Annotated in this window: 411 protein-coding genes, 7 tRNA genes, 10 pseudogenes and 1 riboswitch (2 of these 429 cut by a window edge); of the genes and pseudogenes, 213 read left to right on the top strand and 215 right to left on the bottom strand. The window is 45.7% G+C overall.

Annotated elements, in window-relative coordinates; genetic code table 11:
* Both D0A37_RS07500 and D0A37_RS07505 read left to right on the top strand, forming a co-directional pair.
* Window positions 1-1193, top strand: partial view of an IS5 family transposase gene (locus D0A37_RS07500; RefSeq protein ID WP_242717340.1) — the 3' portion only. It extends 301 nt beyond the left edge of the window; 1193 of the gene's 1494 nt are visible here — the last part of the coding sequence; its start codon lies beyond the left edge, outside the window; its stop codon occupies window positions 1191-1193.
* 463 nt (window positions 1194-1656) lie between these two features.
* Window positions 1657-1881, top strand: a pseudogene (locus D0A37_RS07505) (IS630 family transposase); the annotation flags it as partial.
* A 171-nt stretch (window positions 1882-2052) separates the two neighbouring features.
* Here D0A37_RS07505 and D0A37_RS29650 read toward each other — a convergent pair.
* The 6 genes and pseudogenes from D0A37_RS29650 to D0A37_RS29365 all read right to left on the bottom strand — a co-directional run bounded on the left by D0A37_RS29650 (window position 2053) and on the right by D0A37_RS29365 (window position 5762).
* The gene (locus D0A37_RS29650; protein WP_508632741.1) at window positions 2053-2253 is read right to left on the bottom strand and encodes a hypothetical protein; all 201 of its coding nucleotides are present in this window, start codon (window positions 2251-2253) and stop codon (window positions 2053-2055) included.
* Window positions 2202-2549, bottom strand: coding sequence for a transposase (locus D0A37_RS29655; protein ID WP_508632746.1), 348 nt, complete (start codon window positions 2547-2549; stop codon window positions 2202-2204). Before D0A37_RS29655 ends, D0A37_RS29650 begins: the two co-directional genes overlap by 52 nt.
* A gap of 279 nt (window positions 2550-2828) precedes the next feature.
* Window positions 2829-4136, bottom strand: coding sequence for an NF041680 family putative transposase (locus D0A37_RS07515; protein WP_242716831.1), 1308 nt, complete (start codon window positions 4134-4136; stop codon window positions 2829-2831).
* A 224-nt stretch (window positions 4137-4360) separates the two neighbouring features.
* Window positions 4361-5169, bottom strand: a pseudogene (locus D0A37_RS07520) (transposase); the annotation flags it as partial.
* Window positions 5170-5289: 120 nt separating this feature from the next.
* Window positions 5290-5565, bottom strand: a complete 276-nt coding sequence (locus D0A37_RS07525) for a transposase (protein WP_242722923.1) — start codon at window positions 5563-5565, stop codon at window positions 5290-5292.
* Window positions 5566-5582: 17 nt separating this feature from the next.
* Window positions 5583-5762 (bottom strand): helix-turn-helix domain-containing protein, encoded by a 180-nt coding sequence (locus tag D0A37_RS29365; protein ID WP_445242499.1) that lies wholly within the window; start codon window positions 5760-5762, stop codon window positions 5583-5585.
* A 113-nt stretch (window positions 5763-5875) separates the two neighbouring features.
* Here D0A37_RS29365 and D0A37_RS07530 point away from each other — a divergent pair, with 113 nt between their 5' ends.
* Window positions 5876-6946, top strand: a complete 1071-nt coding sequence (locus D0A37_RS07530; protein ID WP_242715580.1) for an IS630 family transposase — start codon at window positions 5876-5878, stop codon at window positions 6944-6946.
* Between the two features lie 34 nt (window positions 6947-6980).
* On the opposite strand, the gene D0A37_RS07535 is transcribed toward D0A37_RS07530, so the two are convergent.
* Together D0A37_RS07535 and D0A37_RS07540 are read right to left on the bottom strand one after the other, a co-directional pair.
* The gene (locus tag D0A37_RS07535; RefSeq protein WP_242722925.1) at window positions 6981-7277 is read right to left on the bottom strand and encodes a transposase; all 297 of its coding nucleotides are present in this window, start codon (window positions 7275-7277) and stop codon (window positions 6981-6983) included.
* 21 nt (window positions 7278-7298) lie between these two features.
* Window positions 7299-7583, bottom strand: a complete 285-nt coding sequence (locus D0A37_RS07540) for a transposase (RefSeq protein WP_242722927.1) — start codon at window positions 7581-7583, stop codon at window positions 7299-7301.
* Between the two features lie 464 nt (window positions 7584-8047).
* Between D0A37_RS07540 and D0A37_RS07545 the strand changes: the two genes are divergently transcribed.
* The 3 genes and pseudogenes from D0A37_RS07545 (at window position 8048) to D0A37_RS07555 (ending at window position 10317) form a co-directional block, all read left to right on the top strand.
* Window positions 8048-8512, top strand: coding sequence for a hypothetical protein (locus tag D0A37_RS07545; RefSeq protein WP_242722929.1), 465 nt, complete (start codon window positions 8048-8050; stop codon window positions 8510-8512).
* 75 nt (window positions 8513-8587) lie between these two features.
* A pseudogene (locus D0A37_RS07550) lies at window positions 8588-9587 on the top strand (IS630 family transposase).
* A gap of 61 nt (window positions 9588-9648) precedes the next feature.
* Window positions 9649-10317, top strand: coding sequence for a hypothetical protein (locus D0A37_RS07555; RefSeq protein ID WP_242722932.1), 669 nt, complete (start codon window positions 9649-9651; stop codon window positions 10315-10317).
* A gap of 52 nt (window positions 10318-10369) precedes the next feature.
* Here D0A37_RS07555 and D0A37_RS29370 read toward each other — a convergent pair whose 3' ends face one another.
* Window positions 10370-10537 (bottom strand): helix-turn-helix domain-containing protein, encoded by a 168-nt coding sequence (locus D0A37_RS29370; protein ID WP_445242542.1) that lies wholly within the window; start codon window positions 10535-10537, stop codon window positions 10370-10372.
* 239 nt (window positions 10538-10776) lie between these two features.
* A pseudogene (locus D0A37_RS29375) lies at window positions 10777-10866 on the bottom strand (transposase family protein); the annotation flags it as partial.
* 207 nt (window positions 10867-11073) lie between these two features.
* Between D0A37_RS29375 and D0A37_RS07560 the strand changes: the two are divergent.
* Window positions 11074-12029 (top strand): annotated as a pseudogene (locus D0A37_RS07560) (IS630 family transposase).
* A 7-nt stretch (window positions 12030-12036) separates the two neighbouring features.
* On the opposite strand, the pseudogene D0A37_RS29380 reads toward D0A37_RS07560, so the two are convergent.
* The 6 genes and pseudogenes from D0A37_RS29380 to D0A37_RS07585 form a co-directional block, all read right to left on the bottom strand.
* A pseudogene (locus D0A37_RS29380) lies at window positions 12037-12201 on the bottom strand (ISL3 family transposase); the annotation flags it as partial.
* A 27-nt stretch (window positions 12202-12228) separates the two neighbouring features.
* Window positions 12229-12594, bottom strand: a complete 366-nt coding sequence (locus tag D0A37_RS07565) for a hypothetical protein (protein WP_242722935.1) — start codon at window positions 12592-12594, stop codon at window positions 12229-12231.
* A pseudogene (locus tag D0A37_RS07570) lies at window positions 12557-13299 on the bottom strand (IS1 family transposase). The gene D0A37_RS07565 and the pseudogene D0A37_RS07570 overlap by 38 nt, the downstream one beginning before the upstream one ends.
* 59 nt (window positions 13300-13358) lie before the next feature.
* Window positions 13359-13709 (bottom strand): hypothetical protein, encoded by a 351-nt coding sequence (locus tag D0A37_RS07575; RefSeq protein ID WP_242722938.1) that lies wholly within the window; start codon window positions 13707-13709, stop codon window positions 13359-13361.
* 65 nt (window positions 13710-13774) lie between these two features.
* Window positions 13775-15907 carry a pentapeptide repeat-containing protein gene (locus tag D0A37_RS07580; RefSeq protein WP_242722940.1) on the bottom strand — a complete coding sequence of 711 codons (2133 nt, stop codon included), beginning with the start codon at window positions 15905-15907 and terminating at the stop codon, window positions 13775-13777.
* Window positions 15908-15922: 15 nt separating this feature from the next.
* On the bottom strand, window positions 15923-16249 hold the full coding sequence (locus D0A37_RS07585; protein WP_242722943.1) for a hypothetical protein: 327 nt from the start codon (window positions 16247-16249) through the stop codon (window positions 15923-15925).
* 98 nt (window positions 16250-16347) lie between these two features.
* Here D0A37_RS07585 and D0A37_RS07590 point away from each other — a divergent pair, with 98 nt between their 5' ends.
* Together D0A37_RS07590 and D0A37_RS07595 are read left to right on the top strand one after the other, a co-directional pair.
* Window positions 16348-16797, top strand: a complete 450-nt coding sequence (locus D0A37_RS07590; protein WP_242722945.1) for a hypothetical protein — start codon at window positions 16348-16350, stop codon at window positions 16795-16797.
* Between the two features lie 23 nt (window positions 16798-16820).
* Window positions 16821-18254 carry a serine hydrolase gene (locus D0A37_RS07595; protein WP_242722949.1) on the top strand — a complete coding sequence of 478 codons (1434 nt, stop codon included), beginning with the start codon at window positions 16821-16823 and terminating at the stop codon, window positions 18252-18254.
* A 121-nt stretch (window positions 18255-18375) separates the two neighbouring features.
* Here D0A37_RS07595 and D0A37_RS07600 read toward each other — a convergent pair whose 3' ends face one another.
* The 6 genes from D0A37_RS07600 to folK form a co-directional block, all read right to left on the bottom strand.
* The gene (locus D0A37_RS07600; RefSeq protein WP_242722952.1) at window positions 18376-19023 is read right to left on the bottom strand and encodes a Uma2 family endonuclease; all 648 of its coding nucleotides are present in this window, start codon (window positions 19021-19023) and stop codon (window positions 18376-18378) included.
* A 94-nt stretch (window positions 19024-19117) separates the two neighbouring features.
* A complete protein-coding gene (locus tag D0A37_RS29385; protein ID WP_445242500.1) occupies window positions 19118-19489 on the bottom strand; it encodes a Uma2 family endonuclease in 372 nt (123 codons plus the stop codon).
* A 33-nt stretch (window positions 19490-19522) separates the two neighbouring features.
* Window positions 19523-19765: a Uma2 family endonuclease gene (locus tag D0A37_RS29390; protein ID WP_445242501.1), complete on the bottom strand. Its 243-nt coding sequence runs from the start codon at window positions 19763-19765 to the stop codon at window positions 19523-19525.
* Between the two features lie 114 nt (window positions 19766-19879).
* Complete coding sequence (locus D0A37_RS07610) at window positions 19880-21331, bottom strand: FAD-binding domain-containing protein (protein WP_242722956.1); 1452 nt, start codon at window positions 21329-21331, stop codon at window positions 19880-19882.
* Window positions 21332-21478: 147 nt separating this feature from the next.
* The gene (locus D0A37_RS07615) at window positions 21479-22027 is read right to left on the bottom strand and encodes an NUDIX hydrolase (protein WP_242725419.1); all 549 of its coding nucleotides are present in this window, start codon (window positions 22025-22027) and stop codon (window positions 21479-21481) included.
* 179 nt (window positions 22028-22206) lie between these two features.
* Window positions 22207-22695, bottom strand: a complete 489-nt coding sequence (folK, locus tag D0A37_RS07620) for a 2-amino-4-hydroxy-6-hydroxymethyldihydropteridine diphosphokinase (protein ID WP_242722958.1) — start codon at window positions 22693-22695, stop codon at window positions 22207-22209.
* Window positions 22696-23116: 421 nt separating this feature from the next.
* Here folK and D0A37_RS07625 point away from each other — a divergent pair, with 421 nt between their 5' ends.
* The 3 genes from D0A37_RS07625 (at window position 23117) to D0A37_RS07635 (ending at window position 26425) form a co-directional block, all read left to right on the top strand.
* Complete coding sequence (locus D0A37_RS07625) at window positions 23117-23584, top strand: hypothetical protein (protein ID WP_242722961.1); 468 nt, start codon at window positions 23117-23119, stop codon at window positions 23582-23584.
* Between the two features lie 306 nt (window positions 23585-23890).
* Complete coding sequence (locus D0A37_RS07630) at window positions 23891-26242, top strand: PhoX family protein (protein ID WP_242722963.1); 2352 nt, start codon at window positions 23891-23893, stop codon at window positions 26240-26242.
* 36 nt (window positions 26243-26278) lie between these two features.
* The gene (locus D0A37_RS07635; protein ID WP_242722966.1) at window positions 26279-26425 is read left to right on the top strand and encodes a hypothetical protein; all 147 of its coding nucleotides are present in this window, start codon (window positions 26279-26281) and stop codon (window positions 26423-26425) included.
* A 151-nt stretch (window positions 26426-26576) separates the two neighbouring features.
* Here D0A37_RS07635 and D0A37_RS07640 read toward each other — a convergent pair whose 3' ends face one another.
* Window positions 26577-27137 carry a Uma2 family endonuclease gene (locus D0A37_RS07640; RefSeq protein WP_242722969.1) on the bottom strand — a complete coding sequence of 187 codons (561 nt, stop codon included), beginning with the start codon at window positions 27135-27137 and terminating at the stop codon, window positions 26577-26579.
* 250 nt (window positions 27138-27387) lie between these two features.
* Window positions 27388-28797 carry a nickel pincer cofactor biosynthesis protein LarC gene (larC, locus tag D0A37_RS07645; RefSeq protein ID WP_242722972.1) on the bottom strand — a complete coding sequence of 470 codons (1410 nt, stop codon included), beginning with the start codon at window positions 28795-28797 and terminating at the stop codon, window positions 27388-27390.
* Between the two features lie 75 nt (window positions 28798-28872).
* On the opposite strand from larC, the gene D0A37_RS07650 reads away from it, so the two are divergent.
* Window positions 28873-29538 (top strand): L-threonylcarbamoyladenylate synthase, encoded by a 666-nt coding sequence (locus D0A37_RS07650; RefSeq protein ID WP_242722975.1) that lies wholly within the window; start codon window positions 28873-28875, stop codon window positions 29536-29538.
* 200 nt (window positions 29539-29738) lie between these two features.
* Here D0A37_RS07650 and D0A37_RS07655 read toward each other — a convergent pair whose 3' ends face one another.
* Window positions 29739-30023, bottom strand: a complete 285-nt coding sequence (locus D0A37_RS07655) for a DUF427 domain-containing protein (protein WP_190738299.1) — start codon at window positions 30021-30023, stop codon at window positions 29739-29741.
* Window positions 30024-30120: 97 nt separating this feature from the next.
* Between D0A37_RS07655 and recQ the strand changes: the two genes are divergently transcribed.
* Window positions 30121-32316, top strand: a complete 2196-nt coding sequence (gene recQ, locus D0A37_RS07660; protein WP_242722977.1) for a DNA helicase RecQ — start codon at window positions 30121-30123, stop codon at window positions 32314-32316.
* A gap of 597 nt (window positions 32317-32913) precedes the next feature.
* Here the strand turns inward: recQ and D0A37_RS07665 are convergent.
* Window positions 32914-33654, bottom strand: a complete 741-nt coding sequence (locus D0A37_RS07665; RefSeq protein WP_242722979.1) for a peptidylprolyl isomerase — start codon at window positions 33652-33654, stop codon at window positions 32914-32916.
* An 85-nt stretch (window positions 33655-33739) separates the two neighbouring features.
* Window positions 33740-34825 (bottom strand): calcium-binding protein, encoded by a 1086-nt coding sequence (locus tag D0A37_RS07670; RefSeq protein ID WP_242722981.1) that lies wholly within the window; start codon window positions 34823-34825, stop codon window positions 33740-33742.
* Between the two features lie 536 nt (window positions 34826-35361).
* Here D0A37_RS07670 and D0A37_RS07675 point away from each other — a divergent pair.
* Complete coding sequence (locus D0A37_RS07675) at window positions 35362-35613, top strand: hypothetical protein (RefSeq protein WP_242722984.1); 252 nt, start codon at window positions 35362-35364, stop codon at window positions 35611-35613.
* 515 nt (window positions 35614-36128) lie between these two features.
* On the opposite strand, the gene D0A37_RS07680 is transcribed toward D0A37_RS07675, so the two are convergent.
* From D0A37_RS07680 to D0A37_RS07685, 3 genes are all read right to left on the bottom strand, one after another.
* The gene (locus D0A37_RS07680) at window positions 36129-37703 is read right to left on the bottom strand and encodes an FAD-dependent oxidoreductase (protein ID WP_242722986.1); all 1575 of its coding nucleotides are present in this window, start codon (window positions 37701-37703) and stop codon (window positions 36129-36131) included.
* Between the two features lie 9 nt (window positions 37704-37712).
* Window positions 37713-37847, bottom strand: a complete 135-nt coding sequence (locus tag D0A37_RS28935) for a hypothetical protein (protein ID WP_278187167.1) — start codon at window positions 37845-37847, stop codon at window positions 37713-37715.
* Between the two features lie 104 nt (window positions 37848-37951).
* Window positions 37952-38734, bottom strand: coding sequence for a Uma2 family endonuclease (locus D0A37_RS07685; RefSeq protein ID WP_242722989.1), 783 nt, complete (start codon window positions 38732-38734; stop codon window positions 37952-37954).
* 174 nt (window positions 38735-38908) lie between these two features.
* Window positions 38909-39055, top strand: a riboswitch (cobalamin riboswitch).
* Between the two features lie 61 nt (window positions 39056-39116).
* Here D0A37_RS07685 and D0A37_RS07690 point away from each other — a divergent pair.
* From D0A37_RS07690 to D0A37_RS07705, 4 genes are all read left to right on the top strand, one after another.
* Entirely contained in the window at window positions 39117-39839 is a 723-nt protein-coding gene (locus D0A37_RS07690) for an energy-coupling factor ABC transporter permease (RefSeq protein WP_242725421.1), read from the top strand.
* A 3-nt stretch (window positions 39840-39842) separates the two neighbouring features.
* Window positions 39843-40163, top strand: coding sequence for an energy-coupling factor ABC transporter substrate-binding protein (locus D0A37_RS07695; protein WP_242722992.1), 321 nt, complete (start codon window positions 39843-39845; stop codon window positions 40161-40163).
* 8 nt (window positions 40164-40171) lie between these two features.
* Window positions 40172-40972 carry a cobalt ECF transporter T component CbiQ gene (gene cbiQ / locus D0A37_RS07700; protein ID WP_242722995.1) on the top strand — a complete coding sequence of 267 codons (801 nt, stop codon included), beginning with the start codon at window positions 40172-40174 and terminating at the stop codon, window positions 40970-40972.
* A 136-nt stretch (window positions 40973-41108) separates the two neighbouring features.
* Entirely contained in the window at window positions 41109-41258 is a 150-nt protein-coding gene (locus tag D0A37_RS07705; protein ID WP_242722998.1) for a hypothetical protein, read from the top strand.
* 226 nt (window positions 41259-41484) lie between these two features.
* On the opposite strand, the gene D0A37_RS07710 is transcribed toward D0A37_RS07705, so the two are convergent.
* Complete coding sequence (locus D0A37_RS07710; protein WP_242723001.1) at window positions 41485-42927, bottom strand: helix-turn-helix domain-containing protein; 1443 nt, start codon at window positions 42925-42927, stop codon at window positions 41485-41487.
* Between the two features lie 215 nt (window positions 42928-43142).
* On the opposite strand from D0A37_RS07710, the gene D0A37_RS07715 reads away from it, so the two are divergent.
* The 5 genes from D0A37_RS07715 (at window position 43143) to D0A37_RS07735 (ending at window position 45206) form a co-directional block, all read left to right on the top strand.
* Entirely contained in the window at window positions 43143-43646 is a 504-nt protein-coding gene (locus tag D0A37_RS07715) for a hypothetical protein (RefSeq protein WP_242723005.1), read from the top strand.
* Window positions 43647-43733: 87 nt separating this feature from the next.
* Window positions 43734-44213, top strand: coding sequence for a hypothetical protein (locus D0A37_RS07720; RefSeq protein WP_242723007.1), 480 nt, complete (start codon window positions 43734-43736; stop codon window positions 44211-44213).
* A gap of 17 nt (window positions 44214-44230) precedes the next feature.
* The gene (locus D0A37_RS07725; RefSeq protein WP_242723009.1) at window positions 44231-44404 is read left to right on the top strand and encodes a hypothetical protein; all 174 of its coding nucleotides are present in this window, start codon (window positions 44231-44233) and stop codon (window positions 44402-44404) included.
* A gap of 11 nt (window positions 44405-44415) precedes the next feature.
* Window positions 44416-44820: a nucleotidyltransferase domain-containing protein gene (locus D0A37_RS07730; RefSeq protein ID WP_242723011.1), complete on the top strand. Its 405-nt coding sequence runs from the start codon at window positions 44416-44418 to the stop codon at window positions 44818-44820.
* Window positions 44817-45206, top strand: a complete 390-nt coding sequence (locus D0A37_RS07735; protein ID WP_242723013.1) for a HEPN domain-containing protein — start codon at window positions 44817-44819, stop codon at window positions 45204-45206. The genes D0A37_RS07730 and D0A37_RS07735 overlap by 4 nt, the downstream gene beginning before the upstream one ends.
* A gap of 70 nt (window positions 45207-45276) precedes the next feature.
* Here the strand turns inward: D0A37_RS07735 and lpdA are convergent, their stop codons facing one another.
* Window positions 45277-46713: a dihydrolipoyl dehydrogenase gene (gene lpdA / locus D0A37_RS07740; RefSeq protein ID WP_242723015.1), complete on the bottom strand. Its 1437-nt coding sequence runs from the start codon at window positions 46711-46713 to the stop codon at window positions 45277-45279.
* A gap of 446 nt (window positions 46714-47159) precedes the next feature.
* On the opposite strand from lpdA, the gene D0A37_RS07745 reads away from it, so the two are divergent.
* Window positions 47160-47435 (top strand): hypothetical protein, encoded by a 276-nt coding sequence (locus tag D0A37_RS07745; protein ID WP_242723017.1) that lies wholly within the window; start codon window positions 47160-47162, stop codon window positions 47433-47435.
* 419 nt (window positions 47436-47854) lie between these two features.
* Here D0A37_RS07745 and D0A37_RS07750 read toward each other — a convergent pair whose 3' ends face one another.
* From D0A37_RS07750 to D0A37_RS07770, 5 genes are all read right to left on the bottom strand, one after another.
* A complete protein-coding gene (locus D0A37_RS07750; protein ID WP_242723019.1) occupies window positions 47855-50131 on the bottom strand; it encodes a GumC family protein in 2277 nt (758 codons plus the stop codon).
* Between the two features lie 165 nt (window positions 50132-50296).
* Window positions 50297-51874: a polysaccharide biosynthesis/export family protein gene (locus D0A37_RS07755; protein WP_242723020.1), complete on the bottom strand. Its 1578-nt coding sequence runs from the start codon at window positions 51872-51874 to the stop codon at window positions 50297-50299.
* 129 nt (window positions 51875-52003) lie between these two features.
* Window positions 52004-52723 carry a cyanoexosortase B system-associated protein gene (locus D0A37_RS07760; RefSeq protein WP_242723021.1) on the bottom strand — a complete coding sequence of 240 codons (720 nt, stop codon included), beginning with the start codon at window positions 52721-52723 and terminating at the stop codon, window positions 52004-52006.
* Complete coding sequence (crtB, locus tag D0A37_RS07765) at window positions 52723-53598, bottom strand: cyanoexosortase B (RefSeq protein ID WP_242725424.1); 876 nt, start codon at window positions 53596-53598, stop codon at window positions 52723-52725. The genes D0A37_RS07760 and crtB overlap by 1 nt, the downstream gene beginning before the upstream one ends.
* A 149-nt stretch (window positions 53599-53747) precedes the next feature.
* Window positions 53748-54887 (bottom strand): DegT/DnrJ/EryC1/StrS family aminotransferase, encoded by a 1140-nt coding sequence (locus tag D0A37_RS07770; RefSeq protein ID WP_242723022.1) that lies wholly within the window; start codon window positions 54885-54887, stop codon window positions 53748-53750.
* 208 nt (window positions 54888-55095) lie between these two features.
* Here D0A37_RS07770 and D0A37_RS07775 point away from each other — a divergent pair, with 208 nt between their 5' ends.
* The 5 genes from D0A37_RS07775 (at window position 55096) to D0A37_RS07795 (ending at window position 58537) form a co-directional block, all read left to right on the top strand.
* Window positions 55096-56133, top strand: coding sequence for an NADP(H)-dependent aldo-keto reductase (locus tag D0A37_RS07775; RefSeq protein WP_242723023.1), 1038 nt, complete (start codon window positions 55096-55098; stop codon window positions 56131-56133).
* Between the two features lie 188 nt (window positions 56134-56321).
* Window positions 56322-56510 carry a hypothetical protein gene (locus D0A37_RS07780; protein ID WP_242723024.1) on the top strand — a complete coding sequence of 63 codons (189 nt, stop codon included), beginning with the start codon at window positions 56322-56324 and terminating at the stop codon, window positions 56508-56510.
* 586 nt (window positions 56511-57096) lie between these two features.
* On the top strand, window positions 57097-57405 hold the full coding sequence (locus D0A37_RS07785; protein ID WP_242723025.1) for a hypothetical protein: 309 nt from the start codon (window positions 57097-57099) through the stop codon (window positions 57403-57405).
* Window positions 57406-57495: 90 nt separating this feature from the next.
* A complete protein-coding gene (locus D0A37_RS07790) occupies window positions 57496-58176 on the top strand; it encodes a DUF433 domain-containing protein (protein ID WP_242723026.1) in 681 nt (226 codons plus the stop codon).
* Entirely contained in the window at window positions 58160-58537 is a 378-nt protein-coding gene (locus D0A37_RS07795; RefSeq protein WP_242723027.1) for a type II toxin-antitoxin system PemK/MazF family toxin, read from the top strand. The genes D0A37_RS07790 and D0A37_RS07795 overlap by 17 nt, the downstream gene beginning before the upstream one ends.
* Before the next feature lie 72 nt (window positions 58538-58609).
* Here the strand turns inward: D0A37_RS07795 and uvrB are convergent, their stop codons facing one another.
* Entirely contained in the window at window positions 58610-60622 is a 2013-nt protein-coding gene (gene uvrB / locus D0A37_RS07800) for an excinuclease ABC subunit UvrB (RefSeq protein ID WP_242723028.1), read from the bottom strand.
* Between the two features lie 184 nt (window positions 60623-60806).
* Here uvrB and D0A37_RS07805 point away from each other — a divergent pair, with 184 nt between their 5' ends.
* Window positions 60807-61289 carry a hypothetical protein gene (locus D0A37_RS07805; RefSeq protein WP_242723029.1) on the top strand — a complete coding sequence of 161 codons (483 nt, stop codon included), beginning with the start codon at window positions 60807-60809 and terminating at the stop codon, window positions 61287-61289.
* A 154-nt stretch (window positions 61290-61443) separates the two neighbouring features.
* Here D0A37_RS07805 and urtA read toward each other — a convergent pair whose 3' ends face one another.
* Window positions 61444-64371, bottom strand: coding sequence for an urea ABC transporter substrate-binding protein (gene urtA, locus D0A37_RS07810; protein ID WP_242723030.1), 2928 nt, complete (start codon window positions 64369-64371; stop codon window positions 61444-61446).
* 576 nt (window positions 64372-64947) lie between these two features.
* On the opposite strand from urtA, the gene D0A37_RS07815 reads away from it, so the two are divergent.
* The 5 genes from D0A37_RS07815 to D0A37_RS07835 all read left to right on the top strand — a co-directional run bounded on the left by D0A37_RS07815 (window position 64948) and on the right by D0A37_RS07835 (window position 68117).
* Window positions 64948-65154 carry a hypothetical protein gene (locus D0A37_RS07815; protein WP_242723031.1) on the top strand — a complete coding sequence of 69 codons (207 nt, stop codon included), beginning with the start codon at window positions 64948-64950 and terminating at the stop codon, window positions 65152-65154.
* Between the two features lie 421 nt (window positions 65155-65575).
* Window positions 65576-65758: a CsbD family protein gene (locus D0A37_RS07820; protein WP_006632074.1), complete on the top strand. Its 183-nt coding sequence runs from the start codon at window positions 65576-65578 to the stop codon at window positions 65756-65758.
* A 77-nt stretch (window positions 65759-65835) separates the two neighbouring features.
* Window positions 65836-66279: a hypothetical protein gene (locus tag D0A37_RS07825; RefSeq protein ID WP_242723032.1), complete on the top strand. Its 444-nt coding sequence runs from the start codon at window positions 65836-65838 to the stop codon at window positions 66277-66279.
* A 116-nt stretch (window positions 66280-66395) separates the two neighbouring features.
* The gene (locus D0A37_RS07830; protein ID WP_242723034.1) at window positions 66396-66908 is read left to right on the top strand and encodes a hypothetical protein; all 513 of its coding nucleotides are present in this window, start codon (window positions 66396-66398) and stop codon (window positions 66906-66908) included.
* A 426-nt stretch (window positions 66909-67334) separates the two neighbouring features.
* Window positions 67335-68117, top strand: a complete 783-nt coding sequence (locus D0A37_RS07835; RefSeq protein ID WP_242723036.1) for a DsbA family protein — start codon at window positions 67335-67337, stop codon at window positions 68115-68117.
* Window positions 68118-68213: 96 nt separating this feature from the next.
* On the opposite strand, the gene rpe is transcribed toward D0A37_RS07835, so the two are convergent.
* Complete coding sequence (rpe, locus tag D0A37_RS07840) at window positions 68214-68915, bottom strand: ribulose-phosphate 3-epimerase (RefSeq protein ID WP_015179568.1); 702 nt, start codon at window positions 68913-68915, stop codon at window positions 68214-68216.
* Window positions 68916-69159: 244 nt separating this feature from the next.
* Between rpe and D0A37_RS07845 the strand changes: the two genes are divergently transcribed.
* From D0A37_RS07845 to D0A37_RS07855, 3 genes are all read left to right on the top strand, one after another.
* Window positions 69160-69534: a hypothetical protein gene (locus D0A37_RS07845; protein ID WP_006632079.1), complete on the top strand. Its 375-nt coding sequence runs from the start codon at window positions 69160-69162 to the stop codon at window positions 69532-69534.
* 104 nt (window positions 69535-69638) lie between these two features.
* Window positions 69639-71054: an LCP family protein gene (locus D0A37_RS07850; protein ID WP_242723038.1), complete on the top strand. Its 1416-nt coding sequence runs from the start codon at window positions 69639-69641 to the stop codon at window positions 71052-71054.
* Window positions 71055-71275: 221 nt separating this feature from the next.
* Window positions 71276-71704: a YidH family protein gene (locus D0A37_RS07855; RefSeq protein WP_242723039.1), complete on the top strand. Its 429-nt coding sequence runs from the start codon at window positions 71276-71278 to the stop codon at window positions 71702-71704.
* Window positions 71705-71746: 42 nt separating this feature from the next.
* Here the strand turns inward: D0A37_RS07855 and D0A37_RS07860 are convergent, their stop codons facing one another.
* Entirely contained in the window at window positions 71747-72670 is a 924-nt protein-coding gene (locus D0A37_RS07860; protein WP_242723041.1) for an alpha/beta fold hydrolase, read from the bottom strand.
* Between the two features lie 269 nt (window positions 72671-72939).
* On the opposite strand from D0A37_RS07860, the gene speB reads away from it, so the two are divergent.
* The 10 genes from speB to D0A37_RS07910 all read left to right on the top strand — a co-directional run bounded on the left by speB (window position 72940) and on the right by D0A37_RS07910 (window position 84959).
* A complete protein-coding gene (gene speB / locus D0A37_RS07865; protein ID WP_242723043.1) occupies window positions 72940-73869 on the top strand; it encodes an agmatinase in 930 nt (309 codons plus the stop codon).
* Between the two features lie 133 nt (window positions 73870-74002).
* A complete protein-coding gene (locus tag D0A37_RS07870; protein WP_006632091.1) occupies window positions 74003-74560 on the top strand; it encodes a thioredoxin family protein in 558 nt (185 codons plus the stop codon).
* A 179-nt stretch (window positions 74561-74739) separates the two neighbouring features.
* Window positions 74740-75546, top strand: a complete 807-nt coding sequence (gene modA / locus D0A37_RS07875) for a molybdate ABC transporter substrate-binding protein (protein ID WP_445242502.1) — start codon at window positions 74740-74742, stop codon at window positions 75544-75546.
* A 70-nt stretch (window positions 75547-75616) separates the two neighbouring features.
* Window positions 75617-77437, top strand: a complete 1821-nt coding sequence (gene modB, locus D0A37_RS07880; protein ID WP_242723045.1) for a molybdate ABC transporter permease subunit — start codon at window positions 75617-75619, stop codon at window positions 77435-77437.
* A gap of 97 nt (window positions 77438-77534) precedes the next feature.
* Entirely contained in the window at window positions 77535-77933 is a 399-nt protein-coding gene (gene msrB, locus D0A37_RS07885; RefSeq protein WP_242723047.1) for a peptide-methionine (R)-S-oxide reductase MsrB, read from the top strand.
* 276 nt (window positions 77934-78209) lie between these two features.
* Window positions 78210-78938, top strand: a complete 729-nt coding sequence (gene pyrH / locus D0A37_RS07890) for a UMP kinase (RefSeq protein WP_242723050.1) — start codon at window positions 78210-78212, stop codon at window positions 78936-78938.
* On the top strand, window positions 78925-79473 hold the full coding sequence (gene frr / locus D0A37_RS07895; protein WP_242723052.1) for a ribosome recycling factor: 549 nt from the start codon (window positions 78925-78927) through the stop codon (window positions 79471-79473). Before pyrH ends, frr begins: the two co-directional genes overlap by 14 nt.
* A gap of 187 nt (window positions 79474-79660) precedes the next feature.
* Window positions 79661-80758: a geranylgeranyl reductase family protein gene (locus D0A37_RS07900; protein ID WP_242723054.1), complete on the top strand. Its 1098-nt coding sequence runs from the start codon at window positions 79661-79663 to the stop codon at window positions 80756-80758.
* A 370-nt stretch (window positions 80759-81128) separates the two neighbouring features.
* Window positions 81129-81581 carry a riboflavin biosynthesis intermediates N-glycosidase gene (ybiA, locus tag D0A37_RS07905; RefSeq protein WP_242723056.1) on the top strand — a complete coding sequence of 151 codons (453 nt, stop codon included), beginning with the start codon at window positions 81129-81131 and terminating at the stop codon, window positions 81579-81581.
* 372 nt (window positions 81582-81953) lie between these two features.
* Entirely contained in the window at window positions 81954-84959 is a 3006-nt protein-coding gene (locus D0A37_RS07910; protein ID WP_242723058.1) for a GAF domain-containing protein, read from the top strand.
* A 7-nt stretch (window positions 84960-84966) separates the two neighbouring features.
* Here the strand turns inward: D0A37_RS07910 and D0A37_RS07915 are convergent, their stop codons facing one another.
* Window positions 84967-85743: a pentapeptide repeat-containing protein gene (locus tag D0A37_RS07915; protein ID WP_242723060.1), complete on the bottom strand. Its 777-nt coding sequence runs from the start codon at window positions 85741-85743 to the stop codon at window positions 84967-84969.
* A gap of 260 nt (window positions 85744-86003) precedes the next feature.
* Entirely contained in the window at window positions 86004-86648 is a 645-nt protein-coding gene (locus D0A37_RS07920; RefSeq protein WP_242723062.1) for a pentapeptide repeat-containing protein, read from the bottom strand.
* A gap of 1086 nt (window positions 86649-87734) precedes the next feature.
* On the opposite strand from D0A37_RS07920, the gene D0A37_RS07925 reads away from it, so the two are divergent.
* Window positions 87735-88172 carry a helix-turn-helix domain-containing protein gene (locus tag D0A37_RS07925; protein ID WP_242723063.1) on the top strand — a complete coding sequence of 146 codons (438 nt, stop codon included), beginning with the start codon at window positions 87735-87737 and terminating at the stop codon, window positions 88170-88172.
* Between the two features lie 297 nt (window positions 88173-88469).
* Here the strand turns inward: D0A37_RS07925 and D0A37_RS07930 are convergent, their stop codons facing one another.
* Window positions 88470-88823, bottom strand: a complete 354-nt coding sequence (locus D0A37_RS07930) for a metal-sensing transcriptional repressor (RefSeq protein WP_242723064.1) — start codon at window positions 88821-88823, stop codon at window positions 88470-88472.
* Window positions 88824-89001: 178 nt separating this feature from the next.
* On the opposite strand from D0A37_RS07930, the gene D0A37_RS07935 reads away from it, so the two are divergent.
* The 3 genes from D0A37_RS07935 to D0A37_RS28940 all read left to right on the top strand — a co-directional run bounded on the left by D0A37_RS07935 (window position 89002) and on the right by D0A37_RS28940 (window position 93706).
* Complete coding sequence (locus D0A37_RS07935) at window positions 89002-90246, top strand: HhoA/HhoB/HtrA family serine endopeptidase (RefSeq protein WP_242723065.1); 1245 nt, start codon at window positions 89002-89004, stop codon at window positions 90244-90246.
* 775 nt (window positions 90247-91021) lie between these two features.
* Entirely contained in the window at window positions 91022-93445 is a 2424-nt protein-coding gene (locus D0A37_RS07940) for an EF-hand domain-containing protein (RefSeq protein ID WP_242723066.1), read from the top strand.
* A 129-nt stretch (window positions 93446-93574) separates the two neighbouring features.
* Complete coding sequence (locus tag D0A37_RS28940) at window positions 93575-93706, top strand: hypothetical protein (RefSeq protein ID WP_278187169.1); 132 nt, start codon at window positions 93575-93577, stop codon at window positions 93704-93706.
* Between the two features lie 51 nt (window positions 93707-93757).
* On the opposite strand, the gene D0A37_RS07945 is transcribed toward D0A37_RS28940, so the two are convergent.
* The 8 genes from D0A37_RS07945 to D0A37_RS07980 all read right to left on the bottom strand — a co-directional run bounded on the left by D0A37_RS07945 (window position 93758) and on the right by D0A37_RS07980 (window position 106342).
* Entirely contained in the window at window positions 93758-99022 is a 5265-nt protein-coding gene (locus tag D0A37_RS07945; RefSeq protein ID WP_242723067.1) for an ATP-binding protein, read from the bottom strand.
* Between the two features lie 45 nt (window positions 99023-99067).
* Window positions 99068-99187: a type II toxin-antitoxin system PemK/MazF family toxin gene (locus D0A37_RS07950; protein WP_242723068.1), complete on the bottom strand. Its 120-nt coding sequence runs from the start codon at window positions 99185-99187 to the stop codon at window positions 99068-99070.
* Window positions 99142-99372, bottom strand: coding sequence for a ribbon-helix-helix domain-containing protein (locus D0A37_RS07955; protein ID WP_242723069.1), 231 nt, complete (start codon window positions 99370-99372; stop codon window positions 99142-99144). The genes D0A37_RS07950 and D0A37_RS07955 overlap by 46 nt, the downstream gene beginning before the upstream one ends.
* 79 nt (window positions 99373-99451) lie before the next feature.
* Window positions 99452-99847, bottom strand: a complete 396-nt coding sequence (locus tag D0A37_RS07960) for an ACP S-malonyltransferase (RefSeq protein ID WP_242723071.1) — start codon at window positions 99845-99847, stop codon at window positions 99452-99454.
* Complete coding sequence (locus D0A37_RS07965) at window positions 99844-100218, bottom strand: DUF433 domain-containing protein (RefSeq protein ID WP_242723073.1); 375 nt, start codon at window positions 100216-100218, stop codon at window positions 99844-99846. The genes D0A37_RS07960 and D0A37_RS07965 overlap by 4 nt, the downstream gene beginning before the upstream one ends.
* 102 nt (window positions 100219-100320) lie before the next feature.
* Window positions 100321-101514 (bottom strand): glutathione S-transferase family protein, encoded by a 1194-nt coding sequence (locus D0A37_RS07970; RefSeq protein WP_242723075.1) that lies wholly within the window; start codon window positions 101512-101514, stop codon window positions 100321-100323.
* Between the two features lie 333 nt (window positions 101515-101847).
* Entirely contained in the window at window positions 101848-102729 is an 882-nt protein-coding gene (locus D0A37_RS07975; protein ID WP_445242543.1) for a tetratricopeptide repeat protein, read from the bottom strand.
* 358 nt (window positions 102730-103087) lie between these two features.
* The gene (locus D0A37_RS07980; RefSeq protein ID WP_242723079.1) at window positions 103088-106342 is read right to left on the bottom strand and encodes an ATP-binding response regulator; all 3255 of its coding nucleotides are present in this window, start codon (window positions 106340-106342) and stop codon (window positions 103088-103090) included.
* Between the two features lie 399 nt (window positions 106343-106741).
* Between D0A37_RS07980 and D0A37_RS07985 the strand changes: the two genes are divergently transcribed.
* The 7 genes from D0A37_RS07985 to D0A37_RS08015 all read left to right on the top strand — a co-directional run bounded on the left by D0A37_RS07985 (window position 106742) and on the right by D0A37_RS08015 (window position 113687).
* On the top strand, window positions 106742-107677 hold the full coding sequence (locus tag D0A37_RS07985) for a circadian clock protein KaiA (protein WP_242723081.1): 936 nt from the start codon (window positions 106742-106744) through the stop codon (window positions 107675-107677).
* A 195-nt stretch (window positions 107678-107872) separates the two neighbouring features.
* On the top strand, window positions 107873-108187 hold the full coding sequence (kaiB, locus tag D0A37_RS07990) for a circadian clock protein KaiB (protein WP_006632119.1): 315 nt from the start codon (window positions 107873-107875) through the stop codon (window positions 108185-108187).
* 332 nt (window positions 108188-108519) lie between these two features.
* Window positions 108520-110082, top strand: a complete 1563-nt coding sequence (gene kaiC / locus D0A37_RS07995) for a circadian clock protein KaiC (RefSeq protein ID WP_242723083.1) — start codon at window positions 108520-108522, stop codon at window positions 110080-110082.
* Window positions 110083-110427: 345 nt separating this feature from the next.
* Window positions 110428-110718 (top strand): EAL domain-containing protein, encoded by a 291-nt coding sequence (locus D0A37_RS08000; RefSeq protein WP_242723084.1) that lies wholly within the window; start codon window positions 110428-110430, stop codon window positions 110716-110718.
* 70 nt (window positions 110719-110788) lie between these two features.
* Window positions 110789-110938: a hypothetical protein gene (locus D0A37_RS08005; RefSeq protein ID WP_242723085.1), complete on the top strand. Its 150-nt coding sequence runs from the start codon at window positions 110789-110791 to the stop codon at window positions 110936-110938.
* A gap of 308 nt (window positions 110939-111246) precedes the next feature.
* Window positions 111247-112062: an alpha/beta fold hydrolase gene (locus D0A37_RS08010; protein ID WP_242723086.1), complete on the top strand. Its 816-nt coding sequence runs from the start codon at window positions 111247-111249 to the stop codon at window positions 112060-112062.
* A gap of 5 nt (window positions 112063-112067) precedes the next feature.
* Window positions 112068-113687 carry a diguanylate cyclase domain-containing protein gene (locus D0A37_RS08015; RefSeq protein ID WP_242723087.1) on the top strand — a complete coding sequence of 540 codons (1620 nt, stop codon included), beginning with the start codon at window positions 112068-112070 and terminating at the stop codon, window positions 113685-113687.
* A gap of 599 nt (window positions 113688-114286) precedes the next feature.
* Here D0A37_RS08015 and D0A37_RS08020 read toward each other — a convergent pair.
* From D0A37_RS08020 to D0A37_RS08095, 17 genes are all read right to left on the bottom strand, one after another.
* Window positions 114287-114357, bottom strand: a tRNA-Gly gene (locus D0A37_RS08020).
* Between the two features lie 163 nt (window positions 114358-114520).
* Complete coding sequence (uvrC, locus tag D0A37_RS08025) at window positions 114521-116539, bottom strand: excinuclease ABC subunit UvrC (protein ID WP_242723088.1); 2019 nt, start codon at window positions 116537-116539, stop codon at window positions 114521-114523.
* A gap of 116 nt (window positions 116540-116655) precedes the next feature.
* Complete coding sequence (locus D0A37_RS08030) at window positions 116656-117408, bottom strand: amino acid ABC transporter ATP-binding protein (protein ID WP_242723089.1); 753 nt, start codon at window positions 117406-117408, stop codon at window positions 116656-116658.
* 51 nt (window positions 117409-117459) lie between these two features.
* The gene (locus tag D0A37_RS08035) at window positions 117460-118659 is read right to left on the bottom strand and encodes an amino acid ABC transporter permease (RefSeq protein ID WP_242723091.1); all 1200 of its coding nucleotides are present in this window, start codon (window positions 118657-118659) and stop codon (window positions 117460-117462) included.
* A gap of 16 nt (window positions 118660-118675) precedes the next feature.
* A complete protein-coding gene (locus tag D0A37_RS08040) occupies window positions 118676-119275 on the bottom strand; it encodes a hypothetical protein (protein WP_242723093.1) in 600 nt (199 codons plus the stop codon).
* A 50-nt stretch (window positions 119276-119325) separates the two neighbouring features.
* Window positions 119326-120540 (bottom strand): amino acid ABC transporter permease, encoded by a 1215-nt coding sequence (locus D0A37_RS08045; RefSeq protein ID WP_242723095.1) that lies wholly within the window; start codon window positions 120538-120540, stop codon window positions 119326-119328.
* A gap of 219 nt (window positions 120541-120759) precedes the next feature.
* The gene (locus D0A37_RS08050; RefSeq protein ID WP_242723096.1) at window positions 120760-121845 is read right to left on the bottom strand and encodes an amino acid ABC transporter substrate-binding protein; all 1086 of its coding nucleotides are present in this window, start codon (window positions 121843-121845) and stop codon (window positions 120760-120762) included.
* A gap of 307 nt (window positions 121846-122152) precedes the next feature.
* Complete coding sequence (locus D0A37_RS08055) at window positions 122153-122380, bottom strand: hypothetical protein (protein ID WP_242723097.1); 228 nt, start codon at window positions 122378-122380, stop codon at window positions 122153-122155.
* Window positions 122381-122696: 316 nt separating this feature from the next.
* Window positions 122697-127802: a PAS domain S-box protein gene (locus tag D0A37_RS08060; protein ID WP_242725430.1), complete on the bottom strand. Its 5106-nt coding sequence runs from the start codon at window positions 127800-127802 to the stop codon at window positions 122697-122699.
* 204 nt (window positions 127803-128006) lie between these two features.
* Window positions 128007-128408 carry a fasciclin domain-containing protein gene (locus D0A37_RS08065; protein ID WP_242723098.1) on the bottom strand — a complete coding sequence of 134 codons (402 nt, stop codon included), beginning with the start codon at window positions 128406-128408 and terminating at the stop codon, window positions 128007-128009.
* A 173-nt stretch (window positions 128409-128581) separates the two neighbouring features.
* On the bottom strand, window positions 128582-128977 hold the full coding sequence (locus tag D0A37_RS08070; RefSeq protein WP_242723099.1) for a hypothetical protein: 396 nt from the start codon (window positions 128975-128977) through the stop codon (window positions 128582-128584).
* A gap of 1 nt (window position 128978) precedes the next feature.
* Window positions 128979-129341, bottom strand: coding sequence for a hypothetical protein (locus D0A37_RS08075; RefSeq protein WP_242723100.1), 363 nt, complete (start codon window positions 129339-129341; stop codon window positions 128979-128981).
* A gap of 128 nt (window positions 129342-129469) precedes the next feature.
* Window positions 129470-129832, bottom strand: a complete 363-nt coding sequence (locus tag D0A37_RS08080; protein WP_242723101.1) for a hypothetical protein — start codon at window positions 129830-129832, stop codon at window positions 129470-129472.
* A gap of 19 nt (window positions 129833-129851) precedes the next feature.
* Window positions 129852-130028: a hypothetical protein gene (locus D0A37_RS08085; protein ID WP_242723102.1), complete on the bottom strand. Its 177-nt coding sequence runs from the start codon at window positions 130026-130028 to the stop codon at window positions 129852-129854.
* A 57-nt stretch (window positions 130029-130085) separates the two neighbouring features.
* Window positions 130086-130214, bottom strand: a complete 129-nt coding sequence (locus D0A37_RS28945; protein WP_278187172.1) for a hypothetical protein — start codon at window positions 130212-130214, stop codon at window positions 130086-130088.
* A 208-nt stretch (window positions 130215-130422) separates the two neighbouring features.
* Window positions 130423-130863, bottom strand: coding sequence for an Hsp20/alpha crystallin family protein (locus D0A37_RS08090; protein WP_242723103.1), 441 nt, complete (start codon window positions 130861-130863; stop codon window positions 130423-130425).
* A 266-nt stretch (window positions 130864-131129) separates the two neighbouring features.
* Window positions 131130-131417, bottom strand: coding sequence for a hypothetical protein (locus tag D0A37_RS08095; protein WP_242723104.1), 288 nt, complete (start codon window positions 131415-131417; stop codon window positions 131130-131132).
* Between the two features lie 186 nt (window positions 131418-131603).
* Here D0A37_RS08095 and D0A37_RS08100 point away from each other — a divergent pair, with 186 nt between their 5' ends.
* The 4 genes from D0A37_RS08100 (at window position 131604) to plsY (ending at window position 135038) form a co-directional block, all read left to right on the top strand.
* Window positions 131604-132398 carry an MlaE family lipid ABC transporter permease subunit gene (locus D0A37_RS08100; RefSeq protein WP_242723105.1) on the top strand — a complete coding sequence of 265 codons (795 nt, stop codon included), beginning with the start codon at window positions 131604-131606 and terminating at the stop codon, window positions 132396-132398.
* Between the two features lie 63 nt (window positions 132399-132461).
* Window positions 132462-132854 carry a DUF3119 family protein gene (locus tag D0A37_RS08105; RefSeq protein WP_015178462.1) on the top strand — a complete coding sequence of 131 codons (393 nt, stop codon included), beginning with the start codon at window positions 132462-132464 and terminating at the stop codon, window positions 132852-132854.
* A gap of 58 nt (window positions 132855-132912) precedes the next feature.
* Window positions 132913-134244: a DUF3086 domain-containing protein gene (locus D0A37_RS08110; RefSeq protein WP_242723106.1), complete on the top strand. Its 1332-nt coding sequence runs from the start codon at window positions 132913-132915 to the stop codon at window positions 134242-134244.
* A 113-nt stretch (window positions 134245-134357) separates the two neighbouring features.
* Window positions 134358-135038, top strand: coding sequence for a glycerol-3-phosphate 1-O-acyltransferase PlsY (plsY, locus tag D0A37_RS08115; protein ID WP_242723107.1), 681 nt, complete (start codon window positions 134358-134360; stop codon window positions 135036-135038).
* 110 nt (window positions 135039-135148) lie between these two features.
* Here the strand turns inward: plsY and D0A37_RS08120 are convergent, their stop codons facing one another.
* Complete coding sequence (locus D0A37_RS08120) at window positions 135149-135937, bottom strand: calcium-binding protein (protein WP_242723108.1); 789 nt, start codon at window positions 135935-135937, stop codon at window positions 135149-135151.
* Window positions 135938-136115: 178 nt separating this feature from the next.
* On the opposite strand from D0A37_RS08120, the gene D0A37_RS08125 reads away from it, so the two are divergent.
* Window positions 136116-138479 (top strand): bifunctional serine/threonine-protein kinase/ABC transporter substrate-binding protein, encoded by a 2364-nt coding sequence (locus tag D0A37_RS08125; protein WP_242723110.1) that lies wholly within the window; start codon window positions 136116-136118, stop codon window positions 138477-138479.
* A gap of 36 nt (window positions 138480-138515) precedes the next feature.
* On the opposite strand, the gene proC is transcribed toward D0A37_RS08125, so the two are convergent.
* The 7 genes from proC to der all read right to left on the bottom strand — a co-directional run bounded on the left by proC (window position 138516) and on the right by der (window position 144476).
* Entirely contained in the window at window positions 138516-139361 is an 846-nt protein-coding gene (gene proC, locus D0A37_RS08130; protein WP_242723112.1) for a pyrroline-5-carboxylate reductase, read from the bottom strand.
* Between the two features lie 192 nt (window positions 139362-139553).
* A complete protein-coding gene (locus tag D0A37_RS08135) occupies window positions 139554-140171 on the bottom strand; it encodes a cell division protein SepF (RefSeq protein ID WP_242723113.1) in 618 nt (205 codons plus the stop codon).
* Between the two features lie 117 nt (window positions 140172-140288).
* Window positions 140289-140954, bottom strand: coding sequence for a YggS family pyridoxal phosphate-dependent enzyme (locus D0A37_RS08140; RefSeq protein WP_242723114.1), 666 nt, complete (start codon window positions 140952-140954; stop codon window positions 140289-140291).
* A 72-nt stretch (window positions 140955-141026) separates the two neighbouring features.
* Window positions 141027-141296, bottom strand: a complete 270-nt coding sequence (gene pipX / locus D0A37_RS08145; protein WP_006634205.1) for a transcriptional coactivator PipX — start codon at window positions 141294-141296, stop codon at window positions 141027-141029.
* Between the two features lie 42 nt (window positions 141297-141338).
* Entirely contained in the window at window positions 141339-141797 is a 459-nt protein-coding gene (gene acpS / locus D0A37_RS08150) for a holo-ACP synthase (RefSeq protein ID WP_242723115.1), read from the bottom strand.
* A 172-nt stretch (window positions 141798-141969) separates the two neighbouring features.
* Window positions 141970-142965 (bottom strand): energy-coupling factor transporter transmembrane component T family protein, encoded by a 996-nt coding sequence (locus tag D0A37_RS08155; RefSeq protein WP_242723116.1) that lies wholly within the window; start codon window positions 142963-142965, stop codon window positions 141970-141972.
* A gap of 149 nt (window positions 142966-143114) precedes the next feature.
* Entirely contained in the window at window positions 143115-144476 is a 1362-nt protein-coding gene (gene der, locus D0A37_RS08160) for a ribosome biogenesis GTPase Der (protein WP_242723117.1), read from the bottom strand.
* 249 nt (window positions 144477-144725) lie between these two features.
* Between der and D0A37_RS08165 the strand changes: the two genes are divergently transcribed.
* The 3 genes from D0A37_RS08165 (at window position 144726) to D0A37_RS08175 (ending at window position 147386) form a co-directional block, all read left to right on the top strand.
* Window positions 144726-145934: a NupC/NupG family nucleoside CNT transporter gene (locus D0A37_RS08165; protein ID WP_242723118.1), complete on the top strand. Its 1209-nt coding sequence runs from the start codon at window positions 144726-144728 to the stop codon at window positions 145932-145934.
* 221 nt (window positions 145935-146155) lie between these two features.
* Window positions 146156-146743, top strand: coding sequence for an acireductone dioxygenase (locus D0A37_RS08170; RefSeq protein WP_242723119.1), 588 nt, complete (start codon window positions 146156-146158; stop codon window positions 146741-146743).
* Between the two features lie 43 nt (window positions 146744-146786).
* Window positions 146787-147386: a class I SAM-dependent methyltransferase gene (locus D0A37_RS08175; RefSeq protein ID WP_242723120.1), complete on the top strand. Its 600-nt coding sequence runs from the start codon at window positions 146787-146789 to the stop codon at window positions 147384-147386.
* A 256-nt stretch (window positions 147387-147642) separates the two neighbouring features.
* On the opposite strand, the gene D0A37_RS08180 is transcribed toward D0A37_RS08175, so the two are convergent.
* The 4 genes from D0A37_RS08180 to D0A37_RS08195 all read right to left on the bottom strand — a co-directional run bounded on the left by D0A37_RS08180 (window position 147643) and on the right by D0A37_RS08195 (window position 150635).
* Window positions 147643-148509, bottom strand: a complete 867-nt coding sequence (locus D0A37_RS08180) for a CBS domain-containing protein (protein ID WP_242723122.1) — start codon at window positions 148507-148509, stop codon at window positions 147643-147645.
* Window positions 148510-148619: 110 nt separating this feature from the next.
* Window positions 148620-149093, bottom strand: coding sequence for a hypothetical protein (locus D0A37_RS08185; protein ID WP_242723123.1), 474 nt, complete (start codon window positions 149091-149093; stop codon window positions 148620-148622).
* A 212-nt stretch (window positions 149094-149305) separates the two neighbouring features.
* Window positions 149306-149926, bottom strand: coding sequence for a cupin domain-containing protein (locus D0A37_RS08190; RefSeq protein WP_242723124.1), 621 nt, complete (start codon window positions 149924-149926; stop codon window positions 149306-149308).
* A 142-nt stretch (window positions 149927-150068) separates the two neighbouring features.
* Complete coding sequence (locus D0A37_RS08195) at window positions 150069-150635, bottom strand: sigma-70 family RNA polymerase sigma factor (protein ID WP_242723125.1); 567 nt, start codon at window positions 150633-150635, stop codon at window positions 150069-150071.
* Between the two features lie 596 nt (window positions 150636-151231).
* On the opposite strand from D0A37_RS08195, the gene D0A37_RS08200 reads away from it, so the two are divergent.
* The 3 genes from D0A37_RS08200 to D0A37_RS08210 all read left to right on the top strand — a co-directional run bounded on the left by D0A37_RS08200 (window position 151232) and on the right by D0A37_RS08210 (window position 155710).
* Window positions 151232-152446 carry a DUF4331 domain-containing protein gene (locus D0A37_RS08200; RefSeq protein WP_242723126.1) on the top strand — a complete coding sequence of 405 codons (1215 nt, stop codon included), beginning with the start codon at window positions 151232-151234 and terminating at the stop codon, window positions 152444-152446.
* 102 nt (window positions 152447-152548) lie between these two features.
* The gene (locus D0A37_RS08205) at window positions 152549-153955 is read left to right on the top strand and encodes a tetratricopeptide repeat protein (protein ID WP_242723127.1); all 1407 of its coding nucleotides are present in this window, start codon (window positions 152549-152551) and stop codon (window positions 153953-153955) included.
* 255 nt (window positions 153956-154210) lie between these two features.
* Window positions 154211-155710 (top strand): nickel/cobalt transporter, encoded by a 1500-nt coding sequence (locus tag D0A37_RS08210; RefSeq protein WP_242723128.1) that lies wholly within the window; start codon window positions 154211-154213, stop codon window positions 155708-155710.
* 117 nt (window positions 155711-155827) lie between these two features.
* Here D0A37_RS08210 and D0A37_RS08215 read toward each other — a convergent pair whose 3' ends face one another.
* Window positions 155828-156268, bottom strand: a complete 441-nt coding sequence (locus D0A37_RS08215; RefSeq protein ID WP_242723130.1) for a DUF6918 family protein — start codon at window positions 156266-156268, stop codon at window positions 155828-155830.
* A 373-nt stretch (window positions 156269-156641) separates the two neighbouring features.
* Window positions 156642-156824, bottom strand: a complete 183-nt coding sequence (locus D0A37_RS08220; RefSeq protein WP_242723132.1) for a QAALIT motif small membrane protein — start codon at window positions 156822-156824, stop codon at window positions 156642-156644.
* Between the two features lie 372 nt (window positions 156825-157196).
* Here D0A37_RS08220 and D0A37_RS08225 point away from each other — a divergent pair, with 372 nt between their 5' ends.
* A complete protein-coding gene (locus D0A37_RS08225; RefSeq protein WP_242723134.1) occupies window positions 157197-158849 on the top strand; it encodes a Ycf66 family protein in 1653 nt (550 codons plus the stop codon).
* Window positions 158850-158957: 108 nt separating this feature from the next.
* On the opposite strand, the gene D0A37_RS08230 is transcribed toward D0A37_RS08225, so the two are convergent.
* Window positions 158958-159083 carry a ribbon-helix-helix protein, CopG family gene (locus tag D0A37_RS08230; protein WP_242723136.1) on the bottom strand — a complete coding sequence of 42 codons (126 nt, stop codon included), beginning with the start codon at window positions 159081-159083 and terminating at the stop codon, window positions 158958-158960.
* Window positions 159084-159129: 46 nt separating this feature from the next.
* Between D0A37_RS08230 and D0A37_RS08235 the strand changes: the two genes are divergently transcribed.
* From D0A37_RS08235 to D0A37_RS08245, 3 genes are all read left to right on the top strand, one after another.
* On the top strand, window positions 159130-160254 hold the full coding sequence (locus D0A37_RS08235) for an RNA-guided endonuclease InsQ/TnpB family protein (protein WP_242723137.1): 1125 nt from the start codon (window positions 159130-159132) through the stop codon (window positions 160252-160254).
* Window positions 160255-160377: 123 nt separating this feature from the next.
* A complete protein-coding gene (gene cobQ / locus D0A37_RS08240; RefSeq protein ID WP_242723138.1) occupies window positions 160378-161844 on the top strand; it encodes a cobyric acid synthase CobQ in 1467 nt (488 codons plus the stop codon).
* Window positions 161845-161947: 103 nt separating this feature from the next.
* On the top strand, window positions 161948-162184 hold the full coding sequence (locus tag D0A37_RS08245; RefSeq protein WP_006634188.1) for a 2Fe-2S iron-sulfur cluster-binding protein: 237 nt from the start codon (window positions 161948-161950) through the stop codon (window positions 162182-162184).
* 58 nt (window positions 162185-162242) lie between these two features.
* On the opposite strand, the gene D0A37_RS08250 is transcribed toward D0A37_RS08245, so the two are convergent.
* Window positions 162243-163577: a hypothetical protein gene (locus tag D0A37_RS08250; RefSeq protein ID WP_242723139.1), complete on the bottom strand. Its 1335-nt coding sequence runs from the start codon at window positions 163575-163577 to the stop codon at window positions 162243-162245.
* Between the two features lie 205 nt (window positions 163578-163782).
* On the opposite strand from D0A37_RS08250, the gene D0A37_RS08255 reads away from it, so the two are divergent.
* From D0A37_RS08255 to D0A37_RS08275, 5 genes are all read left to right on the top strand, one after another.
* Window positions 163783-164571 (top strand): SDR family NAD(P)-dependent oxidoreductase, encoded by a 789-nt coding sequence (locus D0A37_RS08255; RefSeq protein ID WP_242723140.1) that lies wholly within the window; start codon window positions 163783-163785, stop codon window positions 164569-164571.
* A gap of 286 nt (window positions 164572-164857) precedes the next feature.
* Entirely contained in the window at window positions 164858-166555 is a 1698-nt protein-coding gene (locus D0A37_RS08260) for a tetratricopeptide repeat protein (RefSeq protein ID WP_242723141.1), read from the top strand.
* Between the two features lie 230 nt (window positions 166556-166785).
* Window positions 166786-168030, top strand: a complete 1245-nt coding sequence (locus D0A37_RS08265; protein WP_242723143.1) for a CHAT domain-containing protein — start codon at window positions 166786-166788, stop codon at window positions 168028-168030.
* 90 nt (window positions 168031-168120) lie between these two features.
* Entirely contained in the window at window positions 168121-169596 is a 1476-nt protein-coding gene (locus D0A37_RS08270; protein WP_242723145.1) for a hypothetical protein, read from the top strand.
* Window positions 169597-169689: 93 nt separating this feature from the next.
* Window positions 169690-169842 carry a hypothetical protein gene (locus D0A37_RS08275; RefSeq protein WP_242723146.1) on the top strand — a complete coding sequence of 51 codons (153 nt, stop codon included), beginning with the start codon at window positions 169690-169692 and terminating at the stop codon, window positions 169840-169842.
* 78 nt (window positions 169843-169920) lie between these two features.
* On the opposite strand, the gene D0A37_RS08280 is transcribed toward D0A37_RS08275, so the two are convergent.
* From D0A37_RS08280 to D0A37_RS08290, 3 genes are all read right to left on the bottom strand, one after another.
* Complete coding sequence (locus D0A37_RS08280; RefSeq protein ID WP_006634183.1) at window positions 169921-170706, bottom strand: photosystem II electron transport protein, Sll1252 family; 786 nt, start codon at window positions 170704-170706, stop codon at window positions 169921-169923.
* A gap of 13 nt (window positions 170707-170719) precedes the next feature.
* Entirely contained in the window at window positions 170720-171310 is a 591-nt protein-coding gene (locus D0A37_RS08285) for a Uma2 family endonuclease (RefSeq protein WP_242723147.1), read from the bottom strand.
* 74 nt (window positions 171311-171384) lie between these two features.
* On the bottom strand, window positions 171385-171891 hold the full coding sequence (locus D0A37_RS08290) for a hypothetical protein (RefSeq protein WP_242723148.1): 507 nt from the start codon (window positions 171889-171891) through the stop codon (window positions 171385-171387).
* Between the two features lie 671 nt (window positions 171892-172562).
* Between D0A37_RS08290 and serA the strand changes: the two genes are divergently transcribed.
* From serA to D0A37_RS29400, 4 genes are all read left to right on the top strand, one after another.
* On the top strand, window positions 172563-174146 hold the full coding sequence (gene serA / locus D0A37_RS08295; RefSeq protein WP_242723149.1) for a phosphoglycerate dehydrogenase: 1584 nt from the start codon (window positions 172563-172565) through the stop codon (window positions 174144-174146).
* 184 nt (window positions 174147-174330) lie between these two features.
* Window positions 174331-175221 carry a 50S ribosomal protein L11 methyltransferase gene (prmA, locus tag D0A37_RS08300; RefSeq protein ID WP_242723150.1) on the top strand — a complete coding sequence of 297 codons (891 nt, stop codon included), beginning with the start codon at window positions 174331-174333 and terminating at the stop codon, window positions 175219-175221.
* A 265-nt stretch (window positions 175222-175486) separates the two neighbouring features.
* Complete coding sequence (locus tag D0A37_RS29395; protein ID WP_445242503.1) at window positions 175487-175684, top strand: pentapeptide repeat-containing protein; 198 nt, start codon at window positions 175487-175489, stop codon at window positions 175682-175684.
* Between the two features lie 33 nt (window positions 175685-175717).
* Window positions 175718-175921 (top strand): hypothetical protein, encoded by a 204-nt coding sequence (locus D0A37_RS29400; RefSeq protein WP_508632742.1) that lies wholly within the window; start codon window positions 175718-175720, stop codon window positions 175919-175921.
* Here the strand turns inward: D0A37_RS29400 and D0A37_RS08305 are convergent.
* Window positions 175828-176037: a hypothetical protein gene (locus D0A37_RS08305; RefSeq protein WP_242723151.1), complete on the bottom strand. Its 210-nt coding sequence runs from the start codon at window positions 176035-176037 to the stop codon at window positions 175828-175830. The genes D0A37_RS29400 and D0A37_RS08305 overlap by 94 nt on opposite strands.
* Before the next feature lie 253 nt (window positions 176038-176290).
* Here D0A37_RS08305 and D0A37_RS08310 point away from each other — a divergent pair, with 253 nt between their 5' ends.
* Window positions 176291-177562, top strand: coding sequence for an RNA-guided endonuclease InsQ/TnpB family protein (locus D0A37_RS08310; RefSeq protein WP_242723152.1), 1272 nt, complete (start codon window positions 176291-176293; stop codon window positions 177560-177562).
* 486 nt (window positions 177563-178048) lie between these two features.
* Here the strand turns inward: D0A37_RS08310 and D0A37_RS08315 are convergent, their stop codons facing one another.
* Entirely contained in the window at window positions 178049-178513 is a 465-nt protein-coding gene (locus tag D0A37_RS08315; protein WP_242723153.1) for a hypothetical protein, read from the bottom strand.
* A 518-nt stretch (window positions 178514-179031) separates the two neighbouring features.
* Here D0A37_RS08315 and D0A37_RS08320 point away from each other — a divergent pair.
* Window positions 179032-181506, top strand: coding sequence for a phosphoketolase family protein (locus tag D0A37_RS08320; RefSeq protein WP_242723154.1), 2475 nt, complete (start codon window positions 179032-179034; stop codon window positions 181504-181506).
* 149 nt (window positions 181507-181655) lie between these two features.
* On the opposite strand, the gene D0A37_RS08325 is transcribed toward D0A37_RS08320, so the two are convergent.
* Window positions 181656-181979: a hypothetical protein gene (locus tag D0A37_RS08325; RefSeq protein WP_242723155.1), complete on the bottom strand. Its 324-nt coding sequence runs from the start codon at window positions 181977-181979 to the stop codon at window positions 181656-181658.
* Entirely contained in the window at window positions 181976-182308 is a 333-nt protein-coding gene (locus D0A37_RS08330) for a DUF433 domain-containing protein (protein ID WP_242723156.1), read from the bottom strand. The genes D0A37_RS08325 and D0A37_RS08330 overlap by 4 nt, the downstream gene beginning before the upstream one ends.
* On the opposite strand from D0A37_RS08330, the gene D0A37_RS08335 reads away from it, so the two are divergent.
* The 4 genes from D0A37_RS08335 to D0A37_RS08350 are packed head-to-tail and all read left to right on the top strand — an operon-like array spanning window position 182307 to window position 185988.
* On the top strand, window positions 182307-183410 hold the full coding sequence (locus D0A37_RS08335) for an AAA family ATPase (RefSeq protein ID WP_242723158.1): 1104 nt from the start codon (window positions 182307-182309) through the stop codon (window positions 183408-183410). The two genes, D0A37_RS08330 and D0A37_RS08335, sit on opposite strands and share 2 nt — an antisense overlap.
* Window positions 183403-184089, top strand: coding sequence for a DUF3226 domain-containing protein (locus D0A37_RS08340; protein WP_242723160.1), 687 nt, complete (start codon window positions 183403-183405; stop codon window positions 184087-184089). The genes D0A37_RS08335 and D0A37_RS08340 overlap by 8 nt, the downstream gene beginning before the upstream one ends.
* A gap of 32 nt (window positions 184090-184121) precedes the next feature.
* The gene (locus D0A37_RS08345; RefSeq protein WP_242723161.1) at window positions 184122-184763 is read left to right on the top strand and encodes a histidine phosphatase family protein; all 642 of its coding nucleotides are present in this window, start codon (window positions 184122-184124) and stop codon (window positions 184761-184763) included.
* A 13-nt stretch (window positions 184764-184776) separates the two neighbouring features.
* Entirely contained in the window at window positions 184777-185988 is a 1212-nt protein-coding gene (locus D0A37_RS08350) for an acetate kinase (RefSeq protein ID WP_242723162.1), read from the top strand.
* A 316-nt stretch (window positions 185989-186304) separates the two neighbouring features.
* On the opposite strand, the gene D0A37_RS08355 is transcribed toward D0A37_RS08350, so the two are convergent.
* A complete protein-coding gene (locus D0A37_RS08355; protein WP_242723163.1) occupies window positions 186305-191818 on the bottom strand; it encodes a trifunctional serine/threonine-protein kinase/ATP-binding protein/sensor histidine kinase in 5514 nt (1837 codons plus the stop codon).
* Window positions 191819-192736: 918 nt separating this feature from the next.
* Here D0A37_RS08355 and bchB point away from each other — a divergent pair.
* From bchB to D0A37_RS08370, 3 genes are all read left to right on the top strand, one after another.
* The gene (gene bchB, locus D0A37_RS08360) at window positions 192737-194263 is read left to right on the top strand and encodes a ferredoxin:protochlorophyllide reductase (ATP-dependent) subunit B (protein ID WP_242723164.1); all 1527 of its coding nucleotides are present in this window, start codon (window positions 192737-192739) and stop codon (window positions 194261-194263) included.
* Between the two features lie 51 nt (window positions 194264-194314).
* Window positions 194315-194608 carry a hypothetical protein gene (locus tag D0A37_RS08365; protein WP_242723165.1) on the top strand — a complete coding sequence of 98 codons (294 nt, stop codon included), beginning with the start codon at window positions 194315-194317 and terminating at the stop codon, window positions 194606-194608.
* Between the two features lie 78 nt (window positions 194609-194686).
* A complete protein-coding gene (locus D0A37_RS08370) occupies window positions 194687-194998 on the top strand; it encodes a hypothetical protein (protein WP_242723166.1) in 312 nt (103 codons plus the stop codon).
* 77 nt (window positions 194999-195075) lie between these two features.
* On the opposite strand, the gene D0A37_RS08375 is transcribed toward D0A37_RS08370, so the two are convergent.
* The 6 genes from D0A37_RS08375 to D0A37_RS08400 form a co-directional block, all read right to left on the bottom strand.
* A complete protein-coding gene (locus D0A37_RS08375) occupies window positions 195076-195639 on the bottom strand; it encodes an IS630 family transposase (RefSeq protein ID WP_242723167.1) in 564 nt (187 codons plus the stop codon).
* Window positions 195639-196022 (bottom strand): helix-turn-helix domain-containing protein, encoded by a 384-nt coding sequence (locus tag D0A37_RS08380; RefSeq protein ID WP_242715925.1) that lies wholly within the window; start codon window positions 196020-196022, stop codon window positions 195639-195641. Before D0A37_RS08380 ends, D0A37_RS08375 begins: the two co-directional genes overlap by 1 nt.
* A gap of 69 nt (window positions 196023-196091) precedes the next feature.
* Window positions 196092-196475 (bottom strand): DUF5615 family PIN-like protein, encoded by a 384-nt coding sequence (locus D0A37_RS08385; protein WP_242723169.1) that lies wholly within the window; start codon window positions 196473-196475, stop codon window positions 196092-196094.
* Window positions 196472-196732 (bottom strand): DUF433 domain-containing protein, encoded by a 261-nt coding sequence (locus D0A37_RS08390; protein WP_242723171.1) that lies wholly within the window; start codon window positions 196730-196732, stop codon window positions 196472-196474. Before D0A37_RS08390 ends, D0A37_RS08385 begins: the two co-directional genes overlap by 4 nt.
* Before the next feature lie 513 nt (window positions 196733-197245).
* Window positions 197246-198082 carry an SGNH/GDSL hydrolase family protein gene (locus D0A37_RS08395; RefSeq protein WP_242723173.1) on the bottom strand — a complete coding sequence of 279 codons (837 nt, stop codon included), beginning with the start codon at window positions 198080-198082 and terminating at the stop codon, window positions 197246-197248.
* Between the two features lie 717 nt (window positions 198083-198799).
* A complete protein-coding gene (locus D0A37_RS08400) occupies window positions 198800-199177 on the bottom strand; it encodes a Mo-dependent nitrogenase C-terminal domain-containing protein (protein WP_242723175.1) in 378 nt (125 codons plus the stop codon).
* Between the two features lie 470 nt (window positions 199178-199647).
* On the opposite strand from D0A37_RS08400, the gene D0A37_RS08405 reads away from it, so the two are divergent.
* Window positions 199648-200238, top strand: coding sequence for a rhomboid family intramembrane serine protease (locus D0A37_RS08405; protein WP_242723176.1), 591 nt, complete (start codon window positions 199648-199650; stop codon window positions 200236-200238).
* A 123-nt stretch (window positions 200239-200361) separates the two neighbouring features.
* Here the strand turns inward: D0A37_RS08405 and D0A37_RS08410 are convergent, their stop codons facing one another.
* Complete coding sequence (locus D0A37_RS08410) at window positions 200362-203250, bottom strand: PAS domain S-box protein (RefSeq protein WP_242723177.1); 2889 nt, start codon at window positions 203248-203250, stop codon at window positions 200362-200364.
* Between the two features lie 51 nt (window positions 203251-203301).
* On the opposite strand from D0A37_RS08410, the gene D0A37_RS08415 reads away from it, so the two are divergent.
* The 3 genes from D0A37_RS08415 (at window position 203302) to D0A37_RS08425 (ending at window position 204744) form a co-directional block, all read left to right on the top strand.
* Window positions 203302-203496 (top strand): hypothetical protein, encoded by a 195-nt coding sequence (locus D0A37_RS08415; RefSeq protein ID WP_242723178.1) that lies wholly within the window; start codon window positions 203302-203304, stop codon window positions 203494-203496.
* Between the two features lie 424 nt (window positions 203497-203920).
* Entirely contained in the window at window positions 203921-204325 is a 405-nt protein-coding gene (locus D0A37_RS08420; RefSeq protein WP_242723179.1) for a hypothetical protein, read from the top strand.
* A gap of 230 nt (window positions 204326-204555) precedes the next feature.
* Complete coding sequence (locus D0A37_RS08425; protein WP_190663201.1) at window positions 204556-204744, top strand: DUF2949 domain-containing protein; 189 nt, start codon at window positions 204556-204558, stop codon at window positions 204742-204744.
* 412 nt (window positions 204745-205156) lie between these two features.
* On the opposite strand, the gene D0A37_RS08430 is transcribed toward D0A37_RS08425, so the two are convergent.
* From D0A37_RS08430 to yqeK, 6 genes are all read right to left on the bottom strand, one after another.
* A tRNA-Met gene (locus tag D0A37_RS08430) sits at window positions 205157-205233 on the bottom strand.
* Window positions 205234-205307: 74 nt separating this feature from the next.
* Window positions 205308-205384: transfer RNA gene (locus D0A37_RS08435), tRNA-Met, on the bottom strand.
* A gap of 117 nt (window positions 205385-205501) precedes the next feature.
* The gene (locus D0A37_RS08440) at window positions 205502-206455 is read right to left on the bottom strand and encodes an asparaginase (RefSeq protein WP_242723180.1); all 954 of its coding nucleotides are present in this window, start codon (window positions 206453-206455) and stop codon (window positions 205502-205504) included.
* Window positions 206456-206635: 180 nt separating this feature from the next.
* A complete protein-coding gene (locus D0A37_RS08445) occupies window positions 206636-207145 on the bottom strand; it encodes a CGLD27 family protein (RefSeq protein ID WP_242723181.1) in 510 nt (169 codons plus the stop codon).
* A 2-nt stretch (window positions 207146-207147) separates the two neighbouring features.
* Entirely contained in the window at window positions 207148-207567 is a 420-nt protein-coding gene (gene rsfS / locus D0A37_RS08450) for a ribosome silencing factor (protein WP_242723183.1), read from the bottom strand.
* A gap of 137 nt (window positions 207568-207704) precedes the next feature.
* Entirely contained in the window at window positions 207705-208340 is a 636-nt protein-coding gene (yqeK, locus tag D0A37_RS08455; protein WP_242723184.1) for a bis(5'-nucleosyl)-tetraphosphatase (symmetrical) YqeK, read from the bottom strand.
* Between the two features lie 19 nt (window positions 208341-208359).
* Between yqeK and D0A37_RS08460 the strand changes: the two genes are divergently transcribed.
* Both D0A37_RS08460 and D0A37_RS08465 read left to right on the top strand, forming a co-directional pair.
* Window positions 208360-208545 (top strand): hypothetical protein, encoded by a 186-nt coding sequence (locus D0A37_RS08460; protein WP_242723185.1) that lies wholly within the window; start codon window positions 208360-208362, stop codon window positions 208543-208545.
* Between the two features lie 235 nt (window positions 208546-208780).
* A pseudogene (locus D0A37_RS08465) lies at window positions 208781-209736 on the top strand (IS630 family transposase).
* 374 nt (window positions 209737-210110) lie between these two features.
* Here the strand turns inward: D0A37_RS08465 and D0A37_RS08470 are convergent.
* The 3 genes from D0A37_RS08470 to D0A37_RS08480 all read right to left on the bottom strand — a co-directional run bounded on the left by D0A37_RS08470 (window position 210111) and on the right by D0A37_RS08480 (window position 213526).
* On the bottom strand, window positions 210111-211382 hold the full coding sequence (locus D0A37_RS08470) for a WcaI family glycosyltransferase (RefSeq protein WP_242723186.1): 1272 nt from the start codon (window positions 211380-211382) through the stop codon (window positions 210111-210113).
* A 160-nt stretch (window positions 211383-211542) separates the two neighbouring features.
* The gene (locus tag D0A37_RS08475; protein ID WP_006634718.1) at window positions 211543-211980 is read right to left on the bottom strand and encodes an ATP-binding protein; all 438 of its coding nucleotides are present in this window, start codon (window positions 211978-211980) and stop codon (window positions 211543-211545) included.
* Window positions 211981-212527: 547 nt separating this feature from the next.
* Window positions 212528-213526, bottom strand: a complete 999-nt coding sequence (locus D0A37_RS08480; protein WP_242723187.1) for a sugar transferase — start codon at window positions 213524-213526, stop codon at window positions 212528-212530.
* Window positions 213527-213590: 64 nt separating this feature from the next.
* Between D0A37_RS08480 and D0A37_RS08485 the strand changes: the two genes are divergently transcribed.
* Window positions 213591-213764: a hypothetical protein gene (locus D0A37_RS08485; RefSeq protein WP_242723188.1), complete on the top strand. Its 174-nt coding sequence runs from the start codon at window positions 213591-213593 to the stop codon at window positions 213762-213764.
* Window positions 213765-213895: 131 nt separating this feature from the next.
* On the opposite strand, the gene D0A37_RS08490 is transcribed toward D0A37_RS08485, so the two are convergent.
* Both D0A37_RS08490 and D0A37_RS08495 read right to left on the bottom strand, forming a co-directional pair.
* A complete protein-coding gene (locus D0A37_RS08490) occupies window positions 213896-214564 on the bottom strand; it encodes a DUF3318 domain-containing protein (protein WP_015178535.1) in 669 nt (222 codons plus the stop codon).
* Between the two features lie 816 nt (window positions 214565-215380).
* On the bottom strand, window positions 215381-216436 hold the full coding sequence (locus D0A37_RS08495; protein WP_242723189.1) for a hypothetical protein: 1056 nt from the start codon (window positions 216434-216436) through the stop codon (window positions 215381-215383).
* Here D0A37_RS08495 and D0A37_RS28950 point away from each other — a divergent pair.
* The 4 genes from D0A37_RS28950 (at window position 216435) to D0A37_RS08510 (ending at window position 219066) form a co-directional block, all read left to right on the top strand.
* The gene (locus D0A37_RS28950) at window positions 216435-216563 is read left to right on the top strand and encodes a hypothetical protein (RefSeq protein ID WP_278187174.1); all 129 of its coding nucleotides are present in this window, start codon (window positions 216435-216437) and stop codon (window positions 216561-216563) included. The genes D0A37_RS08495 and D0A37_RS28950 overlap by 2 nt on opposite strands.
* A gap of 67 nt (window positions 216564-216630) precedes the next feature.
* Window positions 216631-216933 (top strand): ParA family protein, encoded by a 303-nt coding sequence (locus D0A37_RS08500; RefSeq protein ID WP_242723190.1) that lies wholly within the window; start codon window positions 216631-216633, stop codon window positions 216931-216933.
* Window positions 216934-217192: 259 nt separating this feature from the next.
* Window positions 217193-218080: a phosphoribosyltransferase family protein gene (locus tag D0A37_RS08505; RefSeq protein WP_242723191.1), complete on the top strand. Its 888-nt coding sequence runs from the start codon at window positions 217193-217195 to the stop codon at window positions 218078-218080.
* Window positions 218077-219066 carry a DNA-processing protein DprA gene (locus D0A37_RS08510; RefSeq protein WP_242723194.1) on the top strand — a complete coding sequence of 330 codons (990 nt, stop codon included), beginning with the start codon at window positions 218077-218079 and terminating at the stop codon, window positions 219064-219066. The genes D0A37_RS08505 and D0A37_RS08510 overlap by 4 nt, the downstream gene beginning before the upstream one ends.
* Before the next feature lie 129 nt (window positions 219067-219195).
* Here the strand turns inward: D0A37_RS08510 and D0A37_RS08515 are convergent, their stop codons facing one another.
* The 5 genes from D0A37_RS08515 to D0A37_RS08535 all read right to left on the bottom strand — a co-directional run bounded on the left by D0A37_RS08515 (window position 219196) and on the right by D0A37_RS08535 (window position 226640).
* Window positions 219196-220605, bottom strand: coding sequence for a ferredoxin:protochlorophyllide reductase (ATP-dependent) subunit N (locus D0A37_RS08515; protein WP_216670582.1), 1410 nt, complete (start codon window positions 220603-220605; stop codon window positions 219196-219198).
* Window positions 220586-220918, bottom strand: a complete 333-nt coding sequence (locus D0A37_RS08520; RefSeq protein WP_242723196.1) for a hypothetical protein — start codon at window positions 220916-220918, stop codon at window positions 220586-220588. The genes D0A37_RS08515 and D0A37_RS08520 overlap by 20 nt, the downstream gene beginning before the upstream one ends.
* Window positions 220919-221080: 162 nt before the next feature.
* Window positions 221081-222496 carry a DUF5331 domain-containing protein gene (locus D0A37_RS08525; protein ID WP_242723198.1) on the bottom strand — a complete coding sequence of 472 codons (1416 nt, stop codon included), beginning with the start codon at window positions 222494-222496 and terminating at the stop codon, window positions 221081-221083.
* 34 nt (window positions 222497-222530) lie between these two features.
* Window positions 222531-223397: a ferredoxin:protochlorophyllide reductase (ATP-dependent) iron-sulfur ATP-binding protein gene (bchL, locus tag D0A37_RS08530; RefSeq protein ID WP_006634709.1), complete on the bottom strand. Its 867-nt coding sequence runs from the start codon at window positions 223395-223397 to the stop codon at window positions 222531-222533.
* 1080 nt (window positions 223398-224477) lie between these two features.
* The gene (locus D0A37_RS08535; RefSeq protein WP_242723201.1) at window positions 224478-226640 is read right to left on the bottom strand and encodes a CBS domain-containing protein; all 2163 of its coding nucleotides are present in this window, start codon (window positions 226638-226640) and stop codon (window positions 224478-224480) included.
* Between the two features lie 145 nt (window positions 226641-226785).
* On the opposite strand from D0A37_RS08535, the gene D0A37_RS08540 reads away from it, so the two are divergent.
* Complete coding sequence (locus D0A37_RS08540) at window positions 226786-229347, top strand: alkaline phosphatase D family protein (protein WP_242723203.1); 2562 nt, start codon at window positions 226786-226788, stop codon at window positions 229345-229347.
* Window positions 229348-229647: 300 nt separating this feature from the next.
* Here D0A37_RS08540 and D0A37_RS08545 read toward each other — a convergent pair.
* The 3 genes from D0A37_RS08545 to D0A37_RS08555 form a co-directional block, all read right to left on the bottom strand.
* A tRNA-Thr gene (locus tag D0A37_RS08545) sits at window positions 229648-229719 on the bottom strand.
* 73 nt (window positions 229720-229792) lie between these two features.
* Window positions 229793-229874: transfer RNA gene (locus tag D0A37_RS08550), tRNA-Tyr, on the bottom strand.
* 204 nt (window positions 229875-230078) lie between these two features.
* A complete protein-coding gene (locus D0A37_RS08555) occupies window positions 230079-231896 on the bottom strand; it encodes an ABC transporter ATP-binding protein (RefSeq protein WP_242723206.1) in 1818 nt (605 codons plus the stop codon).
* Window positions 231897-231919: 23 nt separating this feature from the next.
* Between D0A37_RS08555 and D0A37_RS08560 the strand changes: the two genes are divergently transcribed.
* The 6 genes from D0A37_RS08560 (at window position 231920) to D0A37_RS08585 (ending at window position 236012) form a co-directional block, all read left to right on the top strand.
* Complete coding sequence (locus tag D0A37_RS08560; RefSeq protein ID WP_242723208.1) at window positions 231920-232150, top strand: hypothetical protein; 231 nt, start codon at window positions 231920-231922, stop codon at window positions 232148-232150.
* A gap of 96 nt (window positions 232151-232246) precedes the next feature.
* Window positions 232247-232531: a hypothetical protein gene (locus tag D0A37_RS08565; RefSeq protein WP_242725881.1), complete on the top strand. Its 285-nt coding sequence runs from the start codon at window positions 232247-232249 to the stop codon at window positions 232529-232531.
* A gap of 13 nt (window positions 232532-232544) precedes the next feature.
* Window positions 232545-232616, top strand: a tRNA-Gly gene (locus D0A37_RS08570).
* A 248-nt stretch (window positions 232617-232864) separates the two neighbouring features.
* Window positions 232865-233269, top strand: coding sequence for a hypothetical protein (locus tag D0A37_RS08575; RefSeq protein WP_242723209.1), 405 nt, complete (start codon window positions 232865-232867; stop codon window positions 233267-233269).
* Between the two features lie 4 nt (window positions 233270-233273).
* Complete coding sequence (locus tag D0A37_RS08580; protein WP_242723211.1) at window positions 233274-234539, top strand: glutamate-5-semialdehyde dehydrogenase; 1266 nt, start codon at window positions 233274-233276, stop codon at window positions 234537-234539.
* Between the two features lie 321 nt (window positions 234540-234860).
* A complete protein-coding gene (locus D0A37_RS08585; RefSeq protein ID WP_242723213.1) occupies window positions 234861-236012 on the top strand; it encodes a fatty acid desaturase family protein in 1152 nt (383 codons plus the stop codon).
* A 126-nt stretch (window positions 236013-236138) separates the two neighbouring features.
* Here D0A37_RS08585 and D0A37_RS08590 read toward each other — a convergent pair whose 3' ends face one another.
* Window positions 236139-237842, bottom strand: coding sequence for a lipoxygenase family protein (locus D0A37_RS08590; RefSeq protein WP_242723216.1), 1704 nt, complete (start codon window positions 237840-237842; stop codon window positions 236139-236141).
* A 324-nt stretch (window positions 237843-238166) separates the two neighbouring features.
* Window positions 238167-239300 (bottom strand): SAM-dependent methyltransferase, encoded by a 1134-nt coding sequence (locus D0A37_RS08595; RefSeq protein WP_190663241.1) that lies wholly within the window; start codon window positions 239298-239300, stop codon window positions 238167-238169.
* Window positions 239301-239864: 564 nt separating this feature from the next.
* On the opposite strand from D0A37_RS08595, the gene D0A37_RS08600 reads away from it, so the two are divergent.
* The 3 genes from D0A37_RS08600 (at window position 239865) to D0A37_RS08610 (ending at window position 241908) form a co-directional block, all read left to right on the top strand.
* A complete protein-coding gene (locus D0A37_RS08600) occupies window positions 239865-240905 on the top strand; it encodes an adenylate/guanylate cyclase domain-containing protein (protein WP_242723219.1) in 1041 nt (346 codons plus the stop codon).
* A 52-nt stretch (window positions 240906-240957) separates the two neighbouring features.
* Complete coding sequence (locus D0A37_RS08605) at window positions 240958-241386, top strand: NUDIX domain-containing protein (protein ID WP_242723222.1); 429 nt, start codon at window positions 240958-240960, stop codon at window positions 241384-241386.
* 66 nt (window positions 241387-241452) lie between these two features.
* Entirely contained in the window at window positions 241453-241908 is a 456-nt protein-coding gene (locus D0A37_RS08610) for an HD domain-containing protein (RefSeq protein WP_242723225.1), read from the top strand.
* Window positions 241909-241990: 82 nt separating this feature from the next.
* Here D0A37_RS08610 and fabG read toward each other — a convergent pair whose 3' ends face one another.
* Entirely contained in the window at window positions 241991-242755 is a 765-nt protein-coding gene (fabG, locus tag D0A37_RS08615) for a 3-oxoacyl-[acyl-carrier-protein] reductase (RefSeq protein WP_006634175.1), read from the bottom strand.
* Window positions 242756-242828: 73 nt separating this feature from the next.
* On the opposite strand from fabG, the gene trxA reads away from it, so the two are divergent.
* Together trxA and D0A37_RS08625 are read left to right on the top strand one after the other, a co-directional pair.
* Window positions 242829-243146, top strand: a complete 318-nt coding sequence (trxA, locus tag D0A37_RS08620) for a thioredoxin (protein ID WP_242723227.1) — start codon at window positions 242829-242831, stop codon at window positions 243144-243146.
* Between the two features lie 87 nt (window positions 243147-243233).
* Entirely contained in the window at window positions 243234-243818 is a 585-nt protein-coding gene (locus tag D0A37_RS08625; RefSeq protein WP_242723230.1) for a hypothetical protein, read from the top strand.
* Window positions 243819-244906: 1088 nt separating this feature from the next.
* Here the strand turns inward: D0A37_RS08625 and D0A37_RS08630 are convergent.
* Entirely contained in the window at window positions 244907-245242 is a 336-nt protein-coding gene (locus D0A37_RS08630; RefSeq protein ID WP_242723231.1) for a hypothetical protein, read from the bottom strand.
* A 450-nt stretch (window positions 245243-245692) separates the two neighbouring features.
* On the opposite strand from D0A37_RS08630, the gene D0A37_RS08635 reads away from it, so the two are divergent.
* Window positions 245693-246064, top strand: coding sequence for a hypothetical protein (locus D0A37_RS08635; RefSeq protein WP_242723233.1), 372 nt, complete (start codon window positions 245693-245695; stop codon window positions 246062-246064).
* Between the two features lie 5 nt (window positions 246065-246069).
* Window positions 246070-246471: an HNH endonuclease gene (locus D0A37_RS08640; protein ID WP_242723235.1), complete on the top strand. Its 402-nt coding sequence runs from the start codon at window positions 246070-246072 to the stop codon at window positions 246469-246471.
* Between the two features lie 39 nt (window positions 246472-246510).
* Here the strand turns inward: D0A37_RS08640 and D0A37_RS08645 are convergent, their stop codons facing one another.
* The 5 genes from D0A37_RS08645 to topA all read right to left on the bottom strand — a co-directional run bounded on the left by D0A37_RS08645 (window position 246511) and on the right by topA (window position 252194).
* The gene (locus D0A37_RS08645; RefSeq protein ID WP_242723237.1) at window positions 246511-247191 is read right to left on the bottom strand and encodes a Rho termination factor N-terminal domain-containing protein; all 681 of its coding nucleotides are present in this window, start codon (window positions 247189-247191) and stop codon (window positions 246511-246513) included.
* Window positions 247178-248524: a ParA family protein gene (locus D0A37_RS08650; RefSeq protein ID WP_242723239.1), complete on the bottom strand. Its 1347-nt coding sequence runs from the start codon at window positions 248522-248524 to the stop codon at window positions 247178-247180. The genes D0A37_RS08645 and D0A37_RS08650 overlap by 14 nt, the downstream gene beginning before the upstream one ends.
* Before the next feature lie 57 nt (window positions 248525-248581).
* Window positions 248582-249034, bottom strand: a complete 453-nt coding sequence (locus D0A37_RS08655) for an HNH endonuclease (RefSeq protein ID WP_242723241.1) — start codon at window positions 249032-249034, stop codon at window positions 248582-248584.
* Window positions 249025-249270 (bottom strand): hypothetical protein, encoded by a 246-nt coding sequence (locus tag D0A37_RS08660; RefSeq protein WP_015178580.1) that lies wholly within the window; start codon window positions 249268-249270, stop codon window positions 249025-249027. The genes D0A37_RS08655 and D0A37_RS08660 overlap by 10 nt, the downstream gene beginning before the upstream one ends.
* 191 nt (window positions 249271-249461) lie before the next feature.
* Window positions 249462-252194 (bottom strand): type I DNA topoisomerase, encoded by a 2733-nt coding sequence (gene topA / locus D0A37_RS08665; protein WP_242723244.1) that lies wholly within the window; start codon window positions 252192-252194, stop codon window positions 249462-249464.
* A gap of 485 nt (window positions 252195-252679) precedes the next feature.
* On the opposite strand from topA, the gene D0A37_RS08670 reads away from it, so the two are divergent.
* Together D0A37_RS08670 and D0A37_RS08675 are read left to right on the top strand one after the other, a co-directional pair.
* Window positions 252680-254173 (top strand): IS5 family transposase, encoded by a 1494-nt coding sequence (locus tag D0A37_RS08670; protein ID WP_242717340.1) that lies wholly within the window; start codon window positions 252680-252682, stop codon window positions 254171-254173.
* Window positions 254170-255036, top strand: coding sequence for a VOC family protein (locus D0A37_RS08675; protein ID WP_242723246.1), 867 nt, complete (start codon window positions 254170-254172; stop codon window positions 255034-255036). Before D0A37_RS08670 ends, D0A37_RS08675 begins: the two co-directional genes overlap by 4 nt.
* A 14-nt stretch (window positions 255037-255050) precedes the next feature.
* On the opposite strand, the gene D0A37_RS08680 is transcribed toward D0A37_RS08675, so the two are convergent.
* From D0A37_RS08680 to D0A37_RS08705, 6 genes are all read right to left on the bottom strand, one after another.
* Window positions 255051-255149, bottom strand: a complete 99-nt coding sequence (locus D0A37_RS08680; RefSeq protein ID WP_242723248.1) for a helix-turn-helix domain-containing protein — start codon at window positions 255147-255149, stop codon at window positions 255051-255053.
* 148 nt (window positions 255150-255297) lie between these two features.
* On the bottom strand, window positions 255298-255804 hold the full coding sequence (locus D0A37_RS08685) for a helix-turn-helix domain-containing protein (RefSeq protein WP_242723250.1): 507 nt from the start codon (window positions 255802-255804) through the stop codon (window positions 255298-255300).
* A gap of 457 nt (window positions 255805-256261) precedes the next feature.
* The gene (locus D0A37_RS08690) at window positions 256262-256882 is read right to left on the bottom strand and encodes a ribonuclease H family protein (RefSeq protein WP_242723252.1); all 621 of its coding nucleotides are present in this window, start codon (window positions 256880-256882) and stop codon (window positions 256262-256264) included.
* 53 nt (window positions 256883-256935) lie between these two features.
* Complete coding sequence (locus tag D0A37_RS08695; protein ID WP_445242544.1) at window positions 256936-257148, bottom strand: methyltransferase domain-containing protein; 213 nt, start codon at window positions 257146-257148, stop codon at window positions 256936-256938.
* A gap of 30 nt (window positions 257149-257178) precedes the next feature.
* A complete protein-coding gene (locus tag D0A37_RS08700; RefSeq protein ID WP_242719762.1) occupies window positions 257179-258249 on the bottom strand; it encodes an IS630 family transposase in 1071 nt (356 codons plus the stop codon).
* 66 nt (window positions 258250-258315) lie between these two features.
* The gene (locus D0A37_RS08705) at window positions 258316-258465 is read right to left on the bottom strand and encodes a hypothetical protein (protein WP_242723254.1); all 150 of its coding nucleotides are present in this window, start codon (window positions 258463-258465) and stop codon (window positions 258316-258318) included.
* A gap of 265 nt (window positions 258466-258730) precedes the next feature.
* Here D0A37_RS08705 and D0A37_RS08710 point away from each other — a divergent pair, with 265 nt between their 5' ends.
* From D0A37_RS08710 to D0A37_RS08725, 4 genes and pseudogenes are all read left to right on the top strand, one after another.
* Window positions 258731-260302, top strand: a complete 1572-nt coding sequence (locus tag D0A37_RS08710) for an NAD(P)H-quinone oxidoreductase subunit N (protein ID WP_242725436.1) — start codon at window positions 258731-258733, stop codon at window positions 260300-260302.
* Window positions 260303-260455: 153 nt separating this feature from the next.
* Window positions 260456-261067 (top strand): annotated as a pseudogene (locus D0A37_RS08715) (Uma2 family endonuclease).
* A 99-nt stretch (window positions 261068-261166) separates the two neighbouring features.
* On the top strand, window positions 261167-262777 hold the full coding sequence (locus tag D0A37_RS08720) for a cyclic peptide export ABC transporter (protein WP_242723256.1): 1611 nt from the start codon (window positions 261167-261169) through the stop codon (window positions 262775-262777).
* Window positions 262767-263195: a GNAT family N-acetyltransferase gene (locus D0A37_RS08725; protein WP_242723259.1), complete on the top strand. Its 429-nt coding sequence runs from the start codon at window positions 262767-262769 to the stop codon at window positions 263193-263195. The genes D0A37_RS08720 and D0A37_RS08725 overlap by 11 nt, the downstream gene beginning before the upstream one ends.
* Before the next feature lie 2 nt (window positions 263196-263197).
* Here D0A37_RS08725 and D0A37_RS08730 read toward each other — a convergent pair whose 3' ends face one another.
* Window positions 263198-263701: a Spx/MgsR family RNA polymerase-binding regulatory protein gene (locus D0A37_RS08730; RefSeq protein ID WP_242723261.1), complete on the bottom strand. Its 504-nt coding sequence runs from the start codon at window positions 263699-263701 to the stop codon at window positions 263198-263200.
* Between the two features lie 25 nt (window positions 263702-263726).
* Window positions 263727-264170, bottom strand: a complete 444-nt coding sequence (locus D0A37_RS08735) for a DUF4332 domain-containing protein (RefSeq protein WP_242723263.1) — start codon at window positions 264168-264170, stop codon at window positions 263727-263729.
* A gap of 398 nt (window positions 264171-264568) precedes the next feature.
* On the opposite strand from D0A37_RS08735, the gene D0A37_RS08740 reads away from it, so the two are divergent.
* From D0A37_RS08740 to D0A37_RS08760, 5 genes are all read left to right on the top strand, one after another.
* Window positions 264569-265957, top strand: coding sequence for an aminopeptidase P family protein (locus tag D0A37_RS08740; RefSeq protein ID WP_242723265.1), 1389 nt, complete (start codon window positions 264569-264571; stop codon window positions 265955-265957).
* 184 nt (window positions 265958-266141) lie between these two features.
* Window positions 266142-267704 (top strand): adenylate/guanylate cyclase domain-containing protein, encoded by a 1563-nt coding sequence (locus D0A37_RS08745; RefSeq protein WP_242723267.1) that lies wholly within the window; start codon window positions 266142-266144, stop codon window positions 267702-267704.
* 209 nt (window positions 267705-267913) lie between these two features.
* Window positions 267914-268897, top strand: a complete 984-nt coding sequence (locus D0A37_RS08750; RefSeq protein ID WP_242723269.1) for a GntR family transcriptional regulator — start codon at window positions 267914-267916, stop codon at window positions 268895-268897.
* A gap of 180 nt (window positions 268898-269077) precedes the next feature.
* Window positions 269078-269752, top strand: a complete 675-nt coding sequence (locus D0A37_RS08755; protein WP_242723271.1) for a nitroreductase family protein — start codon at window positions 269078-269080, stop codon at window positions 269750-269752.
* A gap of 159 nt (window positions 269753-269911) precedes the next feature.
* Window positions 269912-271801, top strand: coding sequence for a hypothetical protein (locus tag D0A37_RS08760; protein ID WP_242723273.1), 1890 nt, complete (start codon window positions 269912-269914; stop codon window positions 271799-271801).
* 59 nt (window positions 271802-271860) lie between these two features.
* Here D0A37_RS08760 and D0A37_RS08765 read toward each other — a convergent pair whose 3' ends face one another.
* A complete protein-coding gene (locus tag D0A37_RS08765; protein WP_242723276.1) occupies window positions 271861-272499 on the bottom strand; it encodes a Uma2 family endonuclease in 639 nt (212 codons plus the stop codon).
* A 498-nt stretch (window positions 272500-272997) separates the two neighbouring features.
* Window positions 272998-273777: an ABC transporter permease gene (locus D0A37_RS08770; protein WP_242723279.1), complete on the bottom strand. Its 780-nt coding sequence runs from the start codon at window positions 273775-273777 to the stop codon at window positions 272998-273000.
* A gap of 127 nt (window positions 273778-273904) precedes the next feature.
* Here D0A37_RS08770 and D0A37_RS08775 point away from each other — a divergent pair, with 127 nt between their 5' ends.
* The 5 genes from D0A37_RS08775 to D0A37_RS08790 all read left to right on the top strand — a co-directional run bounded on the left by D0A37_RS08775 (window position 273905) and on the right by D0A37_RS08790 (window position 278803).
* Window positions 273905-275062 carry a DegT/DnrJ/EryC1/StrS family aminotransferase gene (locus D0A37_RS08775; protein WP_242723281.1) on the top strand — a complete coding sequence of 386 codons (1158 nt, stop codon included), beginning with the start codon at window positions 273905-273907 and terminating at the stop codon, window positions 275060-275062.
* A gap of 211 nt (window positions 275063-275273) precedes the next feature.
* Entirely contained in the window at window positions 275274-275396 is a 123-nt protein-coding gene (locus D0A37_RS28955; RefSeq protein WP_278187175.1) for a hypothetical protein, read from the top strand.
* A gap of 76 nt (window positions 275397-275472) precedes the next feature.
* A complete protein-coding gene (locus D0A37_RS08780) occupies window positions 275473-277149 on the top strand; it encodes an ABC1 kinase family protein (RefSeq protein ID WP_242723283.1) in 1677 nt (558 codons plus the stop codon).
* Entirely contained in the window at window positions 277041-277673 is a 633-nt protein-coding gene (locus tag D0A37_RS29405; RefSeq protein WP_445242504.1) for a hypothetical protein, read from the top strand. The genes D0A37_RS08780 and D0A37_RS29405 overlap by 109 nt, the downstream gene beginning before the upstream one ends.
* A 179-nt stretch (window positions 277674-277852) precedes the next feature.
* On the top strand, window positions 277853-278803 hold the full coding sequence (locus D0A37_RS08790; RefSeq protein ID WP_242723285.1) for an NAD-dependent epimerase/dehydratase family protein: 951 nt from the start codon (window positions 277853-277855) through the stop codon (window positions 278801-278803).
* A gap of 14 nt (window positions 278804-278817) precedes the next feature.
* On the opposite strand, the gene D0A37_RS08795 is transcribed toward D0A37_RS08790, so the two are convergent.
* From D0A37_RS08795 to D0A37_RS08845, 11 genes are all read right to left on the bottom strand, one after another.
* On the bottom strand, window positions 278818-279840 hold the full coding sequence (locus D0A37_RS08795; RefSeq protein ID WP_242723287.1) for an Npun_R2821/Npun_R2822 family protein: 1023 nt from the start codon (window positions 279838-279840) through the stop codon (window positions 278818-278820).
* Between the two features lie 225 nt (window positions 279841-280065).
* A complete protein-coding gene (locus D0A37_RS08800) occupies window positions 280066-280938 on the bottom strand; it encodes an Npun_R2821/Npun_R2822 family protein (protein ID WP_242723289.1) in 873 nt (290 codons plus the stop codon).
* Window positions 280935-281909, bottom strand: coding sequence for an Npun_R2821/Npun_R2822 family protein (locus tag D0A37_RS08805; protein WP_242723291.1), 975 nt, complete (start codon window positions 281907-281909; stop codon window positions 280935-280937). Before D0A37_RS08805 ends, D0A37_RS08800 begins: the two co-directional genes overlap by 4 nt.
* Before the next feature lie 102 nt (window positions 281910-282011).
* Window positions 282012-283199 carry a formylglycine-generating enzyme family protein gene (locus D0A37_RS08810; protein WP_242723293.1) on the bottom strand — a complete coding sequence of 396 codons (1188 nt, stop codon included), beginning with the start codon at window positions 283197-283199 and terminating at the stop codon, window positions 282012-282014.
* Window positions 283200-283210: 11 nt separating this feature from the next.
* Window positions 283211-284161 (bottom strand): glycosyltransferase family 10 domain-containing protein, encoded by a 951-nt coding sequence (locus tag D0A37_RS08815; RefSeq protein ID WP_242723295.1) that lies wholly within the window; start codon window positions 284159-284161, stop codon window positions 283211-283213.
* A gap of 118 nt (window positions 284162-284279) precedes the next feature.
* Entirely contained in the window at window positions 284280-285479 is a 1200-nt protein-coding gene (locus D0A37_RS08820; RefSeq protein ID WP_242723297.1) for a glycosyltransferase family 4 protein, read from the bottom strand.
* A 134-nt stretch (window positions 285480-285613) separates the two neighbouring features.
* On the bottom strand, window positions 285614-287617 hold the full coding sequence (locus tag D0A37_RS08825) for an ABC transporter ATP-binding protein (RefSeq protein WP_242723299.1): 2004 nt from the start codon (window positions 287615-287617) through the stop codon (window positions 285614-285616).
* Window positions 287618-287709: 92 nt separating this feature from the next.
* Entirely contained in the window at window positions 287710-288861 is a 1152-nt protein-coding gene (locus D0A37_RS08830; protein ID WP_242723301.1) for a glycosyltransferase family 4 protein, read from the bottom strand.
* Between the two features lie 278 nt (window positions 288862-289139).
* Window positions 289140-289403 (bottom strand): hypothetical protein, encoded by a 264-nt coding sequence (locus tag D0A37_RS08835; RefSeq protein ID WP_242723303.1) that lies wholly within the window; start codon window positions 289401-289403, stop codon window positions 289140-289142.
* 671 nt (window positions 289404-290074) lie between these two features.
* A complete protein-coding gene (galE, locus tag D0A37_RS08840; protein ID WP_242723306.1) occupies window positions 290075-291073 on the bottom strand; it encodes a UDP-glucose 4-epimerase GalE in 999 nt (332 codons plus the stop codon).
* 201 nt (window positions 291074-291274) lie between these two features.
* Window positions 291275-291478 (bottom strand): hypothetical protein, encoded by a 204-nt coding sequence (locus tag D0A37_RS08845; protein WP_242723308.1) that lies wholly within the window; start codon window positions 291476-291478, stop codon window positions 291275-291277.
* 228 nt (window positions 291479-291706) lie between these two features.
* Between D0A37_RS08845 and gloB the strand changes: the two genes are divergently transcribed.
* The gene (gene gloB, locus D0A37_RS08850; RefSeq protein WP_242723310.1) at window positions 291707-292480 is read left to right on the top strand and encodes a hydroxyacylglutathione hydrolase; all 774 of its coding nucleotides are present in this window, start codon (window positions 291707-291709) and stop codon (window positions 292478-292480) included.
* 2 nt (window positions 292481-292482) lie between these two features.
* Here gloB and D0A37_RS08855 read toward each other — a convergent pair whose 3' ends face one another.
* Window positions 292483-293322 (bottom strand): glycosyltransferase family 8 protein, encoded by an 840-nt coding sequence (locus tag D0A37_RS08855; RefSeq protein WP_242723312.1) that lies wholly within the window; start codon window positions 293320-293322, stop codon window positions 292483-292485.
* Window positions 293323-293339: 17 nt separating this feature from the next.
* Between D0A37_RS08855 and D0A37_RS08860 the strand changes: the two genes are divergently transcribed.
* Complete coding sequence (locus D0A37_RS08860) at window positions 293340-293534, top strand: hypothetical protein (protein WP_242723313.1); 195 nt, start codon at window positions 293340-293342, stop codon at window positions 293532-293534.
* Between the two features lie 548 nt (window positions 293535-294082).
* Window positions 294083-299188 carry a PAS domain-containing protein gene (locus D0A37_RS08865; RefSeq protein ID WP_242723315.1) on the top strand — a complete coding sequence of 1702 codons (5106 nt, stop codon included), beginning with the start codon at window positions 294083-294085 and terminating at the stop codon, window positions 299186-299188.
* A gap of 63 nt (window positions 299189-299251) precedes the next feature.
* On the opposite strand, the gene D0A37_RS28960 is transcribed toward D0A37_RS08865, so the two are convergent.
* Window positions 299252-299374, bottom strand: coding sequence for a hypothetical protein (locus tag D0A37_RS28960; protein ID WP_278187176.1), 123 nt, complete (start codon window positions 299372-299374; stop codon window positions 299252-299254).
* A 48-nt stretch (window positions 299375-299422) separates the two neighbouring features.
* Between D0A37_RS28960 and rplI the strand changes: the two genes are divergently transcribed.
* The gene (rplI, locus tag D0A37_RS08870; protein WP_242723317.1) at window positions 299423-299881 is read left to right on the top strand and encodes a 50S ribosomal protein L9; all 459 of its coding nucleotides are present in this window, start codon (window positions 299423-299425) and stop codon (window positions 299879-299881) included.
* A gap of 396 nt (window positions 299882-300277) precedes the next feature.
* Window positions 300278-302881: a replicative DNA helicase gene (gene dnaB / locus D0A37_RS08875; protein ID WP_445242505.1), complete on the top strand. Its 2604-nt coding sequence runs from the start codon at window positions 300278-300280 to the stop codon at window positions 302879-302881.
* Window positions 302882-303115: 234 nt separating this feature from the next.
* Here the strand turns inward: dnaB and D0A37_RS08880 are convergent, their stop codons facing one another.
* Together D0A37_RS08880 and D0A37_RS08885 are read right to left on the bottom strand one after the other, a co-directional pair.
* On the bottom strand, window positions 303116-303703 hold the full coding sequence (locus tag D0A37_RS08880; RefSeq protein ID WP_242723319.1) for an FKBP-type peptidyl-prolyl cis-trans isomerase: 588 nt from the start codon (window positions 303701-303703) through the stop codon (window positions 303116-303118).
* A gap of 278 nt (window positions 303704-303981) precedes the next feature.
* On the bottom strand, window positions 303982-304308 hold the full coding sequence (locus D0A37_RS08885; protein WP_242723321.1) for a phasin family protein: 327 nt from the start codon (window positions 304306-304308) through the stop codon (window positions 303982-303984).
* Window positions 304309-304523: 215 nt separating this feature from the next.
* Between D0A37_RS08885 and D0A37_RS08890 the strand changes: the two genes are divergently transcribed.
* The gene (locus D0A37_RS08890; RefSeq protein WP_242723323.1) at window positions 304524-304880 is read left to right on the top strand and encodes a zinc ribbon domain-containing protein; all 357 of its coding nucleotides are present in this window, start codon (window positions 304524-304526) and stop codon (window positions 304878-304880) included.
* 201 nt (window positions 304881-305081) lie between these two features.
* Window positions 305082-306047, top strand: a complete 966-nt coding sequence (locus tag D0A37_RS08895) for an N-acetylglucosamine kinase (RefSeq protein ID WP_242723325.1) — start codon at window positions 305082-305084, stop codon at window positions 306045-306047.
* Here D0A37_RS08895 and D0A37_RS08900 read toward each other — a convergent pair.
* Window positions 306037-306222 (bottom strand): hypothetical protein, encoded by a 186-nt coding sequence (locus D0A37_RS08900; RefSeq protein WP_242723327.1) that lies wholly within the window; start codon window positions 306220-306222, stop codon window positions 306037-306039. The genes D0A37_RS08895 and D0A37_RS08900 overlap by 11 nt on opposite strands.
* Before the next feature lie 144 nt (window positions 306223-306366).
* Here D0A37_RS08900 and D0A37_RS08905 point away from each other — a divergent pair, with 144 nt between their 5' ends.
* Together D0A37_RS08905 and D0A37_RS08910 are read left to right on the top strand one after the other, a co-directional pair.
* Entirely contained in the window at window positions 306367-307023 is a 657-nt protein-coding gene (locus tag D0A37_RS08905) for a hypothetical protein (RefSeq protein WP_242723329.1), read from the top strand.
* Between the two features lie 103 nt (window positions 307024-307126).
* Complete coding sequence (locus D0A37_RS08910; RefSeq protein ID WP_445242506.1) at window positions 307127-307528, top strand: MgtC/SapB family protein; 402 nt, start codon at window positions 307127-307129, stop codon at window positions 307526-307528.
* Window positions 307529-308207: 679 nt separating this feature from the next.
* Here the strand turns inward: D0A37_RS08910 and D0A37_RS08915 are convergent.
* Complete coding sequence (locus D0A37_RS08915; protein ID WP_242723334.1) at window positions 308208-308420, bottom strand: hypothetical protein; 213 nt, start codon at window positions 308418-308420, stop codon at window positions 308208-308210.
* Window positions 308421-308470: 50 nt separating this feature from the next.
* Window positions 308471-308701 carry a hypothetical protein gene (locus D0A37_RS08920; protein WP_242723336.1) on the bottom strand — a complete coding sequence of 77 codons (231 nt, stop codon included), beginning with the start codon at window positions 308699-308701 and terminating at the stop codon, window positions 308471-308473.
* Window positions 308702-309081: 380 nt separating this feature from the next.
* Between D0A37_RS08920 and D0A37_RS08925 the strand changes: the two genes are divergently transcribed.
* Together D0A37_RS08925 and D0A37_RS08930 are read left to right on the top strand one after the other, a co-directional pair.
* On the top strand, window positions 309082-310833 hold the full coding sequence (locus D0A37_RS08925; RefSeq protein ID WP_242723339.1) for a hypothetical protein: 1752 nt from the start codon (window positions 309082-309084) through the stop codon (window positions 310831-310833).
* Between the two features lie 730 nt (window positions 310834-311563).
* Window positions 311564-312415 (top strand): alpha/beta hydrolase, encoded by an 852-nt coding sequence (locus D0A37_RS08930; RefSeq protein ID WP_242723340.1) that lies wholly within the window; start codon window positions 311564-311566, stop codon window positions 312413-312415.
* 17 nt (window positions 312416-312432) lie between these two features.
* Here D0A37_RS08930 and D0A37_RS08935 read toward each other — a convergent pair whose 3' ends face one another.
* Window positions 312433-312909 (bottom strand): hypothetical protein, encoded by a 477-nt coding sequence (locus D0A37_RS08935; RefSeq protein WP_242723342.1) that lies wholly within the window; start codon window positions 312907-312909, stop codon window positions 312433-312435.
* 194 nt (window positions 312910-313103) lie between these two features.
* Window positions 313104-313988: a PhzF family phenazine biosynthesis protein gene (locus D0A37_RS08940; RefSeq protein ID WP_242723344.1), complete on the bottom strand. Its 885-nt coding sequence runs from the start codon at window positions 313986-313988 to the stop codon at window positions 313104-313106.
* Window positions 313989-314166: 178 nt separating this feature from the next.
* On the opposite strand from D0A37_RS08940, the gene D0A37_RS08945 reads away from it, so the two are divergent.
* Together D0A37_RS08945 and D0A37_RS08950 are read left to right on the top strand one after the other, a co-directional pair.
* Window positions 314167-314592: a WD40 repeat domain-containing protein gene (locus D0A37_RS08945; RefSeq protein WP_242723346.1), complete on the top strand. Its 426-nt coding sequence runs from the start codon at window positions 314167-314169 to the stop codon at window positions 314590-314592.
* A gap of 146 nt (window positions 314593-314738) precedes the next feature.
* On the top strand, window positions 314739-315293 hold the full coding sequence (locus D0A37_RS08950; RefSeq protein ID WP_242723347.1) for a Uma2 family endonuclease: 555 nt from the start codon (window positions 314739-314741) through the stop codon (window positions 315291-315293).
* 82 nt (window positions 315294-315375) lie between these two features.
* On the opposite strand, the gene trpE is transcribed toward D0A37_RS08950, so the two are convergent.
* On the bottom strand, window positions 315376-316923 hold the full coding sequence (gene trpE / locus D0A37_RS08955) for an anthranilate synthase component I (RefSeq protein ID WP_242723349.1): 1548 nt from the start codon (window positions 316921-316923) through the stop codon (window positions 315376-315378).
* Here trpE and D0A37_RS08960 point away from each other — a divergent pair.
* A complete protein-coding gene (locus D0A37_RS08960; RefSeq protein ID WP_242723351.1) occupies window positions 316902-317048 on the top strand; it encodes a hypothetical protein in 147 nt (48 codons plus the stop codon). The genes trpE and D0A37_RS08960 overlap by 22 nt on opposite strands.
* 36 nt (window positions 317049-317084) lie before the next feature.
* On the opposite strand, the gene D0A37_RS08965 is transcribed toward D0A37_RS08960, so the two are convergent.
* From D0A37_RS08965 to D0A37_RS08990, 6 genes are all read right to left on the bottom strand, one after another.
* Window positions 317085-317945, bottom strand: coding sequence for a GNAT family N-acetyltransferase (locus D0A37_RS08965; RefSeq protein WP_242723354.1), 861 nt, complete (start codon window positions 317943-317945; stop codon window positions 317085-317087).
* 165 nt (window positions 317946-318110) lie between these two features.
* Entirely contained in the window at window positions 318111-318536 is a 426-nt protein-coding gene (locus tag D0A37_RS08970; RefSeq protein WP_190739452.1) for a photosystem I reaction center subunit II PsaD, read from the bottom strand.
* Between the two features lie 298 nt (window positions 318537-318834).
* On the bottom strand, window positions 318835-319335 hold the full coding sequence (locus D0A37_RS08975) for a peptidoglycan-binding domain-containing protein (protein ID WP_242723357.1): 501 nt from the start codon (window positions 319333-319335) through the stop codon (window positions 318835-318837).
* Window positions 319336-319743: 408 nt separating this feature from the next.
* Window positions 319744-321762 carry a DICT sensory domain-containing protein gene (locus tag D0A37_RS08980; RefSeq protein ID WP_242723360.1) on the bottom strand — a complete coding sequence of 673 codons (2019 nt, stop codon included), beginning with the start codon at window positions 321760-321762 and terminating at the stop codon, window positions 319744-319746.
* 678 nt (window positions 321763-322440) lie between these two features.
* Window positions 322441-322752, bottom strand: coding sequence for a DUF2973 domain-containing protein (locus D0A37_RS08985; protein WP_242723363.1), 312 nt, complete (start codon window positions 322750-322752; stop codon window positions 322441-322443).
* Between the two features lie 158 nt (window positions 322753-322910).
* Window positions 322911-323240, bottom strand: coding sequence for a DUF2605 domain-containing protein (locus tag D0A37_RS08990; RefSeq protein ID WP_242723364.1), 330 nt, complete (start codon window positions 323238-323240; stop codon window positions 322911-322913).
* Between the two features lie 554 nt (window positions 323241-323794).
* Between D0A37_RS08990 and thrS the strand changes: the two genes are divergently transcribed.
* The 7 genes from thrS (at window position 323795) to D0A37_RS09025 (ending at window position 329404) form a co-directional block, all read left to right on the top strand.
* Window positions 323795-325624, top strand: a complete 1830-nt coding sequence (gene thrS / locus D0A37_RS08995) for a threonine--tRNA ligase (RefSeq protein ID WP_242723366.1) — start codon at window positions 323795-323797, stop codon at window positions 325622-325624.
* A 162-nt stretch (window positions 325625-325786) separates the two neighbouring features.
* Entirely contained in the window at window positions 325787-325969 is a 183-nt protein-coding gene (locus D0A37_RS09000; RefSeq protein WP_242723368.1) for a DUF4058 family protein, read from the top strand.
* Window positions 325970-326121: 152 nt separating this feature from the next.
* The gene (locus D0A37_RS09005; protein ID WP_242723370.1) at window positions 326122-327477 is read left to right on the top strand and encodes a P-loop NTPase fold protein; all 1356 of its coding nucleotides are present in this window, start codon (window positions 326122-326124) and stop codon (window positions 327475-327477) included.
* Window positions 327434-328852, top strand: coding sequence for a tetratricopeptide repeat protein (locus tag D0A37_RS09010; protein ID WP_242723372.1), 1419 nt, complete (start codon window positions 327434-327436; stop codon window positions 328850-328852). Before D0A37_RS09005 ends, D0A37_RS09010 begins: the two co-directional genes overlap by 44 nt.
* A 15-nt stretch (window positions 328853-328867) precedes the next feature.
* Window positions 328868-328972 (top strand): tetratricopeptide repeat protein, encoded by a 105-nt coding sequence (locus D0A37_RS09015; RefSeq protein WP_242723374.1) that lies wholly within the window; start codon window positions 328868-328870, stop codon window positions 328970-328972.
* A 15-nt stretch (window positions 328973-328987) separates the two neighbouring features.
* Entirely contained in the window at window positions 328988-329122 is a 135-nt protein-coding gene (locus D0A37_RS09020; RefSeq protein ID WP_242723376.1) for a tetratricopeptide repeat protein, read from the top strand.
* 75 nt (window positions 329123-329197) lie between these two features.
* Window positions 329198-329404, top strand: coding sequence for a DUF4058 family protein (locus D0A37_RS09025; RefSeq protein ID WP_242723377.1), 207 nt, complete (start codon window positions 329198-329200; stop codon window positions 329402-329404).
* Here D0A37_RS09025 and D0A37_RS09030 read toward each other — a convergent pair.
* Window positions 329401-330336, bottom strand: a complete 936-nt coding sequence (locus D0A37_RS09030) for a DUF1350 family protein (protein ID WP_242723379.1) — start codon at window positions 330334-330336, stop codon at window positions 329401-329403. The genes D0A37_RS09025 and D0A37_RS09030 overlap by 4 nt on opposite strands.
* A 99-nt stretch (window positions 330337-330435) precedes the next feature.
* A complete protein-coding gene (locus D0A37_RS09035; RefSeq protein ID WP_242723381.1) occupies window positions 330436-331254 on the bottom strand; it encodes a hypothetical protein in 819 nt (272 codons plus the stop codon).
* A 434-nt stretch (window positions 331255-331688) separates the two neighbouring features.
* Here D0A37_RS09035 and D0A37_RS09040 point away from each other — a divergent pair, with 434 nt between their 5' ends.
* The 7 genes from D0A37_RS09040 (at window position 331689) to D0A37_RS09070 (ending at window position 337296) form a co-directional block, all read left to right on the top strand.
* The gene (locus D0A37_RS09040) at window positions 331689-331907 is read left to right on the top strand and encodes a DUF3285 domain-containing protein (protein ID WP_242723384.1); all 219 of its coding nucleotides are present in this window, start codon (window positions 331689-331691) and stop codon (window positions 331905-331907) included.
* Between the two features lie 206 nt (window positions 331908-332113).
* On the top strand, window positions 332114-332650 hold the full coding sequence (gene ybeY / locus D0A37_RS09045; protein WP_006632813.1) for an rRNA maturation RNase YbeY: 537 nt from the start codon (window positions 332114-332116) through the stop codon (window positions 332648-332650).
* Window positions 332651-332862: 212 nt separating this feature from the next.
* Window positions 332863-333324: a diacylglycerol kinase family protein gene (locus tag D0A37_RS09050; RefSeq protein WP_006632814.1), complete on the top strand. Its 462-nt coding sequence runs from the start codon at window positions 332863-332865 to the stop codon at window positions 333322-333324.
* A 177-nt stretch (window positions 333325-333501) separates the two neighbouring features.
* Entirely contained in the window at window positions 333502-334089 is a 588-nt protein-coding gene (locus D0A37_RS09055) for an anthranilate synthase component II (protein ID WP_242723386.1), read from the top strand.
* Between the two features lie 256 nt (window positions 334090-334345).
* The gene (locus D0A37_RS09060; protein WP_242725441.1) at window positions 334346-335614 is read left to right on the top strand and encodes an RNA-guided endonuclease InsQ/TnpB family protein; all 1269 of its coding nucleotides are present in this window, start codon (window positions 334346-334348) and stop codon (window positions 335612-335614) included.
* 62 nt (window positions 335615-335676) lie between these two features.
* A complete protein-coding gene (locus D0A37_RS09065; protein WP_242723389.1) occupies window positions 335677-336459 on the top strand; it encodes an MBL fold metallo-hydrolase in 783 nt (260 codons plus the stop codon).
* 165 nt (window positions 336460-336624) lie between these two features.
* Entirely contained in the window at window positions 336625-337296 is a 672-nt protein-coding gene (locus tag D0A37_RS09070) for a fasciclin domain-containing protein (protein ID WP_242723391.1), read from the top strand.
* A gap of 138 nt (window positions 337297-337434) precedes the next feature.
* Here D0A37_RS09070 and D0A37_RS09075 read toward each other — a convergent pair whose 3' ends face one another.
* Window positions 337435-338370 (bottom strand): cobalamin-binding protein, encoded by a 936-nt coding sequence (locus D0A37_RS09075; protein WP_242723393.1) that lies wholly within the window; start codon window positions 338368-338370, stop codon window positions 337435-337437.
* Window positions 338371-338436: 66 nt separating this feature from the next.
* Complete coding sequence (locus D0A37_RS09080) at window positions 338437-341109, bottom strand: phospholipid carrier-dependent glycosyltransferase (protein ID WP_242723395.1); 2673 nt, start codon at window positions 341107-341109, stop codon at window positions 338437-338439.
* Window positions 341110-341242: 133 nt separating this feature from the next.
* Between D0A37_RS09080 and D0A37_RS09085 the strand changes: the two genes are divergently transcribed.
* Window positions 341243-341315, top strand: a tRNA-Phe gene (locus D0A37_RS09085).
* An 89-nt stretch (window positions 341316-341404) separates the two neighbouring features.
* Here D0A37_RS09085 and D0A37_RS09090 read toward each other — a convergent pair.
* The gene (locus D0A37_RS09090; protein WP_242723397.1) at window positions 341405-341812 is read right to left on the bottom strand and encodes a ribbon-helix-helix domain-containing protein; all 408 of its coding nucleotides are present in this window, start codon (window positions 341810-341812) and stop codon (window positions 341405-341407) included.
* Window positions 341813-341854: 42 nt separating this feature from the next.
* Between D0A37_RS09090 and D0A37_RS09095 the strand changes: the two genes are divergently transcribed.
* Window positions 341855-342076, top strand: coding sequence for a helix-turn-helix domain-containing protein (locus D0A37_RS09095; RefSeq protein WP_242723399.1), 222 nt, complete (start codon window positions 341855-341857; stop codon window positions 342074-342076).
* Window positions 342077-342688, top strand: coding sequence for a ScaI family restriction endonuclease (locus tag D0A37_RS09100; RefSeq protein WP_242723401.1), 612 nt, complete (start codon window positions 342077-342079; stop codon window positions 342686-342688).
* On the opposite strand, the gene D0A37_RS09105 is transcribed toward D0A37_RS09100, so the two are convergent.
* Window positions 342680-343528, bottom strand: a complete 849-nt coding sequence (locus D0A37_RS09105; protein WP_242723403.1) for a DNA-methyltransferase — start codon at window positions 343526-343528, stop codon at window positions 342680-342682. The genes D0A37_RS09100 and D0A37_RS09105 overlap by 9 nt on opposite strands.
* A gap of 170 nt (window positions 343529-343698) precedes the next feature.
* Here D0A37_RS09105 and ribBA point away from each other — a divergent pair, with 170 nt between their 5' ends.
* The 4 genes from ribBA (at window position 343699) to D0A37_RS09125 (ending at window position 349455) form a co-directional block, all read left to right on the top strand.
* Entirely contained in the window at window positions 343699-345414 is a 1716-nt protein-coding gene (ribBA, locus tag D0A37_RS09110) for a bifunctional 3,4-dihydroxy-2-butanone-4-phosphate synthase/GTP cyclohydrolase II (RefSeq protein ID WP_242723405.1), read from the top strand.
* A gap of 265 nt (window positions 345415-345679) precedes the next feature.
* Window positions 345680-346135 carry an HAD domain-containing protein gene (locus D0A37_RS09115; RefSeq protein WP_242723407.1) on the top strand — a complete coding sequence of 152 codons (456 nt, stop codon included), beginning with the start codon at window positions 345680-345682 and terminating at the stop codon, window positions 346133-346135.
* Between the two features lie 48 nt (window positions 346136-346183).
* Window positions 346184-347623 (top strand): pentapeptide repeat-containing protein, encoded by a 1440-nt coding sequence (locus tag D0A37_RS09120; RefSeq protein WP_242723409.1) that lies wholly within the window; start codon window positions 346184-346186, stop codon window positions 347621-347623.
* A 98-nt stretch (window positions 347624-347721) separates the two neighbouring features.
* Complete coding sequence (locus D0A37_RS09125) at window positions 347722-349455, top strand: helicase HerA domain-containing protein (protein ID WP_242723411.1); 1734 nt, start codon at window positions 347722-347724, stop codon at window positions 349453-349455.
* 77 nt (window positions 349456-349532) lie between these two features.
* Here the strand turns inward: D0A37_RS09125 and D0A37_RS09130 are convergent, their stop codons facing one another.
* Together D0A37_RS09130 and D0A37_RS09135 are read right to left on the bottom strand one after the other, a co-directional pair.
* Window positions 349533-350213 (bottom strand): OmpA family protein, encoded by a 681-nt coding sequence (locus D0A37_RS09130; RefSeq protein ID WP_242723414.1) that lies wholly within the window; start codon window positions 350211-350213, stop codon window positions 349533-349535.
* A 7-nt stretch (window positions 350214-350220) separates the two neighbouring features.
* Window positions 350221-350880 carry a hypothetical protein gene (locus D0A37_RS09135; RefSeq protein ID WP_242723416.1) on the bottom strand — a complete coding sequence of 220 codons (660 nt, stop codon included), beginning with the start codon at window positions 350878-350880 and terminating at the stop codon, window positions 350221-350223.
* Between the two features lie 881 nt (window positions 350881-351761).
* Between D0A37_RS09135 and D0A37_RS09140 the strand changes: the two genes are divergently transcribed.
* From D0A37_RS09140 to D0A37_RS09150, 3 genes are all read left to right on the top strand, one after another.
* Entirely contained in the window at window positions 351762-352766 is a 1005-nt protein-coding gene (locus D0A37_RS09140; RefSeq protein ID WP_190662649.1) for an RNA polymerase sigma factor, RpoD/SigA family, read from the top strand.
* 464 nt (window positions 352767-353230) lie between these two features.
* A complete protein-coding gene (locus tag D0A37_RS09145) occupies window positions 353231-353728 on the top strand; it encodes a hypothetical protein (protein WP_242723419.1) in 498 nt (165 codons plus the stop codon).
* 202 nt (window positions 353729-353930) lie between these two features.
* Complete coding sequence (locus D0A37_RS09150) at window positions 353931-356468, top strand: CHASE4 domain-containing protein (protein ID WP_242723421.1); 2538 nt, start codon at window positions 353931-353933, stop codon at window positions 356466-356468.
* Between the two features lie 49 nt (window positions 356469-356517).
* Here the strand turns inward: D0A37_RS09150 and cobO are convergent, their stop codons facing one another.
* The 3 genes from cobO to D0A37_RS09165 all read right to left on the bottom strand — a co-directional run bounded on the left by cobO (window position 356518) and on the right by D0A37_RS09165 (window position 358584).
* Complete coding sequence (gene cobO, locus D0A37_RS09155) at window positions 356518-357144, bottom strand: cob(I)yrinic acid a,c-diamide adenosyltransferase (RefSeq protein WP_242723425.1); 627 nt, start codon at window positions 357142-357144, stop codon at window positions 356518-356520.
* Between the two features lie 73 nt (window positions 357145-357217).
* Complete coding sequence (locus D0A37_RS09160) at window positions 357218-357796, bottom strand: Uma2 family endonuclease (RefSeq protein ID WP_242723426.1); 579 nt, start codon at window positions 357794-357796, stop codon at window positions 357218-357220.
* Window positions 357797-357966: 170 nt separating this feature from the next.
* Window positions 357967-358584 (bottom strand): DUF8692 domain-containing protein, encoded by a 618-nt coding sequence (locus tag D0A37_RS09165; RefSeq protein WP_242723428.1) that lies wholly within the window; start codon window positions 358582-358584, stop codon window positions 357967-357969.
* A 116-nt stretch (window positions 358585-358700) separates the two neighbouring features.
* On the opposite strand from D0A37_RS09165, the gene D0A37_RS09170 reads away from it, so the two are divergent.
* From D0A37_RS09170 to rimM, 3 genes are all read left to right on the top strand, one after another.
* Complete coding sequence (locus D0A37_RS09170; RefSeq protein ID WP_242723430.1) at window positions 358701-359975, top strand: molybdopterin molybdotransferase MoeA; 1275 nt, start codon at window positions 358701-358703, stop codon at window positions 359973-359975.
* A gap of 130 nt (window positions 359976-360105) precedes the next feature.
* The gene (locus D0A37_RS09175; protein ID WP_242723431.1) at window positions 360106-360738 is read left to right on the top strand and encodes a response regulator; all 633 of its coding nucleotides are present in this window, start codon (window positions 360106-360108) and stop codon (window positions 360736-360738) included.
* A 163-nt stretch (window positions 360739-360901) separates the two neighbouring features.
* Window positions 360902-361543, top strand: coding sequence for a ribosome maturation factor RimM (rimM, locus tag D0A37_RS09180; RefSeq protein ID WP_242723433.1), 642 nt, complete (start codon window positions 360902-360904; stop codon window positions 361541-361543).
* 69 nt (window positions 361544-361612) lie between these two features.
* Here the strand turns inward: rimM and D0A37_RS09185 are convergent, their stop codons facing one another.
* From D0A37_RS09185 to D0A37_RS09225, 10 genes and pseudogenes are all read right to left on the bottom strand, one after another.
* On the bottom strand, window positions 361613-362071 hold the full coding sequence (locus D0A37_RS09185) for a phosphate-starvation-inducible PsiE family protein (protein ID WP_242723434.1): 459 nt from the start codon (window positions 362069-362071) through the stop codon (window positions 361613-361615).
* Window positions 362072-362431: 360 nt separating this feature from the next.
* On the bottom strand, window positions 362432-362743 hold the full coding sequence (rbp, locus tag D0A37_RS09190) for an RNA-binding regulator (protein WP_172190665.1): 312 nt from the start codon (window positions 362741-362743) through the stop codon (window positions 362432-362434).
* 16 nt (window positions 362744-362759) lie between these two features.
* Complete coding sequence (locus tag D0A37_RS09195) at window positions 362760-362906, bottom strand: hypothetical protein (RefSeq protein ID WP_242723437.1); 147 nt, start codon at window positions 362904-362906, stop codon at window positions 362760-362762.
* Between the two features lie 470 nt (window positions 362907-363376).
* Window positions 363377-365584 (bottom strand): molybdopterin oxidoreductase family protein, encoded by a 2208-nt coding sequence (locus tag D0A37_RS09200; protein WP_242723440.1) that lies wholly within the window; start codon window positions 365582-365584, stop codon window positions 363377-363379.
* Window positions 365585-365963: 379 nt separating this feature from the next.
* Complete coding sequence (locus D0A37_RS09205) at window positions 365964-367562, bottom strand: ABC transporter ATP-binding protein (protein ID WP_242723442.1); 1599 nt, start codon at window positions 367560-367562, stop codon at window positions 365964-365966.
* Window positions 367563-367666: 104 nt separating this feature from the next.
* Window positions 367667-369691 (bottom strand): ABC transporter ATP-binding/substrate-binding protein, encoded by a 2025-nt coding sequence (locus D0A37_RS09210; protein WP_242723443.1) that lies wholly within the window; start codon window positions 369689-369691, stop codon window positions 367667-367669.
* A 144-nt stretch (window positions 369692-369835) separates the two neighbouring features.
* Entirely contained in the window at window positions 369836-370705 is an 870-nt protein-coding gene (gene ntrB / locus D0A37_RS09215; RefSeq protein WP_242723445.1) for a nitrate ABC transporter permease, read from the bottom strand.
* A 166-nt stretch (window positions 370706-370871) separates the two neighbouring features.
* Window positions 370872-372194 carry a CmpA/NrtA family ABC transporter substrate-binding protein gene (locus tag D0A37_RS09220; RefSeq protein ID WP_242723447.1) on the bottom strand — a complete coding sequence of 441 codons (1323 nt, stop codon included), beginning with the start codon at window positions 372192-372194 and terminating at the stop codon, window positions 370872-370874.
* A gap of 91 nt (window positions 372195-372285) precedes the next feature.
* A complete protein-coding gene (locus D0A37_RS29410; protein ID WP_445240199.1) occupies window positions 372286-372615 on the bottom strand; it encodes a 2Fe-2S iron-sulfur cluster-binding protein in 330 nt (109 codons plus the stop codon).
* Window positions 372616-372633: 18 nt separating this feature from the next.
* Window positions 372634-374172, bottom strand: a pseudogene (locus tag D0A37_RS09225) (ferredoxin--nitrite reductase); the annotation flags it as partial.
* Between the two features lie 611 nt (window positions 374173-374783).
* Here D0A37_RS09225 and D0A37_RS09230 point away from each other — a divergent pair.
* Window positions 374784-374999: a hypothetical protein gene (locus D0A37_RS09230; RefSeq protein ID WP_242723451.1), complete on the top strand. Its 216-nt coding sequence runs from the start codon at window positions 374784-374786 to the stop codon at window positions 374997-374999.
* A gap of 185 nt (window positions 375000-375184) precedes the next feature.
* Here D0A37_RS09230 and D0A37_RS09235 read toward each other — a convergent pair whose 3' ends face one another.
* Window positions 375185-375343 carry a hypothetical protein gene (locus D0A37_RS09235; RefSeq protein ID WP_242723453.1) on the bottom strand — a complete coding sequence of 53 codons (159 nt, stop codon included), beginning with the start codon at window positions 375341-375343 and terminating at the stop codon, window positions 375185-375187.
* 554 nt (window positions 375344-375897) lie between these two features.
* Here D0A37_RS09235 and D0A37_RS09240 point away from each other — a divergent pair.
* A complete protein-coding gene (locus D0A37_RS09240) occupies window positions 375898-376785 on the top strand; it encodes a PEP-CTERM sorting domain-containing protein (protein ID WP_242723455.1) in 888 nt (295 codons plus the stop codon).
* A 96-nt stretch (window positions 376786-376881) separates the two neighbouring features.
* On the opposite strand, the gene D0A37_RS09245 is transcribed toward D0A37_RS09240, so the two are convergent.
* Together D0A37_RS09245 and D0A37_RS09250 are read right to left on the bottom strand one after the other, a co-directional pair.
* The gene (locus tag D0A37_RS09245; RefSeq protein WP_242723457.1) at window positions 376882-379536 is read right to left on the bottom strand and encodes a C39 family peptidase; all 2655 of its coding nucleotides are present in this window, start codon (window positions 379534-379536) and stop codon (window positions 376882-376884) included.
* A 435-nt stretch (window positions 379537-379971) separates the two neighbouring features.
* A complete protein-coding gene (locus D0A37_RS09250; protein WP_242723459.1) occupies window positions 379972-380412 on the bottom strand; it encodes a peroxiredoxin in 441 nt (146 codons plus the stop codon).
* A 284-nt stretch (window positions 380413-380696) separates the two neighbouring features.
* Here D0A37_RS09250 and D0A37_RS09255 point away from each other — a divergent pair, with 284 nt between their 5' ends.
* The 5 genes from D0A37_RS09255 to ileS all read left to right on the top strand — a co-directional run bounded on the left by D0A37_RS09255 (window position 380697) and on the right by ileS (window position 386849).
* Window positions 380697-381014, top strand: a complete 318-nt coding sequence (locus tag D0A37_RS09255; protein ID WP_242723461.1) for a DUF433 domain-containing protein — start codon at window positions 380697-380699, stop codon at window positions 381012-381014.
* The gene (locus D0A37_RS09260; protein WP_242723463.1) at window positions 381007-381339 is read left to right on the top strand and encodes a DUF5615 family PIN-like protein; all 333 of its coding nucleotides are present in this window, start codon (window positions 381007-381009) and stop codon (window positions 381337-381339) included. The genes D0A37_RS09255 and D0A37_RS09260 overlap by 8 nt, the downstream gene beginning before the upstream one ends.
* A gap of 158 nt (window positions 381340-381497) precedes the next feature.
* Entirely contained in the window at window positions 381498-381908 is a 411-nt protein-coding gene (locus D0A37_RS09265; RefSeq protein ID WP_242723466.1) for an Npun_F0494 family protein, read from the top strand.
* Window positions 381909-382430: 522 nt separating this feature from the next.
* A complete protein-coding gene (locus D0A37_RS09270) occupies window positions 382431-382994 on the top strand; it encodes a Uma2 family endonuclease (protein WP_242723468.1) in 564 nt (187 codons plus the stop codon).
* A 264-nt stretch (window positions 382995-383258) separates the two neighbouring features.
* Window positions 383259-386849 (top strand): isoleucine--tRNA ligase, encoded by a 3591-nt coding sequence (gene ileS / locus D0A37_RS09275; protein WP_242723470.1) that lies wholly within the window; start codon window positions 383259-383261, stop codon window positions 386847-386849.
* A gap of 252 nt (window positions 386850-387101) precedes the next feature.
* Here the strand turns inward: ileS and D0A37_RS09280 are convergent, their stop codons facing one another.
* The 4 genes from D0A37_RS09280 to D0A37_RS09295 all read right to left on the bottom strand — a co-directional run bounded on the left by D0A37_RS09280 (window position 387102) and on the right by D0A37_RS09295 (window position 392503).
* Window positions 387102-387395, bottom strand: coding sequence for a hypothetical protein (locus D0A37_RS09280; RefSeq protein ID WP_242723472.1), 294 nt, complete (start codon window positions 387393-387395; stop codon window positions 387102-387104).
* An 84-nt stretch (window positions 387396-387479) separates the two neighbouring features.
* Window positions 387480-387992 (bottom strand): dihydrofolate reductase family protein, encoded by a 513-nt coding sequence (locus tag D0A37_RS09285; protein WP_242723474.1) that lies wholly within the window; start codon window positions 387990-387992, stop codon window positions 387480-387482.
* A 66-nt stretch (window positions 387993-388058) separates the two neighbouring features.
* Window positions 388059-388778, bottom strand: a complete 720-nt coding sequence (locus D0A37_RS09290; RefSeq protein ID WP_242723476.1) for a DUF4926 domain-containing protein — start codon at window positions 388776-388778, stop codon at window positions 388059-388061.
* A gap of 20 nt (window positions 388779-388798) precedes the next feature.
* Entirely contained in the window at window positions 388799-392503 is a 3705-nt protein-coding gene (locus D0A37_RS09295; RefSeq protein ID WP_242723478.1) for a leucine-rich repeat domain-containing protein, read from the bottom strand.
* A gap of 193 nt (window positions 392504-392696) precedes the next feature.
* Here D0A37_RS09295 and D0A37_RS09300 point away from each other — a divergent pair, with 193 nt between their 5' ends.
* Together D0A37_RS09300 and D0A37_RS09305 are read left to right on the top strand one after the other, a co-directional pair.
* Window positions 392697-392966, top strand: coding sequence for a type II toxin-antitoxin system VapB family antitoxin (locus D0A37_RS09300; RefSeq protein WP_242723481.1), 270 nt, complete (start codon window positions 392697-392699; stop codon window positions 392964-392966).
* Between the two features lie 145 nt (window positions 392967-393111).
* A complete protein-coding gene (locus D0A37_RS09305) occupies window positions 393112-393378 on the top strand; it encodes a PIN domain-containing protein (protein ID WP_242723483.1) in 267 nt (88 codons plus the stop codon).
* 11 nt (window positions 393379-393389) lie between these two features.
* Here the strand turns inward: D0A37_RS09305 and D0A37_RS09310 are convergent, their stop codons facing one another.
* A complete protein-coding gene (locus tag D0A37_RS09310; RefSeq protein WP_242723485.1) occupies window positions 393390-393710 on the bottom strand; it encodes a DUF433 domain-containing protein in 321 nt (106 codons plus the stop codon).
* 37 nt (window positions 393711-393747) lie between these two features.
* The gene (locus tag D0A37_RS09315; protein ID WP_242723487.1) at window positions 393748-393903 is read right to left on the bottom strand and encodes a hypothetical protein; all 156 of its coding nucleotides are present in this window, start codon (window positions 393901-393903) and stop codon (window positions 393748-393750) included.
* A gap of 261 nt (window positions 393904-394164) precedes the next feature.
* Here D0A37_RS09315 and D0A37_RS09320 point away from each other — a divergent pair.
* Together D0A37_RS09320 and D0A37_RS09325 are read left to right on the top strand one after the other, a co-directional pair.
* A protein-coding gene (locus tag D0A37_RS09320) for an IS630 family transposase (protein ID WP_242715677.1) occupies window positions 394165-395120 on the top strand; the annotation gives its coding sequence in 2 pieces (ribosomal slippage) (window positions 394165-394498 and window positions 394498-395120; 957 coding nt in all).
* A 126-nt stretch (window positions 395121-395246) separates the two neighbouring features.
* Complete coding sequence (locus D0A37_RS09325) at window positions 395247-396131, top strand: aspartoacylase (RefSeq protein ID WP_242723489.1); 885 nt, start codon at window positions 395247-395249, stop codon at window positions 396129-396131.
* Window positions 396132-396145: 14 nt separating this feature from the next.
* Here D0A37_RS09325 and D0A37_RS09330 read toward each other — a convergent pair whose 3' ends face one another.
* Window positions 396146-396844 (bottom strand): phosphatase PAP2 family protein, encoded by a 699-nt coding sequence (locus D0A37_RS09330; protein WP_242723491.1) that lies wholly within the window; start codon window positions 396842-396844, stop codon window positions 396146-396148.
* 160 nt (window positions 396845-397004) lie between these two features.
* On the opposite strand from D0A37_RS09330, the gene D0A37_RS09335 reads away from it, so the two are divergent.
* The gene (locus D0A37_RS09335) at window positions 397005-398084 is read left to right on the top strand and encodes a M23 family metallopeptidase (RefSeq protein ID WP_242723493.1); all 1080 of its coding nucleotides are present in this window, start codon (window positions 397005-397007) and stop codon (window positions 398082-398084) included.
* 141 nt (window positions 398085-398225) lie between these two features.
* A complete protein-coding gene (locus D0A37_RS09340; protein WP_445242507.1) occupies window positions 398226-398807 on the top strand; it encodes a hypothetical protein in 582 nt (193 codons plus the stop codon).
* A gap of 187 nt (window positions 398808-398994) precedes the next feature.
* Here the strand turns inward: D0A37_RS09340 and D0A37_RS09345 are convergent, their stop codons facing one another.
* Window positions 398995-399228, bottom strand: a complete 234-nt coding sequence (locus D0A37_RS09345; protein WP_190662685.1) for a hypothetical protein — start codon at window positions 399226-399228, stop codon at window positions 398995-398997.
* Between the two features lie 193 nt (window positions 399229-399421).
* Between D0A37_RS09345 and D0A37_RS09350 the strand changes: the two genes are divergently transcribed.
* Complete coding sequence (locus D0A37_RS09350; protein ID WP_242723496.1) at window positions 399422-401563, top strand: FAD-dependent oxidoreductase; 2142 nt, start codon at window positions 399422-399424, stop codon at window positions 401561-401563.
* A gap of 45 nt (window positions 401564-401608) precedes the next feature.
* Here D0A37_RS09350 and D0A37_RS09355 read toward each other — a convergent pair whose 3' ends face one another.
* The 3 genes from D0A37_RS09355 to D0A37_RS09365 all read right to left on the bottom strand — a co-directional run bounded on the left by D0A37_RS09355 (window position 401609) and on the right by D0A37_RS09365 (window position 404189).
* Window positions 401609-402940 (bottom strand): hypothetical protein, encoded by a 1332-nt coding sequence (locus D0A37_RS09355; protein ID WP_242723497.1) that lies wholly within the window; start codon window positions 402938-402940, stop codon window positions 401609-401611.
* Window positions 402941-403210: 270 nt separating this feature from the next.
* Entirely contained in the window at window positions 403211-403873 is a 663-nt protein-coding gene (locus D0A37_RS09360) for a (2Fe-2S) ferredoxin domain-containing protein (protein ID WP_242723499.1), read from the bottom strand.
* 73 nt (window positions 403874-403946) lie between these two features.
* Window positions 403947-404189, bottom strand: coding sequence for an Asr1405/Asl0597 family protein (locus D0A37_RS09365; protein ID WP_242723501.1), 243 nt, complete (start codon window positions 404187-404189; stop codon window positions 403947-403949).
* Window positions 404190-404544: 355 nt separating this feature from the next.
* Here D0A37_RS09365 and dpsA point away from each other — a divergent pair, with 355 nt between their 5' ends.
* Window positions 404545-405087, top strand: a complete 543-nt coding sequence (dpsA, locus tag D0A37_RS09370; RefSeq protein ID WP_242723503.1) for a DNA starvation/stress protection protein DpsA — start codon at window positions 404545-404547, stop codon at window positions 405085-405087.
* A 126-nt stretch (window positions 405088-405213) separates the two neighbouring features.
* On the opposite strand, the gene chlP is transcribed toward dpsA, so the two are convergent.
* Complete coding sequence (chlP, locus tag D0A37_RS09375; protein ID WP_242723505.1) at window positions 405214-406434, bottom strand: geranylgeranyl reductase; 1221 nt, start codon at window positions 406432-406434, stop codon at window positions 405214-405216.
* Window positions 406435-406679: 245 nt separating this feature from the next.
* On the opposite strand from chlP, the gene D0A37_RS09380 reads away from it, so the two are divergent.
* Both D0A37_RS09380 and D0A37_RS09385 read left to right on the top strand, forming a co-directional pair.
* Window positions 406680-406823: a hypothetical protein gene (locus D0A37_RS09380; RefSeq protein ID WP_242723508.1), complete on the top strand. Its 144-nt coding sequence runs from the start codon at window positions 406680-406682 to the stop codon at window positions 406821-406823.
* A gap of 53 nt (window positions 406824-406876) precedes the next feature.
* Window positions 406877-407269, top strand: a complete 393-nt coding sequence (locus D0A37_RS09385) for a hypothetical protein (RefSeq protein WP_242723512.1) — start codon at window positions 406877-406879, stop codon at window positions 407267-407269.
* Window positions 407270-408046: 777 nt separating this feature from the next.
* Here D0A37_RS09385 and D0A37_RS29415 read toward each other — a convergent pair.
* The gene (locus D0A37_RS29415; RefSeq protein ID WP_445242508.1) at window positions 408047-408151 is read right to left on the bottom strand and encodes an IS1/IS1595 family N-terminal zinc-binding domain-containing protein; all 105 of its coding nucleotides are present in this window, start codon (window positions 408149-408151) and stop codon (window positions 408047-408049) included.
* 204 nt (window positions 408152-408355) lie between these two features.
* Between D0A37_RS29415 and D0A37_RS09395 the strand changes: the two genes are divergently transcribed.
* Window positions 408356-413725 (top strand): AAA family ATPase, encoded by a 5370-nt coding sequence (locus D0A37_RS09395; protein ID WP_242723513.1) that lies wholly within the window; start codon window positions 408356-408358, stop codon window positions 413723-413725.
* A 141-nt stretch (window positions 413726-413866) separates the two neighbouring features.
* On the opposite strand, the gene D0A37_RS09400 is transcribed toward D0A37_RS09395, so the two are convergent.
* The gene (locus D0A37_RS09400; protein WP_242725884.1) at window positions 413867-414106 is read right to left on the bottom strand and encodes a hypothetical protein; all 240 of its coding nucleotides are present in this window, start codon (window positions 414104-414106) and stop codon (window positions 413867-413869) included.
* A 147-nt stretch (window positions 414107-414253) separates the two neighbouring features.
* Here D0A37_RS09400 and D0A37_RS09405 point away from each other — a divergent pair, with 147 nt between their 5' ends.
* The 3 genes from D0A37_RS09405 (at window position 414254) to D0A37_RS09415 (ending at window position 417900) form a co-directional block, all read left to right on the top strand.
* Window positions 414254-414886, top strand: a complete 633-nt coding sequence (locus tag D0A37_RS09405) for an alpha-ketoglutarate-dependent dioxygenase AlkB family protein (RefSeq protein WP_242723515.1) — start codon at window positions 414254-414256, stop codon at window positions 414884-414886.
* Between the two features lie 640 nt (window positions 414887-415526).
* The gene (locus D0A37_RS09410) at window positions 415527-416420 is read left to right on the top strand and encodes an isoaspartyl peptidase/L-asparaginase family protein (protein ID WP_242723517.1); all 894 of its coding nucleotides are present in this window, start codon (window positions 415527-415529) and stop codon (window positions 416418-416420) included.
* Between the two features lie 202 nt (window positions 416421-416622).
* Window positions 416623-417900 (top strand): ATP-grasp domain-containing protein, encoded by a 1278-nt coding sequence (locus D0A37_RS09415; RefSeq protein WP_242723519.1) that lies wholly within the window; start codon window positions 416623-416625, stop codon window positions 417898-417900.
* A gap of 41 nt (window positions 417901-417941) precedes the next feature.
* Here the strand turns inward: D0A37_RS09415 and D0A37_RS09420 are convergent, their stop codons facing one another.
* Window positions 417942-418370, bottom strand: a complete 429-nt coding sequence (locus D0A37_RS09420) for a universal stress protein (RefSeq protein ID WP_242723521.1) — start codon at window positions 418368-418370, stop codon at window positions 417942-417944.
* Window positions 418371-418672: 302 nt separating this feature from the next.
* Window positions 418673-419986 (bottom strand): histidinol dehydrogenase, encoded by a 1314-nt coding sequence (gene hisD / locus D0A37_RS09425; protein ID WP_242723522.1) that lies wholly within the window; start codon window positions 419984-419986, stop codon window positions 418673-418675.
* 878 nt (window positions 419987-420864) lie between these two features.
* Here hisD and rpsT point away from each other — a divergent pair.
* The 7 genes from rpsT (at window position 420865) to D0A37_RS09460 (ending at window position 433960) form a co-directional block, all read left to right on the top strand.
* The gene (gene rpsT, locus D0A37_RS09430) at window positions 420865-421164 is read left to right on the top strand and encodes a 30S ribosomal protein S20 (RefSeq protein WP_006632886.1); all 300 of its coding nucleotides are present in this window, start codon (window positions 420865-420867) and stop codon (window positions 421162-421164) included.
* 225 nt (window positions 421165-421389) lie between these two features.
* A complete protein-coding gene (locus D0A37_RS09435; protein WP_242723525.1) occupies window positions 421390-422169 on the top strand; it encodes a TatD family hydrolase in 780 nt (259 codons plus the stop codon).
* A complete protein-coding gene (locus D0A37_RS09440) occupies window positions 422138-422320 on the top strand; it encodes a hypothetical protein (RefSeq protein ID WP_242723527.1) in 183 nt (60 codons plus the stop codon). The genes D0A37_RS09435 and D0A37_RS09440 overlap by 32 nt, the downstream gene beginning before the upstream one ends.
* Before the next feature lie 451 nt (window positions 422321-422771).
* The gene (gene rpoB, locus D0A37_RS09445) at window positions 422772-426158 is read left to right on the top strand and encodes a DNA-directed RNA polymerase subunit beta (protein WP_242723529.1); all 3387 of its coding nucleotides are present in this window, start codon (window positions 422772-422774) and stop codon (window positions 426156-426158) included.
* Window positions 426159-426320: 162 nt separating this feature from the next.
* Window positions 426321-427412, top strand: a complete 1092-nt coding sequence (locus D0A37_RS09450; protein WP_242723531.1) for an HNH endonuclease — start codon at window positions 426321-426323, stop codon at window positions 427410-427412.
* Window positions 427413-427496: 84 nt separating this feature from the next.
* Window positions 427497-429371: a DNA-directed RNA polymerase subunit gamma gene (locus D0A37_RS09455; RefSeq protein ID WP_242723533.1), complete on the top strand. Its 1875-nt coding sequence runs from the start codon at window positions 427497-427499 to the stop codon at window positions 429369-429371.
* A 461-nt stretch (window positions 429372-429832) separates the two neighbouring features.
* Entirely contained in the window at window positions 429833-433960 is a 4128-nt protein-coding gene (locus D0A37_RS09460; RefSeq protein WP_242723534.1) for a DNA-directed RNA polymerase subunit beta'', read from the top strand.
* 310 nt (window positions 433961-434270) lie between these two features.
* On the opposite strand, the gene D0A37_RS09465 is transcribed toward D0A37_RS09460, so the two are convergent.
* Window positions 434271-434666 carry a response regulator gene (locus tag D0A37_RS09465; RefSeq protein ID WP_006632892.1) on the bottom strand — a complete coding sequence of 132 codons (396 nt, stop codon included), beginning with the start codon at window positions 434664-434666 and terminating at the stop codon, window positions 434271-434273.
* Window positions 434667-436276: 1610 nt separating this feature from the next.
* Here D0A37_RS09465 and D0A37_RS09470 point away from each other — a divergent pair.
* The 3 genes from D0A37_RS09470 (at window position 436277) to D0A37_RS09480 (ending at window position 440660) form a co-directional block, all read left to right on the top strand.
* Window positions 436277-438829, top strand: coding sequence for a DNA gyrase/topoisomerase IV subunit A (locus D0A37_RS09470; RefSeq protein WP_242723535.1), 2553 nt, complete (start codon window positions 436277-436279; stop codon window positions 438827-438829).
* 119 nt (window positions 438830-438948) lie between these two features.
* Window positions 438949-440382, top strand: coding sequence for an ABC transporter ATP-binding protein (locus D0A37_RS09475; protein ID WP_278187205.1), 1434 nt, complete (start codon window positions 438949-438951; stop codon window positions 440380-440382).
* 125 nt (window positions 440383-440507) lie between these two features.
* The gene (locus D0A37_RS09480; protein WP_242723537.1) at window positions 440508-440660 is read left to right on the top strand and encodes a CAB/ELIP/HLIP family chlorophyll-binding protein; all 153 of its coding nucleotides are present in this window, start codon (window positions 440508-440510) and stop codon (window positions 440658-440660) included.
* Between the two features lie 214 nt (window positions 440661-440874).
* On the opposite strand, the gene rpoD is transcribed toward D0A37_RS09480, so the two are convergent.
* Window positions 440875-442041 (bottom strand): RNA polymerase sigma factor RpoD, encoded by a 1167-nt coding sequence (gene rpoD / locus D0A37_RS09485; protein WP_242723539.1) that lies wholly within the window; start codon window positions 442039-442041, stop codon window positions 440875-440877.
* Window positions 442042-442340: 299 nt separating this feature from the next.
* Between rpoD and D0A37_RS09490 the strand changes: the two genes are divergently transcribed.
* Window positions 442341-442592, top strand: coding sequence for a hypothetical protein (locus D0A37_RS09490; RefSeq protein WP_242723541.1), 252 nt, complete (start codon window positions 442341-442343; stop codon window positions 442590-442592).
* A 148-nt stretch (window positions 442593-442740) separates the two neighbouring features.
* On the opposite strand, the gene D0A37_RS09495 is transcribed toward D0A37_RS09490, so the two are convergent.
* The 3 genes from D0A37_RS09495 to trxB all read right to left on the bottom strand — a co-directional run bounded on the left by D0A37_RS09495 (window position 442741) and on the right by trxB (window position 446434).
* The gene (locus D0A37_RS09495) at window positions 442741-442905 is read right to left on the bottom strand and encodes a hypothetical protein (protein WP_242723542.1); all 165 of its coding nucleotides are present in this window, start codon (window positions 442903-442905) and stop codon (window positions 442741-442743) included.
* Between the two features lie 1005 nt (window positions 442906-443910).
* Entirely contained in the window at window positions 443911-444798 is an 888-nt protein-coding gene (locus tag D0A37_RS09500) for an ABC transporter permease (protein WP_242723544.1), read from the bottom strand.
* 265 nt (window positions 444799-445063) lie between these two features.
* On the bottom strand, window positions 445064-446434 hold the full coding sequence (gene trxB, locus D0A37_RS09505; RefSeq protein WP_242723546.1) for a thioredoxin-disulfide reductase: 1371 nt from the start codon (window positions 446432-446434) through the stop codon (window positions 445064-445066).
* A gap of 585 nt (window positions 446435-447019) precedes the next feature.
* Here trxB and D0A37_RS09510 point away from each other — a divergent pair.
* Together D0A37_RS09510 and D0A37_RS09515 are read left to right on the top strand one after the other, a co-directional pair.
* Window positions 447020-448036 (top strand): methyltransferase domain-containing protein, encoded by a 1017-nt coding sequence (locus D0A37_RS09510; RefSeq protein ID WP_242723548.1) that lies wholly within the window; start codon window positions 447020-447022, stop codon window positions 448034-448036.
* A 254-nt stretch (window positions 448037-448290) separates the two neighbouring features.
* Window positions 448291-448530, top strand: a complete 240-nt coding sequence (locus D0A37_RS09515) for a helix-turn-helix transcriptional regulator (RefSeq protein WP_242723549.1) — start codon at window positions 448291-448293, stop codon at window positions 448528-448530.
* A 59-nt stretch (window positions 448531-448589) separates the two neighbouring features.
* On the opposite strand, the gene D0A37_RS09520 is transcribed toward D0A37_RS09515, so the two are convergent.
* Window positions 448590-449699 (bottom strand): diguanylate cyclase domain-containing protein, encoded by a 1110-nt coding sequence (locus D0A37_RS09520; RefSeq protein WP_242723551.1) that lies wholly within the window; start codon window positions 449697-449699, stop codon window positions 448590-448592.
* A gap of 400 nt (window positions 449700-450099) precedes the next feature.
* Window positions 450100-450594, bottom strand: a complete 495-nt coding sequence (locus tag D0A37_RS09525) for a DUF427 domain-containing protein (protein ID WP_242723553.1) — start codon at window positions 450592-450594, stop codon at window positions 450100-450102.
* 113 nt (window positions 450595-450707) lie between these two features.
* On the opposite strand from D0A37_RS09525, the gene D0A37_RS09530 reads away from it, so the two are divergent.
* From D0A37_RS09530 to D0A37_RS09535, 3 genes are all read left to right on the top strand, one after another.
* Window positions 450708-451565, top strand: coding sequence for a GH25 family lysozyme (locus D0A37_RS09530; RefSeq protein ID WP_445242509.1), 858 nt, complete (start codon window positions 450708-450710; stop codon window positions 451563-451565).
* A complete protein-coding gene (locus D0A37_RS29420) occupies window positions 451556-451987 on the top strand; it encodes a hypothetical protein (RefSeq protein WP_445242510.1) in 432 nt (143 codons plus the stop codon). The genes D0A37_RS09530 and D0A37_RS29420 overlap by 10 nt, the downstream gene beginning before the upstream one ends.
* A gap of 605 nt (window positions 451988-452592) precedes the next feature.
* A complete protein-coding gene (locus D0A37_RS09535) occupies window positions 452593-454551 on the top strand; it encodes a cation:proton antiporter (RefSeq protein ID WP_242723555.1) in 1959 nt (652 codons plus the stop codon).
* Between the two features lie 162 nt (window positions 454552-454713).
* Here the strand turns inward: D0A37_RS09535 and D0A37_RS09540 are convergent, their stop codons facing one another.
* Window positions 454714-457920 carry a CHAT domain-containing protein gene (locus tag D0A37_RS09540; protein WP_242723557.1) on the bottom strand — a complete coding sequence of 1069 codons (3207 nt, stop codon included), beginning with the start codon at window positions 457918-457920 and terminating at the stop codon, window positions 454714-454716.
* A gap of 39 nt (window positions 457921-457959) precedes the next feature.
* On the opposite strand from D0A37_RS09540, the gene D0A37_RS09545 reads away from it, so the two are divergent.
* Complete coding sequence (locus D0A37_RS09545; RefSeq protein WP_242723558.1) at window positions 457960-458163, top strand: hypothetical protein; 204 nt, start codon at window positions 457960-457962, stop codon at window positions 458161-458163.
* A gap of 168 nt (window positions 458164-458331) precedes the next feature.
* Here D0A37_RS09545 and D0A37_RS09550 read toward each other — a convergent pair whose 3' ends face one another.
* Both D0A37_RS09550 and D0A37_RS09555 read right to left on the bottom strand, forming a co-directional pair.
* Entirely contained in the window at window positions 458332-460050 is a 1719-nt protein-coding gene (locus tag D0A37_RS09550; RefSeq protein ID WP_242723560.1) for a S8 family serine peptidase, read from the bottom strand.
* A gap of 464 nt (window positions 460051-460514) precedes the next feature.
* Window positions 460515-461373, bottom strand: a protein-coding gene (locus D0A37_RS09555; protein ID WP_242715677.1) for an IS630 family transposase whose coding sequence is annotated in 2 segments (ribosomal slippage) — window positions 460515-461137 and window positions 461137-461373 — 957 coding nt in all; it runs 97 nt beyond the window's last position. Because the reading frame shifts where the segments join, the coding sequence is not laid out codon by codon here.

Raw genomic sequence — 461373 nt, forward strand, 5'->3', positions numbered from 1 at the left:
ATGAACTCGCATTTGACCCATCTCTATTAGTACACTTTCGGCAACGAATCAGTCCGAACCTCATCAATAAAGTCAACGAACGCATGGTCGAAAAAATGCGCTCTCTCACCCCAATCAAACCAGAAAAAAAAAAGGCTTCGGACGGCAAAAATGAGTCACCCAATCGCGGTAAGTTGATCGTAGATGCAACCTGTGCCCCAGCCGATATTAGTTATCCGACCGACTTAGGACTATTAAACGGAGCCAGAGTTCATACAGAAAAAATCCTAGACATTCTCTATAAACAAATCAAAGAAAAAACCCATAAAAAACCAAGAACCTACCGTAATCTCGCCCGAAAAGATTACTTAGCAGTAGCCAAACAAAGACGACCCACCCGAAACAAAAGAAGACAGGCAATTAAAAAACAACTTCAGTACATCAAAAGAAACCTAGCTCATATTGAGCAGCTAATCGATTTAGGTGCGACCATAGAAGGTCTGAATAAAAAGCAATATAAAACTTTGCTAGTCCTCACAGAAGTCGCTCGCCAACAACAGTGGTTATTTGACAACGATAAACAGAGTATTGAGGATAGAATAGTAAGTTTAAGTCAACCCCATATTCGTCCTATAGTCAGAGGAAAAGCCGGGAAAAGCGTAGAGTTTGGAGCCAAACTGTCAGCCAGTTGTTTTGAAGGATATGTATTTTTAGACCGGATGAGCTGGGATAACTTTAACGAATCAGGGGACTTAAAAGCACAAGTAGAAGCTTATTATAGATTTACAGGATATTATCCAGAGTCAGTTCATGCAGATCGCATTTATCGTACAATATCAAACCGAGCGTGGTGCAAAGAAAGAGGAATTAGGCTCAGTGGGCCCCCTCTAGGAAGACCCCCAGCAAATGTGAGTAAATCAAAAAAGAAGCAAGCGTTGGAAGATGAGAGAATTAGAAATGCAATTGAGGGCAAGTTTGGGCAAGGGAAACGAAGATTCGGTCTCAATCGAGTGATGGCAAAACTTGATAATACATCTGGTACAGTTATTGCAATTAGTTTTTTGGTAATGAACCTTGCTACCTGGTGGCGTCGGCTTTTTTGTGTGTTTTTATGTCTATTTGGAAAAAGAACACCTGTTTTTGGGTTGAAGATAATCCCCAATTATAGATGGGGGGACTCGATACAGAAAAAACTTATATTTAACTCTGCTTGAATATATCGATCGCTCCTGTTCTTAGTTTGCGATCGATTATTCAGCAAACCCTAATTAATACTCCTCATAAAAAACCGCGTCAGGGAGTTCTGACTCCAGCTCAAAAGAGAGCGAATAAGTCAAAGGCTCAAAAAAGAATATTTGTCTAGCATCTAATTAGATTATTAAAAATATGGAGAGTAGCATCAGAAAGATTTCGCTTAAAAACGAAAAATTACGAGAGAGTAATTTTGGTGGTATGTGGATTAGTAAGATGGCGAATAGGTGCGCTCGTTATGTGTCAATAAAAGTCCCTACAAACTGAAAAAAAAACAGTAAAATTTAGGTCATAAAATTGGGCAGTTTTTATCGATCGACCGTTGAAACCCTTATGGAAGCGTTGGTTTCTGACGGACGGTTCCTGCGGGAACCGTCCGCCAGAAACCAAGCGGGGAAAGGGATTGGAATTATGGGAGAGGTCTAAGGGATACATCTGTACTGTCTGCCTTCACATTCACCCGAACTGCAACCTGCCGAACGATTGTGGCCCTTGACCAATGAACCAATAGCCAATCGCTATTTTAGTAGTTTAGATGAGCTAGAAGCTGTTTTATACCAACGGTGTCAAAAACTCTTAGATCTCAAACAATTAATTTGCGGTTTGACTCATTTCCATTGGTGGCCGGAACCAAAAGCTTCATTAATGTAAGAGCGCGATCGCCTACTCGATTGTTTTGACCCACGACTATCGGTTGATCGCTAGGGAGTCAAGGCAGGAGCAGGAGGGTGACAATTAGCTCTCTGATTTGTCGAGCATTAATGTTAATTAGGGCTTGCTGAATAATCGATCGCAAACTAAGAACAGGAGCGATCGATATATTCAAGCCGAGTTAAAGATGAGTTTTTCCTGCCTCAATCTGAGCAAGTTATAAGCGCAGATTATATTAGAGCCAAAAATGGGCATTGTTTTCCACGAGCGGCATAAAAACACACAAAAAACCCGGCGCCACCAGGTAGAAAGGTTCATGACTAAAAAAGTGATAGCAATAGCTGTCTGTGAAGTATTATCAAGTTTTGCCATGATGCGATCGAGACTAAATCTGCGTTTACGCAAGCCCCAAACTTTCCCTCAATTGCATTTCTAATCCTCTCGTCTTCTAAGGCTTGCTTCTTTTTTTCTTTACTCACATTTGCTGGGGGTCTTCCTAGGGGTCGCCCACTGATTCTAATTCCTTTTTCTTTGCACCATGCTCGGTTTTCCCTGGTACGGTAAATGCGATCGGCATGAACTGATTCTGGATAGTATCCCGTGAACGTATGATATGCTTCTACTTGTGCTTTTAAGTCCCCTGATTCGTTAAAACTATCCCAGCTCATCCGGTCTAAAAATACATATCCCTCGAAACAACTGGCTGATATTTTGGCTCCAAACTCTACGCTTTTCCCTGCTTTTCCTCGCGACTATGGGACGAATATGGGGTTGGCTTAAACTTACTATTCTATCCTCAATACTCTGTTTATCGTTGTCAAATAACCACTGTTGTTGGCGAGCGACTTCTGTGAGGACTAGCAAGGTATTGGAGTTTAGACTAAGCACAAATTGACTCAGCTAACGCTGAGTGAAATTCTAGTGAATTTAGAAAGAGTTTTCTAAGGTTAAATTACGAATTTGGGAGAGTTTTGGAACCGACCTTTACCCTTTTTGACCACGGGATAGCGACATCTTTGAGCGCGCAGTTTACCGGATGACCATCCAGCCGATTTTCCTCGGGATTTGGGAGCAACAGCCGGACTCCCAATCCTAATTAAAAGTGGAAGCATTGATTGTGCAACCCTTCCAGGTGTCAATTCAGGGAGAGGCTTTTGCCAGGGTAGACGAATTTCCCTGACTAAATCTTGAGCTAACCATAATTGCCAAGTTAGCAATGGCATCAAATCACTCCATCGTTCACATTGTTCTGGAGTGCTTAGCTTCGGAATTGTCCAATGCAATGTTTGTTTCGCTAAGCGATACCAGTGTTCGATGGCAAAACGACGTAGATATAGTTGCCAAATTTCTGTAAGAGGTGGCATTTGAACACCAACCCAAACTAACCACAAAGGTTGAGTTTTTAATTGACCCGTTACAGTGTCTAAGCGTTCTACTAAAATCAGAGTCATCGGATGTTTGGGACTACCTCGGAAATGTAAGTTATCCCATGTTCTCAACCTGATTCGTCCGAGTTTCGGCTCAAGGGATTCCAGGGTTTGTTCTGGTTCCCACCAGCTTGAGGAGTCGTTAAGCTTAAACTGGTTTCCATGAATTTTTGGCCGTCCTCTACCACTATAGGCTGGGGGTGTTGACCATAAGCAACGATTGGAGCGAATACGCATTAGTTTATCAGCGGCGATCGCAGCAGTAGCTTTAACCAGAGGGGCGCACCCATACTCACTATCAAATAGGGCGATGGGTCTATTCTGAAGATATTCACAGACTTGTGCCAATTGTTCAGCGCCTTTACCGATTGGGTTGTCCCAACTGGTAATACGTTCGTGTCTTAATGGCAGCGCCCAACTCCCGCTAATCGTTGGTATCAGTGCGATCGTACTATATCCTTGACCGATACCAACAGGTATGCCGTGAGGTAAGGCTGTGGGTTGATGTTCATAGGTCCGTTCTTTGAGAGTAGGTGCATGGGGTCTCAACCATGCTGTATGATCGATCGCTAATACTGGACGTTCCACTTGTGACATCTGTTGGATATATAGTTGCATCAATTGGTCTCGGTCTGGTCTACAATCTTGCAGCGCTTCGTAGACGCTTGACCACTCACGCCGAAATAAGGGATTGAGGGCTAAATCTCCTAAACATGAGACGTGGCGAGTCGTCATTATCGCGTCTGCTAGTTCAAAGGTGGCGTCTTTGGCATTGCCGAGACATTCATAAGCTTGTTGACGAAATTCCCGTAATTGTTCAAACTTCATGGCAGGTAGATTTGAGATTTTTAGCTGAATTCTCAATCTTCTACCCTTACGCTGTCTGTTGAAACTATCGCAGACAGTTTTTTTTTGAGGTTGTCAGCCGAAGAGAACGTCAACGGTCGTCGGCATCTATGCTAGTGGTTGAGCCTCATAGCTCTTCACCAGCGACCATTGCCGTTCTTAAGTTGAAATCTAACCGTGCTTTAAGAGGTGCTTAGTCTAAACTCCAGCAAGGTATTATATTGCTTTTTATTCAGACCTTCTAGGCTCGCCCCTGAATCGATTAACTGTTCAATATGAGCTAGGTTTATTTTAATGTATTGAAGTTGTTTTTTAATTGCCTGTCTTTTTTTGTTGCGGGTGGGTCGTCTTTGTTTCGCTACTGCTAAGTAGTCTTTTCTTGCTAAATTACGGTAGGTTCTTGGTTTTTTATGGGTTTTTTCTTTGATTTGTTTATACAGGATGTCTATGATTTTTTCTGTATGAACTCTGGCTCCGTTTAATAATCCTAAGTCGGTCGGATAACTAATGTCGGCTGGGGCGCAGGTTGCATCTATGATTAGTTTACCGCGATTGGGTGACTCATTTGTGGCGTCCGAATCCTTTTTTTTTTTTGTTTGATTGGGGTGATGGAGCGCATTTTTTCGACCATGCGCTCGTTGACTTTATTAATCAGGTTCGGACTGATTCGTTGCCGAAAGTGTACTAATAGAGATGGGTCAAATGCGAGTTCATTGCTGTAGCTTGATTGACCGATGAAGTATTGTAGATAGGGGTTTTCGCGGATCTGTTCGACTCTTGGACGATCGCTAATTCCCAGTTTTTCTTTAATAATTAATGCCCCCAACGCCATCCGAAAGGATTTAGCTGGTGCGCCCTTGGAGGTGGGGAAGTTTTGGGCATATTCTGCTTCAAACTCTGACCACGGGATTAGTTGGGCCATTTTTACCCAACGGTTGTCTGCTGACAATTTTCCTCCGAAGGGCAGTTCAAACTCGGATGGGGGGTTAGGAGCCAGCTCAACTTTTCGGTACACGATCGTAGGTGGTGATGCACGGGTTTTGACTTATTTTACCTGTTTATCTTGCACTTTACTCTCGATCGCGCGCTCGAATAACCCAGGCTACATCAAGCGCGATCGCTTATTCAGCAAGCCCTAATTAACTGTCGACAGTATCGCGGTCAATCGACCGGACATGATATGAAAACGGTCGATGACAATTTTGGCATTTGGGAATACTTGTTTTATGACTTTTGGAAATCCTCCCCACATATCAATACTCACTTCCTCAACTTGTTCTCGAACCTCAAACGGTTGTTTTATCAGGACTTCAATTATATCTTGTTGACGGTGAGAGTCAATCATTTCAATCAAATTACCCCCCTCAATGTCACTAAGAACAGTTACTAAACTTTCTTTTCCTTGGCGCATACTTATCTCATCTATACTCACTCTCTTGGTTGACTCCCAACAGTTTTTTTTTGAGAGGAATAGACATGAGTAAAAATACTTTTAATTTTGTCATAACTCAATCCTTCTTCTCGTCCAATTTGTTCCATGCTCGACTGTTGAACACGTGCATAAATATTTTGTTCGTATCGTTGAGTATGCCGTCTTTTTTTATCCAAAAATTATAATTCTTCTGTACTAAGTAGCTAGACAAAATTAATTATAGCAATCCTAAATCATTATCATGATTGTGATACAATTATATGCAATACTCGATCGTGACCATAAAAAAATGAATAACTTACAACTGCAACAAAAAGATAGGCAAAAAGAAATAGATTGTTTAGAATCTTTCATTAAAAGCGATATAGATGCCAGAGAACTAAAACGAGCAATAGCTGTAAGGATGGCGCTCTCAGGTAATATCTACCATGAGATCAGCAAAATTTTAGGTGTAAGTAATTTTTTTATTGGTTATTGGAAAAAACAATTTAAAACCAAAGGCATCGCCGGAATCAAACTAGGACATAAAGGGTCAAAAGGGTATTTAACAGCTCTACAAAATACTGAAGTAATCGAGTGGTTAAGAAATAAAGAATATGGGAATTTAGATGAGCTAGTTACTTATTTAGAACAAGAATTTGGTGTGATATATAAATCAAAACAGAGTTACTATGAACTTTTTGACCGGGCGAAAATTAGTTGGAAAAAAACTCAAAAAATTAATCCTAAATTTGATAAAGAACTGGTAAAAAAAAAGACGGAAGAAATTAACGATATTTTATTTAAAAACAAGGCTGGTATAGAGTCTGGGGAAATAATAGTATTGTTTTTAGATGAATGTCATCTACTTCATGGTGATCTGACTGGTTATGTTTGGGGTCAATCCCAAATCCGAATTGAAGTCCCAATTACCAATGAAAAAGATAGACAAACTTATTTTGGCGCACTCAATTATCAAAGCAAAGAATTCCATGTTCAGAGCCATCCATCTGGTGATGGAAAATCAACAGTTAAATTCATAAAATACTTACAAGATAAATATAAAAATCGCAAGATTATCTTGATTTGGGATGGAGCTAGTTATCATAAATATGGAGAATTTAGAGACTTTTTATTAGAACTCAATGCTGCCAAAGAACCTGCTAATTGGTCAATTACTTGTATTTTATTTGCTCCCAATGCTCCCCAACAGAACCCCGTTGAAGATATTTGGTTACAAGCTAAAAACTTTTTAAGAAAGTATTGGTATTTATGTAGGTCTTTTAAGATTGTCAAGTTTCTGTTTGAGTTTTTTACTAACGAACATAAATTTGATTTCCCCAAAATACGTCAATATACTTACACACAGAAAATCATTTAGGATTGCTCTAGATATAGAAAATCATTTAGGATTGCTATACATAGTTTTCTCCAAATTCTTTCAGAATTTTTTCGACAGATCCAACGAAAGTTTCCCAACTTTTGTAAGCAGATATCTCAATCCATTCATACTTGATAAACCGCCATAGGATTTCAATTAAATTTAATTCAGGAGAGTAAGAAGGTAACTCAAAAAGAGTAATATTACGTTGTTTCCACTCTTCAAGTTTGTCAACAATAGCATCACTGGTATGAATAGAAGCTTGATCTGTGACAATCACTGTTGGCTTATGTACTGCGGCGAAAAAAGCATCAATACAGGCAATAACCACATCTGAATTAATACTTTGAGATTAAATATAACTTTCAAGATGGTTATTTCGATTCATAATTCCTAATACATTCATTCGCTGACTACGACGACTAGGAATTGTTAAATATTCTCCGATATTTTGCCAGCCATAGGGGACACAAGGAATCAAACAAAATCCCGTTTCATCCAAGTAATATAAATTAATTTTACCCTGAGCATCCAATTGCTTTAATTCTTCTAATTGCGCCTTTTTATCTTGATATTGCTGGGCTGGAGGCTTTCCGGCAACTCCTTTACGCATACGATGCCAACTCATCTTCAGCATTTTTAGTATTCTTTGAAGTGTTTTTATACTCGGACTTATGCCCCAGGCTTCTTGAACCTTTTGGCTAACATTTTTTAATTGCCTTGGTTCTTGTTTATTGGAGTTTAGACTAAGCAGGTCAAAAAGCGCGATCGCTGTGAGACTAGCGAACAGTTCTCAAAAACGGCCCTGGTCGCTGGCGACAAGCTATCAGACTCAACCCTAAGATAGATGCCAGCGACCGTTGACGTTCTCGGAGACTTGCAACAAGAGAAAAAAACTGTCTGCGATAGTTTCAACAGACAGCGTAAGGGTAGAAAATTGAGAATTCAGCAAAAAATCTCAAATCTACCTGCAATCTCTGTTTGAACAATTATACGAATTTCGTCAACAAGCTTATGAATGCCTTGGCAAGGCAAAAGATGCCACCTTTGAACTAGCAGACGCGGTAATGACGACGCGCCACGTCTCATGCGCGAGGAGATTTGGCTCTCAATCCCTTGTTTCGGCGTGAGTGGTCGAGCGCCTATGAAGCACTACAAGATTGTAGACCCGATCAAGAAAAATTGATGCAACTGTACATCCAACAGATGTCACAAGTAGAACGTCCAGTATTAGCGATCGATCATACGGCATGGTTGAGGCCTCATGCACCTACTCTCAAAGAGCGTACTTATGAACATCAACCGACAGCCTTGCCTCACGGCATACCTGTTGGTATCGGTCAGGGGTATAGTACGATCGCGTGGATACCTTCGACCATCGGCAGTTGGGCATTACCCTTAAGACACGAACGTATTACCAGTTGGGAAAATCCGATGGCTAAAGGCGCTGAACAATTGGCACAAGTGTGTGAATATCTTCAGAATCGACCCATAGCCCTATTTGATAGCGAGTATGGGTGTGCTCCTTTGATAAAAGCAACCGCTGCGATTGCCGCTGATAAGTAGTTAGACAGAATTAATTACACAAATACATAGTAAAATGATATTCCCGGCAAAATTATGAGTTAATTAGAATTTCATATGCTGTTTATCAGGGAAATAAATCCTCTTTCGTCTAAATTGCTCGACTCGAATTCATCGCCAAAGCCGACATCATCAGGTACGTCAGAGAGCACATTGCCTCATATTAGCTTCGCAAGGAGTAAAAAAAGGAGAGTTAATGAATATTTTTAGAATAAGTTATAAGACACTCTACAACTGGTTCAATCGGTGGGAATTAGAGGGAATAATAGGACTTTATAATAAACCAGGAAGAGGTGCTAAGGCACTCTTTAACTCTTCGCAGAAAGCCCAAATCAAAGACTGGGCCAAACAAGAACCAAGGCAATTAAAAAAGGTTAGCCAAAAAGTTCAAGAAGCCTGGGGGATAAGTCCGAGTATAAAAACAATTCAAAGAATACTAAAAATGCTGAAGATGAGTTGACATCGTATGCGTAAAGGAGTTGCTCAAAAGCCTCCAGCCCAAGAATATCAAGATAAAAAGGCGCAATTAGAAGAATTAAAACAATTGGATGATGAGGGTAAGATTGATTTATATTACTTGGATGAAACGGGATTTTGTATGATTCCTTGTGTCCCCTATGGCTGGCAGGATATCGGAGAATATTTAACAATTCCTAGTCGTCGTAGTCAGCGAATGAATGTACTAGGAATCATGAATCGAAATAACCATCTTGAAACTTATATTTCATCTCAAAGTATTAATTCAGATGTAGTTATTGCCTGTATTAATGCTTTTTTTCCCGCAGTACATAAGCCAACGGTAATTGTCACAGATCAAGCTTCTATTCATACCAGTGATGCTATTCTTGACAAACTTGAAGAGTGGAAACAACGTAATATTACTCTTTTTGAGTTGCCTTCTTACTCTCCTGAATTAAATTTAATTGAAATTAAATGGCGGTTTATTAAGTATGAATGGATTGAGATATCTGCTTACAAGAGTTGGGGAACTTTTGTTACATCTGTGGAAAAAATCCTGAAAGAATTTGGAGAAAACTATGTAATTAATTTTGTCTAGCTACTTAAACTAATGCGTATTCGTTCTAATCGTTGCTTGTGGTCAGCACCTCTATCTTATAGTGGTAGAGGAAGACCCAGAACTCATGGAAAGCAGTTTAAGCTTAACGACGCTCAAAGCTGGTGGGAACCAGAACAAACACTCTTTATCTCTTGAACCGAAACTCGGACGAATCAGATTGAGAAAATGGGATAACTTGCATTTTCGAGGCAGTCCCAAACATCCGATGACTCTGATTTTAGTAGAACGCTTAGAAGCTGTAACGGGTCAATTAAAAACTCAACCTTTGTGGTTAGTTTGGGTCGGCATCCAAATGCCATCTCTGGCAGAAATTTGGCAACTATATCTACGTCGTTTTGCCCTCGAACACTGGTATCGCTTAGCCAAACAAACCTTGCATTGGACTGTGCCGAAGCTGAGCACTCCCGAACAATGTCAACGATGGAGCGATTTGATGCCATTAGTGACCTGGCAACTATGGTTAGCTAAAGATTTAGTGAAAGAAACTCGTCTACCCTGGCAAAAGTCTCTCTCTGAATTGACCCCTGGAAGGGTTGCACAATCAATGCTTCCACTTTTGATCGGGATTGGGACTCCCACTGTTGCTCCCAAACGCCGAGGAAATTCAGATGGATGGCAACCAGGAAAAGCTCGCACTAAAAGATGTCGCTATCCTGTGGTCAAAAAGGGTAAAGGTCGGTTCCAAAAATCACCAAAATCCATTAGTTAACCTGGGAATATCTCTCTAAATTCACCACAATTTCTACTCAGCTAACCCTGAGTCAATTTGTGCTTAGTCTAAACTCCAATTGTTTAGCCCACTCTTTAATTTGGGCTTTTTGCGAAGAGTTAAATAGTGATTTAGCACCTCTTCCTGGTTTATTATAAAGTCCTATCATTCCTTCAGATTCCCAGCGATTGAACCAGTTATAGAGTGTCTTATAACTTATTTATTCTGAAAATATTCATTAACTCTACTTTTTTTACTCCTTGCGAAGCTAATATGAGGCAATGTGATCTTTGACGTACCTGATGATGTCGGCTTTGGCGATGAATTCGAGTCGAGCAATTTAGACGAAAGAGGATTTATTTCCCTGATAAACATCATATGAAACTGTAATTAACTCATAATTTGGCCTGGAATATTATTATAGTATGTATTTGTGTAATTAATTCTGTCTAACTACTTATAACGTTGACATTTAGGGCAGTAGAACTGCCGACGTGGCACTTTTAAATACACAGAACGACCAAAAACTGACAAATCTCTAGTTAATATATAGCCTTTCTCAGAAAGATGAGGTATCATGTTACTGACACTCACTCGTGAGGGTCAAACAGAGAAAAGCAGCTCAAATGAACTATAATTAAATGGTTCAGTAAAGCCTCGCGAAAGCGATACCACATATAATAGCATTTTTTTGACAGCACGCGATGCTTGCCTCACAACACGTTTACTTGTACCAAACTTCATACATTGTTAAAAATGAAAGCTTATTCGATTGATTTTAGGCAAAAAATCCTTGATACTTATCATGCTGAACCCATTTAACAAAAAGCAATAGCTAAGCGTTTTTCTGTAGCGTTGAGCTTTGTACAAAAATTGCTTAAACAATATCGTGAAACAAAAAACATTACTCCGAGAACTGACCGATGTGGAGTCAAAGGCAAACTGAATGCGGAGCAACTACTCATCTTGGCGGAATTGGTTGAAGCTTCGGATGATGCAACTCTTGAAGAACTCCGTTATTTACTTTATGGGAGAATTGGATTTTCTGTTAGTAGAGCAACAATAGGAAGAATGATAAAACTCTTAGACATTACTGTCAAAAAAAACTCTCTTCCCTTCAGGGAAAGGGACAGAGCGAGTTCAAATCCTGCGATGTGAGTTCTGGAAAACAATTAAAGAGATTAGTTTGAAAGACTTAATATTCATTGACGAATCGGGAGTTAATTTGGCAATGGTTAGGTTATATGCTAGGTATGCAAAAAGGTGAAAGAGCCAAGGGGCCAAAACCAACTAAACGTGGCAAAAATGTCTCAATAATTGGAGCAATGTCAGTCACTGAGATTTTGACATCGGTTAATCTAATAGGCGGAACTGATGCAATTACATTTGAAGCTTTTATTATCAGAAAACTTGTGCCAAAACTATGGAAAGGTGCTTGTGTAGTGATGGATAATTGTCCCATTCACTTGGGAGAAGAAGTGAAAAAAGCGACCGCAAAAAAAGGAGCACAATTAATATACTTATCACCTTATTCACCAGATTTTTCACCAATTGAAAATCTGTGGTCAAAACTTAAAATCATTCTCCGTTCTATCAAAACTACTAATTATCAAGAATTAGGAAAAGCCATAGAGTTTGCGTTGGGGCAAGTTACATCCTCAAATATTTTTAACTGGTTTACACACTGCTGTTATTGTACCTCATCTTTTTGAGAAAGGCTATAGGTCGATTCTGATGGAGTTCTTCTGTATAATTTTTACAGTGAGGACAAACTATTCCTGACGCTATAACACTCAGTCGAAAGTAAATTTTTCCCTCAATTTGAGTACAAGTTTCAACCTTGACTCCAGGCAAGTCTAATAAATAATCTAAATGAAACCTCATCACATTAATTGTATTGACTGATCTATTTTACACCATAAACTCAGGAGAGCCATCTACATGAACGTTTGATTGGTCTTGTGCCCATTCCCACAGCGCATTTATAGCTGGCTCTACCGCTGCTGCTACTCGTTGATTGGTTTTTTGGAGTGCTCCCACTCCAACTTCAATCGCCCCGAGTTCCCACAACAACTCCTGAAGCTTTGCGTAGGAAATATGCCCATAATTCCCCAGCCAGACTAATAATGCTTGAAGATTAACACTCAAGTCTTGACCTGGAAATATTCCCAAGGCTTGTTCTTCTCTAACTACTGCGCCACATTCGAGGCATTGACACGATTGTGTCTGATAGGTAGTCCTAAGCAGGAAAGGATAAGCAGACAGGAAGCGAGGCATTGTAGTAGTGAATGAATAACCAGATTGCTCCAATGTGGTTCTCTAGCTTCTTTGAGAATGACAAGGTTTTACGAACTAGACGTGACACGCGCTGACGTAAAGTGCAATTGAAGCGTTCAATATAGCTAGTTTTTCCTGTTTCTTTGCCCACTGCACAATGCCGTTTGCTGGGTAAGACCTCCGCATAGGCTGACCAGAAATCGCTGTAAATCACCGCACTGCAGGCGGTACACCGGGGGCAGTGACTGCCACAACCAAGAGTGCTGATTCTGCGCTACGATCGCCGATGTGAACTCCGACAATCTCACGGGTTTGAACATCAAGAGCGAGCCACACCCACTGCTTGTTGCCTTTGTCACCGACGAACGACCACAGTTCATCCATCTGCACCGTCAGACGGCGTTTCGGCTTTGGGCGCACCTGCACCTCCTTGTTGACCTGCTGGTATTTGGCGTTGACGTAGTGTTGCACCCACAGTTGTGAGATTCCCAAGGCACGGGCAATCCCGGCTAGCGACACCTTCTCCAGGAGCAATCGATCAACGATAGCTTTGGTTTCCTTGCTAATCATCCGCCACTGCGGATCTTCGACAAACTGCCGTCCACAATCTCGACATTTATAATTTTGCTTCTGATGCCGAGTTCGACCGTTTTTGATCACAGATTCAGACTGACAACTCGGACACAGAGGTAAAGCAGTAGACATAAAGACAAACTACGTTAGCATTACAACAGTTTTATTCTCTCACCCTTTCCTCTTTAGCACTACCCCCACAACAACTCCTGAAGCTTTGCGTAGGAAATATGCCCATAATTCCCCAGCCAGACTAATAATGCTTGGAGATTAACACTCAAGTCTTGGCCTGGAAATATTCCCAAGGCTTGTTCTTCTCTAACTACTGCGCCACATTCGAGGCATTGACACGATTGTGTCTGATATTCGACGACCTCGATTGGTTTGGCTACTAGACTTGCTACTTGCTGTCTATGGATGTTAATTACTTCAGTTAACTCTTGACTGCGACAATTAAGACATATCTCGGGTGAGCTAATTTCAGTTCTGTCTACTCGTCCAAACCCTTTTCGGGTTTTCCCCGTCAGGGCCTGGTTGTCCACCTGGTTTCTTGTTCTGGTCTGCTTCTGGTTTGACTACTGAAGTTTTTTTGACCTGAATCCTTACCTTACTTCTTCTGCGGGCACTTCGGATGAATCCCCCCCTGCAAACAAATGTAAGCAATTTGACTTTTATCTAAATTCTTAGCCTCCCCAAAATCAACTCCTAGGAATCGGCCCGATTTACTACCAGTCGGACTTTGAATAAATTGATCCGGAGCTGTTTTCCCCAGAAACACAGCGCCTTTAAAATTCGCTCCCGCTAAATTGGCGCCCCTAAAATCAACCGAACTCACCTCCGCATTCCGAAAATTCGCATCTTGCAACTGAGCATCTTTTAAATTCACGTTGGCGAGTTTAGTCGAAGTCAAATCGGCATTTTGTAAGTTAGCGCCGCTCAAATCAGCACCGGACAAATCAGCACCTTGCCATTCCGATTTAGACAAATTTGTCAAGGACAACTGAGCGCCTTGAGCCTTCACTTTGCCCAAACGCGCACCAGACAAATCCGCTTGCGACAAATTCGCGCTTCCTATATCTGCGCCGGTAAAACTTGCATTTTTTAACTGTGCTTCCTGCAAATTTGCTCCAATTAAAATAGCACTGCTAAAGTTAGCTGAATTCAAATTGGCGTTTGACAAATTAGCTTTGTTCATGACAGCGCGCACAAAAGTAGTCCGGTTCATTACAGCACTGTTCAAAGACGCCCCGACCAAATTTACTCCTTCCAAATTGGCGCCGCTCAAGTCAGAAATCCAATCGTCAAATGTACCCGGACGCCTGTCTTCGCCGGTGCCGTAAAAGCGAGCTCCCTGCAAGCTGGCATTGGTTAAATTGGCATTTCTCAACTCAATTCCCGACAAGTCAACTTTGTTTAATACTAAAGTAAACTGAGACGGGCCGGCAGGACTTTGAGCTAAATCCGTGCGGCTGAGATCGACACCGTTGAGCTGGCTGCTATACACTGTGAGAATTTTGCCGATCGCCCTTTGTACTGTTCGCTGGCGGGCGGCCGCTAACTCGCGTTCCGGGGCCTTGCCGCCAAAGCGCAGGGAATCTAGGTCGTTGCTGAGGGCTTGATTCAACCGCTGCAACTCAGGCAAAGCTTTCGTGCCGCTACTGACTAAAGCTTGCTGGATCGCGTCCAGCATGGCGCGGTTGTCTTCTTGAGCTAGTAAATCCGCTAGCAAAGGTACGGCGCGGGAGTCTTCCACCGCCCCCAAAGCTAAAATGGCCGATCGCCTGCCCGATGCCCCGCTAGCCGATGTGGGAGACAATTTGCTAACTAAAGCTACAAATAATTCGTCGTTCCGCTGCCGGGAATCCCGCATATTTGCTTGGCTTTGAGTGTATATAAGAGTGCCGACAAACAAAGTTAAAATCAATCCCGCGCTACCGATGGTAACTATCACTAAAGTTGTGCCCGGGTGTTGGCGCATCCAATTCCACAAACTGGCATTTACTTTCAGCCTGCTTTGCGGAGTCACAACCAAAGCCGCAATCTGGGCGTCTTCCTCAGTCCAATCTTGAGTCTTGACAGGATCGGCAGACAGTTGATTCGATCGAGCGTTGACAACCAAAGTATTCGCGAGGCGATCGTGGCCGGATTGCCGTTTGTAGCGCCACGCAAAAGCCCCGTCTGCGAGCATTGCCAAGCCGCTCAGCCCCCCTAAAATCAGCAAATCTGGAAACGCACCAGTCAAGCGCCAAATGCCGTAAGCGACGCCCAGAGGCACTCCCCAGCGCCCTAAACTTTCGCGAATTAGCACTTGCCCAAAACCCGGAGGAGTACCCGACGCTGTGACAACTTTGACCCCGAACCAGCGTTTGGGGATAGTTTGACCGGTTCTGGCGAGCAAAAACAGTTGCCACCCCGCTAAAACTGCCGGTGCCAGCAGTGCCGCTGACCAGAATAGATTAGTTAGGGGTGCGACTCTGGGGCTGCGATCGCGCACGGGTATGCCCAAGGTACGGGCGACGGTTTCGGATGCTGCTGCTACTGAGGAATTGAGCGGCACGGTTTGAGTTTGCTTGTTGACCAATGCCCCGATACTGAAGGGAACGAGGGCGCTGGCCGCAATTAACGAAATTTCCACTGCCCAAGCGCCGCACCTGCGAACCAGCAGTGGCACTTGCTTGGATTGTGTTTGCCAAGACGGATCGGGTTGATTGATGCCGCTGGGCGCGGTGGGGTTAGCCATATTTAGAAATTCCTATTATTTGTCGTTAGTATTTGAGGACTGGGGGGAAATTGCCAATTTATACGCTATGTAGATTAGCACTCCGAGAACGGCAAGAGTCATCAGCGCTGAAATTAGCTGTACGACGCTATTGAAGACTGTCAGGACAATTATCGATCCGACGGCAAAGGCTGCCACTTGCCCCGGTTTGGGGAGTCTTTGAAACTTGTCGAGTAATTGATTGTATAAGGTGCCGACGGCTTGATAGCTGTTTGAATTTTGTGTGATGAGTGGCGATCGTTCTAGTTTAGCTTTTAGTTCTCCGAACGCTTGCTGCCATTTGAAGTTATTTTGAGGATTCATAAAAAAAATTCCGAAGTTATTTTAGATTAATGTGTTTGGAACCGCCATTATCCCCTACCGTCAAAGAACTAGAACCAAATGTCATTGTGTGAGGAAACATGAAGATCAATTATCCGGGCGATCGCGGCAAACTGTGGTTTAGCCGGATCGTGACCGTAGCCTTGGCAATGATTTTAGCGGATGCCGGTGCCCTTCGGAGCCAACCGCTACAAATTGCTCCGGGATTTCCCGAACCGCTGGGAGTTTCTGGAGTTTCCGGCGGCCCGAACAATAGCGGCGACTGCGGTTTTGTGTCCCAAGGGCCGAACCACGTCATTGAAGTAACGCAGGATTTGCCTTATTGGCGGATTGCAGTACAAACCGCTGGAGCTCCGAGTTTGATGATTCAGGGGCCGAGGGGGCGTTTCTGCGTCCTGCCGGCGAATGCTGCTGCGGGGAATGTAGAATTTTCCGGTTATGGGGACAAGGGGACTTATGTTATTTTTGTGGGCGATCGAGCTCAAGGTCAACACCCTTACTCTCTGTCTATTTCTCAGAAGCGAAATTAAAGTTATACCAATACTGAAAAGTCATGCAAGGTCTGAGTGAATTTATCAACAAGGCGATGCAAGAGTGGAAAATACCCGGGCTGGCGATCGCAATCGTTAAAGATAGCCAAATAATTTTTTGTGAAGGCTTTGGAAAGCGAGATGTAGAACAAAATTTAATTGTTACACCGCAAACTCTCTTTGCAATTGGTTCTTGTACGAAACCTTTTACCACAATGGCGATGGGTATTTTGGCAGACCGCGGCAAATTAGACTGGGATCGACCTGTCAGAAATTATCTGCCCACTTTTAAACTTTATGACTCCTATGCAACCGAACGTATGACACCCCGCGACCTCGTGACTCATCGGTCTGGCTTACCCCGTCACGATGCTATGTGGTATAAAAGTCCCTTCACCCGTAAAGAAATATTCGATCGCTTACAATATCTCGAACCCACTCACGAATTGCGTACTATTTTTCAGTATCAAAGTTTGATGTACATGACCGCTGGCTACTTGGTTGGTGAAATTGCAGAGAGTAGCTGGGAAGAATTTGTGCAACAGGAAATTTTTAATCCTTTAGAAATGAGAGATAGTAATTTCTCTGTAGAGACATCCCAACAAGCTGATGATTTTGCACTTCCTTATCAAGAAAAATCCGACAAAGTTGAGAGATTACCCTTTTGTAATGTCGATGTTATCGGCCCAGCCGGTTCGATAAATTCCAACGTTGCTGATATGGCTAAGTGGCTTTTACTCCATCTCGATCGGGGTAAGTATGGCGAGAAACAAATTATCTCGCCAAGTAATCTGAGCGAGATGCACGCTCCACAAATCGCGCTCGGTCAACCGCTGGAATATAATGAACTTTTTTATTATTTTTATGGTTTGGGATGGGAGATTACCTCTTACCGAGGTCATAATTTAATTCAGCATGGCGGTAATATTGATGGATTTTCTGCACTGACAACTTTGCTGCCTCAAGACAATATTGGTATAGTAGTTCTGACTAATATGGCTCTAAACTTAGTACCAGATACTGTGACTTATTATATATGCGATCGCTTGCTCGGTCTAGACGAAGCTCCTTGGAATCAACGAATGAAGGAAAAATATGCTCAAAGCAAAGAATCTGCTGCAAAAGCCAAAGAGCAAATCGCCGTTGACTATCGTAAAACAGGAACCCAGCCTTCTCATCCTCTAGAAGATTACACAGGTTATTTTGAGCATCCAGCATACGGAATCTTATCAATTGAAATTAATGACGAGCGTTTAACAGCAACTCATAATTCAATTATTTATAAATTAGAACACTACCACTATGACATTTTTGTTGAATCTGAGTTGGGCGAGCGACCAGAACTTATATCTTTCTTAACTGATACCAAAGGCAATATTGCTAGCCTTAGCTTTTCCCTAGAACCGACTGTGAAAGAGATTTTATTTACCCGGATGCCTGAGAGCAAATCTCATTAATCCGGGCAGCAGCGTAGAGGCACACCCCGAACAGAGCCCAATTTCTGATTTAATTAACCACCTCAAATGCTGCACACCTCCTCAGCCACAGCGGTCAAGTTTGTAGTGAGGACTTCAGTCCTCAAAGCCTGATTTGTTCTCTAACCCACTGGCGAAACAATCTGAGAGTTTGACTCGTCCCCGCTGTTTGGCTTTGTTCGCAATATTGAGAAATAGCTGCAATAATTGGCAAATTGGGAAAAATCGAACTAATTTCCGATTCAACATATTTCCCATCTTCAAGCACATTAATCAGAAGCTTTTTATTTTCATAGCGCCAAATTTCAGGGACTCCCAGCGCCTCGTAAGCATCGAGTTGAGTTTTGGAAGTTAGATCGACTTCAATTGCTAAGTCAGGCGGCGGATCGACAGTTAAGTCGATCCGCTTTTTACCAATCATTAGAGCATAATTCTGAATGTAAAAGCAGTTGTCAGGTTCAATTCCTTGTAACATACTTTTTCGCTTAAAAGTCGTCGAACCAAAACATTCTCGATCAATTTCAAGTTCTTCGAGTAATATTTTCACCATATCGCCAATGATTTCCTTATTGAATTCATGTTCTGGTAGTGGCATCCTAATCTCCAAAGTCCCTTGACTGTAAGCTATTCTAGAGCCACGGTGTTCTCCCAACTCTTCTAAAATTGCTTCAAATTCCTGCCAGTTGACATCATCTAACAGCACTCTATGTCCAGGTGGTACAATGATTTGTCTTAATTGCAGCGTTACCATTTGAATCTCCGATTTATTTAAGTTTATGATAACTTGTCTGTATCGGTAATTGGGCATTGGGAAACAGTCAGCTTTGTAGTGAGGACTTCAGTGATCAAAGCCTGATTTGTTCTCTAACCCACTTGCGAAACAATCTGAGAGTTTGACTCGTACCCACTGTTTGGCTTTGTTCGCAATATTGAGAAATAGCTTCAATAATTGGCAGATTGGGAAAAATCGGACTAATTTCAGATTCAACATATTTCCCATCTTGAAGCACATTAATCAGAAGGTTTTTATTTTCATAGCGCCAGATTTCAGGTACTCCCAAAGCTTCGTAAGCATCGAGTTGACTTTTGGAAGTTAGATCGACTTCAATTGCTAAGTCAGGCGGCGGATCGACAGTTAAGTCGATCCGCTTTTTGCCAATCATTAGAGCATAATTCTGAATGTAAAAACATTCATCAGGCTCAATTCCTTGTAACATACTTTTTCGCTTGAAAGTCGTCGAACCAAAGGGTTAAAAGTCGATTTCTAGTTCCTCAAACAAAATTTTCACTAAATAACCAATAATGATTTTAGCTTTCTCATGTTCGGGTAGTGGTATCCTAATCTCCAACGTTCCTTGACTGTAAGCTATTCTAGAGCCACGGTGTTCTCCCAACTCTTCTAAAATTGCTTCAAATTCCTGCCAGTTGACATCATGGAACAGCACTCTATGTCCTGGGGGTACACTGATTTGCCTTAATTGCAGCGTTACCATTTCAACCTCCGATTTCTTTAAGTTTATTATAACTGATACAATCTTTTAAGTTGAGGGGTGTACAGCGCCCCCTCAACTTAATTTACTGGTAACTATCGCCCAAAATCGAGCTGTCTAATCTGCGTTTTTTTGCTGCTTGAAAAGTTCCTTAAACTTGCGCTGCTGCTCGTTGTGATCTACGATCGGAGAGGGATAATGAAGAAGTCGGCGTTCTAAGGACGAAATATTTCCTGTTAGCAAAACTTTAGTATCAACGCGGCGCAATTCTGGAACCCAGTGCCGAATATATTCCCCTTCCGGGTCGAATTTCTGAGCTTGACTCGCCGGATTGAATATTCGCAAAGGTTTCGGGTCCATGCCGCTCGATGCGCTCCACTGCCAGCCGCCGTTATTAGCAGAAAGGTCGGCATCTATCAATTTTTGCATGAAGTATTTTTCACCCCACTGCCAGTTAATAATTAAATCTTTGGTGAGGAAGCTGGCGACTATCATGCGGCAGCGATTGTGCATCCAACCTATCTGATTTAACTGCCGCATTGCTGCATCGATAATAGGATAGCCAGTTTTGCCTCGACACCAAGCTTGAAAAAGCTTTTCATCGTTCTCCCACGGAAAGTCTTTGAATGCTTGACGGTAGGGGCCGTCTGCTAATTCTGGAAAGTTATACATGGCGTGTTGGTAAAATTCCCGCCACGCTATTTCCTGTTGCCAAGTGCGGATGCTTGTGCAGGCTTCTTCGCTGTGGCAAGTGTCCATTACTATCTGAGTAGCTTGCCAAACAGTGCGGATGCCTATTGCACCAAATTTGAGGGCTGCACTGAGTTGAGATGTGCCGTTAGTTGCGGGGAAATTGCGCTGTTCTTGATATTGGTAAATTGCCCGATCGCAAAATTCTTCTAATTTTTGTTGCGCTGCATCTTCTCCGGGTTCTATTACTAATGGATTTTCCCAAATAAATCCCAAACTAGAGGCAGTTGGCACTGTTTCAATTGCACCTGCTTGGTTAGCGAGTTCTTGTTCTTCTGCCGTTAATCCGGTCATTAATTCCAGATAAGTTATCGGCAGTGTCTCTACGGGTGGGGCTTTGGGTTGACTGTTCCATTTTTTCCAAAATGGTGTATAAACTGTGTAGGGTTGTCCTGTACCGCTGCGAATTTCCTCTGGGGCGTGCAGGACTTGATCCCAAAAATTTTGGACTTGAATTCCTGCTTGTTGGAGGGCGTTTGATACGGACTGATCGCGCTGTTTTGCGTAGGGTTCTACATCCCAGTTCCAAAATACTGCTTGAGCATTTATAGCTGTTGCTAATTTCGGTATTCCTATAATCGGGTCATCTTGAATGATCAGCAATTGGCTGCCGGCTTCCCTGTAACGCGCGGAGAGTTTTTGCAAGCAGCCGATCATGTATGTGACTCGGGCTGGCGCTACGTCATCCCGACTTAGGATATTGCGATCGAGACAAAAAATCCCGACTATTTTCGGGCTTTGCTGGCGCGCTGCTGCCAGTCCGATATTGTCAGAAATACGCAAGTCGCGGCGGTGCCAAAATAAAATTAGATCTGACATTCGATTTTAGATTTTAGATTTTAGATTTTAGATTTTAGATTTTACAGTCCTGGACACACGCGGGGTCAAAAACCCGGTTTCTAAGTTAAGACTTATCGGTTTGATGCACGATTATTATAAGAAACCGGGTTTTTTCGTCAGTCCTATTTAAGTCAAAAATGGACGGGCTAAGAAAAAGCTAGAAATTGATTTGGCATCAATAGGTTCCCCAGCTAAAATAGCTTTTTCTAATTCTTCAGGGGTGAATAAAACTGTTTCAATGTCTTCATCATCGTCTTGTGCGGGCGGCTTTTCCAGTTTTTCCAAATCTTGGGCTAAAAAAGCATAAATGATTTCGTCGGAATAACCGGGCGCGAGAAAAAATTGCCCTAAGTTCCGCCATTTTCCGGCCCGATATCCGGTTTCTTCTTCGATTTCGCGTTTGATAGTTTCGGCGGGGCTTTCATTGATTTCGACTGTACCTGCGGGAAATTCTAAAATTCGCCCTTTTGTGGCAAAGCGGTATTGGCGCACCAAGACGAGTTTACCTTCGGGTGTGACGGGAACTGCCAGTGCTCCGCCCGGGTGGCGAATACATTCCCACTCGCCCTCGGAACCGTTGGGAAGACGGAGGGTAGCCACGTCAAAGTTAAATTTGCGCCCTTGGTAAAATAGGCGTTGTTTGAGGAGTTGGGGTAGTTCTTGACCGATCGACATAAGCGACAAGCGAATAATGTTTGAGTGCACCGATTTAAGACATCATAGGCGATCTCATAGGATTTTAGATTTTAGATTTTAGATTTTAGGTTGGGAATGACTGATAACTATCACAGTTTGGAACTTACCTACGGTTGCATTTTTTTTTACTGGTTCGATCCGTGAATTTTGCTCAATTTTTACAATGGCAATTTTTGCACTCCGGAACAGTCTGCGGTTTGCACGAGTTGGACGATCGCACTTTTCGTCACCGGATGCACCCAATCCGGGGCAATTTCTGCTAAAGGTACTAATACAAAAGCTCTTTCTGTCATCCGGGGATGAGGTAGAGTCAGTGTCGGAATTTCTAAGATTAAATCGTCATACAGCAGCAAATCTAGGTCGAGGGTTCTTGGCCCCCATTTTTCTCGGCGAATTCGATTAAATTTTCTCTCGATTTCTAATAATTTTGCTAGCAATTCTTGTGGTTCTAGTGCAACTTCTAGGATGGCGCAGGCGTTGATGTAATCGGGTTGCGGCGGCCCGACGGGGGCGGTTTGATACCAGCTTGAATGAGATTTTACTGCTATTCCTGGGGTGTTGTTGAGGGTTGCGATCGCGCTAGAGAGTGTGGCGAGGGAGTCGCCTAAGTTGCTACCGAGGGCGATCGCACATTTTGTTGATTTCATAAAGAAGAAGGTTCGGCAACGAGCAATGTACGGGATGTAACGGATGTAACGGATGTCAGTCCGATGGAAGAGGGAAGAGGGAAGGCACGACACGGATTTTGACACGGATACACGGATTAATTATCGAGGGTTCCTTCTGATGTTAAAGGAATAATGAAGAGAACGCGGGGGCTGGTTTATCGACATCCTTTGCTACTGACAAGTATTTCCAGTACAACTGAGATATTGCACCATTATCAATAACCATTCTCGGGGCGGGCAGAATGCCCACCCCACAAGAAAAGGCACTTGTTGTGGAACAGGCATCTTGCTTGTTAAGCGGAAATATGGTGACACAAAATATTATTTTAATTTAAGCTTAACAGTCTGTTAAATTTTATTAATTATCATTGACAAGTGTTAGTATTTAGTTTCAAACATAATGAATTTGTACCTACGCTTATTGTCGGGCGTCATTCTAGCAATTATCAGTTTAACAGCAAGTATATCGATAGCTTTGGCTGAAACCAAAGAGCGCTACCTTACCTTAGATTCGGACGGCAGTCAATCTTTTGCGAGTTTAGTGCAGCAGGCGGAAGATTTAGCAAAAGAGTCGATCGCCCGCGAGTTTCAAGAAAATGCGGCATTAACAGAAGTTACAATCATCATTACAGCCGATCGCCGCCGACAAAGAGTTCCAGTTTTGCGATCGAGAGTATCCCGCCACGACTGGCAAAAAGATGCGAGAATCGAACAGTGGACTAGATATTTTGCCGATGCTCAATTGCTGCTGGGATTTAGAGACGGCAATACTTCGCCCCGAAATTCAGGGTCTTCGCAAGTGATGAATGTACCTGCGCCCAGTCGAGCGACATCGCGAGAAAACGATCCGGGTTTTCGAGATGATTAGCTTTTAAACTCCTAGGGGCGGGTAAGGGAGAAAAAACTCTAGTTATACACATAAACTCTATACAAAACCCGCCCCCTAACTAACTAACTTAATACATTATCGCTCAGTCCTTATAGCGAAATCTTCAGCTTTGATCGACAAGTTTTTACTTCTGGCGTACTAATTAGATTGGTGCTAATTTAACCTATTTTTAACTAAAATTTATCCCTACTTTAATTAACCAAAACCTTAACTATCCTTAATTTAACAGTAGTAAATTTCTATTAGACTCGTATGAGTAGGGATGTTGGGTTGAATAAGGAATTTATGTCTAAAATAACTCGCCGACAACTGCTAATTTTCTTTGGTAGCAGTGCAGCTACCACCGTGCTTGCCCCTCAGTTAACTCAAACACTGTTTGGCATCAATTCCACCTCGACCGAAGCTGTTGTAGGGCCACTATCTTTCACTCCGTTAAGACTTCCCCACCCGCTGCCGATTTATCGAGAACTGCCCAGCTTCATGGCGATGGCGCCGGGGGGACAGGGAACCGTGATGGCTGCCTCGCAGGATACTAGATTAACCAGCTACAGCGTTGTTGACGATATGGTTGTGCCGCCGGAATACGAACGTTACGTGATTGTCCGCTGGGGCGATCGAGTTTTCCCCGATCCGGCAGACTATTTCGGCTACAACAACGACTACACAGGCTTTGTAGGCCTGGGTGGCAGCAATGACGACGGTTATCTCTGGGTTAACCACGAGTACGTATCTTTCCCGATGTCGAAAGCAGCGCCGGACACCCCGTCAGATTTGGCATCGTTTCCAGCAACGGATCGCGCCGTCCTCGGTATAGACTTATCGGTAAAGAATCGCGATACCCTTGGCGAATTTCTGTACAATCTCGGTGGTTCGATCGTCCGCATCACCAAACAAGCGAACGGCAGATTTGGGGTGATCGCCGGCGACTCTCTCAACCGCCGCATCCACGGACTGTCCGGCCTCGGAATCAACAGCCAGCGTTCCGACACATACAAAGATGTCACCTCCTGGGGAAGCAGACAAGGCGACGACAACTACCTCATCGGCACGGGTCCTGCAGCCACCCAAGTCTTCGCCCAAGTCAACACCGACGGACTCGGCAACCGGATAATCGGTACAGCCTACAACTGTTCCGGTGGCACAAGCCCTTGGGGCACAATCCTCTCAGCCGAAGAAAATTTCCAAGGTAGCGAAGCATTTTTCGTCGGAGTTCAGGAAAACATCAAGCCCAACGGCGGCCAAACCGGCTACGCCAAGGGCACTATCGGCGAGGAATTCGGCTTAGTCGGCGAAAAATATGGCTGGATGGTAGAAGTCGATCCCCAAGATCCGAGTTTCCGCCCCCGGAAGCACACATGGTTGGGCCGCTTCCGCCACGAAAACGTCGCGATTCGCGCCGAAGCAGGCCGCAGATTAGTAGTGTACATGGGAGACGATCGGCGCGGCGGACACACCTGGAAATTTGTCAGCAACGGTAGTGTCACAAATCCCGCAGATAAAACCAACAGCCGCTTGTTTGAAGACGGCGTTTTGTACGTTGCCCAATACAACCGCAACGGTACTGGAAGATGGCTGCCACTAACTATAAATAGCCAGACAAATCCAGTGCGTCCTTCTAAAGTTGGCGAGGCGGAATTAGCAAGTTTTGGCAAAGCTCAAAGAGATGCCGCTACTCGCTTCCCCAAACGCGCAGGAATTGCTGGTCAAACCGAAGACGGCGGTTCTTTTGTAGTAGATACAACCAATGAAGCAACAGCACTTCCGGGCTACCAAAATAAAACTCTGGCTGATTTCTACAGCAGCCAAGGTGCGGTTTTAGTTGATGCTTTTTTAGCTGCTAATTTGATTGGTGGCACTCCGACGGCGCGACCGGAAGATTTGGAAGTTAATCCTACTACTAAGGAAGTTTTTATTGCCTATACTGACGGCGCACCGGGAAGCGACGGCTATCCAGATTCTCGCATTTTTAATGTTGCTAAATACGGTAGCGCAGTCAACAGCAATCAGCAGTCGGGAGGACTTTACAAAATAATTGAAGACAGTCCTGATGGTGCGGGTTTGACGTTCCGCTGGCAGCGTTTGGCTCAAGGTGGAGAAGCCGGTGCGGCAGATGGGGCGGGATTTGCTAATGTAGACAATTTGGCTTTTGACCCTCAAGGCAATGTTTGGGGCGTGACTGATATGTCTACGAGCACGCACAACGGTTTTGATGTCGGTGCGACTGGAGAGCCAACGACGATCGACCACAACAAGACTGGAAATGTGTCAGATATTACTGGTGTTTTCGGCAACAATTGGCTGTTTTACACTCCGACTTCCGGCCCGAATGCAGGAACAGTAGTTCCGTTTGCTTACGGCCCGAACCGATGCGAATTGACGGGGCCAACTTTTATCGGAGACACGCTGTTGCTTGCGGTGCAGCATCCTGGGGAAGATTGTCCGATCGATGATGGTACTGTACTCAGTCGGCAAATTGAAATGTTGGATTTGAACGGTGCTCTTTTTAATCAGGCTCGTAGTGTTGCTCGCGGCAGTTTGTGGCCGAGCAATATTGAGAACGATCGGCGTCGTTCGCCGATGCCGTCGGTGATTGGGATTCGCCGCGTGCGATCGACTCCAACGGGTCAGTTTGTTTAAATTTTACATTTTGCACCATTCTCAAGAACAGGCAAGATGCCTGTTCCACAAAGAGTAAATTTTCTTGTGGAACAGGCATTTTGCCTGTTCATAAAAAGTTTATTGAGAATGGTGCAACATCTCAGTTTAAATAGACCTTACGCCTCGGGGCCCAGAAACCGGGTTTTTACGAATCTGGAGTAAGATTAAATGAACCGCGAGGCACGCGGACGCGAAGAAAGAGAAAGAAGAAAATACTGTTCTTTATTCGCGCTCTTCGCGCCTTCGCGGTTCGTTCAAATAATTAAAAAAAATCCTAGAATAATTAATATCAAATCCCTTAATAGCGGAATTTTTAAGAAAATTGTACTTGGCGATATAAATCGGCGATCGCAATTTCTAGATTCACCGATTCAAGTTGCAAGGAATCGCCCCAACCATACTCGGAGAGAACCCATTGCCCCTGTTGATTGCGCCGAAATATCTCTACTCCGGGCTGTTCTACTTGCACCAAGACATACTCTTGCAGTGTTGAAAGTTGGCGGTATTTAGCAAATTTAATGCCGCGATCTGCTGCTTCTGTGGAAGGCGATAAAACTTCGATAATTAAGAAAGGAAATTGCACTAATTGCGGATCGTTATCAGGCTCATCACCAGTTACTACAACATCAGGATAAAAATACTTTTGCCCTGGTTCCACTTGGACTTTTACATCTATAATGTAAATTTCGTAAGGGAGATTAAGGCGATCGTCTAATAGCTTGAAAAAGTTTATGGTAATTCGATTGTGATTGCGGGTTTGACCGCTTATCGCGACTACTTCGCCATCCCAATACTCGTAGCGTTCCTCTTGGGTGGGTTCCCAAGCCAGGTATTCTTCTGCGCTCATCGATAGGCGATCGGGTAACGCAACCATAATGCGATCGGAAATGAAGTATGTTTCTATAATAGCTTGAAGAAAAAGCGATTAAAAGGGCGGGTTTTTGAGATTGTCAATTATTGGCAGATATTTTTCGTGAACCCGCCCCTACCGTATTAGGGTAATCGACCGGACATGATATCAGAGCTTTTGATTTCTCTGATTTAGATATTCCTCCTGCCTGCTGGGTCGGACGGTTTTTCACCCCGTCATGGACTAAATTTCTCTTGTAATTCACTGTAATTGATTAAGTGCGATCGTACCAACTTTGCAGCGCCAAGCGGTGAACTTCCCGCCAGCTAATATTTTTAATTCTGGCAATTTCCGCGCAATCTTCGTATTCCGGCTGTACATTAACAATCGTTTCTCCCGACTTCGCAACTTTTATCTTGACTTCGCCGTATTCTGTTTTAACGGTCTGGATTTGTCGGTGTAAAATAGTTCTCTGTTGAGTCGAGATCCTAATTCCCAGAGTAGTAGTTTCGCGAAAAATAACTGCTTCGCAAGCATCCTGCAATTCGGGAGGACAAATCGCCGTTAACAAAACCCCCAGCCGCGACTTTTTCATCACAATTGGTGCAGTGAAAACATCCAGAGCTCCGGCGGCAAACAAAGCATCAAAAACATAGCCGATCGCCTGCGGACTCAAATCATCAATTTGTGTTTCCAATACCGTAATAGTTTCTATGGAATTGGGCATTGGTAATTGGGAATCGGGCATTGGGAATTGGGAATTAGTAGCCGTCTTTCTCCCACTCTCCCACTCTCCCACTCTCCCACTCTCCCCTTCTGACTTCTCCCCAATCCAGAGGCGCAAAATATTAGGAATTGCCAGGTTTCGAGAACCTGCACCCAAACCGATCGCCTGAATTTGCATCGACGGTGGCGGGCCGAAAGCAGAGGCGAGAGTACAGGCGATCGCAGTTCCCGTAGGAGTGCACAATTCGCGATCGATCCCATTGCTGTAAACCGGCACTCGGTGCGTTTCCCACAACCGCATCACCGCCGGCGTCGGCACCGCTAATCTGCCGTGGGCAGCCTTCACCGTACCTGCACCAGTCGGCATTGCCGAAAAGTAAAATTCATCAATATCCAACCAATCTAAACCCAAACAAGTACCGACAATATCAATAATTGCATCCGTCGCCCCCACCTCGTGAAAGTGAACCTCGCTTGGGGGGATACCGTGTACGGCACCTTCTGCCTCTGCTAATTTGCCAAATACAGTCAAACTCCAAGCTTCCACGCGCGGAGGCAATTTTGCAGAGACGATGATTTGCTCAATTTGTGGCAAGTGGCGGTGATGAGTGTGGCTAATTTCGGCATCTGCTTCGCCGTGACTGTGAGAATGTTCTTCCCCGTGATGATGGTGGTGGCGGGCGTCAAAAGTCGGGGATTCGGTTTCCGAGGGATCGAGTTCGGTAGCGGGATTTGTGGGTTTTAACGACAAATCCGCAGCTAAATCGACATAAAATTTAGTTGCTTGTTGAGTATTCCGGTGGACTAATTCCGTCCGCAACTGGTACTCTGTCGAAATGCCGAGCAAATTGAGTTTTTCGATTAGGTAGTCTAAAGGAACGCCAGCGTGGATGAGAGCTCCGATGCACATATCGCCAGCAATGCCGGTTGGACAGTCAAAATAAGCTATTTTATTCATTGTTAACAATTAATTTTCAACATTGATTGTTTCACTCGATATTTCGATCGCCCACTTAGCCTGCAATATCTTAACATGGCAACTATTTACGAAGTGCATCCAGTTGCACCCCAAAGAGACCGGATCGAGAAGATTACAAAAGCTCTAAAAGATGGGGCCGTGATGCTTTATCCAACAGATACAGTTTACGCGATCGGCTGCGATCTCAACTCCAAGTCTGGGGTAGAACGAGTTAGGCAGATCAAGCAACTATCCAATGACAAGCCTTTAACGTTTTTGTGTTCCTCTCTGTCAAATATCACCGACTATGCTGCCGTCAGCGATGAAGCATACAGAATTATCAAGCGGTTAATACCGGGGCCTTATACATTTCTGCTGCCAGCTACCAAGTTAGTGCCACGGTTGGTAATGAGCCCGAAGCGCAAAACCACTGGAATTCGCGTTCCAGACCAGCGGCTTTGTTTTACACTGTTGGAAGCCTTGGGAAATCCGATTATTTCAACTTCCGCTCACATTACCACGGATGATGAAGGTGCAGCACCAGTCCCTGCATCTAAAGCAGAAAGCTTTGGCAAAGCTGAGCTGTTTGACTGTTTTTCAAAGCTAGTGGATGTCATTGTCGATGACGGTTCCGATCCGGGATATCAAGTTTCTACCATTCTCGATTTGACACAAAGCGAACCGATTGTTGTTCGCCGCGGTTTGGGATGGGAAGCAGTCGCCGTTTGGGAAAAAGATTAATTTTGGAGATACAAGAAAATTCACTCTTTGTGGAACAGGCATCTTGCCTGTTCTTGAGAATTGTAATCCCGAACTTTTCCGAGAACCCCGTCAACTTTGTGGAACAGGCATCTTGCCTGTTCTTAAGAATAGTGAAATAATGCCCAGAACCCATACTTGTTCAAGAAGTTGGGTTCTGAATAGATTAACTCAAAACTGCTTTAAGCCTCTACCTTAACTCCTTTCCAAAAAGCAATATATCCTGCAATATTTTTAGCAGCATCTTTCGGAGTAGGATAGTACCAAGCAGCATCTTTATTAACTTGTCCGCCGACTTCCACACTGTAGTAACTAGCAACACCTTTCCAACCGCAAGTAGTGTGAGTGCTGCTGTCCTTGAAATACTCACGGTTGATGGCATCGGCGGGGAAATAATAGTTGTTGTCTACAATTTCGCACTTATCGCTCTCGGCCAAAACGGCACCATTCCAAATTGCTTTCGGCATCAGTTTTTCTGCTTAAATTGAGATTCTCAATTATTGTAACTGTATTTGTGCTCAAAAGGCATAGAATAGTTTAGAAGCCAACAACCAACTACTGCAAATGTCAGCGTCTAATCCGCCAATATCTTCTGTGCCACTGTCCCTGGAACAAGCTCTTAAACATTTTTTTGGCTATGACTCTTTCCGTCCGGGACAGCAGGAAATTGTCGAAGCTGCTTTACAAAAACGGGATATGATGATTGTCATGCCGACGGGGGGTGGCAAGTCTTTGTGTTTTCAATTACCGGCACTGTTGAAACCGGGATTGACAGTGGTTGTTTCGCCGTTAATTGCTCTGATGCAAGACCAGGTGGAAGCTTTGCAGGATAATGGAATTGGGGCGACTTTTCTCAACAGCACTTTGAGCAGTCAGGAAACCCGATCGCGCGAAACGGCGATTCTCGAAGGTAAGATTAAATTGCTCTATGTTGCGCCCGAACGGTTGCTGGGCGAGAGATTTTTACCGTTTTTAGATATAGTAGCAAATAAGTTAGGAATTTCGGCATTTGCGATCGACGAAGCCCACTGCGTTTCGGAATGGGGGCACGACTTTCGACCAGAATACAGGCAAATGCAACGAGTGCGCGATCGATATCCCGACATTCCCATTATGGGACTAACCGCCACCGCCACCGAGCGCGTCCGCCAAGACATTATCCAGCAGTTAACTCTGCGAAATCCCTACATCCACGTCGCCAGCTTCAACCGCCCCAATTTATACTACGAAGTTCGCCCCAAAACCAAACACAGTTTTGCCGAAGTTTTGCAAATTATCCAAAAAAAAGGCGGTTCGGGAATTATCTATTGCCTCAGCCGCAAAAAAGTTGACGAAGTTGCCTATAAATTGCAACAAAGTGGCATCCAAGCCTTACCCTACCACGCAGGCATGAACGATGTCGATCGCGCCACCAATCAAACCCGCTTCATTCGCGACGACGTGCAAGTAATGGTAGCCACAATAGCCTTCGGTATGGGCATTAACAAACCCGACGTGCGGTTTGTAATTCACTACGACTTACCCAAGAATCTCGAAGGATACTATCAAGAATCCGGCCGCGCAGGCCGAGACAACGAACCCGCCCATTGCAGCTTATTTTTCGGCTACGGCGATGTCAAAATGATCGACTACATCATCGAGCAAAAACCTGATCCACAAGAACAACGAATTGCCCGCCAACAGTTGCGTCGAGTAATCAACTATGCAGAATCCACCGATTGCCGTCGCACAATCCAGTTAAGTTATTTTGGCGATTCATTCCCTGGAAACTGCGGGACTTGCGATAACTGTTGCAACCAAAAACCCGTAGAAGATTGGACGATTGAGGCAATGAAATTTCTTTCTTGCGTCGCCCGATGCCAAGAAAAATTCGGCATGAATCATATTATTGACGTGCTGCGCGGTTCAAAAAATCAAAAAATATTGCAATACCAGCACCACCAACTTTCTACTTACGGAATTGGCAAAGATAGAAGTGCTGAGGAATGGAAAAAATTGAGCCGCACGCTGTTAAATCAAGGTTTGTTAGACGAAAAAACCGACGGATTTCCTATTTTGAAACTGAATGAAAAAAGTTGGGAAATCATGAAACGTCAGCGCACAGTTGAAATCGCCATTGAGCCCCCGCGAGAAGTACAAGGAAAAGTTCGATCTTTGGCAGTAGAAGTAGAAGCTTTATTTACCATACTGCGGACGCTACGCAAGCAAATTGCCGACGAACAATTTGTGCCACCTTACGTAGTTTTTGCCGATAAAAGCTTGCGAGATATGGCAGAAAAACGCCCGCAAAATCTCACCGAATTCGAGGAAGTTTACGGCGTTGGTAGCAACAAGCGAGATAAGTACGGTAAGGTTTTCTTGGAGGCAATTCGCACTTTTTGCCAAGAACAAGGATTGCCAAGTGGTGCTGCATCTTCTGAGGTCGCTAATCTTCCCAATCTTGCTAACGTTGCGTCTTATTCGCAGATGCAAACCTGGGAATTATACCGACAAGGTTTGACAGTTCAAGGAATAGCCAATGCGCGGGGTATGAGTCCTAATACTATTTCTGGGCATCTGATAGAATTGATGGAAATGGGCAGGGAAGTTGATATAAATTTGTTGGTAGAATCGGAACGCCAGCAGGCGATAGTGTACGCAATTGAAGTTATGGGGGATGAGAAACTGAGAGCCATTTATGATTTTTTGGAAGAACGTTATACGTTTGAGGAGATTAAGTTTGTGCGGGCTTGGTGGCGACAAAATTATGTCGGTTTTTAACCGCAGATGTATGCAGATGAACGCTGAGGGACGCAGCTAATTAATAAATAGGAGGAAAAAAGCACCTTTTGAGGATAATATATTAGAGTGGCGTTTTTAACCGATATATTTTTTTCCTTTGGGCTTTGCTAGCTGGCGTATATGGGGTTGGCAAAACTCACATTCCAAAAGTAATTGTAAAAGTGCTATAAGTCAATACGCTTGGGTTAGCTAAGCGTCTCATTGTTCGCTATGCTTCGCGCAGTTGCGAGGGTACTAAGAAACCACGAAGCAATCACCTAGACTTTCTTCCGTTCTCAATTTTCGTGAGCGGCTACGGCCAGAAGTTACCTTTTTAACTGAACCTTATTGTGCTAGAAGTACCTCATCCAACCACTTTTTACGTAACTAATAGGGTGCCTGAGAGGAAGCAATATTTAAATCCACACGCATGAGACTATTTACACTCACGCACCGCCCCAATCATTGAATAATATGGGTGCTGCCGTAAACGATATTAGGTCTTTCTGTCCACCCTGAATAACCCTAAATTTTAGCATTGTATGTGGTTGGGACACAATTATATATATGGGTTTTTGAGGACGAAAAAGTAAGTTTCTACACTTTAGAAGTGTACAATAAATAGTTGACTTCGTTAGCCAGCCATTCGTTAAACAGATTGTGCAATATTTCTTGATACCGTTCAGGAGTTAATTCCGCCGGGAGAAACTTTTCAACCAGGAACAAGTGATATCCTAGCTCTGTTTCAATTGGACGAATCACTTCTCCGGGTTGAGCACTAAATACGGCGATGGCTATGTCTGGTTTTAAACCCCACCGATAAACCTTGCCTTCGCAACCGCATATATGCCGACGATTTTCGTCAATATCGTACAGGTGAGCTGCCGCAAAAAAGCTGATTTCTCCTTCTTGAATTTGATAAAATAGTTCCTGAGCAAGCTGGGGGTTGGCAAGAACTATTTGATAAAGAATTATTTGGTCAAATTGCAATTTATTTTGAACAAAAATCTTTTCTACTTCTTGGCTGAACAAGTGCTCCGCTAGTTTTTGGCTGAGGAGCCGATCGCAAATTCCGGCTTCTAAATCTTCTACAGAAATCATCTGATCGACCAGCCAAGCAATCGTGTCCGCTGCTTTCTCCAAACGCTTCTCGCGGCGGAGTTGGTCGCCCACAGCTTGGATTTCGTCGGGAGTCACAGTTAACCCCCGTTCCTGGGCGGCTTTTTCAATAACTTTTTTCTGCAACACCTTTTGACTAAATGTTTTTAATTGCATCTCTTGTCTGAGTAGTTCGATGATTTCACTTGGTTCAATCAAGGGGCGGTACAAATCCTTCATCTTTCTCTCTCCACCTATATAAATTTATTAACTTCCTCCCCCGACAATTCCTGCGGGGTAGTTGGTGTTAACGGTTAACTATTAACTACAAGATGTCATTTGGCAAACTAATAAAATCAGCATTGCTCAAAGTGGTTGCACCCGCTGCGTTAACTGTTCCCAAAACAACAGCTAAAATTCGATCGCCATTATTTGAACTAAACTTGAGCAGAGTCGCGTCTGTCGTACCGTCACCATCCGTATCAAACGCGACGAGTGTCAAGTCTGTTACCGAAAGTCCCCCTGTCAGCCCAATTCGATCGCCTTCAGCGGGATTGAAATCCACGACTCGATCTGCTAACAATGGATTAGCTGCTGCACTCGCTGTTTCCGGCCTAAAGGCAAAGGTATCAGCGCCGCTACCTCCAATCACTGTATCGCTGCCGAAGTCGCCACAAAGAAAATCGTCGCCGTTGCCGCCACTGAGCACATCTTGACCTTTTCCTCCCCGCAAAGTGTCGTTTCCATCGCCTCCATCGATCGCATCATCACCTCTGTTAGCTTGGACAATATCGTCGCCGCTTCCTGCAAAAATTTGCTCGATCCCGCTACCGCCAGTAATCACATCGCTCTCGTTGGTGCCGAGCCAATATCCGTCGCCGTTGCTGTCGTAGCTGATAGTTAATGCGCCAGGATAGTTTTCTGGGGCGACCATTTCTGGAGCTGGGGTTGTCTCAGCATTGCTGTTGTTGGTATTGTGATCGGGAAGTGCGATCGAATTATTGCTGTTACTGTTATCTGTTGGCTCAGGAATTATCGTACTCTCGCCACCAGTACCCGTAGTGATCGCATCCTCATTATTTGAGGGTGCAGGTGTTGGCGCTGGGGCCGTTGCTGTCGCGCTGGAAGTTGGAGCAGCAACAGAAGAAGTTTGCGCTTGTGTACTCCCGCTGCTAGAGGTAGCCCCCGCAGCGTAAGCAGTCTCACTACTGGTACTGGTTCCCGTCGGGGAAGTGGCTGTCCCACTGCTGGTGCTGCCTGCACCACTGTTATCTACAAAGGCACTAGATTGGGTGGAACTGCTGCTGCAGGCACCAGGGTTATTCGCCAACGAATTCAAGGTGTTTAAACTATTGCTGTTTCCAACAATATTATTTAAGGGCTCAGGAGCTGATGAATCTAATGGAGGCATCGCGATTTATCTCCTTTTACCTGTATGTAAAGACGAAAAGGACTTCCACGAGCGCCGACACTGCCAATTTCAATGAATGCCAATGTAGGATTTTAAAGAGTGTGAAGCAATTGCTCTTGACTTCAGACTAAAGAGTGAAATCTTTGTAATAAATGAACCTTGGTGCATCCCGAAAATAGGACGAAACCAAACTGTTACAATACCAATCTGGGCGATCGGTACTGATGGCCAATGGCATTTGATTTAGCCATTACCATCACTCTCAAAAGGCTTATATAAATTTAAACTGCACCTTCCTTGCACTCGCCCATACTCAAAAAATATTAGGACGGACTGCTAAAGATGAGCAAAAACCGTGTTTTAGTTCGATTTACCTCAATATATCGGGACTAATTAGAGCTATGTTGCCAATTTGGCAGATTTGTTTGAAATTATAAGACTTACGCAAGTTTTCAATTTTTACACTCTTTGTATCCGGGCGGGCGCTTGCTGATGTTGAGCGCCGATCGACACACCGCTGCTCCCGTTCCTGAATTGTGATTAACAGACCGGGGTTTGGCAGCATTTTGATGACTGTGGTTGACCGGATGGGAGGGGACTTGGAACGGCGCTTGGAGGGGCTTGCATCAGCCTGGAAGACGACGGATTTGGCTCCTTTGAATACGAGCGCGGTCGAATGGATTGCCGAACTAATTAGAACTGGCATTCAGCCAGTAGGGGCGATCGGCTCTTTCCTCGGCCAGAAACCGCTCGTACCCGTGATGCAGTGGTCAATCATTAAAAGCTAAAAAGGGCTTAAGCCCTTACTACAAGCCATCACAGTTAGTGTGGCAAGTCCATCGCCTTTACAGTAAGTAGGTCGGCGCGAAAAGACCTAACTATCTTAAAATAAGTAAACACAGAATCCATCTACTGAGGGAACTCAATATATGGGCGATCGAGGTATTATATAATGTCCGGTAAAATCACCGTTATAGGTTTGTAGTGACGACGGAAGTGTTCAGGATTTTATGAGGATTAAAGTTCTAACTACAAACCAACGTGATGGTTGTCGTTCCCGGGGAGATAATGTTAATACCAATTTCACTCATTTAGGGCTAAAAACTTTTGGGTGAATTTTCGTTCCACCTGCCCAGGTTACTCCTGCATTGTTTATTGAAATTGCTATTATATGGTTTCCGGTTGTATCGGTATTTTTCAAAGGTTCACACAGTCCGTTGTCCCGAAAGCATAATTTTAGTCAACAGTCAACAGTCAACAGTCAACAGTCAACAGTCATCTCTGAATACAACCGGAATTGATATTACGCAATAGCATCCGAACTGGCAAGATTCTCGAATTGCGCCAATAGCATTGCCTCACCACTATTTGGAGCTCCAAAAATTTTAGGTAACTGACCTGTTTCAGCGAGAACTTGTCTCACTTCTCGGTTAGATACATCGGCTAGATTTTTGTTATTTAGAATGGCATTAACCGCAGCGATACCGACACCTTGACCAACTGCGGCGTTGAATTCCACAATTCTGCCGACAGAACAAGCAAACCCTTCAAATCCAGAACAGGGACTGACCACTGCCAGGTTAGGAACGTTTTTAATTAATGCGTGGCGGATGCCAATATTCAAGATAGGGTGTTTAAAACTCAGACTTTGAAACCATCCTAGACGAGTTGCTTTGTCGCGAATACCCGGGATGCCTCCCCGTACATCAAAATGATAGCTAAATGTTGCCAGGGCTTCATTAGCAGGTACGCCACCTAACAGCATTTGTGCGCCCGTTAAAGGTTCTACCACGCCTGTCACATTGCCAGCGTGTCTGATATAAAGTTCTGATGCGTAAGTAACAGAAGTAGCCCCCAAACTCTTCAGCCAAGTTGTAATAAATAACATCTCTCTTTGCATATTAGCCGTGGGTTTGCTCCCGCTTCTGGCTAATGCTTCTGCTTCGCTGGCGGTGACGGCAAATAAAAGCGCATTCCACGAAAGTCTATCATTTGGAAGTATGGCTATATTTCCCTCATCTAAAATTACGCCTGTTTCAGGAAAAAATAGCTTTTTTCCCCTGAAGGAGTGGTAAGCTACAGACAAAGCGGGCGAACGAACATCGATGTAATCGTTACCAGCCCACAGAGTTTTGAGATTGCCTCTAGTGTCGATCATTTCCCGCCGGAGTTCTTGTGCTAGCTGGGCATCCTTGTCGGCCGCGTACAGCAAAAATTTTTGACCCTCTGCATCTGCCAGGTTTGTGAAGCGTTTTAGATAAGTATAATCGAGTTCTTTCAGTGCTTTTGCACTGAGTCCTTGGGTTTCAAAAACGAGGGTGACTGGAAGTTCTGAGTTAGGCAGACCAAATGTTTCAAATCCCTTCAGCTTTCTCACGCCTGCAGCTTGAGCTAATTCGCCATTGACAGTGGCATCAATAAATTGCTTGCCCGCATAAACTACGCCTTGAGACGTGGTTATACTGGCAATTTTTTGGCCTTCTTTAGTGACTGATTTAATTTCTACTTTGCTGAGGAGATCTGCCCCAGCTTGTATCAGCATTTCTTTCAGCGCTGCACTGGCTTTGCGGGGGTCAAGTGCAATTGCCTTAACACCGGATTTTTGCAGGAACTCTTTATAGATTGTCGCCGGTGAACCAAAGGTATCTAACTTTAAAGATTGTTGAAGTTGTTCACTAATCTGACTTCTATCTAAATAAGCAAGACCGCCTCTTACCAAATGTCCGCCAATGCCTTCTTGCAAGCTTGCTTTCGACATCAGTAGAATTCGCGGATAACGCTTTGTTCGGCGAAGATATTCTCTGGAGGCAGAGATAACAGCTAGAACTCCTGGAACTTCATCACCAAAACAGATGACATCGTAAGAACGCAGATCCATGACCATTATTTAATAACCTCTGCTGATTTTCATTTTTTCGAGCTGCATCTCAATGTTTCCCGTCAAACTCTCTGTTTTTTCCAAATCTAGCTGCATCTTCCCTGATTTTTGCGATAAATATTCACACATTTCTGGATGCAGCAACCGGGTTTTTTCCAGAAAATCTTTGGTTGAGGACGATCGATCTCGGTTGAAAAACCCGGTTTCTGAGCCTCAAGAGTAGGCCAGTGTTGTACTCTTGACTGCCCTCAGCCCAGATTATCAGGATCTATCCCCAACTCGCGCAATCGCTGAGCTAGTCGATCGGAACGTTCAGCCAGTCGATCGGCGCGCTGCGATTCCTGTTGGGCGCGCTGCGATTCCTGTTGGGCGCGCTGCGATTCCTGTTGGGCGCGCTGCGATTCCTGTTGGGCGCGCTGCGTGGATTCTTTCACCTGTTCTTCAGGAGTCAGATAACGTTTTCCATCGGCATCATACCAATACAACCACTCCCTTGTCACCCCAGAATAACTTCCCCTTTCACAACCAATCCCCAAACCTATTTCTGGCATCCAAACTGGATGTCCTGGCTGTAACTCGTACTTCCCATTGACTAACTTGTGTACTTCTAAACGGGGTTTACGACGGCGGCGGGAAGAATAAATGACGTAATAAAGTACGCCTAAAGCTTGATATTCCTCCAACTTTGTGCTGTATTCCTTGCGATAAGTTGGGGAAACTACTTCCAGCACAAAAGTCGGCAGAACATTTTCATCCCACAGCACGTAACTGGGACGCAATTCTTCATCATAAAACCTTTCTACTCCTAAACTTAAGAAAGCATCCGGGACAATGGCAGGTTTATCCGGGTGATGATAAATACCCATATCTATGCCAAAAAACCAGTCCATGCGTTCTGCCCAAAGTATCAGCAATATTGCTTTTAACAACCCTGGTATTAGTTCTTGCAGTTCGTTATCCACAGGCGTTTCATCTGAGTCTGGTAGTTCATCGGCTGAGGGCCAGTGCCTCGGCAAGTTGTACTGTAACATTGCGGCTTTCCTCAAAACTCATTAAGATTATAGCGTTGATTTGTTGAGCGATAGTATTTATTGAACGAACCGCGAAGACACGAAGGAAAAGAAGAGAAGATGAGAGGTAATTTTGACTTAGTTAATCTGAAGTAATTTTTGTAAAAGATTTGCTGAGACTTACGCGATCGACTAAACTATGTCTAACCAGTCGGTTCTAATGGGGAGCAGCCGTTAGAGGAAACGGGGAAAGTTCGGTGCAAGTCCGGCGCTGTCCCGCAACTGTAATGAGAGTTTTGTCGCTTTCTGAGTCAGGATGCCCGCCGATGTGTTAGTTTACATAGTCTCATCTGCGAGGTTCAGTGTGAAGACCAGAAATCGGAAATTGGTCAGCTTGGGATTGATGGCTGGCTTGAGTTGTTATATTGTCTTGGGTTCGGCAACGCCCGCCGCAGCTATGCACATTTCGGAAGGTTTTTTGCCGGTGCAATGGGCTGCATTTTGGTGGATGGTGGCGTTGCCTTTTTTTGCAGTAGGTTTGCGCTCAATTACTCGCATCACCAAAGAACACCCGGAACTTAAACTGCTGCTAGCTTTAGCCGGTGCGTTTACTTTTGTACTTTCTGCTTTAAAAATTCCCTCGGTAACGGGGAGTTGTTCTCACCCAACGGGTACGGGTTTGGGTGCGATTTTATTCGGCCCTTCGGTGATGGCGGTACTCGGTGCTTTGGTGCTGCTTTTTCAAACGTTACTGTTAGCTCACGGCGGGCTGACAACGCTGGGAGCTAATATGTTTTCGATGGCGATCGTTGGCCCGTTTGCTGCTTATTTTATCTATCAATTGCTGATGCGAACAGGCAGGCAACGGGCGGCAATTTTTTGTGCAGCCGCTTTGGCAAATTTGCTGAGTTACGTGGTTACTTCGCTTCAGTTGGCATTAGCTTTCCCCGCAGCTAGGGGCGGTTTTATGGCTTCGTTTTTCAAGTTTGCTGGCATCTTTGCTATCACTCAAGTACCCCTGGCGATTAGTGAGGGATTGCTGACTGTATTGGTCTGGAATTGGCTGCATTCTTACGGGCAGCAAGAGCTAGAAACTCTCAAGTTATTGATGATACGGGAGTCATAAGCGATGAGTCAAAAAAACACAAGAAATCAGCAAGCTACTTCACAACAAAATTGGATGTTGGTAATTGCTGTTATCGCGCTTGCCGTTATTCCCTTAGTTTTTGTCCGGGGTGAATATGGCGGATCGGATGGGGAGGCTGAGAAAGCGATTACGGAAATTCAACCGGACTATCAACCTTGGTTTAACCACTTTTTTGAGCCTGCTAGCGGAGAAGTTGAAAGTTTGCTGTTTGCGACTCAAGCGGCGCTAGGAGCTGGCGTAATTGGGTATGCGATCGGGCTGTACAAGGGGCGATCGCACCGACAAAAATCTGATGATGAATAGCCGTCGGAATGAACCATCAGATTGATAGTCTGGCTTATACAAATCGCTTGCGGGGGTTGCCGCCATCTCACAAGTTATCCTTTGCGATCGCCCTTTTAATTCTGTCTCTAGTTTCTGGGGCGATCGTCCAATTGTCGATCGCCCTTTGGTTGGCTGTCTGGATCGTCATTTATGCGGGTATTCCGGGGAAACTGTATTTGCGGTTGCTGTCGCTACCGTTGATGTTTTTGCTGACAAGTTTGCCTGCTTTGGCGATGGGTGCTGTTGAGTTAAGTCAAATCCAGGAAATTCAGTGGGATATTTGGCAAGGTTGGGGGATTAGCATCGGCACTTTTTATCTGTATGTGAGCCGCAGCGGAATATACCAAGTGAGCTTTTTGTTTGCCCGCGCCTTCGCATCGACAAGCTGTATGTATTTCATCCTCTTGACGGTTCCATTTACCGAAATCTTGCAGATTCTCAGACAATTACGCTGTCCAGAGTTAGTCACAGAACTGCTATTACTAATGTATCGGTTTATTTTTAGCTTATTGGCGATCGCCGATGAACTTTGGATTGCTCAAAACTCGCGTTGTGGCTATCGCACTTGGAAGCGGGGAATGCACAGTTTAGGCATTTTAATCGGGCAATTGCTTCAGCGAACTTTGGAAAACTACCGTCAAGTTTCGTTGAGTTTAGCGTCGCGCGGCTTTAATGGAGAACTGCGCGTTTGGAATTCTTACCCTTACAAACCTTCGCGAAGATATACATTTGAAGCCGTGTTTGGTTGCACGGTTTTAAGTTTGTTAAGTGTCGTATTTCAACGCTAAATTTATTAGGAATAGTGATATAACCCACAGTTAGGACACAGCACTGCCGTGTCCCTACAATTAATCGGGCGATGGTGACATCTTTCGCGCGGATGAGCAGTGTACAAAGTTAAAGCTCAAACGAACTTATAAAGTTTTGATTCCTGCAACTACTAGCCGTTCAGGAAAGCAGCAAGTTACCCACCACTGCGGAAGTTGCTCTTACCATCGCGAGTACGAAGAAGTAATTCTAATCATTAGCCATAACAGTGGCGGTGGTGGCGGTGGTGGCGGTGGCGGTGGTTAATATCAACGGCACTTACGCATCAGAACCTTCATAACCGGGTTTTTACTGAATCTGCGGGTTGTAACGTGTCTTCTGGGCAAAAAACCCGGTTTCTGAGCACCCGCGCCTCCAGGAATATTGTTGATAATTCTCGTATTCTCGTTAGTTTAGCGGGCAGGATTTGGATAAGGGCGATCGCACATTTCCAAGTTCCCGATAATTCACTTAACGCCAATATAATTTTTTATTACTCACAGTTGGGGCGGGGATAGTTAGTTTTGACATACTCTTTTAGTACGGGTGCAAGGGTAAAAAATGTGCGATCGCCTTCCGGGATTTTTTCAACTAATGAACGCCGTCCCAAGGATTGCATAACTTTCAAAAATTGCGATCGAGACAATTGCAGATTTTCTGGCACTTTTGAGATGGAAACTGGCGCGGTTTCACTCGCTAGCCATGACATTACCTGTTTTTCTGACTCGGATAAGCGATTAAATGGCTTATCCAGTAATAATTCTAAATCACCTAAAAATAGTTTATCCTCAGACAAAAATTCAGATAGGCTGCCGTTAAATAAATCTTGAATCATTGTCGCCACTATTTTTAACCACAAGGGATTGCCTCTGTATTGTTCAATTAGTTCTGACCATTTTTGATGTTCAGCTAAACCTTTTTCTCTCAGGATTTCCCCCGCTTCAGCACCTAAACCATGGAGTTGTAATGAGCGAATTGGCTGATTTTGGCCTTCTAATGCGGCGATTTCTCTGGGTTTTTCCCAACTGAGCAACACTAAACAACTATTGTGAGATAATGCTCCTACCTGTCTGAATAGTGTGCCGTAATCTTCGTATCCAAGTTGGTAATTGCCAGCGAGTTGTCCGCTGCTATTTACCATTTGTACGTCATCGAGTATCAGCAGACAGCGGTATTTTTGCAAGTAGTTCAGTAGGGGCAAACCCCCTGTGGTTGTCCCATTCTCTGGGACAACCACGCCGTCGGCATTTGGGGCGGGCACGGGGGCGCCGCCCCTACAGAAGAATTGAATTATATTTGTTTGAAGTATTGACGGGGGTGGAGATGTGGCGAGACTTCGCCAGATGACGAAATCAAATTCATCTTTGATTTGTGGGACAAGTTGTGCGGCGAGTGCGGTTTTGCCAATGCCGACTATGCCTAGTATGGCGAGTAGGCGGGTGTGTTCGTGGAGAATCCACTGTTTGAGGGTGGCGAGTTCGGATGTGCGATCGTAGAAAATGCCAGACTTAGGCATTTCAGTTAAGAATTGACGCAATTTTGATTCACTGTTGCCTTTGTTTAGAAATTCTTCATCAATTGGTGAATTGGGGACTTTTGGGGACTGTGAATTATTTTCACAGACGTTGACGTTACCAATGTGTACACAATCTTTATTATTGAAATTCCAGAGATTTGATAATTTTACTTGCTCCAATCTGACTCTAAAATTGGCTTTATTGACTTCTTCGCCTAATACTTCTGATAGTAGCTTCCATAATGCAGAGGCAATATCTTTAATGTGACCTTCACTACAGTGAGATTCATCTGCTATTTTTGAGTATTTCTGACCTTGTAAAGTTCCCCGCAGTATCACCTCTTGCAGATTGTCTAAGTGTTTTCCCGTATTGATAAAAACTAGGTCGTCGGCAAGTTTTAAGACTTCTTGAACGTCCATAGGTCGGGTTAATGCTGGGGTTTTGCCTATTATATCCTACTCGATCCGACTTTTTCCGACCCGATCGAGTTTGTCTAGCTTTTTCTGGCGTGGGTAAATGGCAAATGATATAAAAGTCCCTACTTGATCCTACTTTTTCCGACTGGACAACACTGAGATTTTATAGTCACAATCATATTTAAGAGACACTCTTATAGCTTTCCCATAGGAAAAAAATGACTGCACAAGCATTATCCCTCCCCCAAGCAAACTTAAAAATGGCTCTCTGGCAAGTAGATGCCGATTCAATGAGTAGTAGCGAGTTGTATGTCTGGTTAAATGATAGTGGCTTGCCCCACGAAGTCACCATCAGATTGCACGAATTGGCTAGCTACACGAAAAAAGCTGGTAACAAAGTTTTGGCTGTAGGGAAAATTGTTCTGATCCAAATTATCGAGTTTGTCAAGGCACATCCTAATTTAGCTACGGGCATTGCTCTAGGAGCTGCTGTGGGACTATTGGCAAGTTCAGTACCAATTATAGGCCCAGTGTTAGCGCCATTGGCAGCAGTGCTAGGTATAACTGTTGGTGCGATCGCTGGACATAGACTAGATCAAGGCTACCGTCAAGTAGATGGCATAGTTGAAGTAACACAAGACTTTATTCAAATCGCCCGATTGTTTTTTCAACTACTGATTGATGTTTTTAATGCAGTTTTTTGCCACGTTATCACTGCTTAAATAAAAAAAATTGAAACAATCAGAAGGCTTAATATGTCCGGAAATAAAACCCTAACTAAGGAGCAAATCCTTAAAGCGATCGAGGAATTGGAAAAAAATCCTCATGATAAGCTAGGAATTTTAGCTGATATTGGGATTGGTGTGGTAGGTGCTGGTGCTGCTGGTGCTGCTGTGGCGGCTTTCGGCGGTACATCCATATTGTTTGGGCTAATAGCGGTTGCACCCCCAGTAGGATTGGTTGTTGGCGGTGCAGCATTAGGTGCAGCAGCTCTCGTTGGGGCAAAGAGGATCTTCTTTGATGGCACTTTCAACGAAGGGAAAAAAGCAGAAATGCTCCAACAGCTAAAAGAACAGCAAAGAGAGGTTGAAACAAAAGAAAGGGCATCTAAGCTTGGAGAAAGTGACAAGACAAAATTTATTGTTTCCTTGAAAGAACCAGTTAGGCTTAATTTAATTAGCCCTAAAGAGGCTCAGGATTTAATGAGAGCTGTCGAAACTGGTCAAATACCTATCAAGGAAGCTATTAATATGGTCAAGGCTATAGTTGAAGCTGCTCAACTCCAATAGTCTTTTAAATCCATGACATGAAAATGGTCGGCACAGGCTATGTTGCTGTGGTATTTCTGACAATTGACTTAGCTGCTGAAAGAGCGATCGCCCTTCTATTATTGAAGTGCGATCGCTCTTTTTTTGAGTATCACGAATTCTTTTTCTCCAACACCCTAGGGAATTTTTACCGCTTTGACAACGATTCATAAGACAAACTATAGTGAGTAGGAGAAAATCGGAGTGGGATATTTGGTATAACGAAAGAATCCCGATCGCCCTCCAATCATTTACCACAAATATGATCGTTAACGATAAGCTTAACAACATACTGATGCAATTACGATCGCACTTCGAGCAACTTTACGGCGATCGCCTCACCCAAATGGTGCTCTACGGTTCCCAAGCGCGAGGCGATGCACATCCAGACTCAGATATAGATGTGTTAGTAGTTCTGAAAGCGCCAGTTCAAGCAGGCGAAGAAATTGATAGAACTCTTCAGATTGTAGCAGATTTGTCGCTCCAAAATGATGAAGTGATTAGCTGCCAGTTTATAAATGAAGAAAAATTCACTAATTATCAAGGCCCTTTGCTCAGAAATATCCGTAAAGAGGGAATTTTAATATGACATCGGCTCAATTAAACTTACTCGCAAAAGCTCGTCAAAGCCTTTCAGCGGCTAAGTTAATGTTAGATGGCGAATACCCGGATTATGCAGCCTCTCGCGCGTACTACACTATGTTTTATATTGCCGAAGCATTTTTAGAAGGTGAAGGACTATCTTTTTCTAAACATTCCGCAGTCATTAGCGCCTTTGGTCGAGAATTTGCTCGTACAGGAAGAGTTCCTGTTAAGTTTCACCAATACCTCATCAGAGCTCAAGAGTTGCGAAATGCTGGAGATTACGGCGAACTTGATGCCGTTACGAGCGAGCAAGCCACAGAATCGATCGCCCAAGCTGAAGAATTTCTCGAATTAGCCCAAAATGCGATCGGCACTCTACCACCGCCCTAAAACAGAATACCGAAATCCCCGACTTCTTCAAGAAGCCGGGGATATAAAACCAAAAAACAGCCCCTACAAATTAATGACTTCCCGCTCCAGCCGCCCGTTTAAACGCCTCATCCAACACTTCCGAAAGCGTCGGGTGAGTGTGAACTCGGAATGCTAAATTGTTCACAGAATCGCGCTGGGCGATCGCATTTGCAGCCTCCTGAATCAAATCCGAAGCGTGCAAACCGAAAATGTGAACTCCCAACAACTCCCCAGTATCTTTCCGGTAAATCACCTTAGCCATACCGTCGGTTTCACCCTCCGCAATAGCCTTAGAATTTCCCTTAAAATAACTCTTGACAGAACCGACCTCAAACCCTTCAGTTTTTCCTAACTCCTTCGCCGCAGGTTCCGTCATCCCCACATAGCTAATTTCCGGGTGAGTAAACGCCGCCGCCGGGATACTCAAATAGTCAACTTCGCGGGCACGGCCGCAAATATTTTCCACCGCAGCAATTCCCTGAGCAGACGCAGAATGCGCTAACATCATCTTGCCGTTAACATCGCCGATCGCCCACAAATTCTGCAGCGGTTCTCCCGCTGCCAAAACCTGCATCTTATCGTTAACTGGGATATAACCGCGCATCGTTTCTACGCCAACAGTTTCTAATCCCAAATTCTTGCTCACAGGAACTCGGCCCGTTGCTACCAAACAAGCGTCAACTTCCAAAACTTCGACAACTTCCTTAGTTTTGAAATCAGCTAATTCAATAATTACTGGCGAACCAGGAATAATTTTCTTAGCCAACAACCCAACTTTTGTTTCAATATCGCGGGGTGCAATTAACACTCGTTCTGCTAACTTAGCAATATCCGGGTCAAAAGTCGGCATCAATTGATCTAGAGCTTCAATCATCGTGATTTCACAGCCCAGTGCGGTGTAAATATCGGAAAACTCTAAACCGATGTAACCGCTACCAATAATTGCAATCCATTTCGGTAGCGATTCCAACCTGACAGCATCGTCGCTGGTAAATACTGTTTTGCCGTCAATTTCTATCCCAGGGGGGACGAAAGGAATTGAACCGGGGGCGAGAATAATATCCTTGGCAGTAATCGTTTTCTCACCTTTATCGGTTTCGATCGTAATTTTTTGAGAACCGGCGATTTTGCCCCAACCTTCGATCGTATCAACATTCAAACGTTTGAGGCTGTTGGTCAAGTCGCCGCGAAGTTTGCTAACAATAGTGTTAGCGTGATTGGCGATCGCCCCGCGATCGAAATCCACATTCCCCAACTGAATTCCCAAAGTCTTCAGGTGGTGGGCATTCCGCAACTCTCGCACTCGCCCCGAAGCCGCCAACAGCGCCTTCGAGGGAATGCAGCCGCGGTTGACGCAAGTCCCCCCCATGTCCCCCGCTTCGATAATTGCCACTTTCAGTCCGCAGCTAACCGCGTGTATGGCCGCGCCGTGTCCGCCCACGCCAGCGCCGATAATTGCTAAATCGTAATCAAATCCCTGAGTCACCTTAAAATCTCCTAATGCCTTTGAAATCTTAGGACTTAAGCAAAAAATACCGTCTCTCCGTCCTTTCGAGGTGGCGCGTTGCCATCGCAACCCTTGAACAGCGGTAATAGTTGCATAAGTCCTGTCTCCTTATTCTCGACTAGACTAGGGTTAATTAGACAACGAAAGAGCCCTAACTGAGATTTTTTCAGGGTCGATGATTTTGAGCTGGGTCTACACAAAGTCTCAAATCACTCAGTAGGCGGGTGTACAGTTAAATACAGTTTGAAGGCTGACAATGCCCGCAGCAGGTTTGATATTGGGCCAGCAACTTGGGCCGCAGGCATTCCCACGGCCCGGTTAAATTCTGTCCCCCTGCTTGTTTTAGTCGGTTTTCATGTCTAATATCTGCACGCGCCGGGGCGCACAGAGTTTGTTGGCAACTTTTGGACTCTATGGAGTGGCTTATGACGGATGACGATGACCAGAAAGATTTACGCCGGGCCTCGGCTCAATCATTTTTTGAGTCCCTGGATGAATTGTTCGATATAGAATCGAACAGCAGTCAAGCTGCACAACCTAAATCTCCACCGCCTCCGGCGAAGTCTTCGAGTCAGTCTTCGAGTCCGCCGAAGAAGACTAGACCTGCGAAAATTAATTTGTCGGATTTTGAAGATGCGATCGCCGATTTGGAACAGTTTATCCAGAGCAAACACCAGAAAAGCCCTGAATCCAATCAATAGTGCGATGACACATTTTCAAGTAGTGACTGTTTACTGTTGACGGTTGACGGTTGACTGTTGACTGTTGACAAGCGAAAAATTTTAGACCGAAGTTCAGCTCCCAGATTCATCTGTGGAGTCAATTTTTAAATCGAAAATCTAAAATCTTAAATCTAAAATCGACTGGCTGTTGGCTGTTGAAGTCGCCCAAAAACTAATACTTGCTTGAAGACAGGAGTCGCCCCGGTCACAAAATTTTAGACCAAAGTTCAGCCTCCCAGATTCATCTGTGGAGTCAATTCTAAAATCTAAAATCTAAAATCTAAAATCTAAAATCGACTGACTGTTAACGGTGCTTTCGGCTGAATTTGCTTATGTCGCAGCCTACCATATATTCACATTTCGTTGAAGATTGCTTGATAAGAATCAAGCCACATAAATTATCTCAATTTACTATTAATAGCCTTGTTTTTAGGCTTTGACGGCTGCGGTAATTGCCTCGATCGCACTTCGATCGCCCGATCGCCGATCGCACTCAAAGGCAACTCCAATTCATGAAGATCAGTGCGGAACTTGACGGGAATGTCAGCACCGTTAATAATCGCTCCCAACAGCCGCGGCCCGGATTTATTCGACTCCTCATCCTCAGATTCCAGCAACTGATCTGCCGCCTCAGACAACATACTAGACAAAGTGTAACCAGGCCGCGCCACCAAAATGATACCGTCCGTGTACGGTTCCAGCGTCAGCGCGTCGTTGCACTCGCTCAAAGCCGGAGAATCCACAACCACAAAATCAAAGCGGTTGCGAACATCCTCAAACAATCTCCGCATTTCGCTGGATTCTAGTACGGCGGAGGCTTGCCGCAAAAAGCCGGGACTCGGCACAACGTATAGATTCTCTACCTCTGGAACCAAAAGGACGCACTCGCTAATATTGCCGTAATAGTGCAAAGGTTCCACCGTCGCCAGAGGATCAGCAGCAATTTTCAAAGATTCAACGTTAGAAGGCGATCGCAAATCTGCTTCAATTAGCAAAGTCCGTTTACCCGATCGAGCCGATGCAATTGCCAAATTGTAAGCACTAAAACTTTTCCCCTCCAAAGGCGCCGCCGAAGTCAGCAACACCACCTTCACCGGTTTGTTCCCGATCCGGCGCAAATTAGTACGCAACCGCTCGTAAAATTCCAAATAAGGAGAATTTACCTCCAGGGCCAGAGGCATTTCATCGCCGTAGGAATCAAACACCGTCACTTCAGGCAAAACTGCCAGTATCGGCACCTCTTTTTCCACCAAAGCCGCCCGCACTTCTTCCCAACTGTAAAACTTGCCGTTGAGCATCCCCAACAAAAATATCAACCCCCCGCCCAGCAGCAATCCCACAAATCCGCCCACCGCCAGCATCACGGGCAAACCTCTCTTGTTTGACTCAACGTCATCAGTTTGTGGCAATTGGGCGATTCTCAAACTCCCCGTTGTCTCAGCTACCGCCGCCTCAGCATCTACCAAAGCCGACTGCATCTTGTCATAGAGAGCTTTTTTGAACGCCACTTGCTGCGCTAACCGCGCTTGTTCTAACTGCTTGTTGGGGATTGTCGCGTGTTCCCGACGCAATTCTTTTTCAGTTTTCTCGATTCCTTGGAGTTGCTGTTGCACCGTATCCCGCTGCGTTTGCAAACCAATCAAAGTTTGAGCTAACTGCTGTCTGGCCGGATCTAAAGAAGAGTCTACCCGAATTCGATCGGCACTTCTGAGCGGAGCCGCCACCCCGTTACCGCCGAGTACCTCAGATTGCCGCTGCTGCAACTGCTGCTCAAAAGCAAGTTTTTGTTTAAGCAATTCTACAATTTTCGGGTGTTCCTCCTGCAAGTCGCTGCGGAGAATTTTGAGCTGAGATTCGATCGAAAACAATTGCACTCGCAGTTGGGCAATAATTGGATCGGCAGAGAGTGCTTGAGCGACGTAAGCTTGCTCCACATTCAATCCCAAGCGATCCTGCAAACTATTAATTTGAGCTTCAATTCCTCCCAACTGCACGCGGAGTTGCCGCTGCTGCTGTTGGCTGCTGGTAATCGCTTGCGGCAAAGCACCGCTCTGAGCAGCTAAAATTGAAGTTCCTTCTCGTTTTTCGTAGGATTCAAGTTTTGCTTCCGTCTCTCGGAGTTCCTGAGTTACTTTCGGCAAACGCTGGTTAATTTGCGTGATAGTTGCTCGCAGTCTAGAAGTATTAAATGTTTTGCTGTACTCCACCATTTCGTTCATCAGCGTCTTTACTACCGCTTCTGCTTGTTTACGATCGGTATTTTTGTACAATACTTGAATCAAAGCGCTGGGGTCATTATTCTTACTGGGCATCTTTACTTGCACATCTTTTGCCAGCTTTTTAGCCAAAGCTTGTACTTTTTCTGCCGCTTCTTTTTTGTTTAATTTTTGTTCGGGTTGGATGAGTTTTTGGGCTGCTGGTTTAACCACCCTTGTATCCAGCAACATATCTTTAGTTATTTCTTGTCCTTCCTGTTGAATTTTAGTAGTAGTCGATGAAAAAATCACGCTCGGTCTGTCGTAGGCCAGCGTACCTATTGCAGTGTAAACTGGCGCCGCCTTTGGCTGAACAGCCACTACTCCCGACACCCCCACAGTCACCGCGAGAGTAGCCAGTCCCACCCACTTGTATTGGTCGAAAGCAATTAAATAACGTTTGACAACGGATAAAGTCATGACGATTTTAGATTTTAGATTTTAGATTTTAGATTGCTAATTGTTAACGATAACTAATGACTACTGACTAATTATACCACTTCCCCAAAAAGCCGCAACCATAGGTTCGTGCTCTAAACTCATATCCCATAAGGCCTTGCCAATCGAAAATTGAAAATGGTATGACTACCTATCATTACGTGACGGCCCGAACAAATCTGTTACCCCATTTCTCAACTGCTCAAAGAACAGAATAAATCCCAAAGTATCCCGGAATGGTCTAGTAAAAGTATTGATCACATAACCAATGCGCTCTACCAAATTCCTACCAATCACAATCACATCATTATCTTCGAGTATCGGGTTCTGAGAAACATTGCCCTCCAAAGCAGCTTTAGCATCTATCGAACGGTTGATTGCTCTACCTTGCTTTTCGTCGAACCGAATCAGGGCTATTTTCCGCAAGTTAGCAAGATTAACAGGCAAGTTGTTGAGAGCATCCAAAAACCTGCTGCCATTTTCTACGTAGAACGAGGTCAAACCACCACTAGCGTAACTCAAAACTCGAACGTAGATCCTCGGCTTAATCAGAGTAGACCGCGAAACCAGAGCTTTATCGTAGTCTAGGTTTTTGATACTAGCGTCCAATTCCGGGATGACAATTACATCTCCCGATGCCAAAGGAAAATCGAACAAATCGTTAGCGTTTGCTAGGGGAGTGTAGAGGTCGATTGGTTCCTCCACCGTCGAGCCGTCCAGCAGCGTCCGCCGCACTCGCACCTCGCGCAAATCGGCTTTTCCCGTGACTCCCCCCGCAATCACCAAAGCAGCCGAAATTCGACCAGAACCCGCCGGAAGCGTGTAAAAACCCGGTTTGCTGACTTCTCCGGTGACAGTGATTTGGACGGGGACAGCAGCAGCAGCGAGGCTGTACCGGGATGCTAAATCTTGATCGGATTTGCGATCGGGCGTAACCTGTTTATACGGTACAACGATCGCATCTCCATCTTCCAAACGCAAATCCGGCGGAGCAATACCCGTTTGCAACGGTGTCAAAATATCAACAACTTGCTCCACGACAGCACCTCCCGGCAGAGTCCGCCGCACCCGCACCGCCCGCAGTTCCGCCGTAGGAGTAGTCCCAGCAGCAGCCGCCAGAGCCGCAGGAAGCTGGGGGGTTTGCAGCGGATAAAAACCCGGTCTGGCCACTTCCCCCGTCACCGTCACCACTACGGGGCGCTGAACCAGCAAAGCAGCCGAGACTTGAGGATTTTTGATAAATTGGCCAAAGCGCTCCCGGAGGCGCTGCTGTGATTCTTCGACGGTAAGACCCCGCACATTTACTGTTCCGATTAGCGGCAGTACAATTACCCCTTCAGGGCTGATTGCACCCGTAAAACCTAGCTCTGGGAAGCGCTGAACTTGAACAGAAATCTGGTCTCCCGGGCCCAGGCGGTAGGGCCGATTCCCAAAAGCTGGGTTAATATCCCGGTTGAAATTGGCAGGCGGCGGTGGCGGTAGACGCAATGGCGGTGGCGCTACGAGTCGCTCATCTCTTTGAACAACAGGTTGAGCTAAAGCCGTTCCCGAAAAAATTTTGCTATTAAAACCCCAGAATACAGCAGCAAAAGATAGAGTCCAAGCAGTCGAATACAGGCCTGCCAAGGAAAAAGCGAGGCGATTTTTAATTGTGGATTTTTCCCGCATTTTGAGAGGATTTAAAAAAGTATTATTTTGAAGAATGACCTGAGTTGTAAGTTTCATCTAAATATAGCGACAAGAAAAAACAATAAGATATTTTAGGGGGGAGTTGAATCGGGATATTTACTAGGAATCAGTTGATTTTGGCAAAATCGGCCCACGCCCTAAGCTGATTTACTTGCACCTACCTGCTTACTCAAACCGAAAAGTTTCTGTCATTAATTTAGCCTGGACACTTTCGGCAAGAGATTCCACCAATGGTTGAGCTATCTTAATATCGCTTTGCGCTTGAATGGGGAGGATGATACTGACAGCAACCCAAGAGGCGCGGCGGTTCGAGAGTCTAGCAATGCTGTCTTCCCAAAACCAGCGACTGGTTGCTGGAGAACCCCCGTTAGGCCAAGCGTACCACTGCACGACAGCAAAAGTTTGTTGGGGAGTCCAGCTTCGGAAAAACCGGGCTTCGACAGTAGGCGGTGGCTGGCCGGGTATTAGTGCTAATTTAACTTTAAACCTCAAAGTGCGATGAGAATCGGTTTGCCATCGGTGAAATCCATCGATATCTAGCCATTCCACTTGGGGCTGATTTTTGGGGTAATTTTGAGGCAACAGCAATAAAATGGCAATTGTTTGATCATTTTTAATTTCTTGAACTAACCATCTGTGAGCGCCAATTTGGACGTTATTCTGAACGGCTATAACCTGCCACCCAGGAATTTTTATCCCGTTTTCGCGCACACTTCTTAATTGCTTGAGGTTTGCAAGGGTTGGCGGGTTTGTCCAAGGCCATCTTCCCGTCGCGTAGCCGGGAATTGCTACTGCTCCAACTAATACCAGCAAAAACACCAGTACCATAATTTTAGATAATTGATACCGCCGCAGTAGTTTCTGTGCTGAAATCATCTGTTTCATTAATTGCCAGACTGACTTGGGAAATACTTGTCCATCCCGTTGAGGAGAAGTACCAATAATCCTAGTATACAAGCAGAATATAAATCTCCGCCCCATCCGGCGTGTAGCCAAGTAAAAAGCGCCTCTCTGTCGGTTCCGTGAAAGTAAGTTAGCAAAGTATTGCGAAAAATGTTGGAAGTGATGCTAAGAATGGATGTAATCACTAAAAACAAAATACTTTTTTTGCGAGAGTTCCAAACTCCCGTCCAATCCAGCAGAATTAAGCTGACGTAAAGACTGGTAAACAGCATTTTTAAGCCTGCACAATGTGGAGCAACTTCTACAATGCGCTCGTTGACGTACAGATAAATTTCTTCCACTCTCACGTTGATACCAACCTTAATTAATATCCAGCCTGATGCTTCAGCAATGAATTGCTGTAAGGGCAAGGCGTAGGGTTCTATGAGGTAAGGAATGTGGTTCGGCGAGGCCAGAAATACGAATAAAAGCGGCATCGCCTGCAATTGTAAGCCGGGAATTCCTTTTAAAGATAAGCAAATGCTGGCCAGCATTATGGGGAGGGATAAATTTACTAAATCGCTCAAGCGACTCAGATAAAAAAGCGTGGCTAGTACCAACAAAAAGCCTCCCAAAGGATGCGGTGAGTTGGGTAAGCTGCGCCAGCACTTTCGGTTCATCCAAGCAATATAAGCTGCGTAGGGCAAACCAATTAGTCCGTGGCTGAAATATTCGTGTTCGAGGCTGATGCTTTTGTTGAGCCAGCCGTCGTACCAGTGTACTAGCAAGGGGGCGTACAGCAGCGCTAGGAGCACCGTGATACCTTCCCCCACGAGGTATCGCTTGAAAACAATGCGAATTTTGCGCTGGATGTGCATGGTTTGAGAAGTTTTAAGATTGCCGCGCTGGATTCGCAACGCTTTCGGGTTTTAAAGTGTGAGTTAAAGATTTGTTAATTACCCACCAAAACGCTTTGAGAACCGCACCCTACTGCTTGAAACACCTCCTGCATAAATTTTATGAACAATTAGCAATTCAATGATAGTACGATCGCCCGAACAACTTGCTCGATCTGAGTATTGCTCAATCCGGGATACATTGGCAATGATAAAATTTGTTCGCACAGGGTTTCTGCGTGGAGAAAGTCGCCCCGATTCCCTAAGTTTTGGTAGGCGGGTTGCAGGTGACAAGGTATGGGATAGTGTATCCCTGTTTGAATGCCGTGTTGGCCGAGTTTTTCCTGAAGGGTGTTGCGGTTGATCGAGCTTTCCTCAGTAATTTTGATAACATAGAGGTGATAAATGTGACCGCTGCTGCTATGGTTGGCGATCGGTACAATGCCTTTGTGTTTCAATGGTGCTAGTAGAGTATTGTAGTGTTGAGCAGCGTCGGTGCGATCGCGATTCCATTTTTCTAAGTAAGGCAATTTAACATTGAGCACGGCGGCTTGCAAATTGTCGAGGCGGCTGTTGGTGCCAATTTCTGTGTGCAAATATTTGCTAGGTGCTCCGTAATTGCGGAGAGTTCGCATTTTGTCTGCGAGTTGTGCATCGTTAGTAATTAACATCCCGCCGTCGCCAAAAGAACCAAGGTTTTTGCTGGGATAAAAGCTGAATGCTGCTGCTTTACCAATGGAACCCGCGCGGTATCCTTCTCTGTGGGCTAAGTGCGCTTGGGCGGCATCTTCAAATATGATTAAATCGTGGCGATTCGCAAAATCTAAAAGCTGCCGAGGCGATACCATTTGACCGTAAAGGTGTACGGGGATAATTGCTTTAGTTTTCGAGGTAACTGCTGTTTCGGCTGCTGTGAGGTCAATCAGGGCGGTTTCCGGGTCACAATCTACAAGAATAGGTATAGCTTTGGCTTGGACGACGGCGATCGCAGTGGCAATAAAAGTGTTAGCGGGTATGATAATTTCGTCGCCCGGATTAATGCCGCAAGCTTGGAGTCCCAGAGCGATCGCATCTGTTCCACAAGCCAATCCTACGCCGTATTTTACTCCAGAAGCTGCTGCAAATGCGGTTTCAAATTCTGCGAGTGCATGGCCTAAAATAAAGTCTCCTTCCTGGATTATTTTTCTAATTGCTTCTGCTATTTGCGATTGAATTGGTTGGTGTTGCAGTGAAAAATTTACAAACGGAACTTTGGGCGGGCGGTTACTCATAAACTATCGAGGCATAATTCTTTATATTAACATTTTAGTGCGGATAGCATTTGAAAATTTTTAACCGCAGAGGACGCAGAGTAAAAGAGGGAAAAGGGAGATTTTTTACGGAATAGCTGCGCTTCACCTACTTTGTTTTGAGCGCTCAACTAAAGGAAAGTTTTTCGGTAATATAGAAGCAGAGAATTTTGCAGCAAGCATCAAAATCATGGAATACAAAAAACTCGGCGACAGCGACTTATCAGTATCTGAAATCTGTTTGGGTACGATGACTTACGGCCAGCAGAACACCGTTGAGGAAGCGGCCCAACAGCTCGATTTTGCGATCGATAGAGGCATCAACTTTATCGATACGGCAGAAATGTATCCCGTCCCTGGAAAGGCGGAAACTCAGGGCAAAACAGAGGAATATATCGGGGAATGGTTGGCGAAACAGCAGCGGGATAAAGTCATTATAGCGACTAAAGTAGCGGGCAGAAGCACTCGCTTAAAGTGGATTAGGGAAGGGAAAAATCAGATCGATCGCCCAAATGTCGAAAAAGCCCTGAATGACAGCCTGAAGCGTTTGCAAACTGACTACATTGACCTCTATCAGATCCACTGGCCCGATCGCTACGTGCCGCTATTTGGCGCGCCGGATTACGACATCGCCCAAGAACACGAAACAGTGCCGATTTTGGAACAGTTAGAGGTATTTGCTGACTTGATTAAAGCTGGCAAAATCCGCTATTTGGGTTTGAGTAACGAGACGCCTTGGGGAGTTTGCGAGTTCTGCACCTTGGCGGAAAAACACGGATTGCCGAAAGTTGTTTCGATTCAGAATGCTTTCAGTTTGAGCAATCGGACATTTCACCTAAATTTAGCAGAAACTTGCCGTTTTAAGAATGTGGGATTGATGGCTTATAGTCCTTTGGGATTTGGGCTGTTAACGGGTAAATACTTGAAGGGAATTCCCGAAAATTCTAGGTTGGCTTTATTCGCGGGATTCGGCCAGCGTTACGATAAAACTAATCTGAACGATGCGGTCAAAGCGTATGTTGAGATTGCGGGGAAACATGGGATAAGTCCGGCGCAGATGGCTTTGGCGTATGTGCGATCGCGCTGGTTTGTCACGAGCACAATTATCGGTGCAACAAGTCTCGAACAGTTGGAGGAAAATATCGGTAGTTTGGAGGTGAATTTGGATAAGGAGATCGTAGCGGAAATTAATGCGGTGCACGCTAAGTATCCGAATCCGACACCGTAAGTTTATTAGTAGGTTGGGTTGAGGTAACAAAACCCAACTTACCACTTTAATATGCGAAAATTCCATAAACAGAACTTACGCACTCCGCCCAAGAAACCGGGTTTTTACTACATCTGCGGGCTGTAACAAAGTTTTATCGCAAAAAACCCGGTTTCTGAGTTCCCCTGCGTAAGTTTTAGTTGAGGAAGTTGGAAACTTCTGGTTGGGAAAAGGTTTTTGAATGCGATCGCACTCACGTATTAGATGTGCTGAGAGGTTTTCTTCAGGAAGTGATGCAGCTAGCTGTAGATAAAGGTTACATCACGCTGGAAGAGAAGGAGGAATTTATTTGTCCGGCTTTTGCTAGCAGTACGGATGCTGTGGTATTAGGCAAGTAGTTGGTTTGGGTGGTGGTTTGGGCGAGCGACCTTTTTTAATATAATGACGGACAAGTTTCAATCCCTAATAAATATTTAGGTTAACTGCATTTTTAAAAGTTCCGTCCCACATCTTGCTAAATGTATCGGTTTCAATCCCTAATAGAGATTTAGGTTAATTGCCACTCAAAAACGCAACCCGTTGCGCTTTTGACAGAGAATAAAGCTGTTTCAATCCCTAATCGGGATTTAGGTTAATTGTGGCTATGCAGGATTTAACGCTAAATACCCGCTTTGCGGTTTCAATTCTTAATTAAGTTAATTAATACCTCGCATTCAATTAGTATCTCATTTCCTATCCTGTTTCGTTTTTTTCTATCCCGTTCTGCTTTCTTGGTAACACAGGATCAAGAAAAAAAAAACCATAACTTATCACAAAATTTGATTGACTACTAGCCAGCTAATGTGCTAATAATAAATAAAGAACGTCCCTACTACTTGGAGGTGTTAAGGACGCTCTATTCAAACCATGAATTCTAGAACGGTAGCATTGAACTGCATTAAGCCGTTCTCAGGATTCTGGATGTTATTTAATTTATGCAAAACAATGATACCACAAAATCACGCGCGAGCGCTACTCGAAAAGCTGCTCGCTCATCCTGATGGTTTGGAGATAGCCCGTATGGTTTATGGGTCGCACCCAAACAGTCAAGAGCTTACATCATCGGACATTCAGCGCGATCTGCAAAAACTCAAAGACAGAGTGACTACCTTAGAACGCTTACACTCTGAAGATGAGGATCGGAAAGATAAAAACCGTGGATGGGAGTACGAGTCTGATTCCTGGGATAACAATGGTTCATCAAAAGCCGACTCCTTGGAACGCAAATACTCAGCCGAAAGACTAGGAAGCTGATAGAAAGTGCGATCGCCCTTTCCATCCAAAAAATAGGATAATGGTAAAAGGCGATCGCACTTCACCCTAGAATCTTTCTCAACTAAACCCATGAGTACAATTCGCTTACAACTAGCCGAATACTTGAAATGTCGAGGTTTCACCCCCGAAAACTTAGTCGAAGCTGTGGGCGAAACACTCAATCCTGAAACCGTATACCAACTGATCGAAAAAGCCGAAAACCTCAGCCACCTAGACTTATCCGTCTTAGCCGCCATTCTAGATGCCTTGAGCAAACTCAATGGTTTTCCCGTTGGCATCGCAGAAGTGCTAATATTTTTTCCTGACATTTCTGAGGAAGCATTGGCAAAATCACCTTGGCGTCAACTTTACCTCGTCGATAATGAAATTCCCCCCTATGATTGGGGAGATGTAGACCCCCTGGAAGGCACAAAGCCTGTGCGTTTTATTCCGGGAGTTGGAATGGTAATTCTGGACAATGAAAGTGCAACGAATAGCAAAGAAGATATCCAGCAATTTACTAGAATTACCTCCGATTCAGAATTCATGGCGGGAAAACCTTGCATTCGCAACTTACCCATACCAGTTGAAACTATTATCTCAATGATGGCTTCTCACTATTCGACAGCAGAAATACGCCAAACTTATCCAGAACTTGAAGAAGAAGACTTTAAAGAAGTTCTAGCCTATGCTGCGTGGCGGATTCAAGAAACAAACCCGATCGACATTGGCAATAAAAAGGTAGAGAAAGTTTGTGAGTCAGCTACCTAATTTTTTGCAGGTGAGGGCCGTGGTGCTAGTTAACTTCCCGGCTCAAATTCCCCCCGGTCGCGAACAGGAAAACACTCGACCTGCGGTAATTGTAGCTTTGCCAAATGTCACAGGAATAACGCGGTTTTCGCTGGTAATAGTCGTTCCCTTGACGACACAACAAGGAGATTGGGCGACACGAAACTCAACGCTATATCCGCAGCTTCAGGCTGGAATGGGAAACCTACGCTATGACTCTACTGTGTTGCTGGATCAACTACGCGCTGTAGACATAAAGCGTGTTTTGGGCTACCGAGGAGATTTAACCGCAGAAGAGTATCAGCCGATCGCCAATGGACTAAAAGCGATGTTTGGCTTTTGAATTATCCCTTCATCAGCGTTTATTTGCGTGCATCTGCGGTTAAAAATCCCCCTCAATTCCCTGACAACAAGCTTAATGTCCCAATAGCTTATCCCGCAAATGCTTAATCCGATCGCGCAATTTACCCGCCTCCTCAAACTCCAACTTCTTAGCCGCCGCCTTCATCTGCGCTTCCAACCGCCCGATTAACTGAGGAATCTCATCCAAAGATAACTCGTTTACCTGTTCGTAAACATCCTCCAACTGCTGAGAATTTAGCTTGCGCGACACATCCAAAAATGCCAAAATCGCATTACTCGATCGCTTTTTCGCGATCGGCTGTGGCGTAATCCCGTGCATCTTATTGTACGCTACCTGAATCCCCCGGCGTCGATCCGTTTCGTCGATCGCCTTAACCATACTATCCGTCAAATTATCCGCGTACAAAATCGCCTGTCCCTGAACGTGCCGCGCCGCCCTTCCAATCGTTTGAATCAACGAACGTCCCGATCGCAAAAACCCCTCTTTATCCGCATCCAAAATTACCACCAGCGAAACTTCCGGCAAATCCAAACCTTCCCGCAGCAAGTTAACACCAATCAATACATCAAACTTACCATCCTGCAAATCTTGGATAATTTCGATGCGTTGAATCGACTGAATTTCCGAGTGCAAATACCGGACTTTAATAGCCCTCTCCTGCAAATATTCGGTTAAATCTTCCGCCATCCGCTTCGTTAAAGTCGTCACCAAAACTCGCTCGTCCCGACTTACTCTCTCCTTGATTTCCCCCAACAAATCATCAATTTGTCCTTCCGTCGGGCGCACGAAAATTGTCGGATCTATTACTCCGGTAGGGCGAATTACTTGCTCTGCAACCCTGCCTTCCGATATTTCCATTTCCCAATCCCCAGGCGTAGCAGAAACAAAGATGCACTGATTTTCTTTTGCCCAGAATTCCTCTGCTTTTAAAGGGCGGTTATCTGCCGCGCTGGGCAAGCGAAAACCATGTTCAATCAATACTTTTTTGCGCGCTTGGTCGCCGTTGTACATTCCCCGAATTTGCGGCACGGTGACGTGAGATTCATCTATCACCAACATCCAATCTTTCGGGAAATAATCAATCAAACATTCTGGCGGTTCCCCCGCATTTCTCCCTGCTAAATGCCGCGAATAATTTTCGACTCCGTTGCAGTAACCTACCTCGCGCAGCATTTCCAAATCGTAGCGAGTGCGCTGTTCCAACCGCTGAGCTTCTAATAGTTTACCCTGTTTTTCAAATTCTACCAGTCGGTCTTCTAATTCGAGTTCTATTCCTTGACAAGCTGCCTCTAATTTATCTTCTGCCGTGACAAAGTGGCGCGCTGGATAGATATTTAAAGCCGTTGAACTTTGCAGGATTTTACCTGTTACGGGGTCAACGTAGCGAATGGCATCAATTTCGTCGCCGAAGAATTCGACGCGAATAATTCTATCTTCGTAAGCGGGGCCGATTTCCAAAACATCGCCTTTGACGCGAAATTTGCCTCGACCTAAATCTATATCGTTGCGGCTGTATTGGACGTTGACTAAATCGCGCAAAACTTGCCGCTGGTTTACTTCCATTCCTACTCGCAAAGGAATAGCTGCTTTCAGGTATTCGGCGGGCATTCCCAAACCGTAGATGCAGCTAATTGAAGCAACTACAATTACGTCGCGGCGTTCAAAGAGCGATCGCGTGGCTGAGTGCCGCAGCATATCGATCTCGTCGTTAATTGCTGCCGTTTTCTCAATGAAAGTATCGGTGACGGCGATGTATGCTTCAGGTTGGTAGTAGTCGTAATAACTGACAAAGTATTCGACTGCATTGTTGGGGAAAAAATTACGCAGTTCGTTGCACAGTTGAGCGGCTAGGGTTTTGTTGTGTGCTAGAACTAAGGTGGGTCTGCCGACTTTTTCAATCACCGAGGCAATGGAGAAGGTTTTGCCCGTACCTGTGGCACCGAGTAAGGTTTGAAATCGATCGCCCGCTTCGATGCCTTTGACAAGTTGCTCGATCGCTAGCGGTTGGTCGCCTGTGGGCTGGAAGGGCGCTTGCAATTGAAAAGATGCTGCCGCAGTTACCATAGGAAAATGTAGCTATTACCCATAAATCTTAACAAAAATGCAGAGATTCTGCAATTTCTCTAAGAAAATAGTTAGACTTTGTAATATTATTTTAATCATCGGCCGAAATAGCAAGCAGAAAGCCAAGAAAAGCAGTTGTCCGCACCCAGCAATCAACGCCCAAAAATAAGCGAGGAAAAGAATTATGGATACGAGCAGTACAGGTACAAGCAAAAGCAAAGCGATCGCCCGCCGCGGCAAAGCAGGTTCCAAAAGCCAACCGACAGAACCCACGGATGCCAAAGCAACCGGAATCCAACTTTATCGGCCGCAACTCATGCATGACAACCGCCCCGTCGGCCCAGACGATTTTACCATCAGCGAGACCGTCTCAATGTCGGGGAATCGCCCGATCGGCACTAGCACCCTGCACATCAGCGATACCTACGGCATTGTAGGCAATCGCCCGGTCGAATCGAGCGAGTTTGAAGTGGTGGGGACAGTGGGGAGACGCCCGATCGGTTCCAGCGCCATGCAAGTCAGTGAAATGTTCAGTATGTCCGGTGCCCGCCCTATTGGCATGAGCACTCTGCACATTGATGAAGTTTACTCCACAATGGGAGGAAATCGGCCAATTGCCTCCAACGAAATTGACGATAGCTCGACATTAATGGGCTTTTTAGATTAATTAGTCAGTTGTTAGTTGTTAGTTGTTAGTTGTTAGTTGTTAGTTGTTAGTTGTTATCTGCTACCAATAACTAATAACTAATAACCACTAACAACAGTCAACACTCAACAGTCAACAGTCAACAGCCAACAGCCAACAGCCAACACTCAACAAACTACTTCTCGATACCCTGATATTTGCTCAATAAAGCAGCAAAGCGCTTGTAATCCACAGGCTTTCTCACATACTCCGCCGCTCCCAATTCCAACCCCTGATTTTGGTCGTCCAAAAAAGTTATCATAATCACTGGAATCTCAACCAAATCCTGATCGGCTTTCAGCGCCGACAGCACCGCCCAGCCGTCCATACTGGGCATCATCACGTCCAGAATAATTGCGTCGGGCAGCAACTCCTTAGCCAACAAAAGCCCCCCTTGACCGCTAGCCGACGATCGCACCCGAAATCCCTGTTTCGACAAGCAGCGAGTCATTAAATCCCGCGCGTCTGGATCGTCGTCAATCACCAGCACAGTAGCAGCCTCCGGCAGATCCAGCGGTTGCGATCGCACTGCTTTTTGCTTTGCTTCTGGCGACGCTACACTCGTTTCTAACTCCTCAGAATACTTCGGCTGCATTTCTGCGACTTCTCGATCTTCCCGCGCTTCTTTCGGGTTTTTAACGGCAATCGGCAACCGGATCGTAAAACTAGAACCGCAGCCAAACTCGCTATCAACCGTAATGTCCCCGCCCATCATCTGGCAAAACTTCCGGCTAATTGTCAGCCCCAAACCGGTGCCGCCATACCTGCGGGTAGTAGAATCATCCGCTTGGGCAAAAGCTCCGAACAACCTCGACACCTGATCCTCAGTCATGCCGATGCCGGTATCGGTGACTTGAAAAACGATCGAAGGCTGTTGACACCGAGAAGGATCTGCCGAGAGTTCTTCGGCATTCTCCACTGGCCAAACTTCTCCTTCTTCCTTCCAAACATTAATCGTAATTTTGCCTTGATCGGTAAACTTAGCAGCATTGGTCGCCAAATTCAACAGCGCTTGTCGCAGCTTCGACAAATCGGAGTATATCGTGCCAATATTGCGATCGCAATTGACGATCAAAGTGTTGCCATTTTTCCCTAGCGTCGGTTGAACAGTAGTGACAACCTGCTCGAGCAAATCCAACACATCAAAAGTCTCCAAGAAAAGAGTCATCTTTCCTGCTTCAATTTTAGAAATATCCAGGATGTCACTAATAATGGTGAGCAACTGCTTGCCGGCCATATTAATGCTTGCCAAATCCATCACAAACTCTTCTTCGCCGAGTTCCAGAGCCTCTTCTTGCAGCAGCTCGCTGTACCCAATAATCGCATTCAAGGGCGTCCGCAACTCGTGAGTCATATTTGCCAAAAAAGTGCTTTTCGCCCGGTTGGCAGCTTCCGCAGCGTTCTTAGCAACTTCCAATTCGCCCGATCGTTCTTCTAGCTGCCGCTGTCGGACTTCCAAACCGTTGAGCAAACTGCTAATTTGCTGAGCCATTGTATTGAGAGTAGAAGATAGCACCCCGATCGCATCATTAGAAACCACAGGCGATCGAGCCGTCAAATCACCACTCGCCATCTGTTCGGCAGTTTCCCGCACCAAGCCGAGATTCCGAATAATTGCCGACACCGACACAAAAGCCACTATCCCCGCGATCAAACTCAAAACTGAAGCCCCCAGCAGCCAGTGCTGAGTGCGGCTCGCCACCAAGAGAGTTTGCTGCACCAGCACCGCCATTGCGGCATCAGGAACCCCCGCCGCCGGAGCTGAGGCAGCGTCTATTGTCAGCAAATAGTTCTTCATCTCCACAGAACCCATCCACCCGACTCCCACCGCCATCCAAGTTATCAGTACCAAGATGACAAACAGCCCGCTCAAAGACGCCCGAGTTCCCAGAGAAATCGGCCTCGGAGCAAGTGCCGCCGCCCAAGGATAGGTTTTGAGAAAAGGATCTGGCTGCACTGGGGCGCCCGAATTCCAAATTTCCTCAATTTGACCGTCCGACTGCACCTTACCAATCCGCACTGTTTTCCAGATATGCTGCGTTTGGCCATCTATTTTTACCTTGCCCGATGGCGCTGCAAACTCGATATTTTTAGCAGCAGCCCTGACTTTAACCACATCTGTCGAACCAGCTTTTTCTACTGCTTGCTTCCACAGGTAAACGCTTAAATAACCCGCTTCGATCGGGTCATCCGTGACTCTATTTTCCCCGTATCGGGCTTTATAAGCCTTGACAAATTTCCGATTTTCCGGTGTATCCACCGTTTGAAAATAGTTCCAAACCACCCAATGTCCAGCAATATTGGACGGCCCGATCGCCCGCACTTCCTCTTCTGCTACGCTGACCGACATCACCGGCAAATCCTCCGGTTTCAAGCCAAATTCCCGCAGCTTTTGGAAAAAAGCCACATTGCTGTCACCGTTGAGAGTGTTGAGAATAGCATCCGGTTTCACTGCTAAGATATCAGCGATCGCCTCGCCCACTTCCCTAGAACCCAGCGGCAGATACACTTCCCCCGCCAACTCTCCCCCCTGTGCCGCCAGTTGAGCTTTCACAATCCGATTTGCCGTCCGGGGAAAGAGATAGTCCGAACCCAACAAGAAAATTTTCCGTTTCCCCTGTGCCAGCAAGTAATTCACCCCAGGCACAATCTGTTGGTTCGGGGCAGCACCAGTGTAGAAAATATTCGGACACTGTTCTAGCCCTTCATACTGCACCGGATAGAACAGCAACCCGTTGCCGTGATCCAAAACCGGCAGTACAGCTTTGCGGCTCGCCGAAGTCCAACAGCCAAATACCACCGCCACCTGCGCTTCTAAGAGCAATTGCTTAGCTTTTAGAGCAAAAGTCTGCAAATCGCTGGCTCCATCTTCTATAACCGCTTCCAAGGGGCGTCCGAGCACCCCTCCCGCGGCATTAATTTCTTCAACAGCCAATAGCGTCGCATCTTTAACAGAAATTTCGCTGATGGACATCGTGCCCGTCAGCGAATGCAACACGCCTATTTTGATCGGCTCACGAGGCCTGCCGGCTGCTTCGAGGGGGTTACTGCTCCTTGTTACCATACGGTTTTAAATACTTTTTACTAATAACAGAAATTTTAGTTCGATCCTGCACAAAGTTGGCCTTGATGCTAACTTTTCTTTAGCAGATTATTTAACCCGATCGGCACACAACTTGCGAATTGCGGCATCCTGTTGATTTTAAGGGTCAAACTGCTCTACATCTGACTTAAGTCTGCACTAAATCTGTGGCCTATTTCTCTTTTCATCTTTTACGGATGTCGAAACAGCCTCATCAAACAAACGACAGAAGGTACTTATGGCGCGCCCGCTGCATAAAACTTCTCACCCTCTCCCGCTCTCCCCGCTCCTCTCCTCTCCCCAACTCATTCACGGGATTACCCTTGCAGGTTATCAATAATTTCAAGCACTCACGCACTCTTCCCCTTCCCCTATCTCCCTTCCGGCAGATGGAAGTCTCCGTACTTTAAACTCTTAGTTTAAAACTAAAAACTATTACCCACCTCCTCCTTCTTCAGGCAGAGGGCAGTGTTCGTGATTTCCCTTATAATTAACTTAAGGTTAACTTATAAGTACCCTTGTTTAAAATCAATTTTGCCAAGAATAGGGGAAAAACTAATGAATACTGAAGAAAATGCGACCCACCCTGGCAGCGAAACTCAAGTAACGCTACCAAAATCAAGAGAAATATTGCTGGGTGAGGAAACAGAAAAAGCGCTCGGTGAGCAAAAACAAAAAGATTCTCAAACTATGCGCGCTGTGGAACAGTTGAAAGAAGAACTTCAGCACAGAATAGATGAAGAATGTCCTCCCAAGGTAAATTAAAACTAATAGCGATTTTTTTAGGGTGTGGGTAAGATCCGATCTGGTTCACACCCGCCTTTTGAAGGAAGAAGAAGGAATCAAGAAGGCACAAGGCACAAGACAGAATTTAATATAAATTTGAAATTTTAAAGTATTTTGGGTTTCACAAAAACCGTCCTCTAAGCAAGGGTAACGCTCCCCCTTAATTTTTACACCGAAATACTTCGTTGTCGCCCATAGAAACTGTAAAAAAACACCGTAATTATCAAAGTGGCAGTCAGGTCAAGAGAGAAAAATAAAGTTTTTATATTCCCTATTCCCTATTCCCTATTCATTGTTGATTCATTCTTTCTTCCTAGAGGTAGAGTGCAACGCAGCTCCTAGTTACCTATGATGAGTTTATTAAGTAAAAAATGTCTGAGATACAGATAGGGAGAAACCCATGAGCACTGAAGATAGAGCAAAGGCAACTGGCAACAACATCGCAGGCGCTGCTCAAGAAGCCCTAGGTAATGTTACTGGCGACCCGAAGGATAAAGCAGAAGGCAAAGCCAAGCAGGCAAAAGCTGAAGCTGGTCACGCCATCGAAGATGTAAAAGATGAGCTCAAAAAGAAACTAGACTAAGCCTAATACTAATTGAGAGGGTCGAGCAACCAGACCCTTTCAAGTATTCCAAATCTTTTGTGAACGGAGGAAAAAAGGTGAGTTTATTGCAGCAGAGTCGCAAAATAATTGCGGGCGTACTTTTGGTATTAATGCTGGCAGTTACTACTGCCTGCGCGCCCAGCATTTCAGCCCAAAAATCGACTGATGTGCCTGTAGCAATTGGTGGCAGTCAGGGTTATTACGCGCAGCTAGAACGTGGCAATACCGCCGCAGGTCAAGATTTTGGTCAATGGGTAACAAAGACGGCTAAGGGCTTGGTTCAGGATGCTTACGTCCGCGACAATAACAAATTGGGAATTGTAATTACCCCGCAAGTCCGCCCGACTGAAGTGAAAGATTTGGCGAAATCTTTAGCACAAGGTTTTCACCGCAATTTCCCAAATCAGGATGTAAGTGTTTTGGTTTACGCTCCTGACAAAAAGTTGATTTTGACTGCTAAGTACGACCAGCAATCAAATCAGATTGAATACAAGTCTTGACCGGGTTAGCAAGCTTAAATGATAGCCGCGTGGCGGTTTAATATTCCACAGTTTTTTGAAAGCGAAACCATCTCAAATTAAGACTGAAAAGTTGTGTAGATTGGAAGAGAGTTACCATGAGTAGCAGCGATAATTACAAGCGTCAAATCATGAACGATTTAGCCCAGGGCGATCGAGAAATGATGCCGGAGACAACTGGTGAAGATTACGAAAACTTTGACGATTTTGCTCAGAGAACTTCGCCCGCTCAGCGCAAACAATTATTCGGGCGTTCCCTGAATCACGACTCCCTCCCGCCGGCTCAGTTGGAACCGGAATTGCAAAAGGCGATCGCCCAAATTAAGCCAAACGAACGCGACGATGTAGCGCGGGAATTCTTCAAGCATTTGGGCAAGAGAGGATTGGACGATCGCCAATTGGAAAAGCAGCTAGGACTTTCTACGCACCACGCCAGCCGCATGAATGCTGACGATGTTACCAAGCTGGCCTCGTTTACCTATCACAATCACCCGGATATTTTCCAAGAAGTGCTGGCAGAACAGCCGAGTTTGATGAAGTTTTTGGGAAATCCAGTTGTTGCAGGTATTTTGGGAATAGTTGCAGCTAAATGGCTCAACAACCGCAAATAGTCTCTGATTCAGACAAGCTTAAAAGCGGATAATACGTGCACCAAATAAAAGGACGATCGCTCGGGCGATCGTCCTTTTATCTTTTATATCTAGTCCTGTAAAATAACGGCGCTCGCGTTTGTAGTTAAGACTAAAGTCCTCAGAATCTGCTCAGGACTAAATTCCTCACTACAAACCTTTTTTATTGGGTCGTTTGAGGCAAAATTATATTATAATAAATTCCCATGATTTAAATCTTAATTATTAGGTTAGTCGCTGTTCAAGTGATTAACACCCCTTGCCAATTACCGAGTACGAATTACCGATTACCACTGAATAAATATTGGTCACAGATAAAAATAACTGCACAGCAGTCAACAGCGGTATACCTGACACTCCGCAAAATTAAATGTAGGATTAAGTGTTGCCGTGAATCAGAAAAAAAAGATGAACGTATCCACTATTTGGCGAAAACTCCGCAGCCAGCAAGCCTTGTGCTTGGCTGTACTCCTGGCAAGTTGCCTGGTATTTATCGGTTGTTCCCCCGCCCAGTCAGCGGCTGGCAATTCAGCCGATCCCAAATTGAAAGAGCAAGTATTGCAGATTATCCGCGAAAACCCGCAAGTAATTTTAGAGTCGGTACAAGCGTACCAGCAACAGCAGCAGCAGTCTCTCAAAGCAGCGCAGCAGTCATTTTTGCAGGAGATGAAAACTAATCCCAAATCTTCGATAGGGGATTCTCCCAGCACGGGCTCACCTTCCCAGCAAATTGTACTTTTAGAATTCTCTGACTTTCAATGTCCGTTTTGCGCGCGCGCTCACGATACTGTCAAGCAGTTTATGGCAAAACACCAGGACAAAGTTACTTTAGCTTACAAGCATTTTCCCTTGACTTCTATTCACCCTCAAGCGCTGCCAGCAGCTAAAGCAGCTTGGGCAGCCCAACAGCAGGGCAAATTCTGGGAATATTACAGCGCTTTGTTTGAAGGGCAAAAAGATTTAGGCGAGCCATTGTACGCATCGATCGCCCAAAAGCTCAATCTAAAATTAGATAAATTCAACACCGATCGCAACAGCCCTGCTGCCGAAGCCGCCATTCAGAAAGACGTGCAACTTGCTCAACAACTGGGCATTGAAGGCACTCCATTTTTTATTATGAACGGCCAAACTTTCTCCGGGGCGGTCGAGCTGGCTGAAATGGAAAGCATTCTCGCTTCTGTCTCGAAATAAGTAATTCCTGACTCTTGGAAACCGAGTCTAAAAATATGTTCCCAGCCTGCTTTGGCTGGGAACGAGAAAAACCCGAAAAACTTGAAAAATCTTGGATTAAACCGCAGCTAACTCAGGAGTCGGACGCTTGCTGTGGCGGATACCCTCGATCGCGGCTGCGTAATCATTCGCCTTAAACACAGCAGAACCAGCGACGATCGCATTTGCGCCCGCTTCCAGAACCTGCCAAGTATTGTTCCCCTTCAAACCGCCATCTACCTCAATCCAAGGATCGAGGCCCTTGTCGTCGCACATTTTACGCAACTGGCGAATTTTCGGCAAAACAGCCGGGATAAAACTTTGACCACCAAAGCCGGGATTGACGCTCATAATCAGCACCAAATCGCAAAGTTCCAGCACGTACTCGATCAACTCCAAAGGCGTCGAAGGATTCAGAACCACACCAGCCATTTTGCCCAATTCCCGAATTTGGCCGAGGGTGCGGTGCAAATGAGGCGAAGCATTATGCTCGGCGTGAACCGAAATAATGTCAGCGCCAGCCTTAGCGAAGTCCTCGACGTACTTCTCCGGCTCCACAATCATCAAGTGGACATCGATCACCTTGGTAGTAACAGGGCGAATTGCCTCAACAATCAGCGGCCCGATAGTAATATTAGGAACAAAGCGACCGTCCATCACATCTACGTGAATCCAGTCAGCTCCAGCTCGATCGACAGCCTGAATCTCTTCTCCGAGACGGCTAAAATCGGCTGATAATATGGATGGAGCAATAACGATTGATTTTTGGGATTGGGTCATGGCCTTCGTCTGTTCTCCTGTCTGCTGTGCTGTATCCAGTTTATCAAAATACGGGTCTCCGGGTCGAAAAGTTGCCACCGATCGGTCGCGAGATTGTGAGGGCAGAAAAATTTTGCCTCTGACAGACAAGTTTGGCGATCGCACCCCCCCACCTCTGGGAATTTTGGTTTAGGATATAAATTTTCCCTCTAACAAATAACTTTTGTGCAAAATCTGACCTTCTGCAAATTTTGAGTAGCGAATTATGAAAAGAACAGATCCCTTAGAAAATCCTGAACTCGATCGTGCCAGTCTGTTTGTATTAATGATCCCCGTCATCGGCTTTTTCCCCGCCCTGTGGACTCTTTACCGCCGTCAGGGTAGTCCCGAACGCAAAGCCGTTAGCCGCTTGGCAATTGCCCTTGCTTTTAGTTGGCTCTTAGGACATATTCTTTTAGAAGCTGGAGCGATTTCTGCGGAATCTCCGACACTTCCCATGTTATTAATGAGTAGCCTGCTAACAACCAGCTATTTCATCGTTGCTCTGGGACTGATGGTTCGCCTCTGGAAGCGTCAACCGCTATGGTTGCCCGGAATTAGTCGCGTAGCCGAGCAAGTAGTAGGCAAACATTTATCATAATTTAGGGTGATTTTAAGCCCCTACCCTATTGATTCAGTGCGTCTTCAGCTTGATACTACATATTGCCATTATCTTTTTTATTTTTGTTGTGTGTGAGGAAGCCAGTGCCAGCTCAAAAAATTCCTAATCAAGACCCTATCCAACAATCACCTGCTCAACCTGCAACCAAAAAAGCTTCCCAGCCTCATCGAGGCCGCTGGCTGGGTTTTGGTTTTGGTTTGGCTGGAGTAGCCATGCTCTCAGCCACCGCCGGAGCATTGCTAGCCGTCTCCCTTTCCACAACGCCGCTTCAGCAACAAAAGTTGAGCCCTGAAGAAGCAGCAGTATTTTCTCAAGGCGACATGGCAAAGCTCAACATGAAGATGCCGGAGCTGACTCGGCCAGTTAATATTTTAGTTTTAGGACTTAAAGTTCTGACCTCTGACATCGAAGGAACTGCTAATAAAAATGTCGGATATGAGGTTTGGGAAAACTCATTTAAGGGGTTAACCGATACCATGCTGTTGGTTAGGTTTGACCCTCAAAATAAAAAGTTAAGCGTGCTTTCCATTCCGCGAGACACCCGCACCTATGTTGAAGGCAGGGGCGAGGTGAAAATCAACGAAGCTAATTACTACGGTGGCCCGGCTTCGTCAGCGAAGTCAGTCAGCGGACTCCTGGGCGGTGTGGGAATTGACCGCTATGTCACAGTTAATATTCATGGCATAAAAAGTTTGGTAGATGCCCTTGGTGGCATTACTATTAATGTCCCTAAAGACATGAAGTATACCGATCATAGCCAGCATTTATATATAGATTTAAAGGCGGGCAAGCAGAAGCTCAACGGTGAACAAATCGTGCAATATTTGCTTTACCGGCACGACGATTTGGGCGATATCGGGCGGGTGCAGCGCCAACAATTGTTGATGCGGGCTTTTGTGGAACAGGAAGTTAATGTAGGTTTGCTGTCTCGACTACCGAAGATTTTATCGGTGATTCAATCTCACCTGGACACCAATTTGAGTATAGAAGAATTGGTGGCTTTGGCTGGTTTTGCTACTCAAACCGATCGCGCTGGCGTGCAGATGTTGATGGTTCCCGGTAAATTTAGCGATTCTAAGGACTACAAGTCAAGTTTTTGGTTGCCAGACCAATATGCCATCGAAAGTATCGTGGCGGAACATTTTGACTTCGGTCAAAATACTTGGCAAATTGAGAATGCTGATTCGACTTTTCTGAATGTGGCGATTCAAGATGCTACCGGAGATCCATCGGCTGTTGAAGCTTTTGTCAATACTCTGACTCAAGCCGGTTATCGGAATGTTCAGGTTTATAAAGCTTGGCCCGAACCGCTGGAGGTAACTACTCTAGTAGCTCAACAGGGCGATATTAAAGGTGCTCAAGCGATTCGCCAGTTTTTGGGTTTTGGAGATGTGCTGGTTGAGAGTACCGGTTCTTTGCAGTCCGACGTGACAATCAGATTGGGTCAGGATTGGTTGGAGAAAAAGGCTCAGTCCGGCGGTGCGGCTAAGTCTTTTTAAACTGGATTATAACTGGGGTATTTGTAGGGACACAGCATTGCTGTGTCTTCTTATTTTCTGTTGGTATGAGATGGAGGCGATCGCTTTTTTGTCGATTTACTGATACTATATTTTTTGGTGATGATGAATCGCGATCGCAATAGCGATACTTCCCTCCGCAATCTCAACTGAAACAAGAATCAACGAGGGAAAGCTTAAAATATTTTATAAAGGTAGGGTTGATGAACAAGGGTGATAAAATAGACCGACAGCGGGAACATCAGGCAAATGAACGCACCTTTCTGGCATGGTTACGAACTTCACTCGCTTTAGTTGGTTTTGGGTTTGCGATCAGTCGGTTCAGTTTATTTCTCCGTCAATTTCAAGCTACAGTGACTCAGCAAGAAGTTTCCTCCCCTCCCTTCTTCAACTCAGAAACTTTAGGGCTGAGTCTGGTCGTTTTTGGGATTGCGGTCATTGCTTTAGCAGCATGGCGTTATAATCGAGTATTCTGGCAAATTGAGCGAGGTGATTATCGCCCAAATCGTGTGCTAGTTTGGATTCTGACTGGAGTTGTAATGATTTTAGGAACGTTAAGCATTCCGTTGGTGCTATGGCGCGATCGCGGAAATATAGCTCCCACTTCAACTCCTAAAAATTCTCAATTCTAAGTTAACCCGATCGCTTAGCTAAAGTGCCTATTCCTTTGTTGATTAAAGGGGCGGATTTTCGGCAAATCTCGATCGCTCTTTAATCCAATCGAGTAAAATAGGATTGACCAATTCCGGCGCTTCATCTTGCGGACAATGGCCCACTCCCTCCAAAGGAATAAACTTTTCAACAGCCGGAAACTTTGCCAATTCTCGTCCCAATGCGATCGGCTCCCAAGGATCATCTGTCCCCCACAAAATCAAAGCAGGACAGCTTAAACGCGGCAACAAATCCTCCGGTAGTGGGCCTTGAGAATAACTGATAAATGCTACAAATACTTCGACTGCGCCGCTGTCTTTAGCAGGTTCCAGCAGGATATTTACCAGTTCGTCGCTGACAGCTTCAGGACGGCGATAAGCTTGCAAAAGCACTTTTTTTACTGTTTTTGGCGTTGCTAATTGTTTAAAAAATAATTGACTTATCCACTTGACATTTAAAACTTTTTGTGCGATTGGCGCTCCAAAACTGCGATACCAAGGCAATTCAGCGCGTTTGCGATCGTGCAGCAAGCGCAGGGAACAATTAAGTAAAATTACGCCCTCAGCAATATCGGGAAAATCCACAGCGGCTTGCATTATTGCCACACAGCCGATCGAATTTCCCACCAAAAAAGCCGGCCCGCCCGCAACTTCCCGACAAAAATCAGCAATTAACTGTCCCCAAGTTTCAAAAGTATAGTCAATCTCAAGTTTGGGCGCAGGTTTAGCAGAACCGCCAAAACCGATGAGGTCGATCGCATAACAGCGGCAATCAGCAGCCAGCGCCGGCAAATTCTTGCGCCAGTGGCCCCAAGATGCGCCGAAACCGTGGACGAACACCACCGCAGGCCCCTGGGAACCCGCAGCCTGGTAGCAAATCGGAAAGCCTTTCCACAGCCAAGTTTGAGGTGCAGCAACTGTTGACGAAGTGGGAGTAGAAGATGTCATAGGATTTTAGATTTTAGATTTTAGATTTTAGATTTTAGATGAATGCAAGGCTGCAAAGGACTCAAGTCATTACTACAAACCGTATCGCAATTCGAGGCAACCGCTAGGACATAAATCCCAAACCCTCTTCCCTCTTTCCTCAGCGTCCTCAGCGCTCTCTGCGGTTCATTTATCTTCCTTTTTCCTTATTCCTTCTGACTTTGCAGTTAGAGCCGATAGTATGTCACGATTAAAGATGCTGACTTCTTTGCCTTATTGAAATTTCCCTTATGCCAACGATCGTTTCCACTGCCGTCGTACCGTTTCTGGGGTCGGAAATTGTACCAGACTACGACACCGCCAAAGTAGTTATCTTACCAATTCCCTACGAGGCAACAACCACTTACCGCCGGGGGTGCGAAAACGGGCCCGCTAAACTTCTAGAAGCTTCTCATCAACTCGAGTGCTACGACGAAGAACTAGATTCCGAAGTTTGCTACGATGTCGGAATTTATACTAAAGATCCGATCGCCGATACCCGCAACAGGCAACCAGTTTCATCCTCAGAAATGCTGCAAGTCACCCAAGCAGCAGTGCACCAGCTAGTTACCGAAAATAAATTTGTCATCTCCCTCGGAGGCGAACACAGCATCACTGCCGGCGTTGTTGAAGGTTATCGCCAAGCATACCCAAACGAACCTTTCACCGTCGTGCAAATCGACGCCCACGGAGACTTGCGGCACGAATACGAAGGCTCGATTCACAACCACGCTTGCGTGATGCGACGTATTGTAGATATGGGCTTACCGACACTGCAAATCGGGATTCGCGCTATCTGCAAGGAAGAAGCAGACTTGATTAAAGCAAAACAGCTAAACGTGATTCGAGCTCGCGAAATCGCTACTCAACCGGATTGGGCCGATCGGGCAATTGCCAGCATCACAACTAAGCGAGTATTTTTGACGATCGACTTAGACGGCATCGATCCGACTTTAATTCCAGGGGTTGGCACACCGGAACCGGGCGGGTTAAATTGGTATTCGCTCACCGGATTTTTGCGCCGCATCTTCGAGTCCTACGAAGTAATCGGGTGTGACATTATGGAATTAGCACCTATTGTAGATTCTGTAGTCTCAGAATTTACCGCCGCCAAATTAGCATACAAACTTATTGGATACCAAGCTCTGGCTCAAGGTTGGCTAAAGCCAGACGAGGAATAAATCGCGAAGTACGAATCACTATAGGCTGTTGGTAAGGCTAGAATTAAGCTAAAGCCAAACAACAGCCAATTTTATTCGTGCTGACAGTTTCATCTTTCATGCTGGCAAATACTGCTCTTCACCTCCTGAAAACATGAGTTTACTAATCGATACAACTGGTACTCCCATTAACGGCTACGCTCCCGATTTTGAATTGCCGGGAGTGGACGAAGAAGTTCACCATTTAGCTCGATATTTAGAAAAATTTCGGGCGATCGCGGTGATATTTATGTGCAATCATTGCCCTTACGTGCAGTTGTATCTCAATCGCATGAAAGAACTTCAAGCAGATTTTCAAGATCGAGATGTTACTTTAATCGGGATTAATGCTAATGATGCCAACCAGCATCCCGACGACAGTTTTGAGAACATGAAAACTTTTGCCGCCAACAATCAACTCAACTTCCCGTACATCCGAGATGTTGCTCAAGATGTGGCTGAAAGTTTTGGGGCTTCTAAAACGCCGGAGGTTTTTTTGTTAGATCAAGACGGCAAACTGCGCTATAAAGGTTTAATTGACGACAACGCTGACGATCCGGCGGCGGTGCAGGTTTCTTATTTGCGGAGTGCGATCGACCAATTGCTCAACAGTCAACCCGTTGAGCCTTCAACTACAGAGGCGATAGGCTGTTCCGTCAAATGGCGAGCATAGGCAGATTTAAAATTAACGTTCCGGCAGTAATTATTAACTGGTTCCCTGGCTGTGCCTGGGAACCTATCTCCAGAGGCTCTGCCTCGTCAAAGAGTGGAGGCAAATTGGAGGTACAGCCTCCGAATCTGCTTTACCAGGCTCTGCCTGGTAAGGAGTAAAAAGATTCAAAACAATTTTCTGTGAACTTAAAAAGTAGACGTATTCCCAACTTAATTCTCGCAGTCGCCTTCATGCTAGCACTGCTGATTAGTTGGAACTTATTTAAGAACTTTTCCTCAGTCGATACGCTGCCGCAAACATCCTTAACAGTATCCGCCGCTATCAGCCTCTCACAAGCTTTACAAGAACTCAAAACAGTTTATCAAAGCAGCAATCCCAACGTTACTATTACTTATAATTTCGGTGCTTCCGGCGCTCTCGCACAGCAAATTCAGCAAGGAGCACCGGTAGATTTATTTTTCAGCGCCGCCACCAACCCAATGGATGCTTTGCAGCAATCTAACCTGCTAATTAACGACACGCGCCGCAATTTGCTGACAAATCGCCTAGTTTTGATTACACCCACAAACGGTGTTGCTTTGAGCGACTTTAAACAGTTAGCAGATGCCAGAATCAAGAAAATTGCGATCGGCGAACCGAAAAGCGTACCTGTGGGCCAATATGCTCAGGAAATGTTAACTAAGCTGGGATTGTGGCAGCAAATCCAGCCAAAATTAGTGCTAGGAAATAACGTTCGCCAAGTGCTGACATTCGTCGAAAGCGGTAACGTTGATGCTGGCATAGTTTACACGACTGATGCCAAAGCATCCGACAAAGTAACTGTGCGGCTAACGGCTGCTGAAAATTTACACTCGCCCATTGTTTATCCGCTGGCAGTTATTAGAAACAGCCGCAATCCGGCTGCTGCGAAAGCGTTTGTTGACTTTGTAGCGGGCGATCGCGCTAAAATAGTATTTCAGAAATATGCATTTGGCACAGTTCGATAACTAACTAATTATGGATTTTTTACCGCTGATGAAAGCAGATAAGCGCTGATTAACGCGGATGTATTTATAGATGGAATTTGATATTTCTCCGCTCTGGATATCTCTAAAATCCTCCGCTATTGCGACTTTTATCACCTTTTTCCTGGGAATAGCAGCCGCCCGGTGGATGCTTTCAACTCGCATGAGAGGTAAAGCTTTAATTGAAGGCATTTTAATTTCTCCCTTAGTTTTGCCGCCGACAGTAGTGGGATTTTTGCTGCTGCTGCTGTTTGGGAGAAATGGGGCGATCGGGCAATTTTTGCTACAATTCGACTTAACTATAATTTTCACTTGGCAAGCCGCCGTCATTACTGCCACAGTTGTATCATTTCCCCTCATGTACAAAACTGCTTTGGGAGCTTTTGAGCAAATTGATGCCAATCTTCTCAATGCAGCCCGCACTTTGGGAGCCTCGGAGTGGCAAGTCTTTTGGCGGATTATGTTGCCGCTAGCATGGCCGGGAATTTTAGCAGGAACTATTCTCGCATTTGCCCGCGCTTTGGGGGAATTCGGCGCGACGTTGATGTTAGCGGGGAATATTCCCGGACAAACTCAAACTATCCCGATGGCAATTTATTTTGCTGTGGAAGCAGGGGATATGGGGCAAGCTGCTATTTGGGTTTTGATTATTCTGAGTATTTCTTTGAGCGTGCTAACTGTTGTTAATTTTTGGACGGATTTACAAAAGAGATCACGCAAACCGAATTCGAGCCAAAGACTGCAATCAAATATTCCTAAATTCGCGTCTAATTTTACCACCAAATCCCAAAAACAACAACCGGAAAGGGGACTTTTTTTAAACATCTTCAAACCTCTCTCCAGCTTTGCCTTGGATGTCGGTTTCGATATTGGCCCGGAAGTGCTGGGAATTTTGGGCGCGTCGGGTTCTGGTAAGAGCATGACTCTGCGCTGCATCGCTGGTTTGGAAACTCCCAGGAGCGGTCAAATTTCAGTCAATGGCAGGGTTTTATTTGACTCAGCACAGGGCATTAATGTACCTTCTAAAGACCGTCGTATCGGTTTTTTGTTTCAAAACTATGCTTTATTTCCTCACCTGAGTGTTGCTCAAAATATTGCGTTTGGCTTGCAGCATTTATCTGAAAGCGAGCAAAAACTTCGAGTCAAAGAACAACTAATTGCGGTGCAAATGTCGGGACTGGAAAACCGCTACCCGCACGAACTTTCAGGAGGCCAACAGCAGCGGGTGGCTTTGGCTAGGGCGATCGCCCCTTCTCCCGATTTGCTGCTGTTAGACGAACCGTTTTCTGCTTTGGATACTCACTTACGCAGTCAACTGGAACAGGAGTTAATGCAGACTCTGGCTAATTATCGGGGAATTACTTTGTTTGTCAGCCACAATTTAGAGGAAGTTTACCGGGTGTGCAAAAATCTGTTGGTTTTGGTCGAGGGAAGGTCGATCGCCTTTGATACCAAAGAGAACATTTTCGATCGCCCCCGCAACTTTACCGTCGCCCAGTTGACGGGCTGTAAGAACTTCTCAGCAGCTAAACCGATCTCCGTAACTGTCGTCGAGGCGATCGACTGGGGCTGTACTCTGACTGTAGTCGAACCAATTCCCAAATCTCTAGTTTCTGTGGGAATTCGGGCTCATCAACTGATTTTTGTTAGCGGGTGCGATCGTGAAAATACTTTTGCTTGTTGGATCGCCTCGACGGTGGAAACTCCGCACCGGGTGACATTATATCTCAAATTGCACTCGCCTCCCAATGATTCCCAAGATTATCACTTGCAAGCCGAAGTTTTCAAGGAAAAGTGGAGGGCTATTAAGGACAATCCTTTTCCCTGGTATGTTTATTTCGAGCCAATTAGGTTAATATTAATGGAAGCCTGAGTTAACTAGGAATATACCGTTAACCGTCAACACTCAACAGTTAACAGTTAACCGTCAACACTCAACACCTAAATACATCTTAACCAAACATCAAATCATGACTGAAAAAGTTCAAAAAACCGACGCACAATGGCAACAGCAACTCACGCCAGAACAGTTTAAAGTCGCCCGAAAAAAGGGAACCGAAAGAGCTTTTAGCGGCGAGTATCACGACAACAAAAAGCCCGGAATTTATAATTGCATTTGCTGCGGTACGGAGCTATTTAAATCAGAAACAAAGTTCGATTCCGGTACCGGTTGGCCGAGTTTCTACGCTCCCGTTAGCGAAGAAAATGTCAAGTGCGAGTCGGATAACACCTTGTTCATGCGCCGAACAGAGGTACTGTGCGCTGTTTGCGACGCTCATCTCGGTCACGTATTTAACGACGGGCCCAAACCTACCGGTCAGCGTTACTGCATGAATTCTGCTGCTCTTAATTTTGTTCCCAAGGATTGATTCTTTTAGGGGCGGGTTTGCGTGCCCAACCCCTACTCCCCACAAAAAATCAATCGGCTTGTGGAACAGGCATCTTGCCTGTTCACTTAGCATTCACTGAGAAAAAATCAATCCTGTTGTGGAACAGGCATCTTGCCTGTTCACCTAGCAGCCCACGCAACAAACAAATTCTCTTGTAGTACAAGCAGGAGGCCTGTTCTGGGTAATTGATGTTCAAAATGCACCCGTACTGCTATCTTATGGTGAAGGCAAAAAGAGTAAAAAAATAGTGGCGGCATGGGGATGGTTTATCAGCGAGTTTTGCTGAAGCTCAGCGGTGAAGCGCTGATGGGCAGCTTGGGCTACGGCATCGATCCGGTAGTCGTTCAGTCGATCGCCCAAGAAGTGGCCAAAGTCGTGTCCCAAGGCATTCAAATCGCGATTGTTGTCGGTGGCGGCAACATTTTTCGCGGGGTGAAAGCTGCTTCGGCAGGGATGGATCGGGCAACGGCTGATTATGTGGGCATGATTGCGACGGTGATGAATGCTATCACTTTGCAGGATGCCCTGGAACAAGCAGGAGTGCCAACGAGGGTGCAATCGGCGATCGCCATGCAAGAAGTAGCTGAACCCTACATCCGGCGGCGGGCGATTCGCCACCTTGAAAAAAAACGGGTAGTGATTTTTGGTGCCGGTTCTGGCAATCCTTTTTTCACTACGGATACTACAGCCGCTTTGCGGGCGGCTGAAATTGATGCAGAGGTGATTTTTAAAGCTACTAAGGTAGATGGGGTGTACGATTCCGACCCCCACGTCAACCCCAACGCGCGCAGGTATCAAACCCTCACCTATGCCCACGTCTTGAATCAAGATTTGCGGGTGATGGACAGTACGGCGATCGCCCTTTGCAAAGAAAATAATATTCCTATTATGGTATTTGACCTCTCGGTGTCGGGCAACATCTACCGAGCTGTAATGGGAGAATCTATTGGAACTCTTGTCGGAGGTTTTTGTGAAGTTAGCTGACGCAGAAGATCATATGCAAAAGGCAGTTGAGGCTACTCAACGGTCTTTTAATACTATTCGGACGGGACGGGCCAACGCCTCCCTCCTCGATCGAGTCATGGTAGACTACTACGGTTCTCCAACTCCGATCAAATCCCTTGCCAACATCGGCACGCCGGATGCGACTACGATCAACATTCAACCGTTCGATCGCACAGCGCTCAACTCGATCGAAAAAGCAATTTCCCTGTCGGATGTAGGACTCGTACCCAACAACGACGGTTCAGTTATTCGCTTGAACATTCCGCCGCTGACGAGCGACAGACGCCAAGAATTTGCCAAAATGGCCGGGAAGTTTGCTGAAGAAGGTAAAGTTGCAATTCGCAATATCCGTCGCGATGCCGTTGACTCGATTCGCAAGCAGGAAAAAAGCAGCGATATCTCTAAAGATGAATCCCGGGACTTGCAAGATAAAATTCAAAAGCTGACGGACAAGTACATTGCCAAAATAGAAGAAGTTCTGGCAGCGAAAGAGAAAGATATCACGACTGTTTAGGGGATGGGAAATTGGGCAGGGGGAATAGGAATAGTTGTGAGATTGCCGAGATACGGCCGCGAACAACGAGCAGACGCTTAATGATTTGTGAGTTGTGAGTTAAAAACTCAAAATTTAACACTCATTAACTTACCAATTCCTCCTGCCCCATGACCCATCACCCATTACCAGTTACCCCTTACTCAAAATGTTGGATTGCATTATTGTCGGTGCAGGCCCGGCAGGCCGTACAGCAGCCGATCGCCTAGCAAAGCACAGACGTTCTGTTTTGGTAGTAGAAAAAGCATCTTTGCCCCGTAATAAGCCTTGTAGTGACGACGTTTCTGGGGCGATCGCCCAAGGGCTCGATTTTGACCTGACGCCAGCTATTTCGATGAAAGCTAACAAAATTAGCTACACAGGGAAAATGGAAGATCTAGTGCAGGTTCAAATAAATTCGCCAATGTGGATGGTACAGCAAGATGTATTTGACGACTTTTTAATTAAACAAGCTCAAAAAACTGGCGCGAAACTTAGACACTCTACAGAAGTTAAAGGAATTGAGTTTAAAAATTCTGTTTGGGAAGTTAAAACAAACTCAGAAGCTGTTTCTGGCCGCTATTTGATTGCTGCTGACGGTGCCGGCGGGCCGATGACTAAGAGGCTGGGATTGAAAGAAGCAAAACTCTGTTTGAGTCCAAGTTTAGAAAATCGCTCAATCAAGGGCGATTCCGTCAATTTCGATTTTGGTACTATTAAAAAAGGTTTTATCTGGAGCTTTCCCCAAGCTGACGGCTACTCTTTGAGTATTGCGGCGATGCGTGGCGACAAGCCAAAAGATATCAAGAATATTTTGGCCGACTACGCAACGAAGTGCGGTGCGGATCTTAGTGTCAGCAACGTGCGGGAACACCCCATGAGTTTGTGGGAGGGCGATCGCAAATTGCACTCGCCCAATTCCCTGCTTGCAGGAGACGCAGCCAGTCTCGCCGACCCCCTGTCCGGTGATGATGTAATTCGTCCTGCCATTTTTAGTGGCTTTAAGGCCGCTAAAGCGAGCGATCGAGCTCTTGGAGGTGCCGACGACGCTAAGAAGCCGTACACTCCATTTATCGCCCCAGAATGGAACACTGATATGGTTTGGGCCAGTCGGTTGGCTAAGGCATTCTATCAGTTTACAGGAGCTGTTTATAGAGCGGGCCTCCAATTTCTGAGGACTACTCAGTTGATGAGCAAAATTTTGTGTGGCGAACTGCTTTATGCCGAGCTCGCTAACCGCGTTTTTCAAAAGCTGATGGTGTTTTAGAATGAAGGAAGAGGGAATAATAAATATTCTTAAATCCCCATTACTTATTCTTGATTTCAAATTCTTACTCGTTAATTTAAAAATAGGAATTACGCACTATTCCTCAGAAAGCCAGTTGATTCCTAGATTTTGCGTTCCCCAACCCGCTTTTTTCCAATAAACTGGGTTCAAAAGCGTAAATGCTATTTTAAATAAAGTCGATGCGAGGATTTTTTAATACAAGCCCCGCGCTGCTCATAGAATCCATCTCAAATGCTCCTGGAGGCAAAAAGTGGTTTGAAACATTACTCTAACGCGGTAAGGCGCTTCAGGGACACCCTGAATAATTACATTCTACCTAAATCCTGTAAAATATAAAATCTCAAATCGAATGATAATTTATTTTTATAAAGTAGAGGAGCCTTACGGCTGCTTTTCTAATTTTTCACTACACGACATTTCTCTGCACGGTCAATATTGGTTGACTGTGGAACATTACTATCAAGCCCAAAAATTTGTCAGCACTGATAAAAGATTAGTGGCGGCGATTCAAGCCGTAGCAACTCCTCAAGAAGCGGCTAAATTAGGTCGCGATCCCAACCACCGGATTCGCGCTGATTGGGAAGCCGTGAAAATTCCCATTATGCGCGAAGCAGTTTTAACTAAGTTTCTCGCTCATACAGACATTCAAGCGATTCTCCTCGCCACAGGGGATCGAGAGATTGTCGAGGATTCGCCAACGGATTACTACTGGGGGTGTGGCTGCGATCGAACCGGTCAAAATCATTTGGGTAAAATTCTGATGAGCGTGCGCCAAGAAATTAGTCACCGCCTTGCGCGCTGATAGAAACTCAAATTCTTTCGTTAATTATCATTATATGAAGTTCTACAACAAATGTCAAGTTATCCTAACAATGAAGAATTTTCATAGTAAGAGTTGAAGATTGCGAGAAATTTATAAGAGCCTTAAAATAATAATTATTATTTGCTTAACTCGCTCTGCCTGTTGAAGGCAAGGATTAAACCGGTGCGATCGCAGATTTTCCTGACGCCAGTGCGCCAGAGGCGATACACCGTCGCCTCTCAACAGTGCGCTACCCATTAATTGTACAGATCGGTTGACTCAAAAACTCAGGGTGAGGCATTTGAGTTTGCTCGCGACCACAGCACCTCAAAACTTCTTAATTATCATTGTATTAAGTACAAAAGGAGATTTATGCAACTCAGAGAAAATACGCAAGAATTACATTATAAACTAGACAGAGAAGTTTTGATACGGCGGATAACAGAACGCATTCGCCAATCTCTAGAATTAGAAGATATTTTAACCAGTACGGTAGCAGAAGTGCGGTCTTTTTTGAAAACAGATCGCATTATGATTTACAGGTTTAGTGCTGACGGAAGTGGAGAAGTTGTTGCTGAGTCAATTAATAACAACCATCTCCCTTCCTTGAAAGGGCTGCACTTTCCAGCAGAGGACATTCCCGCGAGCGCCAGGGAAATGTATGTCACTTTGCGCCAGCGGACAATAGTAGATGTTAACTCAGGGACGATCGTCCTGAGTCCCCTCGATGCTGCAGACACCGGTAAACCTTTAGTAAAGGAGGAGATGCACTACCGAGCGGTCGATCCTTGCCACACCGCTTACCTGATGGCAATGGGAGTGCAATCTTCCTTAGTGGTGCCGATTTTGCACCGCAGGATCGCGTCGCCAAACAGCAAAACAGATATCTGCGAGGCGGCCACGTGTCTGACTCGATACGAGCCAGGAAATAATCAAAAAATTCACATCGAACTGTGGGGACTTTTAGTGTCTCACCACTCTGCGCCCCTCAATATTTCACCAGCAGATTTAGAAGTAGTTCAGCTCGTATCAGATCAATTGTCTAGCGCTATAGCCCACGCGCTCCTCCTCCAGCAAACCCGCTCTCAAGCCGCCCGCGAAGCTACCGTGAGCCGCATAGCAGCCCTGTTGTATGGTCACGTCAACATTCAACTGCAACAGGGTTTAGAAGCCACCGTCACCGCTTTGGGTGGCAGCGGCGGCAGACTTTATCTCAACCTGCCGAAAATCAACAGTGAAAAGTTATCTGAACTCAAGATTGAGAAAGGATTTCCAATTGCCGCGACCCACAGTGATGCTACCTTTGAACTGTTCACCACAGGAGAACAACCGACACTCCCTAACTGGGAAAAAGTGAAGGCAATCGAAGCTCATCCCCTCTGGCAGCAATGGCTAACCAAAGGATTTAAAAATACCGAAGAAATTCCCAAGTTACCAATTTTTACTAACTCTCCGTTCCCAGTTTGGATAATTACAGACTTATACAAAGAACCTCTATTTAGAGTTTTAGTTCCCGCTTTCCAATCTACTAAAATTCGGGGTTTGCTGGTAATTCCCCTCCACTACAAACAACAAGTAGTCGGCTGTTTGACCATTTTTCGCAATGCAATTGATACCGAAAAAATGTGGGCGGGGCGCTTTGACACCAGCGCTGCACAAACCCTTCCCAGACAATCCTTTGAAGTCTGGCGAGAAATAAAAAAAGGTCAGTCGCCCGAGTGGAAGTGCGAGGATATTGAGCAAGGTTTAGCTATAGGCAGCCAATTTTGTTCGGCAATTGGGCAGTACGTTCTTTATAAAGAAGTGCAGACCCTGAATGCCAACTTGGAGCGCCAAGTTCAAGAACGCACCGCCCAATTGCAACAATCCTTGGACTTTGCCAAAGTATTGACGCGAGTTAGAGACCAGATTCGTAGCACCTTAGATTTAAAAATCATACTGCAAACTATTGTGCGAGAAGTCAGAGTTTTGTTGGATACCGATCGCACGGTAATCTACCAATTTGCAGCAGATAAAGAGGGCGAGGTAGTTGTCGAAGCTGTTTGCGGCCAGTGGCGGTCAATTTTAGGTATCACCTCTCCACAAGGATGCTTTCCCGAAGGCTCAGACTGCTTTTATCGAGCCGGACGGGTGCGAGCAATTAATGATATTTATACTGAGGATTTAACACCCTGTCACCGCGAATTTTTGGAAGAGTTGCAGGTGAGAGGCAGTTTAATTGTGCCCATGAGAGGCAAAGATTCCCAATTGTGGGGGTTGTTGATTGCCCATGAGTGTTCGGGGCCGAGAGTTTGGCAAACTGCAGAACAGGAATTAGTGCAACATTTAGCGGCTCAAGCTGCGATCGCCATTCACCAAGCAGAACTTTATCAAGAAAGTCTCAATGCAGCAACTGCCGATCGATTAAAAGCCGAACAGCTAGCTAAAACAGTCACAGAACTGCACAATACCCAAGCCCAACTGATTCAAACCGAAAAAATGTCCAGTCTCGGACAACTCCTCGCCGGAGTCGCCCACGAAATCAATAACCCCGTTAACTTTATCTACGGCAATCTGTCCCACGCCAGCGAATACACCAAAGATTTACTCTGCTTGGTGGAACTCTACCGCCAGCACTACCCCAATCCCAACCCAGAAATTAGCGAGCGCTCCGAAGCAATCGACATCGAATTTCTTGCCGAAGATTTGCCAAAAATTTTGGGTTCCATGACAGTCGGAGTTGAGCGCATCCGCCAGTTAGTTGTATCTTTGCGTAATTTTTCCAGGAGCGATCAAGCCGAGAAAAAAGCCGTTGACATTCACGAGGGCATCGACAGTACCCTGTTGATTTTGCAGCACCGCATCAAAGCCAATTCCGATCACAACACCGTTGAAATCATTAAAGAATACGCCCATTTGCCCTTAGTAGAATGCTATGCCAGCTCGCTCAATCAAGTATTTATGAATCTGATCGGTAATGCCCTTGATGCCATAGAAATGGGAAAAAAAGAGCGTGTTATGAATCTTCCCTTTAAAGCCGCAAGTGCAGCGGCGACGCATTTAAGCTCCCAAATACTGCCTATCGAGTCAGGAGATATAAATGCCACCACCGAGTGTTTGATTCCTGATTTCCCATCTCCTTGCATTCGGATTCGCACTGAATTAATCAATGAAAAAACGGTAGGAATTTGCATTGCCGACAATGGTCACGGCATCCCCAAAGAGTTAATCTCTCACATATTTAATCCGTTTTTTACTACTAAACCCGTAGGTCGGGGCACGGGTTTAGGACTGTCTATCAGTTACCAAATTGTAGTTGAGAAACACCAAGGCGTACTTAAGTGTGTTTCTGTACCCGGTCATGGTACAGAGTTCTGGATCGAGATTCCTCTGAATTAGGCAACCGTCAAGGCAACATTAGCTTCACCAGCACAGAACCGATCGATCCCAGAAGACTCATAAAGTTGCCACCGCCGCCCGTGCGGGGTTCCGTAGGCTTTTGACGTGCAACAATGGCTTCGGCTAACTGCTTTGACAAATCCTCACCTTGGGGATTTCCTTGAGCTGCAAAGAGTTGCTTAGCTCGATCGGCGTCTAGAGTCGCGCCGGCGAAGTCTCCCAAGTCAGCGCGAGACATACTGCGCGCAAAATAAACGGCTGCTAAATCCGATTTTAGATTCAGGGCTTGATTGTAATAATCAATGGCGTTTCTGTAGTTTCCTGCTTGAGCTTCCAGCACTCCCAACCGGTAGAAGTCTTCAGCGGTGCCGATATTGGTTGGCATTCCTCTAACTCCGAGCAGTTGCGCGTTAGTTAAATTGGCGTTGAGCAAATTGGCGTCGGTGAGATAGGCACTTCTCAAGTCAGCACCGCTGAGGTTGGCACCGGTGAGGTTCGCCCCTGTCAGGTTGACGCCAAACAGGCTAGTGCCGCTGAGGTTGGCACCGCTGAGGTCAGCCCCGGTGAGGTTGGCTCGGCTGAGGTTAGCCAACCTCAAGTCAGCACCTTTGAGATTGGCTCCGGTTAAGTTGGCTAAAACCAAGCCCGCACTGCTGAGGTCGCAGTTGGGGCACTGTCGGGTGGCTAGTAATTGTTGCGTGTGTTGGATGTTCTCGGCGGGTGCAGGAGCGATCGGGGCGATCGCGCTCAGCAGTGTTACAGCAGCGAGGATTCTGAGTTTCATTTTAACCGTCCAAAATTCAAAATATTAAATCTAAAATAGCTTTTATCGAAGCAATTGAAAATCACCATAACACAACTTCACCCAACAAATCTTTTGACTTGCCGAATGTAGGAGTTCTGGGCGCCATCAGCACCCTAAATTAAAGTTATCCACCTTACCTTGGTGTCAAATAAAGATTTCCCTGCCAATAAATTAGGGTAATGAATTACTCATTACCCTTTAGCCGCTGTTCTCGGCAACCATAAAAATTAACAAATAAATTAGTCGTGAATCGTGCCGTCGGGCATCGTTGTACCCTTAAGATATACTCCGCTCAGGTTAACTTTTGTAAGGTTTGCTCCCAACAGGTTTGCTCCGCTTAAGTCTGACGCACTTAAAATCGCTTCACTCAAGTCTGCCCTAATTAGACTCGCCCCCATTAAGTCGGCGCCGCTAAGGTCTACTTTGCTCAAGTTTGCGCCAATTAAATCGCATTCTGTCAGCACCGCCCTACGCAAGTTTACTCCGTAAAGATTTACTCCGTGCAAGTCTGCACGGCTGAGTGTGGCCCGAGATACGTTGGCTCCAATTAAAGTTGCTTGGATCAGGGAAGCTCCGCTCAAGTCTGCTTTGCTGAGGTTCGCTCCCATCAACTCAGCTCGATTCAGGTTAGCTTCAACTAAAAGTGCTTCTGTGAGGTCGGCTCCACCTAAGTCTGCTCTCATCAAATTAATTTTGCACAAATTGGCTTTGCCAAAGTTAACTCTGTTGAGTTTCGCTTTGCTGAGATTGGCTCCAATCAGGTCGGCTTCATACAGATTGGCTCCAATCAATTCTGCTTCGTAGAGGTAGACCTCGTGCAGGTAGACCCCGCTAAAATTTCTTTCTCCTATTGCATATAGCTTGAGCAGTTCGTCAACGTTCATTGTGGCTTCTCTACACCTTTTAAATGAAGAATACTGTCAGCAAGCTGGTTGCACCGGATGTTCTGCAATTTTAGATTCTGAAATATTCACACCCAGGGTTAAACTTCCCTCAATCTGTAAGGTTTGAGTATAAATTAGATGCTTTGGTGAGGGTGAAGGACAAAGCTGCATTCTATTTTCCCTGTGGTTAAAAATTAATCTTTAAAAATTTTAACAACAAGTTTGCTCGCACTTCCTAACTAAATCCCAAAGATTCTACGTGGAAACTCCGATCAATCGAAGCCATAACTTTTTGTGGGTAGTTGAGGTTACTGAGTAGACGCGTGACCAAGATCACAAAGCACTGTTAGTAGGATCACATAGAAACCTCCCTTTCGATCACAGCAGGCGGGCAAAAATAGCCGATACTTATACTGTAATGCTGAGAAATTGACAATGCCACCCTCGTCGTGTTTTACTCAACTGGCGATAAAGCCAGTAGTTTCACCGATACTTGCCCGCAGCAAGAAAGTCGGTTGCAACGTCACTCGGCGCTACCCGCTCTGACCGATGAGAGTCCTGATATCTAAGGATTTTTCGCATAGCGAAAGCCAAAAATGCACTTCGGGGAGTAAGGGAATGTCTGTATAAAAATGCGATCGCTGGTGTACATTCGCCTGTTTGCTAGCACCTAAGGACTAAAAATCGCCCATACGTTCGCAAAAAATAGCAATAAATACCAGGAAAACCATGATAGATGTTTAACAATAAGAGAATAAATGGTATTCCTTAAGAGTCACCTATTGCCGCTAATGTTACAGTCGATCGGTTAACGGCTATCAGTATTAGCAATGACGCTTGTCCATCAAATACAAAACTGACCCAGAAACCGGGTTTTTACCCAAAAAACTCGTTGCAACCTTGCTCCAGGTTAAAATAATCCGGTTTCTGAGCGTCTGAGTGCCTCCCGGAAGGAAAAAGTTTAATGAGAACGAACGCTTTTGTATTGCTTTAGGGCAAACAAGAGGTCAGCATTTAGGATAGGAGCAGCTTTTGCTCCATTGTCAAACAAAGGTATTGTAGAACGCGAATTGTGAGGTAATTGATATGGCTGGAGTATGTAAACTTAGCATCACAGAGACAACTGAAGAACTAAAAAACCTGTTAACTGAACAAAAAACGGCAAGCGGCTTTCAAAAAATTCAAGCACTTTACCTGTTCAAAATTTGTCACGTTAAGACAGTTAAAGAATTGGCTACGACGATCGGGGTAAACCGAATTACAGTGCAGCGGTGGCTCAGAAAGTACCGCTCTGACGGACTCGAAGGACTCCTCGAAACAAAACACAGTGGCGGCCGCAAGCCGGCCATTCCTCCTCTGGCCCGCGCTAGTTTGGCAATGCGCCTCAGCGACCCCCAGAAAGGCTTTAAAAGCTATGGAGAAATTCAAGAGTGGTTGCAGCAGGAATACAGCATTGAAGCTTCCTATAAAGCGGTTTACGCAACAGTCAGATACCAGCTCAAAGCCAAGCTGACGAAAGTCTAGACAGTTCATACCACGTCGGATTAATCACCGATTATCTAATGGTTTGCAGTCAGCTTTTGAAGCTTTTGAGGAGTTCCTTCGTCACGAAAAACCTGACTAATTCTTTTTTAACAAAACTCGCTCTCATAAACGGCGAAGCATATAAATTATATGTTGTGGAAATGGGGGTGAGGGGAAGAAGATGTGACGCTTTTCCCCTGTTTGTGAAAGATGCTTAAAAAATTGGCCATAAATCCTAACTTGCAAGTTTTGTCTAATTTGCAGGTTTTGTTATATGGAGGTAAAAATTGGCAGCGGCTAAGGCAAAAACCGATCCAAAGCCGCTTTCAACTCTTCGATTTCCGTATCGATATTGCCTTCTTTAGCGGCTCTGGCAATGCACTCAGTTAAATGTTCATCAAGAATGATTCTCGCTACGCGATCGAGCGCCCCTCGAACTGCTGCAACTTGCACGAGAACTTCGGGACAGGGACGGTTTTCTTGCACCATCGTTTTAATGCCGCGGACGTGCCCTTCAATCCGAGACAAGCGATTTACTAGCCGCCGCATCGATTCTTCATCGTGATGGTGAGGGTGGGCTGATTTATCGTCGTGATGGTGGTGGGAATTTGAGGGCAAGGATTTGTCAGTAGAAGTATCAGATAGAATCATTGGGGTTACGAGGGAAAGTTTAAAAGTTAGAATTCTGAATATGTTGAGTTGGTGCGGGCTCCTGACTCATGTATTGTAACTGTCAAAATATATTTAGGATCTTCATAGCGGCAGATTATTGAGTCCGCACGATCGCACACGTTTACCAGACTAACCCAGACTAACAAAGATTGACGCTATGCGACTATTTAAGTTTTTTCGCCCCACACCTCGAATCGGTGCTCGTTGGTTCGCCCTAATTTTAGGAATGACGATCGCCCTGAGTGCGCTGGGTATCAATGCTGCACCCGCTGCCGCCGCTGATGGCACAAATCCGCCCAACTTACAGTTCCAGAGTTCCCCCGCCACCCCCCCGAATCCGCAACAGTTAGCGCTGCGCGGCGGGGAATTGCCAGCGGATACGGGAAGTTTTGTGACGGCGGCTGTCGATCGAGTCGGGCCGGCAGTTGTCCGCATTGATACCGAGCGCACTGTCAGTCGCAACATCGACCCCTTAATGGAAGACCCATTCTTCCGCAGATTTTTGGGAGAAGATTTACGCAGCATGACCCCTAGACAAGAACGCTTACGCGGTCAAGGTTCCGGCTTCATCATTGACAAAAGCGGGATTGTTTTAACCAACGCTCACGTAGTTGACAAAGCCGATCGAGTGACTGTCACCTTAAACGACGGCAGGACATTTCCAGGAGAAGTCCAAGGTACTGACGAAGTAACAGATTTGGCTGTTGTCAAAATTAATACCAAGCAATTAAACCTGCCGACGGCCACCTTGGGAGATTCCGACGCGGTGAAAGTGGGAGATTGGGCGATCGCCGTGGGCAACCCCCTGGGATTTGACAACACCGTCACCTTGGGCATTATCAGCACCCTCAAACGCTCCAGTGCAGCCGTCGGCATTCCCGACAAGCGGCTTGATTTCATTCAAACCGACGCCGCCATCAATCCCGGCAATTCCGGTGGCCCCCTGTTAAACAGCAGAGGAGAAGTGATTGGCATCAACACGGCGATTCGAGCCGATGCAATGGGTATTGGGTTTGCGATTCCGATCGACAAAGCCAAGGCCATCTACGCGCAGTTAGCCAAGGGGGAACAAGTCAGCCATCCGTTTTTGGGGATTCAGATGATTGCTTTGACTCCTGAAATGGCCATAGAGAATAATTCTGACCCCAATGCTCCTTTGATTGTGCCGGAAGTGAAAGGGGTGTTAGTGATGCGAGTTGTGCCAAATACGCCTGCTGAGGAAGCAGGGATTCGCAAGGGGGATGTCATCGTTCAAATTGACGGTGAGGGAGTGACTGAGCCCGAACAGTTGCAAAATTTGGTGGAAAACAGTCAAATCGGTCAAATTCTGCAACTGAAGGTGCGCCGCGGTGCCGAGATTAAAGAAGTTCCGGTTCAAACTGCTCAACTGAGGGATTTTTAATTAGAAGGGGAAGGGGGGAAATCGTTAAAACCCCCTCCTCGACTCGATCGCGTGCTGGGCATAAAAATTGTTCACCAATGAAATAGGATTGCTATCATAAGCTGTCGCGCATTTAAATTGCCTATTCGAGGCGGGCGGGACGCCCACCCCACAAGAGTTTTATTGTTTTTTGACATACAATTTAAATCCCGAACAGCTTAGATGATTTAACTTCACTCAAATATGACCGAATATTGCGTCTACTTTTAACTCAAATCCTGATGCAAAAGGATCTCGCCCTTCAGTCTATTCGATCGTACTATAACTGCTTCAGCTCAAATCCGCTCAAATCCGCGTTTCATCGGAATTACAAAGTTGAGCCAAGTGGCTACCCTATCTATCTTCGAGATATTAGGGCACTTTTCTGTTTATCAACTCACTTTAAGCTGTCAAATGTCAAGAGCCACAACTCTTGCTCCACTTAAATCCTGATGGCTTTCTAACTATTTAGTTTACCAACTAAAACGCCCAATCATTGCGATAACGCTGGTAACTATGCTTAGTTATAGTATCATTTGTAACAGTTGCGTAATTCATCCGCAATTAAAGTAAGTGGATTAAAGTAAAAAATACATGGTAGACCTGGTGTTGCACAAATAACATCTCTCTTAGTATAGATTTTAGGCTAAACCAGCCCCTACAAAAGCTTACAAAATATTATTGTTTTTTGGCGCTTACCTAGTTATATTGGCCATAATTAATAGACATAAAATAAAAAAAATAGGGAGAATTTAGTATGACCTCTGTGGAATTTGAAAAAACAGTCATGACTGAAGAAGAGGAGGCAAAGTTATGGGAAGTGTTCAAAGTATTGGACGCGGACGGGAGCGGTGCTATTTCATCAGAAGAACTCGGTCAAGTGATGCGATCGCTAGGCCAGAGTCCTAACGAAACCGAGCTGCGCGACATGATCGAGGAAGTGGACTTAGACTCGTCGGGCAGTATCGATTTTGAGGAATTCAAAATGCTGATGGTGTCCCAGCAAGGCGATCGCCAGAGTCGTCTCAAAATGTCATTTAGTGTATTTGATGAAAACGGTACCGGTCAAATCAGTAAAAACGAGATGCAGGATGTGATGAGCCCGTTTGGGCTGACAGAGCCAGAGCTTGATGAGATCATCAAAGAGGCAGACCATGACGGCAATGCCTTAATTGACTTTGAGGAATTCTGCACACTGGTACCCGATGAGTCAGAGATCGCAACAGGAGATCAAGACTTGCCGGTTCCGGTTGTGAGTACACAGATAACCGAAATTTCAGATAGTACAGAGGCTGCGGCTGCGCTCGAAAGTATAACCACTGCTGTCAACGAGGCAGCTTCTGCCACTATTGAACCTAATCTAGAAGATCTACAAGAACCACCCACCGGTTGCAATCGAGAAATAGCGCGGCTAAAAGAACTACTCGCCCAACACCCACAAGGTGAGAAGAAGCGCGGTACGTCCCGCTTGGAGATGCAGATTGGTTTGTTTCGTCTGATCCAGGGAGCAGCCTACCGCAGCTTCCGCGAGAGTTTCTGTGCCAACCACGAGACTCACCTGTGCGTGAGAGACTTGCCATACAGAATTGCTGATTTTGTGCGATTTGTCAGGAGTGCGATCGCGCTTTATAAAGGATTGGGTGTAGTAGAGTCGGCGTGCAACCCTCTACTGGATGCAGTAGTTAAATCGCTCGAAGATGAATATGCCCGACTAGAGCATCGCATCAAGAACTGGAAAACCATAGAAAAAACTCCTGAAATGTTGGCCCAAGAACAAGCCATGTTGCAGGCGCGGGATAAGTCTGCCACCGCCAAGGAGAAGTTTGGGGCGGCAGTCGAGTTGGCCATGACCATCAAAAAGGATAGTCTCAACTTGCGTGACATTGCCGAGGGTGTGCTTGCCATCAACGAACTCAACCGACTGCGAAACTTGGAGCTGAGTGAGAACATGGCAGCGCCACCAGCCAAATCCGAGGGAGATCCCACAGAGTACCTGAAGAAGTGGAACCGCGTCATCCTCTCGGAGGCATCAGAGCAAATAGATGGTGCGATGATGCCACTAGCATATTGGTATGAAGACTTTATGCCGAAGTTGCTGGCTGCCTTCAGCGTCATTACCGAAGCAGACATTCCCTTCAACACGGTGCCTGATGAAGCAGCTTTAAACCAGTGGTACGAAGCGACTAAAACGTCAGGGGAATTTGGGCGCTATGGGGCGGATGTTGCAGAAGGCTTTCCCAAATGCGCTCCAAAACAGAAGCTGATGCTTCAACAGGCATGGCGCTTGACGCACCACTACCTCAATGGGATACAGAAACGGCGCGAACGCTTAGAGTCTGGGCGCGAGTCTGGCGAACTCTCGCAATATGTGGCGTTCATCGATGTGTATATCGATCGCACTGAAGTAAAGAATTCACAAATGCGGGTTAGCTTCCCTTACTATATTGGCCCTGCGGTGTGGCGTTTCTTGCACACTACGGCTGAGATAGTCTCTACCAAGACCCCAGAACAGCAAAAAACTCTGGTGGCCATCTTCAAGCACTTCTTCAACCTGTTTGCCAGTATGTATCCCTGCCCCTACTGCCGCCACCACCTCAACGCCTACGTCGTGCAGAATAAGGAGGTGGAAATTTACCCTGTGGAGTACCTCGTGCTTGGGCGCGACCCGCGTCTCAATAGCTTTGAGGTATCAATGGAGGCAAAGCTGTCCACCGTAGTAGATGGCCCGTCCCTGCGCTTATTCTTCTGGAAGTTGCACAACACTGTCTCCTCCTCAATTGCGCGATCCGAGGAGTGGTATCAAAAGGATGAGGAAGCATTCTACACCACCCGTTATTGGCCCAGCATTGAGTCTGAGCTAGCACAAGCCAAAGCCCTCAAACAAATCAGCATTGCCACCGATCGGATGTACCGCCTCTACGGTATCCTCAAGCCCGCAGCACGACTGACAGGGGTGAGAGCAATATTGCATAAGCTGTTGGATAAGAGGGATGAGGAAAGCATCAAGGAGGTATGCTTAGTTGCTCAAGATTACATCCAGGAGTTGGACGAGGCGATCGTCACGGGGCAATTCCTACAAGAGATATACTACTTTGACCCTGACCTTGTGGATGAAGCTCCTGTCTTTACTCCTGAAGAAGAGGAGTTTGCTCGAAGCGGTTTGTTCGTCGAGGCTACTTGAATATCAGTTAAAAAGTTAAGTTTTTAAGCTTAACTTTTTACCTCTTCAAAATTCCGAGAGAATGAACTGTATCACTGCCCTGAAATTACTGTGTTTGCAGAGTTTTTTTGTGCTAATTCGTTTGCGGGAATGCACAAAAAGGATGATCGCAAACAATTGGTGCTTTTTGATGTGGAAACTGAGGGCGGTATGGTTGTTCCCGATCGGTTTATTCAGAATCGATCGAGTAGTGCGATCGCTAAAACCTCGTCTTTTGCTTGAGTACAATTAACCTTGTCGTTTTCTTCAACCTAATCTGGATCAATACTTGGTTCAATCAGAGCCATTTGCTAAGGAATTAGCTATCTCATCCCCTAGTCTTCTTGCGCCTAGCGCGTCAATTTCCTGTAACTGCCCCAACAAAGTTCTCAGACCACTACGTCGAAGTGGGCTATGTATTATCCAACTGGGATCTGAATCCCAGAGTTCAGCAAGAAGTTGAACTAAAAGTTCACTTTCGTCATTTCTGCTAGTGGGTAAGATTTCCTGGTTTTGGATGAGCATTTTGAAAAGTAAACGGCGGAAGTGTCTATAATTCGTTGATGTGCCAACACGGTACAATTTTCTTCTCAACCACCTATCAGGAAGTAATACTTCTTGAAAACGCTCTAAAAACTCCATAAGCCATTGATCTGCTTGAGTTGCATACTGAAGATTTTTCTTAGACCATTGCCACAGCAGGTCAATCAATTTTTCCCAAATATCTCTGACACTACCGAAGAATCGCAGATTTGGCTCCTGCTGGTTTCTAAGGCCAAACAGATATTCTCCCACTGTACAAGCTGTGTATTTTCTAAATGAGTGGTCAATTATATCCGAAGAATTTTCCTCAACAATGCAGTAACTTAAAGTATCTATAACCTCACCTAAAACAATGCAATCTACCAGTTCAACTGTTTTAAACACCTGGAGAATTACATTAATTCCTGTAGCAAATTCGGTAGAATTGGATTTTACTATTGTATGTATTATTTGAGATTGAGCAGAATAAAGTTGTGTTTCTACAGAATCATCTCCATCCTCTTCTTGCTCTGCTTTGTTATCTACATAAACTGTTGCCCTTTCGTGCAACAAAGCAAAAAGCACTTGCTCGCGTAATAAACTGATTAAATCCAGCTCTATCTCGCTATCTGGCTTTGCTTTTAGCACCGGAATCAACGCTGCCGCTAAAAAATCCCAATCAAAGTAATTGTGTAACCAGCGAGGTTGTTGTTGCAGAGGTTGGATAAGTATTTCTGGAATCCATTGAGAAACATCACTTAGAGAAATTCCTGAATTTTTTTTCTCTTCAAAATCCTTTTGTAAACTAGACCAGACCTCTTCAATTTGAGGCTTTTCTCGTTTGCTTATTTCTTCAGCATAGGGTACTGCATAAGTCAGGAAAAGGAGGCGGGCTATTCGGGGTGCAATATTGATGAGTTCTTGGGTGAGAGGGTGAACAAGCCCATATTCTCTTATCCATGAACTCATAAAAGCAGATGTATTGCAATTGCGGACACCAATAAAGCAACGGAAAGCAGATGATCGAAGTAAGGTTTCAGATTTGCATCTTCGCAGTAATTTAGGGGCCCCATGAGCGAGAAAAGCTTCAGCATCCCTATTATAATTTTGACAACGATTGCCGTCATCTAAACTTATCGGTAGATGAGAAAAATCACTAGCATAATCAGTGATGTAGTTCTCCAGTTCTGGGTTGAGATTATCAATAGGAAACTCTAGAATAACAGCAATCGCTGCCCAAATTATATCTATAAAAGCTTTTTCTCCAAGGCGCTCTTGTAGGGAAGTAAGCTGTTCTTCACTGGTCAGAAGAGTAACAAACTCCCTATCTAGTTCCGGTGTCTTTTGCAACTCACCATCTAGAACTTTTCGGCACATTATTACGATTTCAAGATGCTGAAGATTCCAAAGTGCAGATTCAGCTTTAGCCTCAACTTCAGCATCTGGAGGTAGAGTACCGACGAAGTGAAAGATTCTAGTTCCATGTTCATCCTCTTCCGGCACCCAGTTGTTGCCCTCAAACCAAGCTCGGATTTTTAATGCACGATAGCGACTGACCGCTGGAATAAAATTAAGTTGGTGATTATCCCAGTCTGCCAAAATCTGAGATGTTGCATCAAAAGGAATGTCTCTCTCTAGCCACATTGGGAGTGCTATCTTCTCTAAAAGGGGAATTTTTCTGTGAGATAACTGATGAAATTCAGCTAACTCTTGAGATTCCTCGTTTGACAGTCGGCTCCATGCCTTCCCAAAATCGAATGCAAAATCTTGTCCCCGATCAATTAATTCAAACTCTAACCATACCCAAAGTTGTAATGACGACTGTAGAGGTAGTAAGGAACCTTTCAAAAGATTGGGATCGCATTTAGCCAGCGAAATGAGTACCCCAAGCATTGCAACAGTGTCAGCATGCTCAAAGATAATTGATATAGAACGTTCGAGTGCTGCTTTAGTCGGACGACTGTAGAGCCATCCCTCTAGCGTCATTAAGAAACAAGCGACAATATCTGGAGACCAAGGATACTTGCGATGCCAGTACAAAGCATGACGACCACCTTTGAAGTCTTTTCTGTTCTCGCCAATAAGCAAAGTTACGCCATCAGTATCAGTTTCTGGCATACCCTCCAGTTTGTTCTTTGCCCAGCGATGCTCATGCCAATAATCTGTGGCTACATTACAAAGGCTTGCAATAACATCAACTGCAAGAGATTCATCTATTTGAAGCAGATAAAGAATTGCGGAAAACTTGAATGTACAGACATCAAGATCATCAGAGCCTTCTGTTCCAAGATCGTCATCTAACTGTTCAGAGGAGCGCTCGAACTCATAGCGATAACCAGGCGGTGAAATAGTCAGAGCTAAAAGTAATTCAGCACCTAGTTGTGGATTGACACGAACTACAAAATTGAGATATCTACCTCCTTGCTTAAGCATGAATTTGCGGAACTGACGATCAACCCGCCCTGATGACCCTTTTGGATGTGGAGGCTCAAGCACGCCTACACCATGTCTAGTGAAAGAAAAAGAGGTTTCAGTTGCTTCTAATCTATTTGCTGGTGTAATCTCTCGTCCTGCCAAAACTTTCAAAAACCAGGCTGAACGTTCTGGAATAATCTTGAGCGCAAACACTATACAGGCAAAAGCATTTGATGAAAAATCACGTAAATAGTATTGCTTTTTATGGACAGGGAAGGGTAACGCTCCTTTCTGTCTTAGCTCGATTATCTGGTTTAGGTCTTCCCAACTGTCTACTCGCGCTTCTGGTACAGGATCGGGTGGATCGGGATCGGGCAGCAATATTCTTTGCAGCAAGTTAAGGACAAACTCTGCAACCTCAACGCGGAAAGAAAATTTTTCTGCAAATATTCCCCAGTTCAGCCAAGCCTCAGCCACTCTGAAAACTAAACAAGATTCCTCGATTACAGTCTCTGGATTTTGAGATAAGAGCCATCGCCACACAGGTTCCCACAAATGCGCTTTTGGAATTCCCGTTATCTGCTCCTGTATGACCAGCCTTGTGCCCACAGACGTAGATTCAGAGATTCCTGCAAGGGCTGGATTTGGAAAAGTTGCGATCGCTAGAAGACGAGAGATGAGATGCTTGATGAAAAAAGGAAGGTGTTCGCCGGAACAGCCTTGGAGAACTGAACTTGGCTGTCTGCTCAATATCGCGCCATCGAGAAGTAAGTCAATAAGCTGTAAATGATTACCTTCCTTTGCCTCTTGAAGCAATTCCCGCCATGTTTCACTCTCTTCTGATTTCATCGCAAGATACAAAGCAAACCAGCGCACTGGCTGAGACCAAAGAGGATTTCTCAGCTTCGTTGCAAGCTTACTGACATCTAGTTCGCGACGTTTCCCCAGAAGGTAGCGAAACCTGGCACAGTCTCCTACAAAACGGTGTGTGACAGCTACTTTTTCCTCTGCAACTCGAAGACAGTCTCGCCGCACCAAGGTATCTAGAATTCCGGAATTAATCCCAGAGTCATAGAGAGACAGATCAGGAGTAAATTTATTGGCTAATGAAAGCGCTGTGCCAATTAGCGCACGACCTTCTTGACTGTCATCACGTCCATTTCCTACATGAGAGCGCCAGAACCAAGCAAGCAGGTCTAGGTCATTTTGGAAGGCTGAAGTATTGATATCATCCTGCTCAACGCTACTAATCAGCCAGTCAAGAAGCTTAAGGTTCAAGGCAGGCCCAAACTCATCAGCGCGTTGAACAAGACTAGCAACGCCGGCTGGTAAAGTATGAGATGACTGAAGATCGTTAATAGGTAGTTGTGGTAACTTAACAACATCAATAGAAAGTTCTGCGCCAAGTCGAGCATCAATTTTGTCACGAACTCGGCGTTCAGCATCTAGATGCGCCACGAGAACGAAACGCACATCCGTTGATGTCTCGCTAGCCAAAGCATTTTGAAGAAGGTTAAGTACACAATCAAAGCTTTGATCATTGACATCACTCAGGTCATCTATGATGATGATGGGCTTCTCAATTACCTGAGCTGTTAAGAGTGCATCAATACGTCTTGTATCTCGGCTAGATGTGGAGTCTGGGGTTTCTGTGAAGGAAATAATGTCAGATGGATGGAGAAACAAGCGCGTATAATCTGGAAAGTTTTTTTGCATAGCCAGCTTGCAAAGTGCTGATTTTCCAGATCCCGATGGCCCGATGAGAAGGGTTATCCGCTTCGTGAGTACAGATGCTTGTAGCTGTGAGAGTAAATCTGTCCTAGGTAGAGACAGACTGCCACCGAGTGTATGTCGAACAACACAAAGTCGATAGCGGGATTGGCTGAATAATCTTGCCTGTGTTGCTCGGAACGCTTCCAAGCTTTTATCATTTATGAGTTCCCGCCATATAAGAGCGCTTATACGCTCAGGAGATAAGCCTGAACCAAGTTGAAGAAGATAGCCCAGCCATCGTCCTATAGTTGTTTCTGTATCCTCATCCCGTGAAAGATTTTCTAACTCAGTCGTTAACTCTAATCTTGGGTCAGGAACAAGCTCAGAGCTGACAAGAGCTTTGAAGTCAGTGAGTTTTTGTGCTTGGTCTTGCTTTGATATAACACCCCATCCTTGAATAACCTGGTTGGGATTCCTATCACCCTCAAACTCTCCAGAGATTACGAACCGTAAGCGGTTTATTAAGCCTGGTGTACGGTCAGAGGCAAGCTCGAAAATGTCCCAAAATTCATCAAGTGCCTTCCTAATTGGGCCCTCTGAAAGAGTTTTTTTTGCTTGTGTAAGGGTAACAACTGTACCTGATTCAGTAATATCTGAAATAGCTTCCGCGAGAACTTTATGAGCTGTATTCTGGTCTTGGCGCTCGGCTTCAGAAGCGTCTTTCCATTGACGAACAATTTTCAGCAGTGTCAACAGGAATTGGTAATTAAATCCGCTCAAAGCCAGTAAACCACCCTCTGCTTGCTGGGGATGAATTTCCTGCCAAGCACTCCTTAACTCATCTAACTGAGAGAGCAGGCTGAGTTCGGAGGTTGTTACATTCAGGCTTGTTGTTTCGCTATTGACCATGCCTAATCCTAACTTTTCCTATAAGAGTTTGTTGCCCCTTTGGACTTAAAGAGCAGTTCCTGAAATAATTACCGCCGATCGACTCTTGCGGATTTCTGTACCGACTGAGGGGGCGAAATTCACGAGCCAGATGCTTCCCAGTCGGTAATCGCTGCTTGCTGCCATGCTTCCTCCTCATCGGCTAATTCATCGCTCAGTTCATCCAGCAATAAACAGGCTTCTACCATTGCCTGCTGTTCTTGTTGTTTACGCCACGCTTGCAATAAAAGCTCAATTAGCCGACTGCGATTTTCTACACGATCGTCAATGTAACGCACTAGCTCATCAGGCAAAGAGATAGATACTTTCATAAAAAATACTCGATAGTGTTGAAAACTCAGTTTTTTTGGCTTGTTCGGCTAGCAGCACTGCCTTACTTATTGGCTCACCCTACGGAACAAAAAGACGACCAACGCCCATCCAGGTTTCGATATCCAGCAAGATTTCCAGAATACGGTCAACACAACGATTTCGATAGACTCGATCGGCTAAAAATCGATCGGCATCTCCAATCGTAATCACAGGTAGGGAATCCACTGTATTTTCTTCTCGGATCACCTGTTCCAGGGAGTCTTCACCCTTCATGCTGCGGTTTGCAGTAAGCAAAATCATCTGATTTGCCTGAGCAAGTCGCCACACAACTCGATCGTTACTGTCGATCGACAAATTCATCTGTTTGAAGGTGACAAAACGAATTGGGAGTAGATTTAACCAGCCTTGACTCGCAATATTGCCCAATAAAATCTCTGCATGACCTCCGAGATTGTGATCGATCAGAAAATTCATGCTTCTAGTTCGTGTTTGGCTTTCTGCTCTTGAAGTTTTGCCCAAAGAGCCTCTCGACCGGGTTTGGGTGGCATCGCTGCAACGCGGGCAGAATGTTCGCGATTGCGCTCTTCCCAGTAATGCTGAATTTCCTTAGCTTGCTTTAAAACAATTTGATATTCTGCTTCGACTTCTGCACGATTTGCCTCAATGTAAGATAAAGCAACGTTAATCTGATCCTCTGTTAAGTCAAACAAGGAACGGATAAACTTCGCGGGATACTGAGCCGTCACGTAGTCCATCACATCATAGAGAGTGATGCGCGTACCTGAAATTGTCAGTCCGCGCTCTGTACGAATAATAATTGGTTGGTTGTTGGATACTGAAACCATACCCATAGCCTCTGAAACAGTCTAGGAAATAATCCGATCGTACCTTACAAAATTGTAATGTCGTGTTTGTAGAAACCTTTGAGCAAATCCACCAGACGCCCCCTACACAAAATTAGCCGGATCTTGATCTCGCCGATGCTTCAGCAGAATCGGAGAACCTTGGCCATCACCCACCAAAGCCGCCGTTTCCTCCAACGCTTCCCTCAACCGCTTGGCCGCGTAAATGGACATATCACGGGGCACATTCACCCGATCGCGCAAATACCGCAAAGCCGCATCAGAACCACTCGGCGGCGTACAAACTTCGCCAGTCATCATCAAAGTTAAAGCACAACGCAAAGCCTCATCGAATAAGCTGTCATCAGCAGGATTGACTCGAACGATGTTGCGCTGGTGCTTAATGACGCGATGAAGTGCTTCAGCGCGGGAGGTTTCCGGTTCTGGATACATCACATCTGGCAATCCAGCCCAAGGCCCATTATCCACGCGGGCTTTATTGAGTAGCATCTGAGGTTCGCCGTTTTCATAACACCCGCCCATCTGAGGTGGTAAATCGTGGACGTGGGTGTGAAAATCGCTCTGAGTGCCGCGATAGGTAGGGCGGGTTTCCATCGCCGCAAACCAGTCAGCAAAGCGCGGGTTTTCTTCGCGCATCGAGTAGCCTTTGTAGTAGTAAAGACTGGCATTCATGCGTTCGACGTAGGGGGTAAAGATGACATCCGCAGTGCCAAATTCATCGAGGAAATAAGGCCCGGGGGTGCTGGCGAGAGCCTTTTCTACCTGGGTGACGACGCTGATAAATTGGTTGCGGTTGTGCTGTTCTACTTTGGCTGAACTTGCTGGGTAGCACAGCCAAGAGCACCAGGCTCTAAATAGCAGTCGCTCTAACCGCCGCATTGGTATTACTGCGGGGTTTTCCATGCCCAAACCCAAGGGGCCATAGACTCGTTCGAGGGCGATTAAGATATCATCGCTTTCGGTGATGATGCGGCCGTCTAGTTCGATCGCCGGTAGCATTCCCGATGGCACTTTGCGCTTGTACCAGCTTTCTTTTTCCCCATAGCAGAACATAGTAACTTTCTCAATGCGGTAGGGGATTTGTTTTTCTTCCAGCCACAACCAGATTTTTTGGCAGTAGGGACACCAAGCATGGTTATCGCGGTACAGGATGACTCGCACATCGGATTCGGTTTTACCAAACAGGCGCAACCGGGCTTGGGCGTTCGTTGGCCCGTTGACGCGATCGACTTCAAAGTTTGTGAGGGCTTCTAATTCTGTCCAGCTTAGGGAGGTCATGGGATTTTAGATTTTAGATTTTAGATTTTAGATTGGAGAATTGAAGAGAGCGACTTCTTCGTGGCAATAATAGAACTTACGCAGCAACTCTATCTGTAGGGTTCGCTGTGCGCGCACCTTACCCCTACCCATAACGTATTCAACTATTTGTGGGTTTTAAGCTGTTGCGGCATTTAAATTGTATGTCAAAAAACAATAAAACTCTTGTGGGGTTTCCCGCCCGCCTCGAATATGCAATTTAAATGCGCGACAGCTTAGTCCTGAATAAGATAGTTGGTTATCAGTTAAAAAAGGCTTTGAGGACTGAAGTCCTCACTACCAAGTTAACTACAATTAAGGCAACATTTGGGGAGGGGGTGGGGCGTCTTGAATTTTAGCCAGTGCTGCCTTCATTTCAGGAGTGGCTAGCAACTTTTGGGTATCTGCAATCAGACGATCGCCCCAGAGGTTTTCTTTGAGATATTCTACGGTAGCATAGCGTTTGTCGAGTTTCAGAGCTGCTTCTCCCATCGCTAAGCCTTTTTCTGTGTCACCTTTGGTGTACAACGCTACTGCTAGAGCTAGCATTGCTTCTGCTGCTTTGTCGTCGATCACGATCGCTTCTTGCCAGCGTTTGATGGCGCTATCAACATCTCCCATTTCGTATTTGACTAACCCGATATTGTTAATAGCAGGCCACAGGTTTTTTTCTAAAGCAAAGGCTTTTTCGTATTGGGCGATCGCCTGATCAAACCGCTTCAGCTTATAAAAAGCATTGCCTAAATCAAATAATGCACCTGGAGTGTCGGGTTTTAGTTTCAACCCGGCTTGCAAATATTCGGCTGCTTTCTCGTAGTTCGCTTTCCGAAAGTAAGCTTCTCCCAAGACAAATTTAATTGAGGGATTTTCTGGCGACAGAGATTGAGCTTGCCCCAAAGCTTCAATGCCTTTGTCAAACTCCTCGACTTGAAGGTACAAGCTGCCTAACAAAGTCCAAGTTTGAGCATTCTTGGGAGCTAACTGTGTGGCGAGTTCGGCTCTGGGGACGGCGAGTTGGTACTGCTGGAGTCTGGCTAACTGCACCGCTTCTTCTGCAAGGCTCAAGGCCGTTTGGTCGAGTTGGGCCGAGTCAATTTGCAGGGTGTAAGGCAGGAGTGCCTGTGCGACAGCAGGCTTGGGCATTGTCCACAAACCGAGTGCGAGTAGCAGAGATATTAAAGGAATGCGATTAGGCACTGTACAGCCCCAGAAAAAAATATAAGGGTTTCTCGATCGCCTATAATAACTCATATTTTTGAGTTTTGATATTGCTTCTTGACACGTAACACTTCGCGGTTTTCATTTAAATATTTCTGAAATTATGTTTACACTCCGGATCGCCGTTTTTCTTCACTGTTTTATAGACGACTCCTCGCCTCACTACAAATCGGCAAAATTATTAGTTAATCTAAACTTGAATGAGTTAATAAATAACCCTTCGCGGTTGACACTTAAAGAGTTCCCAAATTCTGTTTTACCTCAGAAACAACAGTTTGTCTTTACGGGTTTAGAGAGGAATGAAGTCTTCACTACAAACCTGGTAAATTCTTGATTTTTAGGAAATTGAGTGAGTCAATAAAGTCTGTTGAATTCGCTCTAACAATTGTGCTGCCGATAAAGAAGAAGGCAAAATTTTGGCAGATACTTCTTGCAGTAGAAAGTCGATCGCCTCGGATTCCGAATTTACCGCAGAGCGATAATCCCAGACTAAAATTGGCAGTTTGACTGCCATTTGCCGCAGGTTCGATAGGGCCTGCAGCATAGCGGTTGATTCTGAGGGGGCATCTCGCAAGCACAGCAAAACTAAGTCAACGCTTTGATATTGCAACTGCTGCAAAACTTCTGTCCAGGAAGGAGCGATCGACCCTCGAAATCCTGCGGTTTGGATGTACTGAATCAAAGCTTGAAGGTTGGGACTAGAAAACTGGGAATTGGGAACGGGAATCTCGCCATTTTTCGCTCGATCGCGATTTTCCAATTCTCCCGTCGGATTCCCCCCAGCAGTGCGGTGCAAATCGGGTAAAGTCGAAATGTCGGCTAATAAAATGCTGGGCTTCCAACTCATGCCAGCAGCGACTTGAATCACTTGCCACAACGCACTGCCCACCAACCCCGTACCTGAAGTTTCACTGTCGTCGGGACTACGGGTAGCCAAACAGGGAAATACCGACAATCCTTTGACTTGATTTGCCAGTTGGGTAGTTGCGGGGTCTAAAGTCACCAAGGGGAGAGAACCCAAATTTCGAGATCGACTTAACTGTTCGATAAAAGCTAAGGGGTTTTGCAGTTGACTTGTACCGTCCAAAACGATCGCGTCGGGCCTCCAAATTCGTGCCACGAGTTCTGCTTGGCCGAGGTCGTCTGCTTCTAAAACGCGGCAGTAGTTGGGGTTGAGGAGTAAAGCGGAACCTTGAGAGGAACTGTTTTGCGGGCTGAGCCACAACACGGTTAAAGAACTCCTCACTTTGGCGCTACTAGCATTACTTTTGCCGATCAAGTCGGTCAGCAGCCGCCGCAAAGCGGGTTCTTCCACCGGCAAGCTCAAAAAGCCTTCGGCTCGGTTGACACTGGCCCGTTCTTTTTCGCCTCTGGTTGCTGTGACAATCGCCGGAATCGATCGGGTATCCGGGTCGCTCTTGAGCAGCGTCAGCACGTCCCAACCGGACAGCAGCGGCAGCAGCGGGTTGAGGAAAATCGCTTCTGGACTGAACCTGCGAGCTTTTTCCAGCGCTTCGGTGCCGGAACGGGCGACTATTACTTGGTAGCCCAAACCCGAGAGGACGTTGGTTAAATCTTCGATATATTTGGGAACTGCTTCGACTATTAATACTAAACGAGAGCGAGAATTGGCGATCAGAGTCGGATATTGGGGTTTTAATAATTCTTCCTCAGCGGCTTCCTGTGGCAAGACTTCTTCGCTGCTGTTTCCCGGAGGATTTGGTGGCAGCAGCAGGGTAAATTGAGAGCCTTGGTTTTCTGAGGAAATAAACGAAACGTCTCCGCCGTGGAGCCGAGCTAGGCGTTGAGTCAGTACCAGTCCCAGTCCGGTTCCTTGAAAGCGCCTGGTGAGGGGGCTTTCTAGCTGTTGGAATTTCTGAAAGATCAGGTGCTGTTTGTCGGCGGGGATGCCGATTCCAGTGTCCCAAACAGTGAATGCGATCCAGCCTTCCCAAACATTTACTTTCAATCCGATTTTGCCGCCGAGTTCGGTGAATTTTAGGGCGTTGGAAAGGAGGTTGACGAGCATTTGCCGCAGCCGCAGTTCGTCGGCAATTAATTGGCTCAGTCCCGGTTCTATTTCGAGTGTAAATTCTATTTGGGCGGAGGGTTCTGCGTTTGCTGTGCCGTCAGTTTTGCTGGGTTCGGGCGGGTTTTTTTCTTCTTGCTGTTGCAGTTGTTTTGCTTGTTCAAAGGCTCTTTGGCAGGTTGCTGCTATTTCTACTTGTTCGGGAATTAGTTCTAGCTGCCCGGTTTCCATCCGGGTCAAGTCTAAAATGTCGTTAACTATTGTCATCAAATGCCGCCCGCTTTTATGGATTAGTTTGGCGTAGCGTGTTTGGCGGTCGTTGAGTTCTCCGATCAATTTATCTTTGAGAAGGCTGGACAAACCGAGGACAGCCGTGAGTGGGGTTTTTAGTTCGTGGCTGATGCAGGATAAAAATTCGTCTTTTAGTCGGTTGAGGTGGATTAAATCTGCGTTTTTCGCTGCTAGTTCTTTGGCGACTAAATGTTCTTCGGTCACATCTTGTCCCATTACTAAAATTAGCTGGTCTGAGAGCGGTTGTTTGACAAATTGCCAGATCCGTTCTTGGCCTTTTTGTGGGCACTCGCAAATGTAGGTGTCTGGTTTGCCGGCGGTGGGGCACCAAGCTGGAGCGGTTAAGGTTGAGGGGGAGGCGGCGGCGTACAAGGGGAGCGGGCAACTGGTGGCTGCTGTTGAATCACGCGCGGCGAAGCTATCCCGCAGGGAATCGCCCGCTCTACTTGCTCCTACTAGGCTCCTGCATTCTTTGGTGATGGCCTCTAACTGCACGCTCTTGTATTCGCTTGTTAAATGGCTTGGTTTGCGGGGCGAGTGTTTACCCAAATTTGCTGCTGGTTCTGGAACTGGTTCTGGGCCTGATCCGAGCAAAATCCGCCACGCTGCGTTTTGGCTGACTATTTGTGCGGTGGGGGTTTGCAATCTCAGGGGCAGGGGCAGTTTTTCCAGTAGTTGGACTAGGGAGTTTAGGTTTTCCGAAGGTTTCAATCCTGCTTCTAGAAAGCGCACTTGAGCGCCTAGGACACTGGCTATGGCTTCGGAAACCGGCCTTAATTCGATTTCTTTGACGGCTGTTGCCTGCTCTGTGAGGCTGCAGAGCGAGCTGCTGTTGAGTGCGGCGAATTGCAGCAGGCTCAGGCTGTCTAGCATTCCTAAAAATTGACCACTGCCATCTGTCAGGGCGATCGGGTTGTTTGATGAAATGCCTGCGGTTTGGCTGTTTGACCGGGCTGGGATGTTCAGTTCCTCTGTTTGCAGGTACTGCCAGAATTCACTGACGCTCATAGCAGCGGGTAATGCCCTGACTGGTTCGATCGCGATCGGGCTTTCGGACAAAGGTTGTTGCCCGTCGTTTGTGCGATCGTCTCCATAAGCCCACAGGCTGCGGAGATACACTAATCCCAGCGGCTGTAGCTGTTCGTTGACTACTGCGACTCGATCGCAGTTGCAGGATCTGAAAATGGATCGCAGCGATGCTAGCGCAGCCGTTTGGAGGCACAGCGGCACTGGCTCCATAAAATTTTTGATACTGGGGGTGGTGAGTGACATAACAAACCTGAGAGTCTGCTCGCGAGAGCAGTAATATTTTTTTTGATGCTCAATGTAGCTGCGGATTTCTGTATCTTATTTGTTTTATATCAGTTCGCTATCAGGCTCGGTATCTGCACCGAAACCGGGCAGTTCGATGCCTACGCCTGATTTGAGGCGACTAGCAATTATTTTAAAGCTTAAGCTTAATTGCAGAAATCACGCTCAGGGTGCTTGACACAGAAACAAAAAAGTACATTTTCATTCTTCAGGTGCTAGAAGCTCATCACTTATTTTGCGGTTAAGATTGGTTAAAATAAATATTGAGATGATTGTTAAAATGTTAAGTTTTTTATAAGGGAGATATCAACTCTGAGCGATCCAGCACTTTCGGGCAACTTAGGTGGTGCACCTACAGCTTTGCTTTCCCAACTATCTATCGGTATTTTTGTCCGCTCCGAGGAAATCGTAGCCTCTGCGATCGAGCTTTTGAGGGGCGAACGCTATGCTTTAACGCACATTAAGTCGGCAGGGGAGTTTTTGGGGTTCCTTAAGCACAATTATCACCTTGATTGTTTGGTTTTGGAGGTGGATGGGGATCTGCGATCGCTTCTGGGCAAGCTGCAAGAACGATCGCTCTTTTTGCCTGCTGTGATTTTTTCGCCCCAGCCGGGGGAGGATGAAAGGGCAGTTGCACCATATTCAGATGGTTTTGAGGCTGGCACCAGTACCCCCAACACGAGTCAAGACGAAAGCTGTGCTTTTTTTTATCACCCTGCTGAGGTGCAACTGGCAATCGCTCGATCGAGCGAAATAGTTGCGGGTATCGATCAGGCGATCGCACAATTTCTGAAACTTTCAACTCCGGTTCCTGTCAATTACCAATCCGCAAAGAGCGATGCGACAGCTCAATTGACTGCTCAAAGTTTGCTCAGCCGACAGCAGCGGCGGCTGGCGGAAAAATTACGGGAGCGATTAGGATACTTAGGTGTGTATTATAAAAGAAATTCCCAGATTTTTTTGAAAAATCTGTCGCCACCTGAGAAGCAAAAGTTTTTGGAGCAACTCAAGTCGAGTTATCGCGACATCGTTTTGAATTATTTTTCTCAAGATACTGCGGTCAACAATCAAATAGATGAATTTGTAAACTTAGCTTTTTTTGCTGATGTTCCCGTGACTCAAATTGTAGAAATTCACATGGAATTGATGGACGAGTTTGCTAAACAGCTACAAATAGAAGGGCGCAGCGAGGAAATATTGCTCGATTACCGGTTGACTCTCATTGACGCGATCGCTCATATGTGCGAGATGTACCGACGATCGATTCCGAAAGAAGCATCTCAGGTTATAAGGTAGAAGGCAGCAAAGGGCAAAATTCAAGCAAGAAGAAGGTAGAAGAGAGAATTTAACAAAGAAGAAAGGACAAGACAAACGGCCGCGCGATCATCGGGAGGCTGAAATTATTATAAAATAACAAAGAACAGAGGATTTAAGACAAATAAGAACTACAACTAACATCAGACAACTAATACTCAACATTTAAAAAAGTTCATGAGTCCTCTGAAGAAAACCTATGTTCTGAAGCTGTACGTTGCGGGGAATACTCCCAACTCAGTGCGAGCTTTGAAAACCCTAAAGGACATCCTCGAACAAGAATTTCAAGGAGTCTACGCACTGAAAGTCATAGACGTTCTCAAAAATCCTCAGCTAGCAGAAGAGGACAAAATATTGGCAACCCCAACGCTGGCCAAAATCCTGCCGCCGCCGGTGCGAAAAATTATTGGCGATTTGTCCGATCGTGAGAAAGTTCTGATAGGATTAGATTTGCTCTATGAAGAACTTCGCGAAGAAGACCTGAATTCATAAGATAATCAGATGGCAGTCAGTCGATTTTAGATTTGAGACTTTGGCGTGAAACGTTCGGCGAGCGCTATGTCGAGCCGTCGAGTCGTGCGATCGTCGAACGATTGTAGATTTACTCCACAGATGAATCGAGGATGTTGAAAAAAGTCTAAAATTTTTATCTCTCCACCACAGGAGTCGGGCGCTTGTATTCGTTTTTGGGCGGGGTCATTAGTCAGCAGTCAGCCGTCATTAGTTATTGAGCAAGAGCCAAAACTAAAAGCTGGGTACAAAGACTCATGATCGGCGGTTAATGAGTGATAACTAAAGCATACTGAGAGTTGACAAAAATCGACATGAATGAAATTAGTCAAACGGTTCAACGAGAAGGATTGGGAAGGGCAGGAGTTGAAAAAATTCGCACGATGATTGAGGGTTTCGATGACATCAGTCACGGCGGAATGCCGCTCGGTCGAACCACCCTAGTCAGCGGCACGTCAGGAACGGGAAAAACTTTATTTGCCGTACAATTTCTCTATAATGGAATTACCCATTTTGACGAAGCTGGAGTGTTCGTAACTTTTGAAGAATCTCCGGCAGATATTATTAAAAATGCTTGCAGTTTCGGTTGGGATCTGGCACAGTTAATCGAGGAAGGCAAGCTATTTATTTTGGACGCTTCCCCCGATCCAGAAGGTCAAGATATCGTAGGAAATTTTGATTTATCAGCCTTAATCGAGCGCATTCAGTACGCCATTCGCAAGTACAAAGCCAAGCGGGTTTCAATAGATTCTGTTACCGCCGTATTTCAGCAGTACGATGCTGCATCGGTGGTGCGCCGAGAAATTTTTCGCTTAGTTGCGCGCCTCAAACAAGTCGGAGCAACTACAGTTATGACAACAGAACGGGTGGAAGAATACGGCCCGGTGGCGCGGTTTGGAGTGGAAGAATTTGTGTCGGATAATGTGGTGATTGTTCGCAACGTTTTGGAAGGGGAACGCCGCCGCCGCACAATGGAAATTTTGAAGTTGCGGGGTACAACTCACATGAAGGGTGAATATCCTTTTACTATGACTAATGACGGAATTAATATTTTCCCATTGGGGGCGATGCGATTAACTCAAAAGTCTTCAAACGTGCGGGTTTCTTCGGGCGATAAAACTCTCGACGAAATGTGCGGTGGCGGTTTCTTCAAAGACTCGATTATTTTGGCTACGGGTGCAACGGGAACCGGCAAAACGCTCTTGGTGAGCAAGTTCTTGCAGAATGCTTGTATGAACGGCAATCGGGCGCTGCTGTTTGCCTATGAAGAGTCGCGGGCTCAGTTGTTCCGCAATGCTTATTCTTGGGGCATTGATTTTGAGGAAATGGAACAGAAAGGAATGCTGAAGCTGCTGTGCACTTACCCGGAATCTGCCGGTTTGGAAGACCACTTGCAGACTATTAAATCAGAAATTGCGGAGTTCAAACCTTCTCGAATTGCTATAGACTCGCTGTCGGCCTTAGCTAGGGGTGTCAGCAATAATGCTTTCAGGCAATTTGTGATCGGAGTGACAGGTTTTGCGAAGCAGGAAGAAATAACCGGCTTTTTTACGAATACAAGCGACCAGTTTATGGGTTCTAATTCGATTACGGACTCCCATATTTCTACGATTACTGACACCATTATCATGCTGCAGTATGTAGAGATTCGAGGAGAAATGTCGCGGGCGATTAATGTGTTTAAGATGCGCGGTTCCTGGCACGACAAAGGAATTCGGGAATACACCATTACTGAAAGAGGCCCACAAATTAAAGATTCGTTCCGTGGTTACGAACGGATTATCAGCGGTTCTCCGACTCGGATTACGATTAATGAGAAGAGTGAGCTATCGCGGATTCTCCAGGGTGTGCAAGATCAAGACGATGAGGATATTTGAGAGTTCGCAGTGATTGGTCGTTAAAAGTAGGTTGGGTTGAGCTAGGGAACCCAACTTTTTTAATTTGAGGAGTTGGTGAATATTTATAGCAACCGCGACAATGTTTGGGATGTTCTTAATTGCTGAAATATGAGTTTTTAGTGCCTTCTTCATCAGCGCCTTTTGCTATAGTAATCCCACTAAATAGGTTGTGGTAAAAATCTAGGGGTAAGCTGTTGTGCCTCTAAGCAGATATTTCCCTATATTACTTTAAGGGCTCGGGCTCAATACCTATAGTTTTTACACAGGAACAATACCTTGGGCCAAATCCAATACCCTGGTAATCGAAAATTCCTTGAATTTTGCTTGGAAGGCCAATACTTGCTGTACGATCAAGCTCAGCTCGATTGGCAAAATCTTAGCCTTGCTGGTGTTGAAGTTATCCTACGATCGCATTCTGGTGAAGTAGGTTGGATTCATCGCCATCGCTTTATTCCGATCTCCGAAAAAACTGGATTGATTTTGCCGGAAGAGCAAATTGATTTTAGAGCAAGCTTGGGGGCAATATCAGCAGTAGTTAGGAGGAGGGCTAATTCTTCCTACTATACCAGTGAATCTGTCGGCCAGTCAGCTCAGCCAAGCGACTTTAATCGCTAAGAGCGATCGCATTGTTGAGCGCACCGAGATGAAGCTAAAATATCTATAGCTACAGATTAGGAAAACTGTAATGATGCTTAATGTTGACATTACCTACAATCTTTTGAGCCAAGGCTCGAAGCGTGGCATTGGGATTTTTGTCGAGGATTTGGGCACTGGCTATGCTGCTTTTAACAACCTGAAAAATTTTCCGGTGAACTCGCTCAAAATTGAGCGCTAATTTGTCCGCGATTTAGCCAGCGAGCCGATCGCTCGCGGAATTGCCAAACCCATAGTTGTAATCCCACAGGGCTTAAATCTGAGCACAATTGCCGAAGGAATGGAAACCTCAGCGAAATGGGAATAGTTACCAGCGAGCGGCTAGGAAATCGGACAGCGTTATATGTTGAGGAAGCCTGTCATTGCTGAGGTTGCAATTCAATTAATCCCACATCCTGAATTATTGTCTACCACTATGTGGGTTCAGCACTCCTCCCTCATGAAAGCGCGCAAAAGTCTTATAATCAATTTAATGCTCGTGTCGCTCAAATGACTCAAATAATTTTACGGCGGAATAATATAAAAGTGTTTGGACAAGGCACCCAGACCATGATGTTTGCTCATGGATTTGGGTGCGATCAAAATATGTGGCGTTTCGTAACACCGGCTTTCGAGAAGGACTACAAAATCATTCTATTTGATTATGTAGGTTCGGGACAGTCTGATATTAGTGCCTACAGTTATGAACGGTACAGCGACCTCAAAGGCTATGTTCAGGATGTCCTCGATATCTGTGAAGAATTGGCGTTGACGGATGTGATTTTTGTCGGTCATTCTGTCAGCAGTATGATCGGCCTTCTGTCCTCAATTCAAGCTCCTAATTACTTTAATCGCCTGATTTTCGTAGGGCCTTCACCCTGCTACATCAATGATTTACCAAATTATTACGGAGGGTTTGAGCGCAAAGATATTGAGGATCTCCTGGATATCATGGAGAAAAATTACATTGGTTGGGCCAGCTTTATGGCGCCAATGGTGATGCAGAATCACGAGAGTCCTGAGTTAAGTGAGGAGCTTGAGGCAAGTTTTTGTTCCACAGATCCGGTGGTTGCAAGTCGCTTTGCGGAGGTGACTTTTTACTCTGACAATCGCAGTGATTTACCGAATGCCTCAGTACCTTCACTGATATTGCAATGTAGTGAGGACATGGTAGCTCCCACCGAGGTAGGGCATTATCTCCACCGCCACCTGCCTAAAAGTACGCTACGGCTGATGAAAGCTACGGGACATTGCCCGCACCTGAGTCATCCACAAGAGACGATCGACATGATTAAGGAGTATTTGAGTGCACCTCATACTACCTGATTTGTATGGCAAACATGACCTACCAGATAGACGAGCTACTCAACACGTCACCCTGTGGATTCGTCTCGTTTGCTGACGATGGTACGATCCTAATGGTCAACGCCACATTACTGCAATTACTCGGATACGAAACCGATGAACTGCAGGAACGGAAAATGGACTCCATTCTGCCAATGGCCAGCCGGATTTTTTATCAAACCCATTTCTTCCCCCTGTTGAAGCTGGACGGTAAAGTAGAGGAAATTTACTTCTCATTAAGGTCAAAGCAGGGTAGTGATATACCCATGCTGATCAACGCTGTGCGTCGGAATCAGGGAGGAAAATTCGTCAACAATTGCATCTTGCTCTGTATCCGCCAGCGTATCCTATACGAAGGTGAAATCATTAAAGCAAAAAAAGCAGCAGAGGCCGCTACTCTCGCCCAAAAGCAAGCGGAAATGGCTCTGCGGCAACAGTACGACAAGGCGATATTACTTCAAGAGATTACTCAACACATCCGTCAATCTCTTGATTTGTCTACAATTTTTGAGATTGCTTCGCAGGAGATTCGCCTGTTTCTTGATGCCGAGCGCGTCGGCATATTTAAGTTCTATCCTGACAGTAATTTTGGATATGGTGAGTTTGTTTCAGAATCCGTAGGCGAAGGATGTAAATTGATAAGCAGAAATCAATTTAACGACCCGTGTGCTGGTGAACAAGATCCTGATTCATATCAAGAAGGGAGAATGCAGGTAGTTCAAGATATCAATAAGATTGACCTTCAACACTGTTACCGCGCTCTTTGGAAACAATTTCCGGTTCGGGCTAATTTAGTGGCGCCGTTGCTCAATGGACAAGATTTGTGGGGGCTGTTATGTATTCATCAATGTTCTGCTCCTCGGCAATGGGAAGAATTTGAAGTTGACCTTGTTAAACAGATTGCTAATCAGTTAGCGATCGCCATTAAACAAGCTGATATTTTTCAGAAGTTGCAGAAGGAATTGGCAGAAAGGCAGCAGGCTCAAGCGCGCATGAGAGAAATTAATCAACAACTTGCACTCTCTAACGAAGAACTAGCCCGCGCTACTCACCTCTTAGAACAAGTGGTCAATATTGATGGATTAACTCAAATTGCTAATCGCCGCTGTTTTAATGACCGCTTAGAGCATGAATGGCAGCGGCTATACCGGGAACAAAAACCTATTTCTCTTTTGTTGTTTGATGTGGATTATTTCAAACGCTATAATGATTGCTACGGTCATCAAATGGGGGATGATTGTTTGTTCAAACTTGCTCAGACTGTGCAAGAGGTGGTGTACCGTCCGGCGGATTTGGTGGCGCGTTACGGCGGAGAAGAATTTGGCATCATTTTGCCTAATACTGATCTTGAAGGAGCGAGTTCGGTGGCCCAACGGATTCACGCTGCTATTAAAGCTTTACATATTCCTCACAAAACCTCTGATGTGAGCGATGTAGTTACTATTAGTATGGGTATCGCTAACTTGATTCCGATTCCGGAACTATCATCGGCTGACTTGATTGCGCTCGCCGATCGTTCACTGTACCGTGCCAAGCAACAGGGGCGCAATCAGTCCGCGACCTGCGACTACAGCGGCGATTCGATTTTTGGTAGTGATTCACAGTAATGGTTTAATATCATGTCGGTTAGCACCTCACATCTTGCACCATTCTCAAGAACAGGCAAGATGCCTGTTCCACAAGAAAATTCACTCTTTGTGGAACAGGCATCTTGCCTGTTCATAAAAAGCTTATTGAGAATGGTGCAAGATCTCACTTAGCACCGGACTTGTGATGGTGCGATCGCTCTTCTGTGTTAAACGGCTCCTGCTGACGGGCATTTTTTCGTGAATCCCAGAACGGCAACGGTCGCTGGCGAAAAGCGATGCAGCTCCATGAGTAGACTGATACCAGTGACTGTTGACGTTCTCTTCGACATAGGAGCGATCGGGAGGAAAGTAAAAACTCGGCTCCGACCGTCGCAGAATTTCCAGAAGCGGCCGACTTGCTCAACCAGTTGAAAGCGCGGCGCAAAAAGTCGAGGGCGGACTTGGCTGATATCGACGCTATTCTGGGCCTGCTAGCAGAAGAGAACGGCTCAAACCTACTGTAGGTATGGATTGTATCCAATTTCTAGTCAACTTGAGCCATCACCAACCGAAAAAATCAGCAATAAAAAACCTCAAACCGTTGATTTGTCATTGGTTTGAGGTTTTTTATAGAAGTAAGCGGGCAGCGGGAATCGAACCCGCATAGTTAGCTTGGAAGGCTAAAGTTTTACCACTAAACTATGCCCGCGCACAGAAACTAAACTTACCACAAGTCTCTGGGAATTGCAATAGGCCTGTGTAAAATTTTTGAATACTTCCCTCACAGTGGCTGAATCGGGGGCGGAAGCCGGACTTGCGGCCCGATCGCCCCCTCGCCCCAACAATCCCCGTCTCCCATCCTGCGTAAGGCTTTACGGGTGGAAATAATCGTAAATTTGCTGCGCCAGACGCGGGCCAATCCCAGAAACTTCTGCCAACTGTTCGGGAGTCGCTAAACGGAGGTAGTCGATCGACCGAAAATGTGCCAACAATTGTTTTTGTCGGTGGTGTCCCAATCCGGGAATTTCATCAAGGCGCGATCGCTTCATTCTCTCGCTTCTTCGATCGCGGTGAAAACTCACAGCAAACCTGTGCGCCTCATCCCGCACCCGGCGCAATAATTGGACGCCCGGTTGCTCAGAATTAGTTTGCAGTGGCAAAGATTCCCCCGGCAAAAATATCTCCTCTCGCTGCTTCGCCAAACTGACAACGCGCAACTCTTCTAGCAAATTCATCTCCCGCAAAACAGCCACAACTGCTGACAGTTGACCTTTGCCGCCATCTATCATAATTAAGTCGGGTTTGTCGGAAATAGTATGAGAAACCGAGGATAAATTGCTGATTTCTTCCGGTTCTTCTAAATCGCTAAATCCATCTTCCATCTTCCCTCTTTCTTCTTCCTTCAATCTTCGGAATCGGCGACCGATAACTTCTGCTAAACTCGCAAAATCATCAGAATGACCGGATTTAATTTCAGGATTTTTAATTTTGTAATGGCGGTAGTGTTGATTGGCGGGCAAACCGTCAATAAATACGACGCGGGAAGCTACGGCGTCAGAACCTTGAATGTGAGAAATATCGTAGCCTTCAATGCGGCGAGGAACTTCCGGCAAATCGAGAATCTCTGCTAAATCTTGCATGGCTTGAGAATTGCGATCGCTCAATCTTTGCATTCTCGCCAATTCATACTCAGCGTTGCGTTCCACCATCTCAATCAACTCAGCCTTACTTTGCCGCTGCGGTGTCAAAATTGTAACTTTTCGCCCCTTACGATTGCTCAACCAATCTGCTAATATTTCCCCTTCTGGCAATTCGTACTGCACTGAAATTTCGCTGGGAATTTCTACAGATTCGACATTTTGATAATGTTCTTCCAATACCCGCTGCAAAATCGCTCCGGCCTCTACCCCCCCTCGTTCTCCCTCTTGCCAAGGGGAGGAGGAAAGAGAAAGTTGAGATAACTCTTGCCCCCCGTTTGCAAGGGGGGGTTGGGAGGGTATTTCCGCCATAAATCCCAATCTTCCGACCAATTGACCGGCACGAATTTGGAACAATTGAACGCAAGCGTGCTGGGTGTCGGCCGCAAGTGCGATCGCATCTCTGGAAACCGTATCGTCGGGCAAAGATACTTTTTGACCTGCACTCAAAGACTGCAAACCCTTAATTTGGTCGCGAATGCGCGCCGCCGTTTCAAAGTTTAAATCTTCGGCAGCTTGTTCCATTTGCGGCGCTAACAAATCGAGTAATTCCTGAGTTCTTCCCTGGAAAATCATCGCTACTTTTTGGATGATTTTTCGGTATTCCTCCGGCGAAGTTAACCCTTGACACACGCCAACGCAGCGCCCGATGTCGTAGTTCAGACAGGGACGGTCTTTAAACAACGGTTGAGGGCGCTGTCGCAGTGGGAAAATCCGATTAATTAAATGCAGCGTACTCCGCAGTGCCCCTGTATCAACGTAGGGGCCGTAATAGCGGTCTTTTGCACTACCTGCGCGGCGTTTGCGGGTGATAAAAATGCGCGGGTATTCCTCCGACCAAGTTATGCACAAATAAGGATATTTTTTATCATCTTTGAGGAGGACATTAAAGTAAGGTTGGTGCTGTTTTACGAGGTTTGCTTCTAAGGCTAAAGCTTCCGCTTCTGTGTCGGTGGCGATGAATTCAATTTCGCGCACTTGCTGCACCATCATCGCGATGCGGGGACTGAGATTTTGGGTTTCGCGGAAGTAGGAACGGACGCGGTTGCGGAGTTTTTTGGATTTGCCGATGTAAAGGATGCGATCGCTCTCATCGCGCATTAAATATACACCAGGAACCGCCGGAATTTCTTTGAGGCGACTTTCTAGGCGTTCCGAGTCTTTAACTAACGGCAGAGTTTTTGTGGATGGCATTGCAAGCTATCTCAGCAAAATAGAGACTGATTGTACACTCTTTTATTTTACCTTAATTCTGCCGATTTTGACGGCTGCTACCGTCGCCAAACCCACCGATTAAACTTGAGAATCAGTTACAATATCTGAGATAAAAACTTGCGGGTGCGTTCTTCCTTCGGATTCTGAAAAAACTCTTCTGGCTTCGCTTCTTCCACTAAAACACCGCCATCCATCAATACAATGCGATCGGCAACTTCGCGCGCAAACCCGACTTCGTGAGTCACTACCACCATTGTAATTCCTGTTTGAGCCAAATTTCGCATTACATCTAACACTTCCCGCACCATCTCCGGGTCTAATGCTGATGTCGGTTCATCAAACAGCATAATTTTAGGCTGCATTGCTAGAGAACGTGCAATAGCGACCCGTTGCTGCTGTCCTCCAGACAACTGTCCGGGATATTTTTTTGCTTGTTCCAAAATTCCCACTCTTTCTAACAATTGCATCGCCACTTCTTCGGCTTTTTTCTTGGGCCAGCGGCGCACCCATACTGGCGCTAGCATGACATTTTGCAAGACTGATAAGTGGGGAAACAGGTTGAATTGCTGAAACACCATTCCTACTTCGCGGCGAATTGTCTCGATGTTGCGTAAGTCGTGGGAAAGTTCGATTCCGTCGATCGTAATTTTACCTTGTTGGTATTCTTCTAATGCGTTGAATGTGCGAATAAACGTCGATTTTCCCGAACCGGATGGCCCCATCACGACAACGACTTCGCCCCGCTCTACGGTCATGCTAACGCCGCGCAGTACGTGAAATTGTCCGTACCATTTGTGGACGTTTTCTGCTACGATTACTTTTTCTGCGATTGTGGGTTTAGTTTCCATATTTTTTTGTTTTTAAACCGCTGATGAACGCGGATGAACGCAGATATTATTTTACCTTTCGCCTACGCCTAATGTTCGCTCTATTTTGCGGCTTGCTAGTGACATTGAGTAGCAAAATATCCAATAAATGATGCCGACGAATATGTAAACTTCGGCGTACCTGCCGATATAGGATGGATTTGCTAAAACTGCGCGGGATATTCCGATTAATTCTAACATTCCGAATAGAGACAGCAGGGATGTATCCATGAATAATCCGATGAATTGACCGCCGATCGCCGGAATGACTATTCGCAGTGCTTGAGGCAGTACAATGAGAATTGTAAGCAGCGGTGTATTGAGTCCGATCGACCTCGCTGCTTCTATTTGTCCCCTGGGCACGGCTTGCAAGCCACCGCGCACGTTTTCCGCCAAGTATGCCGCACTAAATAACGTTAATCCAGCAATCGCTCTAATTACTCTATCCAATTTCGGATATTCGGGCGGCAAGAAGAGTTGCAGCATCACTTGACCTAAAAACAAAATGCCAATTAATGGTAAACCGCGAATAATTTCAATGTATAATGTTGATAACAGTCTTACAACTGGCAAAGAACTTTGTCGGCCGAGTGCTAGCAATACTCCCAAAGGAAAGGAAAGCACAATACTAATAACTGCTAAAAACAGGGTCAATACTAAACCGCCCCAATCATTTGTTGACACTTCTGTCAAACCTAACCCGCCTTTAATTAACCACAAAACTATTGGGAAGGAAAGAACCCAGATTGCAGGCATCCAACTCATTATTTTAGGGTTAATTTGTCTCCCCGCCCAATAGCTAGCAGCCGCTACAATAATATTGGCTAGCAGGTAAAAACGAGATGTTAAGTCGATCGGGGAAATGACCGCACCCACAACCGCAGCACCGAGTATAATTAGTAAAGGCGGATTCCAAAGACGTTCTTCCCGCTGAATATTTCCCCAAGTTAATCCTCCCAACAAGGCAATTATGGCCGATACTATCCACAGCCGCCAGTAGGATTCGCGGGGAAATCTGCCTGCGAAAAATAGCGGCAAGTTAGCTTCTAACACGCGCCATTGAGCTTTTGTTGTTGCCCAAACGATAATTCCTTTAATAGTTTGGAAGGCGATAATGAGGCAAACTACTGTCAGAATGCTGTTGTACCAGGTACTAAATAGGTTTTTGCGCGCCCAATTCCAAGGGGTAGGCGATTCGGTGGCTGGGGGCGGTAATACAGGTATTGTTTCCATCAGTTTTTAGTTATTATTAATTTCTAATACTGTTCGCTAATATTCCTAAAATTTTATTCACATCTCTCAAGTAATATTCACCTAAATCAATTTCAATAATTTGTTCTTGCAACTTCAGGAATTTCCAGATAGTACCTGTAGTAACAGTCCCATAAATCGCAGGAATTTCGTTGCCTTCACGTTCATTAAATATTCTAGCAGCCAACATTTCTGCTACGCACTGTCCCAATCCGCCATTGATATTTTCCTTCTTGGCTTCTACAATGATGATTATTGGCGCTCTAACAATTAGTAATTCTGGCGAATGACTGATCAGAAAATCGCAACTTCCATTTAATCCTTTTTCAACATCTACTGTAAAGTCTATTCCCGAAAACAAACTAATTTCCAATTTTAACTGTTTTCTAAGCTCGATCAAAATCGGTGCGATAATCATTTCCGATCGAGCTTTTTCAGTGTTACTGCTCAATGCTAACGGTACATTATCTTTGAGAATTTCTGCCAGTAACCTACTCGGCTCTAATTCTGAGACAGCAGCGAACATATCAATTTTATCGGAAATCGTTAAATCAAAATTTTTAGTTACTCTGTCTAAGCTAAAGTCACTGTATGCCATTTAACGCGCTCTCCTTTTATCACCCTTAAAATATATTAAAGTTAAACTATTTACCTTTCCTTAATTTGTACAGTTTTATTGTACCAATTCATGAAGAGAGAAACTATCAAACTAATTGTTAGGTATGTTACCATGATAATTAACATTGCTTCGATCGCCCGACCGGTCTGATTCAACGTCGGAGAGCCCACCACAAAATAAACGTCGGGATAAGCAACCGCAACCGCTAAACTCGAATTCTTAGCTAAATTCAGATACTGACTGGTTAAAGGCGGCACAATCACCCGCAAAGCTTGCGGCAAAATTACCATCCGCATCATTGTTCCAGACTTCAGCCCTAAAGACTTTCCCGCTTCCCACTGACCTCTCGATACTGACTGAATTCCGGCCCGGACAATTTCTGCAATGTAACTGCCAGTATACAAGCTGAGTCCTGTCACCAGGGCTGCAAATTCAGGAGTTAATTTTAATCCTCCTTCGAGTTGCAAGGCTGGTGTCAGGCGGGGGAAATCTAGACGAAAAGGCAGATTTTTGGTGATAATAAAAGCTAAGATTGCACTCAGCCCGATCGCACCTAGAGCCCAAAACAACTGTCTTCCCGGCTTAGCTTCTTCCAACATCACCCGCGCCCGCCACATCCACAGCCCCGCCGCCGCCAAAACTCCGAGAGTTAGCAAAATCACCCAAATCTCAAAACCCGGCAAAGCCACAGGCCAAGGTACAGCAATGCCGCGATTTGTCAAGTAAATCGGCCCCCTCATCTGCTGATTGTCTTCCACTTTTGGCAGGGAAATGAAAACTGCAAAATACCAGAAAAATAATTGCAGCAATAACGGCGTATTTCGCAGAATTTCTACGTACAAACCAGCTAAATTCCGCAGCAACCAATTATCAGAAAGGCGCGCAATTCCTACAGTCAAACCCGCAACTGTTGCGAAAATAATGCCGATACCCATCACCCGCAGTGAGTTAATTAAACCGACAATATAAGCTTGTCTATAACTGTTTTCGGGACTGTAGGGAATGACACTTTCGCCGATATCAAAAGATGCTTGGGAATTGAGAAAATCAAATCCAAATGCAATCCCCAGTTGCGAGTAATTGGCACTGAGATTGTCCCAGAGAATGGCGATGACAATTATTACTAAAATTAGGGCGATCGCCTGTCCGGCAATTTTCCAGAAGCGATCGTCCCGCAGCAGTTTTGATATATCTTTAAATTTGGGCAATTTCTGCGATTTGCCCGGTTGAGGTTCTGGATTCATAACTGTTTATTTAATGTAGAGCGAACTATACCTAACTTTAGCCTGCCTAAAATATCTTGTAGGGTGCGCCTAACAAGCACCTTAAAAGTCGGGTAAGCGCGGAGTACCTTGCTGTCTAAAATATCTTGTTGGTTAACTGTTAACAGTCAACAGTCAACAGTCAACAGTCAACAGTCAACAGTCAACAGTCAACAGTCAACAGTCAACAGTTAACTAAAATTAACGGAACGGCGGCGAGTAAAGCAAACCGCCATCTTTCCAGAGTCTGTTTTGACCCCGTTCTAACTTAAGTGTACTTTTGGGGCCGAGGTTGCGATCGTACATTTCCCCGTAATTCCCGACTTTCTTAACAACGCGGACAGCGTAGTCGTTCGGGAGTCCCAAACCTTTACCTAAATCTCCTTCTGTTCCTAGCAAACGTTTGATGTTCGGGTCTGTAGTGCTTGCCACTATTTTGTCTACATTTCCCGAATTAATTCCCAAATCCTCAGCTTCAATCGCCGCGAAAACAATCCATTTCACCGCGTCCGACCATTTAGGATCGCCGCTTTTTACCGCTGGGGCTAACGGTTCTTTTGACATCACGAGCGGCAAAACAACATTATTCTCAGAATTCGGCAGAGTTGTGCGCTTAGAAACAAGTTGCGATCGATCGGCAGTAACACCTTGACAGCGACCTTCTTGATAGGTAGCAAAGGTAGCATTTACATCTTCAAACACGACAGGAGTGTATTTAATTCCTAATTTTCGCATTTGGTCGGACAAATTTTGTTCGGTGCTCGTACCAGTCTGCACGCAGATAGATTTGCCCGCAAAATCTTTTAAACTTTTGATGCCGCTGTCTTTTTTGACCATGATGCTTTGAGAGTCATAAAAGATCACCGGGGCAAATTCCAGTCCGGTAGTGCTGTCCCGACTCGTCGTGTAGGTGGTATTTCGGCTGAGAATGTCGATTTCTCCGGCCTGCAAAACTGTAAATCTATCTTTAGCGTTGAGTTTTCGGTACTCGACTTTTTCTGGGTCGTCCAATATTGCCGCCGCTACCGCCCTGCACACGTCCACATCTAATCCCGAATATTTGCCCTTTTCGTCTACAAAGCTAAAACCCGGCAGTTCGCCGCTGACGCCGCAAATCAGTTTGCCGCGGCTGACAATTGTATCTATCCGGCTCGAACCTTGTTGCGAGTTGCCGCCGGCAGTAGTTGTTGCTGTTGTTTGTCCGATTTGTGCCGATCGATCCCTACAAGATGCCAACGGTGCCACAAATAACACACTTGCTAGCAGCAGAAATCCCCATTTACGCATAGATTTTAGTAGAACGCTTTCCTGACAATCCTACCTTGTAGGTGTCGAGAACTGTGGCGATCTGCGAACTACAACAGCCTCCGGCTTCAAATTAGCCCTTCTGCATGGCGACAACTGCACCGACTACCCGCCTGTTTTTTTTGAGCAAGCTGGGAGCCCAGAGTTAGAAACCCGGTTTCTGGCTGGAGGCCTGGTCGTCAAACCTAAGATTTATCCTTGAAACCCGGTTTCTTTTCTGCTATTTCTGCCCAGCGCAAGGGCTCATCGCCTTTCCCTGGAATATTTATCCGATTTTGATTGAATGCGCTCACAGTAGCTCTGGTGATAGACGCTGCTCAGCTAAATCGCGGATTAGGGAAAGCCGAGACTGGATGTATTCGTCCAACAAATCGGCTTCTTTGCCATTAAGCGCAGAGTTCGTCTTTAACTGCTTTAGCAGCCACTGTACCAAGGTCGCATCGTCCAAATTGACTAACAGAGTAGCTTGGGTGGTCTCAATTAATGACCAGAGTTGGCGTAACATGACTGGAGTCATAAAACCTCGTTGAGCGTAAATACGCACTTAATGGGCGGGTACAGCGAAAAGCTGGTCTTGGTGTCTCAAGCCGATAGACGAAAAGCACCCTCATGTCGATCGGCTTAATGATTATTTTATATTTGACCACAATAACTTAATACAGTATTGTCACAAGTTACAACACACAAGATGTTATAAGAGTTCCCAATTCCTTCACATTGAGATAAACATCTTGATAAAAGATTAAAAATCTTTACACGCGAGCGATCGTGGGGGCTGCCAATAGCAGTCCGCGATCGGGCTGGAGAGTCCGGTTCAAAAGAAAATTGATTGATTACTCAGTAGCCATCAAGTTTTGAACCCGCGCCAGAATTATTTCTAATTCAGCGATGATTTTTGTAGCCCCCTCGAAATCATTTGATTCGGCCAGACTTTGAAGCTGATCTGCCATATCGGGCATTAACCGCACCGCCGCCGTAGCGCTGACACCTTTAATTTGATGAGCGTAGCGGGCGATTGTCTCCATATCTCCCGAGGCGATCGCCTCCTTAGCAGCTTCTAAATAACTAGCAGTATCCACCACAAAAGCTTGCAGTATTTCCTGCTCAAACTCTAAATCAGCGCCCGAAATTTCGTGCAAACGTGCCATATCGACTACCGATTCGATATCTGGCTCAGAGTTTGGAAGTTCCTCGCGATTAAACTTGGGAGTTTCAATTTTTAGCTTGGCGGACCAATTTTCTAGTACCGATTTTAACTTTTCAATCGCAATAGGTTTGCTAATATAATCGTCCATGCCCGCCGCCAGACACTTTTCGCGATCGCCCTTCAAAGCATTCGCAGTCATCGCAATCACCACCGTCTTTTGATGCGGCTGCATCTTACCAGCAGCAACATCTGCCGCTTCTAGGCGACGCAATTGCAGCGTTGCTTCGTAACCGTCCAAAACCGGCATCTGACAGTCCATCAACACAATGTCATACTTTTTCAGAGCAACCATAGATAGCGCCTCTGCACCGTTATTGGCGACATCCGCCGCGCATCCCAAAACTCTGAGTTGATTCAGACCAACTTTTTGATTGATGGGAGTATCTTCCACTAACAAAATCTTTAAACTTGCTAAGTCTCGGTTGTCAATAGCCGAGGCTCGATTGGACGTTGGATTTGCCTGCGACTCATCAATCAGCGTACTCGGGGCGATCGCATTCGCCAAGCAATCAAATAGTCGGTGAGCTTTCACAGGTTTAGTTAAATAGCCACTAAAACCGCTATCTACCAAACGTTTCGCCTCTGCAAGCTGAGTCATTGAAGTCAGCACCACCCACTTTGTCTGCTGCATTGCCGGCTCAGAAATTCTCAAGCGTTCGAGACTTCCCGCCACCATTTCCGGCAACTGAATATCAACCAAAACGATATCGTAAGGGGAATTAACGCTGACAGCTTTGTACAGAGAGGCGATCGTCATCCAACCGTTTTCCACCTCCTCAACTTCCATTCCCCACAAAACAGCCATTCTCACTAGCACTTTTCGCACTGTCGGCTTGTCGCTGGCAACTAACATTTTTCGCCCCGCCAGCACCGTTTCCAAATTCACTTCGCACGCTGTGCTGACAGTTAAATTTTCCTTAACTGTCGGCACAGTAAACCAAAAAGTCGAGCCTTGCCCAGGGGTACTTTCCACACCAATTTGCCCACCCATCAACTCCACCAACTCCTTAGAAATAGCCAGCCCCAAACCTGTGCCACCATATTTTCTGGTCGTAGAGGCATCAACTTGAGTAAAAGATTGAAACAGCTTTTTTTTGTCTTCGGGAGCAATCCCAATTCCTGTATCTGTGACTTTAAACAGCAGGAGCATCGAGTCCTTGTTTTCTATGTTTAACAGTTCGATGTTCTCTAAAATTTTCTGATTATCACTGGCTGCCAATAACCCAGGATTACTAGCATCAGCAACCTCAATTACCACTTCTCCTGCTTCTGTAAACTTAATAGCATTGTTGATTAAATTAGTGAGTATTTGCCGCAACCGCGCTGCATCACCTTTAATTTGCAGCGGCACGTCGCTGTCAATCAGTGCCACCACTTCTATACCTTTTTCTTGTGCGGGAGTTGCCAACACATCCAGCACGTCATTCATACAGATACTGAGGTTAAATTCTAGGATTTCTAAGCGCATTTCTCCTGCTTCAAGTTTGGAGAGATCCAGAATATCGTTAATGATGGAGAGTAAATTTTGACCGCTGAGTTTCAGCGTCTGCACAAAGTCAATCTGTTCGGGAGTAAGATTCGTTTTCAGCAGCAAATCAGTCATCCCCATCACTCCATTCATGGGAGTACGGATTTCGTGACTCATATTTGCTAAAAATAACGACTTCATTCGAGACGCTTCTAGGGCGGCTTCTCGGGCTTGCTGCGCTTGTTCAAAAAGAGTAGATTGCTGAATGGCGATCGCCAACTGTACGCTCAACCTTCCTAGTAAATCCACCTCAGAATCAGTCCAAACGCGCGGGCCTCTGCACTGATGGGCAATCAGCAATCCCCACAACCGATTTTGACTCGTTTCCAAACTCCTTCCCTGGGAGCCAATTCGGGGAATTTTTGGCAAATATTCTATTGCCAACTCCTGACTTTCATCGCCTATAAAAATTGGTACAACTAAATTAGCCCTGACCTGCAAACTAGCAAGTAAGTCTCGGTGTTTTTCACTCAAACTGGCAGTATAAATATCTGCCATTGCTTGAATTTTTCCAGCACTATATAGAGATACATAACTTTCCCCAAAGGATGTCATTGGAACTTCTCTGCCCAGCAGTGGCATCCAATCATCCCCTACAGATTCCACAACAACAACCGCTGTTTCGTCGGACTCAAAACGATAAATTACCGTGCGGTCAGTTGCCAACAACTGCCGCACTTCTTGTACAGCAGTGCTCAGAGTTTGAGTGAGGTTGAGAGACTGCCGGACTCGCTGGGCGATCGCCGAAACCAGGCGTTCTTGTTCTGCTTGTTCCCGTAGCATTCTCTCAGCTTTCTTGCGTTCGGTGACATCGCGAATTACCGCCGCAAAGCACAGCGGTTCGGTGGTTTGAGGGTGTTTGACCAGAAAAGCATTCATCACAACATCAATTGGTTGTCCGGTGCCCAAGTGCTGCATTTGCCCTTCTCCTTGCCACTGGCGATGACTGAGAATTGTTGGCAAAATCTCTTGACTGAATTTCCGTTTAAAAGTAGCCCCAATATAATCCCATATCTCTGTATCCAGCACTGCCGAAAGATTCTCTACACCCACCAGTTTTCGTCCGGCTTCGTTGATAAACAGCGTTTTGCCTTTCAGGGTAGCCATACCGATAAAATCGCTGCTGTTTTCAATCAGCGACACAAATTTTTGCCGTTCTTCTTCTCCTTTTTTGCGTTCGGTAATGTCGCGCTTGACGCAGACATGACAAATTACATCGTCGGCGTTGTTAATCACAGAATATGCCGCAACGTCGATCGCCAGCGTCTGGCCTTTTTTAGTGCAGTTAGTAATTTCGCCCCGAAAACTTCCCGTTTTCGCTAAACTTTGGGCAATTGCCAAAAAGCGATCGCCCGCAACCAGCGGCGACGCTTCTGCTTCTAATTCCGCGTCTGTGTATTCTAGAAGCGTTTGGTGAGCACGATTTTGTTCGAGGAAAAACCCGTCAGCATCGATAATGACGATCGCATCGTTGGAGTTTAAAAATATTTGTCGGTAAAGTTTTAATTTATCCTCAGCTCGCTTGCGCTCGGTGATGTCTCTTTTGACGCTTACGTAACAAACTACATCCCCAGCATCATTGAGAACCGCAAAAGCCGAAACCTCCACCTCAACTGTTCCTTCTTGCATAGCCTTAATACAGGTCATTTCGCCTCGGTAACTCCCTGTTTCTGCCAAGCTTTGCAGCACAGACATAAATGCCTGTTCTCCCATGTGAGTGGCAGGCGTTTTTCCCCACAATTTTGACGCGCTGTGACGCAGCAAAGCCGTGTGAGCTTGATTTGTTTCTAAGTAATAGCCTTGGGGGTCTAAGATGGCGATCGCATCGTTGGATTTTAAAAAGATTTGTTGATAAAGTTGCAGCTTCAATTCCGCTTGTTTCCGGGCGCTAATATCCGTGAACAAGCCGTAGTAAACTATCTCCCCCGATGCTTGAAATTCGGGCTGCGAAGCTCCTTGCACCCATTTAAGTTTTCCTGACGGAGTGACAATTCTTCCTTCCCACCGCCAAGGCTGCAAATTTTCAGCAGAAAGCGTGACAGAGTTGAGAAAATCATCTCGATCCTCGGAATGAATCATATCAACAATTACATTAAAATTCTGCTGAGCAGCCTCTGGTTCTATTTCATACAATTCTCGGCAGCCCGCGCTCACAAACGAGAAGGACATCGAGCCGTCTGGATGTAAGTCAATTTGATATACCGTACCCGGTACGCTAGCAGTAATTTTTTGCAGTTTGGCTTGGCTTTGATTCCTGGCTTCATCTGCGGCCTGCAATTGACCAATCTCTCTAGAAAAACCCAAAATCCCAAATATATTACCTTCTGCATCGCACAGTGGCATTTTTTGCGTGTCAAAGATGTGCTGTTTGCCACCTTCCAAGACGATCACCTGGTAGGGATTGCGAACCCTCTCCCCCGCCAGCACAGCTCGATCTTCCTCGCGGATGCCCCTAATTGAGTTGTTGCGATCGCCAAATACTAATTCGGCTGAAAACCCTAATTCAATATCATCTTTGCCGATAATTTCCTCAACATTTTTCCCCAAATATTCAGCAAAACTTTGATTGATAAAAATGTACCTAAAATTTCGATCTTTCGCAAAAACTATGTCCGCCGCACCCTCGATTAAAGCTCGTAACAATAGTTCTTGACTTTCCGAACCACCCTCAAAAATATTTTGAACTGGTTCCTTGACATTTATGGCTTTAGCTGCTAATATATTTAACGATTTGGCACAAATTTGAGCGACCGTGTGGAGCAAACAAAGGTGTTCCAAATTAAAAGCATTTGCCTGCTCTGCACCGAGGAAAAATACTCCCAACAATTCTTCACTTTCATCCGAGTTGGTTGGTGCCATCAAGACCGACTGAAACTGAGTAATTGGTGGCGGAGCGATGTTGTGCGCCCAGTCCCGATTGCCAGCAAGCCATTCACTGCGAGCAGCTTGCAAGCGCCCTTCAATTTCGGCTTTGGCGCTAGCACTTAAGGGCTGTAAGTGTTGCAGGTATATTCGCTCGTCCGGTAGCGTCAAAATGGCGATCGCCTCTGTGGGAATCAGGCGATCGAGATGTGTCAGACACGCAGACCAAATTTCATCAACACTGAGAGCGGCTTGAACTTTTGCAGTAAGTTCGTTGAGAACTTGCAGTTCCAAGGTACGCTGGCGGACTTGTGCTTTGAGGCTGGCGGCTAGGATTTGCATAGTGCTCACCAAACTGGTTTGCTTATATTATAATTATTGATTTTTAAACTTTTTCAAACAATCATCTTAAAATACATCCGCCGAAAAAACAACTTTTTTCTATTTAAATTACCTTCAACCGATAAAAAAACCAGGGCGCGATCGGGAGCAAAGCAGCACCGCAAGGCACCTGGTTTGCTCCCGCAGCGAGATTAGACGGCGAAATTATCCCATTAAAATTACGTTATCGATCACATGGATCACACCGTTATCAGCTTCGATATCCGCAGAGACAACTGTAGCATTTTTCACCTCAAAACCGTCAGAACAATCAATTTTAATCGGCGAACCTTCCAAGGAAGTAACAAAACCGAGTTTTGCCAAATCAGCTTTCATAAACTTGCCGGAGACGACATGAAACATCAAAATCCTAGTCAGTTGGGGAACGTTCTGCACTAGGGTTGTGATAGTTCCCGGCGGCAATTTCGCAAAAGCATCGTCAGTGGGAGCAAAGACAGTAAAAGGGCCTGGACTTTTGAGTGCGTCTACTAAATTAGCTACTTGCACGGCTGTTACGAGGGTTTGGAACGAACCCGCACCTACGGCAATATCAACAATATCAGGCATTGTGTTTTACCTTCTTTCCTAAAATTTCTCTACTAAGTATCGTAAACTGATTTGGTTACTGGTTATATCAAATCTGTTAGCATCGGAATTATTCATCTCTCTTATCTCCCTCTGTGTTCTCTGCGTTCTAGGCGGTTAAATCATTTCGATGCAACCGGAAACCAGATTATTGGTTATTTGTACAATACTGCTGGCGTACCCGATGCCAAAACCTCTGTTTCTAAATCTGGTATTGGTGAGTTAAAATTCTGTCCTTTGTGAATGCTAAAACTGCCGTACAGAAGAGAAATTTCAAAAATATCTGTATGAATTAAAGCCGCTGTCCGGTGCGCGTCCTCACCCAAATGAATGCCAATCAAGTCAGCTTCAGGCTCTTCGATCTCTTCTTCGTCATGTACTTCCCACCTGATTTCTCGGCAGTCTTGAAAAACTAAAGAGTAAGGCAATCGCTCCCCTGTAGGATCGTAGAGACATTCCAGTAATACTTCATTCCCCCACAAAGAAACCTTGATATTTGTGACTAGGGATGTAAGTCCACCTAAATTAAGCAAGTTGTAGTCATCAGGCATATTAATTACTCACCTTTTCTCCAGTAATGTGCGTATCAGGAATCTGATTGCCAAATTCATCGACTGTTTTCAACAAGCTACCATCTTTGTCAAGGCGCAAACCCCTGTTTATTCTTCTACCATCTGAGCCATATCGCGGTGCTGGTAGGCGAACAACTTCACTATTAGTGCGGATTGTAACTTTTGATTTGTCGGAAAATTTGTATTCAACATAATTTCCTAAAGAACTTTTTACCTTAGCACCCAGTCCCCGCAAAAAGTCATCGACTTCTTGACGAGTCATTCCGGTTAAGTCTCCAAATTCCGAGGCAATTCCATTTCCTCCCACTCCCTGACTCGGCACGCAAGTCTCCTCAGCAACCATTGCCGTTTCTAGTTTAGCACATTACCTTGTGCAAGTAGCTACGCAATACGCTTGTGATACGTAAACCTCTGTCGATCAATTCATTCCCAATTCTTTAATCTCCAAGCTCAAAGCTCAAATCGAAATGACTACAAGATTGCTGGCGCTTGTGATACCAAAACCTCTGTTTCTAAATTTTCAGAATTTAAGTTTTTTCCCTTGTGAATCCTAAAACTGCCGTACAAAATTGAAATTTCAAAAATGTCTGTAGTAATCACCGCAGGCTTGCGGTGTTCGGACTCGCCCAAAGTAATTCCGAAAAATTCAGCTTCAGGTTCGCCAACTGCCTCTTCATCGTGTACAGTCCAACTGATATCGCGACAGTCTTTGAATGTCAGCATATAAGGCAATCTTTCTTCTGGATTGTAGACGCATTCTATTAATACTTCGCTTCCCCATAAAGATACGTTGACTTTTGTGATTAAAGATGTAAAACCACCCAATCCCAGCAAGTTATAGTCATCCTTCCAATCACTTATTTAATTTTTCTCCCGTATTGTGAGTACCTGGAATTAAATTACCAAATTCGTCTTTCGTCCGCAATAAATTACCATCTCTATCGAGACGCAAACCTTTGTTGATATTTCTTCCATCTGAGCCATATTGCGGTGCAGGCGTTCTAATCACTTCACCGTTAGGACGGATCATTACTGTTGACTTATCAAAAAATTTATATGCAACATAACCATCTCTAGTAGTTCTGATTTATGCACCCAATCCGCGCAAAAAATCATCGACTTCTTGGCGAGTCATCCCGGTTAAGTCTCCAAATTCAGAGGCAATTCCATTTCCTCCCACTCCCTGACTCGGCACGCAAGTCTCCTCAGCAAGCATTGCTGATTAGAGTTTAGCACAGTTGGAAAATGGGAAAAAGGAAGAAGGAAGAAGGCAGAAGGAAGAAGGCAGAATTATTCCTAAAACTTGCACTGCCCGATGCTATAATACCCAATTCCCCCTTCCCAATTCCCAATTCCCACTTCCCAAAACAAATAGGGCGCGCACCGCACGCCCTATCTATCAGCAATTAGCCAACAATTATTTCTTAGCCGAGTTGAACTTTAACCACGCGGTTTTTTTCCGCTTCTGCTTTGGGCAAATTCAGGTGCAAAACTCCATTTGTGTACTCAGCTTGTACGCTGTCATTTTGAATCCGTGCGGGTAGGGGAATCACCCGGCGGAACGAACCGTAGCGGAACTCAGAGCGAGTCATGCCTTTATCTTCACTCTTAGTTTCCTGACGGCGTTCGCCACTGATAGCAACAGCTTCTGCAGTTACTTGTACATCCAAATCCTTAGCTTCCATGCCGGGAACTTCTAATTTAAGGTGGATGGCTTCGGGAGTTTCATCGAGTTCGGCGGCGGGTACAAAAGCAACACCGTTAGATACGCGATCGGTTGCCGGAGTCAAGCTATCAAACAACCGATTCATTTCTCGTTGCAAGGAGTCCATTTCCCGCAAAGGTTCCCAACGAATAAGTGCCATAACTAATACCTCGACTATCTGAAGTTTTTAGGGGTTGAGAAACACTTGACTCAACTTGTATTTAATATATTCCAGCTCCAGAAACTGGGGGATTCGGTTTTCCGCAAAAAGGCCGATCGCATTTCCGAACATTCGCGATTGGTACTTCTAAATCATTGCAGGTGCGGGTATCCGATCGCACCGCAGCCAAACACATTTAGATTTTAGATTGCATCTAGAAGTTCCAACCTAAAATCTAAAATTTAAAATCTCCAATCTCAGATCGGTTAACCCCACCGCGAATGCTGATAAGAAGCGTAGGTATCAAACAAAGCACCCACCAAACCGAAAGTTAAGCCGATAACTAAAAATCCCTGGAGTGGACAGCCGGTGCCGAAAGTAGCTAAGAACTGCAAAATTAGGTCTTCTCCAGAGCGACCCACCCCTTGGAGAGCAGGCACAAAGCCGAGCAGCGAAAAGCTAGTCAATCCCGCGCCGATTAACAATAAGGGGGCGACAAAGCTCAACAGGCTGGTCAGCAGTAGAGAGCGAAGAAAATTGGGAAAAATGCTCATAAGAGTCAGTAAATTCAGCTAAACTGCCGAAAGGTACAAGCAAACAAAACTTGTCCTTTTCTACGATAGGCAGCGATCGCCCTCAGTGGCCAGTTCTGTCAGAAATCTTAAATGTTATAGAAAAAACTTGTTTAAGATTTGTAGATAGATTTCATTTTTTGCAGTTGTTCTATACTCGAAATCCCCTTGAGCACCACTACATCTTCGAGCCTCAGTTTGTGGAGTCAGCGGTTGCTGGCAGCAGCTTTATTGGGCGGCCAAGTCATGCTGCACTTGCTGAAGGGCAAAATTCACCGTCGCAACACCATCGACCAAATGGCAGCAGTCGGCCCGGAATCTCTGCTGATTGCTTTGCTGACTGCGGGTTTTGTCGGCATGGTATTTACTATTCAGGTAGCCAGGGAGTTTATTAACCTCGGTGCCGCCAATGTCGTAGGTGGCGTTTTGGCTTTGTCTTTGACTCGCGAGCTCGGCCCCGTCTTAACAGCCGTCATCGTGACGGGACGGGTAGGTTCGGCTTTTGCAGCGGAAATCGGCACAATGCAGGTAACAGAGCAGATAGATGCCCTGCTGATGCTCAGAACAGACCCGATCGACTATTTAGTCATTCCCCGCGTCCTGGCTTGCTGCTTGATGCTGCCAATTTTAACCATCATGTGTCTCGTCACCGGCGTCCTCGGCGGACTGCTGATTGCTACGACGATGTACGGCATCTCTCAAAGCGTGTTTTTAGAATCAGTCCGCAATTTCCTGAGTCTGTGGGATATTTGCAGCGCGGCAATTAAGGCTGTTGTGTTCGGTGGTTTGATTGCCGTAATCGGCACTAGCTGGGGTTTGACTACCACCGGCGGGGCAAAAGGCGTCGGTCAATCGACTACCACGGCGGTGGTAACAGCTTTGCTGGCTATTTTTATTGTGAACTTTTTCATGACTTGGCTGATGTTTCAGGGGACGGGTTCTAGCGTACTCAAAGGCTTGTAAGCTAGGAAACAGATAAAATATGAATAATCGGCAACATTCGTTTACTACCCTTGATTTAAACCCGTGAATACCACTGCCTCTTCGACTGCGCCGACAAATACGATCGAACTCGCTCCGAGTTATGCGATTCCCCTAGTCCTGGTACTGGCGGCCCTACCGCTGCTGTTCGTGCAGAAGTGGGCGAGTTTGCCACTTTCACTGTTCGGCTTGTTTCTGATGTACCAAGCCGCCACCATCCGGCTACAATTTACCCCAACAGATTTGGACATTTATCGATCGTCCAACTTAATCCGCCGCTTTCCTTACCGAGAATGGCAAAATTGGCGGATATTTTGGCCCGCTGTGCCGATTTTGTTTTATTTCAAAGAAATTAACAGCATTCACTTTCTGCCGGTTCTGTTCGATCGTAAAATGCTACAGACCTGCTTAGAACAGCGCTGTCCCCGTCAAGACTAAAAAAGTTGTTAATTTTTAATTTTTAACTTTTCCGTGCCCACGCCGAACAAAATTTCCCATGAATTCAGACGAATCTCCAACCCAAGAACCGCAACCACAACCAGCCGCCCCAAGGGGTGCCGGCGAAGTCGATTTACCCGTGAATGAGAGGGAGTACCAACTTCTATCTCAAACAGAGGATTTGTGGAGCGACGAAAATGAGCTGCCGGCCCAACTCCCGCCAGAAACAGACCCGCCCCTGGACGAGGAAGATGCCGAAATCGCCCAATTCGTGGACGAAGCAGGCGCAATCGCCCAAATTCCGCCCAACACCGACGATGGCGAATCAGAAAGCCCGATCGCTCAAATCGAGATTCCCACAGACTCCCAGCCAACAGCAACCCCAGAAACGGTAACGCACATCCAAGAAAATGTTACCGAACAGTTGGCACAGAGAGTCAAAGAATTGCAGCAGCAAGAACAAAATTTGACTGAAAAAATTGCCGCCTTGGAAGCCGACAAAGCCAATGCTATAGAAGCGTTGGGCGAGACTCAAGCATCGATCGGGCGTTTGGTACAAGACGGCTTGATTCAACTAGATCACCGCAAACAAGCGCTGCAAATCGAAGTAGAAAAACTCGAACGCCGGCGCGATCGAATTCAAAAGGAAATGCGAACCACTTTTGCCGGCGTTTCCCAAGATTTAGCAATTCGAGTCCAGGGTTTCAAAGACTATTTAGTAGGCAGTTTGCAGGATTTGGCCGCTACCGCCGAACTCTTAGATTTGACCCCACCGGTGCAAGAGACACCCAAGCAAAGTCCTGCTGAGGAGTTTCAATCCTCAGCACCGGTAAATCCCAAATTTGCCGAACAAGGATTTCAAGAACAAGTCAAACAAATTCGCCGCACCCTCGATCAATATCGCACTCTCCCCGACTACTACGGCCCGCCTTGGCAACTCCGCCGCACTTTTGAACCCATCCACGCGGAACGAGTTTCTAACTGGTTTTTCACTCAAGGAGGAAGGGGTGCTTTGCGGACTATGGGTTCGCGCTTGCAAAATATCTTGATTACTTCGACAATTATTTCTGTACTCAGAAGCGTCTACGGTGGACGGGTGCGAACTTTGGTACTGGCCAACAGTCCCGAACGTTTGGGAGAGTGGCGCCGGGGTTTGCAGGACTGTTTGGGCATTACTCGCAACGATTTTGGCCCGGAACGGGGGATTATTATGTTTGAGTCTGCGGAAGCTTTGGCTCAAAAAGCCGATCGACTGGTGAAAGATGGCAAATTGCCGCTAATTGTCATTGATGAAACTGAGGATTTAATTAGTTTGTCACTGCTGCAATTTCCGCTGTGGTTGGCCTTTGCTTCTGACCCGCAAAGTTTGACGACTGCTAAGGATTTTTGATTGGGTAATTGGTAATTGGTAATTGGTAATTGCTAATTAGTAATTGCTAATTGCTAATTATGGTAGGGGAAAGGTTGCAAATTTTAAAAGTACACGAAATATCAAATTAAAAAATGGCTAGCTGGATAATTTTAAATGGCGCATTGCTAATAGCAGCTTATTTGCTGGGTTCGATTCCGACTGGGTACGCCTTGGGGAAATGGATGCTAGGAATTGATATTCGAGAGGTTGGTTCGGGTTCGACGGGTGCGACTAACGTACTGAGGACTTTGGGAAAGTGGCCGGGGTTGGGGGTGTTGCTGGTGGACGTGTTGAAGGGGGTAAGTGCGATCGTCCTAATCCGCTACATTTACTCTCTCACTTTTACCCAGCAGCTAGCAACCGCCGCAGGTTTAGAAAATACTGCAACTGTCATCCCTTGGATGGCAACTTTGGCTGGTTTCTCTGCTGTTTTGGGCCACAGCAAATCAATCTGGCTGGGGTTTAGTGGCGGTAAATCTGTGGCTACGAGTTTGGGAGTTTTGCTGGGTTTGTACTGGCCAGTTGGTTTGGGAACTTTCGGAATTTTCGGGATAGTATTTGCGGTGTCGCGAATTGTTTCTTTAAGTTCGATTATCGGAGCAATTAGCGTTGCTGGATTGATGTTTGCTTTACACCAGCCGCTGGCTTATGTATTGTTTGGAATTGCGGGCGGTGTATTTGTAATTGTGCGGCATCGGAGCAATATTCAGCGGCTGTTAAATGGTACGGAACCGAGGATTGGAGAGAAATTGGAAACAGCAGCTAGCGAGTGATAAGTAGTTCCATTTTCTCCCCAATCTTCGATAAATAAACCCACAATTTCCTGTAAGTTAGCTCTGTCAAATCCGGCTTTTGTAGGATGTGTTGCAACGCATCCTCAAGCTCAGAATCCCTGAACAGAGATAATGCTGTTTTGGAGTTCACTAGGCGTTACACTATCAACAAAACCTATTAAATCTCCTGAATTCCTGACTCTGATGAGCGTCCCTGAAGTCACAGCAGTTGAAGGACTTAAGTAATCTTCTGAGACAGTGAGTTTCGCAGCTTCTGAAAAATCAAAATCTTCTAACAGCAACACATCTGTCAAGTTTTCCAAAACTACATCGTTAACAGTCAAACCGTCTGTTAATCCAATCCGATCTAAACCGACTCGGAAATCTCTAAAGTAATCGGCATTTTTGATATCAGTAACTCCTGACTCTAGTTGCAGGACGTACAAGTTACTTCCACTGGTTTTAGGCGAATAACCACCATCCTTCACATTTGAAAAATAGTCTCGACCAAAACCTCCAATCAGAGTGTCATTCCCGTTACCGCTGTATAAAATATCATTTCCTCTACCTCCCCATACAATATCATCTCCTGCTTCAGCGAGAATCCAATCTGCATCTTGACCACCGATCAAACTGTCATTTCCCTCGCCTCCCCATAAGTCATCTTTCCCTTTTCCCCCAAATAAAGAATCGTTGCCAGAATATCCTAGTAGCGAATCTTCTCCGTCATTGCCAAATATTAAATCATTACTTGTCCAGCCGTATACTGTATCGTCACCTCCCAACATCCAAACTCCGGAAGGGAAATTAGCCGTATTTTGGAACAGTAAATCAGCGTATTCGGATGTATTGTCGCCAATTAATCGAGGCACTCCTGATGGATCTGTTTGTAAAGCCATAAAATATTGTGTTCCTAAAATCTCAGATGCCAAGATTATAAAATAAGCCACTCTCAAAGTCAATTCATATATTCATAACTTTGAGTTCATAAAAGTCATAACTTTGAGTTCATAAAAGTCATATTTGTGGTACGATAGACACCAACGAGTGCAGCGAGTCAAGGCCTTGTAAAAATTTATGTGTCTGAATCCAGGGGATATTCTGCGCGATCGCTACCAAATTATCGGTCAATTAGGTGAGGGAGGATTTGCCCGAACCTATACGGCTAACGACGCTTTGGGCAGCCCCGAAAATCCCCTTTGCGTCGTCAAGGAAATTGGGCCTCCTCAATCGAACGATCCCGATGTTTTGCACAGGGCACAGGTGCAATTTGAAACAGAAGCTGAATCCCTGATATCTCTGGAGCAGTGCCCGCGCATTCCCAGGTTAATCGAGCACTTTCAAGAACAGGGAAGATTTTACTTAATTCAAGAATATATTGCAGGAAATCCGCTGAACAAAGAGATCGGTTCAGGCAGGCTGTTTAGGGAATCAGAAGTTATTGATTTATTGCAGGACATTTTAGAAGTTTTAGATTGCGTCCACAAAAAACATATTATTCACCGCGATATTAAACCGTCAAACTTAATCCGGTGCAACCGCTCCGGCAAAATTGCCGTTATTGACTTTGGGGCAGTCAAAGGTATTAGCAATTTGGCGATTCAGGGCGGTCAAATAACTCAAACTCGTGTCATCGGTACAGATGGTTATATGCCGGCCGAACAGTGGAAAAATCAGCCCAGATTTAACAGCGATATCTATGCTGTGGGAATCATCGCCATTCAAGCGATCGCAGGTTTAGATATTGAAGACTTTTTAAATCATAAAAAAACTGGGGAACTTGTCTGGCACTACTCAACTGACGATCGCCCGATGAGAAAAATTAACAGCAAACTGGAAAAAATTTTAAACAAGATGGTGCGCTACCACTTTAACGATCGCTATCAATCCGCTGCTGAAGTGTTACAGGATTTGCGATCGGTGGTGGTATCGCCCTCACCGCCGATTGAGACTGCGGCGCAGGTGGGAGTGGAATATTCGATCGCCAGTGACCGCAGGACACCTGTGGACTCAAACCCTCGTTTAGTCCTCCCAGATAATTTAAGTGCCGGAGAAAGAATTCTCTTTACCAGTTCTCGTCCTCGGTTAAAGCAAAGAGGAGTTGAAAAATTTGCAGCTTCAAATTCAGAGCAAGCTTTTAATTTATTCAAACAATCGTGGCATACAGAATACGGCAAAGATCCAGAAACTTTAGTTTACCTGAACAATGCTTTTCTGGAGGTCAGCAACGCTCCTTATTACACAATTGCTGTAGCCATTCCCATTTGTGGGAGAAGGCCGGACAGTTTTGCTCTGCTTGGTGCTCAGGCAAAAGAATTTCTGCGCGGAGTGGCTCAAGCGCAAACAGAAGTTAATTTGGGGCTGTCCCATGCTAGCGATCGGGACTTTCCCGGTCGAGGTTTTTTACCAAGTCAAGCCATTAACGGCAAAGGACTTAAAGTAATTATTGCTGACGATGGGAATGATAAAAAAAAGGCAAAACAAAGAGCAATTTCACTGGTAAATCAACCGGATATTTTAGCAGTTGTCGGTCACGCTAGCAGCGAGATGACGATGTACGCTGTAGATATTTACAATAACAATAATCTGGTTTTGATGTCTCCGGGTGCAGCTACGGAAGAGCTGACAGATGAGCCGAAAAAATTTTTCTTTCGGACTCAATATACGAGCAGTTTAATCGCTAGAGATATAGCCGACTACCTCCTCGCAAAAAATCAAAAACAGGTAGCAATTTTATACAATCAGGAAAGCCCATTCAGCGCATCTTTTAAGGAAGAGTACACAACGTATTTTCGAGACCGCCAAGGGGGAAAAATAGTCTGGATTCGCGATTTCGATTTATTTAAAACAGACTTCAACGCCCAAAGAGCGATCGAGGAAATCCAGGCGAACGCAGAAACTGCGATCGTGTTAGTTCCAGACCCTCATGTTACGGGAGCCTTAGACAGCGCATTTGAGATAATAAAACTTAACGCCGATCGCAATTGGATTGCCGGGGCATGGATGCTGATGTGTCCGCAAATGTTAGAATTTGTATCTGGGCAACCGCAAAAGTTGTTTAAAAAACTAATCCTTTCTGTCGGCTGGCATCCATTAAACAGCCCCAACAAAGAATTTCCTCAACAGGCTCGATCGCTGTGGGGAGAAGAGGGAAATACTCGTATAGCTTCAGGTTACGATGCAGCGCGCGCCCTCATAAAAGCATTGGAAATGCAGCAGGAACCCAGTCGCGAAGGAATGCAAAGAACGCTTTCATCTCCTGATTTTAGCGCTTGGGGAGCAACAGGAACCATTCAGTTTAACTCGCCGGAAAATGGCGATCGGAAAAATCATCCCAGCGATTTAGTACATATTGTAGAGTGTCCAAAAGAGCAGTTCGGCCTCGCTTTTGTTCCCGTCAAGTATCCGACAGCAGCAGCGGCAGGTTTAAATTGCGATTGAACTCATTTCGGATTGTTTCTGTGCGTCATCCCTGACTTATTTCCCTAATTCTTGAGAACGCAAACAAGCTGCTTTCACGGCTTCGATTAGGGCCGATCGAAAGCCGCTACTCTCTAATTTAGCAATTCCCGCAATAGTCGTGCCGCCGGGACTTGTAACTTGATCTTTCAATTGTGCCGGGTGCATTCCCGTTTCTTGCATTAGCTTCGCCGTACCGAATACTGTTTGCAAAGCTAATTGAGAGGCGATCGCCCGTGGCAAACCTGCACAAACTCCGCCATCTGTCAATGCCTCAATCAAAATTGCTACATAACCAGGCCCGGAACCCGAAAGCCCCGTCACCGCATCCAGCATACTCTCAGGCACTTCTACCACTTCTCCCACGGCCTGAAAGATGCGCTTTACTAATTCTAAATCAGCCGGTTGCACGAGTTTTCCCGGAGCGATCGCGCTCATTCCCGCTCCTACCGTGGCCGGAGTATTCGGCATCACCCGCAGCACTCCCCGCCCGGGAAAAGCTGGTTCTAGCTTGCTGAGTGGCACTCCTGCCAAAATCGACACTACCAGCGCTTCTGGTTCGGAATTAGCCGTTTCTCCATTATTTCCCTGTTTGCGATCGGCCGCCACGGCCAACTCCAAAGCTACCGTATCAAAAACTTGCGGTTTAATCGCCAAAAACAGCACTTCTGTAGCGGCAGCAACTTCTAGATTGCTGGCTGTTGTTCCAATCCCGTAGGTTTCCGTCAAAAATTGGCGGCGTTGAAGTTGTGGGTCGCTCACCAATATTTCTGAAGGCAAATAAACTTTTTGTGCAATTAAGCGGGATAAGAGAGCTTCTCCCATTACCCCGCCGCCGATCGTACCAAATTTTATGTTTGTCATTAGTCAGTTGTCACTTGTCACATTTGAGTTATCAGTTGTCAGTTGTCAGTTGTCAGTTGTCATTGGTTACTTAGTTGTTAGCTAATGTTATTAATCCGCAGTGTTTATTCCACAGTTATTAGTTGTTAACTATTGACTACTGACTACTGACTACTGACTACTCACCACTGTCAACTGACTACTAACTACTGACTACTGAGCGACTGGAGCTTGTTCTGCCGGCCAGACTGTCGGTGCAGGAGCAGCAGGACGAGGGCGTCCTTGGGCTGGAGGCACTTCGTGAACCACACCAGACTGAGTTCTCACCTGCACGCAGCTAGGCGTAAACAAGAAAATACTTTCGCCAATTCGCTCTTGATGACCGTCCAGGGCATAAGTACCGCCCGCCACAAAGTCCACAGCTCTTTGCGCTTGGTCTGGGTCCATCACCGTCAGGTTCAAAACCACAGACTTCCGTTCCTTAAGGGCTCGAATTGCTGCCGGCATCTCTTCAAAAGTGCGCGGCTCCATTACTACTACTTCCGAAATCCCGTTCATAGCTCCAGGCATTCCAATCACGTTATTCATTACTGACCCTACTCCCCCGGTTGGTGCAACGACATCCATACCTGTCGATCCTACTACTGACCGCTCTCGCATTCTACGATTTTGACGACGTTCTTCTTCGGCTGCTGCGACGGCAGCGGGGTTCGGTTCAGGCGCTGGGTAGAAGTTCTGATAGCGCTCCCCTTCGGTTTCGTCGTACACGTCATCGTACTCAGGCTCATTGTTGATGCCTACAAAATCTCGCAGTTTAGAAAAAATATTCATGATTCACTCTCCTTCACGACTTTGCTGCCCCGACTATACTCGCGTCGCGCGTTAGTCGCGGGTGGCTGACTACTATATATTTAACCTAAATTGTCTTTATTAGAAGATTTCAATTATTTATCCCCTCCTAGAGCCAAATAAGGTTTGTCCTAGCCGTACCATAGTAGCACCTGCTTGAATTGCCAAATGATAATCTCCCGACATCCCCATCGAGAGCTGCTGCATTTGAATGGAAGGCAAGTTTTGCTGCTGGATTTTCTCAGCAAGTTCGCGGGTGCTGTTAAATAATTCTAGGATTTGCGAGTCATTTAACCCCTGTGGGGGTATTGTCATCAAACCTTGAATTTTGATATGCTGACATTTGTTGAGTTCTGGAAGGTCGGCCAGCAGTTCTGGAACGCTCCAGCCGTATTTGTCCGGGTCGGGCAACATTTTGACTTGCAGGCAGACTTGGGGAGAGCAGGACTGTTCGCCCGCCAAGCGCGAAAGTCGCTGAGCGAGTTTTAAATTGTCGAGAGAGTGAATCCACTGGAAATGCTCTAAGGCCTTGGCGGCTTTGTTGGCTTGCAAGTGGCCGATCAAGTGCCAGTTGATATCCGGCAAATCTTGCAGTTGGCTTTGTTTTTCGACAGTCTCTTGAACCTTACTCTCGCCAAAATCCCGGATACCGGCGTCGTATGCTTCGCGGATAGCATCAGTCGGTACCTGTTTGGTAACGGCAATTAACCGCACTGATTCAGGCAAGTGTTGGCGAATGCTGTTAATTCGAGAGGCAATGGTCATGGGTGTTCAACGCTCTTGACGGGAGGGAAGGAAAATTAAGACAGTTACCAATTACCAAATTACTGATTTTCGTTATTGAAACGTGCGCTGGTGAATGGTCTGCAATTGGTCGTACTCCTGATATTGACCGCTGCGACGCAGGGTTCGCAGGCGAATTTCGACCATGAGGCGAGCGTCGGAGCGACTGATTGGTTCAAATCTCAGCCCGCCAGGGCCGTTTGTCACCAAAAAAAACAGGCGCTGGGCGTATAGGGTGGTAAATAATTCTTGGCTGTCTTCAACCTGGGATACCCTGAAGAGGAGCCCAAAGTTTGGATGATTCAGGTAAGTTTCGGTAGTCATTCACACTCACAATCGATCAATTTTAGATTAAAGATTTAGGTTTTAGATTTTAGTTTCGCTCGATCGCCCGACGGCGTTGTTTGAGGGCGGGGTACAAAGGGCGATAGCCGTAGCCGTGCAATAGTCTCCGTCGTGGCTGAGGCTCAATTGCCACTGGCAATTTCCCCAAACAGATGCTTGTGCTGCTGCGGTTCCGTGCAGTTGCACATTGGGAGCACCGTTTTCGGAGCGCCGAATTTCCACATCTGCATACCGTATTCCCCGCCATCCCGTGCCTAGAGCTTTGACAACGGCTTCTTTTGCTGCCCAGCGCCCCGCTAGTTGGTTGCAGGAAACTCGATTCATTTTACCTTTAATGCTGCTGTGTTGAGAATTTAGTTGCCCGCAATCCCTTTGTTCGGCGGGCGTGTAAACTTTTTCGAGGAAGCGATCGCCAAACCGGTCTAATGCGGCTTGTATGCGCGGAATATATACGATATCTGTCCCAAGATAGATGTTCAAGGTCTTGGTTCTCTAAATATTTATCTCCATTACTTTAGCAGGACTGTCGCGCACCAGACAAAACTTACTCAAATGTAGGCCCGTGATCCAAACCCCGCTAGAATCAGTCATTCCCAATTCTTCAATATTATTCAATCTAAAATCTAAAATCTAAAATCTAAAATCTAAAATCTTAACTGTCCCAACCCCAAACCAAGCGGGCGCTCCAGAGGACGAGCAAGCAGCCGAGGGCGATCCAGTCTCGCATTTTCAATTGCAACTGGTGCCATTCTACACGGTGTCGATCGGGACTGGTGAAGCCGCGAACTTTCATGGCGCTGGCAATTTGTTCAGCTCGCAGGAGCAAGTTTTCTAACAGCCGCTCGGCTATCATCAACCACACTTGAGCTGCGCTGCGAAATCCGAGTTTTTTCCAGTTTATCGCTCGGGTTCTGACGGATCGCACTAGATTTTGTATTTCTTCCAATACTAGGGGAATGAACCGCAAAGATAGCGTTAATGTCAGCGCTATTTCGGTGACAGGCCAGTGCAAGCGGCGCAAGGGCTCCATTAAGTTTTCAATGGCGGCGGTGATTTCTTCGCTGGCTGTGGTGAGAAGGTAGAGGTTGGTGCTGTAAATTACTGTGAAAAATAGGGTGCTGACGTTGATAGCTAAATCTAGGGATTTGCGGGTGATTTTAATCGGGCCTTGTTTGAATAAAACGTAACGGTAGTTTGTGGGTTGGGGGAGTTGATTTGGTTTTTGGGCTTTGGGATTGGGGATTGGGGAGTTTGAGCCTAAGTTAAAAGGTTTGTACCAGGGTTTGGGCTCTTGACGAGGTGGAAGAGTTGCGGGCTGTTGGGAAAAGATTAATTCGTCGGCGGGGATGCGGGGCTGGTGTTCTGAGGGGAGTCCGTCGGGGGCGATCGCGCTGAGGCAAAATACTAATAGGCAGAATAGCAGCAGCATTCCCATTTGCTGTTTCCACACGCGCAAGGGAATTGCTGCTGTTAGTGTCAGTACGATTAACATTCCTACTAGCATCAACCGCCAAACGGGATTGGCGAGTATTGGCGCGATCAAAAATGTCATCAACCAGGCTAGTTTGACGCGGGAGTCTAACCGGTGCAGCCAGGTTACGGGTTGTTCTAGGTAAAGTCCAATAGGGAGCGATCGCAATAAATCCATTTTGTCGCTTGTAGATTTTTAATAATATAAATTTATTGAACCGCGAAGACGCGAAGACGCGAAGGAAGAGAAAGAAGGAAGAGAAAAGAAAGAAACGCAATTTGCTTTGATTATTAAACTGCGTTTTTTCTTTAATCTAAAGTCTAGAATTACTTCACGCGCAGTGCTCTGTTTGTTGTGCTCATTTCGGTGGCACGAACTTTTTTGCCTCTCCAAAGTAGCCGCATTGGTGTACCGGTAAAGCCTAGATGTTTGCGGAATTGGCTTTCCATGTAGCGGCGGTAATTTTCGGTGAAGCGTTTGGGATCGTTGACAAATAGGGCGATTGTCGGTGGCTGCGATCGCACTTGAGTACCGTAATAGATTTTGCCTTGTTTTCCTTGGCGGGTAACTGGGGCTGAGTGCCAGCTTGTGGCTTCTTCTATGACTTCGTTAATCACGGCGGTAGTGACGCGGCGCTTGTGTTCGTCGGATGCTTTGTCTACTAATTCAATGATTTTTTCAACTCGCTGTCCACTCATGGCGCTAACAAAAATCATTTCTGCCCAGTCGAGGAAATAAAGTCGGGTTCTTACTTCTCTTTCGTACTCGTAGATGGTGTCGGAGTCTTTTTCTACTGCGTCCCATTTGTTGACGACTATGATGCAGGCGCGACCTTCTTGGCTGATGCGATCGGCTAATTTTTGGTCTTGATCCGTAACGCCGTCAATTGCGTCAATTACTAATAGTATGACGTTGGCGCGGCGGATGGCTTTGAAAGCGCGGTTGATGCCGAAAAATTCTGCACCGTATTCGACGTTTTTCTTTTTGCGAATTCCTGCTGTGTCAATCAGGCGGTAGGTTTGACCGTTGCGTTCTACTAAGGTGTCGATCGCGTCGCGGGTTGTGCCGGAAATCGGGCTGACTATGGCGCGGTTTTCTCCGAGAAATGCGTTTAACAAACTCGATTTGCCGACGTTGGGACGACCGATAATTGCTACTTTAATTTCCTCAACTTCTGGTAATACTTCTGTGGGAAGGTAAGTAATTAATTTGTCTAGCAATTCGCCGGTGCCGTTGCCGTGAATGCCGGAAATTGGGTAAGGTTCTCCAAGTCCCAATTGCCAAAAGTCGGCTGCTTGGGTGAGTCCTGTATTTTCCGATTCGCATTTGTTGACTGCGAGAATGACTGGGACTTTTTGCAGTCTCAGCCAAGATGCGATCGATTCGTCGCCGCCGGTAAGCCCGGTTTGTCCATCTACTACGAAAATGGCTGCGCTGGCTTCTGCGAGGGCCGCCATTGCTTGTTCGCGAATCAAAGGCAGAAATTCTGTTTCGTCGTCGAATACTAGCCCGCCGGTGTCTACGACTTGATATTCCCGATCGCCCCAGTATGCTGGTCTGTAAGTGCGATCGCGCGTGATTCCTGGTTCGTCGTGGACGATCGCGTCTTGGGTGTTGGCTAAACGGTTGACGATCGTCGATTTGCCTACATTGGGGCGTCCAATAATAGCAACTATAGGTAGAGACATAAAAGTAGCAGCAATTAGGCTGCGCCGTAATTTTGAGGTTTAGCCTTTTATTGTAAGCGAAACTGGCTGGGATTGTATGCGATCGGGCTGCATCGTGTATTATAGGCCCTCCGGGGCTCTGCGGCCCGCGCCACGAACTCATGGCGAGCTCCGGAAACGAGATAAAGTACGATCGGGCTGTTAATTTGGATTACCAGGCAGAGCCTGGTAACGAGAAATGCTTGCTGCACATTCTCTAAAAATTGCTAAATGGAACGACTTATTTCTGTATTCGGGTTAGCTGTTTTTGTCGGTTTGTCCTACGCCTTTTCAGTCGATCGGCGCGCTGTCAAGTGGCCGCCCATATTGTGGGGAATTGCCTTACAGCTAATTTTTGCTATTTTGATTCTCAAAACTGCTCCTGGTTTGGCTGTCTTTAAATTTTTGGGAGATTTGGTGACGCAGTTTCTCAATTTTTCTGATGTGGGGGCAAAGTTTATATTTGGAGACAATTTTGCCGAACACTTTATCGCTTTTAAAGTGCTGCCCACTATCATTTTTTTCTCTTCGTTTATTACCCTACTTTATCACTACGGCATTTTGCAGCGAGTTGTGCAAGCAGTGGCCTGGTTGATGATGAAAACCATGAAAACTTCGGGCGCAGAAACGCTTTCTTGTGCTGGGAATATCTTTATCGGGCAAACGGAAGCTCCTTTGTTAATTAAACCTTATTTGGCGGCGATGACGCTTTCGGAACTCCATGCTGTCATGACGGGAGGATTTGCCACAATTGCCGGCGGAGTCATGGCAGCTTATATTTCTTTTGGAGTACCAGCTCAACATTTAATTGGGGCGTCGGTGATGTCTGCACCAGCAGCTTTGGCTATTTCTAAATTGCTGTACCCAGAAACTGAAAAGTCCCTGACTGCTGGGGAGGTGGAGGTGAAGGTGGAAAAAATTTATGCTAATGCGGTGGATGCGGCGGCTTCGGGTGCTAGCGACGGGTTGAAGTTGGCGGCGAATGTGGCCGCTATGCTGATTGCTTTTTTGGGTTTGTTGGCTTTTTTTAATGCGCTTTTGGGGTGGTTTGGAGGGCTAATTAGTTTGCCTCAGTTGTCGCTAGAATTAATTTTAGCTTATTTGATGGCTCCGGTTGCTTGGCTGATGGGGGTGCCTTGGGCTGATTGTGCAGAGGTGGGGATTGTTTTGGGGAAAAAAACGATTTTGAATGAGTTTGTTGCTTATTTAGATTTGATGGAATTGGTGAAACAACAGGCGATTTCTGAACGATCGCAAATTATCTCGACTTATGCTTTGTGCGGGTTTTCTAACATTGGTTCGATCGGGATTCAGATTGGGGGAATTGGCGCGATGGCTCCGGAGCGGCAAGGCGATTTGGCGAGGTTGGGCGTGAGGGCGATGATTGCTGGCTCTTTGGCTTGTTTTATGACTGCTTGTATCGCGGGGATGCTAATTTGAAAGTTTTGAGTTGTTGGTTAAGCTTTGCGGTGCTTATGGCGCACTTTACATTAACTCCAGTAAATGTTATTAAATAAAAGTTAAAAAACCCACACAATTATTTGATGGGTGGTATTGCTTTGATGATGGGCGAGGCAGGACATGGAATTTTAGCGATCGGCTATTATTGAAAATAAGCAGGAGTTTAGTTTTTGACGAAAGCTTAAAACAGCAGCTTAAAAATGGAAACTAAATTTCCCTCAAATCTCAACACATTAGGTGGTAATATGGCTGTTCTGCAACTAGAAGACGGTAGAACATATACGGATATCCGGGCGATCGCGAGTCAACTGGCCGTTTTAAATATTGAGATCGATTCTCTGCCCCCAAACAAAAATCCGGCGTTTCAAGAACTTCTCGTTCAAGACATTCTCAATGTTACACAAAAACAGCAGATTCTCGCAGCATTTAATAGCGAGTTTGAACAGTTTAAGCGCGTCAGCGGATATCGGTGGTGCGACTTAAAAGTGCTGCATCCAGGTTCGCAGCAGATTTACGCGCTGATGACTCAAAGCCATCGCACTCACACCCACACAGATGCAGAAGTTCTTCACATTTTAGCTGGGGAATGCGTTTTTGGGTTTGTGTATTCTAACGGCTCTCAGGTACAATTAATGCTGCAAGCTGAAGAATACATTAAAGTGCCTGCCAATACCGAACATTGGTTTTATCTCACTCCGTCGCTGTACTTGAAAGCCTTGCAGTATTACACCAGTGCTCAAGGCTGGGTTCCTCAGTATACTAATCGGCAGTTAAAAATTAAAAATTAAGAGTCAGAAGAAGAGGGGAAATTTGTAGAGGAGGAAGAAGAAGATGCAACAGGATTGGGTGACTTACTATCAAGCGGTGGAAGGTCGCCCGCCGCATGAAACTTTGCTGAAAGCCTTGTCAATTTTTGACACGGAACCGTTGCTCGATCGTCCTCGATTCGCTGTAGATTTAGGCTGTGGCGATGGACGAGATACGGTGGAACTCCTGCGTCGAGGCTGGCGGGTTTTAGCGATTGACAGGGAACAAAATGCCTTCGATCGCCTGCTGGCTCGTCCGATTCAACGCGATCTGCTGCAAACTCAATTGATGCGTTTTGAAACCTTAACTTTGCCTCAATCGATCGATCTAATCAATGCCAGTTTTTGCCTTCCTTTTTGTCAGCCCGCCGATTTCCCCCATCTTTGGGAAACCATCGTGACATCGCTAAATCCAGGAGGATATTTCTGCGGTCAATTTTTTGGCGATCGCGACTCATGGACTGTTTATCCCGATCGCACTCATCATACTCGCGAACAAATTCAAGTGCTGCTAAAGTCATTTGAGATTGAGTGGTTTGACGAAGAAGAACATCCTGGAGTAACGGCGCTAGGCACGGAAAAACACTGGCATATTTTTCACATTGTTGCTCGTAAGAGAGATTAATATATATAGTGCCGACTGCTTAACGAAGTCGGCACTCTCTTGAAGTCGGAGTTCTGGAAAAGTTGCAGATGGTTTTTACTGAATTTTTCGGAATTTACCGTTAAATTAGCTTCCTAATTGCTAAGGAATGAAAAATAAATAAGGTGACTAATAGAGCAATAGTTTACCTTGGAGCAAGGCTTCTGGGGTTTAATTGTGCAAGTTATTGATTTTTCATTCCTTAGTCTCGAACCTTTCTGATTTTTTAAATGCTTTCTCATTCAGCGGGTGTAGTCATTTCGATTTCTTCGCAACGCTGCAAAAGCGCTTCTATTTCCTGAGCCAAAAAAATTACTTCCGGCCAAGAAGAACCGTTAATTAAATCTTGAGCGTGAGCTAATTTGTTTCTCAATGCTTCTGCTGACTTTAAAAAACGCTCCCCGTAGCGTTTGGATTTGAGGCCCAGCCGATCGACTATTTCAGCAGAAGTCAGGATTAAATCTCGCTTGTCGCAGAATTGCAGGTAATCGATTAAGTCAATTGCTTCATTTCGCGATCGCCCCAATTCCCACAGGTGTTTTGCCGCTAAGATGCGATCGCCCTTAAGCAATTTCTGCCAAGAATCTTGGGGAAAGTAAATCCGCACGATCCGCAATAAATTCATTTCGAGAAGCGTCACCAATCCAAACAGCAGCATCCGCACCGGTGCTTTTTGCAAATCGCCGCAGGTAACGATACCGTTGATCCTGTTGCTTTCCAATACAAATAATCTCGGTTTTTCTCGCAGCAGCGGCAGCAATTCCATCAAAGGAGTGGCGGCGGCGATTAATTGTGAGGGGTGAAAAATTTGCTGGTAGTCGCTGCACTTGCCTGTCATTAATTGCGATCGTTCTACATAGCCGCAAACCGTGCCATTTTCTTCGATACCGAGCACGTCAAAATCCCGGGCCTCCATCCACGATCGCAATTTGGCTGCGTCTTCGCAAGCGGGGACAGATTCCAGCGGTTCCGCGAGGTATTTAACTGTAATGCTGTCTTTGAATAAATCCCGCAAGTCGGCGGAGCTTGATTTTAAATGTTTCATGTCCGGTAATTTCATGGATCGTTGCTGCAAGTAGAGACGCGGCATTACCGTGGGAAGCATCTCAGTTTTGTAACAAGTATTTTTTAGGAGTGGGAGGCGGACGATCGCGCACGGATAGTAAAAGCAAAACTGAGATGCTCGCTTACCCTGTCCCTACAGATTTCATGATATTAGTTACTGGCTAACTCCGGGCAATAATGGTTGGCGGCAAGAGTGGTAATAATATCGGCATCCGCCAGAAAACTTTCTTTGGCACTTGGATTTTCGATACTTGTAGCTTGCCCGATCGCTCTTAATTTAAATTCCGGCAGAGAAATTCCACATTTTGCTTCCGCACACATTCTTTTAGCGGCCGCAATTTTTTGACCAGGCGCCCTTTGGATTGCTTGCAATAAATTATCCGTTGCTTCGGGAGAGTAGCTTTTTGCTAAGCGTTTGTAGTCTTCCAGAAATTTCCCATCGTTTCCTGTCAGCTTAATGTCGGGTTCTTGAGGCGAACACAACAAATTTAAGTTAATTACTTCTCCCACTGAATTAACAAGAAAACATCCTTCGCGTTCTTGGGCGATCGCGCTTTGGTTGCTGGGTACAAATTGTATAATAAGGGCAGACAGAACAGCAGTTAAACGCGAGTATTTTAGCATGGGAATTACGTGATATATTTGGAATTTTTAACCGCCGAATGCGGAGCAATGCGGTATTCTTGAGTTAGAGCGTGTCCGGTCAATTAACCGACGAAATACTTGGAAACGCTACTTTCACCAACACTCTATAATTTCTACTAAAAATCGGTCTACATAAACCAGCCCCGACTAAGCGAAAAGAAATCATTGCAGGAAAATCAACCGACATAATATCAGAGGAACATTTCGTTGTCTAGGGAAGTTTTCATTAACAGCAAACATCCCCCTTGTGTGAGGGGCGAATGTGTGGAACCTGGAACCGATCGAATGTAGTCGCCTTGATGGCAAATTTCCCCTTCTACAATTAACTCTCCTTCTAATACAAGCACTTCCTCCGAGGCAGCGTGTCGGTGCATGGGAAATGTTACTCCAGGTTCTAGTCGCATCAAGCAGGTAATTTCGCGCTTGTTTTTGTCAATGTAAAGCTTGCCAAACGAGACTCCCGTAACTCCATAAGATGTCCATTTGACATCGTTCGATCGCACGATTAAAGATGGAGTATTGTGCTCTGTTGGAGAGGTAACAATCGGCTTTAAATTGACTGATTCTGCCGGGGTTGGCGGCAGTTCGGCTATGCGCTGGAACAGGCGGTTTTTGAGGTCGGGGGCGACGGGAACTGGGGGGACTGTGTAGGCGATCGCGGCAATCGTTGATTCCAAAGCAGCTAATTCACTTTTAATTTCTGCGGACTCTTTCAATTTCTCTGCAAATGCCCCACGTTCTGACTCGTCGAGGATATCGAGAGCTTGAAGGGCTGCAAGGATGTTATATTCCTCGTCTGGCATCATTTCCATCTGTTTTCGCCAATAATTGTAATTCCGCCTAAGTTGATTTTAAATTTGAGATTGTCTGCTACCCTCGCACTCAAGATGGATGATTGGAGATGCCACAATTTTAGATTGATGTTAAACAACTTAAATTTTGTTTTTTGACTATCTAAAATTCTTCGCTCAAAGCTTGACGCAATTTGGAAATACCCAACCGAATTCTGGTTTTGATTGTACCTGTCGGGATACCCGTTTTAGCCGCGATCGCCGCACAAGTCAATCCTTGGTAGTAGGCGAGTTCGATCGCCTGTTGCTGTTCCTTTGGCAGTTTTTCTAAGGCCGCTTTGACTTGTTCCCTGCGTTCTTTAAACATTGCATCTTCCATCGGTTCTGCAACGCTAGAGATGGGTACTTTAGCCTCTTCCAGACAAGCTTCAGCAGCCCGGACTGTTCGCTGCACAGATCGAAGCCGATCGAGGGAACGACTGCGGGTCAGCATGAACAACCAGGTATCTGCTCGACTACGAGAAGGATCGTAAGTTGCTGCTTTTTGCCAAATTTGGGAAAAAACATCGAGTACCACTTCTTCAGCTTCTTCTACCGAACCCAGGATTTTGTAAGCGAGAGCGTAACTTGGGCGACCGTAGCGATCGTAAAGTTTAGCTAATGCCGTTTGGTCTTTCCGGGCAATCTGCACTAAAAGCAGCGATTCATCGCCTGACTTCTGGCCTGTCATCTCAGTGTACCGAAAATTTTTGTTTTGACTGCACAGATCCAAAATTAAAAATTCGGCGTATATCACTACAGAACATAATTGTAAGTTTGAAGTTGGGGGTACAAACTGGAGTATGCCTTTTCCGGCCAATTTTGTCGTGCTTTGAATTGTAAAAATCCCAAGTCATCTTGAATTTTACCACCTAATTAGTGATTTTTTGGAGACTTACCAATCCGCTTTATGCAGAACGAAGAAATGCCCTGAGCCTGAACAGTCAAAATAACGCCATTCACTCGTTCCTAAGCTCTGTCTGCTCACTCCCAAGAAGAGCTTGGAAACCCATATAAGCGAGGCTCTGTCTCCCAGCACGAATTCCCAAGAATAGCCCGGGAACGAATAAATCCTCAATAACGCACTTTTTTGCATAAATTAATCTGGCAGCACAGATCCAAAATTGCCAAACCTTCGTATACCACCAATAGGGGAAGGCTCAGCAACAGCGCAAAAGCCCGAGAGGTTGACAGATTTCAACCTGTTGCTCCCAAAGTAAAACCTGCGAAGGCGGGTTATTTACCATTGATTTGTGCAAAAATATCATTGAAATACAGGTGCTAAGAGTGAAGCTCACAAAAAAAATTCGCCGAACCATACTAGCTATTGAAGTAGCTCTAATTGCTCTATTAACTCCAGGGATAATTGTCGCTTCCGACCACGACGACGGGGAAGTAGATATTAAAGGTCGCGCTGTCAATTTAACTGACGTGTTCGTATATCGCGAAAAAGACCAAAACCCCGGTGCTGCGGAGGGGGATTTAGTATTTACTATGAATTCAAATCCCAGGTCTGTAGCCCGCTTTCAATATTATTTCAGCACTACAGCCCTCTACCAATTTCACATCACGCAGGTAGGTGACGTGAATTCTACACCTACTGGACGCTCCGATATTATCTTGCGGTTTGCCTTCAGTCCGCCTAACAATCAAGGTATGCAAGCGGTAGCTGTAACTGTTATTCGCAACGGCACGGAGACTGTTGCTAAGACTACAGTTAACGGCGGGTTAATTGCCACAACTCCGCTGAATTCTAATGCTGTTGTGAATACAGTACCTGTGGGCGGTTCTAACTTGACTGTATTTGCGGGTTTACGCGAAGACCCGTTTTTCTTTGATGTCGAACAATTTTTCCGAGTTCGCGCCGCAGCTTTGGGAACTGGGCCGCGCACTGCTTTTAAAGAACCGAGTCAAGCGATCGACTTTACTAAAGGTTACAACGTCAATTCAATTGCTGTGCGCGTTCCGAAAGCGTTTTTGCAAGCAGCAACTGGGGCGAATACTTTTGATGTTTGGTCAACGATTTCCATCAGAGACGGAGCTGGCGGTTTCAAACAATTCGAGCGTTTGGCGAGACCTGCAATTAATGAGGGTTTGATAGTTTCTCCCGCTTATCTGGAGGCATTTAATAATATTCCTCCGAGATTGGATTTGAGCGCTGCTGCTGCTCCGGTGCGGCAGGAAGCTGTTGCTACTCTGAATGCTGTGGATCTTTTGGACGGTCGGGATAATGTCGATCCAAATGCGATCGCCGGAGCTTTCTTACCCGATGTCATGCGGATTGATACCACAAAAACCAGCGGCTACGCTAGCGCTACAAATGCTCAAGGAAGCTTGATCGGAGGTCGTATGCTGATGGACGACGTTATTGATATCACTCTGGGAGCTTTGGTGGGTTCTCCGGTTGGCGATAACGTTTCATATAACGGAACTCCGGGAAATCCGGCTCAGGGACACAAACCTTTAGAACCGAGTTTTCCTTATTTGGCTTTGCCTAATTAGTTATTAGTCATTAGTCATCTGTCATTAGTCAGGGTTTACTGACTAATGACAGATGTAAAATCCTTTTTTTAACTGCAGATGAACGCTGATTAACGCGGATGTATGAAAACTAAGACTAAACTGGAAATAAAATCGGATATTTTCTCGTGGTGGCTGCTGATAGTAGTTCCTTTAGTTGGGATGGTAGTAGTAAATTTCCCTCCTAATTTGCGTTTTATTTCCGATAAACTTTATAACAATAGTCCGGCCAATCTAGACGCTAATTACCGTTATCATTTCTCGAAAAGTTTGAGAAATAATCCCAATCAAAAGGAAGCAATTCAGCAAGAGATTGCTTTTTACCAGCAGCGGTTGGCCGTTGATTCCCGCAGCGGTTTGAACCGGGCGTCACTGGCGGGATCTTATTTGAAAATGGCTCGCGCTACTGGGGAGGGAGGTTGGTTTTTATTGGCAGAACAAGCGGCTCAAAGGTCGATCGCCGATTTGCCTTTTGACAACCAAGGTGCCCTGTTAGTTTTAGCTCGAATTGCCGAGGCAAGACACGATTTTGCTACTGCTTTGCGCTTTGCTAAACAGGCGGGTTTTGATAATGAAGATGCGATCGCCCTTTCAATTACATCTCACTTAGCGATGGGAAAAGTGAGCGAGGCAAATGCAGCCGCCGAAGCCTTAGTTAACCGGATTCCCAATTTGGGTTCTCTCACTTTAAGAGCCTTAGTGAGAGAGTCTCAGGGCCGAGATGCTGAGGTTTTGCAGGATTACCGGCAAGCAATGGCGGCGGAGGAACCGGGAGAGGTTGCTGGTTCGGCGCGGGCCCGATCGCTCTTGGGTCGATTTTACGCACGTCGCGGGCAGTTTGTGCAGGCGAAAGCGCTGTTTTTGGAGGCGCTGCGGTTGGTGCCGCGATACCCGCTGGCGCTGATTTATTTGGCGGATTTGGAGACGCGGCAGGGCAATTATCGGGAGGCGGAAGGCTATTACAGCAAGGTTTCTGCTTATTCTGGCGGGGTTGAGACTGTGTTCGATCGCATTGTCGATCGCGGTATGGCGAGGGTGAAGGATTTGCAGGGAGATGCGATCGAATCCCGGCGACTTCGCGACAAAGCAGAAGCCGGGCTGCGACAGGAACAGGTTTCTGGATCTGGCGGTTTTGGCCACCGCAGGGATTTGGCAAGTTTGCTGTTGGAAAAAGGTCGATCGCAGGATGTCACCGAAGCGCTGGCGTTAATGCAGGAGGAGGTGAAAATTCGGCGGGATGCAGTGACGCTGGATACTTTAGCCTGGGCGCTTTCCGCCGCTGGGGAATGGCAAAAAGCCGATCGAGTGATGGTCGAAATAGTGCGATCGGGGATTCGGGATGCGGGGATGTTTTACCGGGCTGGTGCGATCGCCCGGACTTTAGGTAAGGATGCTGAATCTCGCGCTTTTTTTCAAAAGTCCAAGGAAATTGACCCGAGTTTTGACGATCGAGCTCGCCAAGCATTGGGCTTGGGAAGTTATGAATTTTGAGATTAACTAATAGCTGCAACTCCCCCAGCCCACCAGGGGTTGAAACCCCTGGCTAAAAGCTTAAGTCCTCTTGCATAGGACTAAAAGATTTCACTAAAAAGTAGAAAATCTTTTAGTCGGTTTCAACCGACTTTCGCTATGAGACGGGGATTTCAATCCCCGGCGGACTGTGGGACTCACGAAAAGATCGCGCGCCGAACAAATCACAACAAAAACAAATAACTCATCCGAAAATAACTAAAAAAACAAGTATTTATGCAGTACAAACTGAACCGACTTTCAAAATTATTTATCCTATTTTCCCTAACACTTTCATTCTTACTAACAACCTCAACCAGACCAGTTTACTCGCACTGGTCAGACTTATCCGTAGCAGAAATAGTAGTCAACGATTTCCAAACAGAAGTAACATTAACCTTCCCAACCGGCTTAACAAACTTCGCCGACGACAATCGAGACAGCCAGCTACAACCTGCTGAAGTTCGCAGCCACCAAACACAACTAGAAAAGTTTTTCAGCCAACAAATCCCCATTACCAACAGCAGCAACATTCAAGGCGTTGTAGCAGTAAAACCGCTAGACATAGCAGCTAAAACCGCCAGCTTAATCCAGCAGCCGAATACCCACAGCACCTTAATTTTAGACTACACCTGGCCCGCATCTTCTCAAAATACAACCCCTGCTTTACCTGGGGCAATTTCCCTCTCAAAACCTAATTTTCGGATTAATTACAATTTGTTTTTACCCGGAGTTCCGACAGCTAGCTGTCAAGCTACGATCGTGCAAGCGGGTGCTGTCAAAAGCTTTGTGTTTACGCCACAAAACCGCGACTTTTTGTTAGCAGGAAAGGAATCTATCTGGGATTCAGGTTGGAGTTTGCTGCTAGCAATAGCGGGAGCATTTGCTTGGGGATGCGTGCACGCGATGTCGCCCGGACACGGAAAAACCATAGTCGGTGCTTATTTAGTTGGTTCACGGGCTACTCCCCTACACGCTTTATTTCTAGCAGCGACGACTACAATTACTCACACTGCCGGCGTGTTTGCTGTGGGCGCAATTACTTTGTTTGCTTCTAACTTAATCGATCCAGAAAAATTAGATCCTTGGCTGAGTTTAATCTCTGGTTTATTAGTAGCCTCGATCGGGCTTAACTTATTTTTATCAAAAATTAAGACAAGGTGGGTAGTGAGGACTGAACTTCTCAAAACAATAAAAAGTAAAGTTTTTAATAAAAACTGGTTTTTAAGGAGTAAAGTCCTTACTGCGGAAGGTGAAGAACCAGTGAATCTTTTGAGTAGGGGAAGTTGGGAGCGAGAATTTAAGCCTGTAAAACCAGATATATCTCACCACTACCACGATCACGGAGACGGCCGCCTTCACTCGCACTTGCCGCCCGGTGCTGACGGTGATCCTATTACTTGGAAAAGCTTATTGGCCTTGGGAATTTCCGGCGGTTTGTTGCCTTGTCCTTCCGCTTTGGTGATGCTGTTGAGTGCGTCGGCTTTGGGCAATGTTGGTTTGGGAATGACGCTAGTGGTAGCGTTTAGTTTGGGATTGGCTTTAGTGCTGAGTGCGATCGGATTAATCTTAGTTTATGCCAAACGGAATTTTGATAAACTGCCAAAACAGCTCACAGCCGTCAAGTTTTTGCCTGCGATTAGCGCGATGTTTGTGATGTTTTTGGGGTTGGGAATTACCGGACAGGCGATGTTGAAAATATTGGGGGCAAGTCAATGGGTAATTGGCAATGGATAAGCATACAATTAGGAGTCTCCCTCCTAACTACAAACTTACGAATAAGTCGGATTTTAGATACCCGATTTCTTGAAGAAGCCGGGTATCTGGGTATTGTGTTTTTTAGCCGTTGCTCACTTAGCAGGCCGCGCTATGTTTATTAATAATTTCGGCTAAATCCGGTACTCCCTTTTCTACATAAGTCTTAGCTGAGGGGCGGAGTTTGCCATAGGCGCCTTTAACCATCGATCTTGTGCTTTTCTCGACCCTTTTGTCACTTATCTGGAGCAATTCGTCTGCTACTTCACCTTTTCTTTCCGCAAAATATTCGACTGGGTTGCCATTGTTTACCGCTTCACTCCACATCGGATCGAGTGCGATCGAGATTTCTGGCAGAAGTTGATCGACGACTTGGGCGCAATAGTCAGCCCGTATCCCCTTGACAGTAGAGTAGGCAGCTTTAAGAGCCATACCACCCAATCCTGACGCTGCAGCAACTTGTTTGTCTATCAACTTCACACAGTCATTCACAAAAGTTTCTCTGTTGTTTTCATTCAATAGAATATCGCTAAGTCCCATTATTACTCTCCTTGATTTAATAGTCAACGTGCTTATTAGCTGTGAACTCAATCTGACATCATATATCTATTTTGAACTTTTACTCAAGGTTTCCCAAGTTTTTTAATGTTTGAATGTCTCTATAAGACAGCCTGATGTGGAGATTTGTTTAGTATTTTATGGGAATTACTGTTCTATCTACTACTAATTATTGCCCTACGGTTTGTAGTAAGGGCTTTAGTCCTTATTAGGTGATATTAATGAGGACTAAAGCCCTGACTACAAACTGATGAGTTGTGAACACTCACATAGAAAAGAGAAGATCTCGAAAAAAATATTATAGAGGCTCTGCCTAAGTCCGATCGCACTTGCACGTATGATCTGGCACGTATCATTAGGATTGGACGTTCGCCTTGATGCCCGCAGGTACTGCAACCATGGGAGCTTTCTGGGTTTGAGCCGGCTCAGCGCTCGATCGCAATACCAAATTTTTTGGTAATTTCGCCGAAGTGCTTAGTCCGGGAAATATGTGAAGCGATAAGGTTAAGCCGGCAGCTAATAATAGTTTTTCTAACATGGCACTGTCTCCAATACATACGCCCTAGGGCATAATTCCTCTTACACATCTAACATATAAACATCCTCAGTCGCTTGGTGCGATCGCACGGGCATAGTTTAAGTGACATATATCACCACTGAGAAGGGGGTAATGGGGATAGGGGGTGTGCGGCTAGGGGGTGATGGGCAGTAGAGAACTAGGGGAGAGTGGGAAATCTTTCCTCGCACTTCTACTGTCAACATCCGTTGAACGTGTAAAATTCCTTACACCGGTTCGTTGCCGAATTTCCCCCAAAATCGAGAATTGTCCGAGAGAAAGAAGCCGTTAAGCCTCTGTCAAGGGTAGAATTAGCGCGTAGAAGTTATTTGACACAGCGGAGGTACCGACAATATGCTTGCATACATTCTGGCGTTGGCGGTCGGTCTAGGCAGCTTCAGTATTTACATGGCGGCCTTCTTTTTTCCAGAAGTGCACCGCAAAAGTGATTTTACGTGGAGCGGGGTAGGGCTTTTTTATGCGTTAATTTTATGGGCTTGTGCGGGACGAATTACTGGTGCTCTCCTGCTTGGTCAAATGGCGGGCGTGGCGATGTTGGGCTGGTTTGCCTGGGAAACTCTGACTTTGCGCCGGCAGGTGACGCCCGTTGCTGAGCAAACGCCGATTCCTCAGTCGGCGAATTTGGCTGCAGCAGGCGTGCCCTTGGCTGGCTTGTTTGCCAAGAAAAAAGAACCCGCAGCAGCGAAAAAACCTAAGTTTGTTCGATCGCCCAAACCGAAAACTGATGTGGTTCCAGCACCCACTATGGATAAGGGCGAGGTAAAGCTAGAGGAACAGCCGGCGATTCCCCCCATAGCTGAAAGTATTGCTGAAAGTTCGATCGAGGCGACGGCCGAAAGTGCGATCGCCCCTGACTTGAAAATTCCCGACTCGAAACCACCTGCAATTGCAGAAATACCAGTGTTTTCAGTCGAAACTCCTGCTGCTGAGACTTCACCAACCCCAGCAGAATTAGCCAGCAGTTTCACTCCTCTACCTCTACCTCTAGAAATTTCAGAAATAGCCGTTGCACCAAGTGTGGAGCCAGCAGAGGCTCAGCCAGAGCCTCCACAGCAGCTAGAAGCAGATGATTTTGACGAGGAAACAGAATGGAGGAGAGCCGTTAAAGAGTCGCAGGCGGCAGCGGCGGCGGCCCCAACTCCTCTAACCCCTCCAACTTCTCCAACTTCTCCAACTTCTCCTAAACCAGCTAAAAAATCCGGCGGTTTCGGAAGTCTGTTCGACAATATCAAAAATAGTCTCGGCGGTATGTTGGGACTCGGTGCGGGTAAAAACAAGTCTGATGCAACTCCGCAGACGCCAAAACCTTCAGTGACTCCAGAATCGATCGCACCTGAATCTAAAATAACGGCAACTCCTGCACCGGGTATCGACAAGATTCTCGAATCCGAATTAGCCCAGGCGGCTGCAGAAGTTGCAGCCGAAAGCAGCAACACTGCTGTTGAAACAAGCTTTGGAGTGCCGTTTCCCAACGATGTTGAAGCAATGGCCGAGTTGATGGCCACAGAAACCGCAAGTTCTGACAAAATAGCGGAAAGTCCGATCGAAGATCGATCGTCCGCTGACACCCAGACACCTCTGGCTGCGGTTGGTGAACCGGAAGCAGCAGCAGGCGTAACGGAAGCACAAGCCCCTGCTGTATCTCTGGAAACCCAGACACCGCCGGCTGCGGTTGGTGAACCGGAAGCAGCAGCAGGCGTACCGGAAGCAGAAGCCCCTGCTGTATCTCTGGAAATGACTGTGGTGGAAATGGCACCGCCTGTAGAGATAGAAGTACCGGGAGAACCCGGGTTGAGCGTGCAGGTGGAAACGGTTTCAGTATCCGTGATCTCGATCGAATCCACAGATGAAGAACCATCTTCTGAGGGAGAACACCCGGAATTGATTCGCCCGAATCCCCCCCCTCCGGATCTAGTAGAAGCTGCTCAAGCGGCCGAGGAATCCAAGTCTGAGAATGTATCCGGCGAAGATAAGCCGTCATCTTAAGCCAAAAAGCAAAAGGTAGAAACCAGAATTTTTTTGATTCTGCCTTCTGCCTTCTGCCTTCTGCCTTCTTACTTTTTACCGAAAATTTGGGTCTAAAGCCTCGCCCTTCTAGGGCGACTTTTTAACCTTTAGCGATCTAATTAACTCTCTGAGCACGTCTGATTTAGATATTTGAGTTTGCTGGCAATACTTCTCAAGGTTTTCAAACTCTTCGTCGGTTAGCCGAAAAAACACGCTTTTATTCAGTGACTTGTATATCTAGATGATATACAATTGTCGCATGAAGACACTGAAGTTTAAGCTGTACAACCACAAGCGAAATAGGTTTCTCAAGCGGTCAATCAACGCCGCTGGGGTGATCTACAATCACTGTATTGCACTGCATCGCAGGTATTATCGGATGTTCAAAAAACATCTCAACTGCGCCCAACTTCAGGCTCACATTGCCAAGCGGCGGAAGCGTAACCCCTTCTGGCAATCGGTAGGCTCTCAGGCTGTGCAGGATATCTGTCAACGGATTGAGAAAGCTTATCAGCTATTTTTCAAGCATCACAAAAAAGAAGTTAGACCCCCAGGATTCAAGAAGGTTAGAAAATACAAATCCTTCACGCTCAAGCAAGCTGGCTATAAGTTTCTTGGCGGCAATCGGATCAAGATTGGCAATAAGGTCTATCAATATTGGAACTCTAGGGAGGTCGAAGGAACGATCAAGACCTTAACCATTAAGCGCACTCCACTAGGAGAGCTATTCATGGTTGTGGTCGTTGATAGGGTTGACGAGCCTGAAATTAAATCCGAGACGAGTAAGATCGCTGGGTTTGATTTTGGCATAAAGACGTTTCTCACTTGCTCTGACGGTTCCAAGATTGAGTCACCCCAATTCTTCAAGCAATCGCTCAACGCCATTCGTAAAGCCAGTAAGCATCTCTCTAGGAAGCAAAAGGCTTGGGCCAATCGAGAACGAGCAAGGAAGAATTTAGCCCGTAAACACGAAGACATTGCTAACCGTCGAAGTGATTGGTTCTGGAAGTTGGCGCATGAACTAACAGATAAATTCGATGTTCTCTGTTTTGAGACGTTGAACCTGAAAGGAATGCAGCGACTCTGGGGCAGAAATATCAACGATTTGGCACTCAGGGAATTCTTGCAAATCCTTGAATGGATTGCCAAAAAGAAGGGCAAGTTATTGGTCTACATAGACCAGTGGTATCCCTCTAGTAAAACCTGCAACAACTGTGGACACGTCCTTGAAAGTCTAGAGCTGTCGGTTAGAGAATGGCGGTGTCCTTCCTGTCATTCCGTTAATGGGCGCGATGAAAACGCCGCTAAGAATATTTGTGCAGTGGGGGCATCCACTGCCGGGTTAGGTGATGTCAGACAAGCTCGGCTTGCAATCGCTGTTTGAACCTAGAATCCCCGTGCGTTCACGCCGGGGAGTATGTCAATTCTTACTTCCTCAACATTCATCCGTTAAATCCGTTAAATCCCGTACACTGCGCGTTGCCGAACTTTCTTCTCTTTTAATATTATGAAAGCAATTATGGTCGTGGGAACAACATCTCACGCAGGGAAATCTTTACTCGTTGCAGCGTTGTGTCGAATTTTTTCTCGACGCGGCTGGCGGGTAACTCCGTTTAAAGGTCAGAATATGGCCCTGAATTCCTATGTCACAGCCGCCGGCGGAGAGATTGGTTACGCTCAAGCAGTGCAAGCTTGGGCTGCAGGCGTCGCACCTTGGGTAGAAATGAATCCAATTTTGCTCAAGCCACAAGGAGACATGACTTCTCAATTGATTGTCAAGGGCCGGGCGATCGCAAATGTGCGAGCATCTCAATATTATGAACAGTATTTCGATATCGGCTGGCAAGCTATTCGGGAATCTTTAGAATTTCTCCGCCAAGAATTTGACATGATTGTGTGTGAGGGAGCCGGTAGCCCTGCTGAGATTAATCTCAAACACCGCGATTTAACAAATATGCGGGTAGCTAAACATTTAAAGGCTCGGACTTTGCTAGTAGTTGATATCGATCGCGGCGGTGCTTTTGCTCACATCATCGGTACTTTGGAATTGCTCGATCCCGACGAACGAGCTTTAATTAAAGGATTCATTATTAATAAGTTCCGAGGGCAAAAATCGATCTTAGATCCAGGCCTGACTTGGCTAGAAGAAAGGACGGGAATCCCGGTAGTTGGGGTGATTCCTTGGATAGACGAAGTGTTTCCCTCAGAAGATTCTCTCGATTTACTCGATCGACGTTCTCCCAATTCTCAAACCGACATCAATATTTCCGTCATCCGCCTGCCCCGAATTTCCAATTTTACCGACTTTGACCCCCTAGAGTCGGAAACTTCCGTCACTGTCAAATATGTCAGCCCAAAAGACCATTTAGGCCATCCAGACGCCGTAATTTTACCAGGCTCTAAAACTACAATTTCCGATTTGCAGGTGCTGCGCCAAACAGGTATGGCAAAAGCTATTCAAAATTATTTAGTAGCTGGCGGTACAGTCATGGGAGTTTGCGGCGGCTTTCAGATGCTGGGAGAAAGTATCACGGATAAAGAAGGCGTTGAGGGAGAAAAGGGAGAATTTCCAGGATTGGGATTGCTGCCTTTGAAAACTGCGATGGCACCGAACAAAATTGCCCGCCAACGCATCGTAACATCTAACTATCCTCAACCGGGTTTGCCCGTTTCCGGTTACGAAATTCATCAAGGGAAAACGCAAATCCTAGAGTCAGATTTGACTCAACCGCTATTTGACGATGCTAGTTTAGGAATGGTCAATACTTCTCAATCAATTTGGGGTACATACCTGCACGGCATATTTGATAACGGAGCTTGGCGGCGAGCTTGGTTAAATCACTTGCGGCAGCAGCGGGGACTCCGCGCGTTGCCTACTGGTATTCCTAATTACAGAGAACACCGAGAAACTCTGTTAGACTCTCTAGCAGATACAGTGGAAAAGCATTTAGATATCAAGCATATTTTAGGTTGATTAGTTAACTGTTGGCTGTTGACTGTTGACTGTTGACTGTTGACTGTTGACTGTTGACTGTTAACAGTTGATTATTGTTTATTAGAGTTGAGGTTCAAATTCAATGACAAAAGTTTGTTTTTTACCTGATAACGTGACAGTTGAAGCTGAACCGGGAGAGCTTTTATTAGATGTAGCCAAACGTGCAGGGGTTTCTATTCCTACAGGCTGTCTCATGGGTTCTTGTCACGCTTGCGAAGTTGAAATTGATGGCGGAGATACGATTTGTGCTTGTATTTCCGGCATCCCTTCCGGGAAGAAGCAAGTGACAATTAATCTGTATGTTGACCCGACTTGGTAATTTATTAGTTGACGGTTGACGGTTGACGGTTGACTGTTAACTGTTGACTGACAACTGACTAATTTTTTTGCCATTCTTGCTGTTTTTTGCGAGCAGATTGCAGCCATTTTTGGGATTCGCGATAAACCGTTGTGCCGGGTTTGACGGATTCTAATTGATTGATAATTTGTTGCAACTGGCTGAGGGAGTAACCGGGATTTTGAGAATTCACATTATTTTGCAAGTTGGCAAACAAGTTTTTAGCTGCTTGCAAAGCTGTTGTAGAATCTTTTTCTGCTTGCAGTCTAATCTGGGTAATTCCTAAATCTTTTTGATATTGAGCGAGTTTGGTTTGAGCGTCGAGATACCCAGGGTTATCGACAGAAATCAATTTCAGTCTGTTAATAGCTTCTTGCCACAATTCTGCTATTTGCTCCCACTGTGCGGCGGGATGCGGCGGTTTTTTGGCGGCGACGGCGGCGGAGAGAGCAAATTCTTTGGCAGCTTCAATTAAGTTGTCAGCCTGCACAGAACCGGTGGCGACGCCGCCCATTGCTTGAAAGTCTCTTTCTGCTGCTTTGAGTGTTTTGTTAGCCGTTTCTCCCGCGAGGGTTTCGGCGGGAATTTGATTGAGTTGGTCGATCGCACTTTGCCAATTTACCGTCGCTTTTTGTCTATCCGCAGCCGTTTTGGCTTGCTGATACTGCTGTTTTGCCGCGTTGAGAGTTTGTTCGACTTGATTTAACTGAGTAAAAGCATTTTTTTGCTGGAAAATCTGAGCCTCCATCCGCCCGACATTTTTGCGGGCGGCTTGAAATTCATCGAGTGTAAACTGCCAACTGCAGCTAAAAAAAGAGCAGTACCTCTTTGGGTAATAGCCGAGGAACCACACCGGCAAGGCGTCGAGGTGTTTTTGCGCTTGTTTTGCTTTAATTTCGCCCAAGTCAAAATCCGCGACAGCAGTGGCTTTATTCACCAGTTGATCGGATTGTTCCACAAGGGCGATCGCCTGCCGGTAATTGTGATCCATACTCATAAAACTCGGCAGCAACAATATCGGCATTGTTTTCGCCACGGGCCAGCGAATCATCGGAAAAGGCAGGTTAATCAACCAAATTATCCCCGCTGCACTTCCCAGCAAACTCCCAGCAAAGATGATTTTACCGAACAATCCGGGCGGGCGGTTGGCTTTGACGGCAGCTTTGAGAGCTTGTTCGCTGAAGTTGGGAAATTCGTCTTTGAAGGTATCGCGGATTTCTTCTCTTGAGGCGAAAGTGCCGTTTTGCGATCGTAACTTCTCCAACCGCTTGATTACCATCCCTCGGTAGACTTCACCCGCTAGAGTATCAGCCGCCGCGCACTTGTCAACTTCGGCCCGCAAAATTTCAAAAGCTCGATCGGTAAGACGCGCCATAAAACTCACCTATTCCCTTTTAATTATTTTACAGGTTCCCCGTCAAAATAATTGAGTCTGGGATGCAGAAACCGTTTTTTTTTACTAAAATACTGCATTTGAGCCTTTAAGTAAAGTAAAAAAGTCGGTTTCTTTGGTATTTATGTGTAAGTCCAGATAATTGTTAAAATATATAAAGCCTAGGTCAAATATCCGAATTAATTTCATGCCGACTGCTTTAATCACTGGTGCTTCTGGCGGAATTGGTGCAGCCTTTGCCGCCGAATTAGCCAAACGCCAGCACAATCTAATTTTGGTAGCTCGTTCCGAAGACAAATTGCAACAGCTAGCTGCTCAACTGCAACAGGAATTCAATATTTTGGTCGAAATTATCGTTCAAGATTTGACCGCACCAGGAGCGACAACTGCTGTATTTGACGCGGTTGTTAAAAAAGGTTGGACGGTTGATTTGTTGGTGAACAATGCGGGTTTTGGCGATTACGGTGCTTTTGCCGATCGCCCGCTTGGCAAACAACTAACAATGGTGCAACTAAACATTGTAGCATTAGTTGAACTCTCGCACTTATTTTTGCAGGGAATGCGGCAGCGAAAATCAGGAAGTATTATCAATGTAGCCTCCCTCGCAGCTTTTCAACCGATGCCGTACTTGTCAATGTATGCAGCTACTAAAGCCTTTGTTTTGAGTTTCAGCGAGGCACTTTGGGCGGAAAACAAAGATTTAGGAATTGGCGTTTTGTGCCTTTGTCCAGGGCCGACAGAATCCGACTTTGCTGCGGTAGCTGAATTTCCGAAAGCTTTGGCATCCAGCAGCGGGCTAAAACTCGTTCCTGCTGCGGAAGTAGTGCGAGATGCTTTGAAAGCTTTAGACAAAAATGAGTCTAATGTTGTGACAGGGGGAATTCCCAATCAAATCATCGCCAATATGCCTCGATTGATGCCGCGAGAACTTTTGGTGAAGTCGGTAGGAAAGCTGTTTCGGACGAAAGACGAATAATCGCGATCGTTGACAATATAAATAAACCCCCCCACCCAAGGACAAACATTCGATCGCCCCTAACCAAAATTTTCCCAAAAGTCGATCGCCCCTAACCCAAATTTTCCCAAAACAATCAAACATCCCGATAATTCTGTAGGGGCGGGTTTTACCAACCATCCCCAATTCCCACCAACAATCTAGATAAGCCCGCCCCCACCCAACGACAAACATTCGATCGCCCAAAACCGATGAGTTTCACCGATAATAAATTAATGGATCGCACAATCCCAAATCCGAAATCGCAATGAAGTCAGAACGCGAACAAGCCTATCTCAACCTGATAAATCAACTGCTAACCTGCCCCAGCGGCGAAGAAGCGCAGGTATTAGAGACTCAGCCGGAATTGCGGGATGATGGCTTGGTGGCGGCCATGCTAGAAGAGGCAGAGAATCTTAGAAGATTTGGGCAACTAAATAACGCTAATCGGTTGATGAATTGTGCCGGGATACTGCTTGGGATGAATGACAACACCTCAGTGGTAGTCACCCGACAAGCGGAAGCAGAAAGACTGTTTGAACAAGGCAATCAGCAGTATAAAATCAGTCAATTTCGAGAAGCTTTGCATTCTTGGGAACAGGCATTAACTATCTGTCGAAAAATCGGAAATCGCCAAGGAGAAGCTAATTGCCTCGGCAATTTGGGCAATGCTTACGATTCCCTAGGGCAATACCACACGGCGATCGCATTCCTAAAACAGTCTTTAGTGATTAAACACGAAATAGGCGATCGCCAAGGAGAAGCTGCTTCCCTCGGCAGTTTGGGCAATGCTTACGGTTCCCTAGGGCAATACCACACGGCGATAGATTTTCACCAACAGTATTTAGAGATTTCACGGGAAATCGGAAATCGCCACGGAGAAGCTAATTCCCTCGGCAATTTTGGCAATGCTTATTATTCCCTAGGGCAATACCACAGGGCGATCGCATTTTACCAACAATTATTAGAGATTTCACGGGAAATCGGATATCGCCAAGGAGAAGCCGCTTCCCTCGGCAATTTGGGGGTTGTTTTCTATTCACTAGGGCAATACCAGAAGGCGATCGATTTTCAGCAACAGTCTTTAGTGATTAAACGGGAAATAAGTGATCGCCAAGGAGAAGCTAATTCCCTCGGGAGTTTGGGCAATGCTTGCAAATCCCTAGGGCAATACCAGAATGCGATCGATTTTCACCAACAGTCTTTAGTGATTTCACGGGAAATCGGATATCGCCAAGGAGAAGCTGTTTCCCTTGGGAGTTTGGGCTATACTTGCCAATCCCTAGGGCAATACCAGAGGGCGATCGAATTTCACCAACAGTATTTAAAGATTTCACGGGAAATCGGATATCGCCAAGGAGAAGCTACTTCCCTCGGCAATTTGGGTATTGCTTACGCTTCCCTAGGGCAAGTCCACAGGGCGATCAAATTTTACCAACAGTATTTAGAGATTTCACGGGAAATCGGATATCGCGTGGGAGAGTCAATCTCTCTCAACAATTTGGGAAATGCTTTCCTACAAACTCACAAACTTGCTGAAGCTGAAACAGCACTTCGCGCCTCGATCGCAATTCATGAAACTCTGCGTTCTGAATTGGTAAGTAATGACCACAAAGCCTCAATCTTTGAAACCCAAATATCTGCCTATCGCCTGCTGCAACAAGTCCTAATTGCCCAATCTAAATTTGATGAAGCCTTAGAAATAGCTGAAATGTCGCGCACCCGTGCCTTCGTCGAATTATTGCGGCAAACCTTATTAACAACCCCCCCTCAGTCCCCCCCTTATCAAGGGGGGGAAGAAGAGTTATCTCAATTCCTCCCTCTTAAGCCCTCCCTTAGCAAGGGGGGGTTGGGGGGGTTATCAAGATTTGAGGAAGAAGCAAACCTCTCAAAGCCCCCCCTTGCTAAGGGGGGTTATCAATTCCCAAAATCCAACAAATCGCCCGCGAGAGAAACTCGACAATAGTTGAATATTCGATTGTCAATCCAAAAATTTACATCTGGGTAATCCAACCAAACGGCCACATCACCCATCGCGCCGCCAACCTCGAACCCCTCAACCAACAAAACCAAACCCTCAAACAAATTATCCTCAAAACCCGCGTCTCCATCGGCACCAATGAAACCGACGACGAAGGCAACAAAATTCAGCTAGAATCCCAGTACAAACGAGATGAAACAGGCTGCTTTCCCCTCTTGCAACTCGTCCATCAAATCCTGATCGAACCCATCATCGACTTGCTACCCACCGATGCCAATTCCCCCATCATCTTCGTCCCCCACTACGACTTATTTTTAGTTCCCTTCGCCGCCTTGCAAGATAGAAACAACCGCTACCTAATCGAAAATCATACCATCCTCACCAGCCCATCCATCCAAGTATTAGAAATCACCCGCGAACATCAAAACCGAGTGCGAGGATTGAGACAAGCTGCCCTAATTGTCGGCGATCCAACCATCGCCCCAAAATTCAACGAAAACCCCTACAAACTCCGCCAAATCCCCAGGGCTAAAGAAGCCGCCGAAGCCATTGCCGCAACTTTAGGAACCGAAGCAATTAGCGGAGAAAAAGCCACAAAAGTCGCCATTTTAGACAGGATGCTAAACACCCGCATCGTGCATTTATCCGCCCACGGACTCCTCGACGATTTCCAAGGTTCCGGTATCCCGGGCGCAATAATTTTAGCACCATCAGGAGACACCGACGACGGCGCGCTTAACGCCGCAGAAATCCTGCAATTAAAACTCGATTCCGAACTCGTAGTTTTAAGCGCGTGCAGCACCGGAGGCGGTAAAATCACCGGAGATGGAGTCATCGGATTGTCGCGCTGCTTCATCCTCGCCGGAGTCCCCAGCATCATCGTTTCCCTGTGGAATATGGGAGCGATTTCAGCCAAATTACTAATGACTGAATTCTACCAAAATTTAGCACGGGGCGAGAATCGAGCAGCCGCCTTGCGGTGTGCTATGCTAACCACAAAAGCTCGATTTCCGAGTCCGATAGCTTGGGCTGCATTTACCTTAATTGGCGAAACCGAAACTTTACCGCTGTCAACTGAAAAGAGTGATTTAAGGAGATTAGTAATGTCACTTCCCGATGAGGCCACACCCAAAGAAATTGTGGCAGCTTTCAGTAAGTTATTGAAAATATCCGAGCCGCACTTTGTCAAACAATTATCCGCGATTGATGTTGGTTCGACCGATAATATCAATATTATCGCTCAAACAATCAAGGATTGGTGCGAAACTAGACCTCAAATAGAAGAGAATTTAGAGAACGAAATTGATAAAATGGGTGCGGGCGGCGGTGATAGCGATGCACCGGAGGAAATCGTCAGGGAGTTTTACCAAACGCTGAAGGAAAATCAGATTCGACTGGGTTTGTCTGTGTCGTCTGCGCCGCCTGCACCGCCAACAAATAATCCACAAATACCTTCCTAGGATAGAAACCATAAAAATATTGTAGAGTGGGCATCTTGCCCGCCCAAAATATCTGATAGAAATACTTGAAAACATCTCACAAAATTGATTATGAGCCAAGAATGGCAAATTAAAAATCCCAGCATTAGCCTCTATCCTTTCCACCTGCGGGATGATAGGGACGAAGGCTATAAGCAAGTAGCAAAAAATGCCCGATATTTGTGGGAAAATCTGGCAGATAATGTCGGCAAAGAATTTAACATCAACGAACTCAACTCCCTCAGAGAAAAGCTAATTTGCTACAAAAACGGCGACTATTATCCAGACGGCGAAGGGGAAAATCTGACTTTGGTAAAATTGCTGATTCCAGATGGGAAAACTCTGAATTTTCAGCCAATTACTGAGCCAGATAACCAGAAACTTGATGGTTTTATCTATGCTCTGCGACTTCAGGATACTTACACCGCAGACTTGACTTTTTACTATAAAAATGTCACAATAAAAGTAGGGGACTTGACTCGATTAAATCCCGAAGGTTGCTTGTTGCCAAATGCAATTCAACCGTCTCTGGGACAGACATTATTATTATACGCCGCACCAGCAGTTTATAATACTTACCGGAAACTAGCTGACGAGTCTGTTAAAGCTTTTGTACAGGATAAACAGCCAGCATCAGTAGACTTTCGCGCGGAAGGAAAGTTGTTCGGGAGTCCGATTTTTGAGTATGACAGCCGAGAAGATGATGCGCGTCAGCGGTGTCACATTTTAGTATGGTTGCAAGACAACCCCCAAACTTTGAAATCCGCAACGCCGGCGTTTTATTCTTACTTGATGAATCTGCTGTGCTCTCGCGCTAAAATTGTATTTGTGTATGTGGAAGCTAGGAAAAAGTATCGCCAAGCCCAGCAAATAGTGGGCGAGTTAGAAAAGAAGATTCGCGAATTGCGTGCAATAGAAAGCGAACAAAATCGAGAAGTTAAGTTGCAGAAGTTAAAGGAGTTGCTGGCTGAAGTTCACACTAAAATGTGGGATTTTGCTCAGCAGGTGCGATATTTGCAAGAAGATAGGAATACCATTGATACTAATGCTGAAAATTATGGTGAGGCGTTGGCAAGAATTAAAGGTTTGTGCATCTCAGGCGACAATCTGGATTTTTGGCAGAGGTTTCTAGATTTAGCTGAGGATAAGTATCGGCGGCAAATAGAAATAGATTTAAACTACCTGATTGCTAGTCAAAATTTGTTCCAGCAGTCGATATCTACTGTGCGGGGGATGGTGGAAATCGAACAGGTGGAATTGGACAGGGAACAGATGGAATTATACAAGCAACAGGAAGACAGGGAGAAAAAACGATCGCGCCAGCTTGAGAATATCATCTTTTTTGTCGGAACTGCGATCGGCGGCGGACAAATCTTTTCCGCCGCCTATCCTCTAATCAAGGATACACGGATTCAATGGCAACCCGATTTTTCTCTACCGCTGCATCCGTTTGCTGCGACAATTCTCTGGAGTCTGCTGTTTGGCTTACTATTTGGCTTGTTAATGCTGGGTATCGCCGTGTGGGTAAGGAAAACTTTTCCCCGATAATTTGGATTTAGGACTTACGCATAAAACCAAAGAAACCGGGTTTTTCGGGGTTTTTGGGTCGTATAACTCATATGTTGCTTAAGAACAGGCAAGATGCCTGTTCCACAAAGAGTGAATTTTTTGTGGGGAGTAGGGGGTGGGCATCTTCGCCTCAGCATTCTTAAGAACAGGCAAGATGCCTGTTCCACAAAGAGTCAATTTTTTATGGGGAGTAGGGGTTGGGCATCTTCGCCTCAGCATTCTTAAGAACAGGCAAGATGCCTGTTCCACAAAGAGTCAATTTTTGTGGGGAGTAGGGGTTGGGCCGAAGATGCTACCCATAAATTACAAATATCGAGTTAACTGGACTCGATAGCGTTCCTTCTTAGTAACAGCAACTTCCCCAATTTCCAATCTTCCCTTGCCCGTAACAGCAATTAAATCTCCCGACTTGACATTATAACTAGCTTGAGTAACGTCTTTCCAGTTAACTCGCACGTCGCCACTATCAATTAAATCGGCCATTTTGCTGCGAGACATTGCGAATCCAGCCGAGGCGACAGCATCCAATCTCATGGATGCTTCAACGGTTGTCATTTCTTTCTTTTTGGGTTCTCTAATTTTGAGTTCGCTCAACTCAATGCGCCGCGTTTGCACAGGAACCGATCGCACTTGCTGCAAACTCATCTCCAAATACTCTACCATCTCGGGCATAACAATGGCTTGCGCGCCGCGTTCTCCCAAAACAATCACATCCCCAGTTTTCTCCCGGACAATTCCCGTACCCAACATCGCCCCCAAAAAGTCGCGGTGAGAAGCTGTATCGAACAAGAAATTGCCAGCGATTTCTACCGCAGCAACGTTAACGCTAGCAGAGTCGATCGGGATATCCGATCGCGCGATCGCAATTCTTTGTCTTTCAGCTTGCGGGTAGCCGCCCCAAGCCACTAATTCCACGTCTGTTAACCGCTTAAATACCGTCAGAGTGTCCGCCAATTCTGGAGGCGACAGAAAATCAGTCTGAGTAACTTCCCAAGTTTTAATTGCTTGTTCGGCTTGGTCGAGTGCCCGCGCCACACAGTCGCGGTTTTCGATGCCTTTTAACAGTTCTTCTCTTTGTAAATTCGCCATAATTAATATCAACCTACAAAATATCACTTAAATCCAAAACAAAACCGGGTAATACATCTTCACCTGACAGAGTTGCAGGCGAGTCTAAAATTTCCACATCTGAACCTTGACGGGAGATTTCAACTTTTCTATTTTTGCGATCGAGCAACCATCCCAACCTCGCTTCATTTTTCACATACACTTTCATTTTAGCCCGCAATTTTTCTAGGGAGTCAGTGGTCGATCGCAATTCCACCACAAAATCGGGACAAATCGGCGCAAATTTCTTTTTTTCTTCCGCAGTTAAAGCATCCCACCTGTCGCGCCGCACCCAAGCAGCATCGGGAGAAATGTCTGTACCGTCGGGGAGTTTAAATCCAGTTGAAGAGTCAAAAGCAATTCCCAAATGCTTATTTTGACGGCTCCAACCTTCGAGTTGAAAACTTAGATCCGCATTCCGTCTGCCTGTATCGCTACTCGCAGGCGGCATAATAATTAATTCTCCCGTTGCAGTGCGTTCAAATCTTAAATCCCGGTTGTCTATACACAACTGAAAAAACTGCTCATCAGTTAATTCGAGCGTTAATTCTAGGGGAGAATGTAGGGGGATAGTTTGTGATTCCATCACTGCCTCCAAATATTACACGAGTTGAATGTCAACAGTCAACAGTCCACAGTCAACTGTTAACAAACAAATAACTAAGTCTCTGTATAACCTTGGATATTTTCCGGTTCAAACTGCTGCAAAATCTTCGCAGCTTTCCCAGTCAAATCATCAGTACCCTTAACCGCAATCAAAAATTTACCGGCATTCAAACGGTTGCGGTAGGGCAAAGCATCGCCGCTGCCAAAAGCCATGCCCCCGGCTCCGCCAACAACAAAGCTGCCCATCCCGCCGGCGATCGCACCTAGCACTCCGCCGATCACGTGATCGCCAATTTCGCCCGCCCACGCAAAAGTCTTCAACTGAGTCATCAGACTGAAAGTAACGCCAGCAATAAAGCCAAACGGCACTAGCCAAACAGCCATGAGTTTAGCTTGTTTATTCGCTTGCTGGTTGGGGTCGATCAAGCCAAATTCATCAGCAGTTTTGTAGCCACGGCCCAAAATGCTCACTTGCTTCATGGGCAAGCCTTCTTTTTCTAGAGCAGTGTAGGCAGCTTCGGCTTGAATTCGATCGGGCAGTACGGCGATAAGATAATTCATAAAAAATACTCGGTAAGTGGGAAACGAGCGTGGCTTTAGCCCGCTCGGGGAAAACGACCAGGCGATTTCAATCGCCTTAATTCCCCTTACGGGGCGGAGAGGGAATTTAATACAACCTCTCCGATTTTTTGAGGTATAGTTGCCTCAACTCCCTTGCGGGGTAAAGTTAGCTTCGCCAATGTTATAAAGGCTTGTTAGGCTGGCAGCACTGTTTCAGTGACTTTAAAACTGTTTAACCACCAGCGACAGAGCGGGGGACTAGCTTCGCATCCCAAGGTGTCATGACCTAAATAACGTAGTCAGTTAAGACTGAGGCCCGTCAGTACAGCTTGCTTTGATTGCTCTTACAAGCGAGCGTGGCTTTAGCCCTGAGTTACTGACTAGAAAACAATTCCTGATAGTTAGGCTTGAATAGCCAAAGTCTATTATAGACCGAAAAGACATACTAGCTAAGCACTTACGGGATTTTGAGACGGTCAGAGAGTCCGATCGCCCGCAAAGCTAAAATATTTCATGCAAAAAACGGCCGACCTTGACCGAATACAGATACAATTCAAACTGCACAAAGGCAAGCTTGAGCTGAGCTGTTAGATACTGCTCTAAGTGATAAGTCTCAACTTTGAGCTCGCCAACGCTCGGTCTATTTTTACTATTGCACTCAATTGCTTGCTATGCCTAAAGTTCTAGTATCCGATCCGATCGACCAAGCCGGAATTGACATCCTCTCCCAAGTCGCGCAAGTTGACGTAAACACAGGACTCTCAGCCGAAGAACTGGTACGAATTATTCCCGATTACGACGCTTTAATGATCCGTTCTGGTACCCAAGTTACCAAAGAAATCATAGAAGCTGGCAATCTACTCAAAATCATCGGCAGAGCCGGCGTCGGCGTAGATAATGTCGATGTACCCGCCGCTACCCGCAAAGGAATTGTAGTCGTCAATTCCCCCGAAGGCAACACGATCGCCGCCGCCGAACACGCGCTCGCCATGATGCTCTCCATGTCCCGCCACATCCCGGAAGCCAACGCATCTGTCAAAGGTGGTAAATGGGAACGCAACCGCTTTATCGGCGTAGAAGTTTACAAAAAAACCCTCGGCATCGTTGGTTTGGGCAAAATCGGCTCCCACCTCGCCGCCGCAGCCAAAGCAATGGGCATGAAACTGCTGGCCTACGATCCCTTCATTTCCACCGAAAGAGCCGACCAGTTGGGCTGCCGCTTGGTAGAACTAGAACTGCTGATGCGCGAATCCGACTACATCACCCTGCACATCCCCAAAACGCCGGAAACCCTGCACTTAATTAACGCTGAGGTGCTGTCGAAAATGAAGCCCACGGCCCGCATCATAAACTGCGCCAGAGGCGGCATCATCGACGAAGCAGCCCTCGCAGAAGCCATCAAAGAAGGCAAGATCGCCGGCGCAGCTTTGGACGTTTACGAACACGAGCCGCTGGAAGCTGATTCCCCGTTGCGGGCTGTCGGCCAGAACATCGTGCTGACGCCCCACTTGGGAGCATCCACAGCGGAAGCTCAGGTGAATGTGGCGATCGACGTTGCCGAACAAATTCGCGATGTACTGTTGGGCCTGCCCGCGCGATCGGCTGTCAACATACCGGGAATTTACCCAGACTCGATCGAAAAACTCAAACCCTACCTGCAACTCGCCGAAACCCTCGGCAACCTCGTCAGCCAGCTAGCCGGAGGCCGAGTCGATTACCTCAACGTTCAACTGCAAGGCGAATTGGCCACCAACCAAGGTCAGCCCGTAGTCGTCGCCGCCCTCAAAGGCCTGCTCTCCCAAGCCCTGCGAGAGCGCGTTAACTACGTCAACGCCAGCATAGAAGCCAAAGAACGCGGAATTCGCGTCGTCGAAACCAGAGACGCCTCGATTCGCGACTACACCGGCTCCCTGCACCTCTCGGCTAAAGGAACCCTCGGCGAACACACCGTGACAGGTGCAGTGCTCGGCGAAAGCGAAATTCGGATTACCAGCGTTGACGATTTCCCGGTCAACGTTTCCCCCACTCACCATATGCTGTTTACCCTGCACCGGGATATGCCGGGGATTATTGGCAAAATTGGTTCCCAATTGGGCAGTTTTAATGTCAATATTGCCAGTATGCAAGTAGGCCGCAAAATCGTGCGCGGCGATGCGGTGATGGTTTTGAGCCTCGATGACCCTCTACCAGAGGGGATACTGGCGGAGATCCTAAAAGTTCCGGGAATTCGGGATGCTTACACAGTAAATCTTTGACGGATTTTGGAGTTTAGATTTTGGATGCAAAGGCTGATAATGGGTAATGGGTAATTGGTCATTGGTCATTGGCAAGAAAGCGGGAATTTTTCTATTAGCCAATCCTCATTCCTCACTCCTCAGTTCCCACTCTCCAGTTCCCCTGGGCCAATCTAAAATCTAAAATCTAAAATCTAAAATCGTTATGGCACATAGCTGGTGGGAAATTAGAATTCTTTGCGATCCGGCGCTGGAAGATATCATCTTTTGGCGTCTGGAACGATTTAACTGTCGGGGAACTGCTACTGAGCTCAAAAGCAATTCCTGCCTGATGTCGGCTTATTTGCCCGAAGAACAGGCAGGATTGCTGGATTTGGCCGCTCTGTCTCTGTGGCTGCGCCAAGATGCTCTGTGTGCAGGTTTGCCCCTACCTGCGATGCAGTGGGATTTGATTGAAGATGAAGACTGGGGCAGCACTTGGAAGCAGCACTGGCAGCCTCAAGAAGTGGGCGATCGCTTTTTAATTAATCCGGCCTGGCTGCCCTTACCGACTGATACCGATCGCCTCATTTTGCGTTTAGATCCGGGTGTGGCCTTCGGTACTGGCGCTCACGCTACCACTCAACTGTGTCTGGAGTCGCTGGAGATGCGTCTCGGTTTTGACGACAAAGAGTCCATAGTTGCGGATATTGGCTGCGGATCGGGTATTTTGTCGATCGGCGCGGTGTTGTTGGGCGCTACAAAAGTTTATGCTTTGGATACAGATCCTTTGGCAGTGCGATCGACCATGAGCAACAGACTACTCAACCGTGTTAATTCTCAGCAGTTAGTTGCAGAACTCGGCAGTATCGATCGCTTGAAAGAAATGATAGATGAGCCGATAGACGGTTTGATCTGCAACATTTTAGCAGAAGTAATCATTGATTTAATCCCGCAGTTCACTGCAATTAGCAAACCCACTACTTGGGCCGTGCTTAGCGGCATTTTGCTCGAACAAGCTAAGCCAATTGCTGACACTCTCGAACAGCACGGCTGGATTGTCGCTACTCTGTGGAAGCGCCAAGATTGGTGTTGTTTTAATATTCGGCGCAGTTAGCGATCTGATATTTTCGAGTTGAGATTTTAGGACAGTTGTATTCATTCTGAGGCATCTGGATTAGTTGGTATGCGATCGGGTTCAACCTCTCGCACAGCTTGATATATTTATTGATAAAAAGTAGAAGTAATCGCGCTACTATCAAAGCATAAACAGCTTGAACAAAAAAGCTATAGCCGTTGAATAACTATATAGACGTTACGCTGCGGGAGAGAGAGATTTTCCTGAAGTTGATTTAAGTCGTGCTAACTTAAACGTTGCTGGCGTGGGTGATATCAGACACCTCCAACCAGGTCAAAATGAGTTGAGTGTTATCAATCTCAGCGGTGCTAAATTGACTAGAGCAAAAAAGAGTCATGTTAATCTCAGCGTTGCTAACTTGAGTAGTGCTAACCTAGACTCTGCTACCCTATCTGGTACTATATTTACTGGTGCCAATTTGAGGAAAGCCATTTTAGATTAGCCCGACCTAGTATGCGACCTAATTGATGTTGACTTGAGAGAAGCCAGCCTCTTTTGTACAGGATTGTCTGGTACTGATCTAACCACAGCCAACTTGATGGGAGCAACATTTCAAGTCCATACAGAAGAAGATGGTTTAATTTTTTACGATACTATTCTGCCTCGTTTCAGTTGTGCTTCGGGAACATGGAGATCAAAGCGTAAATTTCCCCACTCAGGCACTACAAAACTGTGGTGAGTAATACTTTTACCGGATTCTAGCTTCAGAGCATAATTTGCTGGAGTGCGATCGACTCCTATCCTATCCAGTTCTGCGTGCAAAGCCGGAGTCTCGGTTGCAGATAGCTGATTCACATCAACAAGATTGTTTGTAGCTAAACTCCCTGACGTTTCACCATTATCGAAAATTTGGGTTTAAAACCCCGTCCTTATAGGACGGCTTTGTAAGTATAGTATAAACTTAAATCCTCTTTCTTAAATAAAGGTAAAGAACAAAAATACACAAGCATTTCACTATATTCTAATAGAATCTCATAAAAGGGAGGAGTTGAACTTGTTAACGAACTATGTATACAAGTTACGCCCAAGTCAAACACAAGACTTAAAGATGTCCAATTGGCTGAGTATGTTACGAAGTCACTTTAATTGGTGCCTCAATGACAGAATTACTCAATACAGTCAACAATTTATTCAAGGCGACTATTGCGACATTAGGACGCAAAGTGAAGCTTGCCCCTTGACCAGTTGTGTCTCCAAGAACGGCGCAACTGGCGAACCTTGGAAGAGGGGTAAAACAGATAAAGAGGGTAAAGTTAAAAACCCTCGACGCAACCCAGGCGACATTCAAATAACCGCGCTGCCCGAATTGAAAGCAGCTAGACCCTGGTTCGGTGGGATAGATTCAACCGTTCTACAACAGAATATTAAACGGTTAGACACTGCCTATAAGAACTTCTTCGACGGGCGTGGCTTTCCTAAGTTCAAAAACCGCAGCAACTTCACTTCTTTTACTTTTGTGATGGGAGTAAAGATACAGGGCAGTAAAATTTACCTACCAAAGTTAGGTTGGATGCGTTTCCATAACTCGCGCCCAATCCCCAACGGCTTTACCATCAAAGCTTGTGCGGTAAGAAAACGACAAAATGGTTGGTATGTCTCGATCCGCATTGAGGACAAATCTATTCCCGATTACATGACGAAACTTCTCAAAGATGTTGTCAAAGTAATTGGTTGCGATATGGGAATTACAAAATTAGTTCATCTATCTGATGGAACTCAAATCGAAAATCCCAAGTTTTCAACCAGTAAGAAAGCTAAACGCACTCTGAAAATTAGGCAGAGACGGGTTAGCCGAAAAGCTAAAGGTAGCAAAAACTGCAAAAAAGCTGCCAAAAAGCTAGGACTTTTCCACCAAAAGATTAGCGACAAGCGCCAAGCTTACCAATGGAAAGTTGCAAATAAAATAGTTTTTCGTAACGTTGACGCGATTGCTTTGGAAGAGTTGAACATTTCCGGCATGATGCGTCGATGTCGGGTGAAGGTTGACGAAAAAACAGGTAGATTTCTCAAAAACGGGCAATCGAGGAAGAAGGGTCTAAATCGTTCTATTTCTGATGCTGGTTGGGGCGAATTAATCTTGAAAATCGAGTATCTGGCTGCAAAGCAAGGAAAGGTCGTAATCAAAGTTAATCCTAAATACTCCAGCCAAGAATGTAGAAACTGCGGACATTTAGATAAGTCTAATAGAGACGGCGAAAAGTTTATTTGCACTGAATGCGGCCACCATGAACACGCCGATATCGGTGCAGCAAAAACTATTCACGATCGAGCTTTGAATTTGGTACGCGGGGACTCCGCGAAACCTGGCGTTCGCGCCTAAACGCTTGAGGAGCTTGTTGAAAGACAAGGATAGCAGCCCACCTTTTTAAGGTAAAAGGATTGCGCCCAAGAACCCTATCTTTAGGGATATTTAGAGAGAAATCTCTCAAGAATCCCCTCGCCTTTAGGCAGGGGAGTGTCAAAGGCGAAAGCGTAAGTATTGAGTTTTTAAAGATATGTAACAAGGGGAATTTAGTTGGTATTTTTGATGTATGATTAACAACAAGTTGAAGATAACTTAATGCTATTGAGTAACTGACTGCAAAGTAAGGAAAAATCGCAATCAAAGTCAATCTCAGCCCAAAAAGTTTAGCAGTGAAATCGGTACGCGGGGACTCCGCGAAACCAGGGCTAAAAGCCCTAAACGCTTGAGGAGCTTGTTGAAAGACAAGGATAGCAGCCCACCTTTTTAAGGCAAAAGGATTGCGCCCAGGAACCCTATTTCTAGGGATATTTAGAGAGAAATCTCTTAAGAATCCCCTCGCCTTTAGGCAGGGGGAGTGTCAAGAAAAGACCAGCCAGGAATCGCATCAGAAAAAATAGTCCGATTACCACCCTGCGGATTAAAAACAGCATCCAAATTGCCGTTAAATAAAGTGGGAACCGCCCCCTCTCCCCCCATCCTGGCATCATAAGTATTGTCAAAATCAACCGGGATACGCTCTACATTCGTTTGGGGACGCAACTCCGAACCGCCACCTAAAACCGAATAAAACCACCCCGTACCAATTCCTTCCCAAGGAGCAGCATCAACATCATGTTCAAAACTGTGTTCCGGTGTATACAAAGGTGTAACCCGAGCAGAATTGTTCGCAATATCAATGATTAGAAAGACATCACCGATCAGGTTTCTTTGATAGCCGATGAAAGGAATTTTACCTTTGGGAGCTAGCTCAAAACTTTGTGCTGTGATGATAACCTTTTTGTAAGGTGCTTGGCCATACGGAGCCAAGTTTCAAGCTCTAGACAGGGTGGGCTCATGCTTGGTAGTTCATCAAAGGATGGTGCAGTGTATAAGGTAATCAGTTTTCAAACTCGTTGATCTCGAATATATCTGGGCTGAACAACTTACGGATGATTCTTACTTCTAGACCTTAACCGAATATACAAAAGTCTACCAAAACAAGAGTCTGCATCTCATCTGCAAGCCTCCAAAAACAGAGTTTTCACATATCAATCATTCTCACCTCTACCTTGAGAAGTATCTTTGTGATTCCGCTGGCTTTCACGCCCGCAACCTTCGGCTTTTATGCCGTGATAAGAGAGCACTTGTTACTCAAAAATTAACGTTGATTTAAACTTGGATTTAGATAAAAATGGTATACAATTCAATTGTTTGCTTGTGAAACATGGAGTCAGCATAAACAGTATCTCAAATAACCAAATAATAATATCCGCGTCAGTTACAAGATCGATCGCACTTCTCGATCGCAGTTTACAAAACAACCAAAACTCAGGAGTCAATCGCTGATGATGCTAGGAACAACCGAGATCCCGCAATTAAAGCCGCTTACCGACTCAGAACTACACAAAATGAACGCCTACTGGCGGGCGGCAAACTACCTATCAGTCGGACAAATCTATCTCCTCGACAACCCCCTACTCAAAGAACCCCTCAAAATCGAACACGTCAAACCGAGACTCCTCGGACATTGGGGCACCACTCCAGGTTTAAACTTCATCTACGTCCACCTCAACCGCCTGATCAAAGCCCAAGACCTCAACACCATCTACATCGCAGGCCCCGGACACGGCGGACCGGGCTTGGTCGCCAACACCTATCTCGAAGGCACTTATACCGAATATTACTCGAACATTTCCCAAGATGAAGAGGGTATCAAACGGCTGTTCAAACAGTTCTCCTTTCCCGGCGGTATCCCCAGCCACGTCGCCCCGGAAACCCCCGGTTCGATACACGAAGGCGGCGAACTCGGCTACGCCCTCGTCCACGCTTACGGGGCGGCCTTCGACAATCCCGATTTGATTGTGGCGGCCGTTGTCGGCGACGGGGAAGCAGAAACCGGCCCGCTAGCTGCTAGCTGGCACTCTAACAAGTTTCTCAACCCGGTTCGGGACGGGGCCGTGTTGCCGATTTTGCACTTGAATGGCTACAAAATTGCCAATCCTACGGTGTTGGCCCGCATTCCGCAGGAGGAATTGGAAAGTTTGATGGTCGGTTATGGCTACAAACCTTATTGGGTGGAAGGTTCAGACCCGGAAACCATGCACCAGTTGATGGCTGCAACGATGGATACGGCGATCGGCGAAATTAAGGCGATTCAGGAAAAAGCCCGGACAGAGGGCTATTCTGGCCGTCCCCAGTGGCCGATGATTGTGATGAAAACTCCCAAAGGCTGGACGGGGCCCAAGGAAGTTGACGGTAAGAAAACTGAGGATTATTGGCGATCGCACCAAGTCCCACTTTCAGAAATGGCTTCTAAGCCGGGACACGTCCAACTCCTCGAAGATTGGATGAAAAGCTATAAGCCGGAAGAACTCTTCGACGAAAAGGGTAAGTTAATTCCCGAATTAGCAGAACTCGCGCCCAAGGGATCTCGACGCATGGGGGCAAATCCCCACGCTAACGGCGGCCTGCTGCTGCGAGACTTGAAAATGCCGGAATTTGAAGACTATGCCGTTGACGTGCAAAAACCGGGCACTGTAATGGCAGAAGCAACCCGCGTTTCCGGCCGCTTCCTGCGAGAGGTGATGAAACTCAATGAGGAAAACGCCAATTTCCGCATTGTCGGGCCTGACGAGACGGCCTCAAACCGCCTCGATCCGGTGTTTGAAGTGACGAACCGGGTGTGGGCGGGCGAAATTTTGCCCGAAGACGACCACATCTCCCCCGACGGCCGGGTGATGGAAGTCCTCAGCGAACATCTATGTCAGGGATGGCTGGAAGGCTATTTGCTGACGGGACGCCACGGCTTTTTCTCTTGTTACGAGGCGTTTATTCACATCATCGATTCGATGTTCAATCAACACGCCAAGTGGTTGAAAACTACTAACGACATTCCTTGGCGCCGACCGATCGCCTCTCTCAACTACCTGCTAACTTCTCACGTTTGGCGACAAGACCACAACGGTTTTTCTCACCAAGATCCGGGTTTTATCGACCACGTAATTAACAAGAAAGCGGAAGTGGTGCGGATTTATTTGCCGCCGGATGCGAACACTTTGCTGTCAGTAACGGATCACTGTCTCCGCAGCCGCCACTATGTCAACGTGATTATTGCAGGGAAGCAGCCGGCATTGCAGTATTTGGATATGGATTCTGCGATTAAACACTGTACCGCTGGCATCGGTATTTGGGAGTGGGCTAGCAATGATAAAGGCGGCGAACCGGATGTGGTGATGGCTTGCGCGGGTGATGTTCCGACGCTGGAAACTTTGGCTGCTGTTGACATTCTCCGCCGAGATTATCCCGATTTAAAAGTGCGCGTGGTTAATGTGGTGGATTTGATGACTCTTCAGCCTGCTAGCGAACATCCTCACGGTTTGTCTGACAAGGATTTTGATGCTTTGTTCACGATAGATAAGCCGGTTATTTTTGCTTTTCACGGCTATCCTTGGCTGATTCACCGATTGGCTTACCGCCGCACGAATCACTCGAATATTCACGTTCGGGGTTACAAGGAAGAGGGAACGACTACGACGCCGTTTGATATGGTGGTGATGAATGACCTCGATCGATTCCATTTAGTTGCAGATGTACTCGATCGCGTTCCGAAACTGGGTTCTGTAGCAGCTTACGGCAAACAAGCTATCCGTGACAAGCTGATCGAGCACACGCAGTATATCACCAAGCACGGCGATGATATGCCGGAAATCCGCGACTGGAAGTGGCCGCACGCGGGCCCGGTTTCGCCGGAAGCGCCGAAGGAAACGAAAGATCCGGCGGGGACACCAGATCAAACCGTGCGATCGGGTGCACCTGGATAGGTGCGATCGCTTGTAGAGCACAAGCTACTCATCCCTATGATTGTCAACCACAGAGAAAATTAACGATTTTGCGAGTATACAACCTAGGCAAGATCGAGGTTTCACCTCAGTTTGACAATCATAGGGAGTGACATCAGTTAAATAAAGCTTCAGCAAGCAATCTCAATTTCTAGGTATGCGCCCGGAACAATAGTGTCGATCGCGTTCCGAATATCGTCTTGATGCCTTTGAATACGCGGCCAAGATGTAGACAGCAAAACCACAATAGCAATTTGTCGGCTTGTCAGGTTTTGTTGATAACGCAAGTTGCGATCGGTCGTCACCAGCAGATTATACCCATCGCGTTCGGCTGTGTCGAGCAGATCGCCATTTGCTAATGTTGACCATCCACGTTCATAAGCAGTATCTACTGTATGACCCAGCAACGATCGGCGCAACGGTACTGGTGTACCTTGGTCAAACAATATCTTCATGCCTCTGCCATTTGCGTTAATGAGGCTAACGCGCGATCGAGTAATACCTCAACTTGGGCGCGAGTTACTCCCGGAAACCATTCGAGAAACTGGTCAATAGAGGCTCCATCTTTAAGGTTCTCGAAAAAGGCGGCAACAGGTACGCGTGTTCCCCGAAATACCCATGCACCACTCACCTTGGCTGGATCGCGTTCAATGACTTCAAATAGATCTACATTCTGCATGGCGATCGTTGCTTGTTGCGGCTCAAGTAAAACAAGTAAGATAGAATTAATTTTAGCATAAATCAACGGTGATTTAGGAATTGTACATTCAAAAGAGGCGGTCATGCTTAAAGAAATAGAAATTCAAAATTTTAGGTGCTTTGAGCAAATCAAAATTTCTGGGTTTGAAAGAGTAAATTTAATCGGCGGTAAAAATAATGCTGGCAAGACAGCCTTGCTAGAAGCACTTTTTCTCTATAACGACCCCGACGGTAACAGTATATTCAGGTTAAAAACGCTGAGAATGGAATCGTCAGAGTCGTCAGAATCGATAGAATCAATAGAATCAATAAAATCAATATATAAGAGGGGATGGGACCACTTTTTCTATTCCCTGAACAAAGACGCAGTTATAGTGATTCATGGAAAAGATGAGACTAACCTCGTACATAAAATAGAAATTTGGTTAGATGAATCTGGAAATGTGAATAATATTTTTGCCGATCAAAATGTTGAAAGATTAAGAGAGTCATTTTTGAAGTATAAAGATGATTTGTTGATTCTAAATATTAAGTCAAATCGCAACAATCAAGAAAATGTTAATTCCGTTGTAATAGCTAGTCCAAAAATGTCAATTCATCAAGGTAGTCGTCATTTTAACGAAGCGCCTTTTATTCCGTCTTGTATGAGGTCTTCTGGAGCCAATATTACGGCAGAATTTGATGTGGCGCGTTTGAATGAAAAAGATAGCGAAATTTTGAAAGCTTTTCAAATTATTGATCCTGCGATCGAATCAGTAGAGAGTTTTTCAATTGGGGAACCAACGCTATACTTGAGAAGAAAAGGCGAAAAACGTTTGCCTCTATCATTATTTGGAGATGCTATGAACCGAGTTGCAGACATTATCCTTAAACTGGTAAACAGCGAACATAAAATACTGCTAATTGATGAGATAGAAAACGGGATTCACTATACAAATCAGCGGAATTTTTGGAGAGTGTTATTTCGGTTGGCGGTGGAACTGGATACCCAGATTTTTGCTACAACGCACAGTTTAGAGATGCTTCAAGCATTTGCTGATGTTGGTTTAGAACCCAATCAGGAATGCAGCAGCGCATATTTTGAACTAGCCAAGAAACCGAAAACAGATCAAATAATCGGAATCCGGCGCGATTTAGAAACTTTGAATTACGCACTAGAACATCAAAAAGGAGTTAGAGGTGAGTAATATTGTCATAGTAGAAAGTAAAAATGATGCAATTTTTATGCAGGCACTGGTTGAGCAACTAAACTGCGATATCCAGGTAGAAAAACCTATTTATATAGATGATTATGAACGTTTGGAAGGCTTGAGCGAAACAAAGTTAATCACTACGTTAAAAGATTTAGAAGCGGATCTTCAAAAAAGAGATATAGAAAAAATTGGGATTATTATTGATATTGACAACTATTCCGAGCCAGAGCGGTTAGAATGGGTTAATAAATGTATACAACAGGTGTTTAAATCGGAAAATTTGTCAAACACTAAACAATTTATCGATATTTCTGGAGATAATGGAACAAAAGCAAAATTGGCTTGTTACTTTACGAATTTTGGAGGTAAAGGCGAACTGGAAACGCTTTTAAAAGCAATAAAGGCTAGAGAATCTCCTCATGCTGATTGTTTGAATAGCTGGAAAACTTGCATAGAAAGCCAGGGACAGCAAATTAACCAGAAAGGTTTTGATAAATTCTGGGTGAGCATCTATCTCAGGTATGATACTTGCTCAAAGAAGGAACAGAAACAAGCTGAAAAAAAATGCAGTATGTTACATTTTGATTATGTTATGGAACACAAAAAAGATATTTGGGATTGGGATAATCCTGCTCTCGATGATTTGAAGGAGTTTTTTACACTCTTTTGCTAACATAGTAAAATTCACACACAATTAACTAACTCATGAGCTTAAAAATCTACTTTGTACGACACGGTGAAACGACTTACAGCCAAACAGGCGGTTTCTGCGGCGCTATCGACCCAGAATTAACGCCCGCAGGTTCTCAAATGGCAGAACAGTTTGCCGCTACTTACGCAAAAGTGCCTTGGAATGCTGTTTATGTCAGTCCGATGAAACGCACAATTGCTACTGCAAAACCTTTGTGCGATGCTGTGGGAATTGAAATGCAGCTTCACGACGGACTGAGGGAAATTAATTACGGTGATTGGGAAGGCAAAACAGTAGAAGCGGTCAAAAAAGACTACGAAGAAGATTATATTAACTGGCTGACTGAACCTGCTTGGAATGCACCGACGAATGGCGGCGAAACTTCCGTGGAAATTGCTAGCCGATCGTCCTTAGTTATCGCAGAAATTCAGGAAAAGTACAAGAGCGGTAATGTTTTGGTTGTCTCGCACAAAGCGACTATTAGAATTGTTCTGTGCAGTCTCTTGGGGATTGATTTGGGACGTTATCGCTATCGCATTGGCGCCTTAGCAGCTTCTGTCAGTATTGTCAAGTTTGACGTGCGCGGGCCGCTGCTGGAAGTTTTGGGCGATCGCTCGTACATGGATGAAAACCTCCGCAATTTGCCCGGTACATGAGGTTGAGTTTGCGATGAAAATACTGGTGTTAAATGCGGGCTCTAGCAGTCAAAAAAGCTGTCTTTACGAGTTAAACGATGTCCTGCCCGATCGACCTTTGCAACCCCTGTGGTCAGCTCAAATTGATTGGACTCACCAGCAGGGTATAGCAGAGTTGAAAGTCAAAACAGCAAAAGGCGATCGGCTTGAGGAGGAATTTGCATCCGAGTCTCGCGAAGCTGCTATTTCTCGAATGCTGGAGACTCTTTGGAGGGGAAAAACTCAAACCATTAATGATTTAAAGGAGATTGATATTGTCGGCCACCGCGTCGTACACGGCGGACAAGAATATCAGCAAAGTACGTTAATTTCGCCGGATGTTAAAGAGGCGATCGCCCGTTTATCGGTTTTCGCCCCCGTACACAATCCCGTCAACCTCGAAGGCATCGAAACCCTTGAAAAAATCCTGGGAAATGTGCCGCAAGTAGCAGTATTTGATACAGCTTTTCACGCGCAATTGCCGCCCGCTGCCTTTGTTTATCCCGGCCCCTACGAATGGCTCGAAAACGGGATTCGCCGCTACGGTTTTCACGGCATTAGCCATCAATATTGCGCGCGCAGGGGGGCTCAAATTCTGAACCGTGATTTGAGCGATTTGCGGCTGATTAGCTGTCATTTGGGCAACGGATGTTCTCTGGCGGCGATTCGCGGGGGCGTGAGTGTTGACACGACGATGGGTTTTACTCCTTTGGATGGTTTGATGATGGGAAGTCGATCGGGTGCGATCGATCCAGGCATTCTCATTCATCTGTTAAAACAATCCGATTTTACTGCTGAGAAACTTGATGGTATTCTGAATCGAAATTCTGGTTTAAAAGGGATTTCAGGGGTGTCTAGCGATATGCGGCAGATTGGAGATGCGATCGCCCAAGGTAATCAGAGAGCTCAACTTGCTTTGGATATTTACATCCACCGTTTGCGGGGCGGAATTGGTGCCATGCTGGCGAGTTTGGGAGGGTTGGATGCTTTAATTTTTACGGCGGGAGTTGGGGAAAATTCTGCTGTTGTGCGGGCTGCCGCCTGCGAAGCTTTTGGATTTATCGGGTTAAAATTGGATGGGGATAAAAATCAAAAGTCGCCCGTTGATGAAGATATTGCGGCAGTGGATTCAGCGGCGAGAGTTTTAGTAATTCACACGCAGGAGGATTGGGAAATTGTGCGAGAATGCTGGAAACTTTATCACTAACTTATTTTATGAATTCCTTCAACAGCGATGCCCGCTCAGCTTCGCAGAAGGGTCAACAATCACGAACGGTGCAACCGGAATAGCTCTAATTCATCGGCGTTAATCTGTGTTGATATGCCCTCATCTGCGGTAAAAACAAGAAAATGTATTAACCGCAGATGACAATGGATTGACGCTGATTCACGCAGATGAAAAGAAGAGATATATGAATAATTCCGATGCTAACAGATTTGATATGACAACGCAATGCGTGGCCGGATTGTTAAGGGTTGCTAACTGGAATTGATTTGGGGATGGTGGTTGATGGTAGCTCCGGTTACAAAACTTGCCTGGGGGCGATCGGAATTTCAATAATAAACTCGCTCCCCTCTCCGGGTGCAGAAACGCAAGTCAATTTTCCGCCATGAGAACTGACAACAATCGAGTGAGAAATAGACAATCCCAAACCAGTTCCCGAACCCACCGGTTTAGTTGTAAAAAATGGGTCGAATATCTTGTGCAGCACCTCCGTGCTCATCCCTGGCCCGCTGTCAGCAATTCTAATTATGGCAGAATTCCTGTCTGTCACCTCTGTAGAAATTGTAATCGTAGGCTGTTGATGAGAGTTTTCCGGGGAATCTCTTGCGACCAGGAGAGCATCGATCGCATTTGTCAAAATATTCATAAATACCTGATTCAACTGAGACGCATAACAAGTAATTAGTGGTAGCGTGTTGTAATTTTTAATTACCTCAATTCCCAAACGCCCGCCCTCTTTTCTCAGGCGCGGTTGCAGCAACATCACCGTACTGTCGATACCTTGATGGATATCTACCGACTTCATTTGCGCTTCGTCGAGGCGAGAGAAATTCCGCAAGCTTAGCACAATATCCCGAATTCTTTCCGCTCCTACTTTCATGGAATCCAGCAGCTTTTGCAAATCCTCGCTCAAAAATTCCAGCTCAATTGTTTCTATTTCTTCGAGAATTTCATCAGCAGGTTCTGGATAGTGCTGCTGGTAAAGCTCAATCAATTTTAGCAAGTCTTTAACGTATTCGCTAGCCGGATTAAGATTGCCGTAGATGAAACTTACAGGATTATTAATCTCGTGAGCTACACCAGCGACCATTTGCCCCAAACTAGACATCTTTTCCGTTTGGATTAATTGAGCTTGAGTTAGTTTAAGTTCGCGCAAAGTTTGTTCTAAACGCTCGTTTTTTTCATTTAACTCCTGCGTCCGCTCTTGCACTTTCTGTTCCACAGAATTGTAAAGCAGAGCATTTTCTAACGAAATAGCAACTTGGGAAGAAAGCAACCTTAAAACTTCCAATCTGTGGGGAGTAAATGCTCCTACAGTCAAATTGTTTTCTAAATAAAGAATGCCAATTAGTTTGCCTTGATTGATGATAGGAGTACACAAAATAGATTGCAGTTGATGTTTAGCGATGTAAGGATCTGCTGTGAATAGTCCCTCAGCCGCCGCATTGCTCAACACCAAATCCGAGCGAGTCCTTTCCACATAATTAATCACCGTCACAGGTAAATCATGATAGTCTCCAACAGGCGTAAATTGCAGCACCGCTACATCTTCGGCAAATACTGACGCTTTAGCTGAAATCAACAGTTTACCATCTCTGACTAAAATCAGAAAACCTAATTGAGCACCCGCATTTTCTAAGGAGATTCTCATCAAAGAAGCCAGCAACTTATCGAGGACAATTTCGCTAGAAATCGCCAGAGATGCTTTCATTACCGTTGCCAAATCCAGCACTCTAGCATCGCTACCAGTAGAAGTATGAATAGTTGTGGTAGTTTGATTGTTGTTAAAACTTCCGTTGAGCGGCGTCATTTCCCGCAACTGCGGATACTTCTGTTCTAAATCTTCTACTTTGCGAACTGCACCCCAGCGCAAGTAGCACGAGTGAGCTTCGCGCAAGTGGATTTTGGCATATTGATACTTGCCTTTACTCAACCAAAACTTAGCGGCTAGTTCATTAGCGAGGGCTTCATTTTGGACAAACTCATTGTCTTGGGCTAAATTTATAGAGAAATCGTACAGTTCTACAGCTTCTGAATCTTTCTTGGAAATTCGGGCTATTTCTGCTTGTACTAAAAGATACTTGTGCAGAAAATTTTCGGCACAGTTGTCTGCCCAAATTTTCATCTGTTTTTGGTTAGCCTCTAACTTTTCCAAGTATTCCTTTTGCTTCTTTTCTGAAACATTTGGGAAAACGGCTGCTAAAGTTAGAGAAAAGAAAAAATTCCATTCAGTAGCGGGTATCGCTCCGGTAATAAAAGATAGCTGTTTTTCTACTTCCAAAGCTAGTTGTAGCGCTTCCTTGAAGTTGCCGTACCAGTACATAACCTGGCATTTGCGAATCTGATAAAGGCAGAGCGAGTATAAATTTTGATGAGCTTGACAGTTGTGTACATATTCAGCTTCGCTAATATCTTCGCTTTCAAATACAAACTTTTCAGGAGTTAGTTTACCCAAGTTACGCAGGATTAACTCTACCCCTAATAATATATCGGTTACGAGCTGATTTTTGGTTTTTTGGCTGAACTGCAAATATCTGCTCGTGTCGGCAAGAATTTGCGAGATTTCTTTACCTTGAAAAAATGAGTTAGCTATGCGGTTGGACAGGATATAACCCGCATACTCTAAATCTCCTGATTCTAAAGCTGCTTGATATCCTTCATTGCTGATCGCGTGGGAATCTTTGATGTGGTTGAACCAGTAATAAAAAATACTGACCAAGGATGAACAAGCTCTGCATTTCAAGCCAATATTGCCAGATTTTTCGCTGAGATTTAGCGAGAGCAAGCCGAACTGATACGCAGCTTTGTAATCTCCCGAAACTGCGTTTAAGAACATACCGTAGCCAGCATAGCAAAGAGAGGCTTCGGGTACTAAACCGTATTGTAGAGAAAGATTGACTCCTTTTAAAACGCTGACTTTCCACAAGTCTGGATTTTTCAGGTACGCCGATGTCAGCAAGTTGGTAATTAATTTGACTGCAACTTTTTTGTCGGGTACAGTCATTTCGGGGGCGTCAATCAGGGAAGCTATTTCTCTACCAGCTAAAATATTCGTGGCTGTTGCAAATTCTTCGGATATGACTTTTTGTAGCCCGTCTAGCGGCAAGTCAATGCCTAGCAAGTCCAAAGCTTTGATTCCAGCTTTAACGGCTTCTTCGTACTTCGCCCGCAGGGTGTACTGCACGATCAGCAGGTTGTAAATTTCTACCTTTTCTAAGGGCGATCGCGCTTTTTGCAAAGTTATATTAATAAATTCTTCTGACTTCTCAAAAAAACCGTTTAAATACTCGACATTTGCCCGCTCCATGTGCAAAGCAAAGGCTAAGTCATAGTGGGAATCCCAAATATCCTTGCTCAAACCGTCCATGCCTGCGGTCAAATACTGCAAGGCAGCAACATAAGCCGTTGCATCTTTGGCTCTGCGGGCCGCGTCTAAATTCAGCGTTGCCAGTTCAATTAATTCTCGATCGTCTTTAATTAGCGATCGAGCTACATTCAAGTGATCGACTAATTCAAAGATTCTGTCAGCGCGATATTCAGCCGGAGTGTTTTCTAGGATTTGCCTGCCTATTTTCAGGTGAACTGCCTTTTTTTGCGAGTCGTCGATCAGAGCGTAAGCTGCTTGTTGTACGCGATCGTGCAAAAATTTATAATTCAGAATTAATAGCGGAAACAGCACGTAATCTAATGACTTGCTTTCCAATTCCGAAGTTGGCAAAATCAGTCCCGACTTAATGGCTGGCAACAGGTGAGAAAAAGTTTCCGAGGCTTCTTTTTCATTAATTAAAGAAAGAGTATTCAAGTCAAATTCGTTGCCCAAACAAGCCACCAACCGCAAAACTTGCTGCGTTGAACTTGGCAGCTTTCTCAATTTTTGTACCATCAAATCTACTACATTGTCAGTGATAGCGCACTGCTCAATTTGAGTCATATCCCAATGCCAGCCACCCTTGCTCCCCGACTGTGGCGGGTGAAAAACTAGCAGGTTTTCCTGATACAATGTTTGCAGAAATTGATTGACAAAAAAAGGATTGCCGTCGGTTTTGCTGATTACCAATTCAGCTAATGGTTTGACAGATTCTCGATCGCTGTGCAATGTCTCGGCAATCAAATGAGTTATGTTTTCCACCCCCAGCGGCGACAAAGCAATCTGATTAATAATAGCTTCCTGATTTCGCAGCGTCTCCACAGTCATCATTAAAGGATGAGTGGGACTAACTTCATTATCCCGATAAGCGCCAATTAAAAACAGATATTGCGTAGCTTCATCTGTCATCATCAATTCGATCAATTTGAGAGTAGCCGAATCAGCCCACTGCAAATCGTCGAGAAAAATGACCAGCGGATGTTCGGGCTGACAAAATACACGAATGAAATTTTGAAAGACTAAATTAAAGCGGTTCAGAGATTCCGTCGGCCCCAATTCAGCTACAGGAGACTGAGCTCCGACAATTAGTTCAACTTCGGGAATAACATCAATAATAATTTGTCCGTTTTGCCCGAAGGAACTGCGGAGTTTTTCGCGCCAAACTGCTAATTGAGCCTCACTTTCAGTTAACAGTTGCCGCACCAATTCCGAAAAAGCGCTGACAACGGCCGAGTAAGGAATAGTCCGCTTGTACTGGTCAAACTTTCCCCAAATAAAATATCCACGCCTGCGGGTAATCGGTTTGTCTAAAATCTTCACCATTGCAGATTTGCCAATACCGGAATAACCGGCAATCAGCATCATCTCGCTGCGGGATTTATGTTGTCCTCTCGCCAGGACTGACAAGGGAATTTCTTTTTTTGATTTGAGCTCTTTTTTGATGACAGAAATTTGAGTATCGTCGGTGCGGTTGCCGCGATTATTTGTTGCTGCCACCCGTTCAAATGCCGCTAAAAGAGTTTCAACTTCTCGCTGTCTGCCGTAAAGTTTTTGAGGTATTTGAAATTTGTCGGAAATATCTTGGCGGCCGAGAGTAAACTCAGAAACAACCCCAGATGTTTGCCACTGAAACAGGCAGGATTCCAAATCGGCTTTTAGTCCCCAAGCACTTTGATAGCGCTCCTCAGGAGTTTTTGCTAACAATTTCATTACAATATCTGAAACAGGTTGAGGAATTTCTGGTGCAATTTCGGCGAGAGGTACTGGCTGTTTGGCAATATGACAGTGAACTAACTCCATGGGATCTGTAGTGGAAAAAGGGAGTTGTCCTGCCAGGAGTTCATAGAAGGTCACGCCGAGGGAATAAAAGTCGGTGCGGTAATCGACTACCCGGTTCATTCTGCCGGTTTGTTCGGGCGACATATAGGCTAAAGTGCCTTCTAAAAAATTGGGATTTTTACTGGGAATATTTTCCAGGTTGGTTGCAGTTGAAATGCTAAAATCTATTAGTTTTACTTGTCCTGTAGCAGGATTAAAAACTATATTAGAGGGATTTATATCTTTATGAATTACATTTTTTCCGTGGATTTCTCCCAAAGTTTCAGCAACTTTGATGGCCGTAGTCAGAAATCCTAAAACGGTAAATTTTTGGGAACCCATAAATATTTTTAAAGATTCCCCGCCAAAATCTTCTAAGATCATTGCCAGACTATTTCTAACCTGTTGCAACTTATACACTTTCACAACTCCGTCCAACAGGCTTAAGTTGGCAGTGATCTCATATTCGCGCTTGTATCTATTCAGTTCTTCGGGAGTCGGATAGTCTTCTTTGATAAGTTTGATAATAACAGGTTGGTTGTTCTGCTCGTTGTGACCGCGGTAAACCAGGGAAGTGCTGCTTTCATAAATGAGAGCGAGAACTGCAACGCCGGGAATTGCCATCATAGTTGGGTTCTCTCAAATTAGGTGTGCTTGGTCAATGTTACAGGACTTACGCGCGGCGGGCTAGAAACCGGGTTTCTTCGTTGCTAGTCGTTGACAAACCCAAGATTTTTTCGTATAAACCGGGTTTCTTTTCGTAAATCCTCTGTTATTCTTCATTATCGCTCAAGAGCTATCTTTTGGGATGTGTGGGAAGGCAACCCTTGACAGCAAAGAGGTACTGCTGACAAAAGCGCCCTAGGGCTTTCGTCACCTCAGCAGTTATGTAAACAAAATCACAAATACAGGATTTGTGCAACGATTTACTCTAATGCTCGATCGCCACGCTGACAACTAAATCATCTCAGATTCCAAGCAATCGCTTGACTTTAGTGGATCGTCACCACATCTCGTGAAAATACGCAAGTGCTGAAAGATTTATTTTTTCCGGTGATCTGGCACGAATTTGCGGTGCTTCAAAAAAACCGGCCAGCGCAAATCTTAACTATAATTCGCGACCGAGGCGCTGAGGGAAGTAAGTGTTGCTTCGGAAGCTGAAATTTCCTTCAGTTCTATCTATTTTGAGCGATCGATTAACAATACTAACTGACCGTTTGACCCGAGTAAATTTGACAAAAAATGCAGAATTATTGCACCTTGTCTGGTGCGCGGCAGCGAACCCTACATTAATCAAATTTACCTAACTCTTAAGAAAATTTGAGGAAAGATTAAGAATTATTGCCATAAAACCCAGGTAAAGTTGTTTGAATTGCGAGTCAAATGCCTAGCATACAAAGCGTTTGAGCATTTCCCAAATCTGTAAATTCTCAGAAAATTAGTATTTCTCAAGGATTCATCCGGTGAGAAAATCAGAAACAACCTTAAAATTTAGCAGTAATCGCCCGATCGGGCAATTCTCAACCAGCACCAGGAAAAATACTTATGAAATTGGCTTATTGGATGTACGCAGGCCCAGCCCACATCGGCACTTTGCGCGTTGCCACTTCCTTCAAAAACGTCCATGCGATCATGCACGCACCCATAGGAGACGACTATTTCAACGTCATGCGTTCCATGCTGGAGAGGGAACGGGATTTCACCCCAGTAACTACCAGCGTCGTTGACAGACACGTACTGGCGCGGGGTTCGCAGGAACGGGTGGTGGACAACATCACCCGCAAAGACAGAGAAGAGCACCCAGATTTAATCGTGCTCACCCCGACTTGCACCTCCAGCATTCTGCAAGAAGACTTGGAAAACTTCGTGGAGCGAGCTCAATTGGATGCCAAAGGCGATGTATTGCTGGCCGATGTTAACCATTATCGGGTAAACGAACTGCAAGCAGCCGATCGCACTTTGGATCAAATCGTCCAATTTTACATTAACAAAGCCCGCAAAAAAGGCGATTTAGTAGAAGCCAAAAGCGAAAAACCATCTGTCAACATTATCGGTATGTCTACCCTGGGTTTCCACAACCAGCACGACTGCACTGAGTTGAAGCGTTTGATGGCGGATTTGGGCATTGAAGTCAACGAAGTTATTCCCGAAGGTGCTTCGGTTCATAACTTGAAAAGACTGCCCCGCGCTTGGTTTAACTTGGTTCCTTATCGGGAATTGGGGATGATGACCGGGGAGTATTTGCAAAAAGAATTCGGCACGCCGATGGTGGATATTACGCCGATGGGTGTGGTAGAAACTGCGCGCTGTATCCGCAAGATTCAGCAAGTTTTAAACGCTCAAGGTGCGGATGTTGATTACGAAAATTTTATTGACCAACAAACTCGATTTGTGTCGCAGGCTGCTTGGTTTTCGCGATCGATCGACTGCCAAAACTTAACCGGCAAAAAAGCCGTCGTATTTGGCGATAATACGCACGCTGCGGCGATGACGAAGATTTTGGCTCGCGAGATGGGAATCCACGTTGTGTGGGCTGGAACCTACTGCAAACACGATGCTGACTGGTTCCGGGAACAGGTAAGCGAGTATTGCGATGAGGTGCTGGTAACGGACGATCACGGGGCGATCGGGGATGCGATCGCCAAAGCGGAACCTTCGGCAATTTTCGGCACGCAAATGGAACGCCACGTAGGTAAGCGGCTGGATATTCCCTGCGGCGTAATTGCTGCACCGATTCACGTCCAAAATTTCCCGATCGGCTACAAGCCATTTTTGGGTTATGAAGGTACGAATCAGTGCGTAGATTTGGTCTACAATTCCTTCACTTTGGGAATGGAAGACCACTTGCTGGAAATCTTCGGTGGCCACGATACCAAGGAAGTGATTACGAAGGGAATTTCGGCTGACTCTGATATGGGTTGGACGAAGGATGGACAAGCTGAGTTGAATAAAATCCCTGGTTTTGTGCGGGGTAAGGTGAAGCGGAATACTGAGAAGTTCGCGCGCGATCGGGGGATTGATAAGATTACCGTTGAGGTGCTTTACGCAGCGAAGGAATCTGTCGGCGCGTAGTTAGTTGGGTAAGGGCATCTCTTGTGGATGCTCTTGCTTATCTAGAAAATCTTGGACAGATCTCTTTCAACCCTTAATTTTGGAATTACTTCAGTGATTTTGAGAAGGAAGATTATTTCAGCATTAATTGCAACTGGTCTTATTAGCGGAACCGTTTATCTTGGCATTCAGTCGGGAAAAGATAATCGTTTTGTAATTTGGTTCGGTATTGCCTCTGCTATTGCCGCCCCCGTTGGTCTTGGCTTATTTACTTACGCATTTAGGGGTTCTGATAGGGAAATTATACAGCAGCTTGCTAAAGTTCCAGAGATCGAAAGGTTAATAGAGCAGGCTAAAACTCAGTAGGAAAAAATCCAAGTTCTCTAAGGAGAACGTTCACGACTTGCAGAAATTGTAAAAATTGAGTCGCGGCGACAAGCAGCCTTGGATAGGATAAATAGCTTGCATGGTGATGCTGTCAGGATTTTAGCTGAACTCGAAAATCTCGATAGAGAACTAATTTTAATAGAAGAGCAGGTTGGCGAAAGTGCTATAAGTGAGGAAATTCGACGTTTAAGGGAACTTATAAAAGCTCGTGAAGATGGAGATGTCATTCTCCGACTTGGTTCTAGAGTTTATCGCATTGACCGAGATATTATCGAAGCCTTACCTTTCGGATTTGGAAACCTATTAATTGCATCTTTCTGGATCGCAGAAATGTTGGCAAAGGCAGTGCGACCTAAACAGCGTCGGTAAAAAGGTTTAGCTGTACGGATGTATCCAATAAAAAGTTTATTTTTGAATAAATTTATCCATTACAGCACTTCCGGATGTTATGAGGTACAGTAGCAGCAATTAGTAAACCAGTTTTTGAGATGTTTCGGATTAATTAAGTCAAGAGCCACAGCAATTATCGTGTCAACCATTTTAGTGCTGGTTGGTGAAAACTGTCGCAATAAAGATTTAAGTTGCGACCACCATAATTCAATCGGATTAAAATCAGGAGAGTATGGGGATAAACATAAAATAGAAGCACCCACCACGGCAATCATCGATGTAATTGAATCTACTTTATGCGCTGGTAAGTTATCCATCACTACTACGGCTCCGGGCCACAATTGTGGCACTAAACATTTCTCGATAAACACCTCAAATGCTTTGCTATCCATCGAGTTGTCCAGGGTCATTAATGCCACTACTTTCGTGAGGCTAATTGCACCAATTACTGTGACTTTCTTGCCTCGATAAAAAGGTTTGACCGCATAGGCTCTAGTTCCTCGTTGCGAAGGTGCATGAGTTCTGGTTAAACCTAGCAATACTCCAGTCTCATCTAAAAATACTAGATTTTTTGGCTCGATATCCTTGACTTTTTCCCAATAGTCTAACCTTAACTTCATCACTCTTTCTGTGCCTGCTTGGCTACTCCTGACTGTTTTTTTTTACGATTTAATCCCAACTTCTGTAAGGCGCTACACATGGCTGTTCTGCCTACCCAATTTCCTGTCTTTTGGGCGAACAACTCACACAATTCTACCAAAGTTGCATCGGGATGTGTGACCACTATTTCTCTTAACTCTTGTGACGCATTATTCAAATGACTGAATCTGGGTTTACCCCTCGGTTTAGGCTGTAAATTCCCCTCTATTTTTTGTTGCTTGACAAGTTTTTGAACTAAGCTTTTACTGCAGGCAAATATTTCTGCTGTTTTTCTGATCGACAGCTTCTGCTCGACATGGGCTGCTACTATTTTGGATCGCAAATCTACTGAGTATGCTTTCATTGGTATATTATTTTTAGTCGATTCTATTGTACCTCATAACATCCGGAAGTGCTGTATTTCTGCCCGCATTTAGTCAGATTCATCTTCCGATATTGCTTGATATTCCAAAAGCTGTTCCCCTCGGATAATCCACAATTTACCCGCCACTTCTGCGGCATCCAATCCGCGAATTAATATTTCTACTGCCGCTTGCAAATCTTGCGGTTTCGATTGAGAAGGCAGACGCAGTAACACAATCCCAGAATAATCAGAAGGATTGTAGCGGAGGCGATTGCCAAACCCCCTATCCAAAGTCACCAAACATCTATCTTCCTTGTGACATATATCAATTAATAATTCATCCGGTGTGGAACTCAAATTTTGTTCCCGTACAGTCGCAACATCATGGCCAGCCAAACGTAACATCGAAACAACGCGGATGCTGCCCAAATTTTCATCAAGTTTTAACTTCACTTTAAAACTACCTTTTTTTCACCCAGAGGAATTTCGACATAATAATCTCTTGCCAACTCAGCCCCATAAGCAATACAAGCCAAAACGTCTTCTCGTTCAATTCCCGGATATTCCTCAAGCAATTCTTCCAAAGTCATGCCGCTAGCTAGAAAGTCAAGAATGAGAGAAACCCAGATGCGATGACCGCGAATACACGGTTTGCCAAAGCAGATATTCGAGTCGATTGAGATGCGAGACAGTAAATTATTTTGAGTCATGTCTTTTCAATTAGATATTTTCCATCTTCGGGCATATCGTAAATAATTGTATCCCAATTAATCAGTTCTTGATTTTTTATTGATGATGCTTTGACGACTCAAACTCCACCAACATAATGAACTTCGCACTCTTCATCCATATGTGCTGGTTGGCTGTTGTCAGTTTCATCGGGCGGCGAAGCTACTTCCTGCTTTCTCCGCTGTCATCACACAAAATCAGCAAATTTCAGGATTCCTTGCAGTTCGATTTCAGAGAAATTTTTCAGTTTGTCAACAATTTTTTGTGGGAATAGGTATCACGGCTATTTTTTTGTTGCTGAAGACAACCGCTAGATTAAGTTTAACACCAGGCCTGAGCGATCGCCCTTGTCAAACCAAGTGCGATCGCCCACGAGGAAAATTTCTACAATATCAGATGAGCCAATATTGCTCTCATGCAAAAAATTATGTCAACCTCTACGAAAAGGGAGCATCTCGGTCTTGTGGCGATCGCCAGGAAAGCCTTAAAATGGTTTACCGAGGCGTCCTCAATTCAGATTTAATCATCCCACTTTCCTGCACAATCGCGGAGGCTGCTTCGCCCAAAATCCTGTGTGCAGCCGTCGTCGGATGAATGCCGTCCCAAAACAAAAATCGATCGGGACTACCACAAACACCTCCACCCGATAAACACGCACTCGTCACATTAGTCAAGCCATATTTAGCGGGAGAAATAATGGCTTCCCGATAAAGCGCATTAGCATCCAGAGTCGCAATCTTTAAGTCAGAATGTTGTTGATTTAATACCTTAACCGTTCGCCTCAAACCCTGATTGTGTGCTTGTGTTAATGCAGTGAGCCTTGCAGAATTAGTGCCTGTTCGCGTCGCCGGTAACTGCCCCAAATCTGGTAAATTTGCCAGCAGGATATTTTTGGCACCCACACCAGCAAGAGACGCGATCGCCCTCGCCACATTTTCAACGGGAAGATTCGCATTATTTACCCCCTGCAAATAATCATTTGCACCCGCCCACAGTACATACAGCGCATGAGGATTTGCCTGTTTTTGGGATTTAGTCCATGACTCAACTTGAGCTAACAAACCAGGGACAAGGCTATTGCGATCGCTCCCCGTTGTTGCACCTCCATAGGCCAAATTAGTGACTCGTTCAGGTGGCACCTTTAGGCGATCGGCAAGATATTCTACCCAAACCTTACCATTCGAGTAACGCCCTTGAAAGTAAGTCGAACGAGGCGGATATTGACCCCCGCTTGCTCGAAACACCATTCCCATATCCGAAAGACTGTCCCCAAATACATATAGTTCATTGACAGCCTCAGAACTTTGAGCTGATAAGATGAGTGCAACCATAAAAGATAAAAGCGCAATAATTACTGCAAAAAACGTTCTTTTTAACACTTGGTATTCGTTAGATTCGTAAAAGGTTTGATAATTTCTGATCGATAATTACCGAGTTCGGGATTTTGACATTTAGTGTTAGTTATATTGTTGAAATAGCTGAAATATTGGCACCAATTACTAAGATATCAATTTTGGCAAAAATGTGGGGAGTAAAACTGAACTTTAATTGTTGGTTGCCTCACTCCACTGCTCAACCTACATAGATTGGTGATGTCATTGACACTTTTCTCATGGTATCTAGCTCATAGCGCTCTAGAGGGGATAAAACCGTACATTTTTTGGGAGATTACCCAATAAAGTTAGGCAAGAGGCGAACCAGCAGCATCCCGGTTTTAAGCTAGCACAAGCTTTAAAACGCTCCTTTTGTTCAGGGGTGATAGCTACTCCTCCTACGAATGCAGTTTACGCTTCTGTTGAGGCTTAACTATTCTCCTCTCTTGATAGTTGTTTTACCTAACCGGGCTCCTCCCTACAAAAGCCTCCCAAACAACCACCCTTGAGATAACTATCAATCACGAAAAAAAGAATTGATTGAAAACTGATTTACTGGGCGATCGAGAAATTGACCGCACTTTTGTTCCTTGAAAGCCGACATAAAACAAAAACCCTCCCCAACAAGGAGAAGGGAGGGTGAAAAGACAGTGAAAATTTTAATTTTTTGCAGAATTAACAATAAGGAGTTACATCTTCGCCGCACTCGTCAGCCAAATAACACAAAGCTCGAAAGCGCAGCCCAACGACTTGCTCGTAAAGGGGATTTAACTTGCACAGTGGCGGAATGGATAATAAGGTGCGAGCGCCAATTTTGACTTCCCGCTCAAACGGACACTGGCTGGGAATAAACTTACACAGCAACCGAGCCAACTTTTGACTTTTAATTGCAGTGTTATCAAGCCATTGTTTTAGCGGATGCAAGGGGTCAAAGTGTGGCTTTTGACCGTAAGGTTGAGAATTTGTAGCGACATTAACGGCGGTTTCTTGTTTCCCAAACCATGCCCAATTTGGCAGAGTTCGGTAGGAGACTGTATGCTCAAATACGTTCATTTTGCTCTCTTCCTCTTTTATAACGAGGTGCCAATAACTCTTTGTAGAGCTTGTCCCATATTATCTACAATCAGTATCTACAGCATCTCGTTTTGCTTTACCGGATTGAACTTCTTAAATTAATGACTTATGGCGAGAAAAGTAGTTCCTGATTTTTTTTAAAGGCGGTGTGCGCTCTAAAAAGTGTCCTCATTTCAAGCCCAACAATTGATTGATAGGGTAAAAATTCTGTCTTCTACGTTTTAGCTTCAACCTTCGGTTGACTCTCCTTTTGTAGTTCAATTACAATTGTGACGCATCGAGGTGAATTATCCTATACGTGAAAATGCGGAACTTTTAATAAAACTTATAATATTTTTAAATAAGCTCTGCTGCAAAAAACCCTGAAACCTCGCCCCAACTATCTTTGCTCGCGATCGCTCATAAACTCCTACAATTAGAAATAATCGGTATCATCGCCCTCACCACCCATGAGTAACCCAGAAACCAAAGCTATCACCCGCGAATTGCAAAGCCACGCCGCCATTCTCGGCGGCTTCGTCTCCCTCCTCTGGATTATCGAAATTGTCGATGTATTCCTGTTCCGAGGCAGGCTGAATGCCTACGGAGTCCGCCCCCGCAGCCTCGACGGACTTCAAGGCATCCTGTTGATGCCTTTTCTACACGGCAGTTTTGCTCACTTAGCCGCCAATACCCTCCCTTTAGTGACATTGGGTTGGTTGATAATGCTGCGAGAAATTAGCGACTTTTTTATCGTGAGTGCCGTCACTGTGCTCGTCAGCGGATTCGGAGTTTGGCTGACTGGCGCGCCCTATTCCGTTCACATTGGTGCCAGCGGATTAATCTTTGGTTACTTCGGCTTTTTGCTGCTGCGGGGCTATTTTGAACGCAGCTTTACCTCTATTTTGGTATCTTTAATTGTCGGTTTCTTCTATGGCAGTTTAATTTGGGGAGTTTTGCCGTCGCAGCCGGGAGTTTCCTGGCAAGCGCATTTCTTTGGCTTTGTCGGTGGCGTATTAACAGCTCAACTTTTGGGGCGGCAGAAACGGCAAATTAGCTAGGATTAGGACTTATGGTGCATGGTATCATCACCTTGGTTTATTGCCCCGAACTTATCTGAAAGCGTAGGTTTTTTGTCAATAAACCTGGTTTGTGGTGTAACAATTGCGTCGCGGATAGCAAGACTAACTGCTGACCAATAATTCAACGCGGGCCGGCAAGCACACAGTAAAAACCGAACCGCAACCTAACTCGCTTTCAACGTGCATATCACCGCCCATCATCACGCAAAAGTGACGGCTAATAGTCAATCCCAAACCCGTGCCGCCGTACTTGCGCGTAGTTGAGGCGTCGCCCTGCATAAAAGCTTGAAATAAATGCTGCAATTGTTCGGGGGGAATCCCAATGCCCGTATCAGCTACGCGAAAAATTATTGAGTCGGAAGGTTCGGCTATTTTTTCAGTTGTTAAGCTGTCATTTTTTACTCTTTCAATGCAAAGGGTAATAGTGCCGTGCTCCGTAAATTTGGCTGCATTGCTCAGCAGGTTGAGCAATATTTGACGAGTTTTGGTAATGTCAGCATACATCACTCCCAAGTCACTACCACAATCAACTTCAAACTTATTATAATTTTTATCTACCAAGGGTTTGACAGTAGAAACTACCTCGTCAATTAAATTAACCGGGTTGAAAGTTTCTAAGTAAAGTTCCATCCGCCCTGCTTCAATCTTAGAAATATCTAGAATGTCGCTAATTAAAGATAGCAGGTGTTTGCCTGCAGTTTGAATTTTGTGCAAGTCCGGGATAAAATCTTCGCAGCCTAAATCCTCGGCGTCTTCTTTGAGGATATCGCTGTAACCAATAATCGCGTTGAGGGGAGTTCGCAATTCGTGGCTCATATTCGCTAAAAAGGCGCTTTTGGCTTGGCTTGCGGCTTGAGCTGTTTGGGCTACTTTTTGGAATTCTTCTGCTAATTTGCGCTGAGTAATATCTTCGGCAATACCGACGATACGGTAAATTTCTCCGGTTTGGCTGCGGACTGGGAAAGCCCGATCGCGCACCCAGCAAACTGAACCGTCCGAGCGCACTACCCGATACTCTTCATCATAATCGCCCCGCACCTGTTTCTCAAAAGCAGCCTTGACGCGATCGAGATCCTCCGGGTGAATAGCATCCCAAAAAGCCTCCGGTTCTGACTGCAAACTCTGACAGCTCAAATTCCATATTTTTTCGCAAGCCGGGCTCACATAAACTAGCTGCTTTTGATTGGGTTCTCTAATCCAAAATACCTCATGAATATTTTCTGCCAACTGACGAAACCGCTCCTCGCTAGCCCGTAACTTCTCCATAGCACTGTGAAATTCAGTCACATCCTGAATCAACGATGCCACCCCAATGATGCTGCCGTCAGCATCAATCAAAGTCGTATTGTACCACTCGCAAAGAATAATTTTGCCGTCTTTTCTGATGTTCTCGTTAAGGCTGGTAACTCCTCCTTTATTAGTGAGCAAAGTTATAGATAGTTGCCTGACATACTCCTTAGCACTTTCAGGAACTATGAGATCGACTCCGTGGCGTCCCATTGCTTCCAAGCGGTTGTATCCAAAAATTCTTTCCGCTGACAAATTCCATTCCGCTACTTCAAAGTTTAGATTCCATTCAATCGCTCCCAAAGGAGTTTGGTGAAGATGGAGAGCCAGTTTTTGCTGCGAGTTTTTCAGAGAAATAATTAATTGATTTTTGTCGGCGATCGCAGATTCTACCCGATCTTCGAGAGTAGTAAACGACTCTTCCAATTGAGCCGCCATCATATTAAAAGAGCGAGCCAGGACACCCACCTCATCCTCTCGCTCTACAGACGCCATCAAGCGGGAATCTACCGCCATCCCATCCCATTCTCCGCGGGACAAAGCCTCCGCAGCCTTGCTCAGACGCCGAATCGGTACAACAATCCACCTAGAAGTCAGGGCGCCAATCGCCGTTGCCAGCACCAAAGCACCCAGACACATCACCACAGTATACCGAGTGTTGGCATTAATCCTTTCCATAAAATCGGCTTCAGGAACCGTCACCACAATCAACCAGTCGAGGCCCCTGCTGTCTAAAAGCGGCGTCACCTGTAGAAATTGCCGTTGACCGTCGATCGTAAAATCTAACTGGCGAGATCTGTCAATTTTGCCCAAATCCCCGAAGCGTTCTGTCAAATAGCGGGCACTCGATCGAATCAGAACATTCTTGCTGCTCGTTGCCACAATTCGTTTCGGAACGCCGTTGCTAATAATAAATGGCAGTTCCAGAGTAGAAGTAGCCACCAATTGCCCAGACCTTTCTACAATAAAAGTCTGTCCTGATTGACCAATTTTTAGAGTTTCCAAGAATTGATTGAGCTTGGAAAGTGCCAAGTCAGAACCCAGGATGCCAATCAGTTTCCCATCCTCGCCATAAACTGGTTGAGCCGCCGTAATCGCTAGTTTGGGAGCGTCAAAATAAGTATAAATTTTACTCCAAGTCGGTTTCCCTGCCTGCACCGGGGCTATGTACCAAGGTCGGACGCGGGGGTCGTAGTTGAGAGTAGTTTTTAATAGCTTGGTTGGTTCCCCCAACTCTGACGGCGCGTAGCTTTGAAAGTTATAGCCAGTAGATTGATTAGAAATCTGCACTTGCAACTTGCCGTCGTCGAGGCGTTCAACTCCAATAAAATCTTTTTGTTGAGAGGCGAATTGAATGTAGCTAATTTTATCAAAGGTTTTGATTTGTTTGGAGAAGTAGCGTTGCAAATTCTCAGCATCCTGCACGTTCAAAATGCCGAGACGGATGGCATCGAGGTTGAGCTGATTGATTTGGTGGGGTGTTTTGATATAAGTATAAATATGTTGCTGGATACGCGATGTGACTTCTGTCCGCAGTTGTGCGGCAACATCGTTGACGGCTATGCGCCCGTTCCGCAGCGACAGCCACCCCGTCAACCCTACAGCAGCGAAAGTCTGGAGGGCAAAAGGCACAACAAGGACGATGCGAAGTGGCACTTTGCCCGACATTTTTAAAATCGGGTCGATCAGATATTTGATTGGCATGGTAAAGCAGAACTATTATGAACCCACAACATTCCGGTCAAGTACAACTTGATGAGCGCAGGTTTTGAAGTTGAGATGGTTTTAGTAGGCAAAGTGCTGTTAATAACTCGGAATCTGCCGCTGGCAACTGAATTTTTAACGACTGCCACCGCCATCTTAGCGCGATCGGGAGCTTTGGGAACATTGGCGATCGAGATGAATACAGTATCAATCCTGAATGCACTCTACACACTCATACTATTATAGATTTTGAGATTAAAGAATTGAATAATTGGGAAAAACTGATTCTGTAAGGGTTTAGAAGTTGCCTGCTGTTGCATTCTTTTTTTTAACTGGTCTCTGAAACCGGGTTTTTTTTAGCGTTTTGGCGGGCTGTAACTAACTATTGTCGTGAAAAAAACATTTGGTGAATAGCCACCCGTGCATCCACCACTAACTATTTTTCCACTCCTGACGCGCCCTACTCAAACAAATCGAGTTTTTGGTTGACTCATTCCTGAAATGACGTATTCTGGGGTTTCAAGCGGGTTACTGGGTCAGTTCTATTTTTCCGATAGGGCGATCGTAAAGTTATAAGTTTTCACAGCAACTGCAATTGATATCTCCACAAGCAGCTACTTTTGATAGAGTACAACTTAATTCTGGCTCGGTACAATAAGCGCATAGTAGGATGCAACTAGCGGAGGCATGGATGATGAACGCGGTTATTGCTACTCTTGGCACTGCTCTCGGACTGAGCTCAATTTTTATCGGTTTGACCCCGGCGGTTCTCGCCCAACAAAGACTGCAACCAGCGCCCCAAAATTCGGAAACGACTTTATCTGGGGAATCCCTCAGGAGTTTGGAGGACAGAACCTTAGACTCGGACTATCAAAACTTGATTGGTGAACCAGAAACGGTGACTAATTCTGCGAGAAGGGAAAGCAGCTTGGGCGACACATTTCGCCTCAAGATCGATGGCCCATTGGAATTTATTACTACTCCTTCGGACGCCCAGCGCCAAGGAAATCCTTTACCTCCAAAACAAAACGACAGCGGCACAGAAGCGGGAGTTCAGCTTCAGCTAGGACTTTAGCAATTTTAAATCAATTGATCTAAAGCAAGCGATCGCGGAACCCACTTTTTGATTCTCGGAGTTATTGTGACTGCGATCGCCTTTTTTTATGAGTTTTATCACAAGTTTTGTGCGCTTTCCATCACACCACATCGCTGATTCTCCACAGACAATTAGGATGATTAAACTTCCGATACAGACCGATTAGCTACATATCTTTACAATAGCGCATAAAACTGGCGGTGAAGGTGATGGGAAAGGCTCAACTGATCGATTATTTGCGGGGGGAGTTGGCGATATCGAATTCTGCGATCGCCGTTGCTCTCCGACACGGTGAACAAGATGCCAGCGAACTGCCGATGGTTCTGTGGCAGTACGGGTTAGTTACGCTGGAACAATTAAACCTGATTTTTGATTGGATTCAAGCTCAGCCGATTTAACAATTTAAAATCCCGAGTTAAAAAATATGGATATCGGATTGCTATTTTTTGACAAATAAAGCTTGCACAAACGATCGTCGAAAAGTATAGGGTTGAGTGTTTAGGTTGAGGGTGGGTCTTATTTTGTCCCAATTAGAAAAATACAAATATATAGCAGGGGCACAGCAGTGCTGTGTCCTAATTTTTATTGCCACCTAAAATAAACTGCTTTCATATCAAATCTGGCAGCATCGGAATTAATATTACCCACAGCTTTCGAGACGGCAGTGCCGTGTCCTCTATATCATGTCGCTCGTGCAACCGGAAACGCTATCAATCTGTCGAAGCTCCGACGATCGCACTCGGCATCAAACAGACGGTATAAAACAAACCCCAGCAACTTTTAGGCTGCCGGGGCTGGTCTTATTTAATTTGGTGGCGGGAAGTGGATTTGAACCACTGACCTTCGGGTTATGAGCCCGACGAGCTACCAGGCTGCTCTATCCCGCGTCGCTTTGTCTCTCTGTCGTCGTTTCCAAAAACAAAACCCTGAAACCTTAACGATTACAGGGTTCGCTTGAATTTGGTGGCGGGAAGTGGATTTGAACCACTGACCTTCGGGTTATGAGCCCGACGAGCTACCAGGCTGCTCTATCCCGCGTCGTTTTATCTCTCTTCTAATATAAACATATCTTTCTGAAAATTGCAACCCCTAAATCAAAAAAACTTTTTAGATTGTGGGAGGGGTTGCTGAAATCGGATCAGAGTCTCGATCGCACTAAAGCATCGAAACTTCCCCGATTACCTCCAAGCGCTTGAAGTCGCTGAGAGTGAGGTAAGTTTCCGAAAGAGTTTCGGCGATCGTCGGAGTAATCCAGCCCAACTGCTTGAGCAAGTGAATCGCCACAGCAAATTGAGCGCGCTTTCCCCCATCCGTCACCTTAATTGCCAAGCCCATGCCTTCGCCAACGCGGCCAATGCACTGCACCCCTTCGGCCCCCGACTTGCTGACCAATTCCCCTTGAGTCAAACGCATCAGTTCTGTGTCAAATTTGCCCTCACCGGCAACCATCATTGGGTGATGAGTCATAGCGCGGACAATCCGTTCCATCTCCACATTGTCGCCGGAAGCCAACTTAGCGTACAAAGACGCCATTTGCCCCAACTGCAACAGATAGGTAGGAGCGCCGCAGTCGTCACGAGCGCTGATAAACTCTTCGGCAGGCATTGCCAGCAAGTCAGCCACTTTGCCCAAAATAAGCTGCTGGACGGGATGTTTGCGACGCAAATAAGTTTCCATTGGCCAGTGCAGTTGCTGGCAAACCGCCAGCATTCCGGCGTGTTTGCCGGAACAGTTGTATTGCAGGGCGCTCTTTTTGCCTTCGGGAATCGGGCATTGAAGTTTAGAGGGGTCAATGTCGCAGCGCCACAGGACGTTAAATACCTGGCGCGATTGCTCGATCGTACCTTGATGGGAACTGCAAATAATCGCTAAATCTCGATCGGTCAATTCGTAGCGTTCTAAAGTGCCAGTCCCCGTCACCGCCAAAGCTTGGAAAGGCTTGAGTGAAGAACGGACAAATGAGGCCGTTTCCGAGTTACCAGCAACAGAGAGAACGCGCCCGCGGTTGTCGCAGACAGCGGCCTGGGCGCGGTGCCTCGATTCCACAATACCTTCGCGCAGTAGTGTGACTTCCAATTCGGCAGCTTGGGTTCGTTTTCCCCTTGTCATATCAATTTTAGATTTTAGATTTTAGATTTTAGATTGGGCTTCAGGAAGTTATGAGTTGCGAGCTGCCAGTTACGAGTTGTAAAGTTAATCTTTCTGCGATCGTTTCTGACTCATGCACCCCGTGTGTGTTGTTGGCTGTGCGCGGCTATCTCAAAACTCAAAACTCCCTTGCATTCCCGATTACAAACAACTCCAAATTAGTCCCCCGGCAACCAGCAACACTGTCAAACCATAAAATGTCTGCCGCAGACGCCTGAGAATTGGTTCTAGTTGGTAGTTGACAATCAACTGATCTTGAAGCAAAACTTCGGGAGTTTTAGGCCAAGATTGACAATCGTACCAACCAGACTCTTCGTAGACGACCGTGGGATTTGAAAGGCGCGATCGCACGTAGAACCAACCCAAGTAGAGTCGCAGCAAAGCTAATCCTAGAATAAAACCGGCACCTGCGGCACTGCTGAGGACAAACTGAGCTGGATACTTGACAGGAGCAAAGCTAGAAGCAGCTATCGGCCCCGATACCAAGCAACTCCAAGCCCACACCCAAGCTAGTTTGGCCAGGTATCCGGGCCAATTGAGTGTTACCCAGCTAAAAAACCAGGAGTCTTTAAGTTCTTGGTATTCATTGACCGGTCGCTGTTCTTGCGGAACGGGACAAATAGAAGCAGAAACGTCTTTCACATTAGCCATCCTCACGCCGCGGGGGAAAAGTCAATGCGTTCGGCGTGTCCCCAGAACGCTTCTAAATTGTAGAACTCCCGCTCTTGAGGCTTCAAAATGTGAATGATCGCGTCGCCGTAGTCCATGACTACCCAACTGGCGTCTGAGAGTCCTTGTGTACGCAGTGGCAAGCGTTGCCACTCTTCTTCCACTTGGTCTGCTATCGCTTGGGAGATGGCTCGTACCTGCACGTTGGAAAATCCCGTGATTATCGCAAAGTAGTCTGCCAAATAGCATACTTCTGCCACCCGGAGCAATACAATATCAACGGCTTTGCGGTCATCGGCTGCTTGGGCAACGGTCATGATCAAGCCACGAGCTTCGTCTGGGGATGTGCTGTCCGTTGCTGTAGACTGGGCCCTGGAATATTCGAGTTGGGTTAGATCTGACATTAAGTGTTTAAGTTCCTAATTGATACGGGTTGGGGGAAATGGGTGCGCTTTCGCGAGCGGTTGTTGGCAGTTTGATACTGGAAATAGGAGTTAGTTGAAGCCAAAAGTAAGGACAGGATTGCTGGTAAATTTTACTTTTAACTTGTGATTTGTTCGATCGACTTCTTCGTCGAATTTCCTGTTTCCGGCGATTCGCGGGCCATTTGCAGCGCCCAATTCCGCGTAAGTACGGTGCGGGGGTGGATGTAGCAGCGAGTTTCTACCAAATATTTAAGAGAATAATCGCTACTTTGCCACACGGCTGCATAAAGATTTTGCAAGCTTGCCTCGCGCAGAGCTTCTAGTTGGGCTGTGTTGCCGCGGCTCGGCTCTATGCTATCTGCTATGAATACGGTACAACTGAGCTGACTCATGTTTGGTCTGCCGAGGGTGTGATTGGCGATTGCGTCCAAAATTTCTCCATCGACCACCCCGAATTCGTCTCTGGCGACGATCGCGCTCGCGTCTGCGTGCAGCAAATGCGGGTGTGCTTCCAACACTGAGTCTAACTCTAAACCTTCGGCCCTTGCCATTTGCAGCAGCAGTTGAGGTTTAAAGTATTTTGCCAAATCGTGCAACAAACCGGCCGATCGGGCTTTTGCTTCGTCGAGGCCGTAATGGCGAGCCAAGTCACCTGCTGTCTGTTCGACTCCGAGGATGTGTTTGATGCGAGCAGCAGGAACGCGCTCAGAGAGCCAAGCTAGGACGATTTCGCGCGCGGGTGCAAGTGTCAAATATTAACTCCGAAATTGTGTGATCTACTATTTTTATTTTAGCGTTTTGTTTCGATCGGCTGCTGCGTCGTCTGACAGGGGTGCGGTGACATCTGGGATGGGGAGGGGTGAAGGGAGCGAAGGGGGCGATCGGCTGTTTGGGAGATACGTTATCTTTTCTGGTAACTCCTGGAATATTCAAAACAGTCCCTATCTGAACAATTAGTCTAATCGACTTGCTATTTTTGGTAATTATAGCCTTTCTCAGAAAGATGAGGTATGATGTTACTGACACTCACTCGTGAGGGTCAAACAGAGAAGATAAGATCAAATGAACTATAATTACATGGTTGAGTAAAGCCACGCGAAAGGGATACCACACATAATAGCATTTTTTTGAAAGCACACGATGCTTGACTCACAACACGTTTACTTGTACCAAACTTCATACATTGTTAAAAATGAAAGCTTATTCGATTGATTTTAGGCAAAAAATCCTTGATACTTATCATACTGAACCCATTTCACAAAAAGCAATAGCTAAGCGTTTTTCTGTAGCCCTGAGTTTTGTACAAAAATTGCTTAAACAATATCGTGAAACAAAAAACATTACTCCGAGAACTGACCGATGTGGAGTCAAAGGCAAACTGAATGCGGAGCAACTACTCATCTTGGCGGAATTGATTGAAGGAAATAATGATGCAACTCTTGAAGAACTCCGTTATTTACTTTATGGGAGAATTGGATTTTCTGTTAGTAGAGCAACAATAGGAAGAATGATAAAACTCTTAGACATTACTGTCAAAAAAAACTCTCTTCCCTTCAGGGAAAGGGACAGAGCGAGTTCAAATCCTGCGATGTGAGTTCTGGAAAACAATTAAAGAGATTAGTTTGAAAGACTTAATATTCATTGACGAATCGGGAGTTAATTTGGCAATGGTTAGGTTATATGCTAGGTATGCAAAAAGGTGAAAGAGCCAAGGGGTCAAAACCAACTAAACGTGGCAAAAATGTCTCAATAATTGGAGCAAGGTCAGTCAATGAGATTTTGACATCGGTTAATCTAATAGGCGGAACTGATGCAATTACATTTGAAGCTTTTATTATCAGAAAACTTGTGCCAAAACTCTGGAAAGGTGCTTGTGTAGTGATGGATAATTGTCCCATTCACTTGGGAGAAGAAGTGAAAAAAGCGATCGAAAAAACAGGGGCAAAATTAATATACTTATCACCTTATTCACCAGATTTTTCACCAATTGAAAATCTGTGGTCAAAACTTAAAATCATTCTCCGTTCTATCAAGACTACTAATTATCAAGAATTAGGAAAAGCCCTAGATTTTGCGTTCGGACAAGTTACATCGTCAAATATTTTTAACTGGTTTACACACTGCTGTTATTGTACCTCATCTTTTTGAGAAAGGCTATATCTCATTTTTTCTATTTTTAGTCAGTGCCATCAAAGGTTATTTTGTCGTTGAGCCGCTGCTAGCTTCTCTGGGAATTTTTATGATTATTTTGTTAATTCAACAGAAAGATTTTCCCTAAAAACTTTAATCCAAATGGTTGTAACGGGAAGTCAAAAGTCTTTTTCAGTAATCTGTATTTTACTTTTAATCGGGGTAGTCATGGTTTTCTGGATGGCGGCGGGGACAGTTCCAGTTCTTGTATATTGGAAAGTTAAATGGCTCAACCATCAGTAGTTCATTTTTTTGTATTTATGTTAACGAACGTTATTTCTGTACTGCTAAGAACATCTTTTGGCACTCTAAGTAGGCACGATTTCAAGCGGTTATCTTATTTTTATCGGCGCCAATATTTTCTCAGCATGACTCGCTGCCACCGCCGCAAATAAAGCTTCATAATGATTCAAAGCTTCCTCAAATCCGTAATTCTCCACAGCATAATTTCTGCCTTGCTCGCCCAACGCATCCACCTTAGCAGGGTGCAAGTACAAATCCTCAACAGCATCCGCCAAAGCCTGCGAATCCTCCGGCGCTACCACCACCCCGCCACCGCTTTGCTGCACTGCTTTCTGGGCCGTACCAGTTTCTGGAACCGAAGCCAAAATTGCCCGACCGCTGGCGAGAATTACTTGAATTTTTGAAGGCATATTGAAGTTAGTAACGCGGCGCTTTTGTACGACTAAACTAACATCAGCAGCAGCTAACAATTCCGGCAATTTTTCTCGCGGTTCAAATGGCAGCAACATTACATTATTAGCTTTGTAAGTTTCGCAATCTTCTTGCAAGCGGGCGAGTGCTGTTGATTCCCCCACAATTACAAAAGCGATTTCGGGTATGTGTTTTAAACGAGCGGCTGCTTGGACAACTGTTTGCAAGCCTTGAGTGAGGGCAATATTGCCCGCGTAGAGAACGACAAATTTGCCCTGGAGTTTGTGAGTTTCTCGAAATGAGTTACTTTCTTTGGGCAAGGGGCGAATAAAATTGACATCAACCCAATTGGGAACGCAAACTATTTTTTCCGGGGGTACTCCCTGAGAGTGCAATTTTTTGATAAAACCGCTGTCGATGACGCTGACTTGGCTGGCTGTGCAGTAGGCCAATTTTTCCAAAGCGTCAGCAATGCGAACTAGCAGTCCGTTTTTTTTGACCAAGCCGACGCGCACGGCTGCTTCTGAGACGATATCCTGAACGTTGAGGACGATCGGGCAAGCGCGAATCCAGCCGTAAAAGGCGACTGGGACGCAAATCGGTAAAGGGGGCATTGTCGAGAAAATCACGTCGGGACGCCAGCCTCTGAAGGCTTGGACGGCGCTGGAGACGACAAAACTGCCGTCTAGCAAAAGTCGGTCTAGGAGGGTGGGGTGGGGGCCGTTGACTCGCAGATAGCTGCGCTGAATTGTGACACCGTTGTGTTCTTCGGTGAGGTAAAATTTGCCCTCATATTGCGGATAAATCCGGCGCTGCGGATAGTTGGGCATTCCTGTGACGACTCGGACTTGGTGGCCCCGCTTGACTAAGCCTTGCGCTAGTTCTGTCATCAGGGGGGCAATGCCGATCGGCTCTGGATAATAGTTATAGGAATAAATTAGAATACGCATAATATTTATTTTGAAGCAAATTGTCCTGCAGCCGCGTGCATCGAGCCTGCACCCGCAGAATTGCAGAGGATGTGGTTGGGTTCCGGGAGGACAATAGGGGGCGAGGGGATCTTCCACTCGTTGCGAAAGAAGCCGCCCTGACCGGGCGGGTATCGCGCCCTCAGGTAATGTTTTTTCGCATTACCAGGCAGTTGCGGCGATCGTCGGTACGGATATAGCGAAGATCGTCCGTGAGCTTGTACATGAACACCAGTCCCCTTTCTCCTTCTCTGTCCAAAGGATCGCGCTGCTCTTGCATGATCGAGTGCAGCTTTGCTTCTAAGTTGAAGGGTTGACCCCTGTCCCAAATCCTAATTTCTAAATAATCGGCAAACACTTTTACCTCAATGTCTATGGGCGTCGCCGGGGGCAAGTTCTGGTGAGCGTGGCGGACAGCGTTTGTAAAGCCTTCGTTGATTATCAGTCGGCACTGCCACCAGAAATCCGCTGGTATCATGGGCAAAACGATATTCTCCAACCATTCCAAAATGGATGTTAAAGCATTCAGGTCTGTTTCAACCTGCAGGTGCCACTCGGCCTTTGGTTGCTTGTCTTTCATCTTTCTTCCCCCTGGTCGGCCCCCACCACCGCTGTACTCAGCGGCGGAGGGAGAGAAAAAGGAGGGCAAGGTCTTGGCAACATATTAGTTAAGTCAAGCTTGAGTTGAAGAAGCCCGTTTTGCCTCAAGGTGAGCATTCCTTTCGCACCATTTACTCGCACAGCAAATGAGAGACTTCCGATACTGTAACCTGCCTCGGTAGGGCGTTTAAATAGGGAAAATTCCCGAGTCAGCTTGCGAGGAAGTGATTTAAGCTTCGACCGTGTTAGCAGTCGGTACTTTTCTAAACACAGGTGAGTTCTTCTCGTCCTCGAAAATCCTGCTGGGATCATTCGAGTATGACCTCGAACTCGCCAATTGCTAATTATTAATGCTCTGATTGCAGAGCTGGCAACTAGCTGTGCATTTTCTGGGCGTGTGAATTTTAACACTTAATGCTAACGTAGGTATCGCTAGCGATCGTCTGCTTGACTAAGTATTGAGTTCGATTTCCGGCCCCCCGTCGGCAACAGCACCTCCTATTTCAGCGGTGGGTTGTTGAGGGTTCCTACACAGCGCCACTATTTTTGTTAAACAGGACTGTTACAGTTTTGACAATTAGTTTGAGGTCATACACCAGGCTCCAGTTTTGTTGGTATTTTAAATCTAAACGGATGACATCTTCAAAATCGCGGACTTGAGAGCGACCGTTGACTTGCCATTCCCCTGTCATCCCGGGTTTGACATCCAAACGCTGCCACTGAGGAACTTCGTAACGCTCAACTTCGTCTGGGGTAGGCGGTCTAGTGCCAACGAGACTCATTTCGCCTTTGAGCACGTTCCAAAACTGCGGCAGTTCGTCGAGACTGGTTTTGCGTAAGATGCGCCCGACTTTCGTAATCCGCGGGTCGTTGTCATTTTTGAAAAATGCGCCAGAAGCCTGGTTTTGGATTTGGGCTTTCATGGATTCGGCGTTGGTACACATCGATCGAAATTTCCAAATCCGAAATTGTTTGCCCATCCAGCCACAGCGGGTTTGACCGAAAAATATCGGGCCTGGATCATTGATAGTGATGGCTGCAGCTATGGGTACGAGCAAAATTCCTGTAATTATCAAACCGACGATTGCCCCAACGATATCTATCAGGCGCTTCAACCACGATTGCACTGAGGGGTGCGTCATCGGTAGCTGATTGTCCGAGGGGTTGGTCTCTGTGGGAGTTGAGGTTGCAGAGGGCTGCTCGATCGTCAGCACTTGATCTAGGCTGGTGAGAGCAAATACTGCCATCACCTGCGGCTTGAGGCTTCGGAGCACCAAGTCGCTATCCCGCTGTTTGGCAAATTTCAGATTGCTGACTAAAGCACCGATCCCGCTACTGTCGATGAATGTCGTCTGACTGAAGTCTAGGACAATCTTGCTGGGAACGGTGCTGCCCGAAAAAAGTTGCTGGCAGGTTGTCTTGAAGTTTACGGCTTCAAGTACGCTCAAGCGCACGGGTATGTGAACTGAGGGAATCTCGTCCGAGTACGTTACCCGAAAATCTGCCTCTGGGGTTTGACTGACCATGAAGTCCTGGTTTCAAATTTCAAGCTGATGTCTTTAGCCTATTCTGTCCTAGCAGCTCCTCCTTATGCTAGCTTTATACAAACTTTACAAAGACGCCTGCCAACTCGCCCGCCGAGAATGCAAAGGCAAAAATAGACTTGAGTCTACCAGTGCCAGTTTTGACCCAAAGATTTTTGAACGCAGTCGCTGCCAAACTTTGACATCGGAATCAAGATTTTTGTGGATTCAGGCCGATTAATCTTGTCGCTAATAATTTTCGTGCCTGTCTTGCACCGGATAGCCATCGCAGTTAACAGTTAACAGCTAACACAGAAGTCAACAGTTAACGGTTAACTGGAAAACCCCCGTAACCAGCGTCGGGGGATGAGGTTAAGAATTGTAGACGTTTTCTGACTGGGATGTTTCGCGGGTGATGGGTTTGACTTTGGCTTTGGCTTTGGCTGCGTTGCGTTTGAGGGCCTGAAGACGAGCTTCGTATTTAGCCCGCTGCTGTTTTTTGGAGGTTTGCTCGATTAAGGTTTTTAAGGCGCTGCCGAGGCTTTTGTAGGCGTTTGGGAGAGTGTAGCCGAAGCGGGTAGCGAGGGCGAGGGCTTTTTCATCGGCGTCTACTGCTTCTTTTAAACTTTTCTCTCCGTTGTTTTTTTGGTAAAGTCTCCAGCCCGAGACGCCGCACAGGGATAGGGCTAGTAACAGCAGCAAGCCGTCTTGCACCCAAAGTTCACCGACGGCGCCGCCTAAACCAATGGCGAGGGCTGCCATTTCCCAACCGTCTCTGGGGATGGTGTCGTTTTGGATTCTGGCGACTTCGTGCCAAAATAGGAGGTTGCGCTGATCCATTGCTAGCTGTTCCCAGCGGATCAGGTCTATTTGGATTTCTACCTGGTCTTTGCCTATTTCTTCGCTGCGGATCAGGGTGGGATTAACTTCTATTGTTTTTTCTACTGTTACCCAACTTTGGAGTTCTGGGGGCAGTATGTTTTTCAAGCGCCGGATCTCACTCATCTCGGCTCTTGCTGTAGAGGTTGCATAGGATGTCATAGCTCCGGCCTATTAATTTTCCAAAGGTTAATATGTGTCTATTTTTGGAGTATAGCAAACCTTTAATGCAAATATAGTCTAGCAACGGGGGTCGATCGACCAATACTTGCAAATTTACTTAATTTTACTCGAAGAGGCGATCGCAACTGCCGACTCGATCATTTCCTTTGGAGTATTTGAGTGACGAACTGACACTCATCTAAGCGATATAGTACCAGTTATCCTACTGCTATTTCTGGCTTCTGCTTTGATAATCCTTTTCGGCAAAAATAGCGTTTTTTGTGAATAACTTATCGCTGTTTTATCGATTTTTATACCTTGGTTTTCTGCCAGGTTAATTAACCGCTTTCAATATTCTATAGTAACTTGACCAGTATTTAAATATTACCTCATAATTTCACCTCAACTATCTTTCTAGTTCTGATATATTTTGGTTTTCGGGTTGAGACAGGAAGTCGAGGCGTTGCGGAGATCTGTTTAGCGATATTTTAACTTTAATTCCGCGCTTCCCGGCTAAGTATTTTCTGTGAGTTGGTGCAAGAAAACTTGTTGAAACTTCTAAGCTTTTTTCTATTTGTCGATAACTAACTCCTTTTAATCTGAGTTAAACAGCTTGCGCTTTCTTCCCTTTTATGATATTTTTATATGCGATCAAATCTTGCAACTCTTGTCGTTGTTCCTCTATCTTATCTTTTTTTTACGTTGCTGATTAACGGTATGAACAAAAATTTTTCGGAAGTTGCCAAACTCACCAGACTTGGCTTATGGCAATTCCTAACTCTTCAATTCATACCTGTATTAAGCAACGCTAAATGATTAAAGTGACTTGAGAAGACCGCTTTCTAACTGATAAATTGCTGCCATGATTCCACTTTCAGGATTTGTGAGCAGAGACTTTTTGACATCTTTCAAGTATTCTACAATGTGTTCCCGCAAAATCGGTCTTTCTACTTTGACTGTGTGATTGTAATCCCACAAATCCCAAATGATAATCCCGATTCCCACAATCGGATCAATTAAACTTACTCCCAACTGACTAGCCACTGTACCGCCTGTTTTTGTGGCTACCTTGGCGGCGGCTTTGCTGGCAACTTTTGCGGTAACTTTGCTGCCAACTTTAGTTGCTACTCCCAAAATTAAGGGTTTAGCAACTAAGTAGCCACTGCCGCCTACTAATACTTTTAATGATAAATTAGAGACGTTTCCTTTGTCGCTAATGGTGGTAGCAATATCGTTCAGATATTTGTCCCACTGTACTTGCGGTATATTATAATTGTTTTGAACTACTTTCACATTCTTGCTAACTTCTGATATGTACAAATTAGCAGTATCTTGAGTGATTAATTGAAAGCGCAGTTGAGCGTTTTTGGGTACCAGCACGCGGTTAGCAAATTCTCTTTGAAAGTCTTCGGTTAATTTTTCGGAAACAGCTTGAGATGCTGCTGTCATATCAAATCTGTTGAGTACGGCAGATTTAACGAAATTAAAAGGTACGGCAAACTCCATCTTTTTTTGGTTGAAGTAATCGAAGTACCAATCGAGAAAACTGTTATCAACTCTTGCAATTACTTCGGTTTCCCATTTGTCCAATTCTTTTGAGGCGAAAGTTTCGGCAGTTATATGGGATTGTTGGATGGCGTTTTTAACGTCTTGGTTGACTTTGCTAAAATCGTGTGGAGGCGAGACTACAACTGCTGTGGTTCCGGTATTTGTTAGTGACTGGGAAATTAGAAAGTTACCAAATAGGGGAATGATGACTACTAAAATTACGATCGTCCAAATCATCGGTGTGACAGTTTTGATAAACTGACCGATAACTCTGAGACGTTCTGTTTTCTCTGAATAGGTAGTTTTTTCGTTGTCTTGACTCATGGCGGTTTCTCAACTGATGAGAGTTGGGCTAGTTTCGATTATAGGCGATCGTACCTGCGATCGTGTTACGGGCGTGTGGGCTGGGATTCTGGACAAGTTGGGGAAAAGTGCGCCGATTCATCCCTGACTGTAATAATAGTCATAGGCGGATTTATAAGGCTCAGGTACTGACTTCCCCAAAAGTATAAAAAAAGATGGTTCAGAAAAGAGCTCTATTTAATCACAAGGGTGGCGTTAACAAAACAACCACTACATTTAATGTAGGGTGGATGTTAGCCACAAAAGGTAAACAAGTAATCTTAGTGGATGCTGATCCGCAATGCAACCTGACAGAGATGGTTCTGGGATTTCCAACTAAGGAAGAGCTAGAGGGATTATATAAAAAAGAACAAAATATTAAATCAGGCTTAGCACCTGCATTGGAATCAAGACCTAAGCTAATTGAGGCTGTAGATTGTTGGCCAGTGGAGGCGTGCGATGGTCTGTTGCTCTGTTGATCGCTTGGTCAAGGTATGTTATATTGATTTATAAGTCAACAAACCTATCAATAGTCCGGACTGTTTTTAGTTCGTAGTCTGAAACCCTCGATTTTCCGTTGGTAGCTCGATGGCAGAATCACCTTGAAACCCTTATTCTACGGTTGGTAATCAAAAGCTGTCCGAAGTATTGAGCTATTACAACTTATGATTAGCTCATCATAAATTGTGTTGGCACAGATTACAGCTATTTAAAAAAGCCTATCAATCAGGATTAAAAATGCCTATTCATCGCGAACGGATTGTGGATATGATCACCTGGAAGCCTCGGCGCTACCGCCTAGCTGATTTTGACCGTCCCCTGAAAGCTCCTGGGGAGTTCAGCCAGAACTCCCCAGATTGGAACCTCTCGTTTCCCTTTGAAGAAACATTCGTCCGTGGATTTGAAATGGTCTGTAAGGTTAACCATATTGGCTTTCATCGTTCCACAACCGGGTCGCGCCCTTATACCTTCCTTAAAAACGTGACTGACGAGGAAATTGAGGAGATCAAAAACTGGTTTTCCATTATTTCACAATACGTTGCCCTTCGGGACTGTTTAGGTCTATCTTTTGCCCTAGACTATGACAAGGAGGATGGTGATCCCAACAAGCCTCAGACCAAAATTGGTAGCCTCCGCAGTCGAGCCAAGCCTTATAATGCTGAAGCTACATTAGACACATTTTCGGCAGCCGACGAGTTAGCCCAAGCTTGTCTTAACTTTCTGCAAAAAGTCCAATGCTACAACTCAGTTGATACTATTGTAGCTATGCCACCGTCTAAGCCCAACAAAAAATTTGATCTTCCAACTTACCTGGCAATCATAATAGCTAAGAAATGGGGTAAGACAAACCTCAGCAATAAAATTTGCACTGTGATAGAAAGACTTCCTATCAAAAACCTTGCTTTGGAAGATAAATTTCAGAACTTGGAGAACACTATAAAAGTCGATCCAGATGTGTTTAAAGGCAAAACAGTCTTGATAGTTGATGACCTTTATCAATCGGGGGTTTCTATTAATTATGTTGGTCTACTTCTATTAGAAGCAGGTGCAAAAAATGTAGTTGGATTAGCTTGCGAAAAGACCTGTCGTAACGATGATAATCTTAAAGGGAGAGATGGTAGATGAAAAATACTACTTTTTCTATTCTTCGCCTTTTAGAAACACCTGGGATTGGACCAGTTACAGTAAAATCCGTTTTGGACTTAGCTAACCAGTATCAGATGGAACTGGCAGAAGTTTTAGAGGAGCCAGCTATCCTGCAAAAGGTACTGACAAAAGCTCAGATAAATGCTCTCCTTCCCAATCAGAATTCAGTGTTGCAAGTTTGGGAACGACTTCAACAGGAGAATGTCTCTTTACTGCCTATCTCCGAAGAAAGCTACCCTGATCGCTTGCGTGTTTTACTAGGTAAAAAGGCTCCACCACTTTTGACAGTCATTGGAAATCCCAGGCTTCTCCATAAGCCGTCAGTAGGATTTTGTGGCTCTCGAAAAGCGACTGAAAAAGGTTTAGCAACGGCTCATGACTGTGCGGAGCAACTTGCGAACAAAGGAGTTAATATAGTATCGGGCTATGCAGCAGGAGTTGATATGATGACTCACCGAACTGCATTGGAATGTGGTGGAACAACAACTTTGGTACTGGCAGAAGGGATATTTAACTTTAAGGTTAAGCGTGAGTTGAAGACATTATTGGAATGGGAGAAAGTCGCTGTAGTCAGTGAATTCTTACCGGGTTTAGCATGGAGTGTACGAAACGCTATGCAGCGAAATTGCACGATTTGTGCTCTCTCTGGTGCGATGATACTTATTGAGGCTGGTAGTACAGGCGGTAGTATTGAGGCTGGCAGAGCCAGCCTCAAAATGGGAATTCCACTATTTGCCGCTGTTTATGAAGGAATGCCAGAAACAGCCACAGGGAATCAGGAGTTGCTAGGTCAGGGAGCCTATAACTTAATGAAAAACCGTAAGACTAATAGAGCAATAGTTGACGAAATACTTACAGCGCTTGGGACAGATAGTGAAGATCCAAGGTACGGCAAAAAAGTAAAAATTGAGGGAAAAGAGGGAGATCAACTTACCATTTTTGATGAAGTAAAAAAGGATATATAACCTTTTTAGTAATATTTTAATGGGAAGTTGACTTGACGTTGGGACTACTCGCAGAAAACAGTTATACCAAGTATGGCAAAAACCCGGTTTATTCAATAAACCGGGTTTCTCATTCAAGGCTAAAAACGATTAAACCTTCGCTTCATTCTTCACCAAATTACCCCAACCCAAATCCTTCAGCGAATTATTCCGGCGCAGCGGACGAGTCACCAACTCCAAAATATCCCGCGCATTACCAAAGCCGTGAATCTGAGCAAAAGTAAACTCAACAGACCACTTAGTATTAATCCCCCGCGCTTCCAAAGGATTAGCGTGAGCCATACCAGTAATCACCAAGTCAATATTCTGCTCGTAAATCCGCTGAAGCTGATTGTAATTGTCTGGTTTCTCCACAATCCGAGGAGTAGGAACTCCCATCTCGTGACAAGTCTTTTCTAACAACGCCAACTCGGCTGCTTGATAGCGCTTGTCCATGTAAGGAATGCCGATTTCCGGGCAAGTCATGCCGCAGCGAATCAAGAAACGTGCTAAAGAAATCTCTAACAAATTGTCGCCCATAAAGAAGACAGATTTGCCGCGAATTATTTGCAGGTAATCTTCCAAACCAGCCCAGATTTGCGCTTCCCGTTCGTCCAAACCTTTGGGTTCAATGCCCAAAACAGAGCAAATCTTCTCAATCCAAGCGCGAGTTCCGTCAGGGCCGATCGGGAATGGCGAACCAATTAGCTTACACTTGCGGCGGCGCATCAACGTAGAAGCAGTACGCGACAAGAAGGGATTCATACCCGATACATAATAACCTTCTTCCAAGACTGGCAATTCAGTGTAGCGCTTGGAAGGAAGCCAACCCGAAACTTTGATTCCTTGCTTCTTCAATTCTAAGGTTAGCTGAGTAACAACCGGATCGGGCAAAGAACCGAAAAGTACCAGCGGTGTGTGCTTGACATATTCCGATTCATCTGCGGCAACTTCCTCTTTTTTCTTGCCGAAATTCAGCAGTTGAGAGATAGCATTGCGTTCTTGTTTCTGAGATTCCATCACCGGCGCTTTCTCAGGACATTTAGCAGCCATCGCTGCTAAAACGGTATCTTCCCCTTGAGTAAAGGCGTAATCTAAGCCGTTAGCGCGGGCTGTGACGATGGGAATGCCAATTTCGGCTTCGAGCTTCGGCGCTAACCCTTCCAAATCCATTTTGATGATTTCGGTGGTGCAAGTGCCGATCCAAACAATTACACTGGGGTTACGATCGCGCTTAATTTGCAAGCACAGCCGCTTCAACTCATCATAATCGTTTAATTGAGCGGAAATATCGCCCTCTTCCAACTCAGCCATCGCATAGCGAGGCTCAGCAAAAATCATCACGCCCATTGCGTTTTGCAAGAAATAGCCGCAAGTCTTAGTACCGATTACCAAGAAAAAGCTATCTTCAATTTTTTGATAAAGCCAAGCTACGCAGCTAATCGGACAAAAGGTGTGATAATTGCCTGTTTCGCATTCAAAGTTTAAAGCTTCCGGTTCATTAGTAGTAATAGCAGTCATATCTCAAATCTTCTCCATTTAAATTGTTTTTCGTCTCGAACAGGACTTGCGGCTGAGCGAGGAAATAGCTGGATTTTGCGATCTCCTCGCTGCGATCGCGCCGGAGAGCAATAGGTTGTTTTTCCTCTCGAACGCGAACAGGCGCAGCGGCGAGAAAACACCTGTTTTGTGCGATCGCGACGCACAGCGAACAATAAATAGAAATACCTATTTTTGGGCTAATTCCTCTGAAAAATAGATGCCGCAAACTCAATATTTCCGCAGACGCAGCATCCAAAATTTGAGCTAAAAAATTCTGCGCGAGGGCATACAATCCCTCACCGCAGGGATTTACTGTTCTTCAACTCGCTAAGGCCAAAAGCCTTTTGGCAGTTGTAAGTTGCAGATCATTAAAAATTAACAACTCGCAACTCACAACTAACAAATAGAGCGGGAAACTTCATCACTAGGAGAGACTCTGGCGATCGCAACAACCTCACTTAAAATCCGATAAAAAGCCGGAAATTTCTTCATCCTCATCGTCGGAATCCAAATCACCGAGACCTAGAGCATCTAAATCATCTTCATCGGGATCTCCGGTAGTTGCTTCCCCGAGATCGTCGAGTCCGAGATCGTCGAGGTCATCGTCATCAGATACAGAGAAATCGTCAATACCGTCATCGTCCAAGTCGCCCAGATCCATATCTAGGTCATCTGAGGTCGCTGTCCCAAAAGGATCAGGTATTTCTTCGGCGACAAACTCTGCATCTTCTTCCCCAAACGGATCGGAAATCCCCGCTTCGAGATCTCCAGAGGTCAAAGTCCCAAATTGTGAGGCTTCTTCGTCATCATCACCGAGGTCGAGACCGCCCAAAGCCGAGGCTTCGTCGTCATCATCGCCGAGGTCGAAACCGCCCAAAGCCGAGGCTTCGTCGTCATCATCGCCGAGGTCGAGATCGCCCAAAGCTAAGGCTTCTTCTTCATCGTCATCACCCATATCAAAGTCTGATACGGCGTCTTCCTCATCGTCGCCCATATCAAAGTCTGATACGGCGTCTTCCTCATCGTCGCCCATATCAAAGTCTGATACGGCGTCTTCCTCATCGTCGCCCATATCGAAGTCTGATACGGCGTCTTCCTCATCGTCCTCGATACCTAGACCGTCCAAAGCCGAGGCTTCTTCCTCGTCATCGTCCATGTCGAAGTCAGAGACCGCTTCTTCCTCGTCATCGTCCATGTCGAAGTCGGAGACTGCTTCTTCCTCGTCATCGTCCATGTCGAAATCGGAGACTGCTTCTTCCTCGTCATCGTCCATGTCGAAGTCGGAGACCGCTTCTTCCTCAAACTCATCGAAGGATTCATCCTCGGTGCTCAGTGCTGACGCTGCTGCTGCCACACCAGCGGCTCCGGCGACTACTCCGGCTGCTGCTAAGGCAGCACCGCCCAATTTATTAGATTTGGCTGCGGGTGCAGCAGTGGCAGTTGGAGCTGCTGCGGGTGCAGCAGTGGCAGTTGGAGCTGCTGCGGGTGCAGCAGTGGCAGTTGGAGCTGCTGCGGGTGCAGTAGTGGCAGTTTGAGTGGTTGCGGGTGTTGGAGATTTGCCGGCCGTCTGCGGCGAGATATTTGAGGGCATACCCAGCGCGATGTCCGGGTCAAAATTTAGCCCCAACACTTCGATCAGGCTGTCTGCATCCGGCTTGAGTTTTGAGAAGGGCAGCATTAATTGCTGGAGTTCCGGCTCCAGGGCAGCCGCAATTCCCAGGATGAGGTAAGAAACAGGCCTTTTCCCGCCGTCGGGTGTGGCGACCGTGTTGTCAGCCGTCATGTGCAGGAGCAGCCAAGCCCGATTTACCTGGTAGTAGTCCAACCACTTCTGTTTGAGAGCAACTGAAAAAGTATCAAAAAAAGCCATAACCTCTTTATCCTCATCCTGATCGCTAGACCTATTAAACCATCATCAGGTCTAGCTCATCTTCCTCCTTCTTGACCACCGGTTGCACTGGATTTAGATAAAAATCTGAAAGTAAGGCGAATAATTCGCGATCGGGAGTGTCGTTGGGCACTACTCCTTCGGGCATTGCCAAAATCTGGTCAGCGATGTTGAGGTAGTAATCGCAGACGTAGTTGAGCGAAGGATCGCTTTCGGCCATCTCAAACAATGTTTTGCCTTTGACGCGAGAAACGCGGATGTCTTCAATCAGGGGTAGCACTTCCAGCACCGGCATCGGTACTGAGTCAATGTACTTGTCGATCAAGTCGCGCTTTGAGGTGCGGTTGCCAATTAAACCGGCGAGCCGCAATGGGTGAGTGCGGGCTTTTTCGCGGACTGAGGCGGCGATGCGGTTGGCTGCAAATAAGGCGTCGAAACCGTTGTCGGTAACAATCATGCAGTAATCGGCGTAGTTCAACGGGGCTGCAAAACCGCCGCACACTACGTCGCCGAGCACGTCGAACAGGATGATGTCGTATTCGTCGAAGGCATTGAGTTCTTTGAGCAGTTTGACGGTTTCGCCGACTACATAGCCGCCGCAGCCAGCTCCTGCGGGAGGGCCACCTGCTTCTACGCAGTCAACGCCGCCGTAGCCTTTGTAGATGACATCTTCGGGCCAAACGTCTTCGTAGTGATAGTCCTTTTGCTGAAGGGTGTCAATAATTGTGGGGATCAAGAAGCCAGTGAGGGTAAATGTGCTGTCGTGCTTTGGATCGCAACCGATTTGCAAAACTTTCTTGCCGCGCTTGGCTAGGGCAACAGAGATGTTGCAGCTTGTTGTCGATTTGCCAATTCCACCTTTGCCGTAAACTGCGAGTTTCACTCTTTGTTCTCCTATAGGTTTCTATCAAAACGATGAGGGCTGGGGTTTCATGCTTTTTTTCGATCGCCCAATTGCAATAGCCCAATTGCAATGCCCATACTGTCAGTCGATTTAAGATTTCAGATTTGAGATGAAAGAAGGGACTCCACAGATGAATCTGGGGGTTCTCTCTCACTAAAATTTTCGATCTCGACGACTTTTGTTTGGGGCTTGTATCCGTCTTTGGGTTACGCCAATTTTGGACTCGGCCCTTAGTCACCTCGTTGAAAGCATTATTAGCTAACTTGCGATGAAAAGAAAGGGGGCGTCTAAATGAAAATGCTAGTAAATTGGTTTATTTTGCACCTCTGGGAATCTTAACTGGTTTTTTGATATAAAAATCTATTTTTATAATTTTTTTAGCTTTTAAATTGATTTTAGAATACTTTCTTAATATAAAGAGGTACAAAAATAAAACAAAAATTAACTTCTCAAACAATCTGGGCTTTTGGCTTTGGGGCTAGGATGCAGCCAGTTGATGGCTGGTGCGGGTAACTCGAACGGTCATCAAGGCGCTAGTGGATGAGCCAAACTCGAAGTGAGTTCGGATGAGTTGGGTCAGGGGAGGGCAAAGTTATGGGATTTTAGATTTTAAATTTTAGATTTTAGATTGGGAAAGATTGACTTTGCTTGGGTTTCTGGTGTTTTGTAAAAAATTGTGAATTTTTAGGAAATGGTGGGGAGTCGCAGAGTGGGGGAGAGGGAGAAAGTTATGGGATTTTAGGTTTTAGATTTTAGATTTTAGATTGGGAAAGATTGACTTTGCTGGTTTCGGGTGTTTTGTAAAAAATTGTGAATTTTTAGGAAATGGTGGGGAGTCGCAGAGTGGGGGAGTGAGTCGGGGAGAGTGGGAGTGAGTCGGGGAGAGTGGGGGATTGGGAGAATATGATTCTTCCCCATGACTACTGATACCAGTTGAAAAAAAGAATGCAACTGTGGGCCCGCGATCCAAACCACGAGCTTAATGAGTCATTTCCAATTCTTCAATTTTTCAATTTTTCAATTTTTCAATTTTTCAATCTAAAATCCTATGACTGCTGACTAATGACAACTGACGATCGGAATCTCGATCGCAAACTCAGTGCCCCGTCCAGCTTCCGAAACGCAGTCGAGCCGCCCCCCGTGCTGTTCGACAACTAAATGGTAAGAAATCGACAGTCCCAACCCAGTGCCCTTGCCGACTGGTTTGGTAGTAAAAAACGGGTCAAATAATTGGCGGCGAATCTCCTCCGGTATGCCCCGCCCGTTGTCGGAAATGCGGATCGCCACAAAATCGCCACCAACAACTTCAGTACGAATTGTAATTGTGGGAACAGTCAATGGAGAATTAGGATTTGACAGGGGTGAATTTTTCGCATTTCTCGTCGCCCATTCCCCTTTCTGGATTTCTTCATCCAAAGCATCAATAGCATTGCCGATAATATTCATGAACACCTGATTGATCTGACCGGCACAGCACTCGATGTGGGGCAAATTGCCGTATTCTTTAATAATGTGAATAGTTGGATGTGTGCCGTGGGCTTTGAGCCGGTGCTGCAAAATCAACAAAGTGGTTTCGAGTCCCTCGTGAATGTCAACGAGCTTGATGTTAGATTGATCCGATCGCGAAAAATTACGCATGGACACAACTATTTGGCGGATGCGCTCGGTTCCTACTTGCATAGAAGACACTAGCTTAGATAAGTCTTCTACCAAAAAATCGACTTCCATCTCTGCTGCTGCTTCCCGAATTTCCGAGACTGGTTCGGGATAGTGCTGCTGGTAAAGTCCCAAAAGTTGGAGCAATTCTTTGATGTAGTGGCTGGCGTGGGAAAGGTTGCCGTAGATAAAATTAACAGGGTTGTTAATTTCGTGAGCGATACCGGCAATCATTTGTCCCAAAGAAGACATTTTTTCGGTTTGCACTAATTGAGTTTGAGTTTGCTGCAACTTTCGCACAGTTTCCTCTAATTGCTGCGCTTGATTTTTCAAGCAAGTTTGCTTTCGCCGCAGCACTTCTTCGACTCGCTGGCGCTTGATAATATCGCGTCTCAACAATTCATTTGATTCTAAAAGTTGAGCGGTGCGTTCTTCAACTTGTTTTTTTAAGTCGTCGTGAGCTTGGCGCAGGGCTTCTTGGGCCCGCTGCCGCTCTAAAATTTCTTGCTGCAAAAGTTCGTTGGCTTTCTGCAATTGGGTGGCTCGATCGTCCACTGCTTGTTGCAACAGCTCGATCGTCCCATACATTTCAGATTGGTTAAAAACTTGTGGCAAATTTGTCTGAGACACAACGCCCAAAAGTTCTCCCTGGCTGCCAACTACTACCAAACGGCGGACGCAGTGCCGCTGCATGGACTGGTGGGCACTCCAAAGGGAATCGGCCGGAGATATGCAGAATAAAGGCGCACTCATCGCCTCAGTTGCCGATATTTGGGAGAGGTTTAATTCGAGGGCGTGAAACTGCACGATGTCGCGCTCGGTGACAATGCCGATCGGAATTTGATAATTTTGTGTTGGTGCGATCGCGCGATCGGGATGCTGAGTTTGCTCTTTGACAATGACGACGGAACTAACTCGATTCTTGACCATGAGCTGGGCTAAATTGAGGGCTGAGGCAGTTGTTGGGGCAGAAATGACTTCTTTCGTCATGACATCTGCTGCACAGCGCAAATTGGTTAGCAAGTTAACCGGTTGCAGGGCTTCGTGAATTGCTTCGCGGGTGATGATGCCCAGAAGTCGCGAGTCCTCGTCCACTACGGGCAAATGCCGGATCTGGTGCTGGCGCAACGTGAACATAGCTGTGAAAATATCTTGAGACTCGGATTGTTTGAGGGTAATGGGCGATCGAGTCATTACGTCAGCAATTGTCAGTCCGACTGTACAAGCTGCGACGGTAGTTAGCTTGACGATATCCCGTTCTGTAAAAATGCCGATCGGTCGATTATCTTCGACGACTAAGACGCAACTGCGCTTGGCTGCGCTAGCAACGGCGTTTTGTTTTTCGCCACAAAGCTGACAGGAGACACGCATCGGGTTCATGAGAGCCAACACTTGGGCGATCGGGGTTTCTGGAGCCACGGTGAGGGGGTGGCGGTCGATGGCCTGATCTAAAGGTGAGGAGTAGATTGGCCGACTGTTGGGGCGTCCAGTGGGTTCTGATGATTTAATTACCGGCAACTGCGGGGCTGAATCTTGGAAATGTGTTAATTGTTCTTCTTGTAGCATGATTATTAATTTTACTTAATGAATTGTTACAATTTGAGATACTTTGGTTGGCAGACTTAGCATTAATTAAGCGGGGATAGATGCTCGATCGCCTAAAATCTGATTGCTAGAACATTATTTATTTAATTTTTATTTTTAAAATCCTATGTCGTGGACGCCATTAAGTCATCGAATTCATCACTTGCCGTTGATCCTTGCGGGCCCGATTTTGCGCCGGACTGAAAGTCGGGCCGTGACAGTTTGGCTGGCTCTGAAAGCCCCCCGCCAAGTCGAACTTAAGGTTTATTCGACAGAGGGCGGAATCGGCGAAATTGTCGATCGGCCCTTGCTCCAAGGTGCGAATTCTACCGTGCAGCTCGGCAAATACCTGCACGTAGTCGCGGTGACTGCTAAACCAATTAATAGCAAGGGATTGACATCTGGGCAAGTTTATGCTTATGACATCAAGTTTGCTGGGAGTAGCGAGTCGCCGTCGGGGGTTGCAGTCCCAGAAAATGAGAAAGAAAATCTCATTTCTTGTCTGTGGCCTGCTTCTCCTGATTTGTCGGCTTTGGGACGGGAGACGATTAGTTATTTCGCTCACCAGTTGCCCACTTTTGCCCTGCCACCGCAGGATTTAAACTATTTGCGTATCGTTCACGGTTCTTGTCGCAAGCCCCACGGAGACGGCAGAGATGCGCTGCCAATCTTGGATAATTCGATCGAACAGTTTGCAGGTACGGCAAATAGCAGGCCCCACCAACTGTTTTTAACCGGCGACCAAATTTACGGCGACGATGTTGCCGATGCGATGCTGTGGGCTTTGACTGATGCTGGCGATACACTGTTGGGCTGGGAAGAGAGTCTACCCCTGATGGATGATGCCCAAATTAAAAAGAATTTGTGTATCAGTATACCTAAAAATTCGGAAAACGAAAATGTAGTTGCCCAAGAAAGGGAAATTTTTAGAGAGTCGCCAATTCAGAAACCGTCTGATGCTGAGTATGAGTCCAAAAAACCAATTGAGTTAAAACCGGGGACTCGCAGCGATATTGCCAGAGATTTTGGTGGCTTTACGGCGATGTTGGTGAATAAACCGGACAAGGCTAAAAGTCACTTGTTTAGCTTGGGCGAATATTATGCGATGTATTTGTTAGTTTGGTCGCCGATACTCTGGTGCGAGCGTTTTCCGAAGGGTAAGGATATTTGTCCAAATTCTAAGCAGGCAAAAGTCTGGGATAGAGAAGTAGTTGAACTTAACGGTTTTGCTCGCAATTTGTGGAGGGTGAGGAGGGCGCTAGCGAATATTCCTACTTATATGATTTGCGACGACCATGATGTTAGCGACGATTTGTATTTGAATCGAGAGTGGTGTTACCGGGTGCTGGGGAAGCCGCTGGGACGGCGGGTGGTGCAGAATGCTTTGCTGGCTTACGCTGTGTTTCAGGCTTGGGGAAATACGCCCGCACAGTTCGATCGCGAAAAACCGGGAGATAAATTATTAAAGGCTGCTGAAAAATGGTCTGCTTCGGCGGGGACTGATGTTTCTGCTTGGGAGGATGCGGCTTCGCATTTGGGAATTCCAGGACTCGATCCGAAAACACATTTACCGAAGTTGAAATTAGATGAAGATGTTTTTATTTTGGATCGGGATTGTGAGGGTGTAAATGAGGTTTTGAATTGGCATTTTATTGTGAGAAGTTTTAAGCACGAGGTAATTGTGCTGGATACGCGGACTTGGCGGGGGTATCCGGTGGAAAGCCCGATCGATCCGCCGATGCTTTTGACTCACAAAGGTTTTGAGGAGCAAATTCAGGAACCTTTGAAGGAGACGGATTTGCTGAATAAAACTGGGGAGTTTGAGATTGAGGCGACGCTGGTGGTTGTGCCGACAAATTTGGTGGGTTTGTGGATTATTGATGCGGTGCAAAAGTGGGATGTGGAACAGGGGAAGGTTTTTAGTAGTGATGCGGGGGATGCTTGGAATTTTCATGAGTTAGCTTTTGTGAAGCTGTTGGTGGAATTTTTTAAACAGCGCGATCGGGTGATTGTGTTGACGGGGGATATTCACTATGCTGCTGCTGTGCGACTGAGTTATTGGTATGATTGTCATTTTGGCGATTCTCGACCGAATCTTGAGCCTTTGAGGGGGGCGAATTATAAGTCAAGTTGTCAATATTCTGTGCTGGCGCAGTTGACTGCTAGTGCTTTTATCAATGAGGAGTGGACAACGCATTTAGTTCATACTAAGATTAAGTCGTTGCTTCCTGAGCGATCGCACCAATGTTTGGGATGGAATGAGCCGCTGGAATTAATGAATATTTCGAGGATGAGCAGAAAGAAGGCTGTGGCGGCTGGTCTCAGAAATAGACAATCTATGCCGCCTGATTGGGGCTATCGGATTGACTGGATTAAACGGCAAAGAGCTCGGGTGTTTTTGCAGCAAGAAAATGGAACTGCGTCAGATAGATCGCATAAAAATAAACAATTGCCACTGCTGCATAGGTTGTGGAATTTTATATCGCTGTTGTGGCGCAATCGCTGGGTGCAAGAGGGTGATGAGATTGTGGGATATAGCAATATTGCGATCGTCAGTTTTCAGTGGCCTGCTGAGGGTGATGGGGAGAAAGCGGTGATGCAAAATGTTTATTGGCGGCCTCTTTGGGAGCCGGATAGTGTGGTTTACAGTCAATATTTTGTGCCGCTGGGATTGGATGAGGATGATTAGATTCCCGATTTCTTGAACAAGTCGGGGATTTCGATACGGGTACAATATTGTGATGAGTTTGTGCGAGTGTCCGCCGGGAGCATCTCAATGAAAGCAGCCAAGCTAGAAACTGGAGTGGGGAGCCAGGAGCCAGGAGCCAGGAGGACAGAGGAAGAAGGAAGGAGCTAGAAGAAGTGTTGTTACAAATATGAGATGCTCCCGTGTCCGCCGGGGGGTGAAATCCTGACTATGCAGGACTACCCGGATTTTCTTCTGATTTATTGAAGCTGAAACCCTTGGTGGATATACTATAAATTAGGAAGCCCGTGACGAGATTTGAACTCGTGACTTCCTCCTTACCAAGGAGGTACTCTACCACTGAGTTACACGGGCATAAAAAATTAAGAACCTCCAATTAAAAAATTAATTTTTAATTCTTAAATTTTAACTTTTTATTAAATTGAGGTGGGCCGAGCTAGATTTGAACTAGCGTAGGCGTAGCCAGCGGATTTACAGTCCGCCCCCATTAACCGCTCGGGCATCGACCCATTTCCATCACAGTTATAAATCCTAGCACCAGAATCTTTATTTGCAACATTATATTTAAAACTCTAATCATTAACTTGAGAACACATAAGTGAGTTAGTGGCAGACGGGAGAATTGAACACTGTTTAAGGTGTGCATTGCTACGTCTAGGCTGGGTGCCCGCCCGGAGCACCCTAAGTCTAGACGAAGAGTTAGCAGGAAATCGCTAATTCATTAATTCCCCGGTTTCTTGCAGGGAGTGCAGGCGGCGGTAAATACCTTGTTGGCTTAAAAGTTCTTCGTGGCTGCCAACTTCGACGATTCTACCGCCGTCGAGTACGACGATCGCATCGGCTTCGCGAATTGTACTGAGTCTGTGGGCAATAATTATGGTGGTGCGCGTACCGAGAATATTCTGCATGGCTAGCTGGATCGCTCGCTCGCTTTCATAGTCCAAACTAGAAGTAGCCTCATCAAAAATTAACACATCCGGCTCCACCAAAAGCGCCCTCGCAATCCCCAACCGCTGCCGCTGACCGCCGGACAACCGCATTCCTCTCTCCCCGACCACGGTATAGTAACCTTGGGGCAACAGCCGCACAAAATCCTCTACTTGGGCAATGCGACAAGCATCCTCAACTTGCTCGAAAGTTGCATTTCTGTTTCCGTAAGTCAAATTTTCCAGCAAAGTACCGTTAAAAACGTCTACTTCTTGGTGGACAATCGCTAAACGCTGACGGTAGCGAGTCACGTCTAAGCTGCGAATGTCTTCTCCGTCGATCAGAATGCGGCCGGAGTTGGGTTCAAAGTAGCGAAACAGAAGTTTAACTAAAGTGGATTTCCCGGAACCCGATCGCCCGACTAATGCTACTGTTTGACGGGGATGAATCAATAAATTCACATCCTGCAAAACTGGTTTTTGACTGTCGTACCCGAAGGTCAAACCGCTGAGCTCAACTTTGCCGGTAAATTTATAAGGCGACGCCGATCGAGCATTTTCTGCTAAATTAATCGCATCAACACCGTCGGGCGTTTGCATAAACTCGTGGAACCGGATCATTGAAGAATAGCGTCGGGCTAATAATTCGGCGATAATGCTAATCGGACGCAGTTGGGAATATGCCATGCTGGCCAGGGTGTAGACGGTAACAAAATATCCGAGGGAAATTTTGCCTGCAACCGTGGCTGCTAAGCTAAAACCAAGAACTGAAAACAAACACAACTGGACGATTGTCTGCTGGTATGTCCCCAGGATGACGTATCCTCGGTGAATGCGGTGGATCACGACTTTTAATTCGCGATCGAGTCTGGTGGTTTGCCTTTTGAGTTCATCGCTTTCTGTCGCAAAAGCTTTGACTGTTTTGATGTTGGTGATAATTTCCGAGTTGCGGCTTTCGGTATCTTCGATGTATTCATCCAGAATTTCTTCCCGCGCAGTCACCCCTTGCAGGCCTTTGAGGGTGAAACTGAGGATAAATAGGAATGAAACCAAAATTAATAAGCCAATCCGCCACTCAATTAAGCAGATAACGGTAAAAATGCCGATTAAGCGGACGACTTCGGGGATGAATTCGCCGGCAATTTCTGGGTAAGTCCAAGTATGGTTGGCGATGCCTTTGGCGATGCGGCTGGCAACCCGTCCGGCGTTGTTTTCGTCGTAAAATTCTAGGGGTAAGGTGAGGATTTTGCCGATCGCACTTCTCATTTGATCGCGCCTTGCCCTCAATGGTATCGCCCAGTGGAACCAATTTGCCACCCAAGGCTGTATCGGTGCTTTGCCGACTGTTACCAGAAAAATCATGCCCAGCAAGACGGATAGCGATAATATTTTGTTGGGTGAGTGCTGGGTAACAGAGGCGATCGCTGTTATGAGTGTTTTCGTTACTGTATCTGTAGGTTGATCCGACAATACGTTTAATATTTGACCGATCGCGTAGGGAACAAGCAAATCGGCTAGTGCCAAAACGCTGGATGCGCCTATGCTGTAAACGGATATTTTCCAGTAGCGGCTGTAGTATTTGAGGATGTCCTGAAAGCTTGCCATAAATTTGTGTTGAGATACAACCCTTGCAAACACTTGGATTTAAAATTGCGCTGTCGGCGCGCTTTGTTTACAACTGTACTACAAAAGTAGTTGATCGGGGAGTCATCTCGGCTCATGCTAGCGACTCGCCCGATCGGGTGATTTATGGCAATCATTCGATCGTCCGCCATCGATCGGCATTCCTGGGAAATAAACTCAAGACTAAGGGCAAAAAAATGCAAAAGACAGAATTTTTCTTAAATTCTGCCTTCTGAGCAAGGCCTTATAAGTTTTACGTTTGAGTAGTCTGTTAGCTGAAGGTGTAGGCTGATTGGAGGGCCCACCAGATCAAGAAGCCGATTCCGCCGGCAATGACAATCGCCGAAATGGCGATCGCTATAGGACTGTCAGCGCCCTTGAACTTCATGATTCCGCGATTTAAATCTGACATGACAGTGTTCTCCGACAATTCCAGCTTGATTGTAGCTTTGCCGTCGGCGGATGGCGGTCAATTTTCACGGCAATTACTGATTTGGTTAAGAATCTGGGTGCTGAAATTTCAGGTGGGGATAGACTTTGGGGGGTTTTACTGGGTTTGTGAAAAAAACTTACTAAAAACACTTGACAAATTTCGAGAATTGAGACAATATTGTTAATACCGCAGGAAATGCGGGTGTAGCTCAGTGGTAGAGCGTCACCTTGCCAAGGTGAATGTCGCGCGTTCGAATCGCGTCACCCGCTTTAGAAGATAAAAAAATCAAGAAAACCGGAAAGTAGATCAAGAAAGTTTTCGGTCTATTCCTAAGGATGGTTGAAAATACCTAAGTTAGTGGTAAGATTGAATCCAGAACTTGCAAATCAAAATTGCCGATGGGGCGATACCTCGGAATAGGCAGTTGAAAGCCTCGCTAGGGCGGAATTGACAAGTTTGATTAACTGGATATGTTAACGATTATTTTTGCAAAAACGCTTTTTTTATCCGATCGCTAGTGCCCTCTCAAAAAGCTCCCAAGATTGACTTAAACGATGAGTACCCCTGTCCTTGCCGACGGCGGGGTCGTCTAGTGCCTATAACGTTGACAGAAGCCTTTGGCTGCAACCGCTGTCAACAAATATTTGTATTGGACGAAAGTGGAGACGTGATCGAGCAACTATCAACGAACTATCCTTACAAGCAGGCTTGGCGGTGGACAGGGAACCAGTGGAACAGAGCCCATCCGGGTTTGAAGGCCCATTACTTGCCATTGGCTTTGGGTATGATCTTGGTGCCGCTAGTGATTTGGTTGCCCTTGGCGCTACACTCGCCGGGCCCGAATATTATTCTGTGGGCAATGGTCGCGGTGCTGCTAGCAATGCTGCCGGCGCTGATGGTATGGCTCGCTTACAGGCGTTAGCGAGATGATAATAGAGGATTTTACCCATTCATCAGATGCCGCAAATGTCGCGCGTCGCGCTTATCAAGCTTCTTTGGAGTTGGCTGCGACAAAGAGTGCGGATCGCGCTGCTGCTTTGCAGGCGATGGCGGGCTCGCTGAAACGCCGGCAAAATGACATTTTAGAAGCAAATACTCTGGATCTAGAAGCGAGTCGGGACATGGCGATTCCCGAGTTGATTGTGGAGTGGCTGAAGCTGACGCCGGAACGGATCAAGACAACTGTGCAAATTCTGGAACGGTTGGGGGAAATGCCAGATCCGATCGGCAGGGTGATCAATGCTTCTTATCAGGTTGATCGCTGTCAGGTTTACTGTCAGTCGCTACCGCTGGGGGCGATCGCTCTAATTTACGAGGCGTTTCCCGAGTTGGGCGCGATCGCAGCCGGTTTGTGTCTCAAAAGCGCTAACAGTTTGATTCTCAAAGGTGGCAGCGAAAGCTGGCAAACTAATACTGTAATTGGAGAAGCTTTGGTGTCGGCGATCGATGAGGTCGGTTTGCCCTCAGGATGTTTGCAGGTACTGCCGCCGGATCGGGGCGCTTCGATCCGAGAATTGGTCACTCAAGACCAATATCTCAATTTAATTATTCCCTACGGCAGACCAAGTTTGGTGCAGCAAGTAGTAAGGTTATGCACAGCACCAGTTTTGAGGTCGGCCATGGGAAATTGTTACCTTTATTGGTCACCGACTGGCAGTTTGGAGATGGCAAGGTGGATGATTTTGGACAGTCATCAAAGCGTACCCGATCCTGTTAATGCGATCGAGAAAGTGCTGATCGATCGCAACCAAAAGCCTTCTTCCTTACTCAGGCTGTGGAACAGTTTAAAAGAAAAAGGCTTTCAAATTAGCGGTGATGCGGATCTCGTCGCAGATTTCCCAGACTTGAAGCTGGCGGAACCATACGAGTGGACTCAACCTTATTTAAACAAAACCATCGCTTTTAAAGTTGTCGATAGTTTAGAGATTGCGATCGGCTGGATCAACCGCTACAGCAGCGGCCACGCGGACTGCATCGCCACTGAATCTTACTTAGAAAGTCGCCAATTTGCTCTGGATGTTAACAGCGCCTCAACTTTTATTAATGCCTCACCTCGGTTTTGGCGCTATCAAAATCGGGGAGATGCGATATTTTTGGGAATGTCCAACCAAAAAGGTTATCGTCGGGGATTGATCGGCTTAGATACCCTGACGACAATCAAAGAAATTGTTCAGGGAAACGGACTTTTTTAATATTATAGGTTATTTAGGATTGGTTATTGGGATTAAACCAAACTGAAAAGTGGGAGAATATTATCGATGCGTAAGCCTTTAATAGTTGTTCCAAAAATATTTTTATAGGATACAATAATATCTTGGTACAAAAATCAGGCAGCCTTGATCTAAAGCAATTTGATCACAAGCTGCCGGATAGCCGCATTGGAGACAGATAAAATCTCCGCAGCGTGACAATAAGCCGTCGGATTTATGTGTGGGTTCCATCTAAAATCGGGTACGGGATCTAATTAAATTTAGAAACTTATTAAGTCACATGAAAATACTCTTATCGAGCACATGAAATCAGAAAAATCACTCAATACTCTAGACAAGACGGCAACCCCGACTTTAGGCGAAGGAACGCTAATTCCACACTCAGTATACGCTAAGAAATTGCGCCCACTTCTGCCATCAGAAGCCTTTACACCCGATGGTAGTAAGTTGGTTATACTGTTCATTAATATGGGCATTTTGCTACTGGGTTGGGGAATTGCCTCTCGTCTCGATCATTGGCCTGTATATCTCTTATGGCTTTATTTACCTTTAGCTTTGATTATGGGTAATAGTGTAATAGCTTTATCATTTATCTCCCATGATTTCATGCACGGTAGTGTGCAGAAAAAGTCTCGCCTGACTGATCTCATTAGTTTTCTAGGGTTCGCAATGTTGTTTATGCCCCCGACTCAGTGGAAATCTCTTCATAACATTGTACATCACAGTAAAACAAATTCTTTAGGAGATCCCGATCGCAATTACCTCTACCAACAGCCTAATACTTGGGGAAAATGGATTCAAAATTTCTTTGTACCATCTCTTGACTTCAATCCATTTTGGTTCTTCATAGTAGGGATGGCAGGCTCGTGGTTATTTCATAATTTTTCCAACCTCTCTTCGATTCTGTTCTTTAATAATAAGTCGGTTGATTATGTGCCGGCTGCTTTTACAGTCAGTGTTCGGGATAGGTGGACAATTGCCCTTGAGTTTATGGGAATTTTATGCCTGCATTTGAGCATTTTATTCTATTTAGACTTTCATCCCCTAAAACTAGCTTTTGGCTATTTTCTGCCGTTAGCAATTGGTCATTCAGGAATCATGTTTTATATCTACACGAATCATCTGATTTGCCGGATGACAAGTGTTAATGACCCGCTGATTAATAGTCTTTCAATACGGGTTCCTAAAATATTTGATCTGTTGCATTTCAATTTTTCATATCACACGGAGCATCATATTTTCCCTAGTCTTAACTCAGACTATTACCCTTTGGTTCAAGAGTTGATCCAAACTCACTATCCGGGGCGGATGAATTTACTGGATGCTGGTGAAGCTTGGCAATTGTTAATAGAAACTCCTAGGCATTACAAAGATGAAGTTACCTTAACTGATTATTTAGGGAAAACTTCGGTAACTTGCCCTCTTGATAATTCTGCTGTAACGCCTTTGCCATAGCTAAATACACCCGTTACTCTCACAAGTTCCCCCCAGACTACAACTAGAAAGGGACGCTAACGACCAATACAAAGTAAGGTGTGCACTGCACACCTTACTTTGAGATATCGTACTGAATTTTTAATTCTACATACTGATACTATTGAGCACCAACGAAGGCTTGAGAGCAAAATAAGGAATGACTCGTTTTTGATTGTTGGCATCAATATTTTGTTCTGCCATATTCAAATTTTGCTGGAACTGTCTGGCTAAAAGTTGGATCGGCGTTCCCGCAAAAACTTCATCGAAGCTCATCCGGTAGAGTTCTCGGAAAGATTTATCGTAATAACCCAAACGGTCATATCGATAAGCTGACAAAATAAACAGAATTTGCAGTTGGTCAGCCGCTCGTTTGTACGGAGGAAGCAACCGTAAAATGTCATTTTCCGTAATCACTTCTAGAGTACCCGAAGCAGTAATTCTAGGAATGTCCCGGTAGGCTGCCAAGGGCATATTTGCCGCAAAACTCATGTAGTCATACTGGGGAAAATTGAGGGCTGAATGCTGCGGGCCACAGGTAAAAATTACAGTTGTGACAATTGCAATTAATTGTTCAACTGTGTCGATGTGGTCGGGCATTCCTTTGACTTTACCGCCGTCATCAGACGCTAATTCTTTAGCCCAGGTTTGCAGTTCCACATCTTGTACGATCGCGATCTCCGTCGGGTAAAAGAATTTAAGATAGCCCGATACAAAGGTTTCAATCGCATCCCAAAGCAACAATCCATCATCTCGGTAAGGATAGTGAGGCAGTTGATTGGGGTCATCCATTCCCCGATTTTTCAGTTCAGCGGGTAAGGCAAATTGATCGAGACTCCATGTACTGCACGCCTCTCTAGTCAGTTCCATTGTCTCAGCCAAGGTGCCGCCTAGCAGTTCATCGACGGGCCCGCCAGGAGCGATCAAGTGAGAACGCGCCAGATCGTTGTTGGTCAACATAAAGCGAAAGTGCGGTTTCAGCAGCAGGCTAAGCGGGTGATTTTGGGCCAACTGTCGGGCGGTGACGATCGCGATTGGTTCCATCACCAGATGAGTTCGACCTAAATGCGAGTTCATTTCATGGTGATTGGCATCTGCTACTTGTACGCAGAGTTTCGCAAACAGCCAATCGACAGGAGGATCGAAAGGCGTGTAGACATGGCTACCGGGCGTCGGATCTAGTTGAATGGCAATAGGTGTCATTTCACCGCGATCACGGACTCCCGTCCACCGCCAAGCGAAAAAAGCCCGTGGTTTCGGCAAGTATTTTCTGCCTTTTTCATAGGTTCCGCCTCCAACGAGAGCAGGCGCGCGATAGTGTTCGTCAGTACCTGTGTAATCGGCAATGTAAATGTTTTTGTCCTGCAACTCTTGGCGCAGATCGAATAAGGGGTGCAAACTGGAAAGACCCCTCAGTGTTTCTGCCCGAGGATCGCTCGCATCTAGGAGGCGAAGCACCATTGGATTTGCTCCAGACAGGCGCTGTTCTGCAAAAGAGCGATCGGTTTGGTAAATTTTGGCAACTCCAGGTAGCGGCAGGCAAGTAAAAAAGTCTTCATAGTCTTGGAGTTCGTCGAGACGATCGAGAAAAGTTCTCGAATCGGCTGCCAGCATATTTGCTGGAAGTTCCGATGTTGCTAATATGCGTTCTGCAAGATACTTGCTCGAAAAGTTCTCGACTGCGGGCACATTTTTCAATAATGCCAAAGGTGATAAACTCTCATAGTCAAACTGATAAGCTTGTTGCTGACGATTCAAGAAATTTTGGCGCTGTTCTTGGTTCGGGTCGTCTTGAGGAAGAGAAGGTTTCATATTGTGTACCATTGTATAAATCAACTCTCTTTTTGTAGTAAAATATCGGAGATCCTCACTACCAATCGAGGATGGAATTTAAAAAGTATTGTGCAGGCTCGCGCTTGATATAGGTCTTATTCACCGATCGATAATCTTATTCCGGATTTTTTTTTAAAACTCAGAAAAATTCCTCAAAAGAAGGCAAGACTTATCGATCGCGCTAAATCTAGGTTGAAAGGTTTCATTCTCCCGATAAGTAGCTCGCACTCAAGAACCCCGACTTCTTTGAGAAGTCGGGGTTCGGGGTGTTTGTTTTTTTGAGCTGGGTCTACTGATTAGCGGTTAGGCACGAACCATTAAATATTGGCCATTGCCGTTGTATTCGCCGTCGCAACTCGCGAAATTAGACACAAACCAAATCAAGTAAAACCGCCAGATGCGACGAAATTTGGCATAGTCCATGCCGTAGTCTAAATCTTTGACTATTGCCTGAGAATCGTCAAAGTTTTTCAGCCAAGTAGCTAAGGTTGTAGAGTAATTGTGTCCGTTGAGATACCAGTTTTTTATGGTTTTGAGGTCTTTGTTGTGGCTGGGAACTGCATCGTATTTCCAGTAACGACCGTGGGGGAAAATGTATTTGTGGGTGAAAACGCTGGATATATTGTTGGGAATGCGAACTGTGATGATGTGAATAAAAACTTTGCCATTATCGTTCAGGAAAGATGCCAGCTTTTGGAAAGCTTTCGTTAAATTGCCTACATGACAAAAAACTCCGATGGAGAGAATTTTGTCAAATTTTGTCTCAAATTGGGCCTCGTTCAAATCTCCTTCATATAGGGTAAATCGACCAGAACTAAGGTAGCTTTCGGGGTCTTGCATCTTCTGACGCATATACTCGCATTGCTGGTGGCTCAAGTTAATCCCGGTAAAGGTGACATTGGGGAATTTGGAAAGAATGTAATTGGGAACACAACCCCAACCGCAGCCAAAGTCTAAAATATTGTCGCCATCCTGAATCTCTAGCTTCTCAATCACATCATCAATCATGTGCATTTGCGATTGTTCAAGGTTTGCCGCTCCTTTTTCCCACAATCCCATGCTGTATTTAGGATAAATGAGTTTTCCGTCGCCTAACATCGGATTCAGCATTGCTTGAGGTAAGTCGTACTGAATCTTCATTAAATCCCGCGGCCCTTCGGCGGTACGATCTGTTTCTGTCAGTACCCATTCGTAGGCTGTAAGCAGGGAGGGAAAGTGCCGGAACAATACGGGCATACAGGTATCAAAAAGCGATCGCAATACAGAATCCGGTACTTCTAAACCGTTGATATAAGACTCTGCTACTGCCATGTGGGCCGCGTTAACTGCACTGACTGCTAGGCGGGTTGCTCCGTAGGCGATCGGACTTTTGGTATGGATATTTCCCACGATGGGAATGTGTTTTTCGATGCTTTGTAGGGCTGTTGATGAAGTCATGGCTATACTGGTTTTAAAGATGCTGCTATTCTATCTCACGAAAATTAGCTGGTTGTTAGAGAGCAAAAAAGCTGAAACTATTGCCAACTCAGGTTTCCACAGCAAAATTCCGAAAAATCCTAAAAATATATCGCCGTTGAAGGGGATTTGATAACGGATTTATCGGGCTTTGGGCGATCTTAATTTTATTAAGAATTATGTCAGCCCATTTGAGATTGGAGATTGGAGATTTCAGATTAACTCCACAGCTTGAATGGGGGTATTATCACGGTGCGATGGCGATTTTAGTAATCAGTTATACCATTTGAGATTTTAGATAGATTAAAGAATTGGGAATAACTGATGAGCTAAGAGTTGGGATCTTACCTAGAGTTGTATTCTTTTTTTAAACTGTTGTCAGTTGGGTGCTTGAGCTGACGCAACGAGAAGCAAATGCCGATCGCGACTTATAGTTAAGGAATCAGGGGATGCAGAAAAAATGCCGAGAAACCGGGTTTGCATAAAGGTTCGCTGCAATAACAGATGTCCGCGAGATTCCTCGCTAATTAGCTAGACGCGCCACATATGCCACAGATTCACTATCTGCCGGACGATCGCACGATCGAGATAGACGACGACGATATCATTCTCGAAGCTTCCCTGCGTGCCGACATTCCCCACACCCACATCTGCGGCGGTAGCGCCCGGTGTTCGACTTGCCGGGTATTGATTGTCGAAGGTTTAGAATTTTGCTCTCCCCGCACTTCGCCGGAAGAGGAACTCGCGAAAAAATTGCGCTTAGAGCCCGAAATTAGGCTGGCTTGTCAGACGCAGGTTGCAGGTGGCAAGGTGATTTTGCGCCGACTGGCGATCGATTCTGAAGACTTGGAATCATTTAACGACGAAATGGTCGGAAAGTTGATTTCTACTCCTGTGGGTCAAGAGAAAAAAATTGCAATTTTGTTTGCCGATATTCGAGGGTTTACGGCGTTTGCAGAATCGCTGTTACCCTACGATGTAATTTATATTTTAAATCGCTATTTCCAAAAAATGGGTTATGCGATCAATCGCAACGGCGGGATGATTAATAATTATATGGGAGATGGTTTTATGGCGCTGTTTGGGTTGGAAAATTCAGACAAGGCGGCGGAACAAGCGGTGAGGGCTGGGGTGGAGATGCTGGAGGAACTAGAGAAACTCAATCCCTATTTTGAGACTTTATACCGTCATCAGTTGCGGATTGGGATTGGCATTCACTGCGGTTTGGTCGTTGTGGGGAATTTGGGCGCGTCGAAGAGTCAGACGGTTACGGCGATCGGAGATGCGGTGAATTTTGCCAGCCGGATTGAAGCTGCGAACAAGCAAGTAGGAACAAGTTTATTGATTTCCGAGGATACTTATCAGGAAGTGAAAGAATTGGCGATCGTTAATCAGTGCGTATTAGTTGAAATTCCGGGAAAAAGTGGTGAATATCCGCTGTATGAAGTAGTGGGGATGCCGCCCCTACCCGTGGAAATCAAAGATTTTTCTGAGGTAAGAAAAGTTTCTATTTGGCAAATTTTTGTAAATAAGTTACGGGCCTTGTCTGCTGCGGTGTACAATTGGATTAGGAAAATTTTGACTTAAATTATAAAACTAGAGAGCCAGTTTTTTTGGTTTTGGCTATTCAGTCGATAATATGATTATTCCCAATTCAATTGTCCGCATTTTTCTCCTACTCCCCAATGGTAAGATAGGGGCACAACTGCGAGATAATATTCCCGGTATTGCCAGTCAAGGAATGCTTTCTACTTTTGGTGGTGGCGTGGACATTGGAGAAAGTCCACAGCAGGCAGCAGTGCGAGAAATGGAGGAAGAAACTTGCCTCACCATCAATTATTATACAATGGAATTTATCGCAACTTTTACTCACCAAAAGACGCAAAATGATAGAAAACTTTTACAAAATAACCACCTTTTTTTTGCCAGAGTTAGCGATTGTGATAAAATAGAAATCAAAGAAGGTGTGGGTTTGGTAGTTTTGAGAAAAGATGTAGATTTTGAAAAAGTCAACGCCGGGGAAGGTACTCAACTGGCTTGGAAATTGTTGCAAGAATATTTAAAATAAAAAGTCACACCCGACCTTTGACCCCCGAGGGGGCTGAAACTTTATTTAATAAAGAATTTCTTTACTATGTTGTCAAATACGAACTCAGAGTACGAATCATTATTAGAACGAGCGATCGCGATTGCAGCAAAGGCTCATGAGGGGCAGGTTGATAAGGCAGGCAATCCCTATCTCGATCATCCGCTATTTGTGATGGAAAATGTAAATTCTCTAGAGCAAAAAATCGTAGCGGTTCTACATGATGCCGTCGAAGATTCTGAACTTACACTTGAGCAACTTAGAAGCGAAGGTTTTCCTGAAGTTTTAGTCTCGGCGATCGCGGCGATTACAAAAATAGAAGGAGAAGCTTATCCAGCTTATTTAGAACGTGTGATTGCCAACCCGATCGCACTGCGAGTCAAAATCGCTGATGTTACTCATAACCTCGATCTGCGTCGCATAGCCAATCCGACAGAGGCAGATTTTCAACGAATTGCAAAATACAAAAAAGTCCTCAGTCAGTTGTGTGCCGTCTTAAAGTAATTATTAACCGCAGATATCCGCCTTCATCGTGGCACAGGCATCTTGCCGGTGCGATATCTGCGGTTAAAAAAATCCCAAAATCCTAAGCCATTACCATCCCCCCATCCACATTAAAAACCTGCCCCGTTATATAAGCCGCCGCCGCATCTGCCGCCAAAAACTTCACCATCCCCGCAACTTCCTCAACTTCCCCGTATCTCCCCAGGGGAATATACTTCAAAATCTCATCAGACTTGACATCCTTAGTCATATCTGTAGTGATAAAACCCGGTGCAACTGCATTCACAGTAATCCCGCGACTGGCCAACTCTTTCGCCACAGTTTTAGTAAACCCAATTACCCCAGCCTTTGCTGCACTGTAATTAGCTTGTCCGGGATTGCCCATTTGTCCAGCAACCGAAGCAATATTAATAATTCGGCCGCTTCGCTGTTTCAGCATGATTTTACTGGCAGCTTTCGCACACAAAAACACGCCGGTTAGATTCAAATCAATCACCGCTTGCCAATCTTCCAACTTCATCCGCAACAGCAAAGTATCGCGAGTAATGCCTGCATTGTTCACCAAAATGTCAATCCGTCCCCATTTCTCCATGACATTACTGGTGAGTAAATCTACTTGGTCAGTTTTCGAGACATCTGCTGCAAGTGCGACAGCTTCTCCTCCAGCAGCGACTATTTCTGCTACCACCTCATCAGCAGCAGCACTCGAACTCGCATAGTTGACGGCGACTTTGGCGCCTTCTGCTGCTAGTGTTAAAGCGACGGCGCGACCGATTCCCCGCGACGCACCGGTCACGACAGCAACTTGACCCCGCAATCTCTGAAAAGTCTCTGGTAATAATTCCATAATTGTATCCTCGCAATCTACCAGAGAATTTTGCACTAAAATCGAGCCAGAACCCAAAAAATTATTTTGTCTTATGGCAGTTCAAAAACAGTTCAGCAGTTTTGAGGAGTTACTATCGGGCTCTGACTTGCCGGTGTTGGTAGATTTTTACGCTACTTGGTGCGGGCCTTGTCAGATGATGGCACCGATTTTGGAGCAAGTGAGTGGTCAGATGAAAGACAAGCTGATGGTTGTCAAAATTGACACGGATAAGTACGAAGACTTGGCGTCGCAGCATCACATTTATGCTTTGCCGACTTTGGTGCTGTTCAAAAATGGCGCTGAGGTCGATCGCATTGAGGGAGTTCTGCAACCGGCGCAGTTGATCGATCGACTGCAACCTCACTTGTAGGACGAGCCAATTATCTCCCGCGTAGGGTGTGTCAGCTCATATCTGATTAATTATGAATAAGATAATCCTAGTTGACGCACCCTACTTATGAAGACTCCCAGCCACGCTATTATCAATCTCGCAATTCTCGGCAAACCCCAACTGCCGCAAGCTAATCTAATTATTGCGATCGGCGGAATTTTGCCGGATATTCCAATATTTTTATTTTACTTTTGGGCGAAATACATTGCTCGCTTGCCCCCAGCTACAATTTGGTCAAAAGCATACTATGAGCCTTTTGTCCAGAACGTTGTTGCTCTGTTTCATTCTATCCCTCTGGCGGTTATTGGTTGGCTAATTGCTTATTATTTTGGCTGGCAAAGTGTGCAAATTCTGTTTATTAGCATGATACTGCACTCTCTAGGAGATTTGCCTGTCCACAATGACGACGCTCATCGGCACTTTTTTCCGTTCAGCAATTACCGTTTTATCAGTCCCTTTTCTTATTGGGATAGGAAGCACTACGGGTCAATTGTTTCTCTAGTGGAAATGTTGTTAGTGCTGCTGTCAACTTACCGCGTTTTTGGTTTTGTTAATTCTTATCTTGGGAAAGGATTGTTAATTTTGGTAAATGCTTTTTACTTAATTGGAGCGGTGTCTTTCTACGTTCGTTCTTTAGTTTCTCGTTCTTAATTATGCTGCTGCAATTGCTCTCTCACCTGATGAGCTAGATTGTTTTTGCCGAATTGAGGGCGATCGTACCAGGAATCTCGAAGATGATGCAAAGTTTTATAACAATCAACATTTCTGCCTCAACACCTTGACAGAAACTATTTTCCTATGGGGAGATACTAACAAGCCAGACAAGTCTCTATACCGCTTGTTGACACCTACCGAACCAAATATAAAATTTTTAAATAAATCGCCGTTCAACAGTCAAGATCACTTCCCTATTAGGGCAACTCTATTAATACCTGAATTTGACCTAAATAGCGCCGCCTTACTCAATCCTCAAGCCCTTAGCAACCCTAGCCCAGAACTAGCAGTCCCCGCACTTTCAGACAGTTTTAATAATAACCCCGAAGACACCGCAATCTTTTCCAAATCCATCAATTTTAGCCCAAAATTAAAGTATTTCAGTTTTACCACCCGTAAAAAAAATCGGCTGATCTCGATACTCTCACTGGCTAACCTGTAAACAAAAGACAAATCGACTACTTCGGCAAAGATGCTATATTTGCGGAACGCGCATCTCAACTCGCTCCAACTGCCGCACATCCCCAAAATCCTCCACTCATTGAAAGTGGCGAACTCCAATTCAAAGACGACAACAATCAACCTTTTGAGAACAATCTACCAGTTTTGTTTGTGGCCGGAAGCAACGTTTTAGCAGACAACCACAATCCCACAGGGAATATATTTTTCTGTGCATCCCATATCAGGGTCGTTAGCTTGATTGTCCCACGATGGTTTTTCGCCCACCCGATTCCTCTGGAATATTCACAGTGGCTTTGCAGTCCCTGCTTATTCGTTTGATTTTGGTGCTTGTTAGTGGCTTATTAAAGTTTTCGATGTTGTTAAAGAAAAGATATCCTCTGTTTGTGCAATTTTTTTTGAGGTTTGGCTTTTACTACTTTGACAAGAAGATAGCCCCTTCGGTTCAATATCGGTGCCATTGTACTTTTAGATGCTAATTGCTCCTGGGTGCATCCCTGCTCTGGGAACTGCATCGGTTTGATTGCTGGCTAGATGCCACCGCCGATATTTCCCGCTGAAAAAACTTAGGAGGCGACTAAAACAGGACACTCTGAAATCCGGCAAATATTGGACACAGTGGGCTGGTGGGAAACGACTCGCAGTTCGTGAGGATACCGGGGACGGGGGTCATTTTCTAACCAGATGGGCGGTACCATCATCACTTCATAGTAAGCGATCGTATGCAAAACCCCAGGCTGCGACTTCAACTCCACTGTTAAGCCCGCTCGGTACTCAAATGCTTCTTCCCAGTCTAAGTTTTCATTGATACCCATAGCGATCGCGCCTCTTAATCTTGTTTCTTTTCTCAATTGTAGAGCGCTACATAAAACATTGGGTACTTTCTGTTGCTTATGATACAATTTTTAACCTTATATGTTCGTTCCCTGACAATTTAACAGAGAGCAGCAATTGTCAATAAGTAAATAGGATGATTTTGCTGACGGGTGACAAGTAAACTGAAAAGGTAGGCTTGACAAGAGTTTGAGTTGAGATGTCTCAAAAAAAATAGGGGCGATCGAACCCCGCAGACGTTTATGAGACAAAGGAAGAGAAGAGAATTTTAAGGATTGAAGTACAAACCTATTTTTGCCCCGTTGTTTAGTGTTTTATAAATAAAGAAACCCGGTTTCTTAAAGAAACCGGGTTGCTGGGATGACTGAAAACTAAACTAATTTCACTTGGTTTTCTACTTTGTCGTAGTCGCCGTCTTTTTAGCAAGCGAGATCCTTCTTCATTTCTTTTGGGCAGATGTCTAATACTCAAAGTAAAATATGGCATAATATAAATATTAGTTTCATAGCTTTGCACCTATGACCGCCCAAATCACCCTAAATCTGCCAGATGAAGTCTATCACCAAGCAGAATTGCTAGCGCTGCAACGCCACCGCACCGTGAGTGAGATTCTAGTAGAAACTCTGGAAAATTTTCTCTTACCAACCGCTAAACCAGTATCAGCACTGTCTGATTCAGAAGTAATCACTCAGACTCAACTCCGGCTGCAACCACTCCAAGAACAACGATTGAGTGAATTGCTAGACCGCCAACAATCCGGTACGATCGCATCTGTAGAACTGGCTGAATTGCAGGCATTAATCCACATATATGAAACTCGACTATTGCGACAAGCTCAAGCCTTAAATGAATCTGTGCGGCGCGGCTTGCTCGAACCATTGAAAGGATAATCAAAATGGCAATTTCTGAACAAGTTAGAGCCAGAGTTCGCGCACAAGCTCAAAATCGGTGCGGTTATTGTCGCAGTTTACAAATGTATGTCCTGGGAATATTGGAAATTGACCATATTATTCCTAAAGCGATTGGCGGTACTGACGAGGAAGAAAATCTCTGGCTGGCTTGTAGTCTGTGCAATAATTACAAAGGAACCCAAACTGACGCATTTGATCCGGTAACGCAAAAGCACGTTAAGTTGTTTAATCCGCGCACTCAACAATGGTCACAAAATTTTGCTTGGAGTGAAGACGCTACAGAAATTATTGGACTTACAGACTGCGGTCGCGCAACAGTCACAGCACTACAACTAAACAATCCTATCGCTGTTAGTGTCAGGCGTCAGTGGGTTAGTGCTGGATGACATCCGCCAACAGATTCAAGTATTTCATAACAGAGCCCATTAGCTTAGCGCCTCAATCAGAGCATCTTTCTTCATCTTACTTATGCCAGCAATTCCTCTTTTTTTGGCTATTGCTTTTAATTCAACAGTAGTCATTGTTCTGAGAATAGTCACGTCGTTTATCGTATCTGGCATTGATTGGGGAGTCAGATAAAATACACTCTTAAATGCGTCAAGTTTTTTGCCTTTGGTAATACCGCATTTCAAGCTTGTGATTGGCTCAAAATTTTTCCAATACAGACGAGGAGCCTCATCAATTCGATTTGTCGCTAAAGCAAGTTTAACGGATTTTAGCTCGCTGTTCGGCTGTTCAATCAAATATTGCAATGCTGCCATAATTTCATCTCTGGATGCTATGGAAAGATTAATTTTAGGCTTTTCCTCACCTGCAAGGATTTTAGTGAGTGTAGTAGTATCATCATTATCGTCAGCAATAATGCACCAGACTTGTTCTAGCCCTGCTTCTTCTGCTACAGCATAAACAAAGGAATTGCCAATAACTTGATAGCTATCTTTACCAATGTCTTTAACAATGACAGGAATCCAGTTTCGTCCACCCTTTTCTTTAAGTATATTTGCAGTAGCCTTGATCAAAAACTCAGGCGTATCAGTACCATCCCCTGGATCGATTTCATTTATGGGGAGGTGCATCAAACTGCCAATACTGTTAGTGCTTTTCATTTTGTAAAAAATATTCCTTCGCTAAACTTTTGTAGTATTCATGGGCCGAACGATCTCGATAAACAGCAGGGGTGCGTGAGAAGGCAGCACTAGCTATGTTAGCGTAACTTGGTACTTCATGGATATGTAAATCTTTTCTTGCACTGGTGTACTTAGGATAGAAGTAGGGCAGTAGATCGAATTTGTCTTTTTTAGCATTGTTCAGAATATTGTTGATTGCTTTTTGAGCAACTTCTCGCTGTGGCTCTGTAATCTTTTCTCCATTAAAAAAGATAGGTAAGGCAATGGGACTTCCATCTTCTTTATCGGCTTGTATCTCAGGGATAAATTTCTGAATTGCCATTGCTGCATTCTCTAGGGAAAAGAGGTTGTTGTGCTTTGTAGGAATGAGAATAACATCAGCCGCATACACTGGAAGTTTACTATTGAAACGCCAATTCGGGGATGAATCTATCAAAATATAATCATAGTCCTGCCTTGCAAATTCGAGCTTATCGTACAAAGCATACAGTCGCATTAACTCGCTCAATTCCCTGTCGGAGTTGTTGGCTAGTTCACTATCAGCAGGAATAATATCAAAACAGAGTTGTAATTTCTTATTGGTAAAATTATATGTAACCACGGCAGATTTTAGGTCTACGTTCTTGTCTGTAAGAGCTTTTTTAACAAGCCCATCACTGACAGGAATACCCAAAGCACTTGTTAAATCTTGTTGATTGAAATCAAAATCTATTACCAAAACTTTTTTGCCCAAAAAAGTTAAAATACCTGCCAGGTTAACTGTTGTAGTTGTTTTACCAACACCCCCTTTGTTATTATAGATTGTTACTGTCAAGGCTCTACTTGGTGCTGCAATCTTCTTTCTTATCTCAGCAACAACTCGATCGACATTATTCAAGTCCAAAGCCAAGCAGTGAGTAGCTGGAAAGATTACTTTACCATGCTTTCTGAACAGTTGGATATGGGATGAGTTACTAATAATTCCCCATTCGGCTGACTTGCAATTAGAACCCAGTAAGTGTCGCTTAAGTTGAGCGACTGTTTTTAAGTACCCTGGTGTACCTTCAGTAAGATTAATGTTTTTTCCTTTTAGCTCTAAAAGGAGATAGGGATTAGATTTGGTGTGTAAGAAGATATCATTTGCAATAGTTTTTCTAGCTGCTCGATCGACTATTCCACCACCGTTAGTATCATAGTGGGGAACAACCTCATCAGATTCAAATCCCAATGCTTGCAAAAACTGAGTTGAAAAATTAGCACTGACAATAGCTTCTGAAGCGCCTTGAGGAAGACTTTGTAATGCAGCTTGAAGGGTAGTGGCTGGGGCATTCATGGGAAGGAAAATTCATGAATAATTTGCTCTGAGTATATCACTATAATAACTACATTATTATGAATTTTGGCGAGGAGCGCCAGAGGGAGGATGCCACCCTGCCCTAATCCATAAACGACGAGCTCTGATAATCGCTCCTTCATTATGATAGAGATCGTTAAGGTCTAATCGATCGCAGGTTCCCCTAACTGTTGGAGTAATACCCATTATTTCTAAACCATCCGCAGACCAGTTAAAATGCTCAGACCATTGCTGTTGACGGGGGTTAAACAAAGTTACTTCTTGTTCTGTTTCTGGGTCAGTACCAGTGACAAAATTATAGCGATTATTATTACAGCGATGACAAGCTAAAGCTAAGTTTTCAAGCTCATCGCTACCACCAATCGAACGAGGTAAAATATGATCTATCGTAAATAGAGTAGAGCTACTTTCTTCCGCTGAATGGCAATATTCACAAAGAAAATTAGCTCTATTTCTTACTAAATTTCTAGTAGCGCGGTTTACGGACATGAGGCTGCTATAACTTTAGCGTTAATTAAGGTAAAAATCCGATCTAGTTCTAGTAAGCTTGCTAATTCTACAACCTCTTCTGAAGTTAAAAGATTAGCCTTTTTTCGGTCGGCTAGTTCTTCTAATCGGGCTTGCAGGTTTTCCGTAAATTTGAATAAGTAAAGATTTCTGACTTTCTGAATCGAAATCTCACGATCGATCCAGTAAGAAGGTTGTACCATAAGTTCAGCTATCATGGTTATTCAATTACTCCAATTACTACCTGGATAGTCTTGATTATATCATGAGAACAAAAGGATTACTTTAGAAAGAGCCGACCTACTTAGGCACGGCGCGATCGAAGAAACCGGGTTTTTTACCCAATCTGTCTGCTAAAACAAATTATTGCCAAAAACCCGGTTTCTGACCCTACAGTGCTTAAATCCTGCTAACTTGACTTAGTTGTTTTCTTGGCTGTTGTCGCAGTCGCCGTCTTTTTAGCAGTGGTTTTCTTCGCCGCAGTCGTCGTCTTTTTAGCAGTAGTTTTCTTGGCCGCAGTCTTCTCAGTTGCAGTCTCCGACTTCGCCGCCGCAGTCTTAGTAGACTTCTTCGACTTGCTGCTAGATTTTCCGCCGCCCGCTGCTTCCTTGGTTGCTAACAATTCCAGTGCTCTTTGTAAGGTGAAATTCTCCACAGATTCATCCTTCGACAAAGAAGCATTGATATCCCCGTGTTTCACGTAGGGGCCGTAGCGGCCATCGTAAACATTGATCAATTCTCCCGACTCTGGATGCGCGCCCAATTCCTTCAAAGGTGTGGCTGATTTGCTGCGGCCGCGGGCGGCTTTCGGCTGCGATAATAACTCTAAAGCCCGATCGAGTTCGATCGTCAAAACATCATCCGGCGGTTTGATCGATCGATAATCTTTCCCCACCTTACCCTGGTCATGCACCACATAAGGCCCGTACATCCCCAAATTAGCTTGCACCTTCGCCCCCGTCTCCGGGTGAGTGCCCAACAACCGGGGTAAAGTCAACAAACTCACCGCCATATCCAGCGTCACGCTATCCTTATCCGTCCCCTTCGGTAAAGAAGCCCGCTTCGGTTTCTTGTTCGTTTCCGAAACTTCTCCTAACTGAACGTATGGCCCATAACTGCCAATCAGCACATAAATCGGTTCCCCGGTTTCCGGGTGAAGACCCAATTTTTCCGGGCCTTCCATTTTTTGCTTTAACAGAAACTCCACTTGGTCCGGGTCTAAATCTGCCGGCGTCAAATCTTGGGGAATCGATGCTTTTACCAGGCCTTCTTCGCTTTCAGATTCCAGGTATGCGCCGAATTTGCCGATGCAGACTTTAGCAGAAATATTCTCCAATACCACAGTTCGGGCAACTTTCGCATCAATCTGACTTTCCTGTTCTTTAACTTGGGTTGCGAGTCCGGTTTCCCCTGTATAAAACTTTTGCAAATACGGCAACCATTTCGCCTCGCCGGTGGCAATTTCATCGAGGGTTTGTTCCATTCGGGAAGTAAAACCGGTGTCTACTAAATCGGGAAAATGTGTTTCCAATAAAGTCGTGACTGCGAAAGCGGTGAATGTCGGAATTAAGGCGTTAGCTATTAATTTGGCATATCCGCGATCGACAATTGTACCGATAATACTCGCATAGGTACTCGGACGGCCCACGCCTTCGCTTTCGAGCATTTTGACCAGAGAAGCTTCAGTGTAGCGGGCGGGAGGTTGAGTTTCGTGCCCGATCGCCTCTAAATCCTTACAATTAGGTTTATCGCCCACCTTCAGCGCCGGCAAAATCACCTCTTGGTCTTCCAACGCCGCATCTGGATCGTCGGAACCTTCCACGTAGGCCCGCAAAAAGCCTGGAAAATCAATGCGTTTGCCGCTGGAACGGAAACCGGCATCTTCTACCTGAGTTAGTACCGTGACGTGAGTTTGGCGGGAATCGGCCATTTGAGAAGCGACAGTCCGCTTCCAAATCAAATCATAGAGGCGGAAATCAATCCCATCCAATCCCGTTTGCTGCGGAGTCCGAAAAGTGCTGCCGGCGGGACGGATAGCTTCGTGGGCTTCCTGCGCGCCTTTGCTTTTCGTCGTATATTTGCGCGGTTGGGGGCTGAGGTATTCGCTGCCGTAAAGTTCTTGCACGCAACTGCGGGCCGCTTCGATCGCCTGTTCGGACAAATGCACCGAATCCGTCCGCATATAGGTGATAAAACCGCGTTCGTAGAGACTTTGGGCAATACGCATCGTTTCCCGCGCACCCAGCCGCAGCTTACGGTTAGCTTCCTGCTGCAAAGTCGAGGTCGTAAACGGCGGCGAGGGTTTACGGGTGACTGGCCGTTCTTCGAGATTGGTGACAGTCCAAGGTTTGTTTTGAATGCGTGAGAGTAAAGCCCGCGCCTGTTCTTCGTTCAGCAAAAGTACGCGGCGGCCGGCGATAATTTGCCCGGTATTTTCATCAAAATCGCTGCCGTTTGCAACTTTCACCTTGCCGACTGTCACGAGTTTGGCATCAAAGGAAATCTTGCCCTTTTCCAAAAGGGCTTTTAAATCCCAGTAACTACCTTGGCGGAAAGCGCGGCGTTCCCGTTCCCGGCGCACCAAAAGCCTGACTGCGACTGACTGCACTCTACCAGCGGACAAACCCCAAGCGATTTTTTTCCACAGTAGCGGAGAGAGTGTGTAACCGACGAGTCTGTCGAGAATTCGGCGAGTTTCTTGGGCTTGTACTACTCGATTGTCGATATCGCGGCAGTGAGTTAAGGCGTCGCGGATAGCTTCGCGGGTGATTTCGTGAAACACCATCCGCTTGATGGGCACTTTGGGTTTGAGGATTTGCAGCAAATGCCAGGAAATGCTTTCGCCTTCCCGGTCTTCGTCAGTGGCTAGAATCAGTTCTGTGGCGTCTTTGAGGGCGTCTTTGAGTTCTTTAACAATTTTCTTTTTATCTTTCGGGATGACGTAGAGGGGTTCAAAGTCTGCTTCCACGTTTACGCCCAGTTGCGCCCATTTTTCTCCTTTAACGGCTTCTGGTATTTCTTCGGCGGAGGATGGTAGGTCGCGGACATGGCCCATCGATGCCTCTACACGGTAGGTGGAGGGCAGGAAGTTGCGGATGGTGCGGGCTTTGGTCGGAGATTCGACGATGACTAAGGTTGACATGGCATCTTTTAAATATGGATGGCAGCGCAGCTAGAGGGTCTAAGTTAGAGAGTTTAGGTCAGATGTCAAGGCTTCTTTCAACTTTGGGGGATTATTTTCAAACTACCTTAATTTTTAAGTTATTGCCGATCGGGTGGCAGGTGACAAGCTGATGGGATTTTACTGCTTGCGGGGCCGAGGCTGCGAATCGCGTCTCTACAAGATGCACCGGATGATGACCTGACTTTAGCAGAATTGTCGGTAACTGGATGTTGAGACTGCTGGATGTGGGCGGATGGTTCCTCAATCTGGTTGTAACTTGAAGCTTAGGGAAGGTTGGGGCGATCGATTTTAGATTTTAGATTTTAGATTTTAGATTTTAGATAGGGCTTGCTGGATAAGTGCAGAAAGGTTACACGGCTTGGTTATGCGATCGTCCGATCAAGGAAAGTGTGCAAGATAAACAGGTAAAATAGTACAAAAGCCTTGCATCACCCAGTGCGAGCGTGTACAGAAAAGCTGAGCTTGCCTCAAGTCCCCCATCCGAGTTTGAACTGCCCTTTGGAGGAAGGTTGTCATCAGACAACCGTTGGGTAAAAATGGCCGAACTAATTCCCTGGTCAGAGTTTGAAGCAGAATATGCCCAAAACTTCCCCACAGAAAAGGGCGCACCAGCCAAATCATTTCGGATGGCATTGGGAGCATTAATCATCAAAGAAAAACTGGGAATTAGCGCTCGCGAAACGGTAGAACAGATTCGCGAAAACCCCTATCTGCAATACTTTATCGGTCAATCAAGCTACAGTAATGAACTCGCATTTGACCCATCTCTATTAGTACACTTTCGGCAACGAATCAGTCCGAACCTCATCAATAAAGTCAACGAACGCATGGTCGAAAAAATGCGCTCTCTCACCCCAATCAAACCAGAAAAAAAAAAGGCTTCGGACGGCAAAAATGAGTCACCCAATCGCGGTAAGTTGATCGTAGATGCAACCTGTGCCCCAGCCGATATTAGTTATCCGACCGACTTAGGACTATTAAACGGAGCCAGAGTTCATACAGAAAAAATCCTAGACATTCTCTATAAACAAATCAAAGAAAAAACCCATAAAAAACCAAGAACCTACCGTAATCTCGCCCGAAAAGATTACTTAGCAGTAGCCAAACAAAGACGACCCACCCGAAACAAAAGAAGACAGGCAATTAAAAAACAACTTCAGTACATCAAAAGAAACCTAGCTCATATTGAACAGCTAATCGATTTAGGTGCGACCATAGAAGGTCTGAATAAAAAGCAATATAAAACTTTGCTAGTCCTCACAGAAGTCGCTCGCCAACAACAGTGGTTATTTGACAACGATAAACAGAGTATTGAGGATAGAATAGTAAGTTTAAGTCAACCCCATATTCGTCCTATAGTCAGAGGAAAAGCCGGGAAAAGCGTAGAGTTTGGAGCCAAACTGTCAGCCAGTTGTTTTGAAGGATATGTATTTTTAGACCGGATGAGCTGGGATAACTTTAACGAATCAGGGGACTTAAAAGCACAAGTAGAAGCTTATTATAGATTTACAGGATATTATCCAGAGTCAGTTCATGCAGATCGCATTTATCGTACAATATCAAACCGAGCGTGGTGCAAAGAAAGAGGAATTAGGCTCAGTGGGCCCCCTCTAGGAAGACCCCCAGCAAATGTGAGTAAATCAAAAAAGAAGCAAGCGTTGGAAGATGAGAGAATTAGAAATGCAATTGAGGGCAAGTTTGGGCAAGGGAAACGAAGATTCGGTCTCAATCGAGTGATGGCAAAACTTGATAATACATCTGGTACAGTTATTGCAATTAGTTTTTTGGTAATGAACCTTGCTACCTGGTGGCGTCGGCTTTTTTGTGTGTTTTTATGTCTATTTGGAAAAAGAACACCTGTTTTTGGGTTGAAGATAATCCCCAATTATAGATGGGGGGACTCGATACAGAAAAAACTTATATTTAACTCTGCTTGAATATATCGATCGCTCCTGTTCTTAGTTTGCGATCGATTATTCAGCAAACCCTAGATAGGGAAAGATTTACTGAGTATAGGTTTGGGACTTTGGTACAGTACGCTGTGCAGCATAAGCGTGGCGATCGGAAAAAAAGCAATCACAGGGGATTAAAATTACTTGAGCGATCGAGCAATTCGATGAATAATGCTATGGCATTTGAATTTGACCATCTTTTTATCCTTACTGATATTGGTGCTTCGCAAGCTAATCGTTTATCATCCTTCGGTTTAGTTGAGGGTGGAGCTCGCATTCATCACGGACAAGGTACAGCCAATCGCTGTTTCTTTTTCCATAACGCAATGTTGGAATTGTTATGGGTTCACGATCCCGAAGAGGCGCAGTCTGAGCCAATTCATCTGACTCGTCTTTGGGAGCGATCGACAAATCGGAATAATGGTGCGTGTCCATTTGGCATCTGTTTGCGTCCAGCCAAAGGTTCGGAGGACACAGTTGCATTTTCTAGTTGGGCATATCGTCCACCTTATTTATCTGAAACGATGAGTATAATGGTGGCAACAAATAGTGATGTGTTGACTGAGCCGATGCTTTTCCAAATTTCCTTTGGTAAACGTCCACATCAATACTCGGCCCAGAAGTCACAGCCTTTGGATCATGGTGTTGGTTTCCGCGAAATTACTCGTGTAGAATTAGTCAGTCCTGCTGCCAATAATCCGTCACCTGAACTTCAAGCAGTGCTTGAGACAAATCAGCTAAAGTTACGGATAGGAGCCGAATATTTTGTGGAGCTTGGTTTTGATGGAGAAGCCCAGGGACAACAGGTAGATTTTCGACCGGGATTGCCGCTTATTATCAATTGGTAATCTAAATCCGCCAGCTAACAAGGAGTTCTATAAGCTGTAGGAGTCATACCAGTAAGCTGCCGAAACTTTTTGCTTAAATGGCTGTGGCTATTGAACCCGCACCAATCCGGCAATTTCTATTTTAGTTTACCTAGTGCTTTGATTTGAAAGTCTGTAAACTTGTTTTTTAAAATCGTTTTTAAGCCAATTTATAGTTTCCTTTAGACCACTAATTGAGTGAACTTTTTGGAGAAATTGCGGTAGTATACTTTAACTAGCAAGCTACTGTGAGCAATTTTTTTTAGTTTTTTTTTCGAGGCTTGGCTCCTGAGAGTTTTCGTTGCTCACAGGCTTTGGTTCTTTTAAGTTGGCTTTCATGCGATAGTGTACTTGCTTGTGTAAAGTTTGATATTTGACTGATACTTGATAGTTCTCTTCTATCCATTGACCAATTTCTTTATAAGTCTTAAAATCACAGGATTCTTCACTTAACTTTTCTGATAGTCCGGCTATTACCGCTGAGGGAATTACTCGGGGTCTACCAGTTGCTTGCCGTATTTCTAACAGTTCTGGCATACCGCCAGCAGTATATTGTGTTAACCATCTATGTACAGTAATTCTATGTACACCTAGACGTTCCGCTACATCTGTAAGGCTTTGACTCGCTCCAGTTTTTAACCAATAAAGTGCCTGAATTTTTTGTTTATTAGGTAGAGTTCGCTGCTCGGACAGAATTATTTTTAACTCGTCTGCTGTTAAATCAATTCTTTCTTGGTAGTTGACTTTCATAAAGTATTCCTCAAACTCTAAGAGTCATTGTAGCATTTTTTGGGAGAAATAATATTATTGACTAAACGAAGCACTGGCAAAAGTTGAGCGTAGTAGCATTGACGGCGCGAAACTATGGGCTAGCTACCTTGCCAACTGGATAATCTGGAATCATATTCGTGTAGCAGCAGCGCTTGCTGCGGCATCGCTCATCATTGCGCTTTGCGATCGAGGCAATAGTGAACTGATTTCACCTTTTCTAACTTCGATCCTTGGAATTGCGTTGCCGGTGTCGCAAACTTTCAATCTCCAAAGTCTCTTCAATTTCCCATTGAAACTTTCCTTCTCCCATGACTGCCGCAATCTTGGAACTTGGGAGGGGGCGAGCACCTCTGGGAAGTCTGGACTCTTTGAATCCCTCTCCTTTAAGCGTATACGGGAGGTCATAGTGATGGCATAACTGTTTCAATTTCTCAATCTAATCCAGTGGCAAAGCTCCTATCCATGCCTTACCATTCCAACTCAGTCCGGCTTTATTCAACCGCTGCTTGACGGGATAAGTTTTTCCATAAATAAGAATGTTAACTCGTTGCTCAATGCTTCTGGGCACTGTTAAATTAACGCTGTTTTCAATTGTTTTTAGTGGTTGAACTGTCTGTGGGCACTGATTTATTACCGGGTGTTCCCCACCGAAATTAGCAGAAATTTTGCCCCAAGATGAAGTATGCCACTTCAAGACAGCATTGGCGTAATCTTTATTTTTTAACCAACTTAATGCCCTTTCAATTAAGTTAAATATTTCTTCGTTATTTTCACTTCGTTCCCAGTCTGTCCACACATTCTTGCTTCTCACCCACAGAATAGCTGTTTCCGAAGCGGAATAAATAGGTATGTTCCTACCTTGATTGTTGAGATGAGCTAGGGCATGAACAATTGCTAAAAATTCTGCGAGTTCCTTCGTACCATTGGACATGGGGCGCTTGTGAAAAATTACTTCCCTGGTTGCTGTATGCACGCCTCTGTATTCAACATCACCCTGATTGCCAATACCTGAGGCCTCGACGCAAATACTATCTACGATCGGTTTACTTACAGGCATAATTTTTCCTCTTGCCTTAGCTTGATATTTTACACAAAGTTGGTGGATGAGATTTATAGGCAATTACAAAAAACATTGTGACATTCTTCTAAAAATTCTGCATCTGCTTCCTCAAACTCGATATTTGTCAATGCTAAATCGGTAATTTTTTGCTGAGCTTGCCGCAACATTCCCGAAGCAAAGTCAGTTCCCAAAACACGCCCCGTAGAACCAACAACCTCCGCAGCCGCAATCGCCGCTAAACCTGTTCCGGTGGCTATAGCAATCCTAAATGATTTTCTATATCTAGAGCAATCCTAAATGATTTTCTGTGTGTAAGTATATTGACGTATTTTGGGGAAATCAAATTTATGTTCGTTAGTAAAAAACTCAAACAGAAACTTGACAATCTTAAAAGACCTACATAAATACCAATACTTTCTTAAAAAGTTTTTAGCTTGTAACCAAATATCTTCAACGGGGTTCTGTTGGGGAGCATTGGGAGCAAATAAAATACAAGTAATTGACCAATTAGCAGGTTCTTTGGCAGCATTGAGTTCTAATAAAAAGTCTCTAAATTCTCCATATTTATGATAACTAGCTCCATCCCAAATCAAGATAATCTTGCGATTTTTATATTTATCTTGTAAGTATTTTATGAATTTAACTGTTGATTTTCCATCACCAGATGGATGGCTCTGAACATGGAATTCTTTGCTTTGATAATTGAGTGCGCCAAAATAAGTTTGTCTATCTTTTTCATTGGTAATTGGGACTTCAATTCGGATTTGGGATTGACCCCAAACATAACCAGTCAGATCACCATGAAGTAGATGACATTCATCTAAAAACAATACTATTATTTCCCCAGACTCTATACCAGCCTTGTTTTTAAATAAAATATCGTTAATTTCTTCCGTCTTTTTTTTTACCAGTTCTTTATCAAATTTAGGATTAATTTTTTGAGTTTTTTTCCAACTAATTTTCGCCCGGTCAAAAAGTTCATAGTAACTCTGTTTTGATTTATATATCACACCAAATTCTTCTTCTAAATAAGTAACTAGCTCATCTAAATTCCAATATTCTTTATTTCTTAACCACTCGATTACTTCAGTATTTTGTAGAGCTGTTAAATACCCTTTTGACCCTTTATGTCCTAGTTTGATTCCGGCGATGCCTTTGGTTTTAAATTGTTTTTTCCAATAACCAATAAAAAAATTACTTACACCTAAAATTTTGCTGATCTCATGGTAGATATTACCTGAGAGCGCCATCCTTACAGCTATTGCTCGTTTTAGTTCTCTGGCATCTATATCGCTTTTAATGAAAGATTCTAAACAATCTATTTCTTTTTGCCTATCTTTTTGTTGCAGTTGTAAGTTATTCATTTTTTTATGGTCACGATCGAGTATTGCATATAATTGTATCACAATCATGATAATGATTTAGGATTGCTATATATCTAGAACAAGCTTGCCCGATCGCACTTTTGCCAATTTTACTAACCGAGTTGCAGCCTGTTTGTGAAATTCATTCTCGTAGTCGGGGCGGTTGTTGAAGTTATTGAGAATCTGCTGTTTTTCGGCACTTAGCGAGTCAGTCATGCCGAATTACTGGTTTCACTTTCTACATTGTGGCAGTTATGGTCGATCGCGACTCTCGTCCCAGGTGACATCAGGGGGCAATCTCTACAATGCCCGCAAATGTATGCAAAACCGCTACCGAGAATCAACTCCCCGGCAACAAACACCCGCCCAACTGGGATCGCGAAGCTGTAATCCGCTACAATCTGTGTTTGGTAAAGAATTTTTACAAGTTCACAGCCCATTACAGCCTTTGCGGCTTGTACTACCCAACCTGCCTGAAAATATGGATTTTGCTACTCTTGCTGCCCAGCTAAATGCTGGAACTATCTTGCCAGAGGGAATTGTCATCATCACCCTCTTGGTGGTTCTCGTCGGCGATTTAATCGTAGGCCGCAGTTCCTCGGCTTGGACTCCCTACGTTGCCGTTGCGGGTTTGTTGGCCGCCGTCGCTGCTTTGTGTTTGCAGTGGGATAACACGGATACCATCTCGTTTCTGGGCGGTTTTAACAGCGATGCCTTGAGTTTAGTGTTTCGCGGAATTATCGCTTTGAGTACGGCTGTCACTATTTTGATATCCGTCCGCTATGTACTGCAAACGGGTACTGCTTTAGCGGAATTTATCGGCATTTTGCTGACCGCTACTTTGGGGGGAATGTTCCTCAGCGGCGCTGATGAATTGGTGATGATTTTTATTTCGTTGGAAACTCTGAGTATCTCGTCATATTTGCTGACGGGTTACACAAAACGCGACCCGCGTTCCAATGAAGCTGCTTTGAAATATTTGTTAATTGGGTCGTCTTCTTCGGCGGTGTTTCTCTACGGGCTTTCGCTGCTGTACGGGTTGTCTGGCGGCGAAACTAAGCTGAGTACGATCGCGGCTAACCTTTCTACTGTGAATGAAGGTCAATCTCTCGGTTTGGTGATTGCTTTGGTTTTTGCGATCGCCGGAATCGCCTTCAAAATCTCTGCGGTTCCCTTCCACCAATGGACTCCTGACGTTTACGAAGGTTCTCCTACACCCGTTGTTGCCTTCCTTTCTGTCGGTTCCAAAGCAGCCGGTTTTGCCCTAGCAATCCGCTTGTTAACAAGTGCTTTCCCCGCACTTACCGAACAGTGGCACTTCGTATTCACGGCCTTAGCCATTCTCAGCATGGTGTTGGGAAATGTGGTTGCCCTCGCCCAGACTAGCATGAAGCGGCTTTTGGCTTATTCCTCGATCGCCCAAGCCGGTTTTGTAATGCTGGGTTTGATTGCAGGAACAGAAGCCGGTTACTCCAGCATGATATTTTATCTGTTGGTTTACCTGTTTATGAACTTGGGTGCTTTCGCCTGCATCATTCTGTTCTCCCTGCGGACTGGAACCGACCAAATTAGCGAATACTCAGGTTTGTATCAAAAAGACCCGCTGCTAACTTTAACGTTGAGTATTTGCCTGCTTTCTCTCGGCGGAATTCCGCCCCTGGCTGGATTTTTCGGCAAAATCTATCTGTTCTGGGCCGGCTGGCAAGCTGGACTTTACGGCTTAGTTATCCTGGGATTAATTACCACCGTGGTTTCGATTTACTACTACATCCGCGTTGTCAAGATGATGGTAGTGAAGGAACCTCAAGAGATGTCAGACGCGGTGAAAAATTATCCCGAAGTTCGCTGGAATCTTCAGGGAATGCGCCCTTTGCAGGTCAGCGTTATACTCGCGTTAGTTGCGACCAGTTTGGCGGGAATTTTGTCGAACCCTTTGTTTAATTTGGCTAATGACGCTATTACCAAAACTCCCATGTTGCAGTCGGCATTGAGTCAGGTGCAACCTGTTGTGGGTGCGAAAATAGAATCGAATTTGGTGTCTCGCCGGGATTAATTTTTCCTGGTTTTGAAATAGTGGAAAACGCCTGACTCTTTGAAGTTGGGCGTTTCTTTTTTGTTGTGATATACTGTTAATTATGATTTTTAACCGCAGATGTAGGGAGATTAACGCAGATGTAGGCAGATAAAAGTTAGTATAGAGGCAACAATGTTAGTACAAAGTAAGGAAAGTAAGGAAAAGTTTTATACTCCAGATGAGTACCGGGAGTTAGAGGAAACTGCTGAGTTTAGAAATGAATACCGCGATGGAAAAATTGTACAAATGAGTGGTGGTAGTATTAATCACAGCCGGATTATCCGAAATTTGAGTAGAGTCTTGGGAAATTTGCTTGAGGGGCAGCCCTATGAGCTTTTTCACAACGATTTGCGGTTGTGAATTCCTCGGTATCGACGGGGAACTTACCCGGATGTGATGGTGATTGAAGGGGAGCCAGTTTTTACCAAGGGACGGAATAATGAAATATTAAATCCTGTGTTGATTGTAGAAGTGCTTTCTAAGTATAGCGAGGATGTTAATAGAGAAGATAAGTTTCGGTTTTATCGATCGATACCTCAATTCCGGGAATATCTATTAGTCAGCCCCTACGAAATTTTAGTCCAACAGTATATTAAAACTGCATCTAATGAGTGGTTGTTTCGAGAATATGAGGGAGAAACAGCAACAGTTTCCTTCGATTCAGTGGAACTGGAAATGTCAATGACTGATATTTATGAGCGGGTTGTATTTGAGATGTTGCAACCTTGTCAAGTATCTATTTAGGAACAGGCAAGATGCCTGTTCCACAAAAAGTAAATTTTCTTGTGAAACAGGCATCTTGCCTGTTCTAGAAAGCACATAAAATTATTATAGAGGTAAACGATGAATGTAATTTGGTTACTATTAAAAGCTTCTTGGTTAAATGTTTCCATCGCCATACTCACAGGCTTAATCAGCGGCGGTTGCAGCGCCATGTTAATTTCCCTAATTAATCGGGCAATCAGCGACAATTCCAATGGTAATTTAGTCTGGTATTTTGCGGGATTAGCAATCTTGGCTCTTTTGAGTGGCTTTGTATCCCAATTTTTGTTAATCTACCTTTCTCAAGAAGCTGTTTACAATCTGCGGCTGAGTTTGAGCCGTGGGATTTTGTCTACTCCTTTGCGGAATTTGGAAGAGTTGGGCGCTAACCGCTTGCTGGCAACTCTCACAGATGATGTGGGAACACTTTCTAATACTATATTTTTGATTCCTTTTCTTTGTGTTGATATCGCCGTTGTCGTGGGCTGCTTAACTTATTTAAGCACGATTTCGGGTACGGTTTTTGTTGTTGTTTTTTGTTTTTTGGTGCTGATGATTGGCACGGTGCAGTTGTTGCTCAGCAAAATGCGGAAATTCTTCGATTTAGCCAGAGAAGAACAAGATACATTATTTAAGCATTTTCGCAGTATTACTGATGGAATTAAGGAACTTAAACTGCATTCCTTGCGCCGCCAAGAGTTTTTTACGGAACAATTGCAGGTGAGTGCTGATGCTTCCCGCGATTATAACGTGACTGCTTTGAATACTGGTGCAGTTGCGATTGGAGTCGGTCAGTTGCTGTTTTTTATGCTCATGGGTTTGCTGCTGTTTGCTTTGCCGAAATTTGTGCCAGTTTCTACACCTGTTTTGTCAGCTTATATTCTGACAAGTACCTATTTGATGTCTCCATTTCAGAATATTTTGCAAAGGTTGCCGGCGATTTTTCGTGCTAATACTTCTGTGGAAAAGATAGAGAGAATGGGATTGGCTTTGGCGAGTCAATCTGAGATGAATTCAACGGTTAAACCGTTTCACAATGCTGAGTGGGAGACACTGGAGTTAAATCGAGTAATTCACAGCTATCCGGGAGAAAAAGAAGACAGTAATTTTAGTTTGGGCGAGCTGAATTTGAAGTTTCATCCCGGTCAATTGGTGTTTATAATTGGCGGTAATGGCAGCGGAAAGTCTACTTTAGCTAAGTTAATCACTGGTTTGTATATTCCTGAATCGGGAGAAATTCTCCTCGATGGCCAGCCAATTACTGAGGAAAATAGAGAGTGGTACAGGCAGCATTTTTCTGCGATTTTTTCGGATTTTTATCTGTTTGAAAGGCTTTTAGGGATGACTAATCACGATTTGGACAAGCAGGCTGCTGAATATTTGCGCGAGTTTCATTTGGAAAATAAAGTTCAGGTGAAAGATGGAGTTTTGTCAACTACGGCTTTGTCTCAGGGACAACGAAAGCGGCTGGCTTTGCTGACTGCGTATTTGGAAGATAGACCGATTTATTTGTTTGATGAATGGGCTTCGGATCAAGACCCGTTTTTCCGGGATATTTTTTACAAGCAGTTGTTACCGGAGTTGAAGCAACGGGGGAAAACGGTGTTTGTGATTAGTCACGACGATCGCTATTTTGATTTAGCCGATCGCGCAATTAAACTAGATTACGGTAAAGTAGAGTATGACCGATAAAATTGATAAGTACCGAATTGTCGAAACTTTGACCGAAAGCCAGGTTTCCGACTTGATGGATTTGTACAAAAACGAGTTTTGGAGCGACAAGCGGACGCGGGAAGATGTGGTGAAAATGCTGGCGGCGACTGATGTTATCATTGGTTGTGTCGATGAGAGCGATCGGCTAATTGGCGTTACCCGCGTCATCACCGATTTCGTATACAGAGCCATGATTTTTGATGTCATTATCAAGCCGACACACAGAAAGATGGGACTGGGTGCGAAGTTGATGGATGCAGTCTTAAGTCATCCCGAACTGCAAGGTGTCGAGCATTTTTATCTTAATTGTTTACCAAACATGATGCCGTTTTACGAGCGTTGGGGTTTCTCGGATGATATGGGCGAACTTAAGTTTTTGCGGCGAACAACAGACTGAACTTAGCCCCTTGAAAGCTCCAGTTTTTCTCTAATTACGTCTTCTTTGAAACCTACTAAAACAGCCGTTCCATCTTTAACGAAAAGAGGACGTTTCAGCAGCATCGCATCCTTAGCAAAAGCCTCCACCCACTGTTCGCTAGTCCAATTTTTCTTGTCATCGCCCAAAGCGCGGTAAGATTGACCCGAAGTATTTCGCATGGGTTGAAAACCCAAAGCAGCTACCCAGCTTTGAATTGTTTCGCGAGTCGGTGGCTGTTCTTTTGTGTTAATGAACTCGTAATTTACCTCGCTATCTTTGAGCCACTGGAAAGCTTTTTTGCAGGTTCCGCAGTTGGGGATTCCGTAAACTTGAATTGACATAATAATGCCTGTTGACTGTTGACTGTTGACTGTTGACTGTTGGCTGTGGGCTGTGGGCTGTTGACTGTTGACTGTTGACTGTTGACTGTTGACTGTTGACTGTTGACTGTTGACTGTTGACTGCTGAATGTTGGCTAATAACAATTAACAACTAACAACTGATAACTGACTAATGACTACTGACTAATCTCGCTTGTTGAACCCATTTTTGCACGCGATCGACTGAAGGAGTCAAGTCATTGCGCTGCATTGTCGCTACGTGCAGCCTTAAAATTTGTTGGTGTAATCTCTCCACGGGCATTTGAGCCAATTGAGCCGGAGAAGCAACGCCGGCGTGCAGTAACAGGCCGCAATACTGACAGCCTACACTTGGAATTCGAGCTAAATTTGCCATCGCTACCCATTTATTAATATATTGAATGTTAATCTGTAATTGATGGGCTAGCAACACTTTCGCCGCCTGCGTTTTGGTCATGCGAATTAGTTGTCCGGTTGTGGTGATACTGCACTGTTCCAGTTGAGATTGGTTTTCCTTGCTCAATCCCGGTAAGTGTGCGATCGGCCAATCGCGTACTTGCGCTGAAGTTTGAGGAGCTTTGTGAGAAATTTTCATGTTTTATACTACAGTGAATTTTACTTATACTTTAAAGTCTCAAATATCCAACAGTCAATAGAGGCGATCGCTCACATCACCAAATCAACAAAAACCAGACAAACGAATTTGACTAATTGCGGGTGTGGTGACACTTCTGCTAATTGCCTGCGGAGTAACACTTTTAGCATTTTTTTCCCAGTCGGGCAGGGTTCTTGCTTAACACAATTATGCCGACGATGACGACAAATACGATAAAAAAGACCGCCCTAAAAATGATAGCAAAAAATCAGAGCAAGAGGAGACTTTTTCCAAAAGTTGCTGCCAAGTTGGCAGTCAGAACTTTATTGCTTTAATGCCGAGACTCAAACGACTTCCGTTTTATTGCAAACCCAACTCAAAATTATCGGTTTTTACCCATGACAATTACACAAGATTATGATTTGTTAACTAATACTTTACAGCAACGGCGGCAAAAACTGGCCGATTTAATTAATTTTCCGGTAATTCTCTGGTCTGGCCGCAGCCTTCCTCGCAACTATCCGGCACTTACTTATCCCTTTCGTGCCAGCAGTCACTTTCTATATTTTGCTGGTTTGCCCTTAGAAAATGCTGCGATTCGCTTAGAATCGGGCAAATTAGAATTGTTCTTAGATGAGGCACCTGCTAGCAGCACGCTTTGGCACGGGGAAATGCCAAAAAGAGCAGAAATTGCCGAACTAATTGGGGCTGATGCTGCTTTTCCAATGGCCGAATTGAAAGCCCGATCCACAAATGCAGCAACGATCGCCGTTCAGGATTCTTGGACTCAGTTGCAACAGTCTCAAATTCTCGATCGCCCTCTTGCACCGCCCAACTCGCCAACCGGAATCGACCTAGAATTAACTCAGGCGATCGTATCTCTGCGCCTGAGCCACGATGCAGGCAGTTTGACCGAATTGCGTCAAGCTGCGGCTGTTACTGTAGAAGCTCACAAAGCGGGGATGGCGGCAACTCGAAATGCTCAAATTGAAGCAGGGGTGCGCGCTGCAATGGAAAGTGTCATCATCTCCAAAAATATGACCTATGCCTATCCTAGTATCGTGACGGTGCATGGAGAAGTGCTGCACAGCGAACATTATCACAATTCCCTACAAACAGGAGATTTGCTGTTAGCAGATGTCGGTGCGGAAACATCAACGGGATGGGCGGCCGATGTGACTCGCACTTGGCCGGTTTCTGGCAAGTTTTCTCCGACTCAAAGAGCGATTTATGATGTAGTTTTGGCAGCACACGATGCTTGTATTGATAAAATTAGTCCGGGGGTGGAATATCAAGAAATTCATCTATTAGCTGCTCGAATTATGGCGGAAGGATTAGTAGATTTGGGCATCTTGCGGGGGAATGTTGAAGATTTGGTAGAAATGGATGCTCACGCACTATTTTTTGTGCACGGTATCGGACATCTAATCGGTTTGGATGTTCACGATATGGAAGATTTAGGAGATTTGGCTGGCTATGAAGCCGGAAGAAGCAGAAGCAGTAGGTTTGGGTTGGGATTTTTGCGGCTGAATCGAGTTTTGCGTCCGGGAATGCTGGTATCGATCGAACCGGGATTTTATCAAGTTCCCGCAATCTTAAATAACCCCGAAAATCCGGCAAAATATCAAGGTTTCGTAAACTGGGACGAGTTGGAAAAATTCGCAGATGTGCGGGGGATACGCATAGAAGATGATATACTTGTCACCGAAGAAGGTAGAGAAGTATTGACAGGGAAATTGCCCACAAAAGCTCCCCAGATTGAGGAGTTAGTGGCGGTAAATACGTAAGTAGAGCCGACTTCGATCGCACATACGCAGTTCCATTAAAGGTGAAAATAAATAAATAAAGATGAAGAAAGGTTGGCACACAAGTCTTTTGATATTAGTTAAAAAAGTGATCTCGCAAGTCAGAAAATTCGCAGCAATAATACTTCCACGCAGTGTTCGTAAACCTATATCCTCGCAGCCTCCGATGCAAGCTGCACCTTTGCCCAGCAACGAAGAAGAGAGGCTAGAAGCACTTCACCGCTACGATATTCTAGATACAGAAGCCGAAGCAGCTTTTGATGATCTAACAGCTTTAGCCTCCTATATTTGCGGCACTCCTATTGCTTTAGTAAGTTTGATAGATTCTAACAGACAGTGGTTTAAATCCAAAGCGGGTCTGGAAGTGCCAGAAACTCCGAGAGAGTCAGCTTTTTGCGCCCACGCTATTTTAAATCCCAACGAATTGCTAGTTGTACCCAATGCTCTAGATGACGATCGCTTTGTCAGCAATCCGCTAGTAACTTCCGATCCCAATATTCGGTTTTATGCTGGAGCCCCGCTAGTCACTCCTGATGGTTATCCGATCGGCACTTTGTGCGCCCTAGATACAGTTCCTCGTACTCTCACCCCAGAACAGCTAGAAGCGCTGCGGACTTTAGGACGGCAAGTTATCAACCACATGGAGTTGCGAATAAATCTGACTAAACTAAAGCGCGCACAAATCAGGAACAAACAAGTAGAAGCAAAACTCCGTTCTACAGACGAGCAAATTGTCAATTTTTTAGAAGGAATGAGCGATGCTTTTTTTGCTTTAGACACCCAGTGGCGATTTACTTACGTCAATTACAAAGGAGCGCAATTTTTGAATCGCTCCCAGGAAGAACTTTATGGGAAAATTTTTTGGAAAGAGTTTCCCGAATTCGTAAATTCTGATTTTTATAAAGAGTATCATGGCTCTGTAGCTACACAAATTGGAGTGGCTTTTGAAAACTATTATCGTCCCTTAAAAGTGTGGTTGGAAGTCCGCGTTTTTCCTTCTCACGACGGCATTTCTGTGTTTTTCCACGACATAACCAAGCGCAGGCAGATGGAATCTGCCCTCAGGAAAGAACAGAAAAAAACTGAAAGTTTACTGCTAAATATTTTGCCCGAACCGATAGCCCACAGGTTGAAGTATAAACCGGGGGTAATTGCAGACAAGTTTGAAGAAGCAACAATTCTTTTTGCTGACTTGGTAAATTTTACCCAAATTTCTACTACCATGTCCGCCACTAAATTAGTGTACTTACTGAATGAAATTTTCTCAACTTTTGACCAACTGAGTGAGAAGCACGGCTTAGAAAAAATCAAGACGATCGGGGATGCTTACATGGTAGCAGCAGGTATTCCCATTAAACGTCCAGACCACGCAGAGGCGATCGCCGAAATGGCGCTGGATATGCTAGCAGCAATTAAGGAATTAAATGTGAAGCTAGACGCGAAATTTGACCTCCGCATCGGGATTAATAGCGGGCCGGTGGTAGCGGGGGTAATCGGCACTAAAAAATTCATTTACGATTTGTGGGGAAATGCCGTGAATACAGCCAGCCGCATGGAATCTCACGGCATACCAGGTCGCATTCAAGTCAGCCATTATACTTATGAGTTGCTCCAGGATAAATATGAATTTGAAGATCGTGGCGAGATCGAGATTAAAGGTAAAGGGGAAATGCGGACTTATTTGCTGACGGGTAGAAAAATAGCAAGCGAGCTCAAAATCTCAGAGTAAATAAAACTAAGACTTGAAATTACCTGATTGTTGAGGGAAACTCCGGAGGCTGCGATTAATCGTCTCTTCGGCGCGATCGCCCTGTGGCAGAATGGCTGCTGCAGATCAACCAAATAAGATTATGCTATAGACAGAGATATCGGAGCAATCCTAGGCGCGGTACTCGACGTTATATAAATACTAAGTTGAAGTCGTCGGAGCCTTTAATAATGGTTCAATTTCATATTCAAACAGATAGCGATATTCCAGCATCCACCCAACTATTCAATCAAATCAGGTTTGCGATCGCCTCGCGACAATTTCCACCCGGACACCGCTTACCCAGCACCAGACAGCTAGCCATGCAGACGGGTTTGCACCGCAACACCATCAGCAAAGTATACCGACAGCTTGAAAATACCGGACTCGTAGAAGCCCAAGCAGGATCGGGTATTTACGTCCGCGCCCTAGGCAACGAACACGGCAACAAACTCAAATCTCCGATCCTCGAAGAATATCCCCTTGCCAACAAAATAGTGCAAGGAAGTATCGATCAACTGCTGGGACAGGGCTGTACGCTCAACCAAGCGAGGGAATTATTTTTGGCCGAAATTGACTGGCGGCTCAGGTGCAGCGCCCGCGTGGTCGTCACAGCCCCCACAGAAGACATCGGCGTGGGTGAACTGATGGCGAAAGAACTCGAACAAGCTCTTCGCATTCCCATACAGTTAGTGCCGATGGAACAGCTAGGTCATTTTTTGGATCAAATCTCTTCGGGAACTGTGATCACGAGTCGATATTTTATCGGAGAAGCAGAATCGATTTCGGCACCGCGTTCTGTGCGAGTTATTCCCGTAGACATCTACGACTACAGCCAGGAAATTCAGCTAGTCGGGAGTTTGCCCAAAGACAGTTATTTGGGTCTCGTCAGCCTGAGTCCGGGAATGCTACGATCGACCGAAGTCATCATCCACAGCATCCGGGGAGAGGATTTGCTGGTGATGACGGCATTGCTGTCAGACGCCTACAAGATTAACTCGATCGTGCGATCGGCCAGAACAATTTTTTGCGACCAACCGAGTTTTGCTACAGTAAAAGCTGCCATCAATGTGGCTAGAGAAGATATTATTCGTCCCCCGCAACTGATATGCTCCGAAAATTACATCGGCTCTAAGTCGATTAATTTGCTCAAGCGCGAGTTGGGTTTGGGATGAGTCAGCAGTCATTAGTCATTAGTCATTAGTTATTAGTTATTGGTAGCCACTCACAAATAACATCGGACAAATAACAAATAACAATGCCCAATGCCCGATGCCCGATGCCCAATGCCCAATTCCGAATGCCCAATGCCCAATGCCCAATGCCTAATGCCCAATTAGCAAATACAATTATCCATGCCAATTGAAATCCAACCTTCAATTAATGTTAAAACCGCGATCGAAAGCCGCCGCGCCGCCCGCAGCTTCAAACCCGATCCGATTCCCCCAGCCATATTGGCAGAGATTTTGCGGTTGGGAGTGCGATCGCCCTCTGGTTACAACTTGCAGCCTTGGCGGTTTATCGTACTTCAAGACCAAGCCAGCAAAGAAAAATTAAAAGCTTGCGCCTTCGATCAGCGCCAAGTGGTAGAAGCCCCAACAGTATTAATTTGCTGTGGCGATCGACGCGCCGCCGGCCCCGAAAATACCGAAGCCGTCATCGAATTAGGCCAAGCTGCAGGCGCAATGAATGACAATTTAGCCGGTTATATGCGACAAGCAATCCCGCAATTGTTCGAGAACCGTCCCTGCTTCGATTCCCTAGAAACTTGGACAAACAGACATACAATGATCGCAGTAGCTCACTTAATGATTGCAGCTAAAAGTTTTGGGCTAGACAGTTGTCCGATGGAAGGTTTTGTCAGCGCTAAGGTGAAAGAAGCCTTTCAAATTCCCGAAGAAGTAGATGTTTGCTGTTTGCTGCCGCTTGGTTATGCAGCAGAACCTTTCAAACAATATGGCGGACGTTTTGAGGTGAGTCAAGTTTATTACAGCGAAAGTTATGGGCAGGCCTTGTCAGTTGAGATTTGAGAGTTAAGATTTTGTTGCAATTTGAATTTTTAGAGTTAAGATTTGGAATGAATCGGTGCCCAAGTTCAAACCAATCAAAAATCCCGACAGTTCTGCAATCTAAAATCTAAAATTCACAATCTAAAATCGAAAGTGGTGAGATCAGACAGAGGAGAAAATATGACAGTAGCAACGCGACAAAGCAACGCCCAAATTCTAGAAGTAAAATTGCAGCAGCACTTGCAAGCAGCCGGATTTAAAAAATTACCGCTTTATATTAGTTGCGATTTTCGAGATGAATCTTTAACGGTTGTGGGAGAACACCCGCGCAGTTTAGTTCTCAAAGCCAAACCGACTTTTGCGGTGCTAGAAGCAGCAATTCTCGAAATAGAGCCAGAATCTATTCAACAGATTGGACTTTGCCTAAAAATTACCGGGCAAAAACAGCCTTATGCTTTCCATTCTTTTACCATGCACAACCCTGTTTTGTCAAGACCAAAAACAGTGCAGTTGTTCAAAAAAACAGAGAATATCCCCGCAGAAGAAACCGGGATAGTCTTAACAGAAAATGTTGCCGAGACGGCGGATGTAGAGGAGGAGATACCGTTAGAAACGGATGGGAAAGATGCGTGGGATGAAGAATATTTTCCCAATTTGTCTGAGAGTTCGAGCAATTCCGAGCCGATCGCCTTTAGGGTAGCTGCAATCCCGGCAGATATTGGAGACAATCCCTTCAATCCGCTGGATATGGAAGCGGTAACAGTTGCCCCAAAACCCAAGCATTCACCGTTTGCGATGCTGGCTGCAGCAGGAATGGTCAGCATGGCGGCGCTAATTTTAGCAGGCGGTTATTATATGCTGAGCCGGCCCTGCGTCATCGGAGGATGTAGTGCTTTAGCTAATGCCAAACAGTTGAGCGAGAATTCGACGAAGACGCTGAAAACGTCAAAAGTTGCCAACAGCGCCCAAGAAGCGCAGCGACAGTTAAAACAGGCGATCGCCCTTTTGGAACCGATTCCCCCCTGGTCAATTCATCGCGGTGAAGCTCAAAGCGCTCTGGAAAGCTACCGTTCGCAAAATCAGAATTTAAACTCTGCGATCGATGCAGCGCGCGTCGCACAGTCAGCAGCCCAGAAAACCCAAAATCCGCCTTATTCTGCCGAGGACGGGCAGGAAGCGCAAGCTCTGTGGCAAAGTGCGATGGCCGAACTCGGAGAAATCCCCCCAGAGAGCCCAGTTTATCCGTTTGCTCAGAAAAAAAAGCAGGAATACCGGAAGAATTTAGCAACTGGAAATCGGCAGTTAAGCACAGAGAAACAAGCCGAAAAAACGCTGCTCGCCGCCAAAAGTACAGCCCAAATAGCAGAAGCTCGCGAAGCAGTAGCTCAGACAGCCGAGACTTGGGCTCAAGTGCAATCAGGTTGGGAAGAATCCCTCGAAATCCTATCAGGAATTCCCACGAGCACGACATCTTACCAACAAGCTAAACTGTTAGTTCCCAAATACGAAACCAAACTTTCAGAAGCTCGCGAGCGCAAAAATGTCGAAGGAATTTCGGAAAATGCGTATACTCAAGCTGTGACTTTAGCAGCCGAAGCTCAAATTTTTGAGGGCAAAAACGCCTGGTTTAAAGCATCAGAATCCTGGCGAAGAGCTTTGAGTTACGCGGAGCAAGTGCCGACGGCAACTGCCTATTCTCAGAAAGCCCAACCGCTGATCGCTTCCTACAAAACTTCATTGCAGCAAGCAGAAGTAAGGTTACAGGAAGAAAGAAACCTGCAAAAAGCCCGCACCGATTTAGATAGAACTTGTAAAGGCAACCCCAAAATTTGCGATTATACTGTTAGCAAAGGTTTGATTGCCGTGCAGATGACTCCAGGTTACGTGCAGAAACTGCAACAAACCTTCATCCAAGCAAACAACAACAATGCTGTGAAGACTCGCCAAGCTGTAGAACAGCACGTTCAAACATTGCAAAAAGCTTTGGAGGCGATCGCCGAAAACGCGAAAATTCCGATGCAGGTGTACGATAGCGAAGGCAAGCGGATTGGGAGTCACGAACCGAAGTAGTTGTATTTGTAGGGTGCGTGAGGGCAAAAAATCTGTCTGAACGATCGCAATATTTACACTCACGCACCCCCAGCTATTTCATCCGTAGTCAATCCCGCCTGAAAAACTTGTTGTGCCGTCAAATTTAACTCGGGAAAAGTTGGCGACTCAATCCTATCATTTCCCCGAAACAAACTCACCTCATACTCGCCCTCAACCAACTGATAAACCGATATCGTTGGTTGTTTGGGATTGCAAATAAACCTGCGGCCACCCAAACCGAGATAATCCACAATCCAATATTCAGGAATCCCGATTAGTTCGTATTCGCCTACTTTTTTGATGTAGTCATCTTGCCAATTCGTGCTAACTACTTCAATAACCAGCGGAATTGATGCGCCTTGAGTCACAGTTGAGTATTTTTGCCACAGATGTTCTGATGCTAAATTTGGGCGGTTTAATATCAAAATATCGGGCGAATAGGCTGATTCATTTTCCGGCGGCTTAACTAATGCTTGTTTGGGGATTATGTACGGAAGGTTTAGCCTGACAAATTCAAGAGTTAATTTCGAGGCTAAGAAACCGATAACTTCTTCATGTTTTCCCGGTGGCTGGGCTATTTCAATAATCCCTCCGTTGTGCAGTTCGTAACGTCGGTTTTCTGGTTTCCATTCGACAAATTCTTCAAAGGTTACTGGTTGAGTGGGACTTTGAATCATGGCTATTTATCCTTAGTGATGACCAGGGCGGGCGAGACGCCCACCCCACAAGAAAACTCACTCTTTGTGGAACAGGCATCTTGCCTGTTCCCCCCACCCCACAAGAAAACTTAAGTCTTGTGGAACAGGCATCTTGCCTGTTCTTAAAAATACTGCGGGTTTAATAGATAAGCTGTCTGGCATCTAAATTGTTTTTTTCGGGCGGGCTAGAAGCCCACCCCACAAGAAAACTCACTCTTTGTGGAACAGGCATCTTGCCTGTTCCCCCCACCCCACAAGAAAACTTAAGTCTTGTGGAACAGGATCTTGCCTGTTCTTAAAAATACTGCGGGTTTAATAGATAAGCTATCTGGCATCTAAATTGTTTTTTTCGGGCGGGCGAGACGCCCACCCCACAATAAAACTCACTCTTTGTGGAACAGGCATCTTGCCTGTTCTTAAAAATAGTGCCAAATGCAAGTTCATACCCACATGATGTTACCAATAACCAATTCCCAATTACCATTTGATCAATTGTGCATCTTGATTGAAAAACTTCCGGGACAATCCCTCAGTCAACAGCAGAGTTGCGATTACAGTTGCCAGCGCTAACACAAACATAATTAAAATCTGGTAAGATGCGGCATCAAGAGGACTGACACCGCTCAGCATTTGACCTGTCATCATTCCCGGTAAAGTTACTATTCCTACCACCGTCATTGTATTTAAGAGCGGGATTAATCCAGCTTTGATCGCGTCTTTGCGGTACTGTTTTACTGCTTGCTGCGGCGTGGAACCTAAACTTAAATGGGTTTCTATTTCTAACTGGCTGCTATTAACTGTACTGACAAGTCTTTCGCCGGCGATCGCCCCGGAGTTCATGGCATTGCCCAAAATCATACCCGCTAAAGGAATCAGGTATTGCGGTTCGTACCAAGGGTCAGGTTGCAAAATTAGTAAGTTTGTATAGGCGAGAGTCAAGGCCGTACTGATAAAAATTGAACCCCAAACTAAGGGCAGTAAGTTCTTGATTTTTTTGCTGATGCGGTTGCTGGCAACCATGCTAGCAGTTGTCAGCATGATTGCTAAAACTGCTAAAACCAGCCAAGGATTTTTTCCATCCGGGTCAAATACGACTGCGAGTACGTATCCGACTAAGATTAGCTGGATCAGGGTGCGCCCTGCGGCGATCGCGATCGCCCCCTCCAGCCCCAATCCCTGCCACGCCGAAAGCCCGATCGCGATCGCCACCATCCCCAAAGCCCAACCCAAATCTGTCAAATCTAGCTCAATTAACACCGGCCCACCCTTTAGATAACGTGATTGTTTGCCTGTCCAAATATAAGATATTGCAATAAAGGTTTCTGGAAAACAGTTTTGCTGCAAGAATTTGCTTTGATAATGCTTGAAATTTATGGTGTGAAGAGTGAATAATGTTCCCCCCCTCGACTTAACCCGCCAATACGCGCAGATTGGCGACGAGATAAGCGCTGCGGTGCAAAAAGTGCTTGCCTCTGGCGGCTACGTAGGCGGCCCAGCCGTGAAGAGTTTTGAACGAGAGTTCGCCGACTACACTGGAGTTTCCGAGTGCGTTGGCTGTAACTCTGGCACAGATGCGCTGATTTTGGCCTTGCGAGCTCTCAAAATTGGCCCCGGCGATGAAGTGATTACCACTCCTTTTACCTTTTTTGCTTCGGCTGAGACAATTAGCGCCGTCGGTGCGACTCCAGTATTTGTCGATATTGACAGCGATACTTTTAATCTGGATGTTGAGCTCCTCGAAGCGGCAATTACCGACAAAACCAAGGCAATTATGCCAGTGCACATCTTCGGCCAACCGGTAGACATGACTCGGTTGATGGAAATTGCGACTCGACACAATTTAGCCGTAATTGAAGATTGCGCCCAGTCTGTCGGGGCCGAGTGGCAATCTCGAAAAGTCGGCAGCATCGGCCATGTTGGCTGCTTTAGTTTTTATCCGACCAAAAATTTAGGCGCTTGCGGTGACGGTGGCGCGGTGACGACCAATGATCCAGCCCTCGCAGCTTCGATGCGAATGCTCAAAGAACATGGACAGTCTTCTAGGTATTTCTACGAAGAAATCGGCTACAACAGCCGTTTAGATGCCCTGCAAGCGGTGATTCTCAGCATTAAATTGCGGTATCTCGACAGTTGGAACGCGCAGCGGCAGGAGAAAGCGGCACTTTACAGCGAATTTCTCTCCCGCGTGCCCGGAGTTGCCGTCCCCAAAGAATTGCCGGAAGCAAAAGGAGTTTGGAATCAATACACGATCCGGCTGACAAGTCCAGAAGACGCGCAAAATCCCTCTGGCGATTTTCGAGATTGGATGCGGGCTCAGTTGCAGGAATGCGGCATCGGTTCGATGGTTTACTATCCGTTACCTTTGCACCTGCAACCTGTTTACAAATCTTTGGCTTATCAAGCAGGTCAGTTGCCAAAGGCTGAGCAAGTTTGTCGCGAAGTCTTGTCTTTGCCGATGTTCCCGGAACTGTCGAGGGATCAACAAGAGCGGACGATTTATGGTCTGAAAGATTGCTTGGCAAAGGCCGATCGCATCCGGTAGCTTTGGCGCGATGGCATCAGCGAGGGAAATGCAGGAGGAGAAAAGAATTGCAGGGTTGCAGTGCTGTAAAAATATGCACCGGTCAGGGAGAGCCGTTAAGTATTTTGACCGATCACTTGTACTTTTATGTACTATATTTAATGAAAAGAAACAAATTTAGGCTAGCAATCCGCATCGAACGGGTGCATTTTCCGCTCGCCTAAAACTTGCAATGCGATCGGTCAATGATGAAGAAGGAAGAAGGAAGAGGGAAGAAGCCCGATCGAAGTCGGAAGAAGGAAGAAGGAAAAATAAAGAATGTTTGAATTTTCGACTTCCAATCCCCGATGCCTAATGCCCGATGCCCGATGCCCGATGCCCAATTCTCAATTTAACCTGTAATTTTCAGAAGATAAGAGGAAAATAAACGAGTGCCTCAGTATCAATTCACTCAGGCTAGACGCTACGATCCACAAGCGATCGCTCAGTATTACCGCAACCGTCCTTGGAAAGCAATTTGGCGCGCAATTACCGTTATTTGGTCTTTTGCGGGCTTCGTGCTGGGGATGCTGTGGGACAGTTGGCAGCACGAAGTCGCAGCACACCAGCCGGAACGGGCCGCCCACCTGCGACAAATACTCACTCGCTTGGGCCCCACTTTCATTAAAGTCGGCCAAGCCCTTTCTACCAGACCGGATTTGATCCGCAAAGACTTTCTCGAAGAACTGATCAAACTTCAGGATCAATTGCCGCCGTTTGACTCGGTGCGCGCTTTCGAGATTATTGAAGCTGAACTCGATCGCAAAATTAGCGAAACCTACAGCGAAATCTCCCCCGAACCTGTCGCCGCGGCAAGTCTTGGTCAAGTCTACCGAGCTCGCCTCCTCACCGGGGAAGCAGTAGCAGTCAAGGTTCAGCGACCGAATTTGCTGCCACTTTTGAGCCTGGATCTTTATTTAATGCGCTGGGCTGCGGGATGGTTGGGCCCCTTGTTGCCGCTGAATCTCGGTCACGACCTTTGTTTAATAGTCGATGAATTCGGTATCAAATTGTTCGAGGAAATTGACTATATCAATGAAGGCCGCAACGCCGAGAAATTTGCTACAAATTTTGCCGACGACCCGACGGTAAAAGTTCCGAGCATTTACTGGCGCTATACTTCAAATTGCGTTCTCACTCTCGAATGGATTGAGGGCATCAAGCTGACAGATATGGCAAGTGTTAAAGCCGCAGGTTTGGATACCGATAGTTTAATTGAAGTCGGAGTCCGCAGCGGTTTGCGACAGTTGCTGGAACACGGATTTTTTCATGCTGACCCCCATCCGGGAAATCTGTTTGCCTTAGCGGATGGCCGCATGGCTTACATTGATTTTGGGATGATGGATCAGATGGAAGAAACAACTAAAGAAACTTTGGTTGATTCTATCGTTCATTTGATCAACAAAGATTACCTAGAGTTAGCTAAGGATTTTGTCAAACTGGGCTTTTTGACACCAGATACAGATATTATGCCGATCGTTCCGGCGTTGGAATCTGTATTAGGTGATATCGTCGGCGAAAAGGTGTCAGATTTTAACTTCAAGACGATTACAGACCAGTTTTCGGAGTTGATGTACGATTATCCTTTCCGGGTGCCGGCGAAATTTGCCTTAATTATTCGCTCTCTGGTGACAGAAGAAGGTTTGGCCCTGACGCTGAATCCCGATTTCAAGATAGTCGAGGTGGCGTATCCTTATGTAGCGCGGCGTTTGTTGAACGGAGAATCTCCGGCTCTGCGGCGGCGTCTGATTGAGGTATTATTCAAAGATGGCAAATTCCAGTGGAACAGGTTAGAGGACATGATCGCGATCGCCCGATCCGATCGCAGTTTCGACTTGCTACCCACAGCACAACTAGGCTTGCAATTTTTGCTGTCCGAGGAAGGGTCGTTTTTGAGACGCCAGCTAATGTTAGCTTTGATTGAGGACGATCGAATCCACACCGAAGAAGTTCGCAGCCTGTGGAACTTAGTCAAGGAAGATTTGCAGCCCAGTCGCCTGTTCAACGTTGCTCTAGGCGCTTTGACGGATTTTTCCACAGCAGGAGCAGCGGCGCTAACTCGATTTTAATTAGAAGGAAGAAGGAAGAGGGAAGAAGGAAGAAGGAAGAGGGAAGAAGAAAGAAAAATAATTCTACTTTTGCTGATTCCCAATTCCCAATTCTCAATTACCCACTCCCAATTCCAATTACCCAAATTACCCAAATTAAGGAATTATTCGTGTATTATTTTCCAGAACCTCCCTATTTTTTAATGTCGGCTGGACTGCTAGCAGGTATCGCCTCCGGTGTAGCATTTGAAGCAACTCTCAAACAATCCGTACAACTGTGGTCTAAAAATCGTTCTACTAGCACTTTGGCTAACCTGCAAGGGCTGCCATTGCAGATGCCTTTTCTGGGAATGGCCGGCGGTATTTGCGTATTTTTAGCTTCGGGAATGGAGATTTTTGGCTTTCCAAAACTACTTTCTTATGCCTTAGCTTTGCCACTGACGTTACTCACGGGCTGGCTGGTTTGGACTCAGTTGGGTAAGCTTTTGATCGAGTTAGAACGCGGAGGTTCCCAAGCGCTGGATTTAGATTCTTTTGAACAATGAAAGTTAACTATCAACCTCTTTTTATCAGAAGGAAGGGGGTTGATAGTTCTCTAAGATTATCCTATTTGATGCTTTTTGAACCGCAGAGAGCGCAGAGAACGCAGAGGAAGAGAAAGAAGAAGATGACAACGTATGCAATAATTTGTGTAAAAATTTTTACATCTAAAATCTAAAATCGAATGAGTATTTTAATTGTTACGGGTGCGGCGGGGTTTATTGGCTCTAACTTAGTAGAAACTCTTTTAAATCGAGGCGAGACGGTTATCGGTGTTGACGAGTTCAACGATTATTATGATCCGGAACTCAAGCGCAAGAATATTGCACGATTTGAAAAGTATCCGGGTTTTGAATTGGTGGAAGGCGATATTTTGTCTCTAAATTGGCGATCGCTTTTATCCGATGTTAAGGTAATATTTCATCAGGCGGCGCAAGCAGGAGTTCGTGCTAGCTGGGGCGATGGTTTTCGCAGCTATACCGAACGGAATATTAACAGCACCCAAGTATTGTTAGAAGCTGCAAGAAATGCGCCCAGATTGCAAAAGTTTGTCTATGCTTCTTCTTCTTCAATTTACGGCAACGCTGAATCTTTTCCTACAAATGAAAACGCTTGTCCGCAGCCGGTTTCTCCCTACGGAATTACGAAATTAGCCGGTGAACGTTTGTGCGGGCTTTATTACAAAAATTTTGGCCTTCCGACTACTTCGCTGCGCTATTTTACCGTTTACGGGCCGAGACAGCGCCCCGATATGGCTTTTCACAAGTTTTTTAAGTCGATTTTGTTGGATGAGGCGATTTCAATTTTCGGCGACGGATTGCAAACGCGGGATTTTACGTTTATCAGCGATTGCGTTGCGGCGAATTTAGCGGCGGCTGAGGTTCCAGAAGCTGCGGGGGAAGTTTTTAATATTGGTGGGGGAAGTCGGGTAGTTTTGAAAGAAGTTATTGATACAATACAGAGAATTGTCGATCGACCTATTCGGATAGATTTTACGGAAGCTGCGAGGGGAGACGCGCGACACACTAGCGCGGATGTGTCTAAAGCCCAGAAAATCTTAGGTTATCAGCCGCAGGTTGCTTTAGAAGAAGGTTTAAGGCGGGAATGGGAATGGATTCAGTCTTTGTACAGTTAGAGTACAGTTAGATGCTATCTATCCCAGAAATTCCGCAGCTTAAATTGAACATTGTTAATTTTTCTAATTCCCCAATTTTTGAGATTTCTCTGCAAGCGAACCAACACATTTGGAGGCGCGAGTTTTGGCTGTGTTTCCGGCGAATTCAAATAGCGATAGTGCAGAAATACGTCTCGGTAGGGAATCTCAACATCTTCGCCGGCACACAATCGAGTAAACTTTGCAGCCGAAATACTCATGTAGTGCAAATAAGTCAACCGTCGCCCTTTGTCATATAGAACATAATCTCTCACCTCAAATTGAGAAGACCAATGATTTCCCGTTACCTGTGCAGGTTGATGATAAGCAAAGTTATAAAAAGAGATGTCGCTACGGGCGACTAAATAGTTAAATAAAGGTTGGTCAGTTCCCCGCAAAGACAAAATTTCTGCTTCTCCGGAAGTCAATTTATTTAAAAGCTTGCTTGAGTTATTTCGATTTAAAATACCTTTTTTTGAACCAAACCAACCCGCACAAAAAATATGAGATTGTAGTCGGTCAAAATTGAACATTTCTGCGAGTTTTTGGGATGATAAATCAAATACATAATTGAGGTCAGATTTGTATTGAAAATCGTTGGCTACCCAATCAAATTTCTCAAGTTCTTGATAGATGTAATCCAGAGAACCCATTAACAGAGTGTCCGCATCAAAATAGACAAATTTATCAAAAGGGCCGTCAAAACAGCAAAATTTTCGGTGCATTTCCAAACAGTGAACTTGCCGCCAACCTTTAGCTTGCCAAACTTTTTGAGCTTTGCGGTGAGATGTCCAAACTTGAGTTGCAAAGTCTTCCCAGAAATGGATAGAATCGGTATTGTCAAATAGGGTGACATTATGGCGAGTTGCAATTTCTATTCGCACTTTTTTCAAGTTATCATCATAGGGAATGATGCAAACTGGAATATCTTTGGCGCCATTGACTTCGAGACTGTTCAATAAAGCGACTAAGTGGTCAAAAACAACATCATTTGCCAGAATATAAATGCCATCAGCCATAGTTTTTAGTTAATAAGTAACCCAGTGCATATACATTACTTTTTAGGTGCGGGCAAGATGCCCACACCACAAGAAATAAACTTTATTGATTGTGGAACAGGCATCGGGCCTGTTTTTCAAAGCTTGTTTGGTTTCAAAAATACAACAAAACTTATGAATTGTGGAACAGGCATCTTGCCTGTTCTTCAAAGCTTTTTGATAATGATACAACATATAATTTTATCCTCACCTACTGAAAACCCGAAATATCTTTTGCACTAAATTGGGTTGTTCCTCATTGAGATAACGATAATGTTTCCAAAGTTTCCAATAAGGACTACCCGATTTAATCGGTATTCCAGCCCAGTGAAGATATTTTAACCTTTTGCCTTTGTCATAAAGAACATAATCTATTTCCTGAAAATGCTTGGAACCCGCCCAGCTTCCTGGTTCGGCTGCTGACTCTTTAACAAGATTGCAGCGTTGGGAAATCAATTTAAGAATGATATAATTTAGTATAGGTTGGTCTGTGACATTTTGAGTAAAATCAAAATATTCTCGATGCTGCGAACATTCTCGCAAAATATCATACATTTGCGATTCGGTAATAGTTCCTTTTCTCGATGCCCAAAAACCGCTGTTAAATACATCTTGAAGCTGTGAGTCTGTAAAGATATTTTGTTCTTTTACAAGTGGTGAAAATACATTTCGCAGTTTTTCGCTGAGGTGGTGGTAGTCGCAGCAAAAAAAGTCTACTTCTGATAGTTTGTTAAGGTTGGCTGCGATGTCTTCAAAGACGATGATATCGGTATCGATGTACAGAAATTCGTCAAGCGGGCCAAACCAGGCGGCGAGTTTTCGCATTTTGTTGGGGAGGGCTAAAAAGTTGCGATCGAACATTTGACCAATTTCTCTGCTAAACTGTTCCACAAACTCCAGATTTGGGAACAATCGCACGTCGTGGAGACGGCTGAGGGCGGCTGCGACTTGCTGATAATTGTCGTCGAAGGGAATCAGAAAAACAGGTACTTGACAATTGTACAGACGTATGCTGTTTAAAAGGGCGATCGCACTTTCGATCACCTTATCATTCGCAACAATATAAATACCGCGACTCATACATTTATCCTCAACCTTCTCAATACCCTTTTTAACAAATTCGGCGCAGAAACCTCAGTATAAGACTTTGGCGCTTGGGCAAAAATCGGACGCTTGGAGGGTTCGCGGAGATAGCGGTAATGCAGGAACAAATCGCGATAGGGAAACTCAATATTTTCGCCCGCACAAACTCTCCAAATTAAATCCGGCGGCACACCAATATAATGAATGTAAGTAAGGCGGTTTCCCTTGTCGTACAAAATCTGATTTTGCTCTTCAAAATGTTTGGAAGTGACGCTACACCCGGTTTTTTCGCCATCCGGGAGACTGTAAGCAAAATTATAGCTATTCATCCCCGTTTTCATCACCATATAATTGAGCAAAGGCTGTTCTCCCGCACCTGCATAGAGAATTTCCGCCTCGCCAGATTGCAGTTGAGCTAACAGCCATTCCCTAGTATTTTGCTCAAACAATCCTTGCTTGCTGCCATAAAATCCAGAACAAAATATTTCCGAATCTATCCGATTTTGCTCAAAAACTTTTAGGAGTTTTGGTGACTGAAGATTGTATACTTTAGTTGGGTCGCGAAATTGAAAATCATAAACCACAAAATCAGATTCCTCTAACTTCTGAAAAACCGAATCAAGGGAATTCATTACCAAAGTATCGGCGTCCATGTAGATAAATTTTTCAAACGGGGCGTCGAAAGCGCAAAAGCGCCTGTGTGCGCCGTAAAGCCGAAATTTTTTGCGGTTCAAACGCTCTGGTGCGGCTGCTTGCATGAATTTATCCCATCGCTGAATTGAGGCGCTATCTTCATAAATAAACACGTTGGGACGGTTAACAATTTCAGCTTTGATTTGCTGTATCTGGTCGTCGAAAGGATAAATACAGACAGGAGTATTTGAGCCTAAGATAACTTCTATACTGTTGAGTAAGGCAATTAGTTGATCGTAAACTGTGTCGTTGGCTAGCGTGCAAATTCCATTCATATCTATTAGTCCGCGTAGGCGGACTTTGTTTGTGTAGTTGCGGTTTCAACCGCCGAATCATTTAAAGGGTAAAAGGGTAGAGAAGAGTCCTCGCCGGGAAAACTAGGACGAGGAAGAAACCGACGCCACCGCAACGCGAAAACCCCACTTCGTACACCTGGAGTCCGCCGACTTCGAGTAACGATAGGCACAGCGGCAAAGGACTACATACTCGTCCCAGGAACCGCCACGCAGCACTCGCTTATTATCTGTGCCAGTTTCCCAGGAACTTCCGTCAGTTGGTGCGCCGTTATAGTTGCTATGCCACCTATCCCTGCACCATTCCCAAACCTGAGCGTGCATATCGTACAGCCCAAAGACATTGGGGGGAAAAATCCCTACATCGCTTGTTTGTTCAGGGTAAAGTATTTTGGGAGCAGTTGCGTAGGGGCTGCTTCCGTCATAGTGGACATAGTTGACTAATTCCGGGGTAATGGTTTCCCCAAAATGAAATGGGGTTGTCGTACCCGCACGACAGGCGTATTCCCATTCTGCTTCACTCAGGAGGCGATACTTTTTCCCGGTTTTTTGTGAGAGTTTGCCACAGAATTCGACAGCATCTTGCCACGATACACCTGCAACAGGAAGTTTTTCACCTTTTAAACAAGATGGGTTGTTGCCCATCACCGCTTGCCACTGTGCTTGGGTGATGGGATATTTGCCTGCAAAAAAAGCCGGTACTGTTACTTGATGCTGCGGACTTTCAAAACTGTCCTCTGGTGCTGGCGAACCCATCATAAAAGTGCCGCCGGGAATATAAACCATTTCCAGCATAACTCCGTCTTCCTCTGTTGCTGGCGAACCCATCATAAAAGTGCCGCCGGGAATATAAACCATTTCCAGCATAACTCCGTTCCCTAAATCTTCGGGAAAAAAGCGAGCATAATGACGGCTGCGACTATTTTCTTTTCCTTCAGCATCGACTGTGATGACATCAAAGTCAAATGTAGGGAGATAGTCTTGAGGGAAATGGGGTTGAAGCTTTAAGTCATCCCTATCTTTCAGCAGTGAATAGGCAGCTAATTTTACTTGCATTGATTCATTTTGCAGCGCGCCAATTATTAAATCTAAACCTGCATCTCCATATTTGAGCGCTTCAGACAGTGCAGCAATTTTCACCTCGACAATCGGTGAAGCCAAACGACTCTTAACGCCGGAAATCCCCCCTAAAACGGCTGCACCCAATGGCACTTGAGATTCACCGCCTTTGACGGCATCATATTCTCTGGGTTGATTTTGATTTTCTGTCATGGCGCTATTTCCTAAGATGCAAAGTTAGACAGCCAATTGAGCAAGTTTAATTCATGGAGAATGATTTGTCTGGCTTCGGCAATTTTCTCCCTCGCTTCATGCCAATAATCCGCAGTAGCCACAACCTCTTTAATAAATTCTACTCCTTTCTCATCCAGACTGGGCAGCCGCAGAAAACTCCCCGCCGGCAACAATTTATCCGCCGCCGAACCGCCGTAATAAATTGGCAAGCACCAAGCTAATAAGGCATCCCAAAGCTTCTCGCTGACATACCAATCGTTTTCGGCATAATTTTCAATAGCTAAGTTGTAATAGTATGGTGCGACGGCGTGCCATTTATTGTTCATAGTGCCATTCCCGCGCGCCCAAGTTGGCAAGTTTCGCCCGTAAAGGTCAAAATCCAATTCTTGTGATTGCAGCAATTTGATAAAGTCTAATCGGTGGCGGTGATTGGCGGTGCGGCTAACACCTGAAGTTATCCAAGAACAGGATTTAGTTTTCGGCGGCGCAGGCATTTCATCGAGTTCTCGAAACGAGTTAGAGTGATACCAAATCGCGGGCATATAATCGGGTTTTGGGGCAAAATCGTCGGGCCCGGAAACGTAACCGCAATAAAGTTTGGCTTGGTCGTAGTTGGCTTTGGTAATTTCAATAACTTCTGGTAATGGTGGCTCGCGGATTAGGTAAATTATGCGTTCCTTGGGGACACCGCGCAATTTTTCTCGAATGTCATTTTCTGGATTTTGAGGGCTTGGACGGCGGATTTTTTCAATCCAGGATTGCTGTTTGGGCGGTTTGGGAAAGTCGAATTGATACATGAGTAAAAAGTCGGGTTCTGGGTGATTAGCGAGCATTTGAATATTTCCCCATTTGCCGAAGTTGTGGGGGGTTTGTTGCCACAGCCAGTCGCTTTGACTCATGCCTGGGTAGGTGGTGATTGTGCCGATGATTTTTTGGTTCATATCTAATAATAAATGTGGTTTTTGCGTGTGGCCGGGGCGGGTTTATGAGATTATTAATTTTAGGCGATGATTGTTGGTAAAACCCGCCCCTACGGATTTTAAAATTATCGGATGAGGATTAATGAATGATTTGCGATCGCACGCCTTCATCTACATAACCCATAATTTTCTCTATCCTATTTTCCCACGAAAATTGCTTGACAAAATCCCTTGTTTCTGCATAGCCTGCGCTTTTCCTCGGATATTTGGTTAAACAATCTCGAATGCTTTGCGCGAAATGGTGCGGGTTATCCGGTTCGCACCAAGTTGCTGCTATATTTCCCGATTTAAATTCCATTAAAGATGCAATCTCCGTCGCTACAATCGGAGTTCCCGATGCCATATAATCAAAGAATTTTAAAGGAGATGTGAACGTCGCAGCCTCTGTCAAACAGTGCGGGTGAGTCAAAACATCGGCTGCTTGCAGCAAGCTAGCCAGTTGATTTTGAGCCAGGTAGCCGAGAAATTTAATGTTGTTAACTTGCTTGGATTTGGCTAACTGTTGGTAGGCTGTTACTTGGGATGAATCGCCACCGGCGATCGCAAATTGAACCAGCGGCAATTCCTTAGCCACATCCACCAACATATCGACACCTTTAAACGGGTAAAGTCCGCCTGCATAAACTGCTAAATGCTGTCTGTCATCTTCTAATAATTGCTGTCGCCAATTCTGGGCAGCTTCCGTTTGTCTCGCGAGAAACAAATGGTTAAAACCGTTGTGCAGCGTAATTACTTTTTCCGGCGGCATCCCATTCCAAATCATGCTGTCTCGCACTGTATCGGCAACAGTTACGGAAATCTGAAACAGAGGATTGCGGACAATTTCTGATTCAAATTGCTTGTTTTCATGGTGATGCTGTTCGTAGATAGCCGGAATTCCGTTTTTAACTGCTGCTTTGACAAAGTTCCAGTCGCGGGTGTGGACAATTTTAGTGGATTTAAGCAGGTGAATCGGTAAGTAGTATTTTGATACTATGGTACTCGAACTCGTCCACTTGCTGTCCAAAAGGTCGATCGGCCAAGGCATGGGCAAATCTGCTACTTTTAATTTATCTTGAATATTGTAAATTTTGGCAATTTTGTCATCCGGTTTCCTCGGTTGAAAAGGAAAAAGCAAATCAACCGGATTCAAAGCACTCCAGCCTTTACGGAGGTATACCAAAACTGCTGGATAACCGAGATTTGCTGCGGCATTTGCAGAGTGTGCAACTTGAACTAAGCTCGCTACATTGGGTTGTGGTAAGATATTTCTGGTAAAAAATACATAATATTTTGACATGGTAATTGGGAATTGGGAATTTTTCCAATTGAATGTTAACTGTTGACTGTTGACTGTTGATTGTTAACGGCCAACTGCCAACTGCCAACTGACTAATGACTAATGACTAATGACTAATGACTAATGACTAATGACTACTTTTTTACAGCCTGACGCTTAATAGTCTTTTCTATAAATTCTAAAGTAGTGAAAATATTAGCAGCAGAGTGAAATGATTCTCGGATTAACTCGTCTCTTTCTTCGGGAGAATCTACCATTTCATCTACTAGCAATTTGAGGTAAGCTATCATGGGAGTCAGGCGAGTACGAATTTCGTAAGAACCTCTAATTAGAGCTTCATCGCGAGCAGTTTCTTCGGCAAATTGCACTGAATACAAGCGAGTGTAGTACCCTCCTTTTGCTAACAATTCTTCGTGGGAACCCATTTCTACTACTTGTCCGCGATCGATCACGGCGATTTTGTGGGCTTTTTGGACTGTAGAGAGGCGGTGGGCGATTACCAAGGTTGTGCGATCGCAGCTCAATCTCTCGATCGCCGCTTGCACGTACCTTTCCGAAACCGTATCCAGCGAACTCGTTGCCTCATCTAAAATTAAGATTTCCGGGTTTTGCAGCAGGGCTCTAGCAATTGAAATTCTCTGACGCTGGCCTCCCGATAATATCACCCCCCGATCGCCAATTTGAGTTTCCAACCCCTCCGGCAACAGTTGGATAAACTCGTAAGCATTCGCTCCCTTCGCCGCTTCCACAATTTCTTCCTCAGTCGCTTGAGGCCTAGCGTAAGCAATATTTTCGCGAACTGAAGCATTAAACAAAAACGTATCTTGGCTAACAATACCCATCGCTTGTCTGAGACTTTTCAGCTCAAAGTCGCGCAAATCCCTGCCATCGAGCGAGATATGACCTTCAGTAGGATCGTAAAATCTCGGCAGTAAATCGGCCAAAGTTGACTTGCCAGAACCCGAAGTTCCTACCAAAGCCAAAGTAGTGCCGTGAGGTAGGAATAAATCAATTCCTTGAAGAACTAAATTTTTGTGATTGGGATAACTAAAAGATATTTTATTAAAATGAATTCCCGATTTCAAATGAGTGTAAGGCACAGAACCATCCAACATAAATGGCTTGTCCTGGCAGCTCAAAAAATCATTAACCACCGCTACACTAGCCGACGTATTAGCAAATTGACTCCGCCCGCTATTCAATTGAGAAATTAAAGGGATTAACCGAAAAAGTACCAATAAATAGGTTAATAAAATTGTCGAAATAGACTCTATCTCATTCGCAAATATTGTGCGACCTATAAATACAATCAAAATTATAACTATCAAATTAACAACTTCGTTAATTGGGGCGATCGCCGCATAATTTACCTGAGCCTGAAAATCCGCTTGTTCTCGCCTTTGAATTAAATGCTTGATCCGCTGATACTCCCTTTCCTCGTTCCCCGTTGACTTGACCAGCCGAATCCCAGTAATCGTTTCCAGCACCCTAACCGAATAATCTTTAGACATTTCAGAAAGCAGGTAGCCAAAATGCTTGGAACGGTTAATAATATATTGATTTGTCCAAGCAACTAACGACAGCAAAACTGTAGCTGTCATCGTCAGTTTCCATGAGATAGAAAGCAGCAGACCCACAAACACCAAAACAGTGATTGAGGTAGTAAACATTCCGATCGCCGTGCCAACTGCACTAGCAGTCCGGCCAATCTCTCCACCCAATCTATTAATTAAATCCCCCACTTTAGTTTTAGAGTAAAAATCTAAATCTACTTCTAACAACAACCGCAAACCTGCTTCTCGCAAATCAAAAGTCAGAGCTCGCGTCAGAGAAGTAGCTACTAAAGTATTGATATAACTCGCAAGATTTTTTAAAAGAATTGCCAGCACAATCGCCCCGGTCATCAACATTAAACGCTGATTTCCGGGCATTCCCTCAAAGGGATAAATCAAAGTTTTAATTAGAGGTGGAGCACCACGCAGCTCGATAGCTTCCCCTAAAAAACTTAAAAGCACTGGTACAATCAGAGTAGTGCTGATACCGTTGAATAAAGCGCCAGAAAAGCCCAGCATCACAGTTAAGAGAATCCTGCCGGGATATCGTCTGGCAAATTTTAGGAGTAGCTTATTGGCAGACATGAAGCATTCCCAGCTAAACAGTACGGCATCTCAAAATATTCTTTAATAACAGCCAGTTTTTCTTCCTCCCGTGAGTTGTTTTAAAATAACCTTTACATACCTGCGATTATATCTGAAAGTATCGGGGCCATTGCTTGAATACTATATTTTTTCACACATCTTTCCCGAGCTTTCATTCCTTGTAAATTCGCCGCTGTCAAATTTTGAAATATCCATTGAATCTTTTTAGAAATTTGACCCGGAGAACTCGGATCGACTAAATAACCAGTTCCCCCTAAAATTGCTGGAATATCCCCCACTCGCGTAGACAAAACAGGCTTAGCCATTGCCATGCCATCTGTCAGCTTGAGCGGAAACTGAGCCACGGCGGTGAGAGTTTCTCGCTGAGGAACAACGACAACGTGAGCCGCCGCTACAACGGACGGCATAGTCTCGACTGGAAACCTTGGCAGTTTAATAATCCACCGCCCCCATTGTTTCACAAGTTTATCATCATAATCATCATAAGGACTTCCGCCGACGATCGCTAATTTTAAATCGGGCTCATTTAACTGTTCAAGGGCCATCAAAACATCCTCCACGCCTTTATGAGGTCGCGGTGCCCCCGGAAACATCAGAACTCTATACCCGGACAAGCCGTAACGCTGCCTGCTCAATTCAGGATTGTATTTAGCAGGGTCGAACATTACAGTATCCTTGCCATTAGGCAAATATACACCACCAAAACGCTGCTGTAAAAACTCAGTATGAACGGTGACTGCATCGGCACGGTGGATTAGACTTTCCATCCACTTGACATAGAGAGGATGATCTGGTTCTCTCAATTGACCGTTGTGTTTGAAAATATCTCGATAAAGTTGTTTGAAAGAGGGGCGGTATTTCCATTCCTCTCCCCCGTACCAGCTCAGTTCCCAGTCGTCTATATCTAAAATTATAGAGTGGCGAGTCGCCAGTTTTTTTAGCAGCGATAAACCAAAGCTTGTAGGTTTAGGTTTGACTGCATAAATAATATCGCCATCTATTTTTTTCAAAAGTTTTTGAGCATCCATCAAAAACCCCGGATAATTTTTACCCGGTATCGCACATACCGGGATGTCTCTGGGAGGAATAGCATACAATTCCTTGCCAGACTGAAATCCAACAACTTCTACATCACAGTTAAGCTTAATCAGGACTTGAGCTAGCAGAAAGGCACGAATTGCACCAGCTCCCGACAAATCGCTCACTACTAATGAAACTTTCACTGGGGATTTTTTTTTTAGATTTGTTTTATTTTCCTGCTTAACTGATTTTTTGTCAAGTTTAGCAAAACAAACACTATTTTTTATAGGTAAATTCTGGGATATGTTAATTTGTTAAAGAGCGACCGTCTTTAATTTATTGTGTTAATTTTGTTACCCAAAAATGCCGTTACAAATTAAGCTGCTGCTCAAATAAGGAAAGCTGAAAAATGTGGGTTGGATTTGCCTATTTTTGCAAAAATTGATGAGTTGCCAAAGATGATTGGGTAAATTACTGTAAATTATTTTAAACGCCAGGGATTGTTAAGGTGATTTGGGAGAAATATTTTCGCAGTGCGATCGAATATTCTAGTAAAGAGCGATCGCGTCACGTTCTTCGCGTACTGAGGGCGGTAAGGATAAGTGCAGTGCATTACTTTAATCGGTTTGTCGATCGTATAACTGGCTTTCCACTGGTCTAAGTAGTTGTACACAGGGGACAATGTTTTCATTTTTGGTTTTACCGCTTCGATCCCAGCAGCCAAAGCACCTTGATCTCTCAACATTAGCAGGTTTTGATTAGTAATTACTATCTCGAAATATTTCTTAAAATTTTGGAAAAAGTCTTGATTTTTACTGCTTCTTTTAAAAGCGATAAATCCGGTATTGTAGTGAATACTATTTTCGCCCAAAGGTAATCCTACAGATTGCAAAGTTGACAGAATATCTCCCTCAACTCTTAATAAATGATCAGCTTTAGCGATTGCAGGTGTAGATATTCAGTCACCAGGAAATCCACTTCATCAAGATAGTCAAAAAACTCATCTATTGGCGACAACAAACAAATATCGCAGTCCCTGTAAATAGTCTTCTCAAAAGGAGAGCGGTCATCCAAAGCCAGCTTAGCTTGCCGCGAGGCCAAAACAGGATTTTGTCAGGCGGTGCGGGCTGCAATTTCACATTTCCAAAGACCCGAAGTAAAGGATATAAAATCCGAGGAAATCTATCTATTAAATACAACAATGGGTTCGGAATGAAACTTCCTGACTGAAGCCACAAAAGGCACGCACTCTTGAAAAGAGTAAAGACCGGTTAAAATAGTGATAAATCCTTTGGTTTCTAATTTCAATTGTCTCTCTAACTCGCAGTAAGTGGCTCCATATAAGAGTTAAATATAAAAGATAGAATGCAGAATTAAATAAAATTTAAATTCTGCCTTCTATCTTTATAGTTCGGCCTAGGAGTGGCGTTTTTGGTGCCACTGCCAAGCATGGGAGATAATGTTCTTAATGTCGGGATATTCTGGAGACCAACCCAAGGTTTTGATGGCTTTCGCGCTGCTGCCAACCAAAGAAGGCGGGTCTCCCGCACGCCGATCGCACTCAACAGCCTTAATCTCTTTTCCCGTCACTTGGCGAGCCGTTTCTATCACCTCTTTCACAGAAAACCCGCCGCCGTTGCCCAAATTAAAGAAATCAGATTTGCCACCATTGAGCAAATATTCTAATCCCAAAATGTGAGCCGAAGCCAAATCGTTAACATGAATGTAATCCCGAATGCAAGTACCGTCAGGAGTATCGTAATCCGTGCCAAAAATCGCGATCGAATCTCGTTTCCCCATAGCAGCGAACAACACCAGCGGAATCAAGTGAGTTTCGGGATTGTGATCCTCTCCTAACAACCCGTTAGGGTCAGCCCCAGCCGCGTTAAAATAGCGGAAACAAACAGACTTAAAATTGTACGCAGCGTCAAAATCCGACAAAATCCGTTCTACCATTAACTTAGTAGCACCGTAGGGATTGATCGGGTTTTGTGGGTGGTCTTCTGTGAGCGGGATTTTCTGCGGTACGCCGTAAGTCGCGCAAGTAGAAGAAAACACCAATTTATTCACCCCAGCACCAATCATTGCTTCCAAAAGGGTAATAGTACCGATGACATTGTTGCGGTAATATTTAGCTGGGTCGGTAACAGATTCGCCCACGTAAGCGTATGCAGAAAAGTGCATTACCGCAGCAATATTGTGCTTAGCGAACAGGTTGTCGAGAAGAGTGCGATCGCTCGTATCGCCAACTACCAACTCCACCTGCAAAGCCCGATCTACTACATCTCTGTGACCGTAAACTAAGTTATCCAAAATCACCACACCGTAACCGGCGTTTTTCAGCGCTAATACCGCATGAGAGCCAATATATCCAGCTCCGCCCGTCACCAAAATAGTTTGTTTTTCTGCACTCATTTTCTTCTGCCTGTTTTTGTAGCTGGGATTGCCAAGAGCCTTGTTAATTTGAGACTTCCACATCTGACGCTTTCACACTCCGCCTCAGCCGGGGAATTAAAGCGAAATATATAGGCTTTGCTGTGCGGGACGGGACGATCGCACTCCTAAAAAAACGCTTTTTACACTCCAGATAGATGCTGATTGTGCAAGTCTTTCTGTTCAATCGAGAAACTTGAGGCGACCAATTTGGATATAATCAAATATCCGATTGATTTGATGTCGATCCTCTTCTGAAATTTTATCATCTGACAGGATAGCCGAAGTCAAAACTAAGTGTTCCCGGCGAGTGATCTTACCAGACGCTACAATCCGATCGACTTTTTGAGAAATTGTTAAGTTCGATTTGTTGTGAGATGTTCGCATTTATTCTTCGATCGCTTGTATGCTAAAATAATTAAAGCCGATTGCACTTATTGACCCAAAAATGGTGCGTACCCGACCGTAAATCACTTTGCTCAACAGCATAAATAACGTATCAGAGTTTTACTTCCCAAGATAGATACGCGGACTTAATAAATCTGCAATCAGCCTTCGGATAGCGTTCAGAACTAATTTAATTATATAATATTTTTCCTAGAGAGGCACTTTTTTATGCAGGTTTATCGACTTCCCGTACTGTCAGACAATTACATTTTCTTGCTGCACGACCCCGATCGCCACACAGCAGCCGTCGTCGATCCAGCACGATCGCAGCCAGTATTAGAGCAACTGCAAGCACTCGGAGCCGAATTAACAACAATTTTCAATACGCACCACCACAGCGACCACGTAGGCGGCAATCAGGAACTGATCGATCGCTTTCCCCAAATTAAAGTTTACGGCGGCGCAGAAGACCGAGGCAGAATTCCCGGACAGCAAGTGTTTTTACAAGCGGGCGATCGAGTTTCTTTCGCCAACAGAACCGCCGAAATCTTCTTCGTACCCGGCCACACAAAAGCTCACATCGCCTACTATTTCCCCCCCACCAACCCAGGGGAAACCGGCGAATTGTTCTGCGGCGACACTTTATTTGCTGGAGGCTGCGGCAGACTATTTGAAGGCACTCCAACTCAAATGGTAGCCTCTCTGGGACAACTGCGAAACTTGCCCGACAATACCAGAGTTTGGTGCGCCCACGAATACACGCTGAACAACCTGCAATTTGCCTTGAGTGTAGATGGCGACAATCCCGATTTACAGCAGCGCTTCGCCGAAGTCAAGGAAGCGCGGAGTCGATCGCAACCTACAATACCATCATCGATCGGCCTCGAAAAAAGCACAAACCCATTTTTGCGCTGGGATTTTCCCAACCTCCAATCAGCAGCCAACACCCGCGATCCAGTGCAAACCTTCGCTCGATTGCGTGGCATGAAAGACCAATTTTGACCTTAAAGTTTTTGTTTTTTCAGATAACTCCTAAACTTGAGTATCGGTTCGCTCAACCACCTGTCAAGTGTTTTGTATTTGATCGTAAAGCTCGACAGTCCCTTAAAGTTATTTGGAATTTGTTCCAGTTCGTCCTTAAACGGTGTTTGAGACAACATATCGAGCCATAATTGATTGGGGGCAGTGCTTTCCCACGGTTTCGGTCTTGATATAAAGTGCATCACTTTACTTGACATATCATCAGTCTTGTAGTTATTCCATATTTGATCTAATTGCTTCCACCTTCCCACTAAAACTGAATTTAAAGCACCTTGATCGCGATCGCCCCAAACGTGGGTTCTAGCGTTTTGGAGCAACTTTTCCGACAGTTGCTCTTCCTCCCAAAGCTTCATGTTGTAAACTAAAACACCACTATTGAAATAAGGGCTTAGATCTTGATAATTGTTGGGATTTCCCCAGGCGTTGGGTGCGGCTGCTATCGGCAGAGTTGGAAAATCTAGGTTCCACAGCGGCTCTAAGCTGCCCAGAACGATCGTGTCGCTGTCGAGCCAAATCAGCCTTTCTGTTTCCTTGGTATATTTTCGCGGCTCTAATTTAACGTAAGGAAGTTTAGAACCTGATATCGAAAGAAGTTGGTCGTAATTAGATTGCAATTCTTGCCATTCAATCTGGTATTTGCAGCAATTCTGTAACTGTTCCTTTTGCGGTGAATATATCCTGGTAGATACAACGGTAATTTTGACCTGCTCCTCCCCAGATTGTCTAACATTGAGATCTACAGACTTGAGAAGTGCTGCTAACCCTAGAATATAGGTGCGATCGGCGGCTGTGAATATGTGCATAGGATTAAGTTTGTGAGATGAATGGCAAACGTGACACAAACGTTGGGACTGGAGGAAGCAGGCGACCCTGTATTGAGGTAAATGCGATCGGGAGCATCTCAATGAAAGCAGCCAAGCCCAAAATTGGAGTTAGGAGTCAGGAGTCAGGAGCCAGGAGAAAAGAGGAAGAAGGAAGAAGGAAGGAGCCAGAAGAAGTGTTTTTACAAATATGAGATGCTCCCAATGCGATCGCCCATTTACCGTTGAGACGAACAAAATCTTGCCTAAATTTCCGGCTAGATTTACACAAAGAAACCGGGTTTCTAAGTAGGTAGGCGCAAATAAAGTTTACAATGTAACAGAATGTAAGGCGGGCATAACAAGAGTGATTGCTTCGTTTCATTCGCTCCCAGAGAGACCTTATGTATTTTCAAGCTTCCTCCACTTATTTATCTGTGCACAAGTGCCATCTGTTCGCGCCCGAAAACCAGCAACAGCCATTGGTAATATGCAGTCACGCGAAAAATAATGAGACGGACTAACCTGGCACTTGAAACAGCCAGAAAATTACCCGTCGCTTGTGCTGAATCCCGCAACTGGTTCAGACGTGGGACTCTACGATAAAATAAATTGTCTAGATATCGATATTACCGCAGAACGATCGACATCCCTCTTAGGTTTGAAGTGTCACCCTGCTCAAATCAAAAGTTCCTCTGGTTGTTTCCCTATTATTTATCGCGATTGGCTTGGCCAAAAGTAAAATGAGCGTTGTTAGAAACCGATGCAAAACCCACGCAATACTGAACCCGAACCAAAAATCGACCCCTCTGTTTCAACGGATTCTAACAAAGTGTTCTACCCAGCCGCGCCTTTGCCAACCGATGTAGGGATGCTTCTGCAATTGGCAGACGGTAGCATTCAGGGCTGCAATTATCACGCCCAGGATCTGTTGGGGATGACAGCAGAACAGATGCACGGCTGCTCTTCAATAAATAGTCTGCGGCATACTGTGCGTGAAGATGGCTCGGATTTTCCCGGCGAGACGCATCCGGCGATGGTGGCGCTGCGAACCGGGCAACCATGCTCAAATGTGATCATGGGCTTTTATCGGCCACAGGGAGAATTGATTTGGTTGACGCTCAATTCTCAACCTTTATTTCAGAGAGATCGATCGACTCCCTATGCGGTAGTAACAACCTTCACGGAAGTCGCTCAACCTCAGCCCAAACCAGTCACTCACGCGCCCGCCCAACAACTCTCAGACACCCTCGAAAGTATTTCGGACGGGTTCTTTGCTTTGGATAGAGACTGGCGATTTACCTACCTCAATTTGCAAGCGGCGCGGTGGCTGAACCGGCTGCCGGAAGAGGTGATTGGCAACAGTCTTTGGGAAGAGTTTCCCGAATCTGTGGGCACTTTGTTCGAGCAGGAATATCGCCACGCCGCCACCTTCCAAGTTACGGTGAGTTTTGAATCTTTTTATCCGCCGCTCAATGCTTGGTATGCGGTACGAGCTTATCCGATCGCATCGGGACTTGCCGTTTATTTTCAAGATGTCACCGAGCAGAAGGCGGCGAGGGCTGCTTTTATTCAACAAGCGCAAACGGCGCAGCAACAACTAGCAGAAATCGAGGCGATTTATGCTAGTGCGCCGATCGGACTTTGCTTCCTTGATACTGAGTTGCGGTTTGTCCGCCTTAACGATCGCCTAGCAGAAATCAACCGAGTTCCAGCCGCCGCCCACATCGGCAAAACATTGCGCGAAATTTTGCCAGAAATGGCAGATGATTTAGAGCCGATTTACCGACAAGTTATTGAAACTAAAATTCCCCTCAAACAGCTCGAAGTTCGCAGGACGAACTCCGCACAGCCCGGAGGAGAACAGGATTGGCTGTTGAGTCTCTATCCGCTGAGGGCCGAGGACGATCGCGTTTTGGGCGTGAATGTGACGGTGCATGAAATTACCGAACGCAAAGCTACCCAAAAAGAAATTCAACGGCTCAACCAAGAACTAGAGCGACGAATTAATGAACTGGAATCGATACTTGATGCTGTACCCGTTGGCATTACGATCGCCGACGACCCACAGTGTCAAGTAATTCGCGCTAACCGGTTTGCTCTGTCGATGTTGCAAGTGCCGGCCGATACCAATGTTTCTGGAACAGGAGAGCAAGCGGCAGTCCTTCCATTTAGACGACTCCGCAACGGACAGGAAATTCCGGGAGAACAACTCCCCATGCAACGGGCCGTGGCTTCCGGCGTCCAAGTGCGAGATGTAGAAATTAAAATGGTGCGCGAGGATGGGGCGACCTTTGATTGGTTGGTGAATGCGGTACCGTTATTTGACGAACAGGGCGCAGTTCGCGGCTGTGTGGCGGCGTTTATGGATATTAGCGATCGCAAGCAAGCTCTTGCTGCTTTGCACCGCTCTGAGGAACGCTATCGCACTTTATTTGAGTGCCTAGACGAAGGCTTTTGCGTCATCGAAATGCTGTTTGACGCCAACGAAAAGCCGATCGATTACCGCTTTTTAGAAGTCAATCCGGCCTTTTTGAAACAAACCGGACTCGAACAACCTACAGGTAAAACGGCGCGACAGCTCCTTCCAAAGCACGAAAATTATTGGTTTGAGGTGTACGGCAAAGTCGCGCTCACGGGGGAACCCTTGCGCTTTGAGCATGGCTCGGAAGCCATGAACCGCTGGTTTGAGGTTTCGGCGTTCCGCACTCCTGAGCCGCACAGCCGCAAAGTCGCCGTACTTTTCAAAGACATCAGTGAGCGTAAACAATCAGAGAATCGGCTGCGGCAACAGGAAGAACAACTGCGGCTGTTCGTCAAACATTCGCCTGCGGGGGTGGCGATGTTTGACCGCCAGATGCGGTATATGCTGGTGAGCGACCGCTGGCTGTCAAGTTACGGGATCGGCACTCAAAACATTGTAGGCCGATCGCACTACGACATCTTTCCCAATTTGCCCGATCGTTTGAAACAAATCCACCAGCGCTGTCTGGCGGGATCAGTCGAAATCTGCCAAGAAGATCAGTTTCCCCGCCCTGATGGGTTGATCGACTGGGTGCGCTGGGAAATTCATCCTTGGCGAACCAACACCAATGAGATTGGCGGCATCATGATTTTTTGCGAAATCATCACCGAGCGCAAAAACGCTGAACTCGCGGTGCAAGCGGCCTCCCAACAAGTCAGCAATATTCTAGAAAGTATTACCGATGCCTTTATGGCGATCGATTCACAATGGCGCTATACCTACGTTAATGCCACTGCTGAAAAACTGCTTTCTCGATCGAGAAACGACTTGTTAGGTCGATCGATTTGGGAGCTATTCCCCGCCGAGGGAGAATCGAATTCGATGGTATATCAAGAATTTCATCGAGTTGTTAACGAGCAAGTTTCTGCCAAGTTTGAAGAGTTTTCGCCTGCACTCCAAAGGTATATAGAAGTGAGCGCCTATCCAGCGGCCGAAGGACTTACGGTTTATTGGAGCGATATTAGCGATCGCAAACGCACGGAAGAAGAACTGCGCCAAAAGAATGCGATTTTGAACGTGATTAACGAGTCAGCACCCACGCCAATTTTTGTCAAAAATCGAGAAGGACAGATTATTTATGCAAATCCAGCCACGCTGGAAATAATGGGCAAATCTGCTTCTGAAGTAATTGGTGGTCGCGATCGCGATTTATACCCAGTAGCAGAACTTGCAGCCAGAGTCACGGAAAACGATCGGCGCATTATGGAATCTGGACAAACAGAAGTCCTCGAAGAATCTCACGATGGCATTCGGACATTTCTGGTAATGAAAGCTCCCTACCGCAATCAGGCGGGAGAAGTCATCGGCCTGATTGGCATCTCCAGCGACATCACAAATCGCAAACAAGCAGAAGTCGCCATGCAAGAACAAACTAAGTTATTGCAAGTAATTATTGACAGCATTGGTGATGGTTTGATTTTGGCCAACCAACAAGGGGAGTTGGTGTTGTTTAACCGAGCCGCCCTGGGGATATTCGGTCAGCTATCCAATGAAAAATCCCATGAGGAATGGTCGAGCACCTACGGGCTATTTATGACTGACAAAAAAACCCTCTTTCCCGACGCTGAACTACCTCTAGCCAGAGCAATCAAAGGTGAATATGTCAATGATGTAGAGGTATTTGTGCGCCGCGAAGATTCCGAAGGTCGCTGGATCAGTATCAGTGGTTATCCGGTAGTTGATACTAGCAGCAAAATCAAAGGCGGAGTGATTGTCTGTCGGGATATCACAGAACGCAAACAAGCAGAAGCAGCGCTGCAAGAAAGCGAAGAACGATTTCGCACTATGGCTAACAACGCTCCTTTTATGGTATGGGTAACCGACTCCACAGGCTATTGCACTTTCTTGAGCGAAAGCTGGTATGAATTCACAGGTCAAACTGAGGAAACAGGTTTGGGATTGGGTTGGGTAAACGCGGCGCATCCAGAAGACCGAGAACAGGCCAAAAATGCGTTCTTGACCGCCAACGAACGCCAGGAACCGTACCGCGTAGAATTTCGCCTCCGGCGCAAGGATGGCGGATATTCTTGGGCGCTCGATGTGGCTGCTCCCAGATTTTCCGAAAGCGGACAATTTGAGGGTTATATCGGCTCTGTAATCGACATTACAGAGCGCAAACAAGTGGAAACCGAGCGCGATATGGTTCTGCAATTAGAACAAACTGCCCGCGCGGAAGCCGAGCGAGCTAACCGCATTAAAGACGAGTTTCTGGCGGTGCTTTCTCACGAGTTGCGATCGCCCTTAAATCCGATTTTAGGCTGGTCGCAACTGCTCGTCGGCGGCAAGCTGAAGCCGACTCAAACTGCCAAGGCCTTTGAGACGATTGAGCGCAACGCCAGACTGCAATCTCAATTAATCGAAGACTTGCTTGACGTGTCTCGGATTCTGCAAGGGAAACTCAGATTGAATGTTGCTCCGGTGAATCTGGCAACCATTATTCCGTCTGCTGTGGAAACAGTGCAATTAGCAGCCGAAGCCAAAAAAATTCATATCCAAACAATTTTAAATCGCGATGTCGGGCAAGTAGTCGGTGATACAAGTCGCTTGCAACAAATTGTGTGGAATTTGTTATCAAATGCGGTGAAATTCACGCCCGTCGGCGGTCGAGTAGAAGTTAGATTAGGGCAAATCGCACACCAAGCTCAAATTCAAGTCACGGACACGGGTAAAGGTATTCTTCCCGATTTTTTGCCTTATGTTTTTGACCATTTCCGACAAGAAGATGGGGCTACAACGCGCAAATTTGGTGGCTTGGGATTGGGATTGGCGATCGTCCGCCAACTGATCGAACTTCACGGCGGAACGGTGTTTGCAGAAAGTGCCGGAGAAGGTCAAGGAGCGACGTTTACGGTGAGATTACCGCTATTAAATGATGATTCTAGTAGGCAGGATGAGGAAGAACGTCATGGGGCTGCTCCTCCCGATCTCTCATCCTGGCCGCTAGCTGGATTGAGAATTTTGGTGGTAGATGATGAACTCGACTCGCGAGATTTTGTCGCTTTTGTGCTTGAGGAAGCGGGTGCAGAGGTGATTTCCCTATCATCTGCTGCTGAGGCGCTAGAGTCGATCGAACAAACTGCACCGGATTTGCTCGTCAGCGACATTGGAATGCCGCATATGGACGGATATATGTTGATAAATCGCATCCGCACTCAGCTTGCGCCTGAGTATCAGCAGTTGTTGGCGATCGCCTTAACGGCCTATGCTGGAGAAGGGAACCAGCGCCAAGTTTTGCAAGCCGGATTTGACAAACACTTAGCCAAGCCGATCGATCCGACCCAGTTAGTTGCTACTGTAGCGCGATCGATCTTTGAGAGCGATCGAGCGCGACGCTTTGGTAGGTAAGCTTCAAGAGCAGCACCTCCCCGTTTGGCGCACTTTCCCACGGAATTTGCCAGCTAAAAGATATTATGCCTCTCTTCCGTCTTCCTTCTTCCTTCTTCCGTCTTCCTTCTTCCGTCTTCCGTCTTCCGTCTTCCTTCTTCCGTCTTCCGTCTTCCGTCTTCCTTCTCCCTTGCGATCGCCCCTCAAACTTCGCTATTATAAAAAGTTGCAGTTAAAACCCCACAACCAACGATCATGGCCAAGCGCGTCCAATTAGTTTTAAATAAAGATGTCAGCAAACTCGGCAAAGCTGGCGACGTAGTAGAAGTAGCCCCAGGCTACGCCCGCAACTACCTAGTACCCCAAGGAATGGGATTTAGAGCCACTCCGGGCATTCTCAAGCAAGCAGAGCGCCGCCGTGAAGAAGAAAGACTGCGCCAGCTAGAGCTCAAGCAGCAAGCTGAAGTCCGCAAAACCGCCCTCGAATCGGCTGGGCCTTTCATCATCTCCAAGCAAGTTGGCGAAGCTGACGCGATTTTTGGTACTGTTACCAACCAAGAAGTAGCAGAACTGATTTTCAACTCTACCAGTCAAGAAGTCGATCGGCGCGGCATCACCCTACCCGAAATTCGCCAAACTGGTACATACAAAGCTGAAATCAAACTGCACGCAGAAGTTACCGCCGAAGTTGATATTCAAGTTATTCCGATGTAATTAAGAGTCATCAGTCATCAGTCATCAGTCATTAGTTGTTAGTCATTAGTCATTAGCTAACAACTAAGCACTGCTAAGTAAGGACTCAGTAACGCTAACTTGCAGATTCAGAACGGGAGCATCTCTGCAGAGAGTAAGAAGCATTTTTTCAGGAGTGCGAGATCGAGAGAGCGTGAGTCTGGTATAAACGCGAGCTCGCGACAGATCGCACTCCTACAAAAGCTTACACTGATAATAACTAATGATCCCGCCGGAAAAACGGATACAAGCGCCGACGCTCCTGAAGGTCGAACCTAAAATTTTAGGATCTTGTTCAAGCTCCCAGATTCCTCTGTAGAGTAAATCTAAAATCTAAAATCTAAAATCTAAAATCGACTGACTGAGGACTATTGACTAATGAGCGATTTGATGCCGACAAATATAGAGGCAGAAGAAGCAATTTTGGGGGGAATTTTAATTGACCCCGAAGCTATTTCCCGAATTGCCGAACTGCTGCGGCCGGAGTTTTTTGCCATCACCGCTCATCAAGTCATTTATCGATCGGCATTAGGGCTATTTTTACAGGGTCAACCTACCGATTTAATGACGGTAACAACTGCGCTAACCGACCGCAACCAGTTAGAGCAAGTAGGAGGACTAACTAAATTAGCACAATTAGTCGATCGCACAGTTTCCGCAGTCAACATCGACCAATATGCAGTTTTAGTTGAAGACAAATATCAGCGCCGCAAATTAATCGAAGCTGGCAACAACATAGTACAATTAGGTTACGAGACGGCAACACCACTAGAAACAGTCTTAGACCGCGCCGAACAAGAAATTTTCAGCATAACTCAAGAACGCCCGCAACAGGATTTAGTGTCGATCGGCGAAACACTAAACCAAACATTTCAAGACCTAGAAAATCGCAATGAAGGCCTGACACTTCCCGGTATTCCCTGCGGTTTCTATGACTTAGATGCTATGACAGGAGGCTTTCAGCGATCGGATTTAATCATCGTTGCAGCTAGGCCGGCGATGGGAAAGTGCTGTACAGATGATTCCGTTATAGTACAAAGCGATGGAAGCCTAGTTACCCTTGAAGAAATCTATCAAAAACGTCAAGCTGAATTACTAACATTAGGAGAAGATTGGCAATTTCACCTAACTAGACCATCAGCTTTTATAGATGATGGAATTAAGCCGGTATTTCGGCTAACAACAAGACTGGGACGTTTTATAGAAACTACAATTACCCACCCATTTTTAACAATTAAGGGATGGCGGCAGTTGGCCCAAATACAAGCAGGCGATAAAATTGCTGTCCCCCGCAGGATGAATGTTTTTGGTCAAGAAACCATCCGATCCTGTGAAGTTAAGTTATTGGCTTATCTAATTGGAGATGGGTGTTTGACACGCAGCGCGCCGAAGTTCACCAATGGAAATAGTGCTATACTACAAGATTTTGCTGAAGCTGCTACTAGCTTCGGAGGTCTTAAGCTGCGATTCAGCGAGCAAGGGAACCGCACACCAGAATATTGTATAATGGGCGATCGAGAAGGTTACATGGATGCTATTAATACAAAGCATAAAAACCCGCTGAGACTCTGGTTAGAAGAATTAGGTCTGATGGGCAAAAATGCTCACCAGAAAACTGTACCAGAAATAGTTTTTAAATTGGAGCGATCGCAAGTTGCCCTTTTTCTCAACCGCCTCTTTTCAACAGACGGCTGGGCAACCCTGCTTACCAGCGGTCAATCTCAACTAGGCTACTGTTCTGTCAGCGAAGGACTAGCCAGACACGTACAGCATTTACTGCTGAGATTTGGCATCATTGCCGCCCTCAAAAAGCGTTCTGTCAAATACAAAAATACTCGCAGACCAGCTTGGCAAATCGATATTACGGACGCAAAATCAATCAAAACATTCATATCAGAAATTGGTATTTTTGGCAAAGAGGTAGCATTATTCAAAGTAAAAGAAGCCTTAGAAAATAAAGAATACCAAACTAACCGCGATTTAATTCCTGTCGAGGCATGGGAACACCTAGCATTAGCAAAAGGCAACGAATCGTGGGCATCCTTAGCAAAACGCGCAGGTATCAAAGGTCACTCAAATATCCACGTTGGTAAACGTGCGCTCTCCAGGGAAAGATTTTTAGTTTTAGCAACGGCTTTAGATAATTTATGGCTGAAACAACTGGCAGATAGCGAGGTTTACTGGGATGAAATAGTTTCCATCGAACCGATGGGAAACAAGCAAGTTTACGACTTAACTATCCCGGAGACGCACAATTTTGTGGCTAACGATATCTGCGTTCACAATACTGCTTTCTGTACCAACATCGCCCACCACATCGCCGCCGGACAGCAGAAATTGCCCGTTGCAGTTTTCAGCTTAGAAATGTCGAAAGAACAGCTAGTGCAGCGTATCCTGTCCAGCGAAGCCAAAATAGAAAGTAACCGATTGCGATCGGGTAGAATCAGTCAAAACGAATGGGAACCAATCAGTACAGCCATTGGCAATTTATCAGAACTACCACTATTTATTGACGATACTCCCAATATTACCGTCACAGAAATACGATCGAAAGTCCGCCGCCTCCAAGCAGAACAAGGCGGAACCCTAGGATTAGTCTTGCTAGATTACCTGCAATTAATGGAAGGTACCAGCGACAACCGCGTGCAAGAACTATCTCGAATTACCAGAAGTCTTAAAGGTTTAGCCCGCGAACTCAACGTGCCGATTATTGCCTTATCTCAGTTGAGTCGGGGTGTGGAAGCGAGGACAAACAAGCGGCCGATGATGTCTGATTTGAGAGAAAGTGGATCGATCGAGCAAGACGCGGATTTAGTAATTATGCTCTACCGCGATGAATATTACAACCCTGATTCGCCCGATCGCGGAATTGCAGAAGTAATTATTACCAAACACAGAAACGGCCCCACAGGAATCATCAAACTATTATTTGACGCCCAATTTACCTGCTTTCGCAATCTGGCATCTCCGAAGCGATCGTAAATCAACTAGGGCTGATATTAGGTCCGTTGAATTGGCAGTTATAAAATTTTGTCGATCAAGTGGGGGGCGGGTTTATAGATATTGTCGAGGTGAAGGGAAGATTGTTGGTGAAACCGGGCACTACCAATATTGTGGTTAATTTCCCAGACGTAATATTACACAGAAACCCGGTTTCTTAAAAAAACCGGGTTTCTAAACACCGTAAAAGTTTTACGTTGAATTAGATTGAGCTACCTAGCCAGCGATTTTCAACAATTCCACATCAAAAATCAGCGTAGCATTAGGAGGAATCACCCCGCCCGCACCGCGAGCACCGTAACCGAGGTCAGGGGGAATAATCAACTTGCGGCGGTCTCCAACTTTCATCGTACCGACACCTTCATCCCAACCCTTAATTACTTGACCTACGCCAATTTTGAACTGAAAAGGAGAATTGCGATCGCGCGAACTGTCAAACTTCGTGCCATCCTCCAAAGTTCCAGTGTAGTGTACCACAACCGTCTGCCCGGTTTTTGGAGTCGCCCCATCACCCTGTTTCAATTCAACATATTTCAGACCTGAATCTGTGGTGACAGTTTTCTCAGTATTATCAGTCATGTTATTGCCAGCGATAGTAGCTGGTACCTTCGGTAAAGTAGCATCAGCTACTAGCAAGTTATTTTCATTCAAAGACTGCGCTGACAATTTCTCAATAGCAGTCTCTGGTAAAAGATTGTTCAATTCGGCTGCAACTGCTTGGGACCCAGAACCGCCCATTTGAGCGACTATCAAAAACACAAAGCAAACCAGCATTACTCCCAAGCTGACTAGAACTCCTCGCAAAATTAATCCTCCTGATACTTTTAACCGCGATATCTCAGATATCTAAGACATCTAGTACAACAAGAACTACCAAATGTTATCTGAACTTTTCCACCAAAAAAGGGCAGGTTCCAGATAATTTTAAAGGCAAAAGTATGAAGTCAGAATGTTTGTAATTCTACATAAGTGGCTTCTACATAAGTGCCTTTTTTAGCCTTCTGCCTTCGGGTGACAATCTTATCACAAGATAGCAACGAACTTCTCGCGGGCGTTAGCGAAGCCCTCGAAGAGGATCGACCTCAGCGCCAGTTACGGTTTTCTAAATCCCGCATCTGACGTTCCAAACGATCGAGCCTTCCCCGCAACTCATCCATTTCCGACTGTCGGGGGACTCCCATATCTTGCAGCATATTCCGTAGTTGCCGCTGCAACTGCGTATCCCAATTGCCCTGTTCAGACTTGAGGTGCTCGGTCATGTCATCGACAAAGGTTTTGGCTTGCTCAGGATTGATTTTGCCATCTTTGACCCATTGCTCGCTCACTTCCTGCAATTTCTCTGCCACCAGGGAGGTCGTACCAATGCCCAGCATTACCAGTTGTTTGAGTAAGTTGCTATTGTTATCCATAGATTTTTCCTAATGTTTGCCCTTTCATACCCGATCGGCTCAGGTCGCCTGCTGTCGCTGCGAAACCATCTGTAAACTTAAAGTTACATCAGCGCACACCTACCTTTCTATTTTGGAGCATCCAGCCGCCTGATGGCGAGCCGATCGCGCTAATCGGCGTTCGGAAAACCCGCTAATGAGCCTACCCACCACATTACCCCATCACCCTGCTGTCTATGCCTGATTGCCCCCGCTGTCACCAACCTGTAGACGCCCAAGCCCTCGCCTGTCCACACTGCAAAATCCCCCTCAAAGCTTTCGGTCATCCGGGTATCCCTCTTTATCGATCGAAACCCGAAGAATTTCTGTGCGCTACCTGTATTTATCACGAAGATGACACTTGCAACTACCCCCAGCGTCCCTTTGCCAAAGAATGCACGCTTTATCACAATCAAGCTGAGCCACTTGTGCCACAGACGAGCCGTTACATCAGCGGCGGCTGGTCACAATCTATCAAAAATTGGTGTCAGCGCCATCTCGTTTGGTTAGCATTATTAGGTTTAATTATTATTAGCATTGCTCTCTCGATTTAATCTCACATCTTGCACCCTTTTCAACAACAGGCAAGATGCCTGTTCCACAAGAAAATCTACTCTTTGTGGAACAGGCATCTTGCCTGTTCATAAAAGGCTTATTGACAATGGTGCAACATCTCAGTTTAATCGGATTGTACAAAGCGTAGAATAGAGATATCTCTGTTAATCTGGGTTGCTCTATTATTCTCTAAATTATTCATGAGCTACGTATTCGGCATCGACGGCGGCGGCACTAAAACTATCTGCCTTTTAATGGACGAAAACCACCTTGTTTTGGGACGGGGTGAAGCAGGGCCGTCAAATTATCAAACCCTGGGAATTGAGACAGCAAAACAATCCATCCAATTGGCAATCGAACGAGCAGTTCTATCCGCTCAGGTCGAGACAAATAGCAATCTCAACATAGAAGCAATTGGTCTGGGACTAGCAGGCGTCGGGCGTCCCAAAGATCGGGAAATAGTGCAATTTGTAGTGCAGAACTTGCAGTTGACGAATACTTTACCAGTAACCAGATCATTCCTGCCCAGGAATATAGTAATTTGCAGCGACTTCGCGATCGCACTTGCTGGCGGTACAGGCCATCCAGTGGGTATCGCCGTTATTTCAGGAACCGGTTCGATTGTTTTCGGGCAAAACCGTCAAGGGAAAACTAAACGAGTCGGCGGTTGGGGATATATTTTAGGCGATGAAGGCAGCGGATATAACATCGCCCTTCAGGGTTTGCAAGCTGCTTTGAAGTTCTATGACGGACGCGAAGATTTTACCCTGCTAGCGGAAAAATTTCAAAAGCATTTAGGCCTCAATAACCTAGAAGAATTGGTAGAAGTCGTTTACGGGCGCGGTTGGGGAGTCAAAGAAATCGCAGCTTTAGCGCCGATTGTCGATCAAGCAGCAGCAGAGGGCGATCGCGTCGCTGACGGCATTATCAATACTGCTGTGGCAGAATTAACATTTTCCACAAAAATAGCCATTGCAGCGCTATTTAACCAAACAGAAGAATTTGAAATAGTGATCGTAGGAGGTGTGTGGGGCGGGGAAGCAAATTTCCGAGGTCGGTTTGAAGTGGCCATAAGTGCGATCGCCCCAAAAGCTAAGGTAATTTCGCCCCGATACGAACCAGCTTTCGGTGCTGGATTGTTAGCGTTAAGCGCTCTCAACAATTAATTGTTGACTGTTGACTGTTGACTGTTGGCTGTTGACTGTTGGCTGTTGACTGTTGACTGCTGACTGTTGACTGTTGGCTGCTGACTTTGACTGTTGACTGCTGACTTTGACTATCTTCCTTATCTTCCCCATCGCCCCTGTCGTGCCGATTTCCTCGATTTTTCCAAATTTTCAACTTCTGGATTATCGACCTTATCTTCCTAACTTGTAGAATTCCAGTCTGCCATAATCAAAACATCAGATGAAGGCGAAACGAGAAACAAATTTAGCAGTAGTGCTTTCCTAAGTAAACCAAAACCGAAGCAAGGAGACAATTTATATGATTACTTCTCAAACATGGCGTTCAGCAACAGCAGCAATCCTCGCACTGGGGATTACAGTGGGAACCAGCGCGCCGCTGGTGGTAGCTACCCCTGCAGAAGCCCAACAACGAATTTCCCAATTTAATAGCATCACAATTCCATCGGGCAGTGTAATTCCAGTTAGCTATGAAAAAGACAAAATAGTTGTCACCCGCGAAGAAACTGCACCTTTAACTTTAACAGTAGCGCGAGACATCCGCACAGCTCAAGGCCGAGTATTAATCCCCGGAGGCAGCCAGATAGTCGGGACACTGCAACCTGTCAGAAGAGGCAATCAAATCGGTACTCAATTTGTTGCCAGAGAGTTAATTATCAGCCGCCGCCAACGCTATCGGATTGATGGCTATTCGGGAATTATTACCAGAACCCAAAGAGTCCAAAAAGGTGCTGGCACAGGTTCATTAGCGCAAGGTGCAGCATTGGGTGCAGCAGCAGCAGCAGCACTAGCAGGCATTACCGGTGACAAAGCGATCGCCACTGAAGAAGTATTGGGAGGCGCTGGGATCGGCGCTATAGCTGGAGTATTGTTGGGGCGGCGCAGCGTTGACGTGCTCGTGATTCGCCCGGAACAAGATTTGGCAGTGAGATTGCGATCGGACATCGTGCTCCGCTAATATTGGAATCTTCCGATTAATTATTTGCAGTAAAACATTGTCGATCGCTAACTTGTGGTCTCCCGATCATTGGCTAGGCCTACTATTAAGGTTGGGCCTAGCCATGTTCGTTGGCGGAATTATTGGATGGGAGCGCCAACTCAGAAACAAACCAGCGGGATTGAGAACTCATATGCTAGTAAGTATGGGTTCTGCGCTGTTTGTTTTAATACCGCTAGCAATGGGTAAAAATGAAAATGGAGGAGAAGCTTTTGGGCGCGTAATTCAAGGCATTGCTGCCGGGATCGGGTTTTTGGGAGGCGGAGAAATCCTGCGGCAAAATCAAGAGGAAATAGGCAAAGTTGAAGTTCACGGGCTCACCTCTGCCGCCGCTATTTGGGTATCAGCAGCTTTAGGAACTGCGGCAGGATGCGGGTTGTGGCAACTGGCATTAATTGGCGCTTTAATGTCGCTGTTTGTTCTCAGAGGAATAAAAGAGCTAGAGCGTCGGAGTCGTAGGAAATAGTCTCATTGAGTAGATAAAACTTGGTAAAATAACCGTTACAACGTTGGTAGTCATGCCGGAATTCAGAGGTCTTTTTATGAAGAGCAAATTCCTCACTACGAACAAATTTGATGGCGGTTAATCGAGGATAAATAATATTAGTTTTTTCCCAGCAAGTCGAGTTAATCACTTATCATGAATTGTTAGCTCTCCTCCCCACCAGACCTGTCCAGGTAGTGAAAAAGTGGCTCAAACGCCTGAATTTTCTGCTTCGGGTGATAGAGGAATATTGTTAATGGGAGAGATAATTAATATCAAATCCGGTAGCATCGGAATTAATGTTACCCACAGTCAGGACACGGCACTGCCGTGTCCTCCATATCATAAGGAGTGGAAGCGGAATTGATCTAACAAGAAATAACCTTTCAATAATGCTCAACGGTTAGTCAGCCAACAAGGTGATAGCTCTGGTCATCCCAGCCTTGCCTTTGAGGAGTCAAGTCCTGACTACAAACTTAAACATTTATTTTAAAAAATATTTAAATTTGAGTTTATTTGCTTACTACCTAGTGAACCCAGATAGCAAGTTTTGTCAAATTAATTAGTATATAATTTAGTGGATTTAATTATTAAATAAGCGTTTTTTTGGAAATCAATTAATATTTATTTTGCCTAATACCCCATGAATCAATAAAGCCCGTTAATTCGTTTCGGGGAAACTTGGCATTTTTATCAATTCCAAAGACTCTTGCCTCACGCGACCCGCCATGGCAGCTAACTGCAAGCTCATAAAAGCATTCAAATCTTCCAAATCACACTTAGCTGAGGAAAAAATCTGCTGCATTTCATTTTCCGCTTCCAAACTCAGATATCCAGCGGCAATAGCTTGTTTTACAACTTCACGAATCTGCATGGTAGAAATGTACCTCACTAAATTTTAACTACTCAAAAGCCAACTAATTACTAACAGGAAGTTTCGGAAGCCGTCTCGCCAAAGATTTCAAATTTTTTCAGCTCGCGAGACTCTTGTTTCACTCCTCCGGACATAGCTGCTAGTTGCAAAGCCATAAAAGCATTTAAGTCTTCCAAGTCATACTGGGTGGTAGTTAACATCCGCCGCAGTTGATTTTCTGCTTCAAGGGTTAGATAGCCTAGAGCTAGAGCTTGCTGGGCGAGATCGCGAATTAGTACCATAACACTTCGGAATTTTTCGGAATTTTATTGGTTCAAACTTCAGTATCAACTGTTTGCACAGAATCAGCAGTGACGGCTATTGCTCGATAGGTGTGACATGGTTACGGGCTACTCGTGACAGCCGGAGTCGCAGAGTGTGACTAAGTATTGGCACAGTTGTGACGGCGATCACGCGGGGGAGGCCAGAGGAGGAGTGTCCGAGTGGGGAGTCGGAGAGTGTCCGGGTGTCTGGGTGGGGGAGTCGGAGAGTGTCCGAGTGGGGAGTGGGAGATGGGCAGGATTTTTCTTCCTTTGGACTAAGGACTAAGGACTACTGCCTTCTACCTTCAGAAGACGCTCAACGTCTATAATCAGCAAGTTAAATATTTACGGCAAGACATATGGAACTAGCTCATAAAGATTTGCTACAACAAATAGCCCGACTATCGGAAATTTATGCTAATTTGGCCGATCGCCTGTCTCAAGCAGCAAAACAACTGCAAGACTCTGGTCTTCCTCCCTCTGACAGCTTGCTGCAGGAAGTAGCAGCCTACAGCCGCAACTTTGCCGCAGTCCAAAAACAAGCTCTCGAACTCAACAAATCCGCGATCGCGCCGGGGGAAATTGCTTCCCTAAAAGACATTCAAAACTTAGCCGAGAGTGCCGCAGCTTCTGAAGGTAAAGCAGAAATTCGCGATGCAGCATTGAAAGTGATCGATCGAGTATTGGCGATCGCCCACCGCGAACAAAGCGACTTCGCACCCTTACAATCAGTTCATGCCAAAGCCCGCGAACTGCAGCGCGCGATTTCCGAATCAACCCCAACTCAACTGCATTCCGACGCAGAATCCTTAGTCAGCGGCAAACACCCAGTTTCAGCAGTGCTCGCCCTGGTGGAACAGCAAGACAAATTAGATGACCAAGAGTGGGTAATTCTCGAAGAAACAGTCAGCGCCGCTTTTGGCAAACAAATCGCCGTAGCCATTTCCCGAGGCAAATTAACCATTGCTGAGATGGTAAAAGCCGCACCTGCAAAAGTCGAACCAGCATTTAAAGCAGCGCCAGAACAAAAAATCAGCGCCGAACCTTTGCCAGAAGTGATTGTCATCCCGTCAGGAAATGTTGCACCCAAGCAAGTTACAGTTGCGCCACAGATCCAGATTTTGGAATCCCCCCCACCTTCTGCCCCCATGCACGAGGTAATTATTGTTCCCAGCGTGGAAGTACCTCAGTCTCTTCAGACAACCGGTTCGGGGAACATTGTTTTTGGCGCACCCCGGAACATTCAACCAACGGTGGCAGTAGAGGGCGGTTTGGGAATCAAAGTTTTGGTGCACATTCAGGGAATTGGCGATCGAACTTTCGGCGCTCAAGAATACGCGGGTTCTAAGGGGCGGGGGCTGCGCGTCGAAGGATTTGCGATTAATATCGATCCACCCATTTCCGGCTTAAAGGTCGAGTACATGGCTCACGTCGAAGGTGTTGGCGATACTCCTTGGCTTAGCGAAGGAGAATTGGCAGGTTTTCGGGGTCAAGCGAAACGAATTGAAGGATTTGCGGTGCGGTTGAGCGGGCCGCAAGCTGATAAGTACGACGTATTTTATGGCGCTCACATTCAGAATATCGGCGACACCGATGTGTCCTCCAACGGCGAATATTGCGGCACTCGCGGCAAAGCTTTGAGAATAGAGGGCATCAAAGTTTGGATCGCGCAGTCTGCGAGTTCCCAAGTTGTGGCGCCTGTGGGTTTAAAAGTGTTGGCGCATATTCAAGAAATGGGCGATCGAACTTTTAGCGATCGAGAATATGCGGGTACTAAAGCTCAAGGCCGCCGCGTGGAAGGATTTCAAATTAAAATAGAGCCTCCCGTGCCCGGTTTAAATTTGCAGTACATGGCTCACGTTGAAGGAGTTGGCGATACTGCTTGGATCTCGGAAGGGGAGTTAGCTGGATTCCGGGGCAAAGCCAAGCGGATTGAGGGATTTGCCGCCCGCCTGACAGGGTCACAAGCTGATAAATACGACGTATTTTACACAGCTCACATTCAAAATGTAGGCGATACTGCTGTTACTACTAACGGTCAATATTGCGGCACTCGCGGCAAAGGTTTGAGGGTTGAGGGGATGACGGTTTGGGTTGAGCCAAAAGCCTAAAAATTGAGAATGAATGGAAAATTGGCATTGGCATTTTCCATTCATTTTGTGTTGTTATATCAGCCCTAGTTGGTTCGTTTTTGTATAATGTGCGCTCTCCGAGGAGCTGGTTTTATCAACCATCTCCGCCAAAAACTAATAATCCCATAAACCCGCCTCCTCTCAACGGTAAACGTCAATGTACATTTTTTCCATTTGATAAAAGTCAAGGTTGATATAGGTTATTAGTTGTGGGGGGCGGATGTATGAGATGCTCCCAAGCTTACATTAACAAGCTTAGTATTCAATTACCTGTCAGTTCTTTCATAAATCGGAGTAGAGCGAGAGCAAACAATGACACCAACAGTCTTAGGTATAGACATCAGTAAAAAAGACTTTCATGTCTGATTACTGAAAGAAAGTCGTGCGACTCTACCCAAAAAGTTTACGAACAATACTCAGGGCTTTGAGAGTTTACATAACTGGCTGACACAACAAAGTGTAGTCGAACTCCATGCAAGCACATGGAAGCTACTAGCATTTACGGGGAAGCTTGAGCAGAATTCCTTCATGGGGAAGGTTTTCAGGTTTCGACCCAATTATTTGACTGCTACCCCTTGACAGGTAAAGACAGTATCTACTAGATAATGAAAGGAACAGAATTAGATTTTGTCGAACTGTTGTAGGGCGGGTTTATGTAGATTATTTGTACTTATTAAATATTGTTGGTAAAACCGGCCGCTACCAGATAATGAAAGGAACAGAATTAGATTTTGTCGATCGCCAAACGGGAAGGCACTTGCTCGATTCCCTGTATGAAAAATTTGCCAAACCCCAAATGCACGATACTTCTAAACCCAATAACCCGTCTATTTACATTCGGCACGAGTCAGGGCAAGTTGTTGATGGAAATTATATCATAGAAAAAGTCTTTGAAGAGTCTCGCACTGGTTTTTATGCTGAAACTCGCGTTCCCATTTCTGGCAATAATCCGCCTGTTTTGGTGATTCGCGGCTACGGTTCTTGGTATCCTTTCGATCACGTTTTGGAAGATACGCCCGATGTATTTAGGGCCAAACTAGAACGCCAGTTAAAATCGGCGCAAACGGCGGGTGCTATTGATTGGATAAAGCAGCAATTTCACAGCGGGAATCCGCCCGATGTCATCGGAGAAAGTTTGGGCGGCAAAGTTGCTCAGCAAATAGCCACAAAATACCCAGATTATATTCGATCAACTGTAATTTTTAATTCTTTGGGCGTTTCGGAAAAGTTAGCTAAAACTTGCACGGCTAACAATGTTTTTCACTACTTTACTTTAGGCGAAAGGTATGCTTTCTGGGCAAATGAAGGCGATTACATACCGGGAACGATTTTTGTGATTTCCCAGAAAGGCAACAACTGTTGTTATAAAATCGAAGAGGCGATCGTCCGAATGGCGCGTTTTGAAGGCAAGTTTCAGAAAAGACGAGTCCTGGTGGTTGTATTGGCTCACTTGCTTTTGCTAAACAGACACAATGCGATCGTCCTCAACAAGCGAAAGCCTGTAGTCGTTCAGATCGATCGCACTCAATTGCAAACTTTCCGAAAAAAGCGCTTTGTTTAAACTCAGACAGAATTCCTTCAGGCCACAGATGGCTGATTTTCCCGCGCTGCGACGGCCAGAAGCAGACAAAGTGCTGCGATCGCTTTTTCCCATTCTTGCTTTACAGCGGTGGGTTGAACTTCATCAAAGGCGCTAACTAAACGAGGGATCGCTCGTTCTAATGCTTGTCTAGGAATTGATTTGTGCAGATCAACTAAACGAGTTAAACTTTCTTGATTCTTCAAAAAACCGACTACCCATTTCGTAGTATGATCGGGACTGTCAGGCACGTTTTTAATTCCTAGTTCTGTTTGCAACCAGTCGTAAAAAGGCGGCAGCTTTTGAGCTAAAACAGTTCCAGCAGTTGGCAAAGTTTCTTTGAGCAAATTAGTATCCAGACTTTCCAAGACTTGATTGAATTCCGGTGAATCCAGCAAGCTGGTTAATGGAAGTGAAAGCAGGGCTTCAGAAGCGTCAGGGGATACATTTAAAGTTCGCGAAAATGTTTGCAGCATTGGAAAGTCTCTGGTAGAGATGACTTTTTTAGCCTAACAATCACGCGAATCAATGAATATGAGCTACCTCATATTAACAGAAGGTACGCACTGAAGTTGCGGCCGGGGCGGGTTTACTAGATTGTTGGTTTTTGACCGTTATGGTTGGTAAAACCCGCCCCTACAGGTATTTACGATTATTTAAATTGCGGATTCTACACAAATTCTCCCTTAGCAACCATCACCACCTTACCACCCACCAAAACTGCTATTTCCCCTTCATTTTTGGCAGCTTGTAACAACAGCAAAGAAGGTCGCTCGATTTCATAACCCTGCTCAACTCTGACATCAATCTTTGCTTCCCCATAATAAGCATATTCTACCAAATATCCCGCCAAACAGCCGTTAGCACTGCCAGTCGCCGGATCTTCTGGAATTCCTAATGAATGGGCAAAAACTCGCACGCTTAAATCATTAAGGTCGCTGTAAGTTTCTGGGCAAAATATCAAAATTTCTTTCGCTTCCATTGTATCAACTAGCTCAAAATATTTATCTAAGTTGACTTGAGCTTTTTTGAGCGATGCAAGAGTTTTTAATGGGACAATAATAAACGGTACTCCCGTAGAAACTTCTTGAATTGGGAAGTTTGGATCAATTTCATCGGGTGCTAAATTCAGGACATTTGCCAGAGTCTCGGCTGATAAAACTTGACCAAAACTAGGCGCGTTTTGTCGCATCCACAAAATATCTGCCGATTCATTGTGATAATTAAAAGTAACCGGAATTTGACCTACGGCTAGATTGAGAATTACTCGATCGACCTTTTCGCGAATAATCTCTTGCTGCAACACAAACGCAGTGCCCAAAGTCGGATGACCGGCAAAGGGCAATTCCTTCTTGGGCGTGAATATCCGCACGTCATAGCCGCCCTCTCGCGGATCGGGCGATCGAATAAACGTAGTTTCTGAATAATTGATTTCCCTCGCTATCAGCAGCATTTGGGCCTCAGATAGTTCGGCAACTCCTGCACCGCAAAATACAGCTAGCTGGTTGCCAGCATATTTTGACTCGGCAAACACGTCAACTATATAAAAATTCATAATTATGCCTTTGGTAAAAGCCGATCGACAACTGATATTTTACATCGATCGCAACAAAGCAGATTTATGGATCGAGTCACTGCAACGATTTGGCACAGTTTAAAGAATCGCTTAAAATTGGAAATATTTAATAGAAACAGCGATTGGTAATAATTTGTTGAGGGATTTGTACTGATGAGTGAGTTTAAAAAGGGATAAAACGCAATTAGCAGGGCAATTATTGGGGAGATTGCTAGATTTTGAAATAGCTGAGATTCACGGGATTTCGGAACAGGCCAAGCAGTGGAAAAATAGTCCTTGGCTGTGGCATTTGAGGGCTAATTTAAAGCGGCCGGGAGAAGGATGTTTGAGAATTCTCACTGATCCTACTGGCTGGGTATCAGCAGCCGCGATCGCACCCAACCGCAAAATAGCGGTTTCCGGTTCATCGGATCGCACCCTAAAAATCTGGGATTTGCTTAGCGGCAAAGAAATTGCTAGTTTCAGCGGAGATGCCGAGTTTGATTGCTGTGCGATCGCCCCTGATGGAGTGACAGTTGTAGCGGGGGCTCGATCGGGCCGCGTGCATTTCCTGCGATTGGAGAAAGTTAGCGGCGGGCCATAGCAGTTTTAAGTGCGATCGAGTCTTCCATCGGCTTTCGTCGGGTTTTGTTTGACAAGACGTGGTTTCAACCGCCCGGCGTGAGCGAAAAAATTCGGTTCATAGGCGATCGCGTATAAAATCAGAATAAAAACATAGGAGTAATCGCCGTGAGCGTCACGACTGTAAAATGGACGGTTGCAGACTACCACCGCATCATTGCAGCCGGCATTCTGGAAGGGCGAAACGTTGAATTAATAGGTGGAGAAATCATCGAAATGGCTCCCGAAGGAGAATCTCATGCTTACTCTAGCGATGAGGCTGGAGAGTACCTAATTTATTTGCTGGGCGATCAAGCTAAAATCCGCCAAGGTAAACCGATTATCTTGCCGCCAAGCAACTCCGAGCCCCAACCCGATATCGCTGTAATTCAACGTTTGGGACAAGATTACCGAGAACATCATCCCTATCCAGAAAACATCTTTTGGCTGATAGAATACTCGGATTATACTCTGAGCAAAGACTTGGGAATCAAGAGCAAGATTTACGCGGAAGCAGGCATTTCTGAGTATTGGGTTGTCAATTTGCGAACTATGGAATTAATAGTATTTCGAGAGCCTACCAATGAAGGATATCAATCGAGAGAAACTCTGACTCAGGGTAATATTAATCCGCTGGCTTTTCCTGATATTGCAGTTTCGGTCGCTCGAATATTAGGGGCTTAGGTAAATTGGACTTACGCAAAGAAACCGGATTTTCTTGTTACCAGGCTCTGCCTGGTAACACAGATCCAGAGGCTCCGCCTCGCTACTTCAAACAGCGAATTGCCTCCAACATACCCCTGGCTTTATTGAGCGTTTCCTCATATTCCATATCCGGGTTAGAATCTGCCACCAAACCAGCACCTGCTTGCACAGAAACCGAATGTTTGTCACCACCTAAAGAACGAACAACCATAGTCCGAATTGCGATCGCACTATTCAATTGCCCCTCAAAATCATAATACCCGTAAACCCCAGAATACGGCCCCCGGCGACAACCTTCCAACTCGTGCACAATCTCCATCGCCCGAATCTTCGGAGCACCGCTAACCGTACCCGCAGGAAAACCAGCTTTCAACAAATCCCAAGCTGTCTTATCCTCAGCCAATTCTCCCACCACATTGCTCACAATGTGCATGACGTGAGAATAACGCTCAATTTCCATTAATTCGTCAACTTTTACAGTACCGTTGCGGCAAACTCTGCCTAAATCATTCCTGCCCAAATCAACTAACATGACGTGTTCCGCAATTTCCTTCGGATCTTGCAGCAATTCAGCAGCCAAAGCATCATCTTCTTGAGGAGTTTTACCCCGGCGGCGAGTGCCGGCGATTGGTCGCAAAGTTGCTATCTTTTTGCCATCAGGAGTGTTTTCCGCCTTCACCATAATTTCGGGACTCGAACCGATAATCTGCCAATCTCCGAAATGAAAATAAGCCATATACGGAGAAGGATTAATCAGACGCAAAGAGCGGTAAAGTGCAAAAGAATCGCCACTGTATTCAGCCTCTAGTCGCTGCGAAATAACTACTTGAAAAATATCTCCGGCTTTGATATAATCCTTAGCCTTTAAAACATTGGCACAATACTTTTCACGGGTAATATTGCTCGTGTAAGCCAATTCTGTATTTCCGGTTGTGGAACGGGAATCTTGCCCGTTATTGGGAGGTGTCCATTCTATGAGAGTAGATTGCCGGGAAAGCGGCGATTGCAGCTTCTGAACTAACTTACCAACGCGATCGCACGCTTGCTGATAAGCCTCGGCTAAATCAATCCCAACACCCCGCAAATCCGCATAGGCGACGACCCAAATTTTCCGCTTCACCTGGTCGAAAATCAGCAAATTATCCACCTGCATCCACAACCCATCCGGCAAATCATTCTCGCTGGCTGGATGCACGGGAACTCGCGGTTCTATCCACTTAATTAACTCGTAACCCCAAAAACCAAATAACCCGCCAATTCCCGCCGGCAACTGCGGCAATTTCACCGGTTGATAAGACTGCAAACATTCAGTTAAAGCTACAAACGGATCGCCCGTAAATACTTTTTCGGAACCGTCACGGTAAACTTGAGTTGTGCGAGCTCCCCTTGCCTCCAAAATCCACAACGGATCGCACCCTAAGAAACTATAACGCCCAAGTTTTTCCCCACCTTCGACCGACTCCAGCAGAAAACTGTAAGGTTGACCCGCACAAACCCGATACCACGCAGACACCGGCGTATCCAAATCAGCAACCCATTCTTGATACACGGGTACAAAATTGCCTTGTTTCGCCAGTTCCGAAAATTGTGAGAAATCGGGGAATATCATATATATCAGAAGGAAGAAGGAAGAAGGAAGAGGGAAGAAGGAAGAGGGAAGAAGGAAGAAGGAAGAAGGAAGAAGGAAGAGGGAAGAAGAAAGAAAGAAGAAGGAAAATGGAATCCTGGCAATAATTTCAGTGATGAAAAGCGTCCTAACCGTCTTGGTGCTCAATAAGCAAAAGACGGAAAGCAACAGCCATGAGGCTCCTGGTACTCGCCAACTGCCATCACCGCCATCGGTTTGAGCGCGCGCAGCCCCTCTTGCAAACACCAGCGAAACAAACTTGCGTAACGCACCGGCAAGTGGAAAGAAACCTGTGCTTCGGAGTTCGACGCGGCCACCCCCAACAGTAAAGCCTGCATATCCGCCTCAGTTTCTGCGACGCTGTGGCTCAAAGGCGACACCGCACAAGTATAAGCCACAATCCGACCTTGTTTGCAAGCAACCCAAGGAGAAAAGAAATTCAGGGCGTACTCAATATCGCTAGTTCGATCGCACCTGTATAATTTCTTGCACAAAGCCGCACATTCCTCAACATCCTCACTAGCCATCGCCCGAACCTCAAACCCATTCTGTGGCTGGCTGCGAAACTTCCCTTCCATTAACACGAAAGGTTCCTTCACCTCAAAACCCAAAGAAGCGTACAGCGACAGCGACGCCATATTAAAAGATTCCTGAACCAAACGGATACCCACAGCGTCCTGTCCGCGTTCCAGCAAAGCTTTCATGATTTGCCGTCCCGTGCCGCAGCCCTGAAAAGTGCGATCGACAGTCACGGGCCCGATACCACGAATCGGGCTGCGTTCGTCCATAAACCCGCAGCCGACAACCGCACCCTCGCTCTCGGCTACGATCCCAAAAAATACCGGACTCTCGATCACAAGACCAATAATTTCAGTTGAAAACTCCAGCGTCGGAAAATCTGTAGGGAATTGATGGCGATCGGAAATACCTTTAAAAGCTTCATAATTAATGCGAGCGCAAACCTCTATATCAGAAGGCTGCGCTCGCCTGATTGCAACATTCATTTTTAATTTAACGATTAACTTTTAATTAGATTTGAACTTGGCAGTAGTGTTCGGGTGCTGCGACCGAGGGCCTCGGACGCCCGAATACTACTGCCAACACAAGTTTACAAGCTGAGCCTTTCGAGGCAATATTACCTATGTTTTGCTCAGCCATGCAGTCATGGTCTAAGGGTCGAAAGTCTTCTTACCGCTGAACTTCAGCTTAGCCGGATTAGGATTGCTGCCAATATTGCGCTCAATCTTACCGTTGTAGGGACGACCTTCGTTCACCTTCTCAGGGAACACGCCATCCTTGGGATGCAGGTACTCAGTATTACCGTCGGGAAACACGCGGTAAATTTTGTAGTTCGTGATTTTGAATTTGGCCCGCAGTTGCTGGCCGCCCAAAGCGATGCACTGCTCCTTCCGGGGCAGATACAGCAAGTTGTCGCCTTGACGCATAATCGCAGCGCCACCAGTAGGCATTTCAAACACCTGCTCCTTGGGGCTAGTCCAAGTGATAGCGTACTTCTCTTCAACTAGCGCCTTGGTCAGCAAGCCGCCGGTGCTGCCGCCGAAGATTGGGGGTTGTCCAGTGAGTTGTTCGGCCATAGATATATCCAAAGGATTTTTACGGCATCGTATCATCGAGACTGCACGCTGTTCTCGAAATTGTAAGGAAAATTAACAGTTTTTTGGCGATCGATCTCTTCTGATAATTGATAATTAGTAGTTAATAATTGATAATTGATAATTTCCACCAAACTTATAAAACCCAATTAGGCAGCACGAATCCCGAAAAAATCATCAAAAAAAAACAGCAATTATTCTGGTGCTTGTAGGCACCCGAATAATCGCACATTCCTCCAAATTCCCCCCACACACGATCGCACAATTTACCGCGCCAACCCTAAGTCAAGAACCAATTAGGGTCATAGCCACGCGGAATTTGGCTTAAAGCAGTCCAAGTTTCTTGATTGACAATCCCGTTGGCCTGAATCTCAAAGCTTTTTTGAAATGCGCGAACAGCTTTGTCCGTCAAAGTACCAAAGTCGCCGTCAATTTTACCACCATAATGGTTGGAAGTTTGGAGAATTTCCTGGACAGTTACGACTGCTTCCCCAGAACTGCCGAATTTGAGTACCGGCATATTAACTGGAGCAGCAGTATAAAGCGCCTGCCAAGTCAGCGGCCCGACAATGCCGTCCGGCGACAAGAAAACCCGAAACTGAAACACTTTCACAGAAAATTCAACTGCTTTGTTAAAAATTCCTTTAGCAGGATGCCGATAAAGTTGCAACTTGGTTAGCAGTTGTTCGAGTTCCAGTACCGCTTTACCTTGAGCATCTAATTGTAGTTGTGGCTTTTTGGCCCTAGGCTGAGTAGATTTCATCTGGTTTGTAGGTGACATAATCGATTTTCCTAACCTCTAGGTTGGAGTATTCTTCTGGGAAAAAACTTTTTCCGGACGAAACATTTGCATTCTCAATTTTTCACGAATCAACACTGGCGTCGGCAGTGCCTCAACAGATTCGAGCGACTTTTACCATTTCACGACTTGTGTACAGGAGACTTATACCATTTTAGATTTTAGATTTTAGATTTTAGATTGTAGATTGGGCATGACTGATGACTATCGGGGTTGGCAGCTTGGCTACAGTTGCATTCTTTTTTTTAACTCGTATTAATTTTCGACAGCATCCCTAGGTATTCTGTCCCCCAACCGGGTTTAATACGGCAAGCGCATCCTGAATGTGCTTGGATACTTTCGATCCTAAAGCAGAACACCGCGTGACCACATCTTATTAATAATTAGTCATTAATTAGGATTTATCAATTGATTCTCAACAGTGGGAATAGTAAAGTGAAATTCACTTCCTCGGTCTTTTCCTGCGGAATCTACCCAAATTTTACCGCCCCAGCCAGCAACAATCTGCTTGCAAATTGCCAATCCCAAACCGGTACCGCCGGCGCTGCGGCGCAAAGCTCCTTCTTCTTGATAAAATCGATCGAACACTACTTTTAAACTGTTCGCCTCGATTCCCCTCCCCGTATCGGCTACGAGCACTTCCACCATCCGAGAACCGTTGCATTTCGCTCGCACTGTCACGCTTCCCTGAGGTGTGGTGAACTTGCAAGCGTTGTCTAGCAGTTTGGAGAGCACCTCCACCAACCACTCTCCGTCAGCTTGCACTAAAGGCAATTCTGCCGAAACTTCGGCGATAATTTCCGGCAACTGTCGATCGACTGTTGTGCGCGATCGCACGCTGCTGAGGGCCAAATCAACGCATTCTTGCAGCGTCAGCGATTCTACATTCCATTTAACTCGCCCGCTTTCTAAGTGAGAAAGAGTTAGGAAATCCTGCACGAGTTTCCGCATTCGATCGGCATCGCCGAGGGCAGTTTCTAACATAATTTGCCGCAATTTTGCGGGCATATCTGGTTCGGAGTTCAAACTTTCCAAACAAACTTGAATCGTAGAAAGAGGAGTGCGGAGTTCGTGTCCGGTGATGGCAATTAGATTGCTGCGAGTTCGGTCTAATGCTTCTAATTGTTGGTTTAGTTCTTCTAAATGAGCGTAGGTTTCGGCTTGAATTAAGGCCGCTCCGAGTTGGGTGGCGATCGCCTCTACTAAAGCAATTTCGTCTTCTTCCCAAGCCAAAGTCGATCGGCACTGGTGCATTTCCACCATGCCCAAAACCCGCCCCTGATAAAGCACTGGCACCATTAACCAAGAGACTATTTGCCAATTTTTTATAGTTTTTTTCAGGGATTTTGTATTGACAATCAGCGGGTGTTGTGCTGTGTCTTGGATGTAAACTCGCTCCTGCCGCGCCACCGCGTCGCTCCATATTTGATTTTCCTGCAACAGGCAAGTCTGATCCAGCATGGAACTAGCGCCCGGCCCCAAAAACTCGCGATCGATTTTGACCGCCACATCTGTGGCCTTGCACCGATAAATCAAACACCGGCTTGCCGATAGGGCAGTACCCAGTTCTTGGACTGCAACTTCGACGATTTCTTGCGGGTTGAGAGACTGCCGCATTGCCGTGGTAATTAAGTTTACCAGGCGTTCTTTGCGTTCCTGAGCGGCGATCGCGCTGTATGCTTTGAGCAGTTTGTGCTGGCCTGCTTGCAAATAGGTTACTAAGCGTTCGGTAAAAGCATCGCTCAATTTTGGATTGGGAATTTTTGACCTTTTTCCCGTACTTATGTCGGGTTTGGGGGCTTTGGAAGTGGCGGATTTCCTCGTTTTTTTCGGTGTTTTGACGAGCTTGTAATTAGTTCGCGCTCGATCGATCTTTTCGACCAATTCCGGGCGATAAGTGACAATTCTATCGAGCAACAATGCGGCCGCTTGGGAGGTTACCTGGCGGTCGAACGTCCATATTCCTTCAAATCTGCGAGCTTGATCCATCAACTGCGGCCCGCGCTCGTCTTGGTTTTCGATCGGCACAATTTTTTCTTGACAAATCAGGCAAGTTGAGTAGTTTTGCCCCAGCACCACTAAGTGCCACTCTTTACTTAATCCGTCCTCCGGTGTAAACGCCACAGTTTCGTGACACTCTGAAGCATTTTTAAAGTCAGTTTCCGGTGCTGCCAGCACGTATACCTGAGACGAGCGTGAGGCAATTCGCCGGTAGCGGTGAGCTTCCTGGCGGTAGAAGCGCTCTCGCTGAAAGCTTGCAATGACTAGGGGTTCGTCGTCGGAACCCGCCAAAACTAAGTCTTCCATCGCGTGAGACAGGGCTATCATGGAAGATTTGAAATAAATTTGTGCCCGCAGTTCGGGCAAAGCTTGCAGAAGTTCTGCGAGTAGCGAGATAGGGACGATCATCTAGCCTTAAACGTGCATTTTTGCCGATGACAAAACAGGATCGATAGGAGGTTTAGAGCGATCCCTTTTCAGTATCTGATCATTTATGCCTCATAACACGACTGTTTAAGTCATATCATGCTAGCAATAGCACTTAGACGAATCTAAGCAGAGGTATCCCTCCAAGACCTTGAGTTCATCCCAAAGTCACCTGTTTTTACCTCTAGGTTTTGACGCTAACTCATCTATTCAGGCTGGGATTTGGGCGTTAGCACTCTCACCATTCAGACTTGTTAGGCACCGCTTGCGGATCACTTGCATTATACTATTCTTGAGCTATTTGATATCAGTGCCATCAGTATCGGTTTTTGGCGATCGGTTTTGGGCGATCGATCGGGCTAATCGGCAATTAAACTTTCAAAAATCCCAAATAATTGGCCATTAGTTAAAAACTAACGGCCAATTATTTTGAGGACTTATATCCCATCTGGTTAGATTCGGAATAATGCCAAGGGTGCCAGCATCCTCGCGAGCTCGTAAGCTCTCATTGAACTAGGAAAATTATTATTCCGAGGAAGCGAGGAAACGATTTTCACCAAAAATCTATGAAGAAAAAGGGTTTCGGACACCTAGGGTGTAAGTCCTATATTTTTTTTTGAGGCATGGCGCCTGAGTATAAATGCTGCGGCTGTGCTTGTATCAGGCTAGTTCGCCCCCTTCGTCGTTGCCGCCCGGAGATGATTTGTAGAGAGCATCTAATTGTTCGCGGGCGTCTTGCACAGTCAGCGAACGCATCACTAATAGCGGCTCATTGACAACGTTTCCGTGTTCGTCTAAAAGTTCTGGATGCGGTACAGATTGAGAGCGAGGATAGGATGCGTAGTGATTATTTGGCCTGAATTGTTGAGGGCGCTGGGACTCCATACCTACGGTGACTAGACTGCGGATTAAGTTACCGACTGCCAGAAAGGCTAGAACGGTAAAAGCTAAAATATAAAGCAGGTGCAACATTATTTTCTCCTCCGGGCTAAACAGCCACACAGCAATTTACAAATGTGTTTCAGCAAGTAATAACTTATTAACTGGAAATTGGTTTGAGCTTGTCAAGTGGGTCGCCACATTTCCCAAGGTTTGGGATTTGACTGCGGGTTGAACTTGAACTGGCCTTTTTATTTTCCAGGGGGAGCTGACTGCAATGAGCGAAAACGCGCCGATACTTGCCAGCATTCGGCGAGCAGTCTGTGCCACGGCATTAGTGCTGCGGTTTCAATCCCAACTTGACCTCCGGTTGCTTGAAATAGAGCTTTAGCTGCACCTACTTCTTGCTGAGCCTGTTTGACTCGCGCCAGCAAGTCAGATTGATCTTCGCCGCTCAGAAAGGGAATTTCCTCAGTTTCTAAGAGGTTTGCCGATCGATCGAACCAGTAATTGAAATCCTCTAACAGCGGTTCCAGTAACGCTTTGAGCAATTCTGATTCGGGCAAGTTGGAATTAAGCATGGATCTAAATTGGGTTATTTATCTATTATAATCTTAGACGGTCTTTACAATCTGTAACATATTTTTAACAAAAATTCAATGATTTAACAACAATTAGCAGGTGGGTGTGAATAAATTTAATTGTGTCATACCAATTTTTTATGAGGCTGTATAGAATCCGATCCCCCCTAGCCCCCCTTAATAAGGGGGGGACAAGATTCCGCTCAAAGTCCTCCTTCTTAAGGGGGATTTAGGGGGATCGAGATATGTGCAACTTCACATTAAATTGGTATCAGCAGCGATTTTTGAGTCGAAATCCCCAAATTCTGCCAAATTAGTTCAGGAACTCACGGATGGTTAGAACCGGGTTTTTTCAGGCAAGACGCATTACAGCCCACCCAAATAGTAAAAAACCAGGTTTCTGAGAGTCGGAGTGCAGGAGGCACTAAACGTCGGAACCATCAGGGCCGTTGTTGTAATTTCCCGGAGTGTCCCCCAGTCGGAAGTCGGCGCTTACTGTCCCAATCTTAGTAAGATAGAAGCAACTGCAACTAAATTAATTGCTAATTCAGCCGATGTCTAGCTCACAATCCATGTCCCCTCCAGAAGAGTCCGTTAAGATTGAGTTGCCCCGCACGAGTGAGTCGGAGGCACTAAAAAAAATTCGCCACACCACCTCCCACGTTATGGCGATGGCTGTGCAAAAGTTATTTCCCAAGGCGCAAGTAACCATTGGCCCTTGGATTGAAAACGGTTTCTATTATGACTTTGACACTCCCGAACCTTTTACGGAACAGGATTTAAAAGCCATTAAAAAAGAGATGATCAAAATCATCAACCGTAAATTGCCTGTAATTCGAGAAGAAGTCAGCCGCGAGGAAGCGGAACGCAGAATTAAGGAGATTAACGAACCTTACAAATTAGAAATTTTAGAAGGTTTGATCGAACCGATTACTCTTTACCATGTGGGCGAGGAATGGTGGGATTTGTGCGGCGGGCCTCACTTAGATAATACCAGTGAGTTGAATCCAAAGGCGATCGAGCTAGAAAGCCTAGCAGGCGCGTACTGGCGCGGCGACGAAACCAAAGCTCAGTTACAGCGCATTTATGGCACAGCTTGGGAAACTCCCGAACAATTAGCAGCATACAAACACCGCAAAGAAGAAGCATTAAGGCGCGATCACCGCAAATTAGGTAAAGAATTAGGCTTATTTATTTTTGCCGATGCGGTGGGCCCCGGTTTGCCTTTGTGGACGCCAAAAGGCACTGTTTTGAGAAGTATTTTAGAAGATTACTTGAAACAAGAACAAATCAAACGCGGCTATTTGCAAGTGGTGACTCCGCACATCGCCCGAGTCGATTTGTTTAAAATCTCTGGACACTGGCAGAAATACAAAGAAGATATGTTTCCGCTGATGGCGGAGGATGAGGAAGCGGCAGCAAACGAACAGGGTTTTGTGATGAAACCGATGAACTGCCCTTTTCACATTCAGATTTACAAAAGCGAATTGCGTTCCTATCGAGAACTGCCGATGCGCTTAGCGGAATTCGGCACAGTTTACCGCTACGAACAATCGGGAGAATTGGGCGGTTTAACGCGGGTGCGCGGCTTTACGGTGGATGATTCCCACTTATTTGTTACGCCGGAACAGTTGGATGCTGAATTCTTGAATGTGGTGGATTTGATTCTGTCAGTCTTCAAGAGTCTGCAACTGAAAAACTTTAAGGCGCGTTTGAGCTTCCGCGATCCGAACAATTTAGAGAAATACATCGGTTCTGATGAAGCTTGGGAAAAGTCTCAAGGTGCGATCCGCCGCGCGGTGGAAACTTTGGGTATGAATTATTTTGAGGGAATTGGGGAGGCGGCTTTTTACGGGCCGAAACTCGATTTCATTTTCCAAGATGTCTTGGATAGAGAATGGCAGCTAGGAACTGTTCAGGTAGATTACAATTTGCCAGAACGTTTTGATTTAGAATATGTCGCTGAAGACGGCACTCGCAAGCGTCCGGTGATGATTCACCGCGCTCCTTTCGGTTCTTTGGAACGTTTGATCGGGATTTTGATCGAGCAGTATGCGGGCGATTTTCCGCTGTGGTTAGCGCCGATTCAGGTGCGGTTGTTGCCTGTTAGCGCCGAGTTTTTGCCGTTTGCGAAGGAAGTGGCGGCGAAGATGAAAATGCTCGGAATGCGCGCTGAAGCTGATGAGAATAGCGAGCGTTTGGGCAAGTTGATTCGCAATGCTGAGAAGGATAAAATTCCGGTGATGGGTGTTGTGGGTGCGAAGGAAGTTGAGGCGAATAGTTTGAATATTCGGACTCGGGCTTCTGGGGAGTTGGGGGCGATTTCGGTTGATGAAGTGATTCGGAGGTTGCAGGGCGCTATTAGTAGTTACGGGGATTTTTAGGGAATTTTAATCGCAGATTTTAGAACGGGCCTCTCGCCCGTTCCACAATTCACTTAATGGGCGTCTCTCCCGTTCCACGATTCACTTAACGGGCGAGACGCCCGTTCCACAATTAATACAAATGATAAGCTGTTGTGCCTTTAATTTTCACAATCCTGTCCGTTGCCTTTGCGCGCGGGTGATGCTGAACCAATTGTAGATTTACAAGGGTTATTAAATGGGGTTTACGATCGCGCCGCCAAGGACTTTAGAATAGATTATACCGCCGCACCCCTTGCTGCGCTGTCGGAAACCGATGCTGTTTGGGCGGATGTTTTGTTGGGGGAGAGGGAATTGATCGGATGATAGAGGGAGGTTTAAGTGCTATGGCTCGCATATCTTGCAAGATGTGAGTTAAAATAGGCTTTCAAAAGCTCCACATTCTGACAACCCGCGATCGGTACAGGCTGTGGGTTTAATACAAAATCTAAAATCTAAAATCCCCAATCTAAAATCCGATGACTTCACTGCCAGCCAACCGCGCCAAAACACTCAAAGAAGCTTATCGCGCTTGTGATGTCAAGCCTCTAACGGGCGATGATATTGAACGATATTATGTTGATTTGTCCGCAGTACGCAACACGGTAGCAATCGAAGGTGTGAGTACAGATTTGGATCTTCAAGAACCGGGAGAATTTAACACAATTTTGTTTACCGGGCATCGGGGATGTGGCAAAAGTACAGAGTTAAAACGCATTCAGTCGCAGTGCGAAAACGAATATCGGGTGATTTACATAGAATTCGATTTGGAACTAGATGTTAATGATGCTGAATATACCGATATATATTTGCTTTTTATCAAAAAAGTAGCTGATGATTTAACTGAATTACGCTTGAAGTTTGACCCCAAACTCTTAGAGAGTTTTGAATCGTGGTTTAAAGAAGTTACTAAAGAAACAGAAGCCACTGTTCAATCTTCCGTCAGCATCGAAACTGAAGCAAGTGCAGGGGCAGAAATTCCATTAATTTCTAAGTTGGCGGCAAAACTAATCGGTCAAATTCGAGGTTCTAGCCAACAAAAAAAAGTTATCCGCGAAACTCTTCAGCGTAATCTATCCCGCTTGCAAACAGATATTAATCTGTTGTTGAAAGATGCCTTTGACAAGCTGAAACGCAAATATCCAGACCGCTACCCAAAAGGATTTTTGGTAATTGTTGATAACTTAGACCGGATTCCTCCAAGTGTTGGCAATCATTTGTTTTTTGATTACGCTCCTCAACTCCAAGAACTAGACTGTACAATTATCTATACAGTGCCGATTTCGGTAATTTATTCATATAAAAATGTTAGCAATTTGTTTGGTAATCCCAACATCGTGCCAATGGTGAATATTTATGAATTTAGTCGCAGCGAGTGCGAGTTAAATTACAATCAGCAAAGATTGGATGGAGTGGCCAGTTTGATTGAGCAGCGGGTTGATGTCAGTGCCATATTTGCCGATCGACAACAGTTACTAGATTTGGCAAAAGCTAGCGGTGGCCATGTGCGACAGTTGATGCAAGTAACTCGATTGGCTTGCCGCACTGCGATTACTCGCAAACACAGTAAAATTTTGGCGGAAGATGTAACTTACGCTTTAAAACAACAGCAATTTGACTTTGAAAGGTCTACTCCTGGGCCTGAATATTATACCATATTAGCGCAGGTTTGCCTCGACAAAGATATTACTAAAGATGAAATAGGACAAAATTTATTATTCAATCTTTCCGTTTTGGAATACAACGGCAATAGTCGGTGGAATTATGTCAACCCACTCGTAAAACCAAGCTATGCTTTCAAACAAGCCCTTCAATCAATCCAGGGAAATCCCTGAAATAGACCGGCAAAGGATAATTGAACTAAATCAAGAGTCTTTTGACCAATTGCTGACGTTTGTCGAGATTGTTCCCGACAATGCCTTTGATTTGGGATTTATCGAAAGTAATTTTGCGAAGGATAGGGATGCGATTATTCAGGCATTAATTAGCCATCCCGATTGTCAAGAGATGCAGTTTGAAATTTTGGATTTTCCCGATCCCGATCTGCGCTTTTTGATGGATGAAATTCTTAAGGTTTTGCCAACAGTCAAAGTTCAACCACACAAGAAGTTAATTTTACTTGTCCGGGGATTGGAACATTCGATCGGGATGACGGGGGAATATCCGCCGATGCTGGTAGATTTGAATTGGGTGCGAGATGCTTATCCGATTAAAGTGCCACATCCAATGCTTTTTTGTTTGCCGGATTATGCGATTACGCGAGTTGCTAATTTTGCGCCGGATTTGTGGGCTTGGAATTCAGGGACTTTTGTGTTCAAAACTCCTGCAAATACTAGAGATGATGCGGTTTCTCAAACTCTGGATGCTAGCAAAGGGATTACCAATTGCGAGGTGCCGGAAAAGCAGGAACGCATCGATTTATTAAAACGGTTGTTGATGGAATACACTCCCTCGAATGGGCGCGAGGAAACTGAAGGGGATTTGAAAACTCGCATCAGAGTTTTGAATGAGTTGGGAATTGCTCATCGCAGTCGGAGTGAATACTCGACAGCCAAATACTATCTAGAACAAGCGTTAGATTTGGCGAAAAATGATGAAGATTTCATATCTTTAAAGGCAGCTACTTTATATGAATTAGGATGGATTCAGGACGATTGGGGAAATAAAAAAAAAGCGATCGCACTTTATGAAAAATCTCTCGAACTTCTGGAAAAAATTGGCAATGTTCAAGGGAAAGCTGCTACTTGGCACTGTCTAGCAATAATTTATGCCAATCAAGGGGAAGTAGCCAAGGCGATCGCATTTTATGAACAATCTCTGGAACTTAAGGAAAAGATTGGCGATGTTGAAGGGAAAGCTACTACTTTGAACCAACTAGGAGGAATTTATGCCAATCAAGGGGAAGTAGCCAAGGCGATCGCATTTTATGAACAATCTCTCGAACTTACGGAAAAGATTAGCCATCTTGAAGGAAAAGCTTCTAATTTGCACTGTCTAGCAATAATTTATACCAATCAAGGGGAAGTAGCCAAGGCGATCGCACTTTATGAAGAATCTCTCGAACTTCAGGAAAAGATTGGCAATGTTCGAGGGAAAGCTGCTACTTTGCACCAACTAGCAGGAATTTATGCCAATCAAGGGGAAGTAGCAAAGGCGATCGCACTTTATGAACAATCTCTCGAACTTGAGGAAAAGATTGGCAATGTTTAAGGAAAAGCTGCTACTTTGCACCAACTAGCAATAATTTATGCGGATCAAGGGGAAGTAGCAAAGGCGATCGCACTTTATGAACAATCTCTCGAACTTGAGGAAAAGATTGGCAATGTTTAAGGAAAAGCTGCTACTTTGCACCAACTAGCAATAATTTATGCCAATCAAGGGGAAGTAGCCAAGGCGATCGCATTTTATCAAGAATTTCTCGGACTTAAGGAAAAGATTGGCAATGTTCAAGGGTGGGCGAGACCCCCGTTCCACAATTAACTTAAGGGGCGAGACCCCCGTTCCACAATTAATGCAAATGATAAGCTGTTGTATTAATTTTTACAATCCTGGCCGTTGCCTTTGCGTGCAGGTGATGCGGAACCAAGTGTAGATTTACAAGCGTTAGTAAATGGGGTTTACGATCGCCCCGCCAAAGACTTTAGAATAGATTCTACCGCCGCAACAGTTCCCCCACTGTCCGAAACTGATGCTGCTTGGGCGGATCTTTTGTTGGAGGAGAGGGGATGGAAAGGGCGATCGCAAATAACAACTGATAGTTAAGCGCCTAACCGCTTTTTCAAAGTATCCAAAAAATGGACAGACCAATATTCAAGGAATCGGCTTCTCAGAGGTTTGATGAATTTATCCCAAGGATTGAGGTCAACAATATAATTACCGATTTTGACGCCAATCGGCTCTAAATGTTTGCCTTCTATTTCCTGGCTCAATAAAGGCCATTTTCTATTACTTAGCTGTTGTATGAGCCAAAGTACATCGCTGTTTTTTTGTTGTTCGGGACTTTTGTTGATATCATTGGTAGAACCAGCAATATCATCTCGCTCGAAAGAAATTATTGCAGTCAAATTAAACAGAGAACTATTAGCAATAAAGCATTGAGTTTGTTCTCGGGTTGGTAGCACTCCTAAACGGAATTTGTCTAACAGTTTTGCTAGCGATCGCACTGGTATAGCGCTCTCTGTATTGCTGATATCAGGAGCAATTAATAAGGACGGCTGGCCTTTAATTGAAGGTCGGTCGATGCCCAGATTTTCGATTAACCTTTGAATCCGTTCGTAGTCAGGGCGATCGCAGAATTTATTCACAATATTTGGATACCGATCGTCGCTTAAAAATTCTAAAAGAGCAATATACTTGCATCCCAGACTGTGACCAACCCAAAAATAACTCGATGGTTCTTGATAAATTTCGCTTTCATAGCCTAATCTTTGAGCAATCTCGGTCAGTTCTGTTCTCAGTATCTCCTGCTCTTTTAATAACCCAATAGCGATCGGCCAGTGACGAAAAGTAAATCTAAAGGGCAAAGCAACTACGGTATAACCTTCTTCAAACAACTGCTGTAAAAAATATCGATAAAACAAAGTGGGCAAACTACCAAAAAAAGTTCCACCAATAAATTGAACCACACCTTTGGGCTGCGGATGAACAGCCACCCAACTAAAAGAAACAGGCTGAAATTTAAAGGAGTGCGACATTTGAATAAAGCTCACTGAGTGTATAAGTATGCTTAATTAAACCTAATCAAACATAAGGTGGGCATTGCCCACCTTACAGTTACTTAGCATTTAACAGTTCTAGCTGCGAGACATTCTGACAGGAATATCGAATTTATCCATCACTGTATTTAGCTCTTTCAAATTGACATCATTGGCATCGAGTTGGGCCAGCAGTTGCACTAAAAGTTGAGCTTTTTCGGAATTGTCTGCTTCCAAACTAGCTATGTCCAAATTACCGTTACGTAACTCTTCCAGAACTGGGGTAACAATTGGTAAATCGATGATAATTGGTTTACCTGGTTCAGGCGTAATCTCGTTCAAGCCTTTTCCACTGGCGATCGCTAAAGTGTAATTAATTTGATCGAAGTCTGGTGAAGTTCGAGTTTCTGATGGGAAATCGTTTGGCAAGAAAGTACCGCGAATTTCGGGATTCAATAACACCTTGACTGGTTTCTTGCTTTGGGGTGTAGGCTTGGGAAAGATGGAGCGCGCTGGCACAAATAGCGAGACATAGCCGCGCACTTCCAACAAACCTGGAGTCAGAGTTTTTGGCAGAATTGGCAACAATTGAACAGATGCAGTTTTGTGAGCGGGTATTGTGAAATATGCGCGATATACCTTCGGTTTCCCTGGCTGCTGAGTCAGAGGGACTTCGATGTTACTGCCTTCAACGTCAACCACTAAGAAAGCGTTGTTGAGCAAGATTTTATTAGGATCTGCCGGTACGGGTAAGCTGACGGTAAACTCAATCCGATATCGCAAGTCGAACGCTTCGAGATTGGAGATGGTGAGAAAGTATCCCTGAACGATTCGACGAGCCACTGGGATGAGTTGTGGAGGGATGCCCATCACAGGTGCGATCGGTGCGGTGAGGATTTCAAAGGTGGAAACTTCCATGTTTTTGTGCGAGTAATTTAACTTTTAGCTTGGGTTATTTAGCCGGAAAATTTTGTTTCTGTTTTTCCGTGGCTATATCTATGAATAACTGCCCGTCGCGGTTGGTTAACAGTCGCTTTTTCTAGTGACACTCATTTGAGTTAACTAAAATGAGTGTCGCTTGATTGTGCGACTTGACAATTTAAAAATTTTTGTTAAAGCGCACAGGAACACGGATCGGGAATTTAATTTATCCTTGTGTATCTGAAGATAAAAATAAAATATCGAATTGATAATCAGCCCGATCGCACATTAATCTGTTGGTATAATCCCCCTTTAATGCGCCCGGGGCGATCGAAAAGCTCAAAACACCTACACAAAACGTTACATATTTGTTACCATCGGGACGAGGCTATCCTCGGCAGCCTCTCTATTAACCTTCTAAACTAACCGTTATGAGTCAACCTCCCTCAGCAATTCCTGCCTCCGAAGAGTCCGCCGAAACCCAGACAGCGCCGACAAACAATGCACCTCCACCGAGTTATGTCAAGCTGGCGATGCGGAACATGGTTCGCAAGCGGGCGACTTCTCTGTTTCACTTTGCTTTGACAGCAGCCGGACTTTTAGGCGTACTCGTCGGTTTGGCTTTTCTCGATCACTATTTCAATTCTTAATCGAGGATTCCAACAATCAGCCTCTAATTTCTGCTGATGTTTTTGATCTTTCTTAATCGGGAGTTAAGCTGATTGTTCTGCTTGCCTGTTGCAATCTCTAACAGATTACTGTATCTTTCCAGCAACAGCAAAATCCCCTGCCGTTCGATCGCGCCATTGGAATTTGTAAAAAAATTGAATATATCCCTTGACAGGAGAGCAAAAAAATGTTAATTGAGGTGAACGTCGAAGACTGTTACGGGATCGCCCAGCAGTCAGCCGACGCTTCCAACCTCCCTGAGAGTGCAGCCAGCGGGGAGATTTCAGCCGAAACCTGGGAAAATTGGTTTAGCGTTTGGCTGGAAAACCAGGCGGCGGATGTGCCAGTGGCCCCGGGCTACGAAGTCAGTCTGCGTTTAACCGCCGATACGGAGATGCAAGCCCTCAACCTCCAGTACCGCCAGCTCGATCGATCAACCGATGTACTAGCTTTCGCATCTTTAGAGGTAGACTGTCCTCAGCTAGAGGAAATGCAGTCATCGGAACCCCTATACTTGGGTGATATCGTCATCTCGATCGATACAGCTAACCGACAAGCCCAGCAGCAAGGACATCCCCTGAAGACCGAACTAGCTTGGCTCGCAGCCCACGGTTTTCTGCATCTTTTGGGCTGGGATCACCCGGATGAAGAAAGTCTGACTCAAATGCTCGATCAACAAGAAACATTGCTGCAGGCGATCGGTCTTACGATCCAAACAGCATAACTTAAGTTGATGGTTACTTGACAAATCATGTCAAGCCCAACATAACTTTCTGAAATTACACCAAAACTTTAGTAAAAACTTAGGAAAGTTACCTAGACTAGATGAAGTCAATTTGAAAAGTCTAGCTTTCATTCATCTCTGTAACTTAAAGTTGGTAGTTTATGACACTAAATCGACCGTCAATTTCATCAAGAATCGCACAGTTTCTGCCCATGCCTCAAGACTCTTCCAGCCCAACAGTCCACGAGTCTAAAACAGCCTTGAAATACAACCGAGAGCTATCCTGGAAAATCGCATCTAGCTTAGCTACCAGTTTTAGATACGCTTGGGGGGGTCTGACTTATGCTTTTGAAACTCAGCGAAATTTTCGGATTCACACTGTTATAGGAACATTGGCGATCGGACTCGGGCTATTTTTGCAACTCAAACCTGTAGAAATATCTGTGATCGGCGTCACCATTGGCATAGTTTTAGCAATGGAACTGTTGAATACGGCGATCGAATCGGTGGTAGACTTGACAGTCGGGCAATCTTATCACGAACTAGCCAGAATTGCCAAAGACTGCGCTGCCGGAGCAGTTCTGGTATCGGCAATGGCTGCGATCATCGTCGGTACTGCACTTCTGCTTCCTCCTTTGTGGGTCGTCATTCAAATTGCGATCGCCCGTCAGTAACTTATTGGACTCAGCAAATTTTAGGTTTTAGATGACAAATTTGAGATTTTTAGTTTTAGTCGTCTATATTGCAGCTATTTTTATCTTCCGCATCTATCTAAAATCTTGAAACCCTTGCTTTCAGGCAGCGAGTCAATCTAAAATCTAAAATCTAAAACCTAAAATCTAACTTAACCCGTGATTATAGTCATCGATAACTACGACAGTTTTACATACAATTTGGTACAGTATCTAGGAGAACTCGGTGCTGAGTTGCCCGTAGCAAGCGAAGTGCAAGTCTACCGCAACGACCAAATTTCCTTAGCAGAAATTCGCCAATTGCAGCCTGCAGCAGTGGTGATTTCTCCAGGCCCGGGGCGGCCGGAAGATGCGGGAATTTCTCTGGAATTAATCAAAGAATTGGGGCCGACTTTACCAATTTTAGGCGTGTGCCTCGGACATCAAAGTATCGGTCAAGTATTCGGTGGCAAAATTGTTTCTGCACCTCTGTTGATGCACGGCAAAACTTCTCCGGTAGAACACACAGGAGTCGGAGTTTTTCAGGGCGTGGAATCGCCGATGATTGCAACTCGCTATCACAGTTTAGTAATTGAAAAGCAGAGTTGTCCAGAAGTGTTAGAAATTACGGCTTGGGTTGAAGACGGAACTATTATGGGTGTGCGGCACCGGGAATATCCGCACATTGAAGGTGTACAATTTCACCCGGAAAGTATATTGACGACTGCGGGAAAGCAATTATTGCGAAATTTCTTAGAACGGCTTTAGTTGGGTGGTGAATTTTGAGTTTTTGTCTGCATCTTTCGGGTGCGGAATTCGCACCTGACTGTGCAAATTCTGTGAAGCTTCCGGGTGCGAATTACTTACCTTACGGTAAAAGTAGGGTGTACATTTCGCACCTGACGGTGTTTGGTGATATTGTAAAACTTCGTTGATTTTATAAGCAATTATAAACAATAATGGTATCATATCGCTATGAGTGTTGAACAAGAAATACGCACAGCCCAAAGAACGGAAGTCTCAAATGCAGCTAACAGAGAGGCACATCATTAAATCCACGGAACACCGTTTCGCCCAAATTGACGAACTAGCTTTCAAGTCCAAAAACCTCTACAATGCCGCCAATTACCTTATTCGTCAGAGTTTTATTTATGGGTGGGGCTATGTTAATTACAACGAAACGAACCGCTTGATGAAGTCTCATGAAGCCTACAAGGCTTTGCCTGCCAAAGTAAGTCAGCAAATTTTAATGGTTTTAGACAAGAACTGGAAATCGTTTTTTGAAGCCGTTAAAGCTTACAAAGTTGATTCTTCAAAATTCACTGGGCGCCCAAAACTGCCGAAGTACAAAGATAAAGTTAAAGGGCGAAACCTTCTCGTCTACACAATTCAAGCAATTAGCAGCAAACAGTTGAAGAAAGGAATCATTAAACTTTCGGGTACAGAATTTTTAATTAAAACCAAAGTCAATCCCGACCAGGTTTGCCAAATTAGGCTGGTTCCGAAATGTGATTCCTATGTAATTGAGGTAATTTATGATGAACCGGAGTCCACTCTTGGCAACGCTAATTCTGTAGCTAGTATTGATTTAGGACTGGATAATTTAGTGGCGTTAACTTCAAATCAACCGGGATTTATCCCTTTGTTGATTAACGGGCGACCATTGAAATCGATTAACCAGTTTTACAACAAGCGGAAAGCACGATTGCAATCCCAGTTCAAAGGGAATCGCAAAACTTCGCCCCGCATTCAGCGCTTAACTCGCTGTCGCCATCAAAAAGTCCATAATTACTTACATCATGCTAGCCGTCTAATTATTAAACTTTTGCTCACCAAGCAGATTGGGACGCTAGTAATTGGCAAGAACGCGCAGTGGAAAACAGAAATCGAGTTAGGGAAGCAAACCAATCAAAACTTTGTTAGTATTCCTCACTCTCGATTAATTGAAATGTTGAAGTACAAAGCTCGGTTGGCGGGAATCACAGTAATTGTGCAGGAAGAATCCTATACATCCCGATCCAGTTTTTTAGGTTTAGACCCAATTCCTGTTTATGGAAAAACCGAAAAAGAGCCTGTGTTTACTGGTAAGCGGATTAAGCGGGGTTTGTACAAAACATCGGCTGGTCAGCTAATTAATTCCGATGTGAATGCAGCGTACAATATCCTCAGAAAAGCAATCCCAAATGCGTTCAGCAATGGGATAGGGAGCTGCCTAGTTCAGCCGAGGCGGGTCGATCCGCTCAAAGTGAAAGGGAAGGGGGAGGGACTTAACGCCTCCCATGTCATGCAATAAATGACTATACTTTTACCAGCTATAACAACAAACGACCAACACCCGATAACCGCAACCACAAGATGAAACGGCGACAATTAATACGTTACACACAGACGGGTTTGCTAGCAGCTTTCTTCACTGGTTTACCATCTGCATGGGAAAGCTATCAAGCTCAAACTGCTGATTCTTTGTCGGTTCAGTGGTTGGGCCACACTTGCTTCTTGTTCACCGGAGGCGGTACGAGGGTGCTGGTGAATCCTTTTCGCCCCCTGGGCTGTACGGCAGGCTATCGCTCTCCTAAAGTGCCAACAGATTTGATTCTGATTAGCAGCCGGTTGCTCGATGAAGGGGCGATCGACGGATTTGCGGGCAATCCCGGCCTTTTGTACGAGCCAGGGGCTTACAGGTCTAACGGGCTGCGGATTCAAGGGATTCGGACGGAAAAAGACCGTGAGGGAGGAAGACGATTTGGGGTCAATGTGGCTTGGCTGTGGCAGCAAGCGGGCGTTAAGATTTTACACTTGGGCGGAGTTGCTGGCCCGATCGGCATTGAAGAGCAAATATTGATCGGGCGGCCCGATGTAGTGCTGATTCCCGTGGGCGGCGGGCCGAAAGCTTACACTCCGGCGGAAGCGAAGCAAACTTTGCAACTTCTCAAACCAAAGATGGTGATTCCGACACATTTCAAAACCCAAGCCGCCGATGCTGCTGCCTGCGATTTGGTGCCGCTAGATGAATTTTTGGCGCTGATGGATGGTACGCCGGTGCGCCGATTGAATAATGACACGATTTCGATCAAATCTGCTGACTTACCTCAAACTGGTTCGGTGATTGAGGTTTTGAGTTACAGATTTAGCGGTTAATGCCAGATTTCTTAGGTTGCGTTATATTAAGGAAGTTTTGGTCGATCGGGGATGCAAGAGAAATTTCTCTCTACCTTAGCCTCTGGCAACCTTGCCTTTTGTCGAGATTTGGCTAACATAACAATTCTTGTTCACGGTTTTATCTCATAAGGAAATGCAAGCGAAATGAAAAATCAAAATTTACCTAGCTGGATGAAACAATTGACAGGTTTCGCAGGAATAATCGGCGCTAGCGCGTTAATCGGTTTCCCGGCTTGGGCTCACATCACCTCCAACACCAATGTTGCTAATGCAACTCAAACTTCACAAGTTGCAGGAAAGGTGAACACCGCTGCTTCACCGGCACCAACTTCCGCTTCACCGGCACCAAGTGGCGCTACACAGGCACCAACTGGCGCTACACCGGCACCAACTGGCGCTGCTAAGGATATTGTTGCTATTGCATCTGGCGACGCTCAATTCAAGACGCTGACAAAGGCTTTGGGATCTGCAGGTTTGGTTACAACTTTACAAGGCAAAGGCCCTTTCACTGTTTTTGCTCCGACTGACGCGGCATTTGCTGCTTTGCCAGAAGGAACTGTGGAGGATTTGCTCAAACCGGAAAACAAAGCCCAACTTACTAAGATTTTAACTTACCACGTTGTTCCTGGTTCGGTTGTATCTACTAGCCTGAAATCCGGCGATGTTAAAAGTGTGGAAGGCAGCGCCCTGAAGGTTGGAGTTAACGCAGGCAAAGTTACTGTCAGCGGCGCTAATGTTGTGAAAGCTGATATCAAAGCTAGCAACGGCGTTATTCACGTAATTGACAAGGTTTTGATGCCGCCCGATGGAATGTAAAAATAGCCGTTTTTGCATCAATTGATGTCAGATTCGGTTAAATGAAGGCGAAGTAAGGACACAACATTGTTGTGTCCTTATTTGTATGGCAGGCAATTCAGAATTAATACAGATAAAGCTTTAGCTAGCTGCGGGTATCTACAAAAAGGGCTGCCAACCCTTACCCCGATAGCCAAAATCGAAGATTTCGGGATGGAGAATTTCTGCTAAAATTTCTAACGAATCAACCAATCTCGGCCCCGGTCGATTAAAGTAAGAATTGCCGTCAGTTATGTAAACTTTCCCCGTTTTTACTGCTTGCAAATTAGGCCATTCTGCGTATTTAGTTATCTGCATTGCTTCGCTGCGAGTGCGGTTTAAATCAAAGCCGCAAGGCATGAAAATAATTACATCGGGATTAGCTTCTACTAGCGATTCCCATTTTAACCAAGGGGAATGTTCGCCGACAATTCCAAATAGCGAATTGCCTCCCGCCATTGCCACTAATTCGGGAATCCAGTTACCCGCAGCCATCAAAGGCTCAATCCACTCGATGCAAGCTACTTTGGGAAGTCTCTCTTTTGTGGTAATAATAGAGGATGCTTGTGTTTTCGAGGTAATAGCATCGATGCGGGATTGCAAAAGGTCGATCGCACTTTTGCCATTTACGCCCAAAGCATCAGCAACTCGCTGAATATCCGTCCAGATTTCTGCTAGCAGATTCGGCTGCAAAGAAATAATTTCCGGCTTGCTATTTACCAGCGTGCTTACCGCTTGTTCAACCTCTGTTAGAGAACAAGCGCAGACTTCACATTGAGCTTGAGTAATAATGTGAGTCGGCTGCAATTTTTCCAAAGTATCTATTTCTACTTTATAGACACTCAGCGCATTTTGCAACAATTCTGTCACGCGGTTGTGAATTTCGCTGCTAGTTCCTTCTGGATTGAATTTAGGCTGAGTGCAAACAGGTAAATTTTGAATTTCTGGGGGATAATCGCATTCGTGGGAACGGCCCACAATTGCATCGGTTAATCCTAAAAGTGCTACAATTTCGGTGGCACTGGGAATTAGAGAGACAATTCTGAGTTGGTTCATTGGTTTTCGGTTTTTTACAGATTCGGAAGCACAGGCGAGACGCCCGTGCCACAATAAAAGGGATTCTTAAATTTTTAGTTTTTTTAAGTATTGCAAATCTTGCCATGCTTGAATGAGATTACCTTGCATCAGAGCCGCTACACCGTTTAAAACTCTAATTTCCGGTAGGTTGGAGTTGAGAGCGAGAGCGGGTTTTAATGCTGTTTGAGCAGCTTTGGGATGCCAGCCGTACAGGTGTACGAAAGCGAGATAGGCGTAAGCGTAAGGGTTTTTTGAGTCGAGTTGAGTGACTTTTTCTAAGGCTGCGATCGCACTATTGATATTCTGCTGCAATACCCGAGAAAATGCCAAAGCATAAGCCAATTCTAGATTATTGGGTTCTTGCTGCAACCGATATTCTAACGCTTGTTCCGCTTGCACGGTATAATCTTGAATTGGATCGTACTGATTGATGCGCCCAATCTGCTCGAACACGGGTTCTAAACCGGGCAATCCTTTGGGTAAATTAACCGCCATCGCCCGCAATTGAGTCACCAAATCTAACTCAGGCTTATCTGTATTATTCTCGTTTCCAGGCTCTGCCTGAGAACGCATATCCAGAGGCTCTGCCTCGATTTTAACACTAACTGTCGGCACATTAATCGGATAAGTTTCGCCGGTTTTCCGATTTAGATAAGTAGCTTGCAGATTGTAAGTTCCCGGTGCAATATTAGCAGGAGGAAGCATCGCCGTGCGATCGACAACTCGAAACCCCACAGCAAATTTATCCGCTTCCAGCATCCCCGGATGCAATGTCGCCTGGGCGATCGCGCGATCGTGTAAAATCTTGAAAGTCTTTCCCGGTGGAATATCGCTCGACTGCTGATTTTCCCACGTTACCAACACTAAACCAGACTGCAACTGCTGCCAAGGCCCAGACCAAGTATAAGTAACCGGCAGCGCGACTCCGGGAACTGCTTTTGGCGCGACAGTAACTCGATCTAATTGTACTTGCGATCGCGCTTCATTCAACGGCTGTATTTCGACAGGCTGCACTCGCTTGCGATAAAGATTTAAATTAGTATAATCGGGCAAAACCCAAGTTTTATCTAACTCAAACTTATCACCTTTTTCAATTGCCATAACGGCTGCATTTTGACCTTTTTTAATTCCTTCGCGAATCGAACCTTGCGGGCCACTTTTAGTTACAAACCAAGAGAGCGATCGCACATCTTGCGGCACTTCTTTTAAATTCGTTCCCACCTGCCGCCCGTAAACCTGAAAATTAGCCAAAGCACCATAAAAATTAAAATTATGCTGGTTAATTTCCGGCGTCGAAGGCAACACGCCTAAAGTAGATTGCAAATAAGGTTCCTTATCAATAATTTCTGCAATTACCTCACGGTGCGGCCACTCTTTCCCCAAGTAAGGATAGTTAGAATTGCCGGGACTGATAACTTGGACTAAGCTATGTCCAAAAGCACCTCCCAGCGGCAAGATATGGAACAGCATCGCCAGAATTGCCAAGCCAATTGTACCCCAGCGAATTTGTCGTCCCCACCGAGAAGGCCACAGCGTTAAACAGTAGGCTAAGAAAATAGATAAAACTGGCAAATAAGCTATCACATATCGGTCGTCTTTGTTGATATTTAGAGAATTAATTAAATAAGCTCCTCCCCAGAAAACAGCCAGCCAGCGACAGGAGTTGAGATGCAAGATTGACGAACTATCTTGCCGACGACGCCAATAAAGTATTAATCCTACTAAGGGAACAAGTAACAGAGGCCAAGAAACGTGTTCCGGTAAGTGTTGACCGTAGTAAATCCAAGCGTCGATCGTATTGAGGGCCGGATCTCCTTCGGCGATCGCAGAATCCAGCGTTGCCCGTTTTCCCCCGGTCAAAATTAACAGCCAATTGGTTTTCGCCCACGGCCCAAACACCGCCACCGACAGCAACAGAGCACCAGTTAATTGACCTAATCTTCCCCAAGCTTTTTGTCGCACCGCACCAACAGCCAACCACACAATCGGGGTAAATAGAAATAATACGGTAGTGTGTTTAACTAATATTGATAAGCCGAGAGAAATACCAAAGGCGATCGCCCAAAAGAAAGATGACGGGGAGAGTGGGGGAGTGTGGGAGGGGGAGAATTTATACTTTTCTTTTGTTCGTTCCTCGAACGGAGTTCTATCGGTTACATCCGTTAAATCCGTTGCCGAACTTCCTTCTTCCTTCTTCCTTCTTCCTTCAGAAGCCTTCCACATAGTCAAACAATAGAAAGCCAAAGTAATCGCAGCAGTGAGGGGATAGTCGAGTAAAAATTGCAAGCGGAACCGATAAAGTCCCGGTAACAAAACGCAAATTGCAGCGGCCCACAAACCGACTTGCCTGTTAAATAATTGGACGCCCAGACTGTAGACTGAGGCGAGGAGAATTGCACTAAATAATAAATGAACGAGGGTTGCCCGATCGCCCCCAGTACCGAAAACCTGAAGAAACGGAACCGTTAAGATGTATGCCAAGGGCGGAATTTTGGTCGAAAGCAGCCAGAAGTTTGTCCACCACTCCCCGGAAAACCACTGAGGATGCTGCAACGCCTGCAAGTATTTCAGGGTGCTAGTCAGGTAGTCTGCTTGATCCCACGCCGGGACAGATCGATCGAGGGCAAACCAGAGGCGATCGCTAATTGCCCCCAGCAGCCAAATTATGCCTAAGACAAGCAGACTCTTGCCCTCGCTGTCCCGATGTTGCTGTGCCATTGCGATTGTTGGATTTTAGGTTGCAGCTTTTAGCTTACAGGCGGGCGGTTCCGGGCGATCGAAAAATTAATTTATAAAACCCCTTGCTAAATTCCCTATGTGTCTGCTAAGGTGGTTAAGCGTAAAAAAACAAGCCGAGATAGCTCAGTTGGTAGAGCAGTGGACTGAAAATCCACGTGTCCGGAGTTCAAGTCTCCGTCTTGGCATCGCAAAGCCCTCACAAAGTTGAGGGCTTTTTTTTAGGGCGAAACTTGAACCAAGTCTCGGCTTGCTGTTGGAGAGACAAAGCATCGGCTCATCCCTGAACCTCTCGTGCCTTGCGAAACTTTTCCTGCAATTGCTCGATCGCAGTCTCTAACGGGATTCCCTCACCCCGTGATAGTTCCGCCTCCGCTTCCTCCACCGAAGAGCGAACCTCCTCCACCCACTCCCAATAAAGCTTCCGCGTTTGAGTCAAAGTCTGGAGGGCTTTTGTAATCACCTCTTCCGGCGAGCTAAACTGCCCCAGCGCTAATTGCGCTTCGATCAATTTCACTTGCTCAGGACTCAAAGTAATATTCATAAAAATCTCCGGGAGTCTCGCTGACACAAATCCCTTTTCTAAGAATAGCGCTACTTTCTGGGCAGTGCGATCGTCCAGAAAAATGGCTGGACAGTGCCGGACTGCCAAGTTGATTGAAACTTTTTTTAAATTAACACTCATAGTGTGTAGATTTAAAGCCGTTACAAGCTTTAGATTTTTCTAGTGATAAAAAATATAAAGCTTAAAATATTTGGCGAACAAGTTCGGAAATTGAGAAAAGCTAGGGGGCTAAGCCAAGAGGAGTTAGCTGAACTAGCAGAACTGCATCGAAATTACATTGGCGGCATTGAACGTGGCGAGAGAAATGTTGCACTTCTGAATATGGTGCGTCTAGCTAAAGCTTTGGGAGTATCCCTAAGCGAATTGTTGGAGGGGATAGAGTAAATGACTTCACCTTATGCGGGGCTTGCCACAGAAGATTGGGCAGTAAAAACCAGGGAACTGATAGAGATACATCCACTTAACCCGGATGAAATATATGAAGTAGTAATTCAAGTCTGGCAAGAAATATTTGAATCTAATCTAACTAGCAAAAACTATAAAATAGGTGTAGATTTATTTCCCCGCCCCCAAATTATGGGATACTTTTTGCACGAACTCATCCCCTTAGAATTGACTAGGCGATACCCAGAAGTTTGGCGTCGCGAAGAAAATGCTAGTGAAAAAGATCTGGTCTGTCTTCTAGATGATTGCTTCTCGATCGAGATTAAAACTTCTTCAAGTAATCGTAATACATATGGAAATCGCAGTTATACTCAACTAAGCACTACTGGTATAGAAGGAAAGAAGAATAAATCGGGCTATTATCTTGTTGTTAATTTCCAGAAATTCAACAAAAACATTCAAGGCTCACAACTACCGCAGATTAATTTAGTCAGATTTGGATGGTTAGACCGAGAAGATTGGCAAGGTCAAGCGGCTGCAACTGGGCAACAAGCGAAATTAAGTCCTGCTGTTGAACGTTATAAATTGCTGCAATTACCAACTTTAGAATAAAGATAACTGTGCTTCTCTGAGTTCCTTGTCGCTCAAAAAATTATCGATTCTACTAGCGACAATCTCACAGTAATCAGCCCTAATTTCAAATCCAATAACTTGACGCTGCAAACCCAGAGCCACAATTGCTGTAGTCCCGGAACCCATAAACGGATCTAAAACAATTTCGTTTAAATTCGATGCAGACTTGATGATGCGATCGACAACAGCAACAGGAAATTGAGCGGGGTGAGGCGTGCGTTCTTTTGAAGCTCGGTTTTTCCCCGACGTAACTTTTGGAAACTGCCAAACATCCGTCGGATTTTTGCCTTTTAAGTTTACTTTAATCTTGCCGTTCTTTTTCTGATTCGGATATTTCACATTTGGATCGCGCACTTCATCTAAATTAAAAGTATACTTATCTTGATTTTTTACATACCAGAGAAACTTTTCATTGCGGGGTGAAAAGAACTTGCTGCCTGCAACTCCCGCGCCGTAGTTCCAGACAACTTCTTGAATCAGATAAAAAGGCACTTTGTCCCAAAGCAGGTAGGAAATCGGAATTGCTTTTGCCCGATCGCGAATTGACAAATAGCCTAAATTCAGCCAAAATGCTCCTCGATCGAGCGTTACCCGGTAAACCTCCGCTATCCACTGCTCGCACCAGTTTAAATACTCATCTAACACCAAGGATTTTTCGTACTCTTTGCCGATGTTATAAGGCGGGCTGGTAACGGTTAAATCTACAAATTGATCGGGTAGCAGCTTCAATGCTTCCAAGCAATCCATGTTATAAATTACGCAATTAGGAGCTTGGAAGTACGGTTTACCTAAAATATTCGCGATCTCAGTCAAGCTCATGAAATATTGGGGAGAGATTTTGTTGACAAGATGCAATAATTATAGTAAGTGAATTTAGAAATATTGTCAAACTCATCTGGACTGGGGAATCGCCCTGTCGGAAACAAAAGGTTACAATCACAAATACATTCTATTTCCATAACATTACTGTTTATAGCTTGAACTCCTCAGTGCCAAATAACAACTCCTCAACTCAATCATTTCAATTTGACTCGATCGACAGCGCCCTCGCAGACCTCAAAGCAGGTCGCATGGTGGTAGTAGTCGATGACGAAAATCGCGAAAACGAAGGCGACGTAATTTGTGCCGCCCAATTCGCCACCCCCGACAACATCAACTTTATGGCCGTGAACGCGCGGGGTTTGATTTGTCTAGCCTTGAGTGGCGAAAGGCTCGATCGCCTGGAATTGCCCCTGATGGTCACCAAAAACACTGACAACAACCAAACTGCCTTCACTGTCAGCATTGATGCAGTCAACGGCGTCAGTACCGGTATCTCGGCCGAAGACCGCGCCCGCACCATCCAAGTCGCCATCCACCCGGACACCAAACCTCAAGACTTGCGGCGTCCCGGTCACATTTTCCCCCTGCGGGCGATCGATGGTGGCGTCCTCAAACGCGCCGGCCACACCGAGGCCTCCGTTGACCTCGCCAGACTCGCCGGCCTGTATCCCAGCGGCGTCATCTGCGAAATTCAAAACCCCGACGGTTCGATGGCGAGGTTGCCGGAATTAATCGAGTACGGCAAACTCCACAACCTCAAAATAATCAGTATTGCCGACTTAATTAGCTACCGGCTCAAGCACGATCGATTCGTTCGCCGTGAAACCGTCGCCAAATTGCCCACTCAATTCGGCGAGTTTATGATTTACGCCTACCGCGACACCCAAGACAATTCAGAACACGTTGCGATTGTCAAGGGCGACCCGGCAGAATTTAAAGACAAACCCGTGATGGTGCGGGTGCATTCCGAATGTCTGACCGGCGATGCTTTGGGTTCCCTGCGCTGCGACTGCCGGATGCAACTGCAAGCGGCACTGAAAATGATCGAAAATGTCGGTTCTGGCGTCATAGTTTACTTGCGCCAAGAAGGTCGGGGTATTGGATTGGTAAATAAACTAAAAGCTTACTCGCTGCAAGACTTGGGATTGGATACTGTAGAAGCCAACGAACGGTTGGGATTTCCCGCCGACTTGCGGAACTACGGCGTCGGAGCACAAATGCTCAACGATTTGGGAGTTAAAAAAATTCGGTTGATTACCAACAACCCCCGCAAAATAGCAGGTTTGAAAGGTTATGGCATTGAAGTAGCCGATCGCGTCCCCTTACTAATTGAAGCCACAGATTACAACTCGATCTATCTGGCAACAAAAGCCGAAAAACTCGGTCATATGCTACTGCAAACTTATTTAGTAACAGTGGCAATTCAGTGGAACGAAACGAAGGAAGAAGGTAGAAGCCAGAAAGCAGAAGGAAAAGAGGAAGATGCTGCCATTCAAAATCGGTACCAACACCTCGAAAAGCTGCGACATTTGGCGGCTAGCCAGCACTTGCTGCTGCAAGAAGAAGCGCGGCCGGTGGGCATAGCCCTTTTCGGAGAAGGCTCCCTCATCGTTCATCTCGGCTTCGACCAAGCCGGACTCGCAGCCCCCGATTGGTACAAAGATCCAAACCATCCTTACGTCAGGGCGATCGGTCAAATTCTCGGTCAAATCAGCACTGATCCGAATTTGCAAACATTAGAATTCATGGTTTCCTCCGGTGGAGATCCGCTCAAAACCCTGCAAGTCCAGCTCGATCGCGAGACATTCCTTCTGTCGGAATTAGTCGGAATTTGCGATCGGCTCGAACCTCAAAAAATCTACAGTTTTGCTCCTCTTGCCTGAAGGCAGAAGGTAGAAGCCAACCCCCCCTACCCCAGCAGGGGGGAAGGCAGAAGCCAATAAAAACTGTGAATTTCAGAATAATACTTGTTAATACCAGCATCTTCCTTTCGTCAGAAAGCAGCCACCAATAAAAACAGTGAATAAGAATGTTGATTGCCCTCTAACAAGTCGATGTAGCGAACACTTGAGAGAGAATCGTAAATGCCGATTTATATTATTAAGCAGTATTAATATTCATCAAATTATTCAATAGGACTTTTAGTTAATGTTAATTTTTTTAAACATTGATGGTGTACTTATTCCTGACAGAACACAGGAAACATCGAGTTTGCAAACAGATATAATGAAATTTAATTCAGCTTGCATTAATCACTTTGAAAAGGTTCTTCGTTCCTATCCTAATGTGCGAGTAGTAATTTCATCATCCTGGCGTGAAATATTCCCCTTCGAGGTAATCCCGCCATTATTTTCACCAGATATCGCTATCCGTATTATCGGATTCACCCTTTTTCTCAACCCCAAAAGTATTCATCAACACAAATATTTACGACACCAGGAAGTTCTTGAGTATCTTCGACAAAATCAAGCAGAAAACTCACCTTGGGTAGCCATTGACGATATTCCAGAACACTATCCGCCAGATGCGCCAGTTGTGACTATTGATGATTACAATGGTTTTGACCAGAACTCAGCAAAGATACTTTCAGAATATCTAACTTGATTTCAAAGGTTAGGAAAAAAGTATCGGAATAGAGAGGGTAAATTTGACATGGAAATAAACGTTGGTGACTTTCTGCACCGACTTGATCTCAGGGGACAAGCACTTAAAGGCACCAACCTTGGCGGTGCGGAACTCCGGGGAGCCAACCTCAGAGGCACGGATCTCCGAGAAACCAACCTCAGCGGCGCTATGCTCAGGTATGCAGACCTAATTGAAGCCGACCTCAGCGGCGCCAATCTCAGCGGGGCGGATTTGGCTGAATCATTTCTCAATTTAGCTAACCTCACTAGAGCCGATTTGACTGGTGCTGTCCTCCGAGAAGCTAATCTTGTAGGAGCCGAATTCACCGGCGCCAACCTCAAACAAGCAAGTTTGATCAAGGCTAATTTAGTTGGAGCAAATCTCCACGAAGCCAACTTAACCAGAGCCAATCTCAGTGGGGCCGATTTGCGCGGTTCTCAGTTGAGCGGCGCCATTTTAGACAAGGCGGTATACAACAACCGGACTATCTTTCCCGATGATATTGATCCGGGTGCAATGGGAGCATTTTTGCTAGCTCCCAATGCTTCGCTCCCTGGCTTAAATCTGGCTATGGTAGATTTGACCGAAGCCGATTTAAAAGGAGCCGATTTGCGGCGGACAAACTTATACAAAGCTATTTTATTTGGCGCCAAACTCGATCGGGCAAACTTAGCAGGAGCCAACCTCAGCGGAGCGGACTTGAGGGAAGCCAGTTTGAACGCCACGATTTTGGAGAAAGCTGTTTATAGCAACAAGACTTTGTTTTCAGAAGGTATCGACCCCAGTCTGGGCGGAGCTTATTTGATTGCTCCCAATGTATCGCTGCAAGGGGTAAACTTAACCGGAGCCGACTTAAACGGGTCAGATTTAAGCGGAGCTAATTTGAGCGCTTCTAACTTAAGTTCGGTCAATCTCAAAAATGTAGACCTCAGCAGAGCTAGCTTAAAAAAAGCTTACCTCAAAGGTGCAAACTTGGAGCAAACAGATTTGAGAGGAGCCGATTTAAGCGGCGCAATTTTACACCAAGTAAACTTGAGTTCTGCTGACCTTCGGGGTGTAGACTTAACAAGGGCTGACCTCAGCGGTGCTAATTTAAGCGATGCCGATTTGAGGGAGACAGATTTCACCGGAGCTACTTTGCTGTTCGCTAACTTGAGCGGGGCCGACTTGAGAGGTGTAGACTTGACAAAAGCTAACCTCAGCGGCGCTAAGTTAAACGAAGCTGATCTCCGAAAAGCAGATTTGATGAGAGTAAATTTGGAGGGAGCAGATTTAACTGAGGCAGACTTGAGCGATGCTCATTTATTCCGAGTTAATCTCAGAGGTGCTAACCTGAAAGGTACTAACCTCAAAGGCGCAAGTTTAAAAGGGGTATTTTTGACCGATGCTTATTTGAGCGAAACGGATTTGACCGATATACATCTGAGTCCGAGTTTTTTTGAATTGCCATTAGAATCGGAATGGTAATTAGTTGACTGTTAACAATCAAAAATCTACAATCAAAACTCGCCCCGCGAAAATTGCCCGATTATTAACAATCGAAAATCTAAAATCTAAAATCTAAAATGGATCGACCGTTAGGCTCTGTTATTCAAGGTTCCCTGAGCAAGGGATTAGAAGTGCGACTGCACGCCGATGTTTCGGTGGAAGATATGAGGGTGGGGAAATTTCTAGTAGTGCGGGGGGTGCGATCGCACTTTTTCTGTATGCTCACCGACGTGTCTCTCGGAACTTCTAGCGCCCGCATTTTATCGAATCCTCCCAATCCCGACGACGATTTTCTTCTCGCAGTGCTAGCCGGTAGCAGCACCTACGGTACGATCGAACTTGCGCCGATGTTGATGTTGACTGCTGAGAGAGAAAAACAGCAGGCAATTTTCGACCCGACGAAAAACGGCGGAGTTCGCGAGAATAAGCTGGCGTTAGGAAATTTGGCTTCTTTTGAGTCACAAACGGGCGCGGATATTGAGTTGCTGCCGGTCAAAACTATTCCCAGCCACTTTTCCCAGGTGTTTGATGCCAAAGAAACTGATTTTCGGGCAGTTTTTGGCTGGGAAGATGACCCCTATCGCCGCAATTTTGCGATCGGCAAACCGATTGACATGGACGTTGCTGTATGCTTAGATTTAGACCGATTTGTGGAACGCAGCAACGGAGTTTTTGGCAAGTCGGGAACGGGAAAATCTTTTCTGACGCGCTTGCTATTGTCGGGAATTATTCGCAAGCAAGCTGCTGTCAATCTAATTTTTGATATGCACTCGGAGTACGGGTGGGAAGCTGTTTCGGAAGGGAAACAGTTCAGCACTGTTAAAGGTTTGCGGCAGTTGTTTCCCGATAAAATTCAGATTTATACCCTCGATCCAGAATCGACCAAACGCCGGGGTGTCCGCGACGCTCAAGAGTTATTTTTAAGTTTCGATCAAATTGAAGTGGAAGACATCGCGCTGGTGCAGCGCGAGTTGAATTTGTCGGAAGCTAGTATCGAAAATGCGATTATTTTGCGAAATGAGTTGGGAAGTGGTTGGATAAACACCTTGCTGGAAATGACCAACGAAGATATCCAAATGTTTTGCGAAGAAAAGCGGGGAAATAAGTCTTCGATTATGGCTTTGCAGCGCAAATTAGAGCGACTGAATGATTTAAAATACATTCGGAAACGCTGTCCCAAAAATTATGTAACTGAAGTTTTGCAGTGTTTGGATGGCGGGAAGAATGTAGTAATTGAGTTCGGTTCCCACTCGGATTTGCTGTCATATATGTTGGCTGCAAATGTGATTACTCGCCGCATTCACCAAGCTTATGTGCGGAAAGCAGAGAAGTTTTTGCAGAGCAAAAATCCGTGCGATCGCCCGCAGCCATTGGTGATTACCATTGAGGAAGCTCACCGCTTTCTCGATCCGGCGATCGTGCGATCGACTATTTTCGGTACAATTGCCAGAGAAATGCGAAAATACTTCGTAACCCTGCTAATTGTAGACCAGCGCCCCTCAGGCATCGACGCCGAAGTCATGTCGCAAGTAGGCACCCGGATCACAGCTTTGCTAAACGATGATAAAGACATCGATGCTATTTTTACCGGCGTTTCGGGAGGGCAGAGTTTACGTTCAGTTTTAGCAAAACTCGACTCCAAACAGCAAGCATTAGTTTTGGGGCACGCCGTACCCATGCCCGTAGTCGTGCAAACTCGCCCCTATGACGAGCAATTCTACAGAGAAATTGGGGATATTGACTGGCAAGAAATGCCCGATGAACAAGTATTTGCCGAGGCAGAATCTGCTAAAATGGATTTGGGATTTTAACAACAGATTAAACCCTTATAAAATCCCTCTTTATCAGCGTTAATCTGCGTGCATCGGCGGTTAAAAAAATCTAATTCCTATGTTTTAATAATTAATTCAACTCGGCGGTTTTTCTCCCTCCCCACCGGGTTGTCTGAGCCGTCTAAATGATTATTAGGAGTAATCGGTTTAGTTTGGCCGTACCCTTTAGTTTGCATTCGGGTATTCTGCACCTTGAAAACGTTGATAAAATAATATTTTACCGCTGCGGCTCGCTTCTGGGAAAGTTCGAGATTATAGGCATCTTCCCCGTGGTTGTCGGTGTGTCCGTTGATTAAAATTTGGGCGTTTTTGTAATGTCTCAGCAGCAGAGCGATCTTGGTGAGAGTGGGTTTAGCTTGGGCGCGGACGTTATATTTGTCAAAATCAAATAAAATAGTGTCTGGTACATTAATTCTGATGCCTTCAGATACTTTTTCGGCGTTCAACTCTGTTTCAATCTTTTTGACAGTCTCGGTTGTTATTTGAGTTGGTAGCTGCTCCTCTGTCGCAGTTTGATTCGCGATGAGATTCTCAACTTTTACTGTAGTTTGAGCAATAATTTCAATTTTTACTTTTGTAGGAGTAATTGGTATTACTTCTAAGGTTGTAACTGCTGTTGATTCTGATTCAACAGTATCGACTTTTGCGGATTTACTGGCAGCCAACTGAGAGGATGAGGTGGCGAAAAACAATGAGGAGATTATCGTAGTATTAATCAGTCTAATTAGCTTTGTCATTTCTCAATCACCTGTTAATTGGAATATTGTCGAATAGGGTAATAGAGTTACTCGAATAATTGATAGTGGAATATATCCGCAAATTATTGGCTTTCGGTTGTAACCAACCTACGAATACAAACTGCCCTTTGAGCGTAGTGCCTGGTTTAATCATAATTTGGGTATTATTGGAGGGAGGTAACAAATTATATCGTTGCCCATAGTTGTCGTAGAGATACATACTATTTTCACCATTAAGTATTACAACTTCCTTGCTACCATTTGTAATCACCATAGTCACTATAATGCTATCTTCACCAAATGTAATTTTTGTCAGCCGTCTCCATAGTTGTTTATCGATAACGCGCAGGTCGTAAGTTTGTGCAGGTGGCAGAGAGTTTGTAGGTTGCTGGGCAACCTCTAAACTCGTTTGAGTCGGAACTGGCGTAGGATTTGGAGATTGAGTTTGAATTGGCGTAGGAGTTGGAGTATTGGGTGCGGGCGATGCGGCGGGTTCTTGTGCTATTGGTGTTTGAACGGGAGGTGAAATTGATGGAGTTTGAATTGGCGTAGGAGTTGGGGTATTGGGTGCGGACGACGCGGCGGGTGCTTGTGCCAATGGGTTTTGCACACAGGCGACACACACCAGCGATAGTAATGCTAATTGTGGGAAATTTTTAGCTTTCATTACTGCACCCGATCGAGCTTTTCTGCTAATTTTAATATAGAGTGGTAGCTTTTGTTGCGGGTTTAATCTAGCCTTGAGAATTAGATGAGCTACAAAGTGCGATCGCCCCTAAAATCTCTTTAACTAGAAATTACGATCGAACCTCAAAAAAATTAGGCCCCAGCTTTCAGTCAGAAGCTTTTCCCCCTTCACCCCCTGACCCCTCATCCCTAACTGCCCAAAATTTGCATAAGCTTAAACATGATGGAGATGATGGAGCCTAGGGGCACAATGAAAGTCACACAGGGCAACAGCCAGCCTTTATACACCTTGTCGTTACTCGTAGCAGAATTGGATTAGCATATTTAAATAAAAATGTCAATAAATATTTTAAACAGTTACTCGCATCTAATACGGCGATGGAGTTCGGTTATCTCGCATCGCAGCATCTAGGCAGCGAGAAAAATTCAAGCGATGATAGAACAGAGAGCAAAAAAAGCCCTCGAAGTGCATGAGTCTGTTTGCATGAGTATTGTGAAGTTGAGTGGCAGTTAAAACTAACAGGGAATTCAAAACCTTAAGGAAAAATGTAGAATCTTGACCTTAAGACAGAGGTTTTTACCCTTTACGATCCTCAAAATTGGGAATAATATTGAGAAAACTAAACTCTTGCTTCACTTCGCCTTGAACTAGCCGTTAAAGCTAGCGAGCTACCGAAAATCGACGGCGATTACTGGAAAATCAAGCACAAAAGTAATCCCAAACAAAAAGCTTCTACCGATCGTCACCGATAAACAGAAGGGGAAACATCCCCTTTGTCGCAGTCTTTATCCCACTTGCAAAAGTGGGACAGGGTATCACCAACTTTTTATCTGTTGTTACAAGGAGTGCAATACTCACCCATGTCCACCATAACCCCCAAAAACAAAACAGTGAAAGCCGATCGCATGGGCAGCCGGCCATACTCCTCAACGGATACGGTTCGTACCTATCTGCACGAGATCGGTCGCGTACCCCTGTTAACCCGAGAAGAAGAAATTGTTTTCGGGAAGCAGGTGCAGCAAATGATGAAATTAATCGAAGCAAAACAAGCACTTGCTAAAGAATGGCAGCGGGATCTGACGGATCAAGAGTGGGCTGCCGAAATGGAGTTGACCGAACCTGAACTTAGCCGGATCTTACACATAGGGCGACGCGCTAAGCAAAAGATGATTGAAGCCAATTTGCGGCTAGTAGTGGCGATCGCCAAAAAATACCAGAAACGCAATATGGAATTCTTGGATTTAATTCAAGAAGGCACCCTTGGTTTAGAACGAGGAGTCGAAAAATTTGACCCGATGCGGGGATACAAATTTTCTACCTATGCCTACTGGTGGATTCGGCAAGCAATTACGCGCGCGATCGCCCAACACGCCCGCACAATTCGATTGCCAATTCACATCACCGAAAAACTCAACAAAATCAAAAAAGTGCAGCGGGAACTTACCCAGCAGTTGGGCCGGTCTCCCTCCCCCGGGGAAATTGCTGCGGCCTTGGAACTGCACCCTTCCCAAATTCGGGAATACCTGCTGATGGCAAGACATCCAGTTTCTTTGGACTTGCGGGTAGGAGACAACCAAGATACCGAACTGCAAGAACTCTTAGAAGACGAAACGGCATCTCCAGACAACTACATTACCTCGGAATTGCTGCGGCAAGACCTCGATACTTTGATATCAGAACTGACCCCCCAGCAGCGAGATGTGATAATTCTGCGCTTTGGCTTGGAAGACGGGACCGAAATGTCTCTGGCGAAAGTGGGAGAACGCCTCAATCTCAGCCGGGAACGGGTGCGGCAGCTAGAACATCAAGCCCTCGCCCACTTGCGTCGCCGCCAATCTCAAGTCCGAGAATACTTGGCTAGTTAGTCACTAAAAAAGTTGAGATTTCCCAAAATCTCAACTTTTTTTACGTCTATACCAGTTTGAAAGAAGAATGTAACTGTAAGCCCGTGATTCACCCAATTAGGCAATAGGTCATCCCCACTTATTCCATTCTTTAATCTAAAACAGGACTTACGCACTATCGAGCTTAAATCGAGGGTTTGAGATTGCTTCACTACGTTGTCTTCGGACAGAAAATCGTAGTATATGCGTGCAGGACTATAAAACTTAAAATATAAAATGGTATTATTTGACGGGTGGATTGCTCAATCAGGGCGGACGCAAAATTTGTCAAAACTAATCTTAGATTTAAGTTCAGGAACCGGGCGGGCGATCGTTACTTCAAGTTAATAGCCAACATTAAGCCAAATACCCGGTTTCTCTACGAGATTTTTGAAACTGGTACAAGAGGCGCTTGGAACCAGCTATTTTAAATTTTGGGGTCTGGAGTGGTTTTGACTTATTTGATATTGACAGGAAGTTTAGAAGCGATCGCGATCGTACTTGCTCTCTCGCCCAGTAACTTCAGCATCGCATTCCCCGCACGCCCGGTGCAGGACTCGGACATCAAATCCGGCGTTTTAAGCTCGCAATCTCCCCCAAATCCTGCGGCAGATACAGCTAGCACAGGTTTAGCAGATGGCATTTACCTCTACGGCCAGTCGAGCAAGCCAGATGAAATTAAACAAGAATATTTGGTATTGGAAATGCGACAGAGTAAGGTAGTCGGAGCTTTTTACCTGCCTCGGTCTGCTTTTTACTGTTTTTACGGCACAAGCGATCGAACTCAGTTAAATTTAACAGTGGTTGACAGTTACGACGGCAGTCGCTCTCCCTACTCGGTAAACCTGGAACAGTATTACCCAATTTCTACCATCAGCGAGAACGATCGGCGCATCTTGGGTATTTGCAAGGAAGCTCACCAGCAGCAGGTGTGGGAAAAGTAGGAAACACGCGCTGCCTCACCAGTCAATCGATTTTAGATTTTAGATTTTAGATGTTAGATTTTAGATTTTAGAATTGAAGAAAGCAACCCCACTGATACATCGGGGGCCCCCGAACCAAATTGCTTTCGCTCAGGGTTCAGGAAACAGCAGTAAAATTGCTCCTGAGTTTAGAATTTCGGACGGACACCACACACATGGCAAGATGAAACTGCGTCGGAAAACACTATCGATCATTGGCATTACCATCGCTGGATTGACTGGCATTCTGTATGTCGCCTCCTCAAGCATCCTCTTGGGCAGCCTGATCAAAGCAGAGGAACAAGAAGCCACACAGGTTGTCAAGGGAGTGCTCAGCGTGTTCGGGCAAACCGCAGACGACTTCAACTCGCGCTTTGCCGACTGGTCTGCCTGGAACGACACCTACGATTTTATCCAAAACCGCAACTCAGAATACATTGCCTCCAATTTAATTCCAGAAGGGCTCGCTAATATAAGAGTTAATATAGCCATTTTTGTCAATACTTCTGGCAAAATAGTTTACGGTACGGGTTTAGACAGCGAAAAGCTGAAACTAACGCCTGTTCCAGAAGCATTAAAACGGCGCATTTCTCTCAGCGACCCGCTGTTGCAACACCCGAACGCCAACAGCAGCCTCGCTGGTATCCTGCTGCTGCCGTCAGGGCCGATACTGATTACTTCCCGGCCAATTCTCACGACTAAAAGCACTGGCCCGATCCGAGGTACGCTGATATTCGGGCGCAATTTGGATGCTGCTGGTATTGCGAAGGTTTCTAAAATTACTCGCTTGCCGCTGATCGTACACAGCGTTAATGAGGCCCGGTTGCCTGCAGACTTTCAGCAAGTGCGGGAGAAACTGTCGGAAAAAAAACCGATTTTGGTGCGTCCTTTAAGCAAAGAGTCGATCGCGGGTTACGCTCTGATCCGGGATATTTACAACCAACCTGCGCTGCTATTGCGGGTGGATATCCCCAGAGAAATATATCGCCAAGGTCAAATTAGTTTGCTGTACCTGCTGGGGTCTGTAGCGTTAGCGGGAGTTGGGTTGGTCGGCTGCACTCTGCTACTGCTAGAGCGTCTGGTGCTGTCTCGGTTGAGCGGTTTGGCGAAAGCAGTGAACCACGTCAGCAGCAGCCAAGACCTCTCGGTGCGACTGCCGGTTACGGGTGAAGATGAGTTGTCAGACCTTGCCCATACTATCAACGGAATGCTGAGTGCGATCGCCCAAGCCGAAAGCGAACAACTTGAGGAAAAAGCCCGCTACCGAGCCGTAGTCGAGCAAGCTACAGATTGTATTTTCCTCTGGGACGCTCAAACCAAACGCCTTTTGGAAGCCAATACAGCATTTAGAGACCTGCTCGATTACAGTCTTGATGCGATTTCGCAACTGACTATTTACGATATCATCGCTTACTCTAAAGACCTAATTGACAACAATATCGAGTTGCTGCTGACGGACAAACAATTCAGAATTGGCGAAGTTCTCTACCGCCGCCGAGACGGTTCCTGCGTGGACGTGGAAGTGAGCGGGAGCGTGATTTCCTACGGCGGTCGCGAGATTATTTGCACGGTTGTCCGCGACATTACCGAGCGCAAGCAAGCCGAAGCCAAACTGCGAGCCTCGGAAGAACGCTACAGACTTTTGTTTAAAAATAACCCCCATCCGATGTGGGTTTACGATTTAGAAACTCTGGAATTTATAGCCGTCAATCAGGCTGCTGTCCAACACTACGGCTACACTCGTGACGAATTTCTCAACATGACCATTACAGACATTCGTCCCCCTCAAGAGCTGCCGAGATTGTTAGAAAATAAATCCCAAGTAGATGTCGGGATTGAGTTTGCAGGTGTGTGGCAGCACCAGAAAAAAGACGGAACAATTATTGATGTAGAAATTACTTCTTATGCCATGCTATTTGATAGCAGAAATGCTGAATTAGTGCTAGCTCACGACGTGACCGACCGCTTGCAAGCCGAGGCAGAACTTTACCAAGCAAAGGAAGCAGCCGAAGCAGCTAGTTTGGCTAAAAGTCAGTTTTTGGCTAACATGAGTCACGAACTGCGAACTCCTCTGAATGCGATTATCGGTTACAGCGAGATTCTGCAAGAAGAAGCTTTAGATTTGGGCCAAGAAGATTTTATCTCGGATTTGGAGAGAATTCACCATTCAGGTCAGCTTTTACTAACCTTAATTAATGATATTCTCGACTTGTCGAAGATTGAAGCCGGTCACGCGGAACTTGAATTAGAAACTTTTGACGTGTTGGAGGCAGTTCAAGATGTAGCCAGCACTGTTGAACCGCTATTTTTGCGAAACACAAATCGCCTGAATGTGGAGTGTCCTAATAATATTGGCGAATTGTATTCCGATCAAACTAAGTTTACTCAAATTTTGTTTAATTTGCTCAGCAATGCAGCTAAGTTTACTCATCAAGGAACAATTACACTCAGTGTTGAAAGAATTAAAAATGACTCCAATAGTAGGCATTCTGAACGGTTAATTTTTAAGTGTACTGATACGGGGATTGGGATGACTCCTGAACAGCTACAAAAGTTATTTCAACCTTTTACGCAAGCTGATGCTTCGACAACCCGCAAGTACGGAGGTACGGGTTTGGGTTTGGCAATAGCCCAGAAATACTCTCAGATGCTGGGGGGAGAAATTACTGTGAGTAGCGAGTTTGGCAAGGGGTCAACTTTTACTTTAACCTTGCCAGCATAGCTTTATTTTAAATTTTATATCGGGGAAAAAGTCTTGACTACAAAAAACATTAATACTCAATACCTGGTTGAGCTTTAATGCCTTGTTCTCGGAATGGATGCTTAACTAAAGTCATTTCTGTCACCAAGTCTGCCCGTTCGATTAGCGCTGGCGGGGCGCCTCTGCCTGTTAAAATAATGTGGGTTTCTTCTGGCTTTTGGTCTAACCCGGAAAGCACTTGCTCGACTTGCAAATAACCTAGTTTTAATGCTATATTGACTTCATCGAGAAGAACTAATTTAAATTCGGGATTGTAGATAAAAGTTAGGGATTTTTCCCAGGCTTTTTGAGCTGTTTCGATATCTCGATCGCGGTCTTGCGTGTCCCAGGTAAAGCCTTCCCCCATTGCGTGGAATTCTAGCTGTTTTTCCCAGAGTTGAAAAACGGCTTTTTCTGCGGGTTCCCAAGCTCCCTTGATAAATTGTACTATAGCGACGCGGTAGCCGTGACCGAGCGATCGCACAACCATTCCCAAAGCGGCCGTGGTTTTGCCTTTACCGTTACCCGTATTGACTATAATTAAACCTTTTTCTTTTGACGAGTTAGCGATTCGCTGTGATTGCACTTCTTGGCGGCGCTGCATTTTCTGTTTGTGTTGTTCCGCTGTTAAGCCAGTGGTTTCTGTATTGGTTTCCATGAGATTTTTTTTTAACCGCAGATGAACGAGAAAGATGAACGCAAATAAACGCTGATAGATGAAAGATGTCTAGTTATTGCCACAGTGTTTTCAATTTTAACACGAAACCAGGCAAAATATCTTCTCCTGAAAGTTCTGTTGGACATTCCAAAACTTCTATTTCTTGTCCTTGGCGATAGATTTCAACTCTGCGGCTTTTACGGTTAATTAACCAGCCGAGTTTTACTTGGTTATTCATGTATTCTTGCATTTTGTCTTGAGTATCTTTTAAACTATCTGTCGGCGACATTAACTCTAAGACAAAATCCGGGGCAATGGGAGGAAATTTTTGTTTTTGTTCGGGAGTGAGTGCGTCCCATCTTGATTTTTCAATCCAAGAGACATCGGGAGAACGGTTTGCACCGCTGGGCAGTTGGAAGCAAGTTGAAGAATCGAAACAAATTCCCAGTTGAGTTTGTCTGTTCCAAATCACAAAGTCAGCATTAATTTCTGAGTTGTAATTTCCAGTTTCTCCTCCTGTGGGTGACATGACGATTATTTCTCCTTTGGCATTGCGTTCAAATTTGACATCAGGGTTTTCGCGACACAATTGATAAAATTGGTCGTCGGTTAGTTTAACTATGGAGTTGAAGTTGATGGTAACTGCTATCATGGTATTTTATCAAAGTGCTTTGGAATTTTTATGGAATTTTTAACCCAGATAGTGTATATGAATGCCGAGCAAGGCAGAACGATGCAGATGCGGTAAATATTATTGAGGTACCCAGGGGATTTTAGGATATTTTTTGAGGCAATTGTGATAATGATATCACCTACTTATAACTAGCTATCAAGAGTTTTATAAAAAGCTTTTTGCAGTAAACACTTACAGACATACCAATAATAAAATGCAATGTTAATTTCGCTAAAGAGTTTAGGTACTCCCTCTAGTAAACTGGAGAACATCTTGTTTTTTAAATGCAGGGAATCCACGCCGATCGCAAAAAATAACAATCCCAAACCAGCTAACAATATTTGGTAGGGAGTAAACTGTAGTTCTCGCCGAAAAAACCATCCGTAGGAGGACAAAACAACGGCGTACAAAAGGCTTACTCCTAGCTTGGGAATGCCTAAGGCTATCATATATATATGAATTCTGTAACTGTGATTAAGCAGAAACCCACCTGTTAAAAGAGCGGAGAATAGAATAAATCGATTTTCTAAATTGCGCGGTTGAATACTTTGAGAGAGTCCATAGGTGAAAGTACAAACAATGACTGGTATAGAACATAAAATCTGGAAGGTCCGAGTTAGCAAGGCGACATTGGGATTGGGGGAAAAATAAGGGTGAAAGAATAAATCGCTGACTTTTAAGCCGGAAAGTTGAGTGAAAAGTATCAGCAGCACAACCAGAAATAAGGATAAACCATTTAGTCGAACAACAAAGCGAGAAATAGTCATAAGCAATTAACACCAAAAATTAGGTTTACTGCCCAAGTACAAAAAATTATATCACCAATATCTGTGGATATTTTGCTAAACTTAATCAGGAGTGTTATCAAAACAAGGAGACAGTCATGCTGTCAGTGAAAGAAGCAGAATCAATCGTTCTAAATTTGGCGCAACCCCTCGACAGTCAGCGGGATGTAGAAACTGTAGACTTGCTGGCAGCATCGGGGCGCATTTTGGCTGCCCCTGTAACTGGTTCCCTTGATTTTCCTTATTGGGACAATTCCGCAATGGATGGGTACGCGGTGCGGTTTGCGGATGTGGAAAACTGTAGCGCCGAAAAACCAGTGGTACTCGAAGTAGTTGAAGAAATTCCAGCCGGATATCAGCCTCAAAATACCGTCCAATCCGGGCAAGCAGCGCGAATTTTTACGGGGGCTATGATGCCAGCGGGTGCTGATACGGTGGTAATGCAGGAAGAAACAAGGCGTGAGGGCGATCGCATTTTTATCTTAGTTTCTCCTGAAAAACCGCAAGCATTTGTGAGGCATAAAGGCACTTTTTATCAAGCAGGAACACCTTTGCTAACTCCCGGTACAGTTATCAACGCCCCAGAAATAGCGGTGTTAGCAACTGCCCAGTGCATTCCAGTTCCCGTTTATCGGCGGCTGCGGGTGGCAATTTTTTCTACGGGTGACGAATTGGTATCGCCTGACGAACCTTTGGCACCGGGGAGACTGGTAGACTCGAATCAGTATGCTTTGACAGTTTTGTTGGCCCAAATGGGATTTGAACCGATTCGATTGGGCATTGTTCCTGATAATGAAGATGCCTTAAATAAGGCGATATCCGGGGCTGTTGCGACGGCGGATGTGGTGCTTTCTACGGGGGGTGTCTCGGTAGGAGACTACGATTATGTCGAGAAAATTTTGGCAGATTTGGGAGGAAAAGTTCACATTAGTTCTGTGGCGATTAAGCCGGGGAAACCTTTAACGGTGGCTGAGTTTAAACGAGGTGAAAAGAATGATGATTCTCCGAGTTTGAGTTCGGATTGTCTCTATTTTGGTTTGCCGGGAAATCCGGTTTCGGCTTTAGTCTGCTGTTGGCGGTTTGTTGTGCCTGCTTTGAGAAAAATTTCTGGGCTTGGCGCGGATGCTTGGGGGCCGGAGTTTGTCAAAGCTAGGTGTAATGCTGAATTGCGATCGCCTGGCCGACGCGAAACTTATGTTTGGGGTAAACTACATTTAGTTGCGGGAGTGTGGGAATTTGAACCTGCTAGTGGCAGCCAAAATTCAGCGAATTTAATTAACCTCGCCAATACAAGTGGTTTAGCAGTTTTGCCACCAGTGGAAACCGGGATTTTACCAGGCGAATTGGTGGAGGTTTTAAAAGTTAGTCATTAGTTAGTTGTTATGGGTTATTTGTTATTGGTTCGGTAGAAGTTCCGGTAAAATATTAACAACTAAGTAATCTTCCTTCTTCCTTCTTCCTTCTTCCTTCTTCCTTCTTCCTTCTTCCTTCTTCCTTCGTATTATGAGAATTCTAATTGTTGAAGATGACCCGATGATGCAACTGGGATTAGAGCAAGTTTTAGCCGATTCCCCAGAAATAGAAATAGTAGGACAAGCAGAAGACGGGTATTTAGGCGTAGCAGCCGCACTGAAACTCAAACCTGATATTATTGTGATGGATATCGGTTTGCCGCGGCTGGACGGCATAGCAGCGACGCAGCAAATTAAAGCACAACTGCCAGAAGTTCGAGTAGTAATGTTAACTTCTCACACGGCAGAAACTGAAATTATTGCTGCCCTTTCTAGTGGTGCTGATGCTTATTGTATTAAAGGTGCTTCCGTAGATAGGCTGTTAGCAGCGATTGCAGCCGCAGCAGAGGGGGCTACATATCTTGACCCTCAAATTGCCCGGACTGTCATCGAACACCTCAAACCCCCGATAGCTGCCTCTACAACTACTTTTGGTCAGTTGTCGCAGCGGGAATTGGAGGTGTTAAAATTAATGGTGGAAGGTAACAGCAATCCCGAAATTGCAGCGGCGCTTTACTTGAGTCCAAATACGATTAAAACTCATGTTCGCGGTATTATGAATAAGTTGGCAGTGGATGACCGCGTGCAAGCAGCAGTTGTAGCGCTGAGAACGGGATTGGTGTAAAGAAGTAAGAGGGAAGAAGGAAGGGGGAAGAAGGAAGAGGGAAGAAAGAACAAACATAATTCAACGTTTTTTAGTTTCCACTTCTCAATTGCAAATTCCAAATTCCAAATTCCAAATTTCAAATTTCGCTGATTAATTACGAGCAATTAGAGTGATATAATCTATGTCTGAGTGGATAGAAATCGGTAAAATTGTAGCAGCTCAAGGTTTGGACGGGGAAGTGCGAGTCTATCCCGATTCGGATTTCCCAGAAAGATTTATCGAACCCGGGAAGCGGTGGATTTTGCGCCCTAACAAAAGTGAACCGGAACCGATCGAGTTTTTGGGTGGTCGCTACATTCCGGGGAAAGGGCTGTATGCTGTAGAGGTAGAGGGTGTCGAAGACCGCGATAGCGCTGAGGCGCTGCGGGGCTGTAAGTTGCTTGTTGAAAAGACCGATCGACCTTACCTCGAATCTGATGAGTTTTATGTCCAAGATTTGATCGGTATGGAAGTTTTTAACCAGTTAACCGGGGAAATTTTAGGCAAGGTAAGTGATATTATTCCCGCAGGTAACGACCTTTTAGAAGTAGAAACGAATCTAACGCCGCCGGAAACTGTCGCCCCAGAATTAGAAAAGCCAAAACAGCCGGAAACTCCCCAAGCAAACGCTGACCCTAGAAATACCCGCAAACCACGGAAAATTCGCGTTAAAGAGCCTAAATCCACCAAAATATTGATTCCTTTTGTGGAAGAGATTGTGCCAGTTGTGGACTTAGAAAAAGGCAGAATTGAAATTGTGCCCCCTCCTGGTTTATTGGAATAATATCATGTCCGGTCGAGCGACCGGATATGATATTAGTTATTAAAAATTCCCAAGTCCCAATCCCCGATATTACTCATTTCCTTTATTTGTGTACCGCACTATCAAGTAACTGATGGAAAGGGCGAAAATGGCACTCGCCAAACCAATCAAGTCTGCTGCTGTTTTTTTTTCCAGGTCAAGAATGATGATTTTTCTAGATACTGCTATCAAAGAAGTTACAATAACTAGCTCTACTTGAATTACGTGCTTTTTCAGATAAGCTGTAATATTTTCCAAGATTTCCAGAGCAATTAAAACATTTAAAAATAACCCAAATATCACAAACAACGTGTCTTTTAACAAATTATCAGTGTGGTTTACCAATTCTTTTGCTAAAAAAATCAGCAAATCGCAAACGCTGAGGATAATTACCCAAATCATCGCCAGTGATAAAATTTTCGATATTACTACTTCTACACTTTCTGTAAAATGCAGAAAATTTTCATCATTGCTTAACTTCGCAATTTGCCTAAATATTTTTTTCAGCATACCAGTGATTTAGTCATCATTGTTGATGATTCTGTCATTTTTCGGTACACTTTGCAAGCGCAAAACTTTGCGAGTTCATGGTTTCACGGCGGCAACCGGTTGCTGGGGAAGGAGGCTCTCTCGGCCTGTTATATTTTATAGTTTTTCGTGTCAGCTAGGAATCGATCGCACGCGATCGAACTCCTGATTAATAATTTTTGCCATAAAAAAGCCTCAAACTATTGTCTAGCAATATTTTGAGGATTTTAAGGCGCGGTACGACCACTGAACTAACTATCTATTCTCAACAGAGAATGATTGTTGACTCCCAGCTTGGTCCGACGCCATATAAAAGATAGCTAAAAATTTAGCTCGGGTGGTTTAGTAGCGACGAGAATTGCCACCGCGATCGTTGTTACCCCAGTTACCGCTGTTAGAAGAACCACGTTCTTCACGGGGTTTCGCCTTATTGACCTTGAGGTCGCGACCCATCCACTCAGCACCGTCAAGAGCCTCAATGGCTGCGGTTTCTTCGGCTTCAGTAGACATTTCTACAAAAGCGAATCCACGCATCCGGCCTGTTTCCCGGTCAGCAGGCAACTGAATGCGCTTTACTGTTCCGTACTCTCCAAAAGTTTGGCTGAGGTGCTCCTGCGTTACTTCGTAGGATAAATTGCCGACATAGATTGACATTGAACATTCTCCAGAATCAGAGGGTGTAGAGATTTAAATCCGGAGGAACGCCGATCGAACGAACTGTACTGCCGAAAATAAAGCCTTGTAAAAACATCATAGCACCTATAGGTGCAAACTGCAATTGTCTGACTCGATTAATTAAAAAGAAGGCAGAAAGCATTCGCCAGAAGACATTCTCCCCAGTATAAACCCCCAATCAAGAAGGAACAACTCAGAATACATAAATTTACATAAATTTAATTTTCCTTATTCCCGGGCTCTGCCGGGGAAACGCAGTTTTTAGGCTGCGTAATGCCCTAACGATGTTAGGTTTTAGATCTGGGATTTGAGATTTAAGATTTATGTGTAGGGTCTGTCCGGGTTCAAAATTGCTTAATCGAGAGAGGTTGTTACCCCAAAAAACGGATACCAGCCCCGGACTCGTGTGGGGAAGAGTGCAAAATTTTAGACTCTTGTTCAAGAACCAGATTCATGTGTGGAGTAAATCTCCAAGAGTTCGACTGAGCGCGATTGACGGAGCGCTCGCCGAACGTATCGCCGAACGTCCACCACGTTCCTCCCCATGTCTATCGCCCGAGGCTTCCGGCTCGTTCTGCGGTGATTTGTAACATCCCGTAGTTGGACGGCAGCTCAAGAAGTGACGGCGAGGGTGGATTTGGCCCAATTAAATTCCCCAACTTCTGCGGCAACTTCTGCGGCAACTTCTGGGACAACTTCCGCTGCAGTTTCTGCCCCAACCAGGACTAACTGCACCGCACAAGCTTTTAACTCAGGCTGTTTGGAATCTGGACAGCTTGCAGCATGAGTCATGGCATTGGCTTCAGCACCTTCAGCCCACAGAGAACCCCAGTGCATGGGTACAAATAGCGTACCTGGGGCGATCGCCTTTGTGACTTTTGCTGGAAACTGCGCCTTGCCGCGGCGCGATCGAACTTCCAGCAAATCACCCTCCTTAATCTGCAATTTGGCAGCATCGCGGGGGTGAATTTCCAAAAACGGATCGGGGTGCAATTGATTAATTTTTTCTGTTCTACCCGTCCGCGTCATCGTGTGCCAGTGTCCGTAAACTCTCCCTGTCGTCAACACAAACGGATAATTCGGATCGGGAGGTTCTGCCAGTCCCCGGGAGTGATAGGCCGAAAATCTCGCCCGCCCATCAGGAGTGTGAAAACGCCTGTCAGTATACAGCCGTTTCGCTTCGTTCGCTGGATGCACAGGCTCGTTTTCCCGGCAAGGCCACTGCTGCGGCCCTTCTTGGCGGATGTATTCGTGGCTGAGGCCGGTCATGTCGCAAGGCTGACCCCGCGTCAACTGCGCGTACTCTTTAAAAACCTCCGCACTGTTCTCGAAAGCAAAGTGTTCAGCAAAACCCAACCGCCGTCCCACCTCGGCGAAAATGCTCCAGTCGTCGCGGGCTTCCCCGGAGGGAGTGTCGAAACCGGGACAAAACGTAACGCGGCGTTCGGAATTCGTCATTACTCCTGTTTTTTCGCTCCACTGCGTTGCCGGCAGCAGGATGTGAGCGTAGGCGGAGGTTTCAGTGGGATAGTAAGCTTCTTGATAAATAGTAAAGGGCGATCGCAGCAAAGCGGCTTTAGTGCGTTCCAAATCCGGCATACTAACTACCGGATTAGTAGCTGCAATCCACAGCAACTCGACTTCGCCAGTTTCCAAACCGGTGATCATATCCCAAGCTGTGCGGCCCGGATTCGGGGAAATACTTCCCGGTGCGATTCCCCAAAACTCCTCGACTTGGGTTCTGTGTTCAGCATTTTTCACAAAACGGTAGCCTGGGAGCAAGTGAGACAGTCCTCCAGCTTCCCGCCCTCCCATGGCGTTTGGCTGCCCGGTGAGGGAAAACGGGCCACTTCCCGGTTTGCCGATTTGACCTGTCATCAAGTGCAAATTAATCAGCGATCGCACCTTTGCCGTGCCTTCCGACGACTGATTCATGCCCATCGACCACAGAGACAAAACGCGCTGCGACTGTTCCCAGTAGTTTGCCGCCGTTTCTAACTCGCTGACAGTAATGCCGCAGCGCGAAGCTACAAACTCCGGCGTGTAGCTGCTAATAACCTCAGCAAAAGCTGAAAAATTCTCCGTGCATTCTTGAATAAACTCAGAATCTATTGCTTGCCTGCCTAACAGCAAATATGCAATTCCGTTAAGCAAATCTATATCCGTACCTGGTTTAATTGCTAAGTGCAAATCCGCCGCTTCAGCAGTCGGAGTTCGCCTTGGATCTACCACAATCATCTTGACATTGGGATGCTTTTTGTGGTATTTTGCTAATCGATTAAATACGATCGGATGGCATTCCGCTGTATTGCTGCCAATAATAAAAGCGCAATCTGTTAATTCTAAATCGTCGTAACAGCAAGGCGGCCCGTCCGAGCCAAAGCTTTGAACGTATCCAGAGACTGCTGAAGACATACACAAGCGAGAATTAGCATCAAAATTATTAGTACCCAGACAACCTTTCATTAGTTTCTGGGCAATATAATAATCTTCTGTAGCGAATTGACCCGAACCGTAAACGCACAAAGAATCGGGGCCCCGGGTGCTGCGAATTGTTTGGATGCGGTTAACAATTGCATCGAGAGCTTCGTCCCAGCTAGCGCGGCGGAAAGGTTGGTCGAGAGTATCTCGCATCATCGGATACAGTAGCCGATCGCTCCGAATCGACTCTGCTACGGTTGCTCCCTTAATACAAACCATGCCCTGACTCGATGGGTGATTGCGATCGCCCCGCACTTTCCAACTTTGTTTTTTGTCTGGAACAACTTCTAGACCGCAACCTACACCGCAATAAGGACAAAGAGTTTTTATAGTTTCCATCTGGTGATTTTAGATGCTAATTTTTTAAAGCTAATGGGTAATTGGTAATTCGTTATTATAGTAGGAACTGATTGCTCCTGCAAATAACGTTTTAATAATTACTAAGTTACCGCAAAAATGCTTTACAGATACGGACAATACCCTGATTTTTAATTAACCGCTATCTTACTCTAACTCCCTAGCTATCTGGATTGTAGCCAGTGGAGCGCTGCTCCTAAATCTTCCTCTAACAGAGGGAATCAAAAGCTAATTTTTGTCACCCCCAAGGATGGGGGGGGCTAGGAGGAATATTTGCCGGATTCAAACAGCGGGTCTATACTACTTATGACTTGGTTGTTGATACCACAACCTGAGATTTAGTGCGGGAGTATTATGTCGCCTACTTCTCTGTTTTAACTTCTAATACGCCGCCGTTGCTGGGGCTAAAAGTTACTTGGAATTCAGCAGTTTTTTCAGCGCCTGCTGCGGCACCTGCAGGAGTTTGCAAAACCGGCAGAGGAGTTTCTTTGACGAAATCTTTAGCTGCTTTATTTGTGGGATCGAACTGTAGGATATCGCCGTTTTGTTTGACTTTGACCCGATAAGTCAAGCTTTCGGTAAATGTGGGAGTTGTTCTCCATTTTTGGTCGATTTGTGCATACAACTGCTTTCCGATCGCATCGAGTTCGGCTTGGTCAGAAATCTCTGATGTGGCAGTGGTGGCTGCAATGGGTGCAGGACTTGCAGCAGCGAGGGGCGCAGGACTTGCAGCAGCAGCGATGGGTGCAGGGCTAGCATTCGGTGCGATCGAACTTGCTGCGATTTGCGGGCTGGGGGGAGAACTCACAATCGCCGCGGCAGTCGGCGCCTGCGGTGCAGTTTCTGCTAGTTTCGGTTCCTTTAGCTGGGTGGAAACAACAGACATATTGACGGCAGCTAAAGTAGCCATTGCTGCCAACCACCAGACTGCCAGGAGGCCACGTTTGATCGGCGAGGCTTCTGGGGGCTCGGCAGTATGATGCACAAAACGTGCAGGTGCGATCGGCCTATCAGCAACCGCAGGCTTTTTGCTAGCAGGTAATGGCATCGGTAGTGGGACGGCTTCTGTCTCCGAGTCCGTTGCTTCACCTTCTTCGTGGTGCGCGTAGCGAGAAAACAGGAACTCCAAAGCAAAGTTGCGAAGTTCGTAGTATTTCGGGTCTTCCATAATCCGCGCCCGGTTGCGGGGACGGCTAAAGGGAACGTGCATATCTTCGCCGATGGAAGCAGCAGGCCCGTTGGTCATCATCACGATGCGATCGGCCAAAAACAAAGCCTCATCAATATCGTGAGTAATCATAATGACGGTAATTTTTTCCTTCCGCCAAATTTTCAGCAATTCTTCCTGCAACTCTTCCCGGGTAATCGGGTCTAGAGCTCCGAAAGGTTCGTCCAAAATCAACAGTTTGGGGCGAGTTGCCAGAGCTCTGGCGATCGCCACCCGCTGTTTCATCCCCCCGGACAATTGGCCTGGTCTTTTGTTACAAGCTTCGGTGAGCCCCACTAATTCCAAGTGTTCCTTGACGATCGTATTGTGTTCGTCTGCGGACTTTTCCGGGTAAACATTTTCAACGCCCAGGTGAATGTTTTCAGTAGCAGTCAGCCACGGTAGCAGCGAGTAGTTTTGAAACACCACCATGCGATCGGGGCCTGGTTCAGTAATCTGCGAACCTTCCAGGGCTACTTCTCCGTTTGTCGGCCCGTTGAATCCCGCAATCATATTCAGCAAAGTTGATTTGCCGCAGCCCGAGTGACCAATCAAACAAATAAATTCGCCTTCATTAATAGTCAGGTTTACACCGTCGAGAACGACGTAAGGGCCTTTAGGGGTTTCGTAGACTTTCGATACGTCTTTAATAGTAAGAAAGTCTTGCTTGGAGGTTTGAATTTTGGTTGTTTGGGGAGTTTTTAGAGTTTGCATATTTTCAGGATTTGGATTTTGGGTTGAAGAATTAAACATGACAACTTTGGAGTGAGAATTTGAAATTACGGACTTAGGAAGGGGGAAATATGGAGTCTTGTTTCCTGATTTCTTGCTCCTCATTCCCTCTTCCTATTTGCTGGTTATGCTAGCAGTTTGATGGAACACTGACTGCCTATTTGTTCAATTAATATTTCTTCAATGCGGACGGCGCGCTTGATTTTGACATTCTGAAGATACTGGATCGGGTCGTCTAGATTAAACACAGTGCCGTCAAATAGCTCGATCGTCCGGCGATCTCTGGCAATATCCGGCAAACCCAATTCGCGCACTGCTTGACCAAAAACATCGGGCCGCAAAACTCGATCGACCACTTCCACCCAGTTTTTCGGGAACGGGATCAGTCCCCAGCGAGCCATCTGCGCCATCACCCACACCATTTCTAGGCGGTCTGGAAAATTGGTTTTGTCAACATAGAACTGGTTGAAGTGGTAGAGCATTTCTGGTTCTGCCTCCGTACCGGTGTTGTACGGATCGATGAACCCTGGACGGATGTCTTTGGGATCGGCGCCGATGTATTGTTCTTGGCTAATCAATCCTAGGACTTCTTCACGGTTGCGGCGATCGTCGCAGTAGTCGCAGGCTTCCAAAAGCGCTTTGACGAGGGCGAGGTGGGTTTGAGGATATTTCTGAGCCCAATCTTCGGTAACACCGAGAACTTTTTCGATGTGTCCGGGCAGAATATCGAGGGAACGGGCCATGACAAAACCCGTACCACTGTTGACTGCGTGGGAGTTCCAGGGGTCGCCTGAGCAATAGCCGTCAATGTTGCCTGCTTTTAAATTCGATACCATCTGCGGGGGCGGAATCACGGTCAAGCCCACGTCGAGGTCGGGGTCAATGCCGCCGGCGGCCAGCCAGTAGCGGAACAGCAGATTGTGCATGGAGGCGGAGTGTACCATGCCCAAGGTGTGAGCTTTATCGGGACTCTTGGCGATCGCAGCTTTGAAATCCCCTAATGTCCGAATGCCTTGTTTGTAAAGGTCTTGGCTGAAAACAATTGAATTGCCGTTGCGGGACAGCGTGAGGGCGCTACAGACGGGTACAGGGGCTTGACCGTCCATGCCCAATAGCATGGCGATCGGCATTCCTGCGACCATTTGTGCCGCGTCCAGCCGTCCTTCGGCGACTCCTTGGGCGATCGCTTTCCAGCCCGGTTCACGGCTGAGAGTAACTTCTTCCAAGCCGTGGGCTTTGAAAAATCCTTTTTCTTTAGCTACTACTAAGGGGGCGCAGTCGGTGAGGGGAATAAAGCCGATGTCGAGGTTGATTTTTTCCAGGCCGTTGCGGGCGATGACAGGCGGTTGTTGTTTGGCGCGGCGCTGTTTGACCCGCTTTTGCTGGTTGAGGAAGTAAACCATTTCGTTACGCAGTGCGTAGTAACTCGGATGGTTGACAACTTCCATGCGTTTGCGGGGGCGGGGAATGTTCACTTCGAGGATTTGCCCGATTTGCGCTTCCGGGCCGTTGGTGAGCATCACAATGCGATCGCTCAGTAATAAAGCCTCATCCACGTCGTGAGTTACCATCACGCTGGTGACTTTACTTTCTTCGCAAATTTTCATCAACTGGTCTTGCAAACCGCCGCGAGTTAAAGCATCGAGAGCTCCGAAGGGTTCGTCTAGCAGCAGCAATTTCGGGCGAATCGCCAGGGCGCGGGCGATCGCAACTCTTTGTTTCATCCCCCCAGAAATTTCGCCTGGGCGTTTGTCGGCGGCGTGTCCGAGTCCGACCAATTTAATGTGGTGTTCGATCACCAACTCGCGATCTTCTTGAGAGTTACCGCTGTAAATTTCATTTACTGCTAGGGCGATATTTTCGCGCACCGTCAGCCAAGGTAGCAGCGAGTAATTTTGAAACACCACCATTCTGTCTGGGCCTGGATCGCGGACTTCGCGTCCTTCTAAAGTAATCCCGCCCTGACTTGCTTTGTCGAGGCCGGCGATGATATTTAGCAGCGTAGATTTGCCGCAGCCCGAGTGCCCAATTAAGGTGATGAATTCTCCTTTTTTAATTTTCAGTTCGATATTTTTAAGAGCGATGTATTGCTCTCCATTGGGCAAGTTAAATACGCGGTCAACGTGGTCTACTTCAACAAATACTGACATGGCTATTTTAGGTTAGTTTGTAATTTGTAGATTAAGTCAATGTAGGGTGCGCCTGCACCTTACCCTGTTCGCGCTCCGGGTGCGCCGGGCCGCGCACCTTACCTTGTGTTAGTCAACAGTCAACTATTAACTGTTAACCCAATCCTATTTCTGTTCTTCGGGAACAACTTTGGAAGCGATGAAACCAACGATTCTGTCTAAAATCAAACCGACGACTCCTACATAAAGCACTGCTATAATCACTGCACTGAGTCGAGAACTGTTGTAAGCGTCCCAGATGAAGAAGCCGATGCCGACGCCGCCGACTAACATTTCCGCAGCTACGATCGCCAGCCAAGACAAACCGATCCCAATTCTCAAGCCAGTGAAGATGTAAGGAACAGAAGAGGGAAGCAGGATTTTCCAGAAGTATTTTTGGTTAGGGAGACGTAAGACGCGGGCGACGTTTCTGTAGTCTTGGGGTATTTGTTGAACGCCTACTGTGGTGTTAATTAGAATCGGCCAGATTGCGGTAATTAAGATTACGAAGAGTGCAGAAACTTCGTTAGCTTTCATCCCCATGCCTTCAAAGGGATTGAACTGTTGAAATACGGCCAGGGCGATCGGCAGCCAAGCCAGGGGCGGGATAGTTCTGAATACTTGAAACAGCGGGTCTAAAGCATCGAACATTAGGGAGTTTGTGCCGATCAGGATTCCTAAACTGATGCCGAGAACTGTTGCCAAAGTAAAGCCGATCGCCACCCGCTGCAAGCTAGCCAAAATTTGCCAGAACAAGCCTTTGTCTGTACCGCCGTTGTCGAAGAAAGGATTGATAATCAGATTCCAGCTTTCTTGGACAGTTTTGATGGGCCCCGGCAAGCTGGACTCTGGACTGTTGCAGAGGATTTGCCAGATTATCAGCAGAACTGTAATTGCTACCAGCGGGCGGATGATTTTTCGGCGGTTTCTTTGAACCTGATCCAGAACGAAATTTACTGGATTTTTGCTTTTAGTAACAGCGATGTTTGTTGCCATTTTTCTTTTTGCAGTATTGTGAATAATCGATTATTTGTAGATACTTTGAACAGAGTTCAGCAGGTTTGGCCCCTGGAACGCACCCTGCGTTTCACTCGGCCCAACACCGTCAATTTTAGGTATTTGTCAAGTGTCAACAGTCAACTGTCAACACTCAACCAACTAATTATGCTTTTTTGATTGCCAGACTCTTCAGATATTCTTCTGGTTTTTCTGGGTCAAACTTCACACCGTCAAAGAAGGTTTCGACACCGCGAGAAGTGGTAGTAGGAATTTGGGCGGCGGGGACGCCAAGTGTTGTCGCTGCTGCTTTCCAAATATCTTCGCGGTTAACTTTATCAACCGTGGCTTTGATGTCGGTAGTTGCCGGGATATAACCCCAGCGAATATTTTCAGCTAAGAACCAAGCATCGTGACTCTTGTAGGGATAAGAAGCATTATCAGCCCAGAATTTCATCGCCACAGGGCTGGCGGCTTCAATGCGGCCGGTACCGTAGTCAATTTGAGCTTTAGAGCGATTGATAATATCTGCGAATGGAACTTTTAACCACCTATCTTGAGAGATGATTTGGCACATTTCATCGTGATTTTCTGGCTTGTCGCACCACTGCTGGGCTTCCAGTACGGCCATTGTAATTGCTTTTGCAGCTTTGGGGTTTTTGTCAACCCAATCTCCTCTTAAACCTAAAGCTTTTTCAGGATGATCTTTCCACATTTCTCCAGTTACTAAGGCGGTGTATCCTACCTTTTGAGTAACTAGCTGAGCATTCCAAGGTTCGCCTACGCAAAAGGCTTCCATGCTGCCAGATTTCATGTTCGCTACCATTTGGGGCGGGGGTATGGGAATCACGGAAACATCTGTATCTGGATTAATACCGCCGGCTGCTAGCCAGTAGCGTATCCACAAGTCGTGGGTGCCGCCGGGAAAGGTCATCGCAATAGGAACGTTTTGATTACCAAAAGCTGCTTTCAGAGGTGCGCTGTCTGTACCTACTTTTAAATCTAGGTATTTTTTGCTGAGAGAAATTGCCTGACCGTTAGTATTTAACCGGGCGAGAATGTACATCGGCACTGGCTGATTACCTTTGGTAATAGTGCCTAATGCCATTTGGTAAGGCATCGGGGATAAAATGTGGGCGCCGTCAATGCCGCCTTTTTCGGAACCGAGTTCTAAGTTGTCGCGAGTAACTGGCCAAGATGCTTGTTTGGTAACTTGTACGTCTTTCATGCCGTACTTGGCAAATAACCCTTTTTCTTGGGCGATGATTAAGGGTGCTGCGTCGGTGAGGGCGATGAATCCGAGTTTGGCTGCGGTAACTTCTGGGGCGTCGGCAGGGTTGATGTTGACGGCGGGGGTGGCGCTGGGTGATGCGCCACCGGGAGTGGCGTTAGATGTGGTGGGACCGGAACTGCAACCGTGGGCTAGGAGGGTGCCGGCTGCTGTTGCTCCAGCCGTGATGATGAATTTTCTTCTAGAAAGGTTGCTCATTTGTCTTGAATTGTTGTTGTACTTTGAGATCGTGGAAATGTGAGATGTGAGATTGATTCGCGACCTTCGCATCGCATCTCACATTATGAGATTAGGCGTCGATCGTCACTTTGCCGATCGCCCGCGCGCTGCAAGTTAAAATGAACCCTGATTCTAAGCCGGCGGCCGCTTCGGGGTGGCTGTCGTAGGCGGCAATATTACCTTCTAGGAGTTTCTGCTTGCAAGTGCCACAAACTCCCTTTCGGCAATCGCTGTCAAGTTCGACCCCGGCTCGTTCGGCAACGTCGAGAATGTACTCATCTTCGCTGCAAGCAACTTCTTTGCCCGATCGAGCGAAAATGACAGTAGATGTCTGAGGTTTGGGTGCCTGGGCTGCCTTTTCGCCCTCCTCAACCGTCAATTCCAGTTGCCGGTGCAGCACAGCTACATCCCCTGTAATCTCTTTGGGAACTGCCCCAAACTGCTCGACTAACAATTGATGCAGCAGCGGTTTGAGGTCTTCGCAAGGAATGCCTTTTTGGACGCAAGCACCCAAATGAGCATCTTTGCCAACTGTGCCTCCCATGTAAATGTCTACACCTTCGAGGGTTTTGCCATTCTTGCGAACTTTTGTTCCCATCAAACCGATGTCTGCTACTTGGGGTTGACCGCAGGAATTGGGGCAACCCGTCCAGTGAATTCTCACAGGTTTGGGAAGTGAAAGTTCGACATCGAGTTCCTCAATCATGGCCACGGCGCGACTTTTGGTTTCGATGAGGGCGAAGTTGCAAAACTTGGCGCCGGTGCAGGAAACCAAGGCTCGCATCAGCGGTGCAGGCTCGATGGAAAAACGCTCCAACAGCGGTTCTTTGACCAGCGATTCAATCCGCGAGTCGGGAACGTTGGGAATAATCACGTTTTCTTCCACAGTGAGCCTGAGCTCGCCGCTGCCGTAAACCTCGGCGATTCTGGCCAAATCGAACAAATCCGATGCCTGCAGCCGTCCTACTGGAACGTGCAGCCCTACATAGTTGAGCCCTGATTGTTTTTGGGGGTAGATGCCGATGTGGTCGCGTTTGTCCCAGGTGATTTCATCTTTGGGTGCAGCGGCGGGCAAAGTGCGACCTAATTCTTGTTCGACTTCGGCTCGGAATTGTTCGATTCCGAGTTCGTCAATCAGCCACATCAGCCGCGATTTCTGGCGGTTTGCTCTCGGGCCTTGATCGCGAAACACAGTTAAAATTGCTTTGCACAAATCTACAACGTCGCTGGGACTTGCCCATGCGTTGAGAGGAATTGCAGCTTCGCAGCGTTTGGCGGAGAAGAAGCCGCCGACTAAAACGTTAAAGCCGATGTTGCCGTCTTTGTAAGCGGGTACGAAGGCGATGTCGTTGATTTCTGCGTGGACTGAGTTGTCGCGGCAGCCTGCGATCGCAATATTAAACTTTCTCGGCAAATTTGAAAACGCGGGGTTGCCTTCGCCGCTGTTCGTAATCATGTCTTGGACTTGGTTCGCCAGTTCCCGCGTATCAATCAGTTCGTCGGCGTCCAGGCCCGCGACTGGGGAACCCGTGATGTTGCGTACATTGTCCATGCCAGACTGGATGCTGGTCATGCCCGCTTCTTTGAGGCGGCGGAAGATGTCGGGTACATCTTCGATGCGAATTCCGCGCAATTGCAGGTTTTGTCTGGTGGTGATGTCGGCGCTGCCGTCGTCGCCGTAGCGTTGCACGATTTCTGCTAGCGTTCTGGTTTGATTGCTAGTAATGATGCCGTTGGGCAAGCGCAGCCGCATCATGAATTTGCCGGGAGTTACTGGCCGAAAGAAGATGCCGAGCCATTTGAGGCGGTGCTCGCGATCTGTTTCGTTCATGGCTTCCCAGCCGATGGCGGCGAAGTGGTCGAGTTCGGCTTTTAATGCTAACCCATCTTTTTCGGCTTTAAGTTTTTCAAACTTGTTCAGGCTCGCTTGGGCTTTGGGTTCTACTGTTTGGGTCATCGGTTTACCCTCGCTGCTGGCTTGTGTGGGGAGGTATTGACTTGGAGCATAAAGTGTGTGTTTCCTGCTAACCTTAGTGACTGTATGGATTTAATACTGTATATTTAGTTACTAGATCGAATTTCTTTTAAGCATGGTTGGTCTTCTGTAAACTTGAGCTTGACTGGGCACTGGCTCGAACGTCGCCAAACTATTTATGGTTATAGTTGCTACCGATGATTGGTCGATCGCTGCGTTTCGATGCACCTTGGTTATGAGCTAATGTAAAGCCCACGATTGTAAATATTCGTAGCTATTTTTACAAAATATTGAGTTTTATGAATATTTCGCATCGACCTGATGCGTTTTATACATGGAAAATGGGTAAAGACACCCCCAAAACCGAAAAATCTCTCTAAATCTTTAGATTTAGGAGGGGAGAGGGGGAAATTGGAATATCTAAGATTAATTTTGTGAGTGCGATCGCAGACTTAAAACCAGATCGTCACAACATTAGAGCGGTCGCTGTCACACAGTTTGCCTCAAAACATCACGTTATGTGCTATGCCAGCGTCACTATTAATTTTCGGAGAACGAGAGATGATATAAGCATCGAATTCAGGGAACGTCTCATGCTTTTTGTTCAACTTATCCCCGGCGCTATTTCCGAAATGCTTGCTTCTGTTACGGATACGGGTTGTTTGACTTTAGCCGATCGCTACGGCTTGATGGCCGCTGTTTTGGACGACTCTCTCGACGATGAATACAGACATTCGATCAACCGCCTGCTGCGTTCTGTGATTAAGGGAAGAGTCAAGATAGTCAACGAACTGTCGGCGATATATTAACAGCATTTAAAAATTTGATTGATTTATGCAGCGGTGCAAGTGCAGAAATCACCGCCCGAGTTAGAAGGAACCCACGATGCCTACAGCGGATGTAGGGCCGGAAGTTTCTTGGGTGTTATAAAAACGTGCGATCGCTCTTGCCGTATGATTTTTTTTGATTATCCAATTCTCGCTTTGTGCGACACTTACAGAAAAAGTGCTGATTCACTGTTGTGACGCTCAATTGAGAGCCTGTTGGGTTGAACGCTTATGGTAAAATTAGTAAAATTGTTGTGCGCGATCGGCATTTTAGGAGTTTGAGGAATGAAGTCATCCCCAGCAACGTAATTATAATTATTAGACATCTCCAGAAAACCCTGTCTTGAATAGGCAGGATGCCTGTTCCACAATAATTATTGGAGAGGTCTATTGAACAGGGATGGAGATGACAGGCAAGTTATGAAAATTATTAATCAAACAATCGAAATATTAACAGAATCAGGCATCGGCAGCTATAAAATCATGCACCCAATTGCCAAAAATCATTGGTAACTGATAAAAAATCAATTAAGTAAATCGACCGGAAACACAATAATATCTTGTAAGGGCCCGTCAAGCCTGGACATTGACTCGCAGACAGTTTATGACTGGACTCAACCGCCTAAACCCCGTAGTCAGTGTATTTTCACCTATACAAGACTTATGTAGCCATACTTTATACTGTGCCTGCATAAATCCTGTGTTTAGTTACTGCCATTGGTTAGTTTTTTTAACCAACATAGTTGATATAATGCGATCGCCCGACCAAATTTTTAGCAATATTTTAATATTTTCAGGCGAAATATATGATTGACTGAAAATTAGAAACAGTCGAGCGAACAGACAGGATGCTTTAACACTCATTCTCAGGGAGCATTTTATGAAATCCATTGCTAAAAACAGCATCCACTGGACTTACTCAGTGGCTATTTTCTGTGCCCTTTTCGCAATACAGCAACAAAAAGCTACAGCAGCAACGCTATCTAACGGCTGGAATTATGCGATCGATTCCTTCAACGACGGCGTGACAGGGCCCCAAATCGGCGGTGGGGAATTTGAATTTTACGGCCTCGCCATCAAAGAAACATCAGATACAGCTTTCATCGCCATCAACTCCAATCTAAGTTTAGCAGGCTCTGCCGACCCACTAGCTCAAAGAGGCAACATCAACTACGGCGATTTATTCTTCAATTTTTCCGGTCAAAACTTCAATACAGCTAACGCAAACGGCAGCTTGTTTGGTATCCGCTTTGCTGCGGGAAATGACTCAGGCGTGGCGACAACAGGCGTTTACAGAAATGTTACCGCTAAAAGCGTTAGCCAAACTAACTCTGGCTTTAGCAATTTAAATCAATTCAATACGGTAGTGGCATCTCAAGGCGGAACCCCATCAATGGGCGATTTAGCTGCCACAGACCCCTATTTTCAACAAACAGGAAACTCTACTATTCTCAACTCAATAGCTACGGGTACAAAAGTAGGAGAAATCAATTTTTTAACACCAGCGACTTTGAGCGTCCTCGGTCTTAATTTCGCTCAGTTTAATGCAGTAGGTTCTCAAACAATTGGATTCAGTTTCAATAAATCCTCAATGCCTTCGGGGAACTATATTGCTAACTTTTTTGCCGAGTGCGCTAACGATGCGATCGCCATTCAGGGATCGTTGGAGGCTGTACCCGAACCTTCTACTTGGTTCGGTACTTTAGTAGGATTGAGCTTTTTAGGTATTGGCGCAGCAAAACGCAAAATTAAGCGCAAGACTTCCTAAGTTAGGTAGGGTGTGCATTAAGTACCTTACGAATAGCTGTTATGCACACCTTACTAATAGGCGTAGTGCCTCACAAATTGCACACCGTAGAGTGGATTATGGATAGATAAAATGCGCCCAAACATTCCCATCTGGCCCAGCCACTTGATTGACGTAACTGTAGGGATACATCAACTTTCTTCCCTCAGTATCGCTGTAACCAGTGAGTGCATCTCCCCAAGGATCTTGCACTATATAACCTTGAGAATTGTAGCCAATTACAGTAAGAATGTGACCAGCCGCAGTAAAATCTCCTGCTAAAACTACTGGCCGCCGATTTAGCAATTCCGATCGCACCTCGGCCCATTTGCGAGTCGTACTAAAACTCGTCTTAAACCCGTAAGCCTGAATCAGCGCCGAAAGCACACTGTGATCCGTTTGAGAACCCTGGCCGGCATAGTCGAAACACCACTGCAACAACTCATCCTCCAACTGTCCGCCCCACTCCGAACGAAGGCCGTAATAATAAAGCACCATGGCGATCGAAGTTACGTTGCAAGTAGACCAGTCAAAACGCGGATTGTCCCGCTGCGAAAAATACGGCACGTTCAATTCCACATTGTTCGGAACCGGATCGAAAATTTTATTTCCGCGCTTGAACTGAACAAAACTAGGAAAAACATAACCTGTATTGCCAAAATTCGGCAGTTCTTCAGTCAGGGAAACTTTCAGGTGAGATCCTTCCGCACCGTAGCTGTTGACGCCGTAAACTCGACCTAAAGCCAGCGTAGTTTTCTCGGCACTGCTCAGGCTGGCAGCATCTACAGGTCGTTTTTTAAACACAGTTGCTTGCAGGATTGTCATCGTCAAAGCACTGGGATCATAGGCAACTTCTTTGCCGTCTTTTTTAATTTGAACGTGCTGCCAATAAATAAATCCGATATTGCCGAAACCGGGAATAGGTTCGGCGAGAGTTACTCGGAAATGCCCCAAAATGCAGGCATAACCAGTGATGGCATAGGTGCTGCCTAAAGTTATTTGAGCAACTTGATTTGCAGGCAGTTTAGAGGAATCTTCTGGTTGACCTTTAATCTGAGTTGTTTGAGTTACCAACAGTTGAGCGCTGACGTTGCTATTCGGTACGTCTGCTAGGTCAAATCTTAGGATTCTATCACCTTTGGCAAGCTGAACATCGGGTTCATAAAAATAGCCAAAACTGCCGATCGGCAAAATTTCTGAATCCAGCACCACCTTGAGATGCCCGTCAATAAATCCGTACTTGCTAACCGCGAAAGTCTGGCCTGCATTGACAAGAACTTTTTGCTGATTGTCGAGCCGGGTAGAATCAACCGGAGCTACCTTAAACAAACTGTCAGAAACTATCTTTAAGGTCAAACCTTTTCCCACAGTTAGCGGATCGGAACTTACGGTAATGTAAATTATTTGGCTGCCAGTAACGTTGCCTTTGCTGTCAGTGGCTCGCAACCTGAGCCACCGAGCTCCCGCTATGCTAAATCCTTTAGACAAATTAACTTGCCAAGTGCTGGTCTCTTGGTTTAGCGTGACGGTTAGGGGCAATGTATCCTCAGCTATCACCTCAATTTTTGCTGCTTGTTGCCTGTCAAAAGTACCCCGAAGGACGATCGGCTGATTTACTAAAACTTCTGACGGCCCTTGATAACTTAAATTCACTGCGGGATTAAAAGATTTGCCACCGCGACTGAATTGCACAAAATCGGGATAAATGAAACCCGTATTACCAAATTGCGGCAAATTCTCGGTCAGAGAGACTTTCATGTGGCTTTGTTCGATCGAGAATCCGGCAATTCCGTAAATCATTCCTGCCGGCAAGGTAATTTTTTCTTGGGGTGGCAGGCTAGCGGCATTTATCGGCCGCTTTTTAAATACAGTCGTTTTGATGATTGTCATCGTAACTGCATTTCTATCATACTCAATTCCCCGGCCGTCTCGCAAAATTTGGACGTGCTGCCAGTACAGAAACCCCGAAGTTCCTAAGTTAGGAACTGCCTGAGCAAAAGCGACTCGGAAATGGTTTTCCACGCAAGCGTAGCCGAGAATATTAAAAGTTTCTCCGGGGTTAAATTGTAATTTCTGAGTTGATCCTAAAGTAGCAGAATCTGTCGGGTTGAGCTTTAACCAGGTCTTTTTGATAACCCACAGTAACTGCATTCCAGGTGGCGGGGCCGGCAACTCGGCGCGATCGAATATGAGAATTTTTGCGCCTTTGGTTATGAGGACGTGTTTTTCGTAGAAAAAGCCCGAGGTTCCCACCGGAGGAATTGGATTATTTAGTTGAACATTCAGGTGACCGTCTTCTAACTCGTAGTCCCTAATTTGATAAGTTTTACCTGCTGGTATATCCGCTTTTTGCAGGTTGTTGAGATTGCTTGCGGGCAGTGTTCCGACTTTGAATTTGGTATCTGTGAGAGTAATTAACGTGAAGAATTGAGCGGGTGACTGAGAAGCAGGATTAACTTTGATGTTAATTGTTTGTTGGCCGATAACTTTGCCGGTTTTATCAGTTGCCCTCACTTGCAGTGTGCGAGTTCCTGCGCTATCGAATCCTTTTTCTAAACTGATGTTCCAAAAGCCTCTAGAGAGATTGATCCCCACATTCAGCGCATTTGAGCCTTCTGCTGCTGAAATCGCTGCCACTCGATTTTTGTCAAAACTGCCAACTAAGACAGTGGCTCTATTGGCCTCAATTTCTCGCGGGCCTAAGTAACTCAAAATAATGTTGTTGATTGTCATTATATATCCCTCTACCTACTTAGTTATTCAGCTAAAGCAAGGATAACTTCTGATTTTATCAAACACAATGACCCGAACCAGGAAAAAATCGCCCCTAGATTTAGCCTACGAGCGGTTAATGCCTTTTCCAGTATAAGTTTTTAATTATTGGCGGGAGTTGCGCCACAAATCTAACTTTAGACGTACCATAAGCACCTTAACTGAATATATGCCTGGTTGAGCGGATGTGTGGTGCAAGTTTTGAGGGAAGGAATTTAGTGCGAGTAGGTTGCTTCCCCCCTGTACCCTTGACCCCTCACTTGCTGAGTCAGGACTTACGAAAAAAACCCGGTTTCTACGAGAATATTGCCTATAGCAACGAGGCATCTAGGAAGAAACCGGGTTTTTAGCCGTTTGGTGCGTCCAGGAATGTTAGTGCGATCGGCTAAAATTCGACTAAACTATGGTTACAAGAATATCTTGAGCGTGAGTGTCAACTTTCATGGTTTCCCCTTCATAAACCTGAATAATTTTGCCGGTGCCGTCGATGACGAAAGTAACGCGCTTGGCATAATCGCCTTTCTCGACATCGTAAGCTTTGGTAATCGTGCCATCAACATCTGCTAATAGCTGGAAAGGCAAACCGTATTTTTCTGTGAACTTTTGGTGCGATTCCTCGTTGTCTCGGCTGACACCGAGAATTACAAGATCTTTGCCCTTGTATTCTTCATAAGCTGCTTTGAAGCTTTGGGCTTGTCTTGTGCAGCCGGGGGTGTCATCTTTAGGGTAGAAATACAAGATGACGGTTTTACCGGCGAATTGGGACAGCGAGACGGTGTTGCCGTTTGTGTCTTTGGCGGTAAACTGAGGGGCGGCGCACCCAACTGGTAATGTCATAGTTTTGTTTCCCTTGGGATTTATAAATGTATTTTAATTGATTTTGGGCTTGGGCGATCGAAAAAGGTATCGGCGATTGAAATCGCTTTTCTCGATCGGGAACTCGAATATGCTACGCTCGTTATTCGAGTTCCAGTTCAAGCAATCACCTTGACTCAAGTCCATTGGCGACGGCGGAAATTCGCAATATCCATCAAAAATACCATAGCTTAAAATGCCTTTTACAGCCAAACTCGTCTAGCCTGTCATAAAATAGAAGACACATCCTATATTAATTCCCTACCATGTCGATCGCCGTGATTAAAGAACATATCGAAATCACCCCAGGAATCTGTGGGGGAAAACCTCGTATCGCTGGACATCGCATCCGAGTTCAGGATATAGTTGTTTGGCACGAACAAATGGGAATGTCACCAGACGAAATTCTGTATCACTATCCGAGTATTACTTTATCTGATATCTATGCAGCTTTAGCCTATTATCACGATCGTCGAGATGAAATTCGCTCAGCAATCGAAGCAGATGCAGAATTTGCCAGCCAATTGAAAGCTCAAACCCCATCGCTATTGCAACAAAAATTAAAAAATCGTCAACATGGCTAAGATAAAATTCCATCTCGACGAAAATATAACTCTTGCCATAGCGAATGGATTGCGAAGACGTGGAATTGATGTCACCACAACTCCAGAACAAGGAATGATTGGGCAATCCGACGAACAACAATTAGCATTTTCCCTGTCTCAAGAGCGAGTAATTTTTACCCAAGATACGGATTTTTTAAGACTGCATCATGCAGGTTTGTCTCACGCGGGTATTGTTTACTGTTTACAAACCAGTAAATCGATTGGGGAAATTTTGCAAGGATTAGTATTAATTTGGGAGGTAGTGAATGCTGAAGAAATGAACAATCATTTGGAGTATTTGTAAAAATAGGCGAGGCACTTGGAGCCTGAGTATTAATCGTATCCTACCGCAGTTTTGGATCGGTCGAGATAAGGTCATATTTGGCTATATTTTTCCCAACTCTACTCTCCTGACTCTAAATAGGTGATGATAAAAGTAGTAGCTACTCAAAAGTTCTCGCAATGACTTTTCTCCCATCCGAAGCGTTTAAATCTATTAGTTATCCCAGCCGCACCGTCAAAAGAGCCGATCGCGCGATCCGGTGCAGCCCTTTTCAATTACACTTCTTCCAGACAATCCGCGATAACAGTGTTTTCCTAAGTGCGATCGCCTCAAATGCGGGTGTCGAAAGCGGCTACACTCGATCGCCCGTATCCGAACTCGTAGCCGAAAACTCCCTACTGTGGCTGATCCAAGTCGGCGTGTTGCGGCGAGAAGTAGACGGACAAGGGATTACCGACAGTTTTCGCCTCACGCCGCTGGGCCGCCAACTCGTGGAAAAATGGGAACAGGAAGGACAGGGAGTGCCGGCCGCGTCATTGTGCGATCGCATGGGAAATGCCGTCAGCCGCGGGTTGGGACTATTTCTATGACCTTTTCTCGCTTGCTGTCCGACAGGGAATGAATTCCCTGTCTCATAGCAAAAGTCGGTTAAAAGTGAGATCTTGCACCATTCTCAATAAGCTTTTTATGAACAGGCAAGATGCCTGTTCCACAAAGAGTGAATTTTCTTGTGGAACAGGCATCTTGCCTGTTCTTGAGAATGGTGCAAGATGTGAGTTAAAACCGACTGCAAGTCTCAAATTAACTCGATGTTGAGTTTCGCATTGCACGTTAATCAACCTCCTCAGTCCTCTTGCAGAGGACTTGCGCTATGAGACAGGGATTTCAATCCCTGTCGGACTCGCCGTCAAACGAGTTAGACCGCGATCGCACTTGAGTTTCTTAGAAGGACTGGGGTGTGTTTTCTTTCGCGGAGAAGCCCACCAGGAAATTTATGCTTTTTTGTGGAACAGGCCGGAAAGCCTGTTCTTAAAAATGATGCAAGATGTGAGTATAAATTAAATTCGCGATCGCTTAACTAATACAAATTAAACTTAAATCAAATAAAAATAATGGTTCAAACCGCTTCTAAACCTTTGAGTCTCGATGAATTTCTCCAACTGTCGGAAACCAAACCCGCCAGCGAATTCATCGACGGTCAAATTATCCAGAAACCTATGCCCCAAGGAAAACACAGCACAATTCAAAGCGATTTGGGTGGTGACATCAACCGGGTACTCAAACCGCAACGCATCGCCCGCGCCTATCCAGAATTACGCTGTACCTTTGGTGGTCGATCGACAGTACCCGATCTTGCAGTCTTTACCTGGGAACGCATTCCCCGCGACGAAAACGGCGAAGTAGCCAACACTTTCGCCATCGCCCCCGACTGGACAATCGAAATTCTTTCCCCCGACCAAAGTCAAACTAAAGTCGTCCGCAACATTCTCCACAGTCTCGCCCACGGGACTCAGATGGGCTGGCTGATTGACCCGGAAGAAGAACTGGTATTTGTCTATTTTGCCGATCGCACCATAGCAGTTTTTGAAGAACCGGGCGATCGCATCCCCGTTCCAACCTTTGCCGAATCCTTTAATCTCACCGTCGGTGAAATGTTCAGTTGGCTGACTGAGTAGTGCCACCTCGGTTTATGAATGATTTAACCGCAGAGGGCGCAGAGGGCGCGGAGGAGGGAGAAGAGAGATCGCCCTACGGATTTGCTTCGCTCAAATGTGCGGTCGATCGCTTATACTAAAATATCTGGTTGTCAGCACTTCAAGGACGAGAGAAAACTAAAGTTATCAGTACAAACTTAATTAGGATTATTTAACCGGACTTGATATCATCTCTCAAATAACCGCTAACTACTAACAACTAACTACATAAAACGTTTCTCAAAAATGGAAGCTAAATCTTACAAAGACACCGTAAACCTGCCCAAAACCAAGTTTGATATGCGCGCCAACGCCGTCAAACGGGAACCAGAATTGCAACAATTTTGGGCCGATCAAGAAATCTACGATCGCCTCTCGGAAAATAACCCAGGCGACTTGTTCATCCTGCACGACGGGCCACCCTACGCCAACGGACAACTTCACATCGGCCACGCCCTCAACAAAATCCTCAAAGATTTTATCAACCGCTACCAAATGCTGCGCGGCAAAAAAGTCCGCTACGTGCCGGGTTGGGATTGTCATGGATTGCCGATCGAACTTAAAGTATTGCAGAACATGAAATCGGAGGAGCGGCTAAATCTTACCCCGATCGAACTCCGCCACAAAGCCGCCACCTTCGCGCAGCAAACAATGGAACAGCAGCGCGAATCCTTCCAGCGCTACGGCGTTTGGGGCGACTGGGAACACCCGTATTTAACCATGAAACCCGAATACGAAGCCGCTCAAATCGGCGTTTTCGGTCAAATGGTGCTCAAAGGCTACATCTACCGCGGCTTCAAACCTGTTCACTGGAGCCCGAGCTCGAAAACCGCCCTCGCCGAAGCGGAATTGGAATATCCCGAAGGCCACACGTCGCGCAGCATCTACGTCGGCTTTCATGTGAGAAAATTGTCAAAATCTTTGCAACAGAAGCTCAAGCGCTATATGCCGAGCCTCTGGGCGGCGATTTGGACGACTACCCCCTGGACGATTCCGGCAAACTTGGCGATCGCAGTTAATCCCGAACTAACTTATGCGGTGGTGGAACCGCCGGCAAATTCCAACATCGCACAACAATTTATCTTAGTAGCTGTCGATGCGGTCGATCGGCTGTCGGCAACTTTTAACACTCAATTAAAAATACTTGCTACCTTCAAAGGCAAAGAATTAGAAGGTTGCAGCTACAAACACCCGCTGTTCGATCGCGAAAGTCCAATTGTTGCCGGCGGTGACTACATTACCGCTGACTCAGGAACCGGATTAGTGCACACCGCACCAGGCCACGGACAAGAAGACTTTATCGTCGGAAAACGCTGTGGTTTGCCAGTTTTAACGCCCGTAGATGAAAACGGAAACTTCACCGCAGAAGCCGGACAGTTTGTAGGTTTAAATGTCCTCGGAAACGGCAATGGCGCAGTCATTGATGCCCTTGCTGACGCAAATTGTTTGATTAAAGAGGAAAGTTACGCTCACTCTTATCCTTACGATTGGCGCACGAAAAAGCCGACCATTTTTCGGGCAACAGAACAGTGGTTTGCCTCGGTTGAAGGGTTCCGAGATGAAGCATTAAAAGCGATCGCCGAGGTGAATTGGATTCCCGCCCAAGGGGAAAATCGGATTACTGCAATGGTGGGTGATCGATCGGATTGGTGTATTTCTCGCCAGCGGACTTGGGGCGTTCCCATTCCCGTATTCTACGACGAAGAAACCAACGAACCCCTGTTAAATGAAGAAACGATCGCCCATGTGCAAGCCCTTTTTGCCGAGAAAGGTTCCGATGCTTGGTGGGAATTGTCGATCGATGAATTGCTGCCGGAATCTTACCGCAATAACGGCCGCACTTACCGCAAAGGTACAGACACGATGGATGTGTGGTTTGACTCGGGTTCTTCCTGGGCCGCAGTTGCCCAAGGTCGATCGGAATTAAACTATCCTGCTGATATCTATTTGGAAGGTTCAGACCAACACCGCGGCTGGTTTCAATCGAGCTTGCTGACCAGTGTAGCAACTAACGGCGTCGCTCCTTACAAAACAGTTTTGACTCACGGTTTTGTGCTGGATGAAAAAGGCCGCAAGATGAGCAAATCTGAAGGCAATGTCGTCGATCCGGCAGCCGTAATTAAGGAATATGGAGCCGATGTTTTGCGGTTGTGGGTGTCTTCGGTAGACTACTCGGCAGACGTGCCGTTGGGCAAAAACATTCTCAAACAGCAGTCGGATGTTTACCGCAAAATTCGCAATACAGCTAAGTTTTTGCTGGGCAATTTGCACGACTTTGACCCGGCAAAAGATGGCGTTGCTTACGAGGAATTGCCGGAACTCGATCGCTATATGCTGCACAGAATGGGCGAGGTTTTTGCGGAAGTCCAAGATGCTTTTGAAAGCTTCCAATTTTCCCGATTTTTCCAAACAGTGCAGAATTTCTGCACGGTGGATTTGTCGAATTTTTACTTGGATATTGCCAAAGACAGACTTTACATCAGCGCGACAGATACCCTTCGCCGCCGCAGTTGTCAGACGGTGATTGCAATTGCTGTGGAGAATTTAGCAAGGGCGATCGCACCTGTGTTGTGTCACATGGCTGAGGATATTTGGCAGTACCTTCCCTATCCGACTCCTTACAAGTCCGTGTTTGAAGCCGGCTGGGTGCAAATAGATGCTTCATGGCACAATCCAGAATTGGCTACTCGCTGGCAGTATTTGCGACAAGTGCGCGGCGAAGTTAACAAGGTTTTGGAAAAAGCCCGGATGGAAAAGGCGATCGGTTCTTCTTTGGAAGCTAAGGTTTTGGTGTATGTTCCCGATGTGGAAAAAAGACAGCAATTGCAAGCTTTGAATCCCAGCAGCGAAGAATTGGTGGATTATGTACGATCGCAAAATTCAGTCATCGAGTTAGCAGCAGAGGAGAAAGCAAAAGCAGCACAAGATCAACAGGAAGAACAAGCGGCAAAAGTTGCCAAAGTGTTGACAGAAAACACAGTTTATGTTGAGGCGGAAACGAGAGAAAAGGGCGATCGATCTTCTCAGATCGTACAGTATTCGGCCCCGGAAACCACGGCTTTAGATTTGCAGCAAATCTTAGATCGAAGCGCCGACTTTGTGGCTAATTTGCCTGAATACGCGGGGAACTTTTTTACAGAATACCAAAAAGCGCTGGTCACACTTGGACTGTTAGCCTCTGTGTTGATAACGGGCCGAGTAACGCTGGCGATTTTGGATACGATGAATCAGATTCCGCTTTTGGGAGGCTTATTGGAAGTCATCGGCATCTTATTTACAATCTGGTTTGCTTTCCGTCACTTGCTGTTTGCCGCCAACCGTCAACAACTGGCTCAAAAGATTGATTTTATGACAGCAGATGTGGTGGGGCGGACAAGCGGGCTTGTGCTTGCAGAAACACAGGCGATCGTACTCGCACCGCCAGTAGAAGCAGCGCTTGTGCTGGTAGAAGAAACACAGGCGATCGTACAAACAGCCCCAGTAGAAACGGCGCTTGTAGAAACACCCCAAATCCCGCAAGCAGAATTAGTTGCGATCGAACCCAAACCAGAAATTCCTGCTTCCATAGCTGTAACGCACGATTCTACAATGACCGGCAAGGGTGTAGATGAACTGCGGTATTTGTTCATTACTTCGGAAGTGGAACTGGTAGAATCGAATGAAATTCTGCAAGAATTGCCGTACAGTTATCAGTCTCCTGAGTTGGCGATTGGTGTAGTGAAAGCAGACGGGGAAAAGTGCGATCGCTGCTGGAATTACTCGACTCACGTCAGCGAGTCGATCGAACATCCGGTAATTTGCGAACGCTGCGTGTCAGCAGTAGACGACAAATTCTAACCGTATGATGTACACCGCACACCGCTGTAACTGCCATTGCGAGCTATACGCGAAGCAATCGCAGACTCCGTGATTGCTTCACTATCTACTCGTTACCAGGCTCCTGCCTGGTAACGCAGATCCGGAGGCTCTGCCTCCATCTTCCCAGCCGAGGCAGAGCCTCGCTTATATGGGTTCCAAGGCAGAGCCTTTGAACCAGTTAAATCAATCAAACAATGAGTGGGATGGGCTTTGAGCAGCGTCCCGAATATGCTATTTCTTAAAAAAACCGCAGACGATTTCGCCAGGGTTGTTTTGTCCAAACGCCAAAACAGTTCCATCTTTCTTAACTGTAGTGCGATCGCGGCAATTGTAGACTTCCAGAGGCTGTTTAACTCCATCAACACTCAGAATTACCCTGTATTCCCAATAGTTTTTCGCACTGCGTTTGATATCGACAATGCAAATCTCGCGCCCTCGATAATTGCGGCATACAGAGGCGTCAGCAGGAAGCGCCACCCAGAAAAAAGATATTAATAGCAACAAGTAGCAAACACATTTCCTCATCAGCCAAATTACTAAGTTTTATCTTACGTTTTTTGATAATCAAGTGACAGTATTTAGCAAGCGACTTAGCAATTGGGTGCGCCCTCAAGTGGCGACATCGTAAGATAGCTGAACGATGCCAGAACTGTATGTTTGACATCCAGTTAACTGCAAAGCTGTAGTGTTTATGGGATTAGTAAATAAAGGAATTCCCTCGCCCAAAATAATCGGCTGCACCGAGAGAATGACCTCGTTGACAAAATTTTGATTCAGGAAATCGCGAATCAGCAGAGAACCTCCCACCAACCAAATATTCTTACCGTCAAGCAAGCGCAAATCCTTGACAAAATTATCTAAATCTGTAACCACTTCGACATCAGAAGTTGCTTTAAAATTTAGATTTTTCGTAAAAACATAACTCTTTTTTTCCGGGTACGGATACTCGCCAAAAGTTAGAACTTGTTCGTAAGTTTTCCGACCCATGAGAACCGTATCGATGCTATCTAAGAATTTACTATAACCGTAATTTTGGTCTGTAAACAGCCAGTCAATATCGCCATTCGAGCGGGCAATATAACCGTCCAGACTAGATGCAATGAATAGTACAATTTTACGCATGGCAACACCGAGGTTTTGGGAATGATTGGGGCGATTATCGCCCGAATCACCTTAATTTTAAATGATTTAGTGTCGTGACGGTAGCTTGAGTTCGATACCCACCTTTTGACCGAGATCGATCGCCGTATTAGCAAAATCAGTCATGCCTGCGATCGGAATTGCGCTCGCAGTTGCCGCCCCAATCATCGCAGTAATGCTTTTCTTTAATCGGGCTTTATTCCGTTCGTTCTCCGGTTTCTTAATTTCAGCTTCGACATCTTCAATATCAATAATTATCCCATCGCGAATATCTTCGGGAAACTGCTCGACGGTTTGACGCATCGATGAGATTAGTTGCAGAAGTTCGGCGGTATTGGCGTTATTGATTTGCTTGAATTCATTGTCGCTAAATGAAGCGTTGTCTTTAAATTGGCTGGGGATGACACCGGAGAGATTAGCATCTGGAAAATTGCTGGTTTGCGATTTATCAACTTTATCGCCTGCAACTTTATCACCGGCAATTTTATCACCGGCCACATTATCGCCTTGACCGTATTGGTAAATATGATTACACACCGGAGTATTTTCTGGTGTATAGTTATATTTTAGTTTTAAAAGTTGACTGCTGTGTAAGGGCAACATGGCATAAGTTTGCCCATCATCGTCACTGAATTCGACTTCGTAAACTTCGGGGGCTAAAAACTCGACGATCGTCCCTACTTGACCGGCAAGTAAATTATGGTTTGGTAAATCTTCCTTGATGGCAACAATATCTAGTAATTGTAATTTTGAAATTCCCCTTACCATAATTTACCTCGGATTTTTATTTAGCGTGCCGACGGTAGCTGGATTTCGATACCCACTTTCTCGCCTAAATCGATCGCCGTATTAGCAAAATCAGTCATGCCTGCGATCGGAATAGCGATCGCAGTACCCGCCGCTAAAATAGCTGTTAAGCTTTTCTTTAATCTGGTTTTATTCCATTGGTTCTCCGGTTTCTTAATTTCCGCTTCGACATCTTCAATATCAATAATTATCCCCTCGCGGATGTCTTCGGGAAACTGCGTCGCGGTTTCACGCATTGATGAGATTAATTGGAGAATTTCCGCAGTATTGGCATTATTGATTTGCTTGAATTCATTATTGCTAACTTGCGCGTTGTCGCTGCCTATAACACCGGACATCGGGCCATTGAAGTTGTTGGTTTTTGAAGAGTTTTCAGTCATAACTTTTGCTTCGGCTGTAATATTAGTAGGTTTGCTAGCGAGTCGTTTAGCGATATCTACAAGGTCGTCATATTCTCTTCCGTATTTTTCATCGCCCATTTGGTTTCTGCGCCGAAGTTCGATCGACTCATACCCATCCAGCAACGGCCGCAAATCCCAACTCTTTTTAAGTTTGCCGACCCGAACCTTAGTCTCGCCCATCTCCTCCAGCCCTAGCAATTCCTCGTAATCCAGCGGATCAGCATCGGGATAATCGGGAACCGGCACCCATTGACTGATTTCCAGATTGGCAAAAGAATTGTGGATTGTGCTAAACATATCGCGGATCAGACTCAGAAAAGAACGCCGCGTCGATTCCCGCCCGCTAACGGCAATAAAGATTTTCTTATCTTCCGGGTCAGATTTAATCCGGGCGATGTTGTACACCTCAGCGCCTTCGGTGTACTCCAGCATAACCCCCGTCCGCCAGTGGGTGCAGTTGTGGATTTTCTTGTGCATGAGGACGATGAAGCGCGAGAGGATGCTGTCGGGGAGGATGCGGTAGTGATATTGAAATTCCAGGGTTTCGCCTTGGAGTTTGGTGTTTTGCGGTTCTTCTTTGGGCAAGATGCCGGGGATGAGGAAAGTCGGCGCGGGACAATGGCTGACGGGGAAGCAGAGTTCAAATTCCTCCATCAACCCGGTGAGGCAGTGGTAGCGGTGGCGGGGATATTTATTTGAGTCGAGGATGCGGCTGAGGTCGGCGTAGGAGAGAATACCTTTGGTTTTGACTTTGAGTTCATCGTCGCTGAGGAGGGCATAGATGCCTTCTGTCACCCAGTGGGGATTGAGGATGTTGGTGGATTGCAGGATCGGGTGTTCGCGAAAGTTGAGGACAATGCCCAGGTTGTGCAGCAGTCCGATCAGTTGGGTTTGGTCGGTTTCTTCAAAGATGTTTTCTTTGGCGCAGATGGTGGCGTATTCGCTGATGCTGATGATGTCTTTGTCGAGGTTTTCCAGGCGCTGCTTGACTTGGAACCAGCTTAGTGGCAAAAGATCGTAGACTTCTTTGAGTTGGGAGATTTCCGTGTGGATGGCGCTGCGGAGTTCGTCGATGCCGGTTCCGCTTTGGCAGGAGGTTTCGATAATGGCTTTGATGTTGGGATATTTGTCGCGCAAGGCTTTGCGGTTGAGATCCAGGGGTTGTTCGTCGCATTTGTTGCCGACGAGGATGACGGGGGATGCGTCGCCGAAGCTTTCGATCAGTTTCAGCCAGTATTCGAGGCGGTTTTCGTCTTCGCTGGTGCGGCAGTTGCACACCAGCAGGTAGAGGCTGCGTTTGGTAAGGAAAAATTGGTGGGTGGCGTGGTAGATTTCTTGTCCGCCGAAGTCCCAGACGTTGAGTTTTACGGGTTTGGTGTTGACTGTAATTTTCCAGTCTGTGATGTTGAGTCCGTCGGTTTGGGGCTCGTTGGGGTTGTATTTGTTGTGGATAAGGCGGTTGATCAGGCAGGTTTTGCCGACGCTGCCTTGCCCGACGAGGAGGACTTTGGCTTCGTTGAGGGGGAGAACTTCGCCACTGCGGAGTTTGCGGAGGTAGTTGAAGATGGTGACCGGAGTACCGGGAGCTTCGTAGTTGTTGGCGGGTCCTAGAACTTCTGGAGAAATGGGCAGGGGATTGTGGCGGAGGTCGAGTTTTGCAAGTTTTGGCAGTGTTTCCAAACATTCAGGAATCTTTTCAATCTGATTGTTACTGAGGAAAAGCCCTGTCAGATTCGACAGTTGGCCGATGACTTCTGGGATGGATGTAATCTGATTTTTACTGAGGTGAAGCCATGTCAGATTCGACAGTTGGCCGATGACTTCTGGGATGGATGTAATCTGATTGTCTCTGAGGTCAAGCTGTGTCAGATTCGACAGTTGCCCGATGACTTCTGGGATGGATGTAATCTGATTGTTACTGAGGTCAAGCTGGGTCAGATTCGACAGTTGCCCGATGACTTCTGGGATGGATGTAATCTGATTGTTACTGAGGTCAAGCTGGGTCAGATTCGACAGTTGTCCGATGACTTCTGGGATGGATGTAATCTGATTGTTACTGAGGTGAAGCCATGTCAGATTCGACAGTTGCCCGATAACTTCGGGGATGGATGTAATCTGATTGTTAAAGAGGACAAGCCATGTCAGATTCGACATTTTGCCGATGACTTCTGGGATGGATGTAATCTGATTGTTCCAGAGGACAAGCTGTGTCAGATTCGACAGTTGACCGATGACTTCTGGGATGGATGCAATCTGATTTTTACTGAGGAAAAGCCCTGTCAGATTCGACAGTTGACCGATGACTTCTGGGATGGATGTAATCTGATTGTTACTGAGGTCAAGCTGTGTCAGATTCGACAGTTCCCCGATGATTTCTGGGATGGATGTAATCTGATTGTTACTGAGGATAAGCTGTGTCAGATTCGACAGTTGCCCCAGGATTTCTGGGATGGATGGAATCTGATTGTCTCTGAGGTCAAGCTGTGTCAAATTCGACAGTTGCCCCAGGATTTCTGGGATGGATGTAATCTGATTTTTACTGAGGAAAAGCCCTGTCAGATTCGACAGTTGGCCGATGACTTCTGGGATGGATGTAATCTGATTGTCTCTGAGGTCAAGCTGTGTCAGATTCGACAGTTGGCCGATGACTTCTGGGATGGATGTAATCTGATTGTTACTGAGGTCAAGCTCTGTCAGATTCGACAGTTGGCCGATGACTTCTGGGATGGATGTAATCTGATTGTTCCAGAGGACAAGCTCTGTCAGATTCGACAGTTGGCCGATGACTTCTGGGATGGATGTAATCTGATTGTTCCAGAGGACAAGCTGTGTCAGATTCGACAGTTGGCCGATGACTTCTGGGATGGATGTAATCTGATTGTTACTGAGGACAAGCTCTGTCAGATTCGACAGTTGGCCGATCGCATCTGGAATTTTTGTTAAACCAATGCTGGTTAAATTTAAACTCTCTAACTGCTTCATTTCCAGCAGCACTTCTGGCATCGTTCCGAATGGATTGCCGCTGAGGTCGATCGATCGCAAATTTAAGAGCGAGCGTAATTGCTCTGGCAGTGTTCTGAATTGATTGGTAATTAGTTTCGGAGTCAGTTTACCATCAACAAATTCCCAGTCTTCCGTCTTCTTCCCCAACACCAACATCTCAAGCTGCGTGCACTTGCCAATCTCCGGCGGCAATTCCTCCAAGTCCAGCCCCGACAAATCCAGTTGGGTCAATTTTTCCTCGGCTGCTTGGTCAATTCGCCGCACTGCTTCCTCTCGCGTCATGCCCTTTGTCTCTCGGTAGGATTCATTTTATTGTGACAGGAATTTTCGCTTGGTGGGGAGTTGCCCGCGCGTCACAATCAAAGAAACCGGGTTTTTTTTGTTTCTACACTGTCATGCGTCTTCAGGGCAAAAACCCGGTTTCTGAGCGAGGCATCACAACTATAATAAAATAACGGTTAAAAGAGGAAAGCCAATGGTGACGAGCCTGAATGTGGATACGGCACTGCTGCAAGAGGCGATCGAACTTGAGGGAGAAATTGAGTTCGAGACTCTAGTTGAAATCGCCTTGCGCGAATACATTCAACGCCGCAAACAGCCACAGAATCTCGAACTTAGCTTTGGAGAATCTCTCAGTGCATTTCGTGAAAAATATCAACTGCACGAACTCGGTTTAAATCCTGATGAAATTTGGGGAGAAGTTCGCGATCGAACTTTTGCAGGACGCGAGGTCATCTTTGAATGACGCTGCGTTATTTACTCGATACCAACATTATCTCCGAACCTGTTCGTCCTGTTCCGAATGCGAATGTGATGACTAAACTAATTGAGGCAAAATCCACAGTGGCGCCTCGATAGTTTGGCATGAAGTTCTGCTGGGCTGTTATCGAATGCCAGATTCTAAGCGTCGCAGTGCGATCGAAGCTTATCTTCAGGAAGAAGTGAAAGTAAAATTACCGATTTTGCCCTACACCCAAGAAGCGGCTGAGTGGTTCGCTAAAGAACGAGCAAGACTCATCCCCCTCGGGCTTACACCGTCTTATGCTGATGGGCAAATTGCAGCGATCGCTAAAGTCAATAATCTGATTCTGGTGACACGAAATGTGGCTGATTATGCAAACTTTCAAGACTTGGCAATCGAAAACTGGTTTTCTTAAACTTAATCTATTTAATCATCGGTTTGATGAGAAACTATAATGCGATCGATGTGTTGCAGGTGGTGATCGTAATAACGCCAAGCATTCTCTAAATCGCGATCCGACAAACCTGGATAATTCCGAAGTAACTCAGCCTCATCAGCCCCCTGTTGGTGAAGCGAAACCACTGTCCAAACAGGAATGCGGGTGTTGCGAATCCGGGCATTTCCTCCACAAACTCCAGGCGTACTCTGAATCGCCCTAGCTGAGAGTTTTTCTTGAAACAGCAAACTCTCTTCAGGTGTCAGCGACTCAATGACTTGAATTAAGGAGTCAACCAACTGAATGTTCATAGCTGGTAATTTACAGAATATATAATAGTGCGATCGCTCAAACTATCATAGCAAATTTCCCCAACACCAACCTCTCAAGCGGAGCGCACTTGCCAATCTGTGGCGGCAATTTCTCCAACCCTGCCAAATCCAATTCTGTCTGGCCTTCATCTGCGGCTTTGTCGATTAACTGCAACGACTCCTCTCGCGTCATATCCTTTGTCTTTCGGTAGTCTTCATTTTATTGTGACAGGATCAGATAAACTGGGTTTCCAAGGTCTGCGTGTGATATAGCATTTCTTAGAAAGATGAGGTATAATATAACTGACTTAAACGGAGTGAAAAATATAGAACTTCAAAATGTTATACAGCTCTAATTAAATAGGGCGATCTTCGAGCAGTAGTCCCTCGACCCGCAGCAGTCACTAGAATGACAACTATCTCAAATTTTAGCAAGGATCACGCATTAGTAAAAATGAAAACTTATTCGATTGATTTTAGACAAAAAATTATGGATGTGTACCATAATGAACCGCTGTCACAAAGAGCAATAGCTAACCGTTTTTGTGTAGCCCTAAGTTTTGTCCAAAAATTGGTTAAACAGTATCGTGACACCCAAAACATTGCTCCTCGCACTGAGCGATGTGGAGTCAAATTAAAACTGAATGCAGAACAACTGCTAATTTTAGCGGAATTGATTGAAGCAAACAATGATGCAACTCTCGAAGAACTCCGTTATTTACTGTACCAAAAAATTGGTTTTACCATCAGCGTAGCAACGATGGGAAGAATGGCAAAACTCTTAAACATGACTTTGAAAAAAAAACTCTTTTCCCGTCAGACAAAGGCACTGACAGGGTTCAGAACCTGCGATACGAGTTCTGGCAAAAAATTAGAGAAGTTTGTTTCAAAGACTTAATATTCATTGATGAATGTGGAGTAAACTTGGCAATGGTTAGGTTATATGCTCGATCTCTAAAAGGTTCAAGAGCCAAGGGATCAAAACCGAATAAACGCGGAAGAAATGTCTCAATAATTGGAGCTATATCGGTCAAAGAAGTCCTAACATCAGTTAATTTAATAGGTACAACTGATGCAATTACATTTGAGGCTTTTATTATCCGAAAATTAGTGCCAAAGTTATGGAAAGGTGCTTGTGTAGTCATGGATAATTGTACTATTCATACCGGAGAAGAAGTAGAAAAAGCCATCCAAAAAAAAGGGGCTAAATTAATATACTTGTCGCCCTATTCGCCGGATTTCTCCCCAATTGAAAATTTATGGTCAAAACTTAAAAATATTCTCCGTTCTATCAAGACACCTAATTATAAAGAGTTAGCAAAAGCCATAGAGTTTGCATTTAGTGAAGTTACATCAGCAAATATTTGGAATTGGTTTACTCACTGCTGTTATTGTACCTCACCTTTGTAAGAAATGCTATACCTACTTACTTAAACTTTAGATAATCTAAATATAAACACATAATAAACCTCAATCTGATGTTTTTTACCAACAGATGACAAATGGGGTAAGCTTGGGATAGGAAGTTATTTGTTTATGAATCAAATTAAACGTGTTGCCATAGTGGGAGGAACCCACGGAAACGAACTCACAGGAATTTACCTGGTGAAGAAATTCGATCGCGCGCCAGAGTTAATTCGGCGATCGACTTTTGAAACAATCGCCCTGCTAGCCAATCCCAAAGCTTGCGAAATCGGGACACGCTACCTCGATATTGACCTCAACCGCTGCTTTACAAAGCAAGATTTAGAAAATCCCCATCTCTCCAGCTATGAAGCGCAGCGGGCGAAAGAAATCTACCGCCTTTTTAGCTCAGAAAACACTCATCTGCCCAACCTAATTATCGATTTGCACAGCACCACATCCAACATGGGGCTAACATTTATTCTCGCCAGCCATCATCCATTTAACCTGCAACTAGCAGCTTATTTAACCTCTGTCTATCCCCACCTCAAGGTACTCGCTTCTACAACCAAGAATCATGATAGTCCTTTGCTGCGATCGCTTTCCGACTTAGGCGGTACGCTGGAGGTTGGTGCAGTGGCACAAGGCGTATTAGATGCGTCTTTATTTCAGCAAACTGAGCAAGTTGTGTGCAAAATTTTAGACTGCGTAGAAGCCTACAATCAAGGCACAATGCCTTCTGCAAAAAATCCCCTGACTATTTATCACACCATTGGGGCGATCGACTATCCCAGAAACGAGAACAGAGAAATTCAGGCAATGATTCATCCTCATCTGCAATCCAGAGATTATCAAGCCCTAAATCCCGGCGATCCGATGTTTTTGACCTTGGATGGTGAGTCGGTATTGTATGAAGGTAAATCAACCGTTTATCCCATTTTCATTAACGAGGCTGCTTACTACGAAAAAGGAATTGCCATGTGTTTTACCCAAAAACTAATAGTCACTCTTGAGTAGAAAATTAAAAATTATTATTGAGGATTTTCAGGTGCCAAAAACTCCTCTTTAGAAGCCGTAGTAAAAGAACGCAATTCCTTCCATATTTCCAAAGTAATAATACAGGTAATCAGCCACACCACACCAGCCGTATAACCGGCAATAACATCCGTAGGCCAGTGAACTCCTAGATAAAGCCGACTCAAACCAATAGCAGCAATTAATACAACTGTCAAGCTGTAAATCCACCAGCGTTGCTTGGGAAAGCGTGCACCCAACAAATATCCTAACAAACCGTAAATAACCATTGAAATCATCGCGTGCCCGCTAGGAAAACTGTAAAAGCGAACGTCAACAACGCGCTCCCAAAGTTGAGGTCGAGCGCGGGCAAAAAGTTTTTTTAATAGTAAATTTAAACCGATCGAGCCACCACCCGCGAGCGCAATAGTTGCAGCTTCCGAGCGGTGATTTCGCCCTAGCAAAACAATACCCAAAATCAGAGAAATCACTAGCAGCAAATCCGGCTCTCCCAAAAAGGTAAAGCCCAGCATTATTTGATCGCGCAGCGGAGTGTGCAATTCCCTCAGAGCTAGTAAAATAGAGGTATCGAAAGCGTAACTTTGTTTTCCCAACACCTCTTCGGCAATAGTGGCAAATCCCCACATCGCCAAAGCCGCAACAGCAAGCCCGGCCAGCCGAATTATCGAAATGAGCGATCGAATTTTAGAACCCATTCTTGAACTAATTAAAATTTTAAAATTTCCAACTTAAAATAATACAACAAAGATAGGAAACGAAAACGCCTTACCCATCGTCAAGATTCTGGAGCAACTCTATTCTGAATGATTAATTGATTTTTCACTACCCACCTCAACTTTTACATCCCATCGGCGAATGACTATACTCTCCACAAAATACATTTCTGCAATTTTGTTGACCTTGGGGTTGACAAGTCTTTCTAGTTGTGATAAGCAAACGGGAGTCACTGCGCCGATCGCCGAAGCCCACACGATCGCCCAGCGTCTCGTCTCTACCGCAGTCGCCCAAAAGCCGAACAACCCGCAATTCGGCCAGCCGATCGACTGTACCCTAGGCAAAGACTGTTTTGTATTGCTGTATTTCGATCGAGAACCCGGCCCCACCGCCGTAGATTTTGGCTGCGGGCGTCAAACCTACGACGGCCACGACGGCACAGATTTTGCCATTCCCGACGCCAAAGCAATGGCAAAAGGAGTGCCAGTTATTGCCTCCGCAGCAGGCAAAGTTTTGCGAGCACGAGATGGTGTGATCGATCGGCGTTTACAAAACGATACAGAAAAAGCCAACATCGCAGGCACAGAATGCGGCAACGGCATGGTAATCGACCACGGCGGTGGTTGGGAAGCCCAATACTGCCACCTCCGCAAAGGCAGCGTTGCCGTCAAACCGGGTACGCAGGTACAAAAAGGCACAGTTTTGGGCATGGTGGGAAACTCTGGGATGGCATCTTTCCCCCACGTACACGTAACTTTTCGCTATCAAGGCAAAGCCGTAGATCCGTTTGTTGGGCCCGACGCCAAGGTAGGCTGCAACATCGCCCGCAATCCAATTTGGGACAAGCCTTTAGACTATATTTCCACAGGTTTAATTAGGGCCGGTTTTGCCAATAAGCCACCCGATATTAACGCTGTCTGGGAAGGGCAATTTTCCGAGACTCAACTCCCTGCAAACAGTCCCGCTTTGTTGTTTTGGGTGCAAAGTTACGGAGTGCTCAAGGGCGATCGCGAACAATACAAATTATTTGCACCCAACGGCACAACCATTGCCGATCAGACCAACGAAATTAAAGCCCCCAGCCGCACTTGGTTGGGTTATGTCGGCAAAAGAAACAGTACGAATTCTCCTCTGATTCCCGGAGTTTGGCGGGCCGAATATCGGTTGATGCGGGGCGATCGAGTTTTGACAGAAGTCAACCGAGAAGTTGAGTTGCGTTAGTCGCCAAGTTACTCACACCAAATTCCTTTGAAAACGAGCATCAAATATGTTAAAATAACAACAATATTTTTTCATTTTTGATGGTCAAATTTTCTTTGCCTCATAATAAAAATGTCCTACAGCCAATTCACCAACCTAGAAATGATTGAAACCAACTTTGGCATAACCATTGCTGACAAAGTTGGTATTTTTGCCGATTTACCAGACGCCCAGTATAGCGAGCTTCTCAGCCAAACTCTGCAAGAAAACATTTCTTTGGCTTTAGCAATTAATACCGAAAAAGCTCGCTCCGAATTAATTGTCACACCTATTTTAGTAGAACTTAGAAAGCAGTTTAAGTATCAAATTAGCTTTTTTTCAGGAAAAGAGTTTAATGTAGATTTAGAAAAAGGATTAACGGGTTTCTGTGATTTTATGATTAGTCGTTCTCCCGAACAACTGCTAATCAAAGCCCCTGTTGTCGCCTTAGTAGAAGCTAAAAATGATAATATCCAAGCTGGACTTCCACAATGTATGGCAGAAATGATTGCAGCTCAAATCTTTAATGAAAGAAGAAATAATAATATTTCAGAAATATATGGAGTGGTCACAACAGGGACAAATTGGAAATTTTTACGGCTTAGCAATCAAATTATGGAAGTTGATTTAAATGATTATTTCATTGATAATATTAGTAAAATTATTGGCATATTAAAATATTTGATCGATGCAGCTAACCTATGAAACTGGGAGCCAATTTATGAAATTTGCTCAATATAGATAAATTTAACAATGACTTAACCATAATTTTTACAAGCTCACAAATTCTCCGGGACAATCTAGCTTTCATCAGCTTGTTGTCGTCGGCTCGATCGCTCCTCCTTCCCCGTCGAACACGAGCGTTCGGGAGGGTGGTTTGGATGTGGACAATTTAGGGCAAATTGTTCCAAGCTTGAGCCACAATGTCGCTCAGCCATAGCCTCTGAGCAAAATCGAGCAGATTGTCGTCGGCGAGTACCTCAGCCTTTAATTCATCCAAAGACTGAGATCGCGATCGAGCTATTTGAATCACACCCGCGATCGCCGACGCCACCAATTCTTCATTCAGCGGCTGCTGTCGCAAAGCAATCATTTCTTGAGGATTCGTAGGAATGGGATAATTCATGAGATTGCATACCGAAAGGAGTAGATATTCAGCCACTGCGCCCCCACCGAGAGCAAGAGCGATCGAAAACCTAAAAATCTGAGAACATTGTAAACTTATTTAAAACTAAATAAGTATTCGGGAGTATAGCCTACTTTGCTCCCTTGTCAACTCCCCCATCTTTATTAATTTATTCAGAATTGAGAGCCTAATCATGCAAGAAATTCTTTATCTAGAAGTCCCCACACCAGATACAGCAGCCGTCTGCACTTGGTTGCAGCACGAATTCGATCCCGGAATCGGAGAAAAAATTATTACTGCTGACGGCTTTCGCCTGCTTTCAAACGTAACAGCAGCCGAGGTTCTCAAGTCTGGAACTCAAAATGCCAATCCAAAACCCGCCTTGGCTGACACCAATTCAGGAAACCAAAATTGGCGATCGACAGAACTTTCTACCTTTGTCTGGTCAGTACAGCGCACCACTTATTTAAAAGTCTTTCGTCTAGAAGAGGCGCCTGCGGGAGAAAAAAAGTTCCTGGAAGCTCTGAATCTTGCTGTGAAAAACAAATTTCCCGATCGCTACCCGGAGCCCCCTGTCATAGACCTCTCCAAACAGTCAATTTTTGAGGCTCTTGCCCCCTATTACCCCCTCACCGTCAAATACTTCCAAAAAATGCCTGAAGGCGAATACGACCTCAAGCGCGTCTACTGGTGGGAGCAACGTTGGCGCGAAAGCACTCGCAATCCTCAAAAGCCAAAACAAGTAGTGTTTTTGAAGGAAGAAGGAAGAGGGAAGAAGGAAGAGGGCACAGGGAAGAAGGCAGAAGACACGATTTTGGTGTCTGATTCTGGCGATACTTTTTATGACTTAATTTATATTGGCGGGGCCTTGGGAGTGATTCACGCCGCAGTCATGGCGAAACTGGGCTACCGAGTGCTGCTAGTTGAACGAATGCCTTTCGGGCGGATGAATCGCGAGTGGAATATTTCGCGAGACGAAATTCAAAGCTTAATTGATTTGGGTTTATTTACTGCGGCAGAAATCGAAACTTTGATTGCCAGAGAATACAAAGATGGCTACAACAAGTTTTTTGATGCTAACAATCCGCCCGTTGCGAAAGCGCCAGTTCTGCACACACCGAAGGTACTAAATGTAGCTTTGGACGGAGAGAAATTGCTGAATTTAGCGGGACTTAAGCTAACAGAAGCTGGTGGAGAAATCTGGGACGAAACTGAGTTTCTCCGAGCCGATGTGGAAGCGGAAAAAGTAGTAGTTCAAGGTCGCCACTTGCCGACAAAAGCCGATCGCACTGCATTAGGACGGCTTGTGGTGGATGCAATGGGTTCAGCTTCTCCCATCGCTTGGCAATTGAACGAAGGGCGGACTTTTGACAGCGTTTGTCCCACAGTGGGAGCAGTCATCGACGCAGGATTTGAGCCGGGAGTGTGGGATTCCGAGTACGGGGATGTGCTCTACACTCACGGGGACATTTCCCGCGGGCGCCAACTCATCTGGGAGTTGTTTCCCGGCGCCGGCACAGAACTGACAGTTTATCTATTTCACTACCACCAAGTACATCCAGAGAATCCCGGTTCTTTGCTAGAAATGTACGAGGATTTTTTCGCAATTTTGCCGGAATACCGCCGCTGCGATGTCGATAAATTGGTGTGGAAAAAACCGACCTTTGGTTATATTCCGGGGCATTTTAGCAGCAGCAGCAGCGATCGCTCCGTGGCGATCGATCGCCTAGTCTCGATCGGCGACGCAGCATCCCTGCAATCTCCCCTCGTTTTCACCGGCTTCGGCTCTCTTATCCGCAATCTTTTCCGCTTAACAGACCTTTTGGATACTGCTTTAAAGCACAATTTGTTGACGGCCAATCACTTAAACAAAATTCGCGCCTACCAGAGCAATGTTTCAGTAACTTGGCTGTTTTCTAAAGGCATGATGGTTCCTACCGGCAGCAGTTTGCCGCCTCAAAGAATTAATTCAATTCTCAATACCTTTTTCGGTATTTTGGCAGCACAAAAACTCGCCGTAGCCGAAACTTTTATTAAAGACAGAACCGACTGGCTAACTTTCAATCGGCTGGCGATCGAAGCAGCGGGAAAAAACCCTTCTCTCCTGAGGTGGATTTTAGATTTTGTCAGCTTGGGGGATATTTGGCGCTGGCTAGGGAGTTACTTGAGTTTTACTCTGCTGGCTTTGGCCAGTTTGTTGTTCGGATGGCTTCCCAGCTTCGCTCGCAGGGTACAACCTTGGTTGGAGCCCCGATATCCGGCTGTTTGGCTGTGGCTGTTGGCTACCAGCTATGCTCTCACCTACGGGATGGGAAAAGGGAGAAAAGAGTTTTGAGTTTTGAGTTTTGAGTCAAAACTCAAAACTAGCAACTTCAGTTCGCTATCGAAAACTCGGCAATTCAATTTCAGCTAGCGATCGACGTTTTTTAGAAGCCCGCAGCGGACTGGCAATCAAGCTCAGCCAGTCGGGTTGGGCGACTGCTGTAGGTTTTGCCACACTCGATCGCACTTCTTGAATGCCAAAGGTTTCAACGGAGTTCAAAATTTGAAAAGCCCTGGCTAATTCTTGCGTGTCCACATTGGTAGCAGTTTCGGGTTCCGACTCCGCCACGGGCAGTTCAGGTTCCGCAACCGCAGGGGCCGAGTCAGGTGCCGGCTCATGAGGCTGGTAGGTTTCGGTCTCCTGTAATTGAATGGCGGATACTTGGGCTAATTTGTCGAGTTCTAGAGGGGCTGGGGATTCAGGCTCGATCGCCTCGACAGCAACCGCTACCTCTGGATTCTCTTCGGTTTCCGACCAAGGTTGGACAGGGGAAGCGTTGAAGGCTGGCGGCAGCGGAACTTGAGAGCTTTTGACCGCAGCGAGCAATGATTCTAATTGCGCGCTGGCGCTATCCTCTGCATTGTCAGGCGGCTCGATCCTCGGTGACTTTACCTGCGGCCTGTCCAAGCTTCTTTCCAAAGCAGCTTTGAATTGCAGAGTGTGGCGCTGCTGGCGGTGCAAGCGGGCTCGCAATTCCCTGCAAATATTTTCTGTGGCTACTAACTGCTGTAACTGTTCGTTGTAGCGCTGCACAGTAGACGCACATTCTCGCTCAACAGTCGCTAGCCTTACTTGGCTAGTTGCCAACTGACTTCTTAAATTTTCGACTAAAATTTCTTGACTTTGGAGGGTTTGATGGGAAACTTCCACTTTCCCAAAAAGCCGCGTCAATTGTTCTTGAGTATTTGCGAGTTCTGCAGTCCGCTGTTCTAGCAAAGTTTCGCGATTCTGCAAGGTGTTTTGGGACTCTTCGAGAGCTGTTTCTAGCTGCGCGATGCGCTGCAAAAGGTCGCGGTTGCATTCGTGCAGCGCTTGCATGAGGGTGACTGGGGTTGATCCTTTGCCCTTAGCCTGTTCGGCATTCCCAAGCATACTTTTTAGATTCTCTGAAATCGGGGACGAGCCCACCTGAGTCGGCTGTGTCGGAGATTGCGAATTTTTTGTTTCAGATTTTGTGGGAATTGCATCTACACTGATGGCGTTGGGAAAATCTACTGTTTGCCAGTCTTCTTCTGGCTGTTGGGGAACGGTTGCAGGAGTGTCTATCGCATCGGGGGCGATCGGCTCAAAACCCCCAGCATCAGCAATATTTGACTGCAATGGTTCGGTATTGGATGGAACAGCAGGGTACGGTTGGTGCTGATGGGCTCGAAGATCAGCTTCTGACATGGCTTTTTATCCCAATAGTCACAGGGTCTCAGATACAGTCTATCCTTAGATATTCTCCCGAAGGAAGCCCCTAAGTGATACTTGTTGTCATTTTTTCTGTTTTTTCGGACAATAGCCTCTGAATCGAGTCGCGCGAACTACAACCCGAACTCAAATTCAGGCGTAAGATGCGCCTATGAGTACCCTACAGACGTGAGTTTTTTATCCCCAGTCCTATCAAAATAATTTTTTCTGATGTGTAACGCACTGTTTCGCTATCCGGGCGATCGCCTAAGCTTTAACAACTGCAAAATGTTTGTCAATAATTGCTGGAACTTCTGCCGGCGCAATGCGACTGTAGCGAGTTTTGTCCGGCATCAAAACTATATTTGGGCCAGCTTTACACTGTTTGAGACATCCGGTTCCCTGAACTGTCACTTTGTCTTCTAAACCGCGCGAATTCAAAGCATTTTCTAAAGCTTTACAGACTCCTCCAGCGCCCCGCTTCAGGCAGTCTGATTTTTGACATACTAATATTTTGGTTTGGCTTTTTGCCGGAGCTTTTACCGTTTGAGCGGCAGTGGGAGAGGTGACTTGGGTTTTGCCGATCGCGCGATCGTCGAATGTCAATACCCCAATAGGCACATTAGTGGAGTCAAGGTGTTCGTGCGATCGATCGTTGTGACCCTGAGCCAGCGTGAGGCGGCGAGCTTTAAGTTTTATTTTACCATTTTTCAAGTTGAGTTCTTTCTCACCTACAACTTTAACTCTCAACCCCGGTGTCAAAATAGGCGACAGAAATGCCCGCAATTCCTTGCAAAGTTTAACAAGATATTCTACTCCGCGATCGCTACTAATTCGCAAATATTTAAGTTTACAGCCATCTTCAATAATCAGGCCGAGGATTTCTCCCTCTAAACTGAATTCGGAAACTTGCTTGCCAGATTTATACATTGTTATAACTCCTTTAAATCCGTTACATCCGTTACATCTTGTACGCTGCTCTTTCCCTAACTTCCGGCTTCCTTTAGCCCCGCCAGCAGCACTCCAGCCACTGCACCAGTTCGCCCCGAGGGGCACTGACTTGCCTCAACACGCTCGTTAACTGAGCAGCTTGTTTGACAGTGTTGACTTTTGCCCGCAAAGGTTGGTCAACCGCACACCAGCAGGGAATTTCTAGTTCTTGCAAGCGTTTGTAAACTTGCCACCTATCTAGCCAACTAACTTGCACAATGTCACAAACTTCTAATTCTGGATCTGCTGGATTCATTTTTTGACAACAGTAATAATTTGCATTAATTTTTACCCTGACTGATAGTGAGCAGAAGTTAAAAGCCTGATTTCAGCAGAACCTCAAGGATGATCAAAAGCCCTTCCTGAAAAATTGTGCCTTTTGCCTTCTGCCTTCTGCCTTCAGAAGGTTCGCCCCCCTTTCAGGAAGCGTTCAGAACGAGAATCTTTTTAAAGGATAACCCAACTGCTAATTATTCTCAATAGGTTGAGAAAAAAAATTTCCTACTCTATAAAATCTTCTACTATCGAGGCAGACCCTGCTTGACGGGTAAATCTAGGGTGCTAGACTGACTCTATTGGCAACAAAACTGCCTATTGAGAGGAGAACACACATGGCCCAGACTCAGAGTGCATTGAGACCATTTGGCCACATAGCCGAAAACCCAGTTCTACTGGAACATTCAGTCACAGCACCAATTTGTGAAGGGATGAACGCGCTGCTGGCCAGTTTTCAGGCTTTATACCTGCAATATCAAAAACATCATTTTGTGGTAGAAGGGGCAGAATTTTACTCCTTGCACAAATTCTTTGAAGAAAGCTACGGAGAAGCTCAAGATAGCGTCCACGAGTTGGGCGAACGGTTAAACGGATTGGGCGGCATACCAGCAGCTAGCTTTAGCAAGTTAGCCGAGCTGTGCTGTTTTGAACCGGAAGCCGACGGCGTATATTCCTGCCGCCAAATGCTAGAACACGATTTAATTGCGGAACAAGCTATCCTCGGTTTGCTGCGGCGTCAAGCAGGACAAGCAGAAAGTTTGGGCGATCGAGCTACGCGCTACCTCTACGAAAAAATCCTGCTGAAAACAGAAGAGCGGGCTTATCACATTTCCCACTTCCTCGCCCCCGATACCTTAGTGCAGTTGAACTTGAACTAACAATTCTTCTTCCTCTTCCTTCGCGCCCTTAGCGCCTTCGCGGTTCGTTATCTTAGATCAAAAAAAAAGCGGGCAGTTTTGTGACTGCCCGCTTTTTTATACAAAGTGCGCTTGAGCCGCCGGGAATTAAGGCGCTAAAGCATTGCCGCGCAACAAGCTACCAATGGTTTTGGCGGTAATCTTCATCTGAATGAAGGGATTAGCTGGTACCACGGTTTTATACAAATAGCTATCGAATGTGAGTTTCTGCACATCGCGATCGGCACACATTTCCACAAAAGCTTCGCGAGTAGCATCGGAACGGTAAAACACCCGCTGCAAAATGTCGAGAACTTTGTAAGTAATGCCGTAGGCTTTATCCCACCGCTTCAAGTAAATCTTAATTTCCTCTTCAGTCGGAATGCGCGCGCCTTTATTGGAAATCTCCACAATAGTTTCGGCGCACATCCGGCCAGACTTGGCTGCAAAATAGATACCTTCGCCGGAAGACTTGGTAACATAACCTGCAGCATCGCCTACGAGAGCAACTCGGCCGACAACCCGGCGGGGACGCGGATGTTCCGGGATGGGGTGAGCTTCCACTTTAATAATCTCACCGCCCATCAGTTTTTTGGCAGCGCGGGCGCGGACGCCTGCTTGCAGCTTTTTGATGCTGGCTTGATTGACTTTCATCGTGCCGGTACCGACGGCTACGTGGTCGTATTTGGGGAACACCCAAGCGTAGAAGTCGGTAGATACGTCGTCGCCGACGTACATTTCGGCTAAGTCTTCGTAGTAAGCCATTTTATCTTCGGGCAGGCGGATGCGCTCTTGGAAGGCGATCGCATAATTGTAATCACCAGCGTCGATCGCCTTTGCTACGCGGGAGTTAGCGCCGTCAGCCCCAATTACCAAATCGACTTTCAGAGTTTTCTGAATTCCCATTGCGCTGCCGTCGGAGTGGTCGGCATAGTGGAGAGTATAGGGGTCTGTATTGTTGCCGGGAATTTCTAATTTGTGAACAGTGCCATTAATTAGTTTTGCACCCAACGAAGCGGCGCGATCGCGCATGAAGCCATCGAGCACTTCGCGGCGGCACATACCGATGTATTCGTGTGCGTTTTCAATATTGATGTCCACCTCGACGTTGGAGGGGGAGATCATTTTCATTTTTCTGACTTGGCGGTCAATAATACTTTGCGGCAAGTCAAATTCGCTGACCATGCACAGGGGAATCGCCCCACCGCAGGGTTTGGCGTTGTCTAATTTACGCTCGAATAGGTATGTTTCGATGCCTGCTTTTACCAGTGTTTCGGCGGCGGAAGAACCCGCAGGGCCTGAACCTACTACTGCAACCCTTAGTGTCAAAGCTTTTCTCTCCAGTTTTTTTCTATAGGCATTACTCAGGTGTGATGGTATCACGGACTTTGGATGCGGTGGCGTGAAGCAGGGGAGATTTCAATGAAATGAAACAGAGCTTAACAGTTCGATACGAAAATCGGGTTTCGGGCAGTAGGTGCGATCGAATATCTTAAATCTTTAACGGCAGATGTGCCCTGGTGTGCCCTGGTGTGCGATCGAACATTTTGCCCTATTTTCTAAGAACAGGCAAGATGCCTGTTCCACAAAGAGTGAATTTTCTGCTTGTGGGGTGGGCTTCTAGCCCGCCCGGACATGAACAGGCTTTCGGGCCTGTTCCACAAAGAGTGGATTTGGTTTTTGTGGGGTGGGCATCTTGCCCGCCCATAACAGGTTAGAACCAGTCCAATAAGTTACATTAAAGTTACTTGCACTTATATCTAAAATTCTTATGCTCGGTAATTTTCAACAAAGCAACCTGCGGATTGAGCTTGAAGCTTCCGAAACAGCGATTAGAGACAGCTTGTTGCGTCCGAGTCAATTGCAGCAGTGGATGTGGCCGCAGCAGTTGTCTAGCGGTTTGCCGGAAGAATTTGCTCAGGGTTTGACCTTTACAAGTTGGTTGGGCCCGGTTGCAGTTCAGCATCACGTTGATATTGCTGAGCACAATTGTCTGCGGCTGTTATTGAGTCAGGGAATTGACGGATTTCACGAGTGGTATTGGGGCGATGGTTGGGTGCAGTCTCGGTTGGAGGGAGTGTCGCTGCTGCCGCTGAATTTGGGGCAAACTGCTAGTTTACTGCGGCTGCGGGAGTTTGTAGCCGGGAAGGGTAAGCGGAAGTAGATAAATGACTCTCCAAAATCATGAGAACAAAGTTTGGTAGTCCTGCATAGCAAGGCAAAATCCTAAACACTTTTAGGGGTAAAGAAGCCTTGTAATGATGAATAAAATACCACAAGGCTCCCACAGGATTGGAAAGCTTTTTAGATTAGGAAAGACTCTTTCTTAGAACAATAGCGAGATATCCTGTACATCAGGGAGTTCTTGCATCTTTCGATATCAGAAGTTTTGCCCGTATCTTTCCGACAGATTTGTGTCGCTAGCGAGGCAAAACTTTTTTATATGCGACCAAAAAATCTGTATAATAGACGGCACATTGTCTGTCAACTACTGGGAGGGAATCGGACAAACCTTTAGCACCGATTTCAACTCGACTTCCTATATATAGCCATCCTAAATCATTTGTGAATTTCTTACCCCCTACCCTTAGTAAGGGGAGGGTTGGGGTGGGGTAAAAAATTTACGACTCATGTAGGATTGCTATAAACCACTAGAATTTTTTTTGTTAAGGCATCAATTGGCAGCTCTTTCCACTGCTTGTTCCCCTTATTGCGTACAAACGACTACATTTCATCATGTTGGATCGTTAGCTTGTCTTGGTTTTTTGACTTTACTTGAACTTTCCGGGGGACTGATGCTAATTGTTGAAAAACACATAGTATTGGAACCAGCGGGGGACACCCTCGTGACTTTGACAATCGCGACTCAAGATATTTTTTCTAATAAAAGCCGATCGCTCAATTTTTTTGTTTCTTGTGAAATCCTTTGAGGTCTGGGGTTTTAAACAAACTGCCTGTGACAATATATACATTTAAAGTTTTGCTTAGCGCTGGGGGTGGCACAATTTTTAACGATGTTTGGAGAACCGAAACGGGGACAATTCATGGAGTTGAGAATTAACCAGGCTTAGATACGTAGGCATTATAACTCATTACCCTTACTCTGCCAGACCGCGTGAAAGCTACTTAGCTGCCGAAAAACTAAGAGTGTGTTAGAAAAACATGATTTGTTCCTTTCTAAAGCGCTATTCTCGACACAACGAACCCGGTGTGTTTTGACTGGGCGTTAATTTTTACAAGAAAAATAAATATGCTCTCCATTCCAGGCATTGCCGTCCAGAAGCTACTTTACGAAAGTGCCAACTCTCTGGTGTACCGGGCGATTCGGGAAGCGGATCACCAACCGCTCATCCTTAAACTGCTCAAAGAAAGCTACCCAACACCTCAAGAATTACTACGCTACCGCACCGAATACCGAATCACCCGAGAGCTGAAAGAGACGGGAGTCGTGCAAGTTTATGACTTGCAAAAATACCAAAACAGTCTCGTGATTTTTGTGGAGGACTTTGGCGGCGAATCCTTGAAAATATGGATGCAGCAGCGAAAGTTTAGCCTCAAGGAATTTCTTCTCCTGGCGATCGCAGCCACCGCAACTTTAGGGCAAATTCACAGCGCCAATATCATCCACAAAGATATTAACCCCTCAAATATTGTTTATAACCCGGAAACGGAACAGCTCAAAATTATCGACTTTGGCATTTCCACTCAGCTAACGCGAGAAATGCCAACCCTGAAAAATCCCAACGTTTTAGAAGGAACCCTCGCTTACATCTCGCCGGAACAAACTGGTAGGATGAATCGCTCTATCGATTACCGCACTGACTTTTACTCGCTCGGCGTCACCTTCTACGAATTGCTGACCGGAAAACTACCTTTTGAGACAGAAGACGCTTTAGAGCTCGTTCACTGCCACATTGCCAGACAACCAGTTCCCCCGCACGAAATCAAGCCAGAAATTCCCCTAATTGTCTCGCAAATTGTCAGCAAGCTGATGGCCAAAAATGCGGAAAATCGCTATCAAACTGCATTGGGGCTCAAGCAGGATTTAGAAATGTGTCTGGTTCAATTACAAGAAACCGATAGCATAGAAGAATTTGACTTGGGAACGCTGGATCTTACAGATCATTTCCTGATTCCCGAAAAGTTATACGGCAGAGAAACAGAAGTTTTTAATCTATTAGCCGCCTTTGAACGAGTCACTACAGGTAGCGCCGAGATGATGCTAGTAGCTGGCTTTTCTGGGATTGGGAAAACCGCAGTCGTGAATGAAGTGCATAAGCCGATCGCCCGACAGTGTGGCTATTTTATCAAAGGCAAATACGACCAATTCCAGCGCAACATCCCCTTCAGTGCATTTGTGCAAGCATTTCGGGAATTGATGGGACAGTTATTATCAGAAAGTGACGCTCAATTACAAACATGGAAAACCCTGATTCTCACCGCAGTAGGCGAGAGTGGGCAAGTCTTGATTGACGTAATTCCTGAATTAGAACACATCATTGGCGCTCAACGTCCTGCACTAGAATTGTCGGGGAGTGCAGCACAAAATCGCTTCAATCTGCTGATGCAGAAATTTGTGCAAGTATTTACCCAAGCAGAACATCCCTTAGTGATGTTTTTGGACGATTTGCAGTGGGCAGATTCGGCATCGCTGAAATTGCTACAACTGTTGATGGAGGATACGGGGCATCTCTTGGTATTGGGTGCTTACCGGGATAATGAGGTATCACCGGCTCATCCTTTTATGTTAACGATCGATGAGATTGTGAAGTCGGGGGCAGTGGTGAATACTATTATGCTGCAACCTTTGAGTTTAGCAGATCTCAATCAGTTGGTAGCAGATACGCTGATTTGCGATTTATCTTTGGCTAAACCTTTGACAGAATTGGTTTATCAAAAAACCCAAGGTAATCCCTTTTTCTCGACTCAATTCCTCAAGGCATTGTATGAAGATGGTCAAATTATTTTTAACCCGCCTCAATCCCCTCTTAGTAAGGGCGGCAGTAAAGGGGGGTGGCAGTGCGATATTGCTCAAGTTAAATTTGCCGACGCCTCGGATGTGGTGGAGTTTATGGCGGCGCAATTGCAGAAGTTGCCTGCCCAAACTCAGGATGTTCTCAAACTTTCCGCCTGCATTGGGGCGCAGTTTGATTTAGATACCTTGGCAATAGTCAGCGAAGAATTACCAGAACAAACGGAATCAGCGCTGTGGAAAGCCTTGCAAGAAGGCCTCATTTTAGTGATTGCAGAAGGCTATAACTTTATTCAAGCAGATGCCCAATCCCCGAATCAGTCTGTTGCTAATCCAACTTATAAGTTCTTGCACGATCGCGTCCAGCAAGCGGCTTATTCATTGATTCCCGACGACCAAAAACAAGCTACTCATCTGAAAATAGGACAGTTATTGCTCCAAAATTTTTCGGAAATAGAAACAGAGGAAAAACTGTTTGATATTGTGGGGCATTTAAATCAAGGAATTGAGTTAATCAATCAATTAAGGGAACGAGAAGCCTTAGCCCAACTCAACTTAGAAGCGGGACGTAAAGCCAGAAGTTCTACCGCCTACGCTGCTGCAAATATCTATCTACAAACGGGAATTGAGCTACTGAGCGTAAACTGCTGGCAAACTCAATATGAATTGGCGCTAAATCTCTATGTTGCTGCTGCTGAAATTGCCTATTTGAATGGTGACTTTGATGGTATGGAACAGATGGCCGCACTGGTTTTGCAAGAAGCCCAAACAATTTTAGATCGAGTTAAAATTTACGAAATTAAAATTGCCGCTCAGACAGCCCAGAGCAAGGTGTTAGAAACGATCGCAGTAGCAAGAGACGCACTCTTACAATTGGGGATTGAACTTCCTGCCGAACCTGATGAAGCCAAGATTGGCAAAGCGCTACAAGCCCTTGCGGGCCAACTAAGCGGCAGAAAGATTGAGGAATTGGTTGACTTACCTGTGATGACAAATCCACAGACTCAGGCAGCTATGCAACTGTCTGGTATGTTGTTTCCACCCATTTTCCAGGGAATGCCCGGTTTGCTGCCCCTGCTGAGTTCCACGATGGTAAGTTTATCGCTCTCCTTTGGGAATGCGCCCGCATCGACCGTGGGTTATGCGATGCACGGGATGGTGTTCTGTGCCTTTTTACAAGAGGTGGAAACGGGGTATGACTTTGGGCAATTGGCACTTTCATTGCTTGATAGGTTGAATGTGCCCGAATTCAAGTCCACAGTTCTACTTTTGTTTGGTGGCTGGATTCAGCATCGCCAAGAATCTCTTTTGGCAACGATACCGACGCTGAAAGAAGGCTATAGGTTTGGTATGGAAACAGGCGACTTTGTAGACGCTGGCTACAACATATATATTTGCTTTTATACTCATTTATTCGCTGGGGTAGAACTAGACACTTGGGAACCAGAAATAGCAAGTTACAGGGCTGTCATGGCGCAGTTGAAACAATATTCTGCTCGGGTTTATTTGGATATGATTCAGCAGACGGTGCAAAACTTGAGGGAAACCCGTATGCGGCCGGATTTGTTAATAGGCTCTGCCTACGATGAAACGGTGATGATTCCCAAGCACTATCAGGATAATGAATTCACGGCGATCGCTTGTGCCTGCATCTACAAACTGCTGCTTGCTTACTGCTATGGGAATTATACGGCTGCCCTAGACCACATTACCCAAGTCAAACAGTATTTGATGGGAGTATCGGGATCAGCTTTTGTTCCAATTTTTCATTTTTATGCCGCCCTGACGCACCTGGCACTTTTTCCCGCACAGTCAGCAATTGAGCAAACTGAAATTATTGCCTTAGTGGAAACCCATCAAAGCACGCTGCAACAGTGGGCGCAAAATGCTCCGATGAATTATCTGCATAAATGGTATTTAGTGGAAGCAGAACGGCAACGGGTGTTGGGAAATAAAGCCGAGGCGATTGAAATGTACGATCGCGCCATTTCTGGAGCCCAAGAAAACAAATATGTTAATGACGAAGCCCTGGCCAACGAACTAGCAGCCAAATTCTACGGGGAATGGGGCAAAACAAAAGTTGCTCAAGCCTACATATTTGAGGCGTATTATTGTTATGTTGAATGGGGAGCCACTGCTAAGGTAACGGATTTAGAAACGCGATATCCCCACTTATTCGCGGTAACTCAACCGGGAAGGAAAAACACTCAAACTACCGTAGCAATGACAACGACTGGTTCGGGGAATCACCTAGATATCACCGCAGTCATGAAGGCTTCTCAGGCGATTTCTGGAGAAATTATGCTAGATAAGCTACTGTCTAGCTTGATGAAAATTTTGATTGAAAATGCAGGGGCGCAACGAGGCTATCTGATTTTGTTAAGCCAGGGACAACTGTTCATTGAAGCTGAAGGAACAATCGATGACGAACTCGTCACCGTGTTGCAGTCAATCCCCGTTGAAACCTGTCAAGAACTTTCTACCGCAATTGTCAATTATGTGAGTCGCACTCAAGAAAGCGTGGTACTAGATGATGCTGCGCGATCGGGACAATTTACCAACGACGCCCACATCCGAAAGCATCAGCCCAAATCAATTTTATGTGTGCCGCTGATTAACCAATCTCAAATCATTAGTATTGTTTACTTAGAAAATAATCTGACAGCGGGAGCTTTTACCCCTGAAAGAGTGGAACTATTAAAAGTGTTATCGGGACAGGCGGCGATCTCGATTCAAAATTCTAAGCTTTATACAGAAGTACGCAAAAATGAAAGCAGGCTGGCTCAACTAAACAAAGCTTACGAGCGATTTGTTCCCCATCAATTTCTCCAATTTTTAGATAAATCAAGCATCATTGATGTGGAATTGGGCGACCAAGTGCAGTTAGAAATGTCGGTGTTATTTTCCGACATTCGCGATTTCACTACGCTTTCGGAAACTATGACGCCGGAGAATAATTTCAAATTTATTAATTCTTATCTCAGTCGCATGGAACCCGTCATTAATGAAAATAAGGGGTTTATTGATAAATATATTGGCGATGCGATTATGGCGCTGTTTAGTGGGGAAGCTGATAATGCGGTGAAAGCGGGAATTGCTATGCTGCACCGTCTCGTTGAATATAATGAATACTGCACCTACTCGGGCTGTGCGCCGATTCAGATTGGGATTGGGATTAATACGGGTTCTTTGATGCTGGGAACGGTGGGCGGGCCAAATCGCATGGACGGGACAGTAATTAGTGATGCCGTTAATTTAGCTTCTCGCGTGGAAAGTTTGACAAAAAATTATGGGGTTTCGCTGTTAATTACTCAGCCAACTTATGCGCGCCTGAAAAATCCATCTCACTACACAATCCGCACTCTAGACACGGTAAAAGTCAAGGGAAAATCCCAAGCTGTGACGATTTATGAGGTGTTTGATGCAGATCCGCCAGAAATTAAACAGGCCAAGTTAGCTACGCTGGAATTGTTTGCAGAAGCTAGGGCACTTTACTCGGAAGGGAAGTTATTTGAAGCGGCGCGGCTGTTTTCCGAGTGTTGGCGTCAGAATCCGGGCGATCGCGTTGCTAAAATTTACTGGGAACGCTGTGAGTCTGCATTGGTGACTCGCACAAAAATCAAAGACAGGCTACACCATTTACATTAATTGCAACAGTCCCAAACTCGATCGCTACATTGTTGGAAGGGGAGATCATTTTCATTTCTCACGAGTGGTATTGGGCCGACGGTTGGGTGCAGTCTCGGTTGGACGCAGTGTCGCTGCTACGGCTGAATTTGGGGGAAACGGCTAGTTTGTTGCGGCTGCGGGAGTTTTTGGCGGGTAAGCAGAAAGGCTCAGAGTGATGTGAAGCGCGATCGCTTCATTGAGGACTAGGATTAGGTCAAGATCCATCAATGCAGCGATCGCGGGCAAGGAAGGCAAAAACAAGAGTAACCGAATTTTTCTGCCATTATCTAAACTTATGTCCCTGTCTAAAAACATACCGGAACATATCCTAGACTTTTCGCCCAATTCTGTAGGCAACATTAGCTGTAAGTTTGGGAAAAGTAATTATCCTTGTCTTGTTAAAATGCTAAAATTAGCTTTACATGATTAATGGTAAAGCTGGGCAGTGCTTGTGTCAACAACTGTATATTTATAAATTTCAGTAAAACGTAATCAGCGAGCAGATTTATGTATACTCAACTTTCATTGTGGGAAGAGCCAAAAGCAGAAAGCCAGAAGCATGGTCAGCAATTATCTATGCCTGATGCCGAAGTAATCATGTACCGCGACTTCTTCAATAACAATGAGAGCAACGAGATATTTGCGGAATTGTACGGCACTATTAATTGGAAGCAAGAGGTGACTCTGCTTTTTGGCAAGCAAGTCGCTATACCGCGACTTACCGCATGGTACGGAGATGCAGGTAAATCTTACACTTACTCGAACATAAGAATGGAGCCTAATCTATGGACACCTACACTCCTAACAATCAAATCTAAAATAGAAGCAATAGCAGGTACATTGTTTAACAGCGTGTTGCTTAATCTATATCGCGACGGCAAAGATAGTGTAGCGTGGCACAGTGATGATGAATCAGAACTGGGTGAAAACCCAGCCATCGGTTCTGTAAGTTTTGGGGCTACTCGTCGTTTTATGCTCAGGCACAAATACCACAAAGAAATGAAATTAGAAATTCAATTAACTCCTGGAAGCTTCCTGCTGATGAAAGGATCAACCCAGCATTTTTGGCAACACCAAATCCCGAAAGCAGCCAAAGTTACTGAGCCAAGAATTAACCTTACTTTCAGGAAAGTAAGCTAAATGAATTAATGGTAATTTGTAATTTGCATAGGCGTTTGCCTGCCTTTAGTTGCGGTTTTAATAAAAAAATATTGCAACTTTTGTTAACAGTAAAATTAGCGATTTTGGCACAGCAATAACAGTACCGTCGAATTAGCGATCGCACGGGAGTGCCGCTGCTAAGGCTGAATTTGGGTCAAACGGCTAGTTTGTTGCGGCTGCGGGAGTTTTTGGCGGGTAAGCAGAAAGGTTCAGAGTGATGTGAAGCGCGATCGCACTTATTTTCTCTCAAAGTCTCATTCTTTAGGTTTACCCATTTTGCCTGTTAAGGTGTAGTACATCGCCTTAAGTTTTACCCCATCTTTACTCCCTAAATCTTTCAACTTTATTAACTAACTCGAACCCAAATAGCCTCACCCTATTGACATATATTTAATCAGATATATATTAATAATTCGTAAATACCTAGGTCGGGGGGAGCACAAAGAGCGATCCCAATAATTATATCTGAAGAGAGAAGAAGCCAAAATTAAACACTGCTAAGTTATAGAACTAGGACGGGTCAAAAACTACTTAAAAATTGCTTATATTAATCAATTAATTAATAATTGATTGATTAATATACATTTAAGTAGATCTTAAGATTAAAAACAGGAAATTTATGGTATTAAGCATTATTGTTCACGGTGGAGCAAAAACCATCTCCGAAGAGAAGGTTGCAGCAAACAACGCAGGCTGTACCGCAGCAGCAGAAGCTGGTTGGGCCGTGCTGTCAAGTGGGGGTACAGCAGCAGAAGCTGTTGAGGCAGCTATCCGGGTTCTGGAAGCTGACCAGACATTTAACGCAGGCTTTGGATCAGTTCTCAACAACCAGGGAGAGGTAGAGCTAGACGCAGCAATGATGGAAGGCGGTTCATTAGCTTGGGGAGCCCTCGCAAATGTTCAAGGCGTGCGCCATCCCATCTCAGTGGCGCGAAAGATTATGGATACAAAACCCATGTTCTTAGTAGCGGATCACGCAGAACATTTTGCAGCAGAAAATGGAGCCGAGATGTCTGCAAAAGAAGACTTAATCGCGGATGAGCAACAGGAAGAGTGGGAGGAGGAAAAAGAAGTTCTTGACCGCCCCAATACCGTTGGTTGTGTAGCTTTGGATAGTAGTGGCACCTTAGTTGCCGGTACCTCAACTGGGGGCACTATGAATAAGCCCGCCGGTCGCGTCGGCGACAGCGCCATTATCGGCTCAGGCTTGTTTGCTGAAAATGAACAGGGCGGCTGCTCGACCACAGGCGATGGTGAGTCGATTATGCCAGTAGTTTTGGCTAAGGTTGCGATTGACTTTCTAGCGTCCGGCAAGCACCCAGACGATGCAGCGCAGATGGCTATTGAGACTCTTGCATCTAAGGTGGCAGGAGAAGCTGGGTGCATCCTCATAGACCCTCAAGGGCGGGTTGGCTGGGCGCATAACTCAACCGACATGGCTTGTGCTTATAGAACCGAAGAAATGGACAAGGTGGCTGTGTTCACTAAGAAAAAACAACTCGTCCATCATTGAAATTATTGAGGCTGCATTCTCTCTAGTTGGAGAGAGTGACAATTCCGCAACTAATATCTTGTTTCCTAGGTATTAAGTAGCGGGAGATCAATAAACACTTTTTCAATTTGTAGGGCGGGCCTTGCCCACCCTACTTTTAATTATGTCGAGCTACTTAGTGGCCGCGAAAACAGTTCAATTCAAACTCGACTTGGAGGTTTCTATGAACTCAACATACGACTTTCCTTACTTTCAAGGCAATTCTCTTTCCGATGTGTTTGCTCCCGACATCACAGATGCACGTTATGCGTTCATCCTAAATTATCCTGCAACTGCCAGTTGGGCTGCTTACCCCAACAGGGAAAAATACTTTATTCAAGACGGCAGCAGTGAAGCCACCAAAACTTCTTTCGACAAGATTGGCCAGAAGGAACCTTGGAAAAATCTGGCTGTGTTAGGCGATGCCATCCCAGGGATTGTGATTAATTCGCCGCCGAACTCGCTGATGGACTATTGGCGGGAGCATTTTGGCTTCAGCTACAGCAGTATGGAGATGATAGACTGCTCAACTTATCTCGAAGATCTCAGCGTAAGCGATCGCTTTGACAAACTCCTGACTCTATTTCCCTTCGACAATCTCAAACCCGAAAAACACGCCGTCCATCCCGACATCCACTACCACTTGCTCAGCAAAGCAACCCTAGCAGATTTAGGCGTGCAATGTCCGAAATACCAAACCTACAATCTGCACGAAGTCAATCTCGAAAGCATTCAGTTACCAGAGCAATTCCCCTACTTGATTAAAGCATCCCACGGGCTTTCTGGAGAAGGGACTTATATTATCAAAAGCGCCAGCGATCTAAACTACTGCTTGCAGGAAGTGAGAAAATATCTCGATATTAAGTTGCTGGATACGATTATTGTCTCGGAATTCGTCAAGAATGAAGTGCAGAACTATTGTGTGCAGTTCTATGTAAGCAAAACGGGAAATATCACGCTTATCGGCACTACCACCCAACTTGTCACCCCAGAGGGCAGCTATTTAGGGGGACTGATTCACTACCGCGAAACCGACATGAGTAGGTTTTTTGAGATGATTGCCGCTATTGGTAAATATGCTCACCAACAGGGTTATTTCGGCGTTATTGGCTTCGACGTGCTGGAAGACTCTGAGGGACAGTTGTATGCCATTGATGCCAATTTCCGAGTTAATGGCTCGACTCCGCTTTGTGTGCAGCGCCATACCTTACTGGGGCTGGGAAAGGAGGTGGCTCAATATTCGAGTAACTGGCGAATGGATGGGACTTTGGAATCGATTCTTGTCACGCTGAAATCAGAACTCGATCGCAAGGACTTGATAATCTTGTCAGCTTTAGAGAAGGTTAAATACGGAAAAATATACACGGAAATGTACGGGATAGTTGCGGGTGAGGATATGAAGGACATGCAGCACATCGAGGAAAATTTGCACAGTAAGGGATTGCAGCAGCAATTGGGTTAATATCTACTCTACCCCTTGCAGCGGTTATCGGGTTTTCCCGCTCATCTGGCGCGCACCACCAACACCGAACAAGGAGCCTCAGCGACAACCTCAGCACTCACCGAACCCTCCAAAATTCGCTTTAAACCCGTCAAACCGCGACAGCCGATCGCAATTAAATCCGCCTTATAAATATGAGCCAAACGCAAAATTTCCGGCGCTGGCTCCCCCGAAACAATTTCCAATTCGCTCTGGCAAGGCAACTTTTCCTGATAAGATTGCAGCAACTTCTCTACCTCTCGGTAAGCAATCTCATCTCCCTGAGCGTGAGGTCGATCGACAACCGCGTCAAAATCCGACGTACCAGAACTCACAACATGAACTAGAATCACCTTGGCCGTCGGTTCTAGCTGAAATTGTCCTACAACTTGCAGTACCTGAGTCGCTAACTCTGAATTGTCGATCGCTACCAAAACAGTATTCAATATCATGCACCTTTAAATTTTTCGTTGATTGTCGCCTACTTTCCACAATTTTCGCGCTTCCCACCAACATCATTATTACCTACCCAGAAACCCGGTTTCTTAACATAATTGCGTCATTTAAGCAAGATACTTGAAGAAACCGGGTTTCTTAAGCCCGCAGTGCGTAAGTAAGTAGGTGCAAATAAACTGGACCGCTTGTCACAGAATGTAAAGCTACCATAATCGCAAGAGAATTGCTTCCTTTCATTGCATTTCACTCGCTTTTGACTACCTCTGTATTTTGCCGATCATCTACTTAAATCTACCATCTAAAACTCACCCTTTCCCTCATTTTCAGTCCGCAGCCGCACCGAATCAGCGTGAGAAGGAAGCCCCTCTGCTTCCGCCAAAACATTAATCGCCCTACTCACCTTCTTAAGTGCAGCAGGCGAATATTGAATTAAACTCGAATGCTTCATAAAAGTTTCGACACCCAGTGGCGACGCATAGCGCGGAGCCCCAGAAGTCGGCAAAGTGTGATTCGGGCCAGCCAAATAATCACCTACAGCTTCCGGGGTCGAGCAGCCCAAGAAAATCGCCCCAGCGTGGCGAATTTGATCGAGCAAAGCCCAGGGATCTGCAACTTGCAATTCCAAGTGTTCCGGGGCAAACTCGTTAGAGAGTTCCGCCGCCGCTTTGAGCGAGTCAACTACCACGACTAAACCATAGTTGGCGATCGCCTTTTCTGTTAAAGTTCGGCGCGGGTGATTTGCCAACTGTCTGTCTACCTCAGCCACCACCTTTCTAGCCAGCACCGAATCCGCCGTCAGCAAAATTGCCGACGCCATCGAATCGTGCTCAGCTTGAGCCAACATATCCGCAGCAACGTGCACAGGATTCGCCGAACCATCCGCAATAATCAACACTTCCGACGGGCCAGCCAGAGAATCGATCCCTACAGTCCCGTAAACCAGTTTTTTAGCCAGGGTGACGTAAATATTCCCCGGCCCAGTAATTAAATCTACCTTCGGAATAGTTTCCGTACCGTAGGCCAAAGCCGCGATCGCCTGCGCCCCGCCTACCCGATAAATCTCATCAACTCCCGCTTCCTGAGCCGCTACCAGCACCGCAGGATTCATTTTCTTCTCCTGTCCGGGGGGAGTACACATCACCAGTCTCGGCACCTTGGCGACCTTCGCAGGAACCGCATTCATGATCACCGAGCTCGGATAGGACGCCTGACCGCCAGGAATGTAGATTCCCGCTCGATCGACCGGCGTGTAGCGCTTGCCCAAAACAATCTCGTCATCACCAAACTGCACCCAAGACTTGGGTACGCGCTGTCGGTGAAACGCCTCTACCTGTTTGCAAGCCAGCCGGATGGCATTTAATAATTCTTTCGACACCTGCTGGTAAGCAGCATCCTGTTCGGCGCCGCTCACCCGTAGATCTTCCACATTTAGGGTCATGCGGTCAAATTCAGCAGTGTAGTGCAGCACAGCCTGATCGCCTCTGCGCCTTACAGCTTGCAGCACCTCCCGCACGGTGGCTTCTTTGTGAACGACAAGTTCGTCATGGGTGCGATCGCAGATCCGTCGCAGTTCAGCTTGTGCCTCAACCCACTGAGTAATGATTCGCAGCATGGAGATTAGGAATGCCGTCTATAACTTCACTAACATTTGCTTGACAATTGGGGATTTTTGTGGCGTTCTCCTAGAGAAGTAGGCCACCACCAGTCCACAAGCTTAAACCGCGAGAGTCGCGGCATTTTCCAAGGCTTCAGTGCAGCGTTTAAATCTCTGTCGAGGATTTTGCAACACTGAGGACAAGTCACAACCTTCTCTAGGAATTGCCCGCCAGAGAACCGAGTGCGGAGGGAGAGGGTGGGAACGCAGAGGGGGAGAGTGTCTGACCCCGATAATATCCGAGAGGGAGAGTGTTCGAGCGGAAGAATTTTGATTCTGCCTTCTACCTTCTACCTTCTGATCCGGCTGTCTTCTACCTTCTACCTTCTACCTTCTGCTTTTTACCTTCTACCTTCGGTAAGTGCTTCTTGCCGAAGCCCAAATAACCCGTATTCTTTGTTATAGCTTAACTTGGATTTTTCCGAGAATTGGATTTTAAGCAGAATAGGTGCTATATTAGTTTTTCCAACACCTGATAATTTTTTTATAAAACGCCAAATTATTGTATACTTAAAAATTGCGCGCAAGAAACCGTGACTTTAACTGGTGACGGTAGAAACACCGCAAAACGCCTCCGAAACACCACTGTCATACCTTTGGGTATCGTCAGGGGTAAAAAACAGGCCGTTAAATGAGTCAATAAAAAATTATTGCGCGGGCGTGGCCAAAAAGTACCCACAGTCTCAGCTAAATCTGAGCCAAGGGAGAATGGCTGTCTCACTCAGCCTTTAAAATTCAAGCTTTTTGCGGATCGATCCCGAAAAGGTTGTCCTTCAAAATCCCCGTGTCTTTAGACTAGGGTGTATCAATGAATACCTACTTCCAGCAACTGAACTATGGCAAATATTAAGTCCGCCGTCAAACGAGTCAAAATCGCCGAACGTAACCGCTTGTACAACAAATCTTACAAGTCAGCGGTCAAAACTTTGATGAAGAAGTATTTCGCTGCCGTAGACAAGTACGCCGCAGCTCCGAGCCCGGAATTAATGCAAGAAGTCCAGCAGCGAATGTCTGAGGCCTACAGCAAAATTGACAAAGCTGTCAAAAAAGGTGTACTCCACCGCAACAACGGCGCTCGCAAAAAGTCCCGCTTGGCAAGAACCCTCAAGCCGCACGAAGTATCCGTAGCATCTTAAGGAAGCAGAAAGTTCGGCAACGAAGCAGTGTACAAGATTGAAGGGATGGATGTTGAGGGAAGAAGTCAAGCGTGAAGCAGTCAAGCGTGAAGAAGGAAGAAGGAAGAAAGAAGACGGAAGATTTTTCCCACACACTCTCTGCCACTCCCACTCCCCGACTCTCTCACTCCCCCCTCGCCCTATCCCACCAGAACTCTCCCGTATCACCTCTAATCTGCTTCCCCCATGCAGCTCATCGACACTCACGTTCATATCAACTTTGAGACCTACAAATCTGAGTTAGAAGCCATTCGAGAACGCTGGCGCGAAGCTGGTGTAGTTCGGCTGGTTCATTCTTGTGTAGAGCCAGAAGAGTTTGCCGGCATTCAAGCAATCGCCAATCAGTTTGCCGAAGTTTCGTTTGCGGTTGGACTCCACCCCCTAGATGCCGACAAGTGGAAAGACGAGACTGCAAGCCAGATTAGGGAATTAGCGAATTCGGACTCTAGGGTAGTGGCGATCGGCGAAACCGGACTGGACTTTTATAAAGCTGACGATCGAGAACATCAGTTTAAAGTGTTTGAGGCACAGCTTGAAATCGCCCAGGAACTTGACAAACCAGTCATTATCCACTGTCGCGACGCCGCCGCCCCAATGGCCCAAATGCTGAGGAACTTTTGGCAAACACGCGGGCCAGTGCGCGGGGTCATGCACTGCTGGGGAGGCACACCCGAAGAAACCCAGTGGTTTTTAGACCTAGGTTTCTACATCAGTTTTAGCGGAACAGTCACCTTTAAAAAAGCCTTGCAAATACAAGAATCAGCTTGTATGGTAAATAGCGATCGCATCCTAGTCGAGACAGATTGCCCTTTTCTCGCCCCCGTACCCCAGCGGGGAAAACGCAACGAACCAGCCTACGTCTACTACGTAGCCGAGCAAGTTGCTAAATTGAGAGGAGTTTCTCTCTTAACTTTGTCCCAGCAGACAACCGAAAATGCTTGTCAGCTATTCGGCTTTTCAGTTTAGTTATAGCAGAACAGAGAAACTAGGAAAACAAGTCGATTTAGGAGCCAGCGATCAGGATAATCCCATTTCTATCCTGCCAGAAAAACCGGATTCATCCTTTATTGGAGATTCTTTTGGCGTTGCCTGTTGCGATCGGATTTGCGTCCTATAATAAAAAGAACAGACCGATCGGGCGTTGGCTGAGTATCCGATCCTGCGATGTCGCCCGGGAACTACCAAAACAGCGCGAGTACCCTAACCTTCGGGATCGGTCAAAACTTCACGCAATACCTCAAACTTACACACTCAAACTTACAGATCAGAAGAAACTTGGAACCTCAGCAATTTGGCAATAGCTGTCAAGTCAATTTTAGGAGTCAAAACTGTAGGGAATTTACCCAGGAAAACCACGAGATCGGAGCTAAAAGCATCGGGATCGAAAGTAAAATCCGCACAAAAATACTGCAAGCAAGCCGCAAAAATAACCGTTGCAGCAGTGGGCAGGCGATCGAAAACATCATATAAATTCTCTCACACAATCAATCAAAAAAACGCAACAAGGTAAAAAAGCCCAGCCTTGGCGCCATGTAAAAAGCTAGAGCCACTGCGGAAAAAGGACCCCCATGACCACTAAAGATTACACAGAATTCGCCTTCACCTTGCCCGATTTGATAGAAATCCAGCGGGCAAGTTTTCGCTGGTTCCTAGAAGCCGGGCTGATCGAAGAACTCGACAGCTTCTCCCCGATTACAGACTACACCGGGAAGCTGGAACTCCACTTCATGGGCAAAGACTTCAAACTCAAGCGCCCGAAATACGACGTGGACGAAGCCAAGCGCAGGGACAGCACCTACTCGGTGCAAATGTATGTACCCACCCGCCTGATTAACAAAGAAACAGGGGAAATCAAAGAACAAGAAGTCTTCATCGGCGATTTGCCCTTGATGACCGAGCGCGGCACTTTCATTATCAACGGCGCCGAACGGGTGATTGTCAATCAAATCGTGCGATCGCCCGGCGTCTACTACAAATCGGAAACCGACAAAAACGGTCGCCGTTCCTATAACGCCTCGCTCATCCCCAACCGCGGCGCTTGGCTCAAGTTTGAAACAGACAAAAACGATTTAGTCTGGGTCAGAATCGACAAAACCCGCAAACTCTCAGCCCAGGTGCTGCTCAAAGCCCTCGGACTGACAGACGGCGAAATCTACGACTCCCTGCGCCACCCGGAATACTTCCAAAAAACGATCGAGAAAGAAGGACAATTCGGCGAAGAAGAAGCTTTGATGGAGCTCTACCGCAAACTCCGTCCAGGCGAACCCCCCACCGTGGCGGGCGGCGAACAGCTCCTCAACTCGCGCTTTTTCGACCCCAAACGCTACGATTTGGGCCGAGTCGGCCGCTACAAACTCAACAAGAAATTGCGTTTGACAGTCCCCGATACGATGCGGGTGCTGACATCCCAAGATATCTTGACAGCGATCGACTACTTAATTAACCTCGAATTCGACATCGGCTCGACAGACGACATCGACCACTTAGGCAACCGTCGCGTCCGCAGTGTCGGAGAACTGCTGCAAAACCAAGTGCGCGTCGGACTCAACCGCTTAGAACGGATCATCCGCGAAAGAATGACCGTCTCGGATGCCGACTCCCTCAGCCCTGCTTCTCTGGTCAACCCCAAACCGCTGGTAGCAGCAATCAAGGAATTCTTCGGTTCCTCCCAGCTATCGCAGTTCATGGATCAAACCAACCCTTTGGCAGAACTGACGCACAAACGTCGGCTTTCCGCCTTGGGCCCAGGAGGTCTGACTCGGGAACGCGCCGGGTTTGCAGTGCGGGACATTCACCCGTCCCACTACGGCCGGATTTGCCCGATCGAAACACCAGAAGGCCCCAACGCCGGTCTGATCGGTTCCTTGGCAACCCACGCCCGCGTCAACCCCTACGGCTTCATTGAAACTCCTTTTTATCCAGTAGAAAAAGGACGGGTGCTGCGCGACAAAGCCCCTGTTTACATGACAGCAGACGAAGAAGACGATTTGCGCGTCGCCCCCGGAGACATCAGTCTCGACGAAAACAACAACCTCTTGGGCGAAACCGTAGCCGTCCGCTACCGCCAAGAGTTTACTACCACCACTCCGATGCAGGTGGACTACATGGCGATTTCGCCCGTGCAAATCGTCTCCGTCGCGACATCGCTGATTCCGTTCTTGGAACACGACGACGCCAACCGAGCTCTGATGGGATCTAATATGCAGCGGCAAGCTGTGCCGCTACTGAAACCAGAACGGCCCCTAGTCGGTACGGGCTTGGAAGCTCAGGCGGCGCGAGATTCCGGGATGGTTGTGGTTTCCCGGATTAACGGCGAGGTGATTTACATCGACGCTACCCGGATTATTGTCAAACCCCTGGCGGACGATGCCGAATCGAATTCCGGCGAAGAAAATTTCCTGATTCGGGAATACGACGAACTCAAAGTCAAACAGCCCTCGGTTTGGAAGCAAAAATATGCTGGCTGCATCGAACACGAACTGCAAAAATATCAGCGTTCTAACCAAGATACTTGTTTAAATCAGCGTCCGCTGATTTATGAGGGCGATCGAGTCGTAGCAGGTCAAGTTCTCGCCGATGGTTCCTCCACCGAAGGGGCAGAACTCGCTCTGGGTCACAATATCCTCGTAGCTTATATGCCTTGGGAAGGCTACAACTACGAAGACGCGATGCTAATTAGCGAGCGTTTGGTGTACGAAGATGTCTACACTTCGATCCACATTGAAAAATATGAAATCGAAGCCCGCCAAACCAAACTCGGCCCAGAAGAAATCACTCGCGAAATTCCTAACGTCGGCGAAGACGCGCTGCGCCAGCTAGACGAACAGGGCATTATCCGTAAAGGTGCTTGGGTGGAAGCCAGCGACATCCTAGTCGGCAAAGTCACCCCCAAAGGCGAATCCGACCAACCGCCGGAAGAAAAACTGCTGAGGGCAATCTTCGGCGAAAAAGCCCGCGACGTGCGCGACAATTCCCTGCGAGTTCCTAACGGCGAAAAAGGCCGCGTGGTGGACGTGCGGGTGTTTACCCGCGAACAGGGCGACGAACTGCCCCCCGGCGCCAACATGGTCGTCCGCGTCTATGTAGCTCAAAAGCGGAAGATTCAAGTAGGCGACAAAATGGCCGGCCGCCACGGGAATAAGGGTATTGTGTCCCGGATTCTGCCGATGGAGGATATGCCTTATTTGCCCGACGGGACTCCCGTTGACATCGTGCTCAATCCCTTGGGCGTACCGTCGCGGATGAACGTGGGTCAGATTTTTGAGTGCTTGCTGGGATGGGCGGGCGAAAATCTGTCGATGCGGTTCAAAATGGTGCCTTTTGATGAAATGCACGGCGCTGAAAAGTCGCGGGAAACCGTACACGGCAAGTTACAGGAGGCGCGCGAAAAAACCGGCAAGCCTTGGGTGTTTAACGAAAAGCACCCCGGCAAGACTATTGTCTACGATGGCCGAACTGGTGAACCGTTCGATCGCCCCATCACAGTTGGCATCGCCTATATGCTGAAGCTGGTGCACTTGGTAGACGATAAGATCCACGCCCGCAGCACAGGCCCTTACTCGCTGGTAACGCAGCAGCCTTTGGGCGGCAAAGCGCAGCAGGGGGGTCAGCGGTTCGGGGAAATGGAAGTCTGGGCTCTGGAAGCCTTCGGCGCAGCTTATACTTTGCAAGAGTTGCTGACTGTCAAGTCGGATGATATGCAGGGGCGGAATGAAGCGCTGAATGCGATCGTCAAAGGCAAAGCTATTCCGCGGCCAGGTACGCCGGAATCTTTCAAGGTGCTGATGCGGGAGTTGCAATCTTTGTGCTTGGATATTGCTGTGCACAAGGTGAATACATCCGACGAGGGCAGCGAACACGTTGAGGTGGATTTGATGGCAGATGCTGGGGGCAAGCGATCGCCCTCCCGGCCTACTTACGAATCGCTTTCTCGTGACGAACTTGACGAGGATTAGGGATTTTAGATTTTAGATTTTAGATTGAAGAATTGTTTGACAGCATTCAATCTTACATCTCAAATCTAAAATCTAAAATCGAGAACTGCCAATTAAAATGCCTCAGCAGTGGTACGAACACTGTTGAGGCGAATCAACGCTCTTAAGAGGAGAGACGCTGACATGACTATTGTAACAGTTGTCCCAGGAATTGAAGGAGAACTTGACCGGGTGACAGGCTGTATTAACTGGCAAGGGAGCAAGCTGAAAAATGGTTACGGGCGCAAGTGGATCGAGGGCAAAACGGTATTAGTCCACCGATTAGTGCTCGAATCAAAAATACCAGGATTTCTAGATTCCGGTTATTTTGCTTGCCACATCTGCGACAATCCAAGCTGCATCAACCCAGCACATCTCGTAGCTGGAACTGCGGCTGAGAATACGCAGCAGATGATGGGGCGCGATCGCAAAACTCCCAGAGGCAAAAGTATTCCGGGTATTGGCCAACTCTCGATCGAACAACTGCGGGAAATTCAGCGTCAATATTTAGCTGGAACCATCAAAAGCCACCTAATAAAAGAGTATGGCGTACACTATGAAACTATTACTAAGATACTTCAGGCAAATATTCCCGATAACTTCTCTACAGTTCCCCCCGGTTTTGTAGGAGAAATTCAAGACAGTGGCTGCATAATTTTTCAAGGTGCAAAGGATGGTCAAGGTGGTTATGGCAGGTACTTGAAAAATGGGAAATCCCAATCAGTTACTCGTGCTGTTTTAGCAGAGAAATTAGGATGTGCAGTTCCGACTTCAATAGATGCTTGTCATACCTGCGATACTCCCAGTTGTATTAATCCAGAACACCTTTGGGGTGGAACGCGCACTCAAAATTTATTAGATGCTTCTAAGAAAGGACGCACTCAAGGCAAAAGTCATCCCCTTTCAAATGCCAAATTAGACTGGGAAAAGGTGCGAGAAATTCGGCAAAAACTAGCAGCAGGAGAGAGAGTGAAGGATGTAGCTCACGAATACAGTGTTGGTCGCAAAACCATACACGATATTAAGTATCACGTCACTTGGAAGGAAGCAGGCGAAGAGGTTCCAGTTCCTCGCATGGGTGGATATCTCGATCGCAAATTGACTTTCGAGCAAGCTCTTGAGGTACGAAAAAGAATTAGAGGTAGAGAATCAATCTCTAAAATCGCTGATGACTTTGGAGTATCGTCAAGTGTCATCTCTGATATTAAAAACCACGTCACATATAGAGGAGTATAACATTGATTTAAGCCGTGAAACAAGCAAACAAAAAAGATAAACAACCACACATAATCGACTGTAAATTATCAATTGGAGTCAAGAATGGCTAAAATAGAACAACGCTTTGATTACGTCAAGATCGGGTTAGCTTCACCAGAAAGAATTCGACAGTGGGGAGAGAGAACTTTACCCAACGGTCAGATTACTGGAGAAGTGACAAAACCGGAAACCATAAATTATCGGACGTTAAAACCTGAAATGGATGGCTTGTTTTGCGAGCGCATTTTTGGGCCTGCAAAAGATTGGGAATGTCATTGTGGCAAGTACAAACGAGTTCGCCATAGAGGCATTGTTTGCGAGAGATGCGGTGTTGAAGTCACTGAATCTCGCGTCCGCCGTCACCGGATGGGATTTATCAAATTAGCGGCTCCAGTAGCTCACGTTTGGTATCTCAAAGGCATCCCGAGTTACATGGCAATTCTGTTAGATATGCCGCTGCGAGATGTCGAACAAATCGTCTATTTCAATGCCTACGTTGTCCTAAATGCAGGTAATGCAGAGAAGCTACAATACAAACAATTGCTCACGGAAGATGCTTGGCTGGAAATAGAAGACGAACTTTACAGCGAAGATTCCACACTCACAGGTGTAGAAGTGGGGATTGGTGCTGAAGCTTTGCAAGTTTTGCTGCAAAACATTCCGCTAGAAAGTGAAGCGGAAAAGCTGCGGGAAGATATTGCTAATGCTAAAGGTCAAAAGCGGGCGAAGTTGATTAAACGCTTGCGAGTAATTGACAACTTCATCGCTACGGGTTCTCATCCCGATTGGATGGTGCTCAATGTGATTCCGGTGATTCCCCCGGACTTGCGGCCGATGGTGCAGTTAGACGGCGGGCGTTTTGCAACCAGTGACCTCAACGACCTATATCGGAGAGTCATCAACCGCAATAACCGCTTGGCGAGACTGCAAGAAATTCTGGCGCCGGAGATTATCATCCGCAACGAAAAGCGGATGCTACAAGAAGCTGTGGATGCGCTGATTGACAACGGTCGCCGGGGCCGGACGGTGGTGGGGGCCAACAACCGCCCGCTGAAGTCGCTGTCGGACATCATTGAAGGGAAACAAGGCCGCTTCCGGCAAAACTTGCTGGGGAAACGGGTTGACTACTCCGGGCGTTCGGTGATTGTGGTGGGGCCGAAACTGAAAATTCATCAGTGCGGTTTGCCGAGGGAAATGGCGATCGAGCTTTTCCAGCCTTTCGTCATCCACCGCTTGATCCGCCAAGGATTGGTCAACAACATCAAAGCTGCCAAAAAACTGATCCAGCGCAACGATCCCAGCGTTTGGGACGTGCTTCAGGAGGTGATTGAAGGACACCCCGTAATGCTAAACCGGGCGCCGACCCTCCACCGTTTGGGGATTCAAGCCTTTGAGCCGATTTTGGTGGACGGGAGGGCAATTCAGCTTCACCCGCTAGTCTGTCCGGCTTTTAACGCTGACTTTGACGGCGACCAAATGGCCGTACACGTTCCTTTGTCTCTGGAATCTCAGGCGGAAGCGCGCTTGCTGATGCTGGCTTCTAACAACATTATGTCGCCGGCAACCGGAAGACCGATCGTTACTCCTTCTCAAGATATGGTGCTCGGTTGCTATTACTTGACAGCCGAAAATCCTGACGCTCAAAAAGGAGCCGGTCACTATTTTTCCAACCTTACCGACGCGGTTGTAGCTTACGAACAAGGAGTCGTTGACTTGCACTCTTATGTGTGGGTGAGGTTTCAAGGCGCCATAGAAAACACAGAACCCGAAGGAGAACCGCTGAAGGTGGAACGCTCTACCGACGGTATCGTGACGAAAGAATACAAGTTCCGCCGGGTTCGGGAAGACGGAGACGGCAAGGTGATCAATCAATTCATTCGCACTACTCCGGGCAGAATTATCTATCACCAAACCATCGAATCGGTAATTAACAATTAGAAATGGGTAAGGGGTAAGAGGTAAGGGATAAGAGGTAACGGGTAAGGGGTAATGGGTAATAACTGACAAATAATCGCTAGCAAATAATAGTGATTAAAACCAGAAAATTTACCCATTACTACTTACAAAAAATTTCAGCGACGCGGTTACGGATCGAAGTCTAAGGGCAGTAAAAGTTACCAATTACCAATTAAGTAGGTAGGTGCAAATAAACTTTATTATGGGAAGGGCAGGTGAGTCCATTCATCTCCTAGCTTAGCTCTCTTCCTTATACGCACTCACCAGCCCCTACAAAATGCTTGTTGTTTTTTCCCGTCGCTCTACTTATCAATTACCAATTACCAATTACCAATTACCAATACTTCGGCTACGCGGTTCCTGAACCCTTGGGCTTCGCTCAAGAGAACCGAAGTCTAACGGCAGTAAAAGTTACCAATTACCAATTACCACTACTCAGAAAAATGACAGAAAATAAGGAAATTGTTTTTCGCAATCGAGTTGTTGACAAAGGTCAGCTCAAAAAATTAATCTCTTGGTCCTTCATGCACTACGGAACGGCCCGTACAGCGCAAATGGCCGATAAACTCAAAGACTTGGGTTTCCGCTTTGCGACACGAGCGGGAGTTTCGATTAGCGTGGACGATTTGCAAGTGCCCCCGTCAAAACGATCGCTCCTAGATGCAGCGGAAGAAGAAATCCGCATCACAGAACAAAAATACACCAGAGGCGAAATCACCGAAGTCGAACGCTTCCAAAAAGTAATCGATACCTGGAACAGCACCTCAGAAGACCTCAAAGACGAAGTAGTCAAAAACTTCCGAGCCACAGACCCCCTAAACTCGGTCTACATGATGGCCTTCTCCGGTGCTCGGGGGAACATTTCTCAAGTGCGGCAGCTAGTCGGAATGCGCGGATTGATGGCTGACCCCCAAGGAGAAATCATTGACTTGCCAATTAAAACCAACTTCCGCGAAGGACTCACCGTTACCGAATACATCATCTCTTCCTACGGAGCGCGCAAAGGCTTGGTAGATACAGCCTTGCGGACGGCAGACTCTGGCTATTTGACTCGCCGGTTGGTGGATGTATCCCAAGACGTAATTGTGCGGGAAGTAGACTGCGGCACCCAGCGGGGAATTCGAGTGCGGCCGATGACGGACGGAGCAACAGTGCTGATTCCCCTCAAGGACAGGCTGCTAGGGCGGGTGTTCGCCAAAGATGTGGTGCACCCCAAAACCGGGGAAATCGTGGCTTACGGCAGCGAAAAAGCCGTCCGAAATCAGCCAATTACCGAGGAGTTGGCGACGGAAATTGGTAATTCTGGGGTGGGAGAGGTGTATTTACGATCGCCCCTGACTTGCGAATCAACCCGATCGGTTTGTCAGCACTGCTACGGCTGGAGTCTCGCCCACTTGAAAATGGTGGACATGGGAGAAGCGATCGGGATTATTGCAGCTCAGTCGATCGGGGAACCGGGAACCCAGCTCACCATGCGTACCTTCCACACCGGCGGCGTATTCACCGGAGAAGTCGCAAAACAAGAACGCGCACCCTTCCCGGGCGTAGTGAAATTCAAGAACTTGCGTACTCGCTCCTTCCGCACCAGACACGGCGAAGAAGCACTGGTGGCAGAAAACAACGGCAAACTTGTATTTGAAGGCGACGGCTTTGAAGAAGGGAAATCCGGCGCCAAAAATCAAAAACTGAAAATCGAATTGGCGATCGTCCAGGGTTCTACTCTGATGGTCAAAGACGGACAACGCGCCATTCCCGGTCAAGTTTTGGCGGAAGTGCCGATCGTCGGTCGCGCCGCCCGCAAAACCACTGAAAAAGTGACTACAGACGTGGCTTCCGACTTAGCCGGAGAAGCCAAATTTGCTGATTTGGTGCCTGAAGAAAAAACCGACCGCCAAGGGAACACAACCCGCACAGCCAGCAAAGGCGGACTGATTTGGATTCTCTCAGGAGAGGTATACAACTTGCCCCCTGGCGCCGAACCTGCCGTGAAAAATGGCGATCGCATTCCGGCCGAAAGCGTGATTGCCGAAACTAAACTCGTCTCCGAACACGGCGGCGTAGTCCGCATCGCTGACCCCAGAGAAATCGAAATTATCACCGCCCAAGTCCTGCTCGACCAAGCCATCGTGCGGGCCGAAAGCGCAGGCGGCCGCGACCACTACACGATCGAAACATCTTCTAAGCAGCGGTTTTCCCTGAAGACGGCTCCCGGGAGCAAGGTGATTAACGGGGAAGTGGTCGCGGAACTGCTCGACGACAGCTACCGCACCGCTACAGGCGGCATTGTCAAGTACGGCGGGGTGGAAGTCCACAAGCGCGGCAAAGCTAAACTTGGCTACGAAGTCGTGAAGGGGGGGACTCTGCTCTGGATACCAGAAGAATGCCACGAGGTCAATAAGGATATTTCTCTGCTGCTGGTGGAAGATGGCCAGTACGTAGAAGCCGGTACTGAGGTGGTGAAGGATATTTTCTGCCAAACCAGTGGGGCAGTGGAAATCACTCAGAAAAATGACATCCTGCGGGAAATTGTGATCAAACCGGGCACACTCCATGTAGTTGACCGCCCGCCGCTAACATTTGGGGAAGGTCAAATCGTCAACGCCGGTCAAGAAATTTTCCCAGGCTTGGTTGCCGAAGAGTTGGGCTATGCGGAGTATATCGAAACTCCCGAGGGCCCGGCTTTGCTGCTGCGGCCTGTGGTGGAGTTTCCGGTGCCGGATAAGCCACCAGTGCCTTCTCAGACGGCGCTGAATGAGTCGATCTCTTTGAAAGCGGTGCAGCGACTTCCTTATAAGGATGGGGAGCGCGTCAAATCTGTCGAGGGATTGGAACTGCTGCGGACTCAGCTTATTTTGGAAATTGGTTCGGGAGCTCCGCAACTGGCGGCGGATATCGAGCTGCTGCCGGATGAGGACGATGCTATGGCTTTTGGGGCGGACGGTTCGGGCCCGGCTTGGGGTTCGCCTGAAGACGCTAGTGCGTCGCAAGAGTTGGCGATGGCTGTGGCTGATGGGGGCGATCGAGCTTCAAAGACTTTCCGCTTGCAGCTAGTCATTTTGGAATCGCTAGTGATTCGGCGGGATGTATCTGCCGATCCGACTCAGGGCAGCACCCACACGCGGCTGTTGGTCGAAGATGGGCAGTCGATCGCGCCCGGGGCAGTAGTCGCCCGCACCGAGATTCTCTGCAAAGAAGCGGGTATCGTTCGAGGCATCCGTGAGGGGCATGGCGAACCAGTGCGCCGACTGTTGGTGATGCGAGATGCGGATTCTATTTCGATCTCTGTGGCGGGTACGCCGGATGTGAGTCCGGGTCAACTGCTGGTGGCTGGTACCGAAATAGCTCCGGGGGTTGTTCTGGAAGAGTCGGGCCAAGTTGTGAAGGTTGTACCTGCGTCGGAGACAGAATCGGCGAAACTCTTGCTCAGGGTGGCTCGTCCTTACCGGGTTTCGGCTGGTGCGGTGCTGCACGTAGACGACGGCGACTTGGTGCAGCGGGGTGACAATTTGGTGATTCTGGTGTTTGAGCGGGCAAAGACTGGGGATATCATTCAGGGTTTGCCACGGATTGAGGAACTTCTTGAAGGGCGGAAGCCGAAGGAAGCTTGTATTTTAGCCAAGCGGCCGGGGACGGCTCGCGTGGTTACGGATGACGATGTTGTGGAACTTGCGGTGATTGAGGATGATGGCCGGATTGAGGAGTATCCTTTGTTGCCTGGTCAAAACCCGATCGTTTCCGACGGACAGCGCGTAGGCGTCGCCGAAGCTTTGACCGACGGGCCTGCTAACCCTCACGAAATTCTGGAGGTGTTCTTCCACGTGCTCAAGGAGCGGCAGTCTACTTTTGAGGCTGCCTTGGAGAGTTTCCAACAGGTGCAGACGTTTTTGGTGAATGAGGTGCAGTCGGTTTATCAGTCTCAGGGTGTGGATATTTCTGACAAGCACATCGAGGTGATTGTCCGCCAGATGACCAACAAAGTCAGGATGGAAGATGGTGGCGATACTACTATGCTCCCCGGCGAGTTGGTAGAATTGCGGCAGGTTGAGCAGGTGAATGAGGCGATGTCAATTACTGGTGGAGCGCCGGCGGATTATACTCCGGTGTTGCTGGGGATTACTAAGGCTTCGCTGAATACTGATAGCTTTATTTCCGCTGCATCGTTCCAGGAGACTACGCGGGTGTTGACTGAGGCTGCGATCGAAGGTAAGTCTGACTGGCTGCGCGGGCTGAAGGAAAATGTGATTATCGGCCGCCTGATTCCTGCGGGTACTGGGTTCAATGCCTATGAGGATGCTGGGGTTCAGGATGCGGGTTTTGATGGTGCTGTGTTTGAGGACGACATCCACGATTTACAGGAGGATGTGGTACTTGATGACCGTACTGCGCGCCGTGCTTATACGATCGAGAGCGCTTTTGAGATCGGGCGCCCGTCTGATCTTGAGCCTGATGAGGATTTTGAGGAAGTTGAGGTTGATGATGACGATTTTGTCGCTGAGACTGATGATGATGCCTTGGGACCTGATGTTGACGATGATGATATCGGTTTTGACTTCGATGAGGACGAAGACTAATCATAGTTTTGAGATTGCATGAATGAGTGAACAGCGTTGCGCTCGCTGAGGATAAGTTGGTTCCTCGCCGCAACGCACACTTCGATTTCATGAATTGAAAAATCTCAAATTTTTCCTCACTAATTAAAAGTCCGAACTCATAGCATTGTGCGATGGGAAATCGAAAGGAAGAAGGAAGAAGGAAGATTCAGAGTTTAAGCAAACTTTGTAACTCTAGAGTTTTAATTGTTTGTTGGTTCAAACAAACAATTCTTTCTTCCTGCTTCCTTTTTCCTTCTTCCTTCTTATTCCTTCTTCATGTATGGTTCACTCAATCAGGCAGCAAAGCCTTGATTTGATTAACAAACTCTTGATGGTCTACCACAGGTTTAGAGATGTAACCGTCGGCACCGCTTTGATCCAGAAATGTTTCTTTATCACCAGCCATCGCGTGAGCAGTCACCAAAATAATCGGCAGCGATGCCGTTTGTGGATCAGCTTTGAGCAGTTGAGTAATCTTAATGCCGTCAACAGATTTACCCTGGTACACGCTGCGCGAAAGAGACACATCCATTAAAATCAAATCAGCTTCGCCGTTGGCAGCAATCTGCATCACCTCTTCAACATTTTCCGTGTGCTTCACGGCTAAGCCGCCCCGCTTAGTCAGAATTTTGGAAAAAACCCGAGCATTAACCAAATCGTCCTCTACAATCAGAACGGTTTTCATAAATAAATATGGGAAGTATAGAAACTTTGTGACTTTAGTCCAAAGAGGAACACGACACGGGGATTACATTCCCCGTCAAAAATGCAGAGTTTTTAGCGCCATCAGCCGGGAACCCTGCAAAACCCGTATGTATATCCTTGAGCCACTAGCTGTGAGAGGGTTTACAGATGCCTAGAAGCATCCAGTACCATCATTTAGACTACTACACACAGACAGTTTAGTTCTTTTTTATAACTAGACCTGGCACTGGTGAGAGTCTCAAGATTCTCAGGTAGCAGGTTTCTAGTACAATCCAGGACGCATGGACGACGCCTCGCAACCCGGTTTTTGCTCGTTTCGGCGGGCTATAACGAACTATTGCTATGAAAAAACCCGGTTTCTGACTACCCGTGCCTCCTGGACTTATAGTATCCTCTCTTTCGATCCAGCCTCCGGCTTCTACCATTTTAGATTTTAGATTTTAGATTTTAGATTTTAGATGGGAACTGATTGAGTGGATATCAGTTTGGATCACGGGCCTACAGTTGCATTATTTTTTGAACTGGTATTAGAATCGGGAATGTGTGATAATTATTTTCCTTCCTCCTCATTAGAATCAAGCCCTGTTTATTCACAGACTCCCGTCGCCCCAGCAGTCGAAGTAGCGAATCTAGCGGGGATTGTTGGAGATTCCTAATTCTCACTTTTAACCCATCAAAACGGCTTAAAATATCGACGCTTTCTTTCATCAAGCGAATGCCAGACTAGGAGATATCGCCAGCAGAGCTTTTGACTGATGAATTCATCGATATCGGCATTTTTGACACTCTCAGCGAGGGGCTCATCTTATAATTTGTATAAATACTTCTTCTGGCTCCTTCCTTGTTCCTCTTTCCTCCTGGCTCCTGTCTCCTGCCTCCAATTTCTAGCTTGGGTGCTTTCATTGAGACGCTCCCTCAGCGAGTCACGGCCACGCTCTATTGTTGAATAAGCCCAAAACTTGGACTTCACTCATAGTCCAGTCGCCTCTACACGATCAGAACCAGTACCACTACCAGGGGTATTCCAATTGCGCTTACTTTTCTTTTTTAATACTTTTGGAGTCCCTCACGCTTGCCAAAATACGCTAAGCTCGATCGTCTACCATTGCTGCTTGATCCACGCTACGACTGTACCGAGACGAGATCAATCTGGGGTTTCTCCTGAAGAGAATATTTCTTCGTGTAGATGGTTATTCCTAATTGCAATTAAATTCTATCATAGATTGACGGGGACTCAAGTCCCTCGTGATGCTTTCCTAGGAAGAGCTACAGCCTCACTACGTTCTGAGTTTCTGGCATTCCGTGTTCTCCTGTGAATCAACCTTCTCACAGCAGAAGGTAAATAGACAGGTAGGCGCAAATGAAGGCAACATAGAGGTTAGGGTAAGAGTGGAGAGTAACAGGCAAGTGTTGCCCGTCTTCGGGACTCTGATTCTGCTTTCACAAGTTAAGTTTATTTTTATTCTTCAACTGGGCGGTTGAATCGAACTTTCGGTTCGCCTGCGGCAAAGGCTTTTAAATCGAGACAGGGAACCTCGGCATTATTGACAGAGGCTGTTTTCACTCAGGAATTAACGGACACAAGGACTCATGGCTAAACAACTCAACCTACTTTCCGGGCAAGTAATTTCTACGCCTCTGCACGCCGAGATGCAGCAATCGTACCTCGAATATGCCATGAGTGTGATCGTCGGGCGAGCTTTGCCTGATGTCCGCGACGGTTTAAAACCAGTTCACCGTCGAATTTTATATGCGATGCACGAACTCGGTCTGACGCCAGACCGACCTTACCGTAAGTGCGCCCGGGTAGTTGGAGATGTTTTGGGAAAATATCACCCCCACGGCGACCAATCGGTTTACGACGCTCTGGTACGCATGGTTCAGGAGTTTTCGAGCCGCTATCCTTTACTGGCGGGTCACGGCAATTTCGGTTCGGTGGACAATGATCCGGCGGCTGCTATGCGCTATACGGAAACGAGGCTAGCACCGATCGCCCACGAAGCTATGCTAACCCAAGTCGGCGATGCAACTGTTGATTTTACTGCAAACTTTGACAGTTCGCAGCAGGAACCGACGGCGCTGCCTGCTCAGTTGCCGTTTCTGTTACTCAACGGCTGTACGGGCATTGCTGTGGGGATGGCAACTAATATCCCGCCGCACAATTTGGGGGAGGTAGTAGACGGTTTAATTGCTTTGATTGAAAACCCGGAACTATCCGACGAGAAGTTGATAGAACTGATTCCCGGCCCGGATTTTCCAACCGGAGGGGAAATCGTCGCTACAGAGGGCATTGTTGACGCCTACACTAAGGGTCGAGGCAGCATTGCGGTCAGGGGTGTGGCCGGGGTGGAAGAAGTGCCAGGTAATCGCAAGGTGCGTACTAAAACGGCTATCGTGGTGACGGAGTTTCCGTTTCAGGTAAATAAGGCGGCTTGGATTGAAAAGGTGGCGGAGTTGGTCAATGCTGGCCGCCTCGACGGTATTTCTGATTTGCGTGACGAGAGCGATCGCGAAGGCATTCGAGTTGTGATTGAACTCAAGCGGGAATTTACCCCAGAAGCGGTTCTGGCTCGCCTTTACCAACAAACTGACCTGCAAACAAATTTTGGGGCGATTTTGCTGGCAATTGTCAACGGTCAACCGCGACAGTTGACGCTCAGACAATTGTTGCAGGAATTTCTGGATTTCCGGGAAGTAACTCTTACCCGCCGCTACAATTACGAGTTGCAAGCTGCAGAACGCCGCTGTCATATTGTCCAAGGCTTAATGTTGGCTTTGACAAATCTCGATACAGCGATCGACATTCTCAGAAATTCTCCTGACGGCTCTACTGCTAAGCAAACTTTGCAAGTTCGCCTCAATTTAAGCGAAAGTCAAGCTGATGCGATTTTGGCGATGCCTATGCGGAGGCTGACTGGTTTGGAAAGGCAAAATTTGCAGTCTGAGTTTGATGAGTTGATGGCTAATATTCAAGAATTGCAGCGGTTGTTGAGCGACAGGCGCGAACTTTTGAAGGCTTTAAAGAAGGAATTTCGCTCGCTCAAACGCAAGTACGCTGACCCCCGCCGCACTAAATTCGCCAATGGAACTGCACGCGCAGCAAACGCCGAACCACAATTTTCTGGTAAGAAAAATTCTGGGGTGAAGCAGTTGTCGCCGGCAACGATTCAGCCTAACTTATTGCCGGTTCTAGAGGCAGAGGAAACTATTGTTGAATTTTCGCACAAGCAGTACGTGCGACGCTTGCCGGCTGGGGAAAAGCCTCGCTCGAAAACTCGCGAAAAATCGGTTTCAGCTTTAGAAAAAAATGAAGATTTTATTGTGACGGCAAATCTGACGAAAACCGATCGCACTTTGGTGGTCTTAACTCCTAACGGCAAAGCTTACCCGCTGAAAGTGGCCGATATTCCTAGTAGTAGCGCCAAAGACCGGGGAACGCCGATCGTTAGTTTGTTGTCGCCGAGTGCTACTAAAGAAAGTGCCGGTCGCGCTTTGTCGGAAATCACAGTTGCACACTTTATTTTGCCGGAAAATTCGGAAGCGGCGGATTTAGTAACTTTGACTCAGCAAGGGAAAATTAAGCGCTTGCCGATGCAGGAATTTGCTGATTTGACTAATCGCGGCATTACTGTTGTTAAACTCAAGGAGGACGATCGCCTGCGCTGTGCGAGTCTGGGTAAAGTCGGCGAGCAAGTGGCGATCGCAACTTCAGGAGGCCGAGTCCTCCGGTTTGAGATTGATGATGAACAACTGCCGCCAATGGGCCGCGCCGCCCAGGGTTCTCAAGTAACCAGGTTACGGAAGCAGGAAGAGTTGGTGGGTTGCATCACTCTGGACGCGAACGACAGTCTGGTGCTATTTTCCGAGTTGGGTTGGGCAAAACGAATGCCCGCAGGTTCTGTCAGACTTACTAACAGAGGCGAAATTGGCACTCAAGCTTTTCGTTTCTCAGAGCCTAAAGATGCTTTAGTTGGCTTGCTGCAGGCTGTTCCGGGTACGGATGTCAAACTTTTTACTAATTCTGGCCGCCTGCTGCGATCGGCTATTGATGCTATAGCTTTTTGGGGGAAAGATGCTGCGGGCGATCGAGTTTTTGACCTCAATCCGGGTGAAAAAATTATCAAGGTTATCAGCAGTCAATAGTCATTGGTCATTTGTCATTGGTAATGGGGAATTATTCTTCTTGCAGGACTTCTTCCCCCGACCATCAGACTTCAACATCCCAAATCTAAAATCTAAAATCTAAAATCTAAAATTGTTTGATGGCGCAAGTTGTATTAGAAAATATCTACAAAAGTTTTCCGCTCCGCCAAGGAGAACAGGAAAAAGAAGCAAACACCGTCGCAGAAAGTGTCTCACCTCTAGCCGATCGCTCTTCGTCTAACAGCGTTTTGCGGCGCATTAACCTGACGGTCGAAGACGGGGAATTCATGGTGCTGGTGGGGCCTTCGGGCTGCGGAAAAAGCACTTTGCTGCGATCGATCGCTGGTTTGGAAGTTTTGACGGCCGGCAATATTTGGGTTGGCGATCGGCTCCTTAACGATTTGCCTCCTAAAGACCGAAATATCGCTATGGTATTTCAAAATTATGCTCTCTATCCTCATTTAACAGTTTACGATAATCTCGCCTTTGGATTGCGCCGCTCCGAAAGGGAGAAAGAAGAAGGAAGAAGGAAGAAGGAAGAAGGAAGAAGGAAGAAGGAAGAAGAAAGAGGGAAGAAAGTAGAAGGGATAAGGGGGAAGATACAAGGAGAAGAAGGAAGCATTCAGAAGGGAGAAAAAATAAGGAGTAAGGTAGAAGAGCTTATTAATTATTTAGCTTCTAATTATTTTAAAACTCATCTAGCTTATCCTTTGTTTGAGGACTTTTTAGGAGGAGTAACTCGGAAGCTGCCTCCCGGTTTGCGCTATTTATCGGAACGGGAAAAGGCCGTAGGAGAACGAGTCCTGAAGGTAGCTGAATTATTGCAAATAGAATCTCTTTTAAATCGCTTACCGAAACAACTTTCGGGAGGGCAAAAGCAGCGGGTAGCTTTGGGTAGGGCGATGGCTCGAAATCCTGAGGTGTTTTTGATGGACGAACCGCTATCGAATCTTGATGCGAAATTGAGGGCGGAAACTCGATCGCAAATTGTGCAGTTACAGCGACAGTTGGGAACTACAACTATTTATGTAACTCACGACCAAACTGAGGCGATGACTATGGGTGATCGGATTGCTATTATGAATAGAGGCCAGCTTCAGCAAGTAGCTCGACCTCTAGAGCTTTATAACAAGCCGGCTAATCTGTTTGTTGCTGAGTTTATCGGTTCTCCGCCGATGAATTTTTTGTTGGTGGAATTTAGTGCTCCGCTGTTGATTTCTCACCCGCAATTTCGCTTTACTTTACCCGATATTTGGGCAAAAAGTCTACAACAATATGACGGGCGAAGGCTAATTTTGGGCATTCGACCGGAACATCTGAGTATTAACCCTCCGGCTACCAAAAATCTTTCGGTACAAGTGGAAATTGTAGAGGCTTTGGGACACGAAACTTATTTGGGGGTTTGTTTGACGGATGCTCCGGCGGTGCGGATGCAAGTGCGCGTTCCTCCTGAGCGATCGATCCGAGTTGGCGAGAAGCTTTGGTTGGCCATCGCCCATGACAAGATTCACTTGTTCGACCCCGATACCGAGTTGGCTATTTTTCCTCGTTAGGCAAAATCATCAAGGTCGATCGACCGTTGTGACCGATATCACCCATCACAAGCTTGCATTTTTATCAAGGAATGTTATATTTATTTACATAAGCCTTACACAAGTTAACGAAAGGAGTTCGCACTATGCAAGAACAAAAACGCAACGCTTGGAACTGGGGCTTCACCGAAGGATCGGAAAATTGGAACGGTCGTTTGGCGATGATTGGCTTCTCTGCGGCTGTCATCATCGAATTGGTTTCCGGTCAAGGTCTGCTTCACTTTTGGGGCGTGATGTAATTTTCTAGTTAAGACTTTTGTGACACTGCAAAGCTTGGGAGTTCCGTAACGGACTCCCTAAATTTTGGCAGCGCGATTTGGGCAGCAAAGAGCCACTTGCTCCGGGCAGTTAGCTGCACAAAATTTAACAGCTATAGCTCAAACCGGGGCGGGGGGTCTCCCCCCCAAAAAAAACAGTGCGAATCACTCTTTTGGGTGATGCTAGCAAATTACTCTAGCGGATATATTCTTTTAAGATGCTGTTCCGGTTGGGATGGCGCAACTTCCGCAGGGCTTTAGCCTCGATTTGGCGAATCCGCTCACGAGTGACGTTAAAGATTTGACCAATTTCCTCCAAGGTCTTCATCCGTCCGTCATCTAAGCCGTAACGCAGTCGCAGTACATCCCGTTCTCGGGGGCTGAGAGTATCCAAAACGCTTTCCAAGTCTTCCCGGAGCAAGTTTTTCGAGACTTGATCTTCTGGTGTTTCCCCGTCTGATTCAATAAAATCTCCTAGACGTGAGTCTTCCTCTTTGCCGATCGGAGTTTCTAGAGAGATGGGCAACTGTGCGGACTTAGCAATGAACCGCAACTTCTCGATGGTCATCTCCATGCGGGTAGCAATTTCTTCTTCCGTAGGCTTGCGACCCATTTCCTGAGACAGGAGTTTGGTAGTTTTCTTGATCCGTGAGATGGTTTCGTAAAGATGAACCGGTAGGCGGATAGTGCGGGATTGATCGGCTATGGCCCGGGTAATGGCTTGACGTATCCACCAAGTTGCATAGGTAGAAAACTTGTAGCCTTTTTCGTGATCGAATTTTTCAGCGGCCCGGATCAGACCCAAAGAGCCTTCCTGAATCAAATCTTGGAAAGACAAACCGCGATTCATGTATTTTTTGGCGATCGACACCACCAAACGCAGGTTAGATTGCACCATTTTTTCCTTTGCCCGACGGCCGACGTGGAGTCGGTGACGGAATGCAGGAAGTGCCATATCTACAGCATTCGCCCATTCGCTGTCTTTGGGTTCGCGGTTATACTCTTCGAGCAGTTGTTCTCGAACTCGCTCTAATTCCAGCAAATCTGCAATCTTGCGCGCTAGTTCAATCTCTTCGTCAGCTCGCAGCAGTCGAATCCGACCAATTTCTTGCAGGTAAAGACGAATAGAGTCTTCAGTATAATGCTTTTTCTTTGCCTGTGCCCGACGGCGGGCTTTGGCGCCTTTGCCAGATTTAGGATCTTCCTCAGATTGAGAGTCTAAGAATTCTTCTCGATCGTCTTCTTCGTCGATAAAGAGTTCTAACTCGCTCTCAGGTAGAACGCTTTCGGCGCTCCGAAGCAACTCGATTGTTTCCATTTCCGATGTAATTGTGGTTTCGAGTACGGTGTTAGCCTGGATCATGCCGTCTTCCTCATGCTCCTGAATTAAAGAATAAATAACAGTGGAATAGTGTCTGTTTGTAGTTTAGACAAGTTAGCCAGAATTGACATTCCCGCAGGAAAAAATAGTGGGATTTTCGGTCTGCTAGCTGCATCCGTTACCGAAATTGCACCATTTTTATGAGTCAAAGTTCGAGTTCGGGCTTGAAGCAGGCAGCGCATTCAATTGATCGCAGATTTTAACATCGCGACCTTAAATTGAGCTAGCGGCTTTTTCTTGCTTTTTCTTTCGGAGCGAGTTACCACATCATCTGCAATACCTTGCCCAGAGAAGCAAACCATGAAGTGCGATCGATCGCACTTCCAAAAATACTGGCTTTTTTACTCGGTACTTCGAGTTTTTACCCGTACAAGTTTTCCGGCACGGAACCCTCTAACTTGTGTATTCGAGGTGTCGAACTTTTGATTCGCCTTGCTTTCACTCTGGTTGTCAGACATGACAGTTGCACGGCAAATTTTAGCCACCTTGGATGTCGTCGGTCTGCTGCCTCAAATGCAACAGCAGAGGGTTAAAGCACCAAACGGGGAGAATCGGATCTTGCAAAGACCTTCCCGATTGTAGCCTTTCTCACAAAAAATGGAAGTTGTTTTCCATTGTTTGTCAAGAACTAGGAAAACTCTGTCAGCTTAGCTTGACAATACTAACTCATGTGCGGATCTGCTAAATCCTGAGAACGGCCCGCAAAAACTTTGGCACGATCAAACGGCGCTCTTTTCTGCGTATATCTGGGTGAACGGCTGCGGCGTAGTTGGCCAGACAGTTAGCAGACAATTTTTGAGTTGCCCAAATTGGAACCAATACAATCCGTGTAGATACACCCATCATTACCCTGTTTCCCTGAATTGAATCATACGCAATCTGCGATTGAATAAAGCTCGTAGCTTTAGTTTTAAGCCGGTCACTCTGGATTAGAGACCGACTCTGACCCCCCATGAAGCGTTGCGGGTTGAGTAGTGCAACAGGGGCTTTCATTGTTAAGTTAGCTCAAATCTCAGAAATTGGCTTTAATTTTGACGTTAAATCACATTAAGTTCTTAACGTCACATTCCTATTTAAGCAGTTCGACACGAGTTTGTCGCGTCAATGGCAAAAACCACCAGGATAAATTCTACTAAGAGTTAACCCGCCGCGCAACTCTCGGCTGCGGACTTCTCTAAAATTTTTTGGCTTTCAGTTCGCACTTGCGCGCTCTCACGTTTTTCTCACAAACAACACAATTCGCCATCTCTCGGAAGTATAACTTCACGATTCCTTTAAATATACCGTGACCGTGTGAAGATTCTATAAAGCGCCTCCATCAATTTTAGGTAGCATTCGCGAATTGTCTTGATAATTTCAAGCAGACGAAACAAAAGCCACAGCGGGCGTTGCTGCAACTGTCGGCCGATGATAAGTTCGCCAGGGAAGAAAAATTTACCCAGTTAGCGATGTGCTTGCTATTGTTAGAGAAGGCATAAGCTGCAGGATGCACTTAAAGAAAGATCTGGAGTGGTAGGACGCTGGTGCGATGCTCAAAATTTTGTTATTATTTACAGCGTGTCATCAGAAAGCACAGAGCCGGGCTTTATCCTCTACTGTGGTTTAAATTATGTGGCTTGACCTTTAGGGGATGAAGCTATCAAGAAAAATTTCCGCTTCGTGTCTATATCGACAACCCAATGAAAGTTTACTAGAAAGAATTCACCTTATTGAGAGAAAGATTTAGTAATTAATCGGGCAGAGATTAGCCTCTCTTTAGAGTGCGTGTTGGTAGTCAGGACTTCAATTTTTTTATATTGCTAAATAAGCACTAAAGTCCTGACTGCGAACTTAATTTAACCGCGAGACAGATTACTGCTGATTCCGCAGGCGAGGGTTAACAAACTCGTTTAATCCTTCCCCCACCAAAGACAGTCCCACCACCATTAAAGTCATTGCCAACCCGGGAAACAAAGCCGTCCACCAAATGCCAGTAGGTAGCGCATCTAAAGCTAAACGCAAGTCGTGTCCCCATTCGGGAGTTGCTTCGGGAAGTCCTAATCCGAGAAATCCCAAACCTCCTAATGTTAAAATTGCATCGGCCGCGTTGAGCGCAAACAGCACAGGTACGCTCTGAATCACATTCAGAAACAGGTAGCGCGAAAGCACTGTCCAAGTGTCAGCACCCATTGCTCGGGCGGCTTCGACAAACAATTCGGTTTTGACGCTGACGGTGTGATTCCTGACGACGCGGTAGTATTGAGGGATGTAGGAAATGCTCAGGGCGATCGCAGCATTCAAAACTCCTTTTCCCACTACAAACGCTAGCGTCAAAGAAAGTAGCAGCCCCGGCAAAGTATAAATTGTATCCATTAAAAATAACAACACTCGATCGAGCTTACCGCCCAAATAACCGCTAACCAAACCCAGCGGCACACCGATAAACAAACTCAAAGCAGTGGCTAAAATTACCACTTGCCAAGCAGCCCGAGAAGCAAACAGCGTGCGGGAAAACACATCGTAGCCGCTGCGGCTAGTACCAAACCAATAATTCCCCGACGGCGGTTCGTGGATGGGGTTAATCAAAGCCTCGGTAGGATTTTGCAGCCATCCCCAAGCTTGCATAGCTGGAGACAAGGTGGCTACCAATATAAACACGGCAGTTATTGTCAAACCTGCCCACATCATTTTCATTGACAGGCTTGACGGTGAAGCAATGTTGTTGAGAAATCGCGGCAGTCGGAGGCGGCTTTGAGCCATAATGACGATCGACCTATATAAGACTTTTCGATTTTAGTAGCACTCAGGCGCAAAAACCCGGAACAGTCAAAAATCCTCTTTCTCATTCGCCAAACACTCGCGACAAACCGGGTTTTTTCGCGCGATGGGGCTAAAAAAAAACCGATTTCTCCCCTGCACGGGACTGGCGCGCACGGGAGAAACCGGGTTTTTAGCAGGTGGGACGCAAGTTGAGTTTAGGTTAAATCTCTCTTGGCAAACCTCAAATCTAAAATCGATGGAATTCCTACAAATTACTGGCAATTAACTCGCGGTACTGGCTTTTCGGCTTAACTCCTTTGAGCTCAGCCACCATATCTTTGTCTTTGAAATACTGAATCGTCGGCGTACCAATCACGCCAGCATTTTCAGCAATTTCTGGATCTTCTTCGATGTCAATTTCCACGTAGTGGATTTTGCCATCGAACTCATCTACTACTTTGTTCAAAATCGGCTTGAGGCTGTGGCAAGGCCCACAACTCGGAGAGGCATATTTGACCACAATCAGTCGATCGCTATCGTGGAACAACTTCCGCAAAGCATAACCTCCTTCGTGGCGCGTGTCTGTGATATCAAAGTTCGCGCTGGTTTTGCGTACTTTTTGAGCTTCCGGCGCTGCGACGGGTTGCTCGGATTCCTCAGTTTGATGGAATTCCTGCATTAAACCGTTGACTGACAGCCAACGTTCTGCCAGCATCGCCCCCATGCAGCCGCTACCGGCGGCGGTGATTGCTTGGCGAAACTCGTGGTCTTGCACGTCGCCGACGGCGTAAACTCCCTCGACGCTGGTTTCTACCGAACCGTGTTTGGTGGTGATATAACCTATTTCGTCGAGTTCTAGCTGACCTTGGAAGAGTTGAGTGTTGGGAGTGTGACCGATCGCGTAAAACAATCCTTTCACCAGCAAATCGCTCTCGGCGCCGGTCTCGATATTTCTAAGTCTCACCCCGTCCATTTTCCCGCCCGCTTCGCCCAAGATATCCAGTGCTTCGGTGTTCCAGTGCACGGTAATTTTGGGATTGCTCAGCACTCGGTCTTGCATGGCTTTGCTGGCGCGCATTTGAGCCCGCCGCACCAGCATATGTACGTGAGAGCCGTATTTTGTCAAATAAATAGATTCTTCCGCTGCGGTATCGCCCGCGCCGATTACAGCTAAATCTACTCCTTTAAAAATTGGGGTAGCGCCGTCGCAAATCGCACAGGCCGAAATCCCGTGACTCCAAAATACGTGTTCGCTAGGCAGCCCCAGCCTTTTCGCCGTCGCGCCTGTAGCGATTACTATCGTGTGGGTTTTGATTTCTCTGTCTTCTGAGCGCACTGTAAACGGCCGCTGGCTCAAATCTACGTAAGTTACATCTTCTGTGTATAATTCTGCACCCCAGCGCGCTGCTTGAGCTTTCATTCGATCCATGAGCTGCGGCCCGGTGATCCCTTCTGGGAAACCGGGGAAGTTTTCTACTTCTGTGGTGGTCATCAGTTGACCGCCGGGGACGCCTCCCGCTTGGTAGCCTTCAAACACTATGGGTTTCAGGTTTGCCCTCCCGGCGTAGATGGCTGCGGTGTAGCCTGCGGGCCCTGAGCCGATAATTACTAAGTTTTCTACGGTTTGTTCGGTCATAGCTATTTATTCAAACTCATAACGACTTCGTTTTACAGATTCTAGCAGAGTTCGATCGAGTTTGGTTTGATGCCATTGGGCGATCGACCATCTGTATCTATTTTTGAGGGTCGATCGGTCTTCGGGGCAACTCCAGGTTGTTTTATAAGCAAAAACAATCTAAAAGTCGATTTAGTTTTAAATGTTCGATCTATTTAGACGGCTGAAATCTTAATAAAATCTAAAGACGACCAAAATTATTGACTTCATTCTCAATTATTTTACCTATTTACTTGCTTTGAGGCTTGTGGTAGGATTTTCACAATCCAGGGGCATTATGACTAATTTAAATTTTTGACGCTGAAAGCTTTTAAAACCGTAAAATTAACGAACTCTGCAAATGTAATAAGTAGAATTGTTTATGCAAAATCCGCATTTTATGATTTAAGAATTCTAACGGAGATTTGGGTTAGTTTGACAAAGTACATGATTTGTGGTATGCAAGGTGCGCTCGGGGGGAAATTCGCTCGAACTTTTTAACCGCTTCGCAAGCACAGGCGGGACGCCCGTGCCACGATTAACATAGAATTTTGTATTTGTGTCTGAATGGATAAAATCAAGATATTGTTTGTGTGCAGCCGGAATAAGTGGAGGAGTTTGACTGCCGAGAAGATATGCCAGAAGATTAGTGGCTACAGCGTGCGATCGGCTGGAACGGAAAAAGGTGCAAGAATTAGAGTCACTGAGGGTCTTGTCGGTTGGGCGGATTTGATATTTGTGATGGAGAAGAAGCATGGCGATCGACTCCGCAGCAAATTTCCCGAAAGTCTCGAAGGCAAGAAGCTTATTTGTCTGCAAATCCCGGACAATTACGAATATATGGAACCGGAGTTAGTCGAGCTTTTGCAGGCGAAACTGAGCCCCTATATGAAAATGCCAGATAACGAGATAAATTCTATGCAGCGAGTTTTAGAACCGGAAGTGATGGATTCCTTGGAAGAGGCGATCGAATACGATTCGATGGACTTTGCTGAGGTTAATGCTGCTTTTGCTCAGAGTGCTGCGGCGTTGGGGCCGGTTTTTGGAAACGTTTTGGATGCGGGGACGGGTACGGCGAGAATTCCGATCGCCCTTTGTCAACTCCGACCAGCATGGAAATTGACGTGCATTGATTTGTCCGCAAATATGCTGAAAGTCGGGGCAGAAAATGTGGAAAAGGCGGGCGTGCGATCGCAAATTAATCTCGCATTAATTGATGCTAAGGCAATGCCTTACCCTGACAATTATTTTGACATGGTTATTTCCAACAGCATTATTCACCATTTGCCAGATCCACTGCCGTTTTTGCAGGAAGTCAAGCGGGTATTAAAACCGAACGGAGCAATATTTTTGCGGGATTTACTCCGACCTATGGATGAGGCAATGAGGACTCATTTAGTCGAGATGTATGCGGGAGATTGCAACTCGCATCAGAAACAGTTATTCAGCGATTCGTTGCAAGCAGCATTTACGGTGGATGAACTTGAGGAGATGATCCAAAATGCCGGGTTGGATGGGTTGAGGATTTATGAATCTTCAGACAGACACTGGACGGCGGAGCGTGCTTGGTGCGAGTCTTTGTAGGCACGGGACGATCGCGCGATAACATTTCAAATGAGAATAGGAGCGATCGCACCCCTCCAGCTATGCGTCGTACCGTGGCGCGATCTGTTTGTTGTTTAATTACTGTTTTCGGGTCGGAAAAATTAGTATGATTGAACCGCGAAGACGTGAAAAACGCGAAGGAAGAGTCAGGAAGAATCACAAGTAGATAATCTTCTCCGAGGAAGGAAGTAAGATGTTTAATCATCTGATCGGAAAAATCTGCGATCGAAGTTATGCCGAAAAAGCCCGTTCCGCGACCAGAAGATGAAGAGTCGCATTTGAATAAGCTCGGGGAAGAACTGGAGATGAGTCAGGAAGATTTGGCGCGAGAGCTTGGCGTTTCGTCGCAAACCATCAGCCGTTGGGAGTTGGGAAAGAATGTACCCACGTTCACCCTCAAGCAGATGAAAGCTTTCGAGAAATTGCTGGCTAGCATCGGCAGGTCGATCGGCGATTTGCCAGACAATCTGTGAGCGAAACCATTAAACAAGCCCACGGATAAATCCCTGGATAACTTTTTCCAATCTAAAATCTAAAATCTAAAATCTAAAATTACTCGATCGCGCCCTCGGTGTTTAGCTTGATAAAGCGCGCGGTCTGCCGCTGCCATCAAGTTTTTTTGTGCTGCGGACGATCGAGGAAACGTACTCGCTACCCCCAAACTCAGCGTCACGAGAGAACACACCTCCGAATTAACGTGTTCAATTTTTAGTTCTTTGATCCACACTCGAATTTTCTCTGCAATCCAGACAGCTATTTCAGGTGAAGTCCGAGGCAAAATCACTGCAAATTCTTCGCCTCCGTAACGGGCTACCAGAGTCTCACCCGAAACTTCGCCTGCTGAGTAATTTACGGCTTCCAAAATAGCTTGGGCTACCTGCTGCAAGCAAGCATCTCCCGCCTGATGTCCGTAAGTATCGTTGTATTTCTTAAAAAAGTCAACATCGCATAAAATTAAAGATAGTTCTGCTGCTGCTTCTCCCAATTCTTGCCATTTTTTCTCTAAGTATTCGTTAAAACAGCGGCGGTTCGCCACCTGAGTTAACCCATCTGAGTTGGCAAGGCGATACAATTCGGAATTAGCTGATTGTAATTGAGAATTAGCTGCTTCTAACTCGGCTTGTGTGACCGCTAAATTGTAATACAGTTCCCTAATATACCCAGTAGCTTGTTGGTGAATTTTGGATAAAGCTACCAATACTTGATGCACGTCTAACAGTCGGTAAACTTGAGGTTCTAACTGCACAACAATCGGCTCGTAAAGCAGTTCGGGCTGCCGCTGCATGGCTCGCTGAGCTGCCACGACAATTAAGGCTACTCCTGGTAAAATCAAAATATCAGTTTGAGCTATTTGATACAAAGCCATAATGGGTCTGCCAGCAAATGTATCTAGTCCGTAAGGGCGGCTCATGCGTTCCATAAATCGCCGGCGCGATATCATCCCTAAAAATTCGCCTTTTACGGTCAAGATAACTCCCGGAAGCAGCGGGTGAGCTTGAAATAACGGAGCTAATTCTTTAGCTAAGGATGAAGCTTCAACTTGAAAATTGAATACAGCCATATCCTTAAGAGTAGACTCTAAAGATAGATTTTTTGGTAGTTTTTCTGGCGAGTTAGATGGCGGGATAAATTCAACAGACACAGCGCAGATCCGAATAAATAAATAATAAAGAAGCAACAAAGCTAGTGTCAGATATTAACTTATACTAACATTTATTTATGAGCAGTCGCTGTATTCTTGACTACACTGTTTATGTAAAGGGATAACCTGCTGCGTTAGCTTCTGTCTTGCCTGCATGGCCTTGCATTGATTCATCCTCACTCAATTAGAGAGCTATTGAATTATTATTCATTTTTTTACTGTTGGCTTTTTGCATCGTAAAAAAATCGGTTTGTGCGCCAGTCTTCAACTTATTCACGGCGCCAACAAACTCAAGAAACCGGGTTGTTAAACAGGGGTCGAGGCTGTAACGAGGTTTGGCGTAAAAAAAACGTGGTTTATCCCCCTGTTCTCAACTCAAAACTCAAAACTCAACCTTCCCTCACCACCCCCAAGTTCCTGGGCCTCCCTTAAACGGGCCGACAATATCTTTGGTAATCCAGCCGCCGTAAAAATCCCCTGGTTGAGATTGCACTAATTCCCCGTCCACATAACAGGCCTCCATCTTGCTCGGATAAAAAGCTACATAATCTTTAATAGCCTCAAAGACTTGGCTGGGATTGGGATAAAACCAAGCAGCATTTACTACTTCCTTTTCTCCCACCGTCACAGTGTAATAACCGGCTTGTCCCTTCCACTCGCACCAAGAACCCCGTAAAGTTTTGTGCAAATATTCCATTTTGATGTCATCGGGGCAGATATAGTAGACAGGAGGGTGGCTTGTCTCCAATACCCGCTGAGGGCGGCGCGTGTCTGCGATCGTCACTCCATTAAAAATTATCTGTACGTGTTTGGTCAATTCCTCAAGCCGAGGGGGACGCGGGTAATCCCAAACAGACTCTTCACCAGGGCCGGGTTCTATTCGATCGAAGTTCATTTGCACTATCTCCCCTGCAAAAAAAACACTTAGCGACTTAGCATTACAATTTAATCTACCCTTAATCGAGTCGCTGCTTCAGACCAACCCAGCTTTTCTCAACTCTTCGTAATATGAGTATTCGCGGTATAGATGTTTCCGACTACCAGCCCAATGTCAATTGGCAAGCAGTTGCCCGGGATGGTATTGTCTTCAGTTTTGTCAAATCGACCGAGGGTGCAACGTTCGTTGCCCAAAGTTTCGCTCGCAATTGGGCGGCGATGAAAGCGGCGGGGATTCAACGGGGTGCTTACCACTTTTTTCGACCTGCAAGCAGCATTCAAGGACAAATAGATTTGTTCTTGAAAACTGTAAAACTCGAACCGGGGGATTTGCCGCCAGTCTTGGATGTGGAAACTACAGGCGGTTTGAGTGCGACTCAATTGTGCGATCGAGCCGCAATTTGGCTAGAAGCAGTCGAAAAAGCCACCTTGATGCGACCGATTATCTACACGTACCCCGGTTTCTGGGACAACTTGGGGACAAAACGGTTTGCCGATTATCCACTGTGGATTGCTCACTATACCAGTGCTGAGGAACCTTGGGTTCCCGGCGGCTGGAAAACTTGGACTTTTTGGCAGTACAGCGACAGCGGCAGCGTGTCCGGCGTATCGGGCAATGTAGACACCAATATTTTTGAAAGCGTCCGAGAAGGCGCCCAAAGTTATAAAGTTGCAGACATCCAGAGGGAATTAAGAATTAAAGGTTTTTATCAAGGCGCGATGGATGCTAAATTTGGAGCAACCACCACAGCAGCGCTCATCTCGTTTCAGAAATCTCAAGGTCTCAATCCAGACGGCATTGCAACCCTCAAAACTTGGGCCGCTTTGATGCGAAAAGCTCCCAAAGTAATCGTCCCCCTCCAGCCCCAAAACCAGTCCCGCAGCCGACTCCCGCTCCGACTCCCACTCCCATATCAAACGTGCGGCTGACTCAGGTATTCTCGTCTTATAAAGCTAGCGCTAGCCAAGATACAGCCTTAATTTGGCTGCAAAGTCAAGTTTCTAACTCTGTTTTAGGGGAATTTGCTCAAAAATGGCGGGCAACTGCCTTACCTCAAGATAGTAATTTGCGATTGATAGATGTGGGCAAATTTTATCGCGGTTTAGCACAACAAGACCAAGCTTTAGATTGGCTGCAAAAACAAATTTCTCCGGCTATTATTACCGAGTTTGCCCAAAAGTGGCGCTCTCAATCTACTGTCACTAATTCTCCGATTCGGCTGATAGATGCGTGCAAATTTTATCGGGCCGCACCAAACCAAAACCAGGCTTTAGATTGGCTGGAAGGGCGAATTTCGCCGACCATTCTATCGGAGTTTTTTCGCAGGTGGCAGAATGCCAATCGATTATAGATTTGAGAGTTGAGATTTGAGATTGACTCTACAGATGAATCTTGAGAGTTGAGATTTTAGATGGGAAATCTACTCTAAAGAGGGAGGCTCTCCTATTTGTAAAAACAGTTCTTCTGGCTCTTTCCTTCTGCCTCCTGTCTTCTGCATCCAATTTCTAGCTTGGCTGCTTTCATTGAGATGCTCCGTCTAAAGATGAGTCTGGGGGCGATCGATTTGATGTGTGAGCTTTTTGATTGGAGATTCACTCAACAGATGAATCTGGGGGTTGAAGCGCTCTAGAATGGAAAAGCCGGCCAATCTTGCTATTGGAGATTTAAGATTGACTTCCCATCAAAATTCGTCAAATCCTCTCCCTCTGTGCCCGCATCCCCCTCGGACTCTGGAACATAACAGACAATCTCTCGCTTAGCTACAGCTTACTCCCATCTTTGACGCCCAGAGAATTATCTGATAAAGTTATAGCGACTATCAAGGTTTTTTAATCTTATTGGGAAAAATCCAGGGCCGTGCCGAGTTTGTAAGCTGCGCCGAAAATAGCGCCTGCACTGCCATTACCCGCGATCGAACATTGAAAACTAAGCGGGCAGCCTGTAACAATTATATCTATGGAAATCCCCTTTAACATCACCCTGTTGATGGTCATGACCGTCATCTGTGGCATCAGCGCTCAAGTTCTGGCCGCCTATCTGAAAGTTCCGGCGATCGTCTTTTTGCTGTTGTTTGGCATTTTAGCCGGCCCAGACTGCTTGGGAGTGCTGCACCCCAATCTGCTGGGCAGCGGTTTGGAAGTTATGGTATCGCTTTGCGTAGCGTTAATTCTGTTTGAAGGCGGCTTGAATTTGGAATTGCGAGATTTAGGAAAACTTTCCGGCAGCATCCGCAATTTAGTTACGGTAGGCACTTTAATTACGCTAATTGGTGGCGGAATGGCCGCACACTGGTTGGGGGAATTTCCCTGGCCGATCGCATTTTTGTATGCTTCTCTAGTAGTCGTCACAGGCCCGACAGTAATCGGCCCTTTGCTCAAACAAGTATCTGTTGACAAAAAAGTCGCCTCCTTGCTAGAAGCAGAAGGCGTTTTAATCGATCCTGTCGGGGCAATTCTGGCGGTATTGGTGCTGAATATTGTTTTAAACGGCAATGCTGATTTGCTGGTTTTGTTCCGAGATTTAATCGTGCGGCTTTTCGTTGGCGCAGTCGTCGGAGTTGTGGGCGGTTGGCTGCTCGGATTCATTCTCAAGCGATCGCAATTTCTCTCAGAAGACCTCAAAAACTTAGTAGTGTTAGCCAGTTTGTGGGGATTTTTCGGCTTAGCAGAAGAAATCCGCAGCGAATCGGGACTGATGGCAACAGTCCTATCCGGCATCGTCCTCAGAGCCGCTGCTGTGCCGGAAGAAAGGCTGCTGAGGAGGTTTAAAGGTCAACTCACAGTCCTGGCTATTTCTATGCTGTTCGTGCTGCTGGCGGCCGATTTATCGCTCGCTAGTGTGGTCGCCCTCGGTTGGGGAAGTGTGTTTACCGTTTTAGCTTTAATGTGGGTAGTGCGGCCGATCAACGTTTGGCTGTGTACTTGGAACAGCGGACTGAATTGGCGGCAGAAATTATTTGTTTGTTGGGTAGCCCCGAGGGGAATTGTCTCAGCCTCGATCGCATCTTTATTTGCAATTTTGCTCACCCAGCGGGGAATCAACGGCGGCGACTCGATTAAAGCCTTAGTTTTCCTAACAATTATTATGACAGTTTTCGTCCAGGGACTAACTGCCGGACGGATGGCTCAACTTTTGGGCATCACCTCCAAATCGGCAACAGGTGCTGCAATTGTGGGGTCAAATCCTTTGAGCAGATTAATTGCTCGCTTGTTTCAAGAACGCGGAGAATCGGTGGCAATTATTGACACCGACCCGGAAGCTTGTGCACAAGCAGAACGAGAGGGTTTGCGGGTGTTTTTGAGCAGTGCTCTCGACCACAGCGTGTTAGAAGAAGCCGGACTCGATTCGATGGGAACTTTTTTGGCAATGACTAACAACGGCGAGGTAAACTTAGTGTTAGCTCAGCGGGCGGCCGAAGAGTTTGCACCGCCGAGGGTTTTGGCAATATTCCCCAAAGATCCGCAAGCAAATACGCCTGCAAATCAGACTAAAATCAATCAAGCTTTTGTCTCCGATTTGTCGCTGAAGGATTGGAACGAATATTTGAGCGATGGCGAAGTAAAATTGGGGGAAACTGAGTTAAAAAGTGAGGGATTGCAGTTTCAGATTGCTCACTTACAAGCTTTAGTTCAAGCCGAGGAGTTGGCGCCGCTGCTGCTGGAAAGGCAAGGATACTTGCAAGTAGTGTCGGCGACCCAGATTTGGCAAGCAGGCGATAGAATAATTTATTTGTTGTACGATCCGACACCGAAATTGTTGAAAAGATTGTCGGGTTCGTCGCAGTCTCGTTTGACTTTGGAAAAGCATCAGGTAGTTGAAGAAGTGCCGATTCCTTCTCCGGTGTTAGAGCCGGTTTTGGAGTCAGCGGAAATAGCAAAGGATGCTAAAGTTTTGCAGCCGCCCGTTTCGCGATAGGGGCAGTAAGCTGTCGTGCATCTAGATTGTCTATGGTACTAGAGGGGAAGAGGGGGAGACGGGGAGAGGATTTGACAAGTTTTGATATGGGATTGAAATATACAATTTCAATGCACAACATCTATCAGATCGATCGGGACAAGCAGATTAGAGCGATCGTCCTTACTCTGCCTCCCCAATTAACGTGAACGCTGCCCAATTTCGCGGCTGGGGATGAGTTTTCATCGTGGTTAACATTGCCTGCCGAAGTGCCTGTGCTTTATTCGGATTCTTCTGAAGGTTTTGATAAAACGACTGCATCAATTCCGATGTCGGCGCATCGGGAACCGCCCATAAAGAAACAATCACGCTGGGAACGCCTGCCGAAATCAAAGCGCGCGACAAACCAATCACACCATCCCCGGTAATTCTGCCTTCTCCAGTGTTGCAAGCACTCAAAACAACTAAATTTGCTTGCAGTTTCATATCGAAAATCTCTTCTGCGGTCAATAAGCCGTCATCGCTACCAGAAGGAGCCAGGACGATCGCACTTGCCAATCCGCGCACATCATCCAGCAATCCATGGGTTGCCAGATGAATAATAGATGCCTGGGGCATTTTTTGGACGATCGCAGCTTTTGTCCCTTGTGCGCCCGTAATGGCTTGGGTGTTGAGCAGAGGGGCGATCGCGATCGCTTCGGCTTCGGCCCCAGGTAGAGGAGACAATTGTTGTTTGGGAGCTCCGAGATAGGCAGACACACTAGGCATGGTGGGATTGCCCAATACTAGAGCCCTGCTGCTGTTGACTGGCTTCTGTGCTAACTTTTGCCGCTGTTGTCGAGTCAAATCCAATACTTGAATCGAGGGGGCGGTGAGAATCGTGTGTTTTTCGATTAAGTAAGTGCCGCCTTCATCTTGCAGGGCCCCAAAGGGTACCTGGAAAAGCGATCGTTGAGGAATGAAAATGACGTGGGCATTAGGGTCTTTGGGTAGGAGGCTGGCAATGGGATCGATCAGCAGTTGATGCAGTGTCGGTAAGTCTGGTTGGGGTTGGGTGGAGCCAAGACTGCTGCGACTGCGGACGGCGAGGAATTCTTGATTGCCCGCGATTAAGCTGTCTAGAGAGGCGTTGTGTTTCTGCCAGAGAGGTTTGAGGTCAACCTGCCGGAAGGTAATTTCGCCCGTAGGTTGAATCACCCAAATGTAGAGCGCGGATTCTCGCCATACTTGTTTGCCCTGAATCTGAAACTCGTCGTAGACGATCGAATACTGCACCAAAGTGGCATTCTGTGCTTTGGCGATTTGGCGGATTTGCTCCTGGTTGGGAGCAGAGGCGATGACCGGATTGGCATCACCAGTTGATAAGCGCTCTGTCAGGAGATCGACAAAGGCACGAGCACGTCCCCGTTCCGCAATTTCTAAAGCGGCGATCGGGTTATTCTGAGCCACTCGAACTTGTTGTAGAAGGCTATAAGTCATAGCTTGTCCTTCAAAGATGGAGACTTTATTCGCGTCGTTGGAGCCGAGCATTTGCCGCCTCGATTCCAAAACTTGAATCCCATTGACGAGCATTTTTTCGGCTTCTGTAAGCTTGCCAGCTCTCAAGAACGCCAATCCGAGGTTGTTGAGTGCTATACCCTCCGCCCGGCGGTCTTTAATTTCGCGGGCGATGGCTAACTGTTGCTGTGAATACTCAATGGCTTTGGCATAGTTTTCCAGATAGAGGTAAGCGATTCCCAAATTGCCCAGTGACGCAGCCTCCGCTGAGCGGTCTTTAATTTCGCGGGCGATAGCTAACCACTGCTGTGAATACTCAATGGTTTTGGCCGAGTTTCCCAGAGCGATGTAAGCACCTCCCAAATTACCCAGTGCCATACCCTCACTTTGGCGGTCTTTAATTTCACGGGCAATCGCTAAACTTTGCTGTGCATACTCAATGGCTTTGGCCGAGTCGCCCAGATAGAGGTAAGTGAATCCCAAATTGCCCAGTGCCCTACATTCTCCTTGGCGGTATTTAATGGAGCGGGCGATAGCTAAATATTTCAGTGAATACTCGATGGCTTTGGCATAGTTGCTCAGAAAGCGGTAAGCCATTCCCAAATTGTCTAGTGCTATACCCTCCCCCTCACGGTCTTGAATTTCGCGGGCGATGGCTAAGTGTTGCTGTGAATACTCAATGGCTTTGGTATAGTTGCCCAGAAAGCGGTAAGCCTCTCCCAAACTGCCTAGTGTTAGACCCTCCAACTTACGGTCTTTAATTGCGCGGGCGATAGCTAACTGTTGCTGTATATATTCAATGGCTTTGATATGGTCGCCCAGATACAAATAAGCCTCTCCCAAATTGCTTAGTGCGAGACTCTCCTGCTGGCGGTCTTGAATTTCACGGGCGATAGCTAAATGTTGCTGCGAATACTCAATGACTTTGGCATAATTGCCCAGAGAGAGGTAAGCACCTCCCAAATTTTTTAGTGCCCGACTCTCCTCCTTGCGGTCATTAATTTCACGGGCAATAGCTAAATGTTGTTGTGAATACTCAATGGCTTTGGTATGGTCGCCCATAGAGTGGTAAGCGACTCCCAAATTGCCCAGTGCCACCTTTTCACTGTGGCGGTCTTTAATTTCGCGGGCGATGGCTAACTGTTGCTGTGTATATTCAATGGCTTTGGTATGGTCGCCCAGAGAGAGGTAAGCGGTTCCCAAATTGCCCAGTGTTGCACCCTCCTTCTGACGGTCTTTAATTTCGCGCGCGATGGCTAAACTGAGCTGTGAATACTCAATGGCTTGCACATAGTTGCCCAGAGAGAGGTAAGCGGCTCCCAAATTGCCCTGTGCTGCACCCTCTCTCTGACGGTCTTTAATTTCGCGGGCGATGGCTAAACTCTGCTGTAAATACTCAATGGCTTTGGCCGAGTTGCCCAGATCAAGGTAAGCACGTCCCAAATTGCCCAGAGCCCAACTTTCTGTTTTCCGATCTTTAATTTCGCGGGCGATGGCTAAACTTTGCTGTGAATATTCAATGGTTTTGGCCCAGTTGCCCAGAGAGTAGTAAGCACGTCCCAAATCGGCCAGTGCCAAACCTTCTGTTTGACGGTCTTTAATTTCCCGGGTGATGGCTAAATGTTGCTGTGCATATTCAATGGCTTTGGCATAATTGCCCAGAGATTGGTAAGCCATTCCCAGATTGCCCAGTGCCCAACCCTCTCCTTGGCGGTTTTTGAGGGCGCGATAAATTGGCAGTGCCTGTTGCCAGAAATTCAGCGCTGCTTGGAATTGCCCAGTCTGATATTGTTGGGTGCCCTGCTGCAAGAGCCGATCGGCCTCTGCTTCACGAGCATCAGTAGTTTGAGCCATCGCTGGGAATTGAGAGTCAGGATTAGTTAATGGGGACATAGTGGCAACCAGGAATAGGGAAATGGAAGCTAGGAAAACATGAGTGAGCCTAGAGTGGGTCGATTTGAGCCGCTTAAAGGGGGAATACAGCATAGAATTCTAGAGTTGGAATTTAGAGAATTAGCCCGATCGCTCTTTCTGCCGTCGTCGTGCGATCGCCTCAATCTGCCACAGGCGATCGACCTTCATAGAAGCTTACTCTGTCTCCCCAATCTCGCCGCAGGGATGGGGACTCTAATCTGAATTAGACGACAATTTTAGCGATCGCCCGATCGGTTTGATTCAAACCATTACCCACTGGCATAGTCAAGTCCAAAATCAAAACCTGGCGTGTTTAGATCGTCCATATCCAGAGCCGTCTGCTCTAATGCTCGATTAATGTCCGCAGGACTTAAGTGGAAATTTGCAATGCTATCCTATCAACGCATTCCGATTAGCTGTTGTCGTCAAAATGTACTCAACTTGAGCTGGAGTTAAAGTCGGATTAGCATTCAAAACTAAAGCCGCTACACCCGCTACCTGTGGCGTTGCCATAGATGTGCCAGTTAGGGTGTCATAGGTGCTATAGGGAGTTGTAGAATAGATGTCTACTCCCGGAGCAACTAGGTAATCCAAAGCTGTGGAACCCGCACGGTTCGAGGTGTCAGCCATCCTGCCGTTTATATCAATGCTGCCCACTGCAATTCCCAAGCGATCGGCATTACGAGCTGGGTAATCAGGTTGGCTAAAACCCGAATTTCCCGCTGCTATCACCACAACAGAGCCTTTGTTATTTGCATACTCAATTGCGTCATTCACCAGGTTGGAAGGGTAAAACTCATTTCCCAAGCTGAGGTTAATTACATTGGCTCCATTATCAGCAGCATACCGGATTCCAGCCGCAACATTATTCAACTCGCCGTAACCAAAGGTGTCTAACACTCTGACAGGCATAATCTTAGCATTGGGCGCAACTCCTGTGATGCCAAAATCATTTCGTTCCGCCGCGATCGCACCTGCTATGTGAGTCCCGTGACCGTATAAATCCAGATCCATTGGGTTGTCGTCGCTAGCCACAAAATCCCAACCCCGAATATCATCAATGTATCCGTTGCGATCGTCATCGATGCCGTTTCCAGCAATTTCACCAGCGTTCCGCCAAATATTGTCATCCAAGTCAGGATGGCTGTAGTCAACACCACTATCCACGACAGCTACAACAATCCCATTTCCTGTAATGTTCTGAGTCCAAACTTCCGGTGTATTTATGGCATCTAGCGCCCAATTATTCCCGCCCAAATCGGGAAGATCTGGAAAAGGATTTGAGCGGTTTAAGGTGGTGGAAACTGCTGCATTTGCATTCACCAAACCGTAGCCGTAATTACTATTAAAAGGGCCGCTAGGTGTGGAAATATTTAGTTCAGGAATAGAGGTGGCAGAAAGATTCAGGTTGTAATTAGTAGAGTTGCCTAAGAAGCTAGAGACTTGGACATAGTATGTTCCGGGAGCCAGATTGGATACATTAATGACATCGGGGACGATGCCACTCTCAAGAGAGTAGTCAATAGTTTCCCCAAAATCAACTACACCGTTGTGGTTTCTATCTTGAATTAGCTTTACGTCAGCATCCGCTCTCAAACCGTCTAGACGCAGGCTAAAATTGCTCTTAGTGTTGATATCGAATCGATAGAAATGGTTGGAATCTCCAACTCCGACAAAATCAGTTAAGTTGATGCTACCATTTTCAACACCAACAATATTACGAGCTATCGAAAGAGAGTTCCCTGGATCGGCAAAATTCAACTGGGAAGCAGATATCGTTCCTGTTAGCGGATCTGCGTTTACATTCGCCGATTGTGACTGCGGTTTGAGTTGAGAATCGGCGACATCGCCACTAACTCGATCGCTCGCAGAGTAACTGAAGCCAGCGCCTGCATTAGCTACAATAAAATCTGCTATCTGTGTCTGTGGGTCGAAGCTGGATGCTGTGGAATTAGTCAAGCTAGATTCAGCACTATAACCAGGAATATTCAATGGCTCGATCGCTGGGTTGAGCAAGTGGCTGTTAGCCGGAAATGTTGATTGTGCGAGATCGTTTGGCTGTTGATTGAACAAAAGGCGATCGTTAGGATTAGTTGTGATGTCTAACATAATTTAAAACCTCAGATATTTAGATTCATTGTTGATTTAAATCTTACGCAGCCCAGATCGAAAAATCATCCGTTCTACCCACAGACTTGATCAAGTACGGGGTGCAAAAGAGATTGCGGGAAAGTGCAATGTAGGTGAATATGTAGAGTAGATGGTTCACTTCCATCAGTGTTAAGATTATTGAGACGCGATCGCGAACAAAGATTCATTCCACAGTCCGCCAGGGAATTAATTCCCTGTCTCATAGCGCAAGTCCTCTAAAAGAGGACTGAAGAATATAACTCATTAGTCCTCTTTCAGATATAAATGTCGCTTTTAGGCACTGAAGTTTTCAAGAGCCATTGATGAGGAATTTATTCCTCGCTACGAAGCTGTAAAAAGCGATCAAAATCCCGGAGCAGAGATAATACTACCTTGAAGATCGGCCACTCTTACATTTGACACAAAGCCTACTATAGCATTTCTTACAAAGGTGAGGTACAATAACAGCAGTGAGTAAACCAATTCCAAATATTTGCTGATGTAACTTCACTAAATGCAAACTCTATGGCTTTTGCTAACTCTTTATAATTAGGTGTCTTGATAGAACGGAGAATATTTTTAAGTTTTGACCATAAATTTTCAATTGGGGAGAAATCCGGCGAATAGGGCGACAAGTATATTAATTTAGCCCCTTTTTTTTGGATGGCTTTTTCTACTTCTTCTCCGGTATGAATAGTACAATTATCCATGACTACACAAGCACCTTTCCATAACTTTGGCACTAATTTTCGGATAATAAAAGCCTCAAATGTAATTGCATCAGTTGTACCTATTAAATTAACTGATGTTAGGACTTCTTTGACCGATATAGCTCCAATTATTGAGACATTTCTTCCGCGTTTATTCGGTTTTGATCCCTTGGCTCTTGAACCTTTTAGAGATCGAGCATATAACCTAACCATTGCCAAGTTTACTCCACATTCATCAATGAATATTAAGTCTTTGAAACAAACTTCTCTAATTTTTTGCCAGAACTCGTATCGCAGGTTCTGAACCCTGTCAGTGCCTTTGTCTGACGGGAAAAGAGTTTTTTTTTCAAAGTCATGTTTAAGAGTTTTGCCATTCTTCCCATCGTTGCTACGCTGATGGTAAAACCAATTTTTTGGTACAGTAAATAACGGAGTTCTTCGAGAGTTGCATCATTGTTTGCTTCAATCAATTCCGCTAAAATTAGCAGTTGTTCTGCATTCAGTTTTAATTTGACTCCACATCGCTCAGTGCGAGGAGCAATGTTTTGGGTGTCACGATACTGTTTAACCAATTTTTGGACAAAACTTAGGG

This window comes from Microcoleus vaginatus HSN003, assembly GCF_022701255.1.
In the GTDB taxonomy this organism is placed as follows: Bacteria; Cyanobacteriota; Cyanobacteriia; order Cyanobacteriales; family Microcoleaceae; genus Microcoleus; species Microcoleus vaginatus_B.

Excerpts from the sequence above, each read along its gene's own strand:
- D0A37_RS29650 (WP_508632741.1), bottom strand. The coding sequence starts at position 2,253 with ATGGCAAAACTTGATAATACTTCACAGACAGCTATTGCTATCACTTTT.
- D0A37_RS29655 (WP_508632746.1), bottom strand. The coding sequence starts at position 2,549 with ATGAGCTGGGATAGTTTTAACGAATCAGGGGACTTAAAAGCACAAGTA.
- D0A37_RS07515 (WP_242716831.1), bottom strand. The coding sequence starts at position 4,136 with ATGAAGTTTGAACAATTACGGGAATTTCGTCAACAAGCTTATGAATGT.
- D0A37_RS07525 (WP_242722923.1), bottom strand. The coding sequence starts at position 5,565 with ATGCGCCAAGGAAAAGAAAGTTTAGTAACTGTTCTTAGTGACATTGAG.
- D0A37_RS07530 (WP_242715580.1), top strand. The coding sequence starts at position 5,876 with ATGAATAACTTACAACTGCAACAAAAAGATAGGCAAAAAGAAATAGAT.
- D0A37_RS07540 (WP_242722927.1), bottom strand. The coding sequence starts at position 7,583 with ATGCTGAAGATGAGTTGGCATCGTATGCGTAAAGGAGTTGCCGGAAAG.
- D0A37_RS07565 (WP_242722935.1), bottom strand. The coding sequence starts at position 12,594 with ATGCCTCGCTTCCTGTCTGCTTATCCTTTCCTGCTTAGGACTACCTAT.
- D0A37_RS07580 (WP_242722940.1), bottom strand. The coding sequence starts at position 15,907 with ATGGCTAACCCCACCGCGCCCAGCGGCATCAATCAACCCGATCCGTCT.
- D0A37_RS07585 (WP_242722943.1), bottom strand. The coding sequence starts at position 16,249 with ATGAATCCTCAAAATAACTTCAAATGGCAGCAAGCGTTCGGAGAACTA.
- D0A37_RS07590 (WP_242722945.1), top strand. The coding sequence starts at position 16,348 with ATGAAGATCAATTATCCGGGCGATCGCGGCAAACTGTGGTTTAGCCGG.
- D0A37_RS07595 (WP_242722949.1), top strand. The coding sequence starts at position 16,821 with ATGCAAGGTCTGAGTGAATTTATCAACAAGGCGATGCAAGAGTGGAAA.
- D0A37_RS07600 (WP_242722952.1), bottom strand. The coding sequence starts at position 19,023 with ATGGTAACGCTGCAATTAAGACAAATCATTGTACCACCTGGACATAGA.
- D0A37_RS29385 (WP_445242500.1), bottom strand. The coding sequence starts at position 19,489 with ATGTTACAAGGAATTGAGCCTGATGAATGTTTTTACATTCAGAATTAT.
- D0A37_RS29390 (WP_445242501.1), bottom strand. The coding sequence starts at position 19,765 with ATGGTAACGCTGCAATTAAGGCAAATCAGTGTACCCCCAGGACATAGA.
- D0A37_RS07610 (WP_242722956.1), bottom strand. The coding sequence starts at position 21,331 with ATGTCAGATCTAATTTTATTTTGGCACCGCCGCGACTTGCGTATTTCT.
- D0A37_RS07615 (WP_242725419.1), bottom strand. The coding sequence starts at position 22,027 with ATGTCGATCGGTCAAGAACTACCCCAACTCCTCAAACAACGCCTATTT.
- folK (WP_242722958.1), bottom strand. The coding sequence starts at position 22,695 with ATGAAATCAACAAAATGTGCGATCGCCCTCGGTAGCAACTTAGGCGAC.
- D0A37_RS07625 (WP_242722961.1), top strand. The coding sequence starts at position 23,117 with ATGAATTTGTACCTACGCTTATTGTCGGGCGTCATTCTAGCAATTATC.
- D0A37_RS07630 (WP_242722963.1), top strand. The coding sequence starts at position 23,891 with ATGTCTAAAATAACTCGCCGACAACTGCTAATTTTCTTTGGTAGCAGT.
- D0A37_RS07635 (WP_242722966.1), top strand. The coding sequence starts at position 26,279 with ATGCCTGTTCCACAAAGAGTAAATTTTCTTGTGGAACAGGCATTTTGC.
- D0A37_RS07640 (WP_242722969.1), bottom strand. The coding sequence starts at position 27,137 with ATGGTTGCGTTACCCGATCGCCTATCGATGAGCGCAGAAGAATACCTG.
- larC (WP_242722972.1), bottom strand. The coding sequence starts at position 28,797 with ATGAATAAAATAGCTTATTTTGACTGTCCAACCGGCATTGCTGGCGAT.
- D0A37_RS07650 (WP_242722975.1), top strand. The coding sequence starts at position 28,873 with ATGGCAACTATTTACGAAGTGCATCCAGTTGCACCCCAAAGAGACCGG.
- D0A37_RS07655 (WP_190738299.1), bottom strand. The coding sequence starts at position 30,023 with ATGCCGAAAGCAATTTGGAATGGTGCCGTTTTGGCCGAGAGCGATAAG.
- recQ (WP_242722977.1), top strand. The coding sequence starts at position 30,121 with ATGTCAGCGTCTAATCCGCCAATATCTTCTGTGCCACTGTCCCTGGAA.
- D0A37_RS07665 (WP_242722979.1), bottom strand. The coding sequence starts at position 33,654 with ATGAAGGATTTGTACCGCCCCTTGATTGAACCAAGTGAAATCATCGAA.
- D0A37_RS07670 (WP_242722981.1), bottom strand. The coding sequence starts at position 34,825 with ATGCCTCCATTAGATTCATCAGCTCCTGAGCCCTTAAATAATATTGTT.
- D0A37_RS07680 (WP_242722986.1), bottom strand. The coding sequence starts at position 37,703 with ATGGATCTGCGTTCTTACGATGTCATCTGTTTTGGTGATGAAGTTCCA.
- D0A37_RS07685 (WP_242722989.1), bottom strand. The coding sequence starts at position 38,734 with ATGTTACAGTACAACTTGCCGAGGCACTGGCCCTCAGCCGATGAACTA.
- D0A37_RS07690 (WP_242725421.1), top strand. The coding sequence starts at position 39,117 with ATGGCTGGCTTGAGTTGTTATATTGTCTTGGGTTCGGCAACGCCCGCC.
- D0A37_RS07695 (WP_242722992.1), top strand. The coding sequence starts at position 39,843 with ATGAGTCAAAAAAACACAAGAAATCAGCAAGCTACTTCACAACAAAAT.
- cbiQ (WP_242722995.1), top strand. The coding sequence starts at position 40,172 with ATGAACCATCAGATTGATAGTCTGGCTTATACAAATCGCTTGCGGGGG.
- D0A37_RS07710 (WP_242723001.1), bottom strand. The coding sequence starts at position 42,927 with ATGGACGTTCAAGAAGTCTTAAAACTTGCCGACGACCTAGTTTTTATC.
- D0A37_RS07715 (WP_242723005.1), top strand. The coding sequence starts at position 43,143 with ATGACTGCACAAGCATTATCCCTCCCCCAAGCAAACTTAAAAATGGCT.
- D0A37_RS07725 (WP_242723009.1), top strand. The coding sequence starts at position 44,231 with ATGAAAATGGTCGGCACAGGCTATGTTGCTGTGGTATTTCTGACAATT.
- D0A37_RS07735 (WP_242723013.1), top strand. The coding sequence starts at position 44,817 with ATGACATCGGCTCAATTAAACTTACTCGCAAAAGCTCGTCAAAGCCTT.
- D0A37_RS07745 (WP_242723017.1), top strand. The coding sequence starts at position 47,160 with ATGACGGATGACGATGACCAGAAAGATTTACGCCGGGCCTCGGCTCAA.
- D0A37_RS07750 (WP_242723019.1), bottom strand. The coding sequence starts at position 50,131 with ATGACTTTATCCGTTGTCAAACGTTATTTAATTGCTTTCGACCAATAC.
- D0A37_RS07755 (WP_242723020.1), bottom strand. The coding sequence starts at position 51,874 with ATGAAACTTACAACTCAGGTCATTCTTCAAAATAATACTTTTTTAAAT.
- D0A37_RS07760 (WP_242723021.1), bottom strand. The coding sequence starts at position 52,723 with ATGAAACAGATGATTTCAGCACAGAAACTACTGCGGCGGTATCAATTA.
- crtB (WP_242725424.1), bottom strand. The coding sequence starts at position 53,598 with ATGCACATCCAGCGCAAAATTCGCATTGTTTTCAAGCGATACCTCGTG.
- D0A37_RS07770 (WP_242723022.1), bottom strand. The coding sequence starts at position 54,887 with ATGAGTAACCGCCCGCCCAAAGTTCCGTTTGTAAATTTTTCACTGCAA.
- D0A37_RS07775 (WP_242723023.1), top strand. The coding sequence starts at position 55,096 with ATGGAATACAAAAAACTCGGCGACAGCGACTTATCAGTATCTGAAATC.
- D0A37_RS07785 (WP_242723025.1), top strand. The coding sequence starts at position 57,097 with ATGATACCACAAAATCACGCGCGAGCGCTACTCGAAAAGCTGCTCGCT.
- D0A37_RS07790 (WP_242723026.1), top strand. The coding sequence starts at position 57,496 with ATGAGTACAATTCGCTTACAACTAGCCGAATACTTGAAATGTCGAGGT.
- uvrB (WP_242723028.1), bottom strand. The coding sequence starts at position 60,622 with ATGGTAACTGCGGCAGCATCTTTTCAATTGCAAGCGCCCTTCCAGCCC.
- D0A37_RS07805 (WP_242723029.1), top strand. The coding sequence starts at position 60,807 with ATGGATACGAGCAGTACAGGTACAAGCAAAAGCAAAGCGATCGCCCGC.
- urtA (WP_242723030.1), bottom strand. The coding sequence starts at position 64,371 with ATGGTAACAAGGAGCAGTAACCCCCTCGAAGCAGCCGGCAGGCCTCGT.
- D0A37_RS07815 (WP_242723031.1), top strand. The coding sequence starts at position 64,948 with ATGAATACTGAAGAAAATGCGACCCACCCTGGCAGCGAAACTCAAGTA.
- D0A37_RS07820 (WP_006632074.1), top strand. The coding sequence starts at position 65,576 with ATGAGCACTGAAGATAGAGCAAAGGCAACTGGCAACAACATCGCAGGC.
- D0A37_RS07830 (WP_242723034.1), top strand. The coding sequence starts at position 66,396 with ATGAGTAGCAGCGATAATTACAAGCGTCAAATCATGAACGATTTAGCC.
- D0A37_RS07835 (WP_242723036.1), top strand. The coding sequence starts at position 67,335 with ATGAACGTATCCACTATTTGGCGAAAACTCCGCAGCCAGCAAGCCTTG.
- rpe (WP_015179568.1), bottom strand. The coding sequence starts at position 68,915 with ATGACCCAATCCCAAAAATCAATCGTTATTGCTCCATCCATATTATCA.
- D0A37_RS07845 (WP_006632079.1), top strand. The coding sequence starts at position 69,160 with ATGAAAAGAACAGATCCCTTAGAAAATCCTGAACTCGATCGTGCCAGT.
- D0A37_RS07855 (WP_242723039.1), top strand. The coding sequence starts at position 71,276 with ATGAACAAGGGTGATAAAATAGACCGACAGCGGGAACATCAGGCAAAT.
- D0A37_RS07860 (WP_242723041.1), bottom strand. The coding sequence starts at position 72,670 with ATGACATCTTCTACTCCCACTTCGTCAACAGTTGCTGCACCTCAAACT.
- speB (WP_242723043.1), top strand. The coding sequence starts at position 72,940 with ATGCCAACGATCGTTTCCACTGCCGTCGTACCGTTTCTGGGGTCGGAA.
- D0A37_RS07870 (WP_006632091.1), top strand. The coding sequence starts at position 74,003 with ATGAGTTTACTAATCGATACAACTGGTACTCCCATTAACGGCTACGCT.
- modB (WP_242723045.1), top strand. The coding sequence starts at position 75,617 with ATGGAATTTGATATTTCTCCGCTCTGGATATCTCTAAAATCCTCCGCT.
- msrB (WP_242723047.1), top strand. The coding sequence starts at position 77,535 with ATGACTGAAAAAGTTCAAAAAACCGACGCACAATGGCAACAGCAACTC.
- pyrH (WP_242723050.1), top strand. The coding sequence starts at position 78,210 with ATGGGGATGGTTTATCAGCGAGTTTTGCTGAAGCTCAGCGGTGAAGCG.
- D0A37_RS07900 (WP_242723054.1), top strand. The coding sequence starts at position 79,661 with ATGTTGGATTGCATTATTGTCGGTGCAGGCCCGGCAGGCCGTACAGCA.
- ybiA (WP_242723056.1), top strand. The coding sequence starts at position 81,129 with ATGATAATTTATTTTTATAAAGTAGAGGAGCCTTACGGCTGCTTTTCT.
- D0A37_RS07910 (WP_242723058.1), top strand. The coding sequence starts at position 81,954 with ATGCAACTCAGAGAAAATACGCAAGAATTACATTATAAACTAGACAGA.
- D0A37_RS07915 (WP_242723060.1), bottom strand. The coding sequence starts at position 85,743 with ATGAAACTCAGAATCCTCGCTGCTGTAACACTGCTGAGCGCGATCGCC.
- D0A37_RS07920 (WP_242723062.1), bottom strand. The coding sequence starts at position 86,648 with ATGAACGTTGACGAACTGCTCAAGCTATATGCAATAGGAGAAAGAAAT.
- D0A37_RS07925 (WP_242723063.1), top strand. The coding sequence starts at position 87,735 with ATGGCTGGAGTATGTAAACTTAGCATCACAGAGACAACTGAAGAACTA.
- D0A37_RS07930 (WP_242723064.1), bottom strand. The coding sequence starts at position 88,823 with ATGATTCTATCTGATACTTCTACTGACAAATCCTTGCCCTCAAATTCC.
- D0A37_RS07935 (WP_242723065.1), top strand. The coding sequence starts at position 89,002 with ATGCGACTATTTAAGTTTTTTCGCCCCACACCTCGAATCGGTGCTCGT.
- D0A37_RS07940 (WP_242723066.1), top strand. The coding sequence starts at position 91,022 with ATGACCTCTGTGGAATTTGAAAAAACAGTCATGACTGAAGAAGAGGAG.
- D0A37_RS28940 (WP_278187169.1), top strand. The coding sequence starts at position 93,575 with ATGCACAAAAAGGATGATCGCAAACAATTGGTGCTTTTTGATGTGGAA.
- D0A37_RS07945 (WP_242723067.1), bottom strand. The coding sequence starts at position 99,022 with ATGGTCAATAGCGAAACAACAAGCCTGAATGTAACAACCTCCGAACTC.
- D0A37_RS07950 (WP_242723068.1), bottom strand. The coding sequence starts at position 99,187 with ATGGCAGCAAGCAGCGATTACCGACTGGGAAGCATCTGGCTCGTGAAT.
- D0A37_RS07955 (WP_242723069.1), bottom strand. The coding sequence starts at position 99,372 with ATGAAAGTATCTATCTCTTTGCCTGATGAGCTAGTGCGTTACATTGAC.
- D0A37_RS07960 (WP_242723071.1), bottom strand. The coding sequence starts at position 99,847 with ATGAATTTTCTGATCGATCACAATCTCGGAGGTCATGCAGAGATTTTA.
- D0A37_RS07965 (WP_242723073.1), bottom strand. The coding sequence starts at position 100,218 with ATGGTTTCAGTATCCAACAACCAACCAATTATTATTCGTACAGAGCGC.
- D0A37_RS07970 (WP_242723075.1), bottom strand. The coding sequence starts at position 101,514 with ATGACCTCCCTAAGCTGGACAGAATTAGAAGCCCTCACAAACTTTGAA.
- D0A37_RS07980 (WP_242723079.1), bottom strand. The coding sequence starts at position 106,342 with ATGTCACTCACCACCCCCAGTATCAAAAATTTTATGGAGCCAGTGCCG.
- kaiB (WP_006632119.1), top strand. The coding sequence starts at position 107,873 with ATGAGTCCTCTGAAGAAAACCTATGTTCTGAAGCTGTACGTTGCGGGG.
- kaiC (WP_242723083.1), top strand. The coding sequence starts at position 108,520 with ATGAATGAAATTAGTCAAACGGTTCAACGAGAAGGATTGGGAAGGGCA.
- D0A37_RS08005 (WP_242723085.1), top strand. The coding sequence starts at position 110,789 with ATGATGCTTAATGTTGACATTACCTACAATCTTTTGAGCCAAGGCTCG.
- D0A37_RS08010 (WP_242723086.1), top strand. The coding sequence starts at position 111,247 with ATGACTCAAATAATTTTACGGCGGAATAATATAAAAGTGTTTGGACAA.
- D0A37_RS08015 (WP_242723087.1), top strand. The coding sequence starts at position 112,068 with ATGGCAAACATGACCTACCAGATAGACGAGCTACTCAACACGTCACCC.
- uvrC (WP_242723088.1), bottom strand. The coding sequence starts at position 116,539 with ATGCCATCCACAAAAACTCTGCCGTTAGTTAAAGACTCGGAACGCCTA.
- D0A37_RS08030 (WP_242723089.1), bottom strand. The coding sequence starts at position 117,408 with ATGGAAACTAAACCCACAATCGCAGAAAAAGTAATCGTAGCAGAAAAC.
- D0A37_RS08035 (WP_242723091.1), bottom strand. The coding sequence starts at position 118,659 with ATGGAAACAATACCTGTATTACCGCCCCCAGCCACCGAATCGCCTACC.
- D0A37_RS08040 (WP_242723093.1), bottom strand. The coding sequence starts at position 119,275 with ATGGCATACAGTGACTTTAGCTTAGACAGAGTAACTAAAAATTTTGAT.
- D0A37_RS08045 (WP_242723095.1), bottom strand. The coding sequence starts at position 120,540 with ATGAATCCAGAACCTCAACCGGGCAAATCGCAGAAATTGCCCAAATTT.
- D0A37_RS08050 (WP_242723096.1), bottom strand. The coding sequence starts at position 121,845 with ATGCGTAAATGGGGATTTCTGCTGCTAGCAAGTGTGTTATTTGTGGCA.
- D0A37_RS08055 (WP_242723097.1), bottom strand. The coding sequence starts at position 122,380 with ATGACTCCAGTCATGTTACGCCAACTCTGGTCATTAATTGAGACCACC.
- D0A37_RS08060 (WP_242725430.1), bottom strand. The coding sequence starts at position 127,802 with ATGCAAATCCTAGCCGCCAGCCTCAAAGCACAAGTCCGCCAGCGTACC.
- D0A37_RS08065 (WP_242723098.1), bottom strand. The coding sequence starts at position 128,408 with ATGCCTGATATTGTTGATATTGCCGTAGGTGCGGGTTCGTTCCAAACC.
- D0A37_RS08070 (WP_242723099.1), bottom strand. The coding sequence starts at position 128,977 with ATGCCTGATGACTACAACTTGCTTAATTTAGGTGGACTTACATCCCTA.
- D0A37_RS08075 (WP_242723100.1), bottom strand. The coding sequence starts at position 129,341 with ATGGTTGCTGAGGAGACTTGCGTGCCGAGTCAGGGAGTGGGAGGAAAT.
- D0A37_RS08085 (WP_242723102.1), bottom strand. The coding sequence starts at position 130,028 with ATGATCCGTCCTAACGGTGAAGTGATTAGAACGCCTGCACCGCAATAT.
- D0A37_RS28945 (WP_278187172.1), bottom strand. The coding sequence starts at position 130,214 with ATGCTTGCTGAGGAGACTTGCGTGCCGAGTCAGGGAGTGGGAGGAAAT.
- D0A37_RS08090 (WP_242723103.1), bottom strand. The coding sequence starts at position 130,863 with ATGGCACTTATTCGTTGGGAACCTTTGCGGGAAATGGACTCCTTGCAA.
- D0A37_RS08095 (WP_242723104.1), bottom strand. The coding sequence starts at position 131,417 with ATGAGCATTTTTCCCAATTTTCTTCGCTCTCTACTGCTGACCAGCCTG.
- D0A37_RS08110 (WP_242723106.1), top strand. The coding sequence starts at position 132,913 with ATGAATTCAGACGAATCTCCAACCCAAGAACCGCAACCACAACCAGCC.
- plsY (WP_242723107.1), top strand. The coding sequence starts at position 134,358 with ATGGCTAGCTGGATAATTTTAAATGGCGCATTGCTAATAGCAGCTTAT.
- D0A37_RS08120 (WP_242723108.1), bottom strand. The coding sequence starts at position 135,937 with ATGGCTTTACAAACAGATCCATCAGGAGTGCCTCGATTAATTGGCGAC.
- D0A37_RS08125 (WP_242723110.1), top strand. The coding sequence starts at position 136,116 with ATGTGTCTGAATCCAGGGGATATTCTGCGCGATCGCTACCAAATTATC.
- proC (WP_242723112.1), bottom strand. The coding sequence starts at position 139,361 with ATGACAAACATAAAATTTGGTACGATCGGCGGCGGGGTAATGGGAGAA.
- D0A37_RS08135 (WP_242723113.1), bottom strand. The coding sequence starts at position 140,171 with ATGAATATTTTTTCTAAACTGCGAGATTTTGTAGGCATCAACAATGAG.
- D0A37_RS08140 (WP_242723114.1), bottom strand. The coding sequence starts at position 140,954 with ATGACCATTGCCTCTCGAATTAACAGCATTCGCCAACACTTGCCTGAA.
- pipX (WP_006634205.1), bottom strand. The coding sequence starts at position 141,296 with ATGACTACCGAAACTTACCTGAATCATCCAAACTTTGGGCTCCTCTTC.
- D0A37_RS08155 (WP_242723116.1), bottom strand. The coding sequence starts at position 142,965 with ATGGATTTATTGCGATCGCTCCCTATTGGACTTTACCTAGAACAACCC.
- der (WP_242723117.1), bottom strand. The coding sequence starts at position 144,476 with ATGTCTCTACCTATAGTTGCTATTATTGGACGCCCCAATGTAGGCAAA.
- D0A37_RS08165 (WP_242723118.1), top strand. The coding sequence starts at position 144,726 with ATGGAACGACTTATTTCTGTATTCGGGTTAGCTGTTTTTGTCGGTTTG.
- D0A37_RS08170 (WP_242723119.1), top strand. The coding sequence starts at position 146,156 with ATGGAAACTAAATTTCCCTCAAATCTCAACACATTAGGTGGTAATATG.
- D0A37_RS08175 (WP_242723120.1), top strand. The coding sequence starts at position 146,787 with ATGCAACAGGATTGGGTGACTTACTATCAAGCGGTGGAAGGTCGCCCG.
- D0A37_RS08180 (WP_242723122.1), bottom strand. The coding sequence starts at position 148,509 with ATGCTTCCCACGGTAATGCCGCGTCTCTACTTGCAGCAACGATCCATG.
- D0A37_RS08185 (WP_242723123.1), bottom strand. The coding sequence starts at position 149,093 with ATGCTAAAATACTCGCGTTTAACTGCTGTTCTGTCTGCCCTTATTATA.
- D0A37_RS08190 (WP_242723124.1), bottom strand. The coding sequence starts at position 149,926 with ATGGAAATGATGCCAGACGAGGAATATAACATCCTTGCAGCCCTTCAA.
- D0A37_RS08195 (WP_242723125.1), bottom strand. The coding sequence starts at position 150,635 with ATGACAGGCCAGAAGTCAGGCGATGAATCGCTGCTTTTAGTGCAGATT.
- D0A37_RS08205 (WP_242723127.1), top strand. The coding sequence starts at position 152,549 with ATGAAAACTAAGACTAAACTGGAAATAAAATCGGATATTTTCTCGTGG.
- D0A37_RS08210 (WP_242723128.1), top strand. The coding sequence starts at position 154,211 with ATGCAGTACAAACTGAACCGACTTTCAAAATTATTTATCCTATTTTCC.
- D0A37_RS08215 (WP_242723130.1), bottom strand. The coding sequence starts at position 156,268 with ATGGGACTTAGCGATATTCTATTGAATGAAAACAACAGAGAAACTTTT.
- D0A37_RS08220 (WP_242723132.1), bottom strand. The coding sequence starts at position 156,824 with ATGTTAGAAAAACTATTATTAGCTGCCGGCTTAACCTTATCGCTTCAC.
- D0A37_RS08225 (WP_242723134.1), top strand. The coding sequence starts at position 157,197 with ATGCTTGCATACATTCTGGCGTTGGCGGTCGGTCTAGGCAGCTTCAGT.
- D0A37_RS08235 (WP_242723137.1), top strand. The coding sequence starts at position 159,130 with ATGAAGACACTGAAGTTTAAGCTGTACAACCACAAGCGAAATAGGTTT.
- cobQ (WP_242723138.1), top strand. The coding sequence starts at position 160,378 with ATGAAAGCAATTATGGTCGTGGGAACAACATCTCACGCAGGGAAATCT.
- D0A37_RS08245 (WP_006634188.1), top strand. The coding sequence starts at position 161,948 with ATGACAAAAGTTTGTTTTTTACCTGATAACGTGACAGTTGAAGCTGAA.
- D0A37_RS08250 (WP_242723139.1), bottom strand. The coding sequence starts at position 163,577 with ATGGCGCGTCTTACCGATCGAGCTTTTGAAATTTTGCGGGCCGAAGTT.
- D0A37_RS08255 (WP_242723140.1), top strand. The coding sequence starts at position 163,783 with ATGCCGACTGCTTTAATCACTGGTGCTTCTGGCGGAATTGGTGCAGCC.
- D0A37_RS08260 (WP_242723141.1), top strand. The coding sequence starts at position 164,858 with ATGAAGTCAGAACGCGAACAAGCCTATCTCAACCTGATAAATCAACTG.
- D0A37_RS08270 (WP_242723145.1), top strand. The coding sequence starts at position 168,121 with ATGAGCCAAGAATGGCAAATTAAAAATCCCAGCATTAGCCTCTATCCT.
- D0A37_RS08275 (WP_242723146.1), top strand. The coding sequence starts at position 169,690 with ATGCCTGTTCCACAAAGAGTGAATTTTTTGTGGGGAGTAGGGGGTGGG.
- D0A37_RS08280 (WP_006634183.1), bottom strand. The coding sequence starts at position 170,706 with ATGGCGAATTTACAAAGAGAAGAACTGTTAAAAGGCATCGAAAACCGC.
- D0A37_RS08285 (WP_242723147.1), bottom strand. The coding sequence starts at position 171,310 with ATGGAATCACAAACTATCCCCCTACATTCTCCCCTAGAATTAACGCTC.
- D0A37_RS08290 (WP_242723148.1), bottom strand. The coding sequence starts at position 171,891 with ATGAATTATCTTATCGCCGTACTGCCCGATCGAATTCAAGCCGAAGCT.
- serA (WP_242723149.1), top strand. The coding sequence starts at position 172,563 with ATGCCTAAAGTTCTAGTATCCGATCCGATCGACCAAGCCGGAATTGAC.
- prmA (WP_242723150.1), top strand. The coding sequence starts at position 174,331 with ATGGCACATAGCTGGTGGGAAATTAGAATTCTTTGCGATCCGGCGCTG.
- D0A37_RS08310 (WP_242723152.1), top strand. The coding sequence starts at position 176,291 with ATGTCCAATTGGCTGAGTATGTTACGAAGTCACTTTAATTGGTGCCTC.
- D0A37_RS08320 (WP_242723154.1), top strand. The coding sequence starts at position 179,032 with ATGATGCTAGGAACAACCGAGATCCCGCAATTAAAGCCGCTTACCGAC.
- D0A37_RS08325 (WP_242723155.1), bottom strand. The coding sequence starts at position 181,979 with ATGAAGATATTGTTTGACCAAGGTACACCAGTACCGTTGCGCCGATCG.
- D0A37_RS08335 (WP_242723158.1), top strand. The coding sequence starts at position 182,307 with ATGCTTAAAGAAATAGAAATTCAAAATTTTAGGTGCTTTGAGCAAATC.
- D0A37_RS08330 (WP_242723156.1), bottom strand. The coding sequence starts at position 182,308 with ATGACCGCCTCTTTTGAATGTACAATTCCTAAATCACCGTTGATTTAT.
- D0A37_RS08345 (WP_242723161.1), top strand. The coding sequence starts at position 184,122 with ATGAGCTTAAAAATCTACTTTGTACGACACGGTGAAACGACTTACAGC.
- D0A37_RS08350 (WP_242723162.1), top strand. The coding sequence starts at position 184,777 with ATGAAAATACTGGTGTTAAATGCGGGCTCTAGCAGTCAAAAAAGCTGT.
- D0A37_RS08355 (WP_242723163.1), bottom strand. The coding sequence starts at position 191,818 with ATGATGGCAATTCCCGGCGTTGCAGTTCTCGCTCTCATTTATGAAAGC.
- bchB (WP_242723164.1), top strand. The coding sequence starts at position 192,737 with ATGAAATTGGCTTATTGGATGTACGCAGGCCCAGCCCACATCGGCACT.
- D0A37_RS08375 (WP_242723167.1), bottom strand. The coding sequence starts at position 195,639 with ATGAAGTTAAGGTTAGACTATTGGGAAAAAGTCAAGGATATCGAGCCA.
- D0A37_RS08380 (WP_242715925.1), bottom strand. The coding sequence starts at position 196,022 with ATGAAAGCATACTCAGTAGATTTGCGATCCAAAATAGTAGCAGCCCAT.
- D0A37_RS08390 (WP_242723171.1), bottom strand. The coding sequence starts at position 196,732 with ATGACTCAAAATAATTTACTGTCTCGCATCTCAATCGACTCGAATATC.
- D0A37_RS08395 (WP_242723173.1), bottom strand. The coding sequence starts at position 198,082 with ATGGTTGCACTCATCTTATCAGCTCAAAGTTCTGAGGCTGTCAATGAA.
- D0A37_RS08400 (WP_242723175.1), bottom strand. The coding sequence starts at position 199,177 with ATGAACGTATTTGAGCATACAGTCTCCTACCGAACTCTGCCAAATTGG.
- D0A37_RS08405 (WP_242723176.1), top strand. The coding sequence starts at position 199,648 with ATGAGTAACCCAGAAACCAAAGCTATCACCCGCGAATTGCAAAGCCAC.
- D0A37_RS08410 (WP_242723177.1), bottom strand. The coding sequence starts at position 203,250 with ATGCCAATCAAATATCTGATCGACCCGATTTTAAAAATGTCGGGCAAA.
- D0A37_RS08415 (WP_242723178.1), top strand. The coding sequence starts at position 203,302 with ATGAGCGCAGGTTTTGAAGTTGAGATGGTTTTAGTAGGCAAAGTGCTG.
- D0A37_RS08420 (WP_242723179.1), top strand. The coding sequence starts at position 203,921 with ATGCAACTAGCGGAGGCATGGATGATGAACGCGGTTATTGCTACTCTT.
- D0A37_RS08425 (WP_190663201.1), top strand. The coding sequence starts at position 204,556 with ATGGGAAAGGCTCAACTGATCGATTATTTGCGGGGGGAGTTGGCGATA.
- D0A37_RS08440 (WP_242723180.1), bottom strand. The coding sequence starts at position 206,455 with ATGACAAGGGGAAAACGAACCCAAGCTGCCGAATTGGAAGTCACACTA.
- D0A37_RS08445 (WP_242723181.1), bottom strand. The coding sequence starts at position 207,145 with ATGGCTAATGTGAAAGACGTTTCTGCTTCTATTTGTCCCGTTCCGCAA.
- rsfS (WP_242723183.1), bottom strand. The coding sequence starts at position 207,567 with ATGTCAGATCTAACCCAACTCGAATATTCCAGGGCCCAGTCTACAGCA.
- D0A37_RS08470 (WP_242723186.1), bottom strand. The coding sequence starts at position 211,382 with ATGCGTATTCTAATTTATTCCTATAACTATTATCCAGAGCCGATCGGC.
- D0A37_RS08475 (WP_006634718.1), bottom strand. The coding sequence starts at position 211,980 with ATGAAAGACAAGCAACCAAAGGCCGAGTGGCACCTGCAGGTTGAAACA.
- D0A37_RS08480 (WP_242723187.1), bottom strand. The coding sequence starts at position 213,526 with ATGGTCAGTCAAACCCCAGAGGCAGATTTTCGGGTAACGTACTCGGAC.
- D0A37_RS08485 (WP_242723188.1), top strand. The coding sequence starts at position 213,591 with ATGCTAGCTTTATACAAACTTTACAAAGACGCCTGCCAACTCGCCCGC.
- D0A37_RS08490 (WP_015178535.1), bottom strand. The coding sequence starts at position 214,564 with ATGACATCCTATGCAACCTCTACAGCAAGAGCCGAGATGAGTGAGATC.
- D0A37_RS28950 (WP_278187174.1), top strand. The coding sequence starts at position 216,435 with ATGGCGGTTTCTCAACTGATGAGAGTTGGGCTAGTTTCGATTATAGGC.
- D0A37_RS08495 (WP_242723189.1), bottom strand. The coding sequence starts at position 216,436 with ATGAGTCAAGACAACGAAAAAACTACCTATTCAGAGAAAACAGAACGT.
- D0A37_RS08500 (WP_242723190.1), top strand. The coding sequence starts at position 216,631 with ATGGTTCAGAAAAGAGCTCTATTTAATCACAAGGGTGGCGTTAACAAA.
- D0A37_RS08505 (WP_242723191.1), top strand. The coding sequence starts at position 217,193 with ATGCCTATTCATCGCGAACGGATTGTGGATATGATCACCTGGAAGCCT.
- D0A37_RS08510 (WP_242723194.1), top strand. The coding sequence starts at position 218,077 with ATGAAAAATACTACTTTTTCTATTCTTCGCCTTTTAGAAACACCTGGG.
- D0A37_RS08515 (WP_216670582.1), bottom strand. The coding sequence starts at position 220,605 with ATGACTGCTATTACTACTAATGAACCGGAAGCTTTAAACTTTGAATGC.
- D0A37_RS08525 (WP_242723198.1), bottom strand. The coding sequence starts at position 222,496 with ATGGCTTTTTTTGATACTTTTTCAGTTGCTCTCAAACAGAAGTGGTTG.
- D0A37_RS08535 (WP_242723201.1), bottom strand. The coding sequence starts at position 226,640 with ATGCTACAAGAAGAACAATTAACACATTTCCAAGATTCAGCCCCGCAG.
- D0A37_RS08540 (WP_242723203.1), top strand. The coding sequence starts at position 226,786 with ATGTCGTGGACGCCATTAAGTCATCGAATTCATCACTTGCCGTTGATC.
- D0A37_RS08555 (WP_242723206.1), bottom strand. The coding sequence starts at position 231,896 with ATGGCAAGCTTTCAGGACATCCTCAAATACTACAGCCGCTACTGGAAA.
- D0A37_RS08565 (WP_242725881.1), top strand. The coding sequence starts at position 232,247 with ATGACAATCGCCGAAATGGCGATCGCTATAGGACTGTCAGCGCCCTTG.
- D0A37_RS08580 (WP_242723211.1), top strand. The coding sequence starts at position 233,274 with ATGATAATAGAGGATTTTACCCATTCATCAGATGCCGCAAATGTCGCG.
- D0A37_RS08585 (WP_242723213.1), top strand. The coding sequence starts at position 234,861 with ATGAAATCAGAAAAATCACTCAATACTCTAGACAAGACGGCAACCCCG.
- D0A37_RS08590 (WP_242723216.1), bottom strand. The coding sequence starts at position 237,842 with ATGAAACCTTCTCTTCCTCAAGACGACCCGAACCAAGAACAGCGCCAA.
- D0A37_RS08595 (WP_190663241.1), bottom strand. The coding sequence starts at position 239,300 with ATGACTTCATCAACAGCCCTACAAAGCATCGAAAAACACATTCCCATC.
- D0A37_RS08600 (WP_242723219.1), top strand. The coding sequence starts at position 239,865 with ATGCCACAGATTCACTATCTGCCGGACGATCGCACGATCGAGATAGAC.
- D0A37_RS08605 (WP_242723222.1), top strand. The coding sequence starts at position 240,958 with ATGATTATTCCCAATTCAATTGTCCGCATTTTTCTCCTACTCCCCAAT.
- D0A37_RS08610 (WP_242723225.1), top strand. The coding sequence starts at position 241,453 with ATGTTGTCAAATACGAACTCAGAGTACGAATCATTATTAGAACGAGCG.
- fabG (WP_006634175.1), bottom strand. The coding sequence starts at position 242,755 with ATGGAATTATTACCAGAGACTTTTCAGAGATTGCGGGGTCAAGTTGCT.
- trxA (WP_242723227.1), top strand. The coding sequence starts at position 242,829 with ATGGCAGTTCAAAAACAGTTCAGCAGTTTTGAGGAGTTACTATCGGGC.
- D0A37_RS08625 (WP_242723230.1), top strand. The coding sequence starts at position 243,234 with ATGAAGACTCCCAGCCACGCTATTATCAATCTCGCAATTCTCGGCAAA.
- D0A37_RS08635 (WP_242723233.1), top strand. The coding sequence starts at position 245,693 with ATGACCGCCCAAATCACCCTAAATCTGCCAGATGAAGTCTATCACCAA.
- D0A37_RS08640 (WP_242723235.1), top strand. The coding sequence starts at position 246,070 with ATGGCAATTTCTGAACAAGTTAGAGCCAGAGTTCGCGCACAAGCTCAA.
- D0A37_RS08645 (WP_242723237.1), bottom strand. The coding sequence starts at position 247,191 with ATGAAAAGCACTAACAGTATTGGCAGTTTGATGCACCTCCCCATAAAT.
- D0A37_RS08650 (WP_242723239.1), bottom strand. The coding sequence starts at position 248,524 with ATGAATGCCCCAGCCACTACCCTTCAAGCTGCATTACAAAGTCTTCCT.
- D0A37_RS08655 (WP_242723241.1), bottom strand. The coding sequence starts at position 249,034 with ATGTCCGTAAACCGCGCTACTAGAAATTTAGTAAGAAATAGAGCTAAT.
- D0A37_RS08660 (WP_015178580.1), bottom strand. The coding sequence starts at position 249,270 with ATGATAGCTGAACTTATGGTACAACCTTCTTACTGGATCGATCGTGAG.
- topA (WP_242723244.1), bottom strand. The coding sequence starts at position 252,194 with ATGTCAACCTTAGTCATCGTCGAATCTCCGACCAAAGCCCGCACCATC.
- D0A37_RS08685 (WP_242723250.1), bottom strand. The coding sequence starts at position 255,804 with ATGAAAGTCAACTACCAAGAAAGAATTGATTTAACAGCAGACGAGTTA.
- D0A37_RS08690 (WP_242723252.1), bottom strand. The coding sequence starts at position 256,882 with ATGCCTGTAAGTAAACCGATCGTAGATAGTATTTGCGTCGAGGCCTCA.
- D0A37_RS08700 (WP_242719762.1), bottom strand. The coding sequence starts at position 258,249 with ATGAATAACTTACAACTGCAACAAAAAGATAGGCAAAAAGAAATAGAT.
- D0A37_RS08705 (WP_242723254.1), bottom strand. The coding sequence starts at position 258,465 with ATGACTGACTCGCTAAGTGCCGAAAAACAGCAGATTCTCAATAACTTC.
- D0A37_RS08710 (WP_242725436.1), top strand. The coding sequence starts at position 258,731 with ATGGATTTTGCTACTCTTGCTGCCCAGCTAAATGCTGGAACTATCTTG.
- D0A37_RS08720 (WP_242723256.1), top strand. The coding sequence starts at position 261,167 with ATGAATGTAATTTGGTTACTATTAAAAGCTTCTTGGTTAAATGTTTCC.
- D0A37_RS08725 (WP_242723259.1), top strand. The coding sequence starts at position 262,767 with ATGACCGATAAAATTGATAAGTACCGAATTGTCGAAACTTTGACCGAA.
- D0A37_RS08735 (WP_242723263.1), bottom strand. The coding sequence starts at position 264,170 with ATGAAAATTTCTCACAAAGCTCCTCAAACTTCAGCGCAAGTACGCGAT.
- D0A37_RS08740 (WP_242723265.1), top strand. The coding sequence starts at position 264,569 with ATGACAATTACACAAGATTATGATTTGTTAACTAATACTTTACAGCAA.
- D0A37_RS08745 (WP_242723267.1), top strand. The coding sequence starts at position 266,142 with ATGCAAGCTGCACCTTTGCCCAGCAACGAAGAAGAGAGGCTAGAAGCA.
- D0A37_RS08750 (WP_242723269.1), top strand. The coding sequence starts at position 267,914 with ATGGTTCAATTTCATATTCAAACAGATAGCGATATTCCAGCATCCACC.
- D0A37_RS08755 (WP_242723271.1), top strand. The coding sequence starts at position 269,078 with ATGCCAATTGAAATCCAACCTTCAATTAATGTTAAAACCGCGATCGAA.
- D0A37_RS08760 (WP_242723273.1), top strand. The coding sequence starts at position 269,912 with ATGACAGTAGCAACGCGACAAAGCAACGCCCAAATTCTAGAAGTAAAA.
- D0A37_RS08765 (WP_242723276.1), bottom strand. The coding sequence starts at position 272,499 with ATGATTCAAAGTCCCACTCAACCAGTAACCTTTGAAGAATTTGTCGAA.
- D0A37_RS28955 (WP_278187175.1), top strand. The coding sequence starts at position 275,274 with ATGCGATCGGTCAATGATGAAGAAGGAAGAAGGAAGAGGGAAGAAGCC.
- D0A37_RS08790 (WP_242723285.1), top strand. The coding sequence starts at position 277,853 with ATGAGTATTTTAATTGTTACGGGTGCGGCGGGGTTTATTGGCTCTAAC.
- D0A37_RS08795 (WP_242723287.1), bottom strand. The coding sequence starts at position 279,840 with ATGGCTGATGGCATTTATATTCTGGCAAATGATGTTGTTTTTGACCAC.
- D0A37_RS08800 (WP_242723289.1), bottom strand. The coding sequence starts at position 280,938 with ATGAGTCGCGGTATTTATATTGTTGCGAATGATAAGGTGATCGAAAGT.
- D0A37_RS08805 (WP_242723291.1), bottom strand. The coding sequence starts at position 281,909 with ATGAATGGAATTTGCACGCTAGCCAACGACACAGTTTACGATCAACTA.
- D0A37_RS08810 (WP_242723293.1), bottom strand. The coding sequence starts at position 283,199 with ATGACAGAAAATCAAAATCAACCCAGAGAATATGATGCCGTCAAAGGC.
- D0A37_RS08815 (WP_242723295.1), bottom strand. The coding sequence starts at position 284,161 with ATGAACCAAAAAATCATCGGCACAATCACCACCTACCCAGGCATGAGT.
- D0A37_RS08820 (WP_242723297.1), bottom strand. The coding sequence starts at position 285,479 with ATGTCAAAATATTATGTATTTTTTACCAGAAATATCTTACCACAACCC.
- D0A37_RS08825 (WP_242723299.1), bottom strand. The coding sequence starts at position 287,617 with ATGTCTGCCAATAAGCTACTCCTAAAATTTGCCAGACGATATCCCGGC.
- D0A37_RS08835 (WP_242723303.1), bottom strand. The coding sequence starts at position 289,403 with ATGTTGAGAGATCAAGGTGCTTTGGCTGCTGGGATCGAAGCGGTAAAA.
- galE (WP_242723306.1), bottom strand. The coding sequence starts at position 291,073 with ATGAGTGCAGAAAAACAAACTATTTTGGTGACGGGCGGAGCTGGATAT.
- D0A37_RS08845 (WP_242723308.1), bottom strand. The coding sequence starts at position 291,478 with ATGCGAACATCTCACAACAAATCGAACTTAACAATTTCTCAAAAAGTC.
- gloB (WP_242723310.1), top strand. The coding sequence starts at position 291,707 with ATGCAGGTTTATCGACTTCCCGTACTGTCAGACAATTACATTTTCTTG.
- D0A37_RS08855 (WP_242723312.1), bottom strand. The coding sequence starts at position 293,322 with ATGCACATATTCACAGCCGCCGATCGCACCTATATTCTAGGGTTAGCA.
- D0A37_RS08860 (WP_242723313.1), top strand. The coding sequence starts at position 293,340 with ATGAATGGCAAACGTGACACAAACGTTGGGACTGGAGGAAGCAGGCGA.
- D0A37_RS08865 (WP_242723315.1), top strand. The coding sequence starts at position 294,083 with ATGCAAAACCCACGCAATACTGAACCCGAACCAAAAATCGACCCCTCT.
- rplI (WP_242723317.1), top strand. The coding sequence starts at position 299,423 with ATGGCCAAGCGCGTCCAATTAGTTTTAAATAAAGATGTCAGCAAACTC.
- dnaB (WP_445242505.1), top strand. The coding sequence starts at position 300,278 with ATGAGCGATTTGATGCCGACAAATATAGAGGCAGAAGAAGCAATTTTG.
- D0A37_RS08885 (WP_242723321.1), bottom strand. The coding sequence starts at position 304,308 with ATGGATAACAATAGCAACTTACTCAAACAACTGGTAATGCTGGGCATT.
- D0A37_RS08890 (WP_242723323.1), top strand. The coding sequence starts at position 304,524 with ATGCCTGATTGCCCCCGCTGTCACCAACCTGTAGACGCCCAAGCCCTC.
- D0A37_RS08895 (WP_242723325.1), top strand. The coding sequence starts at position 305,082 with ATGAGCTACGTATTCGGCATCGACGGCGGCGGCACTAAAACTATCTGC.
- D0A37_RS08905 (WP_242723329.1), top strand. The coding sequence starts at position 306,367 with ATGATTACTTCTCAAACATGGCGTTCAGCAACAGCAGCAATCCTCGCA.
- D0A37_RS08910 (WP_445242506.1), top strand. The coding sequence starts at position 307,127 with ATGTTCGTTGGCGGAATTATTGGATGGGAGCGCCAACTCAGAAACAAA.
- D0A37_RS08915 (WP_242723334.1), bottom strand. The coding sequence starts at position 308,420 with ATGCAGATTCGTGAAGTTGTAAAACAAGCTATTGCCGCTGGATATCTG.
- D0A37_RS08920 (WP_242723336.1), bottom strand. The coding sequence starts at position 308,701 with ATGGTACTAATTCGCGATCTCGCCCAGCAAGCTCTAGCTCTAGGCTAT.
- D0A37_RS08925 (WP_242723339.1), top strand. The coding sequence starts at position 309,082 with ATGGAACTAGCTCATAAAGATTTGCTACAACAAATAGCCCGACTATCG.
- D0A37_RS08930 (WP_242723340.1), top strand. The coding sequence starts at position 311,564 with ATGAAAGGAACAGAATTAGATTTTGTCGATCGCCAAACGGGAAGGCAC.
- D0A37_RS08935 (WP_242723342.1), bottom strand. The coding sequence starts at position 312,909 with ATGCTGCAAACATTTTCGCGAACTTTAAATGTATCCCCTGACGCTTCT.
- D0A37_RS08940 (WP_242723344.1), bottom strand. The coding sequence starts at position 313,988 with ATGAATTTTTATATAGTTGACGTGTTTGCCGAGTCAAAATATGCTGGC.
- trpE (WP_242723349.1), bottom strand. The coding sequence starts at position 316,923 with ATGATATTCCCCGATTTCTCACAATTTTCGGAACTGGCGAAACAAGGC.
- D0A37_RS08965 (WP_242723354.1), bottom strand. The coding sequence starts at position 317,945 with ATGAATGTTGCAATCAGGCGAGCGCAGCCTTCTGATATAGAGGTTTGC.
- D0A37_RS08970 (WP_190739452.1), bottom strand. The coding sequence starts at position 318,536 with ATGGCCGAACAACTCACTGGACAACCCCCAATCTTCGGCGGCAGCACC.
- D0A37_RS08975 (WP_242723357.1), bottom strand. The coding sequence starts at position 319,335 with ATGTCACCTACAAACCAGATGAAATCTACTCAGCCTAGGGCCAAAAAG.
- D0A37_RS08980 (WP_242723360.1), bottom strand. The coding sequence starts at position 321,762 with ATGATCGTCCCTATCTCGCTACTCGCAGAACTTCTGCAAGCTTTGCCC.
- D0A37_RS08985 (WP_242723363.1), bottom strand. The coding sequence starts at position 322,752 with ATGTTGCACCTGCTTTATATTTTAGCTTTTACCGTTCTAGCCTTTCTG.
- D0A37_RS08990 (WP_242723364.1), bottom strand. The coding sequence starts at position 323,240 with ATGCTTAATTCCAACTTGCCCGAATCAGAATTGCTCAAAGCGTTACTG.
- thrS (WP_242723366.1), top strand. The coding sequence starts at position 323,795 with ATGTCTAGCTCACAATCCATGTCCCCTCCAGAAGAGTCCGTTAAGATT.
- D0A37_RS09005 (WP_242723370.1), top strand. The coding sequence starts at position 326,122 with ATGACTTCACTGCCAGCCAACCGCGCCAAAACACTCAAAGAAGCTTAT.
- D0A37_RS09010 (WP_242723372.1), top strand. The coding sequence starts at position 327,434 with ATGCTTTCAAACAAGCCCTTCAATCAATCCAGGGAAATCCCTGAAATA.
- D0A37_RS09030 (WP_242723379.1), bottom strand. The coding sequence starts at position 330,336 with ATGTCGCACTCCTTTAAATTTCAGCCTGTTTCTTTTAGTTGGGTGGCT.
- D0A37_RS09035 (WP_242723381.1), bottom strand. The coding sequence starts at position 331,254 with ATGGAAGTTTCCACCTTTGAAATCCTCACCGCACCGATCGCACCTGTG.
- D0A37_RS09040 (WP_242723384.1), top strand. The coding sequence starts at position 331,689 with ATGAGTCAACCTCCCTCAGCAATTCCTGCCTCCGAAGAGTCCGCCGAA.
- ybeY (WP_006632813.1), top strand. The coding sequence starts at position 332,114 with ATGTTAATTGAGGTGAACGTCGAAGACTGTTACGGGATCGCCCAGCAG.
- D0A37_RS09050 (WP_006632814.1), top strand. The coding sequence starts at position 332,863 with ATGCCTCAAGACTCTTCCAGCCCAACAGTCCACGAGTCTAAAACAGCC.
- D0A37_RS09060 (WP_242725441.1), top strand. The coding sequence starts at position 334,346 with ATGCAGCTAACAGAGAGGCACATCATTAAATCCACGGAACACCGTTTC.
- D0A37_RS09065 (WP_242723389.1), top strand. The coding sequence starts at position 335,677 with ATGAAACGGCGACAATTAATACGTTACACACAGACGGGTTTGCTAGCA.
- D0A37_RS09070 (WP_242723391.1), top strand. The coding sequence starts at position 336,625 with ATGAAAAATCAAAATTTACCTAGCTGGATGAAACAATTGACAGGTTTC.
- D0A37_RS09075 (WP_242723393.1), bottom strand. The coding sequence starts at position 338,370 with ATGAACCAACTCAGAATTGTCTCTCTAATTCCCAGTGCCACCGAAATT.
- D0A37_RS09080 (WP_242723395.1), bottom strand. The coding sequence starts at position 341,109 with ATGGCACAGCAACATCGGGACAGCGAGGGCAAGAGTCTGCTTGTCTTA.
- D0A37_RS09090 (WP_242723397.1), bottom strand. The coding sequence starts at position 341,812 with ATGAGTGTTAATTTAAAAAAAGTTTCAATCAACTTGGCAGTCCGGCAC.
- D0A37_RS09100 (WP_242723401.1), top strand. The coding sequence starts at position 342,077 with ATGACTTCACCTTATGCGGGGCTTGCCACAGAAGATTGGGCAGTAAAA.
- D0A37_RS09105 (WP_242723403.1), bottom strand. The coding sequence starts at position 343,528 with ATGAGCTTGACTGAGATCGCGAATATTTTAGGTAAACCGTACTTCCAA.
- D0A37_RS09115 (WP_242723407.1), top strand. The coding sequence starts at position 345,680 with ATGTTAATTTTTTTAAACATTGATGGTGTACTTATTCCTGACAGAACA.
- D0A37_RS09120 (WP_242723409.1), top strand. The coding sequence starts at position 346,184 with ATGGAAATAAACGTTGGTGACTTTCTGCACCGACTTGATCTCAGGGGA.
- D0A37_RS09125 (WP_242723411.1), top strand. The coding sequence starts at position 347,722 with ATGGATCGACCGTTAGGCTCTGTTATTCAAGGTTCCCTGAGCAAGGGA.
- D0A37_RS09130 (WP_242723414.1), bottom strand. The coding sequence starts at position 350,213 with ATGACAAAGCTAATTAGACTGATTAATACTACGATAATCTCCTCATTG.
- D0A37_RS09135 (WP_242723416.1), bottom strand. The coding sequence starts at position 350,880 with ATGAAAGCTAAAAATTTCCCACAATTAGCATTACTATCGCTGGTGTGT.
- D0A37_RS09140 (WP_190662649.1), top strand. The coding sequence starts at position 351,762 with ATGTCCACCATAACCCCCAAAAACAAAACAGTGAAAGCCGATCGCATG.
- D0A37_RS09150 (WP_242723421.1), top strand. The coding sequence starts at position 353,931 with ATGAAACTGCGTCGGAAAACACTATCGATCATTGGCATTACCATCGCT.
- cobO (WP_242723425.1), bottom strand. The coding sequence starts at position 357,144 with ATGGAAACCAATACAGAAACCACTGGCTTAACAGCGGAACAACACAAA.
- D0A37_RS09160 (WP_242723426.1), bottom strand. The coding sequence starts at position 357,796 with ATGATAGCAGTTACCATCAACTTCAACTCCATAGTTAAACTAACCGAC.
- D0A37_RS09165 (WP_242723428.1), bottom strand. The coding sequence starts at position 358,584 with ATGACTATTTCTCGCTTTGTTGTTCGACTAAATGGTTTATCCTTATTT.
- D0A37_RS09170 (WP_242723430.1), top strand. The coding sequence starts at position 358,701 with ATGCTGTCAGTGAAAGAAGCAGAATCAATCGTTCTAAATTTGGCGCAA.
- D0A37_RS09175 (WP_242723431.1), top strand. The coding sequence starts at position 360,106 with ATGAGAATTCTAATTGTTGAAGATGACCCGATGATGCAACTGGGATTA.
- rimM (WP_242723433.1), top strand. The coding sequence starts at position 360,902 with ATGTCTGAGTGGATAGAAATCGGTAAAATTGTAGCAGCTCAAGGTTTG.
- D0A37_RS09185 (WP_242723434.1), bottom strand. The coding sequence starts at position 362,071 with ATGCTGAAAAAAATATTTAGGCAAATTGCGAAGTTAAGCAATGATGAA.
- rbp (WP_172190665.1), bottom strand. The coding sequence starts at position 362,743 with ATGTCAATCTATGTCGGCAATTTATCCTACGAAGTAACGCAGGAGCAC.
- D0A37_RS09195 (WP_242723437.1), bottom strand. The coding sequence starts at position 362,906 with ATGCTTTCTGCCTTCTTTTTAATTAATCGAGTCAGACAATTGCAGTTT.
- D0A37_RS09200 (WP_242723440.1), bottom strand. The coding sequence starts at position 365,584 with ATGGAAACTATAAAAACTCTTTGTCCTTATTGCGGTGTAGGTTGCGGT.
- D0A37_RS09205 (WP_242723442.1), bottom strand. The coding sequence starts at position 367,562 with ATGTTTAATTCTTCAACCCAAAATCCAAATCCTGAAAATATGCAAACT.
- D0A37_RS09210 (WP_242723443.1), bottom strand. The coding sequence starts at position 369,691 with ATGTCAGTATTTGTTGAAGTAGACCACGTTGACCGCGTATTTAACTTG.
- ntrB (WP_242723445.1), bottom strand. The coding sequence starts at position 370,705 with ATGGCAACAAACATCGCTGTTACTAAAAGCAAAAATCCAGTAAATTTC.
- D0A37_RS09220 (WP_242723447.1), bottom strand. The coding sequence starts at position 372,194 with ATGAGCAACCTTTCTAGAAGAAAATTCATCATCACGGCTGGAGCAACA.
- D0A37_RS09230 (WP_242723451.1), top strand. The coding sequence starts at position 374,784 with ATGCTTTTTGTTCAACTTATCCCCGGCGCTATTTCCGAAATGCTTGCT.
- D0A37_RS09235 (WP_242723453.1), bottom strand. The coding sequence starts at position 375,343 with ATGTCTAATAATTATAATTACGTTGCTGGGGATGACTTCATTCCTCAA.
- D0A37_RS09240 (WP_242723455.1), top strand. The coding sequence starts at position 375,898 with ATGAAATCCATTGCTAAAAACAGCATCCACTGGACTTACTCAGTGGCT.
- D0A37_RS09245 (WP_242723457.1), bottom strand. The coding sequence starts at position 379,536 with ATGACAATCAACAACATTATTTTGAGTTACTTAGGCCCGCGAGAAATT.
- D0A37_RS09250 (WP_242723459.1), bottom strand. The coding sequence starts at position 380,412 with ATGACATTACCAGTTGGGTGCGCCGCCCCTCAGTTTACCGCCAAAGAC.
- D0A37_RS09255 (WP_242723461.1), top strand. The coding sequence starts at position 380,697 with ATGTCGATCGCCGTGATTAAAGAACATATCGAAATCACCCCAGGAATC.
- D0A37_RS09260 (WP_242723463.1), top strand. The coding sequence starts at position 381,007 with ATGGCTAAGATAAAATTCCATCTCGACGAAAATATAACTCTTGCCATA.
- D0A37_RS09265 (WP_242723466.1), top strand. The coding sequence starts at position 381,498 with ATGACTTTTCTCCCATCCGAAGCGTTTAAATCTATTAGTTATCCCAGC.
- D0A37_RS09270 (WP_242723468.1), top strand. The coding sequence starts at position 382,431 with ATGGTTCAAACCGCTTCTAAACCTTTGAGTCTCGATGAATTTCTCCAA.
- ileS (WP_242723470.1), top strand. The coding sequence starts at position 383,259 with ATGGAAGCTAAATCTTACAAAGACACCGTAAACCTGCCCAAAACCAAG.
- D0A37_RS09280 (WP_242723472.1), bottom strand. The coding sequence starts at position 387,395 with ATGAGGAAATGTGTTTGCTACTTGTTGCTATTAATATCTTTTTTCTGG.
- D0A37_RS09285 (WP_242723474.1), bottom strand. The coding sequence starts at position 387,992 with ATGCGTAAAATTGTACTATTCATTGCATCTAGTCTGGACGGTTATATT.
- D0A37_RS09290 (WP_242723476.1), bottom strand. The coding sequence starts at position 388,778 with ATGGTAAGGGGAATTTCAAAATTACAATTACTAGATATTGTTGCCATC.
- D0A37_RS09295 (WP_242723478.1), bottom strand. The coding sequence starts at position 392,503 with ATGACGCGAGAGGAAGCAGTGCGGCGAATTGACCAAGCAGCCGAGGAA.
- D0A37_RS09300 (WP_242723481.1), top strand. The coding sequence starts at position 392,697 with ATGGTGACGAGCCTGAATGTGGATACGGCACTGCTGCAAGAGGCGATC.
- D0A37_RS09305 (WP_242723483.1), top strand. The coding sequence starts at position 393,112 with ATGCCAGATTCTAAGCGTCGCAGTGCGATCGAAGCTTATCTTCAGGAA.
- D0A37_RS09310 (WP_242723485.1), bottom strand. The coding sequence starts at position 393,710 with ATGAACATTCAGTTGGTTGACTCCTTAATTCAAGTCATTGAGTCGCTG.
- D0A37_RS09315 (WP_242723487.1), bottom strand. The coding sequence starts at position 393,903 with ATGACGCGAGAGGAGTCGTTGCAGTTAATCGACAAAGCCGCAGATGAA.
- D0A37_RS09325 (WP_242723489.1), top strand. The coding sequence starts at position 395,247 with ATGAATCAAATTAAACGTGTTGCCATAGTGGGAGGAACCCACGGAAAC.
- D0A37_RS09330 (WP_242723491.1), bottom strand. The coding sequence starts at position 396,844 with ATGGGTTCTAAAATTCGATCGCTCATTTCGATAATTCGGCTGGCCGGG.
- D0A37_RS09335 (WP_242723493.1), top strand. The coding sequence starts at position 397,005 with ATGACTATACTCTCCACAAAATACATTTCTGCAATTTTGTTGACCTTG.
- D0A37_RS09340 (WP_445242507.1), top strand. The coding sequence starts at position 398,226 with ATGATTGAAACCAACTTTGGCATAACCATTGCTGACAAAGTTGGTATT.
- D0A37_RS09345 (WP_190662685.1), bottom strand. The coding sequence starts at position 399,228 with ATGAATTATCCCATTCCTACGAATCCTCAAGAAATGATTGCTTTGCGA.
- D0A37_RS09350 (WP_242723496.1), top strand. The coding sequence starts at position 399,422 with ATGCAAGAAATTCTTTATCTAGAAGTCCCCACACCAGATACAGCAGCC.
- D0A37_RS09355 (WP_242723497.1), bottom strand. The coding sequence starts at position 402,940 with ATGTCAGAAGCTGATCTTCGAGCCCATCAGCACCAACCGTACCCTGCT.
- D0A37_RS09360 (WP_242723499.1), bottom strand. The coding sequence starts at position 403,873 with ATGTATAAATCTGGCAAGCAAGTTTCCGAATTCAGTTTAGAGGGAGAA.
- D0A37_RS09365 (WP_242723501.1), bottom strand. The coding sequence starts at position 404,189 with ATGAATCCAGCAGATCCAGAATTAGAAGTTTGTGACATTGTGCAAGTT.
- dpsA (WP_242723503.1), top strand. The coding sequence starts at position 404,545 with ATGGCCCAGACTCAGAGTGCATTGAGACCATTTGGCCACATAGCCGAA.
- D0A37_RS09380 (WP_242723508.1), top strand. The coding sequence starts at position 406,680 with ATGCCTGTTCCACAAAGAGTGAATTTTCTGCTTGTGGGGTGGGCTTCT.
- D0A37_RS09385 (WP_242723512.1), top strand. The coding sequence starts at position 406,877 with ATGCTCGGTAATTTTCAACAAAGCAACCTGCGGATTGAGCTTGAAGCT.
- D0A37_RS29415 (WP_445242508.1), bottom strand. The coding sequence starts at position 408,151 with ATGAATTGTCCCCGTTTCGGTTCTCCAAACATCGTTAAAAATTGTGCC.
- D0A37_RS09395 (WP_242723513.1), top strand. The coding sequence starts at position 408,356 with ATGCTCTCCATTCCAGGCATTGCCGTCCAGAAGCTACTTTACGAAAGT.
- D0A37_RS09400 (WP_242725884.1), bottom strand. The coding sequence starts at position 414,106 with ATGTTGCCTACAGAATTGGGCGAAAAGTCTAGGATATGTTCCGGTATG.
- D0A37_RS09405 (WP_242723515.1), top strand. The coding sequence starts at position 414,254 with ATGTATACTCAACTTTCATTGTGGGAAGAGCCAAAAGCAGAAAGCCAG.
- D0A37_RS09410 (WP_242723517.1), top strand. The coding sequence starts at position 415,527 with ATGGTATTAAGCATTATTGTTCACGGTGGAGCAAAAACCATCTCCGAA.
- D0A37_RS09415 (WP_242723519.1), top strand. The coding sequence starts at position 416,623 with ATGAACTCAACATACGACTTTCCTTACTTTCAAGGCAATTCTCTTTCC.
- D0A37_RS09420 (WP_242723521.1), bottom strand. The coding sequence starts at position 418,370 with ATGATATTGAATACTGTTTTGGTAGCGATCGACAATTCAGAGTTAGCG.
- hisD (WP_242723522.1), bottom strand. The coding sequence starts at position 419,986 with ATGCTGCGAATCATTACTCAGTGGGTTGAGGCACAAGCTGAACTGCGA.
- rpsT (WP_006632886.1), top strand. The coding sequence starts at position 420,865 with ATGGCAAATATTAAGTCCGCCGTCAAACGAGTCAAAATCGCCGAACGT.
- D0A37_RS09435 (WP_242723525.1), top strand. The coding sequence starts at position 421,390 with ATGCAGCTCATCGACACTCACGTTCATATCAACTTTGAGACCTACAAA.
- D0A37_RS09440 (WP_242723527.1), top strand. The coding sequence starts at position 422,138 with ATGCTTGTCAGCTATTCGGCTTTTCAGTTTAGTTATAGCAGAACAGAG.
- rpoB (WP_242723529.1), top strand. The coding sequence starts at position 422,772 with ATGACCACTAAAGATTACACAGAATTCGCCTTCACCTTGCCCGATTTG.
- D0A37_RS09450 (WP_242723531.1), top strand. The coding sequence starts at position 426,321 with ATGACTATTGTAACAGTTGTCCCAGGAATTGAAGGAGAACTTGACCGG.
- D0A37_RS09455 (WP_242723533.1), top strand. The coding sequence starts at position 427,497 with ATGGCTAAAATAGAACAACGCTTTGATTACGTCAAGATCGGGTTAGCT.
- D0A37_RS09460 (WP_242723534.1), top strand. The coding sequence starts at position 429,833 with ATGACAGAAAATAAGGAAATTGTTTTTCGCAATCGAGTTGTTGACAAA.
- D0A37_RS09465 (WP_006632892.1), bottom strand. The coding sequence starts at position 434,666 with ATGAAAACCGTTCTGATTGTAGAGGACGATTTGGTTAATGCTCGGGTT.
- D0A37_RS09470 (WP_242723535.1), top strand. The coding sequence starts at position 436,277 with ATGGCTAAACAACTCAACCTACTTTCCGGGCAAGTAATTTCTACGCCT.
- D0A37_RS09475 (WP_278187205.1), top strand. The coding sequence starts at position 438,949 with ATGGCGCAAGTTGTATTAGAAAATATCTACAAAAGTTTTCCGCTCCGC.
- D0A37_RS09480 (WP_242723537.1), top strand. The coding sequence starts at position 440,508 with ATGCAAGAACAAAAACGCAACGCTTGGAACTGGGGCTTCACCGAAGGA.
- rpoD (WP_242723539.1), bottom strand. The coding sequence starts at position 442,041 with ATGATCCAGGCTAACACCGTACTCGAAACCACAATTACATCGGAAATG.
- D0A37_RS09495 (WP_242723542.1), bottom strand. The coding sequence starts at position 442,905 with ATGATGGGTGTATCTACACGGATTGTATTGGTTCCAATTTGGGCAACT.
- D0A37_RS09500 (WP_242723544.1), bottom strand. The coding sequence starts at position 444,798 with ATGGCTCAAAGCCGCCTCCGACTGCCGCGATTTCTCAACAACATTGCT.
- trxB (WP_242723546.1), bottom strand. The coding sequence starts at position 446,434 with ATGACCGAACAAACCGTAGAAAACTTAGTAATTATCGGCTCAGGGCCC.
- D0A37_RS09510 (WP_242723548.1), top strand. The coding sequence starts at position 447,020 with ATGGATAAAATCAAGATATTGTTTGTGTGCAGCCGGAATAAGTGGAGG.
- D0A37_RS09515 (WP_242723549.1), top strand. The coding sequence starts at position 448,291 with ATGCCGAAAAAGCCCGTTCCGCGACCAGAAGATGAAGAGTCGCATTTG.
- D0A37_RS09525 (WP_242723553.1), bottom strand. The coding sequence starts at position 450,594 with ATGAACTTCGATCGAATAGAACCCGGCCCTGGTGAAGAGTCTGTTTGG.
- D0A37_RS09530 (WP_445242509.1), top strand. The coding sequence starts at position 450,708 with ATGAGTATTCGCGGTATAGATGTTTCCGACTACCAGCCCAATGTCAAT.
- D0A37_RS09535 (WP_242723555.1), top strand. The coding sequence starts at position 452,593 with ATGGAAATCCCCTTTAACATCACCCTGTTGATGGTCATGACCGTCATC.
- D0A37_RS09540 (WP_242723557.1), bottom strand. The coding sequence starts at position 457,920 with ATGTCCCCATTAACTAATCCTGACTCTCAATTCCCAGCGATGGCTCAA.
- D0A37_RS09545 (WP_242723558.1), top strand. The coding sequence starts at position 457,960 with ATGAGTGAGCCTAGAGTGGGTCGATTTGAGCCGCTTAAAGGGGGAATA.
- D0A37_RS09550 (WP_242723560.1), bottom strand. The coding sequence starts at position 460,050 with ATGTTAGACATCACAACTAATCCTAACGATCGCCTTTTGTTCAATCAA.